This window comes from Methylophaga sp. F7 (assembly GCF_056863975.1).
Genome location: NZ_CM166511.1, coordinates 745,343 through 1,206,715, shown reverse-complemented (window position 1 = coordinate 1,206,715; position 461,373 = coordinate 745,343). Strand labels below are relative to the sequence as shown.

General features: G+C 44.1%; 473 protein-coding genes, 6 tRNA genes, 1 other RNA gene, 16 pseudogenes and 6 riboswitches (2 of these 502 only partly in view). Of the genes and pseudogenes, 158 read left to right on the top strand and 338 right to left on the bottom strand.

The genetic code is table 11. From position 1 onward, the window contains the following. The 33 genes from AC08OG_RS06315 to AC08OG_RS06155 form a co-directional block, all read right to left on the bottom strand. Nucleotides 1–34: the start of a DUF4128 domain-containing protein gene (locus tag AC08OG_RS06315; RefSeq protein WP_482930380.1), read on the bottom strand. The gene continues 377 nt to the left of window position 1, outside the view; only the first 34 of its 411 coding nucleotides appear in the window; it begins with the start codon at nt 32–34; its stop codon lies beyond the left edge, outside the window. Between the two features lie 57 nt (nt 35–91). Continuing rightward, nucleotides 92–487 (bottom strand): hypothetical protein, encoded by a 396-nt coding sequence (locus AC08OG_RS06310; protein WP_482930379.1) that lies wholly within the window; start codon nt 485–487, stop codon nt 92–94. Beyond that, a complete protein-coding gene (locus tag AC08OG_RS06305) occupies nt 484–867 on the bottom strand; it encodes a hypothetical protein (RefSeq protein ID WP_482930378.1) in 384 nt (127 codons plus the stop codon). Before AC08OG_RS06305 ends, AC08OG_RS06310 begins: the two co-directional genes overlap by 4 nt. Then, entirely contained in the window at nt 864–1,349 is a 486-nt protein-coding gene (locus AC08OG_RS06300) for a DnaT-like ssDNA-binding protein (RefSeq protein WP_482930377.1), read from the bottom strand. The genes AC08OG_RS06305 and AC08OG_RS06300 overlap by 4 nt, the downstream gene beginning before the upstream one ends. Continuing rightward, nucleotides 1,349–1,606: a hypothetical protein gene (locus AC08OG_RS06295; RefSeq protein WP_482930376.1), complete on the bottom strand. Its 258-nt coding sequence runs from the start codon at nt 1,604–1,606 to the stop codon at nt 1,349–1,351. The genes AC08OG_RS06300 and AC08OG_RS06295 overlap by 1 nt, the downstream gene beginning before the upstream one ends. Nucleotides 1,607–1,608: 2 nt before the next feature. Then, nucleotides 1,609–1,797: a hypothetical protein gene (locus AC08OG_RS06290; RefSeq protein ID WP_482930375.1), complete on the bottom strand. Its 189-nt coding sequence runs from the start codon at nt 1,795–1,797 to the stop codon at nt 1,609–1,611. Between the two features lie 47 nt (nt 1,798–1,844). Then, on the bottom strand, nt 1,845–2,849 hold the full coding sequence (locus tag AC08OG_RS06285) for a major capsid protein (protein WP_482930374.1): 1,005 nt from the start codon (nt 2,847–2,849) through the stop codon (nt 1,845–1,847). An 11-nt stretch (nt 2,850–2,860) separates the two neighbouring features. Beyond that, nucleotides 2,861–3,508 carry a hypothetical protein gene (locus tag AC08OG_RS06280; RefSeq protein ID WP_482930373.1) on the bottom strand — a complete coding sequence of 216 codons (648 nt, stop codon included), beginning with the start codon at nt 3,506–3,508 and terminating at the stop codon, nt 2,861–2,863. 69 nt (nt 3,509–3,577) lie between these two features. Further along, entirely contained in the window at nt 3,578–4,594 is a 1,017-nt protein-coding gene (locus tag AC08OG_RS06275; protein ID WP_482930372.1) for a phage minor head protein, read from the bottom strand. Beyond that, nucleotides 4,591–5,973, bottom strand: coding sequence for a DUF4055 domain-containing protein (locus tag AC08OG_RS06270; protein ID WP_482930371.1), 1,383 nt, complete (start codon nt 5,971–5,973; stop codon nt 4,591–4,593). Before AC08OG_RS06270 ends, AC08OG_RS06275 begins: the two co-directional genes overlap by 4 nt. Further along, entirely contained in the window at nt 5,963–7,288 is a 1,326-nt protein-coding gene (locus AC08OG_RS06265) for a terminase large subunit domain-containing protein (protein WP_482930370.1), read from the bottom strand. The genes AC08OG_RS06270 and AC08OG_RS06265 overlap by 11 nt, the downstream gene beginning before the upstream one ends. Beyond that, on the bottom strand, nt 7,285–7,755 hold the full coding sequence (locus AC08OG_RS06260) for a hypothetical protein (protein ID WP_482930369.1): 471 nt from the start codon (nt 7,753–7,755) through the stop codon (nt 7,285–7,287). Before AC08OG_RS06260 ends, AC08OG_RS06265 begins: the two co-directional genes overlap by 4 nt. Before the next feature lie 46 nt (nt 7,756–7,801). Further along, nucleotides 7,802–8,113, bottom strand: a complete 312-nt coding sequence (locus AC08OG_RS06255; protein WP_482930368.1) for a hypothetical protein — start codon at nt 8,111–8,113, stop codon at nt 7,802–7,804. A 25-nt stretch (nt 8,114–8,138) separates the two neighbouring features. After that, entirely contained in the window at nt 8,139–8,435 is a 297-nt protein-coding gene (locus AC08OG_RS06250) for a phage holin (RefSeq protein ID WP_482930367.1), read from the bottom strand. 437 nt (nt 8,436–8,872) lie between these two features. Next, on the bottom strand, nt 8,873–9,085 hold the full coding sequence (locus AC08OG_RS06245; protein WP_482930366.1) for a hypothetical protein: 213 nt from the start codon (nt 9,083–9,085) through the stop codon (nt 8,873–8,875). Nucleotides 9,086–9,100: 15 nt separating this feature from the next. After that, the gene (locus AC08OG_RS06240) at nt 9,101–9,370 is read right to left on the bottom strand and encodes a hypothetical protein (RefSeq protein WP_482930365.1); all 270 of its coding nucleotides are present in this window, start codon (nt 9,368–9,370) and stop codon (nt 9,101–9,103) included. A gap of 40 nt (nt 9,371–9,410) precedes the next feature. Then, nucleotides 9,411–9,725, bottom strand: a complete 315-nt coding sequence (locus tag AC08OG_RS06235) for a hypothetical protein (protein ID WP_482930364.1) — start codon at nt 9,723–9,725, stop codon at nt 9,411–9,413. Then, nucleotides 9,725–9,919 carry a hypothetical protein gene (locus AC08OG_RS06230; RefSeq protein WP_482930363.1) on the bottom strand — a complete coding sequence of 65 codons (195 nt, stop codon included), beginning with the start codon at nt 9,917–9,919 and terminating at the stop codon, nt 9,725–9,727. Before AC08OG_RS06230 ends, AC08OG_RS06235 begins: the two co-directional genes overlap by 1 nt. Before the next feature lie 35 nt (nt 9,920–9,954). Continuing rightward, the gene (locus AC08OG_RS06225; protein WP_482930362.1) at nt 9,955–10,134 is read right to left on the bottom strand and encodes a hypothetical protein; all 180 of its coding nucleotides are present in this window, start codon (nt 10,132–10,134) and stop codon (nt 9,955–9,957) included. A gap of 222 nt (nt 10,135–10,356) precedes the next feature. Further along, nucleotides 10,357–10,545: a TraR/DksA C4-type zinc finger protein gene (locus tag AC08OG_RS06220; RefSeq protein WP_482930527.1), complete on the bottom strand. Its 189-nt coding sequence runs from the start codon at nt 10,543–10,545 to the stop codon at nt 10,357–10,359. 295 nt (nt 10,546–10,840) lie between these two features. After that, entirely contained in the window at nt 10,841–11,131 is a 291-nt protein-coding gene (locus AC08OG_RS06215; protein ID WP_482930361.1) for a hypothetical protein, read from the bottom strand. A 505-nt stretch (nt 11,132–11,636) separates the two neighbouring features. Then, the gene (locus AC08OG_RS06210) at nt 11,637–11,870 is read right to left on the bottom strand and encodes a hypothetical protein (protein ID WP_482930360.1); all 234 of its coding nucleotides are present in this window, start codon (nt 11,868–11,870) and stop codon (nt 11,637–11,639) included. Nucleotides 11,871–11,872: 2 nt separating this feature from the next. Next, nucleotides 11,873–12,172, bottom strand: a complete 300-nt coding sequence (locus tag AC08OG_RS06205) for a Gp49 family protein (RefSeq protein ID WP_482930359.1) — start codon at nt 12,170–12,172, stop codon at nt 11,873–11,875. A 165-nt stretch (nt 12,173–12,337) separates the two neighbouring features. Further along, complete coding sequence (locus AC08OG_RS06200; protein WP_482930358.1) at nt 12,338–12,631, bottom strand: nuclease domain-containing protein; 294 nt, start codon at nt 12,629–12,631, stop codon at nt 12,338–12,340. Then, on the bottom strand, nt 12,628–12,771 hold the full coding sequence (locus tag AC08OG_RS06195; protein WP_482930357.1) for a hypothetical protein: 144 nt from the start codon (nt 12,769–12,771) through the stop codon (nt 12,628–12,630). Before AC08OG_RS06195 ends, AC08OG_RS06200 begins: the two co-directional genes overlap by 4 nt. Nucleotides 12,772–12,818: 47 nt before the next feature. Further along, on the bottom strand, nt 12,819–13,163 hold the full coding sequence (locus AC08OG_RS06190; RefSeq protein WP_482930356.1) for a hypothetical protein: 345 nt from the start codon (nt 13,161–13,163) through the stop codon (nt 12,819–12,821). Further along, nucleotides 13,163–13,753 carry an HNH endonuclease signature motif containing protein gene (locus tag AC08OG_RS06185; protein WP_482930355.1) on the bottom strand — a complete coding sequence of 197 codons (591 nt, stop codon included), beginning with the start codon at nt 13,751–13,753 and terminating at the stop codon, nt 13,163–13,165. Before AC08OG_RS06185 ends, AC08OG_RS06190 begins: the two co-directional genes overlap by 1 nt. Next, nucleotides 13,750–13,974 carry a hypothetical protein gene (locus AC08OG_RS06180; protein WP_482930354.1) on the bottom strand — a complete coding sequence of 75 codons (225 nt, stop codon included), beginning with the start codon at nt 13,972–13,974 and terminating at the stop codon, nt 13,750–13,752. The genes AC08OG_RS06185 and AC08OG_RS06180 overlap by 4 nt, the downstream gene beginning before the upstream one ends. Before the next feature lie 28 nt (nt 13,975–14,002). After that, nucleotides 14,003–14,293: a hypothetical protein gene (locus AC08OG_RS06175; RefSeq protein ID WP_482930353.1), complete on the bottom strand. Its 291-nt coding sequence runs from the start codon at nt 14,291–14,293 to the stop codon at nt 14,003–14,005. 9 nt (nt 14,294–14,302) lie between these two features. Continuing rightward, nucleotides 14,303–15,145 (bottom strand): ATP-binding protein, encoded by an 843-nt coding sequence (locus tag AC08OG_RS06170; protein WP_482930352.1) that lies wholly within the window; start codon nt 15,143–15,145, stop codon nt 14,303–14,305. 177 nt (nt 15,146–15,322) lie between these two features. After that, nucleotides 15,323–15,892, bottom strand: a complete 570-nt coding sequence (locus AC08OG_RS06165; protein ID WP_482930351.1) for a hypothetical protein — start codon at nt 15,890–15,892, stop codon at nt 15,323–15,325. Between the two features lie 3 nt (nt 15,893–15,895). Continuing rightward, a complete protein-coding gene (locus AC08OG_RS06160) occupies nt 15,896–16,348 on the bottom strand; it encodes a phage regulatory CII family protein (protein ID WP_272996838.1) in 453 nt (150 codons plus the stop codon). A gap of 121 nt (nt 16,349–16,469) precedes the next feature. Beyond that, the gene (locus AC08OG_RS06155; RefSeq protein WP_482930350.1) at nt 16,470–16,637 is read right to left on the bottom strand and encodes a hypothetical protein; all 168 of its coding nucleotides are present in this window, start codon (nt 16,635–16,637) and stop codon (nt 16,470–16,472) included. A 120-nt stretch (nt 16,638–16,757) separates the two neighbouring features. On the opposite strand from AC08OG_RS06155, the gene AC08OG_RS06150 reads away from it, so the two are divergent. Further along, a complete protein-coding gene (locus AC08OG_RS06150) occupies nt 16,758–17,126 on the top strand; it encodes a helix-turn-helix domain-containing protein (RefSeq protein WP_482930349.1) in 369 nt (122 codons plus the stop codon). A gap of 129 nt (nt 17,127–17,255) precedes the next feature. Here AC08OG_RS06150 and AC08OG_RS06145 read toward each other — a convergent pair whose 3' ends face one another. Then, nucleotides 17,256–17,459 carry a hypothetical protein gene (locus AC08OG_RS06145; RefSeq protein ID WP_482930348.1) on the bottom strand — a complete coding sequence of 68 codons (204 nt, stop codon included), beginning with the start codon at nt 17,457–17,459 and terminating at the stop codon, nt 17,256–17,258. 200 nt (nt 17,460–17,659) lie between these two features. Here AC08OG_RS06145 and AC08OG_RS06140 point away from each other — a divergent pair, with 200 nt between their 5' ends. The 25 genes from AC08OG_RS06140 (at nt 17,660) to AC08OG_RS06020 (ending at nt 28,263) form a co-directional block, all read left to right on the top strand. Further along, nucleotides 17,660–17,830 (top strand): hypothetical protein, encoded by a 171-nt coding sequence (locus AC08OG_RS06140; protein WP_482930347.1) that lies wholly within the window; start codon nt 17,660–17,662, stop codon nt 17,828–17,830. Next, nucleotides 17,830–18,132, top strand: coding sequence for a hypothetical protein (locus AC08OG_RS06135; protein ID WP_482930346.1), 303 nt, complete (start codon nt 17,830–17,832; stop codon nt 18,130–18,132). Before AC08OG_RS06140 ends, AC08OG_RS06135 begins: the two co-directional genes overlap by 1 nt. A gap of 1 nt (nt 18,133) precedes the next feature. Then, complete coding sequence (locus AC08OG_RS06130; protein ID WP_482930345.1) at nt 18,134–18,352, top strand: hypothetical protein; 219 nt, start codon at nt 18,134–18,136, stop codon at nt 18,350–18,352. After that, on the top strand, nt 18,349–18,552 hold the full coding sequence (locus AC08OG_RS06125; protein ID WP_482930344.1) for a hypothetical protein: 204 nt from the start codon (nt 18,349–18,351) through the stop codon (nt 18,550–18,552). The genes AC08OG_RS06130 and AC08OG_RS06125 overlap by 4 nt, the downstream gene beginning before the upstream one ends. Next, a complete protein-coding gene (locus AC08OG_RS06120; RefSeq protein WP_482930343.1) occupies nt 18,552–18,737 on the top strand; it encodes a hypothetical protein in 186 nt (61 codons plus the stop codon). Before AC08OG_RS06125 ends, AC08OG_RS06120 begins: the two co-directional genes overlap by 1 nt. A gap of 28 nt (nt 18,738–18,765) precedes the next feature. Continuing rightward, complete coding sequence (locus tag AC08OG_RS06115) at nt 18,766–19,680, top strand: recombinase RecT (RefSeq protein ID WP_482930342.1); 915 nt, start codon at nt 18,766–18,768, stop codon at nt 19,678–19,680. After that, a complete protein-coding gene (locus AC08OG_RS06110) occupies nt 19,670–20,497 on the top strand; it encodes a PDDEXK family nuclease (protein ID WP_482930341.1) in 828 nt (275 codons plus the stop codon). The genes AC08OG_RS06115 and AC08OG_RS06110 overlap by 11 nt, the downstream gene beginning before the upstream one ends. Continuing rightward, the gene (locus tag AC08OG_RS06105) at nt 20,494–20,757 is read left to right on the top strand and encodes a hypothetical protein (protein ID WP_482930340.1); all 264 of its coding nucleotides are present in this window, start codon (nt 20,494–20,496) and stop codon (nt 20,755–20,757) included. Before AC08OG_RS06110 ends, AC08OG_RS06105 begins: the two co-directional genes overlap by 4 nt. Continuing rightward, the gene (locus AC08OG_RS06100) at nt 20,741–21,046 is read left to right on the top strand and encodes a hypothetical protein (protein WP_482930339.1); all 306 of its coding nucleotides are present in this window, start codon (nt 20,741–20,743) and stop codon (nt 21,044–21,046) included. The genes AC08OG_RS06105 and AC08OG_RS06100 overlap by 17 nt, the downstream gene beginning before the upstream one ends. A gap of 27 nt (nt 21,047–21,073) precedes the next feature. Then, on the top strand, nt 21,074–21,649 hold the full coding sequence (locus AC08OG_RS06095; RefSeq protein ID WP_482930338.1) for an MT-A70 family methyltransferase: 576 nt from the start codon (nt 21,074–21,076) through the stop codon (nt 21,647–21,649). Then, complete coding sequence (locus AC08OG_RS06090) at nt 21,649–21,831, top strand: carbon storage regulator (protein WP_482930337.1); 183 nt, start codon at nt 21,649–21,651, stop codon at nt 21,829–21,831. The genes AC08OG_RS06095 and AC08OG_RS06090 overlap by 1 nt, the downstream gene beginning before the upstream one ends. Further along, nucleotides 21,828–22,307: a hypothetical protein gene (locus tag AC08OG_RS06085; RefSeq protein WP_482930336.1), complete on the top strand. Its 480-nt coding sequence runs from the start codon at nt 21,828–21,830 to the stop codon at nt 22,305–22,307. Before AC08OG_RS06090 ends, AC08OG_RS06085 begins: the two co-directional genes overlap by 4 nt. Before the next feature lie 11 nt (nt 22,308–22,318). Continuing rightward, nucleotides 22,319–22,582 carry a hypothetical protein gene (locus tag AC08OG_RS06080; RefSeq protein WP_482930335.1) on the top strand — a complete coding sequence of 88 codons (264 nt, stop codon included), beginning with the start codon at nt 22,319–22,321 and terminating at the stop codon, nt 22,580–22,582. Then, a complete protein-coding gene (locus AC08OG_RS06075; protein WP_482930334.1) occupies nt 22,579–22,713 on the top strand; it encodes a hypothetical protein in 135 nt (44 codons plus the stop codon). Before AC08OG_RS06080 ends, AC08OG_RS06075 begins: the two co-directional genes overlap by 4 nt. Further along, nucleotides 22,710–23,168, top strand: coding sequence for a hypothetical protein (locus AC08OG_RS06070; RefSeq protein WP_482930333.1), 459 nt, complete (start codon nt 22,710–22,712; stop codon nt 23,166–23,168). The genes AC08OG_RS06075 and AC08OG_RS06070 overlap by 4 nt, the downstream gene beginning before the upstream one ends. A 206-nt stretch (nt 23,169–23,374) precedes the next feature. After that, the gene (locus AC08OG_RS06065; RefSeq protein ID WP_482930332.1) at nt 23,375–23,749 is read left to right on the top strand and encodes a hypothetical protein; all 375 of its coding nucleotides are present in this window, start codon (nt 23,375–23,377) and stop codon (nt 23,747–23,749) included. Between the two features lie 2 nt (nt 23,750–23,751). After that, nucleotides 23,752–24,447, top strand: a complete 696-nt coding sequence (locus AC08OG_RS06060) for a hypothetical protein (protein WP_482930331.1) — start codon at nt 23,752–23,754, stop codon at nt 24,445–24,447. After that, a complete protein-coding gene (locus tag AC08OG_RS06055; protein WP_482930330.1) occupies nt 24,440–24,760 on the top strand; it encodes a hypothetical protein in 321 nt (106 codons plus the stop codon). The genes AC08OG_RS06060 and AC08OG_RS06055 overlap by 8 nt, the downstream gene beginning before the upstream one ends. Beyond that, the gene (locus AC08OG_RS06050) at nt 24,757–24,993 is read left to right on the top strand and encodes a hypothetical protein (RefSeq protein ID WP_482930329.1); all 237 of its coding nucleotides are present in this window, start codon (nt 24,757–24,759) and stop codon (nt 24,991–24,993) included. The genes AC08OG_RS06055 and AC08OG_RS06050 overlap by 4 nt, the downstream gene beginning before the upstream one ends. A gap of 1 nt (nt 24,994) precedes the next feature. Next, nucleotides 24,995–25,465: a DUF1643 domain-containing protein gene (locus AC08OG_RS06045; protein ID WP_482930328.1), complete on the top strand. Its 471-nt coding sequence runs from the start codon at nt 24,995–24,997 to the stop codon at nt 25,463–25,465. A gap of 15 nt (nt 25,466–25,480) precedes the next feature. Continuing rightward, nucleotides 25,481–25,735, top strand: a complete 255-nt coding sequence (locus AC08OG_RS06040) for a hypothetical protein (RefSeq protein WP_482930327.1) — start codon at nt 25,481–25,483, stop codon at nt 25,733–25,735. Between the two features lie 142 nt (nt 25,736–25,877). Then, nucleotides 25,878–26,372: a hypothetical protein gene (locus tag AC08OG_RS06035; RefSeq protein WP_482930326.1), complete on the top strand. Its 495-nt coding sequence runs from the start codon at nt 25,878–25,880 to the stop codon at nt 26,370–26,372. Further along, nucleotides 26,347–26,604 carry a DUF4224 domain-containing protein gene (locus AC08OG_RS06030; protein ID WP_482930325.1) on the top strand — a complete coding sequence of 86 codons (258 nt, stop codon included), beginning with the start codon at nt 26,347–26,349 and terminating at the stop codon, nt 26,602–26,604. Before AC08OG_RS06035 ends, AC08OG_RS06030 begins: the two co-directional genes overlap by 26 nt. A 197-nt stretch (nt 26,605–26,801) precedes the next feature. Continuing rightward, nucleotides 26,802–27,608: a site-specific integrase gene (locus tag AC08OG_RS06025; RefSeq protein WP_482930324.1), complete on the top strand. Its 807-nt coding sequence runs from the start codon at nt 26,802–26,804 to the stop codon at nt 27,606–27,608. A gap of 4 nt (nt 27,609–27,612) precedes the next feature. After that, nucleotides 27,613–28,263 (top strand): hypothetical protein, encoded by a 651-nt coding sequence (locus AC08OG_RS06020; RefSeq protein WP_482930323.1) that lies wholly within the window; start codon nt 27,613–27,615, stop codon nt 28,261–28,263. 177 nt (nt 28,264–28,440) lie between these two features. On the opposite strand, the gene AC08OG_RS06015 is transcribed toward AC08OG_RS06020, so the two are convergent. The 11 genes from AC08OG_RS06015 to uvrB all read right to left on the bottom strand — a co-directional run bounded on the left by AC08OG_RS06015 (nt 28,441) and on the right by uvrB (nt 37,975). Further along, nucleotides 28,441–28,803, bottom strand: coding sequence for a MerR family transcriptional regulator (locus AC08OG_RS06015; RefSeq protein ID WP_482930322.1), 363 nt, complete (start codon nt 28,801–28,803; stop codon nt 28,441–28,443). Beyond that, entirely contained in the window at nt 28,787–29,083 is a 297-nt protein-coding gene (gene ihfA / locus AC08OG_RS06010; protein WP_014706670.1) for an integration host factor subunit alpha, read from the bottom strand. The genes AC08OG_RS06015 and ihfA overlap by 17 nt, the downstream gene beginning before the upstream one ends. A 32-nt stretch (nt 29,084–29,115) precedes the next feature. Beyond that, a complete protein-coding gene (locus tag AC08OG_RS06005; protein ID WP_482930321.1) occupies nt 29,116–29,751 on the bottom strand; it encodes a phenylalanine--tRNA ligase subunit beta-related protein in 636 nt (211 codons plus the stop codon). Continuing rightward, nucleotides 29,646–31,490, bottom strand: coding sequence for a phenylalanine--tRNA ligase subunit beta (gene pheT / locus AC08OG_RS06000; protein WP_482930320.1), 1,845 nt, complete (start codon nt 31,488–31,490; stop codon nt 29,646–29,648). Before pheT ends, AC08OG_RS06005 begins: the two co-directional genes overlap by 106 nt. Nucleotides 31,491–31,505: 15 nt before the next feature. Further along, nucleotides 31,506–32,543, bottom strand: a complete 1,038-nt coding sequence (gene pheS / locus AC08OG_RS05995) for a phenylalanine--tRNA ligase subunit alpha (protein WP_482930319.1) — start codon at nt 32,541–32,543, stop codon at nt 31,506–31,508. 103 nt (nt 32,544–32,646) lie between these two features. Next, nucleotides 32,647–33,006 (bottom strand): 50S ribosomal protein L20, encoded by a 360-nt coding sequence (gene rplT / locus AC08OG_RS05990; RefSeq protein WP_014706667.1) that lies wholly within the window; start codon nt 33,004–33,006, stop codon nt 32,647–32,649. Between the two features lie 15 nt (nt 33,007–33,021). Beyond that, the gene (gene rpmI / locus AC08OG_RS05985) at nt 33,022–33,219 is read right to left on the bottom strand and encodes a 50S ribosomal protein L35 (protein WP_014706666.1); all 198 of its coding nucleotides are present in this window, start codon (nt 33,217–33,219) and stop codon (nt 33,022–33,024) included. A gap of 32 nt (nt 33,220–33,251) precedes the next feature. Beyond that, the gene (gene infC, locus AC08OG_RS05980; RefSeq protein WP_339777700.1) at nt 33,252–33,779 is read right to left on the bottom strand and encodes a translation initiation factor IF-3; all 528 of its coding nucleotides are present in this window, start codon (nt 33,777–33,779) and stop codon (nt 33,252–33,254) included. Then, nucleotides 33,775–35,700 (bottom strand): threonine--tRNA ligase, encoded by a 1,926-nt coding sequence (gene thrS, locus AC08OG_RS05975; RefSeq protein WP_482930318.1) that lies wholly within the window; start codon nt 35,698–35,700, stop codon nt 33,775–33,777. The genes infC and thrS overlap by 5 nt, the downstream gene beginning before the upstream one ends. Before the next feature lie 79 nt (nt 35,701–35,779). After that, nucleotides 35,780–35,856 (bottom strand) — tRNA-Val (locus AC08OG_RS05970). Between the two features lie 106 nt (nt 35,857–35,962). Continuing rightward, a complete protein-coding gene (gene uvrB, locus AC08OG_RS05965) occupies nt 35,963–37,975 on the bottom strand; it encodes an excinuclease ABC subunit UvrB (RefSeq protein ID WP_482930317.1) in 2,013 nt (670 codons plus the stop codon). Between the two features lie 72 nt (nt 37,976–38,047). On the opposite strand from uvrB, the gene AC08OG_RS05960 reads away from it, so the two are divergent. Beyond that, a complete protein-coding gene (locus AC08OG_RS05960) occupies nt 38,048–39,235 on the top strand; it encodes a pyridoxal phosphate-dependent aminotransferase (RefSeq protein WP_482930316.1) in 1,188 nt (395 codons plus the stop codon). Nucleotides 39,236–39,315: 80 nt separating this feature from the next. Here AC08OG_RS05960 and AC08OG_RS05955 read toward each other — a convergent pair whose 3' ends face one another. Beyond that, a complete protein-coding gene (locus AC08OG_RS05955) occupies nt 39,316–39,951 on the bottom strand; it encodes a hypothetical protein (protein ID WP_482930315.1) in 636 nt (211 codons plus the stop codon). Between the two features lie 165 nt (nt 39,952–40,116). Between AC08OG_RS05955 and AC08OG_RS05950 the strand changes: the two genes are divergently transcribed. The 7 genes from AC08OG_RS05950 to AC08OG_RS05920 all read left to right on the top strand — a co-directional run bounded on the left by AC08OG_RS05950 (nt 40,117) and on the right by AC08OG_RS05920 (nt 47,519). Further along, nucleotides 40,117–40,192: transfer RNA gene (locus AC08OG_RS05950), tRNA-Asn, on the top strand. Nucleotides 40,193–40,466: 274 nt separating this feature from the next. Further along, nucleotides 40,467–42,239, top strand: coding sequence for a methanol/ethanol family PQQ-dependent dehydrogenase (locus tag AC08OG_RS05945; protein ID WP_482930314.1), 1,773 nt, complete (start codon nt 40,467–40,469; stop codon nt 42,237–42,239). Between the two features lie 643 nt (nt 42,240–42,882). Continuing rightward, a complete protein-coding gene (gene pstS / locus AC08OG_RS05940) occupies nt 42,883–43,941 on the top strand; it encodes a phosphate ABC transporter substrate-binding protein PstS (protein WP_482930313.1) in 1,059 nt (352 codons plus the stop codon). A gap of 130 nt (nt 43,942–44,071) precedes the next feature. Continuing rightward, nucleotides 44,072–45,049, top strand: coding sequence for a phosphate ABC transporter permease subunit PstC (pstC, locus tag AC08OG_RS05935; RefSeq protein WP_482930312.1), 978 nt, complete (start codon nt 44,072–44,074; stop codon nt 45,047–45,049). Further along, nucleotides 45,046–45,945, top strand: a complete 900-nt coding sequence (pstA, locus tag AC08OG_RS05930; protein ID WP_482930311.1) for a phosphate ABC transporter permease PstA — start codon at nt 45,046–45,048, stop codon at nt 45,943–45,945. Before pstC ends, pstA begins: the two co-directional genes overlap by 4 nt. 14 nt (nt 45,946–45,959) lie before the next feature. Further along, entirely contained in the window at nt 45,960–46,787 is an 828-nt protein-coding gene (pstB, locus tag AC08OG_RS05925; RefSeq protein WP_104934604.1) for a phosphate ABC transporter ATP-binding protein PstB, read from the top strand. A gap of 66 nt (nt 46,788–46,853) precedes the next feature. Further along, nucleotides 46,854–47,519, top strand: coding sequence for a hypothetical protein (locus AC08OG_RS05920; RefSeq protein ID WP_482930310.1), 666 nt, complete (start codon nt 46,854–46,856; stop codon nt 47,517–47,519). Between the two features lie 364 nt (nt 47,520–47,883). Here the strand turns inward: AC08OG_RS05920 and AC08OG_RS05915 are convergent, their stop codons facing one another. From AC08OG_RS05915 to AC08OG_RS05895, 5 genes and pseudogenes are all read right to left on the bottom strand, one after another. Next, nucleotides 47,884–48,183 carry a hypothetical protein gene (locus AC08OG_RS05915; RefSeq protein WP_482930309.1) on the bottom strand — a complete coding sequence of 100 codons (300 nt, stop codon included), beginning with the start codon at nt 48,181–48,183 and terminating at the stop codon, nt 47,884–47,886. Nucleotides 48,184–48,444: 261 nt separating this feature from the next. Then, nucleotides 48,445–49,698, bottom strand: a complete 1,254-nt coding sequence (gene amt, locus AC08OG_RS05910; protein WP_482930308.1) for an ammonium transporter — start codon at nt 49,696–49,698, stop codon at nt 48,445–48,447. Nucleotides 49,699–49,709: 11 nt separating this feature from the next. Next, the gene (locus AC08OG_RS05905; RefSeq protein ID WP_292480748.1) at nt 49,710–50,048 is read right to left on the bottom strand and encodes a P-II family nitrogen regulator; all 339 of its coding nucleotides are present in this window, start codon (nt 50,046–50,048) and stop codon (nt 49,710–49,712) included. Nucleotides 50,049–50,518: 470 nt separating this feature from the next. After that, nucleotides 50,519–51,672 (bottom strand): annotated as a pseudogene (locus AC08OG_RS05900) (trans-sulfuration enzyme family protein). Nucleotides 51,673–52,183: 511 nt separating this feature from the next. Beyond that, nucleotides 52,184–53,551 (bottom strand): ammonium transporter, encoded by a 1,368-nt coding sequence (locus AC08OG_RS05895; RefSeq protein WP_482930307.1) that lies wholly within the window; start codon nt 53,549–53,551, stop codon nt 52,184–52,186. Nucleotides 53,552–53,912: 361 nt separating this feature from the next. Between AC08OG_RS05895 and AC08OG_RS05890 the strand changes: the two genes are divergently transcribed. Continuing rightward, entirely contained in the window at nt 53,913–54,299 is a 387-nt protein-coding gene (locus tag AC08OG_RS05890; RefSeq protein ID WP_482930306.1) for a cupin domain-containing protein, read from the top strand. A gap of 355 nt (nt 54,300–54,654) precedes the next feature. Here AC08OG_RS05890 and narL read toward each other — a convergent pair whose 3' ends face one another. The 3 genes from narL to AC08OG_RS05875 are packed head-to-tail and all read right to left on the bottom strand — an operon-like array spanning nt 54,655 to nt 57,047. Then, entirely contained in the window at nt 54,655–55,299 is a 645-nt protein-coding gene (gene narL / locus AC08OG_RS05885) for a two-component system response regulator NarL (protein ID WP_482930305.1), read from the bottom strand. Nucleotides 55,300–55,317: 18 nt separating this feature from the next. After that, entirely contained in the window at nt 55,318–56,058 is a 741-nt protein-coding gene (locus AC08OG_RS05880; protein ID WP_482930304.1) for a histidine kinase, read from the bottom strand. A 32-nt stretch (nt 56,059–56,090) separates the two neighbouring features. Further along, nucleotides 56,091–57,047 carry a hypothetical protein gene (locus AC08OG_RS05875; RefSeq protein WP_482930303.1) on the bottom strand — a complete coding sequence of 319 codons (957 nt, stop codon included), beginning with the start codon at nt 57,045–57,047 and terminating at the stop codon, nt 56,091–56,093. A gap of 167 nt (nt 57,048–57,214) precedes the next feature. Here AC08OG_RS05875 and AC08OG_RS05870 point away from each other — a divergent pair, with 167 nt between their 5' ends. Next, nucleotides 57,215–58,585, top strand: coding sequence for a PAS domain-containing protein (locus AC08OG_RS05870; RefSeq protein ID WP_482930302.1), 1,371 nt, complete (start codon nt 57,215–57,217; stop codon nt 58,583–58,585). 53 nt (nt 58,586–58,638) lie between these two features. On the opposite strand, the gene AC08OG_RS05865 is transcribed toward AC08OG_RS05870, so the two are convergent. From AC08OG_RS05865 to AC08OG_RS05700, 34 genes and pseudogenes are all read right to left on the bottom strand, one after another. Next, a complete protein-coding gene (locus AC08OG_RS05865) occupies nt 58,639–59,424 on the bottom strand; it encodes a TorF family putative porin (RefSeq protein ID WP_482930301.1) in 786 nt (261 codons plus the stop codon). A 102-nt stretch (nt 59,425–59,526) separates the two neighbouring features. After that, a complete protein-coding gene (locus AC08OG_RS05860) occupies nt 59,527–60,570 on the bottom strand; it encodes a heme-dependent oxidative N-demethylase family protein (RefSeq protein WP_482930300.1) in 1,044 nt (347 codons plus the stop codon). A 9-nt stretch (nt 60,571–60,579) separates the two neighbouring features. Continuing rightward, nucleotides 60,580–61,533 (bottom strand): PDR/VanB family oxidoreductase, encoded by a 954-nt coding sequence (locus tag AC08OG_RS05855; protein ID WP_482930299.1) that lies wholly within the window; start codon nt 61,531–61,533, stop codon nt 60,580–60,582. Further along, nucleotides 61,530–61,823 (bottom strand): dimethylamine monooxygenase subunit DmmA family protein, encoded by a 294-nt coding sequence (locus AC08OG_RS05850; protein WP_482930526.1) that lies wholly within the window; start codon nt 61,821–61,823, stop codon nt 61,530–61,532. Before AC08OG_RS05850 ends, AC08OG_RS05855 begins: the two co-directional genes overlap by 4 nt. Further along, nucleotides 61,812–62,131: pseudogene (locus AC08OG_RS05845) on the bottom strand (dimethylamine monooxygenase subunit DmmA family protein); the annotation flags it as partial. The gene AC08OG_RS05850 and the pseudogene AC08OG_RS05845, both read right to left, overlap by 12 nt. Before the next feature lie 64 nt (nt 62,132–62,195). Then, nucleotides 62,196–63,311 (bottom strand): aminomethyl transferase family protein, encoded by a 1,116-nt coding sequence (locus AC08OG_RS05840; RefSeq protein ID WP_482930298.1) that lies wholly within the window; start codon nt 63,309–63,311, stop codon nt 62,196–62,198. Between the two features lie 145 nt (nt 63,312–63,456). Continuing rightward, nucleotides 63,457–63,951: a 6,7-dimethyl-8-ribityllumazine synthase gene (gene ribH, locus AC08OG_RS05835; protein ID WP_482930297.1), complete on the bottom strand. Its 495-nt coding sequence runs from the start codon at nt 63,949–63,951 to the stop codon at nt 63,457–63,459. Nucleotides 63,952–64,112: 161 nt separating this feature from the next. Further along, nucleotides 64,113–65,072, bottom strand: a complete 960-nt coding sequence (locus tag AC08OG_RS05830; RefSeq protein ID WP_482930296.1) for an electron transfer flavoprotein subunit alpha/FixB family protein — start codon at nt 65,070–65,072, stop codon at nt 64,113–64,115. A gap of 2 nt (nt 65,073–65,074) precedes the next feature. Continuing rightward, nucleotides 65,075–65,869, bottom strand: a complete 795-nt coding sequence (locus tag AC08OG_RS05825) for an electron transfer flavoprotein subunit beta/FixA family protein (protein WP_482930295.1) — start codon at nt 65,867–65,869, stop codon at nt 65,075–65,077. Between the two features lie 38 nt (nt 65,870–65,907). Next, nucleotides 65,908–67,311 carry a hypothetical protein gene (locus tag AC08OG_RS05820; RefSeq protein ID WP_482930294.1) on the bottom strand — a complete coding sequence of 468 codons (1,404 nt, stop codon included), beginning with the start codon at nt 67,309–67,311 and terminating at the stop codon, nt 65,908–65,910. Further along, entirely contained in the window at nt 67,289–67,957 is a 669-nt protein-coding gene (locus AC08OG_RS05815) for a (Fe-S)-binding protein (protein ID WP_482930293.1), read from the bottom strand. Before AC08OG_RS05815 ends, AC08OG_RS05820 begins: the two co-directional genes overlap by 23 nt. Further along, entirely contained in the window at nt 67,920–69,425 is a 1,506-nt protein-coding gene (locus tag AC08OG_RS05810) for a (Fe-S)-binding protein (protein ID WP_482930292.1), read from the bottom strand. The genes AC08OG_RS05815 and AC08OG_RS05810 overlap by 38 nt, the downstream gene beginning before the upstream one ends. A 90-nt stretch (nt 69,426–69,515) precedes the next feature. Beyond that, nucleotides 69,516–71,768, bottom strand: a complete 2,253-nt coding sequence (locus AC08OG_RS05805; RefSeq protein ID WP_482930291.1) for an oxidoreductase — start codon at nt 71,766–71,768, stop codon at nt 69,516–69,518. Nucleotides 71,769–71,945: 177 nt separating this feature from the next. Beyond that, complete coding sequence (locus tag AC08OG_RS05800; RefSeq protein WP_482930290.1) at nt 71,946–73,658, bottom strand: APC family permease; 1,713 nt, start codon at nt 73,656–73,658, stop codon at nt 71,946–71,948. Nucleotides 73,659–73,986: 328 nt separating this feature from the next. Beyond that, complete coding sequence (locus tag AC08OG_RS05795) at nt 73,987–74,292, bottom strand: hypothetical protein (protein ID WP_482930289.1); 306 nt, start codon at nt 74,290–74,292, stop codon at nt 73,987–73,989. Beyond that, nucleotides 74,289–75,338, bottom strand: a complete 1,050-nt coding sequence (locus AC08OG_RS05790; protein ID WP_482930288.1) for a DMT family transporter — start codon at nt 75,336–75,338, stop codon at nt 74,289–74,291. The genes AC08OG_RS05795 and AC08OG_RS05790 overlap by 4 nt, the downstream gene beginning before the upstream one ends. Before the next feature lie 9 nt (nt 75,339–75,347). Further along, nucleotides 75,348–76,523 carry a bifunctional 3,4-dihydroxy-2-butanone-4-phosphate synthase/GTP cyclohydrolase II gene (gene ribBA / locus AC08OG_RS05785; protein WP_482930287.1) on the bottom strand — a complete coding sequence of 392 codons (1,176 nt, stop codon included), beginning with the start codon at nt 76,521–76,523 and terminating at the stop codon, nt 75,348–75,350. Beyond that, nucleotides 76,520–77,322 (bottom strand): annotated as a pseudogene (folE2, locus tag AC08OG_RS05780) (GTP cyclohydrolase FolE2). The gene ribBA and the pseudogene folE2 (AC08OG_RS05780) overlap by 4 nt, the downstream one beginning before the upstream one ends. A 295-nt stretch (nt 77,323–77,617) precedes the next feature. Next, nucleotides 77,618–79,081 (bottom strand): APC family permease, encoded by a 1,464-nt coding sequence (locus AC08OG_RS05775; protein WP_482930286.1) that lies wholly within the window; start codon nt 79,079–79,081, stop codon nt 77,618–77,620. A gap of 243 nt (nt 79,082–79,324) precedes the next feature. After that, nucleotides 79,325–79,609 (bottom strand): hypothetical protein, encoded by a 285-nt coding sequence (locus AC08OG_RS05770; RefSeq protein WP_482930285.1) that lies wholly within the window; start codon nt 79,607–79,609, stop codon nt 79,325–79,327. Further along, on the bottom strand, nt 79,606–80,271 hold the full coding sequence (locus AC08OG_RS05765; RefSeq protein ID WP_482930284.1) for a hypothetical protein: 666 nt from the start codon (nt 80,269–80,271) through the stop codon (nt 79,606–79,608). The genes AC08OG_RS05770 and AC08OG_RS05765 overlap by 4 nt, the downstream gene beginning before the upstream one ends. Before the next feature lie 122 nt (nt 80,272–80,393). Beyond that, nucleotides 80,394–80,822: a universal stress protein gene (locus AC08OG_RS05760; protein ID WP_482930283.1), complete on the bottom strand. Its 429-nt coding sequence runs from the start codon at nt 80,820–80,822 to the stop codon at nt 80,394–80,396. Between the two features lie 14 nt (nt 80,823–80,836). Further along, on the bottom strand, nt 80,837–82,231 hold the full coding sequence (locus tag AC08OG_RS05755; RefSeq protein WP_318989032.1) for an APC family permease: 1,395 nt from the start codon (nt 82,229–82,231) through the stop codon (nt 80,837–80,839). After that, nucleotides 82,228–82,407, bottom strand: a complete 180-nt coding sequence (locus AC08OG_RS05750; RefSeq protein WP_482930282.1) for a hypothetical protein — start codon at nt 82,405–82,407, stop codon at nt 82,228–82,230. Before AC08OG_RS05750 ends, AC08OG_RS05755 begins: the two co-directional genes overlap by 4 nt. Then, entirely contained in the window at nt 82,404–82,820 is a 417-nt protein-coding gene (locus tag AC08OG_RS05745) for a hypothetical protein (protein ID WP_482930281.1), read from the bottom strand. Before AC08OG_RS05745 ends, AC08OG_RS05750 begins: the two co-directional genes overlap by 4 nt. After that, the gene (locus AC08OG_RS05740; protein WP_292355658.1) at nt 82,817–83,086 is read right to left on the bottom strand and encodes a hypothetical protein; all 270 of its coding nucleotides are present in this window, start codon (nt 83,084–83,086) and stop codon (nt 82,817–82,819) included. The genes AC08OG_RS05745 and AC08OG_RS05740 overlap by 4 nt, the downstream gene beginning before the upstream one ends. A 239-nt stretch (nt 83,087–83,325) precedes the next feature. Next, entirely contained in the window at nt 83,326–84,657 is a 1,332-nt protein-coding gene (locus AC08OG_RS05735; RefSeq protein WP_482930280.1) for an FMN-binding glutamate synthase family protein, read from the bottom strand. 24 nt (nt 84,658–84,681) lie between these two features. Further along, nucleotides 84,682–85,365: a protein glxC gene (locus AC08OG_RS05730; protein WP_482930279.1), complete on the bottom strand. Its 684-nt coding sequence runs from the start codon at nt 85,363–85,365 to the stop codon at nt 84,682–84,684. Nucleotides 85,366–85,389: 24 nt separating this feature from the next. Then, entirely contained in the window at nt 85,390–86,292 is a 903-nt protein-coding gene (locus AC08OG_RS05725; protein ID WP_482930278.1) for a class II glutamine amidotransferase, read from the bottom strand. Nucleotides 86,293–86,327: 35 nt separating this feature from the next. Beyond that, complete coding sequence (glnT, locus tag AC08OG_RS05720; protein ID WP_482930277.1) at nt 86,328–87,662, bottom strand: type III glutamate--ammonia ligase; 1,335 nt, start codon at nt 87,660–87,662, stop codon at nt 86,328–86,330. 101 nt (nt 87,663–87,763) lie between these two features. Beyond that, complete coding sequence (locus AC08OG_RS05715) at nt 87,764–88,429, bottom strand: sarcosine oxidase subunit gamma (protein WP_482930276.1); 666 nt, start codon at nt 88,427–88,429, stop codon at nt 87,764–87,766. Nucleotides 88,430–88,440: 11 nt separating this feature from the next. Beyond that, nucleotides 88,441–91,341: a 2Fe-2S iron-sulfur cluster-binding protein gene (locus AC08OG_RS05710; RefSeq protein WP_482930275.1), complete on the bottom strand. Its 2,901-nt coding sequence runs from the start codon at nt 91,339–91,341 to the stop codon at nt 88,441–88,443. Beyond that, a complete protein-coding gene (locus AC08OG_RS05705) occupies nt 91,338–91,601 on the bottom strand; it encodes a sarcosine oxidase subunit delta (protein ID WP_482930274.1) in 264 nt (87 codons plus the stop codon). Before AC08OG_RS05705 ends, AC08OG_RS05710 begins: the two co-directional genes overlap by 4 nt. Nucleotides 91,602–91,616: 15 nt before the next feature. After that, nucleotides 91,617–92,858: an FAD-dependent oxidoreductase gene (locus tag AC08OG_RS05700; RefSeq protein WP_482930273.1), complete on the bottom strand. Its 1,242-nt coding sequence runs from the start codon at nt 92,856–92,858 to the stop codon at nt 91,617–91,619. 246 nt (nt 92,859–93,104) lie between these two features. On the opposite strand from AC08OG_RS05700, the gene AC08OG_RS05695 reads away from it, so the two are divergent. Beyond that, nucleotides 93,105–93,740, top strand: a complete 636-nt coding sequence (locus AC08OG_RS05695; RefSeq protein ID WP_482930272.1) for a helix-turn-helix domain-containing protein — start codon at nt 93,105–93,107, stop codon at nt 93,738–93,740. A gap of 41 nt (nt 93,741–93,781) precedes the next feature. On the opposite strand, the gene AC08OG_RS05690 is transcribed toward AC08OG_RS05695, so the two are convergent. From AC08OG_RS05690 to AC08OG_RS05680, 3 genes are all read right to left on the bottom strand, one after another. Then, nucleotides 93,782–94,186 (bottom strand): group II truncated hemoglobin, encoded by a 405-nt coding sequence (locus tag AC08OG_RS05690; RefSeq protein WP_292402309.1) that lies wholly within the window; start codon nt 94,184–94,186, stop codon nt 93,782–93,784. A gap of 152 nt (nt 94,187–94,338) precedes the next feature. Next, nucleotides 94,339–96,129 (bottom strand): sodium-extruding oxaloacetate decarboxylase subunit alpha, encoded by a 1,791-nt coding sequence (gene oadA / locus AC08OG_RS05685; RefSeq protein ID WP_482930271.1) that lies wholly within the window; start codon nt 96,127–96,129, stop codon nt 94,339–94,341. 23 nt (nt 96,130–96,152) lie between these two features. Further along, on the bottom strand, nt 96,153–97,568 hold the full coding sequence (locus tag AC08OG_RS05680) for an acetyl-CoA carboxylase biotin carboxylase subunit (RefSeq protein WP_292355636.1): 1,416 nt from the start codon (nt 97,566–97,568) through the stop codon (nt 96,153–96,155). Between the two features lie 119 nt (nt 97,569–97,687). On the opposite strand from AC08OG_RS05680, the gene AC08OG_RS05675 reads away from it, so the two are divergent. Beyond that, complete coding sequence (locus AC08OG_RS05675; protein ID WP_482930270.1) at nt 97,688–98,629, top strand: LysR family transcriptional regulator; 942 nt, start codon at nt 97,688–97,690, stop codon at nt 98,627–98,629. A gap of 583 nt (nt 98,630–99,212) precedes the next feature. Further along, a complete protein-coding gene (locus tag AC08OG_RS05670; protein ID WP_482930269.1) occupies nt 99,213–99,722 on the top strand; it encodes a cytochrome b in 510 nt (169 codons plus the stop codon). A 288-nt stretch (nt 99,723–100,010) separates the two neighbouring features. On the opposite strand, the gene AC08OG_RS05665 is transcribed toward AC08OG_RS05670, so the two are convergent. The 10 genes from AC08OG_RS05665 to AC08OG_RS05620 form a co-directional block, all read right to left on the bottom strand. Beyond that, complete coding sequence (locus AC08OG_RS05665; protein ID WP_482930268.1) at nt 100,011–100,970, bottom strand: DHH family phosphoesterase; 960 nt, start codon at nt 100,968–100,970, stop codon at nt 100,011–100,013. Between the two features lies 1 nt (nt 100,971). Continuing rightward, nucleotides 100,972–101,580, bottom strand: coding sequence for an adenylyl-sulfate kinase (cysC, locus tag AC08OG_RS05660; protein WP_292402293.1), 609 nt, complete (start codon nt 101,578–101,580; stop codon nt 100,972–100,974). Between the two features lie 284 nt (nt 101,581–101,864). Next, entirely contained in the window at nt 101,865–104,246 is a 2,382-nt protein-coding gene (locus AC08OG_RS05655; RefSeq protein WP_482930267.1) for a tetratricopeptide repeat protein, read from the bottom strand. Between the two features lie 16 nt (nt 104,247–104,262). Further along, a complete protein-coding gene (gene xrtD, locus AC08OG_RS05650) occupies nt 104,263–105,765 on the bottom strand; it encodes a VPLPA-CTERM-specific exosortase XrtD (protein ID WP_292402288.1) in 1,503 nt (500 codons plus the stop codon). A gap of 46 nt (nt 105,766–105,811) precedes the next feature. Beyond that, the gene (locus AC08OG_RS05645; protein WP_482930266.1) at nt 105,812–106,951 is read right to left on the bottom strand and encodes a WecB/TagA/CpsF family glycosyltransferase; all 1,140 of its coding nucleotides are present in this window, start codon (nt 106,949–106,951) and stop codon (nt 105,812–105,814) included. Beyond that, complete coding sequence (locus AC08OG_RS05640) at nt 106,948–107,451, bottom strand: glycosyltransferase (RefSeq protein ID WP_482930525.1); 504 nt, start codon at nt 107,449–107,451, stop codon at nt 106,948–106,950. Before AC08OG_RS05640 ends, AC08OG_RS05645 begins: the two co-directional genes overlap by 4 nt. Next, complete coding sequence (locus AC08OG_RS05635; RefSeq protein WP_482930265.1) at nt 107,444–108,208, bottom strand: hypothetical protein; 765 nt, start codon at nt 108,206–108,208, stop codon at nt 107,444–107,446. Before AC08OG_RS05635 ends, AC08OG_RS05640 begins: the two co-directional genes overlap by 8 nt. Then, complete coding sequence (locus AC08OG_RS05630) at nt 108,201–109,124, bottom strand: glycosyltransferase family 2 protein (protein ID WP_482930264.1); 924 nt, start codon at nt 109,122–109,124, stop codon at nt 108,201–108,203. Before AC08OG_RS05630 ends, AC08OG_RS05635 begins: the two co-directional genes overlap by 8 nt. A 40-nt stretch (nt 109,125–109,164) precedes the next feature. Beyond that, the gene (locus AC08OG_RS05625; protein WP_482930263.1) at nt 109,165–109,503 is read right to left on the bottom strand and encodes an SMR family transporter; all 339 of its coding nucleotides are present in this window, start codon (nt 109,501–109,503) and stop codon (nt 109,165–109,167) included. A gap of 17 nt (nt 109,504–109,520) precedes the next feature. Beyond that, nucleotides 109,521–110,951, bottom strand: coding sequence for a UbiA family prenyltransferase (locus tag AC08OG_RS05620; RefSeq protein ID WP_482930262.1), 1,431 nt, complete (start codon nt 110,949–110,951; stop codon nt 109,521–109,523). Nucleotides 110,952–111,035: 84 nt separating this feature from the next. Between AC08OG_RS05620 and AC08OG_RS05615 the strand changes: the two genes are divergently transcribed. Next, the gene (locus AC08OG_RS05615; RefSeq protein ID WP_482930524.1) at nt 111,036–112,262 is read left to right on the top strand and encodes a glycosyltransferase family 39 protein; all 1,227 of its coding nucleotides are present in this window, start codon (nt 111,036–111,038) and stop codon (nt 112,260–112,262) included. Nucleotides 112,263–112,268: 6 nt separating this feature from the next. Here AC08OG_RS05615 and AC08OG_RS05610 read toward each other — a convergent pair whose 3' ends face one another. The 10 genes from AC08OG_RS05610 to AC08OG_RS05565 form a co-directional block, all read right to left on the bottom strand. Further along, the gene (locus tag AC08OG_RS05610; RefSeq protein WP_482930261.1) at nt 112,269–113,279 is read right to left on the bottom strand and encodes a glycosyltransferase family 2 protein; all 1,011 of its coding nucleotides are present in this window, start codon (nt 113,277–113,279) and stop codon (nt 112,269–112,271) included. Further along, nucleotides 113,272–113,793: a serine acetyltransferase gene (locus AC08OG_RS05605; RefSeq protein ID WP_482930260.1), complete on the bottom strand. Its 522-nt coding sequence runs from the start codon at nt 113,791–113,793 to the stop codon at nt 113,272–113,274. Before AC08OG_RS05605 ends, AC08OG_RS05610 begins: the two co-directional genes overlap by 8 nt. Next, complete coding sequence (locus tag AC08OG_RS05600) at nt 113,793–114,317, bottom strand: serine O-acetyltransferase (protein WP_482930259.1); 525 nt, start codon at nt 114,315–114,317, stop codon at nt 113,793–113,795. The genes AC08OG_RS05605 and AC08OG_RS05600 overlap by 1 nt, the downstream gene beginning before the upstream one ends. An 8-nt stretch (nt 114,318–114,325) precedes the next feature. After that, nucleotides 114,326–115,309, bottom strand: coding sequence for a glycosyltransferase family 2 protein (locus AC08OG_RS05595; protein WP_482930258.1), 984 nt, complete (start codon nt 115,307–115,309; stop codon nt 114,326–114,328). Between the two features lie 19 nt (nt 115,310–115,328). Continuing rightward, on the bottom strand, nt 115,329–116,345 hold the full coding sequence (locus tag AC08OG_RS05590) for a glycosyltransferase family 4 protein (protein WP_482930257.1): 1,017 nt from the start codon (nt 116,343–116,345) through the stop codon (nt 115,329–115,331). Nucleotides 116,346–116,362: 17 nt separating this feature from the next. Beyond that, entirely contained in the window at nt 116,363–117,748 is a 1,386-nt protein-coding gene (locus AC08OG_RS05585; protein WP_482930256.1) for a hypothetical protein, read from the bottom strand. Nucleotide 117,749: 1 nt separating this feature from the next. Beyond that, on the bottom strand, nt 117,750–118,661 hold the full coding sequence (locus AC08OG_RS05580; protein WP_482930255.1) for an NAD-dependent epimerase/dehydratase family protein: 912 nt from the start codon (nt 118,659–118,661) through the stop codon (nt 117,750–117,752). Continuing rightward, a complete protein-coding gene (locus AC08OG_RS05575; protein ID WP_482930254.1) occupies nt 118,654–119,793 on the bottom strand; it encodes a glycosyltransferase family 4 protein in 1,140 nt (379 codons plus the stop codon). The genes AC08OG_RS05580 and AC08OG_RS05575 overlap by 8 nt, the downstream gene beginning before the upstream one ends. Nucleotides 119,794–120,743: 950 nt before the next feature. Next, a complete protein-coding gene (locus AC08OG_RS05570; protein WP_482930253.1) occupies nt 120,744–120,944 on the bottom strand; it encodes a hypothetical protein in 201 nt (66 codons plus the stop codon). 32 nt (nt 120,945–120,976) lie between these two features. Further along, entirely contained in the window at nt 120,977–121,930 is a 954-nt protein-coding gene (locus AC08OG_RS05565; protein WP_482930252.1) for a glycosyltransferase, read from the bottom strand. A 533-nt stretch (nt 121,931–122,463) separates the two neighbouring features. On the opposite strand from AC08OG_RS05565, the gene AC08OG_RS05560 reads away from it, so the two are divergent. The 7 genes and pseudogenes from AC08OG_RS05560 to AC08OG_RS05530 form a co-directional block, all read left to right on the top strand. Next, the gene (locus AC08OG_RS05560; protein WP_482930251.1) at nt 122,464–123,171 is read left to right on the top strand and encodes a polysaccharide pyruvyl transferase family protein; all 708 of its coding nucleotides are present in this window, start codon (nt 122,464–122,466) and stop codon (nt 123,169–123,171) included. 22 nt (nt 123,172–123,193) lie between these two features. Beyond that, nucleotides 123,194–123,673, top strand: a complete 480-nt coding sequence (locus AC08OG_RS05555) for a glycosyltransferase family 2 protein (protein WP_482930250.1) — start codon at nt 123,194–123,196, stop codon at nt 123,671–123,673. Nucleotides 123,674–124,135: 462 nt separating this feature from the next. Beyond that, entirely contained in the window at nt 124,136–125,464 is a 1,329-nt protein-coding gene (locus AC08OG_RS05550) for an oligosaccharide flippase family protein (RefSeq protein WP_482930249.1), read from the top strand. A 34-nt stretch (nt 125,465–125,498) separates the two neighbouring features. Beyond that, a complete protein-coding gene (locus AC08OG_RS05545; protein WP_482930248.1) occupies nt 125,499–126,404 on the top strand; it encodes a capsular polysaccharide synthesis protein in 906 nt (301 codons plus the stop codon). Between the two features lie 224 nt (nt 126,405–126,628). After that, a pseudogene (locus tag AC08OG_RS05540) lies at nt 126,629–126,823 on the top strand (IS3 family transposase); the annotation flags it as partial. 71 nt (nt 126,824–126,894) lie between these two features. Then, nucleotides 126,895–127,979 (top strand): IS3 family transposase gene (locus tag AC08OG_RS05535; RefSeq protein ID WP_482929752.1). Its coding sequence is split into 2 segments (ribosomal slippage): nt 126,895–127,156 and nt 127,156–127,979, totalling 1,086 coding nucleotides; the frame shifts between segments, so codons are not numbered across the junction. 39 nt (nt 127,980–128,018) lie between these two features. After that, nucleotides 128,019–128,414, top strand: a pseudogene (locus AC08OG_RS05530) (integrase core domain-containing protein); the annotation flags it as partial. 172 nt (nt 128,415–128,586) lie between these two features. Here AC08OG_RS05530 and AC08OG_RS05525 read toward each other — a convergent pair. From AC08OG_RS05525 to galE, 16 genes are all read right to left on the bottom strand, one after another. Continuing rightward, complete coding sequence (locus tag AC08OG_RS05525) at nt 128,587–130,470, bottom strand: right-handed parallel beta-helix repeat-containing protein (RefSeq protein WP_482930247.1); 1,884 nt, start codon at nt 130,468–130,470, stop codon at nt 128,587–128,589. 383 nt (nt 130,471–130,853) lie between these two features. Further along, complete coding sequence (locus tag AC08OG_RS05520) at nt 130,854–131,675, bottom strand: ExeA family protein (protein WP_482930246.1); 822 nt, start codon at nt 131,673–131,675, stop codon at nt 130,854–130,856. A gap of 72 nt (nt 131,676–131,747) precedes the next feature. Continuing rightward, nucleotides 131,748–132,584 (bottom strand): polysaccharide biosynthesis tyrosine autokinase, encoded by an 837-nt coding sequence (locus AC08OG_RS05515; RefSeq protein ID WP_482930245.1) that lies wholly within the window; start codon nt 132,582–132,584, stop codon nt 131,748–131,750. Between the two features lie 34 nt (nt 132,585–132,618). Then, nucleotides 132,619–134,382, bottom strand: a complete 1,764-nt coding sequence (locus AC08OG_RS05510) for a GumC family protein (protein WP_482930244.1) — start codon at nt 134,380–134,382, stop codon at nt 132,619–132,621. A 15-nt stretch (nt 134,383–134,397) separates the two neighbouring features. Beyond that, the gene (locus AC08OG_RS05505) at nt 134,398–135,582 is read right to left on the bottom strand and encodes a hypothetical protein (protein WP_482930243.1); all 1,185 of its coding nucleotides are present in this window, start codon (nt 135,580–135,582) and stop codon (nt 134,398–134,400) included. 38 nt (nt 135,583–135,620) lie between these two features. Further along, entirely contained in the window at nt 135,621–136,172 is a 552-nt protein-coding gene (locus tag AC08OG_RS05500) for a polysaccharide biosynthesis/export family protein (RefSeq protein WP_482930242.1), read from the bottom strand. A 122-nt stretch (nt 136,173–136,294) separates the two neighbouring features. Continuing rightward, a complete protein-coding gene (locus tag AC08OG_RS05495) occupies nt 136,295–136,798 on the bottom strand; it encodes a hypothetical protein (RefSeq protein ID WP_482930241.1) in 504 nt (167 codons plus the stop codon). 42 nt (nt 136,799–136,840) lie between these two features. Then, nucleotides 136,841–136,919, bottom strand: a riboswitch (cyclic di-GMP riboswitch). Between the two features lie 155 nt (nt 136,920–137,074). Continuing rightward, nucleotides 137,075–137,593, bottom strand: a complete 519-nt coding sequence (locus AC08OG_RS05490) for a VPLPA-CTERM sorting domain-containing protein (RefSeq protein WP_482930240.1) — start codon at nt 137,591–137,593, stop codon at nt 137,075–137,077. Nucleotides 137,594–137,622: 29 nt separating this feature from the next. Beyond that, nucleotides 137,623–137,704, bottom strand: a riboswitch (cyclic di-GMP riboswitch). A gap of 210 nt (nt 137,705–137,914) precedes the next feature. Then, nucleotides 137,915–138,439, bottom strand: coding sequence for a hypothetical protein (locus tag AC08OG_RS05485; RefSeq protein ID WP_482930239.1), 525 nt, complete (start codon nt 138,437–138,439; stop codon nt 137,915–137,917). A gap of 29 nt (nt 138,440–138,468) precedes the next feature. Then, nucleotides 138,469–138,554: riboswitch (cyclic di-GMP riboswitch) on the bottom strand. 328 nt (nt 138,555–138,882) lie between these two features. Then, nucleotides 138,883–139,407, bottom strand: a complete 525-nt coding sequence (locus tag AC08OG_RS05480) for a hypothetical protein (protein ID WP_292402212.1) — start codon at nt 139,405–139,407, stop codon at nt 138,883–138,885. Between the two features lie 28 nt (nt 139,408–139,435). Then, a riboswitch (cyclic di-GMP riboswitch) is annotated at nt 139,436–139,520 on the bottom strand. Between the two features lie 236 nt (nt 139,521–139,756). After that, nucleotides 139,757–140,266: a hypothetical protein gene (locus tag AC08OG_RS05475; RefSeq protein WP_292402210.1), complete on the bottom strand. Its 510-nt coding sequence runs from the start codon at nt 140,264–140,266 to the stop codon at nt 139,757–139,759. Nucleotides 140,267–140,295: 29 nt separating this feature from the next. Further along, nucleotides 140,296–140,374, bottom strand: a riboswitch (cyclic di-GMP riboswitch). Nucleotides 140,375–140,566: 192 nt separating this feature from the next. Then, complete coding sequence (locus AC08OG_RS05470; RefSeq protein WP_292402207.1) at nt 140,567–141,970, bottom strand: undecaprenyl-phosphate glucose phosphotransferase; 1,404 nt, start codon at nt 141,968–141,970, stop codon at nt 140,567–140,569. 28 nt (nt 141,971–141,998) lie between these two features. Further along, complete coding sequence (locus AC08OG_RS05465; RefSeq protein ID WP_482930238.1) at nt 141,999–143,399, bottom strand: mannose-1-phosphate guanylyltransferase/mannose-6-phosphate isomerase; 1,401 nt, start codon at nt 143,397–143,399, stop codon at nt 141,999–142,001. A 26-nt stretch (nt 143,400–143,425) separates the two neighbouring features. Then, nucleotides 143,426–143,575, bottom strand: a complete 150-nt coding sequence (locus tag AC08OG_RS05460) for a hypothetical protein (protein ID WP_292402199.1) — start codon at nt 143,573–143,575, stop codon at nt 143,426–143,428. Between the two features lie 115 nt (nt 143,576–143,690). Further along, nucleotides 143,691–143,840 (bottom strand): hypothetical protein, encoded by a 150-nt coding sequence (locus AC08OG_RS05455; RefSeq protein ID WP_292355559.1) that lies wholly within the window; start codon nt 143,838–143,840, stop codon nt 143,691–143,693. 105 nt (nt 143,841–143,945) lie between these two features. Next, entirely contained in the window at nt 143,946–144,926 is a 981-nt protein-coding gene (galE, locus tag AC08OG_RS05450; protein WP_482930237.1) for a UDP-glucose 4-epimerase GalE, read from the bottom strand. 247 nt (nt 144,927–145,173) lie between these two features. On the opposite strand from galE, the gene galU (AC08OG_RS05445) reads away from it, so the two are divergent. Continuing rightward, complete coding sequence (gene galU, locus AC08OG_RS05445; RefSeq protein ID WP_292355556.1) at nt 145,174–146,031, top strand: UTP--glucose-1-phosphate uridylyltransferase GalU; 858 nt, start codon at nt 145,174–145,176, stop codon at nt 146,029–146,031. Between the two features lie 350 nt (nt 146,032–146,381). Here galU (AC08OG_RS05445) and AC08OG_RS05440 read toward each other — a convergent pair whose 3' ends face one another. Together AC08OG_RS05440 and AC08OG_RS05435 are read right to left on the bottom strand one after the other, a co-directional pair. Beyond that, on the bottom strand, nt 146,382–147,422 hold the full coding sequence (locus tag AC08OG_RS05440) for a beta-alanine-activating enzyme beta-propeller domain-containing protein (protein ID WP_482930236.1): 1,041 nt from the start codon (nt 147,420–147,422) through the stop codon (nt 146,382–146,384). Nucleotides 147,423–147,637: 215 nt separating this feature from the next. Then, entirely contained in the window at nt 147,638–148,003 is a 366-nt protein-coding gene (locus tag AC08OG_RS05435) for a hypothetical protein (RefSeq protein ID WP_482930235.1), read from the bottom strand. An 878-nt stretch (nt 148,004–148,881) separates the two neighbouring features. Between AC08OG_RS05435 and AC08OG_RS05430 the strand changes: the two genes are divergently transcribed. The 5 genes from AC08OG_RS05430 to galU (AC08OG_RS05410) all read left to right on the top strand — a co-directional run bounded on the left by AC08OG_RS05430 (nt 148,882) and on the right by galU (AC08OG_RS05410) (nt 154,530). Next, on the top strand, nt 148,882–150,645 hold the full coding sequence (locus AC08OG_RS05430) for an HAD-IIB family hydrolase (protein WP_292402184.1): 1,764 nt from the start codon (nt 148,882–148,884) through the stop codon (nt 150,643–150,645). Nucleotides 150,646–150,662: 17 nt separating this feature from the next. Next, the gene (locus AC08OG_RS05425; RefSeq protein ID WP_292355549.1) at nt 150,663–151,886 is read left to right on the top strand and encodes a glycosyltransferase family protein; all 1,224 of its coding nucleotides are present in this window, start codon (nt 150,663–150,665) and stop codon (nt 151,884–151,886) included. A gap of 8 nt (nt 151,887–151,894) precedes the next feature. After that, the gene (locus tag AC08OG_RS05420; RefSeq protein ID WP_482930234.1) at nt 151,895–153,079 is read left to right on the top strand and encodes an alpha-amylase family glycosyl hydrolase; all 1,185 of its coding nucleotides are present in this window, start codon (nt 151,895–151,897) and stop codon (nt 153,077–153,079) included. Between the two features lie 86 nt (nt 153,080–153,165). Then, nucleotides 153,166–153,645, top strand: coding sequence for a hypothetical protein (locus AC08OG_RS05415; RefSeq protein WP_482930233.1), 480 nt, complete (start codon nt 153,166–153,168; stop codon nt 153,643–153,645). A gap of 36 nt (nt 153,646–153,681) precedes the next feature. Further along, nucleotides 153,682–154,530, top strand: coding sequence for a UTP--glucose-1-phosphate uridylyltransferase GalU (gene galU, locus AC08OG_RS05410; RefSeq protein WP_292355545.1), 849 nt, complete (start codon nt 153,682–153,684; stop codon nt 154,528–154,530). Between the two features lie 157 nt (nt 154,531–154,687). Here galU (AC08OG_RS05410) and AC08OG_RS05405 read toward each other — a convergent pair whose 3' ends face one another. The 3 genes from AC08OG_RS05405 to AC08OG_RS05395 form a co-directional block, all read right to left on the bottom strand. Then, nucleotides 154,688–154,858, bottom strand: a complete 171-nt coding sequence (locus tag AC08OG_RS05405) for a hypothetical protein (protein ID WP_292411213.1) — start codon at nt 154,856–154,858, stop codon at nt 154,688–154,690. A 121-nt stretch (nt 154,859–154,979) separates the two neighbouring features. Beyond that, complete coding sequence (gene lexA, locus AC08OG_RS05400; protein ID WP_292355543.1) at nt 154,980–155,582, bottom strand: transcriptional repressor LexA; 603 nt, start codon at nt 155,580–155,582, stop codon at nt 154,980–154,982. Between the two features lie 1,020 nt (nt 155,583–156,602). After that, entirely contained in the window at nt 156,603–156,740 is a 138-nt protein-coding gene (locus AC08OG_RS05395) for a hypothetical protein (protein ID WP_292355541.1), read from the bottom strand. A 19-nt stretch (nt 156,741–156,759) separates the two neighbouring features. Between AC08OG_RS05395 and AC08OG_RS05390 the strand changes: the two genes are divergently transcribed. Continuing rightward, nucleotides 156,760–157,650 (top strand): pyruvate, water dikinase regulatory protein, encoded by an 891-nt coding sequence (locus AC08OG_RS05390; protein WP_292355538.1) that lies wholly within the window; start codon nt 156,760–156,762, stop codon nt 157,648–157,650. 5 nt (nt 157,651–157,655) lie between these two features. After that, entirely contained in the window at nt 157,656–160,013 is a 2,358-nt protein-coding gene (gene ppsA, locus AC08OG_RS05385) for a phosphoenolpyruvate synthase (RefSeq protein ID WP_292355536.1), read from the top strand. 85 nt (nt 160,014–160,098) lie between these two features. On the opposite strand, the gene AC08OG_RS05380 is transcribed toward ppsA, so the two are convergent. The 14 genes from AC08OG_RS05380 to lepA all read right to left on the bottom strand — a co-directional run bounded on the left by AC08OG_RS05380 (nt 160,099) and on the right by lepA (nt 173,912). Next, nucleotides 160,099–161,241, bottom strand: coding sequence for a DNA alkylation repair protein (locus AC08OG_RS05380; RefSeq protein WP_482930232.1), 1,143 nt, complete (start codon nt 161,239–161,241; stop codon nt 160,099–160,101). Between the two features lie 80 nt (nt 161,242–161,321). Beyond that, nucleotides 161,322–161,912 (bottom strand): VPLPA-CTERM sorting domain-containing protein, encoded by a 591-nt coding sequence (locus tag AC08OG_RS05375; protein ID WP_292355532.1) that lies wholly within the window; start codon nt 161,910–161,912, stop codon nt 161,322–161,324. Between the two features lie 17 nt (nt 161,913–161,929). Next, nucleotides 161,930–162,009: riboswitch (cyclic di-GMP riboswitch) on the bottom strand. A gap of 156 nt (nt 162,010–162,165) precedes the next feature. Then, nucleotides 162,166–163,494 carry a 23S rRNA (uracil(1939)-C(5))-methyltransferase RlmD gene (rlmD, locus tag AC08OG_RS05370; RefSeq protein WP_482930231.1) on the bottom strand — a complete coding sequence of 443 codons (1,329 nt, stop codon included), beginning with the start codon at nt 163,492–163,494 and terminating at the stop codon, nt 162,166–162,168. An 81-nt stretch (nt 163,495–163,575) separates the two neighbouring features. Further along, on the bottom strand, nt 163,576–164,175 hold the full coding sequence (locus tag AC08OG_RS05365; protein ID WP_292355528.1) for a YdbL family probable chaperone protein: 600 nt from the start codon (nt 164,173–164,175) through the stop codon (nt 163,576–163,578). 11 nt (nt 164,176–164,186) lie between these two features. Beyond that, entirely contained in the window at nt 164,187–166,244 is a 2,058-nt protein-coding gene (locus AC08OG_RS05360; RefSeq protein ID WP_482930230.1) for a translocation/assembly module TamB domain-containing protein, read from the bottom strand. Next, nucleotides 166,244–167,131: a cysteine synthase CysM gene (gene cysM / locus AC08OG_RS05355; RefSeq protein ID WP_292402179.1), complete on the bottom strand. Its 888-nt coding sequence runs from the start codon at nt 167,129–167,131 to the stop codon at nt 166,244–166,246. Before cysM ends, AC08OG_RS05360 begins: the two co-directional genes overlap by 1 nt. A 51-nt stretch (nt 167,132–167,182) precedes the next feature. After that, nucleotides 167,183–167,512 (bottom strand): holo-ACP synthase, encoded by a 330-nt coding sequence (gene acpS, locus AC08OG_RS05350; protein ID WP_482930229.1) that lies wholly within the window; start codon nt 167,510–167,512, stop codon nt 167,183–167,185. Continuing rightward, the gene (gene pdxJ / locus AC08OG_RS05345; protein WP_439503637.1) at nt 167,509–168,240 is read right to left on the bottom strand and encodes a pyridoxine 5'-phosphate synthase; all 732 of its coding nucleotides are present in this window, start codon (nt 168,238–168,240) and stop codon (nt 167,509–167,511) included. The genes acpS and pdxJ overlap by 4 nt, the downstream gene beginning before the upstream one ends. Nucleotides 168,241–168,252: 12 nt before the next feature. Next, nucleotides 168,253–168,972 carry a DNA repair protein RecO gene (recO, locus tag AC08OG_RS05340; protein WP_292355518.1) on the bottom strand — a complete coding sequence of 240 codons (720 nt, stop codon included), beginning with the start codon at nt 168,970–168,972 and terminating at the stop codon, nt 168,253–168,255. A 12-nt stretch (nt 168,973–168,984) separates the two neighbouring features. After that, complete coding sequence (gene era / locus AC08OG_RS05335) at nt 168,985–169,890, bottom strand: GTPase Era (protein ID WP_292355516.1); 906 nt, start codon at nt 169,888–169,890, stop codon at nt 168,985–168,987. Beyond that, nucleotides 169,887–170,570, bottom strand: coding sequence for a ribonuclease III (rnc, locus tag AC08OG_RS05330; RefSeq protein ID WP_292355514.1), 684 nt, complete (start codon nt 170,568–170,570; stop codon nt 169,887–169,889). Before rnc ends, era begins: the two co-directional genes overlap by 4 nt. Then, complete coding sequence (locus AC08OG_RS05325; RefSeq protein ID WP_292355512.1) at nt 170,567–170,953, bottom strand: DUF4845 domain-containing protein; 387 nt, start codon at nt 170,951–170,953, stop codon at nt 170,567–170,569. The genes rnc and AC08OG_RS05325 overlap by 4 nt, the downstream gene beginning before the upstream one ends. 387 nt (nt 170,954–171,340) lie before the next feature. Next, nucleotides 171,341–172,102, bottom strand: a complete 762-nt coding sequence (lepB, locus tag AC08OG_RS05320) for a signal peptidase I (RefSeq protein ID WP_292355510.1) — start codon at nt 172,100–172,102, stop codon at nt 171,341–171,343. 13 nt (nt 172,103–172,115) lie between these two features. Then, the gene (lepA, locus tag AC08OG_RS05315) at nt 172,116–173,912 is read right to left on the bottom strand and encodes a translation elongation factor 4 (protein ID WP_292402174.1); all 1,797 of its coding nucleotides are present in this window, start codon (nt 173,910–173,912) and stop codon (nt 172,116–172,118) included. A gap of 265 nt (nt 173,913–174,177) precedes the next feature. On the opposite strand from lepA, the gene AC08OG_RS05310 reads away from it, so the two are divergent. After that, nucleotides 174,178–175,533, top strand: a complete 1,356-nt coding sequence (locus AC08OG_RS05310) for an MATE family efflux transporter (protein WP_482930228.1) — start codon at nt 174,178–174,180, stop codon at nt 175,531–175,533. 84 nt (nt 175,534–175,617) lie between these two features. Here the strand turns inward: AC08OG_RS05310 and AC08OG_RS05305 are convergent, their stop codons facing one another. The 9 genes from AC08OG_RS05305 to rpoE form a co-directional block, all read right to left on the bottom strand. Then, on the bottom strand, nt 175,618–177,636 hold the full coding sequence (locus AC08OG_RS05305) for a TonB-dependent receptor domain-containing protein (protein WP_482930227.1): 2,019 nt from the start codon (nt 177,634–177,636) through the stop codon (nt 175,618–175,620). A gap of 115 nt (nt 177,637–177,751) precedes the next feature. Next, entirely contained in the window at nt 177,752–179,101 is a 1,350-nt protein-coding gene (locus tag AC08OG_RS05300) for a histidine kinase sensor domain-containing protein (RefSeq protein ID WP_482930226.1), read from the bottom strand. Continuing rightward, entirely contained in the window at nt 179,098–179,802 is a 705-nt protein-coding gene (locus AC08OG_RS05295) for a response regulator transcription factor (RefSeq protein WP_292355500.1), read from the bottom strand. The genes AC08OG_RS05300 and AC08OG_RS05295 overlap by 4 nt, the downstream gene beginning before the upstream one ends. A 167-nt stretch (nt 179,803–179,969) precedes the next feature. Continuing rightward, nucleotides 179,970–181,292, bottom strand: a complete 1,323-nt coding sequence (locus AC08OG_RS05290) for a DegQ family serine endoprotease (RefSeq protein ID WP_482930523.1) — start codon at nt 181,290–181,292, stop codon at nt 179,970–179,972. Continuing rightward, nucleotides 181,259–181,399 carry a hypothetical protein gene (locus AC08OG_RS05285; RefSeq protein WP_482930572.1) on the bottom strand — a complete coding sequence of 47 codons (141 nt, stop codon included), beginning with the start codon at nt 181,397–181,399 and terminating at the stop codon, nt 181,259–181,261. Before AC08OG_RS05285 ends, AC08OG_RS05290 begins: the two co-directional genes overlap by 34 nt. Further along, nucleotides 181,399–181,821, bottom strand: a complete 423-nt coding sequence (locus AC08OG_RS05280; RefSeq protein ID WP_292355496.1) for a SoxR reducing system RseC family protein — start codon at nt 181,819–181,821, stop codon at nt 181,399–181,401. The genes AC08OG_RS05285 and AC08OG_RS05280 overlap by 1 nt, the downstream gene beginning before the upstream one ends. Before the next feature lie 5 nt (nt 181,822–181,826). Continuing rightward, nucleotides 181,827–182,798 (bottom strand): MucB/RseB C-terminal domain-containing protein, encoded by a 972-nt coding sequence (locus tag AC08OG_RS05275; RefSeq protein ID WP_292402161.1) that lies wholly within the window; start codon nt 182,796–182,798, stop codon nt 181,827–181,829. Nucleotides 182,799–182,800: 2 nt separating this feature from the next. Then, nucleotides 182,801–183,367: a sigma-E factor negative regulatory protein gene (locus AC08OG_RS05270; protein WP_292402159.1), complete on the bottom strand. Its 567-nt coding sequence runs from the start codon at nt 183,365–183,367 to the stop codon at nt 182,801–182,803. Nucleotides 183,368–183,369: 2 nt separating this feature from the next. Then, on the bottom strand, nt 183,370–183,945 hold the full coding sequence (rpoE, locus tag AC08OG_RS05265; RefSeq protein ID WP_292355489.1) for an RNA polymerase sigma factor RpoE: 576 nt from the start codon (nt 183,943–183,945) through the stop codon (nt 183,370–183,372). Nucleotides 183,946–184,073: 128 nt separating this feature from the next. Here rpoE and nadB point away from each other — a divergent pair, with 128 nt between their 5' ends. Next, entirely contained in the window at nt 184,074–185,675 is a 1,602-nt protein-coding gene (gene nadB / locus AC08OG_RS05260) for an L-aspartate oxidase (protein ID WP_292355487.1), read from the top strand. Here nadB and AC08OG_RS05255 read toward each other — a convergent pair. Continuing rightward, entirely contained in the window at nt 185,650–186,015 is a 366-nt protein-coding gene (locus AC08OG_RS05255; RefSeq protein ID WP_482930225.1) for a protein YgfX, read from the bottom strand. The two genes, nadB and AC08OG_RS05255, sit on opposite strands and share 26 nt — an antisense overlap. A 147-nt stretch (nt 186,016–186,162) precedes the next feature. On the opposite strand from AC08OG_RS05255, the gene ygfZ reads away from it, so the two are divergent. After that, nucleotides 186,163–187,071: a CAF17-like 4Fe-4S cluster assembly/insertion protein YgfZ gene (ygfZ, locus tag AC08OG_RS05250; protein ID WP_482930224.1), complete on the top strand. Its 909-nt coding sequence runs from the start codon at nt 186,163–186,165 to the stop codon at nt 187,069–187,071. A gap of 14 nt (nt 187,072–187,085) precedes the next feature. Here ygfZ and AC08OG_RS05245 read toward each other — a convergent pair. The 5 genes and pseudogenes from AC08OG_RS05245 to suhB form a co-directional block, all read right to left on the bottom strand. Continuing rightward, nucleotides 187,086–188,440 (bottom strand): annotated as a pseudogene (locus tag AC08OG_RS05245) (sigma-54-dependent transcriptional regulator). Then, nucleotides 188,437–190,032, bottom strand: coding sequence for a sensor histidine kinase (locus AC08OG_RS05240; RefSeq protein ID WP_482930223.1), 1,596 nt, complete (start codon nt 190,030–190,032; stop codon nt 188,437–188,439). Before AC08OG_RS05240 ends, AC08OG_RS05245 begins: the two are co-directional and overlap by 4 nt. Next, a complete protein-coding gene (locus tag AC08OG_RS05235; RefSeq protein ID WP_292355479.1) occupies nt 190,032–190,250 on the bottom strand; it encodes a PP0621 family protein in 219 nt (72 codons plus the stop codon). The genes AC08OG_RS05240 and AC08OG_RS05235 overlap by 1 nt, the downstream gene beginning before the upstream one ends. A gap of 64 nt (nt 190,251–190,314) precedes the next feature. Beyond that, nucleotides 190,315–192,147: a translational GTPase TypA gene (typA, locus tag AC08OG_RS05230; RefSeq protein WP_292355477.1), complete on the bottom strand. Its 1,833-nt coding sequence runs from the start codon at nt 192,145–192,147 to the stop codon at nt 190,315–190,317. 64 nt (nt 192,148–192,211) lie between these two features. Then, a pseudogene (suhB, locus tag AC08OG_RS05225) lies at nt 192,212–193,005 on the bottom strand (inositol-1-monophosphatase). A gap of 223 nt (nt 193,006–193,228) precedes the next feature. Between suhB and AC08OG_RS05220 the strand changes: the two are divergent. Next, complete coding sequence (locus AC08OG_RS05220; protein ID WP_292480975.1) at nt 193,229–193,528, top strand: Lpp/OprI family alanine-zipper lipoprotein; 300 nt, start codon at nt 193,229–193,231, stop codon at nt 193,526–193,528. Between the two features lie 85 nt (nt 193,529–193,613). Here AC08OG_RS05220 and AC08OG_RS05215 read toward each other — a convergent pair whose 3' ends face one another. Then, nucleotides 193,614–194,777 carry a L,D-transpeptidase family protein gene (locus AC08OG_RS05215; protein WP_482930222.1) on the bottom strand — a complete coding sequence of 388 codons (1,164 nt, stop codon included), beginning with the start codon at nt 194,775–194,777 and terminating at the stop codon, nt 193,614–193,616. A 313-nt stretch (nt 194,778–195,090) separates the two neighbouring features. Here AC08OG_RS05215 and AC08OG_RS05210 point away from each other — a divergent pair, with 313 nt between their 5' ends. Further along, nucleotides 195,091–195,873: an outer membrane protein assembly factor BamD gene (locus AC08OG_RS05210; RefSeq protein WP_482930221.1), complete on the top strand. Its 783-nt coding sequence runs from the start codon at nt 195,091–195,093 to the stop codon at nt 195,871–195,873. 25 nt (nt 195,874–195,898) lie between these two features. Here the strand turns inward: AC08OG_RS05210 and AC08OG_RS05205 are convergent, their stop codons facing one another. Genes AC08OG_RS05205 through sucC form a run of 4 tightly spaced genes read right to left on the bottom strand, consistent with a single transcriptional unit; the run spans nt 195,899 to nt 199,932 of the window. After that, complete coding sequence (locus tag AC08OG_RS05205) at nt 195,899–196,237, bottom strand: P-II family nitrogen regulator (RefSeq protein ID WP_292355467.1); 339 nt, start codon at nt 196,235–196,237, stop codon at nt 195,899–195,901. Nucleotides 196,238–196,245: 8 nt separating this feature from the next. Further along, nucleotides 196,246–197,889 carry an NAD+ synthase gene (locus AC08OG_RS05200; protein WP_482930220.1) on the bottom strand — a complete coding sequence of 548 codons (1,644 nt, stop codon included), beginning with the start codon at nt 197,887–197,889 and terminating at the stop codon, nt 196,246–196,248. Then, nucleotides 197,889–198,761 (bottom strand): succinate--CoA ligase subunit alpha, encoded by an 873-nt coding sequence (gene sucD / locus AC08OG_RS05195; protein ID WP_482930219.1) that lies wholly within the window; start codon nt 198,759–198,761, stop codon nt 197,889–197,891. Before sucD ends, AC08OG_RS05200 begins: the two co-directional genes overlap by 1 nt. Before the next feature lie 7 nt (nt 198,762–198,768). Beyond that, entirely contained in the window at nt 198,769–199,932 is a 1,164-nt protein-coding gene (gene sucC, locus AC08OG_RS05190) for an ADP-forming succinate--CoA ligase subunit beta (protein ID WP_482930218.1), read from the bottom strand. Between the two features lie 113 nt (nt 199,933–200,045). On the opposite strand from sucC, the gene pip reads away from it, so the two are divergent. Genes pip through AC08OG_RS05175 form a run of 3 tightly spaced genes read left to right on the top strand, consistent with a single transcriptional unit; the run spans nt 200,046 to nt 202,116 of the window. Next, entirely contained in the window at nt 200,046–201,038 is a 993-nt protein-coding gene (pip, locus tag AC08OG_RS05185; RefSeq protein WP_482930217.1) for a prolyl aminopeptidase, read from the top strand. Next, a complete protein-coding gene (dtd, locus tag AC08OG_RS05180) occupies nt 201,035–201,478 on the top strand; it encodes a D-aminoacyl-tRNA deacylase (protein WP_482930216.1) in 444 nt (147 codons plus the stop codon). Before pip ends, dtd begins: the two co-directional genes overlap by 4 nt. Before the next feature lie 11 nt (nt 201,479–201,489). Next, nucleotides 201,490–202,116, top strand: coding sequence for a lytic murein transglycosylase (locus AC08OG_RS05175; RefSeq protein WP_482930215.1), 627 nt, complete (start codon nt 201,490–201,492; stop codon nt 202,114–202,116). Here AC08OG_RS05175 and AC08OG_RS05170 read toward each other — a convergent pair. The 20 genes from AC08OG_RS05170 to ileS all read right to left on the bottom strand — a co-directional run bounded on the left by AC08OG_RS05170 (nt 202,095) and on the right by ileS (nt 224,976). Then, nucleotides 202,095–204,809, bottom strand: a complete 2,715-nt coding sequence (locus AC08OG_RS05170; RefSeq protein ID WP_482930214.1) for an EAL domain-containing protein — start codon at nt 204,807–204,809, stop codon at nt 202,095–202,097. The two genes, AC08OG_RS05175 and AC08OG_RS05170, sit on opposite strands and share 22 nt — an antisense overlap. Before the next feature lie 68 nt (nt 204,810–204,877). Further along, the gene (locus AC08OG_RS05165) at nt 204,878–205,432 is read right to left on the bottom strand and encodes a hypothetical protein (protein ID WP_482930213.1); all 555 of its coding nucleotides are present in this window, start codon (nt 205,430–205,432) and stop codon (nt 204,878–204,880) included. A 39-nt stretch (nt 205,433–205,471) separates the two neighbouring features. After that, the gene (locus AC08OG_RS05160) at nt 205,472–206,479 is read right to left on the bottom strand and encodes an ABC transporter substrate-binding protein (RefSeq protein ID WP_482930522.1); all 1,008 of its coding nucleotides are present in this window, start codon (nt 206,477–206,479) and stop codon (nt 205,472–205,474) included. A gap of 147 nt (nt 206,480–206,626) precedes the next feature. Then, nucleotides 206,627–206,839: a cbb3-type cytochrome oxidase assembly protein CcoS gene (gene ccoS, locus AC08OG_RS05155; protein WP_292757293.1), complete on the bottom strand. Its 213-nt coding sequence runs from the start codon at nt 206,837–206,839 to the stop codon at nt 206,627–206,629. A 3-nt stretch (nt 206,840–206,842) separates the two neighbouring features. Continuing rightward, nucleotides 206,843–209,299 (bottom strand): heavy metal translocating P-type ATPase, encoded by a 2,457-nt coding sequence (locus AC08OG_RS05150; protein ID WP_482930212.1) that lies wholly within the window; start codon nt 209,297–209,299, stop codon nt 206,843–206,845. 25 nt (nt 209,300–209,324) lie between these two features. Continuing rightward, nucleotides 209,325–209,831, bottom strand: a complete 507-nt coding sequence (locus AC08OG_RS05145; RefSeq protein ID WP_292757297.1) for a FixH family protein — start codon at nt 209,829–209,831, stop codon at nt 209,325–209,327. Continuing rightward, on the bottom strand, nt 209,828–211,249 hold the full coding sequence (ccoG, locus tag AC08OG_RS05140) for a cytochrome c oxidase accessory protein CcoG (RefSeq protein WP_482930211.1): 1,422 nt from the start codon (nt 211,247–211,249) through the stop codon (nt 209,828–209,830). Before ccoG ends, AC08OG_RS05145 begins: the two co-directional genes overlap by 4 nt. 295 nt (nt 211,250–211,544) lie before the next feature. After that, nucleotides 211,545–212,483 (bottom strand): cytochrome-c oxidase, cbb3-type subunit III, encoded by a 939-nt coding sequence (ccoP, locus tag AC08OG_RS05135; protein WP_300494076.1) that lies wholly within the window; start codon nt 212,481–212,483, stop codon nt 211,545–211,547. After that, the gene (locus tag AC08OG_RS05130) at nt 212,473–212,682 is read right to left on the bottom strand and encodes a cbb3-type cytochrome c oxidase subunit 3 (protein WP_300494074.1); all 210 of its coding nucleotides are present in this window, start codon (nt 212,680–212,682) and stop codon (nt 212,473–212,475) included. Before AC08OG_RS05130 ends, ccoP begins: the two co-directional genes overlap by 11 nt. Then, the gene (gene ccoO / locus AC08OG_RS05125) at nt 212,675–213,352 is read right to left on the bottom strand and encodes a cytochrome-c oxidase, cbb3-type subunit II (protein WP_292480991.1); all 678 of its coding nucleotides are present in this window, start codon (nt 213,350–213,352) and stop codon (nt 212,675–212,677) included. The genes AC08OG_RS05130 and ccoO overlap by 8 nt, the downstream gene beginning before the upstream one ends. Nucleotides 213,353–213,362: 10 nt before the next feature. Next, the gene (gene ccoN, locus AC08OG_RS05120) at nt 213,363–214,784 is read right to left on the bottom strand and encodes a cytochrome-c oxidase, cbb3-type subunit I (protein WP_226074019.1); all 1,422 of its coding nucleotides are present in this window, start codon (nt 214,782–214,784) and stop codon (nt 213,363–213,365) included. A 355-nt stretch (nt 214,785–215,139) separates the two neighbouring features. Next, the gene (locus AC08OG_RS05115) at nt 215,140–215,532 is read right to left on the bottom strand and encodes an Mth938-like domain-containing protein (RefSeq protein WP_292758534.1); all 393 of its coding nucleotides are present in this window, start codon (nt 215,530–215,532) and stop codon (nt 215,140–215,142) included. 5 nt (nt 215,533–215,537) lie between these two features. Then, a complete protein-coding gene (locus tag AC08OG_RS05110; RefSeq protein WP_069296502.1) occupies nt 215,538–215,828 on the bottom strand; it encodes an integration host factor subunit beta in 291 nt (96 codons plus the stop codon). A gap of 112 nt (nt 215,829–215,940) precedes the next feature. Next, complete coding sequence (gene rpsA, locus AC08OG_RS05105) at nt 215,941–217,614, bottom strand: 30S ribosomal protein S1 (protein WP_292480995.1); 1,674 nt, start codon at nt 217,612–217,614, stop codon at nt 215,941–215,943. Nucleotides 217,615–217,724: 110 nt separating this feature from the next. Then, on the bottom strand, nt 217,725–218,387 hold the full coding sequence (gene cmk, locus AC08OG_RS05100; RefSeq protein ID WP_292480996.1) for a (d)CMP kinase: 663 nt from the start codon (nt 218,385–218,387) through the stop codon (nt 217,725–217,727). Beyond that, on the bottom strand, nt 218,380–219,711 hold the full coding sequence (gene aroA / locus AC08OG_RS05095) for a 3-phosphoshikimate 1-carboxyvinyltransferase (protein ID WP_482930210.1): 1,332 nt from the start codon (nt 219,709–219,711) through the stop codon (nt 218,380–218,382). The genes cmk and aroA overlap by 8 nt, the downstream gene beginning before the upstream one ends. 7 nt (nt 219,712–219,718) lie before the next feature. Then, on the bottom strand, nt 219,719–220,606 hold the full coding sequence (locus AC08OG_RS05090) for a prephenate dehydrogenase (protein WP_292355425.1): 888 nt from the start codon (nt 220,604–220,606) through the stop codon (nt 219,719–219,721). Beyond that, complete coding sequence (gene hisC, locus AC08OG_RS05085) at nt 220,603–221,700, bottom strand: histidinol-phosphate transaminase (RefSeq protein WP_482930209.1); 1,098 nt, start codon at nt 221,698–221,700, stop codon at nt 220,603–220,605. Before hisC ends, AC08OG_RS05090 begins: the two co-directional genes overlap by 4 nt. Beyond that, the gene (lspA, locus tag AC08OG_RS05080) at nt 221,697–222,164 is read right to left on the bottom strand and encodes a signal peptidase II (RefSeq protein ID WP_292355711.1); all 468 of its coding nucleotides are present in this window, start codon (nt 222,162–222,164) and stop codon (nt 221,697–221,699) included. Before lspA ends, hisC begins: the two co-directional genes overlap by 4 nt. A 10-nt stretch (nt 222,165–222,174) precedes the next feature. Beyond that, nucleotides 222,175–224,976 carry an isoleucine--tRNA ligase gene (gene ileS, locus AC08OG_RS05075; protein WP_482930208.1) on the bottom strand — a complete coding sequence of 934 codons (2,802 nt, stop codon included), beginning with the start codon at nt 224,974–224,976 and terminating at the stop codon, nt 222,175–222,177. 158 nt (nt 224,977–225,134) lie between these two features. On the opposite strand from ileS, the gene AC08OG_RS05070 reads away from it, so the two are divergent. Next, nucleotides 225,135–225,422 carry a DUF3579 domain-containing protein gene (locus tag AC08OG_RS05070; RefSeq protein WP_292355419.1) on the top strand — a complete coding sequence of 96 codons (288 nt, stop codon included), beginning with the start codon at nt 225,135–225,137 and terminating at the stop codon, nt 225,420–225,422. A gap of 59 nt (nt 225,423–225,481) precedes the next feature. Here the strand turns inward: AC08OG_RS05070 and AC08OG_RS05065 are convergent, their stop codons facing one another. The 9 genes and pseudogenes from AC08OG_RS05065 to AC08OG_RS05025 all read right to left on the bottom strand — a co-directional run bounded on the left by AC08OG_RS05065 (nt 225,482) and on the right by AC08OG_RS05025 (nt 236,722). Further along, nucleotides 225,482–225,931, bottom strand: coding sequence for a CBS domain-containing protein (locus tag AC08OG_RS05065; protein WP_292355418.1), 450 nt, complete (start codon nt 225,929–225,931; stop codon nt 225,482–225,484). 126 nt (nt 225,932–226,057) lie between these two features. After that, the gene (locus tag AC08OG_RS05060; RefSeq protein ID WP_482930207.1) at nt 226,058–228,532 is read right to left on the bottom strand and encodes a TonB-dependent siderophore receptor; all 2,475 of its coding nucleotides are present in this window, start codon (nt 228,530–228,532) and stop codon (nt 226,058–226,060) included. 78 nt (nt 228,533–228,610) lie between these two features. Next, nucleotides 228,611–229,588, bottom strand: a complete 978-nt coding sequence (locus AC08OG_RS05055; protein WP_482930206.1) for a FecR domain-containing protein — start codon at nt 229,586–229,588, stop codon at nt 228,611–228,613. A gap of 3 nt (nt 229,589–229,591) precedes the next feature. After that, nucleotides 229,592–230,104, bottom strand: coding sequence for a sigma-70 family RNA polymerase sigma factor (locus tag AC08OG_RS05050; protein WP_482930205.1), 513 nt, complete (start codon nt 230,102–230,104; stop codon nt 229,592–229,594). A gap of 83 nt (nt 230,105–230,187) precedes the next feature. Continuing rightward, nucleotides 230,188–231,773, bottom strand: a pseudogene (locus tag AC08OG_RS05045) (peptide chain release factor 3). 76 nt (nt 231,774–231,849) lie between these two features. After that, nucleotides 231,850–233,907, bottom strand: a complete 2,058-nt coding sequence (locus AC08OG_RS05040) for a sensor domain-containing diguanylate cyclase (RefSeq protein ID WP_482930204.1) — start codon at nt 233,905–233,907, stop codon at nt 231,850–231,852. Between the two features lie 78 nt (nt 233,908–233,985). Further along, on the bottom strand, nt 233,986–234,351 hold the full coding sequence (locus AC08OG_RS05035; protein ID WP_482930203.1) for a TraR/DksA family transcriptional regulator: 366 nt from the start codon (nt 234,349–234,351) through the stop codon (nt 233,986–233,988). Continuing rightward, a complete protein-coding gene (locus AC08OG_RS05030; protein ID WP_292748814.1) occupies nt 234,351–235,211 on the bottom strand; it encodes a universal stress protein in 861 nt (286 codons plus the stop codon). The genes AC08OG_RS05035 and AC08OG_RS05030 overlap by 1 nt, the downstream gene beginning before the upstream one ends. A 20-nt stretch (nt 235,212–235,231) precedes the next feature. Further along, nucleotides 235,232–236,722 (bottom strand): SulP family inorganic anion transporter, encoded by a 1,491-nt coding sequence (locus AC08OG_RS05025; protein ID WP_292354827.1) that lies wholly within the window; start codon nt 236,720–236,722, stop codon nt 235,232–235,234. Nucleotides 236,723–237,086: 364 nt separating this feature from the next. Between AC08OG_RS05025 and AC08OG_RS05020 the strand changes: the two genes are divergently transcribed. The 7 genes from AC08OG_RS05020 (at nt 237,087) to AC08OG_RS04990 (ending at nt 247,643) form a co-directional block, all read left to right on the top strand. Then, nucleotides 237,087–238,382, top strand: a complete 1,296-nt coding sequence (locus AC08OG_RS05020) for a mechanosensitive ion channel family protein (protein WP_482930202.1) — start codon at nt 237,087–237,089, stop codon at nt 238,380–238,382. A 322-nt stretch (nt 238,383–238,704) separates the two neighbouring features. After that, on the top strand, nt 238,705–239,925 hold the full coding sequence (locus AC08OG_RS05015; protein ID WP_482930201.1) for a multidrug effflux MFS transporter: 1,221 nt from the start codon (nt 238,705–238,707) through the stop codon (nt 239,923–239,925). A 71-nt stretch (nt 239,926–239,996) separates the two neighbouring features. Further along, nucleotides 239,997–241,367 (top strand): TolC family protein, encoded by a 1,371-nt coding sequence (locus AC08OG_RS05010; RefSeq protein WP_482930200.1) that lies wholly within the window; start codon nt 239,997–239,999, stop codon nt 241,365–241,367. Then, nucleotides 241,364–242,533 carry an efflux RND transporter periplasmic adaptor subunit gene (locus tag AC08OG_RS05005; RefSeq protein WP_482930199.1) on the top strand — a complete coding sequence of 390 codons (1,170 nt, stop codon included), beginning with the start codon at nt 241,364–241,366 and terminating at the stop codon, nt 242,531–242,533. Before AC08OG_RS05010 ends, AC08OG_RS05005 begins: the two co-directional genes overlap by 4 nt. Beyond that, on the top strand, nt 242,526–245,684 hold the full coding sequence (locus AC08OG_RS05000; RefSeq protein WP_482930198.1) for an efflux RND transporter permease subunit: 3,159 nt from the start codon (nt 242,526–242,528) through the stop codon (nt 245,682–245,684). The genes AC08OG_RS05005 and AC08OG_RS05000 overlap by 8 nt, the downstream gene beginning before the upstream one ends. Further along, on the top strand, nt 245,681–246,358 hold the full coding sequence (locus tag AC08OG_RS04995; RefSeq protein ID WP_482930197.1) for a response regulator transcription factor: 678 nt from the start codon (nt 245,681–245,683) through the stop codon (nt 246,356–246,358). The genes AC08OG_RS05000 and AC08OG_RS04995 overlap by 4 nt, the downstream gene beginning before the upstream one ends. After that, the gene (locus AC08OG_RS04990; RefSeq protein WP_482930196.1) at nt 246,348–247,643 is read left to right on the top strand and encodes a sensor histidine kinase; all 1,296 of its coding nucleotides are present in this window, start codon (nt 246,348–246,350) and stop codon (nt 247,641–247,643) included. Before AC08OG_RS04995 ends, AC08OG_RS04990 begins: the two co-directional genes overlap by 11 nt. On the opposite strand, the gene AC08OG_RS04985 is transcribed toward AC08OG_RS04990, so the two are convergent. The 43 genes and pseudogenes from AC08OG_RS04985 to AC08OG_RS04775 all read right to left on the bottom strand — a co-directional run bounded on the left by AC08OG_RS04985 (nt 247,640) and on the right by AC08OG_RS04775 (nt 288,627). Continuing rightward, complete coding sequence (locus tag AC08OG_RS04985) at nt 247,640–248,407, bottom strand: ATP-binding protein (protein ID WP_482930195.1); 768 nt, start codon at nt 248,405–248,407, stop codon at nt 247,640–247,642. The two genes, AC08OG_RS04990 and AC08OG_RS04985, sit on opposite strands and share 4 nt — an antisense overlap. A gap of 57 nt (nt 248,408–248,464) precedes the next feature. Then, complete coding sequence (locus AC08OG_RS04980) at nt 248,465–249,286, bottom strand: energy transducer TonB (protein ID WP_482930194.1); 822 nt, start codon at nt 249,284–249,286, stop codon at nt 248,465–248,467. Continuing rightward, nucleotides 249,279–249,710 carry an ExbD/TolR family protein gene (locus AC08OG_RS04975; protein ID WP_482930193.1) on the bottom strand — a complete coding sequence of 144 codons (432 nt, stop codon included), beginning with the start codon at nt 249,708–249,710 and terminating at the stop codon, nt 249,279–249,281. Before AC08OG_RS04975 ends, AC08OG_RS04980 begins: the two co-directional genes overlap by 8 nt. Next, complete coding sequence (locus AC08OG_RS04970) at nt 249,707–250,105, bottom strand: ExbD/TolR family protein (protein ID WP_482930192.1); 399 nt, start codon at nt 250,103–250,105, stop codon at nt 249,707–249,709. Before AC08OG_RS04970 ends, AC08OG_RS04975 begins: the two co-directional genes overlap by 4 nt. Beyond that, the gene (locus tag AC08OG_RS04965) at nt 250,095–250,790 is read right to left on the bottom strand and encodes a MotA/TolQ/ExbB proton channel family protein (RefSeq protein WP_482930191.1); all 696 of its coding nucleotides are present in this window, start codon (nt 250,788–250,790) and stop codon (nt 250,095–250,097) included. The genes AC08OG_RS04970 and AC08OG_RS04965 overlap by 11 nt, the downstream gene beginning before the upstream one ends. A gap of 126 nt (nt 250,791–250,916) precedes the next feature. Next, entirely contained in the window at nt 250,917–251,981 is a 1,065-nt protein-coding gene (locus AC08OG_RS04960) for an ABC transporter ATP-binding protein (protein WP_482930190.1), read from the bottom strand. 1 nt (nt 251,982) lies between these two features. Continuing rightward, the gene (gene modB / locus AC08OG_RS04955; RefSeq protein ID WP_292402049.1) at nt 251,983–252,645 is read right to left on the bottom strand and encodes a molybdate ABC transporter permease subunit; all 663 of its coding nucleotides are present in this window, start codon (nt 252,643–252,645) and stop codon (nt 251,983–251,985) included. A gap of 3 nt (nt 252,646–252,648) precedes the next feature. Continuing rightward, nucleotides 252,649–253,413, bottom strand: a complete 765-nt coding sequence (gene modA / locus AC08OG_RS04950) for a molybdate ABC transporter substrate-binding protein (protein WP_482930189.1) — start codon at nt 253,411–253,413, stop codon at nt 252,649–252,651. A 61-nt stretch (nt 253,414–253,474) separates the two neighbouring features. Continuing rightward, nucleotides 253,475–255,568 carry a polyribonucleotide nucleotidyltransferase gene (pnp, locus tag AC08OG_RS04945; RefSeq protein ID WP_482930188.1) on the bottom strand — a complete coding sequence of 698 codons (2,094 nt, stop codon included), beginning with the start codon at nt 255,566–255,568 and terminating at the stop codon, nt 253,475–253,477. 191 nt (nt 255,569–255,759) lie between these two features. Further along, nucleotides 255,760–256,029, bottom strand: a complete 270-nt coding sequence (gene rpsO, locus AC08OG_RS04940; protein ID WP_278361242.1) for a 30S ribosomal protein S15 — start codon at nt 256,027–256,029, stop codon at nt 255,760–255,762. A gap of 129 nt (nt 256,030–256,158) precedes the next feature. Further along, entirely contained in the window at nt 256,159–257,088 is a 930-nt protein-coding gene (gene truB, locus AC08OG_RS04935; protein ID WP_278361241.1) for a tRNA pseudouridine(55) synthase TruB, read from the bottom strand. Nucleotides 257,089–257,097: 9 nt separating this feature from the next. After that, a complete protein-coding gene (gene rbfA / locus AC08OG_RS04930) occupies nt 257,098–257,499 on the bottom strand; it encodes a 30S ribosome-binding factor RbfA (RefSeq protein ID WP_014706505.1) in 402 nt (133 codons plus the stop codon). Beyond that, the gene (gene infB / locus AC08OG_RS04925; protein WP_482930187.1) at nt 257,499–259,658 is read right to left on the bottom strand and encodes a translation initiation factor IF-2; all 2,160 of its coding nucleotides are present in this window, start codon (nt 259,656–259,658) and stop codon (nt 257,499–257,501) included. The genes rbfA and infB overlap by 1 nt, the downstream gene beginning before the upstream one ends. After that, nucleotides 259,655–260,299, bottom strand: a complete 645-nt coding sequence (locus AC08OG_RS04920) for a translation initiation factor IF-2 associated domain-containing protein (protein WP_482930186.1) — start codon at nt 260,297–260,299, stop codon at nt 259,655–259,657. Before AC08OG_RS04920 ends, infB begins: the two co-directional genes overlap by 4 nt. 3 nt (nt 260,300–260,302) lie before the next feature. Beyond that, nucleotides 260,303–261,817: a transcription termination factor NusA gene (gene nusA / locus AC08OG_RS04915; protein WP_292748789.1), complete on the bottom strand. Its 1,515-nt coding sequence runs from the start codon at nt 261,815–261,817 to the stop codon at nt 260,303–260,305. 75 nt (nt 261,818–261,892) lie between these two features. Continuing rightward, nucleotides 261,893–262,339, bottom strand: coding sequence for a ribosome maturation factor RimP (rimP, locus tag AC08OG_RS04910; RefSeq protein WP_292354797.1), 447 nt, complete (start codon nt 262,337–262,339; stop codon nt 261,893–261,895). Between the two features lie 90 nt (nt 262,340–262,429). Further along, nucleotides 262,430–262,506, bottom strand: a tRNA-Met gene (locus AC08OG_RS04905). A gap of 54 nt (nt 262,507–262,560) precedes the next feature. After that, nucleotides 262,561–263,964, bottom strand: a complete 1,404-nt coding sequence (ntrC, locus tag AC08OG_RS04900) for a nitrogen regulation protein NR(I) (RefSeq protein WP_439503678.1) — start codon at nt 263,962–263,964, stop codon at nt 262,561–262,563. Beyond that, a complete protein-coding gene (gene glnL / locus AC08OG_RS04895) occupies nt 263,954–265,027 on the bottom strand; it encodes a nitrogen regulation protein NR(II) (protein ID WP_439503679.1) in 1,074 nt (357 codons plus the stop codon). The genes ntrC and glnL overlap by 11 nt, the downstream gene beginning before the upstream one ends. A 178-nt stretch (nt 265,028–265,205) precedes the next feature. Further along, the gene (locus AC08OG_RS04890; protein ID WP_439503680.1) at nt 265,206–265,838 is read right to left on the bottom strand and encodes a DUF4124 domain-containing protein; all 633 of its coding nucleotides are present in this window, start codon (nt 265,836–265,838) and stop codon (nt 265,206–265,208) included. Between the two features lie 96 nt (nt 265,839–265,934). Further along, nucleotides 265,935–267,343, bottom strand: a pseudogene (gene glnA / locus AC08OG_RS04885) (glutamate--ammonia ligase). A 173-nt stretch (nt 267,344–267,516) separates the two neighbouring features. Continuing rightward, nucleotides 267,517–267,744: a sulfurtransferase TusA family protein gene (locus AC08OG_RS04880; protein WP_292354788.1), complete on the bottom strand. Its 228-nt coding sequence runs from the start codon at nt 267,742–267,744 to the stop codon at nt 267,517–267,519. Continuing rightward, nucleotides 267,741–268,793, bottom strand: coding sequence for a tRNA (5-methylaminomethyl-2-thiouridylate)-methyltransferase (locus tag AC08OG_RS04875; RefSeq protein ID WP_482930185.1), 1,053 nt, complete (start codon nt 268,791–268,793; stop codon nt 267,741–267,743). Before AC08OG_RS04875 ends, AC08OG_RS04880 begins: the two co-directional genes overlap by 4 nt. Continuing rightward, nucleotides 268,793–270,235 (bottom strand): metalloprotease TldD, encoded by a 1,443-nt coding sequence (tldD, locus tag AC08OG_RS04870; protein WP_292354785.1) that lies wholly within the window; start codon nt 270,233–270,235, stop codon nt 268,793–268,795. The genes AC08OG_RS04875 and tldD overlap by 1 nt, the downstream gene beginning before the upstream one ends. 260 nt (nt 270,236–270,495) lie before the next feature. Next, nucleotides 270,496–274,305: a YhdP family protein gene (locus tag AC08OG_RS04865; protein WP_482930184.1), complete on the bottom strand. Its 3,810-nt coding sequence runs from the start codon at nt 274,303–274,305 to the stop codon at nt 270,496–270,498. Nucleotides 274,306–274,307: 2 nt separating this feature from the next. Further along, nucleotides 274,308–275,780, bottom strand: a complete 1,473-nt coding sequence (gene rng, locus AC08OG_RS04860) for a ribonuclease G (RefSeq protein ID WP_482930183.1) — start codon at nt 275,778–275,780, stop codon at nt 274,308–274,310. Further along, nucleotides 275,770–276,357 (bottom strand): Maf family protein, encoded by a 588-nt coding sequence (locus AC08OG_RS04855; protein ID WP_482930182.1) that lies wholly within the window; start codon nt 276,355–276,357, stop codon nt 275,770–275,772. Before AC08OG_RS04855 ends, rng begins: the two co-directional genes overlap by 11 nt. After that, on the bottom strand, nt 276,354–276,824 hold the full coding sequence (gene rlmH, locus AC08OG_RS04850; protein ID WP_292354777.1) for a 23S rRNA (pseudouridine(1915)-N(3))-methyltransferase RlmH: 471 nt from the start codon (nt 276,822–276,824) through the stop codon (nt 276,354–276,356). The genes AC08OG_RS04855 and rlmH overlap by 4 nt, the downstream gene beginning before the upstream one ends. Further along, nucleotides 276,821–277,177 carry a ribosome silencing factor gene (gene rsfS / locus AC08OG_RS04845; protein ID WP_014706491.1) on the bottom strand — a complete coding sequence of 119 codons (357 nt, stop codon included), beginning with the start codon at nt 277,175–277,177 and terminating at the stop codon, nt 276,821–276,823. Before rsfS ends, rlmH begins: the two co-directional genes overlap by 4 nt. A gap of 33 nt (nt 277,178–277,210) precedes the next feature. Further along, complete coding sequence (locus tag AC08OG_RS04840) at nt 277,211–278,062, bottom strand: YdcF family protein (RefSeq protein ID WP_482930181.1); 852 nt, start codon at nt 278,060–278,062, stop codon at nt 277,211–277,213. A 6-nt stretch (nt 278,063–278,068) separates the two neighbouring features. Next, complete coding sequence (gene nadD / locus AC08OG_RS04835; RefSeq protein WP_482930180.1) at nt 278,069–278,728, bottom strand: nicotinate-nucleotide adenylyltransferase; 660 nt, start codon at nt 278,726–278,728, stop codon at nt 278,069–278,071. Beyond that, nucleotides 278,709–279,948 (bottom strand): annotated as a pseudogene (locus AC08OG_RS04830) (glutamate-5-semialdehyde dehydrogenase). Before AC08OG_RS04830 ends, nadD begins: the two are co-directional and overlap by 20 nt. 47 nt (nt 279,949–279,995) lie before the next feature. Beyond that, a complete protein-coding gene (gene holA, locus AC08OG_RS04825) occupies nt 279,996–281,027 on the bottom strand; it encodes a DNA polymerase III subunit delta (RefSeq protein WP_482930179.1) in 1,032 nt (343 codons plus the stop codon). Nucleotides 281,028–281,032: 5 nt separating this feature from the next. Continuing rightward, a complete protein-coding gene (locus tag AC08OG_RS04820; RefSeq protein WP_482930178.1) occupies nt 281,033–281,518 on the bottom strand; it encodes an LPS-assembly lipoprotein LptE in 486 nt (161 codons plus the stop codon). An 18-nt stretch (nt 281,519–281,536) separates the two neighbouring features. After that, nucleotides 281,537–283,990 (bottom strand): leucine--tRNA ligase, encoded by a 2,454-nt coding sequence (leuS, locus tag AC08OG_RS04815; RefSeq protein ID WP_482930177.1) that lies wholly within the window; start codon nt 283,988–283,990, stop codon nt 281,537–281,539. Between the two features lie 160 nt (nt 283,991–284,150). Then, nucleotides 284,151–284,327, bottom strand: coding sequence for an H-NS histone family protein (locus AC08OG_RS04810; RefSeq protein ID WP_482930176.1), 177 nt, complete (start codon nt 284,325–284,327; stop codon nt 284,151–284,153). Nucleotides 284,328–284,332: 5 nt separating this feature from the next. Beyond that, nucleotides 284,333–284,536: a hypothetical protein gene (locus AC08OG_RS04805; protein ID WP_482930175.1), complete on the bottom strand. Its 204-nt coding sequence runs from the start codon at nt 284,534–284,536 to the stop codon at nt 284,333–284,335. Nucleotides 284,537–284,610: 74 nt separating this feature from the next. Next, entirely contained in the window at nt 284,611–284,865 is a 255-nt protein-coding gene (locus AC08OG_RS04800; protein WP_014706483.1) for a YfhL family 4Fe-4S dicluster ferredoxin, read from the bottom strand. Nucleotides 284,866–284,913: 48 nt separating this feature from the next. Further along, nucleotides 284,914–285,411 (bottom strand): pantetheine-phosphate adenylyltransferase, encoded by a 498-nt coding sequence (gene coaD / locus AC08OG_RS04795; RefSeq protein WP_482930174.1) that lies wholly within the window; start codon nt 285,409–285,411, stop codon nt 284,914–284,916. A gap of 9 nt (nt 285,412–285,420) precedes the next feature. After that, a complete protein-coding gene (rsmD, locus tag AC08OG_RS04790; RefSeq protein ID WP_482930173.1) occupies nt 285,421–285,909 on the bottom strand; it encodes a 16S rRNA (guanine(966)-N(2))-methyltransferase RsmD in 489 nt (162 codons plus the stop codon). Nucleotides 285,910–285,975: 66 nt separating this feature from the next. Then, the gene (locus tag AC08OG_RS04785) at nt 285,976–286,488 is read right to left on the bottom strand and encodes a M16 family metallopeptidase (protein ID WP_482930172.1); all 513 of its coding nucleotides are present in this window, start codon (nt 286,486–286,488) and stop codon (nt 285,976–285,978) included. Then, nucleotides 286,488–287,276: a M16 family metallopeptidase gene (locus AC08OG_RS04780; protein WP_482930171.1), complete on the bottom strand. Its 789-nt coding sequence runs from the start codon at nt 287,274–287,276 to the stop codon at nt 286,488–286,490. The genes AC08OG_RS04785 and AC08OG_RS04780 overlap by 1 nt, the downstream gene beginning before the upstream one ends. Then, nucleotides 287,266–288,627 (bottom strand): M16 family metallopeptidase, encoded by a 1,362-nt coding sequence (locus AC08OG_RS04775; protein ID WP_482930170.1) that lies wholly within the window; start codon nt 288,625–288,627, stop codon nt 287,266–287,268. The genes AC08OG_RS04780 and AC08OG_RS04775 overlap by 11 nt, the downstream gene beginning before the upstream one ends. 63 nt (nt 288,628–288,690) lie before the next feature. On the opposite strand from AC08OG_RS04775, the gene ftsY reads away from it, so the two are divergent. The 4 genes from ftsY to rpoH all read left to right on the top strand — a co-directional run bounded on the left by ftsY (nt 288,691) and on the right by rpoH (nt 292,301). After that, nucleotides 288,691–289,755 (top strand): signal recognition particle-docking protein FtsY, encoded by a 1,065-nt coding sequence (ftsY, locus tag AC08OG_RS04770; protein WP_482930169.1) that lies wholly within the window; start codon nt 288,691–288,693, stop codon nt 289,753–289,755. Beyond that, nucleotides 289,752–290,414 carry a cell division ATP-binding protein FtsE gene (gene ftsE / locus AC08OG_RS04765; protein WP_318988551.1) on the top strand — a complete coding sequence of 221 codons (663 nt, stop codon included), beginning with the start codon at nt 289,752–289,754 and terminating at the stop codon, nt 290,412–290,414. Before ftsY ends, ftsE begins: the two co-directional genes overlap by 4 nt. After that, on the top strand, nt 290,411–291,337 hold the full coding sequence (gene ftsX / locus AC08OG_RS04760) for a permease-like cell division protein FtsX (RefSeq protein ID WP_482930168.1): 927 nt from the start codon (nt 290,411–290,413) through the stop codon (nt 291,335–291,337). The genes ftsE and ftsX overlap by 4 nt, the downstream gene beginning before the upstream one ends. A gap of 103 nt (nt 291,338–291,440) precedes the next feature. Further along, entirely contained in the window at nt 291,441–292,301 is an 861-nt protein-coding gene (rpoH, locus tag AC08OG_RS04755) for an RNA polymerase sigma factor RpoH (RefSeq protein ID WP_318988549.1), read from the top strand. 57 nt (nt 292,302–292,358) lie between these two features. Here the strand turns inward: rpoH and fdxA are convergent, their stop codons facing one another. After that, nucleotides 292,359–292,682: a ferredoxin FdxA gene (fdxA, locus tag AC08OG_RS04750; protein WP_069296830.1), complete on the bottom strand. Its 324-nt coding sequence runs from the start codon at nt 292,680–292,682 to the stop codon at nt 292,359–292,361. Between the two features lie 151 nt (nt 292,683–292,833). On the opposite strand from fdxA, the gene AC08OG_RS04745 reads away from it, so the two are divergent. The 18 genes and pseudogenes from AC08OG_RS04745 (at nt 292,834) to infA (ending at nt 303,819) form a co-directional block, all read left to right on the top strand. Further along, the gene (locus tag AC08OG_RS04745; RefSeq protein ID WP_482930167.1) at nt 292,834–293,046 is read left to right on the top strand and encodes a lipopolysaccharide assembly protein LapA domain-containing protein; all 213 of its coding nucleotides are present in this window, start codon (nt 292,834–292,836) and stop codon (nt 293,044–293,046) included. A 93-nt stretch (nt 293,047–293,139) separates the two neighbouring features. Further along, entirely contained in the window at nt 293,140–294,321 is a 1,182-nt protein-coding gene (lapB, locus tag AC08OG_RS04740; RefSeq protein WP_482930166.1) for a lipopolysaccharide assembly protein LapB, read from the top strand. Then, nucleotides 294,318–294,668 (top strand): arsenate reductase (glutaredoxin), encoded by a 351-nt coding sequence (gene arsC, locus AC08OG_RS04735; protein ID WP_482930165.1) that lies wholly within the window; start codon nt 294,318–294,320, stop codon nt 294,666–294,668. Before lapB ends, arsC begins: the two co-directional genes overlap by 4 nt. A gap of 9 nt (nt 294,669–294,677) precedes the next feature. Further along, entirely contained in the window at nt 294,678–295,271 is a 594-nt protein-coding gene (gene wrbA / locus AC08OG_RS04730) for an NAD(P)H:quinone oxidoreductase (protein WP_318988546.1), read from the top strand. Then, a complete protein-coding gene (locus tag AC08OG_RS04725; protein ID WP_014706469.1) occupies nt 295,268–295,633 on the top strand; it encodes a DUF2069 domain-containing protein in 366 nt (121 codons plus the stop codon). Before wrbA ends, AC08OG_RS04725 begins: the two co-directional genes overlap by 4 nt. 47 nt (nt 295,634–295,680) lie before the next feature. Continuing rightward, nucleotides 295,681–295,905 (top strand): hypothetical protein, encoded by a 225-nt coding sequence (locus AC08OG_RS04720; protein WP_014706468.1) that lies wholly within the window; start codon nt 295,681–295,683, stop codon nt 295,903–295,905. Nucleotides 295,906–295,997: 92 nt separating this feature from the next. Then, nucleotides 295,998–296,801, top strand: coding sequence for a biotin--[acetyl-CoA-carboxylase] ligase (locus tag AC08OG_RS04715; RefSeq protein WP_482930164.1), 804 nt, complete (start codon nt 295,998–296,000; stop codon nt 296,799–296,801). Next, complete coding sequence (locus AC08OG_RS04710; RefSeq protein ID WP_482930163.1) at nt 296,798–297,643, top strand: type III pantothenate kinase; 846 nt, start codon at nt 296,798–296,800, stop codon at nt 297,641–297,643. Before AC08OG_RS04715 ends, AC08OG_RS04710 begins: the two co-directional genes overlap by 4 nt. A gap of 22 nt (nt 297,644–297,665) precedes the next feature. Continuing rightward, nucleotides 297,666–297,756: transfer RNA gene (locus AC08OG_RS04705), tRNA-Ser, on the top strand. Between the two features lie 299 nt (nt 297,757–298,055). Then, nucleotides 298,056–298,152, top strand: an RNA gene (ffs, locus tag AC08OG_RS04700) — signal recognition particle sRNA small type. A gap of 40 nt (nt 298,153–298,192) precedes the next feature. After that, complete coding sequence (dnaX, locus tag AC08OG_RS04695) at nt 298,193–299,983, top strand: DNA polymerase III subunit gamma/tau (RefSeq protein ID WP_482930162.1); 1,791 nt, start codon at nt 298,193–298,195, stop codon at nt 299,981–299,983. Between the two features lie 18 nt (nt 299,984–300,001). After that, nucleotides 300,002–300,310: a YbaB/EbfC family nucleoid-associated protein gene (locus tag AC08OG_RS04690; protein WP_014706464.1), complete on the top strand. Its 309-nt coding sequence runs from the start codon at nt 300,002–300,004 to the stop codon at nt 300,308–300,310. A gap of 7 nt (nt 300,311–300,317) precedes the next feature. Beyond that, on the top strand, nt 300,318–300,917 hold the full coding sequence (gene recR / locus AC08OG_RS04685) for a recombination mediator RecR (RefSeq protein ID WP_482930161.1): 600 nt from the start codon (nt 300,318–300,320) through the stop codon (nt 300,915–300,917). A gap of 30 nt (nt 300,918–300,947) precedes the next feature. Beyond that, the gene (locus AC08OG_RS04680) at nt 300,948–302,126 is read left to right on the top strand and encodes an EAL and HDOD domain-containing protein (RefSeq protein ID WP_482930160.1); all 1,179 of its coding nucleotides are present in this window, start codon (nt 300,948–300,950) and stop codon (nt 302,124–302,126) included. Then, a pseudogene (gene aat, locus AC08OG_RS04675) lies at nt 302,126–302,850 on the top strand (leucyl/phenylalanyl-tRNA--protein transferase). Before AC08OG_RS04680 ends, aat begins: the two are co-directional and overlap by 1 nt. Next, nucleotides 302,840–303,112 (top strand): hypothetical protein, encoded by a 273-nt coding sequence (locus tag AC08OG_RS04670; protein WP_482930159.1) that lies wholly within the window; start codon nt 302,840–302,842, stop codon nt 303,110–303,112. The pseudogene aat and the gene AC08OG_RS04670 overlap by 11 nt, the downstream one beginning before the upstream one ends. Before the next feature lie 80 nt (nt 303,113–303,192). After that, nucleotides 303,193–303,552 (top strand): hypothetical protein, encoded by a 360-nt coding sequence (locus AC08OG_RS04665; RefSeq protein ID WP_482930158.1) that lies wholly within the window; start codon nt 303,193–303,195, stop codon nt 303,550–303,552. A 48-nt stretch (nt 303,553–303,600) separates the two neighbouring features. Further along, nucleotides 303,601–303,819 carry a translation initiation factor IF-1 gene (gene infA, locus AC08OG_RS04660; RefSeq protein ID WP_009726411.1) on the top strand — a complete coding sequence of 73 codons (219 nt, stop codon included), beginning with the start codon at nt 303,601–303,603 and terminating at the stop codon, nt 303,817–303,819. Nucleotides 303,820–303,870: 51 nt separating this feature from the next. On the opposite strand, the gene AC08OG_RS04655 is transcribed toward infA, so the two are convergent. Continuing rightward, nucleotides 303,871–304,356: a disulfide bond formation protein B gene (locus AC08OG_RS04655; protein ID WP_482930157.1), complete on the bottom strand. Its 486-nt coding sequence runs from the start codon at nt 304,354–304,356 to the stop codon at nt 303,871–303,873. 70 nt (nt 304,357–304,426) lie between these two features. On the opposite strand from AC08OG_RS04655, the gene AC08OG_RS04650 reads away from it, so the two are divergent. Next, nucleotides 304,427–304,939, top strand: a complete 513-nt coding sequence (locus tag AC08OG_RS04650) for a zinc ribbon-containing protein (protein WP_482930156.1) — start codon at nt 304,427–304,429, stop codon at nt 304,937–304,939. A gap of 3 nt (nt 304,940–304,942) precedes the next feature. Here the strand turns inward: AC08OG_RS04650 and AC08OG_RS04645 are convergent, their stop codons facing one another. Genes AC08OG_RS04645 through AC08OG_RS04630 form a run of 4 tightly spaced genes read right to left on the bottom strand, consistent with a single transcriptional unit; the run spans nt 304,943 to nt 308,085 of the window. Continuing rightward, nucleotides 304,943–306,121 carry a cupin domain-containing protein gene (locus tag AC08OG_RS04645; RefSeq protein WP_482930155.1) on the bottom strand — a complete coding sequence of 393 codons (1,179 nt, stop codon included), beginning with the start codon at nt 306,119–306,121 and terminating at the stop codon, nt 304,943–304,945. Then, complete coding sequence (locus AC08OG_RS04640) at nt 306,118–306,717, bottom strand: histidine phosphatase family protein (RefSeq protein WP_482930154.1); 600 nt, start codon at nt 306,715–306,717, stop codon at nt 306,118–306,120. The genes AC08OG_RS04645 and AC08OG_RS04640 overlap by 4 nt, the downstream gene beginning before the upstream one ends. A 2-nt stretch (nt 306,718–306,719) precedes the next feature. After that, complete coding sequence (locus AC08OG_RS04635; protein ID WP_318988524.1) at nt 306,720–307,160, bottom strand: NfeD family protein; 441 nt, start codon at nt 307,158–307,160, stop codon at nt 306,720–306,722. Between the two features lies 1 nt (nt 307,161). After that, nucleotides 307,162–308,085, bottom strand: a complete 924-nt coding sequence (locus AC08OG_RS04630; RefSeq protein WP_014706454.1) for an SPFH domain-containing protein — start codon at nt 308,083–308,085, stop codon at nt 307,162–307,164. Nucleotides 308,086–308,544: 459 nt separating this feature from the next. Here AC08OG_RS04630 and AC08OG_RS04625 point away from each other — a divergent pair, with 459 nt between their 5' ends. Continuing rightward, nucleotides 308,545–309,180, top strand: coding sequence for a CsiV family protein (locus AC08OG_RS04625; RefSeq protein ID WP_482930153.1), 636 nt, complete (start codon nt 308,545–308,547; stop codon nt 309,178–309,180). Between the two features lie 66 nt (nt 309,181–309,246). Here AC08OG_RS04625 and AC08OG_RS04620 read toward each other — a convergent pair whose 3' ends face one another. Together AC08OG_RS04620 and AC08OG_RS04615 are read right to left on the bottom strand one after the other, a co-directional pair. After that, nucleotides 309,247–309,897 (bottom strand): S-methyl-5'-thioinosine phosphorylase, encoded by a 651-nt coding sequence (locus AC08OG_RS04620; RefSeq protein WP_482930152.1) that lies wholly within the window; start codon nt 309,895–309,897, stop codon nt 309,247–309,249. Continuing rightward, entirely contained in the window at nt 309,894–310,430 is a 537-nt protein-coding gene (locus AC08OG_RS04615; RefSeq protein WP_318988520.1) for a hypoxanthine-guanine phosphoribosyltransferase, read from the bottom strand. The genes AC08OG_RS04620 and AC08OG_RS04615 overlap by 4 nt, the downstream gene beginning before the upstream one ends. Nucleotides 310,431–310,496: 66 nt before the next feature. Between AC08OG_RS04615 and AC08OG_RS04610 the strand changes: the two genes are divergently transcribed. The 3 genes from AC08OG_RS04610 to AC08OG_RS04600 are packed head-to-tail and all read left to right on the top strand — an operon-like array spanning nt 310,497 to nt 313,139. Then, nucleotides 310,497–311,414 (top strand): ABC transporter substrate-binding protein, encoded by a 918-nt coding sequence (locus tag AC08OG_RS04610; RefSeq protein ID WP_482930151.1) that lies wholly within the window; start codon nt 310,497–310,499, stop codon nt 311,412–311,414. Then, entirely contained in the window at nt 311,407–312,180 is a 774-nt protein-coding gene (locus AC08OG_RS04605) for an ABC transporter ATP-binding protein (RefSeq protein WP_482930150.1), read from the top strand. The genes AC08OG_RS04610 and AC08OG_RS04605 overlap by 8 nt, the downstream gene beginning before the upstream one ends. Next, a complete protein-coding gene (locus tag AC08OG_RS04600; RefSeq protein ID WP_482930149.1) occupies nt 312,177–313,139 on the top strand; it encodes a FecCD family ABC transporter permease in 963 nt (320 codons plus the stop codon). The genes AC08OG_RS04605 and AC08OG_RS04600 overlap by 4 nt, the downstream gene beginning before the upstream one ends. Nucleotides 313,140–313,146: 7 nt before the next feature. On the opposite strand, the gene AC08OG_RS04595 is transcribed toward AC08OG_RS04600, so the two are convergent. Continuing rightward, nucleotides 313,147–313,560 (bottom strand): hypothetical protein, encoded by a 414-nt coding sequence (locus AC08OG_RS04595; protein ID WP_482930148.1) that lies wholly within the window; start codon nt 313,558–313,560, stop codon nt 313,147–313,149. A gap of 127 nt (nt 313,561–313,687) precedes the next feature. Here AC08OG_RS04595 and trhO point away from each other — a divergent pair, with 127 nt between their 5' ends. Together trhO and ggt are read left to right on the top strand one after the other, a co-directional pair. Continuing rightward, a complete protein-coding gene (gene trhO / locus AC08OG_RS04590; protein ID WP_482930147.1) occupies nt 313,688–314,686 on the top strand; it encodes an oxygen-dependent tRNA uridine(34) hydroxylase TrhO in 999 nt (332 codons plus the stop codon). Further along, nucleotides 314,683–316,353 carry a gamma-glutamyltransferase gene (gene ggt, locus AC08OG_RS04585; protein WP_482930146.1) on the top strand — a complete coding sequence of 557 codons (1,671 nt, stop codon included), beginning with the start codon at nt 314,683–314,685 and terminating at the stop codon, nt 316,351–316,353. Before trhO ends, ggt begins: the two co-directional genes overlap by 4 nt. 4 nt (nt 316,354–316,357) lie before the next feature. Here the strand turns inward: ggt and AC08OG_RS04580 are convergent, their stop codons facing one another. Continuing rightward, nucleotides 316,358–316,819, bottom strand: a complete 462-nt coding sequence (locus AC08OG_RS04580; protein ID WP_482930145.1) for a hypothetical protein — start codon at nt 316,817–316,819, stop codon at nt 316,358–316,360. A gap of 34 nt (nt 316,820–316,853) precedes the next feature. On the opposite strand from AC08OG_RS04580, the gene AC08OG_RS04575 reads away from it, so the two are divergent. Further along, nucleotides 316,854–317,618, top strand: coding sequence for a TatD family hydrolase (locus AC08OG_RS04575; RefSeq protein WP_482930144.1), 765 nt, complete (start codon nt 316,854–316,856; stop codon nt 317,616–317,618). Here the strand turns inward: AC08OG_RS04575 and AC08OG_RS04570 are convergent, their stop codons facing one another. Further along, nucleotides 317,619–317,912 carry a ferritin-like domain-containing protein gene (locus AC08OG_RS04570; protein WP_318988511.1) on the bottom strand — a complete coding sequence of 98 codons (294 nt, stop codon included), beginning with the start codon at nt 317,910–317,912 and terminating at the stop codon, nt 317,619–317,621. It abuts the gene before it with no gap. An 89-nt stretch (nt 317,913–318,001) separates the two neighbouring features. On the opposite strand from AC08OG_RS04570, the gene AC08OG_RS04565 reads away from it, so the two are divergent. Continuing rightward, entirely contained in the window at nt 318,002–318,913 is a 912-nt protein-coding gene (locus AC08OG_RS04565; protein WP_482930143.1) for an AAA family ATPase, read from the top strand. On the opposite strand, the gene AC08OG_RS04560 is transcribed toward AC08OG_RS04565, so the two are convergent. Continuing rightward, entirely contained in the window at nt 318,910–319,056 is a 147-nt protein-coding gene (locus tag AC08OG_RS04560; protein WP_482930142.1) for a hypothetical protein, read from the bottom strand. The genes AC08OG_RS04565 and AC08OG_RS04560 overlap by 4 nt on opposite strands. 157 nt (nt 319,057–319,213) lie before the next feature. Beyond that, nucleotides 319,214–319,354: a hypothetical protein gene (locus AC08OG_RS04555; RefSeq protein WP_482930141.1), complete on the bottom strand. Its 141-nt coding sequence runs from the start codon at nt 319,352–319,354 to the stop codon at nt 319,214–319,216. 160 nt (nt 319,355–319,514) lie between these two features. On the opposite strand from AC08OG_RS04555, the gene AC08OG_RS04550 reads away from it, so the two are divergent. The 10 genes from AC08OG_RS04550 to AC08OG_RS04505 all read left to right on the top strand — a co-directional run bounded on the left by AC08OG_RS04550 (nt 319,515) and on the right by AC08OG_RS04505 (nt 327,234). Beyond that, a complete protein-coding gene (locus tag AC08OG_RS04550) occupies nt 319,515–319,874 on the top strand; it encodes a DUF58 domain-containing protein (RefSeq protein WP_482930140.1) in 360 nt (119 codons plus the stop codon). Then, nucleotides 319,864–321,912 (top strand): transglutaminase TgpA family protein, encoded by a 2,049-nt coding sequence (locus tag AC08OG_RS04545; protein WP_482930139.1) that lies wholly within the window; start codon nt 319,864–319,866, stop codon nt 321,910–321,912. Before AC08OG_RS04550 ends, AC08OG_RS04545 begins: the two co-directional genes overlap by 11 nt. A gap of 130 nt (nt 321,913–322,042) precedes the next feature. Beyond that, nucleotides 322,043–322,780, top strand: a complete 738-nt coding sequence (locus AC08OG_RS04540) for a tRNA threonylcarbamoyladenosine dehydratase (RefSeq protein ID WP_482930138.1) — start codon at nt 322,043–322,045, stop codon at nt 322,778–322,780. Next, a complete protein-coding gene (locus AC08OG_RS04535) occupies nt 322,773–323,273 on the top strand; it encodes a hypothetical protein (RefSeq protein WP_482930137.1) in 501 nt (166 codons plus the stop codon). Before AC08OG_RS04540 ends, AC08OG_RS04535 begins: the two co-directional genes overlap by 8 nt. Before the next feature lie 264 nt (nt 323,274–323,537). After that, on the top strand, nt 323,538–324,092 hold the full coding sequence (locus AC08OG_RS04530; RefSeq protein ID WP_482930136.1) for a TMEM165/GDT1 family protein: 555 nt from the start codon (nt 323,538–323,540) through the stop codon (nt 324,090–324,092). 57 nt (nt 324,093–324,149) lie between these two features. Then, nucleotides 324,150–324,644, top strand: coding sequence for an aminoacyl-tRNA deacylase (locus tag AC08OG_RS04525; protein ID WP_482930135.1), 495 nt, complete (start codon nt 324,150–324,152; stop codon nt 324,642–324,644). Between the two features lie 166 nt (nt 324,645–324,810). After that, complete coding sequence (locus tag AC08OG_RS04520) at nt 324,811–325,161, top strand: ArsR/SmtB family transcription factor (RefSeq protein ID WP_482930134.1); 351 nt, start codon at nt 324,811–324,813, stop codon at nt 325,159–325,161. Next, nucleotides 325,158–325,691, top strand: coding sequence for a rhodanese-like domain-containing protein (locus AC08OG_RS04515; RefSeq protein WP_482930133.1), 534 nt, complete (start codon nt 325,158–325,160; stop codon nt 325,689–325,691). Before AC08OG_RS04520 ends, AC08OG_RS04515 begins: the two co-directional genes overlap by 4 nt. A gap of 5 nt (nt 325,692–325,696) precedes the next feature. Continuing rightward, nucleotides 325,697–326,521 carry a sulfite exporter TauE/SafE family protein gene (locus AC08OG_RS04510; protein WP_482930132.1) on the top strand — a complete coding sequence of 275 codons (825 nt, stop codon included), beginning with the start codon at nt 325,697–325,699 and terminating at the stop codon, nt 326,519–326,521. 14 nt (nt 326,522–326,535) lie between these two features. Then, entirely contained in the window at nt 326,536–327,234 is a 699-nt protein-coding gene (locus AC08OG_RS04505; RefSeq protein WP_318988500.1) for an MBL fold metallo-hydrolase, read from the top strand. A gap of 22 nt (nt 327,235–327,256) precedes the next feature. Here AC08OG_RS04505 and AC08OG_RS04500 read toward each other — a convergent pair whose 3' ends face one another. After that, nucleotides 327,257–328,195 (bottom strand): GGDEF domain-containing protein, encoded by a 939-nt coding sequence (locus AC08OG_RS04500; protein ID WP_482930131.1) that lies wholly within the window; start codon nt 328,193–328,195, stop codon nt 327,257–327,259. A gap of 80 nt (nt 328,196–328,275) precedes the next feature. Further along, nucleotides 328,276–329,658 carry an ATP-dependent RNA helicase DbpA gene (dbpA, locus tag AC08OG_RS04495; RefSeq protein ID WP_482930130.1) on the bottom strand — a complete coding sequence of 461 codons (1,383 nt, stop codon included), beginning with the start codon at nt 329,656–329,658 and terminating at the stop codon, nt 328,276–328,278. Between the two features lie 149 nt (nt 329,659–329,807). Between dbpA and AC08OG_RS04490 the strand changes: the two genes are divergently transcribed. After that, complete coding sequence (locus AC08OG_RS04490; RefSeq protein WP_482930129.1) at nt 329,808–330,665, top strand: hypothetical protein; 858 nt, start codon at nt 329,808–329,810, stop codon at nt 330,663–330,665. Nucleotides 330,666–330,713: 48 nt separating this feature from the next. Here AC08OG_RS04490 and AC08OG_RS04485 read toward each other — a convergent pair whose 3' ends face one another. Beyond that, a complete protein-coding gene (locus tag AC08OG_RS04485; RefSeq protein WP_482930128.1) occupies nt 330,714–333,026 on the bottom strand; it encodes a mechanosensitive ion channel domain-containing protein in 2,313 nt (770 codons plus the stop codon). A 242-nt stretch (nt 333,027–333,268) separates the two neighbouring features. Beyond that, a complete protein-coding gene (locus AC08OG_RS04480; RefSeq protein ID WP_482930127.1) occupies nt 333,269–333,805 on the bottom strand; it encodes a histidine phosphatase family protein in 537 nt (178 codons plus the stop codon). Between the two features lie 158 nt (nt 333,806–333,963). Here AC08OG_RS04480 and AC08OG_RS04475 point away from each other — a divergent pair, with 158 nt between their 5' ends. From AC08OG_RS04475 to AC08OG_RS04435, 9 genes are all read left to right on the top strand, one after another. Next, nucleotides 333,964–334,662 (top strand): DUF2238 domain-containing protein, encoded by a 699-nt coding sequence (locus AC08OG_RS04475; protein ID WP_482930126.1) that lies wholly within the window; start codon nt 333,964–333,966, stop codon nt 334,660–334,662. Nucleotides 334,663–334,786: 124 nt separating this feature from the next. Then, nucleotides 334,787–335,278 (top strand): hypothetical protein, encoded by a 492-nt coding sequence (locus AC08OG_RS04470; protein ID WP_482930125.1) that lies wholly within the window; start codon nt 334,787–334,789, stop codon nt 335,276–335,278. A 262-nt stretch (nt 335,279–335,540) separates the two neighbouring features. Then, nucleotides 335,541–336,752: an MFS transporter gene (locus AC08OG_RS04465; protein ID WP_482930124.1), complete on the top strand. Its 1,212-nt coding sequence runs from the start codon at nt 335,541–335,543 to the stop codon at nt 336,750–336,752. Between the two features lie 5 nt (nt 336,753–336,757). Beyond that, nucleotides 336,758–337,609, top strand: a complete 852-nt coding sequence (locus AC08OG_RS04460) for an eIF2B alpha/beta/delta subunit family protein (RefSeq protein WP_482930123.1) — start codon at nt 336,758–336,760, stop codon at nt 337,607–337,609. Between the two features lie 93 nt (nt 337,610–337,702). Further along, nucleotides 337,703–338,110, top strand: a complete 408-nt coding sequence (locus AC08OG_RS04455) for a DUF5610 domain-containing protein (RefSeq protein ID WP_482930122.1) — start codon at nt 337,703–337,705, stop codon at nt 338,108–338,110. Then, the gene (locus AC08OG_RS04450) at nt 338,107–338,292 is read left to right on the top strand and encodes a DUF5610 domain-containing protein (protein WP_482930121.1); all 186 of its coding nucleotides are present in this window, start codon (nt 338,107–338,109) and stop codon (nt 338,290–338,292) included. The genes AC08OG_RS04455 and AC08OG_RS04450 overlap by 4 nt, the downstream gene beginning before the upstream one ends. A gap of 159 nt (nt 338,293–338,451) precedes the next feature. After that, the gene (locus AC08OG_RS04445; protein ID WP_482930120.1) at nt 338,452–339,120 is read left to right on the top strand and encodes an SDR family oxidoreductase; all 669 of its coding nucleotides are present in this window, start codon (nt 338,452–338,454) and stop codon (nt 339,118–339,120) included. 127 nt (nt 339,121–339,247) lie between these two features. Continuing rightward, nucleotides 339,248–339,502, top strand: a complete 255-nt coding sequence (locus AC08OG_RS04440; protein ID WP_482930119.1) for a sigma factor — start codon at nt 339,248–339,250, stop codon at nt 339,500–339,502. A 36-nt stretch (nt 339,503–339,538) separates the two neighbouring features. Next, nucleotides 339,539–340,369 (top strand): RNA polymerase sigma factor, encoded by an 831-nt coding sequence (locus AC08OG_RS04435; protein ID WP_482930118.1) that lies wholly within the window; start codon nt 339,539–339,541, stop codon nt 340,367–340,369. A gap of 7 nt (nt 340,370–340,376) precedes the next feature. Here the strand turns inward: AC08OG_RS04435 and AC08OG_RS04430 are convergent, their stop codons facing one another. Continuing rightward, the gene (locus tag AC08OG_RS04430; protein WP_482930117.1) at nt 340,377–343,163 is read right to left on the bottom strand and encodes an EAL domain-containing protein; all 2,787 of its coding nucleotides are present in this window, start codon (nt 343,161–343,163) and stop codon (nt 340,377–340,379) included. A gap of 67 nt (nt 343,164–343,230) precedes the next feature. Continuing rightward, the gene (locus tag AC08OG_RS04425) at nt 343,231–343,716 is read right to left on the bottom strand and encodes a type IV pilin protein (RefSeq protein ID WP_482930116.1); all 486 of its coding nucleotides are present in this window, start codon (nt 343,714–343,716) and stop codon (nt 343,231–343,233) included. Between the two features lie 684 nt (nt 343,717–344,400). Here AC08OG_RS04425 and AC08OG_RS04420 point away from each other — a divergent pair. Together AC08OG_RS04420 and AC08OG_RS04415 are read left to right on the top strand one after the other, a co-directional pair. Then, nucleotides 344,401–344,646, top strand: a complete 246-nt coding sequence (locus tag AC08OG_RS04420) for a VOC family protein (RefSeq protein WP_482930115.1) — start codon at nt 344,401–344,403, stop codon at nt 344,644–344,646. Nucleotides 344,647–344,774: 128 nt separating this feature from the next. After that, nucleotides 344,775–345,110, top strand: a pseudogene (locus tag AC08OG_RS04415) (zinc ribbon domain-containing protein YjdM); the annotation flags it as partial. A 65-nt stretch (nt 345,111–345,175) separates the two neighbouring features. Here AC08OG_RS04415 and AC08OG_RS04410 read toward each other — a convergent pair. Beyond that, nucleotides 345,176–345,418, bottom strand: a complete 243-nt coding sequence (locus tag AC08OG_RS04410; protein WP_292757384.1) for a DUF4282 domain-containing protein — start codon at nt 345,416–345,418, stop codon at nt 345,176–345,178. Nucleotides 345,419–345,763: 345 nt separating this feature from the next. On the opposite strand from AC08OG_RS04410, the gene AC08OG_RS04405 reads away from it, so the two are divergent. From AC08OG_RS04405 to AC08OG_RS04395, 3 genes are read left to right on the top strand one after another with little or no spacing between them, the layout of a single operon-like run. Further along, the gene (locus AC08OG_RS04405; protein ID WP_482930114.1) at nt 345,764–347,104 is read left to right on the top strand and encodes a PqiA/YebS family transporter subunit; all 1,341 of its coding nucleotides are present in this window, start codon (nt 345,764–345,766) and stop codon (nt 347,102–347,104) included. Then, nucleotides 347,097–348,767 (top strand): intermembrane transport protein PqiB, encoded by a 1,671-nt coding sequence (gene pqiB / locus AC08OG_RS04400; RefSeq protein ID WP_482930113.1) that lies wholly within the window; start codon nt 347,097–347,099, stop codon nt 348,765–348,767. Before AC08OG_RS04405 ends, pqiB begins: the two co-directional genes overlap by 8 nt. Nucleotides 348,768–348,779: 12 nt before the next feature. Beyond that, on the top strand, nt 348,780–349,367 hold the full coding sequence (locus AC08OG_RS04395) for a PqiC family protein (protein WP_482930112.1): 588 nt from the start codon (nt 348,780–348,782) through the stop codon (nt 349,365–349,367). 39 nt (nt 349,368–349,406) lie between these two features. On the opposite strand, the gene AC08OG_RS04390 is transcribed toward AC08OG_RS04395, so the two are convergent. From AC08OG_RS04390 to AC08OG_RS04370, 5 genes are all read right to left on the bottom strand, one after another. After that, nucleotides 349,407–350,768: an NAD-dependent succinate-semialdehyde dehydrogenase gene (locus AC08OG_RS04390; RefSeq protein ID WP_482930111.1), complete on the bottom strand. Its 1,362-nt coding sequence runs from the start codon at nt 350,766–350,768 to the stop codon at nt 349,407–349,409. 14 nt (nt 350,769–350,782) lie between these two features. Next, complete coding sequence (gene doeA, locus AC08OG_RS04385) at nt 350,783–352,042, bottom strand: ectoine hydrolase (RefSeq protein WP_318988475.1); 1,260 nt, start codon at nt 352,040–352,042, stop codon at nt 350,783–350,785. Further along, nucleotides 352,039–353,319 carry a diaminobutyrate--2-oxoglutarate transaminase gene (locus AC08OG_RS04380; RefSeq protein ID WP_482930110.1) on the bottom strand — a complete coding sequence of 427 codons (1,281 nt, stop codon included), beginning with the start codon at nt 353,317–353,319 and terminating at the stop codon, nt 352,039–352,041. Before AC08OG_RS04380 ends, doeA begins: the two co-directional genes overlap by 4 nt. Before the next feature lie 34 nt (nt 353,320–353,353). Beyond that, nucleotides 353,354–354,532 (bottom strand): N(2)-acetyl-L-2,4-diaminobutanoate deacetylase DoeB2, encoded by a 1,179-nt coding sequence (gene doeB2 / locus AC08OG_RS04375; RefSeq protein WP_318988473.1) that lies wholly within the window; start codon nt 354,530–354,532, stop codon nt 353,354–353,356. 236 nt (nt 354,533–354,768) lie between these two features. After that, complete coding sequence (locus AC08OG_RS04370) at nt 354,769–355,509, bottom strand: ferredoxin--NADP reductase (protein WP_482930109.1); 741 nt, start codon at nt 355,507–355,509, stop codon at nt 354,769–354,771. Nucleotides 355,510–355,745: 236 nt separating this feature from the next. Here AC08OG_RS04370 and AC08OG_RS04365 point away from each other — a divergent pair, with 236 nt between their 5' ends. The 8 genes and pseudogenes from AC08OG_RS04365 to AC08OG_RS04330 form a co-directional block, all read left to right on the top strand. Beyond that, nucleotides 355,746–356,387: a 2OG-Fe(II) oxygenase gene (locus AC08OG_RS04365; RefSeq protein WP_482930108.1), complete on the top strand. Its 642-nt coding sequence runs from the start codon at nt 355,746–355,748 to the stop codon at nt 356,385–356,387. Between the two features lie 3 nt (nt 356,388–356,390). Then, a complete protein-coding gene (locus tag AC08OG_RS04360; RefSeq protein ID WP_318988470.1) occupies nt 356,391–356,759 on the top strand; it encodes a YidH family protein in 369 nt (122 codons plus the stop codon). A gap of 10 nt (nt 356,760–356,769) precedes the next feature. After that, entirely contained in the window at nt 356,770–357,102 is a 333-nt protein-coding gene (locus AC08OG_RS04355) for an SMR family transporter (protein WP_014706394.1), read from the top strand. Nucleotides 357,103–357,325: 223 nt separating this feature from the next. Then, nucleotides 357,326–359,584, top strand: a complete 2,259-nt coding sequence (locus tag AC08OG_RS04350) for a lipopolysaccharide kinase InaA family protein (protein ID WP_482930107.1) — start codon at nt 357,326–357,328, stop codon at nt 359,582–359,584. 161 nt (nt 359,585–359,745) lie between these two features. Next, nucleotides 359,746–359,991 (top strand): DUF6868 family protein, encoded by a 246-nt coding sequence (locus tag AC08OG_RS04345; RefSeq protein WP_318988468.1) that lies wholly within the window; start codon nt 359,746–359,748, stop codon nt 359,989–359,991. Nucleotides 359,992–360,159: 168 nt separating this feature from the next. After that, complete coding sequence (rnk, locus tag AC08OG_RS04340; RefSeq protein WP_318988467.1) at nt 360,160–360,573, top strand: nucleoside diphosphate kinase regulator; 414 nt, start codon at nt 360,160–360,162, stop codon at nt 360,571–360,573. A gap of 28 nt (nt 360,574–360,601) precedes the next feature. Next, nucleotides 360,602–361,648, top strand: a complete 1,047-nt coding sequence (locus tag AC08OG_RS04335) for an META domain-containing protein (protein WP_482930106.1) — start codon at nt 360,602–360,604, stop codon at nt 361,646–361,648. Between the two features lie 2 nt (nt 361,649–361,650). Further along, nucleotides 361,651–361,788, top strand: a pseudogene (locus tag AC08OG_RS04330) (putative signal transducing protein); the annotation flags it as partial. On the opposite strand, the gene ribF reads toward AC08OG_RS04330, so the two are convergent. Further along, nucleotides 361,771–362,835: a bifunctional riboflavin kinase/FAD synthetase gene (ribF, locus tag AC08OG_RS04325; protein ID WP_482930105.1), complete on the bottom strand. Its 1,065-nt coding sequence runs from the start codon at nt 362,833–362,835 to the stop codon at nt 361,771–361,773. The pseudogene AC08OG_RS04330 and the gene ribF overlap by 18 nt on opposite strands. Before the next feature lie 125 nt (nt 362,836–362,960). Between ribF and AC08OG_RS04320 the strand changes: the two genes are divergently transcribed. Genes AC08OG_RS04320 through folE2 (AC08OG_RS04300) form a run of 5 tightly spaced genes read left to right on the top strand, consistent with a single transcriptional unit; the run spans nt 362,961 to nt 367,184 of the window. Beyond that, nucleotides 362,961–363,206, top strand: a complete 246-nt coding sequence (locus tag AC08OG_RS04320) for an exodeoxyribonuclease VII small subunit (protein ID WP_292358047.1) — start codon at nt 362,961–362,963, stop codon at nt 363,204–363,206. Between the two features lie 26 nt (nt 363,207–363,232). Then, a complete protein-coding gene (gene ispA, locus AC08OG_RS04315) occupies nt 363,233–364,099 on the top strand; it encodes a (2E,6E)-farnesyl diphosphate synthase (RefSeq protein WP_482930521.1) in 867 nt (288 codons plus the stop codon). Between the two features lie 15 nt (nt 364,100–364,114). Beyond that, nucleotides 364,115–365,938, top strand: a complete 1,824-nt coding sequence (dxs, locus tag AC08OG_RS04310) for a 1-deoxy-D-xylulose-5-phosphate synthase (protein ID WP_482930104.1) — start codon at nt 364,115–364,117, stop codon at nt 365,936–365,938. A 47-nt stretch (nt 365,939–365,985) separates the two neighbouring features. Further along, nucleotides 365,986–366,366 carry a 6-carboxytetrahydropterin synthase QueD gene (gene queD, locus AC08OG_RS04305; protein ID WP_292481261.1) on the top strand — a complete coding sequence of 127 codons (381 nt, stop codon included), beginning with the start codon at nt 365,986–365,988 and terminating at the stop codon, nt 366,364–366,366. Between the two features lie 8 nt (nt 366,367–366,374). Beyond that, nucleotides 366,375–367,184 carry a GTP cyclohydrolase FolE2 gene (gene folE2, locus AC08OG_RS04300; protein WP_318988462.1) on the top strand — a complete coding sequence of 270 codons (810 nt, stop codon included), beginning with the start codon at nt 366,375–366,377 and terminating at the stop codon, nt 367,182–367,184. A 93-nt stretch (nt 367,185–367,277) separates the two neighbouring features. On the opposite strand, the gene AC08OG_RS04295 is transcribed toward folE2 (AC08OG_RS04300), so the two are convergent. Continuing rightward, nucleotides 367,278–367,901 (bottom strand): retropepsin-like aspartic protease family protein, encoded by a 624-nt coding sequence (locus AC08OG_RS04295; RefSeq protein ID WP_482930103.1) that lies wholly within the window; start codon nt 367,899–367,901, stop codon nt 367,278–367,280. 59 nt (nt 367,902–367,960) lie between these two features. On the opposite strand from AC08OG_RS04295, the gene mobA reads away from it, so the two are divergent. From mobA to ttcA, 3 genes are read left to right on the top strand one after another with little or no spacing between them, the layout of a single operon-like run. Next, entirely contained in the window at nt 367,961–369,076 is a 1,116-nt protein-coding gene (gene mobA / locus AC08OG_RS04290) for a molybdenum cofactor guanylyltransferase MobA (RefSeq protein WP_482930102.1), read from the top strand. After that, the gene (gene moeA, locus AC08OG_RS04285; protein WP_482930101.1) at nt 369,069–370,328 is read left to right on the top strand and encodes a molybdopterin molybdotransferase MoeA; all 1,260 of its coding nucleotides are present in this window, start codon (nt 369,069–369,071) and stop codon (nt 370,326–370,328) included. The genes mobA and moeA overlap by 8 nt, the downstream gene beginning before the upstream one ends. Beyond that, nucleotides 370,328–371,194 carry a tRNA 2-thiocytidine(32) synthetase TtcA gene (gene ttcA / locus AC08OG_RS04280; protein ID WP_318988458.1) on the top strand — a complete coding sequence of 289 codons (867 nt, stop codon included), beginning with the start codon at nt 370,328–370,330 and terminating at the stop codon, nt 371,192–371,194. The genes moeA and ttcA overlap by 1 nt, the downstream gene beginning before the upstream one ends. 659 nt (nt 371,195–371,853) lie before the next feature. Here the strand turns inward: ttcA and AC08OG_RS04275 are convergent. Both AC08OG_RS04275 and AC08OG_RS04270 read right to left on the bottom strand, forming a co-directional pair. Beyond that, nucleotides 371,854–372,252, bottom strand: coding sequence for a VOC family protein (locus AC08OG_RS04275; RefSeq protein ID WP_482930100.1), 399 nt, complete (start codon nt 372,250–372,252; stop codon nt 371,854–371,856). 203 nt (nt 372,253–372,455) lie between these two features. Continuing rightward, nucleotides 372,456–373,340, bottom strand: coding sequence for a DMT family transporter (locus tag AC08OG_RS04270; protein ID WP_482930099.1), 885 nt, complete (start codon nt 373,338–373,340; stop codon nt 372,456–372,458). Nucleotides 373,341–373,414: 74 nt separating this feature from the next. Here AC08OG_RS04270 and dapC point away from each other — a divergent pair, with 74 nt between their 5' ends. The 7 genes from dapC to AC08OG_RS04235 all read left to right on the top strand — a co-directional run bounded on the left by dapC (nt 373,415) and on the right by AC08OG_RS04235 (nt 379,850). Further along, entirely contained in the window at nt 373,415–374,611 is a 1,197-nt protein-coding gene (gene dapC, locus AC08OG_RS04265) for a succinyldiaminopimelate transaminase (protein ID WP_482930098.1), read from the top strand. 16 nt (nt 374,612–374,627) lie between these two features. Continuing rightward, a complete protein-coding gene (gene dapD, locus AC08OG_RS04260; protein ID WP_482930097.1) occupies nt 374,628–375,449 on the top strand; it encodes a 2,3,4,5-tetrahydropyridine-2,6-dicarboxylate N-succinyltransferase in 822 nt (273 codons plus the stop codon). Between the two features lie 154 nt (nt 375,450–375,603). Beyond that, nucleotides 375,604–375,948 carry an ArsC family reductase gene (locus AC08OG_RS04255; protein ID WP_482930096.1) on the top strand — a complete coding sequence of 115 codons (345 nt, stop codon included), beginning with the start codon at nt 375,604–375,606 and terminating at the stop codon, nt 375,946–375,948. Then, entirely contained in the window at nt 375,938–377,080 is a 1,143-nt protein-coding gene (gene dapE / locus AC08OG_RS04250) for a succinyl-diaminopimelate desuccinylase (RefSeq protein ID WP_482930095.1), read from the top strand. The genes AC08OG_RS04255 and dapE overlap by 11 nt, the downstream gene beginning before the upstream one ends. Before the next feature lie 5 nt (nt 377,081–377,085). Beyond that, entirely contained in the window at nt 377,086–377,373 is a 288-nt protein-coding gene (locus tag AC08OG_RS04245) for a hypothetical protein (RefSeq protein WP_482930094.1), read from the top strand. 74 nt (nt 377,374–377,447) lie between these two features. Then, entirely contained in the window at nt 377,448–379,574 is a 2,127-nt protein-coding gene (locus AC08OG_RS04240) for a TonB-dependent receptor (protein ID WP_482930093.1), read from the top strand. Between the two features lie 108 nt (nt 379,575–379,682). Continuing rightward, nucleotides 379,683–379,850, top strand: coding sequence for a hypothetical protein (locus AC08OG_RS04235; protein ID WP_482930092.1), 168 nt, complete (start codon nt 379,683–379,685; stop codon nt 379,848–379,850). Between the two features lie 228 nt (nt 379,851–380,078). Here the strand turns inward: AC08OG_RS04235 and AC08OG_RS04230 are convergent, their stop codons facing one another. From AC08OG_RS04230 to AC08OG_RS04210, 5 genes are all read right to left on the bottom strand, one after another. Next, nucleotides 380,079–380,840: an SDR family oxidoreductase gene (locus tag AC08OG_RS04230; protein WP_318989593.1), complete on the bottom strand. Its 762-nt coding sequence runs from the start codon at nt 380,838–380,840 to the stop codon at nt 380,079–380,081. A 356-nt stretch (nt 380,841–381,196) separates the two neighbouring features. After that, complete coding sequence (locus tag AC08OG_RS04225; protein ID WP_482930091.1) at nt 381,197–382,393, bottom strand: pyridoxal-phosphate-dependent aminotransferase family protein; 1,197 nt, start codon at nt 382,391–382,393, stop codon at nt 381,197–381,199. A gap of 43 nt (nt 382,394–382,436) precedes the next feature. Further along, nucleotides 382,437–383,294 carry a formyltetrahydrofolate deformylase gene (gene purU, locus AC08OG_RS04220; protein WP_482930090.1) on the bottom strand — a complete coding sequence of 286 codons (858 nt, stop codon included), beginning with the start codon at nt 383,292–383,294 and terminating at the stop codon, nt 382,437–382,439. Between the two features lie 60 nt (nt 383,295–383,354). Beyond that, the gene (locus AC08OG_RS04215; protein WP_482930089.1) at nt 383,355–383,705 is read right to left on the bottom strand and encodes a nucleotide pyrophosphohydrolase; all 351 of its coding nucleotides are present in this window, start codon (nt 383,703–383,705) and stop codon (nt 383,355–383,357) included. Beyond that, complete coding sequence (locus AC08OG_RS04210) at nt 383,698–384,462, bottom strand: alpha/beta fold hydrolase (RefSeq protein WP_482930088.1); 765 nt, start codon at nt 384,460–384,462, stop codon at nt 383,698–383,700. Before AC08OG_RS04210 ends, AC08OG_RS04215 begins: the two co-directional genes overlap by 8 nt. A gap of 56 nt (nt 384,463–384,518) precedes the next feature. On the opposite strand from AC08OG_RS04210, the gene AC08OG_RS04205 reads away from it, so the two are divergent. Beyond that, nucleotides 384,519–384,689 (top strand): hypothetical protein, encoded by a 171-nt coding sequence (locus AC08OG_RS04205; protein WP_482930087.1) that lies wholly within the window; start codon nt 384,519–384,521, stop codon nt 384,687–384,689. A 44-nt stretch (nt 384,690–384,733) separates the two neighbouring features. On the opposite strand, the gene fabB is transcribed toward AC08OG_RS04205, so the two are convergent. The 6 genes and pseudogenes from fabB to AC08OG_RS04175 form a co-directional block, all read right to left on the bottom strand. Beyond that, nucleotides 384,734–385,951 carry a beta-ketoacyl-ACP synthase I gene (gene fabB / locus AC08OG_RS04200; protein WP_292358021.1) on the bottom strand — a complete coding sequence of 406 codons (1,218 nt, stop codon included), beginning with the start codon at nt 385,949–385,951 and terminating at the stop codon, nt 384,734–384,736. 9 nt (nt 385,952–385,960) lie between these two features. Then, nucleotides 385,961–386,418, bottom strand: a pseudogene (gene fabA, locus AC08OG_RS04195) (3-hydroxyacyl-[acyl-carrier-protein] dehydratase FabA). Between the two features lie 207 nt (nt 386,419–386,625). Then, nucleotides 386,626–387,945, bottom strand: coding sequence for a TolC family outer membrane protein (locus tag AC08OG_RS04190; protein WP_292358018.1), 1,320 nt, complete (start codon nt 387,943–387,945; stop codon nt 386,626–386,628). A 138-nt stretch (nt 387,946–388,083) separates the two neighbouring features. Beyond that, on the bottom strand, nt 388,084–388,734 hold the full coding sequence (locus AC08OG_RS04185; protein ID WP_482930086.1) for a LuxR C-terminal-related transcriptional regulator: 651 nt from the start codon (nt 388,732–388,734) through the stop codon (nt 388,084–388,086). A 15-nt stretch (nt 388,735–388,749) separates the two neighbouring features. Then, the gene (locus tag AC08OG_RS04180; protein WP_482930085.1) at nt 388,750–390,039 is read right to left on the bottom strand and encodes an HlyD family type I secretion periplasmic adaptor subunit; all 1,290 of its coding nucleotides are present in this window, start codon (nt 390,037–390,039) and stop codon (nt 388,750–388,752) included. Between the two features lie 42 nt (nt 390,040–390,081). Continuing rightward, the gene (locus AC08OG_RS04175) at nt 390,082–392,262 is read right to left on the bottom strand and encodes a type I secretion system permease/ATPase (protein ID WP_482930084.1); all 2,181 of its coding nucleotides are present in this window, start codon (nt 392,260–392,262) and stop codon (nt 390,082–390,084) included. Between the two features lie 122 nt (nt 392,263–392,384). Between AC08OG_RS04175 and AC08OG_RS04170 the strand changes: the two genes are divergently transcribed. Next, a complete protein-coding gene (locus AC08OG_RS04170) occupies nt 392,385–392,723 on the top strand; it encodes a hypothetical protein (protein WP_318989601.1) in 339 nt (112 codons plus the stop codon). 97 nt (nt 392,724–392,820) lie between these two features. On the opposite strand, the gene der is transcribed toward AC08OG_RS04170, so the two are convergent. Genes der through AC08OG_RS04155 form a run of 3 tightly spaced genes read right to left on the bottom strand, consistent with a single transcriptional unit; the run spans nt 392,821 to nt 396,033 of the window. Beyond that, entirely contained in the window at nt 392,821–394,230 is a 1,410-nt protein-coding gene (gene der, locus AC08OG_RS04165; protein ID WP_482930083.1) for a ribosome biogenesis GTPase Der, read from the bottom strand. A 2-nt stretch (nt 394,231–394,232) separates the two neighbouring features. Then, nucleotides 394,233–395,402: an outer membrane protein assembly factor BamB gene (gene bamB, locus AC08OG_RS04160; protein WP_482930082.1), complete on the bottom strand. Its 1,170-nt coding sequence runs from the start codon at nt 395,400–395,402 to the stop codon at nt 394,233–394,235. After that, nucleotides 395,392–396,033: a YfgM family protein gene (locus AC08OG_RS04155; RefSeq protein ID WP_482930081.1), complete on the bottom strand. Its 642-nt coding sequence runs from the start codon at nt 396,031–396,033 to the stop codon at nt 395,392–395,394. Before AC08OG_RS04155 ends, bamB begins: the two co-directional genes overlap by 11 nt. 295 nt (nt 396,034–396,328) lie before the next feature. On the opposite strand from AC08OG_RS04155, the gene AC08OG_RS04150 reads away from it, so the two are divergent. After that, on the top strand, nt 396,329–397,513 hold the full coding sequence (locus tag AC08OG_RS04150) for an ammonium transporter (RefSeq protein ID WP_482930080.1): 1,185 nt from the start codon (nt 396,329–396,331) through the stop codon (nt 397,511–397,513). Between the two features lie 39 nt (nt 397,514–397,552). Here AC08OG_RS04150 and lpxA read toward each other — a convergent pair whose 3' ends face one another. From lpxA to rpsB, 13 genes are all read right to left on the bottom strand, one after another. After that, nucleotides 397,553–398,323 carry an acyl-ACP--UDP-N-acetylglucosamine O-acyltransferase gene (lpxA, locus tag AC08OG_RS04145; protein ID WP_482930079.1) on the bottom strand — a complete coding sequence of 257 codons (771 nt, stop codon included), beginning with the start codon at nt 398,321–398,323 and terminating at the stop codon, nt 397,553–397,555. After that, the gene (gene fabZ / locus AC08OG_RS04140; RefSeq protein ID WP_482930078.1) at nt 398,320–398,769 is read right to left on the bottom strand and encodes a 3-hydroxyacyl-ACP dehydratase FabZ; all 450 of its coding nucleotides are present in this window, start codon (nt 398,767–398,769) and stop codon (nt 398,320–398,322) included. Before fabZ ends, lpxA begins: the two co-directional genes overlap by 4 nt. A 101-nt stretch (nt 398,770–398,870) precedes the next feature. Further along, complete coding sequence (lpxD, locus tag AC08OG_RS04135; RefSeq protein ID WP_482930077.1) at nt 398,871–399,884, bottom strand: UDP-3-O-(3-hydroxymyristoyl)glucosamine N-acyltransferase; 1,014 nt, start codon at nt 399,882–399,884, stop codon at nt 398,871–398,873. Between the two features lie 10 nt (nt 399,885–399,894). Beyond that, on the bottom strand, nt 399,895–400,395 hold the full coding sequence (locus AC08OG_RS04130; RefSeq protein WP_318989481.1) for an OmpH/Skp family outer membrane protein: 501 nt from the start codon (nt 400,393–400,395) through the stop codon (nt 399,895–399,897). A gap of 20 nt (nt 400,396–400,415) precedes the next feature. Then, nucleotides 400,416–402,692 (bottom strand): outer membrane protein assembly factor BamA, encoded by a 2,277-nt coding sequence (bamA, locus tag AC08OG_RS04125; protein ID WP_482930076.1) that lies wholly within the window; start codon nt 402,690–402,692, stop codon nt 400,416–400,418. A 56-nt stretch (nt 402,693–402,748) separates the two neighbouring features. Next, complete coding sequence (rseP, locus tag AC08OG_RS04120; protein ID WP_482930075.1) at nt 402,749–404,086, bottom strand: RIP metalloprotease RseP; 1,338 nt, start codon at nt 404,084–404,086, stop codon at nt 402,749–402,751. Then, the gene (gene ispC, locus AC08OG_RS04115) at nt 404,074–405,264 is read right to left on the bottom strand and encodes a 1-deoxy-D-xylulose-5-phosphate reductoisomerase (protein ID WP_482930074.1); all 1,191 of its coding nucleotides are present in this window, start codon (nt 405,262–405,264) and stop codon (nt 404,074–404,076) included. Before ispC ends, rseP begins: the two co-directional genes overlap by 13 nt. Beyond that, nucleotides 405,264–406,160 carry a phosphatidate cytidylyltransferase gene (locus AC08OG_RS04110; protein ID WP_482930073.1) on the bottom strand — a complete coding sequence of 299 codons (897 nt, stop codon included), beginning with the start codon at nt 406,158–406,160 and terminating at the stop codon, nt 405,264–405,266. Before AC08OG_RS04110 ends, ispC begins: the two co-directional genes overlap by 1 nt. Continuing rightward, complete coding sequence (locus AC08OG_RS04105) at nt 406,081–406,824, bottom strand: isoprenyl transferase (RefSeq protein WP_482930072.1); 744 nt, start codon at nt 406,822–406,824, stop codon at nt 406,081–406,083. Before AC08OG_RS04105 ends, AC08OG_RS04110 begins: the two co-directional genes overlap by 80 nt. A gap of 23 nt (nt 406,825–406,847) precedes the next feature. Continuing rightward, nucleotides 406,848–407,405, bottom strand: a complete 558-nt coding sequence (gene frr, locus AC08OG_RS04100) for a ribosome recycling factor (protein WP_292357988.1) — start codon at nt 407,403–407,405, stop codon at nt 406,848–406,850. A gap of 8 nt (nt 407,406–407,413) precedes the next feature. Beyond that, a complete protein-coding gene (gene pyrH, locus AC08OG_RS04095; RefSeq protein ID WP_014706342.1) occupies nt 407,414–408,139 on the bottom strand; it encodes a UMP kinase in 726 nt (241 codons plus the stop codon). 2 nt (nt 408,140–408,141) lie between these two features. Continuing rightward, nucleotides 408,142–409,023, bottom strand: a complete 882-nt coding sequence (gene tsf, locus AC08OG_RS04090; RefSeq protein WP_482930071.1) for a translation elongation factor Ts — start codon at nt 409,021–409,023, stop codon at nt 408,142–408,144. A gap of 104 nt (nt 409,024–409,127) precedes the next feature. Beyond that, nucleotides 409,128–409,880 (bottom strand): 30S ribosomal protein S2, encoded by a 753-nt coding sequence (gene rpsB, locus AC08OG_RS04085; RefSeq protein WP_292357983.1) that lies wholly within the window; start codon nt 409,878–409,880, stop codon nt 409,128–409,130. A 263-nt stretch (nt 409,881–410,143) separates the two neighbouring features. Between rpsB and map the strand changes: the two genes are divergently transcribed. Continuing rightward, a complete protein-coding gene (map, locus tag AC08OG_RS04080) occupies nt 410,144–410,911 on the top strand; it encodes a type I methionyl aminopeptidase (protein WP_482930070.1) in 768 nt (255 codons plus the stop codon). Nucleotides 410,912–410,923: 12 nt separating this feature from the next. Beyond that, nucleotides 410,924–413,524, top strand: a complete 2,601-nt coding sequence (gene glnD / locus AC08OG_RS04075) for a [protein-PII] uridylyltransferase (protein WP_482930069.1) — start codon at nt 410,924–410,926, stop codon at nt 413,522–413,524. A gap of 28 nt (nt 413,525–413,552) precedes the next feature. Here glnD and AC08OG_RS04070 read toward each other — a convergent pair whose 3' ends face one another. The 37 genes and pseudogenes from AC08OG_RS04070 to AC08OG_RS03890 form a co-directional block, all read right to left on the bottom strand. Continuing rightward, nucleotides 413,553–414,236: a hypothetical protein gene (locus tag AC08OG_RS04070; RefSeq protein ID WP_482930068.1), complete on the bottom strand. Its 684-nt coding sequence runs from the start codon at nt 414,234–414,236 to the stop codon at nt 413,553–413,555. A 575-nt stretch (nt 414,237–414,811) separates the two neighbouring features. Continuing rightward, nucleotides 414,812–415,793: pseudogene (locus tag AC08OG_RS04065) on the bottom strand (IS3 family transposase). Nucleotides 415,794–416,264: 471 nt separating this feature from the next. Then, nucleotides 416,265–417,354 (bottom strand): annotated as a pseudogene (locus tag AC08OG_RS04060) (IS256 family transposase). Between the two features lie 95 nt (nt 417,355–417,449). Further along, the gene (locus AC08OG_RS04055; RefSeq protein ID WP_482930067.1) at nt 417,450–417,779 is read right to left on the bottom strand and encodes a hypothetical protein; all 330 of its coding nucleotides are present in this window, start codon (nt 417,777–417,779) and stop codon (nt 417,450–417,452) included. Nucleotides 417,780–417,817: 38 nt separating this feature from the next. Continuing rightward, the gene (locus AC08OG_RS04050) at nt 417,818–418,165 is read right to left on the bottom strand and encodes a hypothetical protein (RefSeq protein WP_482930066.1); all 348 of its coding nucleotides are present in this window, start codon (nt 418,163–418,165) and stop codon (nt 417,818–417,820) included. 57 nt (nt 418,166–418,222) lie between these two features. After that, nucleotides 418,223–419,401, bottom strand: coding sequence for an AAA family ATPase (locus tag AC08OG_RS04045; protein WP_482930065.1), 1,179 nt, complete (start codon nt 419,399–419,401; stop codon nt 418,223–418,225). Beyond that, complete coding sequence (locus tag AC08OG_RS04040) at nt 419,371–419,880, bottom strand: LAGLIDADG family homing endonuclease (RefSeq protein ID WP_482930064.1); 510 nt, start codon at nt 419,878–419,880, stop codon at nt 419,371–419,373. Before AC08OG_RS04040 ends, AC08OG_RS04045 begins: the two co-directional genes overlap by 31 nt. A gap of 79 nt (nt 419,881–419,959) precedes the next feature. Continuing rightward, nucleotides 419,960–420,190: a helix-turn-helix transcriptional regulator gene (locus AC08OG_RS04035; protein ID WP_482930063.1), complete on the bottom strand. Its 231-nt coding sequence runs from the start codon at nt 420,188–420,190 to the stop codon at nt 419,960–419,962. 208 nt (nt 420,191–420,398) lie between these two features. Then, nucleotides 420,399–420,665 carry a ComEA family DNA-binding protein gene (locus tag AC08OG_RS04030; RefSeq protein WP_482930062.1) on the bottom strand — a complete coding sequence of 89 codons (267 nt, stop codon included), beginning with the start codon at nt 420,663–420,665 and terminating at the stop codon, nt 420,399–420,401. A 301-nt stretch (nt 420,666–420,966) separates the two neighbouring features. Further along, a complete protein-coding gene (locus AC08OG_RS04025) occupies nt 420,967–421,536 on the bottom strand; it encodes a sugar transferase (RefSeq protein ID WP_482930061.1) in 570 nt (189 codons plus the stop codon). Between the two features lie 15 nt (nt 421,537–421,551). Continuing rightward, nucleotides 421,552–422,523, bottom strand: coding sequence for a UDP-glucose 4-epimerase family protein (locus tag AC08OG_RS04020; RefSeq protein ID WP_482930060.1), 972 nt, complete (start codon nt 422,521–422,523; stop codon nt 421,552–421,554). Next, the gene (locus AC08OG_RS04015) at nt 422,523–423,971 is read right to left on the bottom strand and encodes a phosphohexomutase domain-containing protein (protein ID WP_482930059.1); all 1,449 of its coding nucleotides are present in this window, start codon (nt 423,969–423,971) and stop codon (nt 422,523–422,525) included. The genes AC08OG_RS04020 and AC08OG_RS04015 overlap by 1 nt, the downstream gene beginning before the upstream one ends. After that, nucleotides 423,971–425,095, bottom strand: coding sequence for a non-hydrolyzing UDP-N-acetylglucosamine 2-epimerase (gene wecB / locus AC08OG_RS04010; protein WP_482930058.1), 1,125 nt, complete (start codon nt 425,093–425,095; stop codon nt 423,971–423,973). The genes AC08OG_RS04015 and wecB overlap by 1 nt, the downstream gene beginning before the upstream one ends. After that, a complete protein-coding gene (locus AC08OG_RS04005) occupies nt 425,088–426,098 on the bottom strand; it encodes a polysaccharide biosynthesis protein (RefSeq protein ID WP_482930057.1) in 1,011 nt (336 codons plus the stop codon). The genes wecB and AC08OG_RS04005 overlap by 8 nt, the downstream gene beginning before the upstream one ends. After that, the gene (locus tag AC08OG_RS04000; RefSeq protein ID WP_482930056.1) at nt 426,077–426,970 is read right to left on the bottom strand and encodes a dTDP-4-dehydrorhamnose reductase family protein; all 894 of its coding nucleotides are present in this window, start codon (nt 426,968–426,970) and stop codon (nt 426,077–426,079) included. The genes AC08OG_RS04005 and AC08OG_RS04000 overlap by 22 nt, the downstream gene beginning before the upstream one ends. Beyond that, complete coding sequence (locus AC08OG_RS03995; protein WP_482930055.1) at nt 426,970–428,214, bottom strand: glycosyltransferase family 4 protein; 1,245 nt, start codon at nt 428,212–428,214, stop codon at nt 426,970–426,972. The genes AC08OG_RS04000 and AC08OG_RS03995 overlap by 1 nt, the downstream gene beginning before the upstream one ends. Next, the gene (locus AC08OG_RS03990) at nt 428,215–429,270 is read right to left on the bottom strand and encodes a glycosyltransferase family 4 protein (RefSeq protein ID WP_482930054.1); all 1,056 of its coding nucleotides are present in this window, start codon (nt 429,268–429,270) and stop codon (nt 428,215–428,217) included. Nucleotides 429,271–429,513: 243 nt separating this feature from the next. After that, nucleotides 429,514–430,299 (bottom strand): IS21-like element helper ATPase IstB, encoded by a 786-nt coding sequence (gene istB, locus AC08OG_RS03985; RefSeq protein ID WP_482929749.1) that lies wholly within the window; start codon nt 430,297–430,299, stop codon nt 429,514–429,516. Next, entirely contained in the window at nt 430,296–431,315 is a 1,020-nt protein-coding gene (istA, locus tag AC08OG_RS03980; RefSeq protein ID WP_482929750.1) for an IS21 family transposase, read from the bottom strand. Before istA ends, istB begins: the two co-directional genes overlap by 4 nt. A gap of 87 nt (nt 431,316–431,402) precedes the next feature. After that, entirely contained in the window at nt 431,403–432,584 is a 1,182-nt protein-coding gene (locus AC08OG_RS03975; protein WP_482930053.1) for a hypothetical protein, read from the bottom strand. Nucleotides 432,585–432,624: 40 nt separating this feature from the next. Further along, the gene (locus AC08OG_RS03970) at nt 432,625–433,686 is read right to left on the bottom strand and encodes a glycosyltransferase WbsX family protein (RefSeq protein WP_482930520.1); all 1,062 of its coding nucleotides are present in this window, start codon (nt 433,684–433,686) and stop codon (nt 432,625–432,627) included. Nucleotides 433,687–433,720: 34 nt separating this feature from the next. Then, entirely contained in the window at nt 433,721–434,965 is a 1,245-nt protein-coding gene (locus AC08OG_RS03965) for a class I SAM-dependent methyltransferase (RefSeq protein ID WP_482930052.1), read from the bottom strand. Nucleotides 434,966–434,969: 4 nt separating this feature from the next. Next, nucleotides 434,970–435,947, bottom strand: coding sequence for a GDP-mannose 4,6-dehydratase (locus AC08OG_RS03960; RefSeq protein WP_482930051.1), 978 nt, complete (start codon nt 435,945–435,947; stop codon nt 434,970–434,972). Nucleotides 435,948–435,950: 3 nt separating this feature from the next. After that, a complete protein-coding gene (locus AC08OG_RS03955; RefSeq protein ID WP_482930050.1) occupies nt 435,951–436,958 on the bottom strand; it encodes a glycosyltransferase family 2 protein in 1,008 nt (335 codons plus the stop codon). A gap of 47 nt (nt 436,959–437,005) precedes the next feature. Further along, the gene (locus AC08OG_RS03950) at nt 437,006–437,914 is read right to left on the bottom strand and encodes an FkbM family methyltransferase (protein ID WP_482930049.1); all 909 of its coding nucleotides are present in this window, start codon (nt 437,912–437,914) and stop codon (nt 437,006–437,008) included. A gap of 38 nt (nt 437,915–437,952) precedes the next feature. Next, nucleotides 437,953–438,801, bottom strand: coding sequence for a hypothetical protein (locus tag AC08OG_RS03945; protein WP_482930048.1), 849 nt, complete (start codon nt 438,799–438,801; stop codon nt 437,953–437,955). Nucleotides 438,802–439,063: 262 nt separating this feature from the next. Then, nucleotides 439,064–440,332, bottom strand: coding sequence for a lipopolysaccharide biosynthesis protein (locus AC08OG_RS03940; protein WP_482930047.1), 1,269 nt, complete (start codon nt 440,330–440,332; stop codon nt 439,064–439,066). A gap of 6 nt (nt 440,333–440,338) precedes the next feature. Further along, on the bottom strand, nt 440,339–441,424 hold the full coding sequence (gene gmd, locus AC08OG_RS03935; protein WP_482930046.1) for a GDP-mannose 4,6-dehydratase: 1,086 nt from the start codon (nt 441,422–441,424) through the stop codon (nt 440,339–440,341). 39 nt (nt 441,425–441,463) lie between these two features. Continuing rightward, the gene (gene glmS / locus AC08OG_RS03930) at nt 441,464–443,368 is read right to left on the bottom strand and encodes a glutamine--fructose-6-phosphate transaminase (isomerizing) (RefSeq protein ID WP_482930045.1); all 1,905 of its coding nucleotides are present in this window, start codon (nt 443,366–443,368) and stop codon (nt 441,464–441,466) included. Nucleotides 443,369–443,482: 114 nt separating this feature from the next. Further along, nucleotides 443,483–444,661 carry a nucleotide sugar dehydrogenase gene (locus AC08OG_RS03925; protein WP_292401651.1) on the bottom strand — a complete coding sequence of 393 codons (1,179 nt, stop codon included), beginning with the start codon at nt 444,659–444,661 and terminating at the stop codon, nt 443,483–443,485. A gap of 35 nt (nt 444,662–444,696) precedes the next feature. After that, nucleotides 444,697–446,634, bottom strand: a complete 1,938-nt coding sequence (locus tag AC08OG_RS03920; protein ID WP_292357943.1) for a polysaccharide biosynthesis protein — start codon at nt 446,632–446,634, stop codon at nt 444,697–444,699. A 48-nt stretch (nt 446,635–446,682) separates the two neighbouring features. Next, nucleotides 446,683–447,555, bottom strand: coding sequence for a dTDP-4-dehydrorhamnose reductase (gene rfbD / locus AC08OG_RS03915; protein ID WP_292357941.1), 873 nt, complete (start codon nt 447,553–447,555; stop codon nt 446,683–446,685). Further along, nucleotides 447,556–448,101 (bottom strand): dTDP-4-dehydrorhamnose 3,5-epimerase, encoded by a 546-nt coding sequence (gene rfbC / locus AC08OG_RS03910; RefSeq protein WP_292357940.1) that lies wholly within the window; start codon nt 448,099–448,101, stop codon nt 447,556–447,558. Then, on the bottom strand, nt 448,101–448,982 hold the full coding sequence (rfbA, locus tag AC08OG_RS03905; protein WP_292357939.1) for a glucose-1-phosphate thymidylyltransferase RfbA: 882 nt from the start codon (nt 448,980–448,982) through the stop codon (nt 448,101–448,103). The genes rfbC and rfbA overlap by 1 nt, the downstream gene beginning before the upstream one ends. After that, complete coding sequence (gene rfbB, locus AC08OG_RS03900; protein ID WP_292357936.1) at nt 448,979–450,049, bottom strand: dTDP-glucose 4,6-dehydratase; 1,071 nt, start codon at nt 450,047–450,049, stop codon at nt 448,979–448,981. Before rfbB ends, rfbA begins: the two co-directional genes overlap by 4 nt. A 125-nt stretch (nt 450,050–450,174) precedes the next feature. Further along, nucleotides 450,175–450,251 (bottom strand) — tRNA-Arg (locus tag AC08OG_RS03895). A gap of 39 nt (nt 450,252–450,290) precedes the next feature. Then, nucleotides 450,291–450,367: transfer RNA gene (locus AC08OG_RS03890), tRNA-Pro, on the bottom strand. Nucleotides 450,368–450,508: 141 nt separating this feature from the next. Between AC08OG_RS03890 and folD the strand changes: the two genes are divergently transcribed. Further along, on the top strand, nt 450,509–451,363 hold the full coding sequence (gene folD, locus AC08OG_RS03885) for a bifunctional methylenetetrahydrofolate dehydrogenase/methenyltetrahydrofolate cyclohydrolase FolD (RefSeq protein WP_292357934.1): 855 nt from the start codon (nt 450,509–450,511) through the stop codon (nt 451,361–451,363). Nucleotides 451,364–451,422: 59 nt separating this feature from the next. On the opposite strand, the gene AC08OG_RS03880 is transcribed toward folD, so the two are convergent. The 4 genes from AC08OG_RS03880 to AC08OG_RS03865 all read right to left on the bottom strand — a co-directional run bounded on the left by AC08OG_RS03880 (nt 451,423) and on the right by AC08OG_RS03865 (nt 458,223). Then, on the bottom strand, nt 451,423–453,804 hold the full coding sequence (locus tag AC08OG_RS03880; protein ID WP_292357932.1) for a phosphoketolase family protein: 2,382 nt from the start codon (nt 453,802–453,804) through the stop codon (nt 451,423–451,425). Nucleotides 453,805–453,817: 13 nt separating this feature from the next. Next, a complete protein-coding gene (locus AC08OG_RS03875; RefSeq protein WP_292357931.1) occupies nt 453,818–455,014 on the bottom strand; it encodes an acetate/propionate family kinase in 1,197 nt (398 codons plus the stop codon). Nucleotides 455,015–455,169: 155 nt separating this feature from the next. Next, nucleotides 455,170–456,552: a cysteine--tRNA ligase gene (gene cysS, locus AC08OG_RS03870; protein WP_292357929.1), complete on the bottom strand. Its 1,383-nt coding sequence runs from the start codon at nt 456,550–456,552 to the stop codon at nt 455,170–455,172. A gap of 3 nt (nt 456,553–456,555) precedes the next feature. Further along, nucleotides 456,556–458,223: a glutamine--tRNA ligase/YqeY domain fusion protein gene (locus AC08OG_RS03865; protein WP_292357927.1), complete on the bottom strand. Its 1,668-nt coding sequence runs from the start codon at nt 458,221–458,223 to the stop codon at nt 456,556–456,558. Between the two features lie 165 nt (nt 458,224–458,388). On the opposite strand from AC08OG_RS03865, the gene AC08OG_RS03860 reads away from it, so the two are divergent. Beyond that, the gene (locus tag AC08OG_RS03860) at nt 458,389–458,970 is read left to right on the top strand and encodes a peptidylprolyl isomerase (RefSeq protein WP_292357925.1); all 582 of its coding nucleotides are present in this window, start codon (nt 458,389–458,391) and stop codon (nt 458,968–458,970) included. A gap of 17 nt (nt 458,971–458,987) precedes the next feature. Continuing rightward, complete coding sequence (locus AC08OG_RS03855; RefSeq protein ID WP_292357924.1) at nt 458,988–459,740, top strand: UDP-2,3-diacylglucosamine diphosphatase; 753 nt, start codon at nt 458,988–458,990, stop codon at nt 459,738–459,740. Here the strand turns inward: AC08OG_RS03855 and AC08OG_RS03850 are convergent. The 3 genes from AC08OG_RS03850 to xerD all read right to left on the bottom strand — a co-directional run. Continuing rightward, nucleotides 459,737–460,456, bottom strand: a complete 720-nt coding sequence (locus tag AC08OG_RS03850) for a thioredoxin fold domain-containing protein (RefSeq protein WP_292357922.1) — start codon at nt 460,454–460,456, stop codon at nt 459,737–459,739. The genes AC08OG_RS03855 and AC08OG_RS03850 overlap by 4 nt on opposite strands. Before the next feature lie 12 nt (nt 460,457–460,468). After that, nucleotides 460,469–460,954 carry a YajQ family cyclic di-GMP-binding protein gene (locus AC08OG_RS03845; RefSeq protein WP_014706277.1) on the bottom strand — a complete coding sequence of 162 codons (486 nt, stop codon included), beginning with the start codon at nt 460,952–460,954 and terminating at the stop codon, nt 460,469–460,471. Nucleotides 460,955–461,022: 68 nt separating this feature from the next. After that, on the bottom strand, nt 461,023–461,373 hold the 3' portion of the coding sequence (gene xerD, locus AC08OG_RS03840) for a site-specific tyrosine recombinase XerD (protein WP_292357919.1). Its footprint extends 555 nt past the window's final position; only the last 351 of its 906 coding nucleotides appear in the window; the start codon falls outside the window, past its right edge; it ends in the stop codon at nt 461,023–461,025.

Sequence of the window (461,373 nt, the reverse complement as noted above, 5' to 3'; positions counted from 1 at the left end):
GTGCCGCGCTAATGTCGAGAAATGATGTGGTCATAGTTTGGCCTTAACGCAAAAAACCCCAGTTAAGGGGCTTTTAATGAATTTGGTTTGATTACCTAAGCTTTCGTGCTTGCTGGCCTACTTCACGCTGAAACTCAGTCACAGTGACCTTAACCATGCCTGCTGGAGCCTGTTTTGAGCTGCCATCCTCAACAGATTGCGCATAGGGTTGGTTATTGGTTAAAAAAAGCGTATCGCCTGCACTACCTTTGCCTGTCACTGCATTGATGGCGGTAATGGTTAAGCCGCCTGATTTATCAGTACGCTTTGTTGTACGGTTGGACTGCTTGTTAATGGACGGTATCCAGTTGGCGCGTAATCGTCCGGTTTTAACAGGTGTTCGTGTAACTATTCTTGAGAACATGCCAAGCGCCGTACCGCGAAACACTTTGCCAGCATCCCTTTCCGTTTTGCTGATGAAGTTCTGCATATCTAACGTAAAACTCATAACCGTATTGCAATCTCGTAAATAATCGGGTCGCCTTCATTCGGGTTGGTGGGTGTTACGCCCAATATTGTCCAATCTTCTGAGCCGATAGCGACCTTCTGCCCTGATTCTGGCTGAAAGGCTAAATCATTGCCGTACATAATGAAATATGCGAGCTTGTCAATTGTAAAACTATCAAGTTTAAAGCGTTGGTCTAAGTCCTTCGCCTTGCCGCCTGTTACGGGCAACACAACTGCTTTAATGGTTTGCGATTGTTCGGTTGATGTGTCTGTGCCTACTACCGGATCGAATACCGAATCCACCTGGCGGGTAATAGTGACGTTTTTGCCTTTCTTGTTTATGAGGCGTTTGGCGGTTGCCAGTGCTGATTGATAACTCATCCCCTTGTCACCGTAAAGTTACAGCCGCCTGTTCTTACGCCTATCAGTTTGTTAGCAAGGTTTAAGATATGCGGAGCCATTTCCTGATAGAGATAACCTGAATCAGAATACTCTTCTTCAATCTCGCCTACCTTGTTTCGTATGGGTAAGCGTTCTGGATCGGCTGTTGGATCGACACCTTCATCAATGGAAATTGCAACTTCCATCTGTAACAGTTTCAAGGTTTCGGGGATTTCGTCTTCCTCAACGTCAAAACCATCCAGCTTCACGTTTGAGCGAGGCCATTGCATCCGCTGTGCTTTGGTGAGCTTGTTGCCAATAAATTCCAGCGTTTCAGTGTAATACGCCGCACGTATCAGCAAGGTTTCAGCTGTGCCGGTTAAGGTTTTGCCGATACTGGTTACATAAGCGGTAAGCTCGGCCTCGGAGACATAACTGTTTGCCCCTGAGACGCCCGCGCCGGTTTCAACGGTAACAGCCATTAGCTCAGTAGCACCGCAACCGTACAGGTAATGGAATCGACTGTTTTATCTAGTGCAAATGCCATTGAGCCTGTTGTGGTGAAGCTTAAATCAGGGCTATCGGTAAAGCCGACTGTGACTGTTCCTGCATCCAAAACGGTCAGGGTTTGATATTTGCCGGGCTTAACCGTCAATGCTGTTGTTGGCGTGCCTGTATACGTCTTAGGCGATAGTGGAACCGCCTGAATGATATTTCGATTACTATCATCAGCTAACATGATTAACCCCGCTCAAATGTAGCAAGATACAGCGCATATATTGCTTTTTTATCGCTGGCATTGGAATAGTCAATATTCTTATCTGCCAGAATGGATTTTAATTCTTTGGTTGTAATGTCATCGTAATTGACAGGCGAAACCTTTTGTGCCGCCTGCTGTTGTCTTAAACGGTTAAATGCTGCAAGTCCCATTGTATATCACCTTTGTAAAGAAAGAAGGGGCTTTCGCCCCTCCAAATTTAGCCGTTAGTGATAACTTGAGCAACACGAACGTTTTTGCGTGAATAAACGCGATCCCAGTTTGCTGCAGCTGCTAGCTCTGCATTAGTCGGAGTCGCACCGGCAACACTTGAGCTGGTGAACTTGATGCCGCGTGGGTGCATGATGAAATGCGCACGAGTGACCAGTACATCATTACCTGCCAATGAATCACGGTCAGTTTCACTCGGTACAGGTGCATTGCCCTGACCCAAGCCTAACGCGCCATTACCAAACAAGTAAGTGGTGTATTTAGGTGCTGTATCAGTTGTTAACGCGCCACCTGCTGCTGTGTACGGCATGCTGTCATCAACAATGACACGCGCGCCGCGATAGGTTTCAATCTCAGATTCGCCGTCAGACTCTTTCTCGAAAGAAATCGCGTCCAGTTTTTTAAGATTGCTGTACACGGTTGAATGCATTGCGATACCAGTCACCGTACCAATTGCATCACCAAACGTAGCCTGACCATCGACATACAGGTCGCCACTGAACTTGGTTGACGCGCTTACATCAGCATTGGTTGCACCTGATGCATCGACTGTCATATCGCTGGTATCGTTTGCCACGTTATCCGCAAATGCACCTTTTAATGACGCAAGGCCAAGTGCTTGATAACGGCGCGCCCAATAATCAGCAACCAGATTGCCGACTGCCATCATGGGATCGGAACCTGACAAGGCTTTTGCCAAGTCATTAACCTGCCATGCTTTACCACGCATATGCAATGCCGCCACGTCTTGTGATGCATCGATTTTAGCTGGCGTTAATGAACTGGAATCACTCAGCACTTCATCAGCGCCGGTTAAATCATTCCAGAACGGCATGTTTATCAACTTACCGCCGCCCTGGGCTAAAGAGTTAAGAACACTATCGTTTGACACAATGCCGCCCATGTAAAAGCGGGTCAGCTCAGTGGTTCGCTCGATAAAGTAAGGGTTGAAGACATCGGGGACGATGACATCAGAAATTTGTGTAACAGCCATTGGTTATTCCTCTATTGGTTTGCAGCGGCTTTAAGAGCTTGTGCTTGCTGCGGATTGTTTTTCAAAAGCTCTGCCTGTTTGGTTAAATTAAAATGCTCACCCTTTTTAAATGGGTTCTTTATATCGGCACCGCCGCCGCCACCGGGAGCACCACCCCCACTGGCCTGACTACCATCTACAAGGAAGTCATATTTCTTTGTAATATCCGAAACCAGATCATCAATTGATGAAACGGTCAGGTTTCCAGATTCGTCTAATACTTTCAGTCCGTTATCCGTAAGCTTTAAGCGCGACTCAATCTTTTCAGTCAAGAGTGATGCTCTGGCAGTATCTTTGGTTAATCTCGCTGCTATTTTTGCCGCCTCAGATGATGTCTTTTCGTTGGTGATTTGCTCGCGAAGGGCTAAAGCTTCTTCTTGGTGCTTTTTGCTCTCAGCCTGTGACGCTTCATATAGCGCCTTGTAATCACCTTCTGCTTTAGCTTTCTCTTGAGAGGCTAATACAGCGGCTTCCGCTTCCTCTTTGGCTTTCTGCTTGGCTTTCTTGGTCTCTGTCAGCAGTTCGTCCATCTTGGCCTGCATAGAATCCTGAGCGGCCTTTGCGTCCTCGATAGCTTTCTTTTGTTGCTCGATTACTTTTAATGCTTCTTCTAATTCCACGGTTACACTCCCACAGGGTTGCGATCACAGATCGCGTGCATAAAAAACCCGCCGGAGCGGGTAAGTTGATTAATTAAACGCCAAGGGGTTCAAGGCGCGAAGTTGGTCTAATGTATAAACTCTGCCAGTGTCATCGGTAAAACGTTTGATACCTAGCTTGCCAGAACGAAATAGCTTCGCCCGTTCTTTACCTAGCACCTCATCCTGCATTTCGTTTGACTGACGTTTGAGCCAGCCGCCGTACGTTGTTCTTGCTGATACAGGGCCGTCGATTGATGCTCTTTCGCCCTCAATCACTGAGCCTAAATCATATTCAGGATCGACAACCGGGACACGTACAGAACGGCACCCCCAATGGCGTGGTGTTTGTACGCCTTCACCAACTGGAAAGATGGTCCCGTCCAAGCTGGCGCATTCGATGGTTGTTGAGGCGTCAAGCGTTGCGACATAACGCTCACCTATCAGGACATCTGCATTTTCCTGGTAGACAATCTCACGCGCCTTGCCGCCCATGTGATTGGTCGATGTTCTCACCAACGCCTCGGCCTGATTTCTAAGCCTGCCCGATACTAACTCGGTCAAGTCTCGGTTAATCTCTGCTGATGTACGTCCGGCAGTAAAGCCATCCCTAACCAGCCTTGTGACCTCTCGGCTCTTGCTGGATGAGAATTGCGTTGCCGCCTGACTGATGGTTAATCGCTCAACACCCCTTGATGTCAGTAACTGCATCGGTGCATCAGTCATCACCGCACGTATTCTGTTCAGTGATGCTGGATTGATCTGGGTTGCTGTCGTGGCTGCAATAATCGCCTGTTGTGCAAAATCAGACTCATTCTGTGCAAAATCAATCAATGATTGTGATAAATCATCGCTGTATTCGGTCAATATCTGCTGTGATAGTCGTTCAATGCGCCGCATTAATCTGACTGAGGCCACCCGACCATAATCACGGCTTATCATTTCTTGCAATTCGATGGATAATCGGTTCAACTTTCTGAAAAGTCTTTGTGCATCACCTTTGGCGTAACGCTCGATAAATATCTGGCGTGAGGTCAGCGCATCAATTAACGCCTGATTACTGCTCATATGACAGGGCTTATATCTTCCGCTTCGCTGTCAATCTCTTCGTCGGTTCTTTCCATTTCAATCTTGCCGACTTTTCTGAGTACATTACGCATATCGGACTTAGCAATTACGCCTCTGTCCAGCAATTGAATATCAGCAATAATCTCTTGAGCCGATAAAGTCTTGTCGTAAAAGTCCTGATTGATCTCAAACGTGACCTCTTCATTTGCACCCATAAACTGAGCGCACCAGGTTAATGCTTTGGTAATGGCTTCTGAGGCGTTTTGTGCTACGTTTGATAGCACACTGTTATCGCCTGCATATTTCATCATCGCGGCTGTAGCTGTCTCTGGGACTTTGCTGTCTTCAATGAGCCTTGCACCTAATGCAATGGCTTGTTTCTCTTTATGCTCCATCGCTTCAAACGCGGCCGCATTGGATTGAGCTTGCAGTAGCTGTGCGCTGCCACCGCCTGCTGTCGTAATGCCTTGTCTTGAGCCTACCATCACGCCTTTGGGGTTTAACTTTGTCCACTGGTCTGCTGTGGTTGTGCCAATATCAATATGCAGCATTGGCTGACCATGAATGAACACCCCTTCCTCATAGTCGGCACTGTTTCGGTAATGGGCGATGTTAATTTCGGCTAAGTCATAGAGTGGCGCATCATCGACATCGGGATCGTTTGAATACGCTCCTGCAATAACAAAGGGGATCTCACTAAAGCGTACCCCTGCGGCATCGGTTGGAATGGTTTCTTCGTATATCGCCCCATCACGATAAACGTGCATGGTGTATACGCCATCGACTAGACGTAAAACGCGGTATTGGTATTTCTCAAAGGTGTCAAATTCATCCTCACTGATGTCGTACTCTTCTTTAAGCACCACTAATGAAAGAACAACAACACCACCAATCGCCTGCGTTTTCCAGTTGATAATATTCTCTGCTTTGTATGGCTTTATATTCGCCTGTAAGCGTAAATCTCTGACCTGTGCGGCTGATAGCCCTGATTCGGATTTAGGGTAGTCAGCAAGCAAGCCATAGCGACCTACCTCTAATAAATGGCCTACTGTGTTTTTACCTAACTGCTCCAGTGATATTCCATCGCCTGTGGCATTTGCCTCGATGTAATCCAGGTTGGTTGGGATCTCAACTTGTGGCGCTTTACGAAATGCCATCCCGACCAGACCATTACGGGTTCTGGCGGTCATGTTGACGAACAGTGCGCGCAAACGATAAGCCTTGTATCGCTCATCGGCATCGGTAGCGTCTTTGTTAGGATTGGGAAGGTATAACTCCCCTCTGGCTTTAACTGCTTGGGAGCCTTCCACGCAATCACGTACAAGCTGCCATTTTGGTAAGCATTGTGCGTAATCTAAATGCGTTGTATCAACTGCCATTATTAAAGCCCACGTTTATGTTGAATAGGTCGTCATTTATCGGGAACTCGTAATCAATCATGTAGCCGATAGCGGTTGTAATATGTTGGTATTGGTTCTTTTGGTCTTCCTGGAAGGTTGAGCCTTCCTGCAATTGCACTGTGGCTAAGCCTTTATCACACCATTTAGCGGTAACAGGGTTCACATACAGGCTGATATCGCCACTTGCTGTGCGTATCTTTGCCCTGACTGCGTTCTGACGGTCTTTAATAGATGGATGGGCCGGTTTGACTCTTCGCTCGTATTGCCAGCCATTCTCTTTCAGTACGCCCTCAATATCGGTGTAATCAGAACTATGTCCGTGTTTCTCGCCTGCTCTACCTGCTGGATCGCCGTAGATAATGACGTTTTTGTTTTTGTGCTCTTTGTACCGCTCCACAAATTCAATAGCGGATTGCTTTGATATGGCTGAGGTCAGGACGATTTCATCAAGTAGGAACACGTTATTTTCATCCCTTACACCGACTGCACTGGATAGCGGGGTGTAGTTCTGATCGTGCATCCAGATCAACTGCTCATGTGGCTGAATAATTCGGTCTGTATGGTTCTCGGTACTGTAATCTTCGTAAATCCTGCCGGACACCGTTTCAAATGATGCCTCGAACTCTTGCCGAAACTGCTTGGCGCTCATCTGCCGTTTGGCTGATTCGATTACATCAGGCGGCAATATCTCAGCACTTTTCCAGTGATAGTAAGCCCACTGTGGATCGTTCGCCGTCTGTGCGTACTGAGCCATATCATAGTAATGATTTAGACCATCAGGAACGCCTAACAACCAACACCAGGCGCGATAATCTGCTCTGGTTGGGTCTACTGTATTCAGCGCCGGTAATATGTGCGACTCCCACGCATGGGCTTTAATGTCAGCAATCTCATCAATGCCGCCACCTGTCCAGTTAACACCCTCAATCCGTTCAGGCCTATCTAAGCCGATGAGGTGTATTTCAGTTCCGTTGGGAATGTAAATCTTTAATTCTGATTCAGATGGCTGTTTTTCATGGATGGCTGAAAGACCGAATGCCTTCATGTCATCCCAATAAATCTTTTTAACCTGTGCGTGCGTTGGTGCTGCGATGAAGTATTTCTCATCGGCATGTTTCATTGCCTGCTTTGCAATAAAGCGTTTAAAGCGTTCTGTTTTGCCTGAACGTCTTCCTGCCGCAACTACAGGGAATCGCACGCCATTACTAACTGCATCGACAAGCTCAAGCTGTACTGGATGGTCTTTTAGCTCATACCACCGCTTAAACTGTCGGTCTAGCAATACCTCATTCAATTAGGCAACCTGTTAGCCAGTTCTCCGAGTTTGTCGGCAACTAGCGTATTGTTGTTGTTCTGTATTTGTGTTGGTTTGGCGTGGCGGTCGTTTAACTTCGTCATAACGCTAAGCTTGTCGACACCTTCAACCACTGCCTTAAAGTCTGACCCTGAGTCAGATGATGTTAATAGGTCTCTAGCCTTCCCCATTGCCTGTGAGGTAAATCCTTCAATATCTCTGAGCAACTGGATTTTAAACTGAACAGAGTGTTCAACTGCGTTCAGTTCTTCGGGCGTTAATTCTGCACTCTCTTGAATTACTTCAACTTTTTTCTGAACAAGGCGTTCAGTTTTCTTTTCAACGCCTTTGGTCGCAGTGTTAACGGTTCCTAATGAAATTCTGTATTTTTTGGCTAACTCTCTCTGGCTATATGAACCTGTATGAAAGTCAGCTAACAAGGCCGCCTTGTCATACTTGCTTGCCATCTGTATAGCCCCTCACTGAGTTTGGTCACTGACCGTATAGGCTGGTTTATAAAGTAAATTCAGGCCCAACACGATGGGCTTTGTAATGTGATGCGATACAGCTATCGAACATCAGTTCAAATACTTTGTCGTGTTCTAGTTCAATGGGTATTTGGTGGTAGACGAGATAAGCCATGCCGAGAAGGGTTTGATAGCCTTCGTCGTCTTTGTATATTCGTTGGGTGTTTGATTTGAACGCTTCCCAGTCATCGCCTTGTTGACGTATTTCCTGGACGTTGGTGGCGACACCTGCGCGGTAGATGCATTGATCGTGTATTTGCTGCTGGCTTAATGCCACTGCGAAAATAAACTCAATCATGCTGCCCTCCTTTGAGGGTTATTTATCAGTCTCTGTCGTCTATTTCATGCGGATATGGATGGTTGTTTGCTTTGTTACGAGCCATTTCTGCCTCTATCCGCATCTGCTCAAGCTTTAATGTTTTGCTTTTGAAGTACCAAGTCATCAGTGACTGCGTTAAAAAACCAGCTGCAGCAAAGAATATACCTGCCAGGATAGCCACAACTGTCCACTCTTCCGGACTGAGCCATCCTAAGAACAGTAACCCGGCACTTGCACCGTAGTTTGTCTTCGCTCCTATAGTGGCGGCTGTTTCAGCCAGGTGATGGGTGATACCTGTCATTAAACACTTCCCAGACAGACAATGGGTATCCCTGCGTAATGACTCGGCGCTGAAATAAAGTCACGCGGATGCACAGCTATCTGTTTAAGCTGAACGCCTCTTGAAGTCATGTAGCTATACCACCTGTCTATTCGTTCAATAATGTTCATTTAAAAATCCGGATATCAGGCAATAAAAAACCCCAACACATTTCTGTATTGGGGTTTGGTGTTAGTGGTAGAGTGATGACTGAGACAATCCGCGGTTGCCAGCGTTGGAATTTATTACCTCAACTTTTTCAGCCATCACCCTATTACATTATAGTACCAACTGTCTCGCCAAAGAAACGACTGGAGTTATCCTGTCTTCTCAATCGGTACTGTGATGTAATTCAGACGAGCGTTCGCTCACCTTACCTGAACTATACCACCTTATTGTTGGTTTTTTTGTCCAGAAAATTAATCATAATTAATCTCTGGCTTTTTTAGGCTGTTTTGAAGAAACTGAATCAACTCCAGCGTTTCTCCTTCACTTATTTCATAGTCATATTGAATTGATTTTCCATCGTCCTCACCAACTATAGTAATTCCACATTCACCATTACCGTGCCGATCAAAAAGCATATTATGCCAGCCCGATGAGTGTTTAGCGTTTAATACAAAACTGATCATTTTTCCACCTCCTGATTAACCGTAAATAGTCGTAACCTTTACACAACTTTCAATCACGCAGTCCCTCATCCACTCAATGCGGTTATCGACTTTCGTTCTACCTAAGCCATAACGTAATGCTATTGATGCAACACTGCGTTTTGACTCATCTTCGCCCCATCGTTTTTTAGCAATCAACTGGTCTTGCTTGCTCCACCGCTTTGATAGCTTGTGACACAGCTCCACCTGCGCATCTTCAACAGGTTCTCTATAATCACCCGGGCATCGCATATCAAGGTTATCCATGCCAAGGTATTTGCCAGCCACCCATTTGAACAGAACTTTATCAGCCTGCTTCTGCAAGCTCTTTAAGTTCGGGCTGATAACCGTACTCTTTCGTGGTTTCTTCGAGTATGAACGCATGAATGTCTCCGTATATGTCTGAGTAAAAAGGATAGTCGCCAACGCCGTCATAAAGCCCTACAAGCAGATATTTAGCTGTGCTGTCTTCGCCTATATCTATCACCCTGTAATCATCCTCACGTATCAGCATGAAACGCTTTTTACGGTTGCTCCAGACAATGTTTATGCCGACCTTTTTACCTGCTCTGCCAATCTCAACGAGTAGGCTCATGTAAATACGCTCGACTTCGGCACGCATTATTGACACCACGACAAGCTTGGCTCCAAAAATCGGGGAGAAAGCCCTGCACCCATAATCACATAAGGTGGTGAAAGCCTGTTAAAAAAAATATCGGCTTCAAGTTTTGATTTGGTTTTAAGCCAAACAACCCATAAACCATCTACTCTCTTAGCGACACAATACCAACCATCTATAATGAATTTTTCAAACATAATCACGCCCCCAATTCATATTCACCGTCTAGGTATTACATCTTTTTCTGATGGAGCTCCATTTCATCATTAACATTCCCAGCCTCTTCGTAATGCCTATCTGTTTCAGTGCTGTTTGAGGTTAGGGCGCAGATTGGTTTGCCGAAAATTCGCTCATAGTTTTCTCGGTATGCGTCCATATCTGTTGGGCGTTGTCTTGAACCTTTACCAGCCATAAAACAACTCCATTTTTCGTTCGTGATAAATATTCTGAAAATCACGATAAACCCAATGATTAGGAAAGCTTTTAATGTGAGAGTTAATTCTGTCCCGCTCTTTATCTAGTGACTCCAGTGATTCACAACTTTGAAACGAAAGCCTTGTGTAGCTTCTGCCGCCACAAAAAAGCCAAGTGAATGATATTTTTAGCCATGACCTTATTCGCTTGAATCGATCAATCATCTGTAATGCCTCCCCAAATGTTCTTCGTTAGCCTTGCACTCGGCGCATTTTGTTGTGCCGCCTGTCGCTGCTTGCCTTGCCATTGGTATGCGATTCCCGCAATCAGTGCAGTCCTCTGTCACTGCTTTTGGCCTAGCCGCCTCAATAGCTCTTTGCTTGTCGCGTAATGCCTGTTCTCTTTCCATTCGCTCATCTGTTTGGTCGAATATGTCAGCCATAGATATTCCTCAATTCTGCTCGCCGCATAGGGCGCAAATGTAGCCATCAAGTGATATGAAAAAGTGCATACAGCCACAGGCGCACTGATAAGCCGTTGACGGTGAGGCGACTCCTACGTAAACACCCTTACTTAAACTGCACTCAGGACAGTCCAGCGCCCTTGTGCCAGCTTCGGCAACAGCAACCCATTTGTGATCGCAATGAAGACAAATAGCCTCGCCGGTCATGTGCGGTTTTAGTGAGTTGATTCCTACAACGTTGTCAGCCATTTATCTGCTCCAATATCTGCTCCAGGCTGTGAACGATGGCGTAATGACCTTTCCACTCCGCCGCTAACTTAATTTGGCTGTCTTTGATTGCTCCAGCCTTGAGCTCGCCTGATTTTTTAACTGCTTTGTCAGGGTCTTTTATTTCAAACCAAAACGTCCGCCCCCTAGCTCCAACCAATATGTCATCCATACCTGTTTGGACGGTGAAGCCTAGTTGACGAAGCTGTTTAACGATGTCGGCTTGGTTTTCATCCACTCTTGCTGCTTGGCGGTATTTAGACACCCTGAATTACTCCAAAAACTGGCTAATCAAGCTTGAAAACATGTTAATCATGGTTTCGTGCTGTCTATGGTCATAAGCAAAAAGGTAATCGGTTTCACAATCCGGCCTGGTAAACCTGACGTTCATTTCTAAGGCGCAAATCTCCATTAGTTCATGGCAAATAATCATGAAAATTAGACTGTCTGAATTATCGACTCCTATCTTTATCAATTTCTCTGGATAACTGAATGAGCCTCCGGAATCTGACTTGTCCCACTTAACCTCAAACTGATATGAGTTCACTTTGAGCTGCTTTATTTTCTTAATTTTCATTTCCGCTTCCTCATCTCAAACTCATTAACCACAATTTTCATAACGCTTGGTCTTAAATGTGCTGGTACTTCGTTGAACAGTTTTTGTCTTTGCTGCCTTGGTGATTCCAGTATTTGTTTTGCGTGATACTTGGCACATAAGCTGTTAATCATTTGTTAGCCTGCCGTCCTTGGCTTTGCTAAATGGCTTAATATCAAAAAGCATGCTTTTGCTTACGCCGCATTTTGATTTCTTTACGCTTAAGTTTTTTGGGTTTACCTTTTGCGTTGAATAATTGCGCTCTGCCCGTTAAAAAATGACCATCTTTTTGCAGCTCAAAAAGTCGAGCGTCCATCGCCTGTTTTAATTTTTCCTCATTTTCCGAAATGAAAACTTCTTGCAGTTTTTGAGCCTGCCCATCATCATCAAAATATCTAGTCTCTTGCATGATTAGGCCTCACTGAGTTTTTGGCGTAGCAGATAACCTTCCAGCAACCATATTTTTTCTCTAGCATTTTTAAAGGCAATCTCCCGCCCGATTCCTTCATCAAAATTTTCAGAGCTTGCACAGGCGCTTTCACCCACCACCGTGAAGCCGTTTACCAGTGTTAAGCAGCACACTGTTGTCGTTGTGCCAGGGAAAACGTGATACTGGCCAGCAACAATGCAATTATCGATGTGTTGCGGATTTAGTCTTGGTGCATTCAAGCCTTTGTCATTAATCTTCTGTTCAATTTGCTGTTCACTCATAACCACATACTCCAACCAAAGACTCGGCATAGTCTCCGGCGCTCAATAAAAATATTCAGACAATGCCGTGTCTGTTTGTTATTCGGGCAATCACTTAACGCCCTTTCCTGCTCTGCCCTGCTTTGCATCGCAAAAATAGCCTTGGCAATCTCTGCTGGTGCTTTGTCATGCAAGTTTTATCAGCCCCATTCTCAGCAACAACGATTGCGTGTTTTTCATTGCGATCAAGTGCTCAAAATCTCTTTGGTCGCGTGTATGTGTTTTGGTATAGCCGCCATCCAGCCATGCATGGCACTGATGGCAGGCAAAGCAGCCATGAAGGTCGCTTGATTTCATTCCACCTCCACCGCCGTTTAAATGAGCAAATACCGTTGTTTCTGGATTGCCATCACATATCCCGGGTAAACGGACTTGGCATTCTTGGCCTCTGGCTGCGTCTCTGATTTTTTTGGATTTCACACCAACCACCCCACAAACAAAGCCACCACTACAATGGCGATTACAAAAACAATTCCGGCAAATAAGATGCAGTCTTCTTCTGTGTAAAGCTCAAAAATGTCATCGCTTAAATCGGTTGGTTTTGTTGGTTTGGATTTCATGCCGCCCACCTCGCATCTGGAAGATAAACGCCCATCAAAGCCCCTACCTAATAAGCGGTTTCGATAAGCTGGCTGTACTCCTCTTTGCCTAATTCCTCGCTACTGCGTGTAATCTCTTTTTCTACACCGCAAATAACTACCGTTTCCTTGCCCATTAACTCTTGCTTGATTACTTCCTTCATCTGGCCTTTTGTGTAGCCAAGCTCATCACCTAAAATGCCGCAAAGGGTATGAAAGAAGTTTCTCTGCTCAATGGTTTTCTGTTCTTTGTAATCCTGAACCGTGATTTTGAATTTCTTATCAGCCGGTAAAGACTTAAGGCACTCGTAAAGACCAACTTTAATTTTGTCTCGTCTCTGGTCATCCAGGAATATGAAGGTGCGGGAGAGCATTAGGCGGCTCTCGCTGTGGATTTTTCACGGACCAGATTAATTAAACGTCCGTATGTAATCGCAACTGGCTTAACCTCGTCTGGCACGTTTCTCAGTCCACGTTTATTTAAAATCGCGTGCTCTGCCCTGCTTATCATTTGCAGGTTCTCTATCTGCCAGTGAAGTGGATTACCATCAACGAAAATAACAATATGACCTTTCGGTATTGGTCCGTTGTGCTTTTCCCATTCAACGCGGTGCTTGGCGTGCCACTTTGCTGGCTCAGCTATTTTGATTTCGATATAACCGTCTTTCGAGATCCGTTCAGAATCTATCGGTCGATGATTAACTGGAACGTTACCTTTTTTAAATGTGGTTTTATTCGGGCCTTTCGCATGAGCGTCGGGGTGTGGGATATTGCCTTTTTGAAACTTTCCGTCGCGACCTGTTGACCAGCCTTTACGCGTGCAAAGTGCCTTGATATTTTCCAGCTTATGGTTAGCACCAAACTTAGCGTTTACAGCATCAGTTAATTCCCTGCGAACCATTTCCCGATTCGTATAGATGAAATCTAACTCAGCTTGGCTGTATTTAATTTGACGGCCTTTCATAGCTGGTCCAGCATTTTTGGCAGTGGTGATTTAATGCCGTATTCAAGCTGTAATTCATGTGCTTGTATGGCAATTTTTGCGTTATCGATAATCTGACCGCTGACCGAAACAATGCTTTTACTGCGTTCTATTTCTTCGCGTAAGGCATCACCTTTCAAGCCGTCACTACCAAGACGATCAAGCTGTGCAAATAAACTGCTGTTCAATGTTGATAAGTTCATATCGTGCTCCTAGTTGTTTTTCCTGTTTTCACACCGCACCCCAAATCCGACCGCCTGAAGTGTTATGCCCGCGCCTTCTACTGGCTTCACCGACTTGGATAATTTTTCCTGACTTACTCAACCCAAAATAAACACCACCAAACGCCCTATCGTCTTTAGGAACGTGTCCAGCTTTCTTGCAGGCAATGGTTACGTCTTCACCGGACATAGGGCCGTTTTCTTTCAAAATTCGGTAAGCTTCGGCTGCTGCTGCTTTTGGATCGAAATTATTTGTTTCGCCATCTACTGGGTCTTTTGTTCTGGTGTTAGTTGTGATCATGGTTAGCTCCTAGATGTACTGGGCGTATTCGTTATTAGCGTCATAGCCTCTTGTGTAAAGGGCTTTGTCTGCGTCCGGTAGATTTTCATCCGCCTGCACTTTTGGTCTGTAGGATTCCCAGTCAAACTTGATAAATTTGCCGCCACCTTCACGCATACGGTCTAAGGCGCGTTCGCCTATGTAGGCTTTCACTTCTTCGGCGTTGTGATTTGATATCAGGATGGTTGGCTTGAAATAGTTGTAACGCTCGCTGATTACTTCAAACAGCAAGTGTTCTTCACTTTCACTGCCTTTTTGCACACCGATTTCGTCGATAATTAGCAGGCCAATGTCACGAAACTCGTTGATAGCGTCCTGTTCAGTTTTATTACTGCCTTGGCGATAGGTTTCACGTATTCGCCGGATCATGGCTGATACGGTGATAAACAGAACCGCGCCGCCTGCCTCAAGGAATTGCGTACCTACAGCACAAGCAAGGTGGGTTTTACCGGTTCCAGGCTTTCCAGAGAGGATTAAGCCAGCGCCAGTTTTTTGTTTGCTGGCAATGTTGTCGGCATAGTCTTTCGCCATCTTCCAGGCTTTGGTTTGCTCTGGCGTTTCGGCCCTGAAGTTTTCAAAGGTTCTAGTTGTGTAGCGTGGCGGTATGCCAGAGCGTGAAAATTTAAGCTCAATAGCTCTGCGCTTGTTTAATGCATCAAGCTTGTCTGTTTCTGCCTGATGTTCCGCTTGAGACTCTGCTACGCATTTCGGGCATGGCTGAGTGCGGGGCTTTCCACCCAACATTAAAACCGTTGCCTCGTAAGTAAAATCGTGTTTCTCGCATGTAATCGTTTGAATTTCTGAATCAAGCATTAGTGATAAATCCTTCTGTTCCTACGGAGTAGTCTTTGTTGCTGAAGTCGTTCGCTGCTTTTCTGCTTCCGGTATCGTTTTGCTCCCACGTATGAACGCAGTTCTTCCAGTTTTTGATTTTGGTTTTTCCACGCATCCAGTCACTTGTTTCGTAGTGATCGAAAAACTTCTGTGGATTTATTCCGTTGTTTCGTGATTTGCAGTAATCAGCAATTTCAGCAACGGTTGGTTTGATGAATTTTTTTGATGGTGATTTTTTTCAGGCGGTTCCTCTTTAGCCTGATCTTCTTTTTGACTGATGTTATTAGTAGTAGGATCTGTCGGATTTAAATCCGAGTTATTTTCGGATTCATTTCCGACATAGTGATTCGGATCTATTTCCGAGTTTTCTTCTTCACTCGGATTTGTTTCCGACATAGCTAATTCGGATCTATTTCCGACATAGTAAGAGCGACCTTTTTTTGTCAATCTCATACAGTCTTTTTTGCCCTTCTTGATGTACTCAATAAGGCCAATTTCTGCCAAGCTTTTAAGGTGTCGGTAAATGGTGTCGGCTTTTAAGTGAAGTAGTGGCAATTCAGAGCTGATGCGTTGACGTGATACCCAGTAATAAACCTGTCCATCTACAATCTCAGGCGTTGCCCAGGTTGACGCACCAGTAAGCAGGTCAAGTATGTGCGCCTGATTAACATTGGTTAACCCAAGCTCAATAGCTTGTTTTTGATTAACGTGGATCGAGTGTTTCATTAACTAAACAGCCCTCACCAGCTTGCCAGCTTCCTGCTGATGAATAGCCAGCTTTAAATGCTCACAGGCTTTCTCAATGCGGTTTAACTGACTAATGCAGTCTGCTTTTTCACGTTCTGTGTACTTACCATCTGCCTCAGCCTCAGTAATGATGTGCGCCATTGATCCTAATTCGTGCGTGATATGCAGAAGTGATTCAGTAACGCCCCGCTCAGTTGCTCCAGCACGCTTTTCAGCCAATCTCATGGCATTGTTAATGCGATAGTCATCTGTGAGGTTTTGCAGGGTTAGAAGCTGTTCAGGGGAGAAATGAGAGTTATCAGAAGTTGGGCAGGCTTTGTTACGCATAACCTGCTCACTGATACCCATTAAGGCTGCAAGCTCACGAAAAGCGCCGTTCTTGCCGCCCTTGTATTCGTGTGTCGTGCTCCAGATGGCTAACTTAACTTGATTCATTGTTTGAACTCCTGGAACTTAAATATTTTTTTCTTGCCATGGCTCGGTTAATCTTGAACCATGGATAAATCAGCTTTCAAAAACGTATCAGGCACAAAAAAGCCCACCCGAAGGCAGGCTGTTATGCGGCTGATTTATTCGTGCTAAGGAAGTCATGTAGACGCTGGATTTTTTGCACGCCAGGCTCTTTAATGATTCCGTCACGAACCTTGCGAACCCATCTTCCGGTTACACCAATATTGGAGGCCACAAACTCCGGCGATAAATCGCTGGCGTTAAGTAACTTCATGGTCTGCTCATATAAGTTTTTATTCATGGGTCTATTATGAACAACTGTTCCTTTTCGTGTCAAGAACAATCGTTCAAATTAGGAACAAAGTTTCCCGGCGTTTTGTATAAAGTACATGATATGCAAAACAAACCATCTACCCAGGAAACCCTCGTTAATAACCTGAAAAGGTTAATGGATATCTGCGAGTGGGAAATAAAGGATTTGGAAAAGAAAAGCGGTGTTACTGCGAGAATGATACGTTACATACTCAGTGGTGAGCGTTGCCCTTCAATTGAGATCGCAGACAAGTTGGCTGCCGCTTTCAACTTAACTGGTTGGCAATTGATTATGCCTCAGCTTATGGGTGATATTAAGCAAATGCGCCACATTGAAGCCTTAATTGATAACTGGAATAAAGCCGACCCTGACGGAAAGGCTTTTATCGAAGATGCCGCCAAACGCGAAGCTACACGCAAAGTTTCAAACGGCGATACCCACGCACATTGATGATTATATACACTGCGTGGCATACACCTGTTACGCGTATATTGTGCAAAATACACAAGCATAAATGGCGGTTCCTGCACCTTAACGCTGAAGGTGAAAAGGTCTTCAGGTGCGCCAGGTGCCAATCTATCAGCGTTGTAATCGTTTAGCTTTTTTCTGATCCATATAGCTGGAAACCCATAAGGCAGGCCAGATATAAATCACAATAGCATTCATCATCACAAACACCACAAACCCCATAAAGAAGTTGTCTTCATCAGCATGGTCGCTGAATATCTCTAATGAAAAGCCGCGCATAAAAACAGCATAACCAATAACGCAATATAGAATCATTGCCTTCTCCAGTACGTAAGTACTACATGCCCCACTTTACCACCACATCAAATAAATATCCTTATTCTGTGTCGCTTTTAGCGCCCTCCGTTCCCGGCTGGCCAATTATTTTAAAATAATGGAACAATTGTTCTTGACATAGTTGGAACAGTTGTTCAATAATGGCTCTCAAGTTCACAAGAACACGGGAGCAAAACAACATGAAGTCAGCAAAGCTAAATCCAGCTCAAATAGTCGGCGGTTGCTCGACTGAATATCCAAAGCCACGGCCTCCAATGGGCTTACTCGAAATAGCGCTTAATGCCTTTGGTTTAACTGCATTTGCATGGCTGCTGTTTTATGTCGTGTGCAAATGGCTGGGGGTGCTGTGATGAACTATCCACAAGACATAGAAGCCGGTGCAAATCGCAATCCAACGCATCCATTAAGCCCTTGGTATATCAATCCTGCTGAGCGTATTCAATCCATCGCTGCAGACATTATCAACGGCGATCACGATTGGACGGTTGAAGACTGCGTTGCTTCATTTATCTACGAAGACGATGCCCTTCTTGCTCGATATAAGCAGGGTTTGCAGGACATAGCTTTAGGCCCTGCATGTGGCGGTGAATTACACAGAGTAGTTGACGAAGCCGTAATGCTGGCAGCTACCAAAATTTATGAGGGGCTTTGATATGAAAAACGCAGATCTACCGGCTATGCCAATTCCGCTTTTTAATGGAGACACATTTCACGAGCATGGCCCAGCTGATGGTTTAACCAAGCTTGAATACGCAGCCATAGAAATGATGAAAAAACTGTCATCCAGAGATTATGCAAGATTTGATTATATGGCTGAGGATGCCATTGGTGAAGCTGAAGCGTTATTTAGAGCACTGGAGCAAAGACCATGAAAACCTACCTACTCCCCGAAGTAGCAGGTCACGGCGAAATAACAGAATGGGTTCCTGCTGATGTGGCTAGGGAGTTGTTGGAGGCCTTACAGAATCTCGGTCAAGCGGTTTATGAGCACATGCAAGATGAATCGTTTGACTCAATATTGCCAGAGTACACAGCAACATATAGAGCATTGGCAAAGGCCAAGGGTGAGTAATGACCACCACAAAACGCGACCTAGCACTTTTAGCAGCAATATTTTTAGGAATGGCTATGGCAGAACCTACTTTAGAGAAACAGTTTGAGCAAGGCTTGAACGAAGCAGAAAGAACTGCTTTTTATGAGATTTTTGCACAAAGCAACGAGCAAAACGAAAAACAGGAGCAAGACGATAATGACTAATCAGCTATCAGTACGCGAAACAAAGGTGATGGATGCTTTTGCCTTGGAAGGTATTAAAGAGCAATTGAAAGGCTTGCTGGCTAATAACCCTAAAAAGATTGAAGCATTCAAGGCCCGCATCTTAAAAATGAGCTTGAGCTATGGGCTAGATAAATGCACGCCTGAATCAATTATTAATTGCGGCCTGCAGGCATTAACTCTGGACTTACCACTAGAAGCTGGACAAGGCTACATAGTTAGCTATGGCGGCGCAGCGACCTTTGATTGTGGCTACAAAGGCTGGCAGGTACTTGCCAAGCGCGCCGGTTACTCAGTTGTTGCTGACGTTGTTTATATCTGTGATGAATTCAGCCAAAGCGGTTTTGGCTTTGATAGAGAGATGATTTTTAACCCCAATTTCGCTGAGCGTAAAAGCTCAGATGATGCATGGGCTAAAGCTAATCTGACCGGCGTAATTGTTTCGATAATGGAAGACAAAACCGGCAACAAAACGCACACCTTTGTTTCTGCAGACCTGATCAGAAAAATCATTGGCATGTCACCAAGTGCTGGCAAGAAATCACAGAAAGATGGAAAGGAATACAGTCCTCACGACAAATGGGCTGAGCAGATGTTTGCGGCCAAAGCCATTAAGCAGGTTCTTTCTAAGGCTCCAATTGATTTAGCTCAGGCATCACAGCTGAATGAAGCAATCAACATCGTCAACAGTACTGAGTCGATAGCGCAGCAACAGAAATCAGCTGAAAGCACTTCATACCCACAAGATCGCATGGATGAAATGTTCCCCCAGTGGGCTGACATGGTGCGGGACGGTAAAAAGCCAGCAATGTCCATCATTACTACCATTTCAAATTCTTACAAGCTGACATCAAAGCAACTTGAAAAGCTGATGACGCTTAAAAATTTCGAACCAATCGAAGTGGAGGCCGAAAATGCTGAGTGAAGAAATGCTTTTGGCGCGTGCAGGCAACTTCACTGCGTCAGAAAACCATCGTCTGATGGCTGGGTGGGACACGCCTGAACCGGATAGCAGTTTTACTGAGTTTGCCGATATTTATGACGTGCTTAAGCCGTTATTTGTTGATGGTGAACGTAAGTTTTTAGTAGGTGATTTGTCTGGAAAGTTCAATTTCAAACTAACCGGTGAGCTGATACAGAAAACTCTCAACGTGATTAAGTTTGAGATCCCACCAACAGGCCTAGCGACCTATGCCGAAGAAAAGGCAATGGAGACGCTGTTTGATTTTGACCCTAGTTTGAATTTCAGCACAGCCCACACCAGAAACGGCGAAGAACGCGAGCTTGATTGCATGATGAAGCTTGCTGAGAAAACCGGACTGGAGTTTTTGCATACCGGTGACAATCAAGTGCATATCCATGCCAATGAGGTTGGCTGCACACCTGATGGCGTTATTTTCGACGAACTAGACTTAATCTCCACCGGTGCAGAGGTTAAATGCAAAAGCCCATTAGAGCACGCCAAAAACCTGTTGATTAATACCAATCAGGATTTGATGGATGCCGCCTTTGATCACTTTGTGCAAATACAAACAGCCTTGCTGGTTACAGGTTCCGACCACTGGTATTTCGCGAACTATAACCCATTCGCAAAACGCAAGGATATGCAGTTCAAGCACATCATTATTTACCGTGATGATGCGTTTATAAAAATTCTCTCAAAACGAATCGAAATCGCCAAAAAGATTAAGGCTGATTTCTTAAGCAAGTTTCAAATTGACGAAGTAAGGAAAGCAGCATGAGCGACCAGGTTCACTTTGACGCCAACTTGAGAATGAGGTTTAACCCTCAGTTTCACACTAAGCATCACAAAGACTGGACTACCAAAGAAGAGAAGTACTTGATCGACCTTTACTACAAAGTTGGTGCAGACCAGTTAAGCCTAGAGCTTGGCAGAACCGTAGGCGCTATCACCGTGAAAGCGGTAAAGCTACGGCGGCAAGGCCGACTAAAAGCACCACCAAAAAGGACGCACTTCCAGAGGAATGAAGGTTTTTTATAACGACAAGAATCTTGCAGATTTATTAACAACCAGCCCCTTAAATGGGGCTAAAGGGTGTAAACAGGTTGAGTTTAGAGGTAGCCAAATGGAAAGCACAGAGCATGAATTGAAAAAGCAATCTTATCCAGGCTTTGGTAGTTGGTCTCAGTGCGTTGATTGTGGCTGCACTTTTCATTCAAAACATTGGTGGTTAGCTGGCTATAAAAACAAAGAAGAACCGCCTTGCGATTTAAACAATCTTGATAGCTGGAAAGAGTCGGCAATCAAAATTGATATGAACGAACTGTAAGAAGACATTTAACAAAGGAATAAGGCAATGGCCTCACCAAATACAGCAAATGATTTTCCAGATAAGAAGTATCAGATCATTCTGGCAGATCCGCCATGGAGTTATCGGGATAAATGTAATAGCGGTCAGCGTGGTGCCGGATATAAATACCCCTGCTTGGACTTGTCTGATCTGATGCAGTTGCCGGTGAAATCCATTGCTGACGATGATTGTGTTTTATTTATGTGGCACGTTGCACCTATGCCACTGGAAGCAATAAAACTGGTTGAGGCTTGGGGCTTCACACTTAAAACGATGAAGGGCTTCACCTGGCATAAAACAAACAAGCTTGCTGGCACTTCATTTATCGGAATGGGCAACTGGACCCGAGCCAATACAGAAGATTGCTTAATCGCAGTTAAAGGAAGGCCGAAACGTATTGATGCCTCAGTACGCCAATTTATCGAATCAACCATTCGCAAGCACTCGCAAAAGCCTGATGAGGTTCGCGACCGGATTGTAAAGCTTATGGGTGATCTGCCACGCATTGAGTTATTCGCTCGTCAGAATGCTGATGGCTGGGATGCTTGGGGTAATGAATTGCCACAACAAGGAATCAACTGATGCTAACCGAGTACAGAACACCAGGCCAATCATTACGCATCAATGACAACGTTGTTGTAACAGTTTTAGAGGTCAACGGTAATCAAGTGCGTATCGGAATTGACGCGCCTTTATCAGTAGAGATTGACAGGTCAGAACTACGTGAACGGAAACTAGCAAGCAAACTGGAGACAGCTAAATGAAAGGCCCAGCACCAACAAAACACGAATACAACGGCGAATACTTAACCGTTAAACAGTTAGCTGATATTAAAGGCGTAGGACGCTCTTATATGGCCTTACTGCTATCAAAGTATGGAGCCTATGATGCGATGGCATATTCAAGGCTAAACCAGGGTGAGCGCATGAAAAAGCGTTACGACTATAAAGGCCAGCAAATGACATTAGACGAGCTTATTGAGATAGCCGCTGTTAAATGCACTTGCTCTGCAATGTCTGCCCGAATCAAACGGCATGGCGTTGATTTTGCCGTAGAGCATGACGACTTTAAAGCACTGAAAAACAATGGTGGCCGGCACATGAAAAAGATGAAAGACCCTGTACTGCCAGAACATGACCCAGAACAGCACTACCTAGACAACCTACTCAGCAGCTTAAAACGCATGGGGATTGATGAAAGCAATATTGAGCATGAAGTTCAACGCAGATTTGCGGCTTAATGGAGACGGAAATGACAATTAAAGATAAAGAGCTGTTCGACTTGTTTCAGTCAAAAACCAATGATTTTGATTTATGTATCAAGATTCAAAATTTAATGGATAAAAGAATAAGAGATGTGAGAGGCAAAGAAAACGCTCAATTCTATGAGGTTCTTGTGAAGCTATCAAACAGCATAAACAATGCTGGCTGGCAAGATAGACATAGCGACCAGATTGACTTCATTAACAAGCAGACTGGAAGAATATGTGATGAATATGGGGATTATCTGCCATGACTAAATCAAATAGCGGCAAAACAATCGGTGAAATTCTGATTGCTTATCACCGTGAAACCAATCCTGTAACAAAGTCTGTTTACCGGACGATGCTTGCTAACCGGCTAGATAGGCTGGAGGCAAAGCTATGACTAAATCAAATGATGGATGGGTGCCTGAGGTTGGTACTGAGTGCGAGTATCAGCTTGGGTGCGGCCACTGGTTTAAGTGCAAAATTAAAGCAGTATGCGAAAAGCAAGGTGCAATTATTTATTGTGATGCAGCTGAATATGGTGAGCAATATGTAAGCTTTTTTGGAAATCAAGCCGTCACATTCAGAGAAATCAAAACAGAAGCCGAAAAGAGGCGGGAGGAACAAATTAAAGACTTAGCATTAACTTTAATCAGTAATTCTCAAGGCTCTATAAGGAGCAGTGGTTTAGCAAGCGCCATAGCAAGCGCTGTAATTGACTCAGGATTCATCAAACCAAAAAAGCTAACTGATTATGATTATGAATTATTGTTAAAAAATCATTGGTACGTTCTTGGAAAAACTAACAAAGATTTTGCAATGGCTGTAGAAGCATACGTTATTGGGGAGGGTTGATCTATGAACACATGGCCTAACGGCGTAAGGCGCGCAATGAGTCAATCAGAGCATGAGGCCTGGAATAGTCAAAACTATCCGGGAACATTACAGCTGTGTTGTCAGTGTGATGAGCCAACCGGAAGATGCGAGGAAGACAGTCTTTATATTGATGAAGATATCAATCCAGTATGTGAATCATGCTACGTATCGCTATCGGAGGATTTATGAAACCCACCCCAACCGAAATAACCGAATGTACTGATGAGAAGCAGTTGTGTGAGTGGGCTGCTGTTTATTGTATGGGGTGGACTAAAAAGACTCGATACCCGTTAGATGGTGAGTTTATGAGTCGCGATGAGTGGTCAAGCAATGACGGCGAAACTGGCGAATATTGCGACGACTGGATGCCTACAATTAAAACCCCTACAGGCAAGTCGCAAGCTATGGACTTAGCTTCTAAATATGGCCTTGATATATCCATGCCGTATGACTCAACTGATACGGCCTTAGTCAAGTTGCAGACCGGCGAAGACGTTGAAGATTATTCATGGCAAATCGCCGTAGTCAAAGCCGCCATACTTTCAGCTATTGGAGAGTGATTATGAGTGAATTTCAAAGAGAAACCCGTTATGGGGTTACAAAAATTAAGCGTCTTCTTCCAAAGCAGAAAGATGCATTTTTTCAAGAGTTTTCTGAGTTATGCGCAAAACACGGAACTAAATCTGTTGCTTGCGTTGTGGTCGAAAAAGGATGGCCTATATACGAAGAAGTTTGGGATATGGTTCAGAGGCTGGCAGAAGGTCGAGAGCAAAAGATTGACCAGCTTCAACGCCAAAACGATGAGCTGGTTGCGAGAGTTGCTAGGCTATCGGGTGCTTTGTCTGAAATCATGGAGCATGGACACGATCCAGAGTGCGATTCTATCCATTACGCAAATATGGAATGTGATTGCGGATATTCCAATGCTGAAAGGGTATTAAACGAAACCAAACCACAAAACCTACAACACATCGAAGCAGCGGCTGTTGAGAAAGCAAAAGCTTCATCACAAATGAAAGCGGACTGCATGGGTAAGGTTAGCTTCGTAATTGAGAACGGTAACTGCTGCCCTCAATGCTGGCATGAGCAGGATGATGATTGTGATATCTGTCATGGTGAGTCAGGGGAAAATGGAAGCTCAAACCTAACCGTTCAAGTGCCTTGGGACACCATGAAGGATATCTGGAAGATGATGAATGAGTCGTACGCCAGAGAGCTACGCCAACAACAAACCAATGGGAGTGATGGGGATGAGTGAAATTATAAAAATTCTTGACAGCCGATTCGTGACTGATAGAGATATTCGGGTTATCAAAGCGCTTGTTTCCTCAGTTGAATATAGTGAATTAAAGCAACGCATCACCGAACTTGAGCAGCAACTGAAAACGGCAAGCGGTGACGCTGAATTAATTGAAAAGGCATGCAAAATAACCGACGACGAAATATCTGAATTTAGAAATAAGTATGCGCCCGTCCATAGAATAGGTATTGAGTTTGGCGCTGAGTGGATGCGACAAGAGATATTGAAACGGCTACGCCAACAACAAACCAATGGGAGTGATGGGGAATGAGTGAAAAGAAAGTATGTGTTTCTGAGCAATTCATAAAGCAGCTACAAGAGAGGAATGTATCCCTTGAGCAGCAGCTTAAGGCGGCTAAGGCGCAGGGCATTCGACTAGCTGCTGAAAATTGCATGGCTTTTAAAACCTTTGATGACCATCGGTTTTTTATTGATAGACAAGACCTTTATGAGTTCGCATACAAAGTTGAACTTGAATACGCCAACAGCCTAGAGGGTAAGTGATATGGGAGCCATCATAAGTGAATGCAAACGATACCGTTACGCGCTTTATCGTGACGTTGGGAATAAGCCGTTGGTTTTCTGCATGCTGAACCCATCAACAGCTGATGCTGAAACCGATGATAGGACAATAGCCAAGTGTAGAAAGTACGCTAAAGGGTTTGGATATGACGGAATCATTGTGGTCAATCTGTACGCCTACCGGTCAACCGATCCCAAGATAATGCTGGCAGCAAGCGACCCTGTTGGTCCGGACAATGACAAGCATATATTTGAGCTTTGCCGTGGACGTGATGTTATTTGTGCGTGGGGCGCAAACGCTTTGCACGAAAGAATAAACCAGGTAATAACGATCCTTAATCAAGCAGCTGCTAACACCTTTTGCTTATCACTCACAAATAAAGGACAGCCTGGGCACCCTCTTTACTTAAAGAATGATGCGCCAATGCTTCACTACGCATCACGTCTAAATTGAATAAGGATTAATGAAATGACAATCATACGAGTCGAAGGTCACGAAATTGATACGAAAAACATCGTAAAAATAACTGATGCAGGCTGGCGTCGAATTGGCTTTCATATTCATTTAGTTGGGCCAAGGGTGATTAAAGTTGATATGGCGGAACCTTATGATATGACGCCAATGGGCGTGTCAGACCTCTCGAGACCCTATAGAGAACTTAAAGAAAGTGTTCAGAAGAAATGGGAAGCCGATAAAAGCGAAATAGAGACATTCTGTCTTTAGCATCATCACCGAATTGAATAAGGACTAACAATGGACAACGCAGGCAAGCTCATAAAAGAAATTGTAATTGCCATCCCCTACCTGCTTTTTGTTTATCCGTTTAAGTGGGTTTTGGGGAAATTAACTGGTAAAGGAAAATAAAATGCCATACATCACAGATGAAGAATATCAGCAGTTTCAGGATTTAAAATTCATCCAATCCGAAATACACCGAGTACAGGACGCATGGAAGGAGTCAGCCAAGCACGCAGACAATCCTGATGAGGCACAGCTCCGTGGTCAAGGGCAGTCCTACCTGATGGACTGTAAGTTTGTTGGTGTGAAGCCTTGGCGCAGTAATTTCCCTATGGTAATTGACTCTCAGATAAGTGCCATTAACTTTTTTAGCTTTTACGATAAAGCCATATTGCCAAAGGCGCTGTGGGAATCAGTTGAGAGGGAGTTAAGTAAAAATACTAATGGTGACTTGATTGAATACCTGAGCAAGCTTGATGGGTGGGAGTTTGAGCCGATTGAATATGAACACCAGTTTTATAAAGGAGGTGACTTTATAAACTCCCTGCACGGTTTTGATTTTAACAGCACGTCTGATTTAACAAGCCCGCTTAGCTATGTTAGCCAAGGTAAAGAGGATTAACAATGGCCTTAATGAAAGTATCAGGAATAATAAACAGCTAATGAGCGCCCTCTTAACCTCAGAAGACCTTGCATTGTGGACTGGCTATAAGCAGCCCGCAAAGCAAATGACGTGGTTAAGAGAAAATAATATCCCTTACCGATTAGATAGAAGAAATCAGCCGATTACCACTCTTGATGCAGTCAATGCTAGTCTTTTAGATCGCAGAGTCAGTGATGAGGTTGCTTTCTAATGGCCCCTAAAAAACGTGCAAATGGTTTACCGCCTTATGTGTATAAGCGGAAACACGGATATCAGATGCGGGTGTATGCTGGCAAGGGCAACAAAATGACTGCGGTTACACTCTGCCCTTCTGATGCGCCAATATCGGAAGTGTGGCGGTGCTATGAGAACCATATAAAGCACACTGTTAAAAATCTGTCATGGCTCATGGCTGAATACAAAAAGAGCAAAGAATTTTTAAGCAAAGCGGCAAGTACTCAGAAATATCAAACTGAAATGGCGAAGCGTATTTGCGACTATACGATGAAAAACGGCAAGCAGTTTGGTAGTGCTGAATTGAAAATGATTACGCCTGGAGGTATGCGTCAGTATCTCGATGCGCGGGATCGTGACAAGTCACCGAAGGCCGGCAACCGTGAAGTGGCATTGATTAGTGTGGCATGGAATTGGGCGCTGGAACGGGATCTAATTGATAAACCTAATCCGTGTTCTGTTGTGCGTAAGAATAAAGAAGAATCACGCACACGTTATGTGACCGATGCTGAATATGCTGTGGCTTATGAATTAGCGGCACGCTACCCCTATCTGCAGCCAGCAATGGAAATGGCTTATCTGTGCCGTATGCGTCGGATTGAAGTGTTAAATGCCAAGCGATCACAGATACTCGAGCAAGGCTTTGACACTCTACGAACTAAAGGTAGTCGAAGTGCGATCACGTTATGGTCTGACAGATTGCGTGCCGCGGTGAACTACAATGCTGGTGACGTGAAAAGTATGTACATCATTCACGATAAGAACGGTCAGAAAATTACGGAAGAAGCATTTAAGTCTGCATGGACGCGACTGAAAAAGCTAATGGTTGAAGCGGGCATTGAGGCGTTTAATTACCATGATTTAAAAGCCATGGGGGTCTCAAACGCGACCGGGGATAAGTTGGCAGCATCGGGGCATAAAGACCCACGCATGTTGGCAACTTACGATAGAAAAAAACATTTAGTTGAGCCGACGAGGTAAGTAAATGAAAAAAAGAGATTACCCATCATATACTGGGAAAAGATTTGAACGATTGCTTATTTTAGGTATGAGCCATCAAGGTGATTGCGGGGCTTTCTTTGCCAAAACATTATGTGATTGTGGAGTCGAAAAAAGCATAAGATATGGCGACATGATAAAAGGAAGCACAAAATCATGCGGCTGTCTTCAAAAAGAAAAGCCCAACAGATTATCCCATAATGAAACTGGCACTAGACTTTATTCAATATGGCATTTAATGAAAGGTCGCTGCTCATGCAAGTCTTACAGTCACTATGAAAGTTATGGCGGTCGAGGTATCAAGGTATGTGCAGAATGGATGGATTATGAACCATTTCGCGACTGGGCTTTACGTGCCGGATATGAAAAAAACCTGACGATTGACCGCATCAATAATGACGGTAATTATGAGCCAGGTAATTGCCGATGGGTTGACTGGTATTGCCAGGCCAATAATACTAGAAAGAATATTTATATTGAATATGAGGGCAAGGTAATGACGCCAGCCCAGTGGGCTAGAGAAAAAGGGTTACACCCTCAAACGGTTTATTCTCGAATACAGAAAGGCTTGAGTGTCGATGAGCTTTTCTTGCCACCAAAATCCGCTATATTTAATTTACGGAGGAATGCGGCCTAAAGCTGCGAAAACAAAATAGCGAAGCAAGTAAAAATGCGGGTATAAGTGACAGTTCTTTTTCGCACTTTTTGGGGTAACATGATGATTTTATTGAAAAACCACCTTGCACCCCATGCAAGTGCGCTACCAGGCTGCGCCATGCCCCGACAAGCAACAAAACAGTGAAATTATAACGTATTAAGCCAGTATCGTACGAATTTGTTCCAGCTCTTTCAGCATTTCATCAATCAGTTGTTTGCGATTTTCATTACTGGAGGCAGCTTCTGGTTTGTGTTCCGTTTCCAATTGCTGGCGGGCACCACCAATGGTAAACCCCTGTTCATAAAGCAAGCCACGAATTTCACGAATCAGCACCACATCATGGCGTTGGTAATAACGGCGATTACCACGGCGTTTAACGGGTTTGAGCTGGGTAAACTCCTGCTCCCAGTAGCGCAGAACATGTGGTTTCACCCCACATAACTCACTGACTTCACCAATGGTAAAGTAGCGTTTACCCGGAATTGCAGGTAGTTCGTTGTTATTACTCGCCTCTAGCATAACTGTCCACCCTTGCTTTCAGTTTTTGGCCAGGACGAAAAGTAACAACACGACGGGCGGTGATTGGAATTTCTTCACCCGTTTTCGGGTTACGGCCTGGCCGTTCATTTTTGTCGCGCAGTTCAAAATTACCAAACCCTGACAGTTTCACTTGATCACCTTCCTCAAGTGCTCCACGGATTTCTTCAAAGAACATTTCGACCAGTTCTTTTGCTTCACGTTTATTAAATCCCAACTCTTCATAAAGTTGTTCAGTCATATCGGCTTTTGTGAGTGCCATTCTTTACCTCTATTCTTATTATTGAACCGACGTTAGGTTCTAACAACCGCACCCAACTCACTTTGTAGCTTGTTGGTAATTTGCAGCATTAATGCATCGACTTCATCGTCGGTCATGGTTCGCTCACCATGTTGAAGATGGAAAGCGACCGCAATACTTTTCTTGCCAAGCTCGACACCATCTCCAGAATAAACGTCAAACAATTGAATTGACTTAAGAATATCAGACTCGATACCTTTCAGGCAATGCTCAATTTCAACGCCTACAATGGAATTGTCGACAACCAATGCGAGATCTCTGCGAATAGCAGGATAACGCGATAAAGCAGTAAATGTTGGAATGGCAGATTGCAGACAAACCGTTAACGCTAATTCGAAAACATACGCTTTACCAGTAAAGCCTAATGGCTTATTCAGTTTGGGATGCAGTGCTCCCAACCAACCCACCGGTGTATCATTTTGATAGATACGTGCAGCTTGTCCAGGATGCAATGCAGGATGTGTTTCAGCACGAAATTCAACCTTGCCATTTCCCAGCGCCAATAATGCTTCGACATCAGCTTTCACATCATAAAAATCAACGTTACGAATTTTTTCCGCCCATTGTTCAGGATGAACATCGCCATAGACCAGTCCACCAATACACAAATACTGATCGATATCAGCCAATTCCCCCGGAACACTCGACCCACTTCAAACAACCTAATCCGGTCCTGCTGACGATTCAGGTTGTAAACCATCGCCTGCACCAGACCCGGCCAAAGTGAATGACGCATTACTGATAGATCCGCTGATATCGGATTGGCTAATTTGATGGGTTCAATATCACTGTCGGCAAAGTGTTTTTGTAATGTCGGGTCAACAAAGCTGTAGGTAATTGCTTCAAAATAACCACGATCTACCAACAGACTTTGTAGACGTTCTGTGGCAAGCCGTTTTTCTGAAATTGCACCTGGCAATACACTGATTTCAGGCCGGGTTTGCGGCAACCGATCGTAGCCGTAGAGACGACCTAATTCTTCAATCAAATCCACTTCGATATTAATATCAAAACGGAAACTTGGCACAATCACCAGCCAGCCATCTCTGACTGCAGTAACTTCCAGCCCCAACCGTGTCAGCTGTTCTTCTACTTCAGCAGCTTCCAACTCAATTCCCAACACCCGTTTAATACGATTTGCACGTAGCAGAATTTGCGGCGTTTCAGGTAACGCACTTTCCTCACTGATAACAGTTAACGGGCCTGCCTGACCACCGGCAATTTCCAGAATCAGCTGAGTGGCACGTTGCATCGCCTGTTGTGCAAGTTGAGGATCAACACCCCTTTCAAAGCGGTGCGATGAATCAGTATGTAATCCATAACTTCTGGCCTGCCCAGCAATCGCATCAGGCGTGAAGAAAGCCGCTTCGAGAAACAATGATGTTGTTTTATCATCAACCGCGGAAGCTTCTCCACCCATTACACCGGCAAGAGCCAGCGGACCAGACGCATCGGCAATAACCAATGTCTGTTGAGCAATCTCAACTTGCTGACCATCCAATAACGTCAGTTTTTCGTCTGCCTTGGCAAACCTTACAATAATGCTCTGCTGTAACTTCTGTAGATCAAATGCATGCATTGGCTGCCCCAGCTCCAACATCACATAATTAGTGATGTCCACCACGGCGCTCAGACTCCGTAATCCACTGCGACGCAGTTTTTCCTGCATCCATAACGGTGTTTTGGCATCAGGACTGATATTTTCAATTACCCGACCAATATAATTCGGGCAGGCTTGTTTGGCTTCTACTGAAATTGGAAATGTTGTCTGAACAGATGCCGCTATTTCATTAATAGTGACGGGTGTCAGATTGGTTCGGCTAATCACACCCAATTCGCGTGCAATACCGGCAACACCCAGACAATCACTGCGGTTTGGTGTTAAATCGACTTCAATAGTGAAATCATTTAATGCCAGATATTCTCGGATATCACTGCCAACCGGTGCATCGTCAGGTAATTCCAGTAATCCTTCAGAAGATTCTGCCAAACCTAACTCTTTTGCTGAACATAACATCCCGAATGATGGCTCACCACGCAGTTTGGCTTTTTTAATTTTAAAATCGCCTGGCAGAACTGCACCAACAACGGCAACCGGAATTTTCAAACCTTCACGAACGTTGCTGGCACCACAGACAATATGCAATAACGCATCCCCGGCAACATCTACTTCACAAACCCGCAATTTATCGGCATCTGGATGCGGAACAACCGATTTAACCTGTCCGACCAATACACCTGAGAAATCTCCGGCCACAGGCGAAACCGAATCGACTTCCAGACCCGCCTGAGTCAGTTTCTCGGCAATGACCTGCACATCAAAATCAGGATTTACCCATTCCCGTAGCCAATTTTCACTTAATTTCATGGCGAACTTCCTATCCTATTTGAACTGACGCAGGAAGCGCAGATCGTTCTCAAAAAATAATCGCAGATCATTCACGCCGTATCGCAGCATTGCCAGCCGCTCAACACCCATGCCAAATGCCAGACCCAGATATTTTTCACTATCAATATTGACGTGCTCGAATACTTTAGGATGCACCATTCCGCAGCCCAGTACTTCCAGCCAGCCGGTATGACTGCAGACCCGACAGCCTTCACCACCACAGATAACACATTCAATATCAGCTTCTGCCGAGGGTTCGGTAAAAGGAAAGTAGGAAGGGCGAAACCGTACATTCAGCGGCTTTTCAAAGAACGCCTGAAGGAAGTCTGCCAAAATACCTTTCAAATCAGTAAAGCTGACATTTTCATCCACCATCAAACCTTCTACCTGATGGAACATTGGTGTGTGAGTTAAATCTGAATCACAGCGATATACCCGGCCCGGGGCGATGATTCGTAAAGGTGGCTGTTCATTTTCCATGACCCGGATTTGCACCGGAGAAGTATGAGTGCGCAGCAGCATTTCAGCGTTAAAATAAAATGTGTCATGCATCGCACGCGCAGGATGACTTTCGGGAATATTCAATGCCGTGAAGTTGTGATCACCGTCTTCGATTTCCGGCCCCTCGGCAATTTGAAAGCCGATTTGACGGAAATACTGTTCAATACGCTGCAGGGTGCGGGTCACCGGATGCAGACCACCGACTTCAGCATTACGACCTGGTAGTGTCACATCTACTGTTTCTGCAGCCAGTGCAGCCTGCATAGCCTGTTCAGCCAGAACTTTGGTACGCGCTTCGGTGAGACCCGCTACTTCCTGCTTGGCCAGATTGACTTCTTTACCAATTAAAGGCCGTTCTTCAACACTCAGATTACCCAACTCTTTTACATAGCCAGTAATTAAGCCTTTTTTGCCGAGATACTCAACTCGAACATTGTCCAGCGTCTTGGCATCGGTCGCGTTTTCAATCGCGGTCTTCGCTGCCTCAACAATCTCTTTTAATGCCAGTAACTGCGATGACAGTTCAGCCATATTTCCTCCACCTGAGGATCAATCAGAAATAAAAAAGGGCCGTCATCAACGGCCCTTTCCTGTGTAACTAATAATAAGATCCGCGCTAAAGCGAACCGACTGATTAGTTAGCCAAAGCCGCCTTTGCTTTTGCAGCAATAGCAGCAAATGCAGCAGAATCGTGATAAGCAATATCTGCCAGTACTTTACGATCGATTTCAATAGATGATTTTTTCAGACCATCGATCAAACGACTGTACGAAATTCCACATTCACGGGCAGCAGCGTTAATACGTGCAATCCACAATGTACGAAATACACGTTTTTTCTGACGACGATCACGGTATGCATATTGACCGGCTTTGGTAACTGCCTGGACAGCTACACGATAGACATTCTTGCGACGACCATAATAGCCTTTGGCCTGCGCGATAACTTTTTTATGACGGGCTCTGGCTGTTACGCCACGTTTTACTCTAGCCATTGGAATACTCCTTAATTATAGAAGAGGCAATAATTTGCGGACTGACAAGTGATCTGCTTTGCAGATTGTCAGCGTAGAACGCAGTTGGCGTTTCCGCTTAGTGCTTTTCTTGGTCAGGATATGGCTAGTAAACGCTTGAGCGCGTTTGAACTTTCCGCTACCGGTGCGTTTGAAACGCTTCGCTGCACCGCTATGATTTTTCAATTTTGGCATTTGGAACTCCGCATTGTTAATTTAATTAATAGTTATTTTTTATTACTTGGTGCCAAAACCATGATCATTTGCCGACCCTCTTTCTTCGGATGTTGCTCAATAACCGACAGGTCTTTCAGATCATCAGCTACTCTCTCAAGCAATTTCAGTCCTAATTCCTGATGGGCCATTTCACGTCCACGAAAGCGGAGGCTGACTTTGGTTTTATTACCTTCTTCGAGGAAACGTGTCAGGTTGCGTAGTTTTACCTGATAGTCACCCTCTTCTGTCCCTGGTCGGAATTTTATTTCCTTAACCTGTATCTGTTTTTGCTTTTTCTTAGCAATGGCCTTTTGTTTATTAGCCTCAAACACATACTTGCCGTAATCCATAATACGGCAGACAGGTGGTTCTGCCTGTGGGGCAATCTCCACCAGATCCAGCTCGGCTTCTTCAGCTAATTCCAAGGCTTTCGCCAACGGAATAATACCTAATTGTTCACCGTTTGCATCGGTTACACGAATTTCTCTGGCTGTGATTTCAGAATTCAGCCTTTTTTGATCTGTAGCGATGTTTTTAATCCTCTAAAATAATTCGACCGCGGCGAGCGACGTCTTCTTGAAGCAAGGAAACGAAGCTCTCAAGCGACATAGCGCCTAAATCTTCGCCTTTGCGAGTACGTACTGCCACGGCATTTTCTTGTGCTTCGCGATCCCCAACAACAATCAGATAAGGTACGCGACGCAATGTGTGCTCGCGTATTTTAAAGCCAATCTTCTCATTTCTCAAGTCCGTATCAGCTCTAAATCCCTGATTTTTCAATTGTTGGGCAATTTTTTGAACATAATCTGACTGTTTATCGGTAATTCCCATGACCATAACCTGACGAGGTGCAAGCCATGCCGGAAACGCGCCAGCATATTCTTCGATGAGTATACCGATAAAACGTTCGAGTGATCCAAGAATCGCACGATGCAACATTACCGGCACTTGTTTGGAACCATCATCAGCTACATAAGTTGCATCCAATCGGCCAGGCATTGAGAAATCGACCTGAATGGTGCCACATTGCCAGACCCGCCCCAGACAATCTTTTAAGGAGAATTCGATCTTCGGTCCGTAGAACGCACCCTCGCCGGGTTGCAGTTCCCAGTCCAGATCTTTGGCATTTAATGCCTGTTCAAGAGCATGCTCCGCTTTATCCCAAACGGCATCACTGCCGACACGATTTTCCGGACGAGTAGATAACTTGATAATAATGTCGTTAAAACCAAAATCGGCATACACGTTAAACAATAGATCAATAAAGGTAGAAACCTCAGTCTGGATTTGATCTTCAGTACAGAATATATGCGCATCATCCTGAGTGAACCCACGCAAACGCATCAAGCCATGCAGGGTGCCTGAGGGTTCATTACGATGGCATGAACCAAATTCCGCCATACGTAAGGGTAAATCACGGTAGCTTTTCAGCCCCTGATTAAATATCTGAATATGGCAAGGACAATTCATCGGTTTAACCGCGTAATCGCGGTTTTCAGAATGGGTGCTGAAAATCATGTCACCGAATTTGTCCCAGTGACCGGATTTCTCCCACAGACTACGATCGACAACCTGAGGAGTGCGCACTTCCTGATAGTCATTTTGGGCCAGTACATCGCGGATATATTTTTCAACTTCGCGATAGATGCGCCAGCCATTGTCATGCCAGAAAATCATGCCAGCCGCTTCATCTTGCAGATGGAACAGATCCAGACTTTTCGCCAGCTTCCGATGGTCACGCTTTTCGGCTTCTTCCAGACGATGCAGGTAAGCTTTCAGATCTTTTTTATCTGACCAGGCTGTACCATAAACCCGTTGCAGCATCTCATTTTCTGATTTACCACGCCAGTAAGCACCGGCCAGTTTCATTAGTTTGAATGCTTTAAGTTTTCCGGTATTCGGTACGTGCGGACCACGGCATAGATCCATGAATTCACCCTGTCGATAAACTGACAGGATTTCATCCTTAGGAATATCTTCGATGATCTGAGCTTTATATTCTTCACCCATTTCACGAAAGATCTGTACTGCTGCATCACGGGTGACTTCTTCACGAACCACTTGCAGATCTTGCTTGACCAGCTCTTCCATGCGTTTTTCGATTTTTTGCAAATCTTCAGGTGTAAAACCTTTTGGATAGGAAAAATCGTAGTAAAAGCCATCTTCGATAACCGGGCCAATAGTGACCTGTGCATCGGGATAAAGTTGTTTTACAGCTTGAGCTAACAGATGTGAGGTCGAATGTCGGATGATATCGAGCCCTTCTTCATCACGTTCGGTGATGATGGCTAATTCAGCATCATCTTCAATAACGTAATTGGTATCGACCAGCTTGCCATTCACTTTGCCTGCCAGAGCAGCACGGGCTAAGCCGGCACCGATATCAGCAGCAACATCATGGATTGAAACGGGATGATCGAACTGGCGTTGACTGCCATCAGGAAGGGTAATTGAAATCATACGGTATCCTTGGTTGTGGCCAATACGAGAGGCCTTAAAAACCAAAAAGCACCTGCAAGAGGTGCTTGATGTATATATCTGGTAGGCACGATTGGATTCGAACCAACGACCCCCACCATGTCAAGGTGGTGCTCTAACCAACTGAGCTACGTGCCTGCCGTGAAGCGCGAAATTATACGCAGTCAGGCATATTTTGCAAGCGCTTTATACTGTCAAGAAGGCTAAAGGACTAAGTATTCCCAGGCATGTATTTAGTTGTCTATTACAGAGCGACAGGCCCTAGCGCCATCTTTCTCACTTTATCAAGTTCATCTCTTAATTTAGCCGCCTCTTCAAACTCCAGGTTCTGTGCGTGTTTATACATCGCATTTTCAATCTGTTGAATACGTTTGGCCAATTGTTGTGGAGACAGCGAGGCATATTTGGCATGTTCTTCGGCCACTTCGGCAAAGCGCAGCTTTTCCTCTTTTTTACTTTTCGAATCATCCATGCCACCACGAATCGCTTTGATAATGCCCATCGGGGTAATGCCATGCTCCAGGTTATGAGCAATTTGCTTTTCACGTCGCCGTTCGGTTTCATCAATTGCCCGACGCATGGATCCGGTAATCTGGTCTGCATATAAAATCGCTTTACCATTGAGGTTACGCGCTGCACGTCCGATTGTCTGAATCAGAGAACGGTCACTGCGCAGGAACCCTTCTTTATCAGCATCCAGAATTGCTACCAACGAAACTTCAGGTAAATCCAGTCCTTCTCGCAATAGGTTAATTCCCACCAGCACGTCAAATTCACCTAGCCGTAAATCACGCAGAATTTCCATCCTTTCGACCGTATCGATATCCGAATGCAGATATCGCACTTTGACGTTGTGTTCGCGTAGATAATCAGTGAGATCTTCAGACATACGTTTGGTCAAAGTGGTGACCAAAACCCGCTCATTGACGGCAGTTCGTTTATTAATCTCGGAAAGCAAATCATCGACCTGCGTGCCAACCGGACGGATTTCCACTTCTGGATCGATTAACCCGGTTGGACGCACTACCTGCTCGACAATATTGCCAGCATGTTCTGCTTCGTATTTCCCAGGTGTAGCCGAAACAAAAATGGTCTGCGGTGCCAGCTTCTCCCATTCATCAAACATCAAGGGGCGATTATCTAATGCAGAAGGCAAACGGAAACCATAATTTACCAGTGTTTCTTTACGTGAACGGTCACCTTTATACATAGCGCCGATCTGCGGAATCATCACATGGCTTTCATCGATGATCAGAATCGCATCATCTGGCAGGTAATCAAATAAGGTAGGAGGCGCTTCCCCGGCCTGTCGAGTGGATAAATGCCGTGAATAGTTTTCAATGCCGTTGCAGTAACCGAGCTCTAACAACATTTCAATATCAAATCGGGTACGCTGTTCTAATCGCTGTGCTTCCACCAGTTTATTTTGTTCATTTAATACCGCGAGCCTTTCTCGCAGCTCATCTTTAATTGAATCTACTGCGCCGAGTATGGTCTCGCGTGGTGTGGCATAGTGAGTTTTCGGATAGATAGTAATGCGGTTCATTCGTTGCAATATTTCACCGGTCAACGGATCGAAATAGCTGATTTGTTCAACTTCATCATCAAACAGTTCAACCCGCACCGCATCACGCTCCGATTCTGCCGGGAAAATATCAATAACTTCGCCACGAACCCGGTAGGTGCCGCGAGACAGTTCAATATCATTTCGCGAATACTGCAACTCGGCGAGGCGGCGTAAAATTTCGCGTTGATTGATAATATCGCCCTGAACCAGATGCATGACCATTGCCAGATAGGCATCTTTATCGCCCAAACCATAAATACAGGAGACACTGGAAACGATAATCGCATCGCGCCGTTCCAGCATGGCTTTGGTTGCCGATAAACGCATTTGCTCAATCTGTTCGTTCACCGAGGCATCTTTATCTATAAAGGTATCGGATGACGGCACATAGGCTTCCGGCTGATAATAATCGTAGTAAGAAACGAAATATTCCACCGCATTATTGGGAAAGAACTCTTTCATCTCACTATAAAGTTGTGCAGCCAGCGTTTTATTGGGTGCCAGAACCATTACCGGACGTTGCACAGCTTGCGCAACATTCGCAATCGTAAAGGTTTTTCCCGAGCCGGTGACCCCCAACAGGGTCTGCCACATTTCACCGTTGTTTAATCCCTCAACCAGCGATGCTATCGCAGTTGGTTGATCCCCTGCCGGTTCAAACTCGCAGACTAATTCAAATTGTTTTTTCATACTCTTTAGCAATGTCCGTGTTTATCGTATATTACGGTTTTCTAATCACTATCGTTTCTCGAAGGACAGATTTTGACTATCAAACTCTCACAGCGCGTTCAAAGCATCAAACCCTCACCTACTTTAGCCATTACCGCACGCGCCGCGGCCTTGAGAGCCGAAGGTAAAGATATTATCGGTCTTGGTGCCGGCGAACCGGATTTCGATACGCCGGATCATATTAAACAAGCAGCAATTGAAGCGCTTGATAAGGGCCAGACCAAATATACCGCGGTTGATGGTACAGCTGAATTGAAAAGCGCCATCATCAAAAAGTTTTCCCGTGATAACGGTTTAACGTATGAAGCCAATCAAATTCTGGTTTCATGTGGCGGTAAACAAAGCTTCTTTAATCTGGCACAGGCTTTATTAGAGTCTGGCGATGAAGTCATTATCCCGGCCCCTTACTGGGTATCTTATCCTGATATGGTTTTACTCGCTGATGCCAAACCTGTCATCATCATTGGTGACCGCGATCAGCGTTATAAAATTACTCCGCAACAACTTGAAGATGCAATCACCGACAAAACCCGGTTATTTGTCATCAACAGCCCGTCCAATCCGACTGGTATGACATACACCAAAGCTGAACTTGAAGCTTTGGGTGAAGTGTTGCGTAAGTATCCTGACATTCTCATCGCTACTGATGACATGTACGAACTTATATATTGGGCCGATGAACCGTTTTACAACATCGTGATGGCTTGCCCTGATTTATATGACCGCACAATCGTTATGAATGGTGTATCCAAAGCCTATTCAATGACTGGCTGGCGTATTGGTTATGCCGGTGGTCCTGCTCAATTGATTGGTGCGATGAAAAAAATCCAATCGCAAAGCACATCAAACCCCACCTCTATTTCACAGGCGGCCTCGGTGGAGGCCTTGAATGGTGATCAGGGTTGCGTCCAAACCATGCTGGTTGAATTCAAAAAACGCCATGATTTTGTGGTCGAAAAACTGAATCAGATACAAGGCATTACCGCTTTGGAAACAGATGGTACTTTTTATGTGTTCCCTGATATTAGCGGTGTATTGGCTAACAAACCAGATTTAACAGATGACTTGGACTTTGCAGAGGCCTTGTTGGTTGAAAAAGGTGTTGCTGTGGTTCCTGGAACAGCATTTGGTCTGAAAAATCATATTCGTTTATCAATAGCCACCAGCGAAAGTAATTTACAAAATGCTTTACAGCGCATTGCTGAATTTATTGAGCAATAAGCTACTCCTAATTGCATTTGAGCCGAAGGTCTGCTGATCTTTCATCAACGTCGCTGTTGTGACTGAAAGATCAAAAGACCCTATTGATTAGGCTCTTTTCGCTTTTGCTGATCAACAGTATCTTTCCTGTAATCAACTGGGTTGAGCTCTGTTTCAATCCAGTTAATCACCTGTTTCTGTTGTTTACGGTTCACCATCTGCTCAGTAGATATCTGTTTTGGAAAAATGCATGAACCTCCATCATGCTTTAGCTTAAACCCTCGTCGGGCTCCCACTGGATGTTTACTGGGCGCATGAATAGCTGCTGCTCTTAATTCAAGCGTTTCAACCTGTTCAAACACAATTGTCTCTCCTTCAGCATTTTCAATAATATCCCTGAAGGTTCCAAGTACCAGATAACCTCCATTTAATAATGGTCCCTGACGCAGAGTCTGCTGCACATTTTGCTCCATCACATTCACACGTTTGTACTGGGTTACACCAAGTTCATATATTTCTCCAGATTGCATCGTTACAACGGCCTGGACACATTGAATATGAATTGCTCTCTCGCCCATATTGACCAATAGGCATAATGCATCAGGATTTTCATTCTGGGCGTGATGAAAAATCAGATAAGGTCGATTACTGCGACGATACTGAACAAAGAGTAGTTGTAAATAAATCACCCAAATAAGTGCCATAACGGCAGAGCTGATGGGAGCAATATATTCCACTGATTCCTCCTTTGGTCTGAAAAGTGTTTTAAGCTAATCAACACGATACAGTTGAAAAAATATTACAATCAATAACATATCTAAAGTCTTGCCCAGACACTTAAAAAAATTAGTACTAATCCTTGACCCTCCAGGCTCAAATCACTATCATAGCCATCTTTCTGTTCCCCGATAGCTCAGTTGGTAGAGCAAATGACTGTTAATCATTGGGTCGCTGGTTCGAGTCCAGCTCGGGGAGCCAATGATTATTAAAAAACCTCAGCAAGTTCTTCTTCTGAGGTTTTTTTATATCTGAAATTTGTAAATCAAACTTAATATATAAGTTGTTTACTCAATCTCCCTCTCTACTCTTTGCCTCACTCACTTGACTGTGGTTCCAGAATGTTAAAAAAGATTCGGACACACGGGCAATTATTCCTATTACCGCGTTGCTAACATCCTCACTCCGTTCAAAAGCTAATTCCACATGACGGTTTATTAAGGGCTTTTGAGGTGGTTAACATAGAGGAAACAATATGAATAAAACTAAATTATCTATCGCAATGATGTCATTGGCGCTTCCGGGTCTCACTGTTGCTGATGAGTTACTCGGCATGCAGGAGAATCCAGATACCTGGGTGATGTCAGCAGGAAACTATGCCAATACACGTTACAGTCAATTAGCTCAAATCAATCTGAATAACGTGCAGGATCTGGAAATGGCCTGGTCTTTTTCTACCGGCGTATTACGGGGTCATGAGGGTAACTCGCTGATCATTGATGATGTGATGTATGTTCATACACCTTATCCAAACATCGTCTACGCGCTGGATTTGAATAATGACGGTGCAATCAAATGGAAATACGAACCCAAACAAAACTACGATGAAACGGTTCCAGTAATGTGCTGTGACGTGGTCAATCGTGGTTTATCTTATGGCGACGGTAAAATTTTCCTCAACCAGGCGGATACCACGTTGGTGGCGTTAGATATTAATACCGGTGAAGTGCTCTGGTCAGATAAACGTGATACCCCCACTACCGGCGCAACCAATACCGGTAATGCCAATGTCTTTAAAGACAAAATCATTGTGGGTATATCTGGCGGTGAATTTGGTGTTCGTGGCTATGTTCAAGCCTATGATATGAATGGCAAAACACTCTATAAAGCATACAGCACCGGCCCTGATGACGAAATGATGATCGATCCAGAAAATACCACCGCTATGTTGCAACCAATCGGTAAAGATTCCTCATTGAATTCTTGGCAAGGCGAGCAATGGAAAATTGGTGGCGGCACCACCTGGGGCTGGTTCTCCTATGATCCTGAACTGAATCTTTATTACTACGGAACCGGTAATCCATCTACCTGGAATCCGTTGCAACGCCCCGGTGACAACAAATGGACCATGTCCCTGTTTGCTCGTGATCTGGATAGCGGTGTGGCCAAATGGATCTATCAGATGACACCGCATGATGAATGGGACTATGACGGTGTTAATGAAAATATTCTGGTAGACCAGAAAGTAAAAGGCAAAATGCGTAAGATGCTGGTGCATTTTGACCGTAACGGCTTTGGTTACTCCATGGATCGTGCAACCGGTGAATTATTGGTGGCTGAAAAGTTCGACCCAAGTGTTAACTGGGCCAACAGCATCAATATGAAAACGGGACTTCCGGATCGCGTTGCTACCTATTCACCTGAAGCCAATGGTGAAGATACTCAGACAACCGGTATCTGTCCTGCAGCCCATGGTGCTAAAGATCAACAACCTGCGGCTTATTCGCCAAGAACGGGGTTGTTCTATGTGCCAACCAACCATATCTGTATGGATCTGGAACCGTTTGAAGTTGAATATTTAGCTGGCCAGCCATACGTCGGTGCTGAAGTGAATATGTTTGCAGCCACCAAAGACAATATGGGTAACTTTATTGCCTGGGATGCTCGTGAAGGTAAAATCGTCTGGACAAATCCTGAACGGTTCTCAGTTTGGTCAGGTGCAATGGTTACTGCTGGTGACGTGGTGTTTTATGGCACGCTGGAGGGCTATCTGAAAGCTTTGGATGCCAAAACCGGACGTGAACTTTGGCGCTTTAAAACCCCATCGGGCATTATCGGCAACGTTAATTCCTACAAACACGATGGTAAACAATACATCTCAATTTTGTCGGGCATTGGTGGCTGGGCCGGTATTGGTATGACCAATAATCTGGAAAATGATACTGATGGCCTTGGCGCCGTAGGTGCCTATAAATCCCTGTCAAGCTGGACCACACTGGGTGGTGTATTAAGTGTATTTAGCTTGTAACGTAATGTAAAAGCAGCTTCATAAGTTGGCCCGGCACTATTAATGAGTGTCGGGCTTTTTTATTTAGCAAACTTGATTTCATTAGCTACTCGTAAAAATGTTTAGCCCTATTTTAGAAATTTACGAAAATGCTGAATTTGAATTGTTCAAAAGTGTATAGGCTTCGATTGATTGATAAATATCAAATTTCCTGCCACGGCCTTAATAATACGACACAACTCTCTTTAATAATCTTTGGTAGTGCGCATTAGATTTAAAGGACTGCTGTGGAAATCCCATTGTGAAGATCTGAGATCTTTTTGCCGTTGAGGATTATTGTGACATCTCTTTCTTTAGCAGTGATTTCAATGGTGTTCCTTTTGTCGCCGGCCTAAGTCATTGGATCCTCATCAGTGAAAAAGACAATTCAACTGGAACCATCAGTCTGTTCCAAACGTTGGTCGAAAATGTTCACTTCATAGCAGGATCCAAACGTCATTGCTGACGGATTCTGCCAACAAAAAATGTGACTTATCTAAATAGCTCCCTGACGCACATAGAAATACAACTTATTAGCCTTTGTCATAAATGTTTAACAAACCGCCAATAGACTGAGCGAACTGTAAATCGAGTGTTTTACTTTTTTCAATTGTCAGGAGTTTTTATGAAACTATTTGCGAAGAGCGCAAAGTCAGTTTTTGTCATTGGCGCACTTATTGGTGCCATGAGTTCAACAGCTGCATATGCTGATCTTAAATTGAATGGTTCTGGTGCAAGTTTCCCAGCACCACTTTATAACAAGTGGTTTAAAGACTACAGCAAGCAAACCGATGGCGTTCGTGTTGATTACCAATCAAAAGGTAGTGGCGCAGGTATTCAGGATTTCATTAACGAAACAGTAGATTTTGCAGGCAGTGATGCTGCGATGAAAGACAGTGAAATAGCCCAGGTCAAAAAAGGCACTATCCTGTTACCAGTAACGGCGGGTGAAGTTGTCATTTCATACAATCTTGATGGTGTTAACGAACTGAAACTGCCACGTGATGTTTATCCGGAAATCTTCCTGGGCAACATTACTAAGTGGAATGACCCGAAAATTCAGGCTGCTAATCCTGATGTAAAACTTCCTGACCAAAACATTACTGTTGTTGTTCGCTCTGATTCAAGTGGTACCAGCTATGTATTCACTAATCATCTGGCAGCAATCAGCGATAATTTCAAAGAACAGGTTGGTGGTGCAAAAGCACCAAACTGGCCAAGTGCTGGCACAATCGTCAAAGCACCTAAAAATGATGGTGTAACAGCAACTATCAAACAAACACCTGGCGCAATTGGTTATGTTGAATATGGTTTTGCCAAACTGACCAAAATGCCTACTGCTCTGCTGGAAAATCAAAAAGGTAACTTTATTGAAGCCGGTGGCGAAACAGGTGCTTCAGCCTTAGCGACGACCGCTTTCCCGGAAGGTAATCTGCCAAACAGTGATGTACCGGATCTTCGTGCATGGGCAACTGATCCATCGGGCGATGATGCTTACCCTATCGCAACATTCACCTGGTTACTGGTTTACAAAAATCAGGGTGAAGAGAAAGCCAAAGCATTAAAAGACCTTATTGAATACATGATCACAACTGGGCAGGAATCATCTGAAGCAATGGGTTATATCCCGTTACCAGAAAATGTTGTTGAAAAAGTTCGCAACGCTGCCAGCATGATTCAGTAATCACTCTTGGTTATCTGATAAAACAATGCTGCAAGTGTTTTAAACACTTGCAGCATTTATCTGTTCAAGCGTCTGAAAATTTGATGTTAGCGATATTTACTATAAATATTCACGATTGATAGGAACACAAATGGTTCACGATCCTTTTAAAGATTCCGCGAGTGGCAAAACGCTGTCCGCTCCTCCTTCTCCCAGTGATTACATGAAAGATTCCGTCTTTAGATCTTTCGCTTATTTATGTGCTTTATCAATCATACTTTTATTGGCTTATATCGTCTTTGAACTCGGTTCTCAGGCCTTACCTGCGATTAAGGACCATGGTTTAGGATTTATCACTGGTACTACCTGGGATACCAACCAGAATGAATTTGGCGTGTTACCTGAAATTTGGGGAACGTTATACAGCTCACTACTTGCCCTGCTGATTGGTGGCGGATTAGGGGTGGCTATTGCCATCTTCCTGACCCAGGGCTTCATGCATGCCAAAATCGAAGTGATGTTCAGAACCATCATAGAGCTGTTAGCGGCTATTCCTTCAGTAGTTTATGGTTTATGGGGTATTTACGTGCTTATCCCGCTAATCAGGCCGGCTGCCAATTGGCTACATGAAACGTTTGGCTGGTTTCCCTTGTTTAGCACAGATTTAAGCGGTCCAGGCTTGGCTCCCGCGGCGTTAGTGCTCGCCATTATGATTCTCCCGACTGTAGCGGCCATTTCGGCCGATGCTTTCCGTCGTATCCCCTACAAAGTTAAAGAAGCAGCCTATGGCATGGGGGCAACAAAATGGGAAGTTATTCTTAAAGTCATGCTACCAACAGCCTCCTCCGGGATTCTGGCAGGTTTGGTATTGGGATTTGGTCGTGCCTTGGGCGAAACCATGGCGCTGGCCATGTTAATCGGTAACGTTAATGACATCAGTGTCTCGCTGTTTGCACCTGCTAACACACTGGCATCCCTGCTTGCTTCAACCTTCCCTGAAGCTGGTCAGATTGAAATTCAGGCACTGATGTATGCGTCACTGGTCCTGCTGCTTATCACCTTTGTGGTCAATGTTGCCGGTCTGGCTGTGCAGCAATACACCATGCGTAAATTTGAGGGTAAAAAATGAGTCAGATTAACGAACAGGTTCTGCCACCAAGAATCAATTTGCCTAGCCTTGAAAAAAATGTACTCGAATTGAGAGCCCTGAAAGATTTCTTTTTGACAGGACTGGTTTGGGGGTTAGCAATATTAGCCAGTATTCCACTGATATCGGTTATTTACATGCTCATCATGGAAGGTGGTGCACGGCTTGATTTTGAAGCTATCACAGCATTGCCACCCGCCGGGTTCGAGACCGGCGGTGGTTTTGGTAATGCCATCGTCGGAACACTGACCATGGTAGGTATTGCCTCCGCACTCAGTATTCCCATTGGAACCATGGCTGCATTGTATCTGGCCATTCTTAATCCCAACAGTAAAACCGCGACCGTTTCCAGATTTTTAGCCAAAGTGCTGACAGGGTTTCCATCTATTCTGGCCGGTGTGTTTGTCTATGCTGTCATCGTTATTACCACAGGCACCTACTCGGCCTGGGCCGGTGGTGTGGCGTTGGCTGTATTAATGCTGCCAACGGTCACTCTGGCTGCTGAGGAAGCCATGAAACAGGTTCCGCAAAGAATGAAAGATGCTGCCTTTGGCATGGGATGTACCCGTACCCAGGTCATATTTAAAGTGGTATTGCCAACCGCCTTACCCGGGATTGTAACCGGAGTCATTCTGGCGGTTGCGGGTGCTGCAGGCGAATCTGCTCCATTACTGTTCACAGCTTTATTCAGCAATTACTACATGTCTGAGCTGGCAGAACCCACTGCCTCGCTATCCATTCTGATTTATAACTTCTCTGGTATGCCGTTTGAGAATCAGATTGAACTGGCATGGACCGCCTCGCTGGCACTGGTATTACTCGTACTGTTTTTCAATATCATTGCCCGTATCGTTGGCAGATCAAAATTTAGAGAATAACCAAGGAAATAACTATGAATATGCAAGCCGAAACAGGCGAGTTCATCGCCAAAAAATATGAGCCTAAAGGCCCTGTAGTTTTAGACTGCTACGTCAAAAATATTTACTACGGTGATTTCAGAGCTGTTAGAGATACCACTATCCCGGTTGAAAAAAATAAAGTGACAGGCTTTATTGGCCCATCAGGTTGCGGTAAAAGTACCGTACTGAGAAGTATGAATAGAATGAATGACCTGATTGATTCTTTCCGTTTTGAAGGTCACATTCAATATCATGATCACGACATCTACAGCAAAAAAGTGGATGCTGTGATCGTAAGACGTTATATCGGCATGGTTTTCCAGCTTCCTAATCCTTTCTCAATGAGTATTTATGACAATGTTGCATTTGGTTTGCGACTCAATGGTTATAAGGGCGATGAAGAAGAGATGGTGGTCAAAGCGTTGAAAAGAGCGGCCATCTGGAATGATGTAAAAGATAAACTTAAAAACAGCGGTCTCTCACTATCAGGTGGTCAGCAGCAGCGTCTGTGTATTGCCCGAGCGATTGCAACAGAGCCCGATGTGCTGTTAATGGATGAGCCCTGCTCAGCCCTGGATCCGATTGCCACACGTCAGATTGAAGAACTGATGGTTGAATTAAAACAGCATTACAGCGTGGCGCTGGTCACCCACAATATGCAGCAGGCCATGCGTGTGGCTGATGTCACAGCATTTCTCGGGGTGGATATTTCTAATGGTGGCCGCACCGGTTATCTGGTGGAAATGGACGACACAAAGAAAATCTTTGAAGATCCACAGCAATTGCTCACCAAACAATATGTCAGGGGCGAGTTTAGTTAATACTGCCTTTTTTCATATTTTACGGACAACTACGGAAAGACATGATGAACTATCGGGTTTGATTTGATGGACAATATTGCAAGACTAGATATTGCTGCCATCAGATCCTGCCTGATAGATACGCAACATAATTTTAAAAAGATTAACGCCTCGCTCAAGGTAAAAAGAACACCACCAAGCGATACGGTGATCGAAAACCTTATAGCAGGTTATGCAAAAATTGACGAGTACCTGGTCAATGGCATCGATTTATTTGCCTATGGTAATTCGGGTTTATTGCTCGAACTGAACTATATTGTTTTGTATCAGCATTCAACCACTTCCTCTATAGAAAAACACTCCCAGTTTGAAGCCACCCAGGCGCATTTTTATGATGTGAGAGATGGTGGGATAGGTCAGTTAATGGATTGGCTGGCACTCAATCAGAATACGAATATCTGGAAACGTTGTGCTGGTATCTTTACCAATATCCTCAGTCAGCCGCAGCTCTTTTTAGAAGGAAATCACCGCACAGGCTCATTGATTATGAGCTATGTGTTGATGCGGGAAGGTTATTCACCTTTTGTCTTGTCTTATGAAAATGCCAAGCATTTTTTTGAGCCTGCAGAGCTCACCAAAAAGCGACGGAAAAAATCATTGGTGGATGATTTCATATACTTACCCAAGCAAACACGAAAATTTGCCAAGTTACTCCGAAGCGAACAGGAAAAGCGCCGGTTTTTAATTACCTAGGGCTTGTCTGTCTCTCATAACCACCGCTGCCGGCGACTATTTTTGTGTGCGGCAAGCGGAAAGCACGCCGTGTAGCCGTCCTTCATAAGTGATTGACAAATGAGTCTGGAACGCCTCTGAACAGGCGGCTGCTGAAATAGTCCCAGCCCTTCGGGTGGTGACTGAAAAGCGCCACTTATGTCCACGGATTGACAGGCCACTGTCATCGTGGCATTCGGGCGTCCTTGCCCATCATATCCCGCCGCGCCAGGGAGACGCCTGCCGGTCTTGCGTGGCATACATGGATCTATCTCACAAAAGGCGCTCCTCGTGCCTTGATTCACGCTTTTTCACAACAGAGGCGGAGAAGAGAGACAGACAAGCTCTAGTGATAATTTCCGGTCGATTTTTTATCTTTTAATTCACCACGATTGGATCGCAGGAATTTTTGAAACTGTTCGGGATCGTTTTTGAGAATATCGACATATTCATTCACTAATTCATGCCAGTCGGATCCACCGTAAATAGAAAACTTCTCCAGTGAGACCATTAATAATTTAGCAGCGACTCTAAGTTCTTTTTTATCCGCTTCACCATACCAGTCCGTTAATTCACCGTAGAGTGCTTCGATTTTTTCTAACGGCGTAAACTCAACCACCATATCTTGATTTTCTTTTTTGCTCATAGTGATTCTCTAATACTGTAAATGGTGTTTTGTGTGATATTCAGAGAGTTAATTCATCGGCTTAAGCCATGCCAAAACGTTAAATCAATAATCGATTTTTGCTCGTAGTCTTAAGCTGCAAAAATATTGCTTGATTCCATAGTAGATAATGGCATCCGTTCTGTCAGTATATAATCCGCTAAAAGCCGGTTTGAATAAATCCCCAAACGTAAAACGCCGACATAAAGCCGGCGTTTTAGTTGAATAATGTAACTGCTCGGTTTATTTATCAGAAGTAAATTCCGGATAAGCAGACATACCACATTCACTGATATCCATACCTTCCATTTCTTCCTCTTCATCGACACGTAGTCTGGCGAATTTATTAATAATCGACAGTACGATAAATGAGGCGATAAACATCCAGGCAAAGGTAACCACAGTCCCGATGAGCTGACCGGCAAAGGTCGCATCCGGGTTACTGAACATTACCGCGAAGATACCCCAGATACCGGCAGTACCATGGACCGAGATTGCACCGACCGGATCATCCAGCTGCATTTTATCCAGAAAAATGACAGAGAACACCAGCACGATACCACCAACTGCACCAATGATAAGTGCCAGGCCAGGGCTTGGCAGTAAGGGTTCGGCGGTAATGGCTACTAAACCAGCCAACGCCCCACTAATAGTCATGGTTAAGTCCGTTTTACCGAACAGGAACCTGGCCAGCAATGAAGCAGCGACCATACCAGCTGCTGCAGCCATATTGGTATTTACAAAGATCTTCGCCACAGCGTTCGCTTCTTCAATATTGGCAATTTTTAACTCAGAACCGCCATTAAAACCGAACCAGCCAAACCACAGGATGAACATACCTAATGTTGCCATCGGTAAGTTTGCACCAGGGATCGCGTGAACCTCGCCGTTTTTACCGTATTTTCCCTTACGTGGACCGATAATAATAACGGCTGCTAACGCAGCGGCAGCACCCGCCAGATGTACGACGACTGAACCGGCAAAATCCTGGAAGCCCAGTTGATCAAGGAAACCACCACCCCATTTCCAGTACCCTTCTACCGGATAGATAAAGCCGACCATAAATACCGCAAATACCAGGAACGGCCAGAGACGCATACGTTCAGCGACAGCACCAGAAACAATCGACATGGTTGCTGCTGCAAACACTGCCTGGAAGATAAAGTCTGCCATGGCAGAGTAATACGGAGCACCATCACCACCCGCTAATACGGATTCAGTACTGTTATCTTCCCCCAGGAAGAAATCAATACCCGGAATCCACGAATTCACCGGATCGGCCGGATACATGATGTTATAACCAACCACGAAGTAGACCAGACAGGCAATACTGTATAAGAGGACGTTTTTATTAAGGATTTCGACAGTATTCTTACTGCGTACCAAACCCGATTCCAGCATGGCAAAACCCGCTGCCATCAACATAACAATCGCTGTACACATCAGGAAATAGAATGTGTCGAGCGCATAACTCACTTCAATTGCAAGCGTATCCATTCTGCTCTCCTTTAAATTGCTGCTTCACCGGTTTCACCCGTTCTGATGCGAACGGCCGACTCCAGTGTTGAAACGAAAATTTTGCCATCACCGATTTTTCCGGATTTGGCGCTGGTAGAAATGGCTTCAATGGCTTTTGCCACATCATCATCACCCACCACTAATTCAAGTTTTATTTTTGGCTGAAAATTAATCGTATATTCTGCCCCCCGATACATCTCGTTATGACCTTTTTGCCGACCATATCCTTTAACCTCTGTCACGGTCAGGCCAGATATACCAATATCCTGGATCCCGGCCCGCACCAGTTCGAGAGCATGTGGGCGAATAATCGCCGTTATCATCTTCATTTCTCGCTCCTGTTGATTAAAATTAAATTTAATTTACCCCGGCGAAACAATGAAAAATCCATGCCACGTATTTTTTCTATGATAGTCAGTAGGTTAAGTTTTGATATTAGCTAGGAGGAGATCATAGGCACCAATTTGGTGCAACAGAAAAGTTAAAAATGCACTGCCGATGTGCAATTTTAAGTAAAGGAGTTTTTATTCTGGATTTAAAGCAGGGTTTGTTGTTAGGGCATGTTTATCATTCATCTCCGCCTCTGTTGTGAGCTGAAAAAGCGTCAATCAAAGCACGAGGAGCGCCTTTTGTGAGATACATCCCTGTATTTCACCGCTACGCGGCCAGCTAAGCTGTTCAAATGCGTTCCAGACGTATTTGTCAATCACTTATACAGTAAGGCTACACGGCGTGCTTTCCGCCTTGCCGGACACAAAAATAGTCGCCAGCAGTGGTGGAGATCAAAGATAAACACGCCCTAGCAGCGACTGAACGCCTGTTCCAGATCGTTAATTAAATCTTTGATATCTTCCAATCCGACCGACAACCTAATCAGACTACCGTCCACATCAGCTTGTTTAAGTATTTCTTCTGACAAACCATAATGCGACGTATAAATCGGCTGGGTAGCAAGACTCTCCACACCACCCAGGCTGGGTGCTATGGCAAACACGTTCAGCAGATCAACAAACCGCTCGGCCATTGCAGCATCACCCGCAATGTAAAAGCTGACCATGCCGCCAAAACCGGACATTTGCTGGGAAATAAAATCCTGTTGAGAATGCAATGTTAAGCCGGGATAACAGGTTTTACGGACCTTGGGATGTTTGTCCAGATAGTCAGCAATCAGCTGGGCATTAAAATTATGCCGTTCTACTCTGACTGCCAATGTGAGGAGACTGCGGGATAGTTTATGGGCAACTTCCGTCGAAATCGTCTGACCGAGATTTTTACGCCAATCATTGATAGCTTCAAGTTGCACAATACGCCCGGACAATACACCGGCGGTCAAGTCACTGTGCCCCCCAGATACTTTGTTGCACTTTGCACAGTAAAATCTGCTCCAAGCGCAATCGGACACTGATTGACAGGCGTTGCAAACGTATTATCTACCACTAACAATGCATCGTACGCATGAACCAGTTGTGCCAACCGAGTGATATCTTGCAGCTGTAATGTGGGATTACTCGGCGTTTCAATAAACACCAAGGCAGGTTTATCAGCTTCCAGTGAAGCTTCTACTGCTTTCAGATCTGTTTTCTGCAATGAGAAAGTTTTGATACCCAGTGCAGGCAGTTGTTTGCTTAAAAGTTGCTGGGTGCCACCATATACATCCCCAACACAAAGAATACCCTGAGCAGCAAAATGCATAAACAAGGCAGAAATTGCTGCCATACCGGAAGAAAATGCCAGGCTGGCTTCAGCATTATCGAGTTGAGCCAGTTTAGCTTCCAGAGCGGTGATAGTTGGATTCATCCCATAACGACTATAAAAAGCACCAGGTGCCTTACCCTCCATAACATCCCGCATGGCCTGCGTGTTCTCGAAAGCAAACAGGCTGGAATCATATAGCGGGGGCTGAGGTGAACCTTGATCATTATGATAGGAATCACTGTGTATGCACTGAGTCATTGTCAGCTTTGATTTCATGTTTCTGTCTCCTTGATAAACACCACTTTTTTGCCAAAAATCTGATAGTTTTAGCATCTAGGGTCTGTTGATCTTTCATCGTCCCAGCCCTTCGGGTTGAGGCTGAAAATGCACCACCCTGCGTGGCTTACATGGATGTAGGTCAGGGGCGTGAGCAGGATGCGGAAGCTTTACTCGTCGTTTATTTAGAACAACTACAAAAACGCCGGGAACGTTTTTGAGCGCAAGCCCCAAAGGGGTGATAGATGGATGTATCTCATAAACGGCACTCCTCGCGTCTTGATTGGTACATTTTCAGTCAGAACAGAGGCGGCTATGAATGCTCAACAAGCCCTAGTATTAATGAATTATATGTACTGAACAAAAAAATCCGGCCGAAGCCGGATTTTTTTGAGGTTTTGAGAACGGTTCAGTTTGCCCGGCGCCCCGATGAAAATTTCTGAGACTTTGATTAAGACAAACTACCCCTGATTCACTTTTAACTCTCCAGATTTTAAGATTTATTATCAGTGACAGGGTCCACATCAGGCTCAATACCCCAGTAGACTTTATCAAGACCTTCAGCCTGAGCATCATCCGATACATCCATGCCAATGGTGTGTTTAAAAATAAACGACATCACCAGAGCAGTAATAATACCGAAACCAAGACTGACCACGATGCCCACTACTTGCATTAATACACCAATTTCACCATGCTGGAAAGCATAGGCGCCCTCTTCGATACCGAGGTAACCGCCACGTGGCACACCAATGTGTAACAGGCCCGTCATAATGAGACCATAAGAACCTACACCCGCAAACAATGGCAGTAATTTATGTTCATCAATATTACGTTTTTGCATGAATTCATAAATCAAGTACGCCACCACCGGCGCACCCAGCGCCACCAAAAACATTTGCCATGGCACATAAACGTCAAATCCTGAAGCACCGGCCACATAACCTGCCAGAGGTCCCAAAAGCAGATAGCTGAATTTACGGGTTGAATAAGCCAGAACAGCACCCATCAGAGCACCACCTGCCCATGCCGCACCATAATTGTTAAAGGCAATACCCACACTGGTATCCGCCATGGTCACACTCACTGCCAATGCTTCTGGATCGAAGAAAAACAGACATGACAGAATAACCATCGGCAAACCTGCAAAGATAGTCATCACACCGACGGTTAGCAAACCCAGATTTGGTGGGCGGTATTCTGAGACATTCGGATGCGCTGAGAACATACCTGGACGAGGTCTCAGCTTACGTACAAACACCATTGCCATACCGGCTGGGAATAGGTAAACAAACCCCACACCAAAGAAATCATGGAAGCCCAAATTAGTCAGTGGACCAACCGACCCCCAAGTAATCCAACTCAAGATGGATGAAACAATTGTTGCGACAAAAGCGGTGATGTAATAAGCCGATGCTTTCATCCGTTCTGATACTGCAAAGTGCAGCAGAACATTGACGATACCAGCAAAACAAGCGAGGAAGAAAATAAAGATCTGGAAGTTATTCAAACCCGGAAAAACTGCCGGATCCACATTTTGCGCCATTGAATTTGAAAGTCCACCGCCAACCCACCAGTCTTTAATGGAATCAACCAGTGTGTAATCTACCATGATGTAATATTGTGACGCCCAAAAAGCAAAACCAATAAGAAAGTAAGCCGTAAAACCGATAAAAAAACCGACCATCTTTTCTATCGTGGCATTAAAGATATTACGTCTTCGAACTCCCCCGACATCAATCAGCATTAAGCCAATCACAACAAAAATAGCCCCGACTGTACCCGAGGCATAAACCAGATTTTGCACAAGCATCCCCAGACTAACCTGCTCGGCAAACAAATTTGCGACTTCTGTTTCCATAAAAGTATCCCTTATTATATTTTTGGCTGCGGATGGGAATTCAACCGCAGGAAACTGAATCTATGCCCCGGTCAAAGGTGTGTCTATTACTCAGACTAATTACCACTTAGGGGGTAATAGCCCTTGATATGGCTTCGCTTTTAGTGATTTGACATTATTTGGAATGAGGAAATGGCTTTATTTTTTTATAAGAAAAACTAAATTGTTTTCGCAATAAAAACCCAGAAAATCTATTTTGACAATCTGCGCAGCCTTCCATGACTGATTTTAAACAGGAATTTAAGCTGAAAATATGCCAAGTAACTGTTTATAAAAGACTATACAAACTGAGTACTACTTCAGAAGGATTGTTCACAATCCTGTGACGTTATTTAATCGGACCGTCACTAACGAAGGAGACATTTTTATGAAATTTAAAAAACAGGCTGTTAAAGATCCACAACCAACAATGGGTCTTGATGGAATTAATGCCACATTGGGTGACAGTATTGTTTCTGATAGCCAGGACAAAACGCTTTGCGCAGGTTTTTTTCACCTGAACAAAACAGATGAACCACTGGTTTACACCTACGATTACGAAGAAATGAAGTATATCGCAGAGGGTGAATTTTTTATTACGGACGAAACTGGTCAGAAAGTACATGCCACTGTCGGTGACGTGCTGTTTTTTGGCAATGGTGAAACCATTACCTTCGAAACACCGACTCGTGGTGTCGGCTTTTTTGTAGGCCAGCGTAAACCACTGTAATTTGTTAGGGCGTGTTTATCTTTCATATCCACCACTGCTGGCGACTATTTTTGTGTCCGGCAAGGCGGAAAGCACGCAGTGTAGCCTTACTACATAAGTGATTGACAACGCAGGCGGGCGCAAAAATAGTCCCAGCCCTTCGGGTTGTGACTGAAAAAGCGCCACTCTGCGTTGCTCGTCACTTATTTAGAACAACTAAAAGGCGCTCCTCGTGCCTTGATTGATACTTTTTCAGCTCACAACAGAGGAGGAAATGAGAGATAAACACACCCTAGGGTCTGTTGACCTTTGTAAATTCCAGTAATTATTGCCGGCAACCCTTATTCAGGATTGTCGGCATTAATTTATTCAGCAGTTATCTACCATCCTGTTGATGCTTCCAGACCACCGCTTCCAAACGTGAAGTAAGATTAAGTTTGCGCAGGATATTTTTGATATGCACTTTGACTGTGGTATCACGGATATCCAATTTTCGGGCAATGGTTTTATTATTCATCCCCTCAGCCAGACATTCCAGAATTTCGTTTTCACGAACTGTCAGATTTATCTCATCCGCACTCACTTTATGTTGCGGGTCAATGAATGCTTTCTTTAATATTTCGGTCATACTGTCCTGTAAGACGGTGACGCCTACAGCTGCTTTAAGCAAATGATTCCTCAAGTCCTCCGGTTCCATATCCTTAAGTAAATAACCATCAGCACCTATTCGCAATGCCTCAAGCAGATTCTCTTCTGCATCCGAGACTGTCAGAACAACATAATGAGCATCCAAATCTGTCTCTTTGAAACGTCGTAATGTTTCCAGTCCATCCATACCTTTCATATTAAGGTCCAATAAAACCAGATCCGGGTTAACCTTTAGGGCGAGATCTATCCCCTCCTGGCCTGAAGCTGCTTCCCCGACAATTTCAAAGCTCGGATCATCAGAAATGATCTGTCCAACACCCTTACGAAATAAAGGATGATCATCAATCAGTAGTACTCTTATTTTTTCAGTCATATTTCTCTCTCACTATAATTATTGTACTGATTTTGGTGTGAACACCAGCCTAACTCGGGTGCCTCCATGGCGTTTGGCCATCACTTCAAGGTTCCCTCCCAGGCTGTTGGCACGTTCCTTCATGATGATCTGACCATGATGATCATAGGTGTTGGTATTCGCCGTAAAACCTATGCCATCATCTTCTATGGTTAATACCACATTTCCATTTTTACGAAGCTCAAGGAATATCGCGACATTCTTTGCTTTAGAGTGCCGCACGATATTGGATAATGCCTCCCGGAGCACGTGTAACATATGAAATTCTTCATTGACCGTCAGACGGCAATTAACCAGTCGGTAGTCAAGATTGATGTTTATGCTGGAACGCTGTGAAAACTCATCAATAGTGGTTTGAATAGCATACCCCAACCCTCTTAAGTCCATATGCACCCGGAACGTGGTGAGCAATTCGCGTAATTCGCGATAAGCCGAATCAAGACCTTGCCGAAGCTCTCCCATCATCTCCGCACTTTTTATCTTGTCATCGCCAGCTGACTGAAGCCGAGCCAGCTGGATCTTCATAAAGGACAAGGACTGTGCCAGAGAGTCATGTAGTTCACGAGCAATCGCGGCACGTTCCTCCAGCACAGCCAGACGACGACCTTCTTCATCATGACTGTGAAACTTGGTGGCCATTGTCAGTAGTTTTGCAGTAATTTCCAGTACCTGGATTTCGGTATTTTCCAGAAATCTGTCTTTTTCGGTCTCAATCAGCAAGATCCCAAGTGCTGACGCGGGTCCACTGAAAGTTACTCCCACACAACGAATTTCCGTACCTTCCTGGTTTTTTCCATATAACTGGACAGACCGTTATGGTGAAGTTCATCAAACCTTTGATTGTCCAGTTTGGGCGGCGGGTGATGCGAAAAAATGATTTGTTCGCTGGTTATGACAGCCGCATCATCGGTGTAAATAATCGCGACATTGTCAAAATTCATTGCTCGTTCAAGCGAATAAAGTACTTTGAGCAGCGTTTTTTCACTCAGGATCTCATGGCTGGTGATCTCGATGAAATTAAGTATAAACTCATGAGAGCGTAATAAAATAAGCAACTTCTCATTGGTTCGTTCAGCCCATGCAACCTGTGATGCATAGCCTTCAATTTTGGCTGTCATTTCAAAAATACGTTGTTCAAGGCGAGTAAACTCATCAGCATTTGGTTCCTGTTTTTGAGCGGGGAACTTCAGCATCAGAAAAGTCTGCAATCTGTCCATACGTTCAACCAGAAAATTTTTCGCCCCCAGCATAATGGCAATAATGCAGCTGTATAGAAACAAAAGGCTGATTATATTAAGCAGAGCGATCACTGAAATTTTGATTTCACTATCACGATGTAAAGCATCAGCCAGTTTTTTGTAGGAAGCCAGCACATTATCAGCCAGTCTCAGCTGTGTGGCCTGACGAATGTTAAGTTGAGCCACATTGTCAAAGTTTTTTTGGGCCTGCTTGACTTCCTCAAGCGCGACTTTCAACGCATCATTTTCCTGATTAAGCATCCAAACAACGGATTCATGTTCAACATTCAGATAATTTCTTTTCATTTGAACCAATGTTTTCTGTGCATCAGCTGGACGCAGACTGTTCAGATAAAATAAATGTTTATCCCAATAAATCTTATGTTCATTAACTTTCTCAATTGCATGTTTACTGGACAGCATATAATCCAACAAAAATAAATTTCCTGCCTGGATTAAAAGTATCGTCATTGCAATACATAAAAGCAGTGTAATCAGCTTGGAAAAAACAGCTCTTTGGCGTATGCTTTTAAAAATATATTTCAGGTCAATTTTCTTCAAAACCGGGCTTCCCGAAAAAGCTGTTCTCAAGGGTCAGAACAATGGGTCTCATTATATTTTCCATGATCATGTTAAGCATGATCACAGCCATCGTATTTGGTACTTGGTGGGACAGCACAGCCCCATTCAAAATCCATTTTGCCGTGGCGGCTGCAATTTTTGCAGCATTGTTTTCCGTGGTGCTCACCATTGCCTTTTATCCTCATAGTCAAAGGAAATTGATGTTGGCCGGCAATCAAACTACCGGCAAGGATCACGGTTGGGCCAATGATGTCGCAAAGCGCCTGTCTACACCCTCTGCTGTCATTGATGGTTTTAATATCATTTTTGCCAATAATGCCTTCCTGCGTGAGCTGGGAATGAATGGTATGCGCGAACTGGTGACTAATATGCCACTTACAAATATGGTCCATCCCAGTAATCATGCTGCGCTGACAAACTTCATGAGACAGATGAAAAACAGCAATGAACCGCATCAGACACTTACGCTACGTATGCTTTATATTGATGGCACCACCATACCCGTGCATATTTCATTGTCACCTTTAAACTCACAAGATCAATCGAATCTCAATTTATTGCAGTTTTCATCCATTACACAATCGCAAAATGATTCAGATTTAAAATCAGATAAATTCAATTTTCCAAGCCTTTTAAATAATATCAGACAAATCATTTTTATAAACAATGTTGATCAGGAAATTATATATGCAAATACTGCCTGGGAAATGCTTACTGACTTTAGTGTTTCAGAATCATTAAATAAACCTTTTTTAAGTTTTATCCACCCTGAAGATATTTTACTGGTTGAATCCAGAATGAATTCACTTATTCAGGGTAAACGTCAATATTTTCAAATCGAATGTCGAGTCATTACCAAAAACGGTTCATATCGATGGATTGAAATCCGTGCTTCACGCAGTTCCAATTTCAAAGGTGAACGTTCCAGTGTCATTGGCACACTGACGGATATCACTCAGTTAAAGCAACTTGAAGCGGCACAGAAACATAATCGTCACTCGCCTGTAGATATGATCATGACCAATATTCCCAACATGATTTACCGTTGTAAAAATGATCGCGACTGGACTTTTGAATTTGTCAGCGATAGTTGCCTTGAAGTCACTGAATACCAGCCTTATGAGTTGGTTAACTCTAACAATGTCACCTATATGCAGCTGATTCATCCCGATGATCGACCTCGTTGCTGGGAACATGTCCAGGAACAAATAGCCAAACAGCGAAAATTTCAGATGATCTATCGTATCTGTACCCGTACCAATAAAACCCGCTGGGTTATGGAACAAGGTGAAGGTATCTTTTCTGCCAGTGGTGAGTTGCTTGCCCTGGAAGGTGTCGTTATCGATCTGAGTAATGATAATCTATCTCAACTTGATGTCGGCTTACGTGACATGATCGAAAACAAATCTGTGACCTGTCCTGAATAAAATTAAAGCACCCCAGAAGGGGTGCTTTATAGTCATAATGTTAAGTGACCGAATCAGAAACTACGCATGATATAAACAATAAACTGACTATCACCGCGGTTATCGCCATCTACACCAGTCCACCAGTCCTCATCAGCATTGGTATCGGTGTAGTTAACTCCAGCATTCCAACCATCAGAATTGGCGATGGAAAAATCTTTGTTCAAGCCGATCATATAGTCGGTGTAGTTGAACTCATCATAGTTTTCAGCTTCCAGTCGACCAATATGCAAATGCAGATTTATACCCATCGGCAAACCATAATCAAAATTCAGCTCAAAATACTGTGTGCCTTTTGAATCGCCATTTGCATAACCGTCAATTCCGGCAGACTTATTATTGATACCGCCCCAATCAGTCAGAGTTCGGCTGTACTTAGCAGTAAACCATTTCCAGGTTCCAGCAACATAGGCTTCAGTGGTGTCAAAATCCTCGCCGTTATATTTTTCACGGTCCGGATAATAGAATTGAAGCAAACCGACATCGACTGCAAAGTCATCATTGAACTGATGATAGTAACCACCATACAGATCAACTTCTACACTGTTACCAACGTTATCGCCTTCTTCAAGGTTTGTGCCCCAGATACCAGCATACCAGCCACTTTCATGTGCATAATCAAAACCACCCTGCAGAGCAACATCCTCATTAGAGTAAGTAATACCACGAAATACATACTGACTGAACAGACCGACATTGGCACTGAAAGTGTGTGGCGAGGTTGTTTCGGCAAATACTGATGCGCTCGTCATTAAGCTCATCCCGGCCAACCCTGATACCACAATATTTCTCATTTTCATTTTTTGTTTCCTTCTGGGTTTTTAAAGGTAATGCGAACCGCTGACCGGCATTAGCCAGCGGCCAGTGCTATGGACGAAAGCCCATATTCATTGAAAGGAAATTTATTCCGGCTGGGTACCCAGTCCCAGTTCGGCTCCGTCTTCCAATGGTTCCAACCAATCGATAACGGTTTGTCGATAAAGATCCAGCCCTTTATATTCCGAGAGATCAGGATGCAGATTAGTCAGCACCCTACGTAGTCGTTTTGCCCATTTTGGATAAGTGATCAATTCATCAAGGCTGATAAGATAACCACGGACACTGAAGGCAATTGCATTACTCCGTGGCAGACGGAATAACGCCTGCAGTTCAACACGAAGGTGCACTTTCTCTCCTACGTTTTCCGGAGTGACAGAAGCGTTATCCGGTCCCCACAATGGAAACTCTTCAGGTGAAGTATCCAGACGCGGATTCACCGTCATGGTCCAGTTGAGTCGGCGCACCGGGCTGCCATATTGCAGATGCAGCAAATATTTCAGTGCTCTGTCAAAAATGCCGATTTCATTCGCTTGTGGAACCGGCCCATGCCACTCTTTGAAAGACATGCCGGCATCAAAAGCGATCGACCAGTCAGCCTGACTGGTGACCATACCCATATCGGCAAACAAGTCATCGTCGCGATGATCCATGATGATCCAGTCACCCTGGACCTGACGGGTGATGTATTCAAACGGCTCCATTGGCAATGTACTGGTATCACCAAAAGTAAATGTCTGATCAATTTCCAGTGGTTTGTTAATCCAGTGCCATTCATTGCCGTTTTTGGTCAGTTCAAACCATTGAGGATAATCCGTCGACAATGAATCCATGATCAGTTCGACCATGTCCCATTGAGCGTCCATCATGTGTGGCAATGCAATATAACGCGTAGGGTCACGTTCCAGTGTCAGACGTCGATCTTCACATTCGGCGATGTAATGCTCATCAATATCGATGGCATGTTCGAAAACCGATCCCGGGTTGGTTGATACATGCTGCTCGATATTGACGCTGTACATGTATTCATCTTCGGCAAACGGAAATGGAAAACGCCGTATTGCCTCAGGTGAATTACGGAAGGTGTAATCATCACGGAAAGTTTCTTTTTTAAAGGCTGGAGTATTCATAAGACGTCCTCAGATATTGAGTAATAATTTCTGGCAGCGGGCCCTGGATACACAGGGCATGATTTTGTTACCAGACGCTTTTTCGGCATCGGATAAATAGTGGTCGTTATGCATCAGTACACCATCGCACTCCAGAACTTCTACTTCACAGCGACCACAAGCACCGCCTCGGCAGAGAAAATCGGGTTCAAGTCCAGCCTCTTCCATTGCTTCGAGCATGCTCATATCACCCGGAACCTCAATTTCCATATTGGACTTGACCAACTGCACCTGAAACGAATCACCAATAGGTGGAGCCAGGAATTGTTCACTGTGTACATGGGTTTTTGGCCATCCCAAATCTTTCGCTGTCAGCAATAGCGCATTGACCATAGGTTCTGGCCCGCACACATAGACATGGGTGCCTAGTGGCTGGTTAGATAAGAGATTCTGAAAATTAATTCGCTGACCTTCACTTTCAATATGCAGATGCAATCGGTCACCACACATTTGTTGCAGTTGCTCGACAAAAGCACCATGCTCAGCTGAACGGAAGGCGTAATGCATTTCATAATCATCACCGAGTCGGTTTAAATCGGCGATTTGCGACATAAACGGCGTAATACCGATACCACCAGCAACCAGAATGTGTTTTTTACCTAGCTTGGAAAGGCTGAACAAATTGACGGGATAGGTTATCTGCAACCTGGATCCAACTTCGACACTGTCATGCATGAACACCGAACCACCGCGCGAATTCTCCTGACGCCGAACCGAAATATGATAACTGTCAGTATTTTCCGGAGAGCCCATCAGCGAATAGGGATTTCGATGGATACGACCATCAATGTTCATCGACACTACTACATGGCTGCCACCGGAGAATTTCGGTAACGGCTGGCCATTTTCCTCAACCAGCGTGAAATGTTTCACCATATCGGTGACCTGTTCGACATCGGCCACTTTTACGTTCAGGATACTCATGGATAAACCTCTTCAATCTGTGGAATGTTGCCAGGCTCCTCTGCATCCACCATGACCCCCATGTACGCACCAAGACGCCGGGAAAAATGGTCACGGACAAACAGATGTCGACCACAATTGCTACATGGGAAAACATTGTGATGAACATCACGGGTAATGGTTTTGCAGTGAACGCAATACACCGGTCTTGCCAATGTGCCGCACAACTCTTTCTGCACATCAACATCCTGAACACCAGCAACGCGGGTTTTCTGCAAAACTTGCCACATAAAAGCTTCACTGCCTGCCACATAAAAGCGGGTTCCCATGGTGCAGTGTTTCAGTCGTTGTTCCAGATTAGCCAGCAAACTTTCTTCTGAATCACAAATATCCAGTTCCTCCAGTACTATTTGCTGCAGGATGTCTGAATAATTCTTTTCGGCCGTTGGTAAATCTGCATAAAGCACCTGAATAGGTTCTTTGGGGTACATTTGCTGAAATAATTTAAGAACAGCAATACCACCCTCCCCCCGGCCACCACCAAATGTGCAACCGCTGGGGTTTGCCATACCAGTGAGCCATAAAGTGGTTTGCTTCTTATCCAGTAACCTCTTTGCATAATGATTTCCTCATTAAATCTGGCTTAGCGCGGTCAGATTCCTGGCCGGCGCTCTGCAGACTATTTACTTTTGTTGTTCCGGATGAGTACGCAGACGCATCGGGTCATAGAAAGGCATCTTTGCAACATAAGCTTTAACTGGCTGTTTGCCTTCCACCATCACTTGAGTCCCGATTGCGAGATGATCCGGGTGCAGATGAACCAGTGCCAGAGACTGCATCAGATAATTGCTGTAACTGGCACTGGTCACCACACCAACATCTTTACCGTCATGAGTTATACGAGAACCAGGTTCAACAGCTTCGGCGGTCATACAGATAATGCCGGCCTGCTTGAAACGTTCTTTTCCTTTGGATGCCAGAACAGCGGCCTTGCCGATATAATCGCCGGGTTTATCCAAATCGACGCCCCAGCCCATATTGACTTCCCAGGGAGTGGTATCGCCCTCAGGCATTTCATAGGGGAAAAACAGCAGACCTGCTTCGACACGGGTAAGATCAAGCGAATCCCAGGAGGCGGCAATCACACCAAATGGTTTGCCTTTTTCCAGAATCATGTCCCAGATATGAATGGCATCATCGGCACTGCAGTAGACTTCATAGCCGCGCTCGCCTGAATAGCCACCACGGGCAATTTTGATAGCACAGCCAAATAATTTCGCGTCAACATGACGGAAATAAGGCAGTGTTTCCAAATCAAAGTCGAGATGAGGGTTTAACACTTCCAAGGATTTCGGTCCCTGTAATGACAGAATATGTACATCCAAATCTGCTGCGATCTGAACATTTTTACCCTGGGAGATCTTCTCCAGCTGCTGCGGAGTGGCCCCACTGCCATGTGACAGTCGAAACTGATTCGGCGCATCACAAATCACCATAATGTCATCACATAGTGCACCGCTTTCATCTACTTCAGCCGCCAGCCTGGAGGTACCAGGTTCCATTTTGGTCACATCAATAGTGACCAGTTGATCCAATACGGCTGTTGCATCAGGACCACTGACGTTCAGAATATTCAAAGCAGATACGTCATATAGACCTGCACGTGTCCTTACAGCAATCACCTCCTCATCTGGATCTGATTTATAACTCCAGGGAATCGGCATATTGTTCCAGGTATCCCCATTTAATAACGAACCGAGTTCCTTATGACGTACATTCAGGATTGAATTTCTAAGCATTGCGATCTCCACAGTCATTAAAATTTATGGTATAGGCAAACCATAGCCCAGCAGACCATGCTCGAAAATTCCCAAGATGGCGTACTCCCAATGGAGTAAACAGAATTGAATTAGTTAGGATCTTCTACAGAATCAAGGCTATTTATTAAGCTGATATAGATTTTGGGAGTTGCTGTAAGCGTTGCAGGGTTTGAATCATTTCCAGTACAACCTGGGCTGACTCTTTGCCTTTGATACGAGCCCGGGTACTCGCCTGTTCTTCGTTTTCGGTAGTCAGAATGGCATTGGCAATGGGTATACGATAATGCTGCTGTATTTCGGTAATGGCCCGTGCCGACTCATTGCAAACCACCTCAAAATGATAGGTTTCACCTCGTATCACACAGCCCAACGCTATCAGACCATCAAATTTTCCGCTTTCCGACAGTTCAGATAGAACCAATGATATTTCCAGTGCACCCGGCACGGTAAACAGCACAATATCATTGCTGGCTACTGCTGCTCGATTCAGTTCATCGATACAGCCGCTGACCAACGCGCTGCCTATTGCCGGATTAAAACGTGACTGTACGATACCTATCCGCAGACCTTTACCATTCAGTCCCGCTTTCGTTGCTGACACTTTTAGATCATCTGTCATGACGTTTTCCTTAAATATAGGTCGCGAAACCAACGGGGATGTCTGCCTGGGCAGACATTGCCAGTTACCCCCGCCAGCTCGCGAATTTACCAGGTCTATTGATTTTTCATCGCCACCACTGCTGGAGCAGATGAGAAAACAAAAGTCCCTATAAGCCCAGCCTATTCAAAATGGCTACGCAGCTCTTCTTCTATTTCGAAAATATCGCCGACAATGCCGTATTTGGCGATAGTAAAAATTGAAGCGCCTGGATCACTATTGACCGCAACAATAGTTGGCACATGTTTCATGCCCGCCATATGCTGAATCGAACCGGAAATGCCCATCGCGACATACAATTTGCAGGATCCAACCACCTTGCCTGACTGACCGACCTGACGGGATTTTGGCAACCAGCCGGAATCGGCTATAGGTCTTGAGCAACACAAAGTGGCATCCGCCATCTCAGCCAGCTCACGGAACTGCTCCACATTGGCTTCTTCGGCAATGCCACGGCCTATCGACATAATGAAATCGACCGTGGTGATATCAATATCATCTGCCCCGCCTGCCTCAACAAATTCCAGGTTAGTACTGCGTGATTCGATACTGGTCATATCTTCTGAAGATACCGCTGGAGAAGCTTTTTCCTCGGTCGGTTTGAAGACACTTGGACGAATGGTCAACAGCACACACTGCTTGCCTGGGAAATCCAGCTCTACATTGACCTTCTGGTCATATCCGGAGCGTGTTGCCACCAGATCATCTCCATCATATTGCAGGCCGTATACATCAGTGGCAAAGCCATAATTACCCTTGCGAGCCAAAGTGGCTGCGTAGCCGAGTGAATCGACGCTATGGGGTAGCAGAACAACTTCAGGATCCAGCTTTTCCATCAGCGAAGTGATTGCAGCTTCAAAGATATCCGGATCAAACTCGACACTGGCCGTTTTTACCGTGATGATTTCATCCACACCGGCAACTGACAGGTCTGCAATATAGTTTTCAGCCTGTTCGCCAATCACAGCGACAACAACCTTGTCATCAGCCTGTCGCAGTTCCTGTGCCGCAGCAATAACTTCCAGTGAGATAGGCCGCAGTTCGCCACGACGGTGTTCAGCAATTAATAAGAATGTTTTCATGGTTATTCCCCTTTGAACTCACGAATAATTTCAGCCAGTTTTGCTGCCTGTTCAGAAGGTGTACCTTCAATCATTGAGGCCATACCTTTTTCAGGAATATACATACGCCGTACACGTGATAAAGCAGCATCAACCCCGACATCACTTTCACTCAGGCCCAAATCACTCAGGCTGATTTCATCTACAGGTTTGGCAGCTGCCTGCTTGATACCGCGTAATGAAGCGTAACGCGGAGTATTGATGCCTAGCTGAATAGTAAGCACCGATGGGCAGTCAATTTCCACTTCCTGTGACAATCCGCCTTCCAGTTCACGAGTGATTTTGGCTTTGTTACTGCCAGGCTGATATTCAAGTCCTGCAACCACTGCCGCATGAGGCCAGTTCAGACTGGCAGCCAGTGAAATACCGGTCGAACCCGCTGCATCATCTGATGACTGCACACCAGCAAATACCATATCCGGCTTTTCTTTTTCGACGACAGCAGACAGGATGCGACCGATTGTGACCGAATCAGAGCCTTCCATTGCTTCATCCCAGACTCGAATAGCGCGATCAGCACCTTTAGCCAGGCATTTTCTCAGGACGTCATCAACCCTTTCCGGTCCCACCGATACCACCACCACCTCAACTTCGGTATCAGATGATTCTTTGATAATCATCGCTTCTTCAAGTGAAAAATCATCCCACTCGTTGAGGTCGTAAAGCAGGAAATCCTCATCGACATCAAGTTGATCATCACGAATTTCGAAGTCTTCATCTAATGCAGCGACTTCTTTAACTGCAACCAGTATTTTCATCAGATTTCTCTCCTAGTTGACTGTATAAAACAGCATTTCTAATGCAGCGAAGGCTGCAAATACTTTTGTGTAAACCATTTGAACACCATAAAACGGACGGACAGATCAGGATCGTCATGCAGACTCCAGCGGTCGCGATCATTCAGTGCAGGGTTGGATACCAGCATTAACCTATGCAAGTAATACGGGTCTTCCAGCAGTGGCAGTAGAGTGTCTCGTTCGGCCTTTGGATTGATAATCACGCCCCGACGTATATCAGTCTGTTGAGCACCCGACAGTCTGACCAGAATGGCTTGCGGTGTATTGATGTTGCTGGCCACTCCGCTCAGCACATCGACATCATTTTCAGCAGACAGCATGCCGAGCACATCTGCAGGTGTGTTCTTTTGATAGGCCACACCGGCTCTGACCCAGACACTGTTATCTACAGACAACCGCCTGAGAATATCGATGGATGTCAGTGGGTTTCGAGTTACTGCACGGCGAACTTCATCATTCTGGTCCTGGGCCAGTTTATTAAGCAGCAACTCATCTAACCGGGGATGACGGGCTACTCTCTGTCTAACCCAGTGATCTTCATCATTAGCCAGCTGTTGCAAATTTTCATCTGTCAGGTCAGTTCGACTTGCCAAAGCACGACGCACGCTATTGGAACTGTTGTGGATCATCTGGTTGGCGAGTTCTTTGCTCAGAGAGGGGTTACCTGCCAAAGTACGAAGCACGCTGACGTCATCATGTTGAGCCAGAATGGCTAATTTTTCCGGAGCTAACCGGGGATTTGCCGCCAGATGTCTTAGAATGGTTGTGTCAGTTTCATTAAATGCCAAATCCAGCAAATACTGAGGACAACGGATATGTGTCACCACAGCTGATCGGATAAAACAGTTGCCACGCTGATAGAGCTTTTCCAGTAATTCAGGAGGTGTATCAGCATGGACAGCCAATTCGTTATCAAACATGTCGGGATAACGTTGTTCAAGGCAAATCAATGTATTTGCATCTGTATTGGGATGCGCAGCAATGGATTTGAGAATCGGAATATCATCCTCGCTCGTTGCCAGACTGTTCAGTAATGCCGATGAGCTATGTGCATGCTGAGTCAGCAGACTGATCAACTGCCGATCATGACCACCTTTTTTATAGATAGTGTTCAACGTGTCGGCACGACTGGCTGGATTTTTATCCAGTCTCAGCCTGACTGTTTCATCATCGATTTTCGCCAGCATTTGCAGCACAGCTGCAGGAGTATGCTCCCAGCGGGCCAGCAGCAGTGTGTTGCGACGCTCCTCACAGAGTATGTCGCGCAACTGCTGTTTTTGCTCACCCTCAGCCAGTTCAAACACGGCTGCTGCACTATGCAGATCGCCACTGCGTATCGCACAGTTAATCAATGCATCAGCGGTCTCCGGCAGGCCGGTATCAGGCGGAAACAACATCGGCATCGATGACCTCAAATTCATCAAACTCGACACATTCGTTGACCAGCTCAATCAACTCTTTCACGACGAATTTGCCTTCATACCCAGCCGTTTTCAGTGCATCTTCAAACATGGTCAGATCTTTTGGGCATGACACGATAAAGACATCAAGCTCTTCAATTTCTGCTGCTTCACGCATACGGTTCTCAGAAGGTTTTTCAATACCGACCGGATCCGGGATCCAGATACGACCACCACCTGCACCACAGCAGAAGGAGTTGTCACGGTTACGGTCCATTTCGATCAGCTCGCAACCCAGCAACTTGATCAGTTCACGAGGCGCGTCATAGCCTTTGTTATAGCGACCAAGATGGCATGGGTCATGGAATGTCACCCGATAATCGAGCTTTTTGTTGAGCTTGAGTTTGCCCTGTTCGAATAACTGCTTGAGTAACGTGGTGTAATGCTGAATTTCAAATTCACCACCAAAATCCGGATATTCATTACGAATAGTGTTGAATGAGTGTGGATCGGTGGTCACAATCGAGTTGAAGTCACATTTTTCCAGGGTACTGATATTGGCATTAGCCAGGAATTCATAAAGGCCCTCTTCCCCGACCCGACGCACATCATTACCGGCATTCATTTCTGCTTCTGTAAAGCAAGCCAAAGTCAACTCCCGCCTGTTTCATTAACTTGGCAAAAGAACGGGTCACCACCTGGTTACGCGGATCAAAAGAAGCGTAGTCACCGACAAACCACATCACATCAACCGGTTCTTTACGTGCATCTTTAATGGTGAACGGCAACTCCTTGGTCCAACGTGGACGTTTACGTTTCGATTCATTCATCGAGTTGCCGTTTTTGTGGATTGACTGCATGGTTTTCTGCAGAATCGGTTCCATATTGCCTTCATCCACCAGCTTGCGACGCATCTGCACAATGATAGGCACATGCTCAACCGCGACCGGACAGATTTCCACACAGGCAAGACAGGTCCGGCAGGACCATAGCGTTTCCATAAAGACCTGTCCCACATCCTTACCATGAACATCCAGCTCGGCTTGTTCGGGAAGTTCTTTGGATTGCAGAGATTTATTGGCAAATTCCCGCAATGAGAGGATAACGTCACGTGGAGACAACGGCGCACCAACCGCATTTGCGGGGCAAGCTTCATGGCAACGGCCACACTTGGTGCAGGCATCCAGATTAAGCAACTGTTTCCAGGTAAGATCAGTAATCGTTTTGATACCAATATCTTCCTGATCTTCCGGCACACTCGGCAAACGTTTACCGGCCATCGGATCTCGGAACATCAGCGAGCCTGATGCGGTGAAGATATGTTTGACTTTGGTATATGGAATAAGCGCGATAAAGGCCAGCGCCAACACACCATGAAACCACCAAAGTCCAGTGCGGAAATTACCTGCTGCTTCAGCGCCCATACCGACGCCAACCATTATATGGGCCATCAATGCTCCGATGGGTGACCACCAGCGATAATCCCAGACCGTTGCGGTATCACTTAACCAGACCAGACGTGCGGCTTCCAGTAAAAAGCCTGTGAAGCCAATCAGGATAAGCGACCATAAAAAAGCCCAGTCTTCGCGGCGGTAGCCACTGCGATCATAATCTGGGTCGCCGGGTTCACGATCCGGGCGGGCATAGTCAAGCTTGGGCAGCTTTAACCATTTTCTGCGGTACATCATATAAAGCAGCCCCCCAATCAGACCGACACCAGCCAGATCCAGAATCAAGGAGAACCACAGATAAAAATCGCCATACCAGAACGTGATACCAAACAGGGGTTCCAGAATGTCGTATTCGAGGGTAATCGTGGCTGTGCCGATAAACAGCAGCACAAAGCCGAAAAATATCAATGCATGGGCACGACCAGCGGACTTATCACGCCGTTTAAGGGTGCGATGCGTTGCCATGGTCTTGCACATGTCTTTAAAGCGTGCAAAAAACTCACCCCAAGAAGCATCAGGCTTGCCGCGGCGATACTTGCGGATCTGCACATAAACACCGTAAAGAAATATACCGATAGCGGTATAGCCAATTACGTAGAAAAGATAAATTGACCAGTTTGAAAAGCCTTCAAACAGAATTCGCGTAATTTCATGTGCTTCATTCATGACACACCTACTTTCCTGGGAAATTCATAATGATTGAGCAAACGGAAGGTGTGCTGTCCCAATCGACAGCACACAACCGGTTCCTGCTATTTAGATCTTGTACTCGATCTCATGGTTACCACCCGGCATATGCGGTGTGCCCCAGGCAATCGTTTCGCGTTTGTACGGCAACGGGAATTGAGGATTTTCAGACTCAATCTCACGTGCCACGCGATGACCGGTAAAGGTGGCATCAGCGATATAACGAGGCGCTTCAGCATCACCAATCAGATACACACCCTTGATATCGTTCTCAGCCCATTCACTTTCACGGGCTTTGAGTTCCTGATAAAGCTTGTTATCCGATTTACGGCCAGTGACCAGTACCAGAGAATCAAACTCCAGCCAGCGATGCGTTTTGTTTTCATCACGTGGCAATTTACCCGGGCCACGATAGCTGCGACGTGAGCCATCCCCCCACATGTTGTAGATTTCCAGACGTCCAGTCTCAATGCGGCTACAGAAATGATTACCGATTTCTTCGATATTCAGTTCGTGCAAACGGCGCATCATATTTGGATATTCCAGTGTGAATTCCATATATTTCGCCAGGTGGACACCCGTAACGATGGTGACTTCATGACCGTCATTAACCAGTTTTTCAGCCAGACTTGGCGCCATGAAATAACTATCGGCATTGAGAATAACGACACGCTTACCGATTTTCTTTTCACCGGACATGACTTGTTCAGGTGTTAATTGATCCGGTAATGACGCATCAGCGCCGGGAATGGCATCATGAGTCAGACAGTTATCCCCATTGGTATGCCATTTGGCACCGGTAGCGATAATGACTTTTTCTGCACCATATTCCAGTACATCATCAGCGGTCAGTGGTTTTTGCCCCAGCGCCAACACACTGTTTTTATTTTTCTTAACCAGTTTCTGCAGCTGTGTTTCACGATAATCACGGTGATATCCCCACTCACCCAGGCCTGGTAAAGACGCTATCTGATTCAGATGACCACCAACTTTTTCAGCGGTATCGTAAACGTGAACCACATAACCCTGTTCCATCAGAACCCGTGCAGCTTCTGCGCCTGAAGGTCCCGCACCAACAACCAATACTGAATCAGAGGAAGTGGCTTTCTTGAATTTTTCTGGATGCCAGCCGCGGCGATATTCTTCACCTGCTGTCGCATTCTGCGTACAGATCATTGGTGGGCCACCAATTTCCCAACGGGAAATACAGACATTACAACCGATACAAACACGGATATCGTCGTAACGCCCTTCTTCAATTTTCTTCGGTAAGAACGGATCTGAAATAGATGGACGTGCCGCACCAATAATATCGGCATAGCCTTTGGTGACGATTTCAGTCATTTTTTCCGGATCAGTAAAACGACCTACACCGAGTACCGGTTTTTTGGAAACTTCTTTAACAAACTTGGTCCATGGAACCTGGTGACCTTGCTGATAGAAACGTGATGGACCCGCATCTTCGCCCCACTCCGCGATATCACCGACATCCACATCCCATAAATCCACCAGCGGATCAGCCATCTGGATGAACTTCATACCATCTTCTTCAACTTCAATTTGGCCGGGTCCATACAGGGTATCGACGGCAAATCGAGTCGCAATGGCACAATCACTACCAACGGCGTTACGTACTTTTTCTAATGTTTCAAGCCAAAAACGTGCCCGGTTTTCTAATGAACCACCATATTGGTCAGTTCTTTTATTGTAATAAGGATTTAAAAATTGCAGTGGTAAGTAGGAGTGCGCACCGTAGACATAAATAATGTCAAAACCGGCATCACGTGAGCGGTAAGCTGCATCAACGTAGTATTGCTGGACTCGTTGAATATCGCTCAGATCCATTTCTTTACAATAGCTCAGTGTTTCAAATTCTGAAGCAATCTGACTTGGGCCCATCGGAGTGGCCCGGCTTTCCAGACAAGGTGCATGAGCACCGCCGTACCAAAGTTCCACACCGGCTAACGCGCCAAATTTATGGACCTCATCGGTCATGGCTTTTAGATTACGTACATCGCCTTCATCCCAGATACGGGCAGACAACCGCATGGTGTCATCAGATTCGGGATGGATTGAGCAATATTCCGTATTCATTGCAGCCCAGCCACCCTCAGCTTTCAATGAGCGATGAGCGGCCTGGAAACCAGGTTTATCTGAACCGGCACCAATACAGTGTGGTACCTGATAAAAACGGTTTCTAAGAGTTTTGGGACCGATTTGAATCGGTTCAAATAAAATATCGTGCTTAGGATCGCGTGCCATATTCTGTTCTCCATTATTGTGAGTTCGGGCAAGCTTATTTTCAGCCTTGCCAGAAACCACAACAATTCTCCTGATGTGTTACCACCTAGGAAGTACGAGAGGATTGCGCGAAGTGATTACTCTGTCGGAGATGCTATATGGGCTGTCAGATATGACTTAATGAGCACAAATTTCGTCATGCGTTGAAATTGATTCGAATCCATGAATTTTGGAAAGAAAAAATGCTGAGGGTTGAGGCTACAGATCAGCCACCAGCAAACTGCTGAAAAAGACAATAAGAATGCCAGTCAGCAAGACCAGATAAGGCAGCATACCGGCACGGCAAATAATATCTCTTCCATTTTCATCCAGTGACATGTCTTCACGCATGGCTTTGGGAAACATGCCTTTATCCACAATATAATGACGCCAGATAAAAATCGGAATCACCAGCAGTGCCAGTAGAATTCCACTCATCAATGTTCCCTTACCCCAGACATTCGCTCCCATGCCCATCAGCACCATATTTACGTAGGACAATAGCGTGCCGATCACAATCAGCAATGTTGGAGCACGGTAAGGTCGCTCCCAATTAGGCCGATCCAGTCGATGAATCCAACCGGCGTTGAGATTGAGAAAATTAAAAATGATATATCCCACATTGGACGCAGCCAGCAGGAATACATAATCAGACATGCTAAGCAGCACCAGATTGACAATCAGGTTGGTCCACATTGCGGCAGTCGGGGCGCCCTGTTCATTTACCTTGGATAGATAACCGGGTAACATACCATCGATAGATCCCTGATACAGGGTGCGTGATGAACCGGCCATGGTGGTCATCACTGACAACAGTAACGCCAGCACCAGCATCACCACAAACACATTGGCAAACATGCTATCCCCGCCCAGAATACCGGCCAGGACATTTGCCACCCCCATACCGCTGTAGATTTCTGCCGATAACATTCCATCATAAACTGCCGGTGCCACAACCTGACCGGCGCTATTGAGGGTCTCCCGCTCTACAAGCTGTCCCAGTCCCAGGTGTCCCTGAAATGCCAGAGGTACCAGTGAAAACACCGCAATACACAATAACCCCGAAAAGAAGATGGCCTTGAACGTATCGCTTTTGGGATTTTTGAATTCCCGCGTATAACAAACCGCCGTTTCAAATCCATAAGTTGACCAGGCTGCGATAAACAGCCCCCCGGCCATCAGTTTCCAGCCTTCAAGGTTCCATTTACCTTCTATCACATTACCGATTGAATCATAGGCCAGAGGTGTCAGAGGGGTAATATTTGATAACGGTAAATCACCGGTAATCAGAGGCACTAGGCCAACCAACAGTAGTGGCAATAAACCCGTCAAACCAAATATCATGGTGGCACGTGCCGATCGAAGTATGCCGCCATTCTGGATAGCAAACACCACCAGCATAAGGGCACTACCGATGATAAATGTCGCGTTGATTCGCAAGCTCAAACCGTCTTTCAGATAGGACAGATCAACCAGCGTGATTTGCCAGCTATTAATGACGGCATCCGGTGCAAACAGAGCGGAAAGAATATATCCTGCTGCCAGCCCCGATCCGATAGCAAGAACCGGCCCCCAGGCGATCCAATTGCACCAAACTGATATCGGCGCAACAACCTTTATATATCGGATCCAGGCAACTGCACCATAAACCGATGCACCACCGGTTTTATGTGGAAATAATCCGGCGATTTCGGCATAAGTAAACGCTTGCAGAAAACCAAAACTGATAGATATGATCCATATCAGCCAGGCTGGCTGGCCGACTGTTGCGGCCACCGCTCCCATGGAAAACAGCACAAGTGCCGGTACGCCACTCGCTACCCAGAAGGCGCCGGTCCAATTGATTCTACGGTGTAACGTTGATGGGTCTGCCCTATTTTCGGCCAGCACATCAACGGCTGCCATATTGGCAGGTACTGAAGGCTCACTCACCCGTTTACCCCTGTAGTTACAGTTCTTTGGCTGTATTATTTTTTAGTTGTTATTGTTTACATTATCACGCATTAAAGATGGCCAACTGCCTATCATGAAAATACATTAACAAAAAGCTCGAAGCTGGGCATCTGACAATATGATGGCTATAGCCATGTTATGGCAACACGCCTTTAGATGTACTTCCAATGTGGTAGGATAAGCGCCTGATTGATCTAGCAGGGCTTAATAGGTTTTGACAAAGATCCTTGCACACAGCAAAGCGACAAGGCTAAGCCCGAATATAATCACAAGAGCCAGTACATCGGCGTAAGGATATCCCCAGAATTCAGTCATTGGTTGTTACTCCATCTAACAGACCAGTATCCAACATACGTTGCCGACCAAAGTCAGACAAAGCAAACTCAAACAATAAACGATCTTTCGCAATTGCTTCACCATCATCAAGCCGATGCCCGATACGGTTAATAAGCCCGGCTGAGGCCAGCTCATCCAAAGCAATACTGAAATGATTTATCCAGTAATGGCCCTGCAGCTCATATTCAACCAGTGCCCGTTGAATCAATTCAAAATCCCATAAACTCGGATACTGATTTAGCGTGATCAGCAGAAAACCCTTTTGGGGTAGTTTCATGATTCCACCTCACGAAGAGTAGAAATGTTCTCAGCCGGTTCACGATACATAACAAAGCTGCCGGTTACGGTCAGAATCAGTCCCAACACGAAATACCATTCCGGTAGTTCCAGAGTAAATGCCATAACAAACAATACGGCAAACACCCCGTATAAATTGCCTATCGCCTCGCCCCGGCCCACACCAATCAGTGAAAAACTCTTATAAAAAGCGGTATAACAATATGCATGAGCAATTGAGGCCAATACCATCCAGAGCATCACCATCGGGCTGGTCAGCATATCCACCAGCAACGTAACAATGGGTAAATCGGTCAGCAGGTAGATCATCGGCAGTACCAGAACGCCCCAAAACAGAATTTCAAAACTGAAGCGGCATTGAATACCGACATCAGGATCAGTAACGTCCATTGCACGCGACGCTACCGCTCCCTCAGCCCCCCAACCAATCGCTGACATGATACCCCCTACATAGCCCAGCCAGGCATAGTTTTCGCTGATATCAATCTCCCCAAACAGGCCCGGACCGTAAATGACCATTCCTCCCATGATAATAATTGCCATACCCAGTGCAGCACGGCCGGAGATTTTTTCGTGATACCAGAGTCGCGCAATGATTGCACCGACAACGGGATAAAATAGTGAGGTAATCGCCGCAAACACAGGGCCAACATAGCCCATCGCCATATACGAGCCGAAAATGGCCATCGGACCACCACACAAGGAAGCGAGCGCATACCATTTGGAGATTCGTCTGAAACGCACAATGGTGCGTCCATAGTCACGTAACTTACCCAGCATGCCGTTCCAGAGGATCAGAAACAGTAACACGACAACAGCGTGGATCCAGGTCATGACTGCCGTGGCAGCCAGACGCATGCCATGATCTCCGTTATGAATGCTGACAAAGGGTTCTTCATACCACATTGCTGTACCAGGTACATACCAGGCACCCCATAGCACAGCAGTCCAAAGAGCCCAGGTAAAACCCCAACGCTGACTGCGTTGGAAATGATTATGTAGTGCTTTATCCAACGATAATGACATTAAATTTCCCTACAACGCCTGTATCAGTTCTGCAAGAGCAGCATCCATTCCCTTTTCCGACTTTTCAGGTAATACATAGTCTTCTACTACCAGACCAAAACCCGTCATATTGTGAATTTTGCGTGGACGTGTCATCAGCCGCATCCGGCTAATTCCCAAATCAAGCAGGATCTGTGCACCGATCCCATAATCTTTCAACTCGATACTGGCGACCGGCAAAGAATCCGGACTGCTGATTTGCCTCAGAATGTCCTGTTCAGACTCATCACGCCGTAACAAGACAATAACACCGGCCCCCTCGCTGGCGATTTTCTGCATCGCAGCATGAATGCTCCAGCTATGGGAGTGTTGATTAGCATCGAGTAATTCAATGACTGATAGCGGTTCATGAACCCTGACTAAGGTGCTGGCAGCTTTTGTCGGGTCCCCATACACCATGACCAGATGGGTTTTATCAGTCGTAATATCGCGATAACCGATCAACTCAAACTCACCAAACATCGTATTGATAAGACGACTGCTTTTGCGTTCAATCAATGTTTCTGTCTGATGCCGATAGGCAATCAGATCAGCGATGGTGCCAATCTTTAAGCCATGCTCATGGGCAAATCCCTGTAGATCCGGTAATCTCGCCATGCTGCCGTCTTCATTCATGATCTCGCAGATCACTGCAGCCGGGGTTCTATCAGCCATTGCTGCAATATCGCAACCTGCTTCAGTATGCCCTGCCCGAGCCAATACACCACCAGGTTGCGCCATTAACGGAAAAATATGCCCCGGCCGCACAATATCGGTTGGAGTGGCATTTTCTGCCACTGCAGCCTGAACAGTTCGGGCACGGTCTGCAGCAGAAATGCCGGTAGTAACCCCTTCTGCAGCTTCAATGGATACCGTAAAGTTGGTGCTTAACTGAGCCCGATTGTGTTTAACCATCAAGGGCAGCTCCAACTGACGGCAACGTGCTTCGGTCAGCGTCAGACAAATCAGTCCACGCGCATAACGGGCCATGAAGTTGATATGCTCTGCAGTGACGGCATCTGCGGCGATAACGATATCACCTTCATTCTCCCGATCTTCATCATCAATCAGAATCACCATTCTGCCCTGACGAATCTCGTCAATGATTTCCTCAACCGGTGAAATCACCGATTGTTCAGCAATGGGGAATCCTAATGGAGAGTTCATAGCGATCCCCTGCTTTTCTGCAACATGGCATAAGCCGAATGGTTATGAATAGATTCAAAGTTTTCACATTCAATGGTGTAATCGACAATGGCTTCACAGCTATTTAGCGATGCAGCCACATCACGTACCAGATCTTCGACAAATTTTGGATTATCGTAGGCATATTCGGTGACATACTTTTCATCAGGGCGTTTGAGCAAGCCGTAAAGCTCACTGGAAGCCTGTTTTTCGATCCTCTCAATCAGGGATTTCAGACTGATAATCTGTCCCAATTCAGCTGTCACAGTAATCATTGAACGCTGATTATGAGCACCATATTCGGAGATTTTTTTCGAGCAGGGACATAGACTGGTTACTGGAATCGCTACTTTAAGTTTAAGACTGAGCGTTTCCTGCATATTGGCAATCAGCGTGACATCATAATCCATCATACTGCTGACGCCGGAAACCGGTGCCTGCTTACGGATAAAAAAGGAAACTGCATTTCCAAGTGACCGCTGTCTGCTTCAAGCTGAGCCAGCATGGTTTCCATGAAATCGCCGATAGTGTCCGTTGACATCACCAGATCAGGCGTTTCCAGCAGCTCAATGAAGCGTGACATATGTGTGCCTTTTACATCGTGCGGTAACTTCACATACATATTGAAGTCAGCCACCACCTGTATCGGCGCTTGATCGGCATCACTCTGAAAAAATATGGGATAACGCAGAGATTTTATACCAACTCTATCGATGATTAGGCAGCGTTTATCTGGCGTATTCTGAACATCTTCCAGTTGAATATGCAGGGGTAGGTTCATCGATCTATCCTTCTGTTTTTGGATTGCTGGTTAATCACCTGCTGTATTCCTCAAAAAAGGGTGGATCAGCCTTTGATAACAAAAAACTGCTAATTTTGTTGTCTGGCATGATCCACCCAACGCCTCAACGAGAGAACGGATCGAGGAAACTAAATGAAGCTGAATGTAAGCTTTAACTCAGCTACGGTTACATTATTACGTCGCGCAATGGGCCTAACAATTCCAAAGAAGGATTACTCCCAAGTAATTAGAAAATCACCCTTTCGATAGAACTGCAGAGCCCCTACTTTTCTGATTAATCTCCCGCTGCAGCGTTTAAAGCGACTGCAGGCTGCAAGCGTGCTTCATATTGCGTGTAAAGCCAGATAGGCAGGTACATTCCCAGAACAATAAAACCAACCCAGGTAGAAAACCAACCCACTTCAAGACTGTTCAGATACACCACACCGATCAGACAAAGCGGAATATTGAACAGACCGAATAACAGTGCAACATTCTTCCAGCCTTTTGGCGCTTGGAATGGTCTGTCCAGATTGGCAAAGTTAGGATTATTTTTGGCTTTGACATAAGCAAACAGGCTAATACCATTTGCACAGGTATAACCGATAGCTGAAGCAGCTAAAATGGCTGCGGGTGTGCCCATCGATATTAATAGCAGGTTAAACAAGCCGATAGCCACCATCGCTACAGCAGGTGTACCTCGTGAATTCAATTTGCCAAAGACTCTCGGTAAATTTCCTTCAGTCGCCATTGAGTGCATCGCTCTGGCAGAACCAAGATAGGCTGTTTGAATAATCAGAATCATTGCAGCAATCAGCATAATAATAGCAATCATTGCACCCGCCTTACCAAAGGCAGCTTCAGCAACCGGAATCATCGGTGACAGGGATTCAGCAAGAACGCCTTCAACCCCTAAAACGCCGATAACAGCCGCCTGGACCAGTACAAAGGAAAATAAACAGATTGCCCCGCAGACAAACAATGCTTTGGGAACATCCGTGCCTGGTTTTTTATACTCAGGGCCATAAATCGCTGCGGTTTCCCAGGCACAGGCACTCCATTGGGCAATGGCAAACAAACCGAACAAAATCAATATATGGTGCATATCCCAGGACCAGTCTGCAGGCAGCCAGCTGTTGGTGATATTGCTGATTTCCACCGCCCCGGTTGCAAAAGGCGTGACGGTCATGACCACCAGAGGTATCAAAGAAATGGCTGCCAAGATGTAACCTAAAATCGCACTGTCTTTAAGACCAAAGCAGTTGATGATTAGCAGTACACTAAAAATCACACCCCCTGATAATAAAGAGAGTTGATACTCGGTAAACATTGTTCCCAGCACCGGAAATAGTCCATGCAGATAACTGCCGACAAGGATGGCAAAGATAGCCAGTACTGGATTCCATGCAAACCAGTAACTCCAGGCACTAAATCCACCGATAAGCTTTCCTTTGTCATAATTTCCATCATAATTCTGGGTTTTGAAGACATTTTGGGCAAAACCGGGTAACCCCGAGGCTTTAGGAAAGGTAGTGGCGAGTTCAGCATAGGCAAGATTTTGCATAAAGCCCTGCAGTACAGATAAACCCCATATAAGGATTGCTGCTGATGCTACCCAGAGGGGAAAGTAACCCAATGAAGGTAAAATCAGCAACGGCACGCCGGACGCAATAGCCAGCCCCTGTTTCCAGTCTATGGAACGTTCAAGGTCATTGGAATGCTCTCCACTTCCAGTCATGGAGGCACTTGTCGTGCTCATGTTATTTTCTCTCATAAGAATAATCTCCAGCTTATTAAGCGTGTAATTTCTTGTAGTTATTATTTTGATAAGTAAGTAAAAAAAATAGTTAACATGTTGAATACAGGTTCATTTCAAACCTGGTTTGAACTTAGCCTAATAATGAGGGATTGATAATTCCCCTCAATAAGTACTCCTTTAGGTGTATCTGTCAGCCTTTATGCAAGGCAAAATATTGAGAAAAAATGTCCTGCTCCACCGCAACTATTTCTGCTTTGCCATCGTCCAGTGCAGCCGTGCCCACATATACGCATCCATGATGGATATGGCATAAATAAAAACCCCACCGGCAAACTTGCCAACCAGCGAAACATCCGGCGCAGCCAGATTGAAAGTAATGACGCCCAGAACCATCATAAAAAACACCATCATCAGACCTCGTATAGGTGCATGATTCAGTACCTGACCTACCCCGGGCAATAAAATAGCGACGAGGAGTACAAGGTAGGGATGAATGGGTCGGAATGGTTTTCGCAAAGTCTCACTCATGCGTTTTTGCCTCCAATTAAGTTCTGTTGTAAGCGCTGTAACTGACGCGTCAATGCTGCTATCTGATCAGAATCGATGGGTTCGTCATCAAATTGCACCGATCGCAAAAGTAAATAATTACCCCTGTCAGCCTGACGAATCAGATATGTCAGTCGAACAGCATCAGGTGTTATAAGAAGTTCTTTGACTTTTTGATCGGCAAATATCGTCCTGACATCAGCATCAATTGCCTGCAGTTCTGGCGCCACATCCCGACTCATATAACGGGCATGCTCCGGCCAGCCAGACAATGGCTTGACCGGTTGAGACCATTGCCATGAAGGACTGTAAAACTCGGTATTCTGTGGTCGTACCAGAATATCGAGACTACCGTTGATGGCAGGAGTGTTAGGCAATTTGATATGCAACCACATCACCGGAATCTTGCGGGCAGTCAGGTTATCCACCTCAACCCGTAAACTCAGCGGCGTCTGATTAAAAACGCCTTTTACTGAGGCATAACCGGCAGCATTAAAGTGAGTTTCACTAACCGTCATGACCTTCGCGAAACCATTAAGCAAATTCGCACGCGATTGAATCACCTGTCGATGATGTTGTTTATATAGCCACCACAGGGAAAAACTAAACACAATGACCAGCATAAAAACACCGAGCTCAGACATAATGTCCTCCCTCCCTCAGTACAAAAAATAATTGACTGAACATTGAGAAATCCTCTGAAAAACAGTAAAAAATCGTAAAAAAGACCCCGCAGTCAGCTTTTCACTCACTGCGGGGTCAACGATTAACGCACCACCGTTACCGGACAATGCGCCTTACTGATAACCTGCTCGGCAATTGAACCAAGCAGTACCTTGGAGACACCGGTACGGCCCACAGACCCTGTTATCACATGGTCATAATGATTTACATCAGCAAAATGGATAATTGCTGCTGCCACATTATGTCCCTGTACCGTGGTACAGGACACCGATCCCAGCCCTCGCTGTTGGGCCTTGTCAAAAGCCTGCTGTAACTCCCTCTGTATCTGCTCATCAGCTGCTCTGAGCATAGTGGAGTCCCAGAAGTAGGTTTTGGAAACATCTTCTCCTGTCGGCCTGATCACATGAATAAATGTCAGTTCAGCCTTCGCCAGAAGTGCCAGTTCAACGGCAAACTCAACGGCTTTTTCAGCACTGTGAGAACCATCTGTTGCACATAGTATTTTTTTCATTTCCGCCTCCTCCTTTAATAACCTTTCGGCCGTGGCCAAGGCATGGTGAACTGGTCACCGCGTTTCACAAACTGATAACGACGTTTTACAAACCAAAATGAAGCAACAATGTAGAACGCCATAATTGACAGCAATGAAGCGCCGTAACCGAGGAAAGTGGCGAAATAAACCACCGAACAGAGTGCTAGCAGTGTAAATGCCGGAATAGGATGAAACGGATGAATGTAGCCACGCTTAATCACATCCAAAGGCCACATTTTTCTGAATCGCATCATATTGAAGGACATAAAGGTATAGCCCAGCAAACCAGACAGAATGGAGAAAGTAATGACCTGATCCAGCAGTCCGGTAAATGCAAATGAAACGGCTATTGGGATCAGGAATATTATGGCCCGGAATGGGGTTCGGTAATGAGGATGAATGGCTCCGAACCAGGTTGGCATATAACGGTCACGTCCCATTGAAAACCAGGCTCTTGCCGCATCATTGATACACCCGTTAGCAGAAGCAATCGCCGCAAACATGGTGCCGATAAATAACACTATCTGCAGTGATGGATTACCGATAATGGATGCCGCATCATACAAAGGTGTAGTTGCCTGCCCAAGATATTGCCATGGCATCAGACCTGTGGAGACATACCAGGTCAAAGTCGCAGCCACCAGCAGGGTTAGAATTCCACCAATAGTACCTAGTGGAATAGCCCTTCCAGCACTACGTACCTCCTCTGCAGCCTGACAGGTTCCTTCAATCCCAAGGTAATACCACATACCAAACTGCAATGCAGCAACCACTCCAATCCAGCCATAGGGCAGCTCCGTTAATAAATCACTATGCTTGAGAATATTGCCCGGATTCAGTGGATCACTCCCGATAAACAAAGCAATAATGGCCAGAAAAGCAAACAGCGTAATAACAAAATTTACCGTCAAGGTCATAAACACCCCGCGGTAATTCAGCCAGGCCAGAAAAGCGATGGTCAACACCACAAACGGCTGCGGATTCAGATCGGCATAGCCGGTTGCCGAGGCCACCGCTGCCATCAAATCCCCGACAATCAGGGCATCTGCGGCTTCCAGCATGGTATAGGCCATCACCAGGTACAAACCGACATTAAAGGCCATAAGTGGACCAATAATATGTTTTGCCTGAGTATATTGCCCGCCTGCAGCTGCCACCGTTGATGTCACTTCGGAATCGATCATCGCCACACAGCTATACAGCAAGCCGATTACCCAACAGGCAATCAACGCACCATAGGCACCGCCTTTGGCAACTGAAAAGTTCCAGCCCATAAACTCACCGACCAGTACGATGCCAACGCCAAGTGCCCAGACATGAAATGGATTCAACACTTTCAGCATTGAAATACGTTTTTGATCTCCACCAGTAGAAGTAGATTGACTCATTTGTCTTCTCCCTCGTGTTTTATTTGCTCCAATAATTCATCAGAGCCCTCACGAGAACTGATCAGTAGCTCCTCATCAAACTGACGAGAGACACTTACAGCATCGACTACAATCCATAGCAGCAGCCCGGCAGAAATGATCCAGGCGGCATAGCTCAATAAATCCCAATAAATCATCTCGCATCCCCCTGTTGATTATTTGCCTGGTTACCTGGAGCACCGAATTTTTCCTCAATCACCTCGCGGTATTGCTTGTCTGAAACTCGGAGAACAAAAAAGAAGTAACCGATGATGACTAACGCCGTGATAATGAGCATTAACGGATCGATGGTGTAATCAAATCGGTCGTTAATAATCTCAGCAGCAGCTAACTCATCAAAGCCGAGCTTTTGCCACTGTTCCTGTTCCACGGGGGAGACATCAAGGGATTCCCAAGTGATAACCTGGGCAGAAGTTGTTTCACCGACTGATTTGGTATCAGATTCGAGAAACAAAGGGATATAAAGACTTACGTAAACTAAAAATAGAATAAATAAACTGTCAAATAGTTGACCGCGTTTATGCTGAGTTTTGGGGATATAGTTAGTCATAGCCTTTCCTCATTAGTAGACTCTTGCATTAATTTTTTCGCTTCTCGATTTTCATCAAGATGCTTAATGTCTAATTCGTAAATGAAGTTCTTATCTTCAGCGTAGTGTTTGGTCATTGCTGCCACTGACGCCGTATTGAAAATCACTAACAATGCACTGGAAATTATCAACACCACTCGGATGAAGGGATCTTCCACAATGCTCAAGATACTAATGAGGACAAAGCCTATTGCCAGCCAGAGTAAAACGATATCCGACCAGGCCATAACACAGTCCCTTTTGTACATACTTTCTATACGTTTTTTTAAATTATTATTCATAGTTATTTCTCTCTCTTATTTAAAGATAGTTAATGACTACACTTGTCCCTCCTCTGTGAAATGAAAAAAAAGGGCTGATGCCATCATGAATAAACTGACTTAAATTGACGGGGTAAGGATCTTTTTAAGTAGGTTTAATCAAAACAGCATCAGCCCTTGTCTCGATTACTCTTAGTAATGCGTTATCAGAACTGCTGTTGGCCTGGTATCCAGTTAGTACCAGCGAGTGGTACCCTGGCCATTGCAGCGGATTCCACTGTTAAGGCCACCAAATCTTCAGGTTCAAGATTACGCATATCATTTTTGCCACAGGCACGTGCCAGTGTCTGTGCTTCCAGTGTCAGCACACGAAGATAGTTAGCCAGACGGCGTCCACCTTCTACAGGATCCAGCCGTTTGCTGAGTTCCGGATCCTGGGTTGAAATACCCGCCGGATCACGACCTTCATGATAATCATCATAAAAGCCGGCTGCTGAACCAATGGCTTTGAAGTCTTCATCATATTTAGGATCATTACATCCCAAAGCGATCAAGGCTGCAGTACCAATGGCAACGGCGTCCGCACCCAATGCCATACACTTGGCTACGTCGGCACCGTTACGAATACCACCGGAAACAATCAGTTGTACTTTACGATGCATGCCCATTTCCTGCAGCGCCTGAACGGCCTGTGGAATAGCAGCCATAGTCGGAATACCAACATGTTCGATAAAGACTTCCTGAGTTGCCGCCGTACCGCCCTGCATACCATCAACAACGATGACATCAGCACCGGCTTTAACCGCCAGCTTCACATCATAGTAAGTCCGCGTGGCACCGACTTTGATATAGATAGGCACCTGCCAGTCAGTAATTTCACGCAATTCAAGGATCTTGATTGCCAGATCATCAGGTCCAGTCCAGTCTGGATGACGGCAGGCACTGCGTTGGTCAACGCCCATCGGCAAGGTACGCATTTTGGCGACCCGCTCAGTAATTTTCTGGCCCAATAACATGCCACCACCACCAGGTTTGGCACCTTGTCCCAAGACCACTTCGATGGCATCTGCCTTACGCAGATCATCCGGGTTCATACCATAGCGTGATGGCAGGTATTGATAGACAAGTTTGGTAGACTGACCACGTTCTTCAGGCGTCATACCACCGTCACCGGTAGTGGTTGAAGTGCCTACTGCAGACGCACCACGGCCCAGAGCCTCTTTTGCATTGGCCGATAAGGCACCAAAACTCATACCGGCAATCGTTACGGGTGTTTCAATAACGATGGGTTTTTTGGCAAAACGGGTTCCCAATGTGACCTGGGTATTACATTTTTCACGATAGCCTTCCAGCGGGTAACGCGACATACTCGCGCCCAGAAATAACAAATCATCAAAATGTGGCAACTTACGCTTGGCACCCCAGCCACGGATATCATAGATCCCGGTATCCGCAGCCCGACGGATTTCGGACATGGTCGACCGATCAAAAGTCGCTGACTCACGGAGTTCAGTAATATATTTTGTTTTTTCACTCATAATAAATTCCTCGTAAAATCAGCATTAATACGCCGAAGCGTTATCGACTTTGAAGTTGTATAGTTGACGTGCAGAACCATAACGTTTGAAAGCATGAGGATCCTCATCCACGCCAGCACGCTTGAGTAAATGACTCAGTTCCTGGATGTGTTCATCACGCATTTCTTTGGCAATACAATCCGCACCCAATGATTTCACTTCGCCTTTGACGTAAATGTGAACTTCATACAGTGAATCACCCAACGCATCACCGGCATCACCACACACCACGAGGGTACCGGCCTGTCCCATAAAGCAGCTCATATGGCCGACATTACCGGTCACAACAATGTCCGAACCTTTCATGGAAATGCCACAGCGTGAACCAGCGTCACCTTCTATAACCAACAGCCCACCGATAGATGTAGCACCTGCAGAAGATGAAGCATTACCTTTCACGCGGACACTGCCAGACATCATGTTCTCTGCCACGCCTTGACCAGCACTACCGTGAATAACAATATCGGCTTCTTTATTCATGCCCCCACAGTAATAACCGGCATGTCCCTTGATATCGACTCTGAGTTTCTGATCAAGACCTACGGCCAGATTGTGCTGTCCTTTTGGATTAAGCACTTCCCATTCTGTTTCAGTGCATGCAGCCGCCTGGTCATGTAAGGCCTGATTTAAATCACGCACTGTTTGTTTTGATAAATCAATAGTTTTCATTGTGTTCCCCTTAAGCACTTCTGGTCAGTTACTGCCACGTTCCCAGGCATAGATAGTTGACGGTTCAGGTTCCCAAACCTTGGCATTTTCGATTCCTGGCAAAGTGGTTAATGCCTGATATTCAGAGGCCATTGCCACATAATCATCGGTTTCTGCAATAACAGCCGGTTTGCAGGCGATTGGATCACGAACGACTGCAAAACCATCTTTGGTGCCGATAGTAAATGTGTAAAAACCATCTAACTCTTTTAAAGCGTGTTCCAGGGCTTGATGCAAAGAATCACCCTGCTGCAAACGATAGGTCAGAAAACCCGCCGCTACTTCAGTGTCATTCTCGGTATCAAAATGAATACCATTCCGTTTCAATTCCTGACGCATACGGTTGTGATTCGACAGAGAACCGTTATGTACCAGACACAGATCCATGCCGGTAGAGAATGGATGGCTACCCGCCATAGTCACCGCAGATTCAGTCGCCATACGGGTATGGCCAATGATGTGAGTGCCTTGCATTTTGTCCAGGTTGAACATATTCACGATACGTTCTGGCAGGCCAACTTCTTTAAGGATCTCAATCGAAGTACCAGCACTCATGATCAACACATCAGGATGATTTTCATGCAGATAGTTTTCGACAAAGTCAGCATCTGTTTTAACTTTGAAAATGGCTACCTTGCTGTTTTTAAACCAATCAACCTTGGTAACCAGTGCTTCTTCAATATCTTTTGCCAACTTTTCCCAGTCATAATTTTCATCTTCATGACGCAGGGTAAATTTGATACCGGTATCGACGGCATCGCCATAGATGGCAAAGCCGGCACTATCAGGTCCACGTTCTGTCATCGCAATCATCATCGGGGAAAACAATTCACCCAAGCGACTTTGATACTTATCATTTTTTAAATAAAGACCAACAATTCCACACATTAGATTTCTCCTAAAAATTCCGACTAGTCGGCTGCTTAATAAAATTCAGCGTAACGATCAATTTCCCAGTCAGAGACGTGCCGCATGTATTCCACCCATTCCATGTGTTTCAGTTCCAAAAACTCATTTGCCAGACCTTCGCCTAAAGCGCCTTTTACAACACTGTCTTTTTCAAGTGCCAGCAGTGCTTCATGCAGGTTCTGAGGTAAGATATTGATACCTTTTTCTCTCAGCTCCATCGGGCTGAGGTCATAAAGGTTGGTGTTATGACCCTCGCCGGGATCGAGCTCTCTTTCAACACCATCAAGACCTGCAGCGATAATCGCCGCAGTGGTCAGGTAAGGGTTGCACGAACCATCCGGCAGACGCATTTCAATACGTCCGTATGGAATGCGAACCATGGTGGAACGATTGTTATCGCCATAAGTGATGTATGCAGGTGCCCAGGTAGCTCCAGATAAAGAGCGACCCACCACCAGACGTTTGTATGAATTAACGGTTGGTGCTGCCAAAGCGCACAATGCCGGAGCATGTGCCAGCAGACCGGCCATAAAGTGATAAGCCAGTTTACTCAGACCATGCCCTGCCGGATCACTGTCATCATGGAACAGGCATTTTTCACCATCACCGATCGAAATATGCAAATGCATACCATTGCCGGGACGGTTACTGAATGGTTTCGGCATATATGTACAGATCATGCCCAGTTCATTGGCAATCTCACTGGCCGCCATTTTGAACATAATGAAATCATCTGCACTTTTGAGACAGTCTGCATAGGTATAGTTAATCTCGAACTGGCCGTTAGCGTCTTCGTGGTCAATTTGATAAACATCCAGACCGACTTCAATCAGCGATTCCGTTAGTTTTTCCAGGAAGACACTCTGACGAGTAATACCTTTATAGTCGTAGCAAGGTTTTTGTAATGTATCGCTATCTTCAAACGGATGAATATGACCATACTCATCTTTTTTGAGTAGCGAGAATTCGGGTTCAAGACCGGTAAACATGGTCCAGCCCTTTTCTTCAAGCCGCTTGATCTGGTTTTTCAAAACAACACGAGAATCGAAGTTATAGGGTTCGCCGTTTACATGTCCGTTGCAGATAATTCTTGCATAACCAGGTTGCCATGGGATAAGTGACAACGTCGACAAATCGCCCATCGCCATATAATCAGGACCGTTTGGCTGAATGCCCATGCCACAGATAGCACCACCCGCAAAACCGGCACCGGTTTTAATAATGTCTTTAAGATGTGCAGAAGGAACCGATTTAACCTTGGCCACACCATGAATATCGACAAACTGTGCTAAAACATATTTGACGTTGTTGTCTTTAATAAATTGTTCTGCCTGTTCTAAAGTTTTCATCACTTTTGCTCCTGGTTATCGGTGATAGGCTCACTTAGGTTTATTTCTGGCTCAAATTTCATCGCCTGACCTATGGATTAATTTATTCAGCGCCGGATGGCTTAATTACTATTGAAAAACTGGTTGATACCAACCGGTCCGCCGCCTAGCTCTTTAATAATATTCAACAGGGTCTCCCACAAATAAACGCCAAAAGTGCCATCACACCAGAGACGCAATAGAGATTGACCTGCCACTTCCTGTCTGAGAACAACCACAGAGACACCTGCTATTGAGGTCATCGCCAGTTGATTGTCTGCCAACGTTGGCCCACTCAGATTAATTGCACATACCTGGGCCAGTAGCTCTTCAAGCAACTCACCACTTAAAATAAAAGACGCATCATTACGCAGAACGACATGAACACCGTCGCCACTTTGCAACTGTTCAGTTAATTCTTTGCACTGCTGTACGCCAATCGGGTCTTCCAGCAGAAATTCACTATTACCAAGACGCATGACCAGCGTTGCATCATGACGACTCCAACTGTTTGCTGAACCGGGTAGTTCAATCCCTTTTGCTTTTAAAGAATCAGCTGCTGCAGGTCCTTTGATAGCGAAACGTGTCAGGCAACTGACATCGCAAATGGCCAGTGTTGCAGCATGACGACTTTCCACATCCGGATCGGAATAGCGATTGACAATCGCCATGCCATTGATAAACCCCATTTCCGGTTTCAGAGGCGTCTGGGCAAACGCAACTGGACTTTGTAATACAACATTTTGCATATGCTGGCTCCTTAGCCCTTATTCATACTTAGAAAAGAGTGCTCAACTACTTCAGCCTTTTCGATCCGTCCGCTATCCGTGCGAATCGCAAAGCGATGACCAGCCTTGGCCTGTTCTGGCAGGACAAAGGCAAAGCCAATTACCCGATTTACATATTCACTGTAAGAAATACTGGTCACCCGACCAGCGATCTCACCCTTTTCAATGACCAGATTGCATTCCTTGGGCAGTTCACCAAAATCCGCATCCAATACAAAGGTCACCAGTTTTTTCTTCAGTGGTTTCTTCTGCAGAATTTTCAGGCTGCGCTGACCAATGAAAAAGGCTTTATCCATTGCCACCAGTGATTCAGAATGTGCTTCAAATGGATTCGTCAAACCATCAGTATCGTGACTGATCAGATGATGTCCCATCTCCAACCGCAGCAGACGCTGGGCATCAGTACCAAACGGCCGTAGTCCATAGGTTTTGCCTGCTTCCATAATTTTCTGCCAGACATGCAGACCGGCATTCGATGGAACATGAATTTCAAAAGCCAGATCCGCAACAAATGCCACTCGCATCACTCTGGCTTTGACACCAGCCACTAAAGCCTCGCGATATGCCCCTTGTGGAAAAGCTTCTTCCAAAAGGTCCAGATCGGTCAGTTCACTGAGTATTGAACGGGATGAAGGACCGGCCAATGTCATGGCAGACATCACACCAGTCAGATTGACCAGAGTGACCTGCATGCCCCAAAGCTGCAGATTGCGTTGCATTTCACGATATACCGTGGCGGCATTGGAAGAGTTGGTCGACACGTAAAACTTGTCTTGATCCAGACGCACTGCTACGCCGTCATCAACAATGACACCGGCTTCATCAAGTAACATGGCGATACGGCTATTGCCGACTTTCTGACTGGCAAATTTTCCGGTATAGAAACGCTCCAGAAACGCAGCAGCATCTTTGCCGAAGACTTCAATTTTGCCCAAAGTACTGCCATCAATCATGCCAGCAGATTTACGAACAGCCATCGCTTCCTGTTGCACTGCTTGCTGACTGGTTAAATTAATACCCAGTGGCAGGTAATAAGCAGGTCGCAACCACACACCGGCTTCCATCATCACCCCGCCTTCTTTCACATGCCATTCATGCATGGCTGTATGACGATGTGGATGAAAACCTCTTCCGCCTAAATGACCAATCGGAGTTGGATGAAAGAATGGTCTTGCTGTAGTGGAACCAATTTTTTCAACGGGTAAATCCCTTATGCGAGCCAGAATACGAATAGCATTCATATTGGAATGCTTACCCTGACTTGGTCCCATACCAACAGTGGTGAAGCGTTTCATTAACTCAATGTTGTCAAAACCTTCCTTGGCAGCATTGATAAAATCTTTTACCTGAATATCTTCATCAAAATCGACAAAGTTTTTGCCTTTTGGGTGATTCACAATGGGGTAAGGATGACTGGGCGAGTTACCACGATGTGCCATCACAGCGACGGGATCAGCAGTACCCTTGCCAAGATAGCGTGCAGCTTCAGCACCGGCCCGTTTGCCATCCAGCAACCGTTGCTCAAGTTCAAAGATGCCATTGACTTTACCGGCAGCGAATATTCCTTCTGGCAGCTGATTCGGCACAAACTGTTGAACCGCCTGGTCATAGCGCATCTGTGTACCGGCCTGATAAAGTAAAGCTGCAGCCGGTGCCCAGCCAGCACTCATCGCAACACCATCGCAATTCAATACGACTTGCTGATGCGGATCAGCCTCGGCAGTAGCCTCATCATAAGGACATACAATAACGGCACTGACACCCAGTTTGTCGGATGAAGGCACTACCTCATAAATACAGCTGCCCAGATGAACGGCGATACCAGCCTGTTTAACCTTTTCAGTCAAATCACCATCGGCACCGGTTTGACGCATATCAATGACGGCAACTATTTCGACTTTGGCTGCAGCCAGATCCAGTGCCGCCCGGTAGCCATAATCATTCGCAGTGACCAATACGCCTTTTGTAAAGGGTTTAACCGAGTAACGATTCACTAGGCGTTGTGCGGCTGAGCTCAGCATCACTCCCGGTAAATCGTTATAACGAAATACAGGAGGTTGTTCAAAAGCACCGCTGGCAACAATAACTGATCCGGCACGAACTTTAGTAATGCCCCGTTTTTCAACAATTGGCACCAGATGATCTGTGTAATAACCACCGGCATAGGCATCAGCAATCACCTGAATATTGGCGTGATTGAGTACATTTTCTGTCAGTTGTTTTAACAAAGACCCGGTATTCACGTCAGCGGCCATATCATAGGTCAGACTACCGCCAATTTTGCGATTTTCATCCACCAGAATGACCTGACTGCCAGCTTCGGCTGCTTCGAGTGCTGCAGAAAGTCCTGACGCACCCGCTCCAACAACCAGCACATCACAATGTGCATAGCGTTTGGCACGGGTGACGCGTGGATAGTTGAAATTGACTTCACCCAGCCCCGCCGCCTTACGGATCTTGTCTTCCCAGAAGGGGAACATCCATTTAGGTTTATGGAAAGTTTTGTAATAAAAGCCCACCGGCAAAAACGCCGATATCTTATCGATATAACGACCTTTATCTTTTATTACACCACCATCGGTATTGACCGCAGTCAGCTGCATATTATGAGTAACCGGGATCACATCAGCTCGGATATTAGTGTCCACACCATCCGTCATCAACGCATTGACATCGTGATTGGCAAAACTCAATAAACCACGTGCCCGGTGATATTTGAAACTGCGTCCCAAAACCTTAATGTCCGCAGCCCAGAGTGCACTACTGATGGTATCGCCTTCATATGCTTCAATTTGTTGGCCTTCATATTCGAAGGTCAAAGGCATATCACGGTTGATCCATTCATTCTCTTGTTCAGCGATACGCAATGTCATGCCTTATTCTCCTGACCGTAAAGATAGGTCCGGCTGACTTTGTCAGTCAGCGTGTTTCTTTCTGCGATAAACCAGGTGCCGCTCGGACCGTGGTACCACCATTCTTTTTTCAAACCCGGCGCGCCATGCCTGTGATGCACATAGGTGGCCCACTCTTTATCACTGCAGGTATCTGGGTCGGGCATCTCTCTGTATTCCCCACCGTAGGTAAATTCACTCACCGGGCGGATGCCGTTAACGGGGCATTGAAGTAATTTCATCTTGCTATCCCTAAATCAGTGGCCGACCGAGGCTGCGCCTTTTTCACCGGTCAGCTCATAATCTTCAAATCGTGATAGACGGAATGATTTGATCATATCCGGGGCCATATCTCGGGCGATGGTTTCAGCCATTGTCTTGCCGCTAATGGGCGTGGCTTTAAAGCCCCAGGTGCCCCAACCGGCATCAATGTAAAAGCCTTCGACTTCAGTTTTGCCCATGATCGGGGCAAAGTCCGGCGTCAAATCGGCCATCCCCGCCCATTGCCGTACGACTTTCACATTACCGAGGAATGGAAACATATCGGTGATATGCGACGTCAGGCCTTCAACAAAATCCAGTGAGGATCGGGTTGAATGTATTTCGTAAGGATCCAGTGACGATCCCATAACCAATTCACCGCGAGAGGACTGACTGACATAAACATGCAAGCTGCCGGAAACCAGGATGGTGTCTAACCAGGGTTTCATTGGCTCAGTCACACATGCCTGCAGCGGATGGATCACAATGGGTGTTTCAATATCGACCATTTCGCAAATGCGTGGCGTAAAGCCGGCGACTGCTGATAACACGCGGTTGGTACTGATATAACCTTTGCTAGTCTGTACTCCAACGACCTTGCCGCTTTTTACGTTAATACTGGTCACTTCAGTGCTCTGGAATATTTCCACGCCCATGCGATCAGCTTCCTTGGCATAGCCCCAAGCAACAGCATCGTGACGCGCAACTGAACCAGGTGCGTGATATAACGCGCCAAGGATAGGTGCCTGACCACTGCAGGAAATATCCAGTTGTGGGCATGCTTTTGAAATCTCATCAGGGCCAACCACATAGCTTTCAACGCCTACATGTTTGTTGACTTCTGCACGCCAGCGCATGGTACGCATGGCTGAATCAGTATGCGCTAAGGTGAAATGGCCACGATTGGAATAAAACAGGTTAATGTCGAGCTCTTCTGAGAGATCTTCAAACAACTTGACACTGGCATTGTAAAAATTGACGCCTTCCGGAGTCAGGTAGTTGGAACGAACAATAGTGGTATTGCGTCCGGTATTACCGCCACCGATATAACCTTTTTCCAGCACTGCAACATTCGTGATGCCGTGATCTTTAGCCAGATAATAGGCTGCAGCCAGACCATGCCCACCGCCGCCAATGATGACCGCATCATAGGTTTTTTTCGGTTCAGTACAGTCCCGGAAAAAACGGGGAGCCGGGTGTTCTCGACTGACTGCATATTTCAAAAGTCTTAATGGCATTTTTGCCCCTCATTGATATGTTTGCCATTCCATCTACTACCTAAGAGGTATATAGAACTACCACCTTTTAGGTAAACTTTGTTTCACATGATGAAACCATGGGTTCATTTACTCATGTGAGAAATCGGATGTCAACACTTCAACGAAACTTTTTTTCATCATATGAATCTTTCGTGACCTTCCACAAAAAAAATTCGTGTATGATCAAGGTTCTATTAAGGGAAAAGGCAGGGAGATTTAAACGGCGTGAACGATAAACTAGACATGAATGGAATCGAAAGCACTATAAAATCGCTGGACAAGCACCTTGGCAACACGCTGCGCCATATTCGTCTTGATAACGGACTGACTATTGCCGAAGTTGCAAAACGGGCCAGCCTGAGTCGGGGGATGCTTAGTAAAATTGAAAATGGCTTAACGTCACCGAGCCTGGAAAAACTGGAACATTTAGCGAATGCGCTAGGCGTTACCCTGTCCAAACTGTTTCATGATTACGATACCCCCAGAGGTGGTGCGCAATATGTTAAAAATGGTGAAGGGATGGAAGTGGTCAGACGTGGCACAAAATCCGGCCACACCTATCATTTGCTCGCCTACGATCAGGGGCCAAAAAAGTTATTTGAGCCTTTTTTAATTTCGCTGGAAGAAGAAAGCGAAGTATTTGCCCCATTTGAACACTCAGGTGTCGAATTTATCTTCATGCTGGAAGGAAGGCTTGAATACACTGTCGGTGATGAACGCTATATTCTGAGTCCAGGCGATTCACTGACATTCAATGCTGAACAACCACATCGTCCTGAAGCCAAGTTAAAAATGCCTATCCGCTATCTGGCGATCATTTATTACGACAGTTTGGATGCTATGGAGCATGAGCAGGATTAACCAGATTTAAGGGGCAACAGCCCCTAGTTGTTTAGTCTCACCTAGTGCTTGACCAATAAACCGGCCATGCGCTCAAAGTTTTCCATTAGAAGTTGTTTCATCTCGGGGTCGTAATTCAGTTTTTCGATAGCCAATTGCATGGAAGCTAACCAGGCATCCTTGTGTGCTTCGGTGATTTCAACATGCTCATGGATTTGTCGCACATTGGAATGCCCCCACTTCTCAGCATAAAGCTTCGGCCCGCCAAACATACCCGAGAAAAAATTGAACTGTTCCATACGGGCGTGTGCCATACCATGACCACGTAAATGCAGCAGATGAATCGGCCGTCCGACTTCTGTTGTTTCCAATACATCACAAAAGGTATTAACCAGCTTTCGAATACCCTCAGCTCCCCCCAAATTATCGTATATTGAGGGTTTTCTACGCTCAGCCGTCAGTGTCATTATGCGACTCCACAATACTTATCTGTATCATCGAGTCTAGCGCCAGAACATCTAATAAGTTAATACACAGGACTAAGTACTACTTAGATAGTAATACGCCGTCACAATCGCTAAGGATTAAACCAGGCTTTAAGCCAGCCAAAATAAAAGTGTTAACCAATTTCGATCAGCACCTCTCCAGGTGTCACCCGATCCCCTTTAGTGACATGGATCGCTTTGACTTCCCCATCGATATTAGCCAGCAACTCGGATTCCATTTTCATGGCTTCGATAATCATCGTCGATTGTCCGGAGTTCACTTTGTCGCCAACATTGACAAGGACTTCAACCACATTACCTGGTAATGGTGTGGTGACATGACCAGGATCGCTGGCTTTTTTGCGGCCTTGCTGAGCACCACCAGAAACAAATTCGCTGATGGTTTCAAATACGACTTCTTCGGGCATACCATCGACTGACACATACATTTTGCGTTTGCCGCCACCAACGTCGCCGACACCGGTAATGGCAACATCATATGTTTCACCATGCACATCGACTTTAAACTCGGTTGATACCGTGCCTGGTGCTTTACCTTTACTCTCAGGAATCAAAGGCTCTGGTTGCAAGGTTCCATCCAGGCGTTGCTGCAGGAATTCACGGCCGATATCGGGGAACATGGCAAACGTTAATACATCTTCTTCGCAGGTTGCCAAATCCCCTACCTTGGCACGTAATTTATCCATTTCAGGGGCAATGGAATCGGCTGGACGTGATTCCATCACGGTTTCATTGCCAATGGCTTTGCGTTGTAATTCGGCATTAATCGGTGCCGGTGGCTGGCCATAGCCACCCAGTAAATAACGTTTCACTTCATTAGTGATGGTTTTATAACGCTCACCACTTAATACGTTATAAACCGCCTGAGTACCGACAATCTGTGAGGTTGGCGTGACCAATGGTGGAAAGCCCAGATCTTCACGGACTCTTGGGATCTCGGCAAATACTTCACGGATACGATCCAAAGCATTCTGCTCTTTCAGCTGATTGGCCAGATTGGACATCATGCCACCGGGCACCTGATTGATTTGAACCGAAACATCTTCACGCGTGAATTCGCTTTCGAACTGATGGTATTTTTTACGCACTTCACGGAAATAATCGGCAATTTCCGACAATAAATTCAAATCCAGACCGGTATCCCATTCGGTTCCATTTAACGCCGCCACCTGGCTTTCCGTGGCAGGATGACTGGTGCCGCCAGCAAAGGCTGATATGGCGGTATCAATCCGGTCAACGCCCGCCTCAATGGCTTTCAACTGACACAACGGTGCCAAACCAGAGGTGGAATGACTATGAATCACTAATGGTAAATCCACAGCGGATTTAATGGCTTTGACCAGCTCATAAGTGGGATACGGAGCCAGCAGACCGGCCATATCTTTTATCGCAATGGAATCCGCGCCCATATCACGCAGCGTTTTAGCCTGTTCAACAAACAATTCAGGTGTGTGTACCGGACTGGTGGTATAAGCGATAGTGCCTTGAGCATGTTTACCGGCATCCTTCACCGCTTTTATTGCGGTTTCCAGATTACGCATATCATTCAACGCATCAAAAATCCGGAACACATCAATGCCATTCTCAGCGGCTTTGGCCACAAAAGCCTGCACCACATCATCCGCATAGTGACGATATCCCAATAGATTCTGACCACGTAACAGCATTTGTAATCGCGTGTTGGGTAGCATGCCACGTAACATCCGCAACCGTTGCCATGGATCTTCTTTCAGGTAACGCACGCAGGCATCAAAAGTTGCCCCGCCCCATACTTCCAACGACCAGTACCCTACCCGATCCAGCTTTTCGCAGATCGGTAACATGTCATCAGTACGCATGCGGGTAGCAATCAATGATTGATGTGCATCACGCAGCGTCACATCAGTAACTTGAATTTGTTTCATTACAATTCTCCGGCTAACTTGTTTTACCAGCCTGCATGCGCGGCGATGGCCGTAGCCAATACCAGTGCCAATGCGGTGGGATGACGTTTATCTGAATAGGTCAGTAATTCGGGATGAGCAGCTACAAAGCTGGTATCAAATTTTCCTGCTCTGAAATCGGGATGTTTGAGGATCTGTTGATAGTAACTGGCCGTGGTTTTAATGCCATGCAAACGCATATCATCCAGAGCACGACGACCACGATCGACTGCATCTTCCCAATCCAGTGCCCAAACCACCAGCTTCAAACACATCGAGTCAAAATAAGGCGGGATTTCATAGCCTGTATAAATCGCGGTATCGACACGAACACCCGGACCACCCGGTGCATAGTAATGTGTGATGCGACCAAAACTGGGTAGGAAATCATTTTTCGGATCTTCAGCATTGATCCGAAACTGCAGGGCAAAACCCCGGTAATGAATATCTTCCTGACGATATCGCAAGGTTTCACCGGCGGCGATGCGCAATTGTTCGCGAACAATATCAATACCGGTGATCTGTTCGGTAATGGTGTGTTCGACCTGGATCCGGGTATTCATCTCCATGAAATACACCTGATTTCCGGTCAGCAAAAATTCAACGGTTCCGGCATTTTCATAACCAACGGCTTCAGTGGCTTTCACCGCCAACCCACCAATATAGTTACGTTGTTCTGGTGTTAACTGAGGACTTGGAGCAATTTCAATCAATTTTTGGTTTCGGCGTTGGATGGAACAATCACGTTCGTATAAATGCACCACATTGCCATGACTGTCTGCCAACACCTGTACTTCAATATGCCGTGGGTTAACGATGCACTTTTCCATAAACACTTCAGCTGAGCCAAAGGCTTTGGTCGCTTCAGAAATAACCCGGGGAAACTGTTGTTTCAGTTCAGCCGGTGTATCACAACGGCGAATACCTCGACCACCACCACCGGAAGTGGCTTTGATCATGATGGGGTAACCAATCTCGTCAGCAACCGTTAATGCTTCTTCAATATTTTCAAGGTTACCGTCAGAGCCTGGCGTAATAGGAACACCGGCTTTACGCATGCTATCGCGAGCGGCAGTTTTATCGCCCATCTTTTCAATGACTGAGGCTTTAGGGCCAATAAAGATAATGCCGTTTTGTTCGCACAAGCGGGCGAAACGGGCATTTTCAGACAAGAAACCATAACCAGGATGAATCGCATCACAGCCGGTTTCGACGGCCAGATTTACCAGCCGGACCGGGTCCAGATAACCTTCCAGCGGGTCGTCGCCAAGTGAATAGGATTCATCAGCGCGTTTCACGTGTAAGGCATAACGATCCGGTTCAGTATAAATTGCCACTGAACGAATCCCCATTTCCGAGCAGGCCCGGACAATTCGAACAGCAATTTCGCCGCGATTGGCGATCAGGATTTTTTTCAACATAGCTCAGCCTCGGCCAGATTTGTTGGCAAAGCGTAAAACAAATTACTGATAAACAAAAATCAATTAAATATAATTCACCTATAAGTAAAAACTTATCACTCAATATACAGGTGCAGTAAATGGCGCTCAGTCTCCAACAATTAGTATCCCGTTTGTCATTCAGACAAATGCAGGTTTTTCAGGCGGTCTACCAACATAAAGGTTACCGCAAAGCAGCGGAATATCTGGGTCTTACCCAACCTGCGGTCAGCTCACAAATGCGGCATCTGGAAAATGCACTTGAGCAGCCACTGTTTGAATATATCGGACGCCAACTGTATTGCACCGAAGCAGGTGAACGGGTGGCAGTGTTTATAGAACGTTTATTTGGTCAAATGAGTGAACTACAAAGCGAATTGAATTTATTGCGGGAAGCGCTCTCAGGCGATTTACGCTTAAGTATTGTCAGTTCATCGCAAACTGTCGTGCCCTATTTACTGAGCAGCTTTCTGAAAGAATTCCCAGCGGTAAATGTTCATATCGACGTTGTAAACCGTACCCAGGCCTTGGAAAGATTAAAACTGAATATTGATGATGTGGTCATTATGGCAATGGTCCCTGAAGGACGCTCATTAAGCACATTACCTTTCCTGGATAATGAACTCATTGCTGTAATCAACAACCAACATCCTTTGAACAAACAAAATCAGGTCTCAGCAAAGCAGTTTTTTGCCGAGCCCATGTTGATACGAGAAAATGGTTCAGGAACTCGGTTTGCCGTTGAACATCACTGTCAGCAACATCGTCTGCAAATTAAACCGACCATGGAATTAAGTTCCAATGAAAGCATTAAACACGCTGTTATTGCCGGTCTTGGAGTAGCCATCCTGCCAAGGTTAAGTGTGATTGCTGAGTTACGAACCGGACAATTGAAGATGTTGGAAATTCAAGACTTTCCCATTCGCCGTTCATGGTGTCTGGTTCACCCAATGGGCAAATATCCGTCACGTGTGGCCCAGTCTTTTATTGATCATGTGTATGAACGACTGGAACAGATTCACACGCATTTTCAAAAGTTCTGATAATGAAAAATTGATAACGAAGGCCTAATCATAATCTCTTAATAAACACTTAAACTTGCCGCTCATATACTAGGGCTTGTTTATCTTTCATCTCCGCCTCTGTTGTGAGCTGAAAAAGCGTCAATCAAGGCACAAGGAGCGCCTTTTGTGAGATACATCCATGTATCTCACCCCATTGGGGCTTACGCTCAAAAACGCTCCCGGCGTTTTTGTAGTTGTTCTAAATAAGCGACGAGAAACGCAGACCGGCGCGCGCCTCCCTGGCGCGCCGGCATACAGTCCATCCGTGGACATAAGTGGCGCTTTTTCAGTCACAACCCGAAGGGCTGGGACTATTTTTGCGCCCGCCTGTGTTGTATGAAATACATCCCTGTATTTCACCGCTGCGCGGCCAACTAAGCTGTTCAAATGAGTTCCAGACTCATTTGTCAAACACTTATGTAGGAAGACTACACTGCGTGCTTTCCGCCTTGTCGGACACAAAAATAGTCTCCAGTAGTGGTGGATATGAAAGAAAAACAAGCCCTAAGCGAGATGACGCTCTCGTAAATATAAAAAATGATGGCAAACAAAGGAGAGAGAAATGTTAGATGACGATAACAAACGCTATGGCTCCATCACGCGTTTTTTTCATTGGGTAGTCGCCGTATTGGTGTTGCAGCAGTTTTTTAAATTTGCCGATCGGATTAATGAAGGCGAACATTGGCTAGGTGATACCTTTGGTCCATGGCATGTCTCCATGGGTGCCATTATTCTGCTTCTCACAGTCACGCGCCTATTGTGGACGATGAAACAAAAACCTCAGCGCCCAACTAACCCGGGAATGGACGGCACTATGGTCAAACTGGCGCATCGGTTGATGTATCTATCCATGCTTGTTATGCCTTTCCTTGGGGCCTTATATATTCACGGTAAAGGCTATCCGGTCAAAGTGTTTGGTGTTGAACTGATTGGCAAACCTGCTGGTGAAGTTCCGTGGGCACTTTCCCTTGGTGAGTGGCACTCTCCTTTTGCATTTTTATTGGTATTTCTGGTGATCGCCCATATTACCGGGGGCTATATCATCACTTCATCCGAAAAGACGATGTTTTAAAACGCATGGCAGGTTAAAACTAAGCATAAAAAAGCCCTGTAGATTAAGTTCTGCAAGGCTTTTTTAAATTTAACATTAGGGCTAGTTGATCTTTCATATCCACCACCGCTGACGGCTATTTTTGTGTCCGACAAGGCGGAAAGCACGCAGTGTAGCCACCCTACAGAAGTGATTGACAAATGAGTCTGGAACTCATTTGAACAGCTTAGCTGGCCGCGAAGCGGTGAAGTACAGGGATGTATTTCATACAACAGAGGCGGAGATGAAAGAGCCACAAGCCCTAACGCTCTAAGCGTATTGTTTCTCCATCACCTCAATAAGCTGATCAAGCTGATTCATTGGAAGAGCATTAATCCCGGCGGCCGCTTTACGTCCACCACCGGTTGGAAATTGACCGGCAATCTCATCAGCGCCACTCCGGTTAGAGTTCGGTGCCCGTATACTTACCAGATAGTGATCAGCATCTTTTACTGAAACAATCGCATGTGCTCGGTCGGGAAACTGGTTTGCCAATTCATTACCCAAAACTCCACTGACACGACGCGCCCACTTTTCATCAGGCAAACAGATAACGGCCAGCTTGTCTGTTTGATACTTTGGGGAAATGGTTAAGCCAGAACGCATATCTTCGTTATAACCGGTTGAAAGCTTTTCATAAGCCGCACGATTATCATGAATAAAATCAAAGGGGGAAGTGTAAGCTACGCACTGTTTAAATAACTCGGCCGGATGGAATAACAAATCATCCGTATTGGCACCATAGCCGTTGTAATTAAGATAAATCCCCAGCGAAGATAACTCTTCACGTTGGGCATCGCTCATTCCGGCTTCGTCAGCAAGTTTATCTGCCACAGCAGTCAGATTATCACCATATGCGGCAGTAATAGCCCACTGATGAAATTGTCCATCAAGATAGTTATCAACGATGAGTGAGGTACAGGTAGTTGCGGCCATATCGATATAAGCAGATAAGCCGGCATGTTGTGGAATATCACCTGGTTGATGATGATCGGCATAAAACACATCGGCTCCTGCATCAAGCAAACGCATTAAATCAACGGCATTTTTTTCCATTGAGATATCCAGCACTGTCAGCTTGTCACCTGCATCAGCCTGTACGTTCTTAAGCAGGTTAATATCACGCTTTATGCCTGTAACTAACTCGGAGTCCCTCGGTTCGGCAAGTCGCAATTGCACCAGCGCGCAAATGCCATCGGCATCGCCATTAAATACATCAATAAACCGCATCTTAAGCCTTACTATGGATGATATTGTTTGTACGTAAATACTCAATTACCTGTGCCACGCACTCGGCAATATCACATTCGGCCGTATTCAAAGTGACTTCGGCCGCTTCTGGAGCTTCGTATTCGGAATCAATCCCCGTAAAGTTCTTAATCTCACCCCGACGGGCTTTTTGATAAAGACCTTTTGGATCTCGCTGCTCACACACACTCAGTGGTGTATCCATATAGACTTCGACAAATTCATCTGCTTCGACCAAGTCACGTACCAAACGGCGATCAGAGCGAAAAGGTGAAATAAAAGCGGTTAAAACAATTAATCCAGCATCGGCAAACAACTTAGCCATTTCACCGATACGGCGAATATTTTCAATTCGGTCATCATCAGAAAAACCAAGATCTTTATTCAGCCCATGTCTGACATTATCACCATCCAGCAAATACGTATGATGTCCTAACTCAAATAAAGCCTGTTCTACTGCACCGGCAATAGTGGATTTGCCTGAAGCACTTAAGCCGGTAAACCATAAAATAGCAGAGCGCTGTTTTTTTTGCTGACTACGATCCGCTTTGCTGACTTTGTGCATGTGCCAGACAACATTCTCCCTTTCCACAGGCAAAACTCCTTAAATTTAGCTTCAATTAGATTTAGATGAGACTATTAAGAAAACAACTCTGTATTCCAGCTCACCAGGTTGGTTAGCTTTTAAAACCCTATTGCCTGCACATTTACTAGGACAGCTAAGCAAAAATAAAAGTAAGTGCGTTTATTTTATCTCGGACTCAATCAAATCAACCTATGCAAAACGGATTAAAGTTAACAGTTTATTTTTTTACAAAAACTACGCTCTTTAATCCGTTATCAATGCATAGAGTTTACTAACAAAAATGTACTACGTTACAACTGACTTAATTGTTCAGTAATTTTAGCCACCAACGCCTCATCATTCTCTTCATTTGCCATACGTTGAGCGCGCTCAAATGATTGGCGGGCCTCTTCAGGCATACTCAAGGCAACATAAACACGGCCAAGATGATAATGGAATAAAGCAATTGCATCATCACTTGAAGCTGCTGTCTCCAATGCAGGTCTGGCATCTTCATAATTACCCATTTTGTAGTTTACCCAGCCAAAGGTATCGGCAAAATAAGGTTGTTCAGAATCCCGAAAACGGCTGGACAATGTTAATGCCCGCTGCAGATTTTCTGGTGATTCAAATTGATCCGTCAGCAAACTGGCGAGATTGTTGGCAGCAACATCAATTGAAGGATCTCGGGAAATAACTTCATCATATAAATCCCGGGCTTTTTGAAACTCTCCCATAGATTCATATGTTGAGGCCAGCTGCAAAGTAAGAACGTTATCTTCAGGTAATTTTTCCAGACCTTGCTGATAAGTTGAAACGGCCTGTTCCATATCACCTTTTTGATGATACATACCAGCCATCATGCCATAGCCTCCACCCCACTGAGGATTCGTCTGAATTCCTTTTTTAGTGACATCTATCGCAGCATCCCAGTCGTTCTGCGACACATAGTAATTACTTAATACTGAGTACCCATTCAACTGTTGAGGATGATCCGCAATGTGTTGATTAAGGTAGTCAATCATCTTTTCTTGCTGTTCCAGACGCACATAGCTTTGGGCCAGTTCCTGCAAGGCACGAGTAAGACCAGGATCAATCTGCAGAGCTCGATCATATTCAGATATGGCCAATGTATAATCTTCAAGCCCTTGATACATCTGAGCACTTAAAAGGTGCGTCAAAGCCGACTCAGAATCCCCTAAAGACTCCAATGTTTTCTGGGTGCCAGCCCAGTCACGTTTAAGAATTCGGACTTGTGCTAAAGCCTGTAATAACTCTTCAGAATCCGGATTACCTTCCAAAGCACCAATCAATACATTTTCAGTCCGCTCCAGATCATTGCTACGCATAAGGCTACTGGCAACCGACATGGCAGCCTGAGGATTACGTGGATTGACAGATAACGCCTGCCTGAAGCTATTCTCAGCTAATTGTGCTGAACCGGTTTTCATATAAACCTGAGCAAGCAGAACCATCGCCTCATCGGCTTCAGGATTATTACGGATTATTGTGCGAAGATTACTTATCGCAGAATCAAAATCCTCATTACGAATTTGTAATTTTGATTTGATCAATAACGCCTGTTCATTTTGTGAATCAATGGCAAGAACTTCATCGGCCATTTTTTCAGCCTGGTCAAAGTTTTGCTTGCTGGCTTCAAGGCCAGCTAATGTCGCCTTTGCTCTCAAACCACTATCGGTATCAGGTTCAGCAGCAATAATAGCTTCCAATTCAGCCACCATATCATCGGTTTTACCCTGTCTCTGCAGCATTTCCAGTTTGGCAAAGCGTAATTCCTGATTATCAGGGTTTTCTGCTAAATATTGATCAAGCTTCGCTACCGCAGCATCGGCATCAGAATTATTTAAAAAACCGACATAAGCCAGTTTGGTTTCAATATCATCAGGATTAGCAGCAATATAATCTTCCATAACCTTACGTGCTTCCTGAGGACGGTTTAATCCATCATTGAGCAATTTAGTACGAGAAATCGCAATCCAGCTTTCATCAGGCATTTCTTCTGATAGCGATGCGAGCAATGACTCCATTGCATTAAAATCTTTTTGTGCTTCGTAAATACTCAACTTAATCATTTTTACTGGCAATGAATCTGGATGAGCAGCTAATGCTTCGTCAGCAGCAGAGAGTGCTGCGTCATATTGTTCAGTTTCTTTGTAGAGCATTATTCTGGCTGACAACGCCTCCATAGACTTACTATCTATAGATAAAGCCTGATTAATTTGCTTTTCTGCTTCGTCAAATTTTTCCTGTTTGATATACACAGTTGCCTGAAGCAATATGGCTTCGATATTTTCCGGCTCAAGGGAAAGCGCTTTTTCAGCCCGCTCCATTGCTTCTTCAAGCCGTCCAGATAGCAATTGTATTTGACCCAGTTTAACAATGGCATTGACGTGATTCGGCTCCAGCGACTCTACCGTGGATAAATTGGCATACATCCCTTTCCAGTTCTGATTCTTTTCATCAATCAACGCCAGTTGGTAATAACCTTCGGCTTCTAACGGATTAATCTGCAAGGCATTGCGGAACTCCAACCGGGCTTTGTCATAATCCCCCTCGTTCATAAGCTCTTTACCGCTTTCAATGAACTTTTCAGAAGATTCCTCGGCAGAACCACAGCCTGAAATAACACCAACCAATAAGGCTGTAAGAACGGTACGTTTTAAATTTTTCATAGCCATATTCCTAAACTTATTCTGCAAGATAACGTTTAATTTCCGGTGAAGTATTCTTCATAAGCGACTGGATTCTGGCATCAGCGTCCTGATGACTCTCACCTGGAAGCACAGGCGTGACATAGCGAACCAGTGCGCCATCTGTTCTGTTTTCCATTAAAGCATCTTTGAATAAAAACCACTTATTCAAATATTCATTAGCAATCTGTCTGCCACGCCCCTGGAACCAGTAATAAACCAACTGTTCCTGATCACCATTTTTGATAATAACGCGGTTAATTGGCTCACCCATGACTTCTGTTCGGCGAAAATCTGCAATCTCCCAACCACCACCCGGGATACATACTCGCGGCGAATGGGGTGACTGACCTTTACGTTGTGATTCATAGTAAGCCACATAAAGGTTAACAATAGTACTGTCCATTCCGGTGAAATTAACAAACAGATAATCTGTCATCCCCAGCTTATCAACCACACGTTCATCTAACTTTTCGTGCTGACCAATCCAATCATTAAATTGTAATGGGAAACTAATAAATTCCTGATGCTCAGGAACTGCTTCAACACGATTATCAAAAAATTTGGTAGCAAATAGAGCTGTAATTAAAATCAGCAGAACGACTATAAATGGTTTGTAGGAATACCCAAGCGAATCCCCACTGAACATTTTATTCGCAGGTGCATGATCCACTACACCAAAAAGCTGTGACAGTGTTTTGCGACTAGGTGCAATTTTCTCCAGCAACACCACCAGTAAGAAAAGCAAAGCGGCGCAGGCCATAAAGATAATCCAGCCCTCAAAATCATGCAGAAAGCCTTCTGCCATTGAGATGCCCCAATTATCAACCATGACGCCAATAGCACCGATCCGGAAACTGTTCATCAAAATGGTAATTGGAATTGTCATCAGAAAGACCGTTGCACGCTTCCAGAATGCCGCTTGATAAAAATACGCTGCAATAAAGCCAAGACTCATTAAAGGAAAGAGATAACGCAGACCACTGCAGGCCTCAACTACCTGAAGTTGATAGACACCCAGGTCAATAATATTGCCTTCCAGGAATACCGGAATCTGGAATAATCGAATGACCTGAACACCTAACCACGAGGAAAATAACTGAAGCTTGGCAGTAAGAACGACTTCTATAACGTAGGGTAAGGGAATCGCAAATAAAAGTAACAGTATTGGAGCGAAGGTATATTTAGTTGCTTTGCCGACGGTGACCATCGAAAGCCCAAGCAGAACCATTACAAAGGAGTATTGAATAAGTAGAAACAGCGCGCTGATTTCGCCCACAATAAAAATAATTATGGCAACCAATATTACGAACACCCCAGACCACAGAGGGGGCCCTTTTGCAGCATTAATTAAATTACGTTTTTCCCATAGAATAAAGAGAGTAACCAGCGGGATTAAAAAACCATGGCTGTATTCTTCCTGGTTGCTCCATCTTGAAACAGCTTCAGCAAGCCCCGCCCAATAGGCTATTATGGCTATTGTGAGTGCAAGGATAAACATCCCTGTCGTCTTTATATTAAGCAAAGTCTACCCCTCTTCCCTATTTTTATTTATTTGTCCAGATTAGCCTGAATCTGGGTAAAACGCCAGATAAGCGTAGCAGTGTAACAATCTTGTCAGGAAAATCTTTTAATAACATTTGTTTATTGCGATTTCTCAGCTTGCCTTGATAGATCATTATCCTGGCGAGGACATCCATTGATACGTTTTGAATGTCTTCCCCATCAATAATGATATTTTTATTTTTTTCCAAGGCAGTTTTAAAAGCCGAGTCTAATTCGGGTAACTGTTCAGAAGAGATATTGCCCTTCAATCTAACCATGAAATCTTCATGATGCGGTAATGTATCAGCTAAAACTTCTGAGTTGCTAGCGTCTACGTTTCGTTTAAGTCTCTTTATATATATAGCTAAAGGCAATGTTTGTGTCAGCAGCATCTGTATGAATCGCAAACCATCACCAAAGTAGCGTTTATATAGCTTCGGTTCCTGTTTGATTCGCCATAACCACTCAATACCAAAACGTTGCCATTTTTCAGGGGCACGTTGCACACTTCCTGCAACAAAATTAATCACAGCTCCCAAATGACTAATAACTGGAGCATTTAAACTATCTTGGTTTTGCATAATCCAGCGCTGCCCTTTTTTCGCGCCTAGCGCAACAACAATAAAGTCAGGCGCACAAGCATTGATATGCTCAATAATGCTCAGGCTACTCATGGCTTCAATCGAAACAAACCCCGGATCATAAAATCCACAACTTTCCATACCTGGACTGGTTTTATTCAATTCATGATGCGCTTTTTCAGCAATGCCGCTTTCACCACCAAAGAAAAAAACCCGAATTTTTCGCTCTCTGGGTTGATTTGATAGATAAGCGAACAAATCCGAACCAGCAACTCGTTCTTCGATTGGCAGATGAAGTAATCTGGCTACCCAGATAAGAGGCATGCCATCTGCAACAACCAGATCACTTTCAATCACTGAGTTATAAAATTCAGGATCATCCTGTGCCATGACGGTGAAATTAAGATTAGGCGTAGAGACAAAGCAGGAAGTCTGTTGTTCGATAGATTCTGAGATAAACGCTGCAGCCTCTTTGAGTGATACGGCATCAAAAGGCAGCCCCAATAAACAATACTGATTCCTAACAAAACTCAACTGAGGTGTTGAACCCGTTAATTTCATTTTTTTATTCTGCTATTTATTGAGGTCTGAATTAACTTTATAAGCTTTGCCACATTTTTATTTAACAAGAACTCCTCCTCAACTCGTTGCTTGCCTCCTGAAATCAAACGTAATCTGGTATCAGGTGAATCCATAAGTTGGCTTATCACCTTGGCTAACTCAGTATCATTATCAGAGGGTATCGTTAAACCAGAAATATTATTTACCACTAATTCCGGAATGCCTGAAAGTTCGGTTGAAATCACCGGTATCTGGCAAAGCATGGCTTCCATTAACACCACGGGGATTCCGTCCATATCACCGTTACTGTCTTTTTTACACGGCAACACAAACACATCCAAACCGCTTATAAACTCAGCCACCTGATCATGGGGTAAGGCGCCGACAAACTGGACGGACTCATCTGTTATTCCGAGTGAAGCTACCTGATTTTTTAAGGCAGATTCCAGCGGACCATTACCCGCAATTTTCAAACATACTTTTCGATCATCTTTAACCAGTTTGGCAATAGCAGCGATAAGCGTATCTATTCCTTTTTTTCAACGAGTCGGCCGACTGTACCAATAGTGAATATCTCATTCTTTTGGGTGGGTTTAGCAGGAGGCTGCCATCCCTGGTCAACACCGCATCGAATAATTTTAATTTTTTTGAATCGGCGTTTAAATTCTCAAGAAATCGTTGATTAAATTCTGAGATGGTGGCAAAAAATGCAGACCGAGCTACCTTTTGCTTGAGTAACCATCCCCTTTCGAATAAATCATTGGCATGCGCCTGAACACTAAAGCCAATGCCTGCCATCGGCGCAGCATACATCGCAATATCCGTAGGGATATGAGCAAAATGCACATGCAAGTGTTGAATTCTGCCTAGTCTTAGCTGTTTTGCCAAAGTTGCCGCATAAAAAAATCGATAACCAAGACCCAATGCAGAGCGGGAAATCAGCCCTTGATTGAAAACATCACTTATTAATCGTCCAGCAGCTTGAAAATACCCACTCGGACGCGTAACTAACATAAACAGATTATCTGATAAAACCTGAAATTTAGCTGTCTCGTACAAATGAAAAACATTAGTTCTTAACGCACTAAGCGATGTTTCAGTGGCAAGATGCCCCGGCCGATGCACTGAAAAAGGCTTTACTTCAACCCCAAGCCTATTGAGCTCTAATATTTCGTTATAAACAAATGTTGATGATAGTGCTGGAATCTCGGGGGCCAGATAAGCTATTCGCAATGAAGAATCAGCCTTATCAGGCATATTGTTGATCCCACACCTTTGCCTGCTGAGCATTCAGCTCTTCAGTTGCTTTGGTTTTACCTTTTAATAAACATTGCCATTGATATTTGTTAATAAATCGAACCAGTTCTTTATCATCAAATCGTGGCTTACCTTGCAGCATGCTTTTCACGTATCCCCACCACATGGCAGCACCGCCAAGGAAATAAGGAGGATGCAACATTCGAAAGATCGATGAGGCTGTCATGTAGGTAAGACCGGTTCCCATAAAATATTGACCAAACCCATGACGCATACGTCCAGTAACAATACCTTGCTGGCTTGATCCCATTGGTCGTAAATGGATAAAGCGTAAATCATGTTCATCCCAACTTACTGCAATCCATCCCATTTGCCTACATTTATGACAATCAATGCCATCCCACATAACCTGACGTACAAATCCACCAATCGCTTCAAAACAGGTGCGTCGATAAAACTTGGTCATACCTACCGACATTTCATCACCACATTTTTCACTTATCAGTTCACCTGTTTTTTTATCTCTAAAATATGCCTTACCGCTACAAGTCCCAATCCGAGGGTTCTGCTGCATCCGCTCGATTAAAATTTCAAAATATTTAGGGGGTAAGTCCAGATCCAAATCAAACTTACAGACATAATCAAATTGAGAAACATCAACTTGATTATAGCCATGATAAAAAGCTTCGATCACCCCAGGTCCTACACTACGATGCCCACGGTTTTCACGAGTAATGATTTTGATAAATGGATATTTTTCTGCATATTCAGCCAGAATCTTCGGGGTTTCATCGGTCGATCCATCATCCACAATAACCCACGAATCTGGCTGCACCGTTTGATTCACCACGCTATCCAAAGTAATACGCATATACGCGTCTTCATTCCGGCAAGGTGAAACTAGTAAATAGCTCATAAAACTTCCTATCAATTTTCTATAGGTAAAATATTATTGTTTATCGGGCGAGCAGAAATACACCTGAAACAACAAGCATAGTGCCAATCAACTTTTGCAGAGTGATTGGTTCATGTAATAAAAAGTGAGCAAAAAGCATGGTGCCAACGAAACCAAGTCCAACAAAAGGATAGGCTCGGCTCACTTCTACTTTTGTTAAAACATACAGCCAAAACACCATACTCATGCCATAACAAAATAAACCCAATATCACGAACCTATTAAAAACCAGTCCGGCAGTTTCAAATGAGACCCAGGTTTCAGGAAAGATCAGCCTCCCCATTCCAGCTTTTAGAGATAACTGAGCAGCAACAGATAACATTACGCTGGCTAAAATCATTAATAACGTTAGATAGCTCATAAAAGTTTGGCCAACAGGGTAATAACTAAAATAAAGCTAATAGTGACAAAACTTCCCTTGTTTTTCATTGAGTACACAATTGGATCATCATGCATTTCGCCTCGATTGGTTTTCAACCACATTCGTAAAAACCAATAAGCAAAGGCAGGTAATGTTGCCCATAACAATATTGGCATTGAATAATCTTGGCCTTCCATTGAGAATTGAACATAAAAGGCCATCAGTAACAATGAAATAAAAGCTGATGTAACACCAAAACTTTGCATCAAGTAATAATCATCAACCTGATAATCTCTTCCGATGGCTTTATCTTTATTAACTTTAGATAATAACTTTAACTCGGCACACCGTTTGACCAGCGCCAAGCTGAAAAACGTAAACATGGAAAATGCTAACAACCAGAAAGACAGTACAACATTAATTACCATCGCTCCGGCGATAATACGGATAGTAAATAAACTGGCTAGTGATATCACATCAGCAATCACATAGCTTTTAAGAACAAAAGTATATAGAAGCGTCAGGATCAGATAAGCCAGAATAGATAATTGAAATGCAGTATTGGTAAAAACAATTGCCCCAATCAAAGTAACAATAATCAAAACGGCTGCTAATAGGATTGCTTCTCGAATAGTTAACATGCCAGAAGCAATAGGTCGCAGACATTTTCGAGGGTGTGCTCTGTCGGCATCTATATCAAGCAAATCATTTAATAAATAGGTTGCGGATGCGAGTAAAGAAAATAGAAGGAAGCCAATCATCGCATTCCCCCAAACAGCTGGTTCAAGATAAAGCGATGATACAAATACCGGTACAAAAATAAGTATATTTTTTAGCCACTGGTGTACCCGCATGGCTTTTAAAGTAATTTTTAGTTTATTGATCTTTCTTTCAAATACACGTGTCACTGGTCTTTTTTTTGATAACCGTAACGCTGACTTAGTGGGATTAACTAAAAAGGATTCATCAGCCTTATCAAATAGGCAGAAATCAAATGTCTCATTGCCAGCGTAGGCAAACGTTGGAGAAACTTCAAGGCAGTGTTTTAATTTGTTCTCGCCTTTCATGTTAAACGTGGCTGATGTGGCCAACACACCATCAAAAATACCCAGATGCTCAGCAATAGCATCCGCATGATTTTGATGACTAGCCGTTGCCAAAAATAACTTTCTACCCCGTTCACGCTGCTCTTTGAGAAACACCAGGAAGTCATGGTTATAAGGAAGTGTGGCAGCATTAACTTCTACTCGCTCAGCAAGCTTGTGTTTTAAATTCGCCTTACCTTTAGTTAACCAGCCGATTAATAAGAAAATATTTAATGGGTTTTGTTTTAAAAACTTTAAACTGACTTCTAACAACAGGTCTGTATAAATAAGTGTTCCATCCAAGTCCACAAAAAGTGGGAACATGTCCTTATCGTCAATCATATAAAAGATTCTCTGTTTTACTCGTTAATCATTTTACGTCTACAATAAACTACTGAATTTATTAGATAGGGACGTAGCTGAGTGATGAAAGATACATTGTTGACACAGTATGCAAAAAACACCTTATACATTGTTCTGATTGCATTCGCATTACGCCTTCTTTGGCTTTTACTAATCCCTGTCATACCAGTGTCTGATTCGGTAATGTACCACGAATTTGCCAAGAGTATTAGTAGTGGGAACGGCTATGCTTTTCCGGCAGGAAACCTCACGGCTTATTGGCCAGTGGGTACCCCAGCTATTTATGCTTTCCTTTACACACTTTTTGGTGAGTCATTCATCGTCATAGCTGTATTCAACGTAGTAGTCGGCTTATTAACACTTGTTTTAATTATGCTGCTTGCACGACTCTGGTTTAATGAATCGACAGCCTATATTGTTGGTATCCTCTACGCAATATGGCCTTCTCAAATTCAGTTCACTACGATTTTAGCAAGTGAAACCATATTCAATGTCTTTATTTTGCTAGGTTTATTTTTCTGGTATCGACCACAATCGAACACGCTTTTTAATTGGATTATTGGCACAATATTTTTTGTTGCAGCAACATATGTCCGTCCAATAGCCTTATTAATTCCTTTTATCCTGATTGGCTTAAGCTTTCTACGTGGCTTTAATTATAAACAACTGTTTAGTTCGTCAATCGTTACCTTGATTACAATGACTATTTTGATTACGCCCTGGGCAGTTCGAAACTACGATTTATTTGATGAGTTTGTTCTGATTTCTACTAACGGCGGGCCTGTCTTCTGGATGGGTAATAATCCTGATTCCACAGGTGAATACATGCCACTGCCAGAAAACCTGGAATTTGATTCAGAAACTGAGCGAGCTGATTACTTTAAATCTGAGGCCCTCAAACATATCAAAGAAGAGCCAGGTATTTTTGCGAAGAGATTAATAAAACGATTTGTAGACTATTATCGTTCTGAAAATATTGGTGTGAACTGGAATATTGAGGGCATAAAACAACAAGGACTGGATAAAACAGTACTGCCACTAAAATTAATCAGCTCAGGTTATTGGGTGTTATTGGTATTGTTGGCGGTCTATGGTGGCATAGGATTAATTCGGTCAGAGGGGTTTTATAATGCAACAACTGCCACTCCCATTATTGCTTTAATTGGCTACAATACAGTGCTACATACCATTATTGCCTCTGGGGACCGGTATCATTTTCCAATCATCCCATTTATAGGTTTATTAGCTGCGCACGCGTTATTCAAAATAAAAAATCGGATGCAAATATAAATTGAGCTACTTGTATTCAATTAAATTACCTTGCTTCCCATATGCATAATTTTTTAAAAAAGTTGTAACCCCCATAGACTGCGGCCATTTACCACCGACATTTGATGTTGCATAAATGAGTCCAAGGTAAAACGAATCGAGTTTATTTTTATATTGAAAAGCTAAACGTAAAATTTGGAAGGGATATATAAGCCACAAGCTTATGAAATCGTCTTCAATAATAGTTAAAAGAATAATGATAAGTGGAATTAAAACTGCCCAGACAACAATACTTCGGGTTTCTTTTTTTCGAAACTTTTCGGGCTCATGACCATGTAAAGCATAACTTTCAGCATATGCATGCCCAGCTCGTTCATTACGCTTCCACCACTGACCAAAACGGGTCATAGCAGCATCATGTAATGTCATTTCAGCATCTAATCGCATGATTTTCCAACCCAGTTGACGCATGCGATAACACATTTCAGGCTCTTCACCTGCAATCAGACTTTCACGATATCCATCAACAGCCTGAAGTGCCGTTAAACGAAATAACGCATCACCACCACATGCATTAGTTTCTCCAACAGGTGTATCCCACTCGATATCACATAACTGATTATAAATACTTACATTAGGAAATCGTTCACGACGGCGCCCACACACAGCAGCAAAATCAGGATTACTATCCAAAAAATCTTTCGCTTGTATAATCCATCCACGTTGGACCTCACAATCTCCATCTACAAATTGTACATAATCAATATTCGGTGAATTCTCTACTAATGCTGCCAGACCTGCATTACGAGCTCGTGCAGCAGTAAATGGTTGTGCCATGTCCAGTGACACAACTATTACGTTTAATGTTTGAGCCAGTTCGACACTACCATCTGTAGAACCTGAATCAACATAGACAATATGATCAAGTTCATTACATAGAGAACTTAAACATTGTTTTAACCGTTCACCCTCATTTCGACCAATAACGACAGAACCTATGTTTTGGTGGGCACGTGAGAATAATTCCTGATCAGTCATGTTGAATAACTTCTGCTGTGCTACCAATGATTTTTGCAGGTATACCAGCGACAATTGCATAATCAGGGACATCTTTTGTGACCACGGCATTAGCACCGATCAAGGCATGCATACCAATCGTTATGTCACCAATAACTTTAGCTCCTGCTCCTATATCTACATGGCCTATTAATTTTGGGGCCCCCTCACCTTCTCTTTTAACGCCAAGAGTAACCTGTTGATGAATTAGACAATTTGGACCAATATAAGACTTTGGATGAATCACAATCCCATTAGGATGGGGTAATAATAATCCTCCGGATATATCTAACAACAATGGAATATCAGCTGCAGTTATGACTGACCAAAAGCGATAACGCATTACACTTAGCTTTTTTAAGAGCTTATATAAAATCCCTTTCTTATCACTATATTTTTTATATAACCGGATACTTTGTAAAAGTTTCCGCGATGGGTCCCAGAATTGTCGAGGTTGCTCTCTTCTCCAATCAGGTGATTCTGCAGAAACGTTCATTATTTAATTCCTGCATCAGTAGACTGCATTTTTATGACTCGCGCTGGAATACCAACCGCCACTCCATATTCGGGTATATCTGTTATAACCACAGCATTTGCACCGATTATTGCGTGATTGCCAATCTTAACACTACCTAATATTTTAGCCCCAGCACCGATATTGACATATGAACCAATTACCGGTGCTTCATGTGAGGTTTCAATGCTTTTATTTCCAATTGTCACTCCTTGTCGAATAATACAATGACCGCCAATTACTGCATTTCCATGAATCACAATGCCATGCTGATGTTCAAATGTGATGCTATCTCCAAGCTGTGCGGAATATGGCAATTCAATGCCGTATTTAAACCGCACATGATTTTCCATTAATCGATAAAAAAAACTAAGTGGTGCTCTAAAGAGCTTTGGCTTGACGTTCATTCTCCATCGGCCAAACCGATAAACCAATAGTACCCGAAAACCTGCGATGTTAATCGATTTACTATTAGCCTTTTTATCTTTTTTTATATTTTCAAACATTAAAAATGTTATTTAATCCATGACAAAAAAATACTATTACGCCAAAAATCTTTTAGCATGTGCTGAGGATCTTTATCAGGTTTATTTTGAATGAACCTTCTTACACGCCACAAAGTAAAACCGAATCCCCAAATCAGGTCAGCTAAAATATTCACTAATAAACCATAATTCTTTCTAAAATAATATTGTCTGGATTCAAACCAATATTTAGGACGTCTTTTACGCTTTATATCGCCACTAACAATCCCAGTACTTTGCCCAACATAGTGTATAACTTGGCTTTCAGGTACGTACCAGCATTCCCAACCTTCTTTTGCAGCCTGCAAACAAAAATCTGTTTCTTCATAATAAAGAAAGTACTTTTCATCCATTAAACCAATTTGCTCAATGACTTTGTAACGAATTAGCATGCTAGCACCCGCTACCCATTCAACTTGAATGTTATGCCTTGGTGCTCCATAGCTGGTTACATCCCAACCTGAGAGTATTTTTGTTATAAATCCTAACCTCAAACTAGAAATTACTTCACTATAAAGAGTGTGAAATCTAAATGCAGAAATTTGGGGTTCTCCATGTTCAGTCTCTAATTGGCTGCCAGCAATTCCTGCATTGGGGTGTAATTGCATAAAACTCAATAAATTTGGTATTGCATGATTTTTCAGTTTAGTGTCGGGATTTAGTAGTAAGACAAATTCTGGCGTATGACCATCACTCATATTATTAGCTGTTTTAACTGCCACATTATTACCATATGAGAAACCGCCGTTGTTATCTGAAGCAACTAGACTAACTAAATCCTTCAAAGAATGATCATTTATAAATTTTTGTAAAACTTGCACAGAATTATCAGGGGAATAATTGTCTACTATTACTACGCGATCAGTATCGCGATTCAATTGTGTAATTAGTCCTGGCAAAAGCTCACAGACAAGCGAGGCAGAATTATAATTAACAATACTGATCAATAGCCGAAAATGGAATAATTCAGACATAGAAAACCCATAATGAATTTCAGTTAATACCATTAAAGTTTTTGAAAAAACGTTCTAGATGTTTTTTCGTAACTTCTAGACTATAATTATGGGCATTAGCAAGCCCCCTCTGACGAAGGGATTCTAATAATGCTTTGTTGCTTTCAAGCAATTTCAGTTTCTCAACTACGCCAGTTACATCACCATCTTCGGCTATCAATGCTGTCTGATTATTATGCATAAATTCATTGCCACCACCACCAGTAAATCCAACCACTACACATCCGCACGCCATCGCTTCGAGGGGTGGTAAACCAAAACCTTCTGGATAACCAGTAGCCAAGAAAATATCTGCAGATTGATATTCTTTTATTAATTCATCTTGGGATAAACCATCTACAACTTTGAATTCAAAGCTACTTTTTTGCATAGCCCTCACGATATATTTTAAATCATCAGGATTTTTACGAGACATAGCTAATATTTTATTTTTTACTCTATCTTTTGGGTTAGGATAGAATTTATTTAGATCAATACCATTTGTAATCGTCACAGCAGATATATTCATCTTTGCTTTTACAAAGTTTGTACAATAGTCACTACAAGTAATAACATGGTCATATCCTAAATCAATATAACTTTTATAAGAATCATTATTTTTCAAACGAGTACTTAAACCTAACCAATTTTGTACAAATAAAACCTTTTTGGCATTTTTAAACATAAGGCCTTGATAAGGTTCAAATTCTGTAGCGACAATGATATCAGAGGGTGTTATATCCTTTAACACTTCTTCATACTTTTTACACTCAACTTCATAGCCATAAAAATTACCTTTATACTTTCCCATCATTAAAGGTATTGCTTCGAACCCGAGCTCTCTAAGTAACATACAATGTTGGTAGATAACTTTAACCCCACCAACCGGCTTCGGTTTCATAAAAAAACATTTCTTTAAATAATTAATAGCTTTTTTCTTAGAAATACTTTTAAAAAACCCCTTAATAGAGAATCTTTTTTTCACATACAAATCGGGAATCAAATAATATATTTTCAACTAAGAAATCCCTTTGATTAATCTACCGAATTCAAAACTTTAGTTTTTTCATGATTTTGAGTATCTTGTTTTATATTTTTACGAATATCATATACTCGTCCTAGCAATGAACCACTTATCAACCAATATAAAGCATTCATTGACGCATTAGGCATTTGGTCTAATAAAATTATTGCAACGATCAAAGCGTGTGAAGCTAACAAAAAAGCTTCATTTTTAGGAAAATTATTATTGGATTTTAATTTATAGGCAAGCCAAAGTGGAATAACTATAAATAAAAATTCTGACAAAAATCCAAACCACCCCTTTAGACCTAACTTAATTATCCAATTACCATCTGTAGTGCTGATGTCTTCACCAGTTTCAGAATCATATATTCGGTTTCTGCCCCACCCTCCCCATCCAAATAAAGGTTTGCTATTCGCATGATCTAATAAAATATTTTCATTTTTAAATCTATAATCTAATGATTGCTGCCTTTCTAAACTAATTATTCCGGCTATATTAGAAATTTGTTGATGAGGAAAAAGATTTAAAGAACTGGATAAAGGATAAGTTATAAATAAGACAGCTATTGCAATACTTACTAAATGCATCACTTTCCTTGAAGCAAGACTAATCATTAAAGCAGCAAATAATGCAAATACTAAAGCTGCAATGCTTTTCATTAATACTAGTGTAATTAAAAGAAACACCAATAATGCATAATTATTAAATGGCAGCACTTTTAAATTTATTTTTGATAATGAATTTAAAAAAGCTAAACCAATCGTAAAGAAGAAGGCCACTAATAGGCCATGCCCCATAAATACTATGGCTCTAAAACCTCCTTGTCTATACTGCTGGATCCAATCATGTGGAAAATACCCATACAAAATAACATGAAGCTGGGGACTCATTCGAATTTCATATAAAGCAAAGAAAGCATATATTACTGCTGCAATTGAAAACACCTTGAATAACATGATCTGCTGGTTATAGGTTCGTAAATAGTAAGTTCCAATTAAAAAAGGCATAAAATATAAGAAATTATTTACTGTGTCAGATAAACCATCATATAGTGTTAAACCGTGTATGAATCCATAAGGTTCAGGGTTATTCAAAACAGTTAGAAATGGCGATATAAAAAAAGCTATAACTAACAGTTTCATTTTTGTCGTGAGGTTTTGATAACCAAGAGATTTACCCGAAAGTAACAAATAAGCTGTAATAGTCAAAGTTGTTATTGAAAACTTGTTAAGTGGTGGAATTGCGGGTAGATCTATATTAAATCCAGCTGGGAGAAACATATAACAAACTAATAAACTTAATAGAACACCTTTTTCAATTCCACAACGTTTAATCAAAAAAATTACGATTAAAGGCCATATGCATATAGCAGCGTAAGCAATAATATTCGGCATGTTATTGTTTTAAGGCTTGAACAGTTTTGTATATACCCATTTCTAAATTAATCAATGGTTTCCATCCTAATTCTTGTTCAGCTTTGTCATTTGCAAGAACCATTTCAGGCACATCAAAGTCTCGCTTTTGTTTATAGATTAATTCGATCTTTGTTTCCAAAGCACGTTCAACATATTCGGCTACTTGATTAAGGTTATATCCTTGCCCACTACTAATATTATAGATTCCTGTTTTCTCAGCATTTAAAGCAGCCAATGTTGCTAAAGCAACATCTTGAATGTACAAATAATCTCGAATGACACTGCCATCCCCCCAAATTGTAACAGGTTGATTTTTTAGACCATTACTAATACATGTGCCAATAAAACCTTGTACACCAATGTGCCTTTGACCGGGGCCATAAGGATTAGATGGTCGAAGTATTGTAGTGGTGAAGCCATAGAGCTTTGCATACATCTGAAGATATTTTTCAATAGCTAACTTTACGATTCCATAACTACAGATCGGCTCTGTGGGATGATGTTCAGACATAGGGGTCAATTTGGGTAAACCATAAACAGTTCCACCAGATGAAAAATAAATCATGCGTTTTACGTCAGATTGGCGCATTAATTCGAGAATTTTTATTGTATTGATTAGATTGCCATTTACATCACTAATTGGATCCTTGTTGGAAGTACTCGGCACAGAAGTACTAACGAGATGAATAATTGCATCCATGCCAACTAGAGCTTCCGATATCGCTAAAACATCACTAATGTCGGCAGTGACAAATTCTACATTGGTAAGATCTAATTGATGAGGCTGCCTATCCAAAACTCGAAGAAAATGTCCTTCCCTTTTGAGGCAGTCAACAATATGAGAGCCAATAAAACCAGCACCACCCAAAACCAGAATTTTCAAATTACTCACTCTCCAATCTCCTACATAATTCACTTACGCGGCGTTGAGCAACATTATGCCAAAGAAAGAATTCAGCATTGTTACGCAGTGAGAGTGACATTTTCTTTCTTAAAGATGCATCGCGAACAAGTTGTCTAATTTTATCTATCCAAGATGACTTATCATATGGATCGATAATAAATCCATTAACATCATTTTTATAAACACCTTCACCCGCCATTGGCGATAATATTGCTGGCAGTCCAGCACCAAGAGCTAAATACGTTACAAGAGGGCTACCTTCCTCTAAGCTTGGCATTATAAAAATGTCCGCTTTTGAGTAATAAGATTCAAGATCATTGGTGAATGAAATAAATTCAATATTAGGATTTGGCCTATATTGCTCAACGATCTTTTTTAGCGCCTCATCGATCTTGCCTATTATTATCAATTTTGCATCCACTGCAGACGCTTCCCAGTAGTCTAGCAATAATTGCACACCCTTTCGAGGGATGACGCTTCCCACAAATAATGCATTCACTTTAGCATTCGAAAGTCGATGATTTTTTAATATGATTTCATCAGCATCTAATCCATAAGAACTTTGAATAATTTTTTTCTCATCAATGTTCGCTTGCCTGAGCGATTTTGTTACTTCCGGACTTGGACTGAAAACAAAGTCAGCTAGCATCAACTTTTGTTCTTCATCCAAAATTGAATCTTCCGTTATATGATGAAAATCTGATAGACCCAATCTGGTTGCTTCATTATCCAAAATTTTCTTTGCATAGCGTTGATGGCAATTAATGTTCTCAAAGACAATTATTTTGCCGGTGTTTTTAAGATAATGAACCGTTTTGATTGAGCAACCTGGCCATAAATAAGCAACGTCATACTCTTTCATTCTTTTTTTAAATCGCTGTTCTGTTAAAGCGATAACATTTCTATCCTTAAGGAATTTTGTGACAAATCGATAACTTAATTTTCCCCTGAAAGCCTGTTTGACGTGTTTTGATTTTTGAGCAAGATCTGAATGTATCGAAAAGATGTCAGATATAACATTCGTATTATTCATGGCTAGCGAGATAGAATGAGCTGCATATCCAATCCCATAGTCTTTGATATGATGGGGAAGATAAGCTAAAATTTTAAGTTTTTTCACTTTGGTCCTTCGTTTCTATTTCATTCATAGTTACTTTAGTAAGTTTCGCACGATGTCATTTTGAAAATCTTATAGGATTTGAACATTCTTTTAAGAAAATAACCGTTAGTTTATGGTATTTCCCTACTCCTCAACTCAACTTCACTGAAAAGCAATTATTCCAAAAGTTTTTATTTGATCACTTTATCAAACAATTCATAATCGGTCTCACTATTCTATTTCATATCTCTAATGATTGTGTGGAAATGGGTAGTACTGTATGTAATGATAGATTTTTGTCGCTTTAACCGGTGTAACTTTATGAATAGGAATAAGCATTTTATTTAAAATTCCAAGTTTCAACCTTAACTTTGTTTTTGCGTAGTACTTCATGCATGGCAGGTTCATCATTGTGAAATCCAAAATAATAGTTTTGCGACTACACCTCATGCCAAAGTTGGAAAAACGCTCTTATGGCTGGACTATCTTTAACAAAGTGACGGCAGAATTAAAGTATCCTCCTAGCAAATTAAATTCCTCTTTTCAAAATTTCTTTTTCATAATCCAAAAAAAAATAAAATCTTGAGTAAAGGTCATCATTCACCATAGAAATATCTGCTCTATTATTAAAATTACAAATCAATTTGAAACAGGGATTGGATCAATATCTATATAAAGATAGTTGCTTTCGATAAAAATTTTTAATTCAGTATTGATTACTCTACTAATAAATGCTTTGTTCGACTAGTTAACAGTTTAAGATAAGAAAGCTAACAACAATATCCAAAATTGATTTTCGGTAACAAGTCAGTTCAACATGCCTATCTTTATCCATAACAATTTCTATGGAAATGTTGGGCGAGAATATACACTCACAATAGATTGAAAATAAAGCTAATCTACAAATGGTCAGTATCATCTCTTACCAGGCACATATATAACTTTTCGTCTGAAGCCAATTCGCCATATAATTAAGAATATAAACTATCTATTAATTCATAAGAATTTAATGAATGCATCTCAAGACGCGATTTTCCATCATTAAATAACCATTCATCAATCATGTTTCCCCATTTAAATTTGAGCTCTAGAGCATGCCATTCTGCTGTAGTAGCAATGCAAGTACGCTCGTATAAATTAAAATCAGAAACTAATTTTTGTAATTGATACACTAAGTCCTCAGGTTCTTTTTGCCTAAAAAATACTACTCCCCCTTCGTTCCTACTCTGCCAACAAACATTGGATGATCAGAAACTATGACAGGTGTATGGACCATCAAGCTCTCCATGATCGTCATTGGAAGACCCTCTGGATACTCATGTCGGCTTGGAACAACAACAATATCTGCAGCATTCATATATTCAAGTACATTTTGATGATCTATTGAACCCAGGAAATTAATGTTGGATTCAATATTTAACTTACGACCCAAAACTTTAAAATAATCTATATTCCCATTACCAGCAATATCAAGTTGCACTTGTTTATCTGTATTACGCAATAACTTTACAGCACGTATTAACTCTTCTAACCCTTTTTCAACTTTCAATTGTCCAGCAAAGAAAAGCATTAACTTTTTGCTTGAAATATCCTCAGGTATAGATTTTTGCCAATTACTGGGAGAATCATTATGCGGCCAATCATATGGAACGATATTTTTGGCAGGTACGCCCAGTTTCATTAAAGATTTTGAAGGGTTGATTTGATGATTGCCAATATAGGAGATATGCTTGTTTTTTAATTCGTATGAAAGCAAAAATTTAAGTATTTGGCCTCGAAATGCTCCAAAAGACTCAAAGGAATCAGCAAAAACTGGAAAGGTCTTAAATTTCCCCCGTCTTAAAAAACGTAATATCTTAGGATCTGGTATACGAAGGATAACTCTATCCGGCATAAACTTTGAGATATCTGAAAATAAACGTTTGTAAACGTTTCGACCTCCATAATTTGAAGCTTTCAAATTAGGTTCGAGTAATGTAATATCAGATTCTGAGCCATGTAAAACTAAAACTAATACATTGTTCCCATCTCTTACTTGTTTAACTACATATTCAACCGAATATGTTTGCCCATAATAATTTTCTTTGCCATTTTCAACTATAAGTCGATTGTATGCTTCATGAAAATCGCCTGCATATTGGATATATAATATTTTCAAAATTTGGCTACCAAAATCAATTTAACATTAGAACTCCCTGTTAAGGAGGAGGCTGAACATTACCTCTATGTCATTAAGATGATGCTCTATCACAATGACCTTATCATCAACAGGCTTTCAGTGTAATCGTTTTGCTTATTGGGGCTCAATATGTATGTACAAATTTAGATTTTATATTTCATAAAGCATAATGTTGCATTGAACAATACCTAAGGGAAGCTAATTGATATTACTGAACTTCAATAATAGGAACGATAATTTCGGCGATCAATTGATTTCGTATTTACTTTACACGGAATTACAGAAAAGCGGTCCAGTTTTTTATATCAGCACTAAGCCAGAAATAGTTGCGCCTCCCCCTTACGATTACGTAAAGCTCTCGCTTTAATAGCTTTCACTCGTCTCAAAGGTAAGAAAGTCTTGTTAATTGATCCACCATGCGCCCGAGTCCATGTAGAAAACTTACCCAAACCTGATTTCAAAAAAAGCTAGTCGAATTTATTTTAAATTCGTTAATTACTGAAAGGCATGTATTGAGTATATCTATCGATGCTAGAGTAGATCCATATCAATTCAATATCTATAAAAGCATAGGTGTGAGGGACAATTCAAGTCTTACTTTTATAAATAAATATCACGCAAAAGCCTTCTTTACACCAGATATGGCTTGCCTGCTTCCCATCAAAAAACCTTCTTTTAAGGGACGTAAAACAATAGTAAGTTTTAGAGAAAACACGCCGGATAACAATTATTCTTCTGACTATTCCCTAGAAATAGTAAAAAAATTGCCATTAATACTAGATTTGCTAGAGACAGAATCAGAAGTCTATTTTTATTCACAAGTTGAAGAAGACGATGAATTTAACCTTAAACTTTCATCCAAAATAATCAATAAACCAATTATTCAAATAATTAATAAACAACAAAAAGAAAACTATTACCAAGAACTCTTTAATGATTGTCAATATGTCATCAGTAATCGACTTCATGTAATACTTCCTGCAATGATTAATGGCATCCTTACTATCCCATTATTATCCCGCTCTCATAAAAAAATTATTGATCTACTGACTTCTTATGGTCTCGATAAAACTATTGTATATATTGATTCCAAAAAAGACATCGAAAATAGCATCTTTAATATACTAGCAAACAAAGATGATATCCTTTTTGCGCAGTATGAAAAGCTTCAACAGCTAAACTTTGAGTTAAAAACTTATATTAGTCAGTTTGCTACATGAAATTATTAATAGAGAAATATGTATGACAAATTTACCTTTAGTTAGTATTGTAATCCCATGTTTTAATCGGAAAACTGAAATAAAAGATGCTATTGATAGCGCCTTAGCTCAAACCTATTCAAATATCGAAATTATTGTAGTTGATGATGGTTCTACAGATAACTCGATTCAGGTAATAAAAGAATATGGGGAAAAAGTAAAACTGATTGCACAAACTAACAAAGGGGTCAGTGCAGCAAGAAATACAGGTTTTGCATCAGCTCAAGGAGAATTCATTGTTTTTTTAGATTCAGATGATTGGCTTTCCACCGATATTATTGAACAACATATTTATACAGCTAAGAAATGGCCTAATGTTGATATATATTGTGCTAATTCGACCTCAGTTGATGAGGATGGCCAATTAACTTCTGTCAAAGAGTGTAATTGGCCAGATTGTCCTGATACGCCATTAAAATTATTCTTATTGTATCCACCGCCTTTTCCTGCTTGTGAAATGTAGCGATCTATTACGATAAGGAAGTTTAACGGTTACGACGAAGACATGCGAGGTTTTGCTGATTCAGGTTTACGGCTGAAAATAATTTTATCTGGGGGAAAGGTAGTTCGGACTAGTGGTGGATATGCGGTTTATCGACCAGTAGCCAACTCTATTACAAAAAACCCTTTAAAGTTGCATTATTATGCAGTTAAACTAGTTAATAAACTCAAAAGAAGCCCCCATATTAAAAATGACAAAAATATTAGATTTCTACTGAAGGAAAGGCTTTTGAAACATCGCTTAAGATGGTGGAAGACCATTCTCAGCTATCATATTAAATGGCACCCGAAATCTTTGGCTAAGTTCATTTATTATTTATTCAAACTGCTAAAGATCGATCCAGGTTAAATTTTATTTATTCTTAGAGATAAACCATGGAAGATGAAAAGTAAAGAGTTTTTTTAATTCATTCAAAGAGAAATCGTGCACTTTATAACAAAACATTTTTCAGGAGAGCGTCTTAAAGCTAGAGCTTTAAGAGGCTCATCAATAACGTTTGCAACATATGGCTTTGAACAACTTTTAAGACTTGCTTCTAACATTGTTTTAACTAGACTTTTATTTCCAGAAGCATTCGGTATTATGGCATTAGCGACAGTTGTACTTGTTGGTTTATCTATGTTAAGTGATATCGGTGTTGGTCAATCAATCGTACAAAATCCAAAAGGTACCACCCCAACATTTAGGAATACGGCATGGGTAACTCAGATTGGCCGAGGTTTTATTCTTTGGCTTTTTGCTTGCGCTATCGCTTACCCGATGTCTCTAATGTACCAAGAACCGATACTTTTCCCATTAATTTCGGTTTTAGGAATTACATTAGCAATTAAAGGCTTTGCGTCAACATCTATTGCGATAGGTAATCGAGAAATTAAAATTTTTCGATTGTCTATAGTTAATACTGGCACACAAGTAGTTAACATTATATTGACTATTATTTTTGCTTACTATTACAAATCAGTTTGGGCTCTAGCGTGGGGTAGTTTGATATCTAGTGCTATTGGAGTTTATGTAGGACATATATATTTAAATAAAGGATATAAGCATCGATTCGAGATCGATAAAGAGGCCTTTATGGACATCATTAACTTTGGTAAATGGATATTTGTAAGCAGTTTAGTAGGATTTCTAGCTAATCAAATTGATAAAGTAATTGTTGGCAAAATGTTATCGATGTCAGAGCTTGGCATCTATACAATTGCCATTACACTTGCACAAGTACCAAAAACAATACTTTTCTCTTTAAATAGGATGATACTATTTCCTATATATTCAATTATCCAAAATGAACCAACAAATGAAATACGAAATAAGATTTTTAAAACAAAAATTATGATCGTTCTATCATTGTTGCCAATGATACTAATATTAGCTTTTTTTGGGCAGTATATTATTAGTATTCTTTATGATGAAAGATACTTAGAGGCAGGGTGGATGTTACAAATTCTTGCGCTAGGTACAGCAGTTCAAATTGCAACTAATGTTGGCCCATTTTATCTAGGGTTTAATAAACCAAGACTATTTGCTTATACAACAAGTATTAAAGCAATATTATTAATATTGAGTATGATAATTGGTGGCTTATACTGGGACGCGATAGGAATTATTACAGGAATTTCAGTTTCTGCTCTTCTTTTTTATATTTTTGAAATTTACTATATTAAGAAATTTAATTTATGGTTTTGGAAGCTGGATTTTTTTCTACTATTTATAATTCTTATAGCAACTTCCATCATATTCGATTGGCTATAAAGCACTTGTTAAATAAATATTTACTGGAAACAAAATGACATTTACTCAAGCTATAAAGAATAAGGCCAAGAGCACAATTAAATTCAATAATTGGTTTTTTAATTTTTTCATCAAAAATCCACAGTTTGAATTGTATGCAAAAAAACTTGGTTTAAAAAATAAACATTTTTTTAAAATAGTACTTGATGACCGTAATAAGGGGATAGATACTCACTTAGATAAATACAGCTTTAACGAAATCCCGAAGAAAGTTTGGATTTATTGGGAACAAGGTGAAGATAATGCGCCTATTATCGTTAAAAACTGTATTGAGAGCTGGATAAAACATAATCCTGATTGGGAGATAACAATAATTGACTCTGAATCACTCTCTCAATTCTTAGAAATGCCCAGCCTGCCTGAATGTTTGCCTGTAAGGTACTATGCGAATCTTTTAAGACTTAAACTTTTAAATAAATACGGTGGGGTATGGGCTGATGCAACGACGTACTGCCATCGACCGTTAAATGATTGGTTGCCTCTTCTTGCTTATTCAGGGCTTTTTATGTTTCGAAATCCTGGTCCCGATAGACTTATTGAAAATTGGTTTATCGCTTCAACGCCAGAAAACTTATTAATAAAGGCTTGGGAAAATGCACTTTCAACTTATTACAACAAACAAACTAAAGTGCATCCCACCTACTTTTTAGCATTCTATTTATTTCAATGGATACTGGAAAAAAATTCTTTATTAAAATCCGAATTTGATAAAGCATCAGGGTTGAATGCAGGTCCTACATTTATTATGAAATCTGTTATGAATAGTCGAACGAACATAGATCAATTTTTAAAACATATAAAAATAGGATTACCAGTAAGTAAATTAGATTGGAGAACAGAGCTTACAGACGAACAAGTTAATAATTTTTTTGTGCTTATTGAAGATAAATTGAAATTTTAATTATTTTTTTAAAATTAAAATTAGTAATACTACCTTTTTAAAACTGACCTTTCCCCCAAATTTAAGACCATGACATTGATGAGATTTCCAATAAACTATAGGAGTTGGAGATCTCAAAATGAAAAAACGTTACAGCGAAGAACAAATCATCAAAGCCATTGTCAAAATTAGATTGCTGAATTACCCTCTTAGGGGGTCAAAATTGGATTGCCGTTGACATGGTGAATAAAAAGCATACCTACCGACTGTATACCGAAGAAGGGCTGCAGGTTCGTACCAAGAAACGTAAGAAATTAACCCGACCAAAGCAACCACTCGAAATACCGTCAGCACCAAATCAACGGTGGTCAATGGATTTTGTCTCTGATCAACTAAGTAATGGTCGGCGGTTTCGCGTTCTTAATGTAGTAGATGATTATGTAATCCCCCCAATAAATAATTGAGTTCAAAAGTAGAATTTTCTCGTAAACTAAAGCGCAGGAGATTCTGCATGAAGACATCAAAATTTACAGATAGCCAGATCATGGCGATCCTCAAACAAAACGAAGCAGGGATAAGTGTTCAAGATCTTTGTCGAGAGCACAGCATCAGTAGTGCCACCTTTTACAAATGGCGAGCGAAGTATGGCGGCATGGACACCGCAATGATAAAGCGCCTCAAAGAGCTTGAAGATGAAAATCGCCGTTTGAAGAAAATGTATGCTGAGGAATGCTTGAAATCGCAGATCCGCCAGGAGGCACTTGAGGGAAAGTGGTAAAGCCATCTCTGCGTAAAGAGATGGCGCAGCAGGTCGTCGCCAAACTCGGCCTTAGTATTCGCCTTGCCTGTGAGATCTTCGGGATCAGTGAAACCTGTTATCGCCACCAAGCCAAGCTATCCAACGAAAATGCCGTTATTGCTGATTGGCTATTACGTTTAACCACTGCTAATAAACGCTGGGGCTTTGGTTTGTGTTTCGATCATTTACGTAATGTTAAAAAATTTAGCTGGAACCATAAACGTGTTTATCGCTTATACCGTGAGTTAGAACTGAACTTACGCATTAAGCCCCGGCGGCGGATTAAACGGGATAAACCTGATGCACTGAGCGTTCCGACTGGCATGAACCAGGTATGGTCGATGGATTTTATGTCTGACGCACTGGATAACGGTCGTAAGTTTCGTACATTCAACGTCATTGATGACTATAACCGCGAAGGCTTGTGTATTGATGTGGACTTTTCTATGCCGAGCCAGCGAGTTATTCGGTCATTAGAACAGGTCATGGAGTGGCGTGGTAAGCCTGCTGCAATACGATGTGATAATGGTCCGGAAAACATCAGTCAGGTGCTGATTGATTGGGCAAATAACCAGAAGATCACCCTGATGTATATCCAGCCGGGTAAGCCAACACAGAATGCTTACGTCGAACGCTTTAACCGAACCGTACGTCACGAATGGCTTGAATTACATTTATTTGAGTCTGTTGAACAGGCACAGCTGCTCGCCACACAATGGCTTTGGACATACAATAATGAACGGCCAAACTCAGCAATTGGTCGCGTACCGCCAAGGTATTTGCTGAGTCCAGCTTAACCCTCTACTTTTAATTGCGGTTATTAATGGGGGGATTACAATTATTCACGGGAAATGGTGGGTCAGCTTGTCTCAGTTTCAATCAGTGGCAGACAAGTCGCCAGGTTCCTTGGCCAACTGACTGAGCAACGGGATAAACCTGCCAAAATCGTCTGTGATAATGGCACTGAATTCACTAGTAAAGCGATGTTTTTCTGGAGTAAAGAAAGTGGCATCCGTTTAGGGTTCATACAGCCTGGCAAGCCGACACAGAATGCGTTTGTAGAAAGTCTTAATGGCAAATTCAGGAATGAATGTCTTAACCAACACTGGTTTAGAACACTGGACGAAGCCAAATATGAAATTGATTTATGGCGGGAGCATTACAACCACGTCCGACCGCATAGCTCATTGAATTACATGCCACCAGTTGAATACGCAAAACATGCAGCATAAAGTAACCAAATCTCATCAAAGGAATGGTACTAATTCAGGGGAAAGGTCACTGTCTGTCAGTTTTAGCGGAGTCTACTACAAATTAAACCTAAATTTTTTACGAAAAAAAACCGCGATGGCTTTAACATCGCGGTTTTTGTGTTTTATTGACAATAAAGTAATGCTTTTGTGTCTATCGCATTAAACATCTTGATCCGCTATAAGCACGACACTGAGTTATTTCGATGTTTGAATGATCTATCCTTGAGGCTTCTTGGACATCTTTTAAACTAATTGAATTATCATCTACTATCGCTCTTGTATATGTGGGTGCTGCATTCACTTCAGATTGAGAAGAATTAGTATCAGTTACCAAAGGCGTTGATTCAGTCAATTGTCTATGGGTGGGCAAAGAAAAAGCTGCTATGCTCTCGGAAACATCCTCAGCGTTGTTCAGAGTATCACTAACAGGATTACTTTCAGAAGAACTACTCGTGCCCAAACTAGCAAGGCGACCACCTTTTGTCGGTGCCTCTTCTTTGCTCTCAATACTTTCTACAAGCGGCTGAGTCGCTTCTGAAGCGGTAATCGAGCGTGTATAAGTTAATGGGTTTTGGTTTTCTAAAATTGGCTCATCTACCTTCGAAATGGTTTCTGATAAGACTGGTTCTTGAGAACGATTAGGTAGTTGAACAATTTCACTTTGGTCAATTTCAGGTGAGTTTGTTGTTAACTCAGGACTATCAATCTGCTCAACAACAGGTTGTATAATAAATTCATCATCAATAGATACACCACTATGTAATTTACACACATTATTTGTAATGTCCGTATCTATATTTGCTTCAATTCTTTTAAAGCATGTTGTTCTAGTTGATGTTGGTAATGTAATAGTATTTCCTGTAACGGTTGCACGGTGCTCTCCACCTATAGCAATACCGACAGCAGTTTCGTGATTAACTATTATTTTGTTGTTTCTTATAACTACATTTCTTGACTTCGTTGTATTTTCTTCCCGAACAGGAACTTTAATTCCTGCACCTACAACTGTACCTTCATCAATGATTTCATTACCTTCTATTAAAACACCATCACACGATGCACAACCAATTGCATGACTACCTACATTAATCAATTTATTGTTTCTAATCGTGATATTTTTGAAAGATTCATCCCATGCATATCCTGGATCGATACTTATTCCCCAACAGTTACCAGCAACTGCGCCTACATCTTCTTTAATTATATTATTTTCAATTAATACATCTTCAAGAAGTCCGTGCCCAACGAGTGAGACCCCTTGGCATTTACCATCAACGAAAGCTGATCTATAAAGTGTATTATTTCGTATTGTTATTCCTCTTGCAGGCTCACCACTTTTAGCAAGATAGATATTATGATCTAAATTTGGTGAAGCACCATTAGATTCGAAATTATTATTTTCAATTAAACAATCATTACATGCACCAAGCATCCCCTGTTTTTTATTTTTAATAATAATCGAATCACGTAATACAATTCTATCGTTAGCTTTATTAGATCCAGGTAAAGGTTTGTTTGATCCAGCCATATAAAAACCTACATTAAAACCTTCAAGATGAACATTTTTAACTGTTAAATCGTCAACGTCATTGTAAAGTCGAATCCCTGCATGGCTATAACTATCTGAGATAAGTATTATATTTTCTACGATATATCCACCATCAGCTCTAGCATCACCACTATTTTCAAAATTTATACCATCAACTTTATTTGGAACAATTAATGGCCTACTCTTACTTGTATTGCCATAAGCACCAATTTTACAAGGAGACTCTACTGAACAATTTTTATTGTAAAGTCTTGATTGTTGTGTAGCTAAAAACTTGCCACCCCTACAAAAGAGTAACTCGCCACCTGCCTCTAATTGGTTAAAGTAGGCTATAGCTTTGTCATAGGATTTAAATGGTTTGGATTCGCTACGGCCATCAAACTTGTCGTTCCCATTGGAATCACAGACATAGAAGTTCTCAGCTTGAGAAATAGTACTGAATGTGCTGATTAAAAATATTGAAAAAAGAAGAATTATTTTTTTCATGATCATCGCCCCCCTTTATGAATATAGATGATACGTGTTGAATGATATGTACATACTACACAAATAAAGGTGACCAAATTCACACATTCCCAATTAGTTGATTTTTGAACAAGAACTTGTGACCTCGCAAGCAAAAATTCTTGCTTTCACCTGATATTAAGAAACGAATTTGTCCTTTGGTAAGCCCCAAAAAAAACCCGACCTTTCAGTCGGGCCAAAAAGCCTCTGGGGGCAGAGGCTTTTTAAAGGATTTAGATATTTCGATGTCTTCATCTCCTATATTGTGGAGATGGATAGATATTAATAACTTAGTAAGTACTAAATCGTGATACTTATCACAAAAAGAAACAATTTCGGTTATCAGTGAAAAATTCCCGATTAAATTAAACTATCTGAATATTATGCTGCTCCAATAACCAGCTTTTAACACGTTTTACATCAGGGTTTTCTGAAGCCTTGGTTTCCACAATACGAGAGGACTTTTTGTCCCGCATCATATCCTGTATTAATGCGACATCAATTTCCTTTTTATCATCGGCAAAGGCATAAACCAAAGCAAAATCACAGAGGTTATTAATACGTCTGGGGATTCCTTCGCTATAACAATAAATCACAGCGCAGGCTTCATTACTGAAAATTTTGTGTTTAGCACCAGCTACTTCCAAACGGTATTCAATGTAGTTCTGTGTTTCAGGATAGCTAAGCGCTTTAAGATGGAACTCTACCCCAATCCGCTGAGCAAATTGCACGAGTTCTGGTCGGTTCAGTTTTTCGATTAATTCAGGCTGACCGGTTAACACTAGCTGTAGGAAAATATCCGAGTCGATATTTACATTGGATAACAGCCGTAATTCTTCTAGTGCCTGAACTGACAGGTTTTGCGCTTCATCGACAATTAATACTACCCTCCTACCCTGGGCATGCTGTTCAACAACAAAATTAATGTAATCACGATAGCGACCCGCGTTATCTGTCGCACTGGACTCTATTTCAAGCGAATCCAGTACCCATACCATCAGCTCACCAAATGATTCATGGGTGTTATTGATAAGACCAATCACACAATCATCATCAATTTTCCCAAGCAAAGCCCGTATAAGCGTTGTTTTACCCGCACCGATTTCTCCTGTCACCACTGTAAACCCAGCATGACTCATCAAACCATATTCCAACATGGTGAGCGCTTTTTTATGGTTTGGGCTCATGTAGAGAAACTGAGGGTCGGGTACCAGGTTAAAGGGCTTATGCGTAAGACCAAAATGTTCTGTATACATAGATTAATAGTGTTGATGTTCGGGAGGACTGGCGGATTTATTTACCACCGTACCAAGCAAGTGTGAACCTTCAAGCATCTGTAAAGATTTAGTGATATTAGATTCAGTATTTTTACCATCTTCGAGTACAAGCAATGTACTGTCAAAGTAGCTTGCTGCAAGCGACACATCATCGGTTTGCAAAACTGGCGGCACATCGAAAATAATGACCCGGGAATCATATTGGGATTTAATATCAGCCACCAGACTGGCCATTTTGGGGCTGGAAAGCAGTTCAGCAGAATCTTCTGCTCTACCGACGCCCGGTAATATGACCAATCGTTTGATACCCGGATTGATTAAAACCTCAGAAAGTTTTAAGTCACCCGACAGATAATCTTTGAGGCCTACCTGTGCATTGAGACCAAAATAATTACTGATACTCGGGTTACGCAAGTCCATATCTACCAGCAAAACGGTTTGATTGAGCTCCATGGCTATTGCCATAGCTAGATTGGCTGCCACAACTGATTTGCCCTCCCCGGCTGTTGGAGAGGTAACGGCCAGCGTTTGCCAGCGATTACTACGCATTTGTTTCAGTACCTGTGTACGTAACATTCTGAACACGGCTGATTGCGGATTATTGTAGAAACCGGCAATGATTCGTTTACGTTCAAGCTGATGATTTGGAACGTTCACCACTTTTGTCTGGGAATACGATATCGACTCAATGGGTGCTGTTAATGGATCTTCGTGTTGTGAAGCCCTATCATCAGATTTGGTTGGTTCTACTCTGATTGGCTCAGGTTTCTGAGCATGCCGCAGCTTGGCTTTTTCAAGCGCTTTCTGAATTCTATCCATAATTAAACTACCGTATTAATTGTTGATACTGCTGTTACAGCAAGCTAAGCTTATTCAGTACTTTGAACCATAATACTTCCAGGTTCATTACATAAAAATGGAATATTATGACTGCACATAGTCCGAGGATAATTCCTAAAACGATCAGACTGTAGATGATTCGTCTCTTACGGCGTTTTTGTTGATCGGTTTTAATAAGTGGAATAACAACAATTGGCGGTTTCCCAACAATTCGTGAAATTTGTGTATAACCACGTACACCACCAAATAACATTTCAACAAGAATGGCCAGCCCTACTCCGGCACCAACCGAACCTACAAATCCCATCGCTATGAGTTTCTGACGATTTGGCTTTTCAGCGGTATTGGAAACTTGGGGCGGCTCGATCAGGGTAAAGTTCTCGCCCTTGTTCTCTGTTTCGAGTGTTTGTGCCAGTTCTGCTTCTAATTGCTTGGCTCGTAGTTCTTGATATTTAGCCAGTTTATTTTCACGGTCACGGGTCAGATCCTGATAAGCGCGTTGCACCTGATTGGTCTGGTAAACACGGTTTTCATATTCCGCCAGTTTCTCACGTAAGTCTGTCTGCCTTTCTCGTAAACGGCCAATCTCTCTTTCTGTTGCATCGATTTTGGCGCTGACTTCTATATATACTGGGTTAGTTGAACCACTAGCGGTTTGTGCTTCAGCATTGGTATCATCTTCAGGCAGATCCGACAATCGTTGTTCCAGACGGGTAATTTCTGCTTCTGCTGATTTTACATCAGGGTGCTCTGCAGCATAACGCTGTTTAAGTGTTTGCAAATTACTTCTTGCAGAACTCAATTGCATTTCAACTTCTTCACGAGGAGATGCATTGACACCTAATTCTGCCTCAAGTGCATCTATTTCCCGTTTTACGCGTTGTAAGTCAGGATGATTAGCCGAATATTTACTTTGCATCGAACGGTATTGAGCACGCAGCTCTTGTAAAGCGGCCATCAGTGCGGAGGGTTGACCTGCAGCATTACCGGTTGTACCCGTGGCTTGCTTGGGAATCATCGAAAGTTGTAATCCCATTGTGGTCATTTGATCGCTTTGCACCATGATTTGGTTTTGTATTGACGAAATTTCTTCCTGTATGTTCTGAACCGTGGTCAGGTTGTAATCAAGCATATCGGGAAGGCTATCACTGTATTGATCACGAAATTCTGCAATTTCTTTCTCTGTTTGCTGAATTTCTTTCTGCATTCTGTCACCTTCCAGTTTCAAAAACTGGGTGGTGTCCTCGGCACGATCGGTTCTGGCTTTAGCATTCTCATTTAGGAACTCGGTAACCAGCTCATTGGCTACCTGTTGTGCCTTTTGTGGTGACTGATCCATAAACGATACTGTAAAGGCAATGCTAGCTCTTTTAGCCCGGCCACTGGCGGGGTCGGTGACATTTGCCTGAATAATATCCACGCTGACATTGTTTTTAAATAACTCTACAATCGGCGCAGTAATGGGAGAGCTTTTTCTTTGCTCTGGATAAAGATTATGTTTTTCAACAATCTGCATAATCCGATTGGTAGTAAGAAGTCGTTGTTTGATAACTTCAATACGCTGATCTGCATAACTGGTTACGGTGGTGCGTATCAAATCTTGTGGAATTTCCTGAGATTCAATGAGAATTAGACCTTCAGATTTAAAGCTTTCTGGAAGTGAGTATGTGAATACTACTGTGCCAATCATCAGAATTATTGCTGGAATTACAATCCAGTATTTACGTCTCCACAGGATATCCAAATAATCCCGTAGGCTTTTGACTTCTTCTTCCATTATGTACTCTTAAAGTTATCGCGAAAAACGCAAGCCATCCCAATCGTAGTTTACCGTGAGGAAAACCATATTACTGTCGACTTTGTCACCAGTTGTATTAAAGCCACCAAAACTGGTGCCTTTTTGTTGGCGATACTGATACCCCATCTTCAGGGCAAGGTTTCTCTGGAGTTGCCAGTTGAGCGATGGCGAGAAAGTAAGATATTCTCTCTCTGTGTTACTTAGCTCATCAACAGACTGCGTTTCCTGGTAGGTGGTGTTAACAGATAACGACAACGTTTCTGCAATATTTCTGATCCAAGTAAAGGATAGCCGGTCAGTTTCATTGACCACCCCTTCACCAGAAGGATTAAGTGAACGAGACAACGAAGATGTTAACGTATTCAGTTCGCCAAGATAATTAGCAGTAAAATTAAATAATGATCCCGCACTACGGTCAGTTTGGCTTGGCCCACCAAAAAGTGATTGTGTTTCACTATCTGTTGTACGATACCCCACCTGTCCTGAAAACGACCAGCGTTCACTCATCATGTAAGTACTAGTGACACTAAAATTGTAACTGTCATATTCTGATTCAATAAACTCTGATTCAGATTCATACTGTGAATATGTCAGTGCCAGGCCGCCAGTCAAACGTTCTGACAAATTTCTGCGCCATCCACCTGTGAATGACATAGTTTCAGTATCACTGAAGCGGCTTGTATCGTACGTACTTTCATTATAACTAAAACTGGTATAGGCAAAATCACGTTCAGTAAATTGATATTGATAACTTGGTGCCAATGATTTTGATGTTACCGTTGCATTAGACGCAAAATCACCGGTATCTTCATCAGCGATTGCACGTTGTGCTCTTTCAGAATAGCCAGCATTCAATCCGTAATTGCTTCGTTCTGTATTGTAGCTGCCAGCTATATTTGCAAAAGGATCTTGCCGATCCAGCTCTGACAAGCTGGCAAAACGTTCTAACCGATAGCCAACATCCATACTGATAGACGCATTTTCAACGGCTCTTGATAGTAACAATGTGGGTGTAAGCTTGGTAACAAAACTACCTTCTTCCTCTTCACGCAACTCAACATTATCATCGTAATTAAATGTTGGAGAAAAGTCGGCCCCAATAATGTATTCGGCCGCTTTGGCAACATTGACTTGGAACAAGGTTAAAGCCAAAATCGTTGTGATAACGTTTATTTTCATGCTGGCTCCATTATGGTGTCGATAATTATTATTCCTCATTATGGAATAATAATGACATCACCGCTTTCAAGCAGCACGTTAGACTCAAGTGATTTGCCTTGTTTAATGTTTGCGTAATAGACAGGTATGATTTGCTGTTTCATTCCATCTCTACGCAAAATGATAATGTCATTTTCTTTTGCATAGGTTGTCAGCCCACCTGCCAAACTTAAAGCCTGCATTGCGTCAAGCGGTTGGCTCATACCGAATGATCCTGGAGTGAGCACTTTACCAAGGATATGAATAGTATTACCTGAAACCTGATTGACCGTAACGTTAACGACTGGGTCCGAGATATATTCCGAAAGTTTTTCTTTAAGCTCAGTTTCTACATCAACGACGGTTTTATCTTTCGCGTTTATTTGGCCAGCTAAGGGAAACGAAATAGTGCCATCGGGAAGAATAACGACTTCTTTCTGCAAAGCATCTTCATTCCACACTGAAATGCTTAACATGTCACCTGCATTAAGCGTATAGGGTTCTGAAGCATGAACAACTGTTCCAATCGAAAGTGCCGCTAATAGCAACACTGTATTTACCAATTTATTCATTATTCTTCTCCATGTTTATAAATTACATTCGCTTCGGATGATAACACGTTATTTAAGCATAAAAAAAGGGAGCATTTCTGCTCCCTTATTTTAACTGGATATTATTGTTGAATTAATCAGTTTTACGCTTTTGATTTAGCACGTAAACGCAGTCCCAATAGGCCGAATAAGGCAGGTGCGAAGAGAAAAAGCGCTGCTGGAATAGGCACAGCCGATACTGAAACATCATATTTCAGCTCATCAGAAGAAGCACTAAAGATATCCAAACCATAGTTTATACCAGTCATAAGCGTGGCGGTAAATGAGTAATCTGAGATGAGATTAAACTGATCAATAACAGCACCACCCATCTCAAATAACGATACGGTAGCTGAACTTAGATTTGCTTCTGGATTAAATGACCATACAATTTTAACGGGTGTATTTTGATCTGTAGATAGATCAAAAAATGATGACCAGTTGGTGTTTGGCTCATCTACCGTTCCGTGACCTAATACAACATCGTTGTTATTTAAGCTAACTTCTTGCGTAGCACCTGATGATCCGGCGGTGGTCAAATTTAAGGTTGCTGCATTTGCACTAATTGAGAAAAATAACGTCATAAAGAAAAGCATCGCTTTTTTCATAAGTCGCTCCTTTAAGGGGTTTGATTTATAGATTAAGTTAAGCAATGCAACCCGGCGATCTTACAGGGTAAGACCCGTGGCTTTCCGCCCCCGCCTCACAACAGGTTTGGCTATTGATAGGAAAGAAGAAATCCTTTCCATTGTGAAAACTTCCCAGCTTTTTAAGGAAGTTAATTTAACCGTAACGTTTTTTATTCAGTTTGTACAGAGTCTTTTCTGACAAAAAATATATAAAAAAGGGAGCTTCAAGCTCCCTTTTTATTTCTCCTAACCGTTTCAGCCTGCAGTCATCTTGGCTCTACGACGCAATCCAATCAATCCTAATAAGGCGGGAGCGAATAAAAATAATGCGGCTGGTACAGGCACTTCTGATAATGAGGTAACTGACACATCATATTTTAATGCATGTGATGTAGCATCTAAAATATCCAAACCGTAAGTTTTACCTGCTGACAATATGGCCGAAAAAGTAAAATCGCCCGTTATATCGTACGTTTCTGTAAAACTACCATCTAATGCAAAAATTGCTACAGTAGCAGAAACCAGATTTCTCACTGGGTTAAATGACCATTCAACATCAACCGCAGTATTTGTATCTGCTGTGACGTTAAACATTGAACTCCAATTTGATTTGGAGCTTTCAACAACACCACCACCTAAAACAACATTGTTATTATTTAAGGTGACTTGCTGTTGGGAGGCCCCATTTGAGCCCTCAGCTGTTAAATTAAGAGTTGCTGAGTTTGCACCAGCAGAGAATAAAAAGGCTATACATAATAGCATCGCTTTTTTCATAGCAATTTCCTTCTAAGTGAAAAAATAAGCAATGCAGCCCGGCCATCTTTAGTCAATTAAAGATCCGTAGCTTTCCGACCCTGCCTCATGACAAGTTTGGCTTTATATTGAAGATAGAAACAGAATTGTTTCTATAATTGAGACTTTCTTAGATTCGTGAAAGTTCAGTTACAGACTAACAGTTTTTGTGGATTTTTCAAATCAGGTAGGTAAATCGCAGATGCAAAACTTTAGAGTCTTTTGATGATATTGAGCCCCACAAAGAAAAGGGAGCCGAAGCCCCCTTTCCTTGAACCAACAATATTGTTAACTCATTTGTTACTATGCAGCAGCTGTTTTCAGTGCTTTACGACGTAAACCGAAGAAGCCCATCAATGCTGGAGCAAATAACCATAATGCAGCTGGAACTGGTACTGCAGAAATTGACAGGTCGTATTTCAGTACATCTGATGTGGCATTAAAAATATCAACACCAAAGAATGAACCCGCTGTCAAAATAGCAGTAAAGATAAAATCACCAGTGATGTTAAAAATAGTTGGCGCACCAACATAACCACCACCAGGGCCAGTCAACAGACCAAAGGCCAATTGAGCATTATTCAAGCTGTTTGTTGGGTTAAATGACCATTCAACTTTTACTGGTGTATCAACATCAGTAGAAACATCAAACAATGATTCCCAAACTCCTGAATTAGCAACAGTACCACCAGCAAGAACTGTACTGTTGTTATTCAGATCAATACTTTGAGTAGCACCTGAAGAACCAACTGTTGATAAAGTCAGTGTAGCGGCATTAGCACCAACTGAGAACAATAAAGCTATACATAATAGCATCGCATTTTTCATAGTAATTTCCTTTATATTGAAAAATTAAGCAATGCAACCCGGCCATCTTCAAAACCCAGCCAGAAGATCCGTGGCTTTCCGACCTTACCTCACGGTAAGTTTGGCAACAAAAACAGAAACAGAAACAACATTGTCTCTGAACTTTTTATCTCCAAGAAATATCTCGGTGATGATTAAACACTACTACTTCATTTGCATGATTGAAATTGTACTATGGTACTAGTGACAAATTTATTGCAAAAAAATTATATATTTCAGGCTGATTATAGCTGATTTTCTTTTTCTCACAATATCCATATTTAATGAACTTTATAACAATATTCTATTGGTTGTCCCACTTCATGCTGTGAATAATAGCTAACTGAATCAAGTACATAACTGCAAAAAAAGGGAGCCGAAGCTCCCTTTTCTTAAAACTAACAATATTGTTAACTCATTTGGTGTTATGCAACCACTGTTTTCCGTGCTTGACGGCGTATACCGAAGAAGCCTAACAGTGCTGGTGCAAACAACCACAATGCAGCTGGTACTGGTACTGCAGAGATTGACAGGTCATATTTCAAAATACCTGAAGTGGCATTAAGAATATCTACTGCAAAATATGAACCTGCAGTCAAAATGGCAGTAAAGATAAAGTCACCAGTGATATTAAAAATAGTTGGAAAACCAACATAATTACCACCAGGGCCAGAAACCAGACCAAAAGCCAATTGAGCTGAATCCAAGCTTGTTGAAGGATTAAATGACCACTCAACTCTTACAGGAGTATCAACATCAGTTGTAACATCAAACAATGATTCCCAAGAACCAGAATTAGCAACAGTACCACCAGCAAGCACAGTGCTGTTGTTATTTAAACTGATTTCTTGAGTCGCACCATTTGATCCGACAGTTGATAAACTCAATGTAGCCGCATTAGCACTAACTGAGAACAATAAAGCTATACAAAATAGCATCGCATTTTTCATCGTAATTTCCTTTAATTGAAAAATTAAGCAATGCAACCCAGCCATCTTCAAATAATACCTGAAGACCCGTGGCTTTCCGACCTTGCCTCATGACAAGTTTGGCGATTTAAAATAGGAACCATTTCCGTTCCCAACAAATAAAGCCACTTAGAAACAGCTCTCAAGTGACGGTTGAACAATACTGTTAATTTGTTACAAATAATGAGCCCTGCAACACAAAATTTAGCTGGATTAACTCAAATCTTTAATCAAATGTGAATTGATTCACAGTGTTTACAATGGTTTTGCAATTTAAGGAAAGGAACAAAGCTCCTTTCCTCAAGTAAGCAGGAATTCAATACGTTTAAAATTAAGCTGTAGCAGATTTAAGTGCTCTACGACGTAAGCCGAAAAAACCCATTAATGCTGGAGCCATTAACCACAATGCAGCTGGAATCGGAACAGCTGATGGTGAAATTGACAGGTCATACTTCAATATATTTGAGGTTGCGTTCAAAATAGCAACAAGATATGTCGTACCAGCTGTCATGGAAGCATTGAAAATAAAGTCACTACTAATATTAAACATTTGTAATGGGCCTCCCACTTCACCAAAAGCAAGTTGGGCGGAACCAAGGCTAGTAGTAGGGTTGAATGACCATTCAATAACTACGGGTGTATCAGCATCTGTAGTTGCGTTAAAAGCTGAACTCCAAAGGCCGCGAGCAGCAACAAAACCACCAGCAAGCACAGTGCTGTTATTGTTTAGATCGACGTTTTGGGTTGCTCCAATAGAACCAGTACCTGTTAACGATAAGGTAGCTGCATTGACGTTAATCGAGAACAACAAGGCTGCAAAAAATAGCATTGATTTTTTCATAATTTTTTCCTTTTGATGAAAAAATGAAACAATGCAACCTGGCGATCTTAACTTTAAAGACCCATGGCTTTCCGACCTCACCTCACGGTAAGTTAGGCTAGATTGTCGGGAACAACATTGAACCCGAAATGATTGACTCCCAGATGTTTCTCTCAGCCGACATTTCTGATATGCGCATTACCTATCGTGTCGATAGATAACTCAGTCAAAGGAATTGCAATTGAGTTTTAATCTTAGGAACGAGTTTAAATTTTTTGTTGGCTAGACAGCGATGTCATACCGAAAATTTAACTCTGGACATTAATATACATCCTTTCCAACAAAACCTCTAGTGATCGTTAATAAAATAATTTTCAGATCAAGAAGCAATGTCCAGGTTTGAATATACTGTAGATCATATTTGATACGCCCTTCCATTTTATCCAGCGTATCCGTCTCTCCACGAAAACCATTTATCTGGGCAAGACCGGTAATACCAGGCTTAACCTTATGCCGAAGCATATACCCTTGGATTTTCGCTCTATATTCTTCATTGTGCGCTACAGCATGTGGCCTTGGGCCAACGATTGACATAGAACCGCCTAACGAATTGAAGAATTGTGGTAATTCATCAAGTGAAGTTCTTCGTAAAATTTTGCCAAAATGCGTGACCCTTTGATCGTTCTTTTGGGCTTGAATGACCTTATCCCCATCTTCAGCAACTGTCATGGTACGAAACTTCCAGACTTTTATTTTTTCACCATCCATTCCATAACGTGTCTGTTTAAAAAACACAGGACCTTTGGAAGTCGCTTTAATGCCAATGGCTATCAATAACATCGGAATGGCTATCAGACACAGTATCAAAAAACTCAAAACAATATCTTCAATGCGTTTGATTGCACTATCAATACCGGCAAAGGGTGTCTCATAAATGCTGATTGCCGTTATTCCCTGATAATCCACCCATCTGGAGTTAAGCAGATTAAAAGTAAACAAATCGGGTACCAAATAAACCGAAGCGGTAGTATCAGCAAGCTTTTCAGTAATCAAACGAATACGGGCTTCAGCTGCCAAAGATAATGTAATAAAGACAATGTCGATTTTTCCTGTACGGCAATCTCTTATTAAGTCTTCGATACTGCCAAGGACAGTCGCTGCATTTTCTTCTAAACGACGATTTGGGGCAGGTTTACGATCATCGTAGAAACCACTGAAACGGTAACCTGTCCATTCCATTTCATCAAAGGATTTTTCCAGTCGATAACCAAGCTTCGTCGCTCCTACGATAGCCACGCGACGGGTATTTAACCCCTTGGATCGCATTATTCCAAGCACCATTCGAACGATGGCATGCCAGGAAATCAACTCGATAGGTGTAGCGATTATCCAGATCAATATGAAAGGTGTTGCATAGGTTTGTTCATTAATGACAATCAGTTCGATAGCCACCAATACCGCGATACTCGTACCCCAGGAAAATAATACTGCAGTAACCTCGTCCCTTAGATACGTCCCGCGCCATGAACGATAGGCATCCTGTGATTCGGCAAAGAAGTGAAAAAGAATAATTGAAAATAATAAAGACCAGACATGCTTTGGTTGCCATTCAATAGCAAACAAATCCATTAAAGCCAGAAAGGTTACTAATATAATGGCACTATCAATTAGCCTTGAAATAGCATTAATTTTTGAGTCGTAATGTCTGATTTTTCCTTGCGCCATAATTGTCCTTAGGCCATCTCTTATTCTGTTATTTACGGTTATAGGTATCTTGAAGCCTGATAATGTCGTCTTCTTCAAGGTAGGCGCCGGATTGTACCTCAATGATTTCCAAAGGGACTCGTCCAGGATTACGTAAACGATGCACACTTCCAAGAGGAATAAATGTTGATTCGTTTTCGCCCAGTAACATGACCTCATCATCCCGTGTGACTTCAGCGGTTCCACTTACCACTACCCAGTGTTCAGCACGATGGTAATGCATTTGCAATGACAAAGATGCGCCCGGGTTCACCAATATGCGCTTGACTTGAAATCGGTCACCCATATCAACAGAGTCGTAATTGCCCCATGGGCGATAACATTTACGATGGGTTATAACTTCTTTACGGTTTTGGCGGGTCAGTTCTTCAACGATTGTTTTAACTTTTTGTGCCTGATCTTTATGCGCCACCATGACAGCATCATGTGTTTCAACAACAATCACATCGTCCAGGCCTAACACCGTCACCAGACGATTTTCGCTATGAATATAGGCGTTATGAACATTTTCAACTAGAACATCGCCGATCAACACATTCTGATCAGCATCACGGGTGAAAGCTTCCCATAAAGAAGACCATGAACCGACATCACTCCAGCCCGCATCGAGTGGAACAACCATAGCTTTATCGGTTTTTTCCATAACCGCGTAATCAATTGAGTCACTCGGACTTTGCTCAAAAAACTGCGGATCAACACGGACAAAATCGAGATCGATTACCGCTTTTTCAAGGGATTGTTTACAGGAAGACAACATCTCAGGAGAAAAGCGTGCGAGCTCTTTGATATATGCGGAGGCTTTAAACAAAAACATCCCACTGTTCCAGAAAAAGTTTCCGGCAGACAGGTAGGACTCTGCTGTAGCCAAATCCGGTTTTTCGATAAAACGTTTTACTGAACTGGGTTTCGACTTTTCTTCTGCTTCAATATAACCATAGCCGGTGTGAGCAGATTGTGGCTGAATACCGAAAGTAACCAGCTTATCTTGTTCAGCCAGTATCCGTGCTTGTTCAATAGCCTTATGAAAAGCAGTGACATCCGAAATAAGATGATCTGCAGCTAATATTAACAGTAACGGATCTTCGCCGTTATCCATGGCCTTTAATGCTGCCAGAGCAATCGCTGGAGCGGTATTACGAGCACAGGGTTCAAGAATAATGCCTTTAGCATCCAGACCAATCTCCTGAAGCTGTTCAGCTACCATGAAACGATGCTCGTTATTGCAAACAATTAACGGAGCTTCCAGAGAATCCAAGCCATTTAAACGAGTAAGCGTGCTTTGAAACATCGATGAATCGTTAAACAAGGTCAAAAACTGTTTAGGCTTATTTTTCCGTGATAATGGCCATAAACGGCTTCCGGAACCACCGGATAAAATTACTGGAATCATCTCAAGTCTTCCTCACAAGGATTTGTTTATCTTTCATAGCCACCGCTGCTGGAGGCTATTTTTTTGTCCAACAAGGCGGAAATGATGCGATGCAGTTGTTCTACATAAGTCATTTCCAACGCAGTGGGACGGAAAAATAGTCCCAGCCCTTTGGGTTGAGGCTGAAAATGCACCACTCTTCGTTGCTCGTCGTTTATTTAGAGTCACTAAACTGCTCTCCTCGCGCCTTGATTGGTACATTTTCAGTCACAACAGAGGTGGCTATGAAAAATAAACAATTCTAGGGTCTTTTTATCTTTCATAGCCACCACTGCTGGAGGCTGTTTTTTTGTCCAACAAGGCGGAAATGATGCGATGTAGTTGTTCTACATAAATCATTTCCAACGCAGTGGGACGGAAAAATAGTCCCAGCCCTTCGGGTTGAGGCTGAAAATACACCACTCTTCGTTGCTCGTCGTTTATTTAGAGTCACTAAACTGCTCTCCTCGCGCCTTGAGTGGTGTATTTTCAGTCACAACAGAGGTGGCTATGAAAGATAAAAAGACCCTAAAATCTTTCATTTTGATGCCAAGCCCATGCTGTTTCGATAATTGATTCAATGTCCGTAAATGCAGGCTGCCATCCCAGAGTTTTTCTTGCCACTGATGAATCTGCTACCAGAACTGATGGATCGCCAGCTCTTGGGGGTTCAATCGTAAAAGCGATATCGTGCTGAGCTACTTGCTTGGCTGCTTCAATTACTTGCAGAACACTAAAGCCATTACCATTGCCCAGATTGAAAGCAAAGGCACCATCATGCTGTTGTAAATATTCTCCTGCCAGAATATGGGCTGAAGCCAAATCGTTTACATGAATATAATCCCGAATGCAGGTGCCATCAGGTGTTGGATAATTATCACCAAACACTTTTAATGTTGATGTTTTGCCGGCAATGGCAGATTTAAGAATATTAGGAATTAAATGTGTTTCAGGTTCGTGACGTTCGCCGATTTCGCCGTCCGGATCTGCGCCACAGGCATTAAAATAGCGTAATGCCACAGACTTTATACCATATGCATGATGATAATCCCCCAACACATCCTCAATCATTTTCTTTGATTGGCCATAAGGATTTATCGGCATACGGGAGTGCTGCTCATCTATTAATTCTTGCTCAGGCATGCCAAATACGGCGGCAGTAGACGAGAACACAAGTTTATCGTGTCCGGTTGCTACCATTGCATCCAACAGGTTTAAGGTACCAGCAACATTATTTCGGTAATATAACGCCGGATTTTGTACTGATTCACCAACCAGTGACTTGGCACAAAAATGCATTATCAGATCAAATGGTCCTGCATCCTGCAAAATACTGAGCAGTGCTTCGGCATCCAGAATATCGGCTTCAATGAATTGACTCCAGCGAACCGCTTCTCGATGACCAGTGCTAAGGTTATCTAATACCACCGTTTGATGATTCTTTAAGGCCAATGCCTTGCATATATGCGATCCAATGTAACCTGCACCGCCCAGTACTAAAACTTTCATTTTTATTCCTTGTTGCACCCAAAAACATTGAAATCCACCTAGGCAGAATTCATAGACCTCTTTGCCCGAACTTTAAAAAGGATTTTTTTGAGCGAAACTAAATAGTAATGTTTAACCTTTACAATATATCAGTCCAACTATGACTTATCTAATGTTGTTTAACTATGGAGTTCTTGAACTTCACAGGCAATTACTTTAGCTTAACGTCATCTCTTTTTTCCACAACAGTTTGATAAGGATCTCGTCAATGGCTGTAAAAAGTCTTATAAGAAAATGTTTATTCCCTGCGGCAGGTTATGGCACACGATTTCTTCCTGCAACGAAAGCAATGCCCAAAGAAATGTTACCCATTGTCAGTAAGCCTTTGATTCAATATGGTGTTGAAGAAGCCATGGAGGCAGGCATTTCACAAATTGGTTTTATAACTGGCCGTGGTAAACGAGCCATTGCTGATCATTTCGACACCAGTTTTGAACTGGAACATCAAATTAAAGGCACCTCAAAAGAAAAATTTCTCGATGATATTCGTTATCTGATGGATAACTGTGAATTTGTATTTATGCGCCAACGGGAAATGTTAGGTTTGGGTCATGCCATCCTTACCGGCGAACCGATGATTGGCAATGAACCATTTGCAGTTATTCTGGCTGACGATTTATGCGCCAAGCCAACGGAAGGTGGTGAACGTGCATTGAGTCAATTGGTTGCATTATATGAACGTTATCAGTGCAGCATCGTCGCGATTGAGGAAGTCCCTGCTGATGAAACCCATAGCTATGGTGTCATTTCCGGTGATGAAATCGCTCCGGGTATTTATCAAATTAAAGACATGGTTGAAAAACCCAAACCTGAAGAGGCCCCCAGCAATCTGGCGATTATCGGACGCTATATTCTGACGCCGGAGATTTTTGAATATCTGCGTAAAACCAAACCCGGCACCAATGGTGAAGTTCAAATAACCGATGCCCTGCGCTTGCTGGCACAGGATCGTCTAGTATTAGCCGTAAAATTCAAAGGTCAACGTTTTGATTGTGGCAGCGTAGAAGGTTTTGTTGAAGCCACCAATTATTACTACGAACATGAGCATTTGAATAAATCAGCGTAAGGCTTGGGCTTGTTGATCTTTCATATCCACCACTGCTGGCGGCTATTTTTTCGTTCTACAAGGCGGAAATGATTTGATGTAGTTGTTCTACATAAATCATTTTCAACGAAGTTGGGCGGAAAAATAGCCCCAGCCCTTCGGGTTGGGGCTGAAAATGCACCACTCCGTGTTGCTCGTCGTTTACTTAGAATGACTACAAAAACGCCGGGACAAGCAATGTTCCAGACATTGCTTTTGCATACACTCCATCCATCGAGATAAACGTTTTTGAGCGTAAGCCCCAAAGGGGTGAGATACATGGATGTATCTCACAAACTGCTCTCCTCGCGCCTTGATTGGTGCATTTTCAGTCACAACAGAGGCGGAGATGAAGGATCAATAAGCCCTAATAAATCTCCATCATCACTGCTTATATAAAGTATTCCATTATCTACAAACGGTGATGCAAATATGGCCCATCCTGAATCGAGACGCCATTTTTGCTCACCGTTATTTATATCAAGCGCATAAAGATACCCATCCATTGCACCAATATAGACTTGGTCACCTGCGATAGCTGGCGATGAAAAGACCGTTGCCTGAGCATCAAATTGCCAGAATGGTTCACCACTTTCTTTATTTAAGGCGAACACCCGGCCATCAGTGGCAGCGAAGATGATTTGCTGATCTTTCAAAGCGGCTGAGGCAAATAGTCGTGAACCCGATTCAAAGTTCCATACCGACTGACCTGTTTCAAGATCAACAGCAAACAACACCCCGGCATCGTTGCCAACATAGAGCATGTTGTCATCGCTAGCGATCACTGGAGAAGCATCAATCGGAGCACCGGTATCCAGAGTCCATAACACCTCCCCGTCCATCGATACGGCATATAACAGACCATCATCACTACCGAAATAAAGCGTATCGCCATGTCTTGCCGCTGACGAATCAACATGACCGCCGGTTTTAATGCGCCATTTCAATTCGCCACTATGCCTGTCGATGGCATAAAAGAAATGATCCAGGCTGCCAACAAGCACCAGGTCGTTGGTAATTAAAGGAGAAGCAAACACCTTATCCTGTGTTTCAAAAGCCCACAGGAAACTGCCGCTGTATTTATTGAGGGCATAGATATTCTTATCATCACTTCCAAATATGATTTGTTCCTCAGCAACGGCCGGTGTTGAAAAGATCCCCGCCTGAGTGACAAATCGCCATTTTTCTTCGCCCGTCTGATTATTCAACGCCAGCATCAAGCCATCAAAACGTCCGGAAAATATCAGGTTACCGCTACTGACTGGCGAGGATGAGGCACCTACTTCTGCATGATAACGCCAGAGAATTTCGGGTTTTGTCTGTGGTCCTGTCGTTTGGAAATTTCCGCTGCGCTGTATATCAGCTCTGAACATGGCTGAAGATTCGGTTTCCGTTTTTTCCGAACACGCTGACAGGATAAACAATAGGCATAGCCCAATGAAAGGTAATGAAACGTTTGAAAAAAGGTTCGGCGCATTGTTCAGTGTTCTTGAATTAAAAATTATGAGTAACCATACCAACACTTCAACCACTAAATGGCTAGCGTTTTGGATTAATTAAAAGATTATAGCCTATGCTCTAGGGCTTGTTATTCGGATAAACGGTCTGATCCGATTGGATAACCAGTTCGATCCTTCACCTGCAGAATACGTTGCTTCATGTCTTCTTTAGTGGCGGTAAAAACGTATGGTGCCAGTTCTCGAAGACCTCCCTGAATATAGGGAGAAATCTCTTGATTCTCCAGAAAGAGTTCTGTTCGGACTTCACAAATTCGCTTAATTCCGTCACGAAAGCCGGCCACACTGTCAGCGGGTCGACGATCTTCACCTAATGTCCAGCCACGACTTTGCCACTCCTGATAACAATCTTTGATCAGACTTTGAGAGTTTTGCATATCGGCAGCAATGACTGGGGATGAAACCATTAAAAAGAGATAAACACTGATTCGATTCATTCGGACAAACTCGCTTTGTTACTCAAACGTATTAGGGCTTGTTTATCTTTCATATCCACCACTGCTGGCCGAGATGAAAGATAAACAAGCCATAGTATTGACCAACAATGAGTTAGGAAAAATTCCTTTGTTGAGCACTTGGGTCAGTTGATCTTTCAGAGATACTTTTTCTGGAGTTTAATTTTGTACAACGTGGTTAGAAAAGATCTACAGCCCTGGAGATGCGCTGCTGAGGTGCACGACTGCTGTTTTGTGGTGCGAAAAATGGACTTAAATTTTTTGATAAATTCATAAGTCATTGTTTTTATTGTAACTACAATCTTGGCATCCTTCATGCAATAACACAATTGTAGTTTTCTTCAGTGCATGTTCGTTCTCTCTCGCTGCGTGCTGAGCTTTGGGTAAACCTTCGGGTTTACCCTTTTTTTTGCCCTTTTGTTATTCTCTAAAATTTTAATGGTTTTAAAATGTTTCATCACAAAACCAAGTAAATTTTTCCACTCAAAGCTGTCTTTGTGGAAAAACTTCTACTAATTCTTCGTAACAATCATCTGATCTAGGAAGTTTACATTTATCTTAGCCTTCGGCTTTAGTTCATCAAGATGGCTTTATCGTTAGGGTTGAGGCTGAAAATGCACCACTCTGCGTTTATTTAGAATGACCATAAAAACGCCGGGAGTGTTTTTGGGCTCAAGCCCCAAAAGGGTGAGATACATGGATGTATCTCACAAAATGCTCTGCTCGCGACTTAATTGGCACATTTTCAGTCATAACAGAGGTGGCTATGAAAGAGCAACAGGCCCTAGTGTGAATGGAGTTTTTCACTATCCCGGTATGAAACTTGCGTCAGGCTGATTTAATATCGATTGGAACAGGCAATGGTGATGGTCAATCCCTCTACAAACATTCAGAATTTCCTGAGCGCGCATCAGCTCTCAGCTAAATATGCTCAACAGATTGATCACTGGTTTTCAGACATTACTGATGATTTTATATTGCACCAAAAAAGAGCGAAGCGCCCTATAATCATCGGCATTCATGGTGCGCAAGGGTCCGGAAAAAGTACCTTAGCCGAATGTCTGGTGCAGTTACTCATCACTAAACACCATCAGACTGCCATTGCCCTCTCTCTCGATGACTTTTATCTCACCCATCAGCAACGCATTGATTTAGCGAATTCAGTTCATCCTTTATTAGCGACTCGTGGGGTGCCGGGAACACATGATATTGAACTGGCATTGACGACCCTCGATAAATTGCTCTCGGAAAGAAAAAACATTGCGATTCCACGGTTTGATAAAGCGCATGATGATCGATTTCCTGTAGAACAATGGCCGGTATTAGAGGCTGCGCCCAAGTTTATTATTCTGGAAGGCTGGTGCATGGGGGCCTGTCCACAATCGGATGAATTGTTAACGCTGCCGGTAAATGCTTTGGAACATAATGATGATCCAGATGCCTATTGGCGACGTTATGTGAATCAAAAGCTGGAACAGGACTACCCTGCCCTTTTTCAGCGCGTTGATAGCTGGATCATGCTTAAGGCCCCTAATTTTGATTGCGTTTATAACTGGCGACTGGAACAGGAAGAAAAACTGCAACAAACAGCAGCTACAGTAAGCAACAAAATTATGACTGCTGAGGATATTTCGCGTTTTATTCAGTATTACCAACGTATCACTCAACATTGTCTGGAAACTTTACCGGAGCAAATGGATTATGTTTTTGAACTCAATATGGAAAGAGAAATTGTGGCCTTGAAACGTCCGAAAAAATCGCCTCCTTCAGTTACCTGCCCCAAAGCATCCTTACTGGTTTTTACTGATTTGGATGGCAGTCTTCTGGATCATCATAACTACCGGCATGATGAGGCGGATCCCGTGTTACAAAATCTCAAACAGTTACAAATCCCGCTGATTCCGGTCAGTAGCAAAACCCAGTCGGAAATTGAACAGATAAATGTTTCTCTGGATAACCCTCATCCTTTTATCTGTGAAAATGGCGCCGCTATTTTTATTCCGGTTGATTATTTTCCTGAGCAACCAGCCGATACCAAAACAAGTGGTCAATATTGGGTAAAAGAATTTGTTCAGCCCCGCGCACATTGGCAGTCGATTATCAAATCAGTGAAACCTTTATTTAGTGATGATTTCACTACATTTGCGCAGGCAGGTATAGATGGCATCATTGCCATGACCGGCCTGGATGTTCATGCAGCTGCGCGTGCTGCCAGAAGACAATATGGCGAAGCGCTGGCCTGGCATGGCAATCCCGGTAAACAAAAACAATTTATTGAAGAAGTCCGTAAACGGGGCGCCCAGGTATTAATCGGTGGCCGCTTTTTACACGTTTCTGGTCAGTGCGACAAAGGTCGTGCTATCGAATGGCTTAAACAGGTTTACGAACATTTTTGCCCGGATAAACGCTTTACCAGCCTGGCGATTGGAGACAGTCAAAATGATGTGGCCATGCTGGAAACAGCCGACATGGCCCTCTTGATCCCTTCACCGGTAAATTCATTACCCAAATTAACTCGCCATCATGATGTTATGAAGGCAACACATTGCGGCCCAAGAGGTTGGGCTGAAGGCGTACAACAAGTCTTGAAGCAGCTCCATATAAGCACAGCAATAGTGCATTAAAATCACAAGAGGCTCACATGGCAGATTTTCATCAGAACGGTATTATCACAACATTACATAATCTTACGCATCGTCATCTGGCTGATTTAGAGCAGGATCTTGTACATTTCAGTCAACAGCGTCCAATGGGATTATTGCTACCCTCATTATTTTCAGAACTGCAGGGAGAGGCGCTTCCAGCAATTGTTCAACAGTTGAAAACAGTGCCATATTTATCAGAAATTGTGATTGGACTGGATAGAGCCAGTGCTGATGAGTATAAACATGCGTTGAGCTTTTTCGCGGACCTCCCACAACATCATCGGATCATGTGGCACGATGGACCACGGTTAAGTGCTATTGATGCAGAGTTACAGGCCCTGAATCTTGCCCCTCATCAGGCCGGTAAGGGGCGTAATGTCTGGTATTGCATGGGTTATATTTTAGCTTCTGGAAAAGCAGAATCAATTGCCCTGCATGATTGCGACATTACCACCTACAGTACCGAACTGTTGGCTCGACTGATTTATCCTGTTGCCAATCCCATGTTTAATTATGAGTTCTGTAAAGGTTATTACGCCCGGGTCGCCGGCGGGAAAATGAATGGCCGGGTGAATCGTCTATTAATTACCCCCCTGTTACGTGCTCTCAAATCGGTCATGGGACCAAGTGATTATCTGGATTACATGGACAGTTTTCGCTATTCATTGGCCGGTGAGTTTTCGTTTCGCCGTGATGTATTAAACGATATTCGTATTCCCAGCGACTGGGGTCTGGAAATTGGCGTGCTATCAGAAATGCACCGTAATTATGCGAACAACCGTCTATGTCAGGTGGATATTGCTGATATTTACGATCACAAACATCAGGATCTCTCATCCGATGATCAACACAGCGGTTTGTCGAAAATGTCGATAGATATTTCCAAGGCATTATTTCGAAAACTCGCGACCAAAGGCACCGTCTTCAGTCCCGAGCATTTCCGCAGTATTAAAGCGACCTATTATCGGATTGCTCTGGATTTCGTGGAAACCTATCGAAATGATGCGGTGATGAACGGTTTGCAATTTGATATTCATCAGGAAGAAGCCTCTGTGGAAATGTTTGCCCGTAACATCATGGATGCTGGTCAGGCTTTTCTGGACAACCCGATGGAGACGCCATTTATTCCTAGCTGGAATCGTGTGCAAAGTGCCTTACCGGATATCTTCGAGCGAATTTATCAAGCCGTTGAAGAAGATTATCAGGAATTTTCTGCATAAGAATGGTTATGACACAGACATCTGAACGCCCGGCAGTTTTCCAAAATGTGCTTTATCACCTGAACAAGGTGTATGGCGATTTTATTGAACCCAAAGTACTAGCCTCTTTAGCCCATGAATTACTGGCTACTATGCGGGTAAATCCAGATGCACCAGCGCCACAACCGCATCAGAATAAATGGCATGCCTCTGATATCACTATGATTACCTATGGTAATAGCATATTGAAGAATGATGAACCGCCCTTGCAGACACTCAAGCGGTTTCTGGATGATTATTTTGCTGGCTACATTAATAGTGTGCATATCCTGCCGTTTTTTCCTTTTTGCAGTGACGATGGTTTTGCAGTGAAGGATTTTTTCCAGGTAAATCCCGAGTTGGGTGACTGGGAAGATATCAAAGCTATCGCCAAAGATTATCGATTGATGGCAGATCTGGTCATTAATCATGGTTCAAGCAGCAGTCAGTGGTTTAAGAACTTTATTGCCGGGCATGGTGAGGGCCATGATTATTTTTATACCTGTGAGTCTGATACCCCTATTTCTTCAGTGGTTCGTCCACGTACCTCGCCGTTGTTGAGAGAGACTGAGACTGCAGACGGGATTAAAAATGTGTGGTGCACTTTCAGTCATGAGCAGGTGGATTTTGATTTTCGTAACACCGAGGTACTCAAAACCTTTGTAAAGATTATTCGGTTTTATCTGGATCAGGGGATCTGTCTGTTTCGTCTGGATGCTGTGGCTTTTTTATGGAAACAGGCTGGGACCAATTGTCTTAATCTGCCTCAGACACATGAATTGGTCAGGCTATTACGTTTACTGATCGAACAGGCGAAAAGTGATGCCGTCATTATCACGGAAACCAATATCCCAAATCGGGAAAACCTCAGTTATTTCGGTAATGCCAATGAAGCACACTGGATTTATAACTTTTCGTTACCACCGCTTTTATTGAATACACTTTTAACCGGAAATTGCAGTTATTTACGCCAATGGTTAATGAGTATGCCGCCGGCTCAAAACGGCACAGCCTATTTTAACTTTATTGCATCACATGATGGCATTGGTTTAAGGCCCGCAGAGGGTTTATTGACCGATAGTGAAATAGCCTCATTGATTTCCACTATGCAGGGGTTCGGGGGGAAATCTCCTGGCGCGCGGCTGAAAACAATATCAAGAAACCTTATGAAATAAATATTGCGCTATTTGATGCACTACAAGGAACCGTTAAAGGTCCTGATAAATGGCAACAAGAACGGTTTATCTGTGCCCATGCGATTATGCTCGCTCTGGAAGGTATTCCCGGAATCTATATTCATAGCCTGCTAGCCACAGGAAACGACTACAAACGACTTGAACAACATCAACATAACCGCGCCATTAACCGTCATCAATGGGATGATGCGGCCATTCGTGCAGCATTAACGCATACCGCCAATAACCATTATCAGATTTATCATAAAATGACCGAACTGATTAAGCTGCGTATGGAGCAGCCAGCTTTTCATCCCAATGCAACGCAATTTACCTTGCAACTCGGTGATACATTATTTGGCTTCTGGCGACAAAGTATTGATCGTCATCAAAGCATCTTCTGTATATTTAATATCAGTGATCAGCCACAAACATTACGCGTTGCCGATCTCAATCTGGTTGCGACAGATGAATGGCATGATCTCATCAGTGGTCGTGCAACTGACTCCTGGCAAAGTGAAATTCAGCTAACGCCTTATCAGTGCGTATGGTTGAGTAATCGCTGATTTATGCCACCCAATAAAACATAAGGATTATTATTCATGACAGCAAACGTTTCTATCCGTAAATGTCTGTTTCCCGTCGCCGGATATGGGACACGTTTTTTGCCTGCAACCAAGGCAATGCCTAAAGAAATGCTGCCCATTGTTGATAAACCATTAATTCAATATGGTGTTGAAGAAGCGATGGAGGCTGGCCTGCGCAGTATGGGATTTATTACTGGGCGAGGTAAGAGAGCTATTGCAGATCACTTTGATACCAGCTTTGAACTTGAACATCAGATTCAGGGAACCAGTAAAGAATCACATCTGGATGACATTCGTAATGTGATGGATTCCTGTGATTTTATTTTTATGCGTCAACGCGCGATGTTGGGGTTGGGTCATGCCATTTTGACCGGTGAACCAATTATCGGTAATGAAGCTTTCGCAGTCTTGTTGGCAGATGACCTATGTGCAACACCAGAATCAGGTGGCAAACGCGCATTGGGCCAACTGGTTGATCTGTTTCAGAAACACCAGTGTTCCATTGTGGCAATTGAAGAAGTTCCGGCCGAGGCAACAGGTAGCTACGGTGTGATTTCAGGCGATGAAATTGAACCGGATGTATATCGCATTACCGATATGGTAGAAAAACCAAAACCTGAAGATGCTCCCAGTAATCTGGCGATTATCGGCCGTTATGTTCTGACTCCAGATATTTTCGATTATTTACGTAAAACGCCCCCAGGTGCTAACGGTGAAGTGCAAATAACCGATGCTATTCGGGCCATGGCGCAGGATAAACCGGTCCTGGCAGTTAAATTTAAAGGACACCGTTTTGATTGCGGCAGCATCGCCGGTTATGTTGAAGCTACCAATTATTACTTTAATAAGCAGTATGGTTCGTAATTAATTAGTAAACTAGGCCGCTGTTTTTAGCCAGCGGCCCAGGGCTTGTTGATCTTTCATCTCCGCCTCTGTTGTGAGCTGAAAAAGCGTCAATCAAGGCACAAGGAGCGCCTTTTGTGAGATACATCCATGTATCTCACCCCGAAGGGGCTTGCGCTCAAAAACGTTCCTGACGTTTTTGTAGTTGTTCTAAATAAGCGACGAGCAAAACTTCCGCATCCTGCTCACGCCCCTGACCTACATCCTTGTAGGCCACGCAGAGTGGCGCTTTTAAGTCACAACCCGAAGGGCTGGGACTATTTTTGCGGCCGCCTACGTTGTCAATCACTTATGTAGGATGGCTACACTGCGTGCTTTCCGCCTTGTCGGACACAAAAATAGCCGCCAGCAGTGGTGGATATGAAAGATCAACAAGCCCTAGTTCAGTTTTTGGCAACTTTCATCAGTATTCATGGATAGGTGCGTAACTGACCTACCACAACGCCCTGGATGCTGAGTCGCTTTGCATCGATCGTAACAGGCTCAAATTCGTCATTCGCTGGCATTAAGGTAATCGTTCCATCCTGGTTGACCAGCATGGTTTTCAGGGTCGCATCAAAACCATCGACTAAAGCCACAATCATGTCGCCATGTCTGGCCTGCCGGGTTGATTCAATCACCACATAATCGCCCGGCATAATACCTTTGCCAATCATCGATTCACCGCTGATTTTCAGGACATATCTACCCTTGCCTTTAAACATGATGCCAAGATCAATTTCTGATTCGTCGGCTACGGCCTCTATCAATCGGCCTGCTGCAATTTTTCCCATCATGGGGAGAATAAGCGATTGATCGGCCCCCTCCTGCTCAGTTAACTGTAAGCCCCGTGTTCTTCCCGATAATCGCTCCAGATATCCCCCGTCAATCAACGCCTGAATGTATCTGTGCGTGGTGCCTTGTGATTTGATTCCTAACCCTTCGGCAATTTCGGTAACCAAAGGTGCTTCATCATTTTCTTCAATGTAATGGCGAATAAAGTTGAGCGTATCTTGCTGTCTTTTAGTTAACATAAATTTTCCCCTAGCGAGAGAACATACCGAGAAGAGAAAATATAGAGAATCTTCTTCTTAAATACAAGCAAAATCTGTCATTTATCGTGTGTAGTCGCCATATCATTGAAAACGTAGAAAAACAGTTTATTTGAACTGGTATAATCTCCGCGCAAATGATATCGTTTCCAGTTAAAAATGAATTGCTACGAGGTAATCATGTTCAAAAAAATTGATGAATTTTTGATGCAAAAATTTCCACATATCATCTTACTCTTCACCGCTTTCTGGTTGGGGTTAGTGGCTATCGGGTGGTTTTTGTCTAAATAGTTACAACTGCTTTTTAGTGAAAAAAAACAACACTGGTTTGATTTGATCCAGATCAATGTCTTCTAGCCCAGCCAGCACGATAATCAACAACGAAAACTTGTTATTAAGCAACGTTGTTAAGGAGGATTATCATGCACAAGTTAGAAGAATGGCTGATGGAGCACTTCATTGAGTTTATTGTATTTATTTCAGTGGTCTGTATTGGCCTGGTAGCATTTGGTTTATTCATGTCCTGAATAGACCACTCTGTTTATACATTAAAGAGCTGGAGTCTTTAGAGGTAATAATTCCGGTTACAGTTTAGTATCTGATAATAAAACTTAATTTGCTTTATCGGATTGCTGGCTGAAAGATTGTTTCGGGGTCACATCTTTTGTAGGGCCGGGTATCAAAATACTGAATACGTTTCAGTTTACGTTTTGGTGTCTGATGGAATATTGGATGTCCGTTTCAAGCTAAAACAATCAATATCCAGTTTGTTAAAACTTAGTTATTATTCGGCATATTCCATTAAATGCTGAAGCATTTTTTATGCATTAAATAAAACACCTTATTATGCCTCCATTGTCAAATGAACAAATTTGGTGTAACCCTGCCAACGTCCTTTAATAGGCTCTAATACGCCAGTTTTGAAAATACCAGATAACTTTATTTAGCTTTCTGAACGTCGCTAAATCAGCTTTCTAAGTGCAATACTACAGAGTTGAATTTTTAGTGTTCTATCGGTGCAGGATGAACGGCGATACCGGCTGATAAATTACCATACAAAGCGTTACCATCAATTGAGCGAAATTGATATTTGAGCTTATCTCTTCCTGCAACAAACTTTTTGTTGATCAATACAGCCATTTCAGCACATCATTATCTAATGAACGATGTAACCGAAAATAATACTCAACAAATCAGAAACGTATTTTTTGTATCAGATCGGACCGGTTTGACCGCAGAATCGTACGGAAAATGTCTATTGGCGCAATTTCCTGATATTGAATTCGAAACAATTACTCTGGCTTTTGTCGACACTAAAGAAAAAGCTGAGGAAGCACGCGAGCAAATTAATGCGCTTTGTGCCGAATCGCATTTGCCCCCACTGGTTTTCAGCACCTTAGTGAATAACGAAGCCCAAGAGATTATCGAAGACTGTGATGGATTTGTAATCAGTTTATTTCATCAGTTCATCGGTTCGATGGAAAAATTTCTGAATATTGAATCATCACAGAAACTCGGTGTATCGCGAATTTCAATTAGCGATACCACTTATCAGAAACGTCTGGATGCCATAGATTATGCGCTGACGCATGATGATGGTATTCGTCCCGATCAGTATGAAGAATCTGATATCATTTTAGTCGGTGTTTCACGATGTGGTAAAACACCCACCAGTTTGTATTTAGCAATGAACTTCTCCCTCAAAGTGGCTAACTATCCGTTAACCGTTGAAGATTTGGAAGCAGAAGAACTACCTGAGTATCTTAAAATTCATCAACATAAACTTGCCGGCTTAACTATTAAACCGGTGCCGCTGAGTCGAATTCGCCGACAACGCCGCCCTGATAGTAATTATTCCTCTTTGGAAATCTGTCAGGCAGAATTAGACAAAGCGATGATTATGTTTGAGAAAGTGAATATTCCGGTATTTGATACTACAAATACTTCTATTGAGGAAATATCCAGCCGTGTTGTTCGCTCTATGGGCCTCGCGCGTGAGCGCATCCGCGAATCAACCATTACATTTAATAAAACTAAAAATTTAAGGTAGTAGTCATGACCGAATATGTAATTCCACTTGATAAGTTGTGCATGAATGATGTCGGCAGAGTTGGTGGGAAAAATGCTTCTTTAGGTGAAATGTTGCAGAATTTAGCACCGTTGGGTGTAGCTGTTCCAAGCGGTTTTGCGACTACGGCAGATGCTTACAGAGAGTTTTTAAAGCATGACGGACTACAAGACCAGATAAACGAATTATTACGTGAACTGAATGTTGACGATGTCGTTGCACTTCAGAAAGCGGGTAAAACCATCCGTGAATGGATCATGACCATTCCTTATCCGGAAAAAATGGAAGCCGCAATTGATGAAGCTTATGAAAAGCTAGTAGAAGAATACGGTACTTCTACCAGCTGGGCGGTACGTTCATCTGCCACCGCAGAAGACTTACCCGATGCATCGTTTGCCGGACAACAGGAAACCTTTCTGAATGTTTCCGGTTTAGACCATATCAAGTTTGCTATCAGAGAAGTCTTTGCATCACTGTTTAACGATCGAGCGATTGCCTATCGCGATCACCAAGGATTTGAACACAGCGAAGTGGCTTTGTCTGCCGGTATCCAGAAGATGGTGCGCTCTGACATTGCTTCTGCCGGTGTGGCTTTTACCCTGGATACTGAAAGCGGTTTTCGTGATGTGGTCTTTATCACTGGCAGTTACGGTCTTGGCGAGATGGTGGTACAAGGCGCGGTTAATCCAGATGAGTTTTACGTGCATAAAACCACATTAACTGCTGATCGTCCTGCGGTATTACGCAGAACTCTGGGCCAGAAAGCGCTTAAAATGGTTTACTCAGGTGATGCAAAATCACCGGTTAAAACCGTTGATGTCGATCCCGAAGAACGATTGCATTTTTGTCTGAATGATGAAGAAATTGAATCATTGGCCCGCATGGCGATGATTATTGAAAAGCATTACCAAAGACCAATGGATATCGAATGGGCAAAAGATGGTAACGATGGCCAGATTTACATTGTTCAGGCTCGCCCGGAAACGGTTGAAAGCCGCAGTGTAAATGTTACTGAGCAATTCATTTTAAAAGATAAAGGTGAATTGTTGGCCCGTGGTCGCGCCATTGGTAGGAAAATTGGCAGTGGTCGGGTTCGGATTCTGAGCAGCCTCGATCAGATGGATCAATTTGAAGCGGGCGATGTATTACTAACAGATATGACGGATCCTGATTGGGAACCGATCATGAAAAAAGCGGCGGCGATTATTACTAATCGTGGTGGTCGCACCTGTCATGCCGCTATCATTGCACGTGAATTAGGTATCCCGGCTGTAGTAGGCTGTGGCGATGCTACTGAAAAAGTTGCTGAAGGCATTTCAGCCACAGTTTCCTGTGCCGAAGGTGATGAAGGTTATATTTATCAGGGACTGCTTGAGTTTGAACATCGGGTTCAGTCTTTGGACCAAATGCCTGAGTTACCCGTCAAAATTATGATGAATGTGGGGAATCCTGACCGTGCATTCAGCTTTTCACAACTCCCTAATGACGGTGTTGGTCTGGCTCGGCTGGAATTCATTATAAATAATATGATCGGTATTCATCCGAAAGCATTGATGGCCGCCGATAAAATGGATGCGGAAGTACAACAGGTTATCCGCGAAAAAACTACTGCTTATGGCGACCCGGTTGAGTTTTATATCAGCCGTATTACGGAAGGTGTTTCGACTATTGCTGCGGCATTTTATCCATCCAAAGTGATTGTGCGTATGTCCGATTTTAAATCGAATGAATATGGCAACCTCGTTGGTGGCGCTGAATTTGAACCACACGAAGAAAATCCCATGATTGGTTTCCGTGGTGCAGCACGCTACAGCTCTCCGGAATTCGAGGCCTGCTTTGAATTGGAATGTGAAGCGATCAAGCGTGTCCGTGATGTTATGGGTTTAACCAATGTTGAAGTCATGATTCCTTTTGTACGGACGTTGAGTGAAGCTGAAGCCGTCATCAAAATTTTGAAAAAGAATGGTCTGGAACGCGGTAAAAATGGCCTGCGTTTGATCATGATGTGTGAATTACCTTCCAATGCAGTACTGGCAGATCAGTTTCTGGAATTCTTTGATGGCTTTTCAATCGGGTCTAACGATATGACTCAGCTGACATTGGGGCTCGACCGGGATTCTGCACAAATTGCCGCAGCATTTGATGAACGTGATCCAGCGGTATTGGCGATGCTGGAGATGGCGATTAATGCCTGTCATAAAGCAGATAAATACGTCGGTATCTGTGGGCAAGGTCCGTCGGATCATCCTGATTTGGCAGCATGGCTGCTTGAACGTGGAATCAGCAGTATTTCACTAAATCCGGATACGGTGGTCAGTACCTGGCAGGCATTAGCTAAACAGTAAAATCGATTAAATTTACACCAAACAAAATGAGCCCTCCGGGGCTCATTTTATTTCTGTTGATAATTTATTTGGTAGTATCTTTAATTCAATCAAGTACTAGATTCACCGTCGCCTGGTTATGAACCACGCCGTTGATAAGTATTTCAATAGTGTGTTGGCCACCATAGTATTGCCGGGTAGTCAGTTTTAAAAATCCGTGTGACTTCTTTAGATAGATACTTTCCTTGGCCGGTAAAGCGATGTTTTTCCATTTATAAACTTTCGCGGTGGTCTTGCCGTTGTTTTTGACATGCCAGACACGATAATCCACCACCAATTGTTGAGCCTGACTGGTTTTAGAATGGATAGACAACAACATTTCCAATTTTTGACCCAATGTCACATCTTGCTCAGTTAAATCAAAGTCTATCTCAACGGCTGGGTGGTCACTATAACCCAGTAATGGGAATACAGCTGGCTCACCTGCCTTAATCAGACTGCGAAGCCCGTGACGGATAATCCAGCGACGTTGAGGTGTGGAATTTTTCAACCACTCACCACAGATATCGATTACTCGCTGTGGATGGTCTTTACTAATGTCATTTAAATTATTGGCAACCGATTTTTGGACATATTTACTTTTGTCATCTCTGAGCTGACTCAGTATTTCAAATACCGGTTGCGGGTCTTGTTTTAATGCCTTTAAATGCCCTCCCCAAGGTAATCTTGGCCGCATCCCTTCTGATGCCAGTCGCCGGACATGCTCATTCTCATCATCACACCATCGCAATAATTCTTTGAAGGTCAGCTCAAAATGTTGTTCTATGTAGGGTCTGATAGCAAATTCTGCAGTAAACAATGGTGTGAGATGCTTTAACACATCCAGTGCGATTGTCGGCTGCTGCAGCCCTTGCTTTCCAGCATAGTCAATTAATGGCCATGCCATAAAACTATGCCAACCTTTACCGGGCTCCTGATTGGGCCAGTGCGCGGCAACCTGCTTCAACCATTTGGCATTCACAGAGAAATCCTCAACCAGTAATACTGCCAAAACGTTACTAAGATGGTTGACGCGGGTTTTAAGTGGCATGGATTCCAACTGTGACATTGCCATAACCCTGAACTTATCGTCAGGAAAATCCGGTTGATAGCCTTTGATTAATCCTGCTAACACATCGATAGAATTGGCATTTATATGATCTTTTAATAAAGCTGGGGGCGATTCAGCTAACGGATCAGACTTTGCCATTTCAACTCACTCTTTTTTTCAGACATAAAAAAACCGTGGCTCGAAAGCCACGGTTTTTATTTTACGGTATTACGAGAGAGTTAAGCTTGTTGGTTTGCTTTTGTTCTTCTGCGAACAGCCATAAAGCCCATTAAACCTGAACCGAACAACCATACCGCTGCTGGTAAAGGAACCTCACTAATAGGCGGACAGTAGACGCCAGAAACTTCCAGTTTTGACCAAAAAACGTCTTCTGAATTATCGGTGAAAAGCGCTTTCAGTGATAAACCATCAATAATTTCATCAAAAAGACTAGAGCTTAATGAAAAAACATCGTAACCGCCATCTAGCCAGCCAATATGCTCAAGTCCAGTGCCATACCAATTATCTGTATAAGCGAAAATTTTATCCCACCCGAAAATAAAAAAGTTATCAGCATTAGATTTTACAGTTAAAGTTGCTGATTCAATTGTCAAATCAGCTACATCGATACTATCGAAACCCCAGTAAGCGTATTTTCCACTGTTATTAATATCGCCAGTCGTCAAGGTAGTTGAGAAAGGCTGGCTATTATCACAGAGATCACCATTATCACAGTAATGTGGTTTAGGATGATAAAAAGTGGCTGATGCAGTTGTAGAAAAACCTAACATCAAAAGTGTCGCGGCAAAGATTGGTGTTAATAATTTCATTTACATTTCCTTCCTGAAAATGCAACCCGGCTATCTTATTAAGGAAGACCCGTGGCTTTCCGTCTCTTGGCTCACACCAAGGTTGGCACTCAAATATTTAGTATTGCTCCGGTTCATTCCTGGAGCAATGTTGCCTATATTAAAGGAAAAATTTCCTAAAACTATTGTACCTTGGTACTAAATAGGGAACTTTTTTAACTTCAATTTCCGAGTACTTTGTGAACCATTTAAAACTACTAGAAATATTTTCCCATCATTTTTGAAATAATGCGATCGATTCAACATGACTGGTATGAGGAAACATATCCATGATGCCGGTTTGTACAAGCGTATATCCATATTGATTCACCAGTTCACCGGCATCACGGGCCAGAGTAGCGGGGTTACAGGAAACGTAAACAATGGTTTTGGCGCCCAGATCAGCAATCTGACCCAGCACTTCAAACGCGCCGCTTCTGGGAGGATCCAGTAATACTTTTGTGAAACCTTCCTGTGCCCAAGGATAATCTTTCAATTGTGTTATCGTTAAATCAGCCATTTCAAATACAGCGTTGTCCAGACCATTCATCCCGGCATTTCTCTGTGCATGTGCCACTAGAGATTTATCCCCTTCTACCCCAATCACACTACGGACACGTTTTGCCAAAGGCAGGGTAAAGTTACCCAAACCACAAAACAGATCCAGTACCCGATCGGTTTCCTGCAAATCAAGCATCTCAATCGCCTTGGCAATCATTTTATGGTTGATAGCGGCGTTGACCTGAGTAAAATCGCCCGGGGCAAATTCCAGTCTGAGACCTTCTTCAGGTGCATAATGCAATTGTGGTGCTTCAGGCCATAATGGACTGACGGTATCCGGCCCACCTGGTTGTTGATAGATCCACAAATCCTTTTGCTGACCATAGTTAATCAATTTTTGCTTATCCGTTTCACACAATGGATCCATATTCCGGAAAACCAGAGCTGTATTGGCATCATCCATCGCCACTTCTATTTGTGCGATTCGGTTATAGGCTTCAAGGCTGGCAATCATTTCCCCCAGCTCTTCCAGGCGTAATCCAACGCGTGGATCCAATACTTCACATTGCGTTAACTCAGCCAGATAAGGTGACCCTTTTTCTCTAAAGCCGACCAGCACTTTTTCTTTTTTGGTCACATAACGGACACCTAAACGAGCTTTACGTCGATAGCCCCACAGAGGGCCAGTTAACGGTGCTAACCAATTCTCTGGTGTCAGTTGTCCAAAGTGCGAAAGCTGTTCCTTTAAGGTGTCTTGTTTCAGGCTTAACTGAGCTTCTGGTGACATATGCATCAAACTGCACCCACCACACACACCAAAATGTTGGCATTTTGCTTCAACGCGATCCGTGGAGGCAGACTCAATCGAGATTACTTTGGCCTCATCATATTTTTTATGCAGCCGGGTATATTTAAACAACACATTTTCACCCGCCAACGCACCGTCGACAAAGACGGTTTTACCCTCAATTCGGGCAATGCCACGACCATCATGAGAAAGACTCTCTATAGTTGCCTGAACAGCTTCTGTAGGGAGCCGTTTTCTGTGATTACGTCGTGCCATTTGTTAAACCTTTAAACGAAAATTACATAAAAAAAGTCCGGTCATGCTTTTGCATAACCGGACTTAAACTTGATTGAAAAATTATTTTTGCTTCCAGCTGCCGCCTTGCTGATACCACCAACCTTTGGCTGCATTGCTTATCCAGCGCCTGGCAAAGGTTTCCTGGATATCAGATTCCCATTCAGGATGCCCGTTAGCACGGGCTATTTCAGCGTATAAGGCGTTACGATCCTGATTCTCTTCAGCGATCAGAGTATTTACTGTATTACGATCTTTTAATGGCACTGCAGAGGCATCACGCAAGGTAATCAGACCATTACTGGTTAATCCCACCGCACCGGTTTGATAAAACGGATGAAGTTTCTCATGGCGCTGTTTCATTTTTGCCTGCAAAGCATTAATTGCCGGCGAATTAATATTCAAATTAGCTTCTGCCTGCGCCGGTGAGACCAACCAGTTCAATACCTGCATTGCAAGCGGCATATTCTGTTTTAAAGCACTAGTACTGTCTTCCGATTCAGTCGGTTGTGGCTGCGTCGGGTTTTCGCGTCCCCATACATCTTCAATAATTCGATCTGCAGCTTTTTCAGCAGCCGCTGCCGGAAAATAGATATTGATTGTCACACAGGAAATCAGCATTAACCCTGCGGTAGTGCCCGTTAACCATTTTAATAAACCCATTCGATTTTCCTTTATTGAATAACTGGCCCGTCGCTTTGACTGACCGCTTTTAATCTGGCGATTAATTCTGGCCAATCCACCTCACGGTTATAGCCAATCACATTAATCCATGGTGGCAGGCCGCCACCTTTAACAATATAGTACCCTTGCTCAGCAGGTTCTATACCACCCATCTGACAGACAGAATTCATCAAACGACAACTTAGACCAATTTTGCTATAGGAAAAATCTTCAAACAGGCCCATAAACCCACGCGATAAAATGGCAGCCGGACCACCACCAATCTGCGAAAGATTATTGACGGCACGCTGACTTATTCGCCGCCGACCTGGATCCTCTTCTGGTGTCTCAAATAATGCATCAAATTGCACCGGTTGCCAGTTTGATAAGCGTAAATTATGGATACGACCATCTAATTTGCCGCTTATATTACCAAAATCGAAAGTATTGGTGAGCGTCTGTAGATCCAGACGGTTAATATCGATATTGGCATACAACTGAGGCAGGCTTCCGAATGGCTGTTGTAAACGGAGATCTCTAATCACCGTCGTGCCATCAAATAATTTCAGTAACAATGCTCCATCGACAGTGATCTCTTCATCAGCATAACTGACTTTGGGGATCATGCCGGACAATTTACCTTGAAGCGTTGGCCAGCCCAGTAAAGGACTTAATTGATCCATTGAAATCGGGCTTAATAATCCCTCAAACTGCCAGCTTCTTCCCTGCTCTTCATCAAGACTTAATTGAAAGTCATTCAGTGATAATGCTCCATCCAGAATAGGTAATGACAAATTGGAAAATTGAATCTGATTCTGACTCGCTTCTGCCTGTAAGGTTGAGCCACCCAATGGCAAGGATAAAATAGAAGCCGAGTTCCAGCGTAAATCAATCGGTATCACTGACTCCTGGTTAGTCCATCCCAGTTTCCCTTCAAGGTTATCAATAGCAAACCGTCCAGCATCATCGACTATCGTGACCGACTGTAAACTCATTTGAAACAGATATTGCTCTGGCTGCCATTGCAAACTGGCTGTTAACTCCCCGGTGGTTTGCAAATGACTCAGGGACGAACCTGGAATAAATGGTTGTAACCAGTCTTTATATAATTGTGCTAAATCAGTGCTACGGAGGTCCATTTGCAGATGTGTTAATTGCGTTGCCTTACCATTTAACTCTGCATTGGCTGAAATGGAAGTGCTTTGTGAAAATTCAACATCATTTATCTGCCATGTTTTGTTAGCATTATTGAATTGTCCTTCACTGCTTAACGTGACAGAGTGTTCAGCCAAATCCAAAAAGATCGGTTCAAAGTAGGTCTGGCCCTTATCGATAGTTAGCGTTTGCTGCCATGACGAGCGATCATTTTCGATTTGCAGTGCCAGTTGTATTTGGGCTGCCAGAGCTTCGCCAGCATAACTTCCGCTGGGATCAGCAAACATTACATCTCTTAGTTTTCCGGAAACGTTTGCCGAGGCTAAGCGTGTTTGATTACCGGTAAGTTCTGCATCAATATCCATTAGGGCATTGATATTCCATTGCGAAAGTAATTCCAGTTGCTTTTCATTAACGTATGGACCGATAAATTTAACCAAACTGTTTAACGCAACATTTTCCCCGGCCACCTGAGCTTGCCATTGACCCTGTTGGTAATCCGCCTGAACATCCATGCTGCCTTGATCCAGCTGGATACCTGTTAAAGTCAGTTGATAATTTTCTTCTTCTGCACGAGATTTAATATTGAATGCTATTTTTTGGTTGCCCCAAAGAGCATGAGTGAAGTCCAGTTGACCAGACTGACAATCTATTTGCCCGGATAACCAGCGTAAGGTTTCACAGCGCAGTCTGACATTTTTTAACAGACCTACTGGTGCTGTTAACTGTAATTGTTTGGCTGTGGCAGTAAGCGCTAATCCGGTGGATTGTAAATTGACTTCAACTTGCAAATCAGTGATGTCGACTTGCTCGCTTGACCAGGAGCCGATCTGAATAGCTGCCTGTTCTATTGCATGTAACTGGGAGGTCGCTACCAGTAATAAAACCAATAAGACTAGAGTCCTGGCTAGCATTAGTCTGCCGGAAACACACCCGTTGAAAGATAGCGATCACCACGATCACAAATAATGCAGACGATAACAGCATTGGAAACCGTTTCCGATAATCGTAACGCAGCAGCAACACTGCCACCTGATGAAACGCCACAGAAGATGCCTTCATCACTGGCCAGTTTGCGCATGGTGTCTTCAGCAACTTCCTGTTCTACATCAAGCGTCATATCTACTCGTTCCGGCTCAAAGATTTCTGGCAGATAAGCAGCTGACCAGCGTCGGATACCCGGTATTTTTGAGCCTTCGACGGGTTGAACCCCGACTATCTGAACTGCTGGATTCTGTTGTTTCAAATATCTGGAAACCCCCATAATGGTGCCAGTTGTTCCCATGGCGCTGACAAAATGGGTTACTTCTCCATTGGTATCCCGCCAGATTTCAGGTCCAGTCGTTTCATAATGCGCTAATGGATTATCAAAATTACCAAACTGATTCAGAACTTTGCCTTCCCCCATCGCCTGCATCTGCAGCGCCAAATCACGTGCGGATTCCATTCCATCGGTTAAAATAATTTCGGCACCATAAGCCCGCATTGAAGCCCGCCGTTCCGAACTCATATTTTCCGGCATAATCAGAATCATCCGATATCCCAGAATAGCGGTGACCATTGCCAGCGCAATACCGGTATTGCCACTGGTCGCCTCAATCAGCGTATCGCCAGGCTCAATATCACCTCTCAGTTGAGCATGGCGAATCATGCTGGCAACCGGCCGATCTTTAACCGATCCGGCAGGGTTATTACCTTCCAGCTTAGCCAAAATCGTATTACTGGTATTGCCGGGCAATCGCTGTAAACGGACCAGAGGTGTATTGCCTATGCAGGATTCAATGGTGGGATATTGTGACATTCTAACCTTCCACCAGGACAACATAGGCGGTGGCATAATCACCATCGTCACTCAGACTGAGCATAGCTGTCTGGATATTTTTTCTGACAATAACTGTTCGGCATAAGCATTAAAGACCAGTTCCGGTTTGCCCAGACTATTATTGCGAACGGCGATATGTTGCAGGCTTAACCCATCCCGAAAGCCTGTGCCCAAGGCTTTGGCCGTGGCTTCTTTTGCAGCAAACCGTTTAGCCAGAAATGCGGCAGGTTGCTGGTTTTTTTGAAACTGCTCGAATTCGCTCACATCCAGAATACGCTGTGCGGCTTTATCGCCGTACTTTTTTAACATTTCTGCGATACGGGGAATATGCACTAAATCCGTGCCAATACCACTGATCATGAATGTCGTGCACCTAACATCAGTTTTTTCATTTCCCGGACGGCTTCCTGAAAGCCGGTAAAGAATGATCGTGCCACAATGGCGTGGCCGATATTCAGCTCCACCAGCTCTTTAATCTCTGCGATGGGTCTTACATTGTGATAATGCAAACCATGACCAGCATTCACCTGCAAGCCCATAGCATGGGCTTTTTCAGCAGCTTGACGAATGATTTTCAGCTCATGCTGGGCTTCAGCCGCTGAACTGGCCTCGGCATAACGACCGGTATGTAACTCAATGACCGGCGCACCACAGGCCGCAGCAGCTTCAATTTGTTTCATTTCTGGATCAATAAATAATGAAACAGTAATGCCGGCTTCTGCTAATCGCGAACAGGCGTCATGCATTCTGGATTGTTGTCCGGCAACGTCCAGCCCACCTTCCGTGGTTAACTCTTCTCTGCGTTCCGGTACCAGACAGCAATCAGCTGGACGGTATAGTTCAGCGATGTCAAGCATTTCTTCGGTTACCGCCATCTCCAGATTCATTTTGGTTTGCAGAATATCGGCCAGCATTCTGACATCGCGATCCTGAATATGCCGGCGATCTTCGCGTAAATGCAGCGTAATACTGTCAGCACCGGCTTGTTCGGCTTCAATAGCTGCCTGAATCGGATCGGGGTAACGGGTACCGCGGGCTTGTCTTAACGTGGCCACATGATCAATATTAACGCCAAGATAAATCGACATGATGTTCCTTAATTAATTCGCTGTTTTAGGGCCGGCATAACGTTGCATTTCAGCAAACAACTGCCGGCTTTTCAGCGGTTTGCCATCCAAATGATAGTTTATTATCAAACGCATTAAGTGTTTTGTTTCATTGAGGCTAACCGGATCACTCAGTTTTTCCTGCTGTAGCTGTGACAAACTGGCTCCTGAAATAATCCTTTTTCTGTCATTTGCCAGACAAGGTTGCAACCCAAGCTCCGGCTGATAACTGTAATGCTGTTCATCGGACACTGGCTCACCCTGACTATCGTTGTTCAGGTCCAGCCCATAACCTAACGCTTCCAGCAATCGCTTTTCAAAAAGTCTTAACACTTGCTCAGCCTTCTCAGCCTGCTGTAAGCCATCCAAAGCTTTTTGATATGCATCAAACACCATTGGTTCTGCTTGCTGCTGGGTTAACAATCTGACTAATAATTCATTGATATAAAGACCGCATAAAGCAGCATGACCCTGCAACCAATAAGGTGCGCTGGTCGTTTCAATTTTGCTTATTGTCAGTAAGTCACCTCTTCCAAACCAGTTTACCCAAAGCGGTTGGAATAATTGGAGTGGGTTATTGTGACGGCGTTTGTTTTGGCGCATGCCGCGGGCTACCAAGCTTAATCGACCATAATCTTCAGTAAATACATCCAGCAAAAAACTGGTTTCCCGATAAGGACGTTGGTGTAAAACAAATGCCTGGGTGAATTCCACCGTAATGCCTAATCAGAGATCGTCGTTATAGCCCAGATTTCTGAGCATGCGCTCGTTATCAGACCAGCCCTCACGCACTTTGACCCATAATTGCAAGAACACCTTACAGTCAAATAACTTTTCCATATCTTCTCGGGCATCTTTACCGACTTGCTTGAGTAACTCACCTTTTTTGCCAATAACAATGGATTTCTGACCACTGCGTTCTACATAGATAACAGCGCTGATACGGTACATGCCGTTATCATCTTCAAACTGTTCGATATCTACAGTTAGTGAATACGGTAATTCCTGGCCTAAATGACGGAACAGTTTTTCACGAACCATTTCAGCGGCCAGAAAACGTGAGCTACGGTCGGTGAGCTGATCTTCATCAAAGATCATCTCGCCTTCTGGCATTAATTTATATATCGATTCTTCAAGAGATTCCAGATTGATGCCTTTGCGGGCTGATAATGGCACGATATCAGTAAATTTAAACAATGCAGCAAGCTTTTCTACCTGTGGAAACAAAGTAGCTTTATCTTCCAGTTTATCTATTTTGTTCATCACCAAAATGACTGGCTTGCTGGTCCCCTGCAGTTTTTGCAAAACCCGCTCATCTTCCTCAGTCCATTTCATACCTTCGATTACAAACACCACCACATCCACATCTTCAACGGAAGCGGCTGCAGCACGGTTCATATAGCGATTCATGGCCCGTTTGCCATCACTGTGGATACCAGGTGTATCAACGTAAATGAACTGTCCCAATTCCGAAGTTTTAATCCCCAGAATGCGGTGACGGGTGGTTTGCGGGCGACGCGAGGTAATACATAACTTTTGACCCAACACCCGATTAATCAGGGTGGATTTGCCGACATTGGGACGGCCTATAATGGCTACATAGCCACTGCGAAAAGCAGGTTGATCATTCATAATTTTGACTCGATTAGCGTCAGGGCGCGTTCAGCGGCTTTTTTCTCAGCCTTACGATGACTGCTTCCCTGAGCCACCACTAATTTATTCAGCAAACTTACCTGACAAGAGGCTTCAAAAACAGGCTGTTTATCAGCGGATTCAATTTCTCTCACACTGTATAGCGGCAAAGGTAATTTGCGGCTTTGTAGTAATTCCTGCAAGCGGGTTTTGGGATCTTTTATGGTTTCAGTAACATCAATAGAATCCAGCCGTTCATCATAAAGACGCAGAATCAACGGCTTGACGATATCAATGCCACTATCCAGAAACAGTGCACCTAGAATGGCTTCTAAGGCATCGGCCAGAATTGACTCACGGCGGAAACCACCACTCTTCAATTCCCCCTGTCCGAGGATTAACACATCACCCAATTTGAGTTCACGGGCTATTTCCGCCAGGGTTTCCCCTTTCACCAGGCTGGCACGCAGGCGACTCATCTTGCCTTCCTTGGCTTGGGGAAAACGATTAAACAGTTCTTCGGCAATCACGAAACTCAAAATCGCATCGCCCAGAAATTCCAGCCGTTCATTATTTTTTGGATCAGCACTGCGATGTGTCAGTGCCTGCAATAACAATGTTTCATTTTTAAATTGAATGCCAAGTTGCTGGCAGAGTTTTTTCTGTTTGATGCTTGTCATCGATTTGTCGGTTCCGGTTCCACATCCACTTCTGTCACAAAATGCCCAACTAAATCAATGTGGGCAAAAAACGGCTTCCGCACTTCATAATCAAGCACTATTTTGGTGACATAGGCATTGCTTCTGCCACGGAATAATTCGATATTTTCTTTTTTCACACTGGAGATATAACCGGTATTAAACCTTTTACTCAGTAGTAACATTACTTGTTGATTGCTCAGCTTATTGTTTTTTAATTCGGTTTCCATAGACTTCATGATTTGCAAAACACCATAGTATTCCTGGTACATCGGTACCAATCGCATGGTTAAAGTGGCAAAAAATGCGATGATTGCCAGTACTATCACCCAACTGATTAGTGTCATTCCCTGTTGTTTTTTCATGATGCACTCCTAGGTCTTGTTTATCTTTCACATCCACCACTGCTGGCGACTATTTTTGTATCCACCAAGGCCGAAAGCACGCAATGTAGCCTTCCGTCATAAGTTATTCACAACGCAGTCGGACGCAAAAATAGTCCCAGCCCTTTGGGTTGTGACTGAAAAAGCGTCACTCTGCGTTACTCGTCGCTTATTTAGAATAACTAAAAGGCGCTCCTCGTGCCTTGATTTACACTTTTTCAGCTCACAACAGAGGCGGAGATGAAAGATAAAACAAGCCCTAGAGTCTAATTATCTTCCCTCCCCACCACTGCTGGAGGCTCCTTTCATCAAACAAGGTGGAAATGATGTATTAGATTCTAAAATCATTTCCAATGGAAAAACTCGCCCTTAGTTAATAGAGCTTCCCACCCTTGACCAGACCAAACCACCCTGGTCCCAATCCCAGCTCATCCAGACAAAGAAGGCTTTGCCGACCAGATTTTCTTCCGGCACAGTTCCCCACACACGGCTGTCATTACTATTGTCGCGGTTATCACCCATAACAAAATAATGGCCTTCCGGAACTGTAACCTCACCTTCCATTGATTGACGTTGCGGATCCAAAAATATTTCATGAGGTTCAGCGTCCAGAAATTCATGCTTCAGCTGTACTCGCGGCGCAATGATACCCAGCATTTCTACTGGTTTATCAACTACCTCGGTTTTAACTTCCTGACCATTTATGTACAACGTTTTATTGAAATAACCAACTTTGTCGCCCGGTAAGCCAATAACCCGTTTGATATAGTCAATTTCAGGTTGTTTGGGATAACGGAATACCATCACATCACCGCGTTCCGGCGAACCGGTATCGAGAATTTTAGTGTTAATGACCGGCAGCCGAACGCCATAGGAAAATTTGTTCACCAAAATAAAATCGCCGACATGCAAAGTCGGCAACATAGATTCTGACGGGATGCGGAACGGTTCAGCGATAAACGAGCGAATCACCAACACCAGCAACAGAATGGGGAAAAATGATTTGGCGTATTCAACAATCGCCGGTTCATTGTCATTTACTTTACGTTTAGGTGCTAACCAAAAGCGGTCCACCAACCATATCAGACCGGTTATCGCGACCAGTAACACCATTATTGCTGGGAAACTCACTTGACGCTCCTTATTAAGATTTCTTGGATAACTGCAATACCGCCAAGAATGCTTCCTGCGGCACATCCACTTTGCCGATGGATTTCATTCGTTTTTTACCGGCTTTTTGTTTTTCAAGCAATTTACGTTTACGAGAAACGTCGCCTCCGTAACATTTTGCCAAAACATTCTTCCGCATTGCCTTGACTGTTGAGCGCGCAATAATGTGTCCGCCAATAGCGGCCTGAATGGCGACATCAAACATTTGTCGCGGGATCAGCTCTTGCATTTTTTCAACTAACTGACGACCACGAGAAACGCTTTGATCTTTATGCACTATCATCGACAAAGCATCAACTTTTTCGCCATTAATCAACACATCAAGTTTCACCAGAGGTGCTGCCTGAAAGCGGATAAAATGATAGTCCAATGAGGCATAGCCGCGGCTGACCGATTTGATGCGATCAAAGAAATCGATCACTACTTCATTCATTGGCAATTCGTAACTCAGTGCAACCTGTTTGCCCATGTAATGCATGGATTTCTGTACGCCACGTTTTTCTACACACAGGGTAATGACCGCTCCAAGATAATCCTGCGGCACCAGCATGTCAGCCGCTACGATAGGTTCACGGATTTCTTCAACGGAACCGGCATCAGGTAATGAAGCCGGATTTTCGATCTTAATTACATCACCTTTTTTGGTGACCACTTCAAATACCACGGTCGGAGCCGTGGTAATCAGATCCAGATCATATTCACGTTCCAGGCGTTCCTGGATGATTTCCATATGCAAAAGACCGAGGAAACCACAGCGAAAACCGAAGCCTAAAGCCTGAGAGTTTTCCGGTTCAAAAAACAGTGATGAATCGTTTAATCGTAATTTGCCCAGTGCTTCACGAAATGCATCGTAATCATCACTGCTAACAGGAAATACACCTGCATAAACCTGCGGCGTTACCGATTTAAAGCCCGGCAACATTTCCGTCGCACCATGTTGAGCCGTCGTTAAGGTATCCCCTACCGGCGCACCATCAATTTCCTTGACCCCGGAAATAACATAACCCACTTCACCACAATTTAAAGCAGTGCGTTTACTGCGCTTGGGCGTAAATACGCCGACTTCGTCAACCTGATATTCCTGTCCGGTGGACATAACTTTGATTTTATCGCGGGTTTTCAGTCTGCCCTGTTTGATTCGCACCAAAGAGATAACACCGACATAGCTATCAAACCAGGAATCAATAATCAGTGCTTTTAATTGACCTTCTGGATCGCCTTGTGGTGGCGGAATACGCGCAACCAACTCTTCAAGGACTTCATCAATACCGACACCCGTTTTGGCACTGCAGCGTACGGCATTCAGTGCATCCACACCTATAATATCCTCGATTTCCTGAGCGACTCGATCGGGTTCTGCAGCAGGTAAATCAATTTTGTTTAACACGGGCAGAACTTCAAGGCCAAGATCGATAGCGGTATAACAGTTGGCCACACTTTGCGCTTCAACCCCTTGAGCAGCATCAACGACCAGCAAAGCACCTTCACAGGCAGCCAGTGAGCGGGAAACTTCATAGGAAAAGTCTACGTGGCCCGGCGTATCGATAAAGTTGAGGTGATAGGTTTCACCATCTTTTGCCGTGTAATCCAATGAAACACTTTGCGCCTTGATGGTAATGCCGCGCTCTTTTTCGATATCCATCGAATCAAGCACCTGTTGCGACATCTCACGTGCAGTCAGACCGCCGCAGATTTGAATAAAGCGGTCTGCTATGGTGGACTTACCGTGATCAATATGAGCAATGATTGAAAAGTTTCTGATATTTTTCATTGAATAGCGATTATGAACGTGTCGGAGGTTGAAATGACGTGTTGCAAAATGTGTTCAGCTCCATGTTTTAAAATGTGTTGCCAACGCGAAACACGCATCGAACAAATGACCCGGTATTATACGCACTTAACTGAGTTATAACGATAATAAATACCGCATTACTCAATCGTTTTGATGTGCTCCGGTGAAAAGAGCGCTGCTAAAATAAAAAGAATTATTAGCATTCAGCGATCCCCGACCCTACTTCTTTGAAAATGGAAACCAAATGCAGGCTAGCCACACCGACAATGACGTCCTCAACGGTCCGATTATTTCCACTTTTCTCCGCTTTGCCATTCCATCCATTCTGGGCTTGTTGGCGATTACCACCGCCAGCATAGTCGACGGAATTTTTATCGGGCAGTTTGTCAGTTCGGCGGGTCTGGCCGCCATCACGTTGTTGATTCCATTTTTTACGCTGATTTTTGCTATTGCTCTGATGTTTTCCATTGGTGGGGCTGTTCGTGCCGGTAGTTATTTGGGGCAAAACAATATCGAAGCCGCTGCTGCCGTGTTCAGTAAATGCCTGATAAGTATTTTAATTGTCAGTCTGCTGTTTATGGGGTTTTCACTCATTTTGGATCGACAAATACTAACGTTATTGGGTGCGCCGAATGAATTGATAACGTTGGTTCTGCCTTATTTTCATATTATTTGTGTGGTACTGGTTCTACAAGTGACCAGTATGGTGCTGTATTACTTTATCCGGCTGGATAACCGCCAAAAACTGGGGACATTCGCTTTGGTTGCCGGGGCGTTAATAAACATTGCACTTGATGCGCTATTCATTATCAGCCTGGAAATGGGGTTAAAGGGGGCGGCTCTGGCAACTCTTGCAGCACAGATCGTACAGATGCTGATTCTTTCAACGTATTTTCTCAGCAAAAATAGACGCTTAAGGTTACTTTTAATGCCGGGAAACTGGTCGGAGGTGACTAAAGTCGCTTACAACGGGCTATCAGAATTTGTGAATGAGCTTTCCGGTGGAATGGTGATTTTATTGCTTAACTGGCTACTGATTATCTATCAAGGAGTCAATGGTTTAGCGGCGTTTGCAGTGATTAACTATCTTATTTTCATCAGTCTGATGATTTATTACGGTATAGCAGATGCTCTGCATTTGTTAATCAGTCAAAATCATGGGGCTGCTCAGGCAAAGCGGATTCGAGACTTTTTAATCACGGCTATGTCATTGGTGCTGGTTTTATCACTTTTACTAATTAGTGTTTTACTGCTTTATCCACAGTGGTTGATACAATTGTTTTTGCAGGATAATGCCGTGGAAAGCCAGCAGTTATCTGCCCAGTTTATTATGCTGGTTTGGCCGTTATTTGTTGTCAATGGACTGAATGTCACGTTATCCGTGTATTTAACCGCTATGCAAAAGCCGCTACCATCTATGTTAGTTGCTTTAACCCGAGGCTTACTACTGCCTACAGCTTTATTATTATTGTTTGTCACATGGTTGCCAGATAAACAGTTTCTTATCGCCCTTCCGCTGGCCGAATGGCTGACTTTTATTCTGGCTCTGGTGCTTTGCTGGAAATATTCTCCCAGCAATATTATTGAGAAAAAAAGTTAACCTAAATATAGAAAAAAGCCGGATGTCATTGCAACATCCGGCCAAAGCTCATCAAGCATTTTCAGGGAAAACCTGCTTAATGAATTAGAATTGCCAGGCCACGCTCAGACGAACATCACGTCCGGGTTCATTGTAGCCTCTCACTAAACCATAACCTGGTAAGCCAGTGAAATCGGCTACGCTCGCATGATCAATATAATTTTTATCAAAAATATTCTGTACCGTAAGCATTATCCGTACATCTTCTGATAATGACGGCCTCCATTGCGTATAAAAGTCATGGATGCCATAGCCAGGCTGGTCAATTTCTGCATCTGGAAATGTGGTTTGAGCCACAAAATCAATATCATCACGGCCTTTCACAAAACGCGCATTCCAACCAAAATTCCATTGTGAATTAAGTTGGTAATCAAGTTGAGCAATGAATGTGTCACGAACCGTATTAGCTATACCGTTATGATCATAAGCATTCGCTTCCACACCATCCACTTCGGCATCGTTGTAGTGATAGCTGACTCTCGCCATTAAGCTATCCCAGCGATGACCTATTTCCAGAATATAACCATCTGACTCTAAATCACCCAAATTATCAAAGATATTTCTGGCTGGGCCTACCGTTCCTGAAACGCCAATAACGTCTTTGATTTCACTTCTATAGGCTTTGGCAGAACCAAACCATGTTGCTGAGTCATAGGCAACACCGAATTCGATATTCTCTGCCTTTTCGGGTTTCAAATCCTCGGCTTGCGTTGTAAAGCCGAGTTTAAACGCATCCTGTGCCAAAGGACCTTTAAAGGCTTCAGCATAAGAAGCAAACACACTCCAATTATCGGTAAAGTGAAAATTTAGACCCACATTAGAACTGAGATCACTTTCATTATGAGATGTATTTCCAAAATCTGTATCTAATTCATAGTCATCGTAACGAAGACCCGCGGTTAACAATAATGCATCGGTTAACTGGATATCATCTTGAAGATAAACACCCTTGACCTTTGACTCATCTTTGTAATTCTCGCCATCCCCATCGGCGCTAGACTCATCTTTACGATAATCAACTCCATAGGTGATTTCATGCATACCTAAGATAGATGTATTACGTAAATCAAAACCAGTACTCTCGCCTGTGCCGGTGAAGGGACCGAAAAATCCGTCCTGAAAAAACTCTGTTTCGGTATTGTAAAGAGTCAGTGCCAGATCCACATAAGCATTATCAAGGGGGTTCAGCTCATAATTGAAAGTGGCTGTTTTCCTGTCACTATCAATTGGGTATATCAGATTCCCTCGGTTAGCTGGTGCTCCTGCTGGTGGAGGACTAAATATCCATTGAGGACGCTGGGTTCTATCGCCCTCATCTTTATGGTTTTCGTAACTCAGACGTACTGTTTGACTGTCAGTCAAGTGTCCGACAACTTTTGCAAACAGATACTCTTGATCAGCTTCTGTACCTGATACTTCATCACCATTTCCATCTTCGTAATTGTCGACATCTGATTGCGTATAAGAAACCATGCCGCTCCAGTCTTCGGTCAATTTCCCAAACAGAGTAGTACTCGTTTTAAAACTATCAGTATTGCTGGAGAACATGCCTTTTACCAGACCACCGAAGTTTTCACCCGGCTTCAGCATATCTTCTGGATCTTTGGTCACAAATTTAACTGAACCGCCTAATGCTCCTGGACCTGACAACGCATTTCCTGCCCCCGCATTGACTTCAACGCGTTTTAATAATTCAGGTTCAATACTGATTCGACCTGCGTGGTGAAATTGACGAGTCGCCTGCTGTGCACCATCAATAGTGATATTTAACAGCTGATCTTCAATACCACGAACATAGAGTTTTTGGGCAAACCCAGGACCACCGCCAATTGTCACTTCAGGCGACTGACTGAAGAGATCTTGCAAATCAGTTGCCTGTAGTTTTTCAATTTGTTCTGCTGTGACGCTATTGAGCTCTGGGGTAATAGTATTCCCCGTCACTTTAACGACATCTAGTTCAATACTTTCACTCTCTTCTGCCCAAACAACCTGACCTGCCAAAGCAGAAGCTATTGCCAATGTTAAAATCGTCGGACGACTTACAATACTCCGTTTTATACTCACACCAACCTCGCGAATAATAATCATTATCAAATAGAACAGATTCGCATTCTAGTCAGTGTGAACGGAGATTAAAACCAAATTTACAATTGTTACAATTAATTGAACTTGAGTAGGTTTAACTTTTGGAGGTCAGCGGCAATTCCATGATCATTGTTAATCCACCGTGCTCATGAATCTGTGCCCATAACTTTCCGCCTGTCGCTTCGACTTGACGTCTTGCAAGTGCGAGACCTACCCCGAACCCTTTATAGGTTTCAGATTGAGATCCCTTTATACGGTAAAACGGTTTGAAGATATTTTGCAGTTGTTCTCTGGCGACACCAGCTCCCTGATCATCAATCTGTAAATTGTAACGGTCTTGGTATCGTTTCAGCGTTAAGCTCACCGTTCCTTTTAGCGGTGTGTGCGAAAGAGCATTACGTAATATATTTTCAATCGCATGTCCTAAAGCACGATCACTGCTTTGCTGAAGATAAGCTGTTTCCGGTGTATGAACAGTAATGACGTGCCGGGGGAATTCAAATCGGGCATTCTCTACAATGCTGTCAATCAAGTCGGTCAAGTCCAGTGATGCATTTTGTAACGATGGTTGCTCATTCTCTAACCAGGCCAGGGTTAAAGTATCTTCCACTAACTCACGCATTTGCTGGCATTCATGACGGATACGTTGCAATGATTCATCGTCTGGAGTGGATTGTTCAGCGATACTTAATGCCAGTTCAACGCGCGTTAACGGGGTTCTTAATTCGTGTGATAAATCGGAGGTTAGATGACGTTGGGTCTGGATTTGTGTACCAATTCTTTCTGCCATGCTGTCAAAAGTACTGGCTAAAGCCGCTATTTCATCATTGCGTTTGCCAAGGTCATCACGCACTCTCACTTGATAATCACCCTCACTGAATTGCTTAGTGGCGGTTTCGAGTTGTCTTAATGGTGACATGACGTGCCGATAAATCACCACACTCAAGATAGCCAGCAAGAGCATCGGTAAAGCAATTTGTAGTAACAGACTGGTATAGGTCCAATAGCCTCCGGGTCGCATACGTTGTGGCAGACGAATCAGAAAATGGGTATGCCCATCTGCAAAGGTAATATCCATAATCGGATTTTGAGCAAAATATAAATGGATCTTCCAACTGATATCTCTACCCAATGCAAAATTTTCGACAAAATAGTCATCCATCTCACTACCTGCCAGTGGTGTGATCTTTGAACGGATCAGTGCAACCCAGGTATCTTCCTGATGCTTTATATAGTTGATCCAATTTGCCAGTTTTTCATCCTCACCTTGCAGATACAGCATTTCAGCATGTCTTGCATAATCAATTAACTGCTGCTGATCCAGTTTATCAATAAAACTCATATGCTGCTCGGTCTGCAGAATTAAATGATGGATTATCCAGAACAAGGCAATTGTTCCAAGCGTAATAGTCAGGGACAGTTTCCATAACAGGCGCCTTTTCATAACAGGATATAGCCCGCCCCATGGACTGTTTGCAGCCGGTCAACCGGCATGCCAACATCGATTAATTTTCGTCGGACCCGACTCATATGCATATCAAGGCTTCGATCATATCGACTGAAGTCGCGCTCCATCACCAGACGATAAAGCTGTGGTTTACTGAGCAGATGATTAGCGTGCTGCATTAGCGTCCACAGCAACTTGAACTGGATGGGCGTCAGCTGCACTGCATGCTCATGAAAAAAAACCTGCTGTTTCTGCCTGTCCAGCGTCAAACCTTCGTGTTGTAAAACAGACCCATTCAACTGTTGATAGCTGGTTGTGCAGGCTCTTCTGAGAATTGCCTCAATGCGGAGCACCAATTCAGTAAAATTAAATGGTTTTGGCAAATAATCATCTGCCCCATTTTTAAAACCCAGAATGCGCTCTTCTTCAGCACCATGAGCGGTAAGAATAATGACAGGCGTTTTACGAGTTTGTCGTAGCGTATTTAAAACAGAATAACCATCTCGTTCAGGCAGACTGATATCAAGCAAAATCAGATCGTAATGCTCACTAACCGCAGCAAGCAATCCATGTTCACCATCAAAGCATTGAGAAACGATAAAACGCTGTTTTTCCAGCAGCTGTTTTAGCTGATGATTTAGCACTAAATCATCTTCAATAATCAGAATGCTGTTGGAAATTTTATTTTTGTTGAACATGTAATGCAGGACTTTCTATCTAGATGATAATAATTATCATTAATGATAAAGCAAAATGATTCAATAAGAAATTTTGTTTTTTAAGTCCACCTATCGAACAAAAAAAGCAGCTGATGGAAATCCATCAGCTGCTTTTGAGGTATCAACCAGAATTACTTAATTAAAATCTATTCTGGAATTTTTAGCGCCAGGAACTGTGAAGCACCAGAACGCTGAACGAGTACAGGTATCGCTTTATTAGTAGGCAACTGTTCAGCCAACTCCATAAATTGTTTTGCATCGACAATCTTTTGATTGTTTATGCTTAGCAATATGTCTCCAGGAACAATACCGGCTAGTGCCGCTGGACCTGATTCAATTTTTCTGACTTCAACACCAGACTGATTGGGCCCTAACTCAGCACGTTGCTCTGCTGTCAGGTCGGTGACTTCAATTGCTAGACGACTATTGTAAAATTCACCTGTACGAGGCGCTGCACCACTAGCAACTTGCTCATCTTCAGGAAGTTCTTCCACGACCACCGAGAGCGTCATTTTCTTGTTATTACGCATGATCTCGGCTGTGGAGTTTTTACCGATTTCAGTACGACCAACAATTGGCGGTAAATCCGATGAACTATCCACAATGCGATCATCAAATTTCAGAATCACGTCACCCGCTTCAAATCCAGCTTTCTCAGCAGGACTTCCCGCAACAACACGGGAAACTAACGCACCACGTGGTTTGCTTAACCCAAAGGATTCTGCCAATTCACGTGTAACATCCTGAATAACAACACCTAACCAGCCACGACTCACATAACCTTGCTCTTTAATCTGCTCGACCACATTCATCACAGTATCAACCGGAATAGCGAATGAAACCCCCATAAAACCACCGGTGCGGCTGTAAATTTGTGAATTTATACCAACAACCTCACCATCCAGGTTGAATAATGGCCCTCCAGAGTTACCCGGATTGATTGCCACGTCCGTTTGAATAAATGGCACATAGCTATCACTTGGCAGGCTACGCCCCAGCGCACTGACAATACCTGCTGTAGCCGAATAATCAAATCCAAAAGGTGAACCAATTGCCAACACCCACTCGCCAACTTGTAAATCGTTGGAATCGCCGAGCTTAACGGCTTTCAGATCCATGCCTTCGGCATCAACTTTCAATAAAGCAACATCACTGCGTTCGTCGCTTCCTAACAATTCTGCCACCAGCTCAGTACGGTCACTGAAACGGACAATTATCTCATCAGCGTCTTTAATGACATGATGATTTGTCAGAATAAATCCATCCTCAGAAAGAACAAAACCAGACCCCAGTGAGTTTGGTTGGGGGGCACGTGGTTGTGAAGGGTCACCAAAGAAACGTTTAAAAAAATCATCAAATGGTGTTCCTTCAGGCATTTCCATGCCTGGTGGAAGTTGTTGTGATGAGGCCATTTCTTTTGGCTTACTTGTGGTACTTATATTAACGACCGCATCGCCATTTTCAGCCACCAATTCAGTAAATTCGGGTAACCCCCCCGTGCCTGAACGGCTGAACTCAACATTAACCACATCAGCAATGCCATTACCATTGCGCCTGTTGTTTTGTATTGCGTCATTATTTTTCCTCTATGATTTGAGTTTCAATGGCCACTTTTTGATTTTTGAGTCGAGTTTTGACCCAATAAAAGCCAAATATCAGACCAGCCAATCCACCAATAATTTCCAGCAATTCATTTGCAAAGATAAATCGACTGATGACTGCGCCCGCGAACATAAATAAAATCGGTAGCAGATACATCATGAAAGCACCGTGCAAAAGCGCTTCTTCCGGAATAGAAACATTCATTTGCTGACCAGGCTCTACGGCTTGCGTCTTGGGTACGGCAATGGTTGAAAAACGCCTACCTACATGTTCACTTAGCAAACCGGTACCACATCCTTTTTTTACCTGGCATTTATCACAGGTAGATTGTCGTTCGGCCTGCAACCAGATAGTTGATTCATCTGTACGTAGAACTGTAGCTTTTTGTTCAATCATCTTGGTTATGGACCAGCATATTCAATTGCTGCACCAATTTTTTCGACTGTTACAGCAGGTACTTCACCTACAACTGTCACAAAATGCGAATGTATCACGCTACCAAATGCATTTACGGCTCCCATGTGAGACCCTCCATGAAAATGGTTATGTTGGGCAAGCATTTTTTCAATAAATACCGATACTGAACTCAATCCATCACTGTAGACCCGCTGCTCAACATGTGCACCATTGTTGGCTCGCAGACGATTTTGATGGGCAACAAGGGTAAAACCATCCGGTAACCATTTTGACTGCCAATGGGAGAATGCGACTAAATCCTGGGTAGTCATTTCACCGGGCTCGGTACGATGCCAGATCATTTCGTTGCCCGACATCTGCGGCGCCAGCTCAGCATCTGCTATCTCAATTCCAGTTTCAATATCCGTAAATTCAAAGGTTTCCAGCACCTCATTGTTTTCACCGATTAATTCTGATTTGAGTAATAAATCAGTTTCTTTATCCATCCACAGTCGATAGCCATATCGATAATTATCAACCGGTTTGATATCAAGTCGCTGCGTTAATTTACCCGCAATGCGGTCTTCTCCACCGAGTTTTAATTCATAAAAGGGAGTCGCTGAACGCAATCGCCGAGGGAGATCACTGGGAAATCCACGGCCTAAAGGTCTTTGACTGACGTTAACTTGCTTCCCATCCGGGTTGATACAGGTAACCGTATCATTGGAACGGAGGACTTCACGAGCTGAACCATTCAGTGAAACCAGTCTTTCAGATTCATTGCCATCATCATTACGATGATAAATACGCACTGACTGGAAAGTTTTACCGCTTTGATAGGCAAAAACGCCTTCATAATTGAGTTGCTTTGCTGCCTGGCTCATTCGCTCGAGTAATTCAATCGAAGCGGATCCTGCCTGAACTGCCGGAACAAACAACACCAGCAACGCAACGCAAAAACGAAATCGCTGGAACATTCCTATTGCTCCGTGCCATAAGAAACGACGCGACCGTAAGAAAACATCCCTGATGTGCCAACATATTCATTATGATCCACCAGATAATTATTAAGTCTGTCTTCAATTTCCGGTTCGGCGACAGTCCAGCGATTAGATTGACTAACCATAGTCGCTGGTGATTCATTCGCCACGACACTGGCTACGGGCACGCCGTTGAATCCTGTTTGCTGCTGTACAACGCCGACCACAGCAAGTGCTCCAACGGATGCAGCCATTGCCAGACCTGTTGCCTGTTTCCAGAAGTTTTTTGGAAAACGCAATAATTTTGCGGTAGGTTTATTTTGAGTAGGAATTGAATAAACCGGTTCAGCTTCCAGCGCAGCAGAAATGCGCGTTGTTAGCTCTAACGGTGCTTGTGTAATGCTTCGCGTATATCCATGCAGGATATCGCTTGCCTGCTGAAATCGCATAAATGCTTCACGGACGCTGCTGTCATTGTTAACTAATTCCAACGCCTGTTCGAGTTCACTACCGGTCAGCTGGCCATCAACCAAAGCAGACACTAATTCGAGATGATTAATTGCCATTGTTATTCCTCTTCACCCATCACTGACTTAACTTGTTTATCGATAGCTTCCCTAGCCCTGAATATTCTTGACCGGACGGTGCCGATCGGACAGTCCATCGCTTCCGCGATTTCTTCGTAACTCATACCTTCAAATTCTCGCAACTTGATAGCTGTAGCGGTATCTTCCGGCAAATCTTCAATTGCTTGCTGGATAGCCTCTTCCAACTCTACACACATGAGACTGTTTTCAGGGGTCTCAAATTCCTTAAGTTCGGGCGCATCGTAATAATTTGTTGCATCCATAGCATCGACATCACTCATTGGTGGTCGCCGCGAACTGGCAGTAAGATGATTTTTAGAGGTATTGATAGCGATACGATAAAGCCACGTATAGAACGCACTGTCCCCGCGAAAGTTCGGCAACGCACGATAAGCTTTAATAAAAGCTTCTTGCGCTACATCCATTGCTTCAACTGGGTCATGCACAAATCCGGTTATCACATGTATGATTCGCTGTTGGTACTTCATTATCAACAGATCAAACGCCTTTTTGTCGCCCGCCTGTACCCGCTGAACTAATTCCTGATCCACGTTCATTTATATATCCGGCCTACTCCGACAAGCCGGAGACAATTTCTGTTTAATGCTAGATTGACCAATGTCATTTATTTTTGTTCCACAATCAGTGCACAATAATTGTTGGCATTCTACCTTTAACAGGACCCATGACGACAACTCATCATTTTGATCTGCTGATTATCGGCAGCGGAACAGCAGGTCTGACCCTGGCTTTAAAGATGGCAGACAAGGCCCGTGTTGCCGTTCTATCCAAAAGCCAGCTTGAGGAAGGTGCTTCACTTTATGCTCAAGGCGGCATATCAGTTGTACTCGATAAAGCCGATTCTTTGCAATCCCATATTGATGATACTTTGCGCGCCGGCGGCGGATTATGCGACGAGGATGTCGTTCGTTTTACAGTTGAACATGCGCGAGAAAGTGTCGAGTGGCTGATTGAACAGGGTGTTTCTTTTACCCGTGATGATATGACCACCGAGACATATCATCTGACACAGGAGGGTGGTCACAGTCATCGGAGGGTTATTCATTCGGCTGATGCAACCGGTCGGGCGGTGGAAACAACACTGCTGGATAAAGCCAAAGCGCATCCGAATATTTCGTTGTTTCCTTATCATATCGGTATCGATCTGATTACGACGCACAAACACCTGGCCACTGAAGAGAATAGTTGTCTGGGTTGTTACGTGCTGGATATCAAAAAGGATCAACCCAAAACCTTTTTGGCTCCAGTCACTGTGCTCGCCACTGGCGGTGCCGGAAAAGTGTATTTATACACCAGTAATCCAGACGTATCGACCGGGGACGGAATTGCCATGGGCTGGCGCGCCGGCTGTCGAATTGCCAATATGGAATTTATTCAGTTTCACCCAACCTGCTTATTTCATCCCAAAGCCAAATCTTTTCTAATTTCTGAAGCGTTGCGCGGTGAAGGTGCCACATTGAAGTTAGCAGATGGCACACGGTTTATGCCGGCATTTCATCCTCAGGCTGAACTGGCCCCAAGGGATATTGTGGCGCGCGCAATTGATCATGAAATGAAACGTCTCGGCCAGGATTGCGTTTATCTCGATATCAGTCATCAGTCCAAAGAATTTATTACCACGCATTTTCCTACTATCTATAAACGCTGCCTGCAATTCGGTGTGGATATGGCGAAGGAACCCATTCCGGTAGTCCCTGCAGCTCATTATACGTGTGGCGGTGTTATGACGGATATGCGAGGAAGAACGGACATTGACGGCCTGTATGCGATTGGCGAAACCGCTCATACGGGTTTGCATGGTGCCAATCGAATGGCCAGTAATTCATTACTGGAATGCCTGGTATTTGCCGATGCGGCAGCACGCGATATATTGAATCGACCCAAAATTACTTTGCCTGATAATATTCCGCATTGGGACGAAAGCCGTGTGCACCCAGCCAAGGAAGCTGTTGCGATAAGTCATAACTGGGATGAATTACGTCGCTTTATGTGGGATTACGTAGGCATTGTTCGCAGTACTCAGCGACTTAATCGCGCCCGCCAGCGTTTGTACCTGTTGCAACAGGAAATTGATGAGTTTTACAGTCAGCACCATATCAGTAATGATTTGCTGGAATTGCGTAATCTGGCTGATGTAGCGGAATTGATCATCGAATCAGCAATACAGCGTAAAGAAAGTCGTGGTTTGCATTACACGCTTGATTATCCGGAGACATCGGATAAAACCGCCAGTAACAGTATTATTGCTGGAAAAAAGCCAATCTGAGCCGCACGCGTAATTGTCGAAAATGTTCCTGATCAACCGAATCGTTCGGGATAAGAAGTGAAAGATGTTTTTTGTTCAATGATTTGAAATGGATAATGACGGCGAACCGGTTGACCCACGCAGATTCGAGTAATAAATCCGCTTTTTTTGAACTGTCGGCATACCCTATCTGCCAATATTCATTCATAGTGTTTATCAGTGTGACAGGCCGTTTCCTGTATTCCCGGAGATAACCCAACCGACGGATATGCAAAAACTGACATATAAAAACCCCTGTAATAAATACTATTTTAACGACTGGTATAACAGTTAATAAAACTATACTTATCACTGCCAGCATATGTGCAAGCAGGCTGTAAATCAGTAAAAGTCGTGATCTCCCTAATGGGAGATAAAATCCTTTTTCTGCTCCTTCATCCTTGTTCTCCCAAACTGAGGGCCTGTTACAATTGCACGGTACTAATCCTTTAAGCTAAAGAGTAAATTCATGACCGCTGACTATCAATCCATTTTGCAACAACAGGCATCAGCTCCATTGGCAACCAGAAATGATGAAAACCATTACCTGATTCCATTACCGAGTTATGGCGTAATAACAGTAACGGGTGAAGAAGCTGCCAACTTTTTGCAAAATCTCCTGACCAATGATGTCAAGCAACTGGAACAACAAGCTTCGCAGATTACGGCTATGTGTAACCCAAAAGGTCGTTTGCTGGCGCTTTTTCTGCTGGTTAAAACAGAGAGTGGGTATCAGCTGGTATTACCTCAGAGCCAGTGTGCTTTCCTGGCACAGCGGCTGCAAATGTTCAAATTGAGAAGCAAAGTTGAGATTACAGACTGCAGCGAAACTCTACAGGTATGTGGGCTGCAAGGTAACGATCCATCGACTTCGGCAATCCCTCTACCTTCACAATCCCGTGCTTTGCTGATCGCCTCCACTGACCAGATGACTTCTGATTTGGAAGATCTGATGAGCAAAGGCTGGCAGCTTGCTGCAGAAGCCAGTTGGTTTATCACAGAGATTGAAAGTGGGATTCCGGTCATTTTTCCGTCAAGTCGTGAGCTGTTTACCGCACAACAACTCAATCTGGATTTAATAGGTGGTGTGAGTTTCCGTAAAGGCTGTTACCCCGGACAGGAAGTTGTCGCGCGTTTGCATTATCTTGGTGAACCCAAACGTCGTTTGTTTCAGGCCATAGCCAAAACAGATATCCTGCCTGAAATTGGTGAGACCATTGTGGATAAGGAAAAGGCCGTGATTGGCCATGTTGTTAATGCTATTCACGGTGATGAAAAGCAGCTGTTTCTGCAGCTCAGTTTAAAGCTTGATGGAGCCAATCAGGATTTGTATTTGAGTGATGGCACTGCGATTGAATCGGTGCATGCTTACGTTTAGGGCTTGTTGATCTTTTAGTCCAAGTCCAGCTTTTTAAGTTTGTAACGTAAAGCCCGGAATGTAATTCCAAGCCGTTTGGCAGCAGCTGTTTTATTCCAGCGGGCCTCATTCAGTGCTTTTTCAATGATGGCCCGTTCCTGCTCTTCCAGATGGGTTTCCAAATCCTGATTCAACACAGGCATTGATAGCTCTGACACCAGGGGAACAGCATGATTTATCTGATTGGTCACTGGCAACATCAGGTCTTCTGCTGTTATTTGCGTTCCCTCAGCCCATGTCAACGCACGCTCAAGCGTGTTTTCCAGTTCACGTACATTGCCCGGAAAAGGATATTGTTCTAATGAAGCAAGGGCTTCAGCAGTTAATGTTATGACGTCCGAATGGGTTTTACCTGCCAGTTTCAGCAGAATATGCTCTGCCAGAATGGGGATATCGGCTTTGCGCTCACGTAATGGCGGCACCTGCAATTCAATTACATTCAACCGGTAAAATAAATCCTGCCGGAAGGTGCCATTATCGACACACTCTGCCAGGTTTTTATGTGTTGCCGATAAGATTCGGACATCCACATTTATCTCTTCATTCCCCCCACCTGGCGAATAGCTTTTTCCTGTATTGCCCGTAACAGTTTTACCTGCATCATCAAGGGTAAATCGGCAACTTCATCCAGAAATAACGTGCCACCATGAGCATGCTGGAATAATCCCTGTTTATCGGCAACTGCGCCGGTAAAGGCGCCTTTTTTGTGACCGAAAAACTCGCTCTCTACCAATTCATTGGGTATCGCCCCACAGTTTACCGGCACAAACGCTTTATCCGACCGTGCGCCGAGATCATGAATCAATCGGGCAACCAACTCCTTGCCTGTCCCTGATTCACCACTGATATAAACCGGGGCCTGACTACGGGCCAGTTTAGCGACCTTGCCCCGTAATTCACGCATCAATTCGGTTTCACCCAATAAACGATCACGTGAACGCCGGTCATTTTTATGTGGCCGATTGGGTGACAATTTCAAAGCTGCATCCACAAGCTCACGTAAAACCTGCAGTTTCAATGGCTTAGAGACAAAATCAAAGGCGCCGGATTTTAATGCAGAGACCGCTAAATCCATATTGCCATAGGCAGTAATCACCGCGATAGGTAATTCCGGATAACTGACCTGTATTTTTTTTACTAGCTCTAAGCCATCACCATCAGGTAATCGCATATCGGTAAAACATAAATCAAACGATTGCTGAGCCAGAAGTCTTTCCGCTTCAGCAATGCTCTCTGCAGTAACACAGTCTATCGACATGCCTGATAGTGTCATGGACAGTAAATCGAGAATGTCCGGCTCATCATCGACAATCAATGCTTGTGGGTTCATTGGATAAACTCTTGTCTTTGCAGTGGAAAACTAATTCTGAAACAGCTGCCAAACTCCGGCAGGTAGCTTAACCTTGCACCATTGGCCTGACATAGCTCACGAGCCAGATACAACCCTAACCCGGTGCCACCTGTGCGTTCCGAATGAAATGGTTCAAACAGATGTTCCATGGCTTGAGGACTTACGCCTGCACCGTTATCAATCACATCGATATGAATATTTTCGGATTGCAGAGTAATACGGATTTCAATGGGCATTTCCTGTTCTTTATCCGCATAGTGCCATGCATTATCAATCAAATTCCATATTACCTGGTGCAATTGTTCTTCATCGGTACAGATGCGGGCCAACGGTGCTGATGAGGTCAGTACTATTTGCTGAGGCGGGATGTGTTTAATTTCACAATATTCATCCACCAGCTTTTCCAGCCAGGGGCTTAATACCACCACCGTTGGCTCGACATTTTTGCGTCGGCTCATTTCCAGAATGGTTTCAATGATATTGTTCATCCGAACACTATGTCGTTGAATAATCCCGGTCAGCTTGCTGACAGAATCATCATCGCGCAAGGATTCAGCCAACAACTCACTGGCATGACTGATAGCACTTAAGGGATTGCGTATTTCGTGGGCAATACTGGCTGTTAAACGACCTAAGGAGGCTAATTTTAATTGTTGCGCCTGTTGTGCCATTGCCGTGGTATTTTCAATAAATACTAGAACTTCACCTGAATCCAACTGGGTTGCACGGGCCAGTAGTTCAGGTAAATCAGCTCGGGCATGAAAAGGTTCAAATGGATCGGGTAGATGTTGTTTCCAGCGCCAGATTTGTTCAGCCAACTCAGGAATATACTGTTTGAGTAAAAATTGTGAAGGGACGTTTTCGATTCCCATAAACTGCGAGGCTGACTGATTACAAAGTGAAACCCTGCCTTGCTCATCCAACACTAATACAGCGACCTGCATGCGACTGATAATGTGCTGATTCAGGCTCGCCAGTTTATTCAGATCCTGAGCCTGCTGTTCTGCCAGCAATTGTGAGCGTTGCATGGTTCGGGAAAGTAACTGCGCTAAAACGGCGGTAATAAAAAATATCGCCCCCAACATTCCGGCTTGGGCAAAATGGCTTTGCCCCATTCCAATGAACTCCGCATAAACGGCTTCAAGCAAAACCGATAATGTGGCTATGGCAGCAATAAATACAGCCAATCGGCCTGGGATTAAAGCACCACCGGCAACCACTACTACAACCAGCAATGCACCCAATCCACTTTGTAAGCCGCCAGCAGCATGAATAATTAATGCCAGCGCGATGATATCTATAATCAGCTGAATGCTGCATTGCGTGACAAATACCCCCCAGTGTCGACTGGAAAATATCATCAGCAATACAGCGACCATCAGATAACTGAGGCTGACAAAGTGATGTAATAAGGGATATTTATTACCGATGAACTCTAGGGCTAACTCCAGATAAAAAACAACAAACAGAATCGCTGCGAGAAATAGGCGGTAGCCGGAAAATAATGTCAGAGCTCGCCAGGAAGCCTGATCCTGCTCTGATTTACTGGTGGTAAAGTATTCTCCAGCCATTATTTTTGTTGCTGATAAGCCTCAAGATGCTCTGTAGTACAAAAAAAATGCTGATTTTTCTGAATGGCTTCCTGTTCCAGTAAATGCAAACCACATTGTTCACAGCGCACCATTTTCTCAGCTTGTTCGATTTGTTTTTCACTTTTTATCCGCCGGTATAAATTCCGAAAGATTAGATATAACAACAGGCCTATCGCCAGCAGGATTAAAATTCGCATGTTTTACCTCAAAAAAAAGGGCATCCGATATAGGATACCCTTTCTTGATCAGTTAACGATAGAACTAGCCGCGTGAAGCGCGTTTACGCTCATGCTCCAGCAGAAGTTTTTTCCGTACTCTGATAGATTTAGGCGTGACTTCCAGCAATTCATCTTCACCGATAAATTCCAGCGCCTGTTCCAAACTCATACGAATTGGCGGAACCAGAGCAATTGCTTCATCCGTACCAGAAGCACGAACATTGGTTAGCTGTTTACCTTTCAGGGCATTAACCACCAAATCGTTATCACGTGAATGAATACCGATAACCATACCTTCATAAACTTCATCACCATGGCCAACAAACATACGGCCACGCTCCTGGAGGTTAAAGATAGCAAAAGCAACGGCTTTACCAACACCATTGGCAATTAACACGCCATTCTGGCGTTTGCCAAAGGTGCCCGGTTTCACTGGAGCATAATGATCAAATACGCTGTAAATTAACCCTGTACCCTGGGTAGCAGTCAAAAATTCAGTACGAAAACCAATCAAACCACGTGATGGAATAATAAAGTCGAGACGGACACGACCTTTGCCATCAGGTGCCATATCTTTCAACTCGCCGCCACGAGTACCCATTTTTTCCATCACTGTACCCTGATGTGTATCTTCAACATCAATGGTTACCGCTTCGTATGGTTCTTCTTTGGTGCCATTCACTTCACGAATAATCACTTCAGGACGTGAAACACCCATCTCAAAACCTTCGCGACGCATGTTTTCAATCAATACGGAAAGATGTAATTCACCACGACCGGAAACACGGAATTTATCTGGATCTTCCACCAACTGTTCGACTTTTAATGCCACATTATGGATTAACTCGCGATCCAGACGTTCACGGATTTGTCGGGTAGTAACAAACTTGCCTTCTTTACCGGCAAACGGGGAATTGTTGACCTGAAAGGTCATGGTGACGGTAGGTTCGTCAACACTTAACGGTGGTAATGCTTCAACAGCACTAGGGTCACATAACGTATCAGAAATATTCAGTGGGTCCAGACCGGTAAACGCAATAATGTCGCCGGCATGTGCTTCTTCTACTTCCTCACGGCGTAGTCCCATAAATCCCATAACCTGCATAACGCGACCATTGCGTTTTTTGCCTTGCGGATCAACTACGGTAACCGGCATATTGGTTTTCACTTTACCGCGCTCAATACGGCCGATACCGATAACACCAACATAACTATTGTAATCAAGTGAAGTTACCTGCATACGGAAAGGACCTTCAGGGTCAACCGCCGGAGGACTCACTCTATCCACAACCAGTTGGAATAAAGGCGTCATATCACCCTCACGAACCGTATCTTCCATACCGGCAAAACCGTTCAATCCAGAGGCGTAAATGACATCAAAATCCAATTGTTCATCGGTGGCGTCTAGATTGGCGAACAGATCAAATGTTTGATCCAAAACCCAACCTGGACGTGCACTTGGTTTATCAATCTTATTGATGACGACGATCGGTTTAAGACCTAATGCCAACGCTTTTTGAGTCACGAAACGCGTTTGCGGCATCGGACCTTCTGAAGAGTCGACCAACAACAACACTGAATCAACCATCGACAAAACACGTTCAACTTCGCCACCAAAATCGGCATGGCCTGGTGTATCCACAATATTGATGCGGTAGTCATTCCAGCGGATCGCTGTATTTTTGGAAAGGATGGTAATACCACGCTCACGTTCCAAATCATTGGAGTCCATTACCCTTTCCTGTAACTCTTCATGTTCACTGAAGGTACCGGACTGACGCAGCAACTGATCGACCAGGGTTGTTTTACCATGGTCAACGTGCGCGATGATGGCTATGTTACGTAGTTTGTTTATATCTCTAGAATTATTACTCATAAAATCAGTTCATTAAGGCATGGCTGGCATGCGCTGTTAAAAAATGTCCCGTTGGGGACCACAATCACTTCAGATTATCCACCACAAACGGGGCAATACTTTTTTGCAGATGAGCATGGAGTGATAAATTGCCCGCAACAACGTGCCCTTTATCTAAAACCTTGTCACCGCCGGTGAAGTTCGTTACCGAACCCCCGCTTCTTCAACCAACAGTTTACCGGCGGCCAAATCCCAGTTTTCCAAGCCGATTTCCCAATAACCATCGACTCGTCCGGCTGCAACATATGCCAGATCCAGTGCTGCTGAACCGGCACGGCGAATATCCGCTACTTTAGGAAAAACCGCGGCAAACATTTGCATATAAGCATCAATATGTTGCGGATATTTGAAAGGAAAGCCGGTAGCAATCAATGCCCCGTTGAGATCTTTACGTTTACTGACGCGCAGACGACGGTCATTCAGTTTGGCGCCTTCGCCACGGCTGGCAGTAAAAAGTTCATCGCGCATCGGATCGAATACCACAGCATGATCAATTCTGCCTTTGACCATGACACCTATTGATACGCAGTAATGCGGAAAACCATGCAGATAATTGGTTGTGCCATCCAGCGGATCGATGATCCAGACAACATCATTTTGTCCTGTTTCTCCCGACTCTTCAGCCATGATTGCGTGTTCAGGATAGGACTTTTTAATCGTATTAATGATTTCCTGTTCCGCAAGGCGGTCAACATCGGTGACAAAATCATTCAAACCTTTAGCGGTAATTTCCAAATGATCGACGTGTTGTAAAGAGCGCATAATCAGGCTACCTGCCTGACGAGCCGCACGGACGGCTATATTAAGCATCGGATGCATAGAACAAATTTTTCCAGAGCAAAAAAAAGAATGCGACAGAAATAGTAAATACTATTCCCGTCTAAAAAAAGAGAGCATAATTATACCAACTATCGCCACCGGTTCGCAGTTTAAATTTGTGGCAATAGACAGCATAAATATTTCCTGCTAGCCTTTTATCAGGCTTGCATTTACAAACGAAATGGAAATGCTACCAACCCTAGTACACTTTAAGGAGATACAAATGAAATCATTAGCTAAACTGGGCGCCGTTATCTTGCCTTTGGCATTACTGACTGCATGTGCAAACACTGCTGAAATGGAAGCATTAAAAGGTTCAGTTGAATCTGCACAATCTACAGCTGATTCTGCTTTAGTTGCAGCTCGCAACGCGCAAAGTACTGCTGATACTGCACAACGTACTGCTTCTGACGCTGAATTGGCTGCAATGAATGCACAAAAAGCGGCTGAAGATGCACAAGCACAAGTTGATGCTTGCTGTGCAAAAATTGATCGTATGTTCGAAAAAGCAATGAGCAAATAATTTAAACAATTATTTTTTCTAAGCTTAAAAACAGAAAAGCCGGGATTTATCCCGGCTTTTTTGGTTGTGCAGTTTGTAGCTTTCTTTAAAACATTTCTTCCGATAAATGCGCAGGCCAAACAGGAATACCTGCAGCAGCCGAAATTTTATCTGCCGCTTCACGCGCAGCTTCTAACGTATCAAATGGACCAACCACCACTTCATCTACAGCCTTTTTTTGCAATGGCCAGAATTTGTCCTGCATATTTAAATCTTCTAATGCCTTACGCATTTTTGCTCCGGTTTCCAGCTTTAAGCCGCCGTGAACAAACCAGACATTATCAACAATCTTTTCTTCCTGCTGATTAAGTTGTTTGACCACTCCGTTCGAGGTCATTACCACCTCTTCAGCAAACGGCCAGTCCTGCTCTGATAAGACGGTATCCTGTGCATTCAGCACGGCCATCACCATCGGTGTCATATTGCCGCTTACCCCGTCATACATTTCAGGTATAGGCTTTTGTGCTTCAAGGAATAGCTTTCCATTTGCTACTGCAGCTTTATATTGTTGATGAATTATATTCACCTGAGTGTTTAAGGATACTAAGCTGTATAAATGCTCGACGTCTTCCGGGTACAAACGGATACAGCCGCTACTCACACGTAACCCGACACCATAGGGTTTAGCCGTTCCATGAATCAGATAGCTTGGGTTGGACAAACGCATTGCCCGTGTACCCAGCGGATTATCAGGACCAGGCGGCACTACCGCCGGCAGGATATCACCAGCTGCAGCATGCTCTTTACGCACTGATTCTGGCGGTGTCCATGAAGGATTTTCACGTTTCTGAATTATCGATAATTTACCTAAGGGAGTATCACGACCTTCGCGACCAATGCCGATGGGGTGCGTCACTACTCTTTGTAATTGATCACCTTTTTTGGGTAGGAAATAATATAAGCGCATTTCCGGAATATTAATGACCACACCTTTTCTCGGCGCGTCTGGAATAATAAAACGGTTGGGAATTAATACCGGTTGATTATCACCGGGTAACCACGGATCCAGATTTGGATTAGCCTCCACCATGTCGGTATAACCCATATCAAATTTACGACCAATATCCAGTAACGTATCTTCATGTCGGCTGTAGACAATAAGATTGTGCCCAATGACACGCGCTTCTTCATCAGCCAATTCAAACGTTGTAGCGCCGACTGGCAGCATCAACAAACCGCTCGCCAAACCGATAAATAAACGACTAATCATTAAAAACCTATAGAGTTAAGAGTGAATAAACAGCGGCTATTGTACAATGTTCCGCGAAAACTGTTACTACTGGTCTTGCTGGACGAATAAAAAGCCTCAACCCGAAGGGCTGGTGCTATTTTTCCGCCCTACTGTGTTGGAAATGACTTATGTAGAATGACTACATCGCATCATTACCGCCTTGTTGGACAAAAAAAATAGCCTCCAGCAGTGGTGGTTATGAAAGATTAACAGACCCTAGTGATGCTTTGCCCGCCTAAACAGTCTACAATCTCAGGCTGTGATTTTTTTGTTTTGATACAGATAGAAGCCAATGATGAAATACATTCTGCCGTTGTTCCTGTTGCTCACACTTACCGCGTGTTCCTTCTTTTCAGGTAGAGACCCGGTGGTTGCTGAAGAAAGCTGGACAGTAGAGCGCGTTTATGCCGAAGCTAAAGCCGCTCTGAATATTAATGATTACCGAACAGCAATCGAATATTACGAACAACTTGAAGCACGCTTTCCGTTTGGTGAGTATGCGCAGCAAGCTTTACTGGATTCAGCTTATGCGTATTACAAAACAGACGAGCCTGAAACGGCTATCGCCACCCTAGACCACTTTATGCGAGTGTATCCACTTAACGAAAACATTGATTATGCAATGTATCTGCGTGGTCTGATTAACTTTAACCGTGATATGGGCATTCTGGAAAAATACATTCCCCGCGATGAGACTCAACGGGATCCTGGGTCAGCATTACAGGCACTGCGTGACTTTACTACGCTGGTCAACCGCTTTCCCACCAGCCGCTACAGTGATGATGCAGCTCAACGTGTAGTGTATCTGCGAAATCGTCTGGCACAACATGAATTGCACGTTGCAAGCTATTACATGCGCCGAGCTTCCTACCTGGCAGCGGCCAATCGCGCTAAATATGTTATTGAGAATTATCCACGAACTCCGGCCATGCCCGATGCTCTGGTGGTAATGGCAAAAGCCTATAAGATCCTGGAACTAAATGATTTATCAGAAGATGCTTTACGCGTTCTCGAGGCAAACTACCCGGGACATCCAGGGGTAGCAGAGGTACGTAAGACGACGCTGGTAGATTAACAGCGTCATCTTTGAAATTGATTGTTTAGATAGCGGCTTCGCCATCTTCACCAGTACGGATGCGAATGGCTCGCTCCAACGGTGAAACGAAAATCTTGCCATCGCCGATGCGGCCGGTATGCGCGGCTTTGGTAATTGCTTCAATACAGGCATCCACCTGATCATCTGCCAATACAATTTCCATTTTTACTTTCGGTAAAAAATCCACAACATACTCAGCACCACGATAAAGTTCAGTATGGCCCTTTTGTCTGCCAAAGCCTTTAACTTCGGAAACTGTCATGCCAGTGACTCCGATATCGGACAATGCTTCACGTACATCATCCAGTTTGAACGGTTTGATTATGGCTTCAATTTTTTTCATGTGATTGCCTACTCTATTGTTGATGTTACGGTATACCCTGATGTTATCGGATAGCGACGATCTCTGCCAAATGCTCTTCCAGTAATACGAATTCCCGGAGGAGCCTGCCGCCGTTTATATTCACTACGATCTACCATTTTGATGACCTGTGCAACCGTTTCTGCATCAAATCCCGAAGCCACTAAATCTTCAAAACAGCCATCTTTGGCAATATAGGCTTCCAGGATTTCATCAAGTATTTCATAGGCGGGTAATGAATCCTGATCCAGCTGGTCTGCTGAAAGCTCAGCGGAAGGTGGTCGACTTATGATGCGTTCAGGAATGATCGCCGATAAACTGTTGCGATAGCGTGCAAGCTTATAAACCAGCGTTTTATACACATCCTTTAATGGCGAAAAACCACCCGCCATATCTCCATATAATGTGGAATAACCAACGGCCATTTCACTTTTGTTACCAGTAGAAAGTACCATTGCGCCAGTTTTGTTGGATATTGCCATCAGCAATACACCGCGACAACGCGCCTGAATATTCTCTTCCGTGGCATCAGGCTGGGTACCAGCAAAAACATCTTCCAACTCACGCAGAAAGGTCTGAAACAGATTTTCAATATTAATATTTCGATATTGAACACCCAAGATCGCAGCCATTTCTGCTGCATCATCCAGACTGATTTGTGAGGTATAACGCGATGGCATCATCACTGCCTGTACTCGTTCAGCTCCCAACGCATCGACAGCCAGAGCCATGGTCAATGCAGAGTCAATCCCACCCGATAAACCAATTACGACACCAGGGAAACGGTTTTTTTCAACATAATCACGTAAGCCACAGACTAATGCCTGGTAGACCGTTTCCAGTTCTTCCATCAACGGTTGTTGTGGCCCGCTAAGTTCAATGCCGTGGTCGGTTTTATGAAGTGTTATCGGTACCAACGCTGTAGCAAACTGAATAGCCTGTATGCATTTTTCGCCCGCGGCATTAACTGCAAATGAGGCACCATCAAATACCAGTTCATCCTGTCCGCCAATCTGGTTCACGTATAGAACAGGCACATTATTTTCGCGTGCCCGCTGGCTTACTTCTGCCTCGCGTAACTGGGTTTTATCCTGTTTAAATGGCGAGGCATTGAGATTCATAATGATTTCAGCCCCCAAATCCACCGCCTGTGACGAAGGTTCAATAAACCAGATATCTTCGCAAATAGTCAGGCCAATTTTGAACTGGTTAATATCAATGATGGTTGCCTCACGTCCTTCAATGAAATAGCGTTTTTCATCAAATACACCATAATTAGGCAATTTTTGTTTGAGGTATTGGGCGGTGATTTGTTTTTTGTTGATCACTGAAGCGGCATTAAATAATTCTTTACCTACTTCACCGAGCGGGTGACCGACAATAATCGTAATATCATCAATTTGCTGACAAAGGGTCTGCAATGCTTTATCGACCCGCTTTAACAAACCGGGTCGCAGTAACAAATCTTCCGGTGGATAACCGGTCAGGCATAGTTCGGGAAACACAACCAGTTCAGCATCATGCTCTTGCCTTGCTTGCTGGGTGGCCGCAATTACCTTTCTGGTATTGCCAGCGACATCCCCCACAACCGGATCAATCTGTGCCAGCACTACCCGAAGTTGATTATTAGCCATTACTTTTCCATTAGTTGCAGCATGGTTGAACCAATTTCTGCCGGTGAACCTGCAATCGCCACGCCGGCTGCTTCCAGTGCTGCGAGTTTGGCTTTGGCTGTACCTTGTCCACCGCTGATAATAGCCCCCGCATGCCCCATACGTTTTCCTGCTGGAGCGGTTAAACCGGCAATATAGGCCGCAACCGGTTTGGTCACATATTGCTTGATGTATTCTGCAGCTTCCTCTTCAGCCTGACCGCCGATTTCTCCGACCATAACAATGCCTTTGGTCAGGGGGTCAGCTTCAAATAACGCCAGACAATCAATAAAATTCATACCATGTATTGGATCACCACCAATCCCGACACAGGTGCTTTGACCAAGCCCGTTTTGCGTTGTCTGATAAACCGCTTCATAAGTAAGCGTGCCAGACCGAGAAACAATACCGATTTTGCCTGGCAAATGAATACTGCCAGGCATAATGCCAATTTTACATTCGCCAGGCGTGATCAGACCTGGACAGTTTGGCCCAATTAATCTGGCATCATAGGATTTAAGCGCGTGCTTTACCCGCAACATGTCCAGTACCGGAATACCTTCTGTGATACAGGCAATCACTTTAATGCCGGCGTCAGCTGCTTCCAGTATGGCATCAGCAGCGAATGCTGCCGGAACATAGATCATGCTGGCATCAGCACCGGTTTCGTTGACTGCTTCATGCACGGTATTAAATACCGGCATATTAAGATGAGTTTGCCCACCTTTACCGGGGGTAACCCCTCCAACGAACTGCGTCCCATAGGCAATAGCCTGTTCAGAATGGAAAGTGCCCTGTTTGCCGGTAAACCCCTGACAGATAACTTTGGTGTCTTTATTAACCAAGATACTCACGTGTTTATTACTCCCCTGCCGCAGTGACAGCCATGGCTGCTGCTTCAGTTAAATCCTGTGCTACGCGTAAATTCATTCCACTGTTTTCCAGTAATGTACGGCCCAAATCGGCATTGGTACCTTCCAGTCGAACGATTACCGGTAACGATAAACCAACCTCCTTGGCCGCCTGCATAATGCCTTGGGCAATTAGGTCACAGCGCACGATTCCACCAAAGATATTCACCAGAATGGATTTCACTTTTTTATCAGATAAAATCAACTTGAACGCTTCGGCAACGCGATCCGAAGTGGTACCGCCCCCCACATCAAGGAAGTTGGCCGGTTCACCACCCTGTTTCTGTATCAAATCCATAGTGGCCATTGCTAATCCGGCACCATTGACCATACAGGCCACATTGCCATCCAGCGCAATATAATTCAGCCCGAAATCACGCGCGATTACCTCAGCCGGATTTTCCTGGGTTGGATCAAATAATTCGGCCAAATCCGAGTGACGATATAAAGCGTTATCATCGACATTGATTTTGGCATCCAATGCAAGTAAATCTCCGGAATCGGTCACCACTAGCGGGTTAATCTCCAACAGGCTGATGTCTTTTTCACAAAACAGCTGATACAGATTTTGCATCAGTTGCTGTAATTGTTTGAAGGCTGTACCGGTTAACTGTAAAAAGAAACCCGCCTGACGACATTGATAAGATTGCAGGCCGGCTACTGGATCGACGTAAAGATTTAAAATAGCTTCAGGAGTTTTTTCAGCGACTTCTTCAATATCCATTCCGCCTTCGGCAGAAATCATAAACACAACACGTTGCGTGACGCGGTCGACCAGTAAGGCGAGATATAATTCACGGGCAATTGATGATGGGGTTTCAATCCAGATTTTATTTACCGGTAAGCCCTCTGCCGTCGTCTGGTGTGTCACCAGCTGACTTCCCAGCATGGCATTTACCGCATCCTTCACCGCATCCTGGTTATCTTCAACACGCACACCACCGGCCTTACCACGTCCGCCGCTATGCACCTGGGCTTTTACGACCCAACGTTCACCACCAATTGCTGTAATGGCAGATTCCACGTCATCAGCAGTAGCTATCATCTGTCCTTTAGGTGTTGCGATGCCATATTGGTTAAACAATTGTTTTGCCTGATACTCATGCAGGTTCATGTTGAGTTCGCCTTGTATGTCTTTATTATTGCTGAACAGCAGTGCCAACAGTTAAACGTCATATTTTCGCCCATCAAGGTAATAATTACCATCATCTGTCATGATATAGTTGCGTGCTGAAAACCAATACGGAACAGCATATGCGTACTCTATACCCTGATATCGAGCCTTTTCACAGCCAGCTATTATCCTGTGAAGAAATGCCGGATGGTCGACGTCATGAGGTTTATTTCGAGCAGTGCGGCAATCCACAGGGAATCCCGGTTATATTTTTACATGGTGGGCCTGGCTCAGGTTGCCGACCACAGCACCGCTGTTATTTTGATCCTGAGCTATATCACATTATTTTATTTGATCAGCGTGGTTGCGGACGTTCGTTACCAGCAGGTGAGCTGGAACATAACACTACCGATTATCTGATAGCGGATATGGAAGCTATCCGCAAATTACTCAATATCGATAAGTGGATGTTATTTGGTGGATCCTGGGGAGCCACATTAGCGTTAGCGTATGCCCGACAGCATCCCCAAAATGTCTCAAACATGGTGTTACGCGGTACGTTTCTTGGCAGACAGCAGGATATTAACTGGGTTTACGCTGCAGGCGGCGCATCCAGAGTGTTTGCTGAAGCCTGGCATGAACTGGTGAAGGATTTACCGGAAAGTGAGCAAAATTCGCCATTGGCATATTTTTATCAGAAATTAACCCATCCGGATGTCTCTCAACAGGTAATTGCTGCCAATACATTGCAAAACTGGGAAGCCACCATCGTGATGCTCCGCGATCAACATTATCAACCTGATGCTGAGCAATCGCCGGGACCACTGGCACACTCCAGAATTCAATTGCATTACGCGTTGAATAATTGTTTTCTGGCAGACCAGCCATTGTTGGAAAGCATCGAATCAATTAATCATATCCCGGCAACTATCATTCATGGACGCTACGATATGGTGTGTCCAATGCAGCAATCGTGGGAAGTTTATCAACGCTGGCCGAATGCACAGTTTGAAGTGTTGCCGATGGCTGGACACGCAGCAAGTGAGCCTGCGATTATTGATGCGCTGGTCAGAACGACAGATCAATTGGCATCAAAACTAATATGATTGGTTTGTTACAACGTGTCAGTCAGGCGGATGTGGCCATCAATAAAAATCAAACCATTGCTCAAATCGGCCAGGGTTTGCTGGTATTGATTGGTATAGAAAAAACCGACACGATGGCTGTTGCTGATCGATTGTTAAAACGCATTTTAAATTATCGGGTATTCAGCGATGCCGACGACAAAATGAATTTAAGTTTGCTCGATATAAAAGGTGATTTATTGCTGGTACCGCAATTTACTTTGCCCGCTGATACCCGTAAAGGCAATCGCCCCAGTTTCACGCCTGCTGCCCCGCCCGACCAGGGCAAACAATTATTTGATTATTTGCTGGCGCAGGCACGGCTGCAACCCCTCACGGTTGAAGCCGGGCAATTTGCTGCTGATATGCAGGTTTCACTGACCAACGACGGGCCAGTCACTTTCTGGCTACAAGTTAACTAATTCGGATATTTATGCGTATATTGCTCAAATTTTTACTTGGTACGACTTTAGTCGTTATTGCCATCGCAGCATTAATGCTGGTCCCCTCCCCCCAACCCAAAGCACCCAAACCCTGGGAAGTGACGGTAATGCCTGATAACCAAATTGAGGTGATGGGTGTGCACTTAGGCACTACTACTTACGGGGAAATTCAGCAGTTATGGCGTGAAGCTGGGGAAGCGGCTCTGTTTATTTCTGAAAACGACGATATCTCAGCTGAAGTATTTTTTGAATCCGTAAACCTTGGTGGACTTTCAGCACGTACTGTCCTTAATCTGCAGGTTCCTCAAGAGGTTTTACAAGCGATGGCGGAAAGAGCTCTTTCGGCCAAACTCCAACCCAGTGGAGCACGGCGCTATGATCCTGCTTTTGATGATAAGCAGGCTCTATTATCTGCTCCGGCAGCAGTGCTTACTTATATTCCTTCAGTACGTCTTGATGAGGAAATGGTGCGCACGCGTTTTGGTGAACCTGAACAAATTCATAATGAGGCAGAAGAAAGCCCGGCACAAATCTGGCATTACCCGAACATTGGTCTCACTATCCGGCTTCACCCTGAAGAACGTCCAGTGCTGACTTATACGGCCCGCACATCCTGATCGGTTTGTTTTATGTAATCCATCAGGTCATTCAGGTCGATGGCCTTGCTGAAATAAAAACCCTGTGCACGTTTGCACTGGCTTTTACGTAAAAATGCCAGCTGCTCTGCGGTCTCAACCCCCTCTGCGACAACTTCCAGGGCCAGACTGTTCGACATGGCCAGAATGGCATTTACAATAGCTGCATCGTCACTGTCTTCTGTCACATCGCGAACGAAAGTCCGGTCTATCTTGAGCACATTGAGCGGGAACTGCTTCAAATATGACAAAGACGAATAACCGGTGCCAAAGTCGTCAATCGCCAGAGTAATACCAAGCAAACTCAATTCTCTTAGGGTCTGAACAGCTTGTTCAGTGTTTTCCATTAACAGGCTTTCGGTAATCTCCAGCTCGAGATTTTTCGCAGGCATTCCGGTTTGTTCAAGCAGGTTGCGAATAAAGTTGACCAGTAAATTACCTTTGAACTGACGGCCCGAAAGATTGACTGCCATTAAAAAGTCATCGGGCAAATAACTCTGATTTGCCATGTAGGCTTCACAGGTTTTCCTTAACACCCATTCTCCTACCGCACTTATCAGACCGGTATCTTCTAACACGGGTACAAAAATCGCTGGTGAAACATCTCCCCATTGCTCTGTATGCCAACGCAATAAAACCTCAGCACCTGCAACACGGCCAGTTTCCAGATCAATCTGTGGTTGAAACTGCAGATAAAACTCCTGCAATTCAACTGCACGACGCAAACCAGTTTCCATCGCCAGACGCTGTGATGCCTGGGCGTTCATTTCTGAGGAATAGAACTGAAAATTATTACGACCGCTACCCTTGGCGTAATACATCGCTGCATCAGCATTGCGCACCAGCATATCTACATCACGCCCGTCAGCAGGATATAAGCTTATCCCGATACTCGGACTGATATTGACTTCAATGTTATCGAGCATATACGGCAAAGCTGTCGTGCTGAGAATTTTTTCAGCGACTCTGCCGACATATTGAGCCGATGTGATATCTTCCAGAATAACGGTAAACTCATCCCCGCCTAATCTGGCAACCGTATCACTGTCCCTGACACAGGAACGAATGCGTCGTGCTACCTCACAAAGCAGGATATCACCGGCTTTATGGCCCAGTGAATCGTTGATATGTTTGAAATGATCCAAGTCGAGAAAGAACACAGCGAGTCGACCATTTTGTCGTTTAGCTTTGTGTATGGCATGTTCAAGGCGATCTTTAAATACACCTCGGTTAGGTAAGCCGGTCAGAATATCGCTGCTGGCTAATCGAGTCAGTCGTTCTTCATTCTGACGCTGATGAGTCACATCTTCATAAAGCCAGATAGATCCCTCCGCTGGATTGAGCGGGTCAATTACCTGACCAGCGACAGCACACCAGAATTTCTCGCCATCGGCACGGATCATTTCTACCTGAGCTTCAAAATTTTCTGCTTCAGACAATGTGCTGTAAGCCTGTTCTCCAAAACGCTCAAAAGCTTCCTCGCTAGGATGCAGACATAAAGTACTTTTGCCTTCAATATCCTCCCGGGAAAACAAAAACAATTGTTCGAACTTATTATTTACCCGAATAATCTGACGATTCTTGATAAAAGCAATACCTACCATGGCATTTTCAAGAATGGCATTTAATTCATTGCTGGTTTGAACTAATGCCAGTTTGGTTCTTTTCCATGTGCTGATATCCGAAATAACGCAAACCCAGATATCATCATCAAATTCTGATAAAGGACTGAGTGAAACCCACATAGAAAATGACTCGCCAAACCAGTTCAAACCTTCGAACTCACGATTGTCTTTTTGCTGCTGCTCAATATCGCCAAGGGACTGAATTGATTCTGTCTGCGCAAAAAACTGCAATATTTTCTGACCCGCCAATTGGTTCTCACTGGCTTTTAATATTTTTTCTGCCGCGGGATTACAGGAACTGATTGTTCCATCTGCCTGGAGCGCCAGAATGGCTTCCGGAACACCATTAAGAATAGCTCGAATCCGTGTTTCCCTCACCTCAAGTGAATGTCGGGTCTCATCCAGTGTCTCAATCAGACTCTGTGTTTGTGCTGCAAAAACATTAAAGTCATTGGCAAGTAAATTAAATTCACTTTGACCATTGTCGGTAGGCATACGGGTATCAAAATTCTGAGCTGACAAAGCATGCATCGCTTTACGCAAGCGTTGCATCGGTTGATTGATTCGTGCTGTCATGGTGAGCACAAAACCGGTGATACCTAACGAAATAATCAAACAACTAATAATCATCCACCATTTTGCTGTCTTGGCCAGAGCAGCAGATGCCTGCGTTCTGACCAACCCCTGGTCACCTACTCTGGCGGAAAGATTATTCAGATTCAGCATCAGTATTTCTAATATATCCAATCCCTGCTGTTGCACGATTTGGGATTGTTCATATGCCTCGATTTGTCGGATGCGCAATTGATAAACCGAATTATCATCATCAACTACCAAGTGAATAAAGCTATCAATCTGTTGTTGTAATAAATCGGCCTGTAGCATCAAATCAGGGTAATTTTGTAAATGCTGCTTGATTACCAAAATAGCATTTCGCAACATCGACTCCTGTTCCCGAATATCGTTTTCCCTGATACTGAGCAGCAAATCCTGGTTTTGTGTTTCACGAATTTGCTGACTTAACATACTGATGCGCAGCACATTCAGCATCAAAGAATAGCTGCTTCGTTCAACGGCACTGTAATTATCAATTAACGCAGATGTATCAGGCTGTTCTGCTACGGGGGGCGCAAAGACTGGATTTGTCTGGTCAGGGTCAAATCAATTTTGCCGGTAATGGCCTCGGCAATTTCCTGAATCTCCTCTCCCAGGGAGGACACACTTTCGGTACGTTGTTCAAGCTGTTCAGATAATTGGTGCTGAACCTGCATTTGCTGCAATAACTGGCTATCTGTTTTGAGGAATTGCTGATAGTAATCAGTTAATACAGTGGTGAGCTCTGGTGAAATTTCCAGCTCCTGCATACTTACCAATAAACGCTGCCAGGTTTGTTCAAATTCAGCTTCAAGCGGCGCTCTTTGAGAAATACTGGCAAGTTCATCAGCATTTCTGGCACTGATAATCTGTTTTTGCCTCGAAATAAAAGCAGCTGCACTGATAGTGATTTGTCGGGCATTATCTACCAGCGGAAACACTTGTTCGGTAAGCTGGAGTTGATTTTTTGTGTAATGCTGATGACTGAACAAGGCTATTGCCGCCATTAGCAATACCATCAATACGGTAATGACTGCCCAGAAGTGCAGCAGTGCACGGATGCTCCAATTTTTAAACATATTTTCCCTGTTCATTTTGCTCACATCCTGTTGATGAAGCTACTGTGGTAACTCAAAGTCACGCCATTCAAAGGATCTAAACGAACCGTTTTCAAGTTTGCTGAGCCACACTTTGCTGCCTGCTGGTGAGGCGTTACTGGCAAAACTCCTCTGGGTCTCCAGACCAATATCCCAATCCTCAAGATTATATAAAGCATCAACAACTGATTGACGTGTGACCGGACCATCAATACGTTTTAATGCCTGACAAAAAACTTTTGCAACGATATATCCTTCCAGAGAGACCGTATTAGGCTGCAGCTTTTTATCATATTGCTCTAAGGCCTGCCGATATTCATTGACGATTGGTAAATCAGCATCTATTTCCGGCACAACCTGACTGACCAGAACATTTGCATCAATCCCTTTAAGAGATTGCTCCAATACATGGCTACCGACAAATGAAACATTCACAAACCACATGTCCGGCTTGTCTGCATGCAATAGTTTTATAAACTTGGCTGATGGGGCATAACTGCCAGCCATCAGAATAACTTTGGGTGTTTTTTTTGCTTTGAGAATCGTCGCAACGGCACTTTCAACATTCAACGTATTGCGTGAATAATAGGCATGGGTCAGGAAATCCGCCTGATAAAAGCCTCTGTCTTGCAAAGCTAATGATGCAGCCTGAAATACTGCATTGCCATAACTGTCCTGTTGAGTAAAAAAAGCGATTTCATCGGCTTGAATGCCCGCATTCAATAAACCGTTAATCAACGTAGTGACTTCTTGTCGATATCCTGGTCGGAAATTAATGATGTAACGACTAGGGGGATCTCGCCTTAACACTTCACCACCGGAAAATGCACCGACCAAAGCAACCTGAGATTGCTCAGCAATCGGAACAGTAACCACTGCCGTTGGGGTTCCAACATTACCCAGCACTGCCACAACATCATGCTCAGTAATCAGCTGTCGCATGTTGGTGGCTGCCAGAAGTGGTTCGTAGGAGTCATCCAATGCCAATAGCTCAATAATATTGCCTTGAATGCCTCCCTGATAATTTATTTTGGAAAAAAAGTATTTATTCCGGCTTGCATTGACAGTCCCATTTCAGCTAATGGACCACTTAACGCACTACTCATGCCAACATGTATATTTTCAGCCAGGACATTTTTCGTCAGCAATAGGCCAACGCAACACAGGACAACAAGCCTATTCATCCTTGCGGACTTCATTCTGTTCTTGTGTTTCTTTGTCCGCTTGGTCTTCGGTCTCTTCAGGATCGTTATCATCATCCATCAATACCCGGTTAGCGGCACCATCCATATCGTCATACTGACCACTGCGAACAGCCCAAAAAAACACTGCAACACCCACCAGGCCCAGTAATAGCATACCGGGTAAAAGTCCATAAATGACTTCCATAGCCTACCTCTTAACTATTCGACTAATCCTGGCAGCATTACCAATGACAAGTAACGAACTAATCGGCATCGTGATTGCTGCCAGTAAGGGACTGACTAAGGCCATCATCGCTAATGGAACCATAATCACGTTATAACTAATGGATAATACAATATTCTGCCGAATGGTGCGTAATGTCCGGGAAGCCAACTGCCTTGCCAAGGCCACCTGACTCAGTTGATTGTGCGATAGAATAACATCGGCACTTTCAATAGAGACATCGGTCCCCGAAGCCAGAGCAATACCGACATCAGCCTGGATTAATGCCGGTGAATCATTAATGCCATCTCCCACCATTGCAACACAATCGCCTTGTTGCTGTAATCTTTGAATCACCTGCCGTTTCTCAGCAGGCAATACTTCGGCCAATCGCTGGATATTGCCTAAATCTGCGGTAACAGAATCCACTACCAGCTGGCGATCACCGCTTAATACCGTCACTTTTAGCCCTTGCGCCAACATATCAGCAATCATGTTTTTGGCGTCATCACGTAACGTATCGAATAAGCCTAAAATGCCTATCAGTTTTTGATCACGCGCCACAAATACACCGCTGATCCCTTGTTGTTCCAGTTGATTGACCTGTGACTGCCATTCACCGTTTAGCTTTATGGCATGCAATGTCATCCATTCTGCCGTACCAACAAGAATTTTCTGTCCTTCAATATCCGCTTCCACCCCTCTTCCCGGAGAAGCATTAAACGCTGAAATATCCAATAAAGGCAGGTTTTCTTGCTGAGCGGCGGAGATAATCGTTTTTGCAATACCGTGTTCGGACTGTTGCTCTGCTGACGCCGCAATCTGTAACACAGTTTGTGGTGAAATGCCCTCCGCAGTGAATTGTTTAACCAGCCGTAATTTACCTTCAGTCAATGTGCCAGTTTTATCAAACACATAATGCGTCACACTGGATAATTTCTCTAATGCAACTCCTTGTTTGATCAAAATGCCATTGCTGGCCCCCACACCACTGGCAACCGCAATCGACATTGGAGTTGCCATGCCAAAAGCGCAGGGACAGGTCACCACTAATACCGAGGCTGCAGCCAATAATGCTTTTTCAAAATCACTTCCCACCCAGTACATAAAGGTCAACGTAGCAAGAGTCAGGGTAACAACAACAAACCAGGGAACGATTTTGTCTGCAAGCGTTTGAATAGGTGCTTTAGAGGTTTGTGCCTCATCCATCAGCGCAATAATTTTAGCCAGGGCAGTATGGCGTAATACATATTTTGCTCTGACAACAAAAGCGCCTTCTCCATTAATACTGCCGGCAACTACAGAATCGTCAGGTTGTTTACGTATCGGTTGTGATTCGCCTGTCAGCATTGATTCATCTACGGCACTTTCACCTTCGGTCACAATGCCATCGACTGGTATATTTTCACCCGGTCGTACCAGCACCAGATCCCCTGCTTTTACCGAACGGATCGGCACTGTTTTCTGGATTCCCGCATCCATTACGGTTGCCAGTTTCGGCTGTAACTCCAGCATGCGTCGCGTTGCAGATAGCGCGTTCCGTTTGGAAAGCGCTTCCAAATATCGGCCAATAAGAATGACGAAGATAAAATTCACTACCGTATCAAAGAAGACTTCGCCATCTAACGATCCAGTGAAGGTGATATACGTCGAGTACAGATAGGTTGCAGTAGCGCCGATGGCAATCGGCAAATCCATGGTGAGATAACGGCTGCGTAATCCACTAATTGAATTGCGGAAAAAAGGATAGCCTGAATAAAGCAATGTCGGGGTAGCAATAAAAAATCCCACCCAATGAAACAGATTGCGGAACTCGTCTTCTGCTGCCCCGGAATACAACGCAATGGAAACCCACATCAGGTTCATCATGGCAAAACCGGCAAATGCCATGCGATAGACTAATCCACGATGACGCTTGGCCAATGCACCCTCTGCCGTTTCGGGGTCAAAAGGGACTGCTGCATAACCCAGTTTAGCCAAATGGTGCATTAAAACAGATAAGGATGTTTCTCGATTATCCCAGCGTATTCGACAGCGTTTTGCAGTCAAATTAACATCTGCCGCCAACACGCCGGGTAATTTATGCAGTGCATGTTCAATTAACCATACGCAGGCTGCACAATGTATCCCATCAATTAACAGGAAGATGGTGCGTTTATCACCAAGATCATCGACATAATCTGCCTGAATTTCATCAATATCATAGGCATGAAAATCATTAGCGGTTTCAGGTGGAGGAGCGAGCGATTCGCCTTCTGGCGTTTTATTATAAAAACCCTGTAGCCCCGCTGCGTATATTGTCTGGCATGCCATTTGACAGCCATGACAACAAAACTCATGTGGAAGAGAATTTATTTGTGCAGTAAATTCACCGGGATTTTTTACAATTAACCCACAATGAAAACATTCGCTTTTTTTAGCTTGCGCGGCAGATTCAGACAAAAACTATCAACTTGCTTTTAAATAATTAAGGATCAATATAAATTCTGCGGGTAATCAGAAACTCATCCTCTCCACGTTTGGCTTCGACAATAATGTCCCAGTTACCTGGCAAACCAAACTCAATATCCGCTCCATACCGCCCCAGTCCAATGGGATTCATTTCAACTGAAAAATCTTGACGCTGATCCGATGGGCGATAAGCGAATAGGCTGACAGAATCCAAATTCACAGTTTTGGAATTTTTTCCTTGGATCAGCACTTCATAGGCCTGACGCTGGTTAACCCGGTTATTGGCCGGAACCATAATGACCCCGCTCCAGCCGAGCTTATTTTCCTGCTCCAGCTGCATTTCTTTTTCAGCGTAGGCTTTGCCACGTTCATAGTAATTATCGACGACCAGATTTGGTGGCGACTTAAATGCCAGATAGATAAATATGATATTCATCGTGACAAAAGTGCACAAAAATGCCAGAAAACCTAAGACCCATGGGTTTTTCAGTGCTTGATTATTTTCTTGTGAGATTGCCATCATTTCGGCCCCATAAAGACACTTTCATACTGGACAGAAACACCCGGGTTGGAAACGACATTTGCAATAAATGTAAGGTGTTCCAGTTCTGTGTTGAGTTCACCATCAGGCACTCTTACCAGCGCCTGTAATGGAATAACTTTGCCTGGTTCAATAATAACGCTGTGGTCAATACCATGCAAAGTGGCGCCTTCCAAACCACTGATGCCATACTGAACTTCCATGGTTTCGTTGGTTTTGTTAAGCATTTTAAGTGTGTAACGGTTCTGAATAGATCCATCACTTAGCTGAACAAAGACTGGTTGTCGATTGTGAATAACCTGAAACTCTGTTGACGAGAGTGTGGCAAACCCATAACCAACGCCGGACATTGCCATCATTAATATAAATGAATAAATAATGACTCTCGGACGTTTATATAATGCGGCGGGTTGAGCATTATGATGTAAATCCTTGTATGAGGCATAACGAATCAGACCACGGGGCTGATTGGTCTTGTCCATAATACTGTCACAAGCATCAATACACATACCACAGGTGATACATCCCTCCTGTTGTCCCTTACGAATATCAATTCCGGTAGGGCATACGGCCACACACACTTTGCAATCAATACAACTGCCTTTGCTGGAATCCACAGCACCTTTTTTAAGTTTGCCACGTGGTTCACCACGTTCAGCATCATAAGCTGGCAGCACAGTATCTTGATCATACATAACACCCTGTAGACGGGCGTATGGGCATAGCCAGAAACAGACCTGCTCACGCATAAATCCAGCAAAGATATACGTGCCAATAGTAAACATAGCCAGGACGATCCAAGCGGCTAATGACGCCTGCAGATGAAAATAGTCGTACCAGAGTTGAAACGCGTCGGTAAACCAGGCAGCAAAGGTCACGCCAGTCAATAAGGCAATTGACAGCCATAAAGCGTGTTTCAGTACAATACGGGAGACTTTGCTAACGGTTGTTGGTGAATTTTTAAACTTCATCGCCTTTTGAGGTGTGTCACCCTCAATCCGGGTTTCGATAAAGGTAAAAACATCTGTCCAGACAGTTTGAAAACAGAAATAACCACAGAATACCCGGCCCGCAATACTGGTTACAGCAGCCAGCAATATGGCAAAGAACAATAATGTAAGGGAAAGCATCCAGATATCTTGTGGGAAAATGGTGATATCTAAAAAGTTGAATTGACGATTGGGGATATCGAAAAGAATTGCCTGTTCCCCGTTCCAGCGTAGATAAGGCCCAATAAAGAAAATTAACCAGACGGACATGCCAAACCATTTAAGTCGTCTGAACCGGCCGGACATCCGCTTTGCTACGACCTTAGTGCCGCCGGCATTAACATGCCAGTCAGAGACCTCATCATAGATGTCATTAATATTGAGCTCTGCTGACTTCAGTTGTTCCGACACAGTTTGTACCTCACAGGCAACTTATCCGATGGGATTATAACATGCCAAATAATATAAGCATTTACTAATTTAGCTTTTGACGTACAAAAAAAGCCGACAAAATCGGCTTTTTTTGAATCGTCAGACAGTTAATTATCGTTGGAACTGTCTTCCATGTTTTTAATGACCTTGTAAGCAATCACGGCAATCACAACAATTGTCAGTACAAGGCTCACAATAGCACCAATCGCTACAGCATCTAATCCCATATCAATCTCCTTGAATCTATCGACTCGTAATTACGTCAGTTCGACGTTTACTCTTCGCCACCACCAAGTTGATGGACATAAACAGCAAGCTTTTTGATTTCAGTTTCTGAAAGCCGTTGAGTTTCATCACCTTCATAATATTCTTCAGGATCATCACCGTATTCTTCTGCTTCCAGACGAACAGCAAGTTTTTCATTCCAGCCCGGCATTACTGCAATACGGGTGTTAGGATCATTTGCATCATTTACACCGTGCAGAATTGTATGGCGAATCTCATCCGGTTCACCAGAAAAGCGCCAGACTTTGTCAGACAAATTAGCCGAACCTAACTGCTGAATCCCTTTAGCTTCTGCACCATGACACGCTACACAACCTTTTTCGTTGTAAAGTTTCCATTGCGCTTCGGTAGCTTCACCAGCTGAGTTACTCAACACGAATTCAACCAGGCCATCCACTTCTTCTTCTGTTAACAGTTCAGCATGTGCAGGCATCATTCCTTGACGACCTTTGGCCAGAGTTTCAATGATTTTGTTTACTGTTCCACCGTATAACCAGTCATCATCAGCAAGGATTGGGTAACCTGAACCAGGTTGAGGATATCCGCCAACACCATGACAGGCTGCACAGTTATCACCATAAAGAACTTTGCTTGAACCTACTGCATAACGTAATAGTTCATCATCTTCGAGAATTTCTTCCGCTGACATTGCAGCAATACGATCTTCAAAAGGTGCACGTTTTTCCTTGATTTGTGCCATGTCTTCCTTGTATTCATTAATCTGTGTCCAACCCAGAATACCTTGGGTGTTTCCATTCACCAATGGTAGAGAAGGATAAAGAATAAAATATACCAACACTAACAAACCGCTCAGGTATAAAGCTATTGTCCACCAACGTGGCGGTGGATTGGTCAATTCTCTGATGCCATCCCATTCATGCCCTGTATCAGGACATTCATTTGGGTTTTTATTGTTATCAGCCATCATTTTTCTCCGAATTTATATCGTCATCTCTCAGTGGCAAGTCACGATGCGATTCAAGTTTTTCTTTGTTTTTTGGGCGTAAAGCCCAGAAATACATACCAAACATCAGTAAGAAAATAACAACCGTCAGAATGGTACCGACCCAATCACTTACGGTCATTGCAGACCAGTTTGTCTTAAAATAAGACAGAAAATCACTCACGGTAATCTCTTCCTGGTTCAAATTGAATCATGGTGCCAAGCACTTGCAGATAAGCTACCAGAGCATCCATTTCAGTTTTGCCTTCTACGACTTCAGCTGCTCCCAGAATTTCTTCATCGCTATAAGGAACCCCCAGAACTTTCATTGCTTTGAGTCGTTTAATCATACCTTCACCATCAATGGTCGATTCGTCCAGCCAAGGATACCTAGGCATAACGGATTCAGGCACAACAGAACGTGGGTCACGTAAATGCTGAATATGCCATGCATCAGAGTATTTACCACCAACACGCGCTAAATCCGGTCCGGTACGTTTTGACCCCCATTGAAACGGGTGATCATATTTGGACTCTACCGCCAATGAATAATGACCATAACGATCTTTTTCATCACGAAATGGACGCACCATTTGTGAATGACACAGATAGCAACCTTCCCGCTGATAAACATCACGTCCAGCTAACTCCAGTGCAGTGTACGGACGTACACCCTGCAGTTCTTCGTATTCAGGATAGACATCATCCTCAAAAGTGTTATCCAGATAGAACAATGGCACGATCTCGACAATACCACCAACAGAGACTACCAAAGCTGTTGCCAGTACCAATCCCCAGACGTTTACCTCTACCCACTCTTGAAAGCTAATGCGTTTATTAGATTTTTTAGCCATGCTGATACCCTCAAATATTCGCTGCAGTTGCCATTTCGGCGGACGGTTTTGCAATCGCGCGGCGAATAGTCACTGTTACGTTAAACAGCATGATGACCGCACCCAGGAAGAAGATCAGTCCGCCAATTGCACGCATCGCATAATAAGGATGCATCTGTGCTACAGACTCAACAAAGGTGTAGGCCAAATTGCCATATTCATCATATGCACGCCACATCAGACCTTGCATGATGCCTGAAACCCACATTGCGGTGATGTAAATTGCGGTACCAATTGTCGCCATCCAGAAATGCAGATTGACCAGCTTGACCGAATACATGGTTGTGCCCCACATACGTTCAACCATGTGATACAACGCACCCACAGAGACCATGGCAACCCAGCCAAGCGCTCCTGAGTGAACGTGACCGATGGTCCAGTCAGTGTAATGAGACAACGCATTTACGGTTTTCGAAGCCATAACTGGACCTTCGAAAGTTGACATCGCATAGAACGCTAAAGAAACGATCAGGAAACGTAAAATATAGTCCGTGCGTAATTTGTCCCACGCACCGCTCAGTGTAAACATACCGTTTAACGCACCACCCCATGAAGGAATAATCATCGCAAGGGAGATGGCTGCACCCAGTGAACCGGTCCAATCTGGTAGTGCGGTATATTGAAGATGGTGAGCACCCAACCAGACATAACCAAATACCAGCGCCCAGAAGTGGATAACTGAGAGGCGGTATGAGTAAACCGGACGGTTTGCCTGTTTAGGTACAAAGTAATACATGATGCCGAGGAAACCCGCTGTCAGGAAGAAACCAACAGCGTTATGACCCCACCACCATTGAATCATCGCATCCTGAACCCCGGAGAAAATGGAATAGGATTTCCACATACTGACCGGAATAGACAGACTATTGACCACATGGAGGTAGGTAATCATGATCATCATTGCCAGGAAGAACCAGTTGGCAACATAGATATGCGAAACCTTACGCACTGATAAAGTCATGATGAAATTGAACATGTAGCTTATCCAAACCACCGCAATTAAAATATCCAGCGGCCATTCCAGCTCAGCATATTCTTTTGATTGAGTCAGACCTAAAGGCAGAGTAATGATGGCACCAAGAATAATCAGGTTCCAGCCCCAGAAGGTGAACCATGCCAATTTATCACTCCACAGTCTGACGCCAGAGGTGCGTTGCACAACATAAAATGCTGTCGCCATCAAAGTCGAACCACCAAAGGCAAAGATCACCGTATTGGTATGTAATGGGCGCAGTCGACCAAAACTGATGTAAGGATTATCAAAATTCAAATCTGGCCAGGCTAACTGCGATGCAATAAATACACCCATACCCGTTCCGGCAACCAAATAGACACACGCCATATAGGCGAACCATTTGACCACTTCAAAGTTGTACTGTTGTTTCGCCTGCATAGCGATCACACCTTCTCTTTCATGAAAACTCTTTCACTGTTTCTTTATTAAGGAAACAGAACCCCATTTCATTTCATTCTGCCTAACGTTCCAACTAATGAATTTTACCGCAAAACAACTATGTTGATGATTTCAAATCCGTGATCCAGATCAATTTTGCTGGTTTTGCTTCTACTCCACTGGCTTGAAGTTATCCAAATAGGAGAATTTTCCTGACTTCATCTGACGGGGTCAAGTATTAGCAAAAAAGCTATTTCAGCAGACGCTAATAAGTAGCGTAAAAACAATGATTTAATCCATATGGTTAATATGGTTATTTACCTATTCAATTGCGGTGTATTAGTTGTCATCCGCATTAATTGTAAAAGTAAATCAATACTATTGGCTTTCTGCCTTCATTCAATAGCAAGTTATAGGTGCGGCAAGCAGCGCCAAGTGACATGGTTTCCAATGAGATCCCATACCGTGCCAAGTTGCCAGTAATTTGTAATATAGTGGGAGTAATACCTTCGTTAGTCACCATAATGACAACGTCAGCATTGAAGGATTTTATTGTTTCAATTTGAGAATCGCTAGACTGTTCAGCGAGAGTTTGAAGATCCAGTGCATCATATACACCTTCAGGGGATAAAACGCAGTCATGCGTTATTTGTTGTGGAGTTTTATTTGGTGCTTGAATCAGTAGAAAGCCGTCGCCATAACTTTTAATTACAAGAGCGTCAGTAACGGCTTCCTGACTAATTTTCATTTTTGTTAAAAACCAGCGGCATTATTAACGCGATCGCGTAATTCTTTTCCGGGTTTAAAGTGTGGTACATATTTTTCATCAAGTTTAACGGATTCACCGCTTTTTGGATTACGTCCTACTCTTGGTGGACGATGATGCAAGGTGAAACTGCCAAACCCTCTGATCTCAATACGATCGCCACGTGACAGACAATCGCTCATCTGTTCAAGAATTAACTTCACCGCTAGTTCAACGTCTCGGTAATTCAATAGAGATTGTTTTTCGGATAGTATTTCTATCAAATCAGACTTGGTCATAATTTCCTAGATTCCCGGCAGTAGACTTTTGGGTTATGCCTTAAATAAAAAGGCAGCTGTATAACAAGAAAATGAGCATCCGGTCTGACCGGATGCTCACCCAATGATCAGATTAGCTATCTTTCTGATTCATTTGTTCTTTCAGCAAATCACCTAAAGTGGTATTGCCGGAACTAACATTACTGTACTCTTTCACTGCTTCAGATTCTTCCTGATCATCCTTAGCTTTGATTGACAGAGTCAGCGTGCGATCCTTGCGAGACATTCCTGTAAATTTAGCTTCAACGTCATCACCGATATTCAGCACTTTGCTGGCATCTTCGATACGCTCACGTGCGATATCAGCTACGCGAACGTAACCTTCTACACCTTCAGCCAATTCAATCGTTGCACCTTTAGCATCAACTGCAATGACTTTACCGTTCACAACAGTGCCACGTGGGTGTTCAGACAGATAAGCTGAGAATGGATCGTCCTGCAATTGTTTGATACCCAGTGAAATGCGTTCACGTTCAGGGTCAATCGCCAATACAACCGCTTCTACTTCATCGCCTTTTTTGAAGTCACGAATTAATTCTTCGTTTTCTTCTTCCCAAGAGATATCTGACAAGTGAATCAGGCCGTCAATGCCGCCATCCAGGCCAATGAAGATACCGAAATCTGTGATTGATTTGATAGCGCCGCTGACTTTATCACCTTTGTTATGAGTCATTGAGAACTCTTCCCAAGGGTTAGTCTGGCACTGTTTGATACCCAGTGAGATACGACGACGTTCAGCGTCAATATCCAGAACCATAACTTCAACTTCATCACCCAAAGTAACCAGTTTAGAAGGGTGAACGTTTTTGTTGGTCCAGTCCATTTCAGACATGTGAACCAAACCTTCAACGCCATCTTCGATTTCAACAAAACAACCGTAGTCGGCAATGTTAGTGACTTTACCCTGGATGCGAGTGCTGTTTGGATAACGACGTGCGATATCTTTCCATGGATCGTCGCCCAACTGTTTCAGGCCAAGCGATACACGTTCACGTTCTTTATCAAATTTCAGAACCTGTACATCGATTTCGTCACCGATAGCGACAACTTCTGAAGGATGTTTAACACGTTTCCATGCCATATCAGTGATATGCAACAGACCATCAATACCACCCAGGTCAACAAACGCGCCGTAATCGGTCAGGTTCTTAACGATACCTTTAACCACTTTGCCTTCTTCCAATGTTTCCAGAAGGGCTTCGCGTTCAACGCTGTTCTCAGCTTCCATAATGGCACGGCGTGAAACAACGATGTTATTACGTGGGCGATCCAGCTTAATCAGTTTGAACTCAAGCTCTTTGCCTTCGAGGTGTGAAGTATCACGGATAGGACGTACATCAACAAGTGAACCCGGCAGGAACGCTCGGATGTTTTCCAGATCTACAGTGAAACCACCTTTAACCTTACCGGAAATAATACCGATAACGGTTTCATTGGCTTCAAATGCATGTTCCAATCTAATCCATGCTTCAGCGGCTTTGGCTTTTTCACGTGATAATTGTGTTGCACCAAATCCATCTTCCAGTGTTTCCAGAGAAACATCGACCAAATCACCAACAGAAACGGTGATTTCACCTTTTTCGTTCATGAATTCGGCAACTGGGATAGCGCCTTCAGATTTCAGACCTGCGTTAACCATAACAACATCAGGGCCAACATTGACTACCGTACCGGTAACAATTTTGCCTGGTTGCATTGGGGTTGCGTTTAGACTCTCTTCAAAGAGATCAGCAAAGCTTTCGCTCATTATAAATATCCTTGATCCTGTTCAGATAACAGAATCGCCCGTTAGTCCTGCGATTGCAGGAAATTAACAAAAAAACCTGCCTGGACCACCCAGACAAGTACCCTAATAAATCAGCCGATTAACGCACTGACTTTTTCTAAAACAGCTTCGATACCGAGTTGTGTTGAATCCAGAATAACGGCATCATCGGCAGGCCGTAGTGGCGCTACTTCACGTTGCATATCCCGTTCATCACGTTCTGATATTTCGGCTACGAGATCGGAAAGGTTACTATCAATTCCTTTCTCTTTCAACTGCTTATATCGTCTCTCCGCCCGAACCTCGGCACTGGCTGTAAGAAAGACTTTGTATGGCGCATCTGGAAACACCACGGTGCCCATATCGCGGCCATCTGTGACTAACCCTGGCGGTTGGCAAAAATCACGCTGTCTTTGTAATAAAGCTGAGCGAACGGCTGGAAATGCGGCAACTTTCGACGCAGCATTGCCCGCCTGTTCAGAACGAATCAGTAACGAAACATCTTCATCTTCCAGAACAACCTGCAGCTGACCATCCTTTAACACAAATTGCACATCCAGCTGACCCGCTATGGATGCCAGCGCGGTTTCATCGGTTAAATCAATTTGATGCTTTAAGGCTGCCTGAGCCAGGACACGGTAAATGGCACCACTATCCAGATAGTGCCAGCCCAGCTTTTCTGCCATCTGCTGGGCCAAAGTGCCCTTTCCGGAGCCGCTGGGTCCATCAATTGTTAATACAGGTATATCAGACATCGAAGGCATCAATCTGCAAACCACAGTCAGTCGCTAATTCGACAAAATTCGGAAATGAGGTGGCAACATTGGCACAGTCATTAATCTGTATTGCGCCGCCAGCCTGTAATGCCGCCATGGCAAATGACATCGCAATACGATGATCACCATGTCCATCCACTTCACCACTGCCAATAATTCCACCTTCGATAATCATGCCATCAGACGTAGGCTGAGCATCGATGCCGAGTGCCTGTAATCCATCAGCCATGACCTGAATTCGGTCACTCTCTTTCACCCGTAATTCTTCAGCACCCGTCAATACTGTGCGGCCTTCTGCACAGGCTGCGGCAATAAATATTGCCGGAAATTCATCAATCGCCAATGGCACCTGATCCTGAGGAATTTCAATTCCGCTCAACGGTGCATAGCGAACCCGGATATCTGCCACCGGTTCACCACCGGTTACCGCTTCGTTGCTCAAGCTTATATCCGCCCCCATTTGCTTCAAAATATTGATGACACCCGTCCGCGTAGGGTTAATACCTACATGTTGCAGAGTAATATCCGAACCCGGTGCAATAGCGGCTCCCACCATAAAGAACGTGGCCGAGGAAATATCGCCAGGCACATCAATACTGGTTGCGGTTAATTTTCCGCCACCCTGAATACTGATGCGGTTACCGTGAACCACGACTGGATATCCCATGCCTTGCAACATGCGTTCAGTATGATCGCGAGTCGGGGCAGGTTCCGTCACGCTAGTGGTTCCTTCAGCATACATGCCGGCAAGTAACAGACAGGATTTAACCTGAGCACTGGCCATTGGCAAGTCATATTCAATAGCCTTTAATTTATGGCCACCATGAATAGTCAGAGGCGGTTTACCATCTGCACTATCGATATTTGCCCCCATGAGGGCTAAGGGATCGGTTACCCGACGCATGGGACGACCTGATAAAGATTTATCACCACTCATCGTCACATCAAAACTTTGCCCTGCCAATAAACCACTTAATAAGCGAATTGACGTGCCAGAGTTACCGACATATACATCATTTTCCGGGGCTTTCAGTCCATGCATACCGACACCATGCACGGTGACTTTGCCATCCGTCGGCCCATCAATTTTGACACCCATGGCACGAAAAGCGGCCAATGTCGCTAGTGCATCTTCACCTTCCAGAAAACCGCTGATTTCAGTCACACCCTCTGCCAGTGATCCCAGCATAATAGAACGATGTGAAATGGATTTATCTCCGGGCACGCGGAAGCTGCCTGTTAATTGACCACCAGCCTGTACTATAAATTTACGATCCTGCTGCCCGCTCACGCTACTGTTCACTCCCACTTTACACTTCGCTGTTATCTTTCAGATCTGGATCGGCGAAACGTGTATCTCTGGCCCGTTTTGCTCGCCCGAATATATCAATAAGATAATCGCCATCATCTTGCCGAATCGCCTGTTCAATCTTATCCAGACCACTACGATATTGTTGTAATAATTCTAGAATCGCACTACGGTTGCCGAGGCAGATATCCCGCCACATCACTGCATCACTTGACGCGATCCGGGAAAAATCTCGAAAGCCACCAGCGGCATATCGCAATACTTCATCGCAATCTTCACGCTGGGCTAACATTCCGACCAGATTAAACGCCAAAACATGCGGTAAATGACTGGTAGCAGCCAGCACCACATCATGATGCTCAACCTCCATTTCAAATACATCTGCACCGGCCTGTTGCCACATTTGACGCACTTGTTCCAGAGCTGATTTATTGGTTTCTGCCACTGGGGTTAAAACGACCCGATGCTGTTGATAAAGCTCAGCAAACGCAGCTGATGGGCCACTTTTCTCAGTACCGGCAATCGGATGGCCTGGCACAAAGTGATCAAACTTAATCCCCAATGCCTGGCGAGCCGCATCAATAACCTGTTGTTTGGCACTGCCACCATCAGTCACAATCGTCTGCGGTTTAAGATGCGGTGCTATTTGTTCAAATACTGCCTGCATCGCCCCCATTGGTACTGCCACAAATACCATATCGGCATCTGCTACGGCCTCCGCCAGCGACGCTGCTGCTTTATCGATAATACCTAACGCCAAAGCTTCTTCACGCGCGGCCTGAGAGCGAGAGAAACCTGTCACCTGTTCAACCAATCCGGCTTTTTTTAATGCCAAAGCCAGTGAACCGCCAATCAGTCCAACGCCGATGATAGCCAGATGCTTAATCATTTGGCCTCTGACAAACTGTTTGCCAATGCTTCAAGACAACGCTGGTTTTCATGCTCCAGGCCGATGCTTATGCGTAAATGGTTTGGCAGACCATAGCCTGCAACCGGTCTGACAATAACGCCCTGTTGCAGCAGCTTTTCATAAATATCAGCAGCATTGGTGTTTACATCAACACAGATAAAATTGGCTTTTGAGGGAATATAATTCAATCCCATCGCATCAAAGCCATCGATGTATTGCTGCATCCCTTCGGTATTCACCTGTTTAGCACATTGCAGATAATCTTCATCGCCCAACGCGGCAATCGCAGCACTCATCGCCAGATGATTGACATTAAATGGCTGGCGCAGACGATTTAATAAATCAGCAATCTCTGGACTTGATAGCGCAAAACCCACCCGTAATCCCGCCAGACCATAAGCCTTGGAAAAGGTACGGCAAATGATTAAGTTAGGAAACTGTTTGAGCCAATCAATGCTGTTTACCTCTTCATCGCCATATTCAATATAGGCTTCATCCAATACGACTATCACGTTATCAGCAACTGACTGCAGAAAAGTATGAACTTCCGTTGCCGGAATATGCGTTCCGGTGGGATTGTTAGGATTGGCAATAAAAATCAGCTTGGTTTTTTCAGTGATGGCCCGCTGCATGGATGTTAAATCATGTCCATACTGTTTGGCGGGCACTTCCACCAATGTGGCACCTATTGCCTGCGTCACCAATGGATATACTGCAAACGCGTGTTGGGAGAATATGACTTCATCCGCAGGTGAAGCAAAACAGCGAGCAATAAGCTCCAGCACATCGTTAGAACCATTCCCTAAGGTAATCTGGTTGGCATCAATCTGAAACTTTTCAGATAAAGCCAGTTTTAATGCATAGCCATTACCATCCGGATAACGGGTTAAATCGCGAGTTGCCAACGCAATTGCAGCTTGTGCAGCTTGTGATGGACCAATCGGACTCTCATTTGAGGCGAGTTTGATGACATCTCTTACGCCATATTGACGTTGTAATTCCTCAATGGGTTTTCCCGGTACATAAGGCTGCAAACCGGCAATGCTTTCTACCGCTAAATCACACAGATTCATTTTTGCTCCGCTGGTTTTTTGAAACTATCCACAATCAACAATACGGCGCCAATACAAATAGCCGCATCGGCTATGTTAAAGGCTGGCCAGTGATAACTTCCAACATAGATATCTATAAAATCAATAACATAGCCATGGATGAATCGATCAATAACATTGCCGATAGCACCGCCAATAATCAATGCAATTGCTATCGCTTCGACTTTTGCCTGCGCTTTCAAACGTGATAACCAAATCATTAACACTATTGAAACGGAGATCGCCAGACCAATAAAGAAAAAGCGTTGCCAACCACCGGCCCCCGCCAGAAAACTGAATGCCGCTCCACTATTGTGTGCCAAAGTGAAATTGAAATACGGCATCACGGCAACGGTTTGATAAAGCTCCAGCCAGTTTGCCATAACAACTTTGGTCAGCTGATCCAGCACAATAACCAGGGCGCTAATCCATAACCACTTCATCATAATATTGGCCTCAGGCAAAACGGCGGGTTTCGCCATCGCCATCTACGTTTTCAACACAGCGACCACATAATTCAGGGTGGTCAGCGTGACTGCCCACATCGTCAGTTTGGTGCCAGCAACGTTCGCAGCGAGAATTTGCAGAAGCTTGAATATTGACTGCCAGGCCCGTCAAACCGGTATTAATAGCCGTTCCCGGTTTATCTGCCATTGCAAAACGCCTGGCCGACGATGTAATCAATACGAACTTCAACTCATCGCCAACTTTATTCAATACATCCAGCAACTTATCTTCTGCATACAGATTAACGTCAGCAGTTAAACCGCCTTTTACTTCGCCGTGATTTCGTTTGTTTTCCAATTCTTTTGCTACGGCTTCACGTACAGAAAACAACTGTTGCCAATCAGCCACCGACAAAACACTATCTTGCGATAACGGTTCCAGAGATTGATACCAGTCATTCAATAACACCGAAGCATTACGTTGACCCGGAATAAACTCCCAAAGCTCATCCGCAGTGAAACTCAGTATCGGTGCAATCCAGCGGCTTAACGCTTCGAGGATATGATACATAGCTGTTTGCGATGAACGGCGTCCAAGGCTGTCAGCTGGCATCGTATACTGCCGATCTTTGGTGATATCCAGATAGGCACTGCCCAGCTCATTGGCACAGAAGTTATGTACTTTCTGATAAATCAGATGGAACTGATAGCTTTCATAAGCCGCCAGGATTTCCAGCTGCAGATGATAGGCACGATCCAGTACCCAGCGATCCAGTGGTAATAACTTCTCCGTGGCGACCAGATTGGCGGCAGGATCAAAATCATTCAGATTCGATAATAAATACCGTGCAGTATTACGAATACGGCGATATGAGTCCGCGGTGCGTTTCAGAATTTCATCCGATACCGTCATTTCAGCACTGTAATCCGTCGCCGCTACCCAGAGACGGATAATATCGGCACCAAGATTATTGACTACTTTTTGCGGTGAAACCGTATTGCCCTTGGATTTGGACATTTTCTTGCCTTCGGCATCCACGGTAAACCCGTGGGTCAGCACCGCTTTGTAAGGTGCTTTACCAGTAGTAGCAACTGATGTCAGTAATGATGATTGGAACCAGCCACGATGTTGATCACTGCCTTCAAGATACAAATCCGCAGGGCGTTGTAAATCATCACGCCGGGTTAACACGCAGGCATGTGAGACTCCGGAATCAAACCAGACATCCAGCGTATCGGTGACTTTGAAATAATTTTCTGCGTCTGCACCAATCAAATCGCTGGCATCCATATCAAACCAGGCATCGATACCCTCCTGTTCAACAGCCAAAGCAACTTTTTCGATTAAAGCCTGTGAATCGGGATGTAATTCCCCACTCTGCTGATGAACAAATAATGGAATAGGCACACCCCAGGTACGTTGGCGAGAGATACACCAATCCGGACGACCTGACACCATATTTTCAATACGTTTCTGGCCCCAGTCCGGCATCCATTTAGTGGTAGCAATCGCCTGCATGGCCTGATCGCGCAAACCATTCTGATTCATGCTGACAAACCATTGAGGTGTGGCACGAAAAATAATCGGCGTTTTATGCCGCCAGCAATGTGGATAGCTGTGACGGATATCGATATGGCACAGCAAAGCCGATTTTTCTTTTAATAATTCAATAACCTGTGGATTGGCCTTAAATACCGACTCACCGGCAAACACTGGGGTATCAGGCAAAAACACACCATTGCCCCCCACTGGATTATCTACTTCCAGCTTATATTTCAGACCAACAATATAATCATCCTGACCGTGACCGGGAGCAGTATGTACCGCACCGGTACCGGCATCAGTCGTGACATGGTCACCCAGAATAACTGGCACCTTGCGATCATAAAACGGGTGTTGCAACTGTAAACCTTCAAGCGTTGCGCCTTTAACCCGGGCAATCACTTCACCGGTTAATTGATAACGTTCCAGCGCTTTTTCATACAACGCTTCAGCGAGCACCAAACGCTCGTTATCACATTGCACCACAACATAATCTAACTCAGGATGTAAACAAACAGCCTGATTGGCAGGCAGTGTCCATGGTGTGGTAGTCCAGATAGCAATGCTGACAGCGCCAGAGCCATTGTTCGGACAGGCTTTATCAAATGCAGCCACATCGACCAAAGGAAAACGGACATCAATGGCCGGTGACGTTTTATCCTCATATTCGACTTCGGCTTCAGCCAAAGCTGAACCACAATCCACACACCAGTGAACCGGTTTCACACCCTTGTGTAAATGACCGTTTTCAATGATTTCACCCAATGTGCGGATAATGTCAGCCTCAAACTGAAAATCCATGGTCAGATAAGGATTATCCCAATCGGCCAGTACACCCAGTCGTTTGAAATCTTCACGTTGCCCATCAACCTGTTTAGCCGCATAGTCACGACAGGCCTGACGGAACTCTGCCGGACTGACTTTTACACCGGGCTTACCAACTTTTTTCTCGACATTTAATTCAATAGGCAGACCATGGCAATCCCAGCCGGGAACATAGGGAGTATCAAAACCACTAAGGGTTTTGGATTTAAGAATAATATCCTTGAGGATTTTATTAACGGCATGGCCGATATGGATTTCACCATTGGCATATGGAGGTCCATCATGCAGAATGAATTTGGGTTTATTTTGATTTTTTTGTCGCAACTGCTGATAAAGGTCTTGCTCCTGCCAACGCTTTAACATTACTGGCTCACGATTGGGCAAGCCGGCTTTCATTGGAAAGTCAGTCGCAGGAAGATTTAAAGTCTGTTTGTAGTCGGCCACAAAACGTCTCGTTGTCGTCAAATAATAAAGCGCTCGATTATACGGGTTTTTCGCGCTGACCTAAATCACTGAAAAGAGTTTGTTTGGCCTTTGCCTGATGTTACACAGTAAAATGCCCAATCATTGTCCCCTTTGTTAATTTAAGAGCACCACATTCAATGACTGCAACGGAAAAAGTGATCATTAAAGGCATCACCAAAGACGGCGGTAAATTTCGCCCCAGTGACTGGGCTGAACGACTGTGTGGTGCGGTGGCCAGTTATGGTCCTGGTAGAAGAATTATCTTTCACCCACGGGTAAAACTCGCCTCATTGGAAGGCACAAAATGTGTAGTAATTGATGCGCAGCTTGAAGAAGAAGATGTCATGTTGTTCGAGTTTCTCATCGAATTTGCTGACGATAACCAGCTGCAAGTTGAAAGAATGGCGAAGCTACCCGAATCATAGGCTGAAGATTGGCGCTATTTTAGTCTCAACAGAGATGACGATGGAAAGATAAACAGGCTCTAATCTTCATGCTCGGCGTCCGGCCAGTTCTGGATATAATTTTTTAACAGTTTATTTTCAAACTTCGCTTTTTTCAGCAGCTCTTCCACAATATCGGTTATGGATAACATGCCTTCAAGATTGCCTTTGTAAACTACCGGTAAATGACGGATATTATGCTCGACCATCATATTCATCACTTCTTCAAGCGTATTATCCGGATCACAAGTATAGGGATTGGGTGTCATGGCATCAGCGGCAGTTTTCGGCTCCCACATGGCGTGCTTCTTGTGCAACACATTCAGCAAATCACGCTCTGACAAAATTCCCACTAACGCACCGTTATCCGTCACCACTAATGAACCAATACGATGTTCCATCATCAAATGAACGGCTTTGTCCAGCGAATCGGTTGGTGTCAGGCCGATAACCGGCTTACCTTTGTTTTTGGTAATGAGTCTGACTTTCATCTCTCTCTCCGGTAACGAATGGAAAATTCATTCTGCTTGAGAGTGGCGCCAATTAGCAAGACTGTCAATAAAGTTTCAATATAAATCAGAGGCTACAAGCCGAAGCTATGTAGCCTCATATGTCCATTACCAGTTGTAACTGCCCGTTAGCATCACACGGCGCCCTTCACCGAAATAACATAGTTGTTCAGTGCATGACGTATCGTATTCTTTATCGAATAAATTTGTGACGTGTAATGCCAGTCCAATATTTTGAATCTGATAACGCAGGCTGGCATCCATAACGGTATAACTTTCACTGTCCAGCTCTGCGACGGTCTCACCGGTTACAAAAGCAATCGTGTTGTTATTTAACGTCGAGTAGCTGCTTTGACCCACATAACGCAGCCCCAAACCTAATCCCAAGTTTTTAAACATCCCGGTTTGTTGGGTATAGTCCAGCCAGACACTGGCAGTCTCGTCAGGTTGCATTGGCGTTCGACTGTCTTCTTCCCAGGCATTAGGTGATTTGGTGATACGAGCATTAATATAACTATAGGCTGCCGATAATCTGAAACTATCTGATAAAGCCATTGCAGCTTCAATTTCTACCCCTTTGGATTTAACTTCACCGACTTGGCGGCGAGTGGCTACACCGGCAGAGTTATATTCACTTAACACATAATTCTCTTTGGTCAGTTCAAACAAAGCCAAACTGATAAAGCTGTCGCTGCCTTCAGGTTGAAATTTAACCCCAATCTCATATTGATCAGAGAGCTCGGGATCGAACAAATTACCGTTAACATCGGTATCGTTGACAACATTAAATGCTTCGCTATAACTGATATAAGGCGCAATACCATTATCAAACTTGTAGACAAGACCCAATCGACCGGAAAACTGTTTTTCTGACTGACTAACATCAGAAGCAGAATTTTCCCTGTCAAAATTGACATCAATATCCGTTTTCACCCAGTCATAACGCCCACCCACCATCAGACGCCATTTGTTATAGGCAATCTGATCCTGAAGATAGGCACCAGTCTGACGACTGTAAACCTCTCGATCTTTTAGCAAGGCCGGATAGGCGATCTCCTGATCATAGTCAGGACTCAGGTAGTTAATAGACGGGGCATTACTTCTGTAGCGCTGTTCATCGGCATTGCTATAGCGCCAATCCAAACCAATCATCATTTGGTGAGCCAGAGCACCTGTGTCAAAAACCGTTTCAAGACGATTATCAATGGCAAGCGCATCCAGTTTTTCATTCTCTATTGCTGCGTTGCGCTGTAAGTCAGCGGTAAGAGGATTACCACCGCGTAGTGACAGATAGCGATAGTTGAGATCCACCTTGTCATAGCGAAGGTTTTGGCGAAATGCCCAACTATCGTTGATGACATGGGAGAACTCGTAACCCACTGATTGATAATCACGCTCGAACTTGTTGAAATCATCATCACCAATAAAAAAGCCGTTATCAATATCGTAAGTTGTCCCAATAGCGTTGAAAGCTTCAAGAATATAAGGCGAGAGATGTTGATTAAAACTGTAGATCTGATCATCTTTTTGTTGCAATGCTAACAGCGTAAGTTGTGTGTCATCACTTATATTCCAGGTAATTGATGGTGCGATCAATTTACGCCTGGTTTCATTTTGATCGACTTCTGTGTTGGCCTCATTGCCCAAGACTATCAGGCGATATAAAAATTGGCCGTCTTCATCAATCGCGCCGCTGAAATCACCACTTAATTCAGCAAAATCATCCGATCCCGCAGATACTCGCAATTCACGTCGTGTTTCTTCGGTCGGCCGTTTAGTGACCAGATTCACCAGACCACCCGGCTGCGCCTGCCCATAAAGCACTGAACTAGGGCCACGGAGCACTTCGATCCGTTCCAGTGTGTAATTATCAGCCCGTGGCAAACCGTAAAGACTGGTCGGTTGCAATAAACCATCTCGGTAAACTTGTGATTTGGCATCAAAACCGCGGAGACTGAACCAGTCATAACGTGTGTCATAGCCGTAAGGAACACTCAAGCTCGGCGTGTAACGTAATGCATCCTGAACATTTAATGCCCCACGAAGCTGCAGTTGCTGCTGGGTAATAACAGAAACGGATTGTGGTGTATCCAATAAATCGGCACTGCCTTTGGTGGCTGAGGTACTTCGGACAGCTGCATATCCCGCTAATGGTGCATAAGGCGAAATGACTGTCTGCTGTCCCGTTACGGTAACCACTGGCAATAAGGCACTTGTCGAACCTGTATCAGTGATCAAGAAACTCTTATCCGCTTGTTTTTGAACAGTAAGTGAGGTGGATTTTAATAACTGTGTTAAGCCTGCTTCTACTGAATATTCCCCGCGGAGTCCTTGACTTTGCAGTCCCTGAGTCAGTTCTGGTGAGTAGGTCAATAAAATATCGGCTTGCTGGCCAAATTGATTTAAAACAGAAGACAGTGAGCCTGCGCTGATATCAAACTTAACTTGATCATGAAGACCTTTGGTCGACATTTCAGCCGCTTGCACTGTATTGGTTGTGGTGAACAATAAGCCACCACTAAAGAGTATTGCGAGGGTCACGGCGCTCAATAGCGTCGGTGTTTGAAGGGTAGTTTTTAACATTTTATTTCTCGTTCTCCAGTAACAATTCAAGTCTCTATCTGTACTGTCAGGTGAGAAATAAAAACGGACCACAAAAAATTAATTTTTTGATTTTGCCTTCAATGTTATCCAGTAGCGGGTTCGGTAAACCAGTTCAATCGGCAGTGAGGTCGTTAACGCTCGAAGGACACGATCAATATCATCCAGCGGATAGGTACCCGAAACCCGCATTTGGCTCACCGAGTTATCACAATGAATCCAGCCATGGTGGTGATAACCAAGCTCTTTTACAAAGTCACTCAGAAACATCGCATCAACAACCAGTATATTTTGCTGCCAGGCCAGATCACTACTTTCCGCAACCATCAATTCACTTAAGCCATTCTGGTCAAATACCAGTTTCTGTCCGGACTCTATGCGTAACGGTGAAAAGTGCAATTGATCTGTTTGCCATAAATTGACGGCTCCCTCATAGACAGCCAATAATCCGTCTTGCTCACGGCTGCGAATATAAAACCGGGTACCAAGTGGTTGAAAACGCGCCCATGCAGCATAAACGACCAACGGCCTGGCGGCCTCACCCCTAGCTGTTTCTATCAATACATCGCCGGTTAACAAATAAAGGCTACGTTCATTTATGGAGAAACTGACGTTAATAGCACTCTCTGCATTGAGCTCAATTCGCGTACCGTCGTTGAGATTAATTTGCCTGGTTTCGCCCTTACCAGTGCGGTAGTCAGCCGCCATAACTGGAAATAACTGATGACGTTGTAAAGCGATCCCACCACCAGCACCGACAAAAGCGATGGCGAGGATGGATCGAAGCAATTGGCGACGATTTTTGTTCTCAAGCGTCACACTTTTATGGGTAAGCGTTTTGGAAATTGGGTTAGCCAATGAGCCCAATTCCTGATTGAATTGTTCGATTTTCAACCACGCTTGATAATGCGTTTGGTCACTATCGATCCATGCTTTCCAGCTTCGTTGGAGCTCGGCATCCTGTGGGCTTTCTTTGAGCGAGAAATACCATTCCACCGCTTGTACAGCAATATCTTCGTTAATCTTCAGTGCCGCCATAGTTTATTGAAGATTAATAGCGAAATAACACTGTGCGGCAGCCTGAGTCAGATAACGCTTAACGGTGGAAATGGAAATATTGAGTTTCTCGGCAATCTGCTGGTAACGCATACCATCAAGCTGGGAATACAAAAAAGCCCGTTTGACTATGGTAGGCAATCCATCCAAACGCGCATTTATCTCTACTATCGTTTCGATAATCACAGCCCGCTCCTCTTCTGAAGGATGCAATGGTTCTGGATACGCCCGCAAAGCGTCGAGGTAAGCCTGTTCAATTTGCTGGTGACGCCAATGATTGGCAAGACTGCGGCGAGCGATAGTTGTGAGAAAGGCCCGCGGCTCATGGATCTGTTTGTTTTCTTCACGAGTCAGTAATTTAACAAACACATCATGAGAAATATCCGCCGCAAATTCAGGAGAGTCCAGTTTTCTGCGTAGCCAACTCAGCAGCCAAGAGTGATGATCTTTATATAATTCGCCAATATAGTGCTGATCGATTATCTCTGAAGCCGACATGGAAAACTTGACCGTATAAAGTAATGAGAATCATTATCATATAATGACAGACATTACATAGGCAAACTGTCGTGCCGACTAAATCAGAGATGTTCGCGGGTAGAACGGAATTCAATTTCCGGCCAGCGTTCGATTGTCAGATCCAGATTGACCCGTGTCGGGGCAATATAGGTTAGGTTGTCCGCTCCGTCCAGGGCCAGATTCATCGACGCTTTACGCTTGAATTCCTCCAGCTTTTTCACATCATCGCAATACACCCAGCGTGCGGTATGCACCTGAACCGGTTCATATGCGCATTCAACGCCATACTCGCCTTTCAATCGGTGTACGACAACATCAAATTGCAATACACCAACCGCGCCAAGAATCAGGTCATTGTTATCCAAAGGACGAAATAACTGAGTGGCACCCTCTTCACTGAGTTGTTGTAATCCTTTTAACAAGGCTTTGTTTTTTAATGGATCCTTTAAACGCACGCGCCGGAATAATTCTGGAGCAAAGTAAGGAATACCGGTGAATTGCAGATCTTCACCCTGGGTAAAGGTATCGCCAATCTGAATGGTGCCATGATTATGTAACCCGAGAATATCACCCGGCCACGCTTCTTCAGCCTGCTCCCGCTCAGCAGCCATAAAGGTCACTGCATTGGCGATAGTCACATCTTTGCCAATGCGCGTCTGCCGGAGTTTCATGCCTTTGGTGTAATGACCGCTACAGACACGCATAAAGGCAATGCGATCCCGATGCTTTGGATCCATATTGGCCTGAATCTTAAACACAAAGCCGCTGAAGACATCTTCATCGGCGGCTACGTCACGGGTTTTTGTTTCCCTTGGTTGTGGTGCTGGCGCATATTCAACATAGGCATCCATCAATTCGGTTACACCAAAGTTATTCATTGCTGAACCAAAAAACACCGGCGTCATTTGTCCAGACAAAAAGTCACCAAGATTAAATTGATCACTGGCCCCGCGAACCAGTTCAATTTCTTCCCTTAAATCCTCAGCCATAGAGCCGAATAGTTCATCCAGACGCGGATTATCCAACCCTTGAATCACTTCACCTGCATCGGCATCTTTGCCATGTGCTTCGAACAAGCGAATATTGTCATTATAAAGATGAAAAATCCCTTTAAAGCCTTTTCCCATACCAATTGGCCAGGTAATTGGTGCACAGCGGATATTCAGAATATTTTCAACTTCGCTAAGCAGATCCAAAGGATCACGGCCTTCCCGATCCAACTTGTTGATAAAGGTTAGTATTGGCGTATCGCGTAGACGGCAGACTTCCATTAATTTAATGGTACGTTCTTCAACACCTTTGGCACTGTCAATAACCATCAATGCAGAATCCACTGCTGTCAGTGTGCGATAGGTATCCTCAGAAAAATCAGCATGGCCTGGTGTGTCCAACAGATTTACAATGCGGTCTTTATAGGGAAATTGCATCACTGAAGAGGTCACTGAGATACCCCGCTCCTTCTCCATTTCCATCCAGTCCGAGGTGGCATGCTTATCGGTTTTGCGTGATTTCACGCTACCAGCCATTTGAATAGCCCCCCAAATAACAACAGTTTTTCAGTCAGGGTGGTTTTACCGGCATCAGGATGCGAGATAATGGCAAAGGTGCGTCGTTTTGAGACTTGTTTCTGTAACAGGCTTTCGGACATATTGACTCAGTTTAAAATTAGATAGGCCAAGCAAACTTGGCAGCACGCGCAATAAACCGCGTATTTTGGATGAAAATCAGGATGTAGACAATTCGGCACTTGCCGCTTCAACACGATTACGGCCTGATTGCTTGGCACGATACATAGCCTGATCGGCTCTTTCTAACAAACGCCTGCGACTTTCATCGCCTGTTATTGCTTGAGCAACACCGATACTGACGGTAATTTTCCCGACCGTTTCGAACTCAACCATTTCAATATGTTGACGCAGACGTTCTGCCAGCGCCATGGCTTCATCCAATGTGTTATGCGATGCCAGGACAATAAATTCTTCACCGCCCCAGCGACCTAAATGGTCACTGACTCGCAGTTTTGATTGCACTTCCTCTGCAAGCCGGGTTAAAACCTGATCGCCCATATCATGACCATAGGTATCATTGACCGATTTAAAGCGGTCAACATCAAACAATAATACCGAGCATGGGTGTCCATAACGTTCGGCTGCGGCCAATTCGGCATCAATAGCCAATTCCATTCGATAGCGATTCCAGATTCGGGTCAACGTATCCGTATGTGCAATCTCTTTAAGCTGTTTATTAGCACGTTGTAATTCTTTGTTGAGTCGGTTGATTTGGTGCACCGTAATCGCTACTGCCAAATCTTCAGCCAAATCCTGCGCTGCATGCTGTTCATTTGCAGACCAGCGTTGAGCTTCACTCTCAATGGTTTCTACCCAAATTTCATGACCACGCTCTTCGACACGATGCAGCGGATTCGATGTCTCAGCTTCTATTCTCTGTTTTTTCCCAACCCAACTGCATTGCATTTTCTCAGCGTCACGAAACAACAAAAGCCATCCGGATTGGTTGTGCTCTATTGGTAAAGGCACGGCCAATAGACCTGCCCGTTTTCGTAGGTTAACCAGGTTATCCAATGGGCTCCTTGACAGATGGTCACACGCCCAGCAGGCCTTATGGCCGATATTTTCTGTAAGCCATTTACCGACAAGGTCCAGCTCAAAGTTATCCAGAGTTTCCCCGGCACACCGCACTTGCTCCTGATATAACAAAGCGATGCCACTGCTATTAAACAACTCCATCCAGTTTTTGCCATATTTATCGAGCAATGTTGTCGGCTGGACAACTTTGTCACGTTCCGCTGAGAGCAGTTCACGGCTATTTAAGACCTGCTCCAGAAACTGGGCCTGTTGTCGGGCTCGCAATAAAAATAATCGTTGAGATGCCATTTGCACAAGATTAAAGGCAGCATCGCGTTCCGCTGCCGAGATATCACTTGCAGCGAAATGATGACAGGTCAGAATGCCCCATAGCCGTTGTTCATCTGTTACCGCGATGGATAATGAAGCGCCGATATTTATCTCGCACAGATACTGGTAGTGAAATGGGGATAATGCTCTGAGTACACCAGCCGTTAAATCCGGTGTTGGCAAATTGATTGAGTCTGAAGTCGGCACCAATGGCACGACCTTGGCATTGACATCGGGTACGTGACGCAATGGATTAACCGCATACCGATCTCTTACTATGCTGGGAATATCACTGGCAGGAAACCGGTAATTCAATAAACTTCTGGCAGGGTCACGGCACTCTTCCGCGATCGCAATGCGTTGCCAGTGCGAATCAAACTGACATAACAACACGCGGTCATAGCCCGTAACGGCCTGCACACTTTGCACAAGCATTTGTTGTAACTGACCAATTTGCTGAACCTGTGCCAAGCGACTCAACCATTCATTAACGATTGGCAATAAACGCTGTTCTCCGGAACGGGAGAGTGGCTCAAATTCCACGACGATGGATACATCGTAACGGTAAGCCATCACATGAAATCGCTGATATGATCCATTTACCTGACGATTAATAGTGAATGCCGCGGAAAGACGTGAGTTTTTAGTGAGCGCCTGCTGCAAGCGGTGTTGTAATTTGCCACCCAGAATATCTCTTGGTGACGACATCAGGGCTACATCTATTGAAACACCCAATATATTCTGCAAATTTGCACTGACCTGGAAAACTTTCTGTAAATCAGCATCAAAACGGATTAAACAACCGAAGGGCTGGATACCTTCAATCATAATCGCTGGATGATGTTGTTCTTCAAAAGTGCTTTCCACAGAATATTCTCCAACTAAAGATTGAAGCCCTCTACTGCTAAAAGAATTGTAGGCTCAAAACAATTAAAAATCAGAATATTAATCGGAGTTCTTATCCGCGCATTGCAGACAGCGGGTAACAGTGGGATCAAAAGTCAATCTAGCGTCTGTAATGGCTTCATCACAAAGATAACAAACACCAAAATCATCATTATTAATACGGTTTAAAGCACCTTCTATGGCTTGCAGTTTGCGTTTAAGCCTGAACTGGACTTCAATGGCAAGCTGTTGGTCCTGCAACTCATCCATACGTGACAAACGCCCAATTCGCGACTGATCAAGCTCCGCCACCTGATGTGAATCTTCAGTAAGTGATTGTTCCACTTCTTGTTTGAGTAAAAATAATCGTTGTCGATAATTTTCCAACTGCACAATATTCATTTGATTAAGGAAAAGCATTTCCATTAACGAAGCAACAGAATTGGGATATCACTCATCCTGACCATCTTGGCGGTATTGCTGCCGACCAGAAACTGGCGAATACGCGAATGCCCATAAGCACCCATTACCAACAAATCAATATCATTATCACGTTGATACTGATGCAAGGCGGGTTCTACTGCGCCTTGAATTAATGCTGCAGTGACATCAAAACCAACTCCAGTCAGGCGCTGTACAGCTGAATTTAATTGAGCTTGATGGTTATTATCATCTTCAGCCACCATAACAATGTGTGCTGGCATCCCCTTTAGCAAGTCACTTTCAGCAACCTTTTCCAATGCTTTGGTAGCCGTTTCACTGCCATCATAAGCAATCATAAACTGTTGTGGAGTGTTGAATTCAGGCAAGGTAATCAGAATCGGTTTATTCAATGCACGGATAACATTTTCCAGATGACTGCCCAGACTATGTGTTTCATTTTCATGAGCCTGGCCCTGACGACCTAACACCAGCACCCGAGTGTCATCCTGCAGATCAGACAAGGTTTCCATCAAACCGCCGTGACGTTGATGCGTGGTCACTTCAACTGCACCATGTTGTTGAGCTAATGCTCTGGCATCCTGCAAAATATTTTTGCCATGCTCCAAAGCCAGCCGACCACGCTTCTCGTCAAGCTTCACTAATTCTTCAAGCAGATGTTCCCGACTGCCTAACCCAATATTGCCAGACAGATTTTTACTGTTTTCAGGTTTGGGATATTCGGTCTTATCCAAAACATGCAATAAATCCAATGGTGCTTGCAACTTAGCACTCACCCAGGCTGACGCTTTACAAACTGAGGGCGAAGTTATCGAGCCATCAATACAGGCAATTATTTTTGTCATCTCTCTCAATCCTCTACTTATTAGTGACCGGCGAGTATTTTTTCGACTTCTTCTGGCTTATCGTGCACACCAAATCTGTCGACAATCGTCGCGGTGGCTTCATTCATGCCAACCAGCTCCACTTCAGTACCTTCACGACGGAATTTGAGCACTACCTTATCCAGTGCAGAAACAGCGGTGATATCCCAAAAGTGGGCATGGCTCAAATCAATCTCGACGGTATCCAGTGCTTCTTTAAAATCAAAAGCCGCAGCAAATTTATCCGATGATGCAAAGAAGATCTGACCTCTGATTTCATAGCGTCGCTTAGTATCCTGTTCACTGAGATCGCTTTTGACCACCATAAAGTGAGCAACTTTGTTGGCAAAAAACAAGGCAGCCAGTAACACACCAACAAACACCCCAATGGCCAGGTTATGTGTTGCAACAACAACCATTACCGTGACCACCATGACGATATTGGTTGAAAGCGGATGTTTTTTCAGGTCTCGTATTGATGCCCATGAAAAGGTACCAATCGAAACCATGATCATTACCGCTACCAAAGCAGCCATGGGAATCTGAACCAGCAGATCGTCCAGAACCAAAACCATAAACAATAAAAATAGACCGGCGGTCATCGTTGACAATCGTCCTCGCCCACCTGACTTGATATTGATAATTGACTGACCAATCATCGCACAGCCAGCCATACCACCCAAAAGCCCTGAACCGATATTCGCAACACCCTGACCTTTACATTCTCGGTTTTTATCACTGGAGGTATCGGTTAAATCATCAACAATGGTGGCCGTCATCATTGATTCCAATAAACCAACGACAGCTAAGGCCATCGCATAAGGGAAAATAATAGCCAGTGTTTCAAAAGTTAATGGTACATCGGGCCATAGAAAAATAGGCAAAGTATCGGGTAAATCGCCCATATCACCTACCGTGCGGATATCGATGTTAAACACAACTGCAACAACAGTCAGCACGATAATAGTGACTAATGGAGAAGGTAATAAACGGCCAATTGTAGGAATATAGGGAAAGAGATAAATAATGCCCAGCCCAGCAGCTGTCATGACATAAACGTGCCAGGTAACATTCGTCAACTCTGGTAATTGCGCCATAAAAATCAAAATAGCCAGCGCGTTAACAAAGCCTGTCACCACTGAGCGTGAAACAAACCGCATTAAATTTCCCAGTTTTAAATAGCCCATTACTATCTGGATAATCCCGGTAAGCAAAGTGGCTGCCAACAGGTATTCCAAACCATGCTCTTTAACCAATGTCACCATTAATACCGCCATCGCCGCAGTGGCAGCAGAGATCATTCCTGGACGTCCACCCACGATGGAAATAATGACTGCAATACAAAAGGAAGCGTACAAACCCACTTTGGGATCAACACCAGCAATAATAGAAAAGGCGATGGCTTCAGGGATAAGCGCCAAAGCAACAACAATACCGGCGATCAAATCGGCACGGACATTGGAAAACCAATCTCGTTTAAGGTTTTGCAACATTAATTCAGTTTCCTGCGTTCAAAAGATTTTTTTCAGATAACAAATTATTGCCAAGCTGCGTGACATTATGATTTCGGCAGCTTTCATTAAACTGTGGTTATGACCTGCACAACCGCATTTTTGGCGGAGACGATGTGTTAAACATCACGGACCAGAAAGGTCCAGGGGGAAGTAATACGCTAGGGTGGATTACGCTTCACGTCAATAATTGGGCTTGTTTGGAAAACACGCCAATATACAGTAATTTACTGGGCCTTCAAAACTTTACGGAAACCTTGCCAACTTAAACAACGCCTTATGCCCCAGATTTCTGGGCCGTTTGAATGCTACAATCTGCCCCTGATGCAAAGCTGCGGAGCACAAAGTGGAAAGCTACACTCTTATAACTGAATGGCTGGAGAACTACCCTCATCTCTACACGTTGATTGGCCTGAGCTTGTTGATCCTGATCTCATGGGTCGCTAACTGGCTGGTCAAGCGTATTCTGGTTCGCGGCGTCTATCGCATTCTCAAAAACAGTGAGTTAGGCCGTTATTCTTCTCTAGCGGATTCCTCTTTTATCCGGCGCATGGCGAATATTGTACCGGCGCTTATCCTCTCCGCCGGGATCGTCATCATTCCGAATATTTCGCCCGTCGCCGTGGCAGTAGTACAGAATGTCACTACAGCATTTATTGTATTAACCATTGCGCTTGGTATTGGCAGTTTACTGACCATTGTCAATGAGGCGTATAACAAACGCCCTGATGCACACTTGAAACCGATTAAAGGTTATATCCAGGTACTCAAAATCGCTATTTATGCGATTGCGGCGATTCTGATGATTGCCTCCCTGATTGACCGTTCGCCATTAATATTGTTATCCGGTTTGGGTGCAATGGCCGCAGTATTACTGTTGATCTTTCAGGACACATTGCTGTCACTGGTCGCCAGTGTGCAAATCAGTTCAAATGATTTGATCCGGGTTGGTGACTGGATTGAAATGGCCCCGCTCAATGCTGACGGTGATGTTATCGATATCGCGCTACATACCGTTAAAGTGCAGAACTGGGATAAAACCATCAGCGTCATCCCCACCAAACGGTTTCTGACCGATCCGTTTAAAAACTGGCGTGGTATGCAGGAAGCTGGTGGGCGCAGGATTAAACGCAGTCTTTTGATTGATCAGCAAAGTATTCATTTTCTGTCAGAGGATGAACGCAAAAAACTTCATCGTTTCAGCCTGATGAATGACTATTTAAAGCAGAAACAGAAAGATATTGATGAATGGAATCAACAATTAGCGGAATGGGGTAAAGAACCCGTTAATACCCGAAGAATTACCAATATTGGCAGTTTCCGGGCTTATGTCGCCAATTATCTGAAGAATCATCCCAGCATTCATCAGAACTATACATTGATGTCCAGGCAACTTGAACCAACGGCCAATGGTCTGCCATTAGAGATTTACTGTTTTACCAATACCACCAACTGGATTGAATACGAAGGCATTGCATCAGATATTTTTGACCATTTGCTGGCAATTATGCCGGAATTTGGTTTACGGGTGTTTCAGCAACCTAGTGGCTTTGATATGCGTGAACTTAGACCACAGCCATTGCCTCAGCAGGATCCTTCAGTCAGTCCAGCTTTGGGGGACACGCCGAAAACACAGGATTAAATCATTCTTAGGGCTTGTTTATCTTTCATCTCCGCCACTGTTGTGAGCTGAAAAAGCGTCAATCAAGGCACGAGGAGCGCCTTTTAGTTGTTCTAAATAAGTGACGAATAACGCAGAGTGGCGCTTTTTCAGTCACAACCCGAAGGGCTGGGACTATTTTTGTGGCCGTCTGCGTTGTCACTCACTTATGTAGAAAGGCTACACGGCGTGCTTTCCGCCTTGTCGGACACAAAAATAGCCTCCAGCAGTGGTGGAGATGAAAGATAAACAAGCCCTAGTTTGATTCACCCGTTTGAAGTTTTAGAGAAAGCTGATTGACTTAATGGATAGACCACGTTCCGCCAATACTCATAATGTAGCTCAGCTTATTCTGCTTTTGGCCGGATTAACGGCTATTGCCCCATTGGCAATTGATGCCTATCTGCCAGCAATGCCATTGATGGCATCTGAATTCGCTGTCAGCATTCACGATATTGAACTTTCACTGAGTTTATTTCTGGCCGGTTTTGCTGTCGGTCAGTTGACCGGCGGGCCTTTGTCCGATCACTTTGGTCGGCGTCGTGTCATCTTTGTTGGTCTCACCTTGTTCTGCATTGCCAGCATGGGCATTGTGCTCAGCCACACCCTTTATGGATTATGGATATGGCGAGTCATTCAGGCCATTGGTGGTGGTATGGCAATCGTTAACTCCTCGGCTGTAATTCGTGATATCAGCAGTGGTCGGGACAGCGCACGCTATCTCTCACATATGGCCATTATTATGATGATTGCCCCATTGATTGCCCCGCTAATCGGCACCCTTTGTCTTTATCTCGCTGGCTGGCATTCTATTTTTATTGTGTTATTTGTCTATGCATTGCTCATCGGACTGCTATTGCATCGCCTTTTGCCAGAAACCCGACAAATCAGTACCCACAAGACATCAGCGTTACGACGCTATATCGAAGTATTGTCGCACCGGAAAGCATTGGCCTATCTTGCAGCACAAAGTTTTACCTATGGAGGTCTATTTAGTTTTATTACCGCCTCACCATCGGTATATATGGTCTATTTTGGTGTTTCAGCTTCGGTCTATCCGTTCTTGTTTGGCATTAATGTGGTGATGATGATTGTAGTCAATCGCATTAACGTCAGATTATTACTTTTTTACGATCCGCCCTGCCTGTTAAGACTTGGACAAATTATCCAGGTCATTACCGGCGTATTGATGCTCATGTATATTCTGATCAGTCCAGATCCGTCATTAAGCATGATAGTTTTTGGCATCATGATATTTATTGGATCGCAGGCGCTTATCGTCTCCAATGCCATCGCCAGTACTGTGGAATTCTTTCCACGCAGCAGTGCTACCGCCACTGCTGTGCTGGGCTCGTTTGGTTTTTTATCGGGTGCAGCCAGTGGCTTACTGGTCAGTTCCCTGGGTGATGGCAGTCTTTGGCCAATGATTACTGTCATGACCGGCTGTGCAGTTTCAGGACTCACTCTTAAAACATTGATTTTGCGTAGCTGTCGTAATAATCCGCAAATAAAAAACGGCTGTTAACGTTGCATTAACCCTCAAACAACTAGATTGACTGTCATATTGACACTCATCTCTAGGGAGCGCGTTATCAGGTGAACGTTAACAGCCGACAACATTATTTAAAAAAACTGGTTTTTCTGCCATCACTGATGCTTACTGCATGCAGTATCACTCCAGAGCAACCGGATTATGCAGCGTTAATATCTGCAGAGCAGCAACGCGTTGAACAATGGCAGAATTTTCCGCAACAAACCGACGTCGCTTATCTGAATGATTTGATCGATACCGATATGTTTGACGGATTATTGCAAACAGCAATGAAATCCAATCCCAGTCTGCAACAAACCTTGCTCACCTTACAGATCCGTCAATCACAACTGACTCAGGCTTCAGCCGAAAAGCGCCCAATTATCAGCAGCGGATTTTCAGCACTCAACAGTAGTGGTACTGATGCCAGTTTTGGTGCCGATCTCAGTGTCAGCTGGCAAGCTGATTTATGGGGAAAACTGGCCGATAATGAACGTGCTGCAGAGCTTGATATCACCGAACAAAACCTGCTTTATCAGTCAGCACGTGACACGCTGGCTGCTGAAGTCATGCAGGTCTGGCTAACACTGATTGCCCAGCAACGAGCGATTAATATTGAACAGCAACGCAATGACAGTCTGCAGCAAACCGAAAGCTTTATTTTGCAACGTTACCGCCAAGGGCTGGGCACGCTTGAAGACCTGGATCTTGCTCGTAGCGCGGTCGCCACCTCTTCAGCCAGTGTGGAGAGCTTAACTGAAAACTATCGCCAGCAATCTATTCAGCTGAAAACCTTGATTGGGCAGGTAGATAATCCACAGTTTACTCTACCCATTAATTATCCCGAAGTAGTCATTCCGGAAATTGATCTGCCCCAACAATCATTGAATCGTCGGCCGGATCTGTTAGCGGCCTATGCGGCCATTCAAGCGGCCAGTGCCAGGACCGAGGTTGCCTATAAAGACTTGTTACCCAGTCTGAATCTGCAGGCAGTGTTAGAAGATGTTGGCAGCTCTCCACGCGCCAGTTTATTTACTGCCCCGGTATGGAGTTTACTGGGCCAGTTAACCGCACCGTTATATCAGGGCGGACAGTTACGTGCTGAGGCAGAAATTAGCGAATTGGATACAGCAATTGCCTATCAGCAATATCGTGACACTTTGCTCAATGCAGTAACAGAAATTGAGCAGGCTTTAAGTCAGGAACAGGCCTTGCTTAAACGCCAGCAACATATCGAAACCGCTTTGGCGAGTGCGGAAAATAATCTGCAACAGTATCAGGCTAATTATCGTAGTGGCTTATTTACTATTCTGGATCTGTTAACCGTGCAGCAGCAGACCTATGACTTGCAGGCACAACTTGATGATCTGATTTACCAGCGTTTATTAAATCGTATCTCACTGGGACTGGCTTTGGGGCTGGAGGTTAGAGCATGACCAAATTTGTTCAATGGCTGGTGTTTCTGGGTGCACTGCTTGTATTAGTTGGTGTTTATTTTCTGAGTCAATATCAAATTGATCGTTTTGCTAACCGTTCGTTACCTGTCCGTGAAGTCCCAGAAATACGACCTGAAGTCTCTGTAAAAACGGTTGAGCCGGCTACGCATCGATCACGTGTCAGTGCCTTTGGTGCCACAGAACCCCATTACACAATAAATCTGACCACGCAGGTTGCCGGACAAGTCGAACAGATATCGCCACAGTTTGAAACCGGCTACCGCCTGAAAAAAGGCGAACAGATGCTGCGTCTGGAAAACAGTGATTACCGTGCAGCGGTGGCCGCAGCCAAACAACAACTGGCGGAAGCACGGCTCGCTTATCTACAGGAAGAACGGCAAGGCTTGCAAGCAAAGGCAGAATGGCTGGCTTCCGGTTTGGAAGGAGATCCTGATTCGGAACTGGTATTGCGGGTTCCTCAATTAGCCAGTGCAGAAGCAAGTGTTGTTAACGCCGAAGCATTATTAACCAGTGCTGAAAATGACTTACAGCAAAGCCTGATCAAAGCCCCGTTTGATGCATTAGTGATCAGCCGCGATGTCTCACCCGGCAGTTATCTGCAAACCGGAACCCAGGTGGCATCCCTCTTCAGCACTGACTGGGTTGAAGTAAAAGTCTCGCTGTCGGATCGTGAATGGCAGAGTCTGCCGGATGCCAGTACTTTAACCACAGGTGATTGGCCGGTGACTCTGCAGGCGGTTGAAGGTGCAGCTACCTGGCAGGGGAAAGTTCTGCGGATTGAACAACATCTGGATGGTACTACTCGACAACGTTCGTTGATTGTCGGGGTAGATAAACCGTTGGATCAGCAACCTGCTCTTTATCCGGGGGTATTTGTTGAAGTCAGTCTGGCAGGACGTCAGATGGATAATCTATGGCAGGTCCCAACGACCAGTCTTAGTCAACGGGGCGAGATATGGTACGTAACGGCCGACAATATTCTTGCAAAATTCCCCACCTCGCCTGTTTTCAGTGATGAAAACTACATTTATATACGCCCACCGCAACAACTGGCTGATTTTCCCCAACAGATTTTGTTACAGCCTATCAGCAGTTATGTAGAAGGCATGGCCGTGGCCCCGATTGAGATAGTAAATAATGAGTAAGCTCATCGGCCGTAGCGGTATTATCGGCTGGTTTGCCACCAATCCGGTCGCCGCCAATTTATTAATGTTAGTGGTGATTATCCTCGGCTTAATGTCGGTGGGTGATCTGCGTAAGGAGGCTTTTCCCAGCAGCGAACCGGACAGCCTGACTATTTCTATTTCCTACGACAGCGGTTCGGCGAAACTGTCCGAGGAAGGTCTGGCAATCAAAATTGAAGAGCAGCTGGAAGGCATCATCGGGATTAAAACCATTACCAGTGAGTCGACTCGCAGTGGGGTCACCGTCACGGTGGAAATGCAGAGTGGTTATGATCTCGACATCCTGATGCGTGATGTGAAAGCGCAGGTGGATGCCATATCGACCTTTCCGACAGAAGCGAAAAATCCTGTGATCAGCAAAGCTGAACGTGAAGAACATGCTATCTGGCTGCAACTCTACGGTGATACCGATCGCCATACCCTGCAGCAACTTGCCGAATCTCTTAAAGCCGATCTACTCACCAAGTCAACCATCAACCGGGTGACCATCTCCGGTTGGCTGGATCCGATGATGATGATCGAAATTGATGATGGCCGTTTGCAATCCTACGGTCTGTCATTAACGGATGTTGAAAATGCGATTAACACCAATTCGTCCACCCCACTAACAGCGGTATTACGTAATGAAAGTATTTATCTGCAGCTTAATGCTTCCGAACAGGCGTATTTAAAGGAGGATTTTGCCAATATCCCGTTACTGACCGGCGATAACGGACAGCAAATCCTGCTAGGTGATGTAGCCGATATTCTTGATAGCTTTGATGATGATACCTCCATATTGTCGAGATTTCAGGCTAAAGAAAGTATCGGGGTTCAGGTGGTGACCACCGGACTGGATGATATCGCCGACTCTGTAGCCGATGCCTATGATGTGGTGGAAGTCTGGCAAAACAGTAATAAATTGCCGGCTCAGGTCGAACTGGCCACCTGGTATGACCGAAGTACCAGCATTATGGATCGTCTGAGTTTATTGATTAAAAATGCACTGACCGGCATCGTGCTGGTGTTTGTGTTGCTTGCAGTATTTTTAAACCTGACTGTCGCCTTCTGGGTAGCAATGGGACTGCCATTTGTATTTCTCGGCACCTTATTTTTTATGGGCGACTCTTATGCCGGTTTATCGCTCAACTCCTTTACCACTTTCGGCTTTTTGATGGCTCTGGGCATTATTGTCGATGATGCGGTGGTGGTCGGTGAAAGTATTTATAGCGTTCGATCCCGGGAAGGTGACACGTTACGTAATACCATTAAAGGTACGATGAGAGTTGCCGTACCCACAATGTTTGGCGTTTTTACCACGGTGGTGGCTTTTTTTGCATTATCACAAATTGAAGGTCGGCTCGGCGAACTCTATTCGCAGTTTGCAGCGGTAGTTGCCATTGCCCTGATGATGTCGTTGGTTGAGTCGAAATTAATTCTACCCGCGCATCTGGCGCATTTAAACACTCATAAAAAACCTTCACAAAACATACTGGCCACTGGATGGCGAAAAGTTCAGCAAGGGGCTGATGGCGGTCTACAGTGGTTTGCTGAAAAAATCTATCAACCGGCCATTGAGTTTGGTTTGCGGTTTCGCTATGGCGTAATAATGGTCTTCATGATGATATTTATCATCGTGTTTTCAATGCCGTTTAATGGCAATATCCGAATGAGTTTCTTTCCATCCATTCCGGGCGATACAGTACGGGCCAGCATTGCCATGCATAAAGATGTCAGCTTTGGTCGCACCCACGAAACCCTGCTGATGATGGAACGCACAGCCTATGAAACCGATAAGGCTCTGCAAGCTGATAAGGATGCAAACACTACCGGTATAGCCAATCTGCAACTGATATCCCAGGCGGATCACAGTGGTGGCGTCACGGTAGAGTTGGCCGAAAATTCACCTTATGATTTGGTTGAGTTTCGCAGAGAATGGGAAAAGCGGGTTGGAATGCCGGAAGCTGTACGCAGTTTACGGATCCAGAGTGGCCGCCAGGCAGATGATGCATTGCGGGTGGAGTTACGTTCCAACGATGATGATGTTCTGACGCTGGCAGGCGCAGAATTGTATAAATTACTGGAACCAATGCCGGGTATTATTGGTTTGGAAGATAATCTGCAACCCGGTCAACCTCAGTTACAACTTAAACTCAATCAGCAGGGCCGTGCATTGGGTCTCAGTACCGATGAACTTGCCAGACAGATCCTGCAGGGCTTTAGCGGACAGGTCGTGCAGCGTTACCAGCGAAACAGCGATGAAATTGAAGTCAAAGTCCGTTACCCGGAAGCAGACCGACAAAATCCCGCTGATGTGTTGAAATCCAGAGTTCGGCTGGAGGATGGCACGGTTATTCCGTTATCCAGTGTGGCCGATGTCAGTTATGGCTTTACCCGTGACAGTATTACTAGGATTGATGCCAAGCGAGCAATTTATCTGTCAGCAGATGTCGATAAGGATGTATTATCCGTCACCGAATTTGTTGCTCAGTTAAAGCGGGATGTCGTGCCCCAGCTGGAAGCCAAATATCCAGGTCTGACCATCTATTTTGCCGGTGAAGCCGCCGAGCAGGAAGAAACACAATCTTCAATGTTAAACCTGTTTTTACTGGCCATGCTGGGCATTTATATGCTGCTGGCCATACCGTTGAAATCCTATATTCAACCGTTGTTAATCATGACTGCAATACCGTTTGGTATTGTCGGCGCATTACTTGGGCACTGGATGAATGATCTGTCATTGGGAATATTATCGCTCAACGGTATTATCGCTCTGAGTGGTGTTGTGGTGAATGACAGTCTGTTATTGGTCTCAAGATTTAATGATTTAAAACAGGAATATACCGATATACGTCAGGCCATTATGTTATCGGCCAGAGATCGTTTGAGAGCGGTATTACTGACCTCTTTCACCACCTTTGCCGGACTGATGCCATTGCTAGGCGAAACGTCCAGGCAGGCACAGTTCCTTATTCCCGCGGCGGTATCACTGGCCTATGGCATTATGTTCGCCACCGTGATTACCTTGATATTGATTCCGTTGTTATTGATGATTCAGCATGATGTGGCGCAATATTTTCATCGTGGTAGCAAAGTGGTATTACCCGCAACAGAACAAGGACCGGCATCATGATTAGTGTATTACTTATTGAAGATGATCTCGATCTGGCGCAAACCGTGATGGATTATCTGCAACTGGAGGCCATCAACTGCGATCATGCCAGTAATGGCGCTGCAGGTCTGAATTTATTAGAACAGAATTATTATGATGTACTGTTGCTGGATCTGAATCTGCCACGTATTGATGGTTTGACAGTGTGTGAGCGTCTTCGTAGTGAAGGTTCAGATATCCCCGTTTTAATGCTCACTGCCCGCGATCAGCTTATTGATAAACAGGCAGGTTTTGCCGCCGGTACCGACGATTATCTGGTTAAACCGTTTGAACTAAAAGAGCTGGTAATGCGTATTCAGGCATTATCACGCAGACGCAGTGGTCAGACACAATTATTGCGTTGTGGCGATCTGCAAATGAATTTACAGCAACGCCAACTCAGCAGAGCCGATATCAACCTGCATCTATCCCCTATCGGCTGGAGAATTCTGGAATTGCTGCTACGGGAATCACCCAATGTGGTCAGCCGGCAACGACTGGAGATAGCAATATGGGGTGAGGAAGTGCCGGACAGTGACAGTCTGAAAGTGCATCTGCATCATTTACGTAAAACGATTGATGGAGCCTTTGATACAGGATTACTTCAGACTATCCCGGGTATTGGCATTGCCATCAGAGCTGATAATGAAAGCTAAAATAAGTCTTAAACGACTAATAACCTTAAGCTTTTTATTATTTGGCGGCACCATTGTGCTCGGTTATTCATTATTAAGTGCCCATTTTTTTATTCGTGGCATGGATAATATTGTCACAGGCGGGATGGAAAACGCTGCGCTGACCTATCTTGCCAGTGACAACCCCCTGGCGGAAAATGAACTGGTTAATTTTCGCGGTAGTCAGTTATCCAGACGATGGGAAGCACAAACTGCAGACATTCGACAGGTGTTTACTGATCCCCCAACGCGCAGTGGTGAATTAATCAAGCGAGATGATTCTCACTGGTTTGAACGCCCTGACAAAGTCTATTTTGCCCTCAAAGTCGATTTGGAAAACCAGTCGGTTTATATCAGCAGAACGCTCTCCCGGGAGAATGTATCCAGCCTGGTAGGTCGTAATATGGCCGATAGCATGCGTTTATTATTAGGCGTCAGTGCATTAATTGCCTTGACGTTAATGCTGATCACCTGGCTATTGATGCGGAGTATCTCGACACCAGTAGCCCGGCTGAATAACTGGACACAATCATTAACCCCGGAGAATCTTTCCCAGCCGCCACCGGACTTTCTCTATCCGGAACTCAATCAAATGGCCAGACTGATCCAGAACAGTCTGTCATCGGTTCAGCGCAGCCTGGATCGTGAGCACCGCTTCCTGCGCTATACCAGTCATGAACTGCGTACGCCTATCAGTGTTATTCGTAATAATATCGAGTTGCAGTACAAAGTATTACAACAGACCGCTTCCAGTTTGAACCCGATGCAAAGGGATATTGCCGATCGAATTGATCGTGCCAGTATTACTATGCAGCATCTCACGGAAACCTTGCTCTGGTTAAGCCGCGAAGATAACGAAAAACTACCTGAATCAGTAGTAGAGATTGATAAACTGCTGTTGGAAATCACCGCAGAAATGCGTTACCTATTACGCGATAAAACCTTAGAACTTATTGTGGAAACCCACCCCTATAAATGTTCAATAAGTGCCGTGGCAGCACGAATTGTCTTAGGTAATCTGATACGCAATGCATTCCAGCATACCTGGGAAGGTCAGGTCATAATCAGCCAACAGGGATCCCAGATCAGTATTGTAAATCGACAGTTTAATACTGATATTGATGTTGCACCGACTGAATTGGGCTTTGGCCTTGGCCTGCAACTCACTGCTCAATTAACCGAAAAACTCGGCTGGTCTTACCAGAATCTTGCTAATGAAAATGGCCACAATGTGATTCTTGATATAAAACCTCGTGAAACCAACTAGGTTTTACTGACAAACTGACGATAAAACTGTATTGCCGTGCGTCCACTATGACTGGCCCGACGCATGGCAAATTGCTTGGCCTGTTCGTGCAATAAATCCCGATCAACAGCGATATTCGCAAACAGGCTGTCAACCATGTCCAGGTAGGTATCCCAACTATGGGGATAAAACGAAAGCCACAGACCAAAGCGGTCTGATAAGGCTAGTTTGTCTTCAAGGCTGTCAGTATAGTGAACCTCACCATCAACCACACGACTCGCCTGATTTTCAGATTGCTGCTCGGGCATCAGATGTCGACGATTTGACGTGGCATAAATCCGTACATGTTCCGGCGGTAATTCCAGTCCACCTTCCAGCAGACTTTTAAGCGGTTTGAAGCCCTCATCACCCTCTTCAAATGACAAATCATCACAGAAGATCACAAACCGAAAGGGTCTGTCTTCCAGATCATCGAGAATTTCCGGTAACCAGTTAAGTTCAGCTTTATCAATCTGCAGAATACGTAATCCCTGATCGGCAAACTGGTTCAACACCGCTTTAATCAGTGATGATTTACCGGTCCCCCGTGCCCCCCATAACAGAGCATGATTACTGGTTTTCCCCTCAACAAAACGACGGGTATTTTCCACCAGTTGCTGCTTTTGCTGCTCAATACCGATGAGCTGATCCAGTTGAACAGGATCCAAACGGGTAATGGCTTTAAGTTTTTGGCTGTGCGCACGCCAAACGGCAGCATGTATTTGATGCCAATCCAGGTTATTCATCAACTATCTTCCTGTGGTCGAACTAAACGCTATGATGGTATCTTGGTTGGATTCACGTCAACTGCTTAATTCAAATGCGATCGGCACTTTCACTTCCAGTTGCTGCTGTGACATCTCATCTGGAAAAGCCGGTAACGGTTGGGCTTTTTCTAACATTTCCAGCACCGCCCGATCCAGCCGCTGATATCCCGAACTTGCCTCAATACGTGATTCACTAATGTGACCATTGCGGGTGACAATAAAGAATAACTGCACTACGCCCTGTTCACCACGCCGTCTGGAAATACCAGGATAACGTTTTTGTTCTGCCAGCATTCTGGCCAGCAAATTGAAATAGGTCTGTTGCGCGGCTTGTTGCAATGCAGAATCAGCCTGACTTGATATCGAACTGCTCTCTGCAGCTTCGCCCTGATCGGCAATTTGCGTTTTCTCCAGCTGTTTTTCAGAATTTGCTGTATTTATTTGAGCCGGTTCAGAGGTAGCGGCAAGGATTTCTGAGGAATTCTGCTTGCGTTCAAGTTTATCCTCTGGTGGTGCAGAATTGACCGCCTTTTTTATTTCGGTTTGCTGTAATGGTTTTACCACTTCTGTTCTACTAGCTTTGTGTTCTATTGAAACGGGAGCAGCATCAGGTTTCTGAGCCTGGCTAATTGCCGTTTTTTGCTCAATAACTGTCTTTTTTTCTGCTACCGCAGTGGTCTGTTGTTTTTCCATGGTGGTGGGCTCAAGCATGCTAATATCAATTTCAATACCGACTTCATCAACCGGCGCAACAGGTTGCAGCTGGTGAGGGTATTTAATCGTATACATGCCAAATGCAAACACATGGATTGACATGGCACTTAAAATAGCCAGAAACCAGTAACGAAATTTAATCATTTCGCCTGGACTGAGTTTGAGTAGCCAAAGAAACTTTCAATACACCGGCAGCACGTACTTGTTTAAGTAAATCCGTTAACTCACTGGCGGGCACGGATGCATCGGCTTTCACCAGTAATTTAAAAGACTGGATATCGTTAGTTTTAGATATTTTCTGTTTCAAGATTTTGATTAAAGTGCTGGCTTCCAAAAACACATCATCCATCGCCAACGGGCCTTTAGCTGACACGAACAAAATGGCATCGTGTTCTTGCAGAGCTGATTGCTGATGAGATGTTGGAGGTTGGATTTTCAGCAGTTCACTGCTGCTTAATTGACCCGCGATCATAAAAAAAATCAACATCAGGAACACAATGTTAATCAATGGGATCATATTGTCATCAAGCTGATGGCCTGGGGCTCTTCGGATGGGGATAAGGGTCATAGGGCTAACCCTGCCAGACTAACTTTGTCGATTCCAATGGCTTTTAACTGATCGATAAAATCAATCATTTGCTGCGTGGTCACAGCTTCAGCAACTGACACAACAAAAATCCCGGGAGAATCTTTAGAAAGTTGCTTTTTTATGGGTGTGAGCTCTGATACAGGATAACGTCGATTATCGTATTCATACTCGCCAGCGGCCGTTAACAGCAGAGCGTGCTGAGTACGTATTTTATCGGTATCGTAGGATTCGCTGGCCGCTGTAATATCCAGCTGCCGCCAATGGGTAAATCCTGAAGACAGCATAAAAAACAGTAACAGGATGAATACCACATCAATTAAGGGTGTCAGGCTAATTAACCGACGTTTTGCAGCCAGGGGTTGTTCAAGCAACATTTTTATAATGGTTAGCGGGTTTTGTTGTTGAGGTGTTTATCAATGGTGCATGGGTAAAAACCTGGGTAACACCATCATTAATCAAATCGGCAACCCGTTCCGTTTTACGATCAAGCCAGTTATGAGCAACAACAGCTGGTATCGCCACTCCAAGTCCCACTGCAGTAGTCAATAACGCCTGCCATATACCTCCGGAAAGTACCGAAGGATCGATCTGACTGCCTGCCAGCTCCATCTGCTGAAAGGCCAGGATCATACCAAGCACAGTTCCGAACAACCCTAATAACGAACTCAAACTGGCAATTACTTCCAGCGGTCGCAGATAACTGCGTAGTTGATTGATGCGTAAACTGGCAACACGCTGTAGCTCTTCTTTTAGCAGCTCCTTAGGCATTTCGGCCTGTCTGAGACCCTGCATACTAAGTGCCAGTAGTTCATCCAGCGGCTTGGAGATTTTCAGCAGCGAAAGAGCCTGTTCCGGTTCATTTTGTTTCCACAGCAAAATGGCTTTGTTGGCCGTTGTCGTAGATTCTGGCGATAACACCATTATTTGCCAGATTTTGATTAACACAATGCTGACCGCAATGACCGAAAACCCCAATAAAATCCATACAACAGGGCCACCAATTTCCAGCAATTGCTGCAGCAACTTCAAGAAAGATGGTGTTTCAACCTCATTTATCACGCAGCAGACCCCGGAAAGACGTCATAGCAGTTACAAACATCGACAAGTTCCTTTGATTAAAACAGCATTAATGATAATGGTTATCATTAAGCTTTGCAAAGAAATCTTCGGCCCAGCGTGATTTTTTTACTGTTCTATCAAATGGATAGCATTCCGCAGCAATGACAGTCCGATATGTTCACCACGTTGTAATTGATTGCGTTCTACCACATGCTCAGGAATATCCATCTGTATCAATAACGGGTTGTGTCCGGTAACTTTCATCAACACGGTGGTAATGCCGCGCAAAGTAATCATATCGTCAATTATCGCCTGCACCGGATTCTCCTGCTCACCCCGAGACGGGCGTCGACGTTGATGCAACATAATTTTACTCGGCGCAATAATCCAAAACACATTGCTGCCCACAACGAAATCAGTATCGGCTATCTCCAGCAACTCCTCACACCATTGCAGTTTTTTCTGACCTTCGACCATCACTATTTTCCCCTCAAACACATTACGGGCATCAGTCAATCTGGCCACATTCAGGCTTTGTGGCCGATTCAATACATCTTCAACCGTACCCTGCTGCAAGGTTTTGCCCTGATGAATGACACACATCTGATCGGCCAGCATCGCTGCTTCATCCAGATCATGTGTCACCAGAATAATCGGCATGGATAATTGCCGGCGTAAAGCATGTAACTCCAGATAAAGTTTCCGACGGGTAACTTTATCAACTGCCGAAAACGGCTCATCCAGTAATAAAACTTCCGGATCGCGTGCCAAAGCTCTGGCTAATGCCACCCGCTGTTGCTGTCCACCGGATAACTGTGAAGGAAAACGAGATTCCAACCCACTTAAATGCACCTGTTCCAGCAACGCTCTTGCCTTATGTTCCTGAGGAGTTTGCATGGCCAGCAAAATATTCTGCATAACGGTCAAATGTGGAAATAACGCATAATTTTGAAACACCATGCCCACACGTCGCTGTTGTGGCGAGTAGTTAAGTTCATGGTTGCTATCAAACCAGATTGTTTGAGAGCGGATAAGTCCTTGTTGGGGTTTATGTAAACCTGCTATACAACGTAGCACCGTAGTCTTGCCCGAACCGGAAGGTCCAACTAACGCCAGCATTTCCCCGGCGGCACATTGTAGCTGTACTTCCAGTGGAATTGGCTGTTGCTGCTTAATGGTGGCTTCAAGCATACTAGACCCGCATTAATCGGTGGTTAAATCGGTAAATTGCCGTGACCGTTATAACAGCAATTGCCAGTAAGATTAATGACATCTGCATGGCCTGTTGCTGATCAAATGCCAACACACTGTCATAGATTGCAATTGACAGGGTTCGGGTCTCCCCGGCTATGTTGCCACCTATCATCAACACCACGCCAAATTCGCCCAGCGTATGACAAAAACTCAGGATCAATCCGGTTAAAATCCCTGGCCAGGCTAACGGTAATTCAATTTTGATAAAGGTTTTCCAGCGAGATAATCCACTACACCATGCTGCTTCACGTAATTCAGGAGCAATATTTTCCAGCGCTCTGAGCATTGGCTGTACAGCAAACGGTAAACTGTAAATTATCGAAGCAAACCACAATCCGCTAAATGAAAAGGCCAGATTGTCGCCGGTAATGCTATAAAAAAGTTTTCCTGCCGCACTGTTACTATCCATTCCCACTAACAGGAAATAGCCCAATACGGTCGGAGGCAGGACTAATGGTAACGTAATCAATGCTTCAGCCAGATATTTCCCGCGAAACCTGCCTCTGGCCAGGCTGTATGCCAATATCAATCCTATTGGTAACAGACTCAAGCTAGTGGCTAGCGCCAGCTTCATTGATACTTCAAGGGCCTGCCAATCCATCGTTCAGGGATTCCCGGTAATTGGAAGATAGCCATGTTTAATAAAGATTTTGCCGGCCGCTTCGCTGGTAATGAAATTTATAAACGGTTCAGCAAGTAATGACGCATCTTTGGTGATAATCAGCTGTTGGGACAGCTCACCAGGTAATTTAATATAACGCCCCTGCTGTTTGATTTTCTCCTGAGTCATATACGGATACGGCAATATGGCTGCATCGACATTACTGGTCAGGGCAAACTGCAACGTCTGTGACGCACTTTCTGCCAGTAACAGCTGTGGTTGAATCGTCTGCCAAATATCCGCTTCCATCAACAGGTGTTGTGCGAGTTTGCCGTATGGCGCATGTTTAGGATTGGCAATCGCAAATTTTTCCAACTGATTCTGCTCAATTGCCTGTTTTAGACCTTGCAGCTGGTTATCCAGGTTTATTGATGAGTACTGGTTAGCAAATAACACTATTTCACTGTGCGCATAGTTGATACGTTGCCCACGATGTTTTTGCTGTTCCATTAATATATCAATAAACAACGGATTTGCTGAAAAAAACACATCATAAGGCGCACCATGAATTATCTGTGTCGCCAGATTCCCTGACGCGCCGTAAGTTACATTAATCTTATGGTGAGAAGAGTGTTCATATTCTCGTATTAATTCAGGCAAAACAAACCGCAAATTGGCAGCCGCGGCTACTCTGAGTGTCTCTGCACTCGCTCCCATGGAGACTAGCAGCAACATAGCCAAAAAGGTTTTAATGAACTTGTTTCGCATTATTCATTCCAAAAAAAAGCCCCGCATTGCGGGGCTTTTAAGTCTAACGTAACTGACTGCGTTAGTCTGCAGTAACTTCGTTAACAGCTTTCATGCTCAGACGAATACGGCCCTGGCGATCAACTTCCAGTACCTTAACGTCAATCATGTCACCTTCAGACAGTTTATCGCTGACATTTTCCACACGCTCATCAGAGATTTGTGAAATATGTACCAGACCATCTTTACCCGGCAGAATAGTAACAAACGCACCGAAATCCATCAGCTTGGCAACACGGCCCTGATAGACCTTGCCGACTTCAACTTCTGCAGTGATTTGCTCAATACGGTGCAGAGCATCCTGACCGGCATTGAAATCTGAAGAGAAAATCATCACGGTGCCATCATCCTGAATATCAATGGTCGCACCGGTTTCTTCGGTGATTGCACGAATGGTCGCACCACCTTTACCGATTACATCACGGATTTTATCAGCATGAATTTTCACAGTGATAATACGTGGAGCAAATTCAGACATTTCCTGACGGTGCGTTGAAATCACTGCATTCATTTTTTCCAGAATATGCAGACGCCCATCACGGGCTTGCGCCAATGCGGTACGCATGATTTCTTCGTTGATACCTTCAATTTTGATATCCATTTGCAGTGCGGTAACACCTTTCTCGGTACCGGCCACTTTAAAGTCCATATCACCCAGGTGATCTTCATCACCCAGAATATCAGTCAATACGGCGTAACCATCCGCTTCTTTAATCAGACCCATCGCAATACCGGCTACTGGTGCTTTAATTGGTACACCGGCATCCATTAACGCCAATGATGTTCCACACACAGACGCCATTGAACTTGAACCATTGGACTCGGTGATTTCAGAAACCACACGAACCACATATGGGAACTCTTCAGCGGATGGCATAACGGCCTGGATACCACGTTTAGCCAATTTACCATGGCCGATTTCACGGCGTTTTGGTGAACCGACAAAACCGGTTTCACCGACACAGAATGGCGGAAAGTTGTAATGCAGCATGAAGCGGTCACGGTATTCACCTTCAACAGCATCAATCATCTGTGCATCACGTTCAGCACCCAATGTTGCCACAACAATAGCCTGAGTTTCACCACGGGTGAACAATGCAGAACCATGAACACGTGGTAGCACAGTGGTTTCAACGAAAACTGGACGTACTGTTTTGGTATCACGACCATCGATACGTGGTTCACCGGCAATAATGCGTCCACGAACCAGTTCTTTTTCCAGTTTGCCAAACACGCCTTTTACGTCATCTTCAGACCATTCACCATCTTCGCTGACTAATTCAGCAACTGCTGCCTGGCGAATTTCAGCCAGTTGATCCTGACGCTGCATTTTGTCACTGATGGCATAGGCATTTTTAATACCTTCAAACGCTTGATCTTTAACAGCGTTATACAAACGATCATCTTTTTCCGGAGCAGTCCATTCCCAGGCTGTTTTAGCGGTTTCTGCTTTCAATTCATCAATCAGTTTGATCGCTGTCTGTATTTGCTGATGACCATACATGACAGAACCTAACATAACCTCTTCAGGCAATTCAGATGCTTCGGATTCCACCATCAATACAGCACTTTCAGTACCGGCAACAACCAAGTCCAGTGAACTGGTCGCCAATTGTTTTTTGGATGGGTTGAGGATGTAGTTACCATCAACATAGCCCACCCGGGCAGCACCTAATGGGCCATTAAACGGGATTCCGGAAATTGCCAGGGCAGCAGAAGCACCAATCATTGCCGGGATATCAGGATCGATTTCAGGATCCAATGCCATTACGGTGGCAATAACCTGTACTTCGTTAATGAAACCTTTAGGAAACAATGGACGCAGTGGACGATCGATCAGACGGGAGGTCAGTGTTTCTTTCTCGGAAGGACGGCCTTCACGTTTGAAGAAACCACCCGGTATTTTACCTGCAGCATAAGTACGTTCTTGATAATTTACGGTTAACGGAAAGAAATCCTGGCCAGGATTTACATTCTTCTTTCCGACTACAGTTACAAGCACTGATGTCTCACCCAGACTGGCAATAATGGAGCCACCGGCCTGACGGGCGATCTTTCCGGTTTCCAGGCTGAGAATGTGCTCACCGAACTGAACTGTCTTTTTTACTGAATTCACTAGTATTTCCTTCTCTTGACTACATCAGCCATGAACCTTTTCATAACTGATTTAAAAAACGATAAACGCATAAATGAATATGCCCCTGAAACCGCGGGGGATTTCAGGGGCATATCAGTCAACGCACCAGCCTAATGCCAATGATATTGGCGGAGGCTCGATGAGATGTTTTACAGACCACGTCGAGTAATTTAGCGACGCAGACCTAAGTCAGCAATTAAATCACGGTAACGGTTAATATCCGTTTTTTTCAGGTAATCGAGCATTTTACGTCGACCACTAACCATTTTTAACAGACCTTGACGTGAGTGATGATCATGAATGTTAGTTTTAAAATGGTCTGAAAGATTTGTAATACGTGCTGTCAGCAACGCTACCTGAACTTCAGCTGAGCCGGTATCGCCTTCTGTACGACCGTATTTTTTAATGATTTCTTGCTTTTGTTCTGCAGTAATTGACATAAAAACTCCAACTTTTTATAGCCTTTGGCTATGAGTTAAATTCTGAAATAATCCAGCCCGTTGAACCGAATTACCCAACCTTTTAAGAGTGGCGAATTTTACCGGTTTTATCCGCTATTCACAAGCGAGTTAAACCGTATCACCGGTAACAAACAAACGTTTTGCTGAAACTGTGCCGTCCACGGCCAATTCCCCCAGACCGATAAATTGATCCTGATAATCAAATAAACGGACTTTTGCGCTTTGTCCCTGAACATCAGTTTTGACTGCCCGACCGTATCGCATATCATCAGACATTGCCGAATCCAGTTTGATGTGGGGCCAGTCCGGCAAAGCTTCATGGGCTGGAAGTAACTGACTATCAAGTCCTGCCAATCCTTGCTGCTCGGCCAACTCCCCTAATGCTTCCAGACTTAATGCCTGGGTTAAATCATAGCCTGCCGCATCAGTACGTCTCAGCATTTTGACATGTCCGCAGCTGCCTAAAGCGGCAGCAATATCCTGCACCAGCGTACGAATATAGGTTCCTTTGCTACAGGCAACCTGCAAGGTAAAACTCTCGGCATCGCATGCCAGTAATTCAATACTGTAGATGGTAATAAGGCGTGACTTTCGTTCAATTTCAATACCCTGTCGTGCCAATTTATATAATGGCTGGCCCTGATGTTTTAATGCAGAAAACATAGGCGGGATCTGCTGTTGCTCTCCGACAAAATCCAGCAAAACCTGCTGCAGCTGTTCAGGGGAATATTCTGGAATGGCTTGTTGTGCTATCACCTCGCCATCACTATCACCGCTATCGGTAAGAATGCCCAACTGACAACGCACTTGGTATTGTTTGTCAGCATCCAGTAAATAGGTGGAAAGTTTAGTCGCTTCGCCCAGGCAGACTGGTAATACCCCGGTGGCTAAGGGGTCGAGACTGCCGGTATGTCCTGCCTTGTTTGCATTAAATAATCGTTTAACGCGTTGCAAAACATGATTTGAGCTTAATCCGGTTGGCTTGTCGATAATCACGATACCCGTAATATCTCGACCTTTTTTATTGCGTTTTGCCATTGGCGAAACTCAATCTTTATCAGTTTCGGGATCAGGATCCTGTTCGTCTTTGATATCAGCATTAGCTTTGGAAATCAGCTCATCCATATAAAAGCCGTGCTCCAAAGTCGTGTCATAACGAAACTGCAGTTCAGGCATGATGCGTAACTTCACGCGTTTGGCCAGCGCCCGACGTAAGAAGCCAGCGGCATTATTCAAACCAGCCAGACATTCTTTAGCGGCTTCTTCTGAATCAAACCCACTAAGCCGAGTGACATAAATACGCGCATATTTCAGATCAGATGTCACATCAACATGTGACACCGTGACCATACTTACACGCGGATCGGCCAGATCATGCTGAATCAGCAAAGCCAATTCACGCATCATGACCTCGCTGATTCGATTTGTGCGACTAAATTCTCTTGCCATTAAAGACTCGGTTTCATTAATACACGTTCAAATACTTCAATTTGATCGCCCGGTTTAACGTCTTTATAGTTTTTCACACCAATACCACATTCGGTACCGGCATTCACTTCGTTAACATCATCTTTGAAACGACGCAGCGATTCCAGTTCACCTTCATAGATAACAACGTTATCACGTAGAACACGAATTGGATTGTTACGTTTAACACTGCCTTCCAGCACCAGACAACCGGCAATGTCGCCGAATTTCGGTGAGCTGAATACATCATCAACACGAGCCAAACCAATGATTTCGTCTTTGTAGACGGGTTCCAGCATCCCGGTCATCGCTTTGGTGACCACATCCAGCAAATCATAAATGATACTGAAGTATTGAACATCCAGACCTTTTTCGGCAATCACTTTACGTGCTGTGTTGTCTGCACGAACATTAAAGCCGATCAAAATCGCATCAGACGCAGCAGCAAGTTGTGCGTCAGTTTCATTAATACCACCAACACCTGAACCGACAACCCGGACCTGAACCATATCGGTCGACAACTTCTGCAGACCCTGGCTAACCGCTTCAACTGAACCATGAACGTCACCTTTGATGACCACATTCAACGTTTTCAGATCGCCGGCTTCCATTTTGTTGAACATATCATCCAACTTGGCTGCCTGCTGCTGGGCCATTTTCATTTCACGTGCTTTGGTCTGACGGAAACTGGCAATCTCTCTTGCCGTGCGATCGTCCGGAGCTACCTGCAATTCGTCACCTGATGCTGGCGTACCTGACAGACCCAATAATTCAACGGGGGTTGAAGGACCGGCTTCATCCATTGCCTGACCATTCTCATTGAACAAGGCGCGAACGCGACCAAATTCCTGGCCAACAACGACAATGTCACCTTTTCTCAACGTACCACGTTGGACCAGAACAGTTACCACCGTACCGCGTCCTTTATCGAGACGTGATTCAACAACAGTACCGTGAGCAGGACCTTTAACTGGTGCGGTCAATTCCATCACTTCAGCTTGCAGTGAAATCGCATCAAGTAACTCATCAACACCAAGCCCAGTCAGAGCTGAAACCGGTACAAACTGAACATCACCACCCCAATCTTCAGGGACGACTTCATGATTCGTTAATTCCTGTTTAACCCGATCCGGCGTGGCATCTGGTTTATCCATTTTGTTTACGGCAACAATCAGCGTTGAGCCGGCAGCTTTAGCGTGCTGAACAGCCTCGATTGTTTGCGGCATAACACCATCATCTGCCGCGACCACCAAGACTACGATATCGGTAACCTTGGCACCACGTGAACGCATTTCGGTAAACGCAGCATGGCCCGGTGTATCCAAAAAGGTCACTTCACCACGGCTGGTTTCTACTTTATAGGCACCGATATGCTGGGTAATACCACCCGCTTCGCCTGATGTAACCTTGGTACGACGGATATAATCCAGTAGAGAGGTTTTACCATGGTCAACATGGCCCATTACAGTAACAACAGGTGCTCTTGGAACCGCTTCGCCGGTAACTTCAATAGATGCTTCCAGGGCTTGTTCAACTTCGTTTTCCTGAACCGGCTTGGCAACATGGCCCATTTCTTCAACCAGAATAACAGCGGTATCCTGATCCAGGACCTGATTGATAGTGGCCATTGTGCCCATACCCATCAACGCTTTGATTACTTCGGCCGCTTTAACCGACATACGCTGCGCTAAGTCAGAAACTGAAATGGTATCGGGAACACTGACTTCACGAACAACCGGAGCGGTTGGACGGGAAAAACCATGTTCTGTTGTGGTTTCAACAGTCGCAGTTTTTTGTGAGACGCCTTTCTTCTTCTTGCGGCGACCTTTGCCTTCGCTGACATGAAGTTCTTTACGTTCAAATTCATCATCACGTTGGAACCGACCACGACGTGCGGGTTTATCTTTATTCGCAACGTGTTTTGCATCGGCTTCTTTACGATCCGGTTTCTGTTCTTTGGCTTGTGCTTCCGCGGCTGCAAGACGCGCCTCTTCCTTGGCCTTTTCTAAAGCTTCCTCTTCTTCACGAGCCTTTTTCCGCGCTTCAAGCGCTTTTTCAGCTTCGATACGGGCAAGGTTGGCAGCACGACGCTTGGCATCGGCTTCTTCCAGCTTTTTATGTGCTAATTGAGAAGCCGTCAATTCCGGTTTTGCCGCTTGTTTTTTGGCAGCGACAGATTTTTTTCTTCTTTGAGTTTCGCTTCTTCGGCGAGTGCCTTTTGCTCTTCTTCTGCAGCTAAACGTGCCTCTTCATCTGCCAGCCTTTCGGCTTCGATTGCTGCGGCAACTGCTGCAGCTTCACGTTCAGACTCTTCTTTCTGCAGGCTGGTTTGTTCTTGCTGTTTGCGTGCTATTTCCTGCTGTCGAAGCTGCTCCTGACGGGCAACTTCTTCGGCGTGTGCCTGTGCTTGAGATGCAATTACAGGTTCTTCAGCAGGCGCACTGGCAGTGTTAGGTTCGGCATCAGACCGTTTGACAAAAGTGCGTTTTTTACGAACTTCAACACTGACACTTTTACCGGCTTGACGAGATGTGCCTCCACCTAATTTAATTTCACTGACTGATTTACGTTTCAGTGTGATTTTTTTAGGTGATGCATCGTTTTCACTGGCTGATTTGCCATGTCTTTGCTGTAAAAATTGCAACAGACTTTGCTTTTGGTCTTCCGTAATCAGATCATCCGGCTTTGAGACTTTAATACCGGCCTCATTAAGCTGATCAACTAAACGTTCAGGTGTGATACCGACAGTGTCGGCCAGGTCCTTAACCTTCATGTCACTCATTGGTTACTCCCCTGTTTCTGTTTGTTCGTCTGCAAACCATGACTCACGTGCTTTCATGATAAATGCGGCAGCTTGTTTTTCATCAATGCCACCCGCCTCAACCAATTCATCCACGGACTGATCTGCAAGGTCATCAATAGTGATAACACCCTGACTGGTTAACTTAGCAGCTAATTCAGCGGTCATACCGGGCAAATCCTGGATTGTTTCAGCAGGAGATGCACTTTCAATTTGCTCTTCACTAGCAATGGCGCGTGTCAGCAGTACGTCTCTGGCACGTGAACGTAATTCATTAACTATATCAGTATCAAATTCTTCAATATCAAGCATTTCCTGTTCCGGCACATAGGCAACTTCTTCAAGTGAAGAAAAACCTTCCTGAGCCAGAATCAATGCAACGTCTTCATCAACGTCCAAATCTGCCATAAATGTCTGAATCAATGAACTGATTTCGGTTTCGGCCTTTTGGTCAGCATCAGAAGCCGACATAACATTCAACTCCCAACCGGTTAACTGACTGGCAAGCCGTACATTTTGACCACCACGACCGATTGCCTGTGACAGCTGGCCGTCTTCAACAGCAATATCCATGCTGTGAGCGTCTTCATCAACAACAATAGATAATACTTCTGCCGGTGCCATGGCGTTAATGGCAAATCGTGCCGGCTCTTCATCCCACAGGATAATGTCGACGCGCTCACCGGCCAATTCATTAGTGACTGCCTGAACACGTGATCCACGCATCCCGACACAGGCACCCACCGGATCAATTCGTGGTTCATGTGCTAAAACCGCAATTTTGGCTCGTAAACCAGGATCCCGTGCAGCACCTTTGATTTCAATCATGCCATCGCCGATTTCCGGGACTTCAAGACTGAACAGTTCAATCAGTAATTCTGGCGCGACACGACTGACGACTAATTGTGGCCCGCGCGCTTCAGAACGAATTTCTTTCAAATAACCACGGATTCGATCACCGCTACGGAAATTCTCACGTGGAATCATTTCTTCACGGGGCAGAAGAGCCTCAGCATTTCCGCCGAGATCCAAAGTCACGTTGCCGCGTTCAACACGTTTAACCGTGCCATGAATCATCTGGCCGACTTTCTCGCGATACATATCAACTACTTGAGCACGTTCTGCTTCGCGTACTTTTTGAACGATAACCTGTTTGGCTGTTTGAGCAGCAATTCGACCAAATTCAACCGATTCCATTGGCTCACGAATGTAATCGCCTACTTTGGCATCTGACTGTTTGGCCAGCGCATCAGACAATTTGATTTGCAACTCTGAAGATTCGAAGTTTTCGTCGTTATCATCGACAATTAACCACTGACGGAAAGTTTCATAGTTGCCAGTCTGGCGATCAATCGCAACATGGGCATCTATTTCCATTTCATAACGTTTACGGGTGGCCATGGCCAACGCCGCTTCGATCGCCTGAAATATAACTTCTTTACCCACGCCTTTTTCATTAGACATGGCATCAACAACCAGCAAAATTTCTTTATTATTCATCACGCCCCCAGTGGATCGATGCAAGCAATTGATCCAAAACTAAGTTTTTTCATTAACAGCAAATAGTACGCTTTTTCAGGCAACCAGTCGCGCTTTAGCCAACTTTGCCAATGGTAAGGCGTACACCTCACCATCCACTTCAATTAATACTTCACCATTCTCAAAGCCCTGCAACACACCGGTAAAATTCCGTCTGCCTTCCACTGGTAATTTAGTGGTAATTTTTGCTGAGGAACCAGTAAAACGGATGAAATCACGTTCCTTAAATAAGGGACGATCGAATCCGGGTGAGGAAATTTCCAGTGAATAGGCTTTTTTGATGGGGTCTTCGACATCGAGAATGCCGCTGACCTGATGACTGACACGTTCACAGTCTTCAATACCAATACCTTGATCTGCATCAATATAGATTCTTAGGAGTGGATTTTGTCCACCCTGAATGTATTCCACACCGACCAGCTGGTACCCCAGCGATTCAATCGGCGCTTCAATTAATTTTTCAATCTGATCAGATACGGCCATAGGCAACAAATAAAAAAAAGGGCCATCGGCCCAATTTTAACTCCACAAAAACAAAAACCCCAATCAGGGGTCCTGTCTTAACATTATTATTGGTAGCGGGGGCTGGATTTGAACCAACGACCTTCGGGTTATGAGCCCGACGAGCTACCAGGCTGCTCCACCCCGCACCTGACTAAGTCGCATACTATACACAAAGCCCTACATGCTAGCAAGCCCGATTATCAATTCTCTTTCAGTTTACGGGTAAGTGTATTTCGGCCCCAGCCCAATAATTTTGCGGCTTCTTGACGTTTGCCGGCTGTTTTCTCTAAAGCAACCTCCATTAGCAGGTGTTCTATCATCGGCACAACATCGGCCAACACGCCTTCCTGTCCGCTCAGCGCCTTGTTTGCAGCCCACTGGCGAAACATTTGTTGCCAGTCACCACCGCTACGAGCTGTTTCCACACCACCGTCAGCTGTCAGCTCCAATGGCAAATCATCCATTTGCACAACCTGCCCCGGAGACATCACAGTAAGCCAGCGAGAAGTATTCTCTAATTGTCTTACGTTGCCGGGCCAGGGTAATTGCGATAAATAACATTCTACTTCAGGTGAGACACTTTTCACTCCCATATTAAGCTCGCGTGCCGCTTTATTGAGAAAGTAGGCTACCAACGCCGGAATATCTTCCCGACGTTCACGCAAGGAAGGAATATGAATACGAATAACATTTAAACGGTGAAACAAATCCTCACGGAAATCGCCACGCTCAACCTGCTGTTCCAGATTCTGATGCGTTGCAGCAATAATTCTCACATCTGCTTTTACAGCACTATGTCCACCAACACGGAAAAACTCGCCGTCTGATAAGACTCTTAAAAGGCGTGTTTGAAGTTCCAACGGCATATCACCGATTTCATCCAGAAATAAGGTGCCACCATCCGCCTGCTCAAAACGTCCCTTACGTTGTACATGTGCGCCGGTAAAAGCGCCCTTTTCATGACCAAATAATTCAGACTCCAGCAATTCTCTGGGAATAGCAGCCATATTCAGGGCAATAAACGGGTTTTGCCTGCGCGGACTATGTTTGTGTAAAGCATGGGCGACCAGTTCTTTACCAGTGCCCGACTCACCATTAATTAATACAGTGATATTGGAACGTGCGAGCCGTCCAATGGCACGAAACACTTCCTGCATGGCGGGTGCTTCACCAATAATTTCACTGCCAATATTCATTTCGCCAGCAGGATTACTGTGCTGTTGATGGTGGTGGGTAATCGCTCGCTGTACTAAATCAACCGCTTCATCAACATCAAAGGGTTTTGGCAGGTATTCAAAAGCACCACCTTCGTATACAGATACAGCACTGTCCAGATCCGAATAAGCGGTCATGATAATGACCGGCAGATCAGGTTGCTTTCGCTGAATTTCTGCCAGTAGTTGCAGCCCATCCAGGCCTGGCATGCGGATATCGCTGACCAGCACATCTGGCGGGGTATCTGTACCTCGTTTTAATTGCTCCAAAACCAGATCACCACTCTCAAAGGCTTTGACAGTGATATCTACGGCTTCCAATGCCTTTTGTAATACCCATCGAATCGATCGGTCATCATCAACAATCCATGCTATTGCTTTAGCGCTCACGGTTTAACTCCAGGGGAAAAATAATTGAAAATATGGTTTGGCCTGCATGGCTGATACAACTGACTGTGCCAGCATTTCGCTGCACCAGATTTTGTACCAGATACAACCCCAGTCCGGTGCCATCGGCTCGTCCAGTCACCAGGGGATAGAACAAACTGTCCTGTAATTGTTTTGGTATACCCGGGCCGTTATCTTCGATTTCAATCAGCACGCCTAATTTATAAAAACGTTTTTCAATGGTCAGATTACGTTGAATGCGAGTTTTCAGCCGAATAATGCCGATGCCATGCATTGCCTGTACTGCATTACGCACAATATTTAAAATAATCTGGATCAACTGATCAAAATCAGCGTGTAAATCCGGGATACTGGGATCATAGTCAGCTATAAACTGAAGTCGCTCGTCGACTTCAATATCAACCAGCTGGCGAACCCGCTGTAAAACCTCATGAATATTCAAAAACTGCTTTTCGGATTGCTGATAAGGGCCCAGCATTCGAGTCATCAGGTTTTGCAACCGGTCAGCTTCATTAATGATAATTCGGGTATATTCTTTCAAATCATCCGAATCCAGCTGACGTTCCAATAACTGTGCAGCTCCTCTCAACCCTCCCAGGGGATTTTTAATTTCGTGCGCCAGACCACGAACTACCTGTTGCTGGGTATGTAAATTTTCATCACGATTGACGCGCTGTTGATAATCCAGCTGCGCCAACTCTACCAGGAGATGGGGCTCAGCAACGTCCAGCATTTTGATTGAACAATCCACTACTATTTCGCCTGCAGCAGGCAGAAATAACTGAATTTCACGTTCTATTAGCGCCTGTCCATTACTGATAACCCGGCGTAATGAATTCAACAGATGTGTTTCACCCGGTAACAAAGTTTGAAAGGGAATATGTTCAGCCTGACGTTGGCTGATTTCAAACATGACTTCAGTTGAAGTATTGATGTAACAAACCCGTAAATTCGTGTCGAGTACTAATATCGCAGTCGTTAAACTCTCCAGTACATCATCGCTGGAAAACTGTTCAACATTAATCAGTTTGTCATTTAAGTTCATGGCCTGCCATCTGCAAAAAACGCTCCATTTGTAAGCACCAAATGTCACATCATATTTAAGATTATGATTCCAATGGTAATAATATAGTTGAGTATGGAAGAGTTTAAATAAACCAACCACTTCAAGCAGTATGAAAAGTGTAATTACACTATTGCACGCATCATTTTGGTGCGACTATCTAAGGTGATTGAGGAAAGGTCGGGATACCGGGAGTAGTAGGAAAGCCGGGAATACTGGGTGCACCGGGTCCGGGACTTGGTTGACCATTTTGACGGCCTGGTTGTTGTAAACTGGTGCGTTGTAAATAAAAGGTAATCGTTTCACTTTGAGCTAAAACTTCCCCGGAAGCGTTCAGTACATTTGCTGACAAGGTATGTGTTCCCCTGTCCAGATTTTCCAGCATAAAACTCAGTTGAGGCATTGGCATGCCTGCCGGTAAGCCATCGAGGTATAACTGAATCAAATCGCCACGTTCAGAATTTAATGCTGGAAACACTTGTAGATTGACTGTTACATTGCCGTTATTAACACGAATCCCGGCTTCATCTTCGGGCGCAACAATAGCTACCTTATAATTTGGGGCAGCTTCAGGCTCATCAGCACTTTCCTGTTCTTCAACGCTAGCGGAGGCCGTTTCTTCAGGGATTTGTACTGGTGAATAAGTCATGGGCTGTTGTAATTCAACCTTTTCAGCGTTCTCACCAGGCTGATCTGAATACACCTGATTACCATTGTCATCAACCCAGCGATAGATATCCTCAGCCGCAACAGCTGTGCCAAGACCAAGCAACATGACAAGAATCAATTTCATGCCTATGAATATAGGTCAGCCATCACCAATGTGCAACTGCGAAACATAAAAAAACGCCTCCACATGGGAGGCGTTTTGTGACTGCAATCAAAAAAATTACAGACTGTAGTAAAGATCGAACTCTGCAGGATGCGTTTCCATACGCAGACGAGTGACTTCTTCCATCTTCAAATCAATATAGCCATCGATCATATCATCAGTGAATACACCACCTTCTGTTAAGAAAGCACGATCTTTGTCCAGTTCTGCCAATGCTTGATCAAGCGCATGACATACTTTTGGAATCGCTGCATCTTCTTCTGGTGGCAAGTCATATAAATCCTTGTCCATCGCATCGCCAGGGTGAATTTTGTTTTTGATACCATCCAGACCCGCCATCATCATTGCACTGAATGCCAGGTATGGGTTGGCTGATGGGTCAGGAAAACGTACTTCAATACGACGGCCCTTTGGATTACTGACAAAAGGAATACGAATAGAGGCACTACGGTTACGTGCTGAATAAGCCAACATAACAGGTGCTTCGAAACCAGGAACCAGACGTTTGTAGCTGTTAGTACCTGGGTTTGTAAACGCATTTAATGCTTTAGCGTGCTTGATTATGCCACCGATGTAAAACAAAGCAGTTTCTGATAAACCGCCATATTTGTTACCTGAGAACAAGTTGTCGCCATCTTTAGCCAACGACTGGTGAACATGCATACCACTACCGTTATCACCTACCAATGGTTTTGGCATGAATGTGGCCGTTTTACCGTAAGCATGAGCAACGTTATGCACAACATATTTCAGTATTTGAACTTCATCGGCTTTTTTACCAACGTATTAAACTTGGTACCAATTTCACACTGACCAGCAGTAGCAACTTCATGGTGATGAACTTCGGTTACCAGCCCCATTTCTTCCATGGTTAAACACATGGCTGAACGAATGTCTTGCAATGAATCAACTGGCGGTACTGGAAAATAACCACCTTTAACACTTGGACGGTGACCTTTGTTACCGTCAGGGAAGACTTTTTCAGTATTCCAGGAAGATTCGTCAGAGTCGATTTTATAGAACGAGCCAGAGATATCACTGCCCCAGCGAACATCATCAAGGATGAAAAATTCAGGTTCAGGACCAAAGAAAGCCGTGTCTGCCAAACCAGTAGATGCCAGATAGGCTTCTGCACGTTTCGCCACACTGCGTGGGTCACGCTCATATCCTTGCATGGTAGCCGGTTCAACGATATCGCAACGAACGATCAGCGTTGTATCGTCCATAAACGGATCCAAAACAGCAGTCGAAGCATCCGGCATCAGAATCATGTCCGATTCGTTAATACCTTTCCAACCGGCAACTGATGAACCATCAAACATGACACCCTCAGAGAAGGTATCTTCATCGATTGAATGCGCTGGGTAAGAAACGTGTTGCTCTTTACCACGCGTGTCGGTGAAACGGAAATCAAGGAATTTAACGTCCTCGTCCTTAATTATCTGAAGCACATTTTCGACTGACATTTATAATCTCCAAATTAAAAAACTGCACACCTTGGTGCAAAAAAACTCACTTGCTGATACAGCACAAACCTTGCCAACTCAACAGCCCCATAAAATCAACCATTTGAGTGCAGACACCAGCCACCAATGATCACTATTGGTGCACTCAACACCTAAAACGCACCATTAAAGTGCTACGCACCAACACAGACCGTAATAATGATCTCATCATCCTTTTCAACCGACTTTACAATCTGATGTCCATGGATCCTGGCCCATGCCGGAATATCACTCAACGCACCGGGATCGGTGCAAATAACTGTGAGAATATCTCCAGATGATAATTCCGCTACTTTATTCTGCGTTTTGATGACTGGCAAGGGACATAACAATCTTCTTGCATCTAATTCAATCTGTTTCACACGTACCACTCCTGTGGAACCTGCTCAACGTTAATCGGGCGAGCCTGAATATGCCTCGGTGGTTTATCCGGTACGGTAATTTCTACTTCAACTTCATCAGCATGTCGCCCCTGACCATAACGCGCCACGATGGATGCCGCCAGCGGAAAATCCTGTTGTTCAATATCACCATCAATAATGGCCATTGGTCCATTATGGCTGGTTGAATACAGGCTGGTAAACTGTTTGCGATAACCTTCGAGGAATTTACTCTCTCCAGCATCCCGGGCAATGATCATTTTAAAATCCGCTTTTGGCCGAATATGCCGGCCAACTTTCAATAACATAATGTCATCCAACTCATATTCACGGCTGTTTCTGGCTGTCCATAAATCGACTAACTTACTTGAATAACTTTCATCGGTCAGGAAACAGCATCCTCCGGCAGGGGTGGCAAAATCATCAAAGCCAAACTGTTTTGCCAATGCAATCTGCGGCTTGCGGTTGCGTCCATGAAAATCATAAAGCTTATTGCGGTCTACCCATCCTTCACGTTCTGGTTTGGTTGGTTGGAGGTTTTTGGCACATAACGGACGTAACAGTAAATCCTCAGCCCCCGATTCAGCTGCCACGATCGGCATAGTGCGCTTTAATTGAGATTTGGGACGCTGACCAATGACTTCGCCGGTAATTATAAAATCAAAACCCTGCATATGATTTTCTTTCACCCATTCAACCGCTTTTTTGACCATAAAGATTTTACAGTCCAGGCAAGGGTTCATATTAGCGCCATAGCCATGTTTTGGATTGAGCAACACGTCTTTGTATTCTTCAATCACATCAATGATATGTAATTTGATTCCCAGCTGTTCCGCGACCCATAATGCATTATTACGTTTCTGCTTGTCTTTATGCTGATTACGAATTGCGTGGGTATGCCCTTCAACGCAGAACCCGGTAAAAAAGTTGATGCCTTCTACTTCAATTCCCTGTTCCTGAAGTACCCGCACCGCAAGCATGGAATCCAGACCGCCTGAAATCAAAGCGACGGCTTTGTGCACTGAACTCATTATGCTGTGCCCCCAACCGTCAAAGCATCAATTTTCAATGTCGGCTGGCCAACGCCAACTGGCACGCTCTGTCCTTCTTTACCGCAGTTACCAATGCCCGAATCCAGTTCAAGATCATCAGCCACCATACTGATACGATTCATGACTTCAGGACCGTTGCCAATCAATGTGGCGCCTTTAACGGGACGAGTCACTTTGCCATTTTCAATCAGATAGGCTTCACTGCTGGAAAATACAAATTTGCCGGAGGTAATATCAACCTGACCACCACCAAAATTAACCGCATAAATACCCTTTTCAACACTGGCGATAATTTCTTCTGCTTTGTGTTGTCCAGCCAGCATATAGGTATTGGTCATACGTGGCATCGGCAGATGTGCATAGGATTCACGGCGGCCATTTCCGGTACTGCGCATTCCCATCAACCGGGCATTTAATTTGTCCTGCATATAGCCTGTGAGTCGGCCGTTTTCTATCAAGGTGGTGAATTCGGTTGGCGTACCTTCATCATCAATCGTCAATGAACCACGTCGATCCATTAATGTGCCATCATCCACCACGGTACATAAGGGTGATGCTACTTGTTCACCGATTTTGCCAGAGAAGGCTGAGGTATCCCGGCGATTGAAGTCGCCTTCCAAGCCATGTCCCACAGCTTCATGCAATAATACGCCAGGCCAACCTGAAGCTAACACTACAGGCATTGTTCCAGCAGGAGCATCAACGGCTTCCAGATTAACCAGAGCCTGCCGCACAGCTTCTTTGGCAAAACCTACTGCTAAATCATTATCAATAAAATACTGATAGTCCAGACGCCGACCGCCACCGGCACTGCCACGCTCACGCCGTCCATTAGATTCAACGATAACACTGACATTCATCCGTATTAACGGCCGAATATCAGCGGCATAGGTACCATCACTGGCAGCGATTAGTATATGTTCGAGACTACCGGCTAAACTGACTGTCACCTGGGTAACGCGGGGATCGGCTGCGCGGGCATATGCATCGGCTTCCCGCAACAGGTTTAATTTTGTCTGAGTATCCATGCCCAATATGGGATCAAGGTCAGAATAAAAGGGGGAGGCATGAACGTTTTTCCGAGCATCAATCTGTTTTTGCTGACCATGTTTTACCACAGCACTGGCCGCGCTGGTCGCCTCCAGCAATGACTTCAAACTCAGATCATCGGAGTAGGCAAAGCCGGTTTTTTCACCGCTGCAAGCCCTTACCCCAACGCCCTGCTCAAGATGATAGCCACCGTCTTTTATAATGCCATCATCCATCAACCAGTTTTCGCCACGCGAACGCTGAAAATACAAATCAGCAAAATCAACACCAGGACGCATGGCGCTTGATAAAGCTTGTTCGATATCCTGTGACTGCAACTCTGCAGGCATCAGGATCTGTTGTTCCAGTTGGTCAAATATAGGATTTGTCATTACTTTTGAACTACGCGATAAATTGACTATCTTAGCAGATCAAACATTACTAACCGACTCTGTTGTGACTGACAACAATTAAACCTGGAGTATGGCAAGTAAAATTTATGATACGCATTCAGTTATCCCGGCATTTTGCGAGCGACGCCTACAATATTGCTAACAGGCTCTTCCAGAAACCTGGAATGGCGGGAAGATATAGTACAGAACATGAACAGTGATATTATTTTCTAAACACATCCTACTGATCTCGACAGACCTCAAGGATTTTCAGGTGTCTTCAGCGATAAATCCGGGTCATCCCAAGGACCAGTGAGTCGATAACGATAGCTAATCATATCGACCAGATCCCGATCAAATAATCGACCGGCAATTCGATCAACCAGATAGATCGCTGTTCCAACTCCCAGACCAACTGGCCCGCCGGCAACTGCACCGGCAAGTGGCAGGGTGGATGATACATTTGGCGTGACAACAACTGTTTGGTGATAGGTTCTATCAACAATATTAATCGGTCCGGTAACATCAATACTGGCGCTGTCGCCACGCATGTTCAAGTTATCAGTAACCGCCTGACCATTGGCAAATTGAAAATCGCCACTGATTTCCCGGAAAGAAAAACCTTTACCAAAAAAATCACTGAAATCCAGTGCCAGCCGCCGTGGAATAGCAGCAAAACTCATTAAACCAAATATGCGTCCTGCTGCACCTGGCTCAACGTCAACCAATTGACCATCATCGATTTGCAAATTCAAATTGCCTTGCAGGTTGGCCATTGAAAGATTCAACGGTTCGTCTGGCCAGCTAAACTGTCCGGTAACCTCAACCTGATTAGAATGAATGGCGGCTTGATAACCCAAATCCTCAAACAAGCCGGCAAGATCATTACTGGTGAGTTTTAAATTTAGCTGACTGCTATCCGCAAGGTCGTTTTTTTGCCAGACGCCATCCAGTTCCGCTTGTAAAACTGCCGATTGCATACTGGCACTTTGCAACAACCAGCTATTCCCTTGCTGAAGCGCCCGGGCCTGTACACGTCCCAGTTGCATACCATCAACTGTCAAACGATCAATATTTAACTGAAAACTTGGCCATAACTCGGATTTGAATTTTTTGCGACCATTTGACTGATTGTTCGATGCGGGTAACTGCAGATCGACGAAGTCAAAGTGCAAGGTTGGCAGTGAATCTGAATCAACGGGCCAACGAATATCGCCTCTTAGCTGCCGAGATTGAATATCCATTTGCCATATTTGATTACGTTGAAAAGCTTTGGTTTGAACGTCGTTAAGCACCCACTGATTAAACCGCAGGTTGTCCACTGCAAGTTCAATATCAACCGCTGGCCAATTATCGAAGTTTTGTTCAGTAATGCTGTCTGCCAACCAGGTTTGTTGCCATTGCGTCCACTCCGAAATGGACAACTCGTTCAGACGCCCTCTTAATCGAATACCGCTTGCCGGTAGCTCAGGCTCTGGAATACCAATAGTAATTTCACCGCGAGCAGAATCCGCAAGCAGCCAGACAGCGCTTGCTATATCAGCATAATTTAATTGCAGTAATGATCGCTGTTCGTCATCTTTACTCAATTTAATATCTAATAACCGTTTATCAGCGGCAGTTTTTCCCAACGGTTCCGGAGCATCAATTGTCAGCCCGGCCAGTTCAGAAATCACCCGAATATCGGTATCAAATTCGCCTAATGACTTTTCACTCACTTCCACATCGGCTTGATATTGTGTCGTACCTTTTACAAAGCCAGGCATTTTGCCCTGCCATAACTGCGCCAGCTGCTGGCTGGATATCTCACCTTTTGCAGTCACCAATGTCGACTCCGTTCCAGGTAGGACATCAATCTTCATAGGCCTGTCTAAAAAAGTGGCGGTAATCGCCTCTGCGTTTACTCCATCATTACTGAAAAATAACTGGCCGTTGATATTTTGAATCGGCATATCCGGCATGGCGGTAACCGTGAGCTGACTGGTTTCAAAACTGACATGACCATCGGCATCAGTGGCATTTGGATCAAGTAATGGAATTTTCAAGTTAAGGGCAATATTGCTTTTGCCTTCAGCTTTTACCCAATCGGTGATATCGCCATACCGCGAACTGAGTGGGCTCGCTTGTAAAAAATTCAAGGCATCCTGTGTATTTCCTGATAACAACCCGGTCAGATCCAACACCGGTTTGCCAGCGTAGATATTGTTGATTTCAGCACTGACATTTACAAAATCAAACCCGGCGATTCTGCCGGCTTTAGGCAAAATATCCAATTTGTTGCCGCTGCTCAGCACCTGGCCACTAATATTTTCCAATACCGGCCAGCCTTTACCATAATCCAGGCCTACGTTAATGACATTAAGCGTAGCTTCAAATTCGTTTTCGCTATTCTCGGCGGTAAACGGAAACTCTGCCAAATTGCCTTTTAATTTGAGGCTTCCTGTTTCAATCTGGCCGCCGGTATAAGCCTTTTCAGCCCACTTTAGATAATTTGGATCCAGAATTGAACGCGGCACATAACTCAACCATTTTGCAATTGCCACATCCAGCATCTGCAGATCTATATCGGCAAACGTGGTATTGGATTGATGTTCAAGACCCACTTCTCCGCGCAGCGTCATATCATTGTTCCAGATATTCAAATCTGTCAGCTGCATCTGCCAGTTCGTTTCAGCAGTGTTCCAGTCCAGATTAACTTCGGCCACATCGAAATAAATTGCTTCAGGTAACCAGGTAGGTGCATATAATGTCAGGTTACGGCTACTGATCAGCGCGTGGGCGGAAGCCGGTTCCCAATCAACCTCCATACTAAGTCCAGTCACCCCTGGCACTTGCTCAACCGGTTGACTGGCAAACTCATCCACAATCATCTTTGCAGACTGAAGTTCATTATTACTGTTCAGTGATAGTTGTAACTCTCGGATATCACCAGCAGGCTGATACTGTGTCAGTAGCGCTGGTGCTTCATCACTTAATAATGCTAACGCTGTCAGATCGCTGAGACGAACAAAACTGGTTTCTGCAAACCAGCCATCAGTTTCTGAAAACTGTAGGTTTAATGTGGACTGAGGCCAACTGTCATCATCAATAGTTAGCTGGATCGGCTCGGCAGCTAATTGCCATGCAGTTCCATCTCCCTGCCAGTTAAATTCTCCTGACAAAGAATTTACAGTGACTGATCCACGATCTGGATGACTCAGGTTTTCCAGTCCAACATCTGCAAGCTGAATTTGCCCTTGCCATTGTTTATTCAAGTTTGAACCAATAACAACACTGACATCCGCACGGCCACGTGTCACAGAGACATCTTGCATTTGTTGATTCTGAAAAATTGTGGCCAATTGCAATTGTCTGGCGTCCAGCTGATTAATCTGCCAATTTGAGATTCCTGATGACGTTAACACTGCGTCTACTGTGAAACTAAGTTGTTGGCCGAGATGGTGAGGTAATTGAATATCACCAATCAATGTGGATTGTTTGCCCTGCATTAAAGCCAGTTGATTTACTTCATAAAGACCACTTAACTGGGGTTGCTTTTGGTCATCGAATTGGATTTTAGCTGATAATAGTTCGATGTCGCGCCATGAGCGGATCTGCTCGGCCCAGTCAATCTGTGTGTCATCAAACTGTTGATCAACAGACTTTCCCTGCAGACCGATAAGATTGATATCACCCTCAACAGAACGTTTTATGCCCAATTGCAGACCAGAGATACGTGCCGAATCAACCACCAACTCTCTTTGCTGCAAACTGGCAATCAGATCGACACCGATATAAAGCTCTTCTGCGGTAAACAGTTCACCAATATCAGGCTCTGCCTGCATCACCGAAATATCAGTCACCATTAATTTTGGAAACAAATCAAACCAGTAAAGACCTGCTTCACCAATTTGAATCGGATAACCGGTTTTTTCAGTTGCCCATGCAGCAATTTCATCTTTTCGTTCGGCAATGGCATTGGAAAACCAGTACGCCAGTCCAACACAGACCAGCATAATCACCGCAGTCATAACCACAATATTAGTAACTTGTCTTCCTGCGATGTGCAGGCTGCGATGCATTAGCGACATAACTACATCAGCACCACATTAAATTGTTCACGGCCATATTGAGGCTCACACTGAAACAGAATCGGTTTACTAATAAATTGCTCTAACTCAGCCACTTTCGTGGAATCTTCATCATTAAGACGATCAATCACGTCCTGAGAGGCCAATACCAGAAACTGTTTCGATTCGTATTGACGCGATTCACGAAGAATTTCACGGAAAATCTCATAACAGACCGTTTCAACATTTTTGGTATAGCCTCGACCATCACAGCAGGGACAGGGCTCACAAAGGATATGCCCCAGGCTTTCACGCGTGCGCTTACGGGTCATTTCCACCAGCCCCAGTTCGGAAACCGCACAGATGTTATGTTTGGCTCGATCCAGCAACATGGCTTTTTCCAGCGTCCGCAAAACCTGTTCACGGTGACTGAGTTCTTCCATATCAATAAAATCAATAATGATAATGCCGCCAAGGTTTCGCACTCTCAGCTGGCGTGCTATGGCCTGTGCGGCTTCAAGATTGGTTTTGAAAATGGTTTCTTCGAGATTTTTATGGCCGACAAAGCCACCAGTGTTTACGTCGACGGTGGTCATCGCTTCGGTCTGATCAAAAATCACATATCCACCTGATTTCAGTGGCACCTTACGATCCAGTGCTTTCTGAATTTCGTCTTCCACACCAAATAAATCAAATAATGGTCGATCCCCCCGATAATGTTCCAGTCGGGCAGCACATTCCGGCATAAATCCTTCAGCAAACTGCTGAGCTTCTTTAAAGGTTTCAGCAGCATCAATGCGGATGCGATCAATCTCTGGAGAAAACAAATCCCGCAAAGCACGTAAGGTTAAGGGCAAATCCTGGTATAAAGCCTCACCGCATTGGGTAGAGGTGACGCGTTGACGCAGTTTTTCCCATAAGCGATGCAAAAACTCCAGATCGGCGCGTAATTCGGCATCGCTGACACCTTCTGCTGCTGTACGTAAAATATAACCACCCTGTTGCTCTCCCAGCAACTCCGACAAACAGATTTTTAGTCGCTCACGCTCTGCTTCACCCTCAATTTTCAATGAGATGCCGATGCCTTCCGCTTCAGGCATATACACCAAATAACGAGATGAAGCTGACAACTGCGTGGTCAATCGTGCGCCTTTACTGCCCATCGGATCCTTGATCACCTGAACCAATAACTCATCACCCTCGCGTAGCAGGCTGGTAATCGGCGGTGTAATTCGCGGGGCTTCTTTTAAATCACCAGACTGTCCTTTGGGAATCGAAATATCCGAAGCGTGCAGAAAAGCTGCACGGGATAAGCCGATCTCAACAAAGGCAGCCTGCATCCCAGGTAATACCCGGCAGACTTTTCCTTTGTAAATGTTGCCAACTAATCCACGATGTTCACTTCGTTCAATGAAAATTTCCTGCAGCACACCGTTTTCCACCACTGCAGCGCGGGTTTCACTGGGCGTGACATTAATCAGAATTTCACTGCTCATTGACGATATTTACCTGTTGTAAAAGCTGACTGGTTTCAAATAATGGCAGGCCCATCACACCGGAGTAACTGCCTTTGATATTTTCAATAAACATAGCAGCTAAGCCCTGTACCGCATATCCTCCAGCCTTATCTTTTCCTTCACCGGTGGCAAGATACCAGTCAATTTCGGCTGAACTAAGCTTTTTGAATTGTACGTCACTGATTTGCAAGCTTAGCCAATGCTGCTGTTGCCAGACAATCGCCACTGCGCTGAGCACCTGGTGTGTGCTAGCAGATAATTGCAGCAAAAAAGCTTCTGCCTGTTGCAGGTTTTCCGGCTTGCCGAGAATTTGCTGTGAAGGCAAAACCACAGCAGTATCGGCGCCTATGACCGGTCGATAGTCTGTCTTTAGAGTTTCCCAGCCTGCCTGAGCTTTGGCTAATGCAATACGCTTGGCATAATCGGACGGCGTTTCTACCGCTAAAACAGCTTCATCAACGGCGACGTTTAATACAGAAAAATCGACTCCGATTTGAGTCAGGAGTTCACGCCGTCGCGGTGAAGCAGAGGCCAGATAAACTTTGGGAAATTTCATGCGCGATGATAGGGATGATTCTGCAGAACTGTCCAGGCACGATATAACTGTTCTGCAACCACAATTCGAACCAACGGATGTGGCAAGGTCAGATTGGATAATGACCATTTTTGATCGGCACGTTGCTGGCACTCATCGGATAAGCCATCCGGGCCACCAATCAACAGACTGACATCCCGACCGGATGCCTGCCAGTTTTTTAATTGCTCCGCCAACTGTTCCGTCGACCAGTTACGACCACCAACTTCCAGCGCGACAACATAATCATTTTGCGGTAAAGCGGTCATGATCCGTTTGCCCTCTTCCTGCATCCATTGTCCTGAACTGCCTGATTTACCTCGCTTTGACGGAGCAATTTCCTGCAGATTGAGCTGACATTCCCTCGGCATACGCCGTGCGTATTCGTTATAACCTTCGATGACCCACTGCGGCATTTTCTGGCCGACAGCAAGCAGATTCAGTTTCATTCACTATCTGCCGAAGCACTTTGCGTAACTTCAGCGACAGACCATAATTTTTCCAGATTGTAAGTCGCTCTGGTTTGCGGCGTCATAATATGTGCAATTACGTCACCTAAATCCACCAAAGCCCATTCGCCAATATCTTCACCTTCCATGCCGAGAGGTTGGACACCAGCCGCTTTTGCCTGCGAAGAAACTTCATTCGCCAATGCTTTAACCTGTCTGTTGGATTTACCAGTAGCGATGATCATCACATCCGTAACATCGGTCATACCGGTTACATCCAGCACAGTAATATCTTCTGCTTTAATGTCTTCCAGTGCGTCTATCACTAATAATTTCAATTGTTCTGCCTTCATGGGCACTCCAAATAATAAATTTCGTTGTTAAGTTTAACGTATGTCAGCCTGTGCGTCTGTGGTGGTTTCGACGAAGCGTTCACTCGGCCCCTCCGGAAACCACTGGCTGGTTTTTCTGGTAATGAAATAAGCGGTCAGTCCGATCCACTCGCGCCAGGCTGGCTCAAGTTTTTCCAGTTGTTCAAACACCGCAAAGTCCAATTGACGGGACTCTCCCGTCTGACTGCGATAATCCACAGGGTAGGGTAATACCTTTATACCCTGTTTTTTAGCAATGCCTACTGAGCGCGGCATATGATAAGCCGATGTCACTAAAAGATATTGGCCATTTCTTTTGGGTATGACCGTTTTTAGCCGTTGGAAATTTTCGTAGGTGTTACGTGACTGAGATTCAATGATCAGTCGCTTCTCATCAATTCCCACCATGGTCAGTAATTGATGGCTAAGCTCGGCAGGCGTTGCCCCGGCATCAAAGCGCAGTAAATTGCTACCACCGGTAAAAATGATTGGACTGTCAGGGTATTGTTTAGCTAACAATGCAGCGCCAAAATAACGGTCACTGGCCTGGCCGACCTGAGGCTGTTGCCAACTGATGGTGGTTTTTATATCTTCCCCGCCACCCAGAACAATGATGCCATCAATATTTTCTGGCAGCTGCTGGGGCTGGCTGATACGGGCTTCCAGTGGATGAATTAACCAGTCGCCAATTGGAAATATCATCAGACTCAAACTGAACACCAGTGCGGGCAACAGAAATCTTAACGCGATTGTTCGGTAACCGAACAATAAAAATAGCGTGCCAAATACCAGTAAAAGATTAAACATCATAAACGGACTGAGCACTGCCCAAGCCAATTTTGATAGTACAAAAAATACTTGTTCCATTAAACGTTACTGTTTTTTCGACTTATAGAGTTCTAATTGCTCTATCACAGCAATAACCGAATCCGGTAACAAAAAATTGACTGGGTTTCCCACCGACAATTCATCACGGATTTGCGTGGCGGAAATCGCCATTGGCGTTACTTTCAATGGCCATATCTTACCTGATGAGAGTTGTCGATCTTCTGCCTGAGCCAGATTCTGTTGATACCAGACCTGCAGTTCTTCATGCATATCCAGTGTTTCATCCGGTCTTTGTACCACCACGATATGCGCTAATTGCAGAATCTGTTGCCAGCGGGACCAGCTGCTAATACTACGAAAGGCATCGGTCCCCAAAATAAGAAATAATGGGTTATCGACAAATTGTTCGCGCAGACTGAGTAAGGTATCCACTGAAAAAGAGGGCCCTTCGCGATGCAGTTCTCGATCATCAACCGTTAATTGGGGAACATATTTTACGGCGATTTCCAGCATCAAACGCCGTGCATCAGCACTGGCCATGGTGGGCTGCCGATGCGGCGGTATCGCGCACGGAATCAGCCGCACATGATTTAACTCCAGCTGCTGGCAGACTTCCAGCGCCGAGCGCAAATGGCCGAAATGTACCGGATCAAAGGTACCGCCAAGAATGCCGATTGCTTCGGGTTTATGTTCTGATTTGACCACTGCCAAACACTATCCATTTTTGGGAGGTCAAACCATTTAAACCCACCGGACCACGAGCATGCAATTTATCGGTAGAAATACCGATTTCAGCACCCAGACCATATTCAAAACCATCAGCAAAACGTGTTGATGCATTTACCAACACTGAACTGGAGTCCACTTCCTGCAAAAAGCGTCTGGCGGTTTCATAATTTTGCGTCACTGATACTTTCGGTATGGGCAGAACTATGCTGATAAATATGCAGCATCGCATCGTCTACATCCGTGACAATTTTTATCGACAGAATGGGCGCAAGATATTCGGTATCCCAATCGGCGTCCGTTGCCACGGTGATATCCGGCAGAATATGTAAGGTTTCATTACAGCCTCGTAATTCAACGCCTTCATTGATAAAACGCTTGGCCATAGCAGGCAAAAACTCGTTGGCAATATCAGCATGCACCAGCAGCGTTTCCATCGCATTGCACACACCATAACGGTGGCATTTGGCATTAAAGGCAATCTCTTGTGCCATGCTCAAATCAGCTTCCACATCGACATATACATGACAGATGCCATCAAGATGCTTGATAACAGGCACTCGAGCGTCATGACTGATACGTTCGATCAGACTCTTTCCACCGCGTGGCACAATGACGTCAACATATTCAGGCATGGTAATCAGTTGACCAACCGCTTCCCGGTCAGTGATTTCAACAACTTGTACCGCAGTAATTGGCAAACCGGCCTGTTGTAATCCTTGATGAATACAGGCGGCAATAGCCTGATTCGAATGTATCGCTTCGCTGCCACCACGCAGAATAGTGGCATTACCAGATTTCAGACATAATCCTGCTGCATCAGCAGTCACATTTGGCCGTGATTCATAAATAATGCCAATAACGCCCAGCGGTACGCGCATTTGTCCAAGCTGGATCCCAGATGGGCGATAACGCATATCACTGATCTCGCCGATAGGATCAGGTAATGCCGCAACTTGTTCCAGACCTTGGGCCATAGATTCAATTCGGCCATCGGTCAATGTCAAACGATCCAACATCGCAGCATCTAGCCCTTTGGTTTTACCTGCCTGTAAATCCTGTTGATTGGCAGTTTTCAACCCATCAGCCTGACTGCGGATCGCCGTGGCAATCGCCAATAGCGCCGCATTTTTATCATTGGTCGTTGCACGCGCCAATACCCGGCTGGCTTCACGAGCTTGTTGACCCAGTTTCTGCATGTAGGCTGCGACTTCCACAGCGCTCTCCTCTTTTAATTTCTCTGCTTTCATGTTTGCTGTAATTGCATTGGCACACCGGCGACCTGTAAACACAGGGTAGTCAGCATCCGCCATGCATTATCATTACCGCCACCTTTTGCGGCGCGATCAATTGCCGCCATTTGCGGTAAAAATGTTCGCCATTTTGCTGCAGCGTGGCGACGTAATCCTGATTGAATCAACGGTCTTGCCTTATCCCAGACGGGAGGTTTCTGACTGCTGAAAACCTGGGCCGGGGCAGCACCTTTATCCAATTGATCTGCCATATCAATCATTCGATGTAAAGACCAGGAAACGGCCGAAAAAACGGCCAATACATCATTACCTTCCGCCTGTAACATTCTTAACATACGCGGAATTTTGTCAGACTGACCAGCATAGACAGCATCCATCAGCGAAAATGCCTCAAATCGGGCACTGTCAGCAACGCTTTCCATTAATAAGGGTTCATCCACATTACCATCAGGGCTCAGTAATACCAGTTTATCGATTTCCTGAGCGGCAGCGAATAAATTGCCTTCTGTTCTTTCTGCCAGCAGGGTGGCGACCGAGAAGTTTGCCTGCAAGCCTTTCTGTTGCATGCGCTGCTGGATCCAGCGGGGCAGCATTTCAATACTCACCGGCCAGAGCGGAACACTGATGCCTGCACTTTCCAATGCGGTAAACCACTTTGCTTTTTGTTGCTGTGGCGTCAGTTTGCCAGTGATCAGTAATAAAAACGTATCGGGTGCAGGTTGCTCAGCAAATTCTCTCAGAAACGCTCCACCCTCTTTACCGGGAGCCCCTGAAGGCAGTCTGATTTCGACCAGTTTCTGCGAAGCAAACAGGGAAAGACTATCGTCGGCAAACCTGAGTTTGGACCAGTCAAAACGTGCATCGGCATGCCAAACCTGCCGTTCGGCAATACCATGAACTTTGGCTTGCTGACGGATGGTATCTGCGGCTTCTTCCACCAGCAGGGCTTCATCACCATACACCACACTGGTGACAGGAAAACTACGTTGTATCTGTGAGCTCAGCTGTTCTGCTTTAACTCGCATCAATTCTAATCCAAAGCGGATAAACGGCGAACTATTGCCTGACTTATCTGTTTTTCCATTTCTTCACGCAACAAACTTTCTTCACCATCACGGCCTAAAACCTGTTCTTGATCAAATTGATAATCACGAATGGCTTCAAAACGTTCATTGTCGATTAATTTATTTTGCTGATTGTCTGTCAGTTGAAATGCGACTTCCAGAATCAATTCATATTCACTGACCTTGGCATTGCCGCCCACTGATAATACACGTCGCTCATAGCGATGTTCCAGGAAGCTTAATACCGCAGCGCCCTCCATGTAGTCATCAATTACATTGATACCGTTACGTCTCAAGGTGCGTTTAAGTTCTAAGCCAAGTCCCTGGCGCATACTGATACCCTGAATATGCAATGTCTGTATGCTTTCAGGTAAATCTGCGGCACCACGCAACTGGAATCCGCAAGCCGCTACCGTCATACAAAAAACTGCAATAATCAGTTTCTTCAACATTACTGTTTCCTTTGTTTATCAGCCGACAACAATATTAATCAGTCTTCCCGGCACCAGAATAACCTTACGGATGGTTTTTCCATCAATATAACGCTGAACATTTTCATCTGCGATAGCCAGTGGTTCGATATCCGCTTGCTGTGCATTTACATCGACCATCAATTTCGAACGTAGCTTACCATTGACCTGAATCATCAGCTCGGTTTTGTCCTGTTTTAACGCCTCGGCATCCACTTCAGGCCATTGAGCGTCAATAACGGCTGTGTCATAACCCAGCTGATTCCACAATGCATGACAGATATGCGGCGTAATAGGCGCTAACATCAACACCACTAATTCAAGTACTTCCTGGCGAACTGCCCGCGCCTGAGTATCTTGTTCGGTAAATTTGCTTAAGCCGTTCATCAACTCCATCACTGCTGCAATAGCCGTATTAAACGTATGACGACGCCCCAAATCATCGCCGACTTTTGTCAATGTTTGATGGGCCAGCCGGCGCAGATCTGTCGCAGCTTCCGACAGGTCGGTAAGGTTTTTGTCTTTCACAACACCTTTTTCAGTGTGCTCATGAACACTGCGCCATAACCGTTTAAGAAAACGGTTGGCACCTTCCACAGCGTTGTCTGACCATTCCAGTGACATTTCTGGTGGCGCGGCAAACATCATAAACAGTCGCGCAGTATCGGCGCCGTATTCATCGATTAATGCCTGTGGATCAACGGTATTACCTTTTGACTTGGACATTTTGGCACCATCTTTCAGTACCATGCCCTGAGTTAACAGGTTCTTGAATGGCTCGTCACCACTGACCAGACCTTCATCACGTAATAATTTATGGAAGAACCGGGCATACAGTAAATGCAAAACAGCGTGTTCGATGCCACCAATATATTGATCAACCGGTAACCAGTAATCTGCCCGTTGATCCAGCATCGCTTCGTGATTATCAGCACTGGTAAAACGTGCGTAATACCAGGATGATTCAAAGAACGTATCAAAGGTATCGGTTTCGCGGCGAGCCGGTTTGCCACACTCCGGACAATCACATTGATAAAACTCGGGCATGGATTTGATCGGCGAGCCCGAGCCATCGACCACAACATCTTCCGGCAATAACACGGGTAAATCGGCTTCCGGCACGGGAACTGCACCACAGTGATCACAGTAGATAATCGGGATCGGTGTGCCCCAGTATCGCTGTCGTGAAACACCCCAGTCACGTAATCGATAGTTAACCTGACGTTCACCTTTATTCTGTTTGGTTAATTCATCGGCAATGGCGTCAAAGGCTTCTGCTGAAGTCAGCCCGGTAAACTGTGACGAGTTCACCAAACGACCTTTTTCAGTAAAGGCATTGTGTTGCAGATCAATTTCACTGTCGTCTGTTGGTTCGATAACCTGACGGATGGGTAAATCATATTTTTGCGCAAATTCAAAATCACGCTGATCATGGGCCGGTACTGACATAACCGCTCCGGTGCCATAGCCCATCAACACAAAGTTAGCTACCCAGACCGGAATACGTTCACCACTGACTGGATGAATGACCGATACGCCGGTCGCCATGCCTTTTTTCTCAGCCGTTTCCAATGCCGCTTCGGTGGTGTCTGTTTTCTTACATTCTTCGATAAACTGCTGTAACTGCGCATTGGTTTCAGCCATACTTAAGGCTAATGGGTGTTCTGCTGCAATGGCCAGATAACTGACCCCCATCAACGTATCTGGCCGTGTGGTGTAAACGGCTAAATCCTCTTCACTGTCAGCCACGGCAAAGGTGATTTGCACACCTTCTGAACGACCAATCCAATTGGCCTGCATGGTTTTGACTTGTTCCGGCCAGCCGGATAACTGTTGCAGATCATCACGCAGATCTTCTGCGTAATCTGTGATTTTCATAAACCATTGCGGTATTTCACGACGCTCAACTAATGCACCTGAGCGCCAGCCACGACCATCAATAACCTGTTCATTGGCCAATACCGTTTGATCGACCGGATCCCAGTTAACAGCAGCCGTTTTGTTATAAACCAGACCTTTTTTGAACAAGCGTACAAACAGCCATTGTTCCCAACGATAATAATCCGGTTTACAGGTGGCGATTTCTCGATCCCAGTCATACGCAAGTCCCAGACGCTGTAACTGAGCACGCATATAATCAATATTTTTATAGGTCCATTCGGCCGGTGGCACCTGATGTTTTAATGCGGCATTTTCAGCGGGTAAACCAAACGCATCCCAGCCCATTGGCTGCAACACATTTTTGCCCAGCATGCGCTGATAACGTGAAATAACATCACCAATTGTGTAATTACGCACATGCCCCATATGCAGCTGACCGCTTGGATAGGGAAACATCGACAGGCAATAGAATTTTTCTTTACTGGTGTCTTCGGTAGCACGGAAAGTTTGATGTTGCTGCCACCAGGTTTGGGCAGCAGTTTCGATCACATCTGGGCGATAATCAGCTTGCATGGGTTCTCTTTGTGAATACGGTGCAGGAAAGGTGGAAGGATACCTCAGCGACAGAAATGCCGAAAGCACCGAATAGTTTATTGACACATCGGAGGTTAATTTCTGTCGTCAATGCAATCAGAAACAGTGCAGCAGAAGATACTGCACTATGAAGTTTTATCTAGATTCTGAACTCTTCTAATTTACGTCCACGATTCAATTCTTCGACCAACCATAAAGGACGTTTACCAAACCCTTTCCAGGTTTTTTGCGGATCTTGCGGATGACGGTATTTGTCAGCACTTTCAGCACGAGGTTTGCGTGCACCTGATAAACCCACTCGCATATTTTTAGCCACAGCCGTCAGGGCTTCTGCAGGCGTAACTTTTTTTCTTTTGCCAGTGCTCTTACCGCATCAGCCACAGCAACAACATCACTATCTTTACTATTCAGTTCTGTGACTTTTTTAGTTTTCAATTTTTTAATTTGTTTTTTTGACTGACTAATCAATTTTTGCAGCTCTTGTTCTGAGAGTTTTTCCAGTTGCAAAGCAGATAAATTACTCATCGCATTACCTTTTATCTAAAACTTATAAAAACAAATAATATCAGTATTATTAACTTTGTCTATTTGAAAACTTTTTAATTCCCAGCAGACACCAGTACTTTGTATTTTGCATAAAGTTGATCGTGAGATTCAACATTATCCGGATCTTTAGGTATGCAATCCACCGGACAAACTTCTACGCATTGTGGGGTATCAAAATGACCTACACATTCCGTACACAGGTCAGGATCAATTACATAAATTTCCTCACCTTGTGAAATTGCGCCATTAGGACACTCCGGTTCGCATACATCACAATTAATGCATTCGTCAGTAATAAACAGAGACATGGTTTACTCCGATAACTCTTTATAAAACGGTAATTAAACCGATAAATTTTAACGCGACTGTTTTTTGTCTGCCAGTTGCTGCTGTAGTGCCTGTTGTACGCAGGGCGCAACAAATTGGGAGACATCTCCACCCAAAGCCGCTATTTGTCTAATCAGGCTTGATGAAATAAACGTAAATTGTTCTGCCGGAGCCAGAAATAGTGTTTCAACTTCCCACTGTAAACGGCGATTCATTGCGGCAAGTTGAACTTCGTATTCAAAATCTGAAACAGCGCGAAGTCCACGAATAATTACTGAGGCATTTCGCTGCATTGCATAATTCACCAATAAACCATCGAAGGATGTAATTTCGATATTGGGTAAATCATCCAGGGTTTGTTTGGCTAATGCCAAACGTTGCTCAATTGAAAATACCGGTTTTTTACCGGTGTCCGCAGCGACAGCAACAATCACTTTTTCAAATAAACGGCTGGCACGTTGAACCAAATCTGTATGCCCGTGGGTAATCGGATCAAATGTACCTGGATAGATGGCGGTGATTGACATGCCAAAACCTTATTGCATTTTAAATAAGCAATATCTTACATCACCTGCCTGTTTATCTTTAAATAAATGCCAGTTATCTGGTAACCCAGTCAGATTTTGATGTTTATTACATTCCAGATAAACCAGACTATTTTTATGCAATAGATTTCGCTGAGTTAATAAACCGGCTATTTCAGACCATAAATCCGCACCAAATGGCGGATCCAGAAAAATAATATCGTAAGGGGTACTGCATTGATTTAAAAACTGCTGTGCAGTTTGCCTGAACAATGAACATTGCTCTGCAGCTAACATTGTTTTATTAGCCTGCAACTGTTTATAAGCCTGCAGATCCAGTTCAACCATATCAACTTTGGCAGCGCCCCTTGAGGCTGCCTCAAAACCCAAAGCACCGCTACCACTGAATAGATCAATACAAACGGCTTCCGGCAAATGCGGTTGTAACCAGTTAAACAATGTCTCGCGAATACGATCAGAGGTCGGTCTCAATCCTTCCACGGCAGGGAATGATAATCGTCTTCCCCCCATTGGCCGCCGATAATTCGTACAGACTGACGTGATGTTTTATTCAGCGTCGCCACCCACCAGTATTGTGACCATTTTTTGGGGATGGATACGTTTTTGATAAGCGGCTTTTATTTGATCAACCGTCACGGCGTTCACTCTGGAATTAAAGGTTTCCAGATGATCCAGCGGCAGCTGATAAAAGCCCATCATCGCCAGATAATCGGCAATTTTACTATTGCTATCCAGACGCAAGGCAAATCCACCGGTAATATTTTTCTGTGCGGCTGTGAGTTGCTCTTTAGTGGGACCCTGCTCAACAAAATCCACTAGCGTCTGATCCAGTACTTCCAATGCCAGTTCTGCCTGATCATTACGAGTCTGCAGACCAAATTGATAAGGCCCGGCCTCACGCATTGGTCTGAAATAACTATAAGCACTGTAAGATAAGCCACGTTTTTCACGAATTTCATCACTGATAATGGACACTAGCCCACTGCCACCTAAAACATGATTACCCACATACAGCGGGAAAAAGTCTGGATCATCGCGGGTTAAACCAGGTTGCCCCATCAAAATCGTGGTTTGACTCGATGGATAAGGCAAATGCTTTTGCTGGGCAGTTTCAAGTGGTTCAACTTCAGGTAAGGCCGCCGCTTTTTTCCTGCGGGAAGGCTACCGGAAATTTTTTCTGACAAGGCTTTTGCCTGTTCAATATCCGCATCACCTACAATGACCAGTACAGCATTGTTCGCCACATAAAATTGCTGATAAAACTGTTGCAAATCGGCAATACTGATTTCATCTATTGAAGCTTCGGTGCCTATTGGCATTGATGAATACGGATGGTCACCGTAGAGCTGCTGATAAAAAGCACGGTCGGCTATGGCAGAAGGCGATTGTTTTTCGCTTTGCAGACTGGTTTTCACTTGATTAATAAGACGATCAAAAGACTTTTCCGGAAAGGACGGTTGACTGATAACTTCTACAAACGTATCGATGGCAGGTTGTAAAGCATCTGCTTTGGATAAAGTCCGCAGACTCAATACCGCCATATCCCGCTCAGACTCAGAACTGAATTCGGCACCCACATCATCAAATGCAGTAGCAATCGCATCAGTATCTTTGTTTTTAGTACCTTGATTAAGCATTGAGCTCGTCAGTAACGCCACCCCGCCTTTCGGATCTCTCGCGGCGCCAGCATCAAATACCAGACGAATATCCAACATGGGCAATTCCTGGGCTTTGACAAAATATACCTGAGTGCCATTGGCAGTTTGCCAATTTTCTATTTGCGGGCTGGCAGAAACGCTAAAGGCCAGTAATAGCCCAGTGAATAAAAAAGAGAACTTAGCGAGCATGTGGATCTCCCGAAGTAGGACGTGGAGTTGTATTATCTGTGGGCATTGGAATCAATTCTGCGACGGTAAGTCCATCATCAATAAAATATTTTTGTGCGACCTGTTGAACCTGTTCAGCAGTGATTGCACTGATTTTATCGGGATAACTGTCAACCAGACGCCAGTCGAGGCCAACTGTTTCCAGCATGCCTAGCTGCATGGCCTGGTAGAAAACACTATCAAGCTGATAGACAGAGCTGGCAATCACCTGAGTTTTGACTCGTTGTAACTCTGCCTCAGTAACGGGTTCTGCTTTAATTTTATCAAGCTGATTCAACACAGCGTGTTTTACGTCCTCGACAGACTTACCTTGAGCAGGTGTACCAGCAATGGTAAATACATCATCCAAACGGGAAAACGCACTGTTATAAGCACTTATTCCGGCAGCTACCTGCTGTTCACGAATCAATTCACGAGAGAACCGGCTACTTGCACCACCATCAAGAATGCCTGCCAGAACATCTAAGGCATAGGGTTCCCACTCTTGCTCAGCAGTTTTAACCACTGGCACTTTCCAGCCCATCATCAAATAAGGCAGTTCTGCAGGCGCTTTTAACTCCAAAGTACGCTTGCCAAGCTGTGCAACTTCAATCTGAGGTTTAACCGTTGCCAGTTCTTCGGGTTGCAATGGGCCAAAATATTTCTGTGCCAACTGGTAAACCTCGTCGGGCTCAACATCGCCGACCACAACAACAGTTGCGTTATTGGGGGCATACCACATTTGGTACCACTCACGAAGATCCTCAGGATCATAGTTATTGATATCATTCATCCAGCCAATAACCGGATGATGATAAGGGCTGTTCATAAACGCCATGGCATTCATTGATTCGCGTAATAACGAACGTGGATTATCATCGGTACGCATGCGCCGCTCTTCAGCAACTACCTCTCGCTCTTTCAGTAATTCCGCATCATCAATAATCAGATTGCGCATTCGCTCGGCTTCAAGGCGAAAACTGATCTCCAAACGCTCTTTTTCCAAGGTCTGAAAATAGGCTGTGTAATCGCGTCCGGTAAAGGCGTTTTGTGAACCACCATTTTCGGCAATAATGCGGGAAAACTCATTTGGTCCAAGGTTTTCTGTGCCCTTAAACATCATATGTTCAAGAATATGTGATATACCGGTAATGCCATTGTGTTCGTAGCTTGAACCGACTTTGTACCAGACCTGGGAAACCACAACCGGTGCCCGGTTATCCGGTTTGACCAGTAATTTAAGACCATTGTCCAGCTGATATTCACTGACTTGCGCAAAGCCAATAACAGGCACTATCAGTAGCGCCCAAACAAGTTTTTTTAAGGTGTGCATCTGCATCTCACAATTGATCACATGATAAGATTAATAATCGAACACTAACGACAAACCGAGAATATGTTTAGTTTCCTCAGAAAAAAAGCCAAACCCAGCGAAAACAGCAGCGAGGAGCAACGCCTCACTGAACAGCAGTCAGCCGCACATGATGCGGAAATTACCGCAGATACTCAAGCCAGCAACGTTTCAGAGACCCCAGGATTTTTTGGACGCCTCAAACAGGGACTGAGTCGCAGCAGTACCAAATTAACCGAAGGCTTTGCCGATTTGGTATTAGGCAGAAAAACCATTGATGATGATTTGCTTGAAGAACTGGAAACCCAACTGCTCAGTGCAGATTTAGGGATAGAAGCCACCCAGACCATTATTAACGACTTAACACAACGTGTTGCCCGCAAGCAGCTAAATGACCCAGAAGCCCTGTTTGCAGCAATGCATGCCGATATGGTGGATATCCTCACACCAGTTTCCCGACCACTGCAGATTCCATCATCTACCAGTCCTTTTGTGATCTTGATGGTGGGTATTAATGGTGTTGGAAAAACGACAACCATTGGCAAACTGGCCAAACAGTTTCAGCTGCAAGGCAAAAAAGTGATGCTGGCGGCCGGTGATACGTTTCGTGCGGCAGCAGTTGAGCAACTTCAGGTCTGGGGCGAACGTAATCAGATCCCAGTGATTGCTCAACAAAATGGTGCTGATTCTGCATCGGTTATCTTTGATGCCTTACAAGCGGCAAAAGCCCGGCAGATGGATATTCTGATTGCTGATACGGCAGGCCGTCTCCATACTCAATCCAATCTGATGGAAGAGCTGAAAAAAGTAAAACGCGTTATGGCCAAACTTGATGGCAATGCACCGCATGAAGTCATGCTGGTGCTGGATGCCGGCACTGGACAGAATGCTTTATCTCAGGCTGAACAATTTCATCAGGCGGTAGGGTTAACCGGTATTACCCTGACGAAACTTGATGGTACGGCAAAAGGCGGTATTATTTTTGCCATCGCGAAAAAAATCGGGTTACCTATTCGTTATATCGGGGTGGGTGAAAAGATCGATGATTTGAGAATCTTTGAAGCAGAGGATTTTGTCGATGCTTTACTGGGCCGTGAAACACAACAATGATACGGTTTGAACAGGTTTATAAACGTTACGAAGGTCAGCAGGAAGCCCTGTCAGGACTCAGTTTTGAATTGATATCAGGAGAAATGGCTTTTTTAACCGGTCACTCGGGTGCCGGAAAAAGTACCCTGTTGAAACTGATAGCCCTGATTGAACGTTGCTCACATGGTCAGGTGATCGTCAATAATCAAAATCTGAGCCGACTACCGAAGTGGAAGATCCCTTATTACCGTCGAAAAATTGGTCTGGTGTTTCAGGATCACAATCTGCTACATGATCGCACGGTGTTTGATAATGTCGCTTTGCCGTTGATTATTGCAGGGGAAAACCATCGTGAAATTGGGCGACGGGTGCGAGCAGCTCTCGACAAAGTCGGCTTGCTGGGCAAAGAGCGTAACTTACCGATTGCCTTGTCAGGTGGTGAACAGCAACGGGTGGGTATTGCCCGCGCGGTGGTTAATCGTCCGCCGGTTCTGCTGGCAGATGAACCAACTGGAAACCTGGATCCGGAATTATCCCGTGAAATCATGCATTTATTTGAACAATTCAATCAGGTTGGCGTTACGGTATTTATTGCCAGTCATGACCAGGATTTAATCAGCCAGCTACCATACCGCCACATTACCCTGCAACAGGGAAGGCTTGCAGAAACCCATTCATGAAACTACTGAATATTCATAATTACCTGCTGCGTCATGTTCAGGTCATGCTCTCCAGTCTGGGTGAGTTATGGCGTCAACCCGTCGCGACTTCAATGACCTTATTGGTGATCGGCATTGCCTTGTTATTACCTGCGGGTTTGTTTGTCATCCTGAAAAATGTCGAACAGGTCAGCGGAGAATGGCAGCATGCAAATCGTATTTCCCTCTTCCTGCAAGATGAAATAAGCGACAAACGTGGCGAGCAATTGGCTGAGCAACTCCAGACATGGCCCGATATTGTCGATGTTTCATTTCAATCTGCCCAGCAGTCGTTAAATGAATTTCGGGAAATATCGGGACTGGAAAGTCTGTTGGATACATTACCTGAAAATCCGCTGCCTGCGGTGATCATCATCGAACCCGAAGAAGAGCAACAGCAGGAAGCAATTGAGGCATTATTAAAAAGACTCGATGCCTTACCGGAAGTCGATTTGGCACAACTCGATATGCAGTGGCTACAACGACTGCGCAGCATCAACGAAACGGGCCAACGCGGCATTAGTATTCTGGCTATCTTGTTATCACTGAGTGTACTGCTGGTTATTGGTAATACCATCCGACTGGCCATTCTTAACCGCCAGACAGAAATACGGGTCATCAAACTGGTTGGTGGAACCAATACCTTTGTCAGAAGACCCTTTTTATACACTGGAATGTGGTACGGCTTTCTAGGTGGTGTATTGGCCTGGATTGCTTTACTGATTAGTCTGCTGATAATCAGCGGACCGATTGATGAATTGGCGGCCTTGTATGACAGCCAGTTCACCTTAAAGTGGTTTGGCGGTCAGATGTTATTTGCATTACCCATCTGTGGACTGTTACTGGGTGTCATGGGGGCATGGCTTGCCGTGAGTAGACATTTGAATGCAATTGAGCCAAGCTAATGGTATTAAAGAAACTTTTCACGCTATAACCATTCTAATGGATACATTTTAAATTGCTTTTTGCTAGAATAAAGCAATAGGTTTTCATAGGGAGAACGCACACATGACAACGCATGCAGCCCAATATCAACTTGCCACAGCACCAATTGGCAATCTGGATGCATACACCAATCTCGTGCATCAAATTCCCGTTTTAACGGCCGAAGAAGAGCACGATTTAGCCACACGACTACAACAAAATGGTGATCTGGAAGCAGCACAGCGACTGGTCTTGTCGCATTTACGTTTTGTGGTTCGTATTGCCAAAGGCTACAGTGGTTATGGTCTGCCGGTTGCCGACCTGATTCAGGAAGGTAATATCGGTCTGATGAAAGCGGTCAAACGCTTTGACCCGGAAAAAGGTGTCCGACTGGTTTCATTTGCTGTTCACTGGATTCGCGCAGAGATTCACGAGTATGTTATTCGCAACTGGCGCATCGTGAAAATTGCCACCACCAAAGCACAACGAAAATTATTCTTTAATTTACGTAGTGCGAAACAGCGTTTAGGTTGGCTGAATCAGGATGAAATAGAAGCCGTTGCTGAAGATCTTGGTGTCACTGCCGCCAATGTCATCGATATGGAGCGCCGTCTGGCTCAACCGGATACATCATTTGATTTGCCGGTAGATAATGACGATGACGAATCCAGCTATTCACCAGCCGCTTATTTAAAAGCGCCTGATAACAGTGATCCATCGAAACAACTGGAACACGAGGATTATGCTGATTTCCAACAGCAGAAGCTGGTCAATGCATTAGCAACACTGGATGAACGTAGCCGCGATATTATCAGTAAACGCTGGTTGCATGATGACGATAAAGCCACCTTGCATACACTGGCCGATCAATATCAGGTTTCCGCTGAGCGGATCCGACAGATTGAAAATAATGCGATGAAAAAACTTCGCCAGCTAATGGATTAATAACAATCACAAAAAAGCCCGCTTACCTTTCGGTAAGCGGGCTTTTTTTACCCATGCTTACCGTTCAAGCAAAGGTGTTTTGTTAGGTTTACCGTCCCACTCTTCTGCATCATCCAAAGGATCTTTTTTCTCAGATAATACAGGCCAGACTTGTGATAATTCCGCATTAATCTGCAGGAATTCCATTTGTTCATCCGGTAAATCATCTTCAGAAAAAATGGCTTCTGCTGGACATTCGGGTTCACAAAGTGTGCAATCTATACATTCGTCAGGATCAATAACCAAAAAGTTAGGACCTTCGTGAAAACAGTCTACTGGGCAGACATCAACACAATCAGTATATTTACATTTAATACAGTTTTCAGTGACAACAAAGGTCATGGTGAAATCTCCACAAATACAATTTTTACAGGCCAGACCTGTCAGAATGTTCGATATTCTACATGATTTACCAACGTTCTGGGCAATGATGATAATTACGGTATGATCAACTTTGCTCTGAAGATTAACCGCCTGAAAACAGGATGACCCGATGATAAGAAAAATTCTAATCCTAGCCGTATTTATCAGTTTTTTTCTGATCAGTACTGCATTTGCTGTGTTCAATATGCAAACCGTTTCTCTTGATCTGTTTTTTGTACAATGGCAGCTACCCTTGGCCGTTTTATTAATCGCCTTTCTACTATTAGGATTGATAATCGGCGCAACGATTATTGCTCTGAGCACGCTTCAGAATCCGCTATGACAATCATCGCTTGGAAAATAAATTACAAAGTGCCGAGCAAGAACTGAACAGCCTGCGTATCTTACCAGTACGAAATAGCCACTAGGCCCAATCATGATGCAATGGCTTTTTTTCCTGTTACCCGTCGCAGCGCTGTCAGGTTGGTTGCTGGCCATGCGGCATTATAAAAAACAGCCGCAAAGACATGCTAAAGCCTTTAATCCTGAATATTTCAAAGGCTTGAATTATCTTCTCAATGAACAGCCCGATAAAGCAATTGATGTATTTATTGGACTTCTCGAAGTGAATAGTGAAACGGTCGAAACCCATTTGGCACTGGCTAACCTTTTCCGTCGCCGTGGCGAAACGGAACGCGCCATTCGTATTCATCAGAACTTAATTGCCCGACCAAGTCTGCACGGAGAACAACGTCTGCAAGCCATGGTGGAACTGGGCCTGGATTATATGCATGCCGGTGTATTGGATCGTGCAGAACATCTGTTTCTTGAATTACTCCAGCAGCCGCATCCTCATCCAGAAGCAGCAAAACAATTAATGCGCATATACCAACAGGAAAAAAAATGGGCGCAGGCAATTGAAATGGGCAAACAGATTGATGCCAGTAAAACCGCCCAGGTGAAACCCTTAATTGCTCAGTTTTATTGTGAACTTGCCGAACAATATACCGATCACGATCGCCACGAAGCATTCAACATGCTCAAGCAAGCCTTGTATCATGATGAACATTGCGTGAGAGCCAGTCTGCTGGAAGCCCGACTATTTCTGAGTATAAAGCAGCCCCGAAAAGCACTGAATACGTTGCAGAATATCGAACAGCAAAATCCTAGATTTCTGTCAGAAGCATTACCTTACTGGCATGAAGCCTATCAGCAACTGGGAGATTTACCGGCATTACGCAACCAGTTAACCCAGCTGATTAGTCGTCATCCACACCTGACTTCTGCCCGTATTATGTTGACTCATATCGTCGCTGAACTGGAAAACAGTAAAGCTGCCCAACAAATGCTTTACGAACAATTACATCACCATCCTTCTGTCGAAGGTTTGCATACCCTTATTAAACTGGGTGAAAACAATCAAATTGCGCTTATCCCGTTGATTGAGCGCATTACCCGAACCATGGTAGAAAAAGGTGATCGCTACACCTGCAAAAACTGTGGTTTCTCAGGCAAGACCATGCATTGGCTATGTCCTGGTTGTGCCAGCTGGGGAACCGTTCGACCCACTGAAATTCATCTTACTGCTCTGGAAAAATTACTGGATTCACCTTCATGAACAAAACCCGTATTTATCATAACCCTCGCTGTAGTAAATCACGCGAAACCCTGGCTTTACTGGAAAATCAGCAACAGGATATTGAGATTGTGGAGTATCTTAAGACTCCCCCAACAGCGGAAGAATTATCCGATATCCTGCAGCAGCTTGATATGCAACCCAGACAGTTGTTACGCACTAAAGAAGCGCTATACAAGGAATTACAGTTAGATAATAAAGATTTATCTGCTCAAGAACTCATCAGAGCCATGTGTGACAACCCGAAACTGATTGAACGCCCCATCGTCATTAAAAACAATCAAGCCATTATTGGCAGACCACCTGAAGCGGTGCTGAATATTCTCTGAGACCCCATTATGAATGAGATTTTGATCCTTTATTACAGCCAGTCCGGGCAGGTCAAAGCTATGGCTGAACAAATTGCGCGTGGCGTGGAAAAACATACTCAGTGCACGGCAAGAATCAGAACGGTACCCAAGGTTTCCACCGTTTGTGAAAAAACCGAACAAGAGATTCCCGCCTCAGGTCACCTTTATGCTTCATCGGCTGACTTGCAGGAGTGCGCAGGGCTTATTCTGGGTAGCCCTACCCGTTTTGGCAATATGGCAGCTGCACTTAAATATTTTATCGATGGTACCAGTGACAACTGGTTATCCGGCACCCTGAACGGCAAGCCGGCTGCAGTATTTACTTCAACCGGAAGCTTGCATGGTGGTCAGGAAACTACCTTGTTATCCATGATGCTGCCGTTGTTACATCACGGTATGGTGATTACTGGTTTACCGTATACAGAAGCCGCTTTGATGACCACGCAAACTGGCGGCACACCCTATGGTGCCAGCCATTTTGCCGGAGCAGATAATAAACGGACTATGAGTCAGGAAGAAATCGATCTGTGCCAGGCGCTAGGGTTGCGGGTTGCTGAGCTTGCCGATAGGCTTGCAAGATGAAGTTTGTGCAATCACTCAGAATTATTTCGTTAATCAGTTTTTTTGGACTGATGATCAGCTTACTGGTCTGGATTTTAATCGCAGAACACAGTGAAAACTTTCCTGTAGCGGCATGGCTTATCATAGGCGTGGTGCCATTATTGTTTCCAATGAGAGGTATTCTCTATGGAAAAACCTATACTCATGCCTGGGCCAGTTTTTTGATGTTGTTTTATATCGCTCATGGGATCGGCGAGTTATATAGCAGAGATGCTGTTATCTGGTATCCATTACTGGAAGTGATATTCAGTAGCAGTTTTTTTGTAGCAGCGAATTTATATGTTCGTGCCTCTGCAAAATTGCGAAAAAAATCACAGACTTAATTTATAAAGAGTGTTCCAATAACATTGAATATTTATTGGAGTGACCTATGAGTACGATTCCTGCCATTCAATCAGCTTATCAAGGCATTCAAAGTGGCATGCAAAGCCTGAACAAAAACGCTTTCGCTGTGGCAAGTGAATCAACCAAAGGCGGCGATTTCGTGACACCTATGGTCGATATGAATAGCGACAAGCTACAGGTACAGGCTTCAGCAAAAGCTCTGCAAATCAGCTCTGATACACTTGGCTCCCTGCTTGATATCAAAGTCTGAAAAAAATTTAATTCTGCTTAACTCCTAAATACTGGCAACAAAAAGGCATTTGACGCTACACTATAGTCGTTAACTGACTACGAAGCCCTATTTTGAGTTTATCCCCATACGTCGCGCTTGACGAAAAGATTATCCGTGCAGCGCTGAATCCCGAAATTATCTCTCAACTTGACAGCCTTCAGGTTTTCTCTGAAGTGACTTCAACCAACGATATTCTCTGGCAAAAAGCCCAAACGGGTATCTCGGGCACAGCAGTGTGTCTTGCAGAAATGCAAACCGCTGGCCGTGGTCGTCGTGGCGGTCAATGGGTTTCCCCCGCCAGTGGCAATATTTATCTGTCTTTAATGCGGTCATTAAACATTGAAGCTGTCCGCAATGGGCTTAGCATTGCCATCGGCATCACCTTGATTAATACCCTTCAGGCTGAGGGTATAGAAGGCTTGCAATTAAAATGGCCCAATGATGTTTTATATAAGCGACGTAAACTTGCAGGAATTCTTGTAGAATCACGTTACGGAAGCCAAAACTACGTTACCATCGGTATCGGCTTGAACCTTTCACTACCGGACAATTTACATACTGCCATCCCTCAGCCCGTTATCAGCCTGGAGCAACTTTGTGATCCGCTCCCCTGTCGCAATCGGCTGGCAGCCAAAATAATTCAAAATATGATTGAAACCCTAGAACTCTTTTCTCATCGTGGTCTTAGTGACTTTCTGCCTTTATGGCCACAATACGATGCCCTGCATAATCAGGCTATCAATATCATCAGCGAAAACGGACAATTTACCGCGCTTGCCTGTGGTATCAACGAACAAGGTGAATTACGGTACATGCGTGACCAGCAAGTAGCATACTTATCCAACAGCCACCTCAGTATCAGGTTTGCATCATGATCTTATTAGTCGATATTGGAAACAGTCAGATTAAATGGACCACGATAAAGTCCAAGGTATTGGCTGACTCACAACATTTCAGCAGACCAAAAACCGGTATCAAAGCAGCTTTGAATAAAGCGTGGAAATCACTTGAGGATATCGAGGCTGTTTTTGTCAGTAATGTTGCCGGCGACAAGATAGCCGCACAACTGACCGAATGGATAGACAAACAATGGAAACTTACACCAGTATTTGTGCAAAGTGAGAAAAGAAGGTTTGGTGTGACCAATGCCTACGAACAACCTGAAAAACTGGGAGTGGATCGCTGGTTAGCCATTGTCGCCGGTCGCCAGCATGCACGTCAGGTTACCTGCATTATTGATTGTGGCACAGCTATCACCGTGGATATCGTGACTGAAAAGGGACAGCATCAGGGAGGTTTGATTGTTCCTGGATTGTCGCTGATGAAGCAAATGCTGACCGATAATACCGATGCGTTAAATAATGTTGCACAAGAAAGTGAATTTAATTTATTGGCAACCAATACCCATAGCGCTATTCAAGCCGGTACTTTGTACATGGTCACCGCCACCCTTGAAAACCTTATTAATGATCTGCAACAGAATTTCACAGATGAAATTCGATTTTTGATTACCGGTGGCGATGCTGAAGAATTAATTCCACTGCTGCCACAGCCACTAATTCACGAGCCTGATTTAGTTCTAAAAGGTTTGGCGCAATACGCCAGACAAACCAATCAACGCAATAAAAATAAGCCTGAGAAACAAACAGAATCAGAATCGTCGGTAGAAGAAGACAGCGTTGAAAATTCAACAGCATTGCCAGAAAACGCGAACTGAGATAAGCTTTCGCCCCCTTATAGGAGAACTGGCCGAGTGGTTGAAGGCGCACGCCTGGAAAGTGTGTATAGGTTAATAGCCTATCGAGGGTTCGAATCCCTCGTTCTCCGCCAAATTAATTTCGTTACATTAGGGCTTGTTGATCTTCATTGGCAATTTCCCAACCCTCGCTTTATCTGATTTTTTAAATGTGATGCTATACATACTTTTCATGCAATGGTTAATGTTGCGCATGGATATTAAGCATTTTTAGATTACAGAAATCAGCTTCAACATATTGAACCTAGTTTTTACTTCCCCTTAGCCGAACTGTTTGAATGAACAGACAATAATAAATTTCTTTATTTTTATTACCGCTATGCATGGCACTGAAATCAAAAAAAGCATAGAATAGCCAACTCTATGGTGGCCCAGCCGGTCTCCTCGCGACGATATGTTGGTTACCACGTCAGGCCCGGAAGGGAGCAGCGCAGCCATCGGACTCGGGCGCCGAGATTGGGCTGGTTTGGGTCACCACCCTTATACCACATTGGGTATCTGACAAGCTGCATGAGTTATCTGGTACTGGCCCGCAAGTGGCGCCCCAAAAAATTTGCCGAAGTTGTCGGCCAGCAGCACGTATTACGTGCGCTGATCAATGGTCTTGACCAAGACCGCTTACATCATGCTTTTCTGTTTGCCGGCACCCGCGGAGTGGGTAAAACCACATTGGCTAGAATATTTGCCAAATCTCTCAATTGTGAACAAGGCATCAGCTCTACTCCCTGTGGCGAGTGTAATAGCTGTGTTGAAGTCGACAACGGTCGTTTTGTTGATTTGATTGAAGTTGATGCCGCGTCGCGTACCAAGGTCGATGATACCCGTGAGCTGCTGGATAATGTTCAATATGCGCCCAGTCGCGGACGCTACAAAGTCTATTTGATCGACGAAGTCCATATGCTGTCTACCAGCAGTTTTAATGCGTTACTGAAAACACTGGAAGAACCCCCTCCCCACGTCAAATTCCTGTTTGCCACAACGGATCCGCAGAAATTACCGGTCACGATTTTGTCTCGCTGCCTACAATTTAATCTGCGTCGATTGGATATCAAACAAATTTCCGATCATCTGGCTTTTATTCTGCAGCAGGAAAATATAGATTTTGAAACCGAGGCTTTAAATCAGATTGCCTTTGCTGCTGATGGCAGTATGCGGGATGCTTTAAGTCTGCTGGATCAGGCAATAGCCTTTTCCGGTGGCAAAGTGACCACGGAAATTGTCAGTCAGATGCTCGGCAGTGTTTCCCAACAGCAATTAATTCAATTGCTTGACGCATTAGCTGCTAAAGATGCCCAATCACTACTGATACATATTGATGAACTCGCCTCTTTAGGCCGTGACTTTGTGGTGGTACTGGATGGTTTGATGACCAGTCTGCAACGCATTGCCACAATTCAATTAATTGCCGACACAGAATCACTTGATCAACAGGATGATGCGGCATTACAGAATTTTGCCAATGTTTTTTCCGCTGAAACGGTGCAACTGCTTTATCAGATTGCCCTGCATGGCAAACGCGATATGCCTTATGCAGCTGATCCACGTAGCGGTTTTGAAATGACCTTGTTGCGGATGTTGAGTTTTCAACCTCAGGCAGTAACTGTTAATGCGGGGCAGCCCCCCGTAAAAAAGTCGCAAGCCAATAGTGAATCAACGCCTGTTTCGTCAGCGGTAAGTTCATCCGTTGAACCCGCTGCAATGTATTCTTCCCCATCAGATTCAACGGTTACCCATTCTTCGAAAGCTGAGCCTGAGTCCGCCGAACCACCGCAAACTGCACCAGCAAAACTTGAGGTAAATGAACCGCCGGTCGAACCTGAAACGCATTCGACATTGGTCACTAATACTTCAACCGAAGTTGCGCCCAAAGAAACTGCATATTCTAACTCTGACGATGCATCACAGCTTCTCAATTTGACCACAGCAAACTGGACCGCGTTGATTGCACAATTAAAACTATCCGCATTTGCCAGGCAATTGGCAGATCATTGTGCCTATCTCCGTTCGGATAAAAATAAGATTTATCTTTCCGTCGCATCTGAATTACAACATCTGGCAAATGATAAATCGGTTGCAAAACTGCAAGCAGCTGTCAGTAAACAGCTACAGTTTGAAGTCACATTAGTGTTCACTGAAACAACTGATACGGAAAATGTCCCGACATTAGCTGCTGAGCGCGCACAACAGGCCGCAGAACTTCAACAAAACGCAGTTGATGCCATTCACAATGATCCTGTGGTTGAACAGATCAAAAATGCATTTAATGCCCGTATAATCGATACAACAATTAAACCCTTATAACTTTAAAGAGGATCTCCTATGAAAGGTGGATTAGGTAATCTGATGAAACAGGCCCAGGAAATGCAGGCCAACATGCAAAAGGCTCAGGAAGAACTGGCCAATGTCGAAGTCACTGGCCAGGCTGGTGGTGGCATGGTGCAAATCACCATGACCGGCAAACACGATGTTAAACGTGTGAGCATTGAAGACAGCCTGTTTCAGGATGATAAAGAGATGCTGGAAGATTTAATTGCAGCAGCTGTTAATGATGCAGTAAAACAGGTCGAGAAAACCACCCAGGAACGCATGGCCGGCATGATGCCTCCCGGCATGAAATTACCTTTCTAATTCAGATATGGCTACTCTTGGTCCCAGCATTGATCAACTGATCCAGGCTTTACGCTGTTTACCCGGCGTGGGGCCAAAATCAGCTCAGCGAATGACGTTTCATTTACTGGAACGTGATCGTAGCGGTGGGGAACATCTGGCTGAAATGCTGAGCAAAGCGCTGGCAAATGTAAAACATTGTCAGCGCTGTCGTATTTTAAGTGAAGAAGATATTTGCAGTCGCTGTAACGACAATTCACGCCGTGAAGATCAACTGTGTATTGTGGAGATGCCCAGTGATGTGATTGCCATTGAACAGGCGACGCATTATCAAGGACAGTATTTCGTACTGACCGGTCATTTATCTCCGTTGGATGGTATCGGACCTGAAGCATTAGGCATCCCCGATCTCATTGCGCGCTTTGATCAGAAAATCGTCACTGAAGTGATTCTGGCAACCAATCCAACGGTCGAAGGCCAGGCTACAGCTCACTATATAAGTGAAATAGCGCGTTCAAGAGACATACATGTAACACGGTTGGCACATGGTATACCATTGGGGGGTGAACTTGAGTATGTTGACAGTGGTACACTGTCTCATGCATTTGCTGGGCGAGAAAAATATTAACCGATCCAAACAATATTAGAGTGGATTTACATGACGGAAATCTATACCGCATACGACTCATTAAAAAACTTTAACGGTCTCATCCACCGCCAGCCGTTGTTTATTTCCAAAAAGCTCGATGTCGACAGTTATCACCTGACTTTTCTTGATACCGAAGGCAATCCTCTGGGTGAAGATGCACCAGTTCCGGATTTTCTATCGCAGCTTTCTGACATATTGCAGGCGATAAATCATAATCAAAAAACCTTATTAACTATTCCTGGTTCGTGGCAAAAAGCACTTTTTGAGTATGAAATGCCTGGAATTGATCTGATTATTGAAGCGAATGATCGTTCAATAACGAAACCAGCCAGTTCACATGTCAGTTATGCGGAAAGTGCCAAGAGTAATGTCGGTAATGGTCGGACCCTGTTAATTGATCTGGAAGAGTTCTCTGAAAACGAGATATCTGAAAATCTGCCAAAATGGCGCCAGCAACATCCCGTGTTGTGCGCTTTAAACGTCAATGCCTTCTCACAGTTCAGTCTCTGTCAGTTACATAATATCGATCTACTCCAGGGATTTTTCTACACGCTGCCAGATCACAGTATTGATAAGAAAATCGCTCCTGCTGCACAAACGCTGATGGAGCTTCTGGTCAAGTTGCAGGATCCTGAAGTAGAGGTTGATGAACTGGCAGAAATTATTAATCAGGATGTGGCATTAAGTTATAAATTGCTACGTCTGATTAACTCAGCTTTTTTTGGCCTCCCGCGTGAAGTTGGTAGTACCCGCCAGGCTATCGTGATGCTGGGTCAGAACAAAATTAAAACCTGGGCAAGTCTGTTATGCCTCTCTGGGCTTGATGATAAACCCAATGAACTTCGAACCGCCGCAATGATTAGAGGGCGGATGTGTGAATTACTGGCGAAATATTACAAAGGCCATGCCGACGTATTTTTCGCAGCGGGTTTGTTTTCCACACTCGATGCGTTAATGGATAAACCGCTCGAAGTGCTGTTGCAGGACCTGCCATTAAGCGAAGAACTGCATTCAGCGCTTTTACATAAAGAAGGTCCGGCAGGCAGTGCTTTGAACCAGGTACTGAATTATGAGCGCGGTAATTGGTCCGCGATTGATTATTCAATAGTGAGTGCTGATGCATTATTGGCTGCTTATCTGGATGCACTTTACTGGGCGAAAGAGTTAAATCTCCAGTTAAACGATTAATGGCTATAAGCTGGTTAGCAACTCCTGAGGAAAGCCCTTTTCCACCCGTTGATCAGGCGACATCCCATGGTTTGCTAGCAGCAGGTGGAGATTTATCCATCACCCGTCTTCTCAATGCCTATCGTCATGGTATTTTCCCCTGGTTTAACGCATATGATCCGATTTTATGGTGGAGCCCTGATCCGCGAATGGTGTTTCATACCGATAAAATGCATATCAGCAAAAGCTTAAAAAAGCATTACGTCAAAAACCATTCAATATTACATTTGATCAGGATTTTAAGGGGGTCATGCAGGCCTGTGCTGCACCCAGACTATTAAAGTTGCCTGTTGAGCAGCATGAAACCTGGATCCATAATGAAATGATTTCGGCTTATATGGAACTGCACCATGCCGGATATGCTCACAGTGTGGAATGCTGGCAGCAGGGAGAGCTCGTTGGAGGAGTTTACGGTGTTGCAATTGGGAAAATGTTTTTTGGTGAATCCATGTTCAGCTTTAAAACCAATGCCTCAAAAATTGCTTTAGTAGCCTTGGCTCAGCAGCTAAAACAATGGGGTTATCCTTTGATTGATTGTCAGGTGTATTCCGAACACCTATCGCGTCTTGGCGCCGTCCCCCTGCCAAGAGAAATTTTTGTGCAACAAGTACAAAAACTTTGCGCACTGCCCGGCCAAACTGGCTATTGGCAAACCACGACTCTTCCTTTTTCCTATGAGCCTTGATTTTTATCAGGATCGTCCGCATGCCTGTTCTTATCTTGAAGACAGGCAGGCGCGAAATATTTATCCCGACCCAATGCGGCCGCTGACAAATGCCTTATACAGTCAATTGATTCAGCATGGATTCCGCCGAAGTGGAGAACATGTTTATCGTCCATTTTGTCAGGCATGCAATGCCTGTATTCCGGTAAGAATATCGGTTAACCATTTCCGTCCTAACCGAAGCCAACGACGCTGCCTGAAAAAAATGATGACGTCACTCTAAGCATCCGGCCAGCTGTGTTTAATGATGACCATTATGATCTTTATCAACGCTACCTGGCGCATCGCCATGCCGGAGGGGGAATGGATAACCCAAGCAAAGAAACCTATCTGCAGTTCCTCACCAGCAGCTGGAGTGATACGGCATTTATAGAATTCCGAACGCCGGAAAAACTGCTGGCTGTAGCGATTACCGATTTTGTAAACGACGCTGCTTCAGCGTTCTATACGTTTTTTGACCCTGAATATTCTGCGAGAAGCTTGGGCACTTTTGCAATTCTGAAACAGATTGAATTAGCGCAACAACAAAATTTGTCCTGGTTGTATTTAGGCTATTGGATTGGTGAAAGTCCTAAAATGCGATACAAGAGCCATTTCTCCGCTTTACAGCAATTTGATGGCCAATGGCGAGACTTCGATAAAAAAGCTTTGAATAATCAGTAATATTACGGCAAAATGGATCTTTTAATAGTTAGGTAAAATCAGACCTGTATGGCAAAAGAAGATCATATTGAATTCGAAGGCACTGTCATTGACACCATGCCAAATACCACTTTCCGGGTTGAACTGGAAAATGGTCATGTTGTAACAGCACATATTTCGGGAAAAATGCGTAAAAACTACATCCGCATTCTGACCGGTGATAAAGTGACTGTGCAGCTGACACCGTACGATTTAAGCAAAGGCCGCATTGTTTATCGCGCCCGCTAACAGCTAAAAGTAACAACTTCTGTCACTAATAGTTGTTGTTAAATTCCGTTTTTAATGCTGTCTCCAGGCAGCTGCAATTGCCAAACCTAACATCCCCAAAAAGGTCAGCAACGTCCAGGCAGGTATACTGAGGGTCAGAAATGTCCAGGATATTTCCGCACATTCCCCTGAACCGCTCAGCACCATGGACAACGCATCGGTCAACGGAAAGTTTTCCATAATAAAGCCCATTCCAGGGCCGCAACTGGGTACCTGATCGGCAGGCAGACTCTGCAACCAGACATGTCGTGCTGAAACTGCCGCGCCTAGTAATGCCGTTAAACCAATCAGAGCTGCATAAATTGTAGTACCTGTTTTCGCCGGATTATGTATCGCTGCTATCAGAAAAAATATCCCGGTAACCATCACAAATACGCGTTGCAAAATGCACAGCGGACAGGGTTCCAACTCCATTACATGCTGCATATAAAGAGCAGCCAGAAATAAGCTGAAACAAAATAAAAAACCGCCAAACAATAGCTTGCGTGTGGTGATCAAAACGGTTTCCTCCGTTGGATTAATTTGTGCTAAGTTAACCTAAAAACCGCATCAGATAAAGGGTTAAGTCATGTCAGAAAATAACTTCGAAGAAAAGTTCACAGCAGCCTATGACAAAATGATGGAACGCATTCAGCATTTTTTTGAAGAATCAGAAACCAATGCTGTTCCTACCCTGAAACAACGCATTGAACTGGCAAAATTACGCGCTATAGAATTACGGGAAGTCACCGCAGAAGAAGCCGATAAAATTGCCTATTATGTTGAGCGCGATTTGCATGATGCTGCGGAATATCTGGAAACAACGGGTAAGGAATTTTCCACCTGGTTTAATTTTGATTTACAGCTCGTTGAAGCGCGGCTGTATGAATTATTCGCCTCTGTAGCAGACCGCACCCGACTTGAGCTCGGCCAGCTGGCCAGTCAGGCACAAATGGCTCAGAAATATCATACGGGAGAAGTTACCGGTATAGGCACTTTGGTCTGTGATTCCTGTGGTACAGAGATGCACTTTAAGAAAACAGGTCGAATCCCTCCTTGCCCGAAATGTCATCACACGGAATTCAAGCGCCCTCCAAAATAAGCTTTAAATAAAATCTTCCGGCCAATAGAAAGCACCTTCTGCAATCAGCTCACAACAGACATCGGCTAATACTGGGTATTTGCGTAATTGCTGCCAGTCCTTATGGTCGAGTTGAGATTTGGTGGTTAGCCACGAAAGCGTTTTCACTGCGGCCAACTCAACAGAATACGCTTCACCAGCAACAAATAAATACGCCGCAGCAGTATCGTTATGCCAGGCAAAGCGTAAATACACATTGCGTTGTAAATACTCGCCGTTGTTAAAGCGTCTATCCAGTTCGGCCAGCGTGGGTTTATCAGAGATAAACTCGTCAGCCAGCTCCTGTAAGGTTGATTTGGTTTCCGTGACCAGTCGGCCTACCGCTAAAACCATAAAGCCAGAGTTTTCATTGATGGTTTTCAGCAATAAATTCTGAAACCGCTTTACTGCATTGCCATCAATTTCCGTTGTTGAAGACACTGTGCTTATATCGGCATCAGCATAAAGTTGTTCAGGAATATCCTGCTCTTGCAGTGTATGACTGAAAGCATCCAGCAACTGTAACTGCGATGGGGCCCTAAAACCTACTGAAAACGTCAGGCATGGATTTAATGCCACACCATGATGAGCATAGTGCGGTGGTAAATAGAGCATATCCCCAGGATTCAAATCCCATTGCTGATCCGCTGAAAACTGCTGCAATATACGTAAATCTGTATCACTTCTGAAAACCGCATCAGTTAAAGGTTTATCACTGATTTGCCAATGTCTGGTTCCCTGCGCCTGCAGTAAAAAAACATCATAACTATCGGTATGCGGTCCAACTGAGCCGCCCTCCGGTGCATAACTAATCATTACATCATCTCGACGCCAGTCGGCAATAAAATCAAAGGCAGTTAGCAGCTTCTGTATCGGTGGATAATGTTTATCCATATCCTGCACCAGTAACGTCCAGTGAGTTTCCGGTAAAGCAGCAAAATCATCCTCATCAAAAGGACCGTGTTGCAGTTGCCAGGGCCTCTCACCAAACTCTTCAATCAAGCGTGATTCGATTTCTGCTTCACCTGCAAACGCCGCTAAATCCTCTTGCGTCAGATCACTGACGGGCAGCGGAAATGCCTGACGAATCACCAACGGTTTCTTTTGCCAGTATTCATCGAGAAACTGCTGCTGAGTCAAGCCGGTATTAAAAAACGCTGTCATAAGCTTCCTGCATGAAACTGCAACTGAGGGTAAAGTCTTGGGCCTTCATTGTGAATAACGACCCGACTAATAGCGGCATAAGGCACTTGAATGCGAAACATTGCCTCCAGCGGCATCGCTAACACCTCGGCGAGAATAACGCGAATAACTCCGGCATGAGCGACCAGCAAAATATGTTTATCGTTATGCGATTGCACTAAGGTTTGCCAGGCTTTTTGAATACGCCGTTGAAACGCTAATAATGATTCGGCATTGGCTGGGGTATTTTTTATCGGGTCATCATAGAAGGCATAAAACGCTTTTTTATTCTGTTGCTCCAATTCGCTGGCAGTTTTACCTTCCCAATCACCAAAGCCGATTTCTATAAATGCCGCATCACATTGCAATGAAATCGCATGTTTGTCAGCAAGTTCTTTGGCAAAATCTGCGCAACGAATCAAGGTGGAACTGACTATTTTTTGCCAGGGCTGTTTATTTTCAGTTGCAGAGCGCATCTGCTGCCAACCTAACTCACTTAAAGGATCATCCAGTTGCCCACGATAGCGCATTCCGCCCTGGGGTTCTCCATGACGCATCAAATCGATCACTAAAGCCATTGTTAACCAATAATTTCAACTTTGAGAATGACGTTATCCACCGCTGTGACCTGGACTCGAGTTCCCGTAGGACAATCGGGGCCGTGCACTTTCCAGGTTGAATCGTCGAGAATGACTTTCCCCTGTCCATTCACAATAGGATTAGTCAAGGTGATAATACGGCCAACATGTTGTTCGCCGCGCCGGTTTAATAAAGGTTCATCTGTGGCGATGGGATGTTTAGTGTAATAGCGACGCCACAACACAATACTGAGCACCGACAATACCGCAAACATCAACCATTGAAACTGCCAGGCAATCTCAGGAAACAGCAGCAACACCAGACCGGTGAGAAATGCCGCGATTCCCAGCCACAAAGCAAAAAAACTGGGCAGAATAATTTCCAGTGTAATCAACACTACTGCTAATACCCACCAGTGCCAGAAGTCGATAATGAAAGGCATATCAGTTCTCTTTACGCACGAAGGCTTCTTTAGCCAGTTCGGTAATACCTGCCAGTGAACCGATAACACTTCCAGCTTCCAGCGGCATCATGATGATTTTGTGATTATCGGCACTGGCCATATCTTTGAGCGCTTCAATATATTTTTGTGCAACAAAATAATTTACTGCCTGCACATCGCCCTGGGCAATCGCTTCAGAAACCATGGTGGTGGCTTTGGCTTCCGCTTCTGCCAGACGCTCACGCGCTTCCGCATCCCGAAATGCCGCTTCACGACGGCCTTCAGCATCAAGTACTGCAGCCTGCTTTTCACCCTCCGCCCGCAAAATTTCAGATTGACGATGGCCTTCAGCTTCCAGGATATTTGCGCGTTTAATCCGCTCTGCTTTCATCTGACGGCCCATGGCCTCAATCAGATCCGCGGGTGGTTCGATATCCTTAATTTCAATCCGGGTAACTTTAATGCCCCACGGGGTTGTTGCATCATCGACAACCGTTAGCAGTCGAGTATTGATTTCATCACGTTTGGATAGCAGTTCATCCAGATCCATTGACCCCATTACTGTCCGCACATTGGTCATGGTTAAATTCAGAATGGCATTATCCAGACCACTGACTTCATAGGCTGCTTTTGCGGCATGGATCACCTGATAAAACACCACTCCATCAACTCTTACCATCGCATTATCCTTGGTGATAATACCTTGAGAGGGCACATCCAATACCTGCTCCATCATGTTGATGCGTGCGCCAACCTTATCAATCACCGGCACAATGATATTCAAACCTGGTCGCAAGGTTTTGGTATAGCGGCCAAACCGTTCAACCGTATATTCCCAGCCCTGGTCTACCGACTTGACGCCCATTAAAACAAGGACAATGGCCAGTACCAGCACCACGATAACAAATAGCGAAAAACCTTCCATTACTCTGCTCCATTGCGACATTTAATGTTCACTGGATGATACCAGCAAAGAGTATTATCAGGGCCTATTGATTGTTCATAGCTGCCTCTGTTGTGACTGAAAATGCACCAATCAAGGCGCGAGGAGTGAAGTTTGTGAGATACATCCATGTATCTCACGCCATTGGGGCTGACGCTCAAAAAAATACTCCCGGCGTTTTTGTAGTCATTCTAAATAAACTATGAGCAACGAATAGTGGTGCATTTTAAGCCACAACCCAAAGGGCTGGGACTATATTTGGCTTCAACGGTGTTGAAAATGGTTCATGTAAATTGGCTACATTTCACCATTTCCGTCTTGCTGAAGACAAATATAATCTCCAGCAGTGGTGGCTATGAACAATCAATAGGCCCTTAGATCTTGGACATTTTTGGGTCAGCGTTAGACAATAGACGACATGATCATTCGGAACCACTTTATATGAAATCTTTGAGCCTAATTCGTAGCCTGTTTTTTGTCGCTTTAATGAGTTTTGGGGCCGCAGCACAGGCTCAACAGTGGTATCACGTTGAATTGATCGTTTTTGAAGTACTCAATCCATCTGATAACGAACAGTCGCCGGTATTTACCTTGCAGGATCCTGCTCCTTTGAAAGTGGGTATGGCCAACAAAGTCATTCAACCAGACAGTAATAAAAATCTGACAGATATTTCACAACGGCTGCGTAATTCAGCCGGCTATCGGGTCATCAGCCATCAAACTTGGCAACAGGCTGTGGGCAGTCGCAGTCGGGCACAAGCTGTAGCGATAGACTCTGATCGGGTTCAAGGACAAGTACGTTTTCATATCGCTACCTATTTACACGCGAGCCTGGATCTATGGTTGCGGGATGGTGTGCGCTCAGTGGAAAGCGATTCGTATCATACTTTGCATCAGCCACGTTTAGTGGAATTGCGCCGTATCCGTAGTAAGCAGGTGCATTATTTTGATCACCCGCGGTTTGGCGCTATTCTGCAACTGATACCGGTATCAACACCGGATCAGGTGCTCAGCAATATGACCGAGCCAGAAACCTATTCCCTGCCGTCTGAAGGTGAAGCTACAACAGCGGAATAACCCTTTTCAACAATCGCCTTACCTGCCCCATCGAGTCATCCATGGTGTCCAGTATGGCTTCTATAGTCAGGGGTGTGAACTTAAACCAGCCGCCTGATTAGCCACGACGGCAATACTGGCATAGGCAATATTTAATTCCCGTGCCAACGCCGCTTCAGGCATGGCCGTCATGCCCACCATGTCAGCACCATCTTTTTTTAATCTCTGGATCTCTGCCGCGGTTTCCAGTCTCGGTCCCTGGGTTACCGCATAGGTTCCGCCATCGATCACTGTCATTTCTTCACTATTGGCAGCAAGCTGTATTTGCTGGCGCAGTGTTTCATCAAATGGGTAGGTGAAATCAATATGCTTATCGGCTGAAAAATCTTCACTGGCAAAACTGGATTCCCGCCCCCAACTGTAATCAATCAACTGATCTGGCAATGCAATGGTTCCCGGCATATAGGTATCCGTAATACCACCCACCGAAGCAACAGCGAGTATTTGTTCTACCCCTAACTGATGAAGCGCCCAGATATTCGCCCGATAATTAATAAGATGTGGCGGAATCGTATGATGTTCGCCATGTCTGGGTAGGAAAGCCACCGTTTTATCGGCATAACGACCAATCATTAATGGTGCGGAAGGCTCGCCAAAAGGAGTTTCCCGCTGCATTTGTTGTTCAAGGACCAAGCCCTCCAGCTGGCTTAACCCACTGCCTCCAATTAATCCAATCATGATGCATTCTCCTTGACGGCAAAGATGCCCGGCGCATTGCGTAAATAGCCTTTGTAATCCATACCAAAACCGAAAACATAACGATCAGGAATTTGTAAGCCAATATATTCCGGCTGAACGCCATATTTATTACTGTGCTGTTTATCTGCCAATACCACTGCTTTTACAGAAGTCGCGCCAGCCTGCTGACAAAAGTTACGCAAGGCGGCTAATGTAATGCCCTCATCGTAAATATCATCCACTAACAACACATGCCTGTCATTAAGATCAATATTCGGTTTGGCCCGCCAATTCAGTTCGCCACCCACTGTTTTATCACCATAACGTGTCGCATGAATATAGTCTGTTTCAAGCGTAAACTGCAGTTTTGGTAATAAATGCCCCATGGTCATCACCGCACCGTTCATTACGCAGAGCAGCACAGGATTTTTGTCGAGATAATCCCTGTTCAGCTGCATGGACAGTTGCTCAAGACTTTCATCAATCGCCTGCAGACTAAATAAACACTCTGCTTCGGGCATTATCTGATTCATTTACTTCACCTATCGGTATCAACATCAGGCAGTATAATAGGCTGTTTTGATTACAGGAAAGCCAAAATGGCACGTTTTTGGCCGATTCTGCTGTTTATCGCGATTTTTATTTTCGTCTGGCTGCAGCCTGAAAAACCGCAATCCGACACTAATGCGTCGGAAATATCCTCTCCGCAGCGGGTCATCAGTCTTGCCCCCAGCATTACTGAAACGCTGTTTGCATTGGATGCGGGTGATAAAGTGGTTGCGGTAACCGACTACTGTCAATACCCCATCCAAGTGAAAAAGCTGCCCAAAGTTGGCGGTTATCTGGATCCAAATCTGGAGCAGATTGTTCGCTTGAAAGCCGATATGGTTATCCTGCTGGAACGCCAACAAAGCTTAAATACGCAGCTGCAGCAATTGGGGATTCAAACGCTTAGTATCGATAACTCCAGTCTGGCCGGCATTCGAAACAGCATCATCGATATTGGCTCCGCAGTTGATAAAGTGTCATTGGCCAAAAGCCTGGTCAGCGAGTTTGATCGTAGGCTAGAAGCAATTAAACAGAAAATCCAAGATCAGCCTGAACCGACCGTTTTACTTGCAATTGCTCATAGTTCACATACACATTTTCTGGATAAGGTATATATCGCCGGACAACAGGATTTTTATAATGATTTATTGTTTTTTGTTGGTGCAACAAATGTCTATCAGGGGCCAAATATAAAAGTGCCTGCGGTTTCCACAGAAGGCCTGTTAAGGCTTAATCCACAAATCATTGTCGATATTTTTCCCGGCGAAGAAGTGTATTCACCCGATCTCACCAAGCTAGAGCAGCAATGGCAGAGGCTGGATAAAATTGATGCCATCAGAAATAAACGGTTACATATTATTCAAGCCGATTATGCGGTGATCCCCGGTCCCCGAATCATTCAACTGGCAGAGGATCTCGCCCGGATATTTCATCCACAACTGGATTGGGATTCATCTAAAAATGATTAGCTGTAGCAATATTTCGGTAAAGGTCGGCGATAAAACACTGATTGAAGATATCAATTGCGATATTGCCCGTGGCGATTACCTTTGTATTGTGGGACCTAACGGCTCTGGCAAAAGTACTTTTTTGAAAACCTTATTTGCGCTTCTGCCTGCGTCCGGGGGAAAAATATCTATTGATGGACAAACGCTCTCACATTACAGCCATAAAAAACTCGCCCAACTCATCAGTTATGTGCCGCAGACTGGTGGCAGTCACCTGAGTTTCAATGTTGAAGAATTTGTGCGGATGGCAAGATACAGTTATCACCATGTCTTTTCTGAGTGGCAATCGCAGGATCAGGACGCAGTAGAAAATGCGCTCACTATTACCGACAGCCAACCCTTTCGCTTGCGTAAAATGTCGACTCTCAGTGGTGGAGAGTGCCAACGGGTAATGATTGCCGCGGCCCTGGCCCAGGATACGCCGGTTTTGATGTTGGATGAACCCACTGCCTTTCTGGACCCCCATCATCAGGTTGCCGTACATCAATTGATCCGCAAACTGAATCAGCAACTGCACAAGACTATTATCGAAGTGACCCATGATATCAATCATGCCGCGCAGCACAGCAAACACGTAATGGCATTACTGGACGGTAAATGTTTGTGGCATGGTCCAGCTGAAAAGTTTTTAGATGCTGAGCGGTTACAGCTGCTTTACCAGCAAGCGTTTGTTTTTGCCAAACATCCGCATCATGATCGGCTAATTGCTGTGGCTGATGAGTCATGAGCATAAAACTTAAACTCATCGTATTAAGTCTGTTTACCTTTCTGGTGGTAATTATCAGTCCATGGCTGGATTTTTCAGCGGCTGGTTCGGCAGAAATCCAGCAAATTATTATCTATGAGTTGCGGATCCCAAGGGTGTTATTTGCATTTACGGCGGGCTGTGGTCTGGCATTGTGCGGCATGGTATTTCAGGCAATGTTTCGTAATCCGCTGGCAACACCATTTACCCTCGGCGTCGCCAGCGGTGCCTCATTAGGAGCAGCGATCAGTGTCTATACGGGTATCAGCTTTACGATTTTAGGATTAAGTGCCACCAGCCTCAGCGCCTTTGCCGGTGCGTTAATCGCCATCAGTTTTGTTTACAGTATCAGTCGGTTTCGCTTTGGTTTTTCCGGTGAAACCTTATTGTTAACCGGTGTTGCTATCAGTTTCTTCTTTTCTAGTCTGATTCTGTTTATTCAGTATCTCAGCAATGTTGCCGATTCATTTCAAATTATCCGCTGGTTGATGGGCAGTTTAACTGTCGTTGGTTATCAGGAATTAAAGCAATTATTACCTTTTGTTACGCTGACGGCAGTAGTGATTCTTTATCTGAGCCGCGAACTGAACCTGTTAATGGCCGGTGATGAAATAGCCACAAGTCGGGGCGTTTCGGTGAAATACGTACGCTACGCATTATTCTTTGTGACTTCATTGTGCGTGGGGGCTATCGTTGCTTTATGCGGCCCGATTGGCTTTGTCGGTATGATGGTGCCGCATATCTGCCGATTGATTATCGGTGAAGATCATCGCTATCTGATACCGGCGACATTGCTTTTTGGCGGCAGCTTTCTGGTGATTTGCGATACGCTTGCCAGATTGGTTATTGCCCCTGCAGAACTACCAGTCGGTGTCATTACGACGCTATTGGGCGGACCGTTTTTCCTGTGGTTATTGATGCGATATAAATCGCTGCGTTAAACAGCACCTAGCCCTCGGCAATTTCCTGCATCAGCTGTTGCGCTTGTTGATAAAAAATAGCCATCTGTTTTTTATATTCTTCACTAAATTGTTGATGATGCAGTTGCATTTTATGGTGCAGTTTTCGCAATCTATCGTGAAACGCTCGTTGTTTTTCTAAATTAATATAACTGCCACAGCTGGACAGACAATTAGGGTCAAGCCCGCATTCATAGCGGTTAATGGTTTCTTGATGTTGCATAATTAATTCAACATGTTGATCCAGCTTGGCATTGTGTTCGGGTAAACTTCTTTCCAGTTTGTGCAGAATGGCTATTAATCTCTGAGTATGATGGGTCCAGGAATCTGCATCGGCCAACCAGCGAAGATGATCAGCCCGCCATTGTTCACTTTCAGCTTTGAGTTGTTGTAATTCATCCATTTCACACCTCAATGTGTTGATTGGTACAATCATTTACTGCTTGCTAAAGCTTACTGTCAAGTGAGCATACACGACCTGAGAATTTCCCTGTAAAATATAGGGTTTTGACTCTTTATGGAATATTTCTATGGCTCAAACTGTGGTCTGCGCATTGTATGAATTTGTCACTTTGGATGATTATGCTGCGATTAAACCATCGCTACTCAAATTCATGCTGGATCATGAAGTTCGTGGCACTTTATTGCTGGCGCAGGAAGGAATAAATGGTACCGTCGCCGGCTCGCGTCAATCTATTGATGCATTGCTGGATTATTTGCGCGCCGATTCCAGATTAAAGGATTTAAGTTACAAAGAGTCTTATACCGATACTCCGCCCTTTTTACGTAGCCGGGTGAAATTAAAACGTGAAATCGTCACAATGGGTGTCGAAGGCATCGATCCGAAACAGTCGGTCGGCACCTATATCAAACCCAAAGACTGGAACAAATTGATAAGTGATCCCGAAGTCTTACTGGTCGATACCCGTAATGATTACGAGGTAGAAGTTGGCACTTTCAAAAACGCGGTTAACCCTCACACAGAAAGTTTTCGTGAATTTCCGGAATATGTAAAACAGCACCTGGATCCGCAAAAACATAAAAAAGTTGCGATGTTCTGTACTGGCGGAATTCGCTGTGAAAAATCCACCGCTTATCTAAAAGAACAGGGGTTTGAGGAGGTTTATCATCTGGAAGGTGGCATTCTCAAATATCTGGAAGATGTGCCTGAACAGGAGTCGCTATGGGAAGGTGAATGTTTTGTATTCGATGAACGGGTCACCGTGAACCATAGCCTCGAAAAAGGTGAATACGATCAATGTCACGCCTGTCGGTTACCGATCACCGAAGAGGACAAGCAAAGTGAAAAATATCAGCGCGGTGTGTCATGCCCACATTGTTTTGATAAAACTACAGATGATCAGAAAGCCCGCTACGCAGAGCGTGAGAAACAGATTCAGCTGGCCTTGCAACGTGGTGAAGCGCATATCGGCATGGAATCCAACGAAGCTGCTGAATTACATCGTCTGGAGAAAATCCGCCGTAAAGAGCAGGATCGACTCGCTGCCATGAAAAAACACCATCGATGAGATTATTCACTGCCCTGCTTTTTTATGTCCTGATCATTCCGCTTGGTTTTGCTCAAACTCAAAACGGACAAGCGGCAATTGCTTCAGCACATCCCTTAGCAACCCAGGCCGGTTTTGAAATTCTGCAAACAGGTGGCAACGCCTTTGATGCCGCCATTGCAGTAAGTGCAGCGCTTGCTGTCGTTGAACCTGCTGGTTCTGGCCTTGGAGGTGGTGGATTCTGGTTATTACATCGTGAAACCGACCAACAACAGATTATGCTGGACAGCCGTGAAACAGCCCCCTCCCAGGCACACCGTGATATGTATCTGGATAACAACGGTGAAGTGGTTCGTGATTTATCATTAAATGGGCCTCTGGCGGCTGCCATTCCGGGAACCCCCGCCGCATTGGATTATTTAACCCAAAATTATGGCAATCTACCATTATCTATCACCCTTGCACCTGCAATTCGTTATGCCAGAGAAGGTTTTGCCGTCACGCCACGTTATCAACGCTATATGGGATTCAGAAAACAGGCGTTAAATGCCGAAGCTAAAGCGATATTTTTGGATGGCGAAGAAATTCCCGCTTTAGGTTCCATGATTATCCAGCAGGATTTAGCCAACACTTTGGAAGCCATAGCCTTAAAAGGTCGGGAAGCTTTTTATCAGGGTGAAATTGCCAAACAAATGGTGAAATCAGTACAAGCCGCGGGCGGTATCTGGACAGAACAGGATCTGTCTGATTATCAACTGAAAATCCGCCAGCCAGTAAAGACTCAAATTGCAGGTTATACCATCACCACTGCAGCATTGCCCTCGGCAGGCGGTCAGTTAATAACTTTGATGCTGAATCAATTGAACACACTGGATTACTGGCAGGCTGACCAGCAACAAAAGCGACATTGGCTAATTGAATCCATGCGTCGGGCTTATCGAGAACGCACCGTTCATCTTGGTGACAGTGATTTTATTGATGTTCCGGATTATTTACTGGATCCCGCTTATGCTGCCCAGATAGCTGAGGACATTGATCCCGATAGCGCCAGCAAAAGTGATGAATTAGCTGATGCGTTCAGCAATAAAGGCCAGGACACCACACATTTTTCGATTGTTGATCAAGATGGCAACCGGGTATCAGCCACGCTGAGTATCAACTACCCATTTGGCAGTGGCTTTGTAGCTGGAAATACCGGTGTTTTGCTCAATGATGAAATGGATGACTTTTCTGCGTTAAGCGGTAGCCCAAATGCCTATGATTTGGTGAGTGAATCCGCCAATGCCATTGAACCGGGCAAACGTCCACTTTCCAGTATGACACCAAGCTTTGTCGAAAATGAACAGCGATTGTTGGTCATTGGTACACCCGGAGGCAGCAGAATTATTACCATGGTGATGCAAGGCATATTACATTTTATGGAAGGTCACGATGCTGAAGCAATTGTGGCTGCGCCGCGATTGCACCATCAATATCTGCCAGACCGAGTTCAAATGGAAACACCCGGTCTGAGCGAGGCGGAGCAACAGGATTTAATAAACCGAGGCCATCAACTGGATGTGTTAAATCGTCAATTTGGCAATATGCAGGTCATTGTGGTCGATAAAAAGACAGGCAAACTCAGCTCCGCCAGTGACCCGCGCGGTGAGGGTATGGCAAAGACTGAGCAGATTATCGTTAGAGACTGAAGGATTACAGTTTCATCTCAGATGGCATGATACCTTTTCTGGATTGAACCAACGCACTGCCTTCCAACACAATCAACGCAATCAACGTCAGTGAAATAGGCACTAATGCAAACCACCCTAATACCGAGCGTTGAATAAAGCGCATGCTTTCATCCGCTTGTGCCATCAATAAAAATGAGCCGATACCAAATATAACTCCCGCCACGAGATAAGCGCCCAATAAATACGTACTGCGTTTCCAGGCCAGTTTCCAGTGAGCCTGAACCAGTACTGTCTGATCTTGGGAGTTGTAGGCTTTGTAGGCTATGGAGCCAATCATAATCAGCGAACCCAACAGCGATAATGAGAAAATCAGCCACAGGTTTTCGGTACCAAACAGAATCGCCGGAACCAGGAAATGAAATATCGCCACGTTGAACATTAAGCGCTCATGTGGCTTACTGGCGTCATGGTAGATTTCAGACATAAAATGCTCCTCTGTTTATAAAGGCCGTTTTGACATGGTGCACCTGATTGACAGTCATTGCCATCTCGACTTTAACGATTTTGACAAAGATCGAACGGACATTCTGCAAAACTGTGCCAGGTCAGGTATAGAAAAAATTATCATCCCCGGCGTTACGGTTAACAGCTGGCCCAAACAAATCGAGTTATGTAACAATCATCCCATGTTATCGCTGGCCTTGGGCTGCCACCCGATGTTCATGGCTGATCATCAGGAGAATGCAGCACAGCTTCTTGAGCAAGCCGTTAAGCAATATCAGCCTATTGCCATTGGTGAAATTGGTTTGGATTTTTATGTAGCTGATGCCGACATCGCCTCTCAACTTATCTTATTTGAAGCACAGATTGATATTGCCGTTCAGTTTGCTTTGCCGGTTATCCTGCATGTACGCAAAGCCCATGATGACGTTTTAAAAGTACTTCGCCACAAAAAATTATCCGGCGGCATCGTGCATGCTTTCAGTGGCAGTGCCCAACAGGCAGAACAATACCGTAAACTTAACTTTTTATTGGGCATCGGTGGCGCATTAACTTATCCACGGGCTCAGAGACTGCAACGCCTGTTCACTGAGTTACCGCTCTCACAAATTGTGTTGGAAACAGATGCACCTGATATGCCGCTTTGCGGTCATCAGGGAGAACGCAACACGCCTGAAAATATTCCGGTTATCATGGAAAAACTAAGTCAATTGCGCGATGAATCAGCGGAGTATATTGCTGAAATCACCACAGCAAATTGTCGTCAGCTATTCAATATCTGATCAATCGTGATGTTCAGTAATTCCACCTTCGGTAAATAAATAATCACGCAGATGTTGGTCCATTTTTTTGTCCTTGCGACGAATCCATTCCAAAGCCATCGCAGCATGTTCTTTCTCTTCGTCACGATTATGCTCGAGAATTTTCTTCAACTCAGGATCTTTACAGGCATCAACCCGCTGGTTATACCAATCGACCGCTTCAAGTTCTTCCATAAGCGAAACTATGGCGCGGTGCATATCCTTTGTTTCGTCTGATAATTCGCTAAACGGCTCGTGATAACCTTCGTTAGACATATACAATTCCTTAAAGTGAATAGAACCCAGATAAAAATAGCATGTCTATTCCGATAGCAACAATAACCTAAATCAATTCAGGACTTTCCATGACGCAAGGCAGCACTGAACGAATACTCTACACCATTAACTCAGTCATTCTTGGTAAACAGCAACCCGTCAAACTCGCCTTAGCATGCCTTCTGGCGCGGGGACATTTATTAATTGAGGATCTGCCGGGTGTTGGCAAAACCACTCTGGCTCATACTCTTGCCACAACGTTGGGACTCCGTTTTCAACGGGTGCAATTTACCAGTGATATGTTGCCGGCAGATATTCTTGGGGTATCCATTTATGACCCCGAAAAACATCAGTTCAGTTTTCATCGCGGTCCCATTTTTACTCAACTTCTATTAGCCGACGAAATTAATCGGGCCTCTCCCCGCACACAAAGTGCGTTACTTGAAGCAATGGAAGAGCAACAGGTTACGATTGAAGGAGAAAGTCATCCTCTGGAAGATCCTTTTTTCGTTATTGCGACCCAAAATCCCGCTCATCAGATTGGTACCTTCCCTCTGCCCGAATCACAGCTGGATCGTTTTCTGATGCGTATTCAGATTGGCTATCCGGATAAACAGGCTGAACGTGCCTTGCTGACCGGCGAAGACAGACGTCAAATGCTCAAGCAATTGCAAGCTGAAATTACGCCAACCCAATTAATCCAGCTACAGCAAGTAGCCAGTAAAATTTCATTAAGTGATGCGTTGATTGATTATGTGCAGGCCTTATTGGCTTACACCCGAAACAGCGGTCAATTTTACAATGGTCTGTCCCCACGCGCCGGACTGGGCCTGATTCAGGCCGCTCGAGCCTGGGCCATGATCAACGGACGGGATTTTGTTATTCCAGAAGATGTGCAGGCGATTTTCCCCAGTATTGTGCAACATCGACTGCAAGCGCGAGAACAACTGCAATCTGCAGAATGGGCTGCCGATATCCTGCAGCAGGTAGCGATTCCCTAATGTTGCGCCAATATTGGCAGCGCTGGCGTCAACAGCAACGCTACAGGGTATTTATTTTGCCCAGCCGGTATGGATTGAGTTATTCGATATTGATTGTGGTGATGTTGCTGGGTGCCATTAACTACAACAACAGTCTCGGTCACCTACTGTGTTTCCTGCTGGTTGGCGTCGGCCATGTAGCCATGCATCACAGTTATCGTAATGTCCGCCAGCTGGATTATCAACTGGGCCGCGCTGAACCGGTTTTTTGCCAGCAGCCTATTTTATTGCCACTGAACCTGACCAATCAAAGTCCACGACCTATCCGACAATTGGATATCGCTTATCTGCCATCAATATCACGTTCAGGGTGGTGGCCGCTAAAACAATTTTCCCGGTATCTTCCTGTGTATAAAGCTCCTCAGCTTGCTGCAGAACAAACCAGCCTGCATCTGATTCCAATACCGACCGATAAAAGAGGCTGGCAGGATTTAGGGCGGCTGAGGCTTTCCAGTGTCTACCCTATCGGATTATTGCTGAGCTGGTTTTTTATTGATATCCAGCAACGGGTGCTGATTTATCCCAGGCCAATGGGCAACAAACCATTGCCACCCCTTCTGCTATGGAAGATTCCGGAGATTTGCAGCATCAACAGGGTCTCGATGATTTTGCCGGTTTTCATCGCTATCGCGTGGGGGATGCCAGACAACATATTGCCTGGAAAGCCCTGGCTCGGGATGGCATTTTACGAACTAAACAATTTAGCAGTCCTTCCGGACAAAAAATGTTGTTCAACTGGGATGATGTTGCGGATTTACCGGATACCGAAGCGAAATTATCACAACTTTGTCAGTGGATTTTGGCTGCTGAGACCGCTGGAATGCAATACGGTTTAATCCTGCCTGAACATACGATAGCGATAGATTCCGGCAACCAGCATCGTCATTTTTGTCTGCAAAGTCTGGCGCTTTATGGCCAATAAACGTTCAGCTGAAATCCCTTCGAAATCGTCCATTCATTGGTTAATGGTGACATTGACGATTATCGCCATTCCGCATTTTTTCTATCAACCGCTATGGGTTGCCGCGATATTTCTGTTGATGATGGGCTGGCGGTTAATGAATAGCTGGCAAGGATGGCCGTTACCAGCGGATAAACGCCTGTTAAAAGTGCTGCATTCCATCGGCGCGATATTGACCATTGTGCTGGTGTTTTATAGTTATGGGATTACCATTGGCCGCGATGCAGGGGTGGCGTTACTGACCACCATGGCGGCCTTCAAAATGGTTGAAGTAAAAAATCTGCGTGATGTTTATCTGAGTTGTTTCATGGGTTTTTTCCTGATTATTACCCATTTTTTCTTCAATCAGAGCATTCCAATCGTCATTTTAATGCTGGTCAATGTGATCCTGCTGACCAGCTGTCTGATTACTGCCAATGAATCGGACAGCTCCATAAAAAATCGGCTTAAACAATCAACTGTGATGGTTTTACAGGCCATGCCTCTGATGCTGTTATTGTTTGTGCTGTTTCCTAGAATTTCTGGCCCTATCTGGGGCTTGCCAAATGACGCTATGGATATCCCGGATAGTCTGCCCGACAGTATGACGTTAGGCGAAGTACCACCGCAGAACAGTGCCGTGACCGGCATGGCAGACAATATTACGATCGGCAATATCAGCCAGTTAATTCAATCCGATGCCATAGCCTTTCGGGTGAGGTTCGACGACAATCAGTTTCCCGAGCGCCAAGACTTATATTGGCGTGGTCCAGTGTTGTGGCATACCGATGGCAAGCGCTGGCTGCCATTAACTGACAATCAAAAACGTTACGGAAACGACACGAAAATTCATGTTGCCGGAGAGCCTTTTTCTTACAGCATGACCCTGGAGCCCCATGACAGGCACTGGTTATTTGCCCTGGATTTCCCCACAGACTATCCGCAAACCATGCAGACCCGTCTCAGTCCCGATGGAGAGTTAAATAGCAGTAACGCAATCAAACAGCGCACTCAATATCAGTTAAGTTCTAATACTGACTATTTGTTTAACCCGCAAAATGATCCCTATCTGCAATATGGATTAAATTTGCCAGAAGCTCGTCATCCAAGAAGTCTGCAGCTGGCACGGAGTCTTTTAGAAAAAAGTCCAACCGATCAGGCCTATATTGAAGCCGTACTGAATTATTTTCGTCAACAGGATTTCAGTTATAGCCTGACGCCACCAGCACTGCGCGGCGATACCATTGATCAGTTTCTTTTCGAGAGTCGCCAGGGTTTTTGTGAGCACTATGCCGCCAGTTTTACCGTGTTAATGCGCGCCGCAGGCATTCCGGCGCGCATTGTGACGGGTTATCAAGGCGGAGAAATAAATCCGGTAGATCAGGTGCTTACGGTACGACAGCGCGATGCCCATGCCTGGACAGAAGTCTGGCTGCCACAACAGGGATGGATCAGAATCGATCCAACAGCTGCCGTCTCCAGTGAGCGTGTCGACTTTGGGATCCGGGATTTATTGCCGGCTGAACGGCGTTCTCCTGCAGCAATAGCCAACAATGATCGCTTGGTAGAATTGTGGCAATCAGCAAAGAATAACTGGGATGCTTTGAATAGCGCCTGGGAAATGTGGGTCGTCAGTTATGGTCCGGATCGACAACTGCAGTTGCTGGAAAAACTCGGCATGCATCAACCGGACTGGGAAAAAATGATTCGCTGGCTGGCCATTGGTATTGCGCTGATATTTGGCTGGATTGCCTGGACAACTTTGAGATTAAAAACCATACCTCAGGATCGAGTACAACGTTTTTATCAGAAATTCTGCTTTAAACTTGCACGGCATGGCGTTGTGCGTCAGGCCCATGAAGGTCCGGAAGATTTTTCCCGTCGCGCTCAACTGGCGCTTCCGCAGCATCAGCAACAGATAGCCATGATAAGTTATTGTTATATGCATTTACGTTATCGCGGGGAAGCTTTAGAAGATGATTTTATCGAGTCGGTCAAAAATTTCCGTCCACACCGATAGATGGCTTTACCCACCTCTGAAAATTGCCTAGTACCCTGACCGATTCGTTGCATATGGCTGAAGCGCTTTTGCCATTAGCTGACCGTTATCGGAAAATAGTTAATCTTAGGTAATGTTTAGAGGGAAACGGATGGCGCATAGCAATCCATTATTTGAACGCACCCATATCCTGCTGGGTGACACCGGTTTAGAGCGTCTTCAAAACAGTCATGTTTTTCTGGCAGGTATGGGTGGTGTCGGTTCATTTACCGCTGAAGCGCTGGCGCGGATGGGCGTGGGTAAAATGACACTGGTGGATCATGATGTGGTTTCGGCGTCCAATCTGAATCGTCAGCTGGTGGCACTGAACTCTACTGTCGGTAAATTGAAAGTTGAAGTGATGGCAGAGCGTATCGCAGATATTAATCCACAATGCGAACTGAACCTTATCACTGAATTCTTAACTCCGGAAACCATTCCCAACACACTCAATCAAGGCTTTGACGTGATTATTGATGCGATTGATAGCATGAGCAGCAAAACGGCTCTGCTGGAAACCGCATGGCGTAATCAGTTACCGGTATTCTCCAGTATGGGTGCTGGCGGGAAACTTGACCCCACTCAAGTGCGTACCGGCGATTTAATGAATACGTCCATTTGCAAACTTGCTAAACAATTGCGTTCACATTTACGTAAACGTGGTGTAGGCAAAGGAATCCAAACTGTTTATTCACTGGAATATCCTTTACCACCTCTACCTCCAGAGGCAGTCAGTCGGGGTCGGGCACGAGCTGTTAATGGCACGGTGAGTTATATGCCTTCAATATTCGGCTTAACCCTGGCAGGCCTGGTCATTAATCATATTATTGGTGATGCCAGACGTGTCTGATCCGCAAAACGTAGTGAACTGCACAGCGTTCTATCAACAACAACTGCAAAAACTGCTTAACCCTTACGGGATTGAAATCAGACAGGTTGAAGAAAATGAGACTATTCCCGGTAGTTTTTTTGGCGAACGTGAAGCCGGTCTGCTAGGTAATCAATTATTGTTACGTTTTGATACGCCTGTTCACTCTGCCCTACATGAAGCTGGCCATTATATCTGTATGGATTATCAACGTCGCATAACGTTAGATACCGATGCCGCTGGTGATTATGATGAGGAAAATGGCGTATGTTATCTGCAGATCCTGCTCAGTGATTTTCTGCCTGAAATGGGTAAACAGCGAATGATGCTGGATATGGACAGCTGGGGCTACAGTTTCCGCCTCGGCAGTGCCAAAGCCTGGTTTGAACAGGATGCGGAAGATGCACAGCAATGGTTAATCAAGCATCAGATTATTGATGAAAACAATCAGCCTACCTGGCAACTCAGAGTCTAAACCTTTCATTGCAGTGCCTGGCAGAGATGCTTATAATGCCAACTGTCTTAGGGGAGTAGTCTACCCATCTTAGGACCTGTTTATTTCTAAGAATAAACAGGTCCTAGTGAGTGAATCTGTCAACATACTTGTGTCCTCAAGACACATGGCCGATTCGTGTCATTCTGACGAGTGGCATTGGCAAGACCTGAGGCAAATAACAGCTCCATAGGCGGGTAGCTGTTATTTGCCTTTGGTTTTTATCCCGCCTGAGTAGCTAAAATCATGGAAGCTTTTCTGGTTTCAACTTCTACCGTCGCATTGGCGGAGATCGGCGATAAAACCCAACTTCTTTCGTTATTTCTTGCAGCCCGTTTCCGTGCCCCAATTCCCATTATTTTCGGTATTTTAGTCGCTACCCTGCTTAACCATGGCCTATCAGCCTGGCTGGGGGTCTGGATCACTGAGTTTATCTCTCCGCAAACGGGCCAATTACTGATTGGTATCAGTTTTATTGCAGTCGCCTTATGGATATTAATTCCCGATAAAGAAGAAGATGCATCTTCAAATCTCAATCGTTACGGTGCCTTTATTGCGACTGTGGTGTTATTTTTTCTGGCTGAAATCGGTGACAAAACTCAAATCGCAACGGTTATTCTGGCAGCACAATATCAGCAATTCCTGCTGGTAACCCTAGGTACCACTGTTGGCATGATGTTGGCCAACGTTCCAATCGTTCTTTTCGGACATCGCTTGATGCAGAAATTACCATTGAATGCTGCACGTTATGTGGCCTCAATTGTATTTATGTCGCTGGGAATAATGACATTGTTGCTTTGACAGTTTGAGTCAATAATTCATAAAGTAGCTACTTTTAACACCATCTATGGAGAATCCATGAGCCAGACAATCAGCTCTCCGGTCACTGAATTATTAGCGAACAACGCCATTCATTATGACGTGATTGAAATTCCACTCAGTGAGGATAAAAAACCTATCCGTAATCTGGAAGAATTACTCAGCGGTCAGGGGCGAGATCCCAACTCTGTGGTACGCAGCTTATTATTTAAGACTGGCTCGGATAAATTCGTGCTGTTAGCCTTAGCCGGCGGCGGTCGAGCAGATTGGGCAGCGCTTCGCAAACAGCTTGGTGAGAAAAAACTGCGCATGGCCGAGTTTGATGAAGTCTCAGAAGCAACAGGCTATGTCGTTGGTGCCGTTCCTCCCATTGCTTTGCCTGAAACAATTAAGGTATTAGCCGATAACAGCGCATTTCAATTTGAACAGGTCATTATCGGCAGTGGCGTTTTAGGCTATGCACTGGCATTAAGCGCCAATGATTTACAAAAAGTAATGACGGACGTGCCGGTCGGCGAATTCGTCAAACTATAAAAATAACACTTTTCAGCTGGCGAGCTGCGTGGATGCTCGCCAGATTCTTTTTATTAAATCTCAAATAATCTGCTCCTAGCTTATTAAACAGTATTTACTAAATTAGGTTTTACTAATTTAGTAAATACTGATATTGTTTGTGGACGTATTTTTGTAAGGACTGTCCATGAGCACGCCATCTCCCTCTTTTTCTGACATGAACGAAATGCAAACTCATGCCAAATCAGCGGCGGGTTTACTGAAACAAATGAGTAATGAACACCGTTTAATGATTTTATGCGCTTTGGGAAATCAAGAACTGGCTGTCAGTGATCTCAATCACCTGGTGCCACTCAGTCAATCGGCATTATCACAACACCTTGCCAGCCTGCGTCATGCTGAATTAGTCAAAACACGCAAAGATTCACAAACCGTCTATTACCGGCTTAATGGCGATGCCGCGTTACGCATCATTGCTGTCTTGCAATCGCTTTACTGTCCTGAATATCAAACCGCTTCATGTGGAGAAAAATCATGAGTTATTCCATCGAAAAACCAGTAAATGTATTTACCAAAAATACACCCGCCGATTTCTTTATTGTTGATGTCAGAACAGCTGCCGAGGTTAAAGCGAAATCTTTGCCGGGTGCCATTCATTTGCCATTACAAAACCTCACCGTTGAAGCATTGCAACAGGCAATTAACCAACAAACAATAACACCAGACAAGATTTTACTGTTATGTCACTCAGGTCGCCGAGCAGAAACGGCCGCCAAACAATTAGAGGGACAGGTTTCCCAATCACTAGTGGTTATTGAAGGCGGCATCCAGGCGGTTGAAAAGCTCAATGGTGATTGGGTAGTCACGCAAGGTAGCGCAGTATCGATAGAACGTCAGGTACGTATCGCTGCTGGTGGTTTGGTGTTAGGCGGAGTAATTCTGGGATTTGCTGTACATTCAGCCTGGTTTGCTCTATCGGGATTTGTCGGCGCAGGACTGATGTTTTCAGGGATCACCGATAGCTGTGCAATGGGCCTGATCCTCGCAAAAATGCCATGGAATAAATAATCTAGATGTTGCTACTAATTGGCATTGTAATTGGCCTGCTGCTTGGCCTTACTGGAGCCGGTGGCTCTGTGTTTGCAGTGCCCTTATTGATATTGCTGGGTGACGTTTCAATTCATCAAGCGGTGTCATTATCATTAGCCGCCGTCGCCACGATTACATTTTATGGCAGTGTCCGAAATTTGGGCAATCAAACCATTTTATGGAAACCTGCAGCTTTATTAGCCGGAAGCGGAATGTTGGGTGCGCCGTTAGGTCAGATATTCGCCTCAATATTAAGTGAGGTGCTACTGGTGGCAGGCTTTAGCTTATTGGCAGTCATCATCGCTGTTCGCATGTGGTTAATGGCCACAACGATGCCGGAAGCCAGCAAAGTGGTGCGAAGCAGTCATTTATCGCTGGATAACGCAAAGGGTGTTCTGTGTAAATTCAGTCCCGACGGTAAATTTCAGCTGCGTCCAAGATGCATGGGTGGTTTATTGCTGGGTGGATTTTTGGTCGGCATATTATCCGGCTTATTCGGCGTGGGTGGCGGCTTTTTGATCATTCCCCTACTGCTGTTACTGAGTCAGGTCAGCATGGTACAAGCAGTCAGTACGTCTTTAGTGGTTATCACGCTGATTAGCAGTATCGGCTTTATTTCACATCTCACATTCGGTGAAATCAATTATTTACCTTTTAAGTCACTGGCCTGGCTCATTGCTGGAGGGTTGACAGGTATGTATGCAGGACAACTGATCAGTCATAGAATTGCGAATGCGCATTTGCAGAAAATCTTTTCTATTGGTCTTTTACTGGTGGCAGTAACACTGTTTTATGTGCAAACAACATAGGAGCATTCATCAACATGTTATTCAGACAACTTTTTGAAAAAAACTCATCTACATACACTTATTTGATTGCAGATAAACTTTCAAAACAGGCGGTATTAATTGATCCGGTGATTGATGAAACAGATGGTTATATTCGTTTATTAAATGAACTTGGTTTAACACTTAAAGTGGCAATGGATACACATACCCATGCTGATCACATTACGGCACTTGGCAAACTGCGGGAACTCACAGGTTGTGAAACCTATATGGGACAACAGGCAAATTCTTCCTGTGCCAATGATAGTTTCCATGATGGCAGTAAAATTGTGGTTGGCAATCTCGAGCTCACTGCTTTACATACTCCAGGACATACCGATGACTCATACAGCTTTCTATTGGAGCATGAAGGACAACAATATCTGTTCACTGGCGACACCTTATTGATTCGCGGTACAGGTCGTACTGATTTTCAAAATGGCAGTGCCACCGAGCAATACAGTAGCCTGTTCGATAAGTTATTAAAATTGCCTGAAGACACCTGGGTTTATCCAGCACATGATTATAAAGGCTGGATGGTCAGTACGATTGGTGAAGAACGCGAGCATAATCCTCGCTTGCAAGTGAAGGATGTTGTTGAATATAAAAATATTATGGACAACCTGAACTTGCCCAATCCTAAAATGATGGATGTAGCCGTACCGGCTAATCGCGCCTGTGGCAATGTGACATAGGGACTGTTGATGTTTCAGGGAGTTAAGCCGACTGAATACAGTTACGCCCTTTCTGCTTGGCTTGATAAAGCTGTTTGTCTGCCCTGCTGATTAATTCATTATGCTCATCGTCTTGCGATGGAATCATCGTGCTGACTCCCATGCTGATGGTGAGTAATTGACTCACTTTTGAATTTTCATGGGGAATCTGTTTTTTAAATAAAGATTGTCGGCAACGTTCTGCCAACGCCCAGGCAGCGTTTTCATCAGTTTCAGGTAATAACATTACAAATTCTTCACCACCGAACCTGCCGAAGAAATCTCTTGAACGGGTGGCGACATTATTTAAGGTTGTTGCCACCTGCTTTAGACAGTCATCACCCTGTAAATGCCCATAAAAATCGTTATATTCTTTGAAAAAATCGATATCAATAATAATCAACGACAATGGCTGTTTATTTTGTCGAGCTTTAAGCCATTCCGTTTCGATAACGGAATCAAACATCCGGCGGTTGGCCACGCCGGTCAGGCCATCTTTGAAGGAAAGCTCTTCCAGTTCTTTTTGCAGCTTTATCAGTTCCTGCTCGGTCTTTTTGCGCTCGCTGATATCAAACATAAAACCGATTAATGAGTCGACCTCACCATTTTCTTTGCGCACCACATGTACCACATCGCGGATCCAGACGTAATGCCCCTCTTTGGTCAGAGCACGATAATCCGCCTCATGGTCAATGCCTGACTGGGATTGAGAAACACAAAAATCCACCACCCATTGCCGATCATCTGCATGCATTCTTGCTGCCCAATCCTCAACAGACTTCCAGCTTGATGGTTCCCAACCTAACAACGCTTCAATTTGCGGGCCAATGTATACAAATTGCAGGGTAGCCCAGTCAATTTTCCAGGGAATGGCTTTAGTGGATTCCAGCAGAGTTTTATAGACATCATTTTCCGTTGGAACATCATTGATCAGGTCGGTCATGGAAATACTCGTACAAACATATAGTGCAGGTTAATTATTACCACAATTCAAACAAGGTTTTTGTTATTTTCTTTGAGATTTTAACGTATTTTTCTGGCGCGAATAGCGCGACCTTTAACCTTACCATCAGCCAGGTAATTCATTGCCTGTCGTAATGCAGATTTACTCACCGCGACATAACTCGACATATCAAAAATATCAATTTTGCCGATATCAGTGCCATCAAGCCCGGCATCACCGGTTAAAGCGCCCAGTATATCGCCAGGACGGAGTTTATTTTTACGCCCGGCATCCAACTGAATAGTCACCATATCGGCTTCAAGTGTAAAACTATCATCACGATCCAGTGAAGCCGGCACATCGCAGCGACACGGTTTCTTCTGATATTTCTCAATCGCCAACATGCGTGGCACTTCAGCTTCGGCTACCAGGCTCATCGCCAGTCCAGACTCCCCTGCCCGACCAGTACGTCCAATCCGATGGATATACACTTCGGGATCACGGGGCAATTCATAATTGATGACCATTTCAATTGCTTTGATATCCAGCCCGCGTGCGGCCACGTCGGTGGCAACCAATACCGGGCAACTCTGATTGGCAAAACGTACCAATACCTGATCCCGTTCCCGTTGTTCCAAATCACCATGAATTGGCTGAGCATCAATTTTTTTATTTCTTAGCATCTCAGCAACTTCATCGCACTGTATTTTGGTGTGGCAGAAGACTATGGCGTTTTTGGGCTGATAATGCTGGAATAACATTATCAATGCATTGTTACGTTCATGTTTTTTGATCTCATAAAACAACTGATCAATTACAGCCTGTTGATGATGTGATTCAACCGTTACCCGTGCCGGATCGCGTTGTATGCTTCGACTAATCTGTTTGATGCTGTCGGGAAACGTCGCTGAAAACAGCAAGGTCTGTCTGGAACTTGGTGTCTGACCAATGATTTCCTGCATCGCATCCACAAAGCCCATATCCAGCATGCGATCGGCTTCATCGAGCACCACGGTTTTGACTTTATTGAGTTTCAAGGTGGCTTTTTTAAGATGATCCTGAATCCGTCCAGGTGTACCAACCACAATATGTGCACCATATTCCAATGAGGCAATTTGCGGTCCTAACGGTTTACCACCGCATAACATCACCAGTTTCAGATTGGGTATGCCACGACCCAAACGGCGCAACTCTTTACCGACCTGATCGGCTAATTCACGAGTAGGACAAATAATCAGCGCCTGAACAGCAAAGAAATCCGGTTGAATAGTTTGTAATAAGCCAATACCAAAGGCGGCGGTTTTACCACTACCGGTTTTGGCCTGGGCAATCAAATCCTTGCCTTGCAGAATTAACGGCAGGCTTTGTGCCTGGACAGCAGTCATTTGCTTATAACCAAGAGAGTCGAGTACGGCCAGTTGTTCGGCAGGTAAATTTAACGATGAAAAATCAGTAGCAGACATGGGGAGCTTTAAAGAAGAGAATAAAGCGAGCATGATACCAAAAAGCTCGCTGAAACATTGCTTTACCTGAATTTACATCGCTGCCATTGAACCAACAATTTTACCGTCAGTCTGATTGTTATCAGCTAGCCAACTGTGAGGTAATGGCTATGTCATTCAGTAAAACCCTATTTGTTTCCGTTTTCAGCGCCAGCCTGCTTAGCGGGCTTATGCTGCTTGTGCCCAGTCAAAACAGTTATGCCGATGTGTCGGTGAACGTGCAACTTGGTCAGAACCTGCATAATCGACCTCACCATGGATATTCTGGCAACCGGCATTACCGCCATCCCTCAATCGGCATCACCGGTCACCGTTCATTTGGACTGGATCCCAGACTGAACCACTTTAAACAACCTCGTTATAAACCGTATTATCGACATTACGATACTACCCGGCCTCGTAATAGATCAGGCTATTATGGTTTTCGAAATAACAGTATCACCCTGATTGCACCGATTATTTATTCTCAGGGTTACCGTGATGCGGAACCGGTAAGACGCTATACAACCAATGCAACACGGCCTGCTTCTCCATCAACTTCGTCTATTTCGAACTATTCCAATATTGATGGCTGGGAAGCGTTATCGCGCTATGAGTCGACAACAGCAATAAATGCATTTAAAGCACAATCCCAAAAAGATCCCAAAGCTTCTTTGCCCAAAATTGGTTTTGCTCTGGCAACAGCTTTGCAAGGTGAGTCTGATAAAGCATTGTGGGCGTTAAATCTGGCGTTGATTGCCGATACCAGTGATCTGCGATATTTCAGTGCTGATTCAGGTCTGCGGTTGGTCGTTGATGATTTACTGGGCAATTACCAGAATAAATCACTCATGACCGCTACCTTGCTTTATTTGAAACAGGATTACCGGTCAGCACAATTAACAATAAAAACCGCACTTGATGAATGCGATAACTGCACCGGTACCCGAAATATGCAACGATTGATACAGCAACGTCTGATCGGATAGCAATAAAAAAACACCCTGTTGGCATTAACAGGGTGTTTTAGTTTGCGACTAGCTCTCATGTTCTTCATCAAAATCCTGTTTATCCTTGGGGTTGGATTTTGATGATTTTGAGCTTTCTGTTTTTTCAGATTTTTGCTCTAACTGAATTGCGGAGTTTGAATCGGAGTCTCCGACCATTTTCAGCGGCGCAGGTGGAGCCGATCCATCTTTATCCTGACCGAAGTAAATGGTCATATGCGGGAATGGAATCTCAATTCCTGCTGCATCCAGATGCTGTTTCACCAGACGATTATAAGCTCGACCAACACCCCACTGCGTACCCGGCAGGGTTTTAATCCGTACCCGAATATTGACTGAGCTATCTGCCAGAGCGGTGATGCCATGAACTTCCAGCTCATCAACCAGAATTTTCTCACGCTGATCCGCATCTGCCATTAACTCGGCAAAGGCTTCACGCAGATGCACAATCACCTGATCGGTATCTTCACGATATGCCACCCCATACTCACCAACATGGTAAGCAAATTCGCGCATAAAGTTGGACACAGTATCTACGGATGAAAATGGGATCAGATGATAGGTTCCTGAAAGGTCCCGCAGACCTAATGAGCGGATTGTTAATTTCTCAGCCGTGCCAGTAATGCCGCCTGCAGTAACAATATCTCCCGTATTAATGGCATTTTCCATCTGGATAAACACACCGGTAATAATATCCTGCACCAGTTTCTGAGCACCAAAACCAATGGCTAAACCGAGCACACCTGCACCAGCCAGTAATGGTCCAATATTGACGCCTATTTCAGCCAGCACAATCATAACGGTCATTATGATGAGAGCAATAGCCGCTGCATTACGGAAAATTGTCAGTAATGTTTTGGCTCTTGCCGTTGGCAAATGCGTTTCATCACCAGGATTAAGCCGGTGCTCAATCCAACTTGCCAAAACAATCCATATTGCCATCGCTCCAACAAGAATTGCAAAAACACTAATCAATGTACCAATAGTGTGAATACCCGCCTCTGACGCTAACCATGCCGTAAGACTGAATATTCCCCAGGCATCCAAAATGACTGCGGCAACAACAACCACCAGCAAAATTCGTAAGGTTTTATAGATATTTGGTACAAACCCGTTTACCCGTTGTTCCAGCATAGGAAAACGTGAACGCAAATCTTCTGAAACATGTACCGGACGACCAATGGTTTTCGCCAGGAACTTCGCCAGCAATCCACCAATCACCAGCGCGATAATCGTCTGGAAAGTGGCCTTTAGCATCATTGGGAGGGCATCTTCCGGACGGAGTAATAAAGCTACGGCTAATACCGCAAAATACACTATTCCCAGAATGTGCCAGCTTCGTGCCAAGATCCCCAGACTGACTCTTGAAAAGCTGAATGAGGATTGTTGTGCATGAAAGAGCAAACGCTGCTTAACCAATACACGGTTTTGCATGATCACAACAACTGCATAGATAAATGCACTTAACACCACCAGTACACTGACCAGTTGGCCGACTACCGGATTAATATTCAGATTGACCAATGGCACAATCAGCAACATGCCATAACCGATATAGTTGGTTAACCGTACTAACCAGATATGCCAGTAAGTGGCACTTTCGGCAGATATGGGTAATAAACGAAGTGCATCATCACGTCCAGCAAAGACCGTGCGTAGAATCACCTTAAATATTTCAATCGCCAAAAACGCATTGAGGAATAGCGATTGACTGACATTCATTTCCCCATTGCTGCCAATGGCAAACAAGGCAACGGCATAACCAGCTACCCATGCTAAGGCTACTGTGAGTAAATCTACTATGGCTGACAGTAAAATCGCGCTGAATTTACGAATTTCTGGATAGTCCCCCTCCGCTTCAGCCCAATCATTGGCACGACGAAAAGCATGTCGCGCGAGACTTCGCAGCACATAAAACATTAATAATGTGCTGGCAATCACCACCAGTAAAAAGAAGCTTTCATCCAGCATGTTCTGCCAATCAAATATGCCTGCGTCATCAGAACCTATTGCGGCTACAGCAGAAAAACCCGTCCCAACTGTTGATACAATCTGCTGTGCAACGGATTGAGTAGTGTTGGCAATCTGTCTGGCAAACGTTGGTTCATCAACCAGCTCTTCTGAAGTAGCTTCTTCATCCATTGCTTCAGCTGCCTGTGCCAATTCGCGTAATTCTGCGATAAGTTTTTCACGGGACTGTTCATTTTCGAGTGTGTCAGCAAGCGCTGAGTAATGTTTTTCGTTATTGGTAGGAGTTGCAGATTCGGCCCAAGCCGTTTCGGTTATCAAACTGAATGTTAACAACAACGTCACCAGCAGAGCTGAAGTTAACTTCCATTTCATATCAAAAATCCACACGATACTGTGATCTCCTTTTGTTTGATTTTTTGAGTTTATTATTTGCCCAAAGGGCTTCAGATTGATGCGAGGATAGCGCTCAATAATTGATTCAAGCAGTCAATTGGTTACTATCGACAGCTTAACAAATGTAGTTTCCAGTTGTAGGGTCTGTTTATCTTCCAGAGCCTCAACAGAGGCGGCTATGAAAGAGACACGACCCTGTGACCCTATCAAGGCGGAAGGGTTCATTGCAAAACCGATACAATTTTCAGTTTTCCCTGTTCATTCACTTCCACCACTACGCCTTCTCCCGATGATACAAACTTGTCGAGAAGCCCGGAAATATTGACCTGATGAGTGATGTAAACCTTGGTTTTAGTGGTTTTCACTTCACTGATATGCGCTTTCCAATCTTGCAGTAACTGTTGTTTTAGATGGCGATTTGATGCGTGAAAAAAAGAATTCAGTGCCGTCAGCTTTTGCGGTGGACCAAAGCCCAGTAATTCTGCAGTTTCCAGACAACGACACCATTCACTGGAGAAAACCTCTGCATCAGTAATACCTGATTGGCGAAGTTTTTGGCCTATTTCAATCGCCTGTTGGCGTCCTTCAGAAGACAATACCCGCTGAGTCTGGCATTCTGCCAAATCAAACCCTTCGGGATCACCGACACCAGGGGCTAGCGCATGGCGCAAAATAATAACTTGATCTGCCATACTGGTCGTTGAATAAAACAGCGATAAAAACAGGCCATATCGCAACAGTGTAAGCAACTTATCCATGTAAACCTCTCGGTGTAATCTAAAGTAAATTAATTTAGTTACCATTAACAAAGAACGTTAACTTACTGAATCACACTAATACGGATATTGATGCATAAAACAGAAAACAGTTCTGCACGTGAGAAATGTTTGATAGAAATAGCGCAACTGGAGCATAAATGACACCTCAATCCATGCCTAAAAATTTGACACTTTTGTTGCAATTTATATTGTTCGCCGGATTTTGCGGGTCTATATGGGAACAACAATGGCTCAATGCGATAGTAACTCTCGGCATTATTATCATCACCTTATTTCCTATGTTACTGGCAAGAAAATTCAATGTTCATGTGCCAGCTATATTTCAACTTTTGGCAATTGCCTTTGTCTTTGCGTCGGTCTTTCTGGGTGAAGTACATGGCTATTACACCAAGTTCTGGTGGTGGGATATTGCTTTGCACGCTGGCTCAGGTTTTCTGTTAGGTATTATTGGCTTCCTGCTGGTTTATCTGCTTAATGAAAATGAATCTATCCATTTACAGATGATGCCGGGGTTTATAGCATTTTTTGCTTTTATGTTTGCTTTGGGGATGGGGGCCTTGTGGGAGATATTTGAATTTTCCATGGATAAAATTTTTGGTATGAATATGCAAAAACCCATGTTCGGTGATTACTCAGGCTTAACTGACACCATGTATGACCTGATTGTGGATGCAATAGGCGCTTTGTTTATTTCAGTACTGGGCTACGGCTACCTGAAAAAAGCACAAGCAAAATCCTTTCTCGAACGCTGGATCTGGTCATTTATCGTCAAAAATCCAAGACTATTTATCAAAAAAAGAAAAACTGAACCGACTAAATCCAAGTTCCCCGATTAATGGCTGGAAGGCACCTTGTGACATCTTCCTTAACATATCAGGATTATCTCTGATGTGCTTTCATCGATTGCACTCTAGTATGCCGGTAGATTGCTGTTCATCAGCAAGTTTCTCTGGAGTGATTATGTACAAGCGGCCCAAGGTTTTAACATCCTTATTCTTAAGCTTACTGTTGATGTTTTCGTTAACGGCATGTGATCAAAATAACGATGACATCCCGCAGATGGAAACTGCGCCAATAATCGATCAAAACGAAATCCCCCTATGGCTCGATGGACAAGTGGAAATGTCACCACAGGAGTGGCTGGTAAAACGCAGTCGTGCAGAAATAAACGATGAAACAACTGAAATTGAACGCACAGCAGAACTGCTTATCTCCGCTGCTGACCGATTTGATGAAAGTCATCGGATGATCGCCAATCGTGCCGCCCAGCTGGAAGATATGCTGTTCGAACATAACATTAAAGAAACAGCGGTAAACCGGTTGGAATGGTTTACTAAACTTCCAACGTTACAGACTCCACATAGCTTTTCGGCTCTCTGCCAGTACTATTACAACCTTCGCACTCAGGGTAAAACTGAAGACGAAATCATTCAAAACCTATTAAGGCTTTAGGGTCTGTTTATTTTTCAGAACCACTGCTGGAGGTTTATATCACTGCAACAGGACAGAAATAATGCGATGTGATTGTTCTTCAAAAGCATTACTCACGCCATAGGGCAGAAAAGTACTCCCAGCCCTGCTGGTTGCGACTGAAAATAGCACACTGATCTTTTGAGTAAACTCGCCTGATAAAGGTCTCTACTCTATAATTTCCGAGCATATACTTTTTCTCTGTTGGGAAAGAGCCATCCTGTTTATTCAATCGTCGGAATTTATGACTTCTCTTCAAGCGAACAGTTATCTCAGTTTGATCCGCAACCAGTTTGGTTTACTGGCTATTGGTTTTATTGCGCTTTTCACTGGCAATCTTGGACAAAGCTTTTTCATTGGTTTGTTTCAGTCGGATATTGCCAACTCATTAAACTTATCAGCCGGTGAGTTTGGGGCTGTTTATGCCGCACTTACGATGGCAAGCGGATTTCTGGTGTTACATTTTGGCCAAAAGCTGGATTGGATTGCCCCCCGGCGATATGCCTTGTTAGTGCTGACAGCTTTATTGGTGGGCGTGATTTTACTGACCACTTCACCATGGCTGATTCCGGCCTTACTTGGTCTGGGCTTGGTACGGTTATGTGGTCAAGGGTTGATGACCCATTTTGGCAGTACATTAGCAGGCCGCGAATTTACCATTAATCGTGGTCGGGCTCTGGGGTTGGTCAGTCTTGGCATGCCACTGGGTGAAATTATTCTGGCCCCAGTCATCGCATTATTGATTGGCTGGCTGAGCTGGCAGCAAATCTGGTGGGCGGTGGCTGTCGTCATTTTTCTCATTTGGTTAATGTTACTGCTTTTGGCGAAATGGCCTGAAGCTCCTGAAATCAAACGTGATAGCAGTGGTAACAAAATCAAAGGCCCCAATCCAATGCTGGAAAAACGTTTCTGGCTGATTATTCCATTGACCATGGCTTTGCCAGTGACTTTAACCGGTATTTTTATTTTTCAGTCCCAAATGACCACAGACTTAAATGCCACCACCACCGTTTACGCTTTGGGTTTGACGGCAATGGGCATTGCCCGTTTTCCAGGAGCATTGCTTGGAGGCCGATGGATAGATGAGTTAGGGGTATCGCTTCTAGCCCGAATATACCTGGCACCTTTTGCCCTAGCCATCATTTTGGCTGTATTGGTAGGTGGTAACGCGGGTGTTTTGATTTTAATGATTGGTGCCGGAATTTCTCTTGGCATGTCCTCACCTGTTGTTGACAGCTTGTTGGTTGTTCTATGGGGACGGGAACACCTTGGCAGGGTACGTAGTGTAAAGTCGGCCTTTATGGTGTTCTCAACTGGTCTGGCCCCTGCCTTATTAGGTTTTTTAATTGATGGTGGCGTGCAGTTTGAGGTTATTCTGCTGGGTATGCTGACCTTTATGATATTGGGTTGGCTACTGGCATTAAGCCCTATCCGAGAGGCTCAAAAACAAGGTTGATTGCAATGCAGTATCAACAACTCAAACAACAGCTTCAGCATGATCATCAATCCGGAGCCAGTGAGATGGCCATAAAAACACTGTCTCAACTGCATGATTTCCTGCAACAGGCTGACACCAAGTCTGCAGCAGAACTGGCAGTTATTGTTTCCGAACTAAGCCAAATTCGCCCCAGCATGCACGCTTTGTCCAACGCATTAAAACGTTGGCTGGATCAGGTTGTCCGCACATCATTTAACAGTGAGTTTCGAGTAAATTATCTAAAACAGCTAGCCGATATTCGCCTGTCATTACTTCAGGCCAGCGATCATGTTGTACGGCTCGCATGTCAGCTGATTCAGCCTGGACAAACTATCCTCACGCATAGCCGAAGTTCTCAGATATTGGCGTTATTTACTGCGCTTAAACAACAGCAAATAAGCTTTCATGTAGTCACCACCATAAGCGCTCCGGGAAATGAAGGTTTTCTGGTGGCTGAACAACTGAATCAATGGCAAATTCCGGTTACGGTTATCACTGATGCCCAATTGGCACTGATAATGCCTGATGTTGATATCAATCTGTCGGGCTGTGACAGCTGGCTTGCTGATCATTGCTTTGTCAACAAAAGCGGCACATATCTGCAGGCATTGGCCGCAAAAGATTTTCATAAACCTTTCTGGGTGCTAGCAGATAGTTTTAAAAACTCCGATGAATCCAGTGAAAATGTCATACTGGAAACGATGCCTGCCGATGAACTTGGCTGTCCTGCTGGTGAATTTATTCAGCCAATAAACCAGTATTTTGAAATCATCCCAGATCGACTGATCAGTGGTCGGGTAGATGAAAATGGACTTCATCACTATAGCCCGGTTTAATCTCCCTTGTCAGCCATAAACGATAAACAATAAATTCAAGTTATGTTCCTCGCATCCGCTACAGTTTGTGTAGTTCCTTTTGAGGACAAAAATATGACTATAAACACCGCTCCTTTTGGCCAAACCGTTAGTTCGATAGCAAAGGATCCTGTGAATAAACAGGAAGGCCCTTTTGGTCAGCAGGTTTCGGCTTTGGCCCAGGAAAAAAAGTTTTCAGTATCCGGTTCTAATAGCGAATTGAATCTTTCCATTCTGCAAGTCTCGTTTAATATCAGTGACGGCAATGGCGATGGTGCCATGGCTTTACTGTTCAAAACAGCCCTTGAAGGCATCAATGACTCTCTGAAGGCTGAGTTCGGCGATAACGCTATTCAAAAAGCTTATGAACAAGGCATTGATGTATCACCCGAAGCAACTTCCGAACGCATTGTGCAAATGAGTACTGCTTTTTTGATGCTTACTACAGCACCCGTCAGGATATGCCGCTTGAAGAAGCCATGAAATCATTTGTCGAAGTGATTGGCGGTGGAATTGATCAGGGTTTTAAAGAAGCACGCGATATTCTGAGTGGTCTGAAAGTATTGGAAGGCGATATCGCAGGCAATATCGATAAAACCTACGATTTAGTTCAACAAGGCCTGCAGTCCTTTGTAGAAAACTATCAAGCTTCTCAAGAAGCCTAAACTCTCTTTACCGCCTCTCATCTTGGGAGGCGGTTTATTGCAACTCAGACTTCCCGGCTCTTGAGTTCTGCATAATACCCGCCATACTCTGTTTTAATATGCATTCGGAAAGACACTTTTCACCCGAATCATCCCGTGAATCAGCCACAGGAGAAAAACATGCAAGATAAACAGACCCTTGTCATTGGCGCCAATGGCCAAATCGGAAAGCTACTGATTCAAATGATGACTGAGCAGAAAATGCCGGTTAAGGTCATGCTGCGTAACGCAGAACAGGCTGGCGAATTTGAAAATTTGGGCGCTGATATTGTAATAGCGGATCTGGAAGCTGACCTGCCAGATCACGCTTTTGCTAATTGCGATAAAGTGGTATTTACGGCTGGTTCAGGTGGTAAAACCGGTGCAGATAAAACCATTCTGGTTGATTTATGGGGCGCCTGTAAGGCGATTGATAAGGCAAAACAACACGCCATCAAACAATTTGTTATGGTCAGCTCACGTGACGCCGGCGACCCGGAACACGGCACAAAGGCCATCAAGCATTACAACATCTGCAAATATTTCGCCGATAAACATCTTATTGAAAGTCACCTGCCCTATACCATTCTCCGCCCCGGCAGATTAACCGATGGACCGTTAACCGGAAAAATCACCACTGTTCGCCCGTCAGATCAGGAGCAACAAGTTATTTCCAGAGCCGATGTCGCTGCCTGCATTTTGCAATGTCTGGATCATTCAGAAACCGTTAATCAGATTGAAGAGTTGTATCAAGGGGATATGCCTATCCAAGAAGCTTTTATAAAATCGGTGAAAGGCCGGTTGGGTTAAATCAGACCAACCTTTAAATGTCTGAATGAAGTCTTTGCTCGATCAAATCTATCAAACGGAATCACGACGGATTCTTCTGGCAACATTAATCCGTTTGCTGGGCGATTTTGATTTGGCTTAAGAAGCCATGCATGAAGCCTTTGCGATTGCCTTGCAGAAATGGAAAATAGATGGCGTTCCAGATAATCCCCGGGCCTGGCTGATATCCACTGCACGTTTTAAAGCGATCGATCAACTGCGTTGGCAGGCACGTTTTGACTATTCCATTGATACCGCTACGAATGAGCAGGTTGCTGAAGAGAATGAGTCGAATGAACAGCAGATTGAAGATGATCAATTACGTCTGCTATTCACCTGTTGCCATCCTGCTTTGGCTGAATAAGCCCGCCTTGCGCTGAACTTACGTGAAGTCTGTGGCATGACAACCGAGGAAGTCGCCCGGGCTTTTCTTCAAAAACCAACGACACTTGCTCAACGAATTGTTCGCGCCAAAAGCAAAATCCGTGAAGCCGGTATTCCATATGAAGTCCCTGAAACGACTCAATTAGCTGAACGGCTACACTCCGTATTACAGGTAATCTATCTGATTTTTAATGAAGGTTATTCTGCCAGCAAAGGTGAGTTGCTGGTCAAACATGATTTGGCCAGTGAGGCCATTCGTCTTGGCAGATTATTAGCCCAATTATTGCCTGAAGCGGAAGTAGAAGGTTTATTGGCATTAATGCTGTTACAAGATTCGAGGCGCGCTGCACGGTTGGATGCCTATGGCGATCTGATTACCTTGGATGAACAGGACCGCAGTCTGTGGGATCAACAGCAAATTCTTGAGGGTTGTAATCTGGTCATTCAGACTTTACGAACGCAACGCTTTGGATCGTTTACCCTGCAAGCCGCTACTGCTGCAGTACATGCCGAGGCACCCTCTTTCGAGAAAACTAATTGGCAACAGATTGTGGGATTGTATGATGCACTTATGCAATATGCCGATTCCCCAGTCGTCAGGTTGAATCAAGCTATGGCAATTGCCATGCTGCACGGCCCGGAAGCTGGGTTAAGTACCATTAAGCAATTACTGGCCGAAGGTGAACTCAACAACTATCACTTAATTCGTGCGGCTAAAGCTGATTTATGTCAACGCCTGCAGCAGTTTGCGGCTGCCAGGATGGCCTATCAACAGGCGCTATCTTTAACTCAGCAAGGCCCGGAGCAACGCTTTTTGCAACGTCGCCTCGCTGAATTACCGATTTAAACATTGCCTAAGTCGGAATAGTGTTTTGCTCTTTCCCAAGGAGCAGTTTGACAAATTCGTTTGAGGGAATCGGCCGGCTGAATAAAAAGCCTTGGAAGAATTTACATTGATGGTCCTGCAGGAATGTTAATTGTGACTCCGTCTCCACCCCTTCAGCAATTACCTGCATATGTAAACCATCCGCCAAGGCGAGTATGGCTCTTACAATCGCCTGGCTATTAATACCGGTTTCCAACTCACGAATAAAATGCTGATCAATTTTCAGTACATCCAATGGCAAATCCTGCAAATAGGATAATGAAGAAAAACCGGTACCAAAATCATCCATCGCCAGTCTCAGGCCCAATGCTTTCAATTGATGCATTCTTTCGATGCAGGCTTCACGATTACCTATCGCAACATTTTCAGTCAGCTCCAGTTCGATAAAACCGGGGTTAACTCGTGTGCGCTTAAGAATCTCGGCCACATTAGGAACAATGTCAGGCCGATCGAATTCAACGCCGGAGATATTCACTGAAATAGGTACCGGCTCAATTCCAAGGTTAGTAAATGATTTAATCAATTCACAGGTTTGTTCAAGTACCCAACGCCCAATTTCAACAATCAGCATGGTTTGCTCAGCAATTGGGATAAATTTGGCAGGCGAAATCATGCCCAATTCGGAATGATTCCAACGAATTAATGCTTCAGCACCAATGATCTTTTTATTACTATCAAATTTTGGTTGGTAATAAACGACAATTTCGCCTTTACTTATTGCTTCTCGCAAGTCATGTTCAAGCTTGATATTTTCCAGCGCTTTCTCGGTCATCTCCGCGGAATAGAAGCGGAAAGTTGCCCGACCATCATTTTTCGCATAATACATTGCCGAATCAGCAAATTTGAGGAGATCTTCAGGCGTTTCAGCATCCGTAGGATACATTGCGATGCCCATACTCGCGGTGGATTTAACCGACTGCTCTGCCACTACTGAGGTTGTATCCACGGCTTTTAATACTTTATCGGCAATCATGTTGATAAGATCAGGATTATCTATATCCGTTATTAATACAACAAACTCATCACCACTCATGCGAACCACCAAATCAGTGGTGCGAATACTGTTAGATAAATGATTGGCGACTTTTACCAGTAGTTCATCGCCGGCCGAGTGTCCAAGAGAATCATTTACATTTTTAAACCGATCCAGATCCAGAAAAAACACCGCTAACTGTTTTGAATCACGGTCCGCCCGAGCTATTTCCTGTTGCAATCTCTCATTTAACACCAACCGGTTAGGTAAACCGGTTAATCCATCAAAATGCGCTTGTTGAAAAAGTTTCTCTTCCCAGGCAGCATTTGATAAGGCCACCGCAATACGATCCCCAAAACTTCTGGCAATCACTTTAAGCTCATTGCCTATGACTTTAGGCTGCTGATAAGCAAAACTGATGGAGGCTGAAACCTGGCCATTCACCACCACAGGTATCACCAGAAAAAACCAGTCCCCCGTCAGATTTAAAATCTTCAGGTAAACGGGTAAAAGCCGCCGCTCGTTGATTTCCAATACACTTCCCTGACTTTGCTGCAATTCAGCTAAATCTTCGTCGGTAATGGCAATCGACTGCTCCTCTAGATCATAATGCTGATCCTCATGACGAGTGTGGACTGCTACGAGCAATCGGTTTTCGGCATCGAATTTGGCAATCGATATCAGGTCGCTGAACAATATTCCGGGCAAACGATTTAAAGCCGTTTCCACTATTTCATCTGCATTAAGTACAGAAAGGATCTGTCTGTCGATTTCTGCCATGGTGGACTGAATTTCAAACTGGCTTCGCAGGCGTCCAGTCATTTCATTAAATGAATCAGCCAAAGCTTCAAATTCGTCTTTGCTGTGTACTTCTACCTGATAATCAAACTGCCCCTCTGCAATACGTTCAGTTGCTTTTTTTAAAGCGGAGAGTGGGGAGAGATATTTGGCGATCAATTTGGTGCTGAGAAACGCGACAATTAATACTGTCAGCAAAATAACCGGTGGATAAACTTTGGTGAAATAGTCGATTGCACTAAGTGCTATGGATTTTGGTTGGGCCTGCACAATAATAATATCCGGTGAAGCGAACATATTGCCCAGCGGAGCTTGCCAGAAGCCACCAAGATAGTTGTTGTTTCCGAGGTTATGATTAAAGTTGCCGCTGAATTTGTTTAAAAGTTTATCCAAAAGCTCTTTGGGTAGAAATGAGCTTGATAAAGAACTAAACCAGGATTCTCCGGTATCTGTTATCACTACAAGCTGATTGATACCCATATTATCGACTTCCCACAATGCTTCGGGATGTAATTCAGCCATTAAAATCCCGGCATCAGGGGTATTTTCATTAAAATTTAACGCGATCCAAATCTGTTTAATTCCAATCTCATTGCTATCAATTGGTTTAATCAGGGTCAAACCGGATCGAACTGCTTCAATCTCTTCCTTTGTGAGATAAGGCACCATCCGGGTATCACCTAACAAGGAAGCTCTTTGGCCAGTGCCAGTAATGATTGCTAAATCATTAAACTGTTTTTTTATTTTCTGATCACGGAATAAATTCTGATCGCGTAAACCTCTATTGGAGCGTTCAATCCGATTTGACAATAATCGTAAGGCACTTTCAGCCAAGACCAGCCGATCTATGAGTCGCAAGCCATAATCTTTACTGCTTTTTTGCAGCGTTTCATAGGTTTGTTGGTATAACTGCTGACTGACTTGATGAAACGATAATACGCCCAGAACTAATACAGGTATTAATGAAGCAACTACAAAAGACAACAAAATCCTTCGAGCAACCTTATTACGATGGTGGGGCGTTTTTTTTATCATCAAGGATTTATCAAGCCTAAAAATCAGCTGCGAGTCCTATAAACCGTCCATCGCGCGCCAGTATAATGTCATCCAGGCTATCTTTTTGAGATACCTGTTTTTTGGTTTGACCATCTTTACCCATACTGTAGAGATCATATTGCGTATTAATTGGATTGATATTGCGATCTTTTCTGGAGGGTCCTCTTGTCCTAGGCCAGTCATCAGCAATATTTAAATAAATGTATTTGTTACCCCAAGGATCAATCCCATTGTCAGGTAAACTGCCAGCAATATCATCCAGTTTAGCGGGATAACGATGATTTTGCAGATAATAACGTTCGATGACGGATTGGATGGTGACAATTTGAGAAACCGCCAAAGCATTATCAGTTTTATCAATATAGCTTTGGTAACTGGGTATCGCGATAGTCACTATGACACCGAGCACAGCAATCACCAACATCAGTTCGATTAATGTCATTGCCTTTTGTGAAGTGATATTCAACTTCTTTAGCTTCACAGGGAATCCTTCTTTAGATTTCATAGTAATTAACTAACTATCTTCCCTGATAGACTCCGTTAAATGCTAGCACCTACGCTGCTTATATAATGGTATTGGTTCACAAATCCTTTATCTGTAATCCTTCTGGCAAAGCCAGTTTAAAAGAGTAAATAAATCCTGCTATAACCTGAATTAATACTTTTTGCCGATACATTACAATTGGCTAGGTTATCGGCTTGAAAAAAGAAATCTGAATTTTTTCTGACTGTCGATTTGACCTTTGCTTATTCGACTAGTTGATAAGACTAGCATTCTGAGTCTTAATAACAAGGAGAAATATATGAACGTAAAAACTGAAGTTGAACAACAACTGGAAAACTGGAAAAAGGCGGTTATAAACCAGTATGGTTAGCTGGCGGTATGTTCTTTTCTGAATCAATGTGGTGGCATTGATGAAAAAATCGGTGAAGAACAGGTTGGATTCGTGGCACTCAGGTTTATCAAAAATGTAACGGCCTATGGTTGATTATTCACGAACATTTTTCATTACCTTTTGATATGACATCCGGTGCCGCCCTGTTTCATCTCACACCAGAATCAGCCTGGTATGGAGCACACCATGAAATTTATGATTTTACGTAAAGCCGATGCCGAGACCGAAACAGGTGTACTGAAGCACCGTTTAATCATTCAATATCACTATTGGTAAATTGTGATTCACAAACCGAAATAGACCAACTTTGGGCAAAATTACTGGTAAATGGCGGTAGAACCTTAGAATGCGGCTGGATTCAGGATCAGTTTGGTGTCTGCTGGCAGATTGTGCCCGCTATGCTGGATAAAATGCTGCAGGATAAGCTACATGCTCCGGCCGTCATGTCGGCTTTACTGAGCATGAACAAACTGGATATATCTCAGTTGGAACAGGCCTACCAACAAGGTAACTAACATTCTGAAGCAATAACCTGAAACCATTTGCTTAGTAATGTTGTGAGTGTTTTAACGCTCATTTATCAGCAAAAAACTGTCTGCTGGCGTACTATATCGCGCTATGCCAACGTAGCCTGAGGTTTGAAATGAGCGATTTACCTAATTGTCCGAAGTGTGATTCAGAATATGTCTATCAAGATGACAATATTCTGATTTGTCCGGAATGCTCTTATGAATGGTCGGCAGATACGGCAACTGACAAGGTCGAAACATCAGATGAGATACTGGATGCCAATGGCAATGTGCTACAGGATGGCGATAGCGTGACAGTCATCAAAGATTTGAAAGTGAAAGGTTCTTCGCTGGTGGTAAAAGTGGGCACCAAGGTCAAAAACATCCGTCTGGTCGACGGCGATCACGATATTGATTGCAAGATTGATGGCATCGGTGCGATGAAACTTAAATCACAGTTTGTGAAAAAAGCTGACGCTTCCACATCACCTTTTCAGCAATTTAAGGGCTCTAATCGAGCCCTTTTTAGTGGAGATTATTGATCGGCTACTTTTTTCATATTTTCATTAATTTTGAATAATACGATCAACAGCTCACACCAGATACGCGCACCGACAGCCCCCGCCAGCATGGTAAAGATTCCCATAAAAAAACTGCCAATACCACCAGCGAACATCATTCCAAGGCCAGAAACCAGTGCAGCGCCTAATAACAACCAGTAAACCAGCGTAATGATTTTAGGTGTTAGCATTGAATCGAAAAACAGGATATCTCTCACTTAGTTTTCTCCTTAACATTTAATAATAAGTGGATGGCAGCAGCATTTATCAACCAACATCCTTTTCAGTTTTTGGTGTAATCCAGAGCCTGAGGTGAGATACATAGAGATGTATCACAAACAGCTCTCACACTGCTTTAGTTGTCGCGTTTTCAGCTCTCAACCGGCGAAGATAAAAGATCAACAAGCCCTAGTTTGGTAATAAATGAACATCATTTTAATTCCGTGTCATACCAATAAAATTGGAATTAACATCGCTCTACTGATGCCCAACATATCTATTGCCAACGCGTATAATGCCAGTTCTCTCCTTACATTTCTTGGCCGACGTCACGGAAAAATGAATTGAAACAACCCGCAACTGTCGAAAACATACCTGCTGATATTGCTCCGTATTCACCGGAAAGCCGTGTTTCATTAAGAAGAATGCGTGCCTGTCATGAGTGTGATTGGGTGGTGGTGTTACCTGCATTACGTCCTGGTGAGCATGCCACCTGTCCGCGTTGTGAACATATATTGGTACGTCGACATTTTCGACCAGCTCAGCGCAGTATGGCTTATGCCATCAGTGCATTAATTGCATTGATTTTGGCAATCTCGTTTCCTTTTGTGAGCTTTGAAGCCAGAGGCATTAGTAACAATATTGAGCTTACTCAAACCGCCACCAGTATGATTGGTTTCCATCAACCATTGGTGGCACTCATTGTGGCACTAACGATTATTGTGTTGCCGGCAGTTTATCTATTAGGGGTGATTTGGCTGCAATTTGGGTTGCTCCGGGCAGATCCATTTCCATTTAGTCGAGGTATTGCACGTTCGCTATCCCATATGCATCCCTGGATGATGGCGGATGTATTTATCATTGCCGCGCTAGTCAGTTTGATAAAAATCGCTGGTATGGCACAGATTGAATTAGGAGCCTCATTCTGGGCATTTTGTGCCTTTGCAATTTTACTGTTAATGACCACGCGCTCTATTGATGCCGACTGGATGTGGTTTTCACTTGCGGGTGAACCTCAGGCCCCAAAAGGCATTCGCACAGGCGAAACGGCAGCTTCACAAGGTTTGGCAGGTTGCTCAACCTGTGGTTTGATAAACGAACTGTCCGATTCCGGTCATGGACATTGCCGTCGCTGTGGCGAACCACTGCATCTCCGTTTACCACATAGCCTGCAACGTACCTGGGCGCTTTTGGCGGCAGCAATTGTGATGTACATTCCAGCCAATGCCTATCCTATTATGACAACAACGGTGCTGGGCCAGACCCAGCCGGCAACCATTATTGGTGGCATCATTGATTTGTGGCAAAAGGGCTCCTGGCCAATTGCAGCAGTGATCTTTTTTGCCAGTATTCTGGTACCTGTCGGCAAGATGCTGGCTCTGATCTGGCTGTCATTTGTCGTACGTAAAAGCAGTGAACTCAGCGCCAATAACCGAACCAATTTATATCGTATTACCGAATTTATCGGTCGCTGGTCCATGGTAGATTTATTTGTAGTCGCTATACTGGTGGCATTGATTCGGGCTGGTAACTTAATGTCGATAACCCCCGGCCCGGCAGCACTAGCATTTGGTGCTGTCGTTATTTTAACCATGTTAGCGGCAATGACATTTGATCCACGCCTGATATGGGATACGCCTACCACAAGCAAAAAACAGCACTCCAAGGAAACCGTGAATGACTGATTCCCCTGTCTCTAATCAAGACAATGTGACTGACCAGCATCGAGCAAAATCGGGCAGACAATCTCGTCTTTCCCCCATCTGGATTGTGCCGATTGTCGCGGTCATGATCGGCTTATGGCTGATATATGACAACTACAGTCGTATAGGCCCCAGAATTACCTTAACGATGGCAAATGCCGAGGGGATAGAAGCTGGCAAAACGATGATCAAAACGCGCAATGTGGATATTGGTCAGGTTGAACAGGTGCGTCTATCAGATGATTTAACTCACACGCTAATCATTGCACGTATTAATCCAGAAGCCGAACCGATGCTGGTCGATGACTCCCGCTTCTGGGTCGTGAAACCGCGTATAGGTCGGGAAGGGATCAGTGGCCTTAATACCGTACTATCTGGTGCCTATATTCAATTACAACCCGGTGAAAGTAATACCGAACAACGTGAGTTTGAGGTGTTGGAACAACCGCCGATTTCAACTCTCGGTGTGCAAGGCTTGCGTATCAACCTGATCAGTCAACTCGGTAACTCTCTGCGTGTTGGTGATCCCGTCACCTATCAGGGATTTAATGTTGGCCGGGTTGAAAGCGCTGAATTTGATAGCGAAAAGCGCGAAATGCGTCACCAGTTATTTATTGAGAGCCCTTACGATGTTCTGGTCACCGAAGGAACCCGTTTCTGGTCAGCCAGTGGCGTGGATTTAAAACTGGATTCCGAAGGTTTCAAAATCAATATTGCTTCATTAGAAGCATTATTAGGCGGTGGCGTGACATTTGGCGTACTTGAAGATTTACCGGTCGGTTCTCGCGCCCAGCCGGACAGTATTTTTACCCTTTACAGTGATGAGGAAAGTGCACGTCAGGAAGCTTATACTCAATACCTTGAATATGTACTGTTAATCGAAGATACCGTTCGCGGGCTTTCCAAGGGGGCGCCTGTTGAATTCCGTGGTATTCGTATTGGTACGGTTTCAAGTGTGCCCTGGAAATTTACCTCACCCGAACGTAATGCACAGAGCGGCTTTGCTATTCCGGTGTTAATCCGCCTAGAACCTCAACGCTTAGGCGGTAGTGAGAAAGTTAATATCAAAGAATGGGCAGACCGCTTCGACCGCATGTTGAATGCCGGATTAAGAGCCTCACTTAAATCCGGTAATCTGTTGACCGGTTCATTATTTGTTGATCTTAATTTTCAGCGTGATGAATCAGTTGAATTTGTGGCCAGAACGTTTGAAGGGCATCAGGTTCTGCCAACCAGTTCAACAGGCTTGGCGCAAATCGAACTGAAGGTCTCGAACTTGCTGGATAAACTGAATCAACTGGAAGTTGAACCGATTTTAACCGGCATGGATCGTAATCTGGAAAGCTCCGAAACCATGTTGAACGAAATCAGAGAGTTAACCGCCAGCATTCAAACCTTGGTCAATGCTTCTGAAACGCAGCAAATTCCTGAAAATATTAACCAGACACTGACCGAAATTCGAGCCACTTTACAGGGGCTGTCGCCCGATTCGTCCGCTTATAAGGAGATGACAGGCACCCTGCAACGTTTGGAAAAACTGCTTCGTGATTTACAGCCCGTTGCACGCACTTTGGGCGAACAACCCAATGCACTTATTTTTGATCGGCGTAACAGCGACGATCCTCTGCCACGAGCGCCAAAATAATCGGGATTATTTATGCTGATAAAAATCAATAAATTGTTTTTTAGCTTATTGCTGGTGTTAAGTTTATTGGCTTGTGCCAATCAAGCCGTTAATACACAACGATATACCCTGCCAGAAACTTTTCAATCCTCTGGGGAAACTTCAACTCTTGATGCACAAGTCTTGGTAATAGGGTCTATTAGCCTGGCAGAATTTCTGGATAGCGAACGCATTGCATTGCAGATGGATGACATTACTCTACATCAAGCCAATGAGCATCTTTGGGCAGAAAATCTGGGCCAACAAATACGGCGTGGATTGCGTAGCCGATTGAGCAAACAACTCCCAGAGTTGCTGGTGGTATCAGATAGTCGGGGATTAAAACAAACGGCGTGGAATTTACAGTTGGATATTGAGCAGTTTCATGGGCATTTTACTGGCAAAGCAGTGACCAGCGGGCAATGGCGTTTGCAGGACAGTAAAGGAAATATGCTTTTAATTTCGCCATTTACTATTGAAACTCCACTTGCGATTGATGGTTATCCTGCGCTTGTACGCGCATTGGGCAGCAACCTGGATAAATTAGCTGAAGAACTAGCGGCTGAAATCACCAATCTCTGATTTGAATTGGGTGAGATCAATATGATCTCACCCTTGAAATTATTTTATCCAAACCTGTTTAGCATTCACAAATTCATGGATTCCGTGTGGACCAAGCTCTCGGCCAAAACCGGATCCCTTGATTCCACCGCTTGGCAATCGAGGATCGGTTTTCACAATGCCGTTTATTGCGACCTGCCCTGATTGAAGCTGCATGGCCAGATGCAAAGCCAATTCGGCATTTTTAGTCCAGATGCTGGCACCTAAACCGTATTCCGTATCATTGGCCATCTCCAGTGCGTGTTCGTGATCTTCTGCTTTAATAACCGCCATAATTGGCCCAAAGGTTTCCTCGCGAAACGCACACATTGTGGGAGTCACTTCGGTCAACAATGTGGCCGGGTAGAAAAATCCATCGGTATTCGGTAATTCGCCTCCTAATAAACATTTCGCACCTGCCGCAACCGTATCTTCCACCTGACGATGGAGATTCAGCTGCAAATCCTTGCGAGCAATCGGGCCAATATCGGTACTAGGCTGTAATGGATCGCCCATTTGCAATTTTTTGAGTCGGTTTAACAGTAGCTCAACAAAATGATCGTAGATTTCAGCCTCGACAATAATTCGTTTGGCAGCAATACAGGACTGTCCTGCATTAATGATTCGTGACAGTGTCACCACATCTGCGGCCGTTTCAAGATCAGCATCGGCCAGAATAATACTGGGATCCGAACCACCCAGTTCCAGTACACAGGGTTTGATTTCACTGCCTGCAATTTCGGCCACTTTTCTGCCCGCACCACCAGAACCGGTAAACGAAACAGCCATTATGCGTGGATCACGAATCGCTAATTCTACTTCCGGTGTTTCCAGAGGTAAATTCACCATAATATTTTCCGGGGCGCCTGCTTTAACAAAGGCATTTGCGATTGCCTGAGCCGTTTGTGGCACATGGGGATCATGCTTCATCACACAGGTGTTGCCTGCCATCAGCGCGGGTGCCAGATAGCGGAATGCCAGCCATAATGGAGCATTCCAGGGCAGAATTCCCAGCAATGTGCCCAAAGGTTGATAACAAACATAACTGAGTGAAGCATCCGATTCGATAGTGTCTCGGGCCAGAAATTTTTCGGCATTATCGGCATAGAATTCTGCACAAAAGGCCGCTTTTTCAACCTCCGGAACCCCTTCTCTTATTGGCTTGCCCATTTCTAAAGCCATCAGTTGTGCCAGATCATGTTTTTCTGCACGTAACTGTCTGGCGACTGCACGTAAAACCTCTCCACGCTCTTCAAAACTTCGATCACTCCAGTCAGCAAAAGCTGCGCTGGCCTCACCGATTCGAGCATACATTTCATGTTTAGTGAGACAAGGAAAACTATCGATTTTTTCTCCGCTATACGGATTTGTTGCTGTTAGCATGTGAACCTCTTTAATTAGCTAGCGGATTTCTGAGAACGCTCAATTTGTTTGTCAGCTTTCGCTTCGCTTTTTGGGCTTTTATCAACCGAGATGAGCTTTTGTTTGCCCTGATCGGCTTTCACCACAAAATCCCGATCCATGGTAAAAAATGACTCGCAGCCATCGTCGGTAATATGAATCGTGTCAGAGATACCACAGGTTTTATCACCATCAACACCCCACATCCACGGAATAATGTGAAACGTCATGCCAGGTTTAAGCACAGCGGATTCACCTTGTTTGAGACTAACGATATACCCCTCATCCCAACTAGGTGGAAACGCTATGCCAATTGAATAGCCTGAACGCGTCACCAGCCGTGCACCAATATCATTTTTGGTAATGATATTACGGATCATATTATCGGCATCCGATACGGTCATGCCCGGCTGAAAATTCTTATGTACTGCATCCAGCGCCATTTTCATGATTTCCTGGGCCTTATACATTGAAGGGCTAAGTGCTCCCAGAACGACTGTACGCATCATTGCCGTGTGATAACGCCGGTAACAACCGCCAACTTCCAAAAATACATGTTCACCAGGTTGCACTATCCTTCCCTCCCATGTGGCATGACCAATCATGGTTCTTGGTCCAGAAGTCACATAAGGCATTACGGCGGGCGGTTCACCCCCGGCACGAAACATAGCTGCACTGATAGCCGCGCCAATTTCATTTTCAGTTGCGTCAGCCTGAACGGCGTCGATACCTGCTTGCATGCCAGCTTCGGTGGCTCTGGCAGCATTTTGCATTAAGGCAATTTCCATCGATGACTTGCAGACCCGTCCCTCTTCGACGATGCCAAAACAATCCAGTAATTTGCCATCGGTCAACGTGTTATGAATGCAATCCTGATGATAAGCCGGGAAAAAATAGCTGTTACGTTCATAACCAATGCGTTTTTTATCCAGACCAAATTCGCGTAAAGCATCAACCAGCATTTGAATCGCATCACCGGTATCTGGATACGGTCGAGTGATTTCCACCCAGGTACGGTGAATTACATTGGATTCTTCCAGTTTCCGGGTGATCATGAATGGTTCAGCTTCCAAAGGCACTACCAGTGCCTGAAAGAATGAATAACCTGTGGTCTGATAATCGGTCAGATACATGATATTTTCCGGATCAGAAATAACCACCGCATCCATATGGCGTTCAGCAATACGTTCGCGTAATTCGCTTAATCGTCGTTCGTATTCTTCAAACGGAAAAGTCATATCATCACGCTGTCTCATGCGGCTTCCTCCATCTGCATGACTCTATCAGTCACTTCAACCAGAATATCCAGTCCCATCTGTAAGTCAGATTGGGGCGTAGTTAATGGTGGGATCAATTTGACGACACGGCCACCGGTACCACAGCTGGCAATCAGTAAACCGGCATCAAAACACTGATTCACTATCGCTTTTGCTCTATCGCCATTGCCGACGTCCAGCCCCAGAATCATGCCTTTACCGGTCACATTTACATTTGGATATCGCTGCGCCAATGGTGCCAGTGCTTCAGCCATTTGTTGGCCGTTAGATTTGACTTCTTTCATCAAATCATCATTGTCAAAATAAGTCAGTGCCTGATCACCAGCGACAAAGGAAATATCCTGGCCTCTGAACGTACCGGTGTGCTCACCGGGAGACCAGTGTTCATCAAGTTCCGGCTTCACCAGATTCATCGCCATCGGTGTGCCCATACCGCCAATGCCTTTGGCCAGGCAGATGATGTCAGGATCAATACCCAGATCATCGAAACTGAAAAACGAACCGGTTCGACCAACCCCCACCTGAATGTCGTCGACAATTAATAATGCCCCTACTTCTTTGGCTAATTTTTCCAGGGCTTGCAACCATTCTTTTGAAGCAACCTTTACACCGCCTTCTGCCTGTATCGTTTCAAGCAAAAATGCTGCGGGTGGAGCAATACCGCTGGAGCTGTCTTTATAAATTGCAGTTAACTGATCAATACTGTGCATTCCACAACCCAGTTCACAGCCCGGACAGATCTCTTCACAGCCAAAGGCAAAATGTTTCACATGGTTGAGCGGCACACCGGCGGCATTACGGAAGTACTGATTTGCCGTGGCGCTCAAAGCCCCAAGAGTCATGCCATGAAAGCCATGACTGAAAGCCACGACATCCTGACGACCCGTTACTCGTCTTGCCAGTTTCATTGCGGCTTCTACTGCATTGGTTCCAGTGGGCCCCATAAATTGCATTTTATGCGGCATATTGCGAGGTTTCAGAATGGTATCAGTGAAGTGCTGCATAAACTGTCGTTTAGCAGTGGTGTGCATATCTAGGCTGTGCGTTACGCCATTCGATTGAATGTAATCGACTACCGCTTTGGTCATACGCTGGTTATTATGACCGAAATTCAATACCCCGGCCCCAGCAAAAAAATCAATATATTCCTTGCCGCTTTCATCAGTCTGCCGGGCATTGACCGCTTTATCGAATACCACCGGGTATACTCGGCAATAAGCGCGGATCGCAGACTCTCTTTCTTCAAATATACTCATTTAAATCTCCTCTTGAACACGTCACTGGGACGATTTAGGGCAGTTCCTCCGGAACAGGTACGCCAACTCCGACCAGGCGCGAAAACAATCGTGTGACCGCCGGTATCAGGCGATCGTTAAAGTCGTAATAAGGGCTGTGGCATGGCACCTGGTGATCGGGTCCATCATCACTGCCAATCAACGCAAATGCGCCGGGAATATGTTGCAGGTAGTAACTGAAATCTTCGGAGGCCATAATCGGTGTCGACGTAATAAAATCGAGTGAATCAGCGCCATTAATGTCCTGCCATAACTGCCGCATGTTTGTGGCCTGTACCGAATGATTAATGGTTGCGTCATAGCGCGGAAAATTTTCCACTTCAGCCACCACACCATAACTCGCGGCAGTTTGCTGGCTGATCTCAGTGATCAGCCGATAGATTTCATCACGGGTTTTTCTGTCTGAAACCCGGATACTGCCGCCGAGAACAGCATTTTGCGGAATAACGGTAGGCGCACTTGGCGCTTCAATTGAAGTGACGCTGATCACTGCAGCTTGCTGAGGCGCTAGCCGACGACTGATAATCTGTTGCAGATTAAGGGTAATCGCACTGGCCGCTAATACTGGATCACGGCACAGTTCCGGCTGGCTAGCATGGCCGCCTTGTCCGTGCAGGGTAATTTTAAACGTGCCATTACCGCACATCACCAAAGCATCAGGACAAAGCATTTGACCAAATGAAATGGCCGGCCAGTTGTGCCAGCCATAAATTTCGTCAACCCCATTGAGCGCGCCATCTTTGATCATTTCTCTGGCGCCATGACCACCTTCTTCGGCTGGCTGAAAAATCAGGCTGACAGGTCCATTCAATTGCGCTTCATGATACTTAAGCCATTTTGCTGTCGCTAATAAGGTTGCAGTGTGGCCATCATGACCACAGGCATGCATACATCCCTCATTCATCGAGCTCCAGGCTTTTAAAGTGGCTTCGTGAATAGGTAATGCATCCATATCACCGCGCAAGGCAATGTGTGGCCCCGCCGTTCCACTGGGATTCAGTACACCGACCGTGCCAGTTCCGGCGCAGCTACGCCAGCTAATATTCAGTGAGCTGAGAATCTCTCGCACACGCTCAGCGGTGCGATGTTCCTGCCAGCCCATTTCCGGATGAGCATGGAGTTCACGGCGGATTGTTTCAGCTGTGGTGATGGTGTCTTGCCAGACATCTGACATGAGCCCTCCCCTGTTTTGGACCGAACAACAAAATTGTCGGGTGATCCGTTATAAAACCTTGTCTGTTAACAATGTGACTTTTTAGTGCAATTTGCAATGCAATATGATGATTCTGTTACAAAGCCAGCGTTCATGAATGAAGAGCAATTGCTATGCCACTAGTGACTGGTTGAATAATATTTGGTTCAAATAACGTGTATTCAGGATCAATAGAATTTCACAACTACTTCATTTTACTACCAATACTTTTCAATACTGATATGCCCAGGTTCACGTCGACTATGCTTCCTGAGTCCGCGTTTTAACAGCACATTCATCGTATCCTGCACCATATCAGGGTTACCACAAAGCATTACGTGACTGTCATTGTCGATACTTCCCCCGGCACGTAACTCAAGTTTGGAGTCCATTATCGCTGCAGGAATACGACCAGCAATAGCGTAGTCACATGCCTCACGGCTTACCATTGGAATATAACTGAATTGATGGGTATGATTTTCGGCAATACTGCGAATCATTTGTTGATAGGTCAACTCTTCCATATATCGCACAGCATGGACCAGCGTTATCCGTTCAAATTGTTGCCACACCTCGGCTGTTTTAATAATTGATAAAAACGGACCAATACCGGTACCAGTTGCCAGTAAAAATAACTTTTTGGCTGGGGGCAGTTGTTTAGGTGTTAATAACCCTGTGGCCTTGGTAGCAACCTTGATGCTATCTCCGGGATTAAGCTTTGCCAGCTTTGTTGAGAATATTCCGCCAGGTACTTCAATAAAATAAAAATCCAGCGGTTGTTCGCCAGGTGCATTCACCAGTGAAAATGGTCGGCTGACTTCTTCACCTTCAATGTCCAGAGCCAGTCGGGTAAATTGTCCGGCTTCAAACGTTTCCAGGGGGGCCTCAACCCTCAGAGAATGTAGAGTGGAGGTCCATTGTTTATTTTCTACAACCCGACCTTCGTGCCACTTTGACATGGATATCTCCTGATTAGCATTTATTTAATGACCATATCAACTTCTGCTGGTTTGCTGCAAAACAGAATCATTAATTTATTCATCGATTCAATTGCGTTGCAATTATCTTGATTCAATATCGCCATTACTAACGGTTAATAAAATAACTGAGGTATTCCAATTTGGAATCTGATTGTAAGGCTATTTTGTACTATCATATGCGGTAATTACATTTACATGAATTAATGAGAAATTCTATGAATTCAGTGCTGGATATGCAGGCCTTAAAAGCTGCGACACTCAATACCGTACCTTTCCCTTTTTTCAAGGTAGAGCGTTCGATCCGTGAGGATGTTTTGAAGCGTGTAATTGGGGATTTCCCTGACATCGGTGATGGGGGTAGTTTCAACGTTGAAGATGTGTCAGTAAATCCTGATTTCAAAGCCTTCCTTGATTCCATCGACAGTCCAGAATTCAGACAAGTTATTTGTGAAAAATTTGATGTAGAAGTTATGGATCTGCCGATGATGATGACCTTACGGGGCTATTCACGACAAAAAGATGGGCGTATTCACACTGACTCCAAAACCAAGCTGGTAACCATTTTGATTTATCTGAATGAAAACTGGGAGGCTGCCACGGGACGCTTGCGTATTTTGAATAATGCACAGGATATGGAAGATTATGTCGATGAAATCATTCCTGGCCCTGGCGCATTAGTCGCATTTAAAGTGACTGATAATTGCTGGCATGGCTATCCTAGTTTTGAAGGCACACGTCGCTCTATCCAGATAAACTTTCTGACCAGCGAAGCCGCTGGCAACAAACATCGTTTCTTTCACAAATTAAGCGCCAAGCTTAAAAACTGGTTGAGAAAACGCAAAGTAAAGGCGGTTTAATCAATGTCCTATCTTCAGGATCCGCGGGTTTTATTCGCTGCAGAGCGCACATTACTGGCTTGGAATCGCACTGGCTTAACGTTTATCATGTTTGGTTTTTTGATTGAACGTTCAGGTTTATTGATTGAAGTATTATCAAATGGTCAGGAACACTTAAACACCACCATGACTTTTGTCATCGGCTTGGCGTTTATTCTACTTGGCAGTGTGACCACAGTGTATGCTGCCAGACAATTTCAGCGTGTGTTAAAAACCCTTGGAGAGTCTGAATTTCCCGTAGGTTACCGGACGCAATGGGGCGTCATTGTAAGTTTAATTGTTGCTTTGCTAGGTAGCCTGTTGGCTATCAGCCTGTTCCTCACCTACAATTGAGTCCCATGACATGTCTAAATGGTTATTATTAAGTATTGCTATTCTTGCCGAGGTTTTCGGTACCAGCTTTCTCAAAGCTTCTGAGGGTTTTACCCGGTTCTGGCCATCAGTAGCTGTTATCGTAGGTTACATCGTCGCTTTTTACTTTTTAGCTTTATCGTTAAAAGTCATTCCTGTCGGTATCGCCTATGCGATCTGGGCAGGGATTGGGGTGGTATTAATCGCTTTAATAGGTTGGATTGTGTTTAGTCAGAAACTGGACACCCCTGCCATCATTGGCATTTCAATGATTTTAGGCGGCGTAGTGGTGTTAAATGTATTTTCCAGTAGCTTGACGCATTAAACTCCTCAAGTCAGTCCGCCTTGATTGAGGAGAGAGTTTCCAGCAGGTTTGGAGCCATATCCACCCTACTGCGTTGGAAATGACTTATGTAGAATAACAACACCTCACGCCCTCTTGTACGAAATAAGCTTCCAACAGTGGTGGCTATGAAACAAGCCCAAGCATGATGATTTTTTCTGCTTTAAAAAAGCCCAATGCAGGGCATAACTTTTTCGGATTTTTTATGAGCTCGTCAGACCCATCGCAAAATAAAATTGAAAACGGTCCGTTAATGGATGCAAATTCATTGGGTCATGCATTACGTTATGTATTTGCTGGCCGGCTGGCGTTGCCTGATGGACATTTACCAAAAGCCCAACATATCGTCCCGGACGATTTTGTCGGTGTGGGCGTAACCACCTCCGAGGATCCTGCTGTCGATGATTATATTCTGCATCAACTCGCTGAGCTGCAGATTAAACAGGTCCGTCTCGATTACACATATGGTGATGAAGGTGGTCCGGTAACACGGTTGCTGGAACGGTTACTGGCGACCGATATCAAAGTGCTATTGCATCTGGTTCAGCCTTTTACCGAAGCTCAACAAATGAAAACCGGCAGCGCACAACTGCGCTGGCGTGAATTTGTGCAAACAGCTGCCAGCCGTTTTGGATCACGAGTCACAGCAATTGAGGTGGGCTCAACCAGCAACCGTCGTCGCTGGGCGGGTTATGACACCGAAAGTTTTTTTAATGCCTGGCGTATTGCCTATGAAGAAATAAAATCCCGTCATATCAAGATTGCCGGACCGAATATTTCTGATTTTGAACCGTTGCATAACATTGCCGTATTAACCCGCTTACGCCGTGATAATCAATTACCGGACATCCACACCAATAATATGTTCAGTGAGCGGGTGACCGAACCGGAACGCTTTGACCATCGTATTTTTGGCACTAAACTCGCCATGCGTTTGAAAGTGAATCTGGTGAAAAAAGCACGGATTCTGAAAAAGATCAGCAATGATTTTGGAGTAAACGAATTTATATCGCCAGCAGCTTTCTGGACTTTGCCAAGAATTCGGCGAGTCTTGGTTAACGGCGAAGAAAAGCAAGCAGATTATTTAAGTCGTTACCTCACTTTACTCGCTGCTTCCGGTGCGATGCAGCAGGCTTATTGGGGACCGTTCATTTGTCATCGTGAAGGACTGATTGATGACGGTTATGAGCTTTACCCCGAGCTGGAACGCATTACGCATTACCGTTCAGTACTGGGAAAACGCGAGGATTTCCGCCTACGTCCATCATTTTATGCGATGCAGAATTTTATCCGATTGATCCCAGGCAGTTTGTATGAAGGGCCATTGGCAACGGCTGAAGCCATTGAAGTTCATGCATTTCGCAGCAACGATAAATTAATCCATGTGTTATGGACCGCCAACGGTCAGGCAATGCCAATGCATGCCTTATATGCTCCTGCACAACTCGAGGATGTTGAGGTTATTTCCCGTGATGGAACGATTGTCAGTGAAAAACCCGAGTTTGTAACCGAAACTCCCGTATTCCTGTGCTGGTCAGCTGATACAAAAATTCAGTTGAAAGCAAGTCCGAAGGCCCGGGAACGCATATCATTATATCGTCATGCCTCTGGTAAAAATCTGTACGGATTTGAGCAGGATGGCTGGAAAGGGGTACTGATTGCTGAAAATGCTTCACAGGCAGAAGAGCTGAAACTGAAGCTACACCCGGCCTATCTTCCCAAAGCAACCGAAGCAAACACTTTACGCAAAGCCCGTAATGTTATCTGGCGTATCGATAATCTGCTGGATCAGACCGTTGTCGCTAAAAAACCATTGCGTATGCCAGCACATAAACGGCTGCTTGATAAATTTAAACCCTGTAAGTCCAGACGCAGTTGGAATGCCGCAGCCGAATTATTACGCCGAGGAATTCCCACGGCTCTGCCTATCGCCTACTTTGAACAGGCAGATGATAAAACACTGATTGAAAACTATTATCTTTGCGACATGGTTGATCATGACTTTTCCGCCAGAGATATTTTGACAGCATTTAATGAAGGTGCAACCGAATACCAAGGTGTCAGAGAAGACGATTTATACGAGCAACTCAGTCAATTCCTGTTGGAGTTGCATGGGCGTGGCGTGTTTTTCCGGGATTTGGCTGGCGGGAATATCCTGATAAAAAAACAAGCAGGTGACAAACTGGGCTTTACGCTTATCGATATCAACAGGGCGCGTTTTTTCAACCGTAATGCGACACTATCCGAGCGTTTGTCGGATCTCACTCGGATATGCAACAAACTGCACTGGTCAGGACGGGAAAAATTGGTTGGGCATTATCTTCAACATACCAAGTATAAATTGCCGTTTAACTTCCGTTGCCGTTTACCTTTTTATCTTTATGATTTTAAAGTTAAATTTAAACGTCGCTATGGACGCAAGGCTATTAAACGCCTGATCAACAAACTGCGTGGCAACCGTTAAAAGCCGATAACTTTTATTCAGGTGCAACTCGGCGTAGATTAAGGTCTATTGATCATTAAAGATCAATAGACCCTAGGGCTTGTTGATCTTACATAGCCGCCTCTGTTGTGGCTCTGAAAGGTCAACAAGCCCTAGAGTTCTGCTAATAAGGAGAACCTGCAATGACGCTGGAAAATGTTACCTTTATTTTGGGATGGACGACTGTCCTCAACTATCTGGCATTAATATTCTGGTTTACGCTTTATGCTTTAGGCAGTGATAAAATTTATCAACTGCACACTCGCTGGTTCACACTAAGTCGAGAGCAATTCTCACAACTGCATTATCTGGGCATGATGGTTTATAAATTAGCCATTTTTTTGTTTTTGCTGGCACCTTATATTAGCTTGAAATTTGTGCCATCATAAGTTGGCCTGTTAAGCACTGTTGATCGTTCAACTTCAACAGTTGTGGTGGCTATGCAAGAGCAACAGGCCCAGATAACCAATTATTTTCCCCAATTTCATCTCAACTGATGCCGTCAAAACATGCCGGTAGCTTTTGTGCGTGAATAAATTTGTTCAATGGAGTTTATTGTGAATTCACAACCTGACATTATTATTTCTGAACTCGATTACAGCCGTATCGACAGTTTATTGCGGGCCACACCAGGCATTGCGACAAATATCAAATCAGCTTTGTTAACCGAACTCGAGCGTGCAGAGTTGGTTGCTCCAGAACAGATTCCGGCCAATGTGGTGACAATGAATTCTCAGGTAAAATTTTCAGTTATCTCTACTGGGGTAACTTTTACGCTGAAATTGGTCTATCCAAAAGATATGGATGACTCAGGTAACACCATCTCAATTTTAGCGCCGGTCGGCAGTGCCATGCTGGGATTAAAAGAAGGCGATGAAATTGACTGGCAGGATGGTCAGGGTGGAATGTTACAGGTCAGAATTGAAGCCATAGAATATCAACCGGAGCGTGCAGGTGAATATCACCGATAACTCTGATCAAATGCATCTGGAGTTTAATATGTTTAAAAAGTGGCTGGCCCTGTTGTCGATTTTGTTTTTCAGTGCTTGCAGTAGTGAAGAAGCTGATGAACGTCATGTGATTATCGAAGATTTTCCAGCCAGTTACAGCGGCACTTTGCCCTGCGCTGACTGCCCGGGTGTTGATTATCGTCTCAATTTATTCGCAGATAAAAGCTATTATCTGCAGATGCATTATCAGGGTGCGGGCGAAAATTCGATCTTTTATCAACTGGGTCAATGGCAGCAAAATTCGGATCAGTTGAGATTGCTTTCGGACGATCCTCAGCAAACAGCTTTCCAGATTGAAGAAGATGGCAACATCCATCTTATGGATCAGGAGTATGTCTTGATTAACAGCCCTTTGAATTATGAACTTCAACGCGACAAAGATTTTTATGCGGTCTATCCGAACATGCAGTTTAATGGTATGTACAATTATATGGCCGATAGCGGAGTCTTTACTGAATGCCTTACCGGTCAGCGTTGGTTCGTAGCCCAGGAAGCGGATAACGCAGCACTGGAATCGCTGTATCTGGAATATATCGAAGCGCCTAATCAACCAATATTAGTGGAAGCAACCGGTTACCTTGAGCCAAGAGCAAATAGCGATACTGGAATATTGCAGCCAACGTTGATTGTCACAAAGGCCGATGATATATGGCCGGGAGAAACCTGCGGTCAATTAGGCTTCAATGAAAGTTTGCTGAATACTTACTGGAAGCTGACCCGATTGAATGATGAGCCCATTGAGGTTTATCAGGATCAGCGTGAACCTTCGCTAGTTTTGGCCACTGAAGAGAATCGTCTATCAGGATCGGATGGCTGTAATCGAATAATGGGGACTTATCAACTTCGTGAAGACAAGCTGAAATTCAGTCGTATTGCCAGCACGATGATGGCCTGTAATCAGGGCATGGAAACCGCACAGGCGGTGCATTTCATGTTGGAAAAAGTGCGTTATTGGCAAATTGAAGGACAACATCTTGAGCTGGCTGATGTAGAAGGTAATGTGATGGCCCGATTTGAAGCAGTGCATCTGCCATAACCATGAAGTTAATCTTTCGCGGATCTAATATTCTAGAAGCCCATATTGTTGCAGGCTTGCTGGATGCGAATGGCATAGAATCACATGTTGCAGGACATTATCTGCAGGGCGCGGTAGGCGACTTACCTGCCAGTGATTTCGCCCATGTATTGGTAAATAATGACGATATTGAAGCGGCAGAAAAACTGATTCGGGATTATGACGCCGGTAAGTTTGCCAGTGGCGAAGACGACGGCTCTTAAAGATAAACAAGCCCTAGTCTGAAAAAAGCTTTTAGCCTGCGCAGAATCGATATGGATCTGTTCAATCAGCTGTTCCAGACTGGCAAATTTCTGTTCTTCACGCAGTTTTTTCAGAAAATAAACCTGTACATGCTCACCGTAGATATCACGTTTGAAATCAAAAAGGTGTACTTCAAGTAGCGCCTTATCGCTGCCTGAAATAGTTGGCCTGACACCAATATTGGCCACACCATTTACCGGCTCTTCATCAATGCCATAAAGTTGTACGGCATAGACACCGTTTAACGGTACTTTTGCTCGATGCAAATGAATATTGGCTGTCGGATATCCCATTTTACGGCCACGTTTATCACCATGCGCTACTCTGCCACTCATCCGGTAAGGACGACCTAATAACTTCTCGGCCACTGCCAAGTCACCATCCTGCAACGCTTCGCGAATCCGGGTACTGCTGACCCGCATATCATCAATGGCGAAAGTATGCATGTTTACAACTTGAAAACCATGCTGTTTGCCTACCCGCTGCAATAATGCAAAGTCACCCTGTCGATCTTTACCAAAACGAAAATCATCACCAACAACCAGGTAGCGTACATTCAGACCTTCAACTAATAATTTCTGGATAAAGGTTTCGGCCTGCATTTCGGCTAATTGACGATTAAACCGCAACACACAGAGTTTCTGGATTGAATAGGCTCGAAGCGCCTCAATCTTTTCACGAAACCGCGATAATCTGGCTGGCGCCTTTTCAGGAACAAAAAATTCAAACGGTTGCGGTTCAAAGGTGATGACCACCGCAGGCAAATTAAGCATATCCGCTTTCATTGCCAATTGTGTCAATACAGCCTGGTGCCCCAGATGTACACCATCAAAGTTACCAATCGTCGCCACACATCCTTGTGCAGGATCTGGCAAATTGTATAAGCCGCGGATGATTTTCGGCATGAGATAGTTCAGTGTAAAAGGAAAACACAACAGACTAACGGGAAATTAGCAAACATTCCAGCGGGCATGTAAGCTTCGATTAACTTATAATGTTTCGTTAACGCGAGATTTGTACAGAGGCCAATATGGTGGCAAAACGCAAAAAACTTGAATATGAAGCGGCAGTCAGTGAACTTGAATCGCTGGTAGAACGCTTGGAAAAAGGCGATATCAGCCTTGAAGAATCATTAAAACTTTATGAACGTGGTGTATTACTTACCCGTGATTGTCAGGAAGCATTACAAGCTGCGGAACAAAAAGTACAAATGTTATTACAGCAATCCGGCCAGTCTGCTTTAGTGGATTTTGATCCAGACTCCGAGGCATCGTGACAAAAACGTTTTTGCTTTCTGACTGGATGTCCTCGCACCAGCAACGCATCAGCCTGGCTTTGCAACAACGATTACCCAATCAAAACGTCATCGCTGCTGCACGGTTATCTGAAGCCATGCACTATGCAACGTTAAACGGTGGGAAACGTCTCCGGGCCATGTTGGTTTATGCAACAGGTGAGGCATTTAATGCCGATCCTGATACCTTGGATTCAGCGGCCTGCGCAGTTGAGATGATTCATGCTTATTCACTAGTTCATGATGATATGCCAATGATGGATGATGATGATTTGCGCCGCGGTAAACCCACTTGTCATAAAGCCTATGATGAAGCAACTGCTTTATTAGTAGGCGATGCATTGCAAAGTCTGGCGTTTGAATGTCTGACAGAAAACGCTTTGCCGGCAAATCAGCAAATCGCTATGGTTAAATGCCTGGCGCATGCTTCCGGTGTCATGGGAATGGCCGGTGGCCAAGCCATCGATCTGGCTTCGGTGGGTAAACAACTTAACCAAACAGATCTGGAAGCCATGCATTTATTGAAAACCGGCGCATTGATCCAAGCCAGTGTTTTGCTGGGAGCTTACTGTGGTAAAAATTACAGTTCGATGGATTTAAAATATCTTAATGATTATGCCGCAGCTATTGGCCTGGCGTTCCAGGTGCAGGATGATGTGTTGGATGTGATCGCAGATACTGCTACCTTGGGAAAACAACAAGGTGCGGATATTGCTCGAAACAAACCTACCTACCCCGCTTTAATGGGACTTGAAGCCGCCCAGCAAAAGGCGCAGATGCTGGTGAAAGAGGCATTGACAGCATTGGATAATCTGGGAAATGAATGTTTAGCTCTGCGGGCACTGGCAACGTTTGTCGTGCAACGAACCTTTTAATCACACTGATTTAACATGACAAGTTTACTTGCACAAATCGACTCCCCCGCCCAATTACGTCAATTAGAACGTAAACAATTGGATCAATTAGCGATTGAGATCCGCGAATTAATAATTGATCAGATTCAACAAACAGGTGGACATATTTCGTCAAATTTGGGGGTTGTCGAGCTGACATTGGCTCTGCACTATGTGTTTAACACCCCTGAAGACCATTTGGTCTGGGATGTTGGACACCAGAGTTATGCCCATAAAATCCTGACAGGGCGTCGAGACCAACTGCATACCATGCGTCAACCCGGAGGACTTTCCGGTTTTCCCAAGCGCAGCGAAAGTGACTATGACAGCTTTGGCGTCGGTCATTCCAGTACATCAATCAGCGCCGCTTTAGGCATGGCGATAGCCGCTCGGGCCAGCGGCTCACCAAGTCGTTCTGTGGCCATTATCGGTGATGGTGCACTGACCGCAGGTCAGGCATACGAAGCGTTAGCTCATGCCGGTGATCTGAATGCTGACATGCTGGTCGTACTGAATGACAATGAAATGTCGATATCCAAAAATGTCGGTGGCATGGCCAATTATTTAGCTCGGCTACTTTCTGGTCGTTTTTATCGCTCTGCCCGCGAAAGCAGCAAGAAAATGCTGGAAAAAATTCCGCCTGCGTGGGAGTTCGCAAGACGTACCGAAGAACACGTTAAAGGTATGATGGTGCCAGGTACGTTATTTGAAGAGATGGGGTTCAATTATATTGGCCCGATTGACGGGCATGATCTTGACACCTTAATTACCACGTTAAGTAATCTGCGCAACAGCAAAGGTGCTCAGTTCCTGCATATTGTGACCAAAAAAGGTAAAGGCTTCGAACCTGCTGAGCAGCAACCCTGTAAATATCATGGTGTGAGTCCTGCCAATAGTAATAAAAAATCCGGTCCAACCTTTACCCAAGTATTCAGTCAATGGCTGTGTGATATGGGAGCAGTTTCTGAAGATCTGATTGCGATTACACCCGCTATGTGTGAAGGATCCGGTCTGAATGCTTTTGCTGAACGGTTTCCAGAAAGATATTTTGATGTCGGCATTGCAGAGCAACATGCAGTAACGTTAGCGGCAGGTATTGCTTGTGAAGGCAAAAAACCGGTAGTTGCCATTTATTCAACATTTCTACAACGCGCTTATGATCAATTGATTCATGATGTGGCTCTGCAAAACCTGCCGGTGTTATTTGCTATTGATAGAGCGGGTTTGGTAGGCGCTGATGGGCCAACACACGCCGGTAGTTTTGATTTAAGTTATCTGCGTTGTATTCCGAATATGCTGATAATGACACCCAGTGATGAAAACGAATGTCGGCAAATGTTGACTACCGGATATCATCATGATGGCCCTGCTGCAGTGCGTTATCCTCGCGGTTGTGGCAACGGTACAGCAATTGAACCACAACTGGATAGCTTGCCCATCTGTAAAGCACAAACCTGTCGGACAGGCAAAAAGACCGCTATTCTGGCTTTTGGTACCTTACTGCATGCAGCACTTGACGCTGCAGAGCAAATTAATGCCACAGTGGTGAATATGCGTTTTGTTAAACCATTGGATACCGCGCTACTGGATGAAATTGCAGCCAGTCATGAATTGATTATTACTATTGAAGAAAATGCACTGATGGGCGGAGCCGGTAGCGCGGTAAATGAATATTTCCAACAGCAGGGTACAGAGACACATTTGCGGATGATGGGCTTGCCCGACCACTTCATTGAGCATGGTGATCATGGCCAGATGCTGAGTGCCTGTGGGCTGGATGCAAGTGGCATTATCGATACCATCAATCGTTATTTTGCGTAATAATAGCCTGTTCGATAGGCTAATTCCCGAGTATAATAGTCAACATTATGAGCGCCACCTATACCTTAAAAATTCTGGCTGATTTTGCCTCTGCACATACCCTTAGGGACTATCCTGGGGATTGCCGTCGCATGCATGGCCATAATTGGAAACTTGAAGTCGAAGTCACTGCCAATGCACTTAACCAGCATGGTATGGGCATGGATTTTAAAACTATTAAAACGGCGACTCGTGAGTTAGCAAAAACACTGGATCACCGTTATCTGAATGATATTCCCCCGTTCGATGAGATTAATCCTACGGCAGAAAATATCGCCCAGTTTTTTTACCAGCGCCTTAGCGATACGCTAAACAACGACACAGCCAGAGTCTCTGGTGTCACGGTATGGGAAACAGACCGTGCCTGTGTCAAATATAGTGAGGATTAACCCGAATCATGACCGATCAAAACAAGCCAAAAGCTGCAGCAGAAATCGAAGACGTTCAGAACATCAAAGATAAACGTCACATTGCGATTGATAAAGTTGGCATCAAAGATATTCGCCATCCTGTTGTGGTCAGTGATCGCACTACCGGTGAACAACACACTGTTGCCAATTTCAATATGTATGTGAATCTGCCACATCAGTTTAAAGGTACACATATGTCACGTTTTGTTGAGATCCTTAATCAACATGAACGTGAAATTACCGTTAAATCATTTCATACCATGTTGGGCGAAATGACTGAGCGTCTGGATGCTGAATCCGGATACATTGAAATGAGCTTCCCCTATTTTGTAAATAAAGAAGCACCGATTTCAAAAGTCCGCAGTCTGATGGATTATCAAGTGAGTTTTATTGGTGAAATTGTTGCCAAGAAAACCAGCATGACCGTCAAAGTCATTGTGCCGGTTACCAGCTTGTGCCCATGTTCGAAAAACATTTCGGATTACGGTGCACATAATCAGCGTTCACACGTCACATTAACCGTGAAAACAGATAGCTTCATCTGGATTGAAGATTTGATTGATCTGGTAGAAGACGAAGCATCCTGCCAAATCTACGGTTTGTTGAAGCGTCCTGACGAAAAATATGTCACCGAGCATGCTTACGACAATCCGAAATTTGTGGAAGATATGGTACGAGACGTTGCAGCGCGTTTAAATGCCGATACCCGTATCAAAGCCTATACAGTTGAATCCGAAAACTTTGAATCGATTCATAATCATTCAGCTTATGCGTTGATCACCCAGGGTTTTGATTGATTTATTGAAGATGAACCTTACTAATTAAGCCAGTTGTCACTTCACAACTGGCTTTTTTATTTGAGCTTGTGCTCTTTCCAAGATAAACAAGCCCTAGAATTTTTGGCGTAAATCCAACCGTTCGCCTTTGCGTTCCATATCAAACGCATTCAGAAAACTCATTCCCAGCAAAGCCCGTTGTGGTTCTGGCCCATCGATTACTACAGCCGCAACATTTTCCAGTGAAATATCACCTAGTTGTACTGACTCCAATTCGATACTGTAAGCAAGTTCAACACCGGAAGCAGTTCTAACACCAATCTGGTTCGCGCTAAGATAATCTACACCTAAACGCTTTGCAGTCTCACCATTTAAAGCAATGACTGATGCTCCAGTATCCACCATAAAATCTACTGTATATCCATTGACTGAACCACTGGTCAAATACATACCATTGGTCGGCCATATACTCACTACAGGCATTGCAACAGGGGCCGAATACATAGCACCCACCCGGTTATTCAGTTCAAACACACCCTGTCTGCCTGCAATATCCAATATTGCCTGATTGCTGTTTGCGCTGATTAAGGTCACTCCTTCCGGAGTTCGCTGTCCAACAGATAAAAAATGTTGCTGCCGATTAATTTCCAACACTGCATGGTCGCGATATAGCCCCATAACCAGAATCTGCAAATCCTGTGACCATACGTTCTGTGGAATACACAGTATAATGAACATTGATATCGTTAATTTATGCATTGTACCCACTCAACAAAAAGCCATTAACTGCAAACAGCATGACTGAATCAACTTACCCTACCGTGACCGGCATCATTCTCGCCGGTGGCGAAGCACGCCGTATGGGCGGTAATGACAAGGGCCTGATACCTTACCTAAATCAGCCGCTGATTGCGCATGTCATTCATCATCTTGCACCTCAGGTTGAGCAGTTGCTAATCAACGCTAATCGTAATATAGAGCGTTATCAACAATTTGGCTATCCTGTCATTAGCGATTCGCTTTCCGGCTTTCAAGGACCATTGGCTGGCATGCTGGCCGGAATGCAAATGGCAACCACCGATTATATTCTGACTGCTCCCTGTGACAGCCCCTCTCCCAGTCCGAAGTTACGGCAACGCATGCTGGAAAGTTTGCTGCGCTCAGGGAAAAAAATCGCTGTCGCCACTGATGGTCAACGTATTCAACCAGTATTTTCATTATTACACTGTGAACTGGAAGAGGATTTACAGAAGTATCTCGCTGCCGGGGAAAGAAAGATTGATCGCTGGTTTAAGCAGCAGGGAATGATTGAAGTAGATTTTTCTGACCAACCAGAGAGTTTCACCAATTTTAATCATCCGGAAGACCTGAAATCACCTGCCTTGTCCTGTTCAGTACCATTGCTGGGAATTGCCGCCTTTAGTGGCACAGGCAAAACCACCTTACTCACCCAGTTGATTCCTAAACTTCGCTCTGCCGGAATACGCTTAGCGGTTATAAAACATGCGCATCATCTATTTGATATCGATCAGCCCGGTAAAGACAGTTACCGAATTCGTGAAGCAGGTGCCAGTCAGGTACTAGTGGCCTCCAGAAAACTACTGGCACTGATGCAAACCAATGAAAATGGACAAAAAGAACCACTTTTATCCGACTGTCTGGCGCGTCTGGATTTAGAGAACTTGGATTTGATTCTGGTTGAAGGCTTTAAACAGGAAGCAATACCAAAGCTGGAATTACATCGCGCCAGCATTGGTAAACCTCTGTTGTTTCCGGAGGATGCCAATATTATTGCCATTGCCACTGACTCCGAACTGCTAATTGAACCTCAAATACCTGTATTGAATTTAAACGATTTGGACGCCACCCTGAACTTTATAAACAACTATATTCGGCAATACCACCATGACTGACTTTACGCCCCAACCAAGCTGCGCCACTCCTGAACCCGTTAGCACTCTGAGGGTGGAAGACGCCAGACAGAAAATTCTGCAGCAGATCACAGCAATCAGCTGCTGGCGGAAAGTCGCATTGCGCGAGGCGCTGGGACAGGTATTACATGAAGATGTGATTTCACCGCTATCCGTCCCTCCGCATGCTAATTCGGCAATGGATGGTTATGCGGTACGTGGCGAAGATTTGAAGCATGAATCCATCTCATTAAAGCGGGTGGGCAGTGCCTTTGCTGGCAAACCTTTCGACAAAACCGTACATACCGGTGAATGTGTAAGAATCATGACTGGTGCAATGATGCCCGAGGGTTGTGACACGGTCATCATGCAGGAACAAGCAGAAGTTGATAATGATCTGATAACGCTGCACGGGGAACATCATAGCGGCGAAAATGTACGACTCGCCGGAGAGGATATTCAGACCGGCGCGGTAGTGCTTACTGCAGGACGTCGAATTACCGCAGCTGATTTAGGCTTACTGGCATCTTTGGGATTTGCAGAATTAAAGGTTCGTCGTCGAATTCGGGTGGCATTTTTTTCTACTGGTGATGAACTACGTTCGCTTGGCGAAACATTGAATCCCGGCGATATTTATGACAGTAACCGTTATACGTTGCATGCCATGCTGACACGTCTGGATGCTGAAATCATTGATATGGGAGTAGTTACCGATAATCCCGACACATTACGTGAAGCTTTGTTGCAGGCCGCCAAGGAAGCCGATGTGGTGATTACCTCTGGCGGTGTGTCAGTGGGTGAAGCCGATTATGTTAAGCAATTACTGGATGAACTCGGCGAAGTGCATTTCTGGAAAATCGCAATGAAACCCGGAAGGCCGCTTGCTTATGGCAAAATTGCAGATGCTCATTTTTTCGGTCTGCCCGGTAATCCGGTTTCGGTGATGGTAACTTTCTATCAGTTTGTTCAACCTGCTTTACAGAAGTTGGCGGGTGCCATTTATCACGCGCCAATGGTATTGCAGGCGATTGCAGCTGAGAATATTCGTAAGCGTCCCGGTCGTTTCGAATTTCAACGTGGATTATTACGCAGTAATTCTGCCAATCAATTGGAAGTTACGATGACCGGCGAGCAAGGCTCCGGAATTCTGCATTCCATGAGTCATGCCAACTGTTTTATATTACTGGATGAAGATTGTGACGGTGTGGCTGCCGGTCAATCTGTCACCGTGCAACCCTTCGCAGGTCTGATCTGATGTCTGAAAATCAATTGAAACAACAACACGAATTCAACAAATTACATAAACGGCTACGCCGCCAGGTCGGCCAGGCAATTGCTGATTACGACATGATTCAGGATGGTGATAAAGTCATGGTATGCCTGTCAGGCGGCAAAGACAGCTACACCATGCTGGATATTTTGCTGAATTTACGCGATCACGCACCAATTGATTTTGAGTTGATTGCGGTGAATCTGGATCAAAAACAACCCGGTTTTCCGGAGAATGTATTACCTGAGTATCTCAGTAAAATCGGGGTACCATTTCATATTATCGAAAAAGATACTTACAGCATTGTTAAGGAAGTGGTTCCTGAAGGCAAAACCACCTGTGGTATTTGTTCGAGACTGCGTCGCGGCTCTTTATACGGTTATGCGCGTCAGCATGGCATCACCAAAATTGCTTTAGGTCATCATCGTGACGATATTATTGAAACGCTGTTTTTAAATATGTTTTATGGCGGTAAGACCAAAGCCATGCCGCCCAAGCTGCTGAGTGATGATAAAACCAATATTGTTATCCGGCCGCTCTGTTATGCCAAAGAGTCGGATATCACACGCTATGCTGAAGCTAAAGCCTTTCCTATCATTCCGTGTAATTTATGTGGCTCTCAAGAAAATCTGCAACGCCAGGTGATTAAGGAAATGCTGCAAACCTGGGAGAAACAGCATCCCGGTCGTATTGAGAATATTTTCCGTAGCATCCAGAATTTGGCTCCATCCCAATTGGCAGATCAGCAACTATTTGATTTTAAGGGACTTGAGCAATTTCGCCTCGAACCAACGGGTGATGAAGATTCAAGCTATGACGAAAAAACCTTCCCTGCTTTAGCGCGGGTCTAAGTTTTAATATCTACAGCATAAAGTTATGCACCTTTCACTGGATTGTTACAGTGCTCTTACAACATACTTCGCTAAGTCGTTGAATGCACACAAAACAATTATAACTCATTGATTCTTAATGACTTTAAAACATGGTTAAATTTTAACCATTTTGTGTAGCGCTGTTAAATAATAATGACTTAGCGATTTTCAACAATGTTAACCACAGACTTATCCACAGAAATTGTGAGTAAGTCGCTAAGCCATTGATCATCACTTTTAACTAATTGACTAGTAGACTTTTACATCTTAAAAATGAATATTTCAAATAATGAACAATGAACAGAACCAAGTAGCTTTACGATTTAAATTTGCCTGCTAGGAAAAACAAAATATTTTTTTCCTGGCACAGTATTTGATTTTTAATACTTCGAAATACATTAAGTTATTCACTTTTTCCTAAATTGTTACAGTGCTGTTACAACAAGTTTGGCTAAGTTGTTGAATATACAAAATTGTTGCATAACTATATGATTTTACTAATATTTTTAAAATGGTTAAATTTTAACCATTTTGAATAGCACTGTTACATATTAACGACTTAGCGATTTTCACCAATGTTAACCACAGACTTATCCACAGAAAATGTGAGTAAGTCGCTAAGCCGTTGATTGTCTCTTTTAAATGCCTGAGTTACTTGAGTGGCGGAGTAAAATCTTCTGCAAATTCCAGTGCATTGCCATCTGGGTCACGGCAAAAAAAGCAGCCCGACCGGACTTGCTTCGTGAAAATTCAACACCTGCCTGTTCAAGACGTTCGGCAAGTACTTCAAGATCTTCGACCAGCAGTGCTACATGACGATCCCGCCCTCCATGTTCCGGACGACCATCTTTCGAATCAGGATTGGGTAATACCATCAAATGTAATTGTTGTTTGTTATCCAAATCCAACCATGCGCCATCATAGGCAAATTTAGGGCGATTCGGATTGAGAGGGATTTGCAAGACATCACGGTAAAACTTCAGCGACGTAGCTAAATCAGCCACCAGAAAACTGGCATGAGCTATAGACTTAATCATAAACAATTCCTGCAAATTAAAATAAAAACCAAGGGCTGTTGCTCTTTTAGAGTCTCCACTAAGCAGAGTCGTTTCTTTCAACCAGACCTATCGGCGTGATGTAACCATTCTACATAATTCATTTCCAACACAATAGTGCGGAAAACAGTCCCAAATTGACGGGTGAAACAACAGTGCTTAATCACGATAAATTGGCCAAAGGATTAGCGATTGGCTTTTTCAACCTGAGCAATTCCAAATGCAGCAACAAAAATAAATGCCCCACCCAGCCATTCCTGAACGGTCATCATTTCTGTAGTGAGTAAAGCTGAGGAAATCGCGGCAACAATCAATTCAAACAACATGATAACTGCTGCCAGATAGACCGGCATTCTGGCCAGACCATATAGAACTGTCATTGTCATGGCGATGATAATTCCGCCCCCCACCAAAACAGCACTTAGCCATACAGATAGACCCACTGAGGGTAAGGAAGCCTGCTGTAATAGCAAAACGACTATTGATACAGCGACCACTCCCCACAAAATAATAGTGGTTTTTAAAGCCATTGGCACTGCAGCCAGCTTACGGCTTAACACATTATTTACCGCAAAACACAGACTGGCAAACAAGGCCAGCCAATCAGCCAGGCCATGAGGCCATGGAAATCCCACTTCGGGTCGCCATAACATTAAGATCGTGCCCCCCATGGCCAGCACAAACATAATAATGGCTGCCAGAGACAACTTTTCACCTAGCCACCAGCGACCTAATATCACTGACCATAAAGGCGATAAATAAAACAACAGCATCACCCGCATTACCTGACCTTCATTCAACGCGACTAAAAAAGCGAGATTGGTCATACCAGCCGCCAGGGCCAGCCAAAGTAAATCGGCAGGAATATGTTTCCAGCGATAACGGTTTTTGATAAAAATCGGCAGACTGGCGATGCCTGCCGTGAAATACATGATCAACGTTACCCAGACCACCGACATGCCAGCCTGTTCGAACAGGCGCATGGGATACCAGATGATGCCCCACATAGTGGCAGCAAATAACAGACTAAGGATTGCCAGCTTGGATTCGATAGGATTTACAGAGTTCATAATGATGCTTATAACACGACAGTCAGTTGAAGCGTTATAATGGCCGGATTTTTGTTATCCGGCGATATGTATTAATGACTCCAGATCTGGCCCTTTTACACCCTTATCCTTTTGAAAAACTAGCCGAACTGCAGCAAGGTTGCCAGCCGCCGAGTGATCTGCCGCATATTTCGTTATCCATTGGTGAGCCAAAGCATCCCACTCCCGGTTTTATTACCGAAGCGGTCATCAGTCATTTGCATGGCTTATCAGTCTATCCAACAACGGCGGGTAGTATCGAATTACGCCATACCATTGCGAATTGGCTGGATCAACGATTTCAGTTAGCAGGACATATCGACCCGTTATCGCAGGTTCTGCCGGTTAATGGTACCCGGGAAGCGTTATTTGCCTTTGCTCAGGCGATTATTGATCGTCGTAAAGATCCACTTATTGTCATGCCCAACCCGTTTTATCAGATCTATGAGGGTGCGGCATTTCTGGCCGGAGCAGAACCCTATCTGCTTAATTGCACCGAAGAAACCGGCTTTGTACCCGATTTTGATGCTGTTCCCGCGAGTGTCTGGTCACGCTGTCAGTTGTTATATTTATGCAGTCCGGGCAACCCGACCGGTGCGATTGTTGATGCTGAAACGCTGACCAAACTGATTCAACTGGCCCATGAATATGATTTTATTATCGCGGCTGACGAATGTTATTCCGAAATCTATTTTGATGAAGCCTTACCACCAGTAGGTTTATTACAAGCAGCTGTGGCAGCTGGCTATACCGATTTAAGCCGTTGTGTGGTCTTTCACAGCTTATCCAAGCGCTCTAACGCACCAGGATTAAGAAGTGGCTTTGTGGCAGGCGATGCCAGTGTTATGAAATCCTTTCTGCGTTACCGTACCTATCATGGCTGCGCGATGCCACCATCAACCCAGTCTGCCTCTATTGCTGCCTGGACAGATGAAGCGCATGTAGCACACAACCGGCACCTGTATAGAGAAAAATTCGCAGCCGTACTCGACATTCTGTCACCGGTGATGAATGTCACACAGCCCGAGGCAAGTTTTTATTTATGGGCAGAAACGCCGATTGCCGATACCGATTTTGCTCGCGGCTTATTTGATCAATATAACGTCACCGTATTGCCGGGACGTTTTTTAGCCAGAGATACCAAACAGGGTAATCCTGGCGTTAACCGGATCCGCATGGCATTGGTTGCACCTCAAGATGAGTGCGTCGAAGCGGCCATGCGGATCCGTGACTATATTGAAACCTTATCTTAATAATTTGGAGAAACCGATGAGTGATATCCAGCAGATTATCGAAACGGCATTTGAACGCCGTGCAGAAATCACCCCAGCCAATGCTGATGTGCAAGTACGTAATGCCGTCAATGAAGTTCTGGGAATGCTCGACAGTGGTAAAGCACGGGTCGCAGAAAAACAAAATGGTGAATGGGTCGTCAATCAATGGCTGAAAAAAGCCGTTTTATTGTCGTTCCGCTTGAATGATAACCGCCCGATGTCTGGTGGTGAAACACAGTATTTTGACAAGGTTGAACCAAAATTCGCTAACTTTACCGAAGCTGATTTTAATACTGCCGGTGTGCGTGTTGTACCTCCTGCAGCAGCGCGTCGTGGTTCATATATCGCACCAGGCGTTGTTTTGATGCCTTCTTACGTTAATATCGGTGCCTACGTTGATTCCGGCACCATGGTTGATACCTGGGCTACTGTTGGTAGCTGTGCACAAATCGGTAAAAACGTCCATTTATCCGGTGGGGTAGGTATCGGTGGTGTACTTGAACCTTTACAAGCCGGCCCGACTATCATCGAAGATAACTGCTTTATCGGTGCCCGTTCTGAAGTGGTTGAAGGCGTTATCGTTGAAGAAGGTTCAGTGATTTCAATGGGTGTTTACATTGGCCAAAGCACCAAGATTTTCAACCGCATGACCGGTGAAATCAGCTATGGTCGTATTCCGGCTGGTTCTGTAGTTGTTTCGGGAAACCTGCCTTCTAAAGATGGCACATACAGCCTGTACTGCGCCGTTATTGTGAAACAGGTTGATGAAAAAACCCGCGGTAAAGTCGGTATTAACGAATTACTGCGTGATATCTAAATAGTTTGTAATTGGCGGTAACGGCTTTTTAGCGGTTACCGCCTTTTCCACTGCTCAACGGCAGTGAAACCAATGATGCAAAATCAATTGATATACTGTATCATTTACCATCAATTCGCCTACCCTGTGGGCTTTTTCAGGTGAAACGGCAACGATGAAATTGTTTGGTATTAAAAATTGTGACACGGTCAAAAAAGCCAAACGTTGGCTGGATGAGCACCAGATTACATACCAATTCCATGATTTTCGGACAGATGGTCTGGATCTATCCATCATCCAACAGTGGTTGAATTACGTCAGCTGGGAACAGCTTATCAACAAAAGGGGCACAACCTGGCGCAAGCTTGAAGACCCGCGTAAAGATCAGCTTGATCAACAAGCTGCTATAGAGTTAATGCTCTCGCATCCCACACTTATTAAACGCCCGGTTATAGAAGATGCATCCGGCATATCAATAGGTTTCAACGAATCTGATTTTCAGGCGCGCTATGCAAAGTAATCTTTCCGAAACGATCCAGCTCACCATTGATTTGATTCAACGTGACAGTGTCACCCCTGTCGATAAAGGTTGTCAGATCATGCTGGCAGAACGGCTGGCGAATAGTGGCTTTAATCCTGAATACCTGCGCTTTGGGGAAGTGGATAATCTGTGGTGCCGGCGGGGACATAATGGCCCGTTATTTGTATTTGCCGGACATACCGATGTTGTGCCAACCGGACCGGTAGATAAATGGAGCCACGAACCGTTTGCCGCCAAAATTGAAGACGGCATTTTGTATGGCCGCGGTACAGCCGATATGAAAGGCAGTATTGCTGCTATGGTGACGGCTTGTGAACGTTTTGTTGCTGAACACCCTCAGCATGCTGGCAGCATTGCTTTTTTACTGACCAGCGATGAAGAGGGCCCAGCCACTGATGGTACCGTTAAAGTTATTGAAACATTGCAGGCACGTCAGGATCATATCGACTGGTGTGTGGTCGGCGAACCAACCAGCACTGACAAAGTGGCAGATGTGGTTAAAAATGGTCGCCGTGGTTCGTTAAATGGCTATCTGACTGTACAAGGCAAGCAGGGCCATATTGCTTATCCTCACCTGGCAGATAATCCTGTACATAATCTTGCCCCGGCATTGGCTGAACTATGTGCGGTGCAATGGGATCAGGGTAATGCTGATTTCCCGCCCACCAGCTTTCAGGTATCCAATCTGAACAGCGGCACTGGTGCGACCAATATTATTCCCGGCACAGTAGAAATGATTTTTAACTTCCGTTATTCCACAGAAGTGACTCACGATGAACTGCAGGAACAGGTCGAAGCGATTCTCGATAAACACGGTGTGGCATATCAAATGGATTGGGTGTTATCGGGTAAACCCTTCCGTACAGCAGGCGGTAAATTACTTGAAGCCGTACAGATGGCGGTTAAAACTGTAACCGGTTATGAAACAACTCTATCCACTTCTGGTGGCACATCCGATGGTCGTTTTATCGCGCCAACTGGAGCACAGGTAATTGAACTTGGTCCGTTAAACGCGACCATTCACCAAATTGATGAACATGTTTCAGTTGCCGATCTTGATACATTGTCGGCTATTTATCAGCAGCTACTCACTGAATTACTGGTGAACTAATCCCTATGCAAATTCGGCATACCAAACATCTGTTATGGCTCTTTGCAGCAGCATTATTGCTGATGCAATCCATAGCCGTTTGGCATGATGCCGAACATGCGTTTCATGATCACATAGCATTATGTGATCAGTTAAATGTTGTCAGTCATACCCCATCTACCGATAACCACCATCAGCTGACGATTGCTGTCTGGCAACAATATTTTCAGTTTCAGTCTTCTGTTACCCTCCCTGCTCGTTTTGAAAATTTTTATCTTTCATTCGCGATTCGCGCTCCACCCATTTTCTCATAGCGTTCAAATATGACTGAATGCCATTTTTCTATTCAAAAAATGGCTACTGATTTCTGCTATGAGGATTATTCGTGATGAATAAAAAACCTATTGTAGTGCTGCTTGCTGCGGCACTCTACCCTATGGCTTCTGCAGTGTTAGCTGCTGAAGATACTGTTGATATCCCACGCCTGGTGGTCACTTCTGATCCATTAGGCAATCGTACCTCTGATGAATTGATCCAGCCGGTCACGGTTATTGCGGGTGATGAACTTAATCAAAAACGCGCCAGTACAATAGGCGAAACATTGGATGGATTACCTGGTGTGCATAATGCAGACTTTGGTCAGGGCGTAGGACGTCCTGTGGTTCGAGGTTTACAGGGATCCCGTGTGAAAGTGCTGGAAGATGGCTTGAGTACTTCCGATATTTCCGGTGAAGGTGCAGATCATGCTATCGGCATGGATGCTGGTCGTGCCGATCAAATTGAAGTTTTCCGAGGTCCGGCGACATTACTTTATGGAAGCGGTGCTGCTGGAGGTGTTATCAATGTTCGCAGTAATCGATTTAATCCTGAATTTGGGGATGCTCCAAGAGTAGATGGGCAGATGTCATACGGCATCAATGGACATGATCGCCAGGGACGTTTGGGACTTGAACTACCACTTGGAAACAGCTTTGTATTGCGGACGGACTATGGGGTTCGTCGTACCAGTGATTTTGATATTGATGGTTATCAGCAAAAAGACCAGCAGGTCGGCCGTAAAGATAAATTACAAAACAGTGAAGTAGAAAATGATGTGTTCTCTATTACCGGTTTGTATAAAGGTGACTGGGGCTTTGCCGGTTTGGGTTACAGCACTTGGGAAACTCAATACGGCATTCCGGAAGTCTTTTTAGGACAAGGTGAAGAAGAGCAGGAACGGATTCGCGCGAAAAACGATCGTTTTGATTTTCGCAGTGAAATTAATGATCCGTTACCGGGTTTCAGCACAGCCAGGCTGAAAATGGCCTACACCAGCTACCGTCAACAAGAAATTGGTTCTGAATTTGATAATGGTGCATTTGTTGAAAGTGAAGTTGAAACGCGTTTCAACAATAACGAAACTGAAATGCGTCTGGAACTGGTGCATAACCCGATTGGTGATTGGGAGGGTGTTGTCGGTCTGCAATTTAATGATCGGGACTTTGAGGCTGAGGGCGAAGGTCACGGCCACGGGGACAGTGATGAACACGGTGGTGGCTTTTATATCCGTGGTAATGACACACGCACCGTCGGTTTATTTGTCCTGGAAGAATTACCCACGCATTTTGGTCGCTTTGAAGTCGCTGCACGGGTCGATCATGTGCGCTCCAGTACAGACGATCTTGACGAGGCCAGAGATATTGATTTGCCAAGTGGTGAAGAACTCCAACAATCAGCCGTATTGGGCAGTAATAGCTTCACTCCATTCAGTTTATCGGCAGGAACTCTGGTTGAGGTAGATCCGGCCCATCATTTCAGAATGTCCGTTACCCGTTCGCAACGGGCTCCGTCGGCAGAGCAATTATATGCCTTTGGTAGCCATGCAGCAGCAGGGACTGTTGAAATTGGTGATCCGAACCTGGGTAAGGAAACCTATACCAATTTTGAAGTCGGTTTTGATCGTCATTTAGGGGCATTCCGCTATGAGCTGACTACTTTCTATAACTACGTCGATGACTTTATTTATTTAGCAGCACAAAATGATGGGACTGGCCAAGCCATTGAAATTGAGGGCGATACGCTGGTAGTCAATGAACAACAAAATGCCAAGTTGTACGGTGCTGAATTTGGTGCCATAACTGACTTGATTGATGGTCGTATTCCACTTAGCATGCGCTTGTCTGCCGATCATGTACGCGGCAAACTCAGCAATGGTGAAAATATTCCTCGCATGAGTCCAACACGCTTAGGGATTGGATTTGATACCTCCTATGCTGACTGGGATTTCAGTCTCGACTACCGTCGGGTGTTTAAACAAACCAAAACCGCTGTGACTGAGAGCAATACGGACGGTTATAACCTGGTTTCGTTTGATGCAAATTGGTCTCCAGCAAGTTTAAAAGGTGCTGAAATCTTTATTCAGGGACGTAATTTGCTGAATGAAGACGGTCGTCGGCATACCAGCTTCTTTAAAGATGAATCGCCTATTTTGGGACGAACCATATACACCGGTATTCGTTTCGACTTTGGCGGTTAACAGTTAACGTTATGCTCAAACTGAAAAGGCCCGACTTTGTCGGGCCTTTTTTGTGGAGCAAGAGTCAGTATTCTGCTAGATTGGGGTATTTTTTACGGATAAATCTACATGGCTTTAATTGAAACTGGCGATGACATCAGCAGCATTAAACTGATCTATATCTTTAATCTGGTGGGTTCGCTTATCTACCCCATGCTTGTGATGGGGGCTCTTGTAGCCTATGAAAAAAAGGCAAAGCTCCAGATTGGCTACAATCGCATTATCTGTTTCAAATAAATGGTTTTTATATCAGCCTCATATTGCTGATGGTTTCCTGGGGACTTTTATATCTGGGCAATTTATACGGTTTAGCTGTGATGGTGATTTGGATAATCTGGAATATCACCCGCAGCGTTAAAGGACTGAAAACCTTAAAAGCCCAACGTCCAATAACGAATCCTAATAACGGGTTACTGGGCTGATACTGGGGCTTTTTTAACCTTCATCGATGACAGATAAACAAGCCTAGCCACGATAAATCGCTAAAGGTCCTGTGGCTTGTTGCGTGGGCATAATTTCCATTGTGGTGACATTCAGATGCGCTGGGGTATTAACCAACCACCAGATGGTATCGGCAATATCCTGAGCCGTTAGTGCAACCGTATTTTCATAGACTTTTTCAGCACGCTCTTCATCGGCTTTAAAACGGACCATGGAAAATTCGGTTTCGGCATTTCCCGGTTCGATATTGGTTACCCGGATCTGTGTACCCAGCAAATCAGCACGAAGGGCCAGCGAAAACTGTCTGACAAAAGCCTTACTGGCGCAATACACATTACCGCCCGGATAAGGCCAGTTTCCGGCCACCGATCCGATATTGATGATATATCCCCTGTCTCTTGATTGCATGCCCGGCAAAACCAGCCTGCTGCAGCGCATTAACCCTTTGATATTGGTATCAACCATGCGTTCCCAGTCTTCCGGATCCGTGGCATAAGCTGGTTCAAGTCCCAATGCTAAACCAGCATTATTGACCAATACATCTATCTGCTGAAATTCGGCTGGTAACTCGGAAAACGCCTGTTCGGTCGCCTGCCGGTCACTGATATCAAAACAACTGATGCAGACTTGTGATTCTCCACCTAACTCCGCTTGCAAGCTTTTCAGACGTTGCATACGCCGTCCGGTAATAATCAGTCGCCACCCGGCTTTGGCAAACAGCCTGGCACACGCCTCACCAAATCCTGCAGTGGCGCCAGTAATCATAATGATTGGGGATGAATTCATTTTTTGCCTTCAATAATATTTGAACCACAGAGACACAGAGGACACAGAGGACACAGAGATTTTTTAAACGATGTAACTGTAAACAAACCCGAGTAATTTTTAGGGCTTTCTAAATTCTCAAAATAATCCGCAGATTACGCAGATTTTCGCAGATGTTTTATCAAGTGTATTAACTCGGGTGTGTCGGGTTACGCTGCGCTAGCCCAACCTACATTGTTTTATACTTTAGCTTCTTTGAAGCTATTCATAAAAAATTTAATCTGCATAATCTGTTTAATCTGCGGATATATCAATTAAAAAAATCTCTTTGTCCTCTGTGTCCTCTGTGTCTCTGTGGTTAATACAAATTAATAAACTTAGTTGTGATAAATCTTGTTAGCCGCGGATACTGCAACGCCTGAATTAATGTTCGCGTCCATATCCGTCAACACCACATCCAGAGCACCCAGGCATAACAGCACATTTTTCTGGTTTGCTGCATAGCCCATTAAACCAATACGCCAGATTTTACCGACCATCACGCCTAAACCCGCACCAATTTCCAAACTGTAATCTTTTAACAGACGACTGCGAACCGCGGCATCATCAACACCTTGCGGAATAGCAACTGAATTAAGCTGTGGTAAACGGTGAGCTTCATCTACGACAAATTTTAATCCCATCGCTTCAATACCTGCTTTTAAAGCATTGTGATGCAGACGATGGCGATTCCAGGCATTTTCCAGACCTTCTTCTCTTAATAGCACCAGCGATTCGTGCAGGGCATATAGTGCATTAATCGGTGCCGTGTGATGATAAGCACGTTTGGCACCTTCGCCCCAATAGCCCATCACCAGATTGAGATCCAAAAACCATGATTGCACTTTAGTTTTACGATTACGTACTACACTAGCGGCTTTTTCGCTGAAACTGATCGGTGACAATCCAGGCGTACAGGAAAGACACTTCTGACTACCGGAATAAATAGCATCAATGCCCCATTCGTCCATCAGAATCGGCGTACCACCCAATGAGGTCACGGTATCCATTATCGTCAGGCAATCGTGTTGTTGTGCCAGTTGGGCGATTGCTTTGGCATCGGATTGCGCACCGGTAGACGTTTCCGCATGCACGAAGGCGACTAATTTGGCTTCCGGGTGTGCTTTTAAAGCGGCTTCCAGTTTATTGATATCTACTGGCTTGCCCCACTCATCTTCCACCATGATTGCGGATGCACCACAACGTTCAACATTCTCTTTCATCCGTCCGCCAAACACGCCGTTTTGACAGACTATTGCGGTATCACCCGGTTCAAGTAGATTGGTAAAACAGGTTTCCATGCCTGCAGAACCTGGAGCAGAAACCGGCATCGTTAAGGCATTTTCTGTCTGAAAGGCATATTGCAGCAAGGTTTTCATTTCATCCATCATGCCGATAAAAGCGGGATCCAGATGACCGATAGTAGGCCGCGACATTGCTTCCAGAATGCGTGGATTTACATCTGATGGGCCAGGGCCCATTAACGTACGTTGAGGAGGATGAAAGGTACCAATAGAAATGGATGCTTTTGTCATGTTCTCTCTCTTAGTCTTTTTATATCAGGCCCGTATTAGCATATCAGGCGCCCTCGGCAAACACGATAGTACGACGGCCGCTGACAATAATGCGATGTTCGATATGAGCTTTCACAGCACGTGCCAAAACCAGACGCTCAATATCCTTACCAATCATCACTAGATCTGCCGGGCTATTATCATGACGAACCCGTTCAACATCCTGTTCGATAATCGGGCCTTCATCAAGTTCAGCGGTAGCGTAATGTGCGGTGGCGCCGATTAGCTTCACTCCACGCTCGTAAGCTTGATGATAGGGCTTGGCACCCTGGAAAGCGGGCAAAAATCCATGGTGGATATTGATAACCTTACCGGCAAACTCTTTGACAAACTGCTCTGACAAAATTTGCATATAGCGCGCCATCACCACCAGATCAATCTGATACTCGGAGAGTAATGATTTAATCTGTGTTTCCTGTTGCTGTTTGGTTTCTTTGGTGATGGGCAGATGATAAAACGGTTTTTTGAACTGACGCGCCATATTCTCCAAATCGGGATGATTACCGATAATGACAGGAATGTCACATTTCAACTCACCTTCCAACTCACGCAACAGCAAGTCATAAGGACAATGTGATGCCCGGGTCACCAGCAAGGCTACGCGGTATGGCACATCGGTGAAATGCACTGACCAGGTCAGTTCCATGGCTGCTGCTAACGAGCTGAATTGTTGATGGAGTATTTCATGGGGTAACTGAGCTTCATCTTCCACCTTCAGACGCATGAAATAACGACCGTGCTCGGTATCGGTATATTGCTGGCAATGCAGAATATTGTAACCACGCTCAGCAAAAAAACCGGTTATACCTGCCAGCAAACCTTTCTGGTCGGCACATTGAATCAGCAAAACGATGGCTTTCATGAACAAACGACCTCAACGAGCAGAAAATCAAAGCGCAGATGCTAGCACTTTGTAGCTGTTTTATGAATATTCATTATATTTGTCCGCCCGGCCTTTGACTTTATCAACCGGATATTTAGCCGCATTTTTGTGCATTTTACGTTGTATGGCCTGTTCAATATCGATATTCAGATCATGACAAAGGTAGATCAGATATACAGCAACATCGGCTATTTCATCTTCCAGAGCTTCACGTTTATCAGTCTCCAGCATTTGCTTAATTTCGGTATTGTTACGCCATTGAAACCATTCCAGCAGTTCAGCCGCTTCGATGGATAATGAAATCGCTATATCTTTAGGATTATGAAACTGTTCCCAGTCTCGTTCACGACGGAATTCAATTAGCTGTTTTAATAAATCGGCATTAATCATCTGCAAGAAACCTGTTTACCTGCTGAATAAAAATATCGGGTTTTTCGGTATGCACCCAGTGTCCGGCACCATCAATCACCACATGTTCTGCCTGAGGATAAAGTGTCTTAATATGCTGCCAATCTTTGTCAGTTACATAATCAGACTTTCCCCCACTGATAAACAGTGTCGGTGTTTTCACAGGATCATCTGGTTCTACACTTTGGAGCAAACCCGGATAACTGCAAAATAAAGCCTGCAAATTAATACGCCAGCTAAACCCTTGATCGCCTTTTTGCATATTCAGCAACAGAAACTGACGCACCATAGGATCAGGCAGTGTATCCGCCAGGGCCTCACTCGCTTCTGTTCGCGATGAAAATTTTGACAGATCTAATGCCATTAAAGCTTTGAAAATAATACTATGCTCATCAGGATATTGGCGAGGAGCAATATCAACAACAATAAGTCTGCGGACACGGTCAGCAAACATTTGGGCAAATTGCATCGCTGTTTTTCCACCAAGCGAATGTCCCATAAGATCGATTGTTGATAACTCTAATTCATCCAGTAAATTCAGCAGATCTTCTGCCATTAATTCAAAAGTTTGCTGTGGATGATGAAAGGATTGCCCATGATTACGTAGATCAACACTGATAACCTGTCGCTCTGCAGATAAAGCTGAGGCGATGCTACGCCAGTTATCTGATGAACCGAATAAACCATGCAGGATAACTAATGGCTGACCTTGCTCAGTAGATTGATAGTGTAATCTCATAGTGACTCACGTTAACACGTTATAATGTGTGATTGAAAAATTTGGAGAGAGTGAACGTGGACGAAGCAATATTAATGATTCTGGTCAAACAATATGCCGATCGTTTTGGCATAACCTTCAGTTCAAAAAATTTGGACGATGAAGTGAAAAAACAGCAATTAGTGAGTTTGATGCAGGAAGCATTAGCGGGTAAGCGTGGTCCTGTGACTGATGCGGACTTAAGCTAACAAAACACCCTTAGCATTTTGCTAAGGGTGTTTTTTTATTCAGTTTAGATTTTTTCGAACACCAGACAGGCGTTGGTTCCGCCAAAGCCGAAACTATTGGACATTACGGCCTTAAGATCGGCATTATCTTTACGATCCAGCACAATTGGCATGCCCTGAGCCTGTTCATCCAGATTATCAATATTGGCAGAAGCAGCCACAAAATCATTTTCCAACATCAGTAGACTATAGATAGCTTCCTGTACGCCAGCAGCGCCTAGAGAATGTCCGGAAAGTGATTTAGTTGAACCTACCAGTGGTATCTGTGTTTCCGCAAACACCTTTTTAATCGCACCTAATTCAGCCAAATCACCGACCGGTGTACTGGTGCCATGCGCATTGATATAGTCAACTTTGCTATTACGCATGGTCGACATGGCCATTTCCATACAACGTTGTGCGCCTTCACCAGAAGGAGCCACCATGTCATAACCATCAGAAGTGGCTGCATATCCCGTCAGTTCTGCGTAAATTTTGGCTCCACGCGCTTTGGCATGTTCATATTCTTCCAGAACTAAAACGCCTCCACCGCCAGCAATAACAAACCCATCACGATCGGTATCGTATGCACGGGAAGCCTTTTCGGGCGTATCGTTATATTTGGTAGATAAAGCACCCATCGCATCGAACAATGAGCTCATGGTCCAGTGTTCTTCTTCCGCACCACCAGCAAACACAACATCCTGTTTGCCAAGCTGAATTTGCTCCATAGCATTACCGATGCAATGGGCACTCGTGGCACAGGCCGAAGACATCGAATAGTTAATGCCTTTGATTTTGAAAGGAGTTGCCAGACAGGCGGAAGTGGTACTTCCCATAACCTGAGTGACACGATAAGGACCAACCCGTTTCAGGCCTTTTTCGCGGAGAATATCCGCTGCTTCAACCTGATTGGAAGAAGATGCACCACCGGAGCCCATCACCAACCCTGTTTTAGGATTGGAAACATCGCTTTCGCTTAAGCCTGCATCCTGAATCGCATGTTTCATTGCGATATAGGCATACGCGGCCGCATCCCCCATAAACCGCAACACTTTACGATCAATAAATTCTTTAAAATCAATATCAAAAAACCCCGCTACATGGCTTCGAAATCCCATATCAGCATATTGCTGTTTAAAGCGGATACCAGAACGTCCGGTGCGAAGTGATTCGGTAACGGTGGCGAGATCCAACCCCAGACAAGAGGTGATCCCCATACCTGTAACAACTACACGTCTCATTGTCTTGTCCTAAAAGTTGTCAGTTGAAGTAAACAGACCAACTCGTAAATCTTTGGCGAAGTAGATATCGCGACCATCTACCGATACTGTGCCATCTGCAATGGCCAATACCAGCTTGCGTGAAATTACTCGTTTCAAATCAATACGGTAAGTCACTTTTTTGGCAGTAGGTAATACTTGGCCGGTGAATTTTACTTCACCTGAGCCCAGCGCTCTTCCTCTGCCGGGATTACCATCCCACGCCAGAAAAAGCCTAGTAGCTGCCACATGGCATCTAAGCCCAGGCAACCCGGCATAACGGGATCTCCCGGAAAATGGCATTTAAAAAACCATAAATCCGGATGAATATCCAGTTCAGCAATGATTTCACCTTTCCCATAGGCGCCACCATCATTTGAAATATGACTGATGCGATCCATCATCAGCATATTCGGTACTGGCAGTTGGGCATTACCCGGGCCAAACATTTCTCCATGGCCACACTGCAAGAGTTCCTCGAAGGAAAAAGATGATTGCTTACTCATGAAATTCTAAAATAACCCTACAAATTAAGCACGACATAATAGCATGATAGTTTGAATGCAGAAAAAGATGCAGCTATCAACGCACTGGTTCTAATAAAAAGCCATACCCTACGGCATGGCTTATCGATTTTATTGAGCTGTGGAGAATGATTATTTACGGTTATCAGCAACTGTGGTTGCAGCAGCAGGCGCAATTATCTCAAGACTTTCCAGTAATAATCCAATACTGTTGAGCACCCGATACATCGTAAAAATTTCATCATATTGAGCATTCGTCAGTGCAATTCGCGCACGGAACAATTCATTCTCGGAATCCAGCAAATCCAGTAATGTGCGCTGTCCAAAGTTAAATTGTTGCTGATAGGCATCGCGGGTTTTTTCAGCTGCTGCAGCATATTCTTCAAAGTATGACATTTGCCTGCGTACTGTTTCCAGAGCATTCCATGATAAACGGACACTCTGCTCCACCTGACGGTGCGTATTATTGCGAATTTCAGCCGCCTGGTTAATCAGAAAAGCCGTCTCTTCACGTCTTGCCTTATCTTTTCCACCATTCAGCAGATTGTAGCGTAGTCTGAACATGGCTGTGACGTCTTTATCAGTGCCTCTAACCCCATCAATATCATGGTCATTACGAGTGCCTAATTCAAAATCAACACGCGGTAAAAAAGCAGCTTTGGTAACGTCATGTTGTGCATTAGCCGAAGCGACATCAGCTTGAGCAGAACGTAAGGTTGGATGATTCTGAATAGCGATATTGACCGCTTCTTCCACTGTCATTGGCAAAAACGGTTCAGGTGACGGGGGCTGTGACAATGAGGATGGCGCTTCGCCAACGACACGTAAATAATTGGTTTCGGCATCCCGCAAATTGCTTTGCTCAGCCATTAAATTGGTTTCCGCTAATGCCAGGCGGCCCAAACTCTGATCCATGTCTGCCCGACGTCCTACGCCACGTTCGCTGCGTAAGGTAATCTGATCATGGGTACGCAGATGAGATTCCAGATTGGTTTGCGCTAATTCCACCAATTTCTGCCGACGCAACACATTAAGATAAGCTTCTGTCGCCTCTAAAGCAGTGTTTTCAGCCACACTATAAACTGAATGTGCTCGTGAATCGGTTCTGGCTTTTTGACGTTCAACCTCATTTTTGGTCAGGCTGCCATCATAAAGCATTTGCCGCAGATTCAAACTGGCTTCATCACGATTTAAATGAATCTCACCGTCACCACGGTTACGGGAAGCTGGATTATCAGTTGACTCCCAACCGGTTCCGAGCCCCAAATCAATTGTTGGGAAATAACCTGCCTGTGCCTGATCAATTTCTTTGGAAACCGCCTGACGCTCACTGATTGAAGCCAAAACATCCGGATTGGTTTTCAGCGTGGTGTGAATTGCTTCCTGTAATGTATCAGCTTGCACAAAGCTAGAGCAGAGCAATGATGGGATTAAAAAAAGCGCTTTGTTCATATTCTTTTCCTAGTTCAAAGCAGTAATTAGTATTCTTTATCAAGGGTCACTACCGATTACAGCTTCTCCCCCTAGGTAATACTTACTAGTCCATTACCGGCCGATTGTAGTCAAAACAGTTCAAATACACAATCTGCTCTATCTAAGATCCCTAAAGACGATAGCCAGAGAAAGACGATCCGGTAAACCCATTTTCTGAAAAATGGTCGTTAAGTGGGCTTTCACTGTTCTTTCAGTGATATTCATATTTCGAGCAATCATTTTGTTGGTCGCACCATGACTCACCATTTTGGCCACTTCCAATTCTTTTGGAGAAAGTGTTTCTGCTGCTTTACGCTGTTTTTCACTCACTTCAGGAATATGACTTATTTCATCTATGAGTCCGGATATCACATGACGCTCGACCCAGACTTCACCATTCAAAATCAACAGCAGAGCTTCTTGTAGTTTGCTCATCGGCAGATTTTGATTGAAATAACCACGAGCGCCCTGCTTCAAGGCTGCTATTTGTACCGGGATTGGCCGTGGAGGGCCAATCACCAGAATTCTGCTATCCGGGCAGAGCTTTTTGAGTTCACTGATAACATGATCAGGATTGTCATCCAGCAGAAATTGATGACAAAGTACCAATTCTGCTGTTTGTTTTTTTAATGCGTCTAGTAAACCGTTAATATCCTTATAAAGGCTAACGTCGTACAAAGCTGGCAATGCATCAGTTATGACACGCGCCACATCCGTATCTGCAGTAGCCAGATAAAGACTTTTTTCAGTCTCTGTAATTACTGTCATCGTTCAACCTTAGCCTCAACGCTCTCTCAACGCTTCATTTTTTGCTTTCAGTATGGGCTTTAATAAGTAATCAAGCACGGTTTTTTCACCCGTCAGAATATCTACGGTCACTGTCATGCCCGGAATAATTCCTAATTCGCCCATACTACTTTTTATAAAATTTTGTTCAGTGCGTAAATAGATAAGATAAAAACTTTCATCTTCTTCATTAGTGATTGTATCCGCACTGATACGTACCAGCTTTGCCTCTAGCCCACCATAAATGGAAAAGTCATACGCTGTAAACTTTATTATCGCTTCCTGGCCTGGTCTTAAAAAAGCAATATCTGCCGGTCGTATCTGAGCTTCGATAAGCAAATTATCTTCTAAAGGAACAATTTCCACCAGATCCATACCTGGCTGAATGACCCCACCGATAGTATTGATCATCAAACGTTTGATGGTGCCTTTCATTGGCGAACGTACATTCGTCCGGGTCACCCGATCTTTTAATGCCGATACAGATTCTTCGGTGCGTGCCATTTCAGCACGCACCTCACTGAGCTCTCTTGCCGCTTCAGACTCAAACCGGGTAACCGCTTCATTTATTTTCTGCTGAACTTCATCAATCGAAGAGCGAATACGCGGAATCGCCAGACGATTCGACTCCATTTCACCTTTCAGATCATTGACGGTACGTTTCAGTCTCAATATCTCAACTTCTGACATGACGCCGGCGGCCAGAAGAGGTTCGGACATTTGTAATTCCTGATTACTCAACTCAAAACTGCGACTGAGCTGCTGTTGCTTGGCCTGTTTTTCAACCAGTTCCTGTCGGCGCTGTTCAGCTTGTCTTTTTAAAACATCAATTGTGCTTTGCAATTGTAATTGTCGGGATTGATATAATCCCCGCTCTTCTGCAGCGAGCTCCGGTTGATTGATCATCAGTTCATCGGGAAGCTCCAATGGCTTGCCCTCACTTTCGGCACTCAATCTCGCCGTTCTGGCCACCAACTCCCAGTAAGTTAATTTTGATTCACGAAAAGATGATGAAAAACGTGTGTCATCAATTTTTAACAGCACATCGCCTTTTTCAACCATTTGTCCTTCACTCACCAGAACATCCGCCAGAATGCCGCCTTCGAGATTTTGAATTATCTGAACTTTGCTGGAGGGAACTACTTTTCCCTGCCCCCGTGTGACTTCATCAATTTCTGCAACACTCGCCCACCATAAAGCAATGCCTATAAAAGCTGCGATCAGCAATAATAGAATATGCCCTCCCCAATGGGTTGAGGCCATCGTTGCCGCACTGATTTCAGACATGAAATTGACATCGTCATTATTTTTTTAAACCAGGCCATCCAATTACCCTTTCGAAACCCGGATATGTCCGCTCTTTAACGCAGCAAGAATTTGTTCACGTGGCCCATCGGCTACTAAATTACCCTGATCCATCACTAACACACGATCCACCAGGCTTAATAAAGAGGCACGATGTGTAACCAGAATAAGCGATTTATCTTTGATAATTTCACCCAGTTTGGTTTTAAAGCGTTCTTCACTACTGTTATCCATGGAATTGGTTGGCTCATCCAAAACCAACACGGGAGGATCCAGTAATAAAGCCCGCGCCACGGCAATACTCTGACGCTGTCCACCGGAAAGGCCTTCACCGCGCTCACCGACAGGCATATCAAACCCTGATGGATGCCGATTGATGAATTCAGTCACGCCGGCTATTTCAGCTGCCCGCAATACCGCAGCATCATCAGCAAAGGGAGCCCCCAAAGCGATATTGTCGCGCACGCTACCATAGAACAGCATGACATCTTGAGGAACATAGCCGACAGAACGGCGTAAATCAATTGGATCAATCTGTCGCAGATCGGTCTCATCCAGAAGCACTGCACCCTCGGCAGGTTCATATAAACCCAGAATCAATTTCTCTATCGAACTTTTCCCGGAACCGATTCTGCCGATAATGGCAACTTTTTCACCCGGTTTAATTTTAAAGGAAACATCACTTAATGCGTCTATTGCCTGCTCTGGGTAGCGGAAGCTGACTTGTTTGAATTCAATACCACCCTGGAATTTCTCACGATGCAAAAATTCCCGACCACTGGGACGTTCAACCGGTAAATTCATCATATTGTTCAATGAACTTAATGCGGCTTTTGAATGATGAAAACGCGTTAAAATGCCTGCCAGCTGACCCATTGGAGCCAGCGCTCTGCCTGCCAGTATGGTGCTGGCAATCAATGCCCCCATGCTGATTTCATTCTCACTGATTTTGTACACCCCATAAACCACCACAGCAATAGTGGTCATTTGCTGAACAAAACTGGTTAAGTTTACTGCTGCTGATGACAGCAATTTGGCCCGTTGACTATATTTGGAAATGGAGCCTGCAGTTTGTTCCCATTTACGTTGTAATGGACTCTCTGCCCCCAGACTTTTGATCGTTTCAAGGCCGGTCAATGTTTCTATAAGGGTGGCGCTTTTTTGTCCCGCGTGACGAAATAACTGCTTAATTGCCCGACCTAACGGGATCTGGATGATTAAACTAATCAAAATTGTAATGGGAATAACCGCCAACGGAATATAGGCTAAATCGCCCGCAATCATCCATATAACGGCAATAAACAAAAAGGTAAACGGCAAATCAATCAACGTGGCAAGCGTGGCGGAAGTAAAAAAGTCACGAAATGACTCAAACTCTTGCATGCTATTAGCAAAGTTACCCACTGAATTGGGCCGAGCAGCCATTTTAATGCCCAGTACTTTTTCAAAAATCGTGGCTGATAAAATAACGTCTGCTTTTTTGCCGGCAACATCAATAAAGTATCCACGTAAAGTACGTAGTAACAAATCAAACACAAACACAATCGCCAGACCAATCGCCAACACCCATAATGTTGCCAGCGCATTGTTGGGCACGACCCGGTCATAAACATTCATCACAAACAGCGGTGAAGCTATGGCAAATAAGTTGACCAGAATTGAAGCCACGAATACTTCGCTATAGATTGGCCAATAGCGTGTCAGTGTTCCCCAGAACCAGTGTTTGGCGCGAGGTATAGCCGAGTTTTCACTGCGGTTATCAAAATGCTGTACTGCTCTTATAAAAATAGCGTAGCCAGTGTAATACTGCTGTAGTTCGTTCAATTCCACGACAGTTTCAGCGTCGCCGTTTTCCGGATAAATAACCGTAGCATCTTTGCCGTTTAGCTTCAGCAAAATACAGGCATTGCCATCATTCAGAAGCAATACTGCCGGTAGTACCAATGGAGAAATTTTACGTAGCGGACGTTTGATAACTTTTGAGGAAAGACCTGCCCGTTCAGCGGCTCTGGAAAACAATTCTGGAGATAGTCGGTTATCCACTAGAGGAAGGCCAGCTACCATTGAATCAGGGCTGTGAGGTTTTCGTAAAAGTTTGGTAAGAACCGTAAGACAAGCTAATAGCGGATCATCATGTGTCAGATAAGCCGAGTCAGCTTTCCATTGCCGATCTTGTTCTTGTTCAGTGGTTGCTTGATTTTCCATTTAATCCGACGACGCTACCCAACTCAAAATGTGATGAGTTTCACAGTTTTTTCTTTACTGTAAACCTATGACCGCTTACTCTTTCCAAAGGTAGCATATCAAGAATAATCGGGAACAATAAGATGGTATACGTCGATCGCGATGAAAAGGGGCACATAATTGGGGTTTTTAATTCCCCCCAGAGCGATGATAGTCAATACATCTCTCCACAAGCACCCGAATTAGTTGATTTTCTTGGTCAATCGAATCGCCATGAAGACATTCAAACGATCCTTACAGCCTCAGATATGGCGATGGTAAGGGTTATTGAAGATCTGGTGAACACGCTGATAGACAAAGGGGTGATTTTATTTACTGACTTGCCTGAAGCAGCGCAGCAAAAATTAGTTCAGCGTGAAAAAATTCGCCATCATCTTAGTTCATTGGAAAATTTAATGAACGAAGATGAAGGCTTGCTCTAGAGCTTGTTTATCTTTCATATCCACCACTGCTGGAGGCTATCTTTTCGTCTCAAAAGACCGCGCTGAAAGATAAACAACTACTAGTGCTTAAATGAAGCTATCTCTTTTTAGCCCGACTGGCTATTATTCGCTTGCGTTTTTCCTGTGGATTCTCTGCCGGCTTCTTCCGCTCTCTAAACGGATTATCACTGGTCTTGAACTCAATCATCACCGGTGTTCCCTGCAATTTGAGTGCAGTACGGAAATAATTTTCCAAATAACGTCGATAGCTGTTTGGCGTCGCTTCTGTCTGATTACCATGGATAATGATACGGGGAGGATTTTTACCACCTAAATGAGCATAACGGTATTTAATCCGGCGTCCGTTAACTAATGGTGGTTGATGATCGGCAACAGCCTCTTCCAATACTCTGGTCAATTGTGGCGTAGGTATTTTAGCTAAGGCAGAGCCATACGCTGTTTTTACAGATTTAAGTAATAAGCCAACACCACTGCCATGCAAAGCCGAAATGAAATGCGTTTTGGCAAAACTCAAAAACGGCAGACGACGCTCAATATTGGTGGCAACCCACTCACGTTCCTGTTTCTCGAGACCATCCCATTTATTGACTGCGATAACCACAGCGCGGCCACTTTCGATAATCAGCCCAGCCAGATGCAGATCCTGATCCACAACACCCTGGTGCGCATCTAACACTAACAAAACCACATTAGCCGCCTCGATTGCTTGCAGCGTTTTTACAATGCTGAATTTTTCAAGGGCTTCGGAGACCTTGGAACGGCGTCTGACACCTGCAGTATCGATTAGGATGTATTTTGTGCCATCTTTTTCAAATGGAATATAGATACTGTCGCGAGTTGTACCCGGCTCATCAAAAGCCACAACCCGATCTTCACCAAGCAGACGATTCACCAAGGTTGATTTACCAACATTGGGGCGACCAACTACTGCAAGACGAATATCCCCAGAGGTATCTTCCTCTGACTCTTCTTCATCAGTTTCCACAATTCGAATGGCGGGTAACTCGCGCATCAGGGAATTCATTAAATTACTGATACCACGTCCCTGAGTCGCGGAAATGACTTCCGGTTCACCCAGCCCAAGTCGATAAAAATCTGCTGCAGCCAGCTCTTTCTGTTCGCTTTCAGTTTTATTGATAACCAGTAAAACCGGCTTACCAACGTTGCGTAACTGTTTTGCTATCAATTCATCAGCGGGGACAACACCGGTTTTGCCATCAACTACAAATAGAATCAGATCGGCTTCAACAATCGCCAGTTCAGCCTGTTTGCGCATCAGGTCTGACATATCGTCACCCTGTACCGTCAAACCACCTGTATCGATAAGAATGAATTCCGCTTCATCATGACGCGCATTGCCGTATATCCGATCACGGGTCAAACCGGCATGATCCGCCACCAACGCATTGCGCGTCTTGGTCAGACGATTAAATAACGTCGATTTGCCAACATTCGGCCGTCCAACAAGAGCAATAACAGGTTTCACAGTTAGGGAATCCGAATGGCGGAAAGCTTGCCGCCTGTAGTCATGACATAAAGCACACCATCACGAACGATGGGTTGGCTGCGAATAGGATCTTTATCCAGTCTTTGACGAGCAACAAAACGGCCATCGGAACGTGCTACCCAGTGTAAATAACCTTCAAAGTCACCTACCACCACATTTTCACCGGCAATAACTGGCGCGGTAATGCTTCGTCGTAGCAATAATGTCTGACGCCATAAAGAATCACCAGACCCGTCAGCGATCGACCATAGATAACTTTGATCATCACTCACATAAACAGCCTCTGTTGACGCCACTGCAATACCAGTAGCAGAAGACATTTCTCTGTCCCACAGGGTTTGTCCGGTATCCGTATCCATTACCGCTAAATTACCCTGAAAAGCGACAACGTAAATCATGCCGTTTTGGATCACCGGATCGGCATCGATATCGACCAAACGCTCTAACTCAGTCCGACCGCTTGGCACCGCGACACTTTTTTCCCAGATGACTTTGCCATCGTTGAGAGAGAGTGCAACTAACTTACCGTTATCATAACCAGCAAATACTGTTTGTCCGTCAATCACCGGAGCACTGACCCCTCGAAGACTCAAAAGTGGTACGGCGCGTTGATAATTCCACAGAATATTGCCGCTGCTTGCCGAAATCGCTGTTAAACGTCCATCTGCCGTTCTCACAACAACGCTATCGCCACCCACTTTTGCCGGGGCAAGGACTTCACTACTGAGACGCTGACGCCAAAGTTCATCACCGGTGCTGTCATCCAAAGCGACTACTTCTCCACTCTGAGAACCAACAACAATAAGACCTTCTCCGCCACCAACACCCGCCGCAACAGGCATATCTAATTTGCTGCGCCATTCGCGTCGGCCATTTTCAATATTATGACTGCGAACATCACCTTCATGATCCACCGTAACAATGGAGTCACCTTGAATCCATGGAGCAAGATTTGAATAAGCCGTTCCAGCACCATCACCAGTACCGGTTGACCAGAGGGTTTTGGGTTCGAACTCAACTTGAAATTCAGTGAGTTCAGCTGGAGGAGCTTCGTAGCTGTCAGCCGCAAAGAATTCTTTTACCGTTCCACAACCAGCTAGCACCATCAGAGCAAAGCCAACAACGGTGTTTCTGATTACATTAGCTTTCATTAATAACGGCCACATCATCGCGCTTCATTTCCAGGAGAGTTTTACGAGGGTCATCTGTATCCATACTTGAAATAGATTCGACATAAGCTTCATAGGCCTCTGTTTTATTTTCCTGTGCAAGATAAATATCACCCTTGAGTTCAGCAAATAAAGAAACAAATCCTTCAGAGACAGTTTGTTGAGTCAATTCCAAAGCTTTTGCGTATTCAGCCTGATCAACCAAAAGACGAGCCATACGTAATCTGGCCAAATCTTTCTGGGCATTAAGTTTTGCCTGGTCAACAGTCCACTGCAAATATTCCAATGCCGGTGCAGTTTGATCATTCCGCACTTGTTCAGCAGCAAGCTCCAGCGAGGCAAATGCAGCATATGGAGTAGCAGAATGTGTTTGCATGAGTTCCTGGGTCAGGTCTTCAGCAGCCGTTAAATCAGCATCACTGATATTCATCTGAACTTGTTGGTACATTGCTGCAGCCTGTTCAGTCTTGGCTTGTTGAAAATTAATCCAATAACGACCGCCAAAAATTATTGCAGCACCTAAAACCACACCGGTTACTACTGAACGGCCGTTTTCCCGCCACCAGTTCTTTATCGCTTCGCCTTTTTCATCATCCGATGCGTAGATATCCATCGTTTTCTCCTTGCTTACAGCAATTTAAGGATAGTTAAGCCATCACTTTTTCGTAAGTGAATTAAAGTGCCAGATTATACGTGTTTATCCGCTGATTGTGCTAACCGTGGCATGCACCAGCCAACCGCACCATATAAGTGCTCTAAAACGTAAAACCGCACCATAACAGTTCAATTTATAAGGATTCGCTGAACAACAAAAACCCTAGATGATTGTTTTATATGAATTTGTCTAAATTGGTGCAAGTCTTGCTATTTTGGTGCTTGCTCAACACTAATTATAAGGAAAACTAATTGTGCAAAACGCAAGCGACGTACTTTTTATATTGATAGGCGCCATTATGGTGCTGGCCATGCATGCTGGCTTTGCCTTTCTTGAAGTCGGTACTGTAAGGAAAAAAAATCAGGTTAATGCTTTGGTCAAAATTATCACTGACTTTGGGGTTTCCACTATTGCTTACTTTTTTATCGGCTATGGAATTGCTTATGGTTTGAACTTTTTTGAACCTTCGCCATTACTGACTGAAAACAATGGCTATGCATTGGTGAAATTTTTCTTTTTACTAACATTTGCTGCAGCAATACCTGCCATTGTCTCCGGTGGCATCGCTGAACGGGCAAAATTCAATCCTCAATTGATTGCCACTTTTTTGATTGCTGGGTTTGTTTATCCAATTTTTGAAGGCATTAGCTGGAATGGCTTATTTGGTATTCAGAATTGGCTGGAAAATCAATTTGGCGCGGCCTTTCACGACTTTGCCGGCTCTATCGTTGTGCATGCAGTTGGCGGGTGGATAGCCTTGGCAGCCGTTCTGTTGCTGGGTCCAAGACACGGACGTTATGGCAAGCAAGGCGAAATATATGCTCACCCACCATCAAATATTCCTTTTCTGGCACTGGGGGCATGGATCCTGACCGTAGGCTGGTTTGGTTTTAATGTGATGTCAGCTCAGGAAGTTGAAGGTATCAGCGGGCTGGTGGCGATTAACTCATTAATGGCGATGGTTGGAGGTACCCTGGCAGCATGCTTTATTGGTCGTAATGACCCAGGGTTTGTCCATAATGGTCCACTGGCCGGTTTAGTGGCTATCTGTGCTGGTTCGGACATTATGCACCCCCTTGGTGCATTAGTAACGGGCTCGCTTGCCGGGGCTATTTTTGTCATCACTTTTACCCTGGCACAGAATAAATGGAAAATTGATGACGTTTTAGGTGTGTGGCCACTTCATGGGTTATGTGGCGTATGGGGTGCTATTGCTGCAGGTATTTTCGGGCAGGTCGCCCTCGGCGGTATGGGCGGAGTGAGTCTGGCTTCTCAGTTCATCGGAGCTGCCATTGGTGTTGGTATTGCGTTTACCGGTGGTCTTATTGTCTATGGCGGTTTGAAAGCCATTATGGGACTTCGGTTAAGCGCAGAAGAGGAATTCAATGGGGCAGATTTGAGTATTCATAAAATCAGCTCAACCCCGGCAAACGATTAAGTTTACTTATCAACTCATCATAATCCGGTAGGGAGGAACCTACCGGATTATGCCACCTTGTTGCTTATCCAGAAACTCGATGAAGATTGTTAATTCTTCAGCTTCCTGTTTAATACTATGCAAGCGTTCTCGTGCTTCTTCCATGCGCAAACCTGAACGGTAAACCAGTTTGTACGCCTGACGGATATTTCGAATTTGGGTATCGGTAAAAGCGCGTCTACGCAGGCCTTCAACGTTAATTCCGACGGGTTCAGCCATATGGCCGGAAACAAGGACATAAGGCGGAACATTGCGAGATATAACGCTGCCCATCGCACTAAAACAATGTGATCCGAGATGGTTAAACTGACTCACCAGCGTAAACCCACCGAGAATAACATATTGATCAACTATGACATGTCCCGCCAGAGAGGCATTATTAGCAAATATATTGTCATCGCCGATAATGCAGTCATGGGCAATATGAACATAGGCCATGATCCAGTTATTACTGCCGACTTTAGTAACTCCACCACCCTGCACTGTGCCGCGATTGATGGTCACAGATTCCCGGATCAGATTATTATCACCGATTTCCAGCAGAGTCGGCTCTCCGTGATATTTCTTATCCTGAGGCTCTTCACCAATCGATGAAAACTGAAATATACGATTATTACGACCAATTCTGGTCGGGCCACTTATTACCACATGTGAGGCTATTTCTGTGCCCGAAGCGATTTCGACATTCGCTCCGATAATACTGTATGCACCGATAACTACATCATCAGCAATTTTGGCACTGGGATCGATTAAGGCTGTTTGATGAATCACGAAGGCATTTCTTGGTTAACACACATAATGTCAGCGCTGACTATGATCTCGCCATCAACGGTAGCCTGACCATAAAACTTCCATAAATTACGTTTATTTTTAATCAGCTTTACTTCTAAACGCAACTGATCACCCGGCTCTACAGGTTTTTTAAAGCGTGCATTATCAATACCTGCCAGATAATATAAAGCATCATCTGAACGAAGTTGATCAGCCGTTTTAAAAGCTAACAATCCTGTAGCCTGTGCCAATGCCTCGAGAATCAACACTCCAGGCATGATTACACGTTGTGGAAAGTGACCAGTAAAATGTGGTTCATTGAAAGTGACGTTTTTAATGCCGACCAGATGTTCGCCCGGTATAAATTCAATCACCCTGTCAATCAATAGGAAGGGGTATCGATGTGGCAGTAAGCGTTGAATTTCATGTATGTCAATGGTGTTCAATCTGATTATCCTTTAGGATTTATATTTTTTTGCGTGCAGTAATCTTACGTTGAGACACTGATGCGGTAAAGCCAAGCCAGCCATCCAGCAATGAAAAAACATTACTCCAGCTTGGCCTCCAATTGTTTTATTTTGTCGTTTAATTTTTCAAGTTGTCGGTACCGAATAACATTACGATGCCAATCTCTGGTCGGTTCTGCTGGAATACCTGATGAGTAGGAACCTGATGTCAAAATTGATTTGGTCACCATACTCATACCGGTTATTTGCACGCCATCTGTTATTTCGATATGTCCGGCAATACCTGATCCGCCACCAATGGCACAATTTGATCCAACGTGCGTACTACCTGAAATACCGACACAACCTGCAATAACAGTATGCTCGCCAATAAAGACGTTGTGACCAATTTGGATTTGATTGTCCAGCTTCACACCATTGCTGATAATAGTGTCGTCAATCGCACCACGATCAATCGTCGTATTCGCACCCACTTCGACATCGTTACCGATAATTACTGAACCCACCTGGGGTATCTTCAGCCAGCGACCATTTTCATTTGCAATCCCAAAACCATCTGCACCAATAACCACCCCAGGGTGAATACGGACACGCTCGCCAATATGTACTTTTCGGCACAAAGTAACATTGGCAATCAACCTGCTATCAGCGGCAATGGAAACATTATTTTCGATAACACAGCCAGGACCTATATCGACATTGGCACCGATGTGAACATTGTTGCCGATATAAACTTGTGCTGAGATACGAGCTGAATCCGCTATTTGACAGTTTTCACCAATGACGGCGCTAGAATGGATACCGATAAGAGACTGCTCCTCGGGATATAACAACGAGGCAGCTTTTGCATAAGCAACGTAAGGATCTTTTATGACCAACGCATTCGTCTGAACTTCAGCTAAATCAGCAGGTGTAACAATCACACAACCTGCTGATGTAGATTTAAGATACTGACGATATTTGGTATTTGCCAAAAAACTGATGTCAGTATCCGTTGCATTTTGCAGGGTACCGACACCCGTTATAACTTTGTCTGCATTGCCAACCAGTTTTGCACCAATCTCAGATGCAATTTTTGCTAAAGTCCACACCACATCCAGATTCTTATTTCGCTTTAAGTCTTTCCAGTACTTTAGAAGTTAAATCTGCCTTTTCACTGGCAAAAATAACACCTTGATAAAGCACCAAATCATAGGATTCTTTTTTGGCAAGTTCGACGATGGTTTCAGCGATCTCTTCTTCTAACTTGCGTAATTCTTCATTGCGGCGGATAGACAGGTCTTCACTGTACTCATCCTGTAGACGTTTCAGTTCACGTTGATCATTAATGATCTTGCGCTCCTGAACCTGGCGATCTTCATTACTGAGAACAGCAGCATCACGGTTTAGTTTGTCCTGAGCAGCACGTAATTCTTTGTGTTTGTTCTCGAGTGATTTGCTACGGGTTGAAAATTCTTTTTCCAAACGGGCTAAAGCACGTTCTTTTTGTGGCGATTGATCTAATACAACGCTGGCATTAACCACGCCGATTTTCATTTCTTCAGCAAATACTGGGCTGACCATTAAAGAAGCCAATATAAGGCCAACAATCTTGATGTTTTTCACTCTTAACTCCGATAGTTAAATTAAAATGTCGATCCTAATGAAAACTGGAATACTTCCGTTTCATCATCCGGCTGATCACGCAAAGGAGCAGCAATACTAAACGACATTGCGCCAAATGGTGAAATCCAAATCGCTGATAAGCCGGTTGAATAACGCAGCAAGTCAGCTTCAAAGCTTTGATCGACATCATATACGTTACCCACATCCACGAAGGTGCTCAAGCGGAAAGAGCGTAAAGCTTTTTTCATGAATGGGATGGGGAAAATAATCTCTGCACCGCCGGTGACCATTAAATTACCACCCAAAGGTTGGTCCGCTTCTCTGACACCCAGCGTATTCGCTCTAAAACCTCTTACGCTACGAATACCACCGGCATAAAAGTTCTGGAAGAAAGGAAACTCGTTACTATCACCATAGGCTTTACCGTAGCCAAGGTCCGTGCGCAATGCAAATGTAAAGGTATCACTTAGTGGTGTATACCAGTTATTGCGATAGCGCAGTTTATAATACTGTAAGTCGCCGATAGGTGTGGCAACCTCAGCAGATAGACTTTGTGATAACCCTCTTGTAGGTAATATTGCATTATCACGAGTATCGCTGGACCAACCCAATGTTACCGGAAATGCATGGAAGGAATCACCTTCGGTTTCGATAAAATCATCATAACGGGTAATATCATTATTGCTAGGTACATCCAGTTGGGTGTTTTCATAACCGAAAGCCAGATTAATTCGGTTGTTTTCCGAGATAGGAATACCAAAATTAATGTCACCACCGAATACGTCCGTGGTGTAGTTTGCAATATTCGCTTCGAAGGCGTCGGTTTCACGGTAAAACAGGTTAAAGCCCTGACTGATACCATCTACCGTCGCAAATGGATTGGTATAACCAAAGCTGTAAACAGTATTAACCCGGCTGTTGTTAAAACCGAAGCGAATATGTTTACCACTTCCCATAAAGTTCTTTTGGGTCACATTGGCATTAAAGATAATGCCGTCAGACTGCGAATAACCAATACCCGCTGACAAGCTGCCTGAGGCCATTTCCGTTACATTGAAATCTAGATCGACTTGATCAGACGTTCCGGCAACAGGCAGGGTTTCAACATTTACATCTTCAAAATATCCCAAACGTGAGATACGTTCTCTTGACCGTTCAACATCACCGGTAGAAATCCAGGCAGATTCCTGTTGACGCATTTCCTGACGCAGTACCTCATCACGGGTTTTGCTGTTACCAGAAATATTGATGCGGCGTACATAAGCCCGACGGCCGGGATCAACAAAGAATGTCAGATTAACTTCGCGTGTTTCACGATCAATATCCGGTACTGCATTGACGTTTGCAAAGGCATAACCATCGTTACCCAGTCGATCTGTCAGCCTTTCAGAACTAGAAGTGATGGCTTTTCTGGAAAACACTGAGTTTTTACGGATGGTGACCAGATCAAATAACTCTTCTTCCGGGACAATCAGATTGCCCGCCAACCTAACTTCGTTAATTTTGTAACGTTCGCCCTCTGAAATATTCACCGTAATGAACATCTGCTTTTTATCATCAGAAATCGTTACCTGAGTTGACTCAACTGTAAAATCAACATAACCGCGATCCAGATAAAAAGAACGCAAGGACTCAAGATCAGCTGATAACTTTTGCCGTGAATACTGATTATCTTTGGTTAACGAAGACAACCATCCACCCGTAGTAGATTCAAACTCAGCGAGCAGGTCCTCTTCATCGTATGAGTTATTGCCGACAATGTTGATCTCACCGATCGTCGCTACCACGCCTTCAGCCATATTTATGCGGACGGCTACCCGATTACGCGACAGCGGAGTGACCTCAGAGGTAATATTCACACCATATTTTCCACGACTGAAATACTGACGTTGTAACTCCAGCTCAACCCTTTCCAGCATCGCCTGCTCAAATACCTGACCTTCAGCAAAACCAATCTGACGCAATGATTTCAATAGTTCAGCACTATCCAAATCTTTGTTACCGATAAACTCAATGCTGGAAATCGCCGGGCGTTCACTTACAGTGATCACTAAAACGCCTTCATCACGTTCGACCTGCACATCATTAAAGTATTTTGATTTAAACAGTGAGCGAATGATGCCTCTAACATCATTTTCGGTCAGTTCATCACCAACTTTAACCGGTAAAAAGTTAAAAACGGTACCTGCGGAAATTCGTTGCAGCCCCTCCACCCGGATATCTTTGATAATAAATTCCTCGGCCCAAGCTGCGGAGGATAACAAGATGAGCGTCAATGCTGTGATGATTTGTTTCATTGTTGTTTTACAGTCAGTCAGCCGAAGAAATCGTAAGTGTACCTGCAATGTTTCGATTAGCCAATGAGTCGGACGATGTCATTTGTAAAAGCGAATACCATTAGCAGAAGAATCAGGAATAATCCTATTTTTTGTCCCTGGATTTGTACCGATTCTGGCAAAGGCTTGCCACGAACCCATTCAAAAAAGTACATCAGTAAATGGCCACCATCAAGTACCGGGACTGGAAGTAAATTCAGAATCCCTAAACTGATGCTGATCATTGCCAGAAAACTGATAAACGCAATAAAGCCCTGCTGTGCAGAATCACCGGCAAACTGGGCAATAGCGATAGGACCGCCAAGATTGTCACTGGAAACCGTACCAACCAGCATGCCCCATAAACCACTTAACGTGGTGACACTGAACTGCCAGGTTTGGCTGAAAGCCTGGGGAATCGCCGCCAATGGACCATAACGTAATTCTGATCTTAATTCTGCGGGGATTTCATATCCCTCGGTGTTGACTGCCGCACCTATCCGACCGACATCATTTTCATCTGCAACGGGTGTAATATCGAGCTGTTGAACTTGTCCATCACGAAGAATTTCAATACTCATCTCTTTATCAGCACTGCTTTGAATTAAAGCGACCCAAGCCTGCCAGCTGGATAATTGCTTTCCATTGGCTGAAATTAATTCATCACCCGATTGTAAGCCCGCCCTTTCCGCCGGACTATCAGCCACAATTTCACCCAGTATCGGGGGCATATCGGGTTGCACGGTTTTGATCCCAATCTGACTAAACAGTGATCCAGCATCGTCTAGCCCAAGTTTTGGCAGGGTTAGTTGTTTGGTGGTTTCAATATCAGTACTACAGGTTGTCAGGGTGACTGTTTCACCGGACTGCGCGAACTTCAACCATTGCTGAAACAAGCTATTGACTGTTGGAGTTGCTTTGCCATTGACGGCTATAATTTCTTCACCTGGCATGAGCTGTGCTATCGCAGCTGGAGAGTCAGCTGCTACATCATCAATGATCGGCTTTAAACCGGGCACCCCGATAACCATGATTACCCAATAGGCAAATACTGCAAATAACAGGTTTGCGATAGGTCCGGCAGATACAATTGCAACCCGATTTCGTAACGGTTGGCGATTAAAAGCTTGATCAAGTTCTGCTTCTGCTACTGGCGCTTCCCGTTCATCCAGCATTTTGACATAGCCACCTAATGGCAATGCTGCAATGACAAATTCAGTGCCGTTTTTGAGTTGTTTTGACCAGAGTTTTTGTCCAAAACCAACTGAAAAGCGTAATACTTTCACGCCACATCTTCTTGCCACCCAGTAATGTCCGAATTCATGAATGACCACCAGCAAGCTGAGTGCGATAATAAAAAAGATTAATGATTGCATAAAATCTTCGTCTGCTTTTGGGCAGCCTCTCTGGCCAGCTTATCGGCAGACAAAATCTGTTCCAACGAATCGGCTGATGTTGCTGGAACGCTTTCCAACACGTCCGCGATGACCCTAGCAATATCGGTAAATTTGATTTGCTGTTGCAGAAAAGCTTCTACCGCCACTTCATTTGCTGCGTTAAGAATGGCAGTGCTGGTACCACCGATGTTCAATGCCTTATAGGCCAGCGCCAGACAGGGGAACCGTTCAAAATCTGCAATGGCAAAATCAAGTCTCCCTGCTTTGACCAAATCCAAAGGTTCAACACCTGAATCAATTCGTTCTGGCCAGGCTAAGGTATTGGCAATAGGTGTACGCATATCGGGATTGCCCATCTGCGCCAGCACTGAGCCATCTATGTAATCTACCATTGAATGAATAATACTTTGACGATGCAGAACAACTTCAATCTTGTCACTCGGCATACCAAACAGCCAATGCGCCTCGATAACTTCCAGCCCTTTGTTCATCATGGTGGCTGAATCAACCGAGATTTTTTGCCCCATCGACCAGTTGGGATGGGCTACAGCTTGTTCGGGCGTTACTGCTTCCAAATCAGCAGTATCCCAATCACGAAATGGTCCACCTGACGCGGTCAGAATAATGCGTCGAATACCTTTGTTATCAAACTGATACTGTTGGTTTTCTCCTACTGGCATACATTGCCATATAGCATTGTGCTCACTATCGACAGGAAGCAGAACAGCATTATTTGACTGCACTTCACGCATCAGTAATGCACCACTCATCACCAAGGCTTCTTTGTTTGCCAGCAGGATTCTTTTACCTGTTTTGGCTGCTGCCAGAGTAGGCAGTAATCCAGCAGCGCCCACAATAGCGGCAACCACGATATCCGTTTGTTCAGTACTGGATATTCTTTCCAGAGCTTGCATGCCACTTTGTACTTCAATAGCCACGCCAGCATCATCGAGTTTGGTTTTAAGTTTTTTCGCAGAATCCGGGCATAACATCACTGCAACTGCGGGCTGAAATTGCAGGCATTGCTCAAGTAAAACATCCACTGATTTATTCGCTGCTAGCGCGTAGACCCGGTACTTTTCGGGATGCCGTTTTAACACGTCCAGGGTACTGATTCCAATGGAACCGGTCGATCCCAGAATAGTGACTTGCTGCATCAAAACTGCCCTGTCAACCATAATAATGCGGCAAAGAATGGCACAGCGGCCAGCAGACTATCCACCCGATCCAGCATTCCCCCATGGCCCGGCAGCAGGCTGCCACTATCTTTTATCTGATAACTGCGTTTGAACAGACTTTCAAATAAATCACCACTGACGGAAACCAGGCCAGTTAAAACACTGATAAAAATCCAAAATGGCAGCGATAAAAACTGAGAAATGCCCATAAAATAGGCCAATATGCTCCAAAGCATGACCAGCACTATTGCTCCCATAAGCCCTTCAAGCGTCTTATTGGGACTGATCGCTTTAGCAAGGGCATGTTTACCCCAACGCTTTCCTGCAAAATAACCACCAGTGTCTGCAAGCCATACACTGATTAATACATATAACACCAGCCATGGACCGTTGCCGGCAATACCGTGTAACCAGACGGCACTGTAAACAAATAACAAAGCAACTAGCATGCTGAGTAGATAAGTCACAAATTTATTATGAAAAAGCTTGGCGAGAGAGTTGGGTAATGGCCGGTGGGCAAATAAGACGATGATGAAACTGATCAGTAACCAAAAGACCAGACCACTTAGCAGCATATAATTTATCCCTGCCATCGCTAATAGCGCCAACAGAGCGACAATGAACGACAAACTGGCCAGCACTTTGATGAGCGGTTGTATCTGTGCCATAGAAAGCCATTCCCACATTGCCATCAAGGTCACCACCGTGAGCAATCCAATCATACCTATAGTCGGTAACAGCAAAATTGCCATAATAACTAATGGAATCAACAAAGCGGCAGTTAATAAGCGCTGTTTAAGCATCTTCTTGCCCTGTGAGTTGCTCTGAGGTTCGACCAAACCGACGTTCCCGGCTGGAAAATGAGTCAATCGCATTATCCAGATCCTGAGCATTAAACTCAGGCCACAGTTTGTCGGTAAAATAGAGTTCGGTGTAGGCCAGCTGCCACATCAGAAAGTTACTGATGCGCTGTTCTCCACCCGTACGAATAAACAAATCCGGTTCGGGTAAATCCGCAGTAACCAGGTGGCTGGCAATGACACTTTCGTCAACCTGTTCAGGTTGTAGTTCACCGGATTTAATTTTGAAAGCAATTTGCTGGACCGATTGGGTGATATCCCATCGCCCACCATAGTTAGCCGCAATATTGAGAATCAAACCATCATTTTCTGCGGTTAATGCCGTAGCATCCACAATCTGCTGTTGTAACGCATCTGAAAATCGGCTCAAATCACCAATGATATTTAAACGAATATTATTTTTATGCAGCCGTTTGACCTGGTTATCCAGTGCATGACTGAATAACTCCATCAATAAATTGACTTCTTTGCCAGGTCGACGCCAATTTTCGCTACTGAAGGCAAACAAACTGAGGACTTCTACCCCACTTGCCACGCAGTGTTTGACAATGCCTTCAACCGCTCTGACACCAGCGCGATGCCCCATAAACCTGGGTTGTAAGCGTTTTTTTGCCCAGCGACCATTGCCATCCATAATGATAGCAATGTGTCTGGGAATGGAGCGATTGGAAGACTTCATCAGTTTGGCTAAACCAGAATGGCTTAGACCGCCATTAAATCGGTTTCTTTTTCAGCCAGTACATCATCAATCTGTTTGATAGTGCTATCGGTCAATTTTTGGATAGCTTCTTCAGCGCCACGTTGCTCATCTTCAGAAATTGCTTTTTCTTTCAACAAGTCCTTCAGGCTGCCGTTTGCATCGCGTCGAATATTACGTACCGCAATACGCGCATTTTCAGCTTCAGATTTAGCAACTTTGACCAAATCCTTACGACGCTCTTCTGTTAACGGTGGGATTGGAATACGAATGGTCATGCCTGCACTGTTTGGGTTGACCCCCAAATCAGATGTCATGATCGCTTTTTCAATCACCGCCACCATGTTTTTTTCCCATGGCGCAACTGTGATCGTTCTTGAATCTTCAATGCCGACACTGGCCACCTGACTAAGTGGAACGTCGGAGCCGTAATATGGCACTGAGACATGATCTAATAAACTGGTATGTGCACGCCCTGCACGGATTTTCGCCAGTGCAGTACTCAGAGCGGCAACGCTTTTCTGCATCCGGTCTGCTGCATCTTTTTGAATATCATTAATCATGATTTGTCCTATTTCACCAATGTTCCAACATTTTTACCGTAAAGAATATCTGTCAGATTACCGTACTTATGCACATCAAATACCCGTAATGGCATTTTCTGTTCCTGACACATCACCACTGCTGTGGTATCCATTACACCGAGTCGATTATTGATCACTTCATCATACGATAAAGTGTCATAACGAACTGCGTCTGGATTTTTACGCGGGTCTGCATCATAGACGCCATCAACCTGAGTAGCTTTCAGCATCAGTTCGGCACCAATTTCAACAGCACGCAAACTGGCCGCTGAATCGGTCGTAAAAAATGGATTACCCGTGCCGGCAGCAAAAATGACTACCCGACCTTTTTCCAAATGCCGAATAGCACGACGGCGTAAATAATCTTCGCAAACTTCATGAATACGGATTGCAGACATGACACGACAGAATGTTCCATTACGTTCCAGAGCATCCTGCAGTGCCAGTGCATTTAATACTGTCGCTAACATACCCATATGATCAGCGCTGACTCTATCCATACCACTGGCAGCTAAGCCTGCACCGCGGAAAATATTGCCACCACCGATTACAATACCGAGCTGAACCCCTTGGGCATTCAGCTCGGTTATTTCTTGGGCAAATCGGGAAATCACTTCAGGTTGAATGCCATACTCAGCATTCCCCATTAAAGCCTCACCACTCAGTTTGAGTAAGACGCGCTTATAAACTGGCTGACTTCCCGATTCTGTCATATTTAGTTTCCCCGTGCCTGAGCCATAACCTCTTCTGCAAAGTTATCGACTTTCTTTTCGATACCTTCACCAACTTCAAAACAGGCAAAACCTTCAACCGTTGCACCAGCTTGTTTGACCAGTTTTTCAACAGTAACATCAGGATCTTTAACAAATGCTTGTCCGAGCAGGCTGATTTCGTTAACAAACTTGCTCATACGGCCTTCAATCATTTTTTCAACAATTGCTTCAGGCTTGCCGCTTTCGCGCGCCTGAGTTGCCACGATATCGCGTTCTTTCTGTAACAGATCTTCTGGCAGTTCATCAGCTGATACGGCTTGAGGACGGCTGGCAGCAACATGCATTGCCAAATCTCTGGCCAGTTCTTCATTACCACCGTTCAATTGAACCAGAGTACCGATACGATCACCGTGACGGTAAGCACCAATAACACCGTTATCTGTATTCATCAAGGTAAAGCGACGGATTTGGATATTTTCACCAATCTTCGCAACCAATGACTGACGAACGGTATCAACACTTTCGCCATTGCTTAAGGTCAATTGTAGTAATGATTCCAAATCAGCTGGCTGTGCTTCCAACACTTTCTGGGAGACCGCATTAACAAAGTTGGTAAAGTCATCTGCCTTGGCAACAAAGTCAGTTTCAGAATTTACTTCCAACATAACCGCTTGTTTGTTATCTGCACTGGTTTCAATTGCGATAATACCTTCAGCAGCGACGCGGTCAGATTTTTTATCGGCTTTGGCCAGACCAGATTTACGCATCGCTTCAACGGCAGCATCAATATCGCCGTTCGATTCAACCAATGCTTTTTTACATTCCATCATGCCGGAGCCGGTACGCTCGCGCAGTTCTTTTACTAAAGCTGCAGTTATAGCCATTTTTTGTAACCCTTAAAATCAATTTTTGTGAACGGCCTGTTTTCAGACCACACATACAACACAGGCCCGCTATACAGCGAGCCTGCTTAAGTCATTATCAGAGCTTATTCAGCTGCTGCTGGAGCATTTTCTTCCGCAACTTCAACAAACTCTTCTTCGGCATTACCCGTGGTGACCGATGCACGGCCTTCAAGAACGGTATCAGCGATGTTTGCTGTGTAAAGACGGATAGCACGCATTGAATCGTCGTTACCTGGGATGACATAGTCCACACCATCAGGATTACTGTTGGTATCTACAACCGCAATGACAGGAATACCCAGCTTGTTTGCTTCCTGAATCGCGATGCGCTCATGATCAACGTCGATAACAAATAAAGCATCGGGCAGGTTACCCATCTTTCTGATACCGCCGATACTTTTTTCCAGTTTTTCCTGTTCACGTGACAGGTTCAGAACTTCTTTCTTTTTCAAACCTTCAGTTTTACCTGATTCAATCATCGCTTGAATCGCTTCAAGACGTTTGATTGATTGGCGAACGGTTTGGTAGTTTGTCAGCATGCCGCCTAACCAGCGACGGTTGACATAAGGCATACCACAACGTTCAGCATCTTCACGGATGGCATCCTGTGCAGCACGTTTGGTGCCGACGAACAGAATACGACCTTTTTTGGAAGCCAGTTTGCTGACGTAGTTTAATGCATCGTTGAACATCGGCAGACTGTGCTCAAGGTTAACGATATGAATATTGTTACGCTTACCAAAGATGAAAGGACCCATTTTTGGGTTCCAGTAACGTGTTTGGTGACCGAAGTGAACGCCTGCTTCAAGCATTTGGCGCATTGTAATTTTAGCCATGATTATACCTATATATATGGGGTTAAACCTCCACGTACCCCAGCTATCGACTGATCTGAATTTACAGACAGCACCCCGAAAACTGTGTCGGCACGTGTGTGATTTTGCCTTTGCTAAGGCGCGCATATTATTCCACAGTTACCGATTAAAACAAAGCATATACCTTCAGCACAGTGGATTAAGCCAGTTTGCTGGCAGTTCAGCGGTTTTTGCGGCAAACTATGCTTTCTCTTTTTTATCGTTAACTGTAATCAGGATCTGGCATGGGCGTGACCATCAAAACAGCCGAAGAAATCGAAAAAATGCGTGTGGCAGGAAAACTCGCCGCCGACGTTTTGACCATGATCGAACGACATGTGGTTGCGGGAATCACCACAGATGAATTAAACACCATTTGTCATGATTATATTGTTAATGAACAAAAAGCCATCCCTGCCCCTCTGAATTATCATGGCTTCCCCAAATCCATCTGCACCTCAGTCAACCATGTTATTTGTCACGGTATCCCCAGCGATAAAAAACTCAAAGACGGCGACATCATTAATATCGATATCACGGTTATTAAAGATGGTTATCACGGTGATACCAGCAAAATGTTTCATGTGGGCAAGACCTCGATTCTGGCGCAACGTCTTTCTCGAGTGGCCCGTGAATGTATGCTGATAGGTATTGATATGGTTAAACCCGGCATCAAGCTGGGTGATATTGGTCATGCCATACAGCAACATGCGGAAAATGAGCACTTTTCAGTTGTCAGAGAATATTGTGGACATGGCATAGGGCAGGTTTTTCACGAAGAACCTCAAGTTCTGCATTACGGCATGCCTGATACCGGGATGACATTACAAACCGGCATGACGTTTACCATTGAACCGATGATCAATGCCGGTAAACGACAGGTACGTCAGCTTCCGGATGGCTGGACCGTAGTGACCAAAGACCGTTCTTTGTCTGCACAGTGGGAACACACTATTCTGGTGACTGATGATGGTCATGAAATTCTAACCCTTCGGGACGAAGAACGCTCATAGGAGCAATCAACCATGGCAATTGCTGCACAATCTGTCTGGGAGTTTGGCCAGGCGGATAATGCGACAGGCTGTCGCGATATTCTCGCCAAAGCCTCACAACACCTAAAAAAATGTTTTTTTGAAGATCAGGCAGATATTGACTGGCTGGTACATCAGCAAGCACATTTTATGGATGAGGTCCTGCAGTTTCTATGGCAAAAACATCTGGCGACTGAAACGACTGTCAGTCTGATTGCCGTTGGCGGTTACGGACGAGGCGAATTACATCCACACTCTGATATCGACTTACTGGTATTACTGGATGATTCAGTGGCTGAAACACCGCCAGAAGCACTATCTGTCTTCCTGACCCAACTGTGGGATATCGGCCTGGAGATTGGTCATAGTGTTCGTACCATTGGCGAATGCCGCCAACAGGCAGAAGACGATATCACTATAGCCACCAATCTGCTTGAAGCACGGTTTTTATCCGGTAATCGGGTGTTGTTTGAACAATTACAGCAATTAACGGTTTCCAACAAAACCTGGGATAACCGGCTTTTCTATGAACGGAAAAAACAGGAACAGATTCAACGTCATCATAAATACAATGATACCGGTAATAACCTTGAACCCAATCTAAAAGAATCGCCAGGTGGTCTTCGGGATATTCAGGTTATTAACTGGGTGGCACAACAGCATTTTGATGTCCGAAACCTGCAAGGTCTGAAGTCCAAGGGATTTCTGGCAGAGAGTGAGTTCGAGGTACTGCAACAGTCACGGCGTTTTTTATGGCGTGTACGTTTTGCCCTGCATCATCAGGCAGGCCGTAAACAAGAAAAATTGATGATTGATCATCAGCGTGAACTGGCCAAGCAACTGGGCTATGTTGAAACCAACAGTCGTATGGCTGTTGAACATTTCATGAAAGATTATTATCGGACAGTCCGTGCAGTGGGTCAGATGAATGCCCTGCTGTTACAACTGTTTGAAGAGAATATTATTCTAGCTGACGAGCCTCGGGATATTGAACCGATAAACCGTCGTTTCCAATCCCATAATGGGTATCTGGAAACCATTAACTCTGGGATTTTCGCTTATTATCCCTATGCTCTGCTCGAAGTGTTTTTGATTTTGCAGCAACATCCGCATATCAAAGGAATTCGTGCATCGACCATTCGTCAGATACATGCCCATCTGCATTTAATTGATGGACGTTTTCGTGCCGATATCAGAAATCGCAGCCTGTTTATGGAAATCATCCGTCAACCAAAAGGGGTGACCCATGAATTCCGACGCATGAACCAGCTCGGGGTTCTAGGTGCGTATTTGCCTGAGTTTGGTCGAATTGTCGGGCAGATGCAGCATGATTTATTTCATGCTTACACCGTAGATGAACACACCCTGTTTCTAGTGGGAAATTTACGTCGATTTTCCTGCTCCGAATTCAAGGATGAATTTCCGCTTTGTTCAGAAGTCTTCTATCAACTGCCAAAACCTGAATTACTTTACATTGCCGGTATTTATCATGATATTGCCAAAGGTCGTGGTGGCGATCACAGTATTTTGGGGGTTCAGGATGCAGAGCGATTTTGTACCCAGCATAATCTGAGTGATTACGATACCAGCATTGTCACTTTTCTGGTTCGTCAGCATCTTGCAATGTCGTCCACTGCCCAGAAGAAAGATCTGGAAGATCCAGAGGTCATTCAGGACTTTGCTGAATTAGTTGGCAGTGTGAACAGATTAAATTATCTGTATCTGCTGACGGTGGCAGACATTCGGGCAACCAATAATAATCTTTGGAATGGCTGGCGTGATTCGTTACTCAAGCAGCTTTATCACAGTACCCATCAATGGTTGGAACATACCGAAGCCCAGGCGAAAAGTACTCAGGAAAAAAGCCATAAAAAGTATCAGCTGGCATTAGATAAACTCACTGAAATGGGATGGCCACCACAAGACATTACGACTTTGTGGCACACCTACGAGCTAGATTATTTTCTTCGACATTCAGTCGAGGAAATCGTCTGGCAAACCAATGGCAGATTGGAAAATCCAGATCAGGAACCCTTGATTCTGGTTCGTCCACACAACGATAAACAAACACTTGAATTATGTATATTCACTCACGATCGCCGAGGTCTGTTTGCAGCGATGACAGCCTGTCTGGAACAGCTGCAACTAAATATCTTGGATGCAAAAATCAACATCGGTAATGATGGCAATGCCTTAAATACCTTTATCGTTAATGGTGCACAACTACGTTATGAAGATATAACCAACGCCCTGCATAAACAACTGGCTCGTGACAAATTAACTTCAGGATATAAACCGCAATTAATGCCACGAACCACAAAATTGTTTAAAACTGAGCCGGTCATTAAGTTTTCAGCAAATCCTCAAAAAACACATACTGTCATGGAGCTTTATACCCATGATCGACCTGGATTGTTATCCACTATTGCTCAGGTTTTTTTGATGCATCAAACACAAGTTATTAATGCCAAAATGGTCACTCTGGGCGATCAGGTTGAAGATGTCTTTTTTATTACTAATTTTCACGATCAATCATTAAATGATAGCGAGCAAAGTAATCTATTAACTGATCTCAAAGAACAATTGTTACTTTAATCACAACATAAAACACAATCTATCTAAACTAATCCTCATCGGGATAATAGTAGTCATTATCATTGAACTTCCAACTCTCCACTTTGAAAGCTGAGGCTTTTAATAATTTAAACCCTAACGACTCTTTCTTACCCTTTACCACAGCATCGTTCGGAAAACGTTTCAATAATTTGTCAAGTCTATCGATCTCTTCTTGAATTATTTGTTGGTATCTTGCCCGAATATACGTCTGTACATTTAATTGATGATTACTTCCATCATGGAAAATGGTAATCCTAGGTTGCCAAGTATATTGAGCATATTTGTTAATACACTCTGCTTTATTAACTAAACTGACATTCATCTCACAAAGTGCATGAAAAACACGGTGATGAAAAAAAATGTGGTTTCCTTTTCTGTGATAAAGATTAGGTTCAAATGTATATGTATCTATAAAAGCGGCAATAGAACGGTTTTCGTGAGGCACTAATGTTTCTGGCAAATCCTCAGTATTTTTGAATCCACTCCAGCTTTCGGGTATATAAGACAAATCCCATACTCCATCTTCATATATTTCTTCCGGCATATGGAATTCATCACATCCATCAATTAATGGAGAGACTCTGTATTCTTTTTTGAAAACTTCTTTATCTGGGATAATTTCATTTACAAGACCAATAAATAAATCATTTGCATAAAAAAATGCATTTCCTGCTGTGTCTAAACTTGGCATAAGCTTCTCCTAATGAAAAAAACCTAGACTAGCTTATGAAAAGTAAATTGCAAGAATATTTTACAATACAAAATTTTGTATTTATAAGTTTTTATTTATATCACTGTCAATTATGTAAATTTAAAATGTTAAAGCGACATTTCATTGCTGGTATAAACTGCCTTTTTGTAAACGCGCAGGCGACATAATATTTTGTCGCATTAACGTAAGTAGTAATGTTAATACTTACATAATTAGCATTTGCTTATATATTATTCTTTAGCAGTTAACGCTTGTAAGTGCCTTTTTTGTGAAAAATATGAATAAATTTGCTTTTTTCAGTTAAATCTTCGTCAAAAAAATTTCTTCTTACGAGCATGAGATGAGATATTCTGAAATTTTTTGCGCAAAATTTGATTCGCCTATTGTATTCGAAACAAATCCCAGTCGTTATGTTTTGGTAGGGTTCGAATAGGGAGTTACATGTTCGATATGGGATTCGATATAACTCACCGCATGAAAAAATATCGATTCGTGTTTTGGGTATGAGGGGACTGTAAAAAATTCTGTGTAGCTGCTTATCATTGACCGGGCTTCTACCCCGTTTCTACGGACGGTTTAAAAACGGTTGATAACTTCATATCGTACTTAGCGACTCGTCTTCTCATGCGAGGATTATGGAATCGCTCAATATAGTCAAATAAATCCGCTTTGGCAGAATCCAAGGTTGGGTAACGTATTCGATTTATCCGTTCTCTTTTGAGTACACCAAAAAAGCCTTCACAGGCAGCATTATGGCCACAATGACCGCCCGCCCTCATCGAGCTCATCAATGTAGTTTTACTAAGCAATCTCTGGTAATCGCAGCTTCTGATTTGACTGCCTCGATCAGAATGTAAAATAACATGAAGTCTTGCTCCAACAAATTATTAACTCCAGGTGGTGTTAATAGTTGCGGTGTCTTCTGTCCACGTTTCTTTTTTCTCGGCCATCCCTTAAGTCCCGCAACCGCCATTAAACATGCAACCCGATTTTTGCTGGCTGTTTCACCTTCAATCGTCAGATCTTCATGCATCTGCGGTGCACCCAAAATACCGCCACTATCTGTATGAAGTTCACGAATGCGCTTCAGCAATCGGTTGTTATCAATCTTTCTTAAACTCGGCAAACGTGCTTCCCAGCCGTAATAACCGCTAGCGGAAACGTCCAGACAACGACACATTAAGCGTACGGGAAACTCGACGCGACAACGTTGGATCGCCTGATACTTCAGGACGACTCCCTGGCAAAGAACGTCGCCGCTTCGCGTAAAAAATCCCGTTCCTTCTTCACCCGTGCCAGTTCACGCTTAAGACGGGCAACTTCTTCATCTCTGGGGCTACCTGTGCCATTAAAGGCCTGCTGGCCATTCTGATCTGCTTCACGTCGCCATCTCGTGAGAAGATTTGGGGCAAGCCCCAGTTCTTGAGCAATCTGGGCACAGATAACACCTGGCTGCCGGGTCTGTTCAACAGCACCACGTTTGAACTCCGGACTGTATATTTTCTTTTCTTCGACATACACACTCCTTTTGCCCATTATCAGGCTTCTTTGAAGTGTCCGCAAAATCGGGGGAGAACCCCAGTCAACTTGGCTGTATATCGATGTTATCTAAACCTCATTAATCCTCTAACATTTAATTTTTATTAGGTAAAAGCAAGATACATAAAAAGAAGGGTTCATGTCATAATTTTTGAAAACGTCTTTAGTGATCAACCATAACGACTCCTTACGTTAATGCGACAAAATATTGTGTCGCTTGGTCGATCACCCGAGCATGCCAGTCAAAACGTCGCTTAACTCATTATAAGTCGGCATCTAACCGTTTAGCAGATGGCTAAAAGATGGATACTCAAACCGGAAATTTTAACTAGATAATTGTTGGCCATGTGTTAATTGAGATGATGAACTCATACAGAGCCTGTTCTGATTTCTGTGTAACTGCCATTTTCAAATGAAGTCCACCAGCCGGCCTTCAAACTCAATCATAAAACGGTTAAGTGCCGCCTTTCAGTTTCTGATGGGCATGATCCATTTCTTTGAGACATCAAGGATAGCCAGATAAACCACCTTGCGGGCCGAATCATCACTGGCAAACAGCTTACGTTTTTTGATGGCTTTCCTGATGACACTGTTGAGCGATTGAATTGCATTGGTGTTGTAAATAGCCTTGCGGATATCCTCGGGATAATCAAACAACAAATTCAGATCCTGCCAGTGGCTGCGCCAGCTTTTGCTGATTTGCGGGTATTTGCTGTCCCAGCGCTCGGAGAAGGTTTCCAGTGCCTTGAGCGCTTCCTCTTCGGTCACTGACTGGTATATTTGCTCTAAATCAGCCGTGACCGGTTTGTAAACCTTCCAGGGCACGAACTTCACACTGTTTCGCACCATCTGGACGATGCACAGCTGGATGCGTGTGTTGGGATAGACGGTATTGATGGCATCGGGAAAATCTTTAAGACCATCCGCACAGGCAATTAGAATATCTTTCACGCCCCGATTTTGCAGCTCAGTCAGCATATTCAGCCAGAACTTGGCCCCTTCATTCTTGGCTATCCACATGCCCAGCAAATCTTTATGGCCTTCGAGAGTGACGCCAAGTGCCAGAAAAATGGCTTTATTAATCACCTGTTTGTCCTGACGAACTTTGACCACGATACAGTCCAGATAGACGATGGGATAAACTACATCTAACGGACGGGACAGCCATTCAATCACATCGTCAATAACAGATTCTGTGACCTTGGAAATTAGCGTCGGCGAGACATCGGCATCATACATTTCCTTAAAGGTCGTCTGGATTTCCCGTGTCGTCATTCCCTTGGCATAGAGGCTGAGGATTTTGTCGCCCATCGACGTAAAACGTTGTTGATGCTTTTTGACTAACTGCGGCTCAAAGCTACCATCACGGTCACGCGGTGCTGAGAGCTCAATGGTGTCATTTTCCGTTTGCAGTTGTTTTCGGCTGATGTCATTACGGCTATTTGCGTTACCAGATATGGCGTGTTTGTCGAAACCAAGGTGTTCATCAAGCTCTGCATTCAGCGCAGCTTTTGGTTAAGCTCTGGCTGATTTCTGACAGGTCTTTTTCAGTTTTAATTCAAACGACTTCAGCTCTTTTTTATTAAGTTTTTGATTATCTCATTTTGGTCGGTCAGAAGCAGTCACAAAAAATTTACAATTTTTTGTCCATACTTAAGAATCTTTTTTAAATTCATATCTAAACCTACAGGGCAATAAACCAAACTTTAACTTAACCACCTTTCTAATTAAATTTTTTGGATCGCTGGGTAAACCAAGACAATGATATTGTCTGCCTGAACGTGTAACACCTTGACCTGAGATTTCATCAAAAAGCTGAATAGCTGTGCTTTGTCGAAAAGAATAATTTAGAAGAATATCAGCAGTAATATCGTGCTTTTGTATGTTGTCTCGCTCTGGTCGATGCTGTAACCCAACAAAAATAGCTTGGTTATCTGGTAACTCCAATATGTTCCAGTGAAAAAGTGTAATTTTATTATCCATACATAATATCCCTATCCGTTACCAATTTAAGTGCAAAACTATTCTGATGATGTATCAACAGGATATTTAAAACGAACAATACCGGATGCTTTTTTGGAAAAAAGCTCTCGTTGAATATGCTCTTTTCCGAACAATTGATCTAAGACATACATACCATCTTTGCAGGGATGGCCTGGCGGACCAATTAAGGTATAAACAGAACCTGATTTCGTTTTACCGAAACAGTTTGTCTCGTCATACTCAACTATTGGTGAACTAAAACGGCCCAGTTGATCATTCAAGCTATAGCCAATAAAAAATTCCCCTGTTTCTCCTGAAGGTAAATTTAAACAAATGATATTCCAGTCAACTAATTGTATTTTTGCACGAGGTAAACCAAATAACATTACTTTCTCCTTGAAGGTTAATTACTGCCAACTTCACCTTTTCAATTTATGAGTTGTTTAGATTTCAGCCAGAAACCCCATCCCTTTTGATTTCGGCTTAGTGGACGAAATCAACACATCTTTGGGGAGAATCACAACAGGCCGCACTTTTGCTTTTGAACGTCGAACTGCATTTGCCATAGCGTTTTCAAGTTGGATCCTGGCAATACGTGGTGGTAACTTTGAAAGTTTCTCAATGACTTTAGTATCAAGTTCTACTGAAAAATGCTTTCCCCACGGGTTTAACAAAAGCTCTTTGTAAATTGAAGAGATTATGGCTTTTGATTGTTCTGATGTTGGATTAGAGATGGGTATTTCCAGCATACGAGATCGTATGGGCTCTGGAATACGCTCAGGATAATTGGCTGACGCGATCCATATCACCAAGCTGAGATCAAAAGGAATTTCCAGATACTCATCAATAAACCGCTTCGCCGTATGCTTTTCTAATAAGCTGTACATTGGCCCCATTGGATCGTGTCTAGAATCAACAGACGCTTTGTCGAGTTCATCAAGCATGATGATGGGGTTCGCATAACGGCTATTTCTCATGCTGTTACTAACAAAACCAGGTTTGCTTTCACTCCATGAGCTTGCTCCTCCGGCAACCACAAAGCTTGATGAAACCGTCGAGAAGTCTAACGAAAAGAAATCCGTCCCGAGTACTGCTGCTAACTCTGATATAAATCGAGTTTTTCCTACGCCGGGAGGTCCTGAAAGTAATAAGGGTGGTATAGAAAACAGCTTTGGTGCCTCAAGGCTTCCCAGCCACAATGCGTTTTTACACAGATTGATAACGTCACTGAAATTACCAAATTTTTTGCCCAATTTATCAAGCTCATCGATTATTTCATTTTCAAAAGATGCAATCGGTTTATGATTTGGCTCTTCTAATAAATCCCGAAGAATTTTTTTCCGTTTACCGCTAACTTCCTTGTCATACTCACGTGTGACGACTGATTTGTCATAAATGATGTGATGATTGTTTGGCATCACAGCGACTCTTTCACGTTTTGAAGAATATGTTTCTTCCTCAAGCAGGTTCGAATAATGTGTTTCATTTAATTCTGCTTTTTCGATGATATTTTCTAAAGTGGATTTATCCATGACTTTTCTCTTTAAAATGATTTCATGCCCCAACCGCTTGGTAGGGGCATGTGAATAATTCATTTCAAGCGTGATATTTTCTGTGCCCATTTTTCACGTATTTTGTATATTTCCGGTGGCCATCCTTTCGCGCCTGGACGCTTGCCCATGAGACCTTCCTCCCACATGGCAAAGACGGCATCCGCTTCATAACTTTTCCGCTTCAAAAAAGGACGGACTTTACGAATGGCATTCAATGCATGCTGACTATCAAATACCAATGCATAACTTTGGCGATTCATTTTTTCGGTTCTGACACCCTTTGTGATTGCTCCAGACTCGCCAATTACATTTTGCAAATGCTCAAGCACTTCAAGGTTGTTTTGTGTGATCGCAACTTTCAAACGATGTGTAATCGTGTCATAGCCTTTACGCGTCTGACGTGCAATTCCAATCCATCCTTCACCATCAATGAAGCCAGCAGCCCAGGCTAGGTCGATTATTTGTTGGATTGAAGCATTACTTAAATGGGGTACAGTGAGCTCCAAGCTTTGTAATTTAACTAGATTAGGTTTGTTTAAGTGTGACATTCATTGATCCTCATTAGTTTACAATGTATACCTATAGTAGCCAAAAAAAACCGGCTCTTTGAGCAGGTCACATTTGAAATTAATGGTATACAATGTATACTTTTTTGTCAAGCACTTTGTAATTAACTTTATGTTTAATGCAAAACAACTCTAATAATCCATCGGGCATGGAGCGCGCTGTCGGTTTGTTAATGTCACGCTCCCAGCTAATCCATGTTTGACGTTCCACACGGACTGATTCAGCAGCTTCAGCTTGGGTCAGACCGAGATCTTTCCGTATTTTTTTTAACTGGATTGGTTCAATGGGCATGGGTTTAAAGCTGAAAATTAATTAAGTAAGTAATTATACTCGCACTAGAGTAATTGTCATTTTGATTGTCTGAAAGTTATCTACTGGCAAATTTCAGTTGCCGTTAGATGGATTTTTACATCACAACTGACAATCGGGATTACAATCCAAAATGAGTATAAAAAAGGTGAGGTTACAACCTCACCTTTTTATTACTAAATACGTTAACTTAATCAGATACTGTTACATTCTCAGCAATAGTAGCCACTTTTTTCTCGCCAATACCTTTGATATTTACTAAATCATCAACATTGGCAAATGCCCCGTTCTGCTCACGATATTGCACAATAGCATTGGCAGTAGAAGGCCCTACTCCATAGAGCAGTTGTAATTCATCTGCTGAAGCAGTGTTGATATTGATTTTATCTGCTGCGAATGCAGCGAATGATGAAAGTGAAAACGCCAGTAATAAAGCAACAATCCATTTTTTAAACATCTTTCCATACTCCTTGTTTAGTTAAATTCAGCTCTCCAGAGCTGCAACTAAAGAGTAAGGGAATTTATTGTTTTAGATCCAGAGAAACCGTTGGCAAAAATGCATAACAGGAAATTATCCTGCTTCAATTTGATAAGCTGATCACAGTTTATTCTTTAATCGAATTGTTTTTACATCAGCTCTAAACTTTGATTAAGACGATTCATTCATTTGCAGAGTCTTGCTAATGCAAGTTGTTACGTTAGCTAAAATTTCACTGCGATGGGGTTTTAGAAAAACTGTTACCTCGCCAAAATTATTCCTAATGATCGTTGCGAACTCTGTCGCCAGCCCCTTTACCAATAACAGTTTGAACAATAAAACCAAGATAATTGAGAACATTCATCTGTTCGATCATTCTGGCATCAGTCTTTGCCAACAATTCTGGCGTCGACATATCTATATCATTTATTTGTGCTAGTCCGGTAATACCTGGCCTAACCTTAAACACACCTTTCGCTTCGCGCTCTTCAATTAATTCAAGCTGGTTAAAAAGACATGGTCTGGGACCAACCAGACTCATTTCCCCTTTCAACACATTCCATAATTGTGGCAACTCATCAAGCTTGGTTCGACGCAGAAAACGACCAAAGGGAGTAATAGAAGAGGCTGAGGCCAGATGACTGGCGACATGCGCCGTATCTTGTTTCATAGTGCGGAATTTGACTAATGTAAAAGGCTTTTGATTTCGGCCCACACGCTGTTGCCTGAATATTGGGGAACCAGTATCAAACCAACCGATAATGATCAGAATTAATAAAATTGGCAAACCGATCAACAGGCCAACAACAGAAAAGATAATATCCAGTAAACGGATAACAGCTCGGGTCATGAATTTCTCATTTTATTATTTATTTTGTGTTGAGTTCCTATCTAACTCAGCCATTTTTTTAAGTTGTTGATCCATAATGGTTACAGGTTTCCAACCTAGCAACTGCCGCGCTTTATTTATGTCAATTTGCAAATTCCCAAACAAACGATCAGTAATATTTTGTTTACCTGCCAGCTTAGCAAAAAATGTCATCCAGGATACTGGAACAGGTATCAATCTTGCAGTTTGTTTATAAGCCTTTGCAATTTTTTTAAACAGCTCGGTAGTAGACACATCATCACCATCCGCCAGAAGAAAAATCTGATTCGCTGCAGCAGGATGTGTAACACAAAGTTTTATAAAATCTACCAGATTATCAATGGCCAGCATGGAACGTTGATTGGAAACTGCTCCAAAAGGTAGAGGTAACCCTTTTTTAATGATTTTAATCATACTGCCAAAATTGGCTTTAACCCCTGGACCGTAAATGAGAGGTGGACGGATAACCACAACCTCCATGGGAGTTGTCTGGCCTATCTCAAATAAAATCTGCTCTGCTTCAAGCTTTGATTGTCCATACGCATCTTCAGGAGCTGGTTTATCAGTCTCACGAAAAGCCTGCCTATTATCTGTAGATTCGCCATTCACTTTAATGGAACTGATATATATAAACCTTTTCACACCCGCACTAACTGATTGCTTAGCCAATGCAAGAGTCGCATTTACATTCATTTTTCGAAATTCAGTCAACGGATCGGCTGCTTTATCTTGCATAATGTGTACGCGTGCTGCAGTGTGAATAACGACATCAACTTTTTTCAGCGTATCAACTACCGAATTCTGTTCACTCAGCAAACTTAAATCACCGATCTGCTGTTGTTCCACTTCAACAGGAAACTCCACCGAATAATTCCGTACACCTGCAACAATATTGTGGCCTGCACTTAACAGCTCATTAATTAATGCCTTGCCAACAAACCCAGTTGCCCCTGTGACAAAAACCTTCATCAGCTAAGAATTATCTTTTCGATTTCTGCCACTTTGGCTTTCATTAAAGTTTCATCAGCTCGAGTTTCTACATTCAGACGCAGCAGGGGTTCAGTATTGGAAGAACGTAAGTTAAATCGCCATTGTTCAAATTCCAGACTGATTCCGTCAGTTCTATCAATAACAGGATTTTCAATAGCGAAATGTTTCAAAATTTTATCTAGAACAATTGATACATTTGCTACTCGGTAATTAATTTCACCACTGCACGGGTATTTCGCCATACGTTCATTAACTAGTTCAGATAAAGGTTTTTCAGCCACGCTGATTAACTCAGCTACCAACAGCCAGGGAATCATGCCGCTATCACAATAAGCAAAGTCTCGGAAATAATGATGGGCACTCATTTCGCCACCATAAACTGCATTTTCCAGACGCATCCGTTCTTTAATAAAGGCATGGCCTGTTTTGGATTGGATAGGTTTACCACCCGCCGCTTCAACTTGATCGATGGTGTTCCAGGTCAATCTTGGATCATGAATGATTTTTTCGCCAGGTAACTTGAGCAAAAATGCTTCAGCCAATAAGCCGACAATGTAATAACCTTCAATAAAGCGGCCATTTTCATCAAACAGAAAACACCGATCAAAATCCCCATCCCAGGCGATACCCATATCTGCTTTATTGGCAATTACAGCATCGGCTGTCACTGCGCGGTTTTCCGGTAATAGAGGATTGGGTATACCATTGGGAAAGTCACCATCGGCTTCATGATGCACTTTTATAAACTCGACAGGCATATTAGCTGATTTGAATTGAGCTTCAATGGCATCAATTACATGACCGGCAGCGCCATTTCCGGCATTGACTACCAGTTTAAGGGAAGTGAAATTAGTCGGCTCAATATAGGTCATCAAATGCTGAACATAAGGCTCAAGGATCGATAGATTTGTGTATTTATGGATATTATGCGTGCCACTGAAAACACTATTTGCAGATGCAGGTGCCTCATGCTTATTAGCAGCATTGGATACAACTGGTTTGGAAGCATTAAATGGGGATTCAGTATGCTCAGTCAGCTCTCGGATATCATTCAGCCCGCTATCACCGCTTATCGGTAAAGCACCCCGTCCCACCAGTTTCATACCATTATAGTCCATGGGGTTATGACTTGCCGTCACCTCAATTCCACCATCGACATCCAGATAAAATGACGCAAAATAAATCTCTTCTGTGCCAACCATCCCAATATCAATCACTTCTGAACCAGCATCCATCAAGCCTTGTGCCAAAGCAAGTTTAAGTGGTTCACTGGTATGCCGAATATCACCACCTACAACAACTGTTTTTGCGTTTAAATGTTTGGCATATGCATGACCAATTCGATAGGCGACATCCGGGTTAAGTTCATCTCCCAATTTACCTCGAATGTCATACGCTTTGAAACAGCTTAGCAAGTTGTGACTCATCACTTTGACCATACAACACGATTAATGTAATCGACATAGCTAAGTACTACTCTAACCACTTTTCTAGACACGGAACCTCCACAATAGTCAGCCACAATTTTAATCGCTTCGGGTTCTGATGAAAACTGACTTGTGACAACTTTGACCGCTTCAAGGACACGTTCAGATGTAAGGCCACTCATTATTAAAGTACCTTCATCCATTCCTTCAGGACGTTCATGAGCATTTCTGATAGTGATTGCTGGAAAATTCAGTATTGAGGATTCTTCCGTAAGTGTACCGCTATCGGATATTACGCAATATGCTGACATTTGTAATTTTATATAGTCCAGCAAGCCAAATGGCTTAACGAACCGGATCAAGGGATGAACCGAAGAATCATTAAGTTCAGCTAGCCTCTTTTGCGTTCGTGGATGTGTGCTTACGATGACAGGAAATCCATATTGTTGTGCTAGGGCATGTAACGTATTGATAAGCTGTTTCAAATTTTCCGGATTATCAACATTTTCTTCGCGATGAGTACTTACTATAAAAAACCTACCTGGGTCAAGTTTTTCACGGCTAAGCACATTCGATATTTCAATTTTCGGTAGGTAATAATCTAATACCTCTTCCATGTGTGACCCAGTTTTGATGATAGTCTCTGGGCGAATCCCTTCTGCGATAAGATAATTACGGGCATGTTCTGTCAAAACCAGATTAATATCACTTAGATGATCTAGAACCTTCCTATTTAATTCTTCCGGTACACGCTGATCGAAACAACGGTTACCCGCCTCCATGTGAAAGACTGGGATCTTACGCCTTTTTGCTGCAATCACTGCCAAACAGGTGTTGGTATCACCATAAAGTAACAGCGCATCAGGTTGCTCAAGCGCGAAAATATCATCTGCCTTGGCAATAACGTCTGCAATACTTTTGGCAGCAGTCTCACCTGTTACATTAAGAAAATGATCTGGTTTACGAATTTCAAGATCATCAAAAAAAACTTGATTCAGTTCGTAATCATAATTTTGCCCTGAATGAACAAGAACATGCTCAACCTGCTGGTCGAGTTCAGCAATGACCCGAGACATTTTAATAAGTTCAGGTCTGGTGCCAACCAGTGTCATAACCTTAGTCATGCAGAACCTCATGAATATAGCTAAGTTCCATCAGCAAGCTTTTTACTTCTGAAACGGATAAACGATTGGTATTATGCGAAGTGTAATCATCCACTTCAGAAATATGAGTTTCACCCTCAACAAAGTATTTCTTGTAATTCAAATCACGGTTATCAGCAGGGATTCTATAATAGCGTCCCATATCTTCTGCCTTGGCCATTTCTTCACGTGAGATAAGGGACTCATAAAGCTTCTCACCGTGGCGAGTACCAATAACTCTTATTTCACGAGTACTGCGAAATAATTCGCATAATGCCTTTGCCAGATCGGCGATCGTTGAGGCTGGTGCCTTTTGAACAAAAATATCGCCCTGTTTCGCGTGTTCAAATGCATGCAGAACCAGATCAACAGAATCTTCCAGCGACATTAAAAATCGAGTCATATGAGGATCAGTTACAGTTAATGGCTCGTTTGACTGGATCTGGTTTACAAACAAAGGGATGACAGAGCCTCTGGAAGCCATTACATTCCCGTATCGGGTACAGCAAACAATCGGTCCCTCTTCTGGAATTGATCGTGACTTAGCTACAACGACTTTTTCAGCCATTGCCTTAGAAATGCCCATTGCATTAATTGGATAAACCGCTTTATCAGTACTGAGAAACACCACACGTTTTACCCTGTTTGCGATAGCGGCATTAAGAACATTCTCAGTTCCAACCACATTAGTTTTTACTGCTTCCATCGGATAAAACTCACAGGAAGGAACTTGCTTCAGAGCAGCAGCATGGAAAATATAATCCACACCGACCATAGCCTGAGAAACGCTGTCGTAATCGCGCACATCGCCGATATAGAACTTTACCTTTTCATTGGCGAGCTCAATACGCATATCTTCCTGCTTTTTCTCGTCGCGACTGAAAATACGGATTTCCCGAACGTCGGTATCAAGAAAACGTTTTAGTACTGTATGACCGAAAGATCCTGTTCCCCCAGTAATCATCAAAACTTTATCGTCAAACATAATCCATTTATATCCTTAGCGGGCCTGCCGCATTTTTCGATCAACTCCGGCCACTCTGGAGCTCGGTAACCTGTGGCCTGCTGAAACAGACTCGAATCCAAAGACCGATCAATAACAATGTCATTATCTGGTTGAATGACAATCTCTTTTTTATATACTTTCGCCACCATCTTCAGCAGGTCAAATTTAGCAATCGGATTGGCTGATACATGATATAGACCATGTAAAGCTGTTTGTGGGAGCACAAGATTGTGAATCACTTCTGCCAGTTCTACAGTAGGCAAACCGGAAAAAATAGCTTTTTTGTAGCCTTTGACTTCTCTGTTCTGAGACAAAAACCAGTCTATCAATGCATTATTTGAGTTCAGCTCATGCCCAATGATAGAAGTACGTAACGTTATTGCATGTGTATAGTCATGCAATTCCCCAATGTATTTGGATTTACCATAAAGGTCACTTGCATCAGACTCATCCGATTCCGTATACCCACCTTTCTTTCCAGAAAATACGCAATCAGTGCTTACGTGAATAAGCCTTGCATCAGCCAGGATGCATATTTTTGCCAACTGATGTGGAAATAGCGCATTTAAAGGCAACACATGTAGTGGATCATTTGCATCTTGTAGCTGCTTGATCATTCCAACACAATTAATCACCACATCAGGCCGAGTCTGGGCAAAAACATCCAACAATGAATCCTGATTCAAAACATCTACAGCTGAAACCAAGTGCGACTTTATATCATCTGAAAAAAATTGTTTTCCTGATACATTGCGAAGCGTCCCCCACACCTCATGTAACCCTTCTTTGGCAAAAAATTTCATGACTGCATTACCAAGCATCCCAGATACACCCAAAACAAGAATACGCATCAACACCCTCGCTTTTTTAATGTTATTCTCTGCTCCAAAATTTCAATCAGATGTTCGGCCTGCCGCTTCATCTCAAAATTTTCGTTAAAATACGCACGACCATTTTCTCCCATTTTATTGCGTGAAACTTCATCAAGCTCATATAGGGTTGTAATGGTGCTGGCTAATGCGTGGGCATCTTCTGCCGCACAAGTATAGCCTGAGGCAGATTCTTCAATTATCCTCGCCCCCTCTCCATTCAAAGCAGCGATGATTGGCTTACCAGCCGCCAAATATGCCTGCACTTTACTCGGAACTGTTAGAGAAAATATAGCTTCGTTCTTTAATGTAACCAGCAAGCTTGACGCGTATCTATAAATTTCTGGCATGAAAGACATGGGAAAACGACCTGCCAGATAAAGGTTATCTAGATTAAGCTCTTCTTTTTGTTTACGTACCCAGTCCAACCTACTACCACTTCCTACCAGAACTATTCGAATATTAGGGTTATCTTTTAACTGCAACGCTGCCTGCACGATTGTTTCAACTGATTGGGCTTCTCCAATATTCCCTGCGAAAACAACGCAGAAACTATTCTGCAAAATACTTCTCAGTTCATGTGGAATTTGGTTTGAATTTTTTTCTTCATTCAATGGCGTATAAATTGAATTGGGGTAATAGACAATTTTATTGTCATTGGCAAAGCGTCCAACCGGTTCACGAAAGGCTCGTGATTGAATCAGCAAACTATCGGCGAAATGATAAATACCCCTTACTGCCCACTCCACCAACTTAAGGATTACTGGGTTTTTAATATGGCCAGTCGCAGCCAAACTCTCCGGCCAAAGATCTTGAATCCATATTACTAGGTGAGCCTTTTTTTTCCACTTTAGAGGAATAGCAGTTATAGCAGACGTAATCGGAGAAGGTGCAAATACAAGAATTGCATCAAATTCTTTCTTTTTAACCAGTCCGGGAAAGAATCGTAATCCTGACCAGACAAACGAAAGATAATTTAATATTAAATCAAGGGAGTGCCCCGATTTTCTAGGTCTTAAAGGGACTCGATAAATATCAATTATGTTTTGATACTTTTGATGCTGGATACCTTTCTTTGAATATCCTTCGTATATTTCACCATCAGGATAGTTAGGCTTACCTGTCATCACCGTAACATCTACCCCTTTCTCACTCAACTGCAGTGCAAGATCGTTAATTATAAATGTTTCCGGCCAAAAATATTGGCTCAGAATTAAGATACGCACTTACTTTCCCATTGATATTAATGTCTTAAGAAAATCATCAACACTCATGATTTCAATTGGTAAATCAGAACGATTTAAATAGCGTTTAACCGCTCGAGCAATTGAAAGTGAAGAATCAGCATCAAAAGTTTCTGCTGGTTGAATTATATCCCTCACATAATCAAGCTCAGGTGCAATTATTTGTAAACCAGCAAACCTAGCTTCAATCAAAGGAAGTCCAAAAGATTCAAATTTTGAAGGATAAATCAAAGCCCCAATCTTAAAATATAGTTGATTTACTTCACTGTGAGTTAATGAGCCAAAGTTATGCAAGCGTAATTCATACTTTACTCTTTTCTCCTCAATCCATCCGCATAATTCAGGAAATAAAGCTTTATCAATCGTAAAACATAATGTCGGGTATATTCCTTCGTTTGCTAGGAGACACCACGCTTCAACAAGCTGCTGATGGTTTTTATGGGGTTCACCTGATGCTATATAAGCAAAATCATAATTTTTATTATCTAAATTAATTTGAGAAAGAGGCTTAGCTACCAATCTGTAAGTTTGTCCTACGAATGGGGCGACAGAAACGGGCAAAGATATTCTTTGTCTTGCTTGCCATTTATTTATTGCATTTTTCATAGTTGGAGTCTGGGCGATAAAAGTATCGAGGTTGAATTTTCTCCAATTCAACCATTTACGTTCACACCAAATGCGTAGTCTAGATTTAAGGGAAAAGTTCGAAAGTGATTTATTTTCAATTAAATATTTATTCTGGATAAAAACAAAAACATAACCAACTAATTTAAATATTGGAGGTAAATTACCAAAACATAAAACAATATCATTTTTTTTTACATTTTTATATAACCACACTTCGGCCATAAATCGATTCTTAATAGTCGGCTGAACTCTGATTATTTTATTATTATCCAAAATAGAATCGGGAAGAATCAATCGAGAATCTAATAAAAATATTTTTTCTCCAATATGATGATGACTATTAAGCAAAGCTATTAGCAAAGACTTGCCACCACCACTATGAACATTATAAGCGTTTACAAATAATTTCATAAGCTGATTTAATCACCCTTTCCATCCCTAGAAGCTAAAACATTCTGCCAGTAAGATAAGAAACATGCTAATGGAACAGAAAAAAACAACCATATTGGATAAACCTGAATACGCATTACTGCTCCTGTAAGCAAAAATATCAATAAAAAAACAACTCCATATATGCTAATAGTATCCAATTGTCAACGACAATCCAATTTTGACCCACTTTCCGACAAAGTAAAATTGACCCACCCTTGGCGACTATTCGTTAATTTGTTTATACGTTACTGGGGCTATCCCAGCAGTTTTCTTTCCTTTCAATCGATAACTGTTTCCTGAGATCTGCACAATATGTGCGTGGTGTAAAAGCCGGTCGAGTAATGCTGCTGTGAGTGCCTGATCATTGGCAAAAGCTGTTGCCCATTGTGAAAATGGTAAATTACTGGTCACTATCACGCTGCCTTGTTCATAGCGCTTAGCAATCACATTGAAGAACAAGGTGGCCTCTTCATGCCCGAAGGGCAAATAACCAATTTCGTCAATGACCAACAGTTTGGGCCCCAGCACACTGCGTTTCAGATAACCTTCCAGTCGATCCTGCTTCTTCGCAGTAGCCAGTTGCAACATCAGGTCGGCTGCTGTGATAAAGCGTACTTTGATACCTTTTTGAATCGCTTTGCAAGCATAAGCAATGGCCAGATGGCTTTTGCCGACACCACTCGGACCGAGCAGAACAATGTTTTCGGCCCGTTCGATAAACGCCAGGCTATTGAGTTCCTGCAATTGCTTTTTGGGTGCACCGGTGGCAAAGTTGAAGTCGTAGTCCTCAAACGATTTAATTGCTGGCAATCCGGCAAATTTCTGCAAGGTCTCACGTGTCCGCTGCGTTCTGGCATCCACTTCAAGGTTAAGCAGCTGCTCCAAAAAGTCGGCTAGTGTAGCGCCTTTACCCGCTGCGGTATCGGCCACCGCTGACCATTCCACTGCCATCGTATTGAGTTTGAGTTCTTCACAGGCCCGCTCAATCCGTGCCATCTGCAAGTTCATCGGCTCATCTCCAGCAACTGGTCGTAGGTGCTTAGCGGATGCTGCAGACTCTCAATCGGGAGAGCGTGACGAGATGGGAAAGCAACGTGTTTTTCTTTAATCACGCATGCCGGTAAGTCAGCCAATGCCAACTGCTCTTTAATCAACAGCGTTTGCGGCTGCTGTCCGGTGGTGCCATGGCAGCGCTGATGTGCTACCTCTCGTAACCAGGGACCGACTTGACCATTAGCCGTATCAACATCCAGCACCAGTCCCGCTTGTTTCAGAGTAGCTGCCAGCGGTGTGATAAAGCTGTTTTTCAGATAACCGTTAAAGCGCTCGACCTTTCCCTTGGTTTTCGCCCGGTAGGGCCGACAGGCACGAAGGCGAAAACTATAGTCTGCTGCTAACTGCAGCAACTTGTCGTTCCAGCGGTGGCGACCATCACCATATGCATCGCGTTCAATCATGATGCACTTGGCATTATCAAACAGGATCTCTTTGGGCACACCGCCGAAGTACTGCAAGGCGGCTTCTATTCCCGTGAGCCAGTCCTCTTGACGCTCATGACTGCTGAACCGTACAAAACTCGCCCGACTGTAACCGAGTGTGGCAACAAAGGCTTTGAGTTTGCTGCGTCCCCGTCGGATAGTGGTAAAGTCGACCTGCATCTGTTGACCCGGCAGGGTTTCAAACCGAACCACATCTTCTTGTAACGTTGGTTTGAACTGCCGGATGTAGTTTTTGACGATACCTTCCTGACCAGTAAAGCCTTGCTCTTTGATTTCCCTGAACAATACCGTGGCGGGGATCCAATAAGGTTTTGCTGCCGCAATACGTTCAAGTAAATAAGGTTTAAACGGGTCCAGTTTTGATGGTCTTTCTTCGCGTGGACCATAACTGGGTGAACGGGCTTGGTCACGCAGATAATTACGGACTGTGTTCCTGGCGATCCCGAGTTGCCTACTGATGGCGCGGATACTGTGACCCTGCCGGTGTAATACATGTATTTCCACTAATGACTCCTGATTTAACATCGCATTTCAACCGCCATCCTGTCGTTACAAATGACGGCCATTTTGCCTCAGGTGGGTCAATTTTTGATTGTCGTTAGTGGGGCAGTTTTACATTGTCGATGACACCAATTTCAAATAATAGGATTTTAAGCTTTTATATATTAGAAAAGATAAAAAACTGAGAAATAATATTATTCCTAAACCACCAGCATCATCCAATAAAGTCAACCAGCTAGAATCCGTTAGTGAACCTTTTGTGCGACCTTCAATTGATAAAGTGACTTCTTCGGGTAAACCATCTCCCAGAACATAAGAAATTATATAAACTGGCGTCATTATGATCCTATCTGCAAGTATAGAGATCACATTCATCCCGACCAATTGAAATGTTATGTTCAACTGAAAAAATTTAACAATTGCACTTAGACCGAAAGTAGACAAAAAAACTAATAATAGTGGAAACCATCTGTGTTTAAAATCAATTTTTACAGACATAACTCCAATTAGAACTAAAGCCAGCATTAGCAATAGTAAAGCGCTCCTAGAACCTGACATAAAAAGAGATATGGATGATTGCACTATAAAAATAGAGCTTATAGTTTTCGAATAAAGCCCCGTCTGAAAAGAATATGAAAATAGCAATGCAACTATAACAGACCATATTCCATATACATTTGGATTAAAAAAGAGAGAACTTGCTCGATATACAATATCACCATTACTGTTCAAAAATGTAGCCCAAGTCTTAAGAGAATATAATTCATATAAAGCAACTATAGAAGCTAAGGTCTGAATACTGATAATAACTAGAAAAAAACTAAATAATTTTTTATCTGATTTGTCGAAATTTATTTTTAAGCTTTTGGATATTAAGATTAAAGTTATAAAGCAACATAATGCTAAAAGATTGGCCATACTTAGATATTTATCAGATAAAAAGTGTCCAATGCTTAATATAAGAAAATAAAAAATATTAATCACACCCAATACTAATATTTCATCCAATTTTTCTTTTTTAGTTCTTTGCAGGAATAATATTATTAAGGATGCTGCAAGAACAGCAATGCCAGATAGCTTTGCTGGCCATACACTACCAATAATATGAAGTTCATTAATTACAGAACTTGAATTTGAATAATAAAAAAATGGAATAGATGTATATACGAAATGAATTGATGCATATACAAAAAGTGCGATCAATACTGCCAGAGAATTACGTTCAAAATACATCCATAAAATTAGCAATACCGCCAAAGCAATATTTACAAAGCCCAAATAAACTATACTCATTTTTTATATCCATATCCATTTGCGTTAGTGAGTATTAATTTCAATTAGAAATGGCTCTATTTAATACTTCTAAATACTTCGTTCCCCATTCAGTATCTGGTTCTATGTAATTACCTTCAGCCCACTCATTCCATGATTTAAGAAAGATAATTTTTTGCTCATCATCATAATCAGCTACTGAATCAAGTGCATCGTTTATATGTTTTTGAAATAATTCTGGATTAGAGTTTTGTAAAACGAGACCTTTTTTACCCGATCTAGGTGTATGATCCCAATTTGGGAGAATCATTGGATAGGCATCAAAATCAAACTGTTTCAAATTTGGAATTAAATGTTTTATTGCTTCACTGTATTCGATAATGCGTGGCCCACCCAAGTTAAGTTTCTTTCGAAGCCCCCAACTTAATCTATGAAATTTATTTAAGGTTGCATGTTTTGATGAAACGACACCTAAAGTTGAGATTACCGCACCATCCAAACCTAAGGATTCTGCATCACTGAAATCTAACATGTTGTTCCCTAAAATATACAATCCTTTTAAACCTGCTTTAATTGCTAACTCACGCCATAAATCAAACCTTTTTTTTGCATCTGGTAACTTTAAAGGTTTGTATATATATAACAGTGGTTTGCCATCAATTTTTATATACCTCTCATCACTAAAAGCTTTAAGCAGATAACTAAAATGTGCTATATCATCATCCAATCCTGGATAAGTTTGTTCTATCAATAACCGTTTTGGGTCATTATTCCATACACCTGTCCACGACTCATTTGCCCAGCCAAGACAAAAAGGGAAATCTGGTTTTCCAGATTCTAATACCTCATCAAAAGGCTTCTCTAATAACCGTTTACCGCCACCAAACCAATAATGCCAATAGCAGAAGCCTTCAACTCCATGAGAAGCTGCCATTTCTGCTTGTGCATACCTTGTTTCTGCTAATCTAAGATCATAAAAGCCCAGATCAGCAGGTAAATGAGGTTGTTTATGCCCTTTAAACATTGGACGAGCTTTAGCAACATTAGTCCACTCAGTGAACCCTTTACCCCACCAAAGATCATTTTCCGGTATTGGGTGAAACTGTGGGAGATAAAAGGCGATTACACGAGCTTTTTTCTTTGAGAATTACTTGCCATCAAACAACCTTAACGATTTCTAATTCTGGTAGTGGAAAAACAAGCTCCATATCTGAAAAACTTTTATTGGAAGTAAAAAACTTTCTGAAATGCCACGGCAACACAATCATGTAGTCAGGTTTTTTTTCAAGTAGGTCCTTTTCCGGAATTATCGGTATCCAACTACCTGGAGTATAACAACCAAACTTTTCGGCATTAACCTCTCCCACACACTCAACTTCTTTTGAAGTCAACCCGCAGTATTGTAAAAGTACGTTCCCTTTAGTCGAAGCCCCCAAAACAGCGATGGATTTTCCAGCTTTATGAACTGTTTCTATAAATGCAAGAAGATCTCTTTTTGTCTGAGCCACTCTTTCAGCAAATTTCTTATAAGGAATCAAAGTATCTAGTCCTCTTTCACTCTCATCTTCTAGAATTTTTTGAACCTCAGGAGTTACTTTATTATCTCCATGAGATTTTTTTACCGTTATTGAGAAGCTACCTCCATTGATATCATTGAACTCTACATCAATAATGTTGAATCCGACGCGATCAGCCATCCACTTTATCTGACGTAATGCATAGAACTCTAAATGTTCATGACATACTGTGTCATATGAATTCGTATCTAACATGGTTGGCATATAACTTTGTTCGAATACCCATATTCCATCGTCAGCCAGAACATCATAAACCTGATGCATAAAATCCATCGGATCTTCAAGGTCATAAAACATTGAAAAAGAAGTAACAACTTTTGCCTTTTTATTAGGAAACCTATCTTTCACTAGTGCAGAAGAGAAAAATTCAGGGATCAAGTTGATGTGTGAAGGATAATAGCTATGAAATTTAATTCCAGTAGGATCTATCCCCACCAACACAGGCCCTGAAGATGGATATGCCTGTAATGTAGTGCTGTCATTACTACCGATATCAATTACCAAATCGTCTATGTTTAGTTTCACAAGATCTAATATGCGGCTCACTTTCTTTTGTAGATGCATGACCATGCTGGCATTCAGTCCAGATCGGTAACCATAGTTTTCACCATACATTTCATCAAGATCGTATGAGTGTCCCATCTGTAAGAGTCCACAAACTTCCTCTTCATCGCCTACACATTTCACCAAATGAAGTGGTCCTGTAGTAATCTTTTCATCTTTATCGCGTGGAAAAACACCAGTAAGCATTTGCTCACCCAAATCCAAAACACGCTCTAAATGCTTATTACCGCAAATCCTGCATTTTTCGACCTTTTTGTACATGCACTTAAGCTCCATTTTCTTTATTATTTTTTAGGCTATTTAAATCTTCATCTACCATCATTTGCACAAGCTCCCTGAAACTGACTTTAGGTTGCCATTTCAATTCAACCCGCGCTTTGGATATATCACCAACAAGTGGAACTGTTTCGGCTGGCCGGAAGGCTATTTCATCTACCCGTATATAGTCTCGATAATCCATTCCCAAATATTCAAATGCATACTCACATAACTCACGGACAGAATGAGTCTGTCCAGTAGCTAGCACATAATCTTCTGCTGATTGTTGTTGCAACATCAGCCACATTGCTTCCACGTAATCACCAGCAAACCCCCAATCTCTTCGTGCGTCCAAATTACCAAGGTGTAATTCATCCGTCAGTCCCAGTTTGATCTTAACTGCCTCACGAGTGATTTTTCTGGTTACGAACTCTAATCCACGACGAGGACTTTCATGGTTGAACAATATTGCTGAGCAAACATACAATCCGAAATGTTTACGGTAGATTTGAATCATTGTGTCCGCATAAAGCTTAGCAGCACCGTATGGACTTCGAGGGTTAACAGGCGTTGATTCATTTTGTGGGCTTTCGGTTGCTTCACCAAATATTTCTCGGCTGGAGGCTTGGCAAAATTTAATCTCTTTATCCACAGAACGAATCGCCTCCAATATCTTTACGACAGCAATACCGTTTACCTCACCTATTTCAACTGGCTCATCATACATTCCAGCTCCAGATGAAAAGGCAGCAAAATTGTATATTTCATGTGGCCTAAGACGAGAAATTATTTGAGTAATGCTGGATTGATCCGAAATATCTAATTCAACTAACTCCACTTTATCTTTTAGTATTAAGGGAAGTTTTTCTTGAGATTCCTTAAGGTTTCGAACTGCGCCAATTACACGATAACCTTTGGCAAGCAATAATTCCGCTAAATACGAGCCATCCTGCCCTGTTATGCCGGTAATAAAAGACGTTGACATGTGTCAAGTTCCACGTTTAACAAAAATGCTTGCGATAAGATGACTTAGCAGGCTTGCATTGGAACTGTATAGTAGATCATGTAAAGCCATCCGAGCGGATGGTACCTTTCTCGCAAAATATAAAACCATAATCATATTAGCGAGTGATGCTGGGAATATACTCAAAAAAAATGCAACAAATTTTGCTAAGGTACCTATATTTTTCTTAGAAATTTTTTTAAACTCACTAAATGAATACGAACCAAGAGCTCTATTATGAAATAAAGCTTTATGACTACGCCAAGGCTCTTTTCTACAGACAATTCTTTTTGCTTCATTTGAAAAATCGGGAAATGACCAAATTAATTTTGGCCATAAAAACATCCAAACTTCGAAAGTACGTGAACTCCACATCGCATTACCATATCGGATGATGATTTGAGGTTCAGAGATGATTCGTACATTCTTAATGGACGGACTCTGAAAAATCACCCCGACATGTATAAACAACGTTCCGTAATAAGCTACACGCTCTCTAGACAGCCAAAATGAACGGCGTATGACTACACAACCAATAAAAGAAAGGTAGCCTGCCGTATCTGCAAATAAGTCATCGTAATTAGCAGAGCGATAAACTCTATCAGTTTGAAACGTAAGACGTTGACTCTCAAAAACTTCCTGCATGTCTACGTTTCTGATTTCTGAGTTTACAATAACTAAATCATCTAAATCATTGAGTGATAATAAAACTGTTTGTATCGCCCCAGGCTTAAGCAAATCATCGTCGGTCATCAACCAACAAAATTCGCCTCTAGCATATCCAACGGCTTTATCAAAGTCCGCATCTACACCTGAGTTTTTCTCTTCACGAAAATAACTGATCTCAGGATGGTTAGCTGTATATTCTGCCATCACTTCAGGCGTATTATCAGGAGAGGCACCATCTACGACGATAATCTCTACGCCAGGTTGCAGTTGCTGAAGAATAGATTCAAGTGTCTCAGCAATGAACCCCCCTCTGATAGGTGGCAATGCAGATAGATAATTTTGTAACCATTATTTCCAACACGGATTAATCATTAATTATCGGACTGGCAGAGCAGCATATCTTCGGATTCAGCAAATACGTAATTGAAAGTTCCAGAATCTGCATGTCCTTTTTTGAGCCAATTTTCTACTTCGAATTGATTCACTAAAATCGGATTTTTGGTTGCAGTGAAAGCCTTATAACCATGTTCCCAAAACAATTTAAATATCTCATAAAAATCTGGATTCCTTCCATCAGGGTGAAACTCTTCAAGACAGATTTCCAATAACCAAATAGGTTTAAGAGAAAGTCGAAGTGTAGCTAGAGCCCCTTTAAGCACACTGAACTCAGCCCCTTCCACATCCATTTTTATAAACAGTTGCTTACCATTAAAACGTCCTACTAATACTTTGTCTAACGTTGATACAGGTACAACCTTATTAAAACGAGAAGAGTAACCAGCCCAATTTTTAATTAAAGAAGCCGATGGGCCTGAAGCACCATAAAGGGTAAGCAGTCCAGAATGCTCACTAAGTGCAAGAGGGAATACTTCAGCCTTACCTTCCCATCCATTTGCTATCAGATTCTGAAATAAGCATTGTAAATTTTGCTGTTGTGGCTCGAATGCAATTACTGGCTTACCTGATTGTAATGCAAGACAAGTATAGTAACCAAGGTTTGCACCGATATCCACAAACACATCCACTTGAGGTAATAATTTCGAAATTATTGTTGTTTCTTCTAATTCAAATCTTCCACTTCGCATCAATTCGTATGCTGGGTGCAAGCCTGAAGTCAACTTAAAACCTAGTGGAGTTACAACTTCTTTCGTCTTAGTCCAGACTTTTGTTCCCCACCAATCCATTAATAAATGGAATTTCCATCTCAAGCTTACATTGAGTTTTACTAAAGTTTTTGAACGCTTAAGTAAAGCTTTCATCCATCGTGGCAATATCGACATTTCGCTTTCTCATTCAGTTTTTTAGTAAGTAATATTTTTTAAATAGTGATAAATTTTTGGTCGGCAATTAGCGCAAATTGATCTTCACTAGATTTTCTGAATTTTTTATGTTGGGATTGATTCTCTGCAAAAGACAGTCCTCTAATCGCGCCAAGAAATGAAATATCAAAATGTTGAGGATCTACGAAGAAGCCATTCACACCGTTTTGGTCAACTGTTACGAAATGATATCCAAGCTGTTCAAAAAATGTCCGCCATCCTGAAATCGAAACGCCGTAATATAAATGAGTCGGATGGGCCTGTGTATATACGAATGCAGGATCATACTTGACAGTCATACTTCGTTCAGGACCGTAAACTGAATTATATTCAACCACGAAAATCTTTGGTCGGAAGCCAGCATCGAAAATCGCTTGGGCAATATAATAGTCGTTGCCATCGATATCAAGCGAGAAAACATCTGGCTCCAGAAACATCGCCAATTCTTTAAGATTGAGCGCGCTTTCTTTGGTTACAAACATTTTGTGAATTTCGGCCCCAATACTATTCCCAACCACTGTGCGCTTAGCTCTTTCAACAAGTTGTTGATTACCTTCGATCATCAGTCCATTATAATTTTCAGCCACCAGCATCCACCCTGAATTATTCTCAATACCATCTGCGGCTCCAATTTCAATGAAATAACGGTTACTGTTTTTAAGCTGTTTTCGTAATACGTCTATGATTCCATCTTCACCGTTTTGACTAAATCCAGAAAATTCCCAAGTTGCTGGATACTTTAAGTCTATGTTTCTTGCATTCATCATTGCACCGCCCTTACTCAACGCAATAATGATTCTTTGTCGATCACGCAAATCCCACAAATAATTCTTAAATTTTTTGATCATACTCTTTCCATTTTATCCAGTTTTTATTTCATTAAGCTTTGGTCATATCCAATTCATGCTTTTCTTTATTAAAACCCGCAATTGTTTTGACGTTGTAATAGAAACCATCATGGCTATTAAAAATAGCAAACTGCCAAACAGCAATTTCATAAAAACCGAATACTCAGCGCTTTCAAATATCCAATACCCTAAACCACCAATCATTAACGTCAGTACTAGAGGGATGCTTACATCCTTTAAGAGCCAACTAGCGCCAATTCCCTTAAGCAAACGGCGGTGCGTCAACCATGTCCCTAAAAGCATGTACATTAAGTACAAAATTAACATTGCCAATGCCCCCTAACGCGCCATAGTTTAAAGCCAGATAGGTAATCAATGGTAAAAAAGCAATCATCAGAGTTATGCTGATCGACATTGGCAACTGCGTTTCGCCATATGCCAGTTGCAGAGCAAAGGGGAAATGCATTAGAGCATGTAACACTGAGCCGGCAGCTAGCAGTGCAATAAGGGGAGCGACACTTGCTGCGATTTCAGCATCATTAGTCCATACAAACATTAATTCTTGGCCGAGCACCACTAAAATCATGGCAATTGGAAAAATTGCACTTGCAAGTAAACGAGTCCCCATTCGATAGAGATGGATAAGCTTTTCGGTTTCACCTTTTGCAACAAGAATTGAAAATCTCGGATAAATAATGTTAAAAATAGGAGTGATTAATGTAAATAAACTGCTTATCACGACTGTTGCAAGCATGTAATGACCAAAGTCATTAAGTGATAATATCTTACTGAGAATCACTTTATCCATCTGGGTAAATATGACTGAAGTGATGGCGATGAAACTCATACCTGCAGTAAAACGCCATACACTCTTTAGTTTATTTATATCAAATTTAAGGTGTTTCGTTTTACCGATAATACGCCAAGCAGCCAACCTCATAATTAATGCATAAATAAGCCCAACACATGCCTGCCAAATGAAAAATGCTTCAATGGTAGATGAGATGAATGCAAGTATCGCAACAGCTCCTACACTACCAACCGTAATCATGACCATGTTAATCGAACTAGATACAGTAATTCTTTGTGCGCCGACCAATGCTCCCATATAAAGTCCTATTGGCCAACGGCACGCGACCACAAATCCCATTAGCATCACCGCGTAGGTAATTGTCTCTTTGGATAGCTGTTTAGATTGTAACCATTGTTCAGAAATTACAGGCGCTAAAATCCACATTGATATAGCTATACACGCAGCCATACACCAATAAATAACAGCTAAGGTATGCAGCAAATTACCAGATTCTTTAATGCTACCAGAGGCGGAAGCGCGAGCAACCTCTCGATTGATGGTAGGTGACATACCCATGTCAAGTAATTGAAATAGGGCTTGAGTTGTCACAAAAAAACCGATCAATCCATAGGCTTCTACGCCAAGAAACTTTAGATAGAAAGGAACAACTGCTAAGCCAACCAATGCTGCCCAGATAGAATTTGCTATTCCGGCCAACAAATTACGCCGAATCGTCAACCTCGTTTACTCATGGTAATTGTTTGTATAGTAACCGTGACTTTTCACCAGCTCATCGCGCTCAGACTTCTTGAGGTCTTCACGAACCATCTCCTTGACTAACTCTTCGAATGAAGTTCTGGATTGCCAGCCAAGTTTTTCTTTTGCTTTAGATGCATCGCCTAATAAGGTATCAACTTCAGTCGGCCGGAAGTAACGAGGATCAACCGAAACAATACAATTGCCATTATCATCATAACCTTTTTCATCGATACCAATACCATCCCACCGAACCTTAAGGCCTAACTCTCTTGCTGCGGCATTTACAAAATCACGTACGCTATATTGCTCACCAGTAGCAATTACAAAGTCTTCCGGTTCTTCCTGTTGCAACATTAGCCACTGAGCTTCGATGTAATCTCTTGCATGCCCCCAGTCTCGCTTTGCATCCAAATTGCCCAAATATAAACGCTCTTGTAAGCCCAATTTGATGCGCGCTAATGCACGAGTGATTTTTCTTGTAACGAAGTTCTCACCACGCACTGGAGATTCATGATTAAAAAGAATGCCATTACAGGCATACATACCATATGCTTCGCGATAATTCACCGTTATCCAATATGCATAGAGTTTAGCAACTGCATATGGCGAACGAGGATAAAATGGCGTTGTTTCCTTTTGTGGAGTTTCTTGCACTAAACCGTATAACTCAGAAGTAGATGCTTGATAGAAGCGAGATTTCTTTTCTAAACCGAGAATACGTATCGCTTCTAAAATGCGTAGGGCACCTAATGCATCTGAATTTGCAGTATATTCTGGTTCTTCAAATGAGACTGCCACATGGCTCTGTGCAGCGAGGTTGTATATTTCATCCGGCTGAATTTGTTGGATAATACGAATAAGGCATGTTGAATCTGTCAAATCTCCATGGTGTAAAAAGAACCGCACTCCATCTTCATGTGGATCCCGATATAGATGATCAATTCGAGCGGTATTAAATGATGATGCTCTTCGTTTAATACCATGAACGGTATATCCTTTCTTTAGCAGAAACTCGGCGAGATAGGCACCATCTTGACCCGTTATGCCTGTAATTAAAGCAACTTTTTTCATTTAAATCTCTGTTTATTTATTCTCGAAAACCTGGCTAAATTATTCAACCGTTACCGATTTCGCCAGATTACGTGGTTGATCAACATCTGTGCCTTTTATTAAAGCAACGTGGTAACTCAATAATTGAAGAAGGATATTGTAAGTTATTGGTGCTGTAATACGACCAACATTGGTTGTAGCTTTTATAACTTTAAAACCACTTTCAGAACTAATATCAGAACGTTCGTCTTCAAAAACAATCATTTGACCACCACGTGCTTTAACTTCCTGCAGATTGGATTTGAGTTTATCTAAAAGGTCATCTAGAGGTGCAATAGCAATGACTGGCATATTTTCGTCAATCAATGCTAACGGACCATGCTTCAGTTCACCAGCTGGATAGGCTTCAGCATGGATATAACTGATTTCTTTGAGTTTCAAAGCACCTTCGAGAGCGATGGGGAACATCGTCCCGCGTCCTAAAAATAAAGCATGTTGTTTATCTGCAAAAGCCTGAGCAATGTCCTGAATCTCCTGTTCATGCATCAACGCATTTTGGATCAGATTGGGTAATTTTTGCAGGCCTTGAGTAATGTGTTTCTCACGTTCTCGTGTAATACGTTTTTTGACTTTGCCAATACACGTTAACAATAAAGCTAACGCTACTAACTGAGTGGTAAAAGACTTGGTGGAAGCGACACCGATTTCCGGCCCGGCATGCGTCAGATAACAGAGATCAGCTTCACGTGTCAAGCTACTTTCAGCTACATTACAGATTGATAATGTGTGAATATTTTTTACCGCAAAGGCATCAGGACTAGCAACAGCATAAGCTTTAATTTGCTGCAAAGCAGCCAATGTGTCGGCCGTTTCGCCCGACTGGCTGATGGTGACAAAAAGCGTGTTATCTTCGATGACCGGATTTCTATAACGAAACTCACTGGCCACTTCAACTTGGCAAGGAAGACGAACAATATCTTCAGCCCAGTATTTTGCCACCATGCCCGCATGATAACTGGTACCGCAGGCAATAATATGCAGCCGTTCAATACTTTTGAAAATGGATTCGGCGCCGGGACCAAAAGTTGAAACCAGCACTTGATCCTGCGTTACTCGTCCCTCAAGAGTGTCAATTACAGCTTGTGGCTGTTCGAAGATCTCTTTGTGCATGTAATGACGATGCTCACCCAGCTCTACCGCCGTGATATTTAACGAAGATTGTTTGATCGGGCGGTCAACTTTCTCACCGGTTACAGAGCTGTAAATTTCAATGCTCTCGCGTGTCAGTTTAGCAACATCGCCATCTTCCAGAAAAATGAAGTTCTGGGTAACGGGTAGTAAGGCAGATACATCGGAAGCAATAAAATGCTCACCGATACCAATTCCAATCACTAATGGGCTGCCTTTGCGGGCAGCTATCAGGGTATTCGGCTCATCGGTGGCAATGACTCCAAGTGCATAAGCACCTTCAAAATCATGAATGGCTTCCACCACGGCATCAAACAGGGAAAGACTGGTGCGGCTGGCAGTTGGAGAAGCATCACCGTATAAATATTGATATATGGAATGGGCGACCACTTCTGTATCGGTTTCAGAGGTAAAGCGATATCCCTGGTGCGTCTGTTGCTGTTTTAAAACCTGATAGTTTTCAATAATGCCATTGTGTACAACAGCAACACGGTGATTGCATATGTGTGGATGAGCATTATTTTCGGAAGGTATTCCATGCGTGGCCCAGCGTGTATGCGCAATGCCCATTTGACCGGAAAAGCTGCTGTTTTCGCCATCTATCTTGGCTTCAAGCTGCTTAATTTTACCAAGGGAACGAACCCGATGAATATTGGCGTCAGCATCCATAAGCGCAACACCGGAAGAGTCGTAGCCTCGATACTCCAGCCTGCGTAGACCTTCCATCAAGATTGGCGCCACATTTCGCTCAGCAATACCACCGACTATTCCACACACTGATTGCTGTCCTCCAAATAAGCAAACAAGGATTATACATCAGCAACCTTATAAATAATGCCCTTCTATCATCAATAAAACGTATTAGCTGTTGAGTCTTTCAGACAAAAGGGATTAATCCTGGCCAAATAAATCGCGGGTATAAATCTTTTCTTTTACATCCTGAATATCATCAGTAATACGATTGGCAATAATAAGAGAAGATTGTTGTTTGAATGCTGCCAAGTCATTGACTACTTTTGAACGGAAAAACTCGGCTTCTTCCAACACCGGTTCATAAACGATAACTTCTATACCCTTGGCCTTAATACGTTTCATAATGCCTTGTATAGCTGAAGCTCTGAAGTTATCTGATCCCTGTTTCATGACCAGTCGATAAATACCCACAACTAGGGGATTTTTCTTAATAATCTGTTCGGCAATAAAGTCTTTGCGGGTGGTATTGGCATCGACAATAGCCCGAATCAAGCTATTGGGCACAGTGTCATAGTTGGCCAACAGTTGTCTGGTATCTTTTGGCAGGCAGTACCCACCATAACCAAACGAAGGATTATTGTAGTGATCTCCAATGCGAGGATCCAAACCAACCCCTTCAATGATTTGTCGGCTGTTCAGGTTATGTGTTTCAGCATAACTGTCGAGTTCATTAAAATACGCGACCCGCATCGCCAGATAGGTATTGGAAAATAATTTGATCGCTTCGGCTTCGGTAGGATCAGTAAATAACACGGGCACATCTTTCTTCACTGCGCCTTGCAACAGCAAATCAGCAAACAAACGTGCACGATCACTCTGTTCACCTACGACAATGCGTGAAGGATATAGATTGTCATATAACGCTTTACCTTCGCGTAAAAACTCAGGCGAAAAGAAAATTTTATCTGTGCTAAATTTGGCTCGAACAGTTTGAGTGTAACCCACCGGAATAGTTGACTTTATTACCATAACAGCTGATGGATTTATCGCCAGCACATCCTGAATAACCGCTTCAACTGAATTGGTATTAAAGGTATTCGTTACCGTATCGTAATCGGTTGGCGTAGCAATAATGACAAAATCAGCTTTTTCATAAGCTTTTTGCTTATCCGTTGTGGCATTCAGATTGAGCGGTTTATTGGCCAGAAAATCTTCGATTTCTTTATCGACAATGGGTGATTTTTTAGCGTTAATCAGATCAACTTTTTCAGGGACGATATCCAAAGCAGTCACATGATGATGCTGGGCCAGCAACACGGCAAGTGATAAGCCAACATAACCTGTTCCAGCAACTGCAATATTGAGTGTTTTTTCCATAATACGTCTCTTAAAAGTTATAAAACTCGTGGATATTACTGATTGATAACCGCTTTATTGCTCAGCCAGTCTTCAATCCCGCATTGGGGCATAAATCCATCTACATATTTGCTGAGCAGTACCCGGACCTGCTCATAATCTGCAACGCTGACAGCATGCTGTAAATCAGTCAGAATTAACTGTAAATCCTGCCAGGCAATCACCCGCTCTTCGGCTCGCATAATTTTCTGGTGTGCCGTTTGGCTGACATTTTCACCAATTAGCAGCTCTTCAAATAACTTTTCGCCAGGACGCAGGCCAGTAAAGGTAATTTCAATATCACCGTTGGGATTTTCAGAATTCTTAACCGTAAAGCCACTGAGATGAATCATTCGTTTTGCCAGATCAACAATTTTTACTGCTGAACCCATATCCAACACAAACACATCACCTCCCTGCCCCATTGCACCAGCTTGTATTACCAGTTCGGCAGCTTCGGGAATGGTCATAAAATAGCGAATGATTTGCGAATCCGTAACCGTAACAGGGCCACCCTTGGCTATCTGTTCACGAAATAATGGCACAACTGAACCGGATGAACCCAGTACATTACCAAATCTTACCATTGTAAATCGGGTAATAGAGGTTTCTGCCAAAGCCTGCAAAACCAGCTCAGCCATCCGTTTGCTGGCTCCCATGGTATTAGTAGGTCTGACAGCTTTGTCCGTAGAAATCAACACAAATGTTTCAACGTTTGCCGCAATGGCGGCCTGGGCACAATGTAATGTACCGAAAACATTGTTACGGATTCCTTCACCCACATTTTTTTCAACCATTGGCACATGTTTATACGCTGCGGCATGGTAAATAGTTTGTACCGCAAAATGCTGACAGATTGATGTCAAACGAATCCGATCAACAACCGAGCCCAGTAAAGCAATTACTTCTACTCCGCTCTCCAAATTACAGAGCTCCTGTTCGATTTGATATAACGCAAATTCACTGATTTCGAACAATAACAATCGGCTGGGTTTGAGTTTGATGATTTGCCGTGTTAACTCGGAGCCAATCGAACCACCGGCACCGGTGACCATGACGCATTTACCGGTGATATTCGCTGTTAATAATTGCGGATCAGGGGCAACGGCTTCTCTACCCAGTAAATCTGCAATATCCACTTCCTGAATATCTGAAACTTCCAATTTACCTTCGGCGATATCGGTAAGATCTGGCAAGGTACGGATATGTACGGGTAATTCCTCTAGAGAACGCAAAATTTCACTTCGCCGACTTCTGGAAGCTGATGGCATGGCCAATAGCACATCACGTACATGAAATTTATCAATCAGTTTCACCAGATCACGAGGACGATAGACATTCAGCCCGTTAATTTGCTGGCGATAAAGCGTCGGGTCATCATCAATAAACGCTACTGGCCGCAATTGACGACCCATTTTTAATAAGGCTGATAGTTGGGCGCCTGCTCGTCCGGCCCCATATATTAAAACGGGAGGAATATATCGTTTGTTATCCAACTCTGCCAATGGACTGCGGGTTGTGGTGATAAACAACCAGCGTGCATATAAACGCAGTCCACCTACTGCCAAAAATAGTAATAGCGCATTGATAATATAAATTGTTCTGGGTACTAAGCCGGCATATGGTCCAGATAATACGACAACGGTGGCAAAAATGACGGTAAACAGTCCAATGGCCTTAAAAATTGTCCACAGGGCATCAAGCCCAATATAGCGAACAATAGCCCGGTATAACCCCAATTTAATAAAAATCGGTATCGCGATAAACGGCGCGAGAAAAAATAACCATAATTGGGTAACTGGCGGTTGGTACAGCGTACTAAGTCGCAGCGAAAATGCCAGCCATAACACCAGCATCACCACGATGTAATCAATGAAAATACTCAATATGCGTTTAGTGGTTCGCGGACGGCTTAAAAACCACTGCATTAGTTTATTATACGTGGTTTGTATCACGAACCTTTCCCTCGATTTTTCCTACTTTGGCAAATCTGTACTGAGTATTTATGACTGTAAAACCCATTGTAAACTTACCTGCCAATCGGGTAACTGCAGACCAAAATGGCGTTTTAATTTTGTATTATCCATACAGGAATTTAATGGTCGCTTGGCTGGTGTCGGATATTCTGCCGTAGTTATGCCTGTTACTTTTGGAACACGCCGACCATCAGCTTCAGCTATCTGAAAGATAGCCTCGGCAAATCCTTTCCAACTGGTTTGACCTGCTGCGCTTAAATGATAAACACCACTATTTTGCTTCCAAAATGCATCATCATTATGTGCCTGAGCCAATGCTTGAGCAGTGACATCAGCAATATGTCTACTCCACGTTGGAGTACCAATCTGATCATCTACAATATTCAATTGCTCACGTTCTTCAGCCAGTCTTAACATTGTATTCAAAAAGTTATGACCTCGCCGATCATATACCCAGCTGGTTCTGAAAATCAGATGATCACATCCACTGGCAAGAATTGCCTGCTCCCCTTCCAGTTTTGTCAGACCATAATGGCTTAATGGACCGGTAGCATCGGTCTCTACCCAGGGAGAAGTCTTACTGCCATCAAAAACATAATCAGTTGAAAAATGCACCATGGGAATCGATAAATTGTTGGCTTCTTCAGCCATCACAGCCGGGGCAATAGCATTAATTTTTTGGGCTAATTTAGTTTCCTGTTCGGCTTTATCTACTGCAGTATAGGCCGCAGCATTTACAATCAGATCCGGCTGAATAGCATGAATCGTCTCTCGAATTGCGGTTATATCCGCCAAATCCAGTGATTGTCTTGTCGTAGTGTGTAATTCGCCCAGGCAGGCAAGACTACGCTGTAATTGAAATCCAACCTGTCCCTGTCCGCCAATCAGTAATATTTTCACTTAAAAGGTCTCAGCCAGTTTAAACGGGGTACCTTGTTGATCTTTAGCTGATAAAACCGGTGTTATGTCCTCTAACGGCCAGTCAATTGCCAGATCGGCATCATCCCATGCTACCGTTCTTTCATATTCAGGTGCGTAATAATCGGTTGTTTTATAAAGAAAATCGGCACTGTCGCTTAACACCAGAAAACCATGGGCAAACCCGGCGGGCACCCAGAACTGTTCCTGACCCTCAGCAGTTAAAACCGCTCCGGTCCATTGACCATATGTCGGTGAATCACGACGCATATCAACGGCCACATCAAACACTTTTCCTGCTGTTACCCGAACCAATTTTCCTTGTGGTTGCTTGATTTGATAATGCAAACCGCGTAACACGCCTTTCGCTGAACGCGAGTGATTATCCTGCACAAAATCAATATCCAAACCGAGTAAATCCTGAAAGGTTTTCTTGTTATAACTTTCCAGAAAAAAACCGCGTTCATCACCAAACTTTTTGGGCGTCAGTAATTTAACGTCAGGAATATTGGTCTCGGTGACTAACATTAGTAAATTGTCTCATTAATGATATTTAACAAATATTTACCATAACCACTTTTCAATAATGGCTGGGCCAATTGTTCAAGTTGTTCAGCATCAATATATCCCATGCGAAAGGCAATCTCTTCAGGACACATCACTTTTAACCCCTGGCGTTGTTCAAGGGTTTGAATGAACATTGAAGCATCCAATAGGGAATCATGAGTTCCGGTATCCAGCCAGGCCATACCACGGCCCATTACCTGTACGTTAAGCTTGCCGTTATCCAGATAAGCCTGATTCACATCAGTAATCTCAAGTTCACCACGAGCGGAAGGTTTGAGATTGCGGGCAATCTCAACGACCTGATTATCATAAAAGTATAAACCTGTGATGGCATAGCGCGATTTAGGTTTAGTCGGTTTTTCTTCGATACTTAATGCTTTACCGTTTTCGTCAAACGCTACGACGCCATAACGTTCAGGGTCACTCACCGGGTAGGCAAAAACGGTCGCACCTTCTTTATTGTTATCAGCATCTCGCATCATATCGGCCAAATCATGACCGTAATAGACATTATCACCCAGTACTAAAGCGCAATCATCATCTCCGATAAAATCAGCGCCAAGAGTAAAAGCCTGGGCTATACCTTCCGGTTTATCCTGAACAATATACTGTAGATTCAAACCCCACTTACTGCCATCTCCGAGTAACTGTTCAAGGCGTGGCGTGTCTTGAGGGGTGGAAATAATACAGATGTCCCGCATACCAGCCAGCATCATGGTGGCCAGCGGATAATAAATCATCGGTTTGTCATACACCGGCAGCAGTTGTTTACAGATGGATTGGGTTACTGGATATAACCGTGTGCCGCTTCCCCCTGCCAGTACGATTCCCTTACGACTCATTTATTATCTCCCAGTCCAAGTCTTTGTTGCTGATAACTACCATCCATCACGTTTTCACACCATTGGCGATTATCCAGATACCACTGCACTGTTTTACGTAACCCCGTGGCAAATGTTTCCTGAGGTTTCCAGCCCAGTTCCCGTTCAATTTTGCTGGCATCAATGGCATAACGCGCATCATGACCAGGACGATCCGTAACAAATTCGATTAAATTTTTATGTGGCCGATGGGGTGAATCAGGCAATAGTTCATCCAGAATCTGACAAATCAGTTGTACCACTTCCAGATTGGTATGTTCATTAAAACCTCCGACATTATAGCTTTCGCATAACTTGCCTTCCGCCAGCACCAGTCTTAAGGCTCTTGCATGATCATCGACATATAACCAATCACGGATATTTTCGCCTTTACCGTAAATAGGCAATGGTTTACCAGCAAGTGCATTGTTAATTACTACTGGAATCAATTTTTCGGGGAACTGATACGGCCCATAGTTATTGGAACAGTTAGTCATTAATACTGGTAAACCATATGTATGGTGCCAGGCACGAACCAAATGGTCACTGCCAGCTTTGGTGGCGGAGTATGGTGAATTGGGTTGGTAAGGAGTTGTTTCAGTAAACAGACCCGTTTCGCCTAATGTGCCATAGACTTCGTCTGTTGAAATATGATGAAAGCGGAACTTTCCGGCATCATCAGCGGATAATGATTTCCAGTATTTTCTGGCCGCCTCAAGCAAAATATATGTACCAACCACATTGGTTTGCACAAAATCTGCGGGGCCATCTATCGAACGATCAACATGCGATTCGGCAGCAAGATGCATCATGGCACTGGGTTTATATTGGGTGAATATTCTATCCATTGCCTCAGCATCACAGATATCAGCTTGTTCAAAATAATAGTTTGGCGAAGCATCAATCTCGGTTAGTGATTCGAGATTGCCAGCATAGGTCAGTTTATCGATGTTAATAACGGTGAAGTCGGTTTCGGTAATTAATTGACGAATCAATGCAGAGCCGATAAAACCGGCACCGCCAGTTACGAGCAGGGTATTTTTATTCACGTTGCTGAGTTCACTTTTCAATTTGAGAAATTCAGATATGCCGTCCTTGGTCACGTGAAAGTTAGCACCGACAAGGGCTAAAAATCAACTTGAAAGTTTGTCGCAGATTTTGAAATAGAGAGAGATGGTACGCCCGGCAGGACTCGAACCTGCTACCCTCGGCTTAGAAGGCCGATGCTCTATCCAGATGAGCTACGGGCGCATTAATAACTAAGTGAGGATAATTAAGCAGTCAATAAAGTGGTCGGGGCAGAGAGATTCGAACTCCCGACCCTCTGGTCCCAAACCAGATGCGCTACCAGACTGCGCTATGCCCCGACTTATCCAAGGACAGACATCCTCGAAGAAGGCGAAATAATACGCTGATGCCGATAGCGAGTCAACAGCACATTTATATTTTTTGCCGTGGCTAACGCAACGTGCGATCATAGCCGCTTTTGAAAGGCCGGAACCCACAGAATGACTGCTCAAATCATCGACGGAAAAACAATTGCTGCCGAGCTAAAACAGAAAATCAAAGCAGCAACCCAAATGCGTCTCGCTACCGGAAAACGCCGGCCTGGACTTGCTGTAGTCCTGATTGGCGACAATCCGGCGTCCCAAGTCTATGTGGGTAGCAAGCGTCGTAGTTGTGAAGAGGTGGGCTTCAAGTCCGAATCATTTGATTTACCTGAAACCACTACAGAACAAGAACTGCTAGACCTGATTACACAGCTGAATGAAGACGATGAGATTGATGGCATTCTGGTGCAACTGCCTTTGCCAGCACATTTCAATACTGATGTCATTATTGAACATATTGCACCGCACAAAGATGTGGATGGTTTTCATCCTTATAACATCGGTCGCTTGGCTCAACGTAATCCACTTTTACGTCCATGCACACCGAAAGGTGTGATTACCATGATGCAATCTGTTGGAATTGATCTTAGAGGTAAAGAAGCAGTAGTCGTTGGGGCTTCCAATATAGTGGGTCGTCCAATGGGACTTGAACTGTTACTGGCTGGATGCACGACTACCGTTTGTCATCGTATGACAAAAGATTTGGAATCCCATGTTCGTCGTGCAGAAGTGTTGGTTGTCGCGGTAGGCAAACCCAACTTTATTCCGGGTGACTGGATCCGCGAAGATGCCGTAGTGATTGATGTGGGTATTAACCGACTGGAAAACGGGAAGTTAACAGGCGACGTTGAGTTTGATAAAGCCAGCGAAAAAGCAGCCTGGATTACACCTGTTCCGGGTGGTGTCGGTCCTATGACTGTGGCTACATTGCTCGAAAACACATTATTTGCTGCCGATCAGTTACATCAATAACAGCTGAGGCCAGTCCTGATGCCCCTCCAACACTGGAGGGGCAAACTGTAAAACCCAATCTAACCATTCCATTGCCAATCACGGATCTCCGGTAAATCCTGTCCATGCTCCCGAATATAGTCATCATGTTCTGCGAGCTTCTGTTGAATAAATAACTCGATTTCTGACACTTTATCATCGGGCAGCTCTGTTAAATGTTTGACGGCATTTTCCAGTAGGTGAAAACGATCCAGACCATTAATAACTGCCATATCAAATGGCGTGGTGGTGGTCCCCTCCTCTTTGAAGCCATGGACATGCAGATTTTTATGATTGGTGCGGCGATAAGTTAACCGGTGAATCAGCATTGGATAACCATGGTAGGCAAAAATAACCGGTTTATCTTTAGTAAATAATGCATCAAATTCATCTTCTTCAAGACCATGAGGATGTTCACTGGGTGATTGTAATTTCATCAGATCCACCACATTAATCACCCTGACTTTCAGCTCCGGTAAAAACATATTCAGTAATTTTACTGCAGCCAGTGTTTCCATCGTCGGTACATCACCACAACAAGCCATCACCAGATCCGGTTCGTTGCCATTATCATTACTGGCCCATTGCCAGACACCTACACCAGCGGTGCAATGTTTTACTGCCGACTCCATATCCAGCCATTGTGGAGAAGATTGTTTACCGGCCACAACCACGTTTACATAGTTACGACTGCGCAGGCAGTGATCAGTAACGGATAACAGTGTATTGGCATCAGGCGGCAAATACACTCGTACCACTTCGGCTTTTTTATTCACTACATGATCAATAAAGCCGGGATCCTGATGCGAAAAGCCATTGTGATCCTGACGCCATACATGTGATGACAATAGATAGTTTAATGAGGCAACAGGTTTACGCCAGGGGATCTGATTACAGATTTTCAGCCATTTGGCATGCTGATTGAACATCGAGTCGATGATATGAATAAACGCTTCATAACAGGAGAAAAAACCATGTCGACCTGTTAATAAATAACCTTCCAGCCAGCCCTGACACTGATGCTCACTGAGCATTTCCATCACTCTGCCATCTTTGGACAGTTTGTCATCACCCGGAATCATTTCACCCATCCAGGTTCTGCCAGTGACATCAAGCACATCCTGCCAACGATTGGAGTTATTTTCATCAGGACTGAACAAACGGAAGTTCTTGGCATCAAGATTCTGTTGCATCACATCGCGCAGAAATTTACCCATTACCCGGGTAGCTTCGCCTTTCGTGCCTCCGGGCTTTTTGACTTCTACGGCATAGTCACGAAAATCCGGTAAAGTTAGATCCTGCAGCAGCTGACCACCATTTGCATGTGGATTTGCGCCCATCCGTCGATCACCCTCAGGCGCCAAGGCTGCCAGTTCCGCTTTGAGCTTGCCGCCATCATCAAATAGCTCTTCCGGCTTATAGCTTTTCAGCCATTTATTAAGGATTTCGACATGTCCTTCCTTATCCATATCGCCCATGGGCACCTGATGAGATCGGAATGTGCCTTCAGTTTTTTTGCCATCGACTTCTTCTGGACCTGTCCAACCTTTTGGCGAACGTAAAATAATCATTGGCCAGCGGGGACGCAGATGTACACCATGTTCACGCGCATCATTCTGGATATGACGGATTTGTTCCATGGCTTTATCCAATGTTGCCGCCATCAGTTGATGCATCTGCTTTGGATCATCGCCTTCGACAAAGTAGGGCGTATAACCATAACCATAAAACAAGGCTTCCAGCTCATCATTGGGGATACGTGCCAGTACTGTCGGACTGGCAATTTTGTAACCATTGAGATGCAATATCGGTAATACCGCACCATCATGCTGTGGATTCAAAAATTTATTGGAATGCCAGCTAGTGGCTAACGCACCCGTTTCCGCTTCACCATCACCAACCACACAGGCGACAACCAAATCTGGGTTATCAAATGCCGCACCATAAGCATGGGATAAGGCATAACCCAATTCTCCACCTTCATGAATTGAGCCCGGGGTTTCCGGAGCAACATGACTGGGTACGCCACCGGGAAAGGAAAATTGTTTGAACAAACGTTTTAAGCCGGCTTCATCCTCGGATATGTCCGGATAGGTTTCACTATAAGTACCTTCAAGATAGGTATTAGCAACCAACGCCGGTCCACCATGACCTGGCCCAGCAATGTAGATCATATTAAGATCACGTTTTTTGATAACCCGGTTTAAATGCACATATATAAAGTTGAGTCCGGGTGTGGTGCCCCAATGTCCCAACAGCCGTGGTTTGATGTGTTTTGCCTGAAGAGGTTGTTTTAACAATGGGTTGTCATACAGATATATTTGTCCCACTGACAAATAATTTGCGGCGCGCCAGTAGGCATGCATTTTATCCAGTAAGTCCTGATCCAGTGGTTGTAATGTATTTGATGGTTCAAATGTCATTTTGCTTTTCCCCTTAATGATTCAGGTTCAATAGATCGCACATCGATTGCGCAATCATTAATTCCTCGTTGGTCGGGATGACCCAGACAGTAACTCTGCTTTGTGATGTTGAAATGCGCAGAGCATTTTGCTGATTTAATTCGTTATCCAGTTCAATGCCGATAAATGCCAGTTGCTGACAAATCTGTGTTCTGATTTCCGCTACGTTTTCACCAATCCCGCCGGAAAATACCAAAGTATCCAAACCTCCTAACGCCGCAGCATAAGCACCAATCTGTTTACTGGCCTGATAGCAAAACAAGTTTATGGCATCTTCGGCATTTGGGTCAGTCGACCGTTGTTCCAATAGCTGCTTCATATCACTGGTAGTGGTTGAAATCCCCAGCAAACCAGATTGCTGATTAATCATTGTTTCAAACTGTTCAGCATTCATGCTTTCACTTCGGTTAAGAACACCAAATAAACCCGGATCAAGATCACCACTGCGAGTCCCCATTACCAGGCCCGCTGCTGGCGTCATCGCCATTGTGGTATCAATAGATTGCCCATTTGTGACAGCTGTCATGCTGGCACCATTGCCCAGATGCGCCAAAATTATCCTGTCGTGATTCGCTTTTTTAGCATTTTGCTGTTGTAACACCTGCATTAAATATCGGTATGACAGGCCATGAAATCCGTATCGATAAATACCTTTTTCATAATACTGACGGGGAATGGGGAGTAATTTGGCAACTGTTGGCAGATTCTGATGAAATTCAGTATCAAAACAAACCATTTGTTTTAACTGTGGGAAATGCTGGTCAAATGCTTCAATTAATTGAATCTCACCCGGTAAATGCTGTGGATCAAGAGGGGTTATTGCCGACAAATGCTTGAGTAATTGCTTGGTAACCCATTGGGGATTTTTATACTGATGCCCACCGTGAACAATACGATGCCCGATAGCTTTAACTGAGCTGATATCAATATTTTTATAAACCCAATCTATCAACACCTCAACAGCCTGCTGATAATTGTCAGCCTTGATATCTACAGTGGACTCTTCTGCCTGAATCGAGTTTGTGACGCACAACTTGGCGACAGGCAATCCCAGCCCTGTGAGCTTGCCGAATAAAATGGGAGTAAGCGATTCGGTTACGTTATACAACGTAAATTTGATACTGGATGAACCGCCGTTGATAGTCAGTAAATACGTTTTATCTTTGGGCATAATCGATCCATTAATTTAAATTCGATCATGCCCACACTAAAACGCTTTGTATAGCCGGGAAGAAGATTACTGAAGCTATTGTTGATTTAGATCAGGAGAAAACTGCCATAAATTAAATTGTCTTAACCACCATTAGCAGGCAGCTGAGACAAATATTAAATTTTCCGCCAACTGGTTTTGCCTGCTGAATCTTCCAGCACAATTCCCATCGCCGTCAGCTCATCACGAACTTGATCTGCGCGGCCCCAATCTTTTGCCGCACGAGCTGCATTTCTGTCAGCAATCAACTGTTCGATTTTACCGGTTTCATCTTGTTGGCCACCGGTCAGGAAGGCCTCTGCAGATTGCTGGAATAATCCAAGCACATCGCCAAATGCTAATAATAACCCAGCCAGATAAGCTGATTTTTTCTCATCATTTTCTTCACGGGCTATGTTTAACGCCTGACGCACATCTGCCAGAACAGATAATGCCAGCGCCGTATTAAAGTCATCATCCATCGCTTCACGAAAACGTGGGGCAAACTCTAAATCATCCTGCCAGTTAACGGTTTCAGCTGTGACATCGCGCAAAGAATGATAAAACCTGGTTAAGGCTGTTTTAGCCTGCTCCAGCTGATCTTCTGCATAATTCAAAGGACTACGGTAATGACTCATTAAGATGAAATAACGTACTGCTTCTGCTGGATATTTCGCCAATACCTCACGCACAGTAAAGAAATTACCCAAGGATTTGGACATCTTTTCATCATCAATCCGGACAAAGCCATTGTGCATCCAGTAGTTCACACTCTGGCAACCATGTGCGCCTTCAGATTGAGCGATTTCATTTTCATGATGTGGAAACTGCAGATCCTGTCCACCGCCATGAATATCAAAATGATGACCCAGGCATTCAGCTGACATAGCTGAACATTCAATATGCCAGCCCGGACGACCCGGCCCCCATGGCGAATCCCATGCTGGTTCTTCAGGTTTTGCAGCTTTCCATAAAACAAAATCCAGTGGATCGGTTTTGGCTTCATTTACAGCGATTCGTTCGCCCGCGCGTAAATCATCTATCTGTCGACCAGACAGTTTGCCGTAATCAGCAAATTCACTGACATCATAATAGACATCGCCGTTATCAGCGGCATAGGCCAGGCCTTTATCGATCAAAGTCTGAATCATATTGAGCATAGGCTGCATAGCTTCGGTGGCACGAGGCTCAAGATCTGGTCTTAGTACACCTAAAGCATCTGCATCAGCATGCATTTCATTGATATAGCGATCGGTCAACGTCTGAATTGTTTCGCCGTTTTCCGCTGCCCGTTTAATGATCTTGTCATCTATATCGGTGATATTACGGATGTAGGTCACGTCATAGCCACTGGCCCGCAGGTAACGCGTCACTACATCAAACACCACCATCACCCGCGCATGACCGACATGACAGAGATCGTAAACCGTCATGCCGCAGACATACATTTTAACTTTGCCTGGCTCTATCGGTTTAAAGACTTCTTTCTGCTTGGATAAAGTATTGTGAAGTTTTAACATTTTTTATTTATCTGAAGTATCTTTTAAGCCAATGGTCAGATTGAATACCGGCGTATCAGCGGTGTGATCATAACGATCACTGACAAAATAGCCTTCTCGTTCAAACTGGAAAACAGTTTCCGGTTCACAATTCACAATGGCCGGTTCGGCAATTGCTTTAATGACCTTTAACGAATCGGGGTTCACATCATCAAGATAGTTACCCGTTGCTTTTCCGGGTGCTTCCGCCAAAAACAATCTGTCGTATAAACGCAACTCGACTTCTTTGCCTTCTGTGGCTGAAACCCAGTGAATCACGCCACGTGGTTTCATCTCAGGGGGCGGATTTTGGCCGACAGTATCGGGCACTAATGAGGCAATCACTTCAATGATTTCACCGTTATCATCCTTGATAACATCATCAGCCTTAATGACATAAGCACCACGTAACCGCACATAATCACCAATCACCAGACGCTTGAACTTTTTCCGGCTCAAACTGGTGTCTTCGGTAAAGTCGCTGGCATCAATAAAAATTTCTTTGGTGAACGGCAATGCACGCTGTCCCATGGCTTCCTGTTGCGGATGGTTCGCGACTTCCAGCCATTCAACGCTTTCAGCAGCATTAGAGATGGTCACCTTCAGAGGAGTCAAAACACACATGGCACGTGCTGCGTTTTCATTTAAATCTTTGCGGATCTCAAATTCCAGCTGGGCAATATCAACAATACCATCTGTTTTGGCCACGGCCAGATCGTCACAAAAAGCGCGCAACGCCGCAGCCGAATAACCGCGCCGTCTCATACCTGAAATGGTTGGCATTCTGGGATCATTCCAGCCAGCAACTATTTGCTCATCGACCAGTTGTTTTAAATTGCGCTTACTGGTCACCGTATAGTTCAGATTGAGACGGCCAAACTCATACTGCTTTGGTTTTGAAGGAACGGGCAGATTTGCAATAAACCACTCATACAACGGACGATGGTCCTGAAATTCCAGCGTACAGATACTGTGGGTGACGCCTTCAATTGCATCGCCTTGCCCGTGGGCAAAATCATAACTGGGATAAATACACCATTTGTCACCGGTTTGATGGTGCGATTTCTTGCGAATACGATAAAGAATCGGATCACGCAGGTTCATATTGGGCGAAGCCATATCGATTTTTGCGCGCAACACACAAAAACCTTCAGCAAAATCGCCTTGCCGCATTTTTTCAAATAAAGTGAGATTTTCTTCTACGCTGCGATCACGAAATGGCGATTCTTTACCCGGCTTGGTCGCCCAGCCACGGTATTCACTAGCTTGTTCAGCGGTGAGATCACAAACATAGGCTTTGCCTTGCTTGATCAGATGGACAGCCCAATCATAAAACTGCTCAAAATAGCTTGATGCATAACGTACGTCACCCGCCCACTTAAAGCCCAGCCACTGGACATCTTCCATGATGGCTTCAATGTATTCCTGCTCTTCTTTGGCTGGATTAGTATCATCAAAGCGTAAATGACAATCACCGCCGAATTCCTCAGCCAAACCGAAGTTCAGGCAAATAGACTTGGCATGACCAATATGCAAGTATCCATTGGGCTCAGGGGGAAAGCGAGTAACGACTTTTCCGGCGACCCTGCCAGAATCAATATCTTCCTGAATAATGGGACGTATAAAATTATGATTGGCAGCAGATTCTGACATAGTGAATGTTTACAGTTAAATGTGAACGCGCATTATACGCTGTCAGCAGCGTCGGGTGACAGTGCTGTTTAGGTATGTTGGATCTGAAAAGGTCTTTAATTGTCTTCACCTGAATTGCTTTGATGCTCTATCATGATGGTTTTTGCAATTTTTGGACAAGCTACCATGAAATTACTCTATCGCCATCTGGCCCCCCTGTTTTTTGCTTCGTTTTCGCTGGCTGCCCACGCGGAAGGCGGCGGCGCACAACCCAAAGTGAAACTCAGCACTAATCATGGCGATATTGTTATCGCACTGAATGCTGATAAAGCACCGGAAACCGTTAAAAACTTTATTCAATATGTTGAATCCGGTTTTTACGATGGCACTATTTTCCATCGTGTCATTGAAAATTTTATGATTCAGGGTGGTGGATTTGATGAATCCTTCAAACAGAAAAAAACCGAAGCGTCCATCCAAAATGAAGCCGATAACGGCTTAAGCAATAAAAAGGGCACTGTCTCGATGGCGCGGACAGGTGATCCACATTCTGCTACGGCCCAGTTTTTTATTAATACCAAAGATAATGACTTTCTGGATCATCGCGATAAAACCATGCAGGATTGGGGTTATGCCGTATTTGGTGAAGTCATTGAAGGTATGGATGTGGTCGATGCAATTCGCAAAGTAAAAACTACTATGCGTGGTGGTCATCAGGATGTTCCTGCAGAAGCTGTAGTCATTGAAAAAGCGATTGTGGTCGAATAATTGATCCATCCAATTTAATGAAAACCCTGTTTATTTCAGATTTGCATCTTAGTCCTGACCAGCCGGAGCTTATCCGGCTGGCCACTGATTTTGTTGCCCAGCAGGTTAATGTCGATGCGTTTTATATAGTTGGAGATATTTTTAATACCTGGTTGGGAGATGATTTAGTCCCGACTGAGTTTGATCCGTTTATTCAGGCATTACAAAATCTTCAGCAACAAGGCAGCAAAATTTATCTGATGGTTGGCAATCGGGATTTTATGCTGGGTAAAGATTTTGCCCAACGGGTTGGAGGTACCTTACTGGATGATCCGGTCATGATTGATGTATACGGACATAAAATATTATTAATGCATGGGGACAGTTTGTGCACTGATGATGTGAGTTATCAACGTTACCGAAAAGTGGTGCGTAACCGCTGGTTACAAAAACTATTCCTGGCAATGCCCTTAAAGGTTCGCCAAGGAATTTCCGATAAAATCAAAGTCAAAAGCAAACAGCAGAAGCAGTACAAACAAGCTCAGATAATGGATGTTAATCCTGCATCTGTCAGACAGGTAATGCAGCAATACAATGCGACTCTACTGCTGCACGGTCACACTCACCGTCCCGCTATTCATACACTGCAATCTTCGCAAAATAATTCAAACTATCGAATCGTATTAGGGGATTGGCAACCTGATGCGAGTTATATTGAAATTACCCCTGAGAAAATACGCTTAGTCGATAAACGTTTGTCTGAGGGGCAATCTATACTCTCACTCAATTAGCCGAGATATTCATCCAGAATTTCACGCAATTTCTGCGGTGGCACATATCCGGGTAACATCTGACCATCTTCAAGGAAGATTGCCGGCGTACCACGCACTCCCAACTTGCTACCAATTTCAAACTGCTCGGCGACAGGATTGTTTTCACAGAGAGATGTTTTTTTCACTTCGCGCTGGGCTTTTGCATCCGTCATGGCTTTCTGCTGATCCTTGGCACACCAGACTTCAATTAATTTATTAGCTGATTCGGATTCTGCCCCCGCCCGAGGATAAGCCATATAACGAATGGTGATTCCCAAATCATTGTAGTCTTTGACCTGACGATGCAACTCACGGCAATAGCCACAATCAACATCGGTAAATACGGTAACAGTGTAGTCCGGCTTTTTGGCGGCAAAAATAATCAGATCATCTTCATCTACACGATCCAGTAAAGCCTTTTTCACTTCAATACGCCGTGCTTCTGTAATGTTTTCACGCGTTTCCAACGCCAGTAAATCACCTTGAATCAAAAATTGACCATCTGCTGTGAAGTAATAAATACGATCATCAATGACTGCTTCATATAAACCACTTTTGCCAACTGGTGATAGTGATTGCAATTGCATATCAGGTAATTGTTTATTAAGTTCAGCTTTGAGTTCTGTCATCTCATCTGCATGCGCCAGACTCATGCAAAGCAATAACGGCAACCATACCAATCGGCTTAAATTCATTTATTGGTTCTCTTAATCTCGAAAATTATTGAATTGCAACGGCATATCAATCGAATCATGACTTTTCAACAGTGCCATAACCTGTTGCAAATCATCACGTTTTTTGCCGGTTACTCTGACACTATCGCCCTGTACTGCTGCCTGAACTTTAATTTTGCTTTCTTTAATCAGTTTGACGATGGTGCGTGATAGATCTTTTTCGATGCCTTCACGAACCAGCACATCCTGCTTTCGCATCTTGCCATAACCCACAGGATCCTTAAGTTCAAGACAACTGATATCAATACCACGTTTCACCAGTTTCATTCTAAGAATATCGAGCAACTGATCTAATTGAAAATCACTGTTGGCAAACATGGTCAGTGTTTTGTCTGACTGCTCGACTTTGGCATCGGTTCCGCGGAAATCAAAGCGATTATCCAGTTCACGGTTTGCCTGATCAACCGCATTGGTCAGTTCATGCTTGTCTACTTCAGAAACAATATCAAATGAGGGCATCTAGCTTCTCCCAATCAAATTAAATTTTAGCCGGACAGTTTACCATCAGCTTTCATGGCAGCGGAAAATCAACCACGTGGATGATGCTGATTATGCATTTGCTGGAGTCTGGCTTTGGCAACATGGGTATAAATTTGGGTAGTGGATAAATCAGCATGGCCAAGTAAAAGCTGAACCACTCGTAAATCTGCTCCATGATTCAGCAAATGGGTGGCGAAAGCATGTCGTAACGTGTGTGGTGAAAGCGGCTTATCAATAAGCGCCAGTTTGGCGTAACGTTTGATAATGTACCAGAATGCCTGTCGGGTCATTGAATGTCCCCGCCGGGTTGGAAATAAATCATCCGTCACTTGACCTTGTAATAACTGAGGTCGACTTTCAAGCAAATACAATTGCAACCAGTCCAATGCCGTTTCGCC

Bases quoted from the DNA above. Each gene is read 5' to 3' on its own strand.
- AC08OG_RS06100 (WP_482930339.1), top strand. From the start codon at position 20,741: ATGAAGGTTTTTTATAACGACAAGAATCTTGCAGATTTATTAACAACC.
- AC08OG_RS05360 (WP_482930230.1), bottom strand. From the start codon at position 166,244: ATGCTAGCCAGGACTCTAGTCTTATTGGTTTTATTACTGGTAGCGACC.
- AC08OG_RS04395 (WP_482930112.1), top strand. From the start codon at position 348,780: ATGCTGATAAAAATCAATAAATTGTTTTTTAGCTTATTGCTGGTGTTA.
- AC08OG_RS04635 (WP_318988524.1), bottom strand. From the start codon at position 307,160: ATGCCTTTCATTATCGACTTCTGGCACTGGTGGGTATTAGCAGTAGTG.
- pstA (WP_482930311.1), top strand. From the start codon at position 45,046: ATGAGTCAGATTAACGAACAGGTTCTGCCACCAAGAATCAATTTGCCT.
- AC08OG_RS04680 (WP_482930160.1), top strand. From the start codon at position 300,948: ATGACGGAAATCTATACCGCATACGACTCATTAAAAAACTTTAACGGT.
- dapE (WP_482930095.1), top strand. From the start codon at position 375,938: ATGCAAAGTAATCTTTCCGAAACGATCCAGCTCACCATTGATTTGATT.
- AC08OG_RS06290 (WP_482930375.1), bottom strand. From the start codon at position 1,797: ATGGGACTTGCAGCATTTAACCGTTTAAGACAACAGCAGGCGGCACAA.
- doeA (WP_318988475.1), bottom strand. From the start codon at position 352,042: ATGAGACAGCGTGATGATATGACTTTTCCGTTTGAAGAATACGAACGA.
- AC08OG_RS05855 (WP_482930299.1), bottom strand. From the start codon at position 61,533: ATGAGTATCCTGAACGTAAAAGTGGCCGATGTCGAACAGGTCACCGAT.
- rpoE (WP_292355489.1), bottom strand. From the start codon at position 183,945: ATGAACGTGGATCAGGAATTAGTTCAGCGGGTACAGGCGGGCGACAAA.
- AC08OG_RS06300 (WP_482930377.1), bottom strand. From the start codon at position 1,349: ATGGCTGTTACCGTTGAAACCGGCGCGGGCGTCTCAGGGGCAAACAGT.
- rbfA (WP_014706505.1), bottom strand. From the start codon at position 257,499: ATGGCAAGAGAATTTAGTCGCACAAATCGAATCAGCGAGGTCATGATG.
- AC08OG_RS04005 (WP_482930057.1), bottom strand. From the start codon at position 426,098: ATGTTTGACGATAAAGTTTTGATGATTACTGGGGGAACAGGATCTTTC.
- dapD (WP_482930097.1), top strand. From the start codon at position 374,628: ATGAGTGATATCCAGCAGATTATCGAAACGGCATTTGAACGCCGTGCA.
- AC08OG_RS04105 (WP_482930072.1), bottom strand. From the start codon at position 406,824: ATGAAGTCTTCCAATCGCTCCATTCCCAGACACATTGCTATCATTATG.
- rplT (WP_014706667.1), bottom strand. From the start codon at position 33,006: ATGGCTAGAGTAAAACGTGGCGTAACAGCCAGAGCCCGTCATAAAAAA.
- AC08OG_RS04525 (WP_482930135.1), top strand. From the start codon at position 324,150: ATGAGCCAGACAATCAGCTCTCCGGTCACTGAATTATTAGCGAACAAC.
- AC08OG_RS05775 (WP_482930286.1), bottom strand. From the start codon at position 79,081: ATGAGCACGACAAGTGCCTCCATGACTGGAAGTGGAGAGCATTCCAAT.
- AC08OG_RS05730 (WP_482930279.1), bottom strand. From the start codon at position 85,365: ATGAAAACTATTGATTTATCAAAACAAACAGTGCGTGATTTAAATCAG.
- AC08OG_RS05310 (WP_482930228.1), top strand. From the start codon at position 174,178: ATGCAGGCTAGCCACACCGACAATGACGTCCTCAACGGTCCGATTATT.
- AC08OG_RS04615 (WP_318988520.1), bottom strand. From the start codon at position 310,430: ATGAATCAGATAATGCCCGAAGCAGAGTGTTTATTTAGTCTGCAGGCG.
- AC08OG_RS05055 (WP_482930206.1), bottom strand. From the start codon at position 229,588: ATGGCGGCACTGAAGATTAACGAAGATATTGCTGTACAAGCGGTGGAA.
- AC08OG_RS05840 (WP_482930298.1), bottom strand. From the start codon at position 63,311: ATGCTTAGAAATTCAATCCTGAATGTACGTCATAAGGAACTCGGTTCG.
- mobA (WP_482930102.1), top strand. From the start codon at position 367,961: ATGACTGAATCAACTTACCCTACCGTGACCGGCATCATTCTCGCCGGT.
- nadB (WP_292355487.1), top strand. From the start codon at position 184,074: ATGACGACAACTCATCATTTTGATCTGCTGATTATCGGCAGCGGAACA.
- AC08OG_RS04320 (WP_292358047.1), top strand. From the start codon at position 362,961: ATGGTGGCAAAACGCAAAAAACTTGAATATGAAGCGGCAGTCAGTGAA.
- AC08OG_RS05390 (WP_292355538.1), top strand. From the start codon at position 156,760: ATGAACGATGTAACCGAAAATAATACTCAACAAATCAGAAACGTATTT.
- AC08OG_RS05860 (WP_482930300.1), bottom strand. From the start codon at position 60,570: ATGAATACTCCAGCCTTTAAAAAAGAAACTTTCCGTGATGATTACACC.
- istA (WP_482929750.1), bottom strand. From the start codon at position 431,315: ATGTTAAATCAGGAGTCATTAGTGGAAATACATGTATTACACCGGCAG.
- AC08OG_RS04775 (WP_482930170.1), bottom strand. From the start codon at position 288,627: ATGCACACCTTAAAAAAACTTGTTTGGGCGCTACTGATAGTGCCTGTT.
- AC08OG_RS04875 (WP_482930185.1), bottom strand. From the start codon at position 268,793: ATGAGTTCAGTGCACAAAGCCGTCGCTTTGATTTCAGGCGGTCTGGAT.
- lspA (WP_292355711.1), bottom strand. From the start codon at position 222,164: ATGATGAAGTGGTTATGGATTAGCGCCCTGGTTATTGTGCTGGATCAG.
- AC08OG_RS04050 (WP_482930066.1), bottom strand. From the start codon at position 418,165: ATGTTATTTGGTTTACCTCGTGCAAAAATACAATTAGTTGACTGGAAT.
- doeB2 (WP_318988473.1), bottom strand. From the start codon at position 354,532: ATGTCAGATGTCTGGCAAGACACCATCACCACAGCTGAAACAATCCGC.
- AC08OG_RS05030 (WP_292748814.1), bottom strand. From the start codon at position 235,211: ATGACAAAAATAATTGCCTGTATTGATGGCTCGATAACTTCGCCCTCA.
- AC08OG_RS04640 (WP_482930154.1), bottom strand. From the start codon at position 306,717: ATGGCTTTAGTGATCGATTTGATGCGTCATGGAGAACCCCAGGGCGGA.
- AC08OG_RS04840 (WP_482930181.1), bottom strand. From the start codon at position 278,062: ATGGAACAAGTATTTTTTGTACTATCAAAATTGGCTTGGGCAGTGCTC.
- AC08OG_RS05375 (WP_292355532.1), bottom strand. From the start codon at position 161,912: ATGAAATTATTAACACCAATCTTTGCCGCGACACTTTTGATGTTAGGT.
- AC08OG_RS05145 (WP_292757297.1), bottom strand. From the start codon at position 209,831: ATGATGGCAATCTCACAAGAAAATAATCAAGCACTGAAAAACCCATGG.
- AC08OG_RS04185 (WP_482930086.1), bottom strand. From the start codon at position 388,734: ATGACAGTAATTACAGAGACTGAAAAAAGTCTTTATCTGGCTACTGCA.
- AC08OG_RS05600 (WP_482930259.1), bottom strand. From the start codon at position 114,317: ATGTTTGAAAATATAAAAAAAGATAAAAAGGCTAATAGTAAATCGATT.
- AC08OG_RS05170 (WP_482930214.1), bottom strand. From the start codon at position 204,809: ATGCTGAATGTGCTGCGCATCAGTATGTTAAGTCAGCAAATTCGTGAA.
- AC08OG_RS05710 (WP_482930275.1), bottom strand. From the start codon at position 91,341: ATGACATTGCGTATCGCTGAACAAGAGAATGAATGGATCAACCGTGAT.
- AC08OG_RS04485 (WP_482930128.1), bottom strand. From the start codon at position 333,026: ATGAAATGGAAGTTAACTTCAGCTCTGCTGGTGACGTTGTTGTTAACA.
- AC08OG_RS04500 (WP_482930131.1), bottom strand. From the start codon at position 328,195: ATGACCGACCTGATCAATGATGTTCCAACGGAAAATGATGTCTATAAA.
- galU (WP_292355556.1), top strand. From the start codon at position 145,174: ATGGCTGTAAAAAGTCTTATAAGAAAATGTTTATTCCCTGCGGCAGGT.
- narL (WP_482930305.1), bottom strand. From the start codon at position 55,299: ATGACTGAAAAAATAAGAGTACTACTGATTGATGATCATCCTTTATTT.
- AC08OG_RS05825 (WP_482930295.1), bottom strand. From the start codon at position 65,869: ATGAAAATACTGGTTGCAGTTAAAGAAGTCGCTGCATTAGATGAAGAC.
- AC08OG_RS04490 (WP_482930129.1), top strand. From the start codon at position 329,808: ATGTCATTCAGTAAAACCCTATTTGTTTCCGTTTTCAGCGCCAGCCTG.
- dnaX (WP_482930162.1), top strand. From the start codon at position 298,193: ATGAGTTATCTGGTACTGGCCCGCAAGTGGCGCCCCAAAAAATTTGCC.
- AC08OG_RS04350 (WP_482930107.1), top strand. From the start codon at position 357,326: ATGAGCTCGTCAGACCCATCGCAAAATAAAATTGAAAACGGTCCGTTA.
- AC08OG_RS05585 (WP_482930256.1), bottom strand. From the start codon at position 117,748: ATGCCGAATATTATTGCTTACGCTGCTATATGCATATGGCCTTTAATC.
- pstS (WP_482930313.1), top strand. From the start codon at position 42,883: ATGAAACTATTTGCGAAGAGCGCAAAGTCAGTTTTTGTCATTGGCGCA.
- AC08OG_RS06160 (WP_272996838.1), bottom strand. From the start codon at position 16,348: ATGAATCAAGTTAAGTTAGCCATCTGGAGCACGACACACGAATACAAG.
- AC08OG_RS05475 (WP_292402210.1), bottom strand. From the start codon at position 140,266: ATGAAAAAATCAATGCTATTTTTTGCAGCCTTGTTGTTCTCGATTAAC.
- tsf (WP_482930071.1), bottom strand. From the start codon at position 409,023: ATGGCTATAACTGCAGCTTTAGTAAAAGAACTGCGCGAGCGTACCGGC.
- AC08OG_RS04370 (WP_482930109.1), bottom strand. From the start codon at position 355,509: ATGTCAAAGTGGCACGAAGGTCGGGTTGTAGAAAATAAACAATGGACC.
- AC08OG_RS05620 (WP_482930262.1), bottom strand. From the start codon at position 110,951: ATGATTGACGATAAGGACATGTTCCCACTTTTTGTGGACTTGGATGGA.
- AC08OG_RS04570 (WP_318988511.1), bottom strand. From the start codon at position 317,912: ATGTCTAACGAAGGTTATCACGAGCCGTTTAGCGAATTATCAGACGAA.
- AC08OG_RS06040 (WP_482930327.1), top strand. From the start codon at position 25,481: ATGACAATCATACGAGTCGAAGGTCACGAAATTGATACGAAAAACATC.
- AC08OG_RS04110 (WP_482930073.1), bottom strand. From the start codon at position 406,160: ATGCGATTGACTCATTTTCCAGCCGGGAACGTCGGTTTGGTCGAACCT.
- AC08OG_RS04180 (WP_482930085.1), bottom strand. From the start codon at position 390,039: ATGTCTGAAATCAGTGCGGCAACGATGGCCTCAACCCATTGGGGAGGG.
- AC08OG_RS04295 (WP_482930103.1), bottom strand. From the start codon at position 367,901: ATGTTCATTATACTGTGTATTCCACAGAACGTATGGTCACAGGATTTG.
- rng (WP_482930183.1), bottom strand. From the start codon at position 275,780: ATGAGCAGTGAAATTCTGATTAATGTCACGCCCAGTGAAACCCGCGCT.
- AC08OG_RS06020 (WP_482930323.1), top strand. From the start codon at position 27,613: ATGAAAAAAAGAGATTACCCATCATATACTGGGAAAAGATTTGAACGA.
- AC08OG_RS06155 (WP_482930350.1), bottom strand. From the start codon at position 16,637: ATGAAGTTACTTAACGCCAGCGATTTATCGCCGGAGTTTGTGGCCTCC.
- AC08OG_RS04460 (WP_482930123.1), top strand. From the start codon at position 336,758: ATGCAGTATCAACAACTCAAACAACAGCTTCAGCATGATCATCAATCC.
- AC08OG_RS04710 (WP_482930163.1), top strand. From the start codon at position 296,798: ATGATCTTATTAGTCGATATTGGAAACAGTCAGATTAAATGGACCACG.
- AC08OG_RS04020 (WP_482930060.1), bottom strand. From the start codon at position 422,523: ATGAAGGTTTTTGTCACAGGGGCAACTGGGTTTGTTGGCAAGGCATTA.
- rnc (WP_292355514.1), bottom strand. From the start codon at position 170,570: ATGACAAGCATCAAACAGAAAAAACTCTGCCAGCAACTTGGCATTCAA.
- AC08OG_RS05625 (WP_482930263.1), bottom strand. From the start codon at position 109,503: ATGATTTTAGCCAGCGTAATGTTATCTGTTGCTGCTCAGTTATCTCTA.
- AC08OG_RS05420 (WP_482930234.1), top strand. From the start codon at position 151,895: ATGACACAGACATCTGAACGCCCGGCAGTTTTCCAAAATGTGCTTTAT.
- AC08OG_RS06030 (WP_482930325.1), top strand. From the start codon at position 26,347: ATGTTAGCCAAGGTAAAGAGGATTAACAATGGCCTTAATGAAAGTATC.
- bamB (WP_482930082.1), bottom strand. From the start codon at position 395,402: ATGAAAGCTAATGTAATCAGAAACACCGTTGTTGGCTTTGCTCTGATG.
- AC08OG_RS06090 (WP_482930337.1), top strand. From the start codon at position 21,649: ATGCTAACCGAGTACAGAACACCAGGCCAATCATTACGCATCAATGAC.
- AC08OG_RS05240 (WP_482930223.1), bottom strand. From the start codon at position 190,032: ATGGCTGGAGAATACTTTACCACCAGTAAATCAGAGCAGGATCAGGCT.
- AC08OG_RS06125 (WP_482930344.1), top strand. From the start codon at position 18,349: ATGAAAACCTACCTACTCCCCGAAGTAGCAGGTCACGGCGAAATAACA.
- AC08OG_RS05050 (WP_482930205.1), bottom strand. From the start codon at position 230,104: ATGTCGGCTTCAGAGATAATCGATCAGCACTATATTGGCGAATTATAT.
- dtd (WP_482930216.1), top strand. From the start codon at position 201,035: ATGATTGGTTTGTTACAACGTGTCAGTCAGGCGGATGTGGCCATCAAT.
- AC08OG_RS06115 (WP_482930342.1), top strand. From the start codon at position 18,766: ATGGATGCTTTTGCCTTGGAAGGTATTAAAGAGCAATTGAAAGGCTTG.
- trhO (WP_482930147.1), top strand. From the start codon at position 313,688: ATGGCTCAAACTGTGGTCTGCGCATTGTATGAATTTGTCACTTTGGAT.
- uvrB (WP_482930317.1), bottom strand. From the start codon at position 37,975: ATGAAAAAACAATTTGAATTAGTCTGCGAGTTTGAACCGGCAGGGGAT.
- purU (WP_482930090.1), bottom strand. From the start codon at position 383,294: ATGAAAGCCATCGTTTTGCTGATTCAATGTGCCGACCAGAAAGGTTTG.
- AC08OG_RS04665 (WP_482930158.1), top strand. From the start codon at position 303,193: ATGGATAACCCAAGCAAAGAAACCTATCTGCAGTTCCTCACCAGCAGC.
- pstB (WP_104934604.1), top strand. From the start codon at position 45,960: ATGAATATGCAAGCCGAAACAGGCGAGTTCATCGCCAAAAAATATGAG.
- AC08OG_RS05875 (WP_482930303.1), bottom strand. From the start codon at position 57,047: ATGACGATACTTTTAATCCAGGCAGGAAATTTATTTTTGTTGGATTAT.
- AC08OG_RS04865 (WP_482930184.1), bottom strand. From the start codon at position 274,305: ATGTCGCTAATGCATCGCAGCCTGCACATCGCAGGAAGACAAGTTACT.
- coaD (WP_482930174.1), bottom strand. From the start codon at position 285,411: ATGTCAATCACCGCCATCTATCCAGGTACATTTGATCCGATTACCCAC.
- sucC (WP_482930218.1), bottom strand. From the start codon at position 199,932: ATGAACCTGCATGAGTATCAGGCAAAACAATTGTTTAACCAATATGGC.
- AC08OG_RS06140 (WP_482930347.1), top strand. From the start codon at position 17,660: ATGAAGTCAGCAAAGCTAAATCCAGCTCAAATAGTCGGCGGTTGCTCG.
- AC08OG_RS05595 (WP_482930258.1), bottom strand. From the start codon at position 115,309: ATGTCTGAATTATTCCATTTTCGGCTATTGATCAGTATTGTTAATTAT.
- ttcA (WP_318988458.1), top strand. From the start codon at position 370,328: ATGTCTGAAAATCAATTGAAACAACAACACGAATTCAACAAATTACAT.
- AC08OG_RS04390 (WP_482930111.1), bottom strand. From the start codon at position 350,768: ATGCTAACAGCAACAAATCCGTATAGCGGAGAAAAAATCGATAGTTTT.
- AC08OG_RS05905 (WP_292480748.1), bottom strand. From the start codon at position 50,048: ATGAAGATGATAACGGCGATTATTCGCCCACATGCTCTCGAACTGGTG.
- AC08OG_RS05295 (WP_292355500.1), bottom strand. From the start codon at position 179,802: ATGTTCAACAAAAATAAAATTTCCAACAGCATTCTGATTATTGAAGAT.
- glnL (WP_439503679.1), bottom strand. From the start codon at position 265,027: ATGAACTTAAATGACAAACTGATTAATGTTGAACAGTTTTCCAGCGAT.
- AC08OG_RS04255 (WP_482930096.1), top strand. From the start codon at position 375,604: ATGAAATTGTTTGGTATTAAAAATTGTGACACGGTCAAAAAAGCCAAA.
- AC08OG_RS04960 (WP_482930190.1), bottom strand. From the start codon at position 251,981: ATGCTTGAAGCCACCATTAAGCAGCAACAGCCAATTCCACTGGAAGTA.
- ygfZ (WP_482930224.1), top strand. From the start codon at position 186,163: ATGACCGCTGACTATCAATCCATTTTGCAACAACAGGCATCAGCTCCA.
- AC08OG_RS04155 (WP_482930081.1), bottom strand. From the start codon at position 396,033: ATGGATATCTACGCATCGGATGATGAAAAAGGCGAAGCGATAAAGAAC.
- dapC (WP_482930098.1), top strand. From the start codon at position 373,415: ATGACTCCAGATCTGGCCCTTTTACACCCTTATCCTTTTGAAAAACTA.
- holA (WP_482930179.1), bottom strand. From the start codon at position 281,027: ATGCGAGTTAAAGCAGAACAGCTGAGCTCACAGATACAACGTAGTTTT.
- AC08OG_RS05525 (WP_482930247.1), bottom strand. From the start codon at position 130,470: ATGAAAAAAATAATTCTTCTTTTTTCAATATTTTTAATCAGCACATTC.
- AC08OG_RS04505 (WP_318988500.1), top strand. From the start codon at position 326,536: ATGTTATTCAGACAACTTTTTGAAAAAAACTCATCTACATACACTTAT.
- AC08OG_RS04995 (WP_482930197.1), top strand. From the start codon at position 245,681: ATGATTAGTGTATTACTTATTGAAGATGATCTCGATCTGGCGCAAACC.
- AC08OG_RS04030 (WP_482930062.1), bottom strand. From the start codon at position 420,665: ATGTTTAAAAAATGGATTGTTGCTTTATTACTGGCGTTTTCACTTTCA.
- cysS (WP_292357929.1), bottom strand. From the start codon at position 456,552: ATGTTAAAACTTCACAATACTTTATCCAAGCAGAAAGAAGTCTTTAAA.
- AC08OG_RS06305 (WP_482930378.1), bottom strand. From the start codon at position 867: ATGAGTTATCAATCAGCACTGGCAACCGCCAAACGCCTCATAAACAAG.
- AC08OG_RS06240 (WP_482930365.1), bottom strand. From the start codon at position 9,370: ATGGATAACCTTGATATGCGATGCCCGGGTGATTATAGAGAACCTGTT.
- AC08OG_RS03960 (WP_482930051.1), bottom strand. From the start codon at position 435,947: ATGTCAACGTCTTTTATTACCGGCATAACAGGGCAGGATGGCTCGTAT.
- AC08OG_RS04980 (WP_482930194.1), bottom strand. From the start codon at position 249,286: ATGATTAAATTTCGTTACTGGTTTCTGGCTATTTTAAGTGCCATGTCA.
- AC08OG_RS05700 (WP_482930273.1), bottom strand. From the start codon at position 92,858: ATGCCATTAAGACTTTTGAAATATGCAGTCAGTCGAGAACACCCGGCT.
- AC08OG_RS06075 (WP_482930334.1), top strand. From the start codon at position 22,579: ATGACTAAATCAAATAGCGGCAAAACAATCGGTGAAATTCTGATTGCT.
- AC08OG_RS05025 (WP_292354827.1), bottom strand. From the start codon at position 236,722: ATGTTGCAAAACCTTAAACGAGATTGGTTTTCCAATGTCCGTGCCGAT.
- typA (WP_292355477.1), bottom strand. From the start codon at position 192,147: ATGAGTAATAATTCTAGAGATATAAACAAACTACGTAACATAGCCATC.
- rpoH (WP_318988549.1), top strand. From the start codon at position 291,441: ATGACAACGCATGCAGCCCAATATCAACTTGCCACAGCACCAATTGGC.
- AC08OG_RS05555 (WP_482930250.1), top strand. From the start codon at position 123,194: ATGACAAATTTACCTTTAGTTAGTATTGTAATCCCATGTTTTAATCGG.
- rimP (WP_292354797.1), bottom strand. From the start codon at position 262,339: ATGGCCGTATCTGATCAGATTGAAAAATTAATTGAAGCGCCGATTGAA.
- rlmH (WP_292354777.1), bottom strand. From the start codon at position 276,824: ATGAAACTGAATCTGCTTGCTGTCGGCCAGAAAATGCCGCAGTGGGTC.
- ihfA (WP_014706670.1), bottom strand. From the start codon at position 29,083: ATGGCACTCACAAAAGCCGATATGACTGAACAACTTTATGAAGAGTTG.
- truB (WP_278361241.1), bottom strand. From the start codon at position 257,088: ATGGCAAAACGCAATAAAAAAGGTCGAGATATTACGGGTATCGTGATT.
- AC08OG_RS05325 (WP_292355512.1), bottom strand. From the start codon at position 170,953: ATGAAAAAACAACAGGGAATGACACTAATCAGTTGGGTGATAGTACTG.
- AC08OG_RS06105 (WP_482930340.1), top strand. From the start codon at position 20,494: ATGAGCGACCAGGTTCACTTTGACGCCAACTTGAGAATGAGGTTTAAC.
- AC08OG_RS05275 (WP_292402161.1), bottom strand. From the start codon at position 182,798: ATGTTCCAGCGATTTCGTTTTTGCGTTGCGTTGCTGGTGTTGTTTGTT.
- AC08OG_RS04595 (WP_482930148.1), bottom strand. From the start codon at position 313,560: ATGGATGAATTACAACAACTCAAAGCTGAAAGTGAACAATGGCGGGCT.
- AC08OG_RS05820 (WP_482930294.1), bottom strand. From the start codon at position 67,311: ATGCCGATGTTGTTTCCGCCTGATACCGGCCTGCCGGAGACCGCTGAT.
- AC08OG_RS04920 (WP_482930186.1), bottom strand. From the start codon at position 260,299: ATGAGTGACATGAAGGTTAAGGACCTGGCCGACACTGTCGGTATCACA.
- ftsE (WP_318988551.1), top strand. From the start codon at position 289,752: ATGATACGGTTTGAACAGGTTTATAAACGTTACGAAGGTCAGCAGGAA.
- AC08OG_RS06205 (WP_482930359.1), bottom strand. From the start codon at position 12,172: ATGAGTGAACAGCAAATTGAACAGAAGATTAATGACAAAGGCTTGAAT.
- cysM (WP_292402179.1), bottom strand. From the start codon at position 167,131: ATGTCACAATATCCCACCATTGAATCCTGCATAGGCAATACACCTCTG.
- AC08OG_RS04475 (WP_482930126.1), top strand. From the start codon at position 333,964: ATGACACCTCAATCCATGCCTAAAAATTTGACACTTTTGTTGCAATTT.
- AC08OG_RS04360 (WP_318988470.1), top strand. From the start codon at position 356,391: ATGTCCTATCTTCAGGATCCGCGGGTTTTATTCGCTGCAGAGCGCACA.
- AC08OG_RS04445 (WP_482930120.1), top strand. From the start codon at position 338,452: ATGCAAGATAAACAGACCCTTGTCATTGGCGCCAATGGCCAAATCGGA.
- AC08OG_RS05035 (WP_482930203.1), bottom strand. From the start codon at position 234,351: ATGGAAATGCTTTTCCTTAATCAAATGAATATTGTGCAGTTGGAAAAT.
- AC08OG_RS04435 (WP_482930118.1), top strand. From the start codon at position 339,539: ATGACAACCGAGGAAGTCGCCCGGGCTTTTCTTCAAAAACCAACGACA.
- fabB (WP_292358021.1), bottom strand. From the start codon at position 385,951: ATGAGACGTGTAGTTGTTACAGGTATGGGGATCACCTCTTGTCTGGGG.
- AC08OG_RS05920 (WP_482930310.1), top strand. From the start codon at position 46,854: ATGGACAATATTGCAAGACTAGATATTGCTGCCATCAGATCCTGCCTG.
- AC08OG_RS05705 (WP_482930274.1), bottom strand. From the start codon at position 91,601: ATGAAATTACTTCAATGCCCCGTTAACGGCATCCGCCCGGTGAGTGAA.
- AC08OG_RS05500 (WP_482930242.1), bottom strand. From the start codon at position 136,172: ATGAATAAATTGGTAAATACAGTGTTGCTATTAGCGGCACTTTCGATT.
- AC08OG_RS05415 (WP_482930233.1), top strand. From the start codon at position 153,166: ATGCTCGCTCTGGAAGGTATTCCCGGAATCTATATTCATAGCCTGCTA.
- AC08OG_RS05440 (WP_482930236.1), bottom strand. From the start codon at position 147,422: ATGTTCAGAGCTGATATACAGCGCAGCGGAAATTTCCAAACGACAGGA.
- rfbC (WP_292357940.1), bottom strand. From the start codon at position 448,101: ATGTTAGTCACCGAGACCAATATTCCTGACGTTAAATTACTGACGCCC.
- rpmI (WP_014706666.1), bottom strand. From the start codon at position 33,219: ATGCCAAAATTGAAAAATCATAGCGGTGCAGCGAAGCGTTTCAAACGC.
- AC08OG_RS04610 (WP_482930151.1), top strand. From the start codon at position 310,497: ATGGCACGTTTTTGGCCGATTCTGCTGTTTATCGCGATTTTTATTTTC.
- AC08OG_RS03965 (WP_482930052.1), bottom strand. From the start codon at position 434,965: ATGTACAAAAAGGTCGAAAAATGCAGGATTTGCGGTAATAAGCATTTA.
- AC08OG_RS04720 (WP_014706468.1), top strand. From the start codon at position 295,681: ATGAGTACGATTCCTGCCATTCAATCAGCTTATCAAGGCATTCAAAGT.
- pqiB (WP_482930113.1), top strand. From the start codon at position 347,097: ATGACTGATTCCCCTGTCTCTAATCAAGACAATGTGACTGACCAGCAT.
- folE2 (WP_318988462.1), top strand. From the start codon at position 366,375: ATGACCGATCAAAACAAGCCAAAAGCTGCAGCAGAAATCGAAGACGTT.
- bamA (WP_482930076.1), bottom strand. From the start codon at position 402,692: ATGAAACAAATCATCACAGCATTGACGCTCATCTTGTTATCCTCCGCA.
- ftsY (WP_482930169.1), top strand. From the start codon at position 288,691: ATGTTTAGTTTCCTCAGAAAAAAAGCCAAACCCAGCGAAAACAGCAGC.
- AC08OG_RS04025 (WP_482930061.1), bottom strand. From the start codon at position 421,536: ATGACCCGAGCTGTTATCCGTTTACTGGATATTATCTTTTCTGTTGTT.
- AC08OG_RS06070 (WP_482930333.1), top strand. From the start codon at position 22,710: ATGACTAAATCAAATGATGGATGGGTGCCTGAGGTTGGTACTGAGTGC.
- thrS (WP_482930318.1), bottom strand. From the start codon at position 35,700: ATGATTTCAATTACCCTTCCTGATGGCAGTCAACGCCAGTTCGATCAT.
- AC08OG_RS05545 (WP_482930248.1), top strand. From the start codon at position 125,499: ATGACATTTACTCAAGCTATAAAGAATAAGGCCAAGAGCACAATTAAA.
- AC08OG_RS04055 (WP_482930067.1), bottom strand. From the start codon at position 417,779: ATGGATAATAAAATTACACTTTTTCACTGGAACATATTGGAGTTACCA.
- galU (WP_292355545.1), top strand. From the start codon at position 153,682: ATGACAGCAAACGTTTCTATCCGTAAATGTCTGTTTCCCGTCGCCGGA.
- AC08OG_RS05000 (WP_482930198.1), top strand. From the start codon at position 242,526: ATGAGTAAGCTCATCGGCCGTAGCGGTATTATCGGCTGGTTTGCCACC.
- infA (WP_009726411.1), top strand. From the start codon at position 303,601: ATGGCAAAAGAAGATCATATTGAATTCGAAGGCACTGTCATTGACACC.
- AC08OG_RS04565 (WP_482930143.1), top strand. From the start codon at position 318,002: ATGACGCAAGGCAGCACTGAACGAATACTCTACACCATTAACTCAGTC.
- pheS (WP_482930319.1), bottom strand. From the start codon at position 32,543: ATGGCTGAACTGTCATCGCAGTTACTGGCATTAAAAGAGATTGTTGAG.
- AC08OG_RS04545 (WP_482930139.1), top strand. From the start codon at position 319,864: ATGGCCAATAAACGTTCAGCTGAAATCCCTTCGAAATCGTCCATTCAT.
- AC08OG_RS05205 (WP_292355467.1), bottom strand. From the start codon at position 196,237: ATGAAAAAAATTGAAGCCATAATCAAACCGTTCAAACTGGATGATGTA.
- ispC (WP_482930074.1), bottom strand. From the start codon at position 405,264: ATGCAGCAAGTCACTATTCTGGGATCGACCGGTTCCATTGGAATCAGT.
- pheT (WP_482930320.1), bottom strand. From the start codon at position 31,490: ATGAAATTAAGTGAAAATTGGCTACGGGAATGGGTAAATCCTGATTTT.
- AC08OG_RS05610 (WP_482930261.1), bottom strand. From the start codon at position 113,279: ATGACTGATCAGGAATTATTCTCACGTGCCCACCAAAACATAGGTTCT.
- AC08OG_RS06190 (WP_482930356.1), bottom strand. From the start codon at position 13,163: ATGCTCTCCCGCACCTTCATATTCCTGGATGACCAGAGACGAGACAAA.
- AC08OG_RS04070 (WP_482930068.1), bottom strand. From the start codon at position 414,236: ATGCCAAGTTTAGACACAGCAGGAAATGCATTTTTTTATGCAAATGAT.
- moeA (WP_482930101.1), top strand. From the start codon at position 369,069: ATGACTGACTTTACGCCCCAACCAAGCTGCGCCACTCCTGAACCCGTT.
- AC08OG_RS04575 (WP_482930144.1), top strand. From the start codon at position 316,854: ATGGTGCACCTGATTGACAGTCATTGCCATCTCGACTTTAACGATTTT.
- era (WP_292355516.1), bottom strand. From the start codon at position 169,890: ATGAATGATCAACCTGCTTTTCGCAGTGGCTATGTAGCCATTATAGGC.
- AC08OG_RS03855 (WP_292357924.1), top strand. From the start codon at position 458,988: ATGAAAACCCTGTTTATTTCAGATTTGCATCTTAGTCCTGACCAGCCG.
- AC08OG_RS05655 (WP_482930267.1), bottom strand. From the start codon at position 104,246: ATGAAAAATTTAAAACGTACCGTTCTTACAGCCTTATTGGTTGGTGTT.
- AC08OG_RS04855 (WP_482930182.1), bottom strand. From the start codon at position 276,357: ATGAAATTTCCCAAAGTTTATCTGGCCTCTGCTTCACCGCGACGGCGT.
- AC08OG_RS05735 (WP_482930280.1), bottom strand. From the start codon at position 84,657: ATGAGTGAAAAAACAAAATATATTACTGAACTCCGTGAGTCAGCGACT.
- AC08OG_RS05165 (WP_482930213.1), bottom strand. From the start codon at position 205,432: ATGTTTAAAAATTGGAGCATCCGTGCACTGCTGCACTTCTGGGCAGTC.
- AC08OG_RS06225 (WP_482930362.1), bottom strand. From the start codon at position 10,134: ATGGCTGGTAAAGGTTCAAGACAACGCCCAACAGATATGGACGCATAC.
- AC08OG_RS05750 (WP_482930282.1), bottom strand. From the start codon at position 82,407: ATGATTTATTGGGATTTATTGAGCTATGCCGCCTGGATCATTTCTGCC.
- AC08OG_RS05865 (WP_482930301.1), bottom strand. From the start codon at position 59,424: ATGAAAATGAGAAATATTGTGGTATCAGGGTTGGCCGGGATGAGCTTA.
- AC08OG_RS04335 (WP_482930106.1), top strand. From the start codon at position 360,602: ATGTTTAAAAAGTGGCTGGCCCTGTTGTCGATTTTGTTTTTCAGTGCT.
- AC08OG_RS04890 (WP_439503680.1), bottom strand. From the start codon at position 265,838: ATGAAATTGATTCTTGTCATGTTGCTTGGTCTTGGCACAGCTGTTGCG.
- AC08OG_RS05510 (WP_482930244.1), bottom strand. From the start codon at position 134,382: ATGGAAGAAGAAGTCAAAAGCCTACGGGATTATTTGGATATCCTGTGG.
- AC08OG_RS06130 (WP_482930345.1), top strand. From the start codon at position 18,134: ATGAAAAACGCAGATCTACCGGCTATGCCAATTCCGCTTTTTAATGGA.
- ccoP (WP_300494076.1), bottom strand. From the start codon at position 212,483: ATGATGGCTGATAACAATAAAAACCCAAATGAATGTCCTGATACAGGG.
- AC08OG_RS04520 (WP_482930134.1), top strand. From the start codon at position 324,811: ATGAGCACGCCATCTCCCTCTTTTTCTGACATGAACGAAATGCAAACT.
- AC08OG_RS05430 (WP_292402184.1), top strand. From the start codon at position 148,882: ATGGTGATGGTCAATCCCTCTACAAACATTCAGAATTTCCTGAGCGCG.
- AC08OG_RS06255 (WP_482930368.1), bottom strand. From the start codon at position 8,113: ATGATTGAGTTTATTTTCGCAGTGGCATTAAGCCAGCAGCAAATACAC.
- ccoS (WP_292757293.1), bottom strand. From the start codon at position 206,839: ATGGAAGTCATTTATGGACTTTTACCCGGTATGCTATTACTGGGCCTG.
- AC08OG_RS04355 (WP_014706394.1), top strand. From the start codon at position 356,770: ATGTCTAAATGGTTATTATTAAGTATTGCTATTCTTGCCGAGGTTTTC.
- lexA (WP_292355543.1), bottom strand. From the start codon at position 155,582: ATGTTAACTAAAAGACAGCAAGATACGCTCAACTTTATTCGCCATTAC.
- AC08OG_RS04580 (WP_482930145.1), bottom strand. From the start codon at position 316,819: ATGTCTGAAATCTACCATGACGCCAGTAAGCCACATGAGCGCTTAATG.
- AC08OG_RS04235 (WP_482930092.1), top strand. From the start codon at position 379,683: ATGGCTTTAATTGAAACTGGCGATGACATCAGCAGCATTAAACTGATC.
- AC08OG_RS05795 (WP_482930289.1), bottom strand. From the start codon at position 74,292: ATGAAACTACCCCAAAAGGGTTTTCTGCTGATCACGCTAAATCAGTAT.
- AC08OG_RS04365 (WP_482930108.1), top strand. From the start codon at position 355,746: ATGAATTCAGTGCTGGATATGCAGGCCTTAAAAGCTGCGACACTCAAT.
- AC08OG_RS04620 (WP_482930152.1), bottom strand. From the start codon at position 309,897: ATGATTGGATTAATTGGAGGCAGTGGGTTAAGCCAGCTGGAGGGCTTG.
- AC08OG_RS03850 (WP_292357922.1), bottom strand. From the start codon at position 460,456: ATGAATTTAAGCCGATTGGTATGGTTGCCGTTATTGCTTTGCATGAGT.
- AC08OG_RS05670 (WP_482930269.1), top strand. From the start codon at position 99,213: ATGTTAGATGACGATAACAAACGCTATGGCTCCATCACGCGTTTTTTT.
- AC08OG_RS05680 (WP_292355636.1), bottom strand. From the start codon at position 97,568: ATGTTGAAAAAAATCCTGATCGCCAATCGCGGCGAAATTGCTGTTCGA.
- AC08OG_RS03865 (WP_292357927.1), bottom strand. From the start codon at position 458,223: ATGTCAGAATCTGCTGCCAATCATAATTTTATACGTCCCATTATTCAG.
- ccoN (WP_226074019.1), bottom strand. From the start codon at position 214,784: ATGCAGGCGAAACAACAGTACAACTTTGAAGTGGTCAAATGGTTCGCC.
- AC08OG_RS04820 (WP_482930178.1), bottom strand. From the start codon at position 281,518: ATGTTGAAGAAACTGATTATTGCAGTTTTTTGTATGACGGTAGCGGCT.
- AC08OG_RS05115 (WP_292758534.1), bottom strand. From the start codon at position 215,532: ATGAAAATTAGTCAGGAAGCCGTTACTGACGCTCTTGTAATTAAAAGT.
- AC08OG_RS04230 (WP_318989593.1), bottom strand. From the start codon at position 380,840: ATGAATTCATCCCCAATCATTATGATTACTGGCGCCACTGCAGGATTT.
- AC08OG_RS05765 (WP_482930284.1), bottom strand. From the start codon at position 80,271: ATGTCTGAGCTCGGTGTTTTTATGCTGGTCATTGTGTTTAGTTTTTCC.
- AC08OG_RS04345 (WP_318988468.1), top strand. From the start codon at position 359,746: ATGACGCTGGAAAATGTTACCTTTATTTTGGGATGGACGACTGTCCTC.
- AC08OG_RS04480 (WP_482930127.1), bottom strand. From the start codon at position 333,805: ATGGATAAGTTGCTTACACTGTTGCGATATGGCCTGTTTTTATCGCTG.
- AC08OG_RS05870 (WP_482930302.1), top strand. From the start codon at position 57,215: ATGATCACAGCCATCGTATTTGGTACTTGGTGGGACAGCACAGCCCCA.
- AC08OG_RS04530 (WP_482930136.1), top strand. From the start codon at position 323,538: ATGGAAGCTTTTCTGGTTTCAACTTCTACCGTCGCATTGGCGGAGATC.
- AC08OG_RS06045 (WP_482930328.1), top strand. From the start codon at position 24,995: ATGGGAGCCATCATAAGTGAATGCAAACGATACCGTTACGCGCTTTAT.
- AC08OG_RS04015 (WP_482930059.1), bottom strand. From the start codon at position 423,971: ATGAGTCACAACTTGCTAAGCTGTTTCAAAGCGTATGACATTCGAGGT.
- AC08OG_RS05715 (WP_482930276.1), bottom strand. From the start codon at position 88,429: ATGCAAAATGTTGTATTACAAAGTCCAGTTGCGTTTGCCCAGACGCCT.
- AC08OG_RS06310 (WP_482930379.1), bottom strand. From the start codon at position 487: ATGAGTTTTACGTTAGATATGCAGAACTTCATCAGCAAAACGGAAAGG.
- AC08OG_RS04670 (WP_482930159.1), top strand. From the start codon at position 302,840: ATGAGCCTTGATTTTTATCAGGATCGTCCGCATGCCTGTTCTTATCTT.
- AC08OG_RS04515 (WP_482930133.1), top strand. From the start codon at position 325,158: ATGAGTTATTCCATCGAAAAACCAGTAAATGTATTTACCAAAAATACA.
- rsfS (WP_014706491.1), bottom strand. From the start codon at position 277,177: ATGAAGGCAGAACAATTGAAATTATTAGTGATAGACGCACTGGAAGAC.
- AC08OG_RS04970 (WP_482930192.1), bottom strand. From the start codon at position 250,105: ATGTTGCTTGAACAACCCCTGGCTGCAAAACGTCGGTTAATTAGCCTG.
- dbpA (WP_482930130.1), bottom strand. From the start codon at position 329,658: ATGTCTGCTACTGATTTTTCATCGTTAAATTTACCTGCCGAACAACTG.
- AC08OG_RS04455 (WP_482930122.1), top strand. From the start codon at position 337,703: ATGACTATAAACACCGCTCCTTTTGGCCAAACCGTTAGTTCGATAGCA.
- AC08OG_RS04380 (WP_482930110.1), bottom strand. From the start codon at position 353,319: ATGAGTATATTTGAAGAAAGAGAGTCTGCGATCCGCGCTTATTGCCGA.
- amt (WP_482930308.1), bottom strand. From the start codon at position 49,698: ATGGATACGCTTGCAATTGAAGTGAGTTATGCGCTCGACACATTCTAT.
- AC08OG_RS03990 (WP_482930054.1), bottom strand. From the start codon at position 429,270: ATGAAATTATTTGTAAACGCTTATAATGTTCATAGTGGTGGTGGCAAG.
- AC08OG_RS06220 (WP_482930527.1), bottom strand. From the start codon at position 10,545: ATGGAAAGAGAACAGGCATTACGCGACAAGCAAAGAGCTATTGAGGCG.
- ggt (WP_482930146.1), top strand. From the start codon at position 314,683: ATGAGATTATTCACTGCCCTGCTTTTTTATGTCCTGATCATTCCGCTT.
- AC08OG_RS05280 (WP_292355496.1), bottom strand. From the start codon at position 181,821: ATGATTGAACAAAAAGCTACAGTTCTACGTACAGATGAATCAACTATC.
- AC08OG_RS06095 (WP_482930338.1), top strand. From the start codon at position 21,074: ATGGCCTCACCAAATACAGCAAATGATTTTCCAGATAAGAAGTATCAG.
- glnT (WP_482930277.1), bottom strand. From the start codon at position 87,662: ATGAAAACTTTAGAACAGGCAGAACAATTTATTAAAGACAACAACGTC.
- AC08OG_RS06185 (WP_482930355.1), bottom strand. From the start codon at position 13,753: ATGAAAGGCCGTCAAATTAAATACAGCCAAGCTGAGTTAGATTTCATC.
- AC08OG_RS04450 (WP_482930121.1), top strand. From the start codon at position 338,107: ATGAAATCATTTGTCGAAGTGATTGGCGGTGGAATTGATCAGGGTTTT.
- AC08OG_RS04210 (WP_482930088.1), bottom strand. From the start codon at position 384,462: ATGAGATTACACTATCAATCTACTGAGCAAGGTCAGCCATTAGTTATC.
- AC08OG_RS06175 (WP_482930353.1), bottom strand. From the start codon at position 14,293: ATGATCACAACTAACACCAGAACAAAAGACCCAGTAGATGGCGAAACA.
- oadA (WP_482930271.1), bottom strand. From the start codon at position 96,129: ATGAAACAAATTCAAGTTACTGATGTGACGCTGCGTGATGCACATCAA.
- AC08OG_RS05200 (WP_482930220.1), bottom strand. From the start codon at position 197,889: ATGGCTAATAATCAACTTCGGGTAGTGCTGGCACAGATTGATCCGGTT.
- AC08OG_RS06210 (WP_482930360.1), bottom strand. From the start codon at position 11,870: ATGCAAGAGACTAGATATTTTGATGATGATGGGCAGGCTCAAAAACTG.
- AC08OG_RS06110 (WP_482930341.1), top strand. From the start codon at position 19,670: ATGCTGAGTGAAGAAATGCTTTTGGCGCGTGCAGGCAACTTCACTGCG.
- AC08OG_RS05675 (WP_482930270.1), top strand. From the start codon at position 97,688: ATGGCGCTCAGTCTCCAACAATTAGTATCCCGTTTGTCATTCAGACAA.
- AC08OG_RS06025 (WP_482930324.1), top strand. From the start codon at position 26,802: ATGGCTGAATACAAAAAGAGCAAAGAATTTTTAAGCAAAGCGGCAAGT.
- AC08OG_RS04175 (WP_482930084.1), bottom strand. From the start codon at position 392,262: ATGGAAAATCAAGCAACCACTGAACAAGAACAAGATCGGCAATGGAAA.
- arsC (WP_482930165.1), top strand. From the start codon at position 294,318: ATGAACAAAACCCGTATTTATCATAACCCTCGCTGTAGTAAATCACGC.
- galE (WP_482930237.1), bottom strand. From the start codon at position 144,926: ATGAAAGTTTTAGTACTGGGCGGTGCAGGTTACATTGGATCGCATATA.
- tldD (WP_292354785.1), bottom strand. From the start codon at position 270,235: ATGACAAATCCTATATTTGACCAACTGGAACAACAGATCCTGATGCCT.
- AC08OG_RS05745 (WP_482930281.1), bottom strand. From the start codon at position 82,820: ATGACTAACTATATCCCCAAAACTCAGCATAAACGCGGTCAACTATTT.
- AC08OG_RS04725 (WP_014706469.1), top strand. From the start codon at position 295,268: ATGAAGTTTGTGCAATCACTCAGAATTATTTCGTTAATCAGTTTTTTT.
- AC08OG_RS04780 (WP_482930171.1), bottom strand. From the start codon at position 287,276: ATGCTCGCTAAGTTCTCTTTTTTATTCACTGGGCTATTACTGGCCTTT.
- AC08OG_RS05790 (WP_482930288.1), bottom strand. From the start codon at position 75,338: ATGTCATTATCGTTGGATAAAGCACTACATAATCATTTCCAACGCAGT.
- map (WP_482930070.1), top strand. From the start codon at position 410,144: ATGGGCGTGACCATCAAAACAGCCGAAGAAATCGAAAAAATGCGTGTG.
- ribBA (WP_482930287.1), bottom strand. From the start codon at position 76,523: ATGAACTCTCCATTAGGATTCCCCATTGCTGAACAATCGGTGATTTCA.
- AC08OG_RS03975 (WP_482930053.1), bottom strand. From the start codon at position 432,584: ATGAGTATAGTTTATTTGGGCTTTGTAAATATTGCTTTGGCGGTATTG.
- AC08OG_RS05015 (WP_482930201.1), top strand. From the start codon at position 238,705: ATGGATAGACCACGTTCCGCCAATACTCATAATGTAGCTCAGCTTATT.
- AC08OG_RS05480 (WP_292402212.1), bottom strand. From the start codon at position 139,407: ATGAAAAATGCGATGCTATTTTGTATAGCTTTATTGTTCTCAGTTAGT.
- AC08OG_RS06295 (WP_482930376.1), bottom strand. From the start codon at position 1,606: ATGTTAGCTGATGATAGTAATCGAAATATCATTCAGGCGGTTCCACTA.
- AC08OG_RS06120 (WP_482930343.1), top strand. From the start codon at position 18,552: ATGACCACCACAAAACGCGACCTAGCACTTTTAGCAGCAATATTTTTA.
- AC08OG_RS03845 (WP_014706277.1), bottom strand. From the start codon at position 460,954: ATGCCCTCATTTGATATTGTTTCTGAAGTAGACAAGCATGAACTGACC.
- lepA (WP_292402174.1), bottom strand. From the start codon at position 173,912: ATGAAAAATATCAGAAACTTTTCAATCATTGCTCATATTGATCACGGT.
- pyrH (WP_014706342.1), bottom strand. From the start codon at position 408,139: ATGACAGAATCGGGAAGTCAGCCAGTTTATAAGCGCGTCTTACTCAAA.
- rpsB (WP_292357983.1), bottom strand. From the start codon at position 409,880: ATGGCTAAAATTACAATGCGCCAAATGCTTGAAGCAGGCGTTCACTTC.
- AC08OG_RS05210 (WP_482930221.1), top strand. From the start codon at position 195,091: ATGATGAAATACATTCTGCCGTTGTTCCTGTTGCTCACACTTACCGCG.
- rlmD (WP_482930231.1), bottom strand. From the start codon at position 163,494: ATGGCACGACGTAATCACAGAAAACGGCTCCCTACAGAAGCTGTTCAG.
- AC08OG_RS05470 (WP_292402207.1), bottom strand. From the start codon at position 141,970: ATGGCGCAAGGAAAAATCAGACATTACGACTCAAAAATTAATGCTATT.
- AC08OG_RS04990 (WP_482930196.1), top strand. From the start codon at position 246,348: ATGAAAGCTAAAATAAGTCTTAAACGACTAATAACCTTAAGCTTTTTA.
- ftsX (WP_482930168.1), top strand. From the start codon at position 290,411: ATGAAACTACTGAATATTCATAATTACCTGCTGCGTCATGTTCAGGTC.
- AC08OG_RS04600 (WP_482930149.1), top strand. From the start codon at position 312,177: ATGAGCATAAAACTTAAACTCATCGTATTAAGTCTGTTTACCTTTCTG.
- AC08OG_RS05505 (WP_482930243.1), bottom strand. From the start codon at position 135,582: ATGAAAATAAACGTTATCACAACGATTTTGGCTTTAACCTTGTTCCAA.
- ispA (WP_482930521.1), top strand. From the start codon at position 363,233: ATGTCCTCGCACCAGCAACGCATCAGCCTGGCTTTGCAACAACGATTA.
- AC08OG_RS05425 (WP_292355549.1), top strand. From the start codon at position 150,663: ATGGCAGATTTTCATCAGAACGGTATTATCACAACATTACATAATCTT.
- AC08OG_RS05520 (WP_482930246.1), bottom strand. From the start codon at position 131,675: ATGAGCCCAAACCATAAAAAAGCGCTCACCATGTTGGAATATGGTTTG.
- AC08OG_RS05285 (WP_482930572.1), bottom strand. From the start codon at position 181,399: ATGACGCAATACAAAACAACAGGCGCAATGGTAATGGCATTGCTGATG.
- AC08OG_RS06230 (WP_482930363.1), bottom strand. From the start codon at position 9,919: ATGTTTGAAAAATTCATTATAGATGGTTGGTATTGTGTCGCTAAGAGA.
- AC08OG_RS04550 (WP_482930140.1), top strand. From the start codon at position 319,515: ATGGAAGATTCCGGAGATTTGCAGCATCAACAGGGTCTCGATGATTTT.
- AC08OG_RS04440 (WP_482930119.1), top strand. From the start codon at position 339,248: ATGCATGAAGCCTTTGCGATTGCCTTGCAGAAATGGAAAATAGATGGC.
- ribF (WP_482930105.1), bottom strand. From the start codon at position 362,835: ATGCCGAAAATCATCCGCGGCTTATACAATTTGCCAGATCCTGCACAA.
- glnD (WP_482930069.1), top strand. From the start codon at position 410,924: ATGGCAATTGCTGCACAATCTGTCTGGGAGTTTGGCCAGGCGGATAAT.
- AC08OG_RS05645 (WP_482930266.1), bottom strand. From the start codon at position 106,951: ATGAAATTAACGGGTTCAACACCTCAGTTGAGTTTTGTTAGGAATCAG.
- AC08OG_RS06270 (WP_482930371.1), bottom strand. From the start codon at position 5,973: ATGGCAGTTGATACAACGCATTTAGATTACGCACAATGCTTACCAAAA.
- AC08OG_RS06060 (WP_482930331.1), top strand. From the start codon at position 23,752: ATGAGTGAATTTCAAAGAGAAACCCGTTATGGGGTTACAAAAATTAAG.
- AC08OG_RS06260 (WP_482930369.1), bottom strand. From the start codon at position 7,755: ATGGCAAGCAAGTATGACAAGGCGGCCTTGTTAGCTGACTTTCATACA.
- AC08OG_RS03860 (WP_292357925.1), top strand. From the start codon at position 458,389: ATGAAATTACTCTATCGCCATCTGGCCCCCCTGTTTTTTGCTTCGTTT.
- wrbA (WP_318988546.1), top strand. From the start codon at position 294,678: ATGAATGAGATTTTGATCCTTTATTACAGCCAGTCCGGGCAGGTCAAA.
- AC08OG_RS04035 (WP_482930063.1), bottom strand. From the start codon at position 420,190: ATGCCCATTGAACCAATCCAGTTAAAAAAAATACGGAAAGATCTCGGT.
- AC08OG_RS05605 (WP_482930260.1), bottom strand. From the start codon at position 113,793: ATGAACGTTTCTGCAGAATCACCTGATTGGAGAAGAGAGCAACCTCGA.
- AC08OG_RS05485 (WP_482930239.1), bottom strand. From the start codon at position 138,439: ATGAAAAATGCGATGCTATTATGTATAGCTTTATTGTTCTCAGTTGGT.
- AC08OG_RS04985 (WP_482930195.1), bottom strand. From the start codon at position 248,407: ATGAATAACCTGGATTGGCATCAAATACATGCTGCCGTTTGGCGTGCG.
- AC08OG_RS05300 (WP_482930226.1), bottom strand. From the start codon at position 179,101: ATGAAAAGGCGCCTGTTATGGAAACTGTCCCTGACTATTACGCTTGGA.
- AC08OG_RS06065 (WP_482930332.1), top strand. From the start codon at position 23,375: ATGAAACCCACCCCAACCGAAATAACCGAATGTACTGATGAGAAGCAG.
- AC08OG_RS04170 (WP_318989601.1), top strand. From the start codon at position 392,385: ATGGTATACGTCGATCGCGATGAAAAGGGGCACATAATTGGGGTTTTT.
- AC08OG_RS04470 (WP_482930125.1), top strand. From the start codon at position 334,787: ATGTACAAGCGGCCCAAGGTTTTAACATCCTTATTCTTAAGCTTACTG.
- AC08OG_RS04040 (WP_482930064.1), bottom strand. From the start codon at position 419,880: ATGTCACACTTAAACAAACCTAATCTAGTTAAATTACAAAGCTTGGAG.
- wecB (WP_482930058.1), bottom strand. From the start codon at position 425,095: ATGACTAAGGTTATGACACTGGTTGGCACCAGACCTGAACTTATTAAA.
- AC08OG_RS04805 (WP_482930175.1), bottom strand. From the start codon at position 284,536: ATGAGTAATTTATCTGCTTTGCAACTGGAAAAACTCTCAGAACAAGAG.
- rpsO (WP_278361242.1), bottom strand. From the start codon at position 256,029: ATGTCAATTACTGCAGAACAAAAGCAAGAAATCATTAAAAAATACGGT.
- AC08OG_RS04045 (WP_482930065.1), bottom strand. From the start codon at position 419,401: ATGGGCACAGAAAATATCACGCTTGAAATGAATTATTCACATGCCCCT.
- ribH (WP_482930297.1), bottom strand. From the start codon at position 63,951: ATGACAGATGATCTAAAAGTGTCAGCAACGAAAGCGGGACTGAATGGT.
- pdxJ (WP_439503637.1), bottom strand. From the start codon at position 168,240: ATGTCGATTTATCTTGGCGTTAATATTGATCATGTGGCCACGTTAAGA.
- AC08OG_RS05070 (WP_292355419.1), top strand. From the start codon at position 225,135: ATGACTGCAACGGAAAAAGTGATCATTAAAGGCATCACCAAAGACGGC.
- AC08OG_RS06135 (WP_482930346.1), top strand. From the start codon at position 17,830: ATGAACTATCCACAAGACATAGAAGCCGGTGCAAATCGCAATCCAACG.
- AC08OG_RS05220 (WP_292480975.1), top strand. From the start codon at position 193,229: ATGAAATCATTAGCTAAACTGGGCGCCGTTATCTTGCCTTTGGCATTA.
- AC08OG_RS05760 (WP_482930283.1), bottom strand. From the start codon at position 80,822: ATGAAAAAAATACTATGTGCAACAGATGGTTCTCACAGTGCTGAAAAA.
- AC08OG_RS04215 (WP_482930089.1), bottom strand. From the start codon at position 383,705: ATGATTAATGCCGATTTATTAAAACAGCTAATTGAATTCCGTCGTGAA.
- AC08OG_RS04975 (WP_482930193.1), bottom strand. From the start codon at position 249,710: ATGACCCTTATCCCCATCCGAAGAGCCCCAGGCCATCAGCTTGATGAC.
- AC08OG_RS06180 (WP_482930354.1), bottom strand. From the start codon at position 13,974: ATGAACTTATCAACATTGAACAGCAGTTTATTTGCACAGCTTGATCGT.
- rfbA (WP_292357939.1), bottom strand. From the start codon at position 448,982: ATGAGTCGTAAGGGAATCGTACTGGCAGGGGGAAGCGGCACACGGTTA.
- dxs (WP_482930104.1), top strand. From the start codon at position 364,115: ATGACAAGTTTACTTGCACAAATCGACTCCCCCGCCCAATTACGTCAA.
- AC08OG_RS05515 (WP_482930245.1), bottom strand. From the start codon at position 132,584: ATGGATAGAATTCAGAAAGCGCTTGAAAAAGCCAAGCTGCGGCATGCT.
- AC08OG_RS05635 (WP_482930265.1), bottom strand. From the start codon at position 108,208: ATGCCTGATAAGGCTGATTCTTCATTGCGAATAGCTTATCTGGCCCCC.
- modB (WP_292402049.1), bottom strand. From the start codon at position 252,645: ATGGATTGGCAGGCCCTTGAAGTATCAATGAAGCTGGCGCTAGCCACT.
- recR (WP_482930161.1), top strand. From the start codon at position 300,318: ATGGCTACTCTTGGTCCCAGCATTGATCAACTGATCCAGGCTTTACGC.
- AC08OG_RS05945 (WP_482930314.1), top strand. From the start codon at position 40,467: ATGAATAAAACTAAATTATCTATCGCAATGATGTCATTGGCGCTTCCG.
- AC08OG_RS04800 (WP_014706483.1), bottom strand. From the start codon at position 284,865: ATGTCTCTGTTTATTACTGACGAATGCATTAATTGTGATGTATGCGAA.
- AC08OG_RS06195 (WP_482930357.1), bottom strand. From the start codon at position 12,771: ATGAAATCCAAACCAACAAAACCAACCGATTTAAGCGATGACATTTTT.
- AC08OG_RS04645 (WP_482930155.1), bottom strand. From the start codon at position 306,121: ATGACAGCGTTTTTTAATACCGGCTTGACTCAGCAGCAGTTTCTCGAT.
- AC08OG_RS05725 (WP_482930278.1), bottom strand. From the start codon at position 86,292: ATGTGTGGAATTGTTGGTCTTTATTTAAAAAATGATAAGTATCAAAGT.
- AC08OG_RS04785 (WP_482930172.1), bottom strand. From the start codon at position 286,488: ATGGGGCAACCTGGTTTAACCCGCGATGATCCAGACTTTTTCCCGCTG.
- AC08OG_RS05215 (WP_482930222.1), bottom strand. From the start codon at position 194,777: ATGATTAGTCGTTTATTTATCGGTTTGGCGAGCGGTTTGTTGATGCTG.
- AC08OG_RS05770 (WP_482930285.1), bottom strand. From the start codon at position 79,609: ATGAGTGAGACTTTGCGAAAACCATTCCGACCCATTCATCCCTACCTT.
- rseP (WP_482930075.1), bottom strand. From the start codon at position 404,086: ATGCAATCATTAATCTTTTTTATTATCGCACTCAGCTTGCTGGTGGTC.
- AC08OG_RS06035 (WP_482930326.1), top strand. From the start codon at position 25,878: ATGCCATACATCACAGATGAAGAATATCAGCAGTTTCAGGATTTAAAA.
- nusA (WP_292748789.1), bottom strand. From the start codon at position 261,817: ATGAATAATAAAGAAATTTTGCTGGTTGTTGATGCCATGTCTAATGAA.
- AC08OG_RS05175 (WP_482930215.1), top strand. From the start codon at position 201,490: ATGCGTATATTGCTCAAATTTTTACTTGGTACGACTTTAGTCGTTATT.
- AC08OG_RS06050 (WP_482930329.1), top strand. From the start codon at position 24,757: ATGAGTGAAAAGAAAGTATGTGTTTCTGAGCAATTCATAAAGCAGCTA.
- AC08OG_RS04605 (WP_482930150.1), top strand. From the start codon at position 311,407: ATGATTAGCTGTAGCAATATTTCGGTAAAGGTCGGCGATAAAACACTG.
- fdxA (WP_069296830.1), bottom strand. From the start codon at position 292,682: ATGACCTTTGTTGTCACTGAAAACTGTATTAAATGTAAATATACTGAT.
- modA (WP_482930189.1), bottom strand. From the start codon at position 253,413: ATGCGAAACAAGTTCATTAAAACCTTTTTGGCTATGTTGCTGCTAGTC.
- AC08OG_RS05490 (WP_482930240.1), bottom strand. From the start codon at position 137,593: ATGAAAAAAGCGATGCTATTATGTATAGCCTTTTTATTCTCTGCTGGT.
- ccoO (WP_292480991.1), bottom strand. From the start codon at position 213,352: ATGGCTAAAAAATCTAATAAACGCATTAGCTTTCAAGAGTGGGTAGAG.
- AC08OG_RS05255 (WP_482930225.1), bottom strand. From the start codon at position 186,015: ATGCTGGCAGTGATAAGTATAGTTTTATTAACTGTTATACCAGTCGTT.
- AC08OG_RS05895 (WP_482930307.1), bottom strand. From the start codon at position 53,551: ATGGAAACAGAAGTCGCAAATTTGTTTGCCGAGCAGGTTAGTCTGGGG.
- hisC (WP_482930209.1), bottom strand. From the start codon at position 221,700: ATGAATCTGTGTGATTTAGCGGTAGAAAGCATTGCCGGTTTGCAGCCT.
- AC08OG_RS06165 (WP_482930351.1), bottom strand. From the start codon at position 15,892: ATGAAACACTCGATCCACGTTAATCAAAAACAAGCTATTGAGCTTGGG.
- AC08OG_RS04225 (WP_482930091.1), bottom strand. From the start codon at position 382,393: ATGACAAAAGCATCCATTTCTATTGGTACCTTTCATCCTCCTCAACGT.
- AC08OG_RS04630 (WP_014706454.1), bottom strand. From the start codon at position 308,085: ATGGAAGGTTTTTCGCTATTTGTTATCGTGGTGCTGGTACTGGCCATT.
- AC08OG_RS04190 (WP_292358018.1), bottom strand. From the start codon at position 387,945: ATGAACAAAGCGCTTTTTTTAATCCCATCATTGCTCTGCTCTAGCTTT.
- folD (WP_292357934.1), top strand. From the start codon at position 450,509: ATGACTGCTCAAATCATCGACGGAAAAACAATTGCTGCCGAGCTAAAA.
- queD (WP_292481261.1), top strand. From the start codon at position 365,986: ATGAGCGCCACCTATACCTTAAAAATTCTGGCTGATTTTGCCTCTGCA.
- lapB (WP_482930166.1), top strand. From the start codon at position 293,140: ATGATGCAATGGCTTTTTTTCCTGTTACCCGTCGCAGCGCTGTCAGGT.
- AC08OG_RS03880 (WP_292357932.1), bottom strand. From the start codon at position 453,804: ATGACATTTGAACCATCAAATACATTACAACCACTGGATCAGGACTTA.
- AC08OG_RS05005 (WP_482930199.1), top strand. From the start codon at position 241,364: ATGACCAAATTTGTTCAATGGCTGGTGTTTCTGGGTGCACTGCTTGTA.
- AC08OG_RS05630 (WP_482930264.1), bottom strand. From the start codon at position 109,124: ATGAGCTATTTACTAGTTTCACCTTGCCGGAATGAAGACGCGTATATG.
- AC08OG_RS05665 (WP_482930268.1), bottom strand. From the start codon at position 100,970: ATGCGGTTTATTGATGTATTTAATGGCGATGCCGATGGCATTTGCGCG.
- rpsA (WP_292480995.1), bottom strand. From the start codon at position 217,614: ATGAGCGAAAGCTTTGCTGATCTCTTTGAAGAGAGTCTAAACGCAACC.
- AC08OG_RS05495 (WP_482930241.1), bottom strand. From the start codon at position 136,798: ATGAAAAAAGCGATGCTTTTCTTTATGACGTTATTTTTCTCAATTAGT.
- istB (WP_482929749.1), bottom strand. From the start codon at position 430,299: ATGAACTTGCAGATGGCACGGATTGAGCGGGCCTGTGAAGAACTCAAA.
- AC08OG_RS04270 (WP_482930099.1), bottom strand. From the start codon at position 373,340: ATGAACTCTGTAAATCCTATCGAATCCAAGCTGGCAATCCTTAGTCTG.
- AC08OG_RS04650 (WP_482930156.1), top strand. From the start codon at position 304,427: ATGTCAGAAAATAACTTCGAAGAAAAGTTCACAGCAGCCTATGACAAA.
- acpS (WP_482930229.1), bottom strand. From the start codon at position 167,512: ATGATCAGTGGTATTGGCACGGATTTAGTGCATATTCCCCGTATCGCA.
- AC08OG_RS04465 (WP_482930124.1), top strand. From the start codon at position 335,541: ATGACTTCTCTTCAAGCGAACAGTTATCTCAGTTTGATCCGCAACCAG.
- AC08OG_RS05065 (WP_292355418.1), bottom strand. From the start codon at position 225,931: ATGAAAGTCAGACTCATTACCAAAAACAAAGGTAAGCCGGTTATCGGC.
- AC08OG_RS04745 (WP_482930167.1), top strand. From the start codon at position 292,834: ATGATAAGAAAAATTCTAATCCTAGCCGTATTTATCAGTTTTTTTCTG.
- AC08OG_RS05690 (WP_292402309.1), bottom strand. From the start codon at position 94,186: ATGACACTGACGGCTGAGCGTAGAAAACCCTCAATATACGATAATTTG.
- pstC (WP_482930312.1), top strand. From the start codon at position 44,072: ATGGTTCACGATCCTTTTAAAGATTCCGCGAGTGGCAAAACGCTGTCC.
- AC08OG_RS05060 (WP_482930207.1), bottom strand. From the start codon at position 228,532: ATGTTAAAAACTACCCTTCAAACACCGACGCTATTGAGCGCCGTGACC.
- AC08OG_RS04245 (WP_482930094.1), top strand. From the start codon at position 377,086: ATGCAAATTCGGCATACCAAACATCTGTTATGGCTCTTTGCAGCAGCA.
- AC08OG_RS06145 (WP_482930348.1), bottom strand. From the start codon at position 17,459: ATGATTCTATATTGCGTTATTGGTTATGCTGTTTTTATGCGCGGCTTT.
- AC08OG_RS05915 (WP_482930309.1), bottom strand. From the start codon at position 48,183: ATGAGCAAAAAAGAAAATCAAGATATGGTGGTTGAGTTTACGCCGTTA.
- AC08OG_RS05435 (WP_482930235.1), bottom strand. From the start codon at position 148,003: ATGAATCGAATCAGTGTTTATCTCTTTTTAATGGTTTCATCCCCAGTC.
- xrtD (WP_292402288.1), bottom strand. From the start codon at position 105,765: ATGTTTATCCTTGCACTCACAATAGCCATAATAGCCTATTGGGCGGGG.
- AC08OG_RS05615 (WP_482930524.1), top strand. From the start codon at position 111,036: ATGAAAGATACATTGTTGACACAGTATGCAAAAAACACCTTATACATT.
- AC08OG_RS03925 (WP_292401651.1), bottom strand. From the start codon at position 444,661: ATGGAAAAAACACTCAATATTGCAGTTGCTGGAACAGGTTATGTTGGC.
- AC08OG_RS05380 (WP_482930232.1), bottom strand. From the start codon at position 161,241: ATGGCAAAGTCTGATCCGTTAGCTGAATCGCCCCCAGCTTTATTAAAA.
- AC08OG_RS06085 (WP_482930336.1), top strand. From the start codon at position 21,828: ATGAAAGGCCCAGCACCAACAAAACACGAATACAACGGCGAATACTTA.
- AC08OG_RS04240 (WP_482930093.1), top strand. From the start codon at position 377,448: ATGAATAAAAAACCTATTGTAGTGCTGCTTGCTGCGGCACTCTACCCT.
- leuS (WP_482930177.1), bottom strand. From the start codon at position 283,990: ATGCAAGCTGATTATCGCCCAGATGTGATCGAAACTGCTGCCCAAACC.
- AC08OG_RS05110 (WP_069296502.1), bottom strand. From the start codon at position 215,828: ATGACCAAGTCTGATTTGATAGAAATACTATCCGAAAAACAATCTCTA.
- AC08OG_RS04625 (WP_482930153.1), top strand. From the start codon at position 308,545: ATGAAATCTTTGAGCCTAATTCGTAGCCTGTTTTTTGTCGCTTTAATG.
- AC08OG_RS05090 (WP_292355425.1), bottom strand. From the start codon at position 220,606: ATGATTAAGCATCTGGCTATCATCGGCGTTGGACTGATTGGCGGTTCA.
- AC08OG_RS05235 (WP_292355479.1), bottom strand. From the start codon at position 190,250: ATGCGAATTTTAATCCTGCTGGCGATAGGCCTGTTGTTATATCTAATC.
- AC08OG_RS06015 (WP_482930322.1), bottom strand. From the start codon at position 28,803: ATGCTAGAGGCGAGTAATAACAACGAACTACCTGCAATTCCGGGTAAA.
- AC08OG_RS05365 (WP_292355528.1), bottom strand. From the start codon at position 164,175: ATGGGTTTATTAAAATGGTTAACGGGCACTACCGCAGGGTTAATGCTG.
- AC08OG_RS06080 (WP_482930335.1), top strand. From the start codon at position 22,319: ATGACAATTAAAGATAAAGAGCTGTTCGACTTGTTTCAGTCAAAAACC.
- AC08OG_RS06055 (WP_482930330.1), top strand. From the start codon at position 24,440: ATGAGTGAAATTATAAAAATTCTTGACAGCCGATTCGTGACTGATAGA.
- ppsA (WP_292355536.1), top strand. From the start codon at position 157,656: ATGACCGAATATGTAATTCCACTTGATAAGTTGTGCATGAATGATGTC.
- AC08OG_RS05270 (WP_292402159.1), bottom strand. From the start codon at position 183,367: ATGGCAATTAATCATCTCGAATTAGTGTCTGCTTTGGTTGATGGCCAG.
- AC08OG_RS06275 (WP_482930372.1), bottom strand. From the start codon at position 4,594: ATGAGCAGTAATCAGGCGTTAATTGATGCGCTGACCTCACGCCAGATA.
- AC08OG_RS05755 (WP_318989032.1), bottom strand. From the start codon at position 82,231: ATGAGTCAATCTACTTCTACTGGTGGAGATCAAAAACGTATTTCAATG.
- AC08OG_RS06285 (WP_482930374.1), bottom strand. From the start codon at position 2,849: ATGGCTGTTACACAAATTTCTGATGTCATCGTCCCCGATGTCTTCAAC.
- AC08OG_RS04000 (WP_482930056.1), bottom strand. From the start codon at position 426,970: ATGCGTATTCTTGTTTTGGGTGTATCTGGGATGCTTGGTAATGCAGTC.
- AC08OG_RS05740 (WP_292355658.1), bottom strand. From the start codon at position 83,086: ATGGCCTGGTCGGATATCGTTTTACTCTGGCTGGCAATAGGCTTTGTC.
- AC08OG_RS04690 (WP_014706464.1), top strand. From the start codon at position 300,002: ATGAAAGGTGGATTAGGTAATCTGATGAAACAGGCCCAGGAAATGCAG.
- AC08OG_RS04510 (WP_482930132.1), top strand. From the start codon at position 325,697: ATGTTGCTACTAATTGGCATTGTAATTGGCCTGCTGCTTGGCCTTACT.
- AC08OG_RS05395 (WP_292355541.1), bottom strand. From the start codon at position 156,740: ATGGCTGTATTGATCAACAAAAAGTTTGTTGCAGGAAGAGATAAGCTC.
- AC08OG_RS06235 (WP_482930364.1), bottom strand. From the start codon at position 9,725: ATGCGTGCCGAAGTCGAGCGTATTTACATGAGCCTACTCGTTGAGATT.
- AC08OG_RS05810 (WP_482930292.1), bottom strand. From the start codon at position 69,425: ATGAATGAAGCACATGAAATTACGCGAATTCTGTTTGAAGGCTTTTCA.
- AC08OG_RS06250 (WP_482930367.1), bottom strand. From the start codon at position 8,435: ATGACAGGTATCACCCATCACCTGGCTGAAACAGCCGCCACTATAGGA.
- cmk (WP_292480996.1), bottom strand. From the start codon at position 218,387: ATGTCTGATATACCTGTATTAACAATTGATGGACCCAGCGGCTCCGGA.
- AC08OG_RS05465 (WP_482930238.1), bottom strand. From the start codon at position 143,399: ATGATTCCAGTAATTTTATCCGGTGGTTCCGGAAGCCGTTTATGGCCA.
- gmd (WP_482930046.1), bottom strand. From the start codon at position 441,424: ATGAAAAAAGTTGCTTTAATTACAGGCATAACGGGTCAAGATGGTGCC.
- frr (WP_292357988.1), bottom strand. From the start codon at position 407,405: ATGATTAATGATATTCAAAAAGATGCAGCAGACCGGATGCAGAAAAGC.
- AC08OG_RS05830 (WP_482930296.1), bottom strand. From the start codon at position 65,072: ATGAAAACATTCTTATTAATTGCTGAACACCGTCGTGGCGAACTGCGG.
- AC08OG_RS03950 (WP_482930049.1), bottom strand. From the start codon at position 437,914: ATGTCGATATTGCCACGATGGATGAAAGCTTTACTTAAGCGTTCAAAA.
- AC08OG_RS06170 (WP_482930352.1), bottom strand. From the start codon at position 15,145: ATGCTTGATTCAGAAATTCAAACGATTACATGCGAGAAACACGATTTT.
- AC08OG_RS03945 (WP_482930048.1), bottom strand. From the start codon at position 438,801: ATGATCAAAAAATTTAAGAATTATTTGTGGGATTTGCGTGATCGACAA.
- AC08OG_RS03875 (WP_292357931.1), bottom strand. From the start codon at position 455,014: ATGCCCAAAGATAAAACGTATTTACTGACTATCAACGGCGGTTCATCC.
- AC08OG_RS06245 (WP_482930366.1), bottom strand. From the start codon at position 9,085: ATGATCAGTTTTGTATTAAACGCTAAACACTCATCGGGCTGGCATAAT.
- AC08OG_RS06150 (WP_482930349.1), top strand. From the start codon at position 16,758: ATGCAAAACAAACCATCTACCCAGGAAACCCTCGTTAATAACCTGAAA.
- AC08OG_RS04540 (WP_482930138.1), top strand. From the start codon at position 322,043: ATGGCGCATAGCAATCCATTATTTGAACGCACCCATATCCTGCTGGGT.
- AC08OG_RS04275 (WP_482930100.1), bottom strand. From the start codon at position 372,252: ATGATTAAGTCTATAGCTCATGCCAGTTTTCTGGTGGCTGATTTAGCT.